This window comes from Geodermatophilus sp. URMC 63 (assembly GCF_053502565.1).
Genome location: NZ_CP199956.1, coordinates 2,662,333 through 3,113,078 on the forward strand (window position 1 = coordinate 2,662,333; position 450,746 = coordinate 3,113,078).

A 450,746-nucleotide genomic window follows, 5' to 3' on the forward strand; every position below is an offset into this window, starting at 1 on the left:
CCCTGACGGCAGCGGCGGACGGCGGCTCGGCCGCGGCCACCACGACGGCGGCCGCGGACGAGCACGCCCACGGCGGCGCGGTGAGCAACGAGCCGGCCGGCCTGGCCCTGTTCCTGGCCCTGCTGGCGCTGGCCGTGGGCATCGCGGGCGTCGTCCTCGGCTACCGGGCGGGCCGACGTACCGTGTCCTCGTGACCCCTCCCGCGCGCGGCCGGCTCGCCGCGCTGCTGCTGTCCGCCGGACTGGTCCTGTCCGCCTGCGGCTCCGGGAACGACACCGCGTCGGCCGGGGAGGGACACGACCACTCCGGCGGCGCGGCGGCCTCGCTGGAGGGGCCGGGCGACGTCTACGCCGGCATCGACCTGCGCGACCCGTACCAGCGGCCCTCCTTCACCCTCACCGACACCTCGGGTGCGAGCTACGACTTCGCGTCGGCGACGGCCGGGCGGCCGACGCTGCTGTTCTTCGGCTACACGAACTGCCCGGACGTCTGCCCGTCGACGATGGCCGACGTCGCCCTCGCCCTGCGCGACGTCGACCCGGCGCTGGCCGAGCAGGTGCAGGTCGTGTTCGTCACCACCGACCCGGCCGCCGACACCCCCGCGGTGCTGGGGGAGTACCTGGGCCGCTTCGACGCCGACCTGCCCACCCGGTTCGTGGGGCTCACCGGCGCCCAGGACGCGATCGACCAGGCGCAGCTGTCGGCCGGGGTGCCGCTGGCGGAGGAGGACGGCCGGCTGCACAGCTCGCTGCTGCTGCTCTACGGCGCCGACGACCAGGCGCACGTCGCCTTCGACGCCGGCAACACCTCGCGGGACATCGCCGGCGACCTCCGCGCGGTCGCCGCCGCCTCCTAGCGGTGGCGCGGGGGCGCCGGGCGGCCGGGCGGCTGGCCGTCGTCGTCCTCGGCCTGCTGGCCTGGCTGGCCCTGGCCGGGCCGGCCGCGGCGCACGTCGGCGGGGAGGTCGCCGGCAGCGACTTCGACGGCCGGGTGACCTCGGTGCAGCCGGCGGTGCCTGGGGTCGCCGTGCGGGTCCTGCAGTTCGGCGACGAGCTCGAGGTGGTCAACACCACCGGCACCGAGGTGACCGTGCCGGGCTACTCCGACGAGCCCTACCTGCGGATCGGCCCGGACGGCGTCTGGCGCAACGCCCACAGCCCGGCCACCTGGGTCAACCTCGACCGCTACGGCCGGGCGACGGTCCCGCCGGAGGCCGATCCCGCGGCCGAGCCCGAGTGGGTGCAGGTCTCCACCGAGGCGCAGTACGTGTGGCACGACCACCGCACGCACTGGATGAGCGAGGGACAGCTGCCCCCGGTGGTGGCGGCCGACCCGACCCGGGCGCACACCGTGTCGGAGTGGACCGTGCCGATGGCGCACGGCTCGACGCCGGTGACCGTCCGCGGGGTGCTGACCTGGAGCCCGCCGCCGTCCCCGGCGCTCACCTGGACGCTGCACCTGGCGCTGGCCGCCGTCGCCGCCGCCACCGGCCTGCTGGCCCGCACGGCCCGGCCGCTGGGCTGGGCGCTGGTCCTCGGCGGGGTCGCGGCGCTGTGGCACGCGGCCAGCACGCCCGAGCCGCCGGTGACGGTGTCCTCGCACGCCGCCGCGGTGCTCTCCGCGCTGCTGCCCGCGGTCACCGCCGCACTGGTCGCGGTGCTGGGGGTCGTCGCCGGCCGCCGTGGCCGCGGGGTGGTGGCCGGGCTGTGTGCCGTCGTCCTGGGGTGGCTGCTGCTCGTGCAGGGGCTGCCCGACGTCGACGTGCTGTGGAGCGCGCACGTGGTCAGCAACGGCCCGCCCCTGCTCGCCCGGGTGGCGGTCGCCGTCCTGGTGGCCGGCGGGGCCGGGCTGGTCGTGGCGGGACTGGCCGCGGCGCGCCGCTTCCGCGACCCGGAGCCGGCCGCCGCCCGCCGGCCGGCGCCGGAGCCCCAGCCCGCCGGCTGACGCCCCGGCGCGGGTGACGTGCTGGAACGGCCACCCTGCAGGGGCTGCGCCGAGCGTGCGAGGCGTGGGGGAAGGGTGGTCCTTCGTCACTCGCTCCGCTCGTGGCGGGCCCCTGCAGCGGGGCCGTTCCGATCAAGCGCCGTCGGGGACCGGGTGCAGGTGCGGGCGCGGGCCGGACAGCATCGCGTTGGCCCGATCCAGGTCGGCCTCGAAGTCGACCTCGACGGCGGCGAACTGCGAGATGTCCAGCGGCCGGAACCGCAGGCCGGCCTCGGCGATCGCCGTCTCCATGCCGCGCTCGAAGTAGTCCTGGTCGCCGACGGCGTCGAGGTGCTCGACGAGGGTGGCCTTGTCCGCCGAGGACACGTAGTTGATCCCCACGGCCTCGCCGAGGCCGCCGGTCACCGTCTTCGACAACCCGGCGATGAAGCCGTCCGCGTCGAGGGTGTACTTGACCTCCTCGTCGGCGACGGTGGAGGTGTCGACGCAGACGAAGCTCTCGTCGGCCTCCAGCGCGGGCACCACGGCCTCCAGGACGGCGGCGTCGAACACGACGTCGCCGTTGAGCCACAGCGCCCCGCCCTCGCGGGTCGTCCGCAGCCCGCGCAGCAGGCTCTTGGAGGTGTTGGTCCGCGCGAAGTGCGGGTTGTAGGCGAAGCGCAGGTCGGGTGCGGCCTGCATGAGCAGCTCGCACTGGAAGCCGACGACGGCGGTGACGTCGACGGCCGGGCCCAGCACCTGCTCGAGCGTGTCGAGCTGGCGGTGCAGGATGCTGCGCCCGTCGACCAGCGGGGTCAGCGGCTTGGGCAGCGGTCGGCCCAGGCGGGTGCCCATCCCGGCGGCCAGGATGACCACCTGGGGGGAGCCCGGCCGTGGGCGGGCGCCCGGCCGGGCGGCGAGCGTCCTGCCGTGCAGGTGGGCGGTCTTCGCGAGGTCAGCGATGCGCACTGGGGTCCCCTCCTCGGGTCGTCGCGGCCGCGTCGGCGGCGGATCCGCCGCGCGGGAAGAACAGGTCGAGGACGCGCTCGGTGGCGTGCCCGTCCTCGAGGGCGGTGAAGGTCTCCCGGAACCGCGCGTAGCGCTCGGCGTGCGCGGCGGTCACCCGGTCGAGGTCGGCGACGGCGTCGAGCAGCTCGTCGCCGGTCGACAGCAGCGGCCCGGGCGCGATCTCCTCGATGTCGACGTAGAAGCCGCGCAGCCGGTCGCGGTAGTCGGCCAGGTCGTAGGTGAACAGCAGGATCGGCTTCCCGGTGACCGCGAAGTCGAACATCGTCGACGAGTAGTCGGTGACCAGCAGGTCGGCGGCGAGGTAGAGGTCGCGGATGTCGGGGTGGTTGGACACGTCGCGCACCGGCAGGCCCTCGATGGACTCCAGCCGGTCGGAGACCATGTTGTGCAGCCGCAGCAGCAGCACGTGGTCCCCGCCGAGCCGTTCGGTGAAGGCGGCGAGGTCGACGGGGAACTCGAAGTCCCGCTCGCCGGTGCCCTCGAACACCAGGTCGTCGCGCCACGTGGGCGTGTAGAGGACGACCGTCCTCCCCTCGTCGATGCCGAGCTGCGCGCGCACCTCCGCGCGGACCTGGTCGCGCCGGGGGCTGCTGAGCAGGTCGTTGCGGGGGTAGCCGGTCTCGTGGATCGGGCGGGGGAAGCCGAAGGCCTGCCGGAAGCGGGCGGTGCTGTACGCGTTCGGCGAGAGCATCGCGTCCCAGCGGGCGATGTCGTGCTCGAGGTAGGCCAGCCGGCCCTCCGGCGCCCACAGCACGTCGTTGTGGATCCGCTTGAGCGGGGTGCCGTGCCAGGTCTGCAGGTAGAAGGCGTCCGGCCGCTTCTCCCAGTCCAGCGGCACGTGGTCGTTGGAGACGACGACGTCGGCCGCCTCCAGCGCGGCGATGCTCTCCCGGCTGCCGAAGTGGATCGTCTCGACGTCGGCCGGGAACACGCCCTCGGCGACGGCGGAGGTCAGCCAGGTGTGCTGCACGTCGTCGCCGCGGGCGACGAGTGCCTCGTAGATCGCGCGCGGGCTGTCGGAGAACAGGCCGCGGAAGCTGGTGTAGACGATCCTCATCGACCACCTCCGGTCAGGACGGGCAGCAGCAGGTCGGCGAGCTCCTGCCAGGACCCGACGACGGTGAGGACGCCGGCCTCCCGCAGGGCGGCCTCCCGCTCGGCGCGCTCGGCCGGCTGGACGAAGAGCAGGTTTCCCACGGTGGGGCAGCCGGCGCGCACCGCCGACAGGGCGCCGGGGACGGAGTCCTCCACCGCGAGGCCGGCTCCCGGCGCGATGCCCAGCTGCTCGCAGGCGTGCAGGTAGACGGCCGGGTCGGGCTTGCTCGTCGGCGTGGGCAGGGAGTCCTCGGCGCTGAAGCGGGCCTCCGGCGGGATCAGCCCGTCGAGCCCCGTGGCGGTGAAGCAGGCGCCCAGCCGGCGCAGCGCGCTGGAGCTGACCGCGGCCAGGCGCAGGTGCGGTGCGAGCGCCACGAGGGCCGCGGTGGTCTCCGGGTGCGGCCGCAGGTGCTCGCCCAGGTACGCGGTGACCGCGCGGCGCTCCTCGGCCACCCACGGCTCGACGTCGACCTCGGGGCGGCCGGACTCGGCGGCCAGCCGCCGCGCCGTCGTCCGGAAGTTCATGCCCGTGGTGGCCAGGCGCAGCTCCTCCGCGGTGAACCGGCGGGCGTCGCCGAGCTCGGCCAGGAAGCGGTTGGTCACCTCGGCCGAGGCGACGAAGGCCGGCTCCTCGGACGGGAACAGGTTGCCGTCGGCGTCGCAGAGCAGGGCGGTGAGGCCGGTGACGACGTCGCGCGGGAGGACCGGCCCCCCCGTGCGGGGGACGGCGGTCACCGGGCGTCCGCGGGTGGGATGCTGAGGACCGGCGCGGGCGGGGTGCTGGCGGCCGTCAGGGCGGCGACGGTCGCCCGGACGCCGTCGCGCTCCAGCCGGCGCAGCACGGCGGCCAGCTCGTCGGCGAAGCCGGGCACGCGGCCGAGGTCGCCGAACACCGGCTCGTCGGCCAGCAGCGGCCGCGGGTCGGTGCCACCGGCGCGCGCGAGGGCCTGCAGGTGCGGGCCGCGGTCGTCCTCCACCGGCAGCGGCCGGCCGGCGTCGTCGGTCTGCTGCAGCCAGCGCACCCAGCCGGCGACGGCGAGGGTGAGCAGCGCGTGCGGCCTGCCCTGGGCCAGCGCCTCGCGCAGCGAGGGCAGCAGGTGGTGGGGCAGCTTGGTCGAGCCGCGGCGGCACAGCCGGGAGAGCCGGTCGGCGATGGCCGGGTTGGCGAAGCGCTGCAGCAGCACGGCCTTGTACCCGGCGAGGTCGATCCCCTCGGGGCAGGGGATGAGCGGGGTGACCTCGTCGTCCATGAGGGCGGTGACGTAGGCGGCGAAGACGGGGTCGCCCATGAGCACGTCGATGCGCTCGTGGCCGGCGAGCGTGCCCAGGTAGCCCAGCGCCGAGTGGCTGGCGTTGAGCAGCCGGGTCTTCATCAGCTCGTGCTCGGTGACGTCACGGACGAAGCGGACGCCGACCTCGTCCAGCGGCGGGCGGCCGTTGCAGAACGCGTCCTCGATGACCCACTGGGAGAACGGCTCGGTGACCACCGGCCAGCGGTCGTCGACGCCGTAGCGGCGAGCGAGGGCCGCACGCTCCTCCGGGGTGGTCTGCGGCGTGATCCGGTCGACCATGCTGCTCGGGAAGGCCACCCGGTCGGTGATCCAGCGGGCGAGCACCTCGTCGCGCAGGGCGGCGAAGCCGGTGACGGCGGCGCGGGTGGCGTCGCCGTTGCGGTGCAGGTTGTCGCAGGACAGGACGGTGAACGGCCGGGCGCCCGCCCGCCGGCGGCGGTCGAGCGCCTCGACGAGGAAGCCGAACACGGTCCGCGGGGCGTCGGGGTGCTCGACGTCGTGCCGGATGTCGTCGTCGACGGTGAAGGCGCCGGAGGTGGGGTCGAGCAGGTAGCCCGCGCCGGTGATGGTCATCGTCACCAGCCGGGTGCGCGGGTCGGCGAGCCGGTCGAGGACGGCGCCGGGGGCGTCGGGGGCGAACAGGTAGTCGGTGAGGACGCCGACCACCCGGGCGCGCTCGCCGTCGGGGCTGCGCTCGACGACGGTGTAGAGGTTGTCCTGCGGGGCGAGGGCCTCCTGCATGTCCCGGCGCCGCAGGCCGACGCCGACGACGCCCCACCGGTCGGAGACGCGCCGCTCGGCGACCTCGTCGAAGTAGGTGAGCTGGTGGGCGCGCGAGAAGCCGCCGACGCTCAGGTGCACGACGGCCGGGACCAGCGCCGAGCGGTCGTAGGTGGGGACGGTGAGCCGGGCCCCGTGCTGCTCGAGCGTCGCGTCGGTCAGCGGCCGGATGCGGACGACGGGCGCCACCGTCGCCACCGCAGCGGTCGCGCCGGGCCGCGGGTCCTCCCGCGAGGGGCGCTCGGGCTGTGCCATCGAGGCATCGGTCCTTCCTGCTCGGGCCGTGGTGGGGCCGTGCTCGGGCGGGGCGGGCCTGGGTGCGCCGCACCCACGGGGGTGGGGGCGCGCCCGAGGGCCGCACCGGGTTGATCATGGGACCATCCGGTCCCGTGGTGTGCACCCGGGTGGTGCAACGGCCGGTGTACCGGCGACGTCCCCGGCGGATCGCCCGCGGCGGACCGACGGCGGCTGGCCCGCGGCTCTGGAGACCTGGCGGTGGCGCTCGTCGGACCGGCGCACCTTTTCGACGCCGGGGAGCGAGCATGCCCCACCTCCGGGGGTCACAAACCCGGATCCGGCGTGGCGTGACCGAGGACACAGTGGGGTGTCCGCCCGCGACACGCCGTACAGATGGTCACGAAGCAGTCACGTGGTGTTTGGATGCGTACGACCGAGTCGGGGGCTCCCCTGAGCCCGCTCCCCGCGAGACGGGTAGGTGCATGGGCGACCACCGGAGGACCGCGGACGTGCTCGTCCGCCCTGCCAGCGGATCGCACCGGGCGGTCCCCGGTCCCCGGACCGGCGGCCACCGCCGCGCCGACGTCCGTCGTCCGGCCGACCGCCGGGTCTCCGCGCTGCGCGGTTTCCCCCCGGTCCGCCCCGATGACGCGGCGTCGTCCCTCGTCGCCGTCGTTCCTCCGCCGCGGGCGACCCTGGACGACGTCGCCGTCCTCCGGGTGCCGGCCGTCCTGCCGACCACGGTGCTGCCCGTGGCAGAGCAGACGGCCGAGGTCCTGGCCACCGGGGTGCTCGACGCCGTGGTGGCCGACGTCCTGGTGGCCGACGTCGTGGCAGCCGCGGAGGACGGCGTCGCCGTCGACCCGGCTCCCGTCAGGACCCCCCGCACCGCCCGGCGGCCATGCGCCCGCGACCGCCGTCCGCACCTGCTGCTCGCCGCCCTGGTGGCCGGCGCCCTGGGCGCAGGCGCGTTCGGGCTGCACGGGGCCTCGGACGCCGCGGCCGGGTCGTCCGCGGTGCAGATCGCCCAGGACGAGCTGATGACCGGGGACGAGGCCGTCGAGGTCATGCCGATGGCCTCGATCACCGAGGCCGAGGCCCAGGCGCGGCTGCAGGAGGTGGCCGCGGCCCGCGCCGAGCGGGCCGCCGCCGAGGCCGCCGCCGCCGAGGCCGCCGCGGAGGCGGCGCGGCCCAAGACCGTCCTGCCCGTCGAGGGCGGGCGGTTCACCAGCGGGTTCGGCGGACGGTGGGGGACCTTCCACTACGGCATCGACCTGGCCGCGCCCATGCGGACGCCGGAGATGGCGGCAGCCGACGGCGTCGTGGTGCGGGCCGGTGCGGCCAGCGGGTTCGGCCTGGCCGTCTACATCCTGCACGAGAACGGCGACGTGACCGTCTACGGCCACATGGACGAGATCCTCGTCGAGCCGGGGCAGTACGTGGAGGCCGGGGAGACCATCGCCCTGCTGGGCAACCGGGGTCAGTCGACCGGCCCGCACCTGCACTTCGAGGTGCACCAGGGGGGCATGAACGGCCAGCGGATCGACCCGGTGCCGTGGCTCGCGGAGCGCGGCGTCGAGGTCTGAGCACCGGCCCCGCAGCCGCGCGACGCGCGGCCACCCCCGCCGCGGTCGTGCCCGCCCGGCGTTGTACAGTTCCACCTGGCCCGAGCGGGACGGGCGGGCCGAGGCACGGGGCTGTGGCGCAGCTGGTAGCGCACCACACTGGCAGTGTGGGGGTCAGGGGTTCGAGTCCCCTCAGCTCCACCCCGATGACCAGGCCGTTCCTCCTTCGGAGGAGCGGCCTGAGTCGTCTGTGGTGCCAGTGTGGTGGCCACTGGAGCCATCACGGTGCCGGCGGTCCCCAGAGCGCACTGCCCATCCGGTCGGCGGCGTCGCGGCCGAGAGCCGGCATGACATAGCTGTAGATGTCCGTCGTCGTGCGCATCTGTGCGTGGCCGAGCACCTCCATGACGACTCGGGGGTGCACGCCCTCGGACAGCAGCAGGGTCGCTGCGGTGTGCCGCCCGTCGTGCAATCGGACCTCGCGCACGCCCGCCTGGTGCAGGAGGGCCTTCCAGGCACGCCAGTCCGACGTGCGCTCGATCGGCCGGCCGTTGGGCTGGGCGAAGAGCAGGTCGTGGTCCTGCCACAGCGACCCGGCGGCGATGCGCTCCTCGCGCTGGATCGCTCTGTGTGCCCGCAACGCGTCGACGAGCTGTGCCGGCAGCGCCAGGTTGCGACGACTGCGGTCGGCCTTCGGCTCCTCGTAGACCAGGCCTTGCCCACTGACCCGGTGCAGCCTGCGCCGGACGCTCAGCGTGCCGTTGTCCAGGTCGACATCGCTCCACCGCAGGGCGAGGGCTTCGGATTGACGCAGCCCGACGGCCAGCGCCCACGGTCCACCGGGCGGCGTTGCGGTGCGTCTGCGCGGCGGCCATCACCTTCTTGGCCTCCTGCGCGCTCAGCGACACCGACGCCCGGGCGGGAGCGCACGCACCTGCGGGCCGTCGCAGCCCAGGCTCCTATCAGGCGTCAACCACCCAGGACATCGGCAGGCGTCATCGGCGGGCAATCACTGCGAAGGCGACACATGATCGCGACGGGCAGCAAGACGTCGAGCCTCGCCGGTGACGCCCGCGAGCACCCCGCCCTCGATGACGGGGCGCCTCTTCGTACCGCAGGTGCAAGACGTGTAACGGTTGCGATCTTGATCGCTGCCCTTGCGGATGAGAATGCTCCTGCCGTCCGGCGACGTCGCGACACAGTGGTGCGGGTGAGCCCGTAGATGTGTATGGCGCGGGGCCCTCGGGTGCCCCTTTGATTGCTGCCATGAGCGCGTGGGTCGGTGTCCTGGCAGAGGGCCCTCCGGACGGCGCTCCGTCGATGGCGCTGCGGAAGAGGGATCGGCGAGGAGGTCATGCACGAGCGGGTCGCCGGGCTGGACATCGGCAAGGCGACGCAGACGGTCTGCGTGCGCACGCCCGGGCCGCGGGGCCGGCGCAGTGAGACGCGGACGTTTCCACGACCACCCGCGCGCTGGAGGTCATGCGTGGGTGGCTGGTCGAGCGCGGCGGGGCGGCGGACGGTTCCGCGATCACCGCGCGCCGTCGGCGGCCAACACCCAAGGAAGCAGGCCGCGCGAACGCTGACGCCGGGCGGGACAGCGGGCGAAACGGCTCCCCGCGCCCGCCGGTGACGCGGTCGCCTGAACGTTCTCCGGGTCATCCGTGCCATGCGGAGCACAGATGCCGCGCTGTGCCTACGGCTCTTGTCCGGAAGGCAGCGCTCCGCCACATTGGTTAGGCGACCAACCAGGAGGATCTGCGTGGGAGCCAGGCGGGAGGCGATCGTGGCGGCAGCGCTCGACGTCATCCAGGAGGAGGGGCTCAGCGGCTTCACCCAGCCGCGGGTCGCCCGGCGTGCCGGGCTGCGACAGAGCCATCTCACGTACTACTTCCCCACGCGGGCCGACCTGCTGCTCGCCGTCGCCGAGGAGGCCGTGCGCCGGAGGATCGAGGCCCTGCGTGCGGCGGTGTCGGCCGAGGACCCGGCAGCGAAGGTGGCCGGGCTCGTCGACGTGCTCCTCGACCCCCGACAGACGCGGATCCTGACGGCGCTGACGCAGAGTGCCGACGCTGACCGGGAGGTGCGACGTGCCTTCTCCGCACTGGGCGCCGGGATCGCTCCACTCGGCGCCGCGCTGATCACCTCCTTCGGCGCCGAGCCGACCGAGGCCTCACTCGCCCTGTTGCAGGCGACCTCCACCGGCATCGCCGTCCTCGCCCTGGCCACCGGCGCAGAGGCGTTCCGCGGCCGCGCCGAGCAGGTGCTCATCCAGCTGCTCACCAGCCTGCGCACCGAACAGGACCGCACCTGAACTCGCCCCACCCACCGCAGCACCGACCCTGGAGAGGCACCGGCATGAGCACGCACATCCCCCTCAGAGGCTCGACCGCCGGCCAGCAGTACGCCGGATGGGAACCATGCGCCGTCGCGATGGAAGGACTCGGGAACCGCGTGCTGGCCGACCAGCGCGTCCCGGTCGCCGGCGGCGCCGAGCTACACGCCGACGTCTACGTCCCCCGAGCGCCGGGCCGTTATCCGGCTGTCGTCTCCTTTGGCGGCTACGCCACCGAGAAGGCCACGGCGGGCATCCCGGCCGGCTCGAACGAGATCGGCTCACCGCCGGTGTTCACCGACCGCGGCTACTGCCCCGTCGTCGTCGAGCGCCGGGGGATGGGCCGCTCGACCGGCGAGCAGGTGATGTTCTTCGATCCGCAGGACGTCGACGACCACGAGGCGGTCATCGCTTGGGCAGCGGAGCAGCCGTGGTGCAACGGGGAGGTGGTCCTCTTCGGCACCTCCTACTACGCCGTGTCCCAGCTCAGCGTCGCCGCGCGTAAGCCGCCTGCGCTCAGGGCGCTGTTCTGCAACGAGGTGTCGACCGACCTGTGGCGCCACCTGGTCCACTTCGCCGGCGTGCCCGCCTGGTTCTTCGTCGCCGTCTGGATGGGCGCGAACTACACGCAGGAGAACTACGACGAGCGTCTGTCACCGGACCGTCGTGCGCTCCTCAGCCAGGTCACCAACGGGCCGCTGCACCCGCTGCTCGAGCAGCTGGTGCACCGCCGGGTGTCGGGGATGTTCAAGTCCTTCGAGACCGCCACGCCCGTGGAGTTCATGCGCCGCATTTACGCGGCCTGGATGTTCGACGAGAAGACGCGCGCGCAGGCGACGATCCCCGAGGGCCCCACCGCCACGCTCGGCGACGTCGAGGTGCCCTTCACGGTCGTGCAGAACCTCGGTTACTTCAATCTGCACCAGTTCGGCTGCTACGACCTGGTCGCCAACGCGGGGACGCCCGCCGACTCCCGGTGGCTGATCCTCGCCCCGCCGGCCTACGATCTGCCGGTCTACTCCTGGCAGGGCGAGGCGCTGGCCTTCTTCGACCACGTCCTGCGCGGCACCGACAACGGCTACGCCGATCAGCCGCATGTGCGCTACTGGGTCGAGGGCGCCGAGCGCTTCGACAGCGCCACCGCCTTCCCGCCCGCCGGCGGGGAGGTCCGGCGTCTGCACCTCGGACCCCCGGACGGGGACGCCATCACTCACCGGCTGAGCCGGAACGCGACGGCTGTGGGCTCCGGGTCCTGGGTCGCCGTCCCCCTGGGACTGCCGCAGCTCGGCGGCCTGGACGAGGTGGCCGACCAGGTCCTCGCCTTCGACCTGCCGGTCGAGGAGGACACCTCGCTCGCCGGCCCGGTCACCGCCCGACTCACCTACAGCTGCAACGAGATCGACTCCTACGTCGTGGCCCGACTGTCCCGGCTCGACGCCGCAGGCGAGTGCCACCAGCTCTCCCTCGGCGCGATCCGTCCCGTGTCCCGCACCGAGGAGGAGGGCCGCAGCACACCACTGGAGATCGCCATCGACGCCGGCCGCCGCGAACCCCTCGTCCCGGACGAGCCGGTCGTCCTGCGCTTCAGCCTCACGCCCGGGCCGACGCTGCTGCGCCGCGGGGACACCCTGCGGCTCGAGCTCGCCAGCCGGATCGACCTGCTGCGCGCAGACCCGAGCAAGGGCTACGCGCAGTTCGACATGCCCGTGCCGCCCTACCCCTGCCGCAACACCGTGCACTTCGGTGGTGACAGCTGGATCGAGGTCACCGAGGTGCCGCTCCCGGCGCCCTGATCCGTCGGCCAGTGGAGGGCACGTGGCCACGCCCGGGCGGCGTCGTCGACGTGCCCAGCAGCACGAGCGAGGACGGCTGGTCTACGCGAGCATCCGGTCGGTCACCCCGCGCCGGTCGCGGTCCGGAGCCTCGGCAGCACCTCGCCGGCGAAGAACTCGTCCGAGGTGGCCAGGAGTTCCGGGTCGGCGTTCCTGGAGCCGGGGACCACGATGATCCGGTCGAGTCCCAGGTCGATCAGCTCCCGTAGCCGGGCGGTGCAGTGCTCGGGGGAGCCCACGACGGCGAAGCGGTCGAGGAAGGCGTCGGGGAGCAGTGCCGCCTGACGTGCCGTGGTGAGCCCGTGCGCCGCCTCGTCATAGGCCGTGCGCACCCGCTCCACCACGGCACGGTCGTCGTCCGGGACGACGTCGTGCGGACCCTCGCTGACGAAGTGCGCGAAGATCGCCGCGCTGCCACGGACCAGGTCCCGCGCGACCGCGGCGTCGGGATGGACGGCGACGTTGACGAAGGCCCCGAGCGAGGGCGGAGCCCCCTGGTCGGGAACGGCGTGCCGTGCCTCGGCGATCGCCCAGGCCACCCGCCGGGGATCGGCCCCTACGGTGAAGTCGACCCGTCCACAGCGGCGGGCTCCGAGCGCGATGGTCGTCGGACCCGTCGCGGCCACCGACACCGGAACGTCACCTGCGTGGAATGGGTCGATCCACGCCATGCGGGCGACGACCCCACCGCCGGAGGGAACGGCCCGGCCGCCGAGGAAGCCCTGCAGCTGGTCGAGCCCCTGCTCCAGCTCCTCCGTGGTGGCCGGGTGCAGGCCCAGCTGCCGGACCGCCGAGTCGCCTCGGCCGAGGACGACCACGGCCCGCCCGCCGGACTCGATCTGCAGCGTTGCGATGGCCGACGCGGTGACCGCCGGATGGCGGGTCACCGGGTTGGTGACTGCGGGACCGAGCTGCAGCCGCCGCGTCGCCCGGGCGGCGAGAGTCAGCTCCACGTACGGATCGCCCACGAGGTTCTCGCTGTCGGCGAGCAGCAGGCCGTCGAACCCCCAGGCCTCCGCCTGGACCGCCAGGGCGGTGGCCCGGCGCGGGACGGGGAACCCGTGCAGCCAGAACTCAGTGCTCATCGGACGCCGCCGACCGGGTGGTCGGCTCCAGTGGCGGACGGGCGCTCCGTTCCCGGGCGCGGCCCCCTCGGCGGATGGACACGACACCCCCATCTGGCACGGTCGATGCCGACGGGCGGCAACGTAGCGGTCGCCGGATCGCCTGTCGACGACCTTGGCTCGTGACGGGACCGGCGGACGGTCGTGCAGCCGCCGAGGGGGGGCTCCGGATCGACGGCCCCTGGCAGTCCGCACACCACCGGCCTGATGCGCCGCGACGGGACGACGGGCAGGGGACCGGGGATCCCGCTTGTCCGGACCCACGCCGCACCGGCAGGCTGCTGCCGTGCAGGTCCCGCTGACCGCCGAGGACCGAGCGATCCTCGCTCTGGAGGGTCCCCGGCTGGTCGGGCACACGGCCACGGTGGTCCACCTGCCGGAAGGTGCCCCGGATCTGCGGCAGCTGCGCGACGCGGTCACCCGGCGGCTGCCGGACGCGCCCCGGCTGACCTGGCGGCTGAGCGGGACGTCCGAGGAGCCGGTGTGGCGCACGGACGAGGTGGACGTGGCGGCGCACGTCCGGGCCGTCGACGCGGTCGGCCCGCTCGACGAGGCCGGCGTGCGCGCCGAACTGGCCCGACTCTTCGGGGAGCATCTCGACCGCGGCCGGCCGCTGTGGCGGATGGACGTCCTCGGCACTCTCGCGGGTGGCGGCGCGCTCCTGGTGTGGCGGGTGCACCACGCCCTGGCCGACGGCGGAACGGTCATGCGCCTGGCCGAGGACGTGCTGTGGGACCCGGCGCCGGCCGCGGAAGGCGCCGGAGAACACCGCTCCGAGACTGCCGGCCCCGGGACGTCCGGAGACGGTCGGGGACGTTCCTCGCTGCCCGGCGTGCTGACCGGCGAGCTCCTCCCCGGACTGCGGCGCTCGCCGTTCGACGCGCGGGTCGGCCGCGAGCGGGAGGTCGCCCTCGCCGTGACACCGGTGGCGGCGCTGGGCGAGGCCGCTCGCCGGCTGGCCGGGGCGACGCTCAACGACGCCGTCCTCGCGGTGGTGGCCGGTGGGCTGCGCCGGTGGCTGGAGCACCGGCACGGGCCGCTCCGCGGGGTGACGGTGAAGGTGCCGGTGACCCTGCACCACGACGGCGACGAGGTCGGGAACCGCGACTCGTACTTCCGTGTGGACCTGCCGGTGGACGAGGCGGACCCCGTGGCGCGGCTGCTCGCCGTCCGCCGGGAGACCGCTGAACGCAAGGCGCGCCACGACGCCCAGGAGCTGGACGAGCTCATGGACCGGATGGCTCGGCTCTCACCTCGCCTGGCCGGTTGGTCGCAGCGGCTGCAGCGCAGCGGGCGCTCGTTCGCGCTCAACGTGTCCAACGTCCGGGGCCCCGACCGGGCGGTCACCGTGCTCGGCGCGCCCGTCGGCGCCGTTCAGCCACTCGTCGAGGTCGCGCAGCACCACGCGCTGCGGGTAGGGGTCCTGTCGGTTGCGGACCGGCTCGGGTTCGGGCTGGTTGCCGATCCCTCGGTGGTCGGGGACCTCGACGTGCTCGCCGCCGCAATCGAGCAGGCGACGGCCGAGCTGCTGTACACCGACCGGAGCCGGCCCGCGGGCAGCTCCGCCGGGTGAGCCCGTTCGGGTCCGGTGACGGCTGGTCGCGGGCGCGAGGACCGCTGGTCGCTCACAGTCAGTAGTCGGGGAAGGCATCGAGCCCGGTCCAGTCGGGCCAGCTCCCACAGCCGCGAGACCCGGTCGCCACGGAACGCGGCCCCGAACACCACCTCGATCGGTCGCGGAGGAGCCCCGGGAAGGGTGACGGTGATCCACAGTCGGCCGGCGAGCCGATCCGTCTGCTTCACCCAGGCGTCGTTGTCGTAGGCGACGGCGCAGCCGATCCCCGTCGGGTAGACGCGTTCGTGTTCGGCCCGGAACGCGTCGAGGTCCTGGGTCACTCCGTCGGTAGTGAAACGGGCAAGAAGCAGTCCTGGACGAGTAAGTCCGAAGTCCGGTCAGTGAGGTTTCCTCACCTGTTTCCGCGGTCGAGTGAGGTCAGCACCAATGCGGTGGCGACAATCGCGCCGATGCGGTGCGGGCTGACGGTGACCCGGTCGAGGGCGCGCCAGCGGCCGAGCAGGGCATGGCTCCGTTCGGTGGGCGCGCGGAGCGCGGTGATCAGGGAGTTGTAGCAGCGGTGTCGGTGTGCAGCGGCCCGTCGGGCTGGTGCTTGATCGGGACGTGCACCCCGATGCCGGCACCGGTGTAGCCCTTGTCGGCCAGCACCGGCAGCCCGCGGGCGGCATGCGGGTACAGCGCCGGCAGCACCAGCTCGCGGGCGGCGGTCAGATCGTGGGTCGAGCCGGGCCGGACGTCGGAGACCCACAGGGGGAAGCCGCCGGGGTCGCAGATGACCTGCACGCTGCCGCCAAAGGCGTGATGTTTGCCGGAGTACCACAGGTGATGGCCGCGCTCGGCGCGGGTGGCCACCCGGTCGGTCGGGATCAGCGTGCCGTCCAGGCAGAGGAAGGGCAGGCCCACGGCGCGAGCATGGGCCAGCACGGCGCCCAGGGCGGGCGCGTGCGCGGCGATCACCTCGAGGGCTTCGTGCAGGTAGCGGTAGGCGGTGGCGATGCTGACCCCGGCGTCTGCGGCCAGGATGCGCACGTCCAGACGGTGGCGCAGCCAGCGCAGCGCCAGCACGACCTGGGCGTGGACCGTGCCGACCCGCTGCGCCGGACGGGTTCCCGGCCGACGGCGGTAGCGGGCGACCCAGCCGGTCACCGCCTTCGCGGTGCGGACACATCCAGGCTGGCACGGTGAGACGCAGCGGGCTCCCGGGGAAGAGGAGATCGGTCTTTGGCGAGTCGATCTTCACCCCGAGAGCCCGCACCCTCGTCTTGAACCCTGGCCTCGACCAGCGACGACACCAATCAAGCCCTCGAAGCTGGTGAGAAAACCTCAATCAGGCGACGGCGCGATAGCCGGACGCCGTGGCATGCAAGCGGATCTTGCCCGCCGTTCCGAGCGCCAGCCCCGGTCTGCCCATGATTTACCCCTGAAGAATGACGGATACCGGCGGGTGGTGACGGTACGGGCCGGGTGGCGGAGCGTCATGTATCTGCACGTCAGAGGCCAGTCCGGTGTGCAGCGGACAGTTACGGTGAGCGGCGCTCGCCAAATCGCCTGGTTATTGGTTCGGCTCTTGGCGGCAACTCAACGACGGGTGGTCAACGACCAGACCGATACGCATTTCGGCGGTGGGCGACATCGACGACGGTCACCGTCTGGATGTCGTCGTCGATGCGGTAGATGACCCGGTAAGTGCCGCGGCGCGCGCTGTGCCGGTCCTCCAACGGGGGTCGAAGCCGCTTGCCGACTCGGTGGGGGTTGTCGACTAGCGGGCCGGTGATGAACTCGTACGCGGCCGCGGCGACTGCCTCGGGCAGGTTCTCGGTGAACTGGCGGCGGGCGGTCGGCGTGATCGCCAGGTCGTAGGGGGATGGCTCCTCGGTCACAAACCGGAGCCGAGGCGGCGGCGCATGGCCGCGCCTAGCTCCTCGCCCGTCTCGACTTCGCCGTGGGCCAGTTCGGCGTCCGAGGCGTGCAGTCGCAGCATCGTGTCGGCGTCGGCCAGGATCTCGATCGTCTCCTCCAGGGACTCGAGGTCCTCTGTCGCCACCAGGACCGCCGACGGCTTGCCGTGGACCGTCACGTAGACCCGCTCGTGCTGGCCGCTGACCCGAGCCACAAGGGCAGACAGGTGCGCCTTGGCGTCCGCCAGCGACAGTGTCGTCATGGTCATAAGTATGACTAGACAAGCGTGCGTCGTCCAGACAGAGTCCATGAGGGGACGCCCCGGGACTGCGCGGCCCTCCGGTCCTCGACTATCGGGCGGACAGTCATTGGGTCGGGTCAGGCGGCCGCCGTGTGGTGCCACGATGGTGGCCTAACGATTTTGTTCAGGGTCGTACGCAGGTGTCCGCAGACGACGACGTGTTCCTCTGAGCTGCGCAGATGAACTTCGGCGTACCGCCGCGCACCCCCCTCAGCCGCCCTGGCAGTGTGGGGGTCAGGGGTTCGAGTCCCCTCAGCTCCACCCCTCTGACTAGGCCGTTCTCCTTCGGGAGGGCGGCCTGAGTCGTCTCTAGTTGCAGTTGTGGTTGCAGTTTGCCCACCCTTACCTGGCAGCAGGAGGGTGCCCATCCGGTCCGCCGCCTCCCGAGCCAGGGCCGGCATGACGTGGCTGTAGATGTCCATCGTCGTGCGCATCTGGCTGTGGCCGAGCAGCTCCATGACCACTCGCGGGTGGACGTTCTCGCTCAGCAGCAGGGTTGCGGCTGTGTGCCGGCCGTCGTGCAGCCGGACGTGGCGGACGCCGGCGGCCTGCAGCAGACGGGTCCAGTCGTCGTAGTCGGTCTTCTCGTCGATCGGCCGGCCGTTGGGCTGGGCGAAGACGAGGTCCTCGTCCTGCCACTCGGAGCCGGCCAGCACCCGCTCGCCGAGTTGGGCGGCCTTGTGCCGGTGCAGCTCGGCGACCAGGGGCAGCGGCAGGGCGAGCGTGCGCTGGCTGCGGCGGGTCTTGGGCTCCTCGTAGATCAGCCCGCCGCCGCGGACACGGTGCATGCTCCGCCGGACAGTCAGCGTGCCGGTGAGCAGGTCGATGTCCTTCCACTGGAGCGCCAGCGCCTCGGACTGGCGAAGGCCCAAGGCGAGGGCGACGGTCCAGTGGGCGGAGTTGCGGACGCCGGCCGCGGCGTGCAGGACGGCGCGGGCCTCGCCGAGGTCGAGGGCGGTGGCGATGTTGCTCGGGCGCTGGGCGGGCGGGTCGACCAGCGCGGCGACGTCGCGGGGGACGTGGCCGCGCTGGACCGCGACCGCGAGGGCGCGGAACAGGATGCGGTGGTGCCGGAGAACGGAGGCGGGGGGAGTAGCCGTCGTCGAGCAGGGCGGTGTAGAGCTGGTCGAGATGTTCCGGCCGCAGCCGGTCGAGGCGGTGCCGGCCGATGCTGGGAACCAGGTGCCGGCGGACGGCGGACTCGTAGCTCTCCAGGGTCCGCTGACGCACGCGGCGCGGGGCGATGGTCGTCAGCCAGTGCTCGAGCCACCAGCCGACGGTCGGGGTCGACGTCTCGCTGACCGTCCCCGTGTCACGCTGGCGTTCGAGCTCTCGGACCTTCGCGACCACGACGCCACGGCTCTTGCTGCTGACGTGCCGGCGGTCGAGCTTGCCGTCGAGCGTGAACCCGACGGAGACGTAGCCGTGCCAGCGCCCGTCGGCGCCCTTGTAGATCGTCGACTCGCCGTTCGACGCGCGTCCCGCCATCCGCTACCCCTCGGCGCTCTTTCGAAGGCCCAGTGTCGTGGAGTGCTCGGGTGTGGGACAGGCGCGCTGTGGATTCACGCGGCGTCCGGTGAAGGATGTGGACGGGACGGGGAAGCCTCAAGCCGGCGGACATAGCGGTCGAGCTCTGCCTGTGAGATTCGGCAGCTGCGGCCGATGTGTACCGGACGCAGATCCCCGCGCCTCATGAGTGCGTACACCGTCGTGCGACCGACGCCGAGAACCTTCGCCGCCTCCTCGGACGTGAGGAGGAGCCGGTGACCTGCCAGGACGTCCCGGAGGGGCTGCGGGTGACCCATGTCGACATCTCCCGAATCAGTCGCGCGTTGCTGCGTGAAGGCTGCCGCGACGATGGGGGAGCGGCCTGCCGAACGTCCCCAGTCCGTCTCCAACCGAGGATTGCGCCGTTGCCGCGGCGACTGCAGATTTGAGCGGCGGCCTCCTGCCAACTAGAGAACTCCTGGAGCCTCAAGTTCAGCGGACGTCAAGAGCGCCGGTGAGGTGGGCGCGTCTCCGGTAGGCCTCCAGTACGGGCTGCAGTGCCCTCGCCAGGGCGGGCAGGTCCCGGTCGTAGACCCGCCCGTCGCCCAGCTGGCCGGCAAGCTCGCCGAGCAGCCTGGGCCAGTCGCGGCGGGTGGGCACGAGAGGAACCTTGACCTCCACGCGCCGCTCGACGAGCTACACAGCGGACAGGCCCGAGGCAGCGGCTCTGCCCTGCTCTCACGCGCGGTGCCGGCAGGTGGCCGAGCACCACTTGGGGATCGGTCCACGGCTCTTCGGGGTGATTGGCCCTCCGCACCACCCACAGGCCTGCGCTGCGGCCCGTCGCTCGCGCCCAGTCACCCCACCGTCGGGCGCCCTCACGGCCTGTTGGCCGGCGGCTGCTCCACCCTCTGACGGCGCCGGCACTCCTGTTCCCGCCGTTGCCGCTCACGTTTACGCTGTCGGGCTCGGTACCCGAGGCTGCCGCTGCTTCCCATGCCGATGACCCTGCAGATGAGCCTCCGGCAACTCGTCACCACGAGTTTCGGGACCGCAGGTGGGCCCCTATGTCCAGCGCCGCCGAGGTTCTACCTTGAGGGCTGCGGTGGGCGTGGGAGTCAGGCTGAGGCGAAGAGCGGGAGAGGGACTGGAAGTCCTGCCACGCAGCCGGCTGAGGCCGTAGAGCCGTGTCCCATTAGCCGACCTCGCGCTCACCGCGCTTCAGGCAGCAACCGCGATCGGCACGGCCTCCTTGGCGGCCTGGTCGGCGCGCAGGGTGCGGAAGACGACATCGGAGAGCCGGCGCTTGAGGCAGCGCAGCGCCTCCCGACTCGTCTTTCCTTCGGCGCGTTTGCGTTCGTAGTAGGCGCGGCCTTCGGTGTCGGCGCGGATCTCGGTGATCGCGATCGTGTAGAGCGCCCGGTTGAGCTGCCGGTTGCCGCCACAGTTGAGCCGATGCCGCACGGTGCGCCCGGAGGAGGCCGGGATCGGGCCGAGCCGTTGGCGGCGGCGAAGGCGTGCCGGGTCGGATAGCGGCGCACGTCGACGACCTCGGCCAGGAGGCGAGCCGCGACGAAGACGCCGATGCGGTAGATCCCGGTCAGCGAGGTGCCGCTGTGCTGCACCAAGGCGGCGATCTGCTCGCGCAGCGAGGCGAGCTCGGCGTGGATGGCCAGCAGCCGAGCCAGCCGGGCGCGGGTGACCGCCGCCCGGACGCTGGAGTCCTTCTCCAGTAGCGCCAGCGCCGAGTGAAGGTGACTGGGGCTGGTCAAGCGGGGGAGTCGGTGCTGATAGCCGGGCCGCATCCAGCCCAGGTCGGTGTGCACCCGGTTGACGGTGGCGGTGCGCTCGGCGATCAGCTGCTCGCGGTAGTCCATCAGCACCCGCAGGTCGGCCGGCAGGCCGTCCATCGGCCGCACCGCCGGCAGGTTCTCCCGGGCGGTGATCCGAGCGATCGCCACGGCGTCGACCGGGTCGGTCTTGCCCTGCCCGGGCCGGGACAGTCGCTCCCGGGAGGTCAGCAGTGGCGGCACCTCCACCACGGTCACGCCGGCGGCGACCAGGTGCATCGCGGCGGCCCAGCCGAAGTTGGTCGACTGCGTACCGCTCAACCAGCTCGGCCATGCGCTCAAGATCAGGCGGAGTGAGGTCGACCAGAGAGAGATCCCCGGCTTCGAAGTCGCTCAAGAAGGCGGCTTCCGCCCCGGCCCCGCCTCGCTCGCCGAGGAGGTAGCAGACCTCGGCGATCACCGTCGCGGTGATGAGTGGATCAGCCGGCGGGTGGCCAGCAACGGGATCATCTCGGTGACCTCCCAGTCGTTCAACGTCGGCAAGCACCACGTCGGCGACCTGGTTGACGTGCACGTGGGCGAGAGGCTGCTTGAGGTGTGGTCGGGCAACGAGCTGATCCGAACGATCGTCCGGACCTCGGAAGGAGGTGCGCAAGAAGCGAGCCCAACGAGCCCGATCCGCGTTCTGAGGCGTCAAGCATCACCCGAGACGAATTGGTCACCATCAGCTGAGACCGGACAGGGGAGAAAAGTCCAGGTCAACGGCTCATCCGCTGTTCCGAGTGGTCTCACTCCGCCCTCCCACCTGAGGTAACCTGCGGCGGTGATCAATGGGATCAAGGCATGTCTCAACGGTGCTCGACGCCGGGATGAGCACCCGGCCCTACCCATCACACCGGAGGAGCTGGCAGAGGCTGCCGCCGCCGCTATCGCTGCCGGTGCGCAGGCCGTACACCTGCATGCTCGAACCAGCGACGGTGAAGAGTCCCTACTTGCGGCCGATATCGGCGCCGCTGTGAATGCTGTCCGCCGCGCGATCCCCGGGGTGCCGATCGGCGTCTCCACCGGACTGTGGATCACCGACGGCGACGTCGCACGACGGCAGGACAGGGTCGCCGAATGGGCCGCACTCGATGCAGCTGAGCGTCCGGACTTCGCGTCCGTGAACGTCAGCGAGCCGGGTTTCTACGACCTGGCCCGGGTTCTGGACGAGACCGGAATCGGCGTCGAGGCGGGTGTCTGGTCGGTAGCGGACGCCGAAGCTCTGGGAGCTGATGTGCCGACCGGGCTCCTTCGAATCCTCGTGGAGGTCGTCGGCCCCCAGGCGGCAGACGGCGTATCGGCCGCGGACGCGATTCTCGATCGGCTGGATCGTTCCGGACTGACAGCCCCTCGGCTGCTGCACGGCCATGCTTCGACATGCTGGCCGCTGATCGCTCACGCCGGGCGGTTGGGTCTGTCCACGCGTGTCGGCTTGGAGGACACGCTCACCGGGCCGGACAACGTACTCGCGGCTGACAACGCAGAGCTGGTGCAGCTTGCACGTCGATTGTGGACAGAAGCGAGCGCCGAGAGCAGGTGAGAGGCGGCTCCCTACGAGTCGACGCTCATCGCGGCTCGCAGCGCGATCCGCCCGCTGCGATCCCGCCTGTCGCAATGGGCGACTGGAGCAAGTGGAGATCGGAGCGCCTCGGCACCGCTGGTTGAGCGCCTTGTAGGCATCCTTCCTCAGACGCCTTGTCTGCCCGCGGCGCATGGCCGCGTGGCGCCGCGGTCAACAGCAGACCGACCAAACGAGCACGCCGGCGGCTAGAACATCACCGCCGTGCCGAAACTCAGAGAACCGATGACCTCCTTGACCTGAAGGTTGTCTCGCACCTGCCGGTAGCGGCCTTGGCGGGCCAGCACCTGCTCCATGTGCGGGGTGCCGGCGCGCATCCGTTCTCCGGCGATGAAGTGTTCCCGGCCCGGCGTAGGCAGTCCAGGTTCGCCGCGAAGGAGAACCCGCGGTCGACCACGGTGACCACCCGGCCCAGCCGCCAGGCCCGTAGATCGTCCTTGACCTGCGGCAGCACCGCTTGGTCGTTGCTGTTACCCGGCCAGCACCACACCCCCACCGGGATCTCCTCGCAGGTGACGGCCAGTCCGATGATGATCTGTGGCAGATCGCCGCGGGCGTCCTTGGAGTGCCCGTACCGGCGGAACCCCGGCCCGACCTCGCCGCCGGCCGTGCCGGCGTCCGGGGCGCCGGGATCTTCGGTGTCGCGCTCGAAGTAGGTGCTGGTGGTGTCGAAGAACAGCAGGTCGACCTCAAGGTTGAGCGGGTGCGCGACCGCGAAGAACACCACCTTTTGGACGCATGCGCCGGTGTCGGCCTCGACCAGCAGATCCGTCGCCCGGTAGGCCTGGTCCTCGGTCATCCCCGGCAGCCCCGGGATCGCCATGTCGTGGCTGGCCCACTCGGCGGCGGCCAGCTTGCTGGCCGGGGCCAGCGCCCGGTTGGCCACCAGCGCGAAGGCCACCCGCTCGACGTCGGTGCCGAACCGGCGCCCGCCGAGCACCTCACCCAGCGCGGTGCCGATCCGACTTGCTGCCAGAGCCCGTCGAGCAGCCACGCCCCGCCGGCCGGGCGGGAGTCCCGGGCTCGACGCCGACCACACCGCCACAATAATTCGTCATGAGGAACCTTGACGGCTACACGCGCCCCTGTGATGATCGCAATCCATCCTGGCCGTGCGTCTTCTGCCGAGAAGGAAATCTCAAGTATGACCATTGCGGGTGTTGATCACATAGCGCTGCCGACGTCGCAGCCGGAGGCAATGATCAGCTTCTATACCGAGCTCGGCTTCCGGCCAGTCGGCGTCGAGGAGTGGCGACGCGGTGACTGGTCGATCTTTGCCATGGCGTTGGGGGACTTCAAAATCAACTTCCGCCCCGAAGCGCTATGGCGTAACACAGCGGCCACGCTGTGCGGGCCGACGGCGCTACCGGGTTGTGGCGACATCTGCTTTCTGTGGACAGGCACGATCGATGAGGCAGTTTCGATGCTCGACGCTAGGGAGATTGCGGTGATCGAGGGCCCGGTTCTTCGCGAGGGAGGGCGGCAGGGCGGGGCTCACGGTACCAGCGTCTACTTTCGAGACCCGGAGGACAACCTCTTGGAACTCATCACCTACGAGCGTGCTGAGTCCGGCAACACCTGACGGTTAACAGGATGCGGAAAATCGACGACTGTCCTGCGTCGCCTAGCGATGACGATGAGAGTGTCACCTCAATTCTCGCGTCGCGGGAATCTGCTGCGTGGCCATCGATGGGGAGGAGTACGAGCAGGCATCGAATGACGAAGTCTGAGCCGAACTGCGTCTTTCAGGACGCGCCCCGGAAGGGAGCGGCTCACGCGCACGATTCTGGAAGCCGATACTAGGGGCATCGCTATGGGCACGTACAAGGTCAGCATTCCGGCGCGGGACCGGATCAGCGCGCTGATTCGGGAAGGAGTCCGGCCCACCGGGGTCTTCGCGACGCTCTTCGACCCGGCGGTGACGGACATCCTGGGATCTGTTGGGTTTCACTTCGTGATTGTAGATAGCGAACACACTCCCATGGAACCGAGAGATGCCCTTGGTCACGTGCGGGCGGCGACATCGCGTGGCATGCTTTCATTTGCGCGGCTCCCCGACAGCTTGCCAACCACGATTCGGAGGTTCATGGACGTCGGCATCGACGGAATCATTCTTCCCCATATGGAGACAGCTGAGCAGATGGCCGCAGCCGTCTCTGTATCGCGATTCTCCCCCGAGGGAAGTAGAGGCTCCGGCCCTGGATCCTACATGGCCGGCTACTCTTCCGTGCCGGAGTGGGAGGACATCAAAGCCTGGGCGACCAGGAATACGATGGTGATCCCTCAGATCGAGTCCAGGAGGGGGCTTGAGAATGTGGAAGAGATTTGCGCCGTCGATGGCGTCGGAGCCGTCATCTTCGGGCCGGGGGACCTTGCTCAGGACCTGGGTCTCTCGCTGATGGAGATGAACTCGCCCATCATCCGCGAGGCATGGGAGCGAACGAAGGCGGCTGCCGCCGCGAATGGTCTGTGGACGATGACTCCATGGGTACACGGTGGAAAGCAGACGCCCAACGCCGGTGCGGACATCGTTTTCCACCACTACGACGTCTACTTCATGAGGGAGGCCGCTCAGTCGGCGTTCGACGCGTGCATGGCCGAGACCCGCGAGAAAGACACGTAAGGAGTCGGTCTCACGCAGCGATTGCCGCTTCGAGGGACTCAGCGGTGAACGCTACCGATGTGTACTGGGCGGATGTCATGGGTCGTCGCAACACCCCGATTGTGGGGAGGTGTGCATGGGCAGGCCAGCGGGGCAGCAGGAGTGCACGGGTGGGGCGCCGATGGAGTCGCTGGGGGAGGCCGTCGCTACTACACGATGTCGAGCGGCTGACGCGAAGATCCACGTCTGGCGAGACTGCGCGGCGCTGAGCGCTACGAGGCTTCGTCGAGCGTGACGCGGTGGCCCATGGCTCCGAGCTGGTGGATGGCCCGCTGCCTGGCTCTGTCTGGTCGACGTTGGGTGTGGTAGTCGGCTCCGGAGACTTCGTAGAGGGTGCCGGCGACTCCCAGGTGCCAGATCGCGACGAGCAGCGCGTCCGGAGGCGACGTTGGCCTTCTGTCGTCCGCGGCGGGTTGCGATCCTTCTGCTTTTCGCGTTGAGGTAGGTGGCAGGCGTTCGGGCGATCGACCTGGCCGAGGCCTCGAGAGCCCTCTGGGGATAGGGGTTGCCCGGACGGGTCCGGTTGGATTTCACCTTGCTTGCGAGCTCGTTGAGCCCCGGGGTCGTGCCGGCCCAGGAGGCGAGGTGCTTTGCGGTCGGGAAACGGCTCATGTCGGTGCCCGTCTCGGCCACAACGGCGTCGGCTGTGAGAGTGCTGATCCGGGGGATCGTGCAGATGAGGTCGCGGAGGCCATGAAAGTCACCAGCATCGCCTCGATCCGTTCGGTCAGCTGGTTGATTACTACGGCGTGCTGATCGATGAGGTCGAGGTAAACCCTGACAAGGAACGGGTGGTGCTCGTTGACGCGGCCGACCAACGCTTCAGGGTGCTGCGGGATCTTGCCCCGCATCCGGCACTGGGCCGGATGAGCCATCGCACCCCAGCCCGGGCACGCCGCTCAGCTCCGCCCTCCCGTCCACGACAAGTCCATCGGTGGATTCAGTTTGCACCGAGACCGTCGCCCGCAACCGCCTCGGCCCCGAATCCTCGCAGACCACTGTGCGCCCCGAAGGCGGCGCCGATCTGCTCAACTGTAGAGAGCCTGATAGAGTCCGGAGCCCTCGCGATCGCATGCGCCGCAGGCGACGCCGATCGTCACTCCCCCGGAACGATGGAGTAGCCATGTCATTTCCTGACCCACAGGACTGGAACCTTGTTGTGGCAAGGCTGAATGAATTCGGCGAGCCGGACTTCTTCGTCGGGGCAAAGCCCGAGGCGGTTCTCGACCAGCCCGGCGTTGTCCAGGGCGCCTGGTACTGGCGAGCAGACAACGGGCACTCGAGAGAGATGCCCGGCGGCGTACCGAAGATCTTCGATATAGCAGGCCCGAACGGATCCACTTTCGGTGTGACGCGTTTCCTCGCGAACTCAGCCGGAAAGCTGGACATGGCATCCAGTGGAATCACAGTGGAAGCCGGCCAGGGCGGTGACGCCGCGATGCACGCAAGCGATACCATCGACTACAACATCGTGTTGTCCGGCAAGATCGATCTGGAACTGCCCGGCGGCAAGGTTCACACGCTTGTCCCCGGGGACCTCCTCGTCGACGCGGGCGTCCCGCACGCCTGGAAGAACCACTACGACGAGGACTGCGTCTTCCTCGTCGTGAACATCGGTTTCAACAGCTGAGGAGCCTCTCATCAGGGGGCGGCGTCGGCCACCGCGCTCCTCCCTCCCCGCGTGTCGCACCATCTTCGACTTCAGACGCTACAAGGCTCTTGGGCTCGTTCCACCGATCGACTTCAAGGGATTGAGCGTACAGAAATGGGAAGATGCCGGCTGGGCTGGAATTTCCGGACTTGCGACGGAACCGAACCACACTCAAAGCTGCCGTACTCCACGCACAGGTTGATGAGGGCAGGCCCGACCTCAGCCCGCTGCCCGGCGTATTCGTCATCTCCGCCTAGGCCGTCGTGCCTCTCGTGGCCGATGCGATCGTCCTGCGCCGCCGCAACGCCTGAGCAAGATATCGGATGCATCGCTGGCGAGTGGGCCTGACATGGTCGGATGCGTCGATGGTGCCCTCCACCACTGCTCACCACCGATGTCCACGGCTGAGCGGTGCATCTTCACGGGTGCAGGCGTGTGCGGAAGTACCGTGTCCCCCCTCGGACACTCCATCGCCTCGCTGTTCCTGCAGCTCAGGAATCCGGGGCGCTTCCATGTCATGGCCCCCGGAGACCCTCGTGATACCAATTTGATACTTCGCGGCGCTCTGGTCAGCCGTCGAGCAACGCGGCGAACCGCTCGGCCGCCTCGCGGCCCATGCTCGGAGCGGTCATCGCGTCCTACTCCTGAAGGACTGTGGGAGGTCATCCAGAAGATCACGCGGTGGCCGCCCTTATGTGGGAGGCCCGCTGGTCACCGGGCCGTCGCACACCACCCCGGTGGACGCGACTGGCGATCGACCAGGCGCTGTTCGCGGCGGCGCTGAAGGCCCGCGGGCTGGGCGGCACCCAGCTGGTCATCTCCGATGCCCACACCGGCCTCAGACAGGCCGTCGGCGCGGTGCTGCTCGGCGCCAGTTGGCAGCGGTCATCTGCTGACATCGGCTCTTGGCGGGAGGTTCCCGTCGGTCACCTCCGCCGCCGGGAGAGGACCTTGGCAGCGTGACCTTCGAGGTCCAGCGGCAAACCCGTCCCTCCCGGCGGCGGCGGGCTCGGTACTGGCCAGTGGGAGTCGTGCCTCGAGCACCGAGATGAGCGTCCAGCCGAGCCGGCCACGAGGTGACCGGACTCGAAGGGCCAGATGCATGCAGAACAGCAACACGATCGACCTCGGCGTCGACGAGGTCTTCATCGGCATCGACTGGGGCGCCAGCCACCACCAACTCTGCGCGGTCAACGCCACCGGGCAGCGGATCCGGCAGGTCCGCCTGGGCCACGATGTCGCAGGCCTCAACCAGCTCGACGCCGAACTCGCCGGGCTGGGAACCGGCCTGCCGATCTGCGTGGAACGCGCCGAGGGCCTGCTCATCGAGTGGCTGCAGGCCGGCGGGCACCGCGTCTTCCCGATCAACCCGCGGATCGCCGCCCGCGCCCGCGAGCGCTACCGGGTGGCCAGCAGCAAGGACGACGTCTTCGACGCCTTCACCCTGCGCCACGAGCACGCGCACTGGCGCCCGTTGCCGGTCGCCTCGCCGGCGCTGGCCGAGTTGCGCGCGCTCTCCCGCGACCGGGACCGATTGCTGGAGTCCCAGCAACGTGTCGAGGCGCAATTGCACGCCATCCTGGACGCCTATCACCCGGCGCCGGCGCAGTTGTTCTCCTCCATCGACCGGGACATCACGCTGGCCTTCATCGCCGAGTATCCGACGCCGCAGGCCGCCGCCCGCATCGGCGAGCAGCGGATGGCCGCCTTCTGCCGCCGGCAGTCCTACCGCGGCCGAGTCGATCCGGCCGTCCTGGTGCAACGATTGAAGGACCACCTGCTCTCCGGCGCCGAGGGCACGGTGGCCGGCAAGGCGCACTCGGCGCTGGTGTTCGTCGAGCTCCTCGGCGTGGTCAACGCGCAGAGCTCCCAAGCGCGATTCTGGTCATCGTCGTGCCGAAGCAGGGCTTATCGCGGACATGCACCAGTCGCACGGTCGCTGCTTCTCCCAGCGCCCGTGCCCAGCTGCGGCTGAACGTGGTGCGGTGGCTGGTGCACTTGAGGCGGCCCGTTGGGCAGAGGGGTGTAGGGCGGGCAGGCGCTGGACCTCGCCGTGCCTCCGACGCGGGGGCTTTGTCGGGGTCGGCATGGGCTGCGTCGAACCGGAGTTCCATGTGAACCGACCGCCCCGGGTTCAGTGGAGGCTCTGGGGTGTCCCGGGTTGTCCAGTCCGGCCTACCTCATCGCGGACGAGGGCTACAGCGGCCAGGCGCGTGCTGCGGCGCCGCCCCGATGGCGGCCACGCCGGTCTCGGCATCCCGGCCATACCCGCCCACGGGTCCGTGGTCCCGATCAGGTCGGGCCCCGGATGGGCGCCGGCCGCGACGACGAGGGGCCGACGGGGGCGCCGAGGACCGTGGCCGCGGAGGTCACCACCGCCACCGCGGCGCTGGCGAGCTCCGCGCGGCGGTAGCGCGGTGCGACCACCGCGGCCCCGAGCATGCTCAGCGCGTGCAGGCCGTCGACGACGGCGGCAGCGCGCGCGACCGACGGGGTCGGCAGCGCCAGCACCACGGCCTGCTGCAGCACCTGCCGGCCGCCGAGCAGCCGGATCACCCACGTCGGGGGCACGGGGTCCCCGGCGACGGCAGCGGTCACCGCGCGCGGGCGGGCGAGGAGAGCCGCTCCGCTGCCGAGCTGCAGCAGCGAGGAGACCGCGCGCGCCGCGGGCCGGTTCACCGGAGACTCCGGCGCAGGACGGCGAGGCCGGCCAGGGCGGCGCCGCCCGCGGCGGCGAGGGTGCCGTGGTGCCGGGACGCCCACAGCTGCGGGTCGCGGGTGTGGGCGCGGTCGTCGAACGCGCCGTGGGCGCCGAAGTCGGCGCCGTCCTCGCCGTCGGCCGGCCGGAAGAGGTTGGCGGGGGCGTCCGGGTCGTGCGGCCGGTCGGTCTGCTGCGAGGCGAAGCCGGTGCGGGCGAGGTAGCGGTCGAGCAGGCCGGGGACCAGGGCGTTGGCCGCCAGGGTGGCCGCGGTGCTGGAGCCGACCCAGTACTCCCGGCGCCGCGGGTGGTCGGCCGCGTGCAGCACCATCGCGGCGACGGTCTCGGGCTGGTAGATCGGCGGGACCGGCTGGGGGGAGCGGGGCAGCCGGGTGAGCACCCAGGAGAACTGCGGGGTGTTGACCGCCGGCATCTGCACCATGGTCACGTGCACGCCGCTGCGCTCGTGCAGCAGCTCGCAGCGCAGCGCCTCGTGGAAGCCCTGGATGGCGTGCTTGGCGCCGCAGTACGCCGTCTGCAGCGGGATGCCGCGGTAGGCCAGGGCCGAGCCGACCTGCACGACGGCGCCGCGGTCGCGGGCCTTCATCCGCGACAGCACCGCCCGGGTGGCGTACACGTACCCGAGGTAGCTCACCTCCGTGGTGCGGCGGAACTCCTCGGGGCTGATCTGGTCGAACGGCGCGAACACCGAGGAGAACGCGACGTTCACCCAGACGTCGATCGGGCCGGCCTCCGACTCGAACCGGTCGACGGCGGCGGCCACCTGCTCGGGGTCGGCGACGTCGGTGGGCAGGACGACGGCCCGCCCGCCGGCCCGCTCGACGTCCCGGGCGGCGGCCTGGAGTCCGGTCTCGCCGCGGGCGACCAGGCCCACGGTCGCTCCCCGTCGTCCGAAGGCGACGGCGACGGCGCGGCCGATGCCTCCGCTGGCTCCGGTGACGACGACGTGCTGGGCGGTCAGCTGCGACACGGGGTCTCCTCTCCGTGGTGACGGGTGGCGCCGAGGTGGTGTGCGGGCCGCGTGCCGCTGAGGTGGCGCGCGGTGTTGACCAGGCCCACGAGGCTGAAGGCCTGCGGCGTGTTGCCGACCTGGCGGCGGCTGGTCGGGTCGTACTCCTCGCTGAGCAGACCGAGGTCGTTGCGCAGGCCGAGCAGGCGGGTGAACAGCTGTTCGGCCTCGTGGGTGCGGTGGATGCCGGCCAGGGCGTCGGCGAGCCAGAAGCTGCAGGCGAGGAAGGCGCCCTCGTCCCCGGGCAGGCCGTCGACGCCGCCGTCGGCGTCGGGGCGGTAGCGCAGCACGAACCCGTCGTGGCCGAGGTCGCGCTGGACCGCCTCGACGGTGCCGACCACACGGGGGTCGCTCCAGTCCAGGAAGCCGACCCGGGGGATCAGGAGGAGGGCCGCGTCGAGCCCGCGGGAGCCGTAGAACTGGGTGAAGGTGCCGCGCTCGGCGTCGTAGCCGTGGGCGCAGACGTCGTCGTGGATCTCCTGGCGCAGCCGGCGCCAGCGGTCGACCGGGCCGTCCAGGCCGAACCGCTCCACCGCCTGCACCGCCCGGTCCACACCGGCCCACGCCATGACCTTGGAGTGCACGAAGTGCCGGCGGGGGCCGCGGACCTCCCACAGGCCGTTGTCAGGGCGGCACCAGGACCCCTCGAGGAAGTCCAGTAGCGCCCGCTGCAGGGCCCAGGCGTCGTCGCTGCTGGGGATGCCCGCGAGCCGGGCGAGGTGCAGCCCGTCGAGGGTCTCGCCCCACACGTCGAGCTGGAACTGGTCGGCGGCGGCGTTGCCCACCCGGACCGGCGCGGCGCCCTCGTAGCCGGGCAGCCAGGGGACCTCCCACTCAGGGATGCGCCTCGTGCCGTCGAGTCCGTACATGATCCGCAGGTCGGCCGGGTCACCGGCCACCGCGCGCAGCAGCCAGTCCCGCCACGCGCGGGCCTCCCGCAGGTAGCCGGTGCCCAGCAGGGCCTGCAGCGTGACCGTGGCGTCGCGCAGCCAGCAGAACCGGTAGTCCCAGTTGCGCGGGCCGCCGAGCTGTTCGGGCAGCGAGGTGGTGGCCGCCGCCACGATCCCCCCGGTCGGGGCGTAGGTCAGGGCCTTGAGGGTGAGCAGCGCACGGCGGACGGCGTCGTCCCAGCGGCCGTCGTAGTCGCAGTGGCCCATCCACTCGGCCCAGTACGCGAGGGTGCCCTCGAGCGCGTGCTGCGCGTCGACCGGCTCGGGCCGGGGCAGGTGCGAGGCGGCGTGGGTGAGCACGAAGGGCACCCGCTGCCCGGCCGCCACCGTGAACTCCGCGTCGACGGACTGCTCGCGACCCGGCTCCGGACGGGTGTGGTGCACGTCGACCGGGGTGTCGAGCCACACGGCGTCCGGCCCGGCGATCGCGGCCAGCCCGTGCTCCACGGTGCGCACCCACGGCACGACGTGCCCGTAGTCGAGGCGCAGGCGCAGCTGCGTCCGCATCGGCACCTGCCCGGAGACGCCCTCGACGATCCGCACGACGTCGGCGGCCCGCCCCCGTGGTGGCATGAGGTCGTGCACCCGCACGGTGCCCTGGGGGGTCTCCCACTCGGTCTCCAGGACGAGGGACTCGCCCCGGTACCGCCGGCGGGTGCACGCGCCGCCCGCGGCCGGCGCGAGCAGCCACCGGCCGTTGCTCTCGTCGCCCAGCAGGGCGGCGAAGACGGCGGGGGAGTCGAAGCGCGGCAGGCACAGCCAGTCGATCGACCCGTCCCGGCCGACCAGTGCGGCGGTGTGCAGGTCGCCGATCAGCCCGTAGTCCTCGATGGGCCCGGCCATCGGTCCTCCTCTGGACGGCGGTGTGCGGACGGGGGTGTCGGTCCTGCCGTGTGGAGCACGACCTCCACGTCGTACTCCTGCGCCGGCAGGACGACGAGCCGGGCCGTGCCGGGGCCCCGCCGCTGCCGCAGGTCCTGCCGGAGCTCCTCCAGGTCGGCCAGCGCGCCCGGTCGGCGGCGACGTCCCGGAGGTCGACGGTGATCAGCCGGTGCCCCGAGCGGCGCAGCACGTCGGCCGTGCCCCGGATGAGGTCCGCGCCGCGGTGGGTCAGGTGACCGTGGGCGGCGATGACCCCGTGTGCGCCGTCCACGGTCTCGGTGAACGGCCCTGCCGCTCGGGCCGCGGCCGGTCCCCCTCGGTCGGCGGTGGGGATGGGGTCCACCCCTGCCGGTGCGCGCGTCATGCGACGTCGATGGCGAAGGCGACCAGGAAGCCCACGGTGGCGATGGCGCCGGTCCAGGTCCGGGTCCGCTCGAAGGCCTCGGGGATCATCGTGTCGGCGATCATGGTCAGGATGGCGCCCGCCGCGACCGCGGTGATGACGGCGATGACCTCCGGGGGCGCTCCGCCGAGCAGGGCGTAGCCGGCCAGGGCGGCCAGGGCGCTGACCACGGCGATGCCGCCCCAGACACCGAAGACGTAGCTCGCCGGGCGGCCCTTCGCCTTCATCCCCGCGGCGCTGGACAGCCCCTCGGGGACGTTGGAGATGAACACGGCGGCGAGCACCGACAGGCTGACCGAGCCGCCGCCGAGCAGGCCGATGCCCAGGACCACCGACTCCGGGATGCCGTCGAGCAGGGCGCCGATCGCGATGGCCGCGCCGCTGCCGGACTGCTCCTGCTCCGACGGCTGCTGCTCGCCGCCCGCACCGCCGGAGCGCTTCCGGTGCCGGGCGCCGTGCCGAGCCAGCAGCGCGTTGGCGGCCAGGTACGCCAGGGACCCGCCGAGGAAGCCCACGGCCGTCGCCAGCAGCCCGCCGGTGCGGGCGGCCTCCGCCATGAGGTCGAAGGCGACGGCGGAGATGAGCACGCCGGACCCGAAGGCCATCACCGAGGCGATGACGGCGCGCGGCACACGCGCGAACCAGGCGACGAGCGCGCCGAGCACCAGGGCCCCGCCGCCGAGGAGCCCCCAGAGGCCGGCTTCGAGCCAGGTCGGCATCTCCCACCTCCGTTCGCCGATTCTTGTCTTAGGGCAAGGATCGCACCGGGGGCCGGATCGTGCGCGGCGACGGCGTCCTGTCGGCGGGCGCGGCCGACGTCCTCCACTGTGCGGGCTCCCCGGTGTCCACCCCCGGGATCGGGGACTTCGTGCCCACCCGCGTCCGAGCGGCCGCGGGTGTGCCGCAGCGCCTCCGTGGTGCTCGCCCCGGGGCCGCGGCCACCACCGACGGCGGCCCGCGCCCGGGCCACCGCACGCTGCGCCGCCTGCGGATCCCCGCGCTCGCCATGGGCGACCGTGGGTCCCGACGCCGAGGGGCGCGGACCGTCCCGCGACCGGTGGCGGGAGGATCGACGGGGCCCGAGACGGGGGGAGCACGCGTGGACGAGGTGCGCACCGGGGCGCGGACGCATCCGGACGAGGTGCTGCTCGCCCTCCTCCGGCTGGCGATGGGGGTGTCGGTCGAGGCGGCCGACCGGATCGGCACGGTCTCCGCCGTCCAGCTCCGCGCGGTGACGCTGCTGCACCAGCGACCCGGCGCCAACCTCGGGGAGCTCGCCCGCGGCATGGGCGTGTCGGTCTCGGTGACCAGCCGGCTGGTCGACCGGTTGGTGGCCGCCGGACTGGTCGACAAGACGTCATCGGCGACGAGTGGCCGCGAGATCAGCCTGTGGCTGAGCGAGGCGGGCGAGGCGACGCTCGACCGCTACGACGACCTGCGCCTGTCCCGCATCCGGGCCCGGCTCGAGGAGCTGTCCGCCGAGGACGCCGCGGCGGTGGTCTCCGCGCTGGAGGTCCTCGTCCCCACCCCGGGGAGAGGGCCCGACCGCGTCTCCCGGACACCCCGGGGACCGGCCCCGACGACCGCCTGACCCGTCACCGTCGGACCGGCCCGGCCGGGCTCACGGTCGGACGACGTCGTAGGTCAGGTGGGTCGCCGTCGACGTCGGGACCACGCTCCGCTGCACCAGGGCACGCGGCGCTCCCGGGATGAACAGCGGCGTCCCGCTGCCCAGCACGACCGGCGCGAGGTGCAGCGTCAGCACCTCGACCAGGCCGGCGGCCAGCGCCGAGCCGACGGTGGCGCCGCCGCCCATGAGGACGACGTCGAGGTCCCGCCCGCCGGCGGCCGACGCCGCCTCGGCGCGCTCGCGCGCGACGGCGACGGCGTCGGGCAGGCCGGTGGTCACGAACGTCCAGTCGAGGTCGGGAAGCCGCACCCGCTCCGGCGGCGAGCCGGTCACGACGACGAACGCCGGTCGGCCGACCTCGGTGGCGCCGTAGCCGACCTCGTCGTCCCACCCGCCCGGCCCGTCGACCACGTCGAAGAGCCGGCGGCCGAGGACCACGGCCCCCGACCGGCCGGTCCCCTCGCGCAGGACCCGGCGGTCGTCGGCGTCGTCGGAGAAGGCCCAGGTGTGCAGGACGTCGCCGCCGGTGCCCAGACCGTTCTCCGGCCCGGGGTCGGGACCGGTGACGAAGCCGTCCAGGGAGACGGAGATGTCGGCGTGGATCCGTGTCATGCGAGGACGGACTCGGCCGGCGCCCGGGAATCACCGCTCCGGTGCGGCGGTGCGGCGGCCCGCGGGCTCCTGCCTAGAGTCGCCCCATGCGGACCCAGCCGACTCCCGGGTTGGATGTCGGTGTGCTGCTCGACCGGGTCGAGGGAACGGCGCCCATCGAGGCCGTGGAGGCCGCGGCGGAGACGCTCGCCGACCGCCTCGGTGCGCGGGAGCTGACCTTCCTGATCGCCGACTTCAGCGGTCGGGCCGTCGTCCGCCTCACGACACGGGCCGCCGGTGTCGAGGGTGCGCGGAGGCAGGCCGGCGCCCAGGCGGAGACGGTGCCGATGGCCGGCACCGTGTACGAGCGCGTGCTGCGGACCCAGGCGGTCGAGGTGCAGGCGCTCGACGGCGACGCGGCCTGGCTGATCGCCCCGGTCACCGACCGCGGGGACGCCATCGGGGTGCTGGAGCTGGTCCTGCCGGGGACGCCGTCGGCGGCGGTGGTCGCCGACGTCGCCGCCGCCGCGCACGCGCTGGCCTACGTCGTCATCGCGGCGCGCCGGTACACCGACGTGTTCGAGTGGGGACAGCGCACGACGCCCTTCTCCCTCGCCGCTGAGATCCAGCGTCGGCTGCTCCCGGCCTCCTACACCTGCGAGGCGGGGCAGTTCACCCTCGCCGGGTGGCTGGAACCGGCCGCCTCGGTGGGTGGCGACACGTTCGACTACACGCTCAACGAGGACGCGCTGCACCTGTCCATCACCGACGCCGTCGGCCACGAGGTCGACGCCGCCCTGCTGGCCACCCTGCTCGTCGGGGCGCTGCGCAACGCCCGCCGCCGGGGCATGGACCTCGGCGCCCAGGCGCGGTACGCCAACGACGCGCTGACGGGCAACGCGGCCGCCGGCCAGTTCGTCACCGGACAACTCGTGCGCGTGGACCTGGCGGCCGGCACCGCGGCGGTCGTGAACGCCGGTCACCCCCTCCCGCTGCTGGTGCGCGGGGGCCGGGTGCGGGAGATCGCGCTGGACGTCGAGCCACCCTTCGGTGTCGTGCCGGGCCGGTCGTTCCAGGTGCAGCGCTTCCCGCTGCAGCCGGGGGACCGGGTCGTGTTCCTCACCGACGGCATGCAGGAGCGCAACGCCGCCGTCCTCGACGTCGCCCGGGCGCTGCGCGACAGCACGGACCTGCACCCCCGCGAGGTCGTGCAGGCGCTCGGCGCCGCGGTGCTGCGGGCGACCGGCGGTGACCTCCGCGACGACGCCACCCTGATGTGCCTGGACTGGTACGGGGGTCCGCCGCGCCGCAGGGACGGCGTGCACGGCGCGGACGCCGGCATCGCCTCCCCCGCGCGGTCCGTGCCGCACGAGCGCACCTGACGGCGGGCCCGGGGCCTCAGTCGGTGGGGAAGCGGGCCCAGACGTGCTTGCGGTCGCCGGCGACGGTCCAGCCGCGGTCGGTGGTCAGGTGCGCGACCATGCGCAGGCCCATGCCGCCGAGCGCGGGGTCGCGGTCGACGGCGGGTTCGGGCCCGTGGTGCGGGTCGCCGTCGCTGACGTCGAGGAGGAGCTCGTGCGCCGTCCGGACGGCGTGCACCCGCACCGGCGCCCGGCCGTGCCGGAGGCCGTTGGAGGCCAGTTCGTCGACGGCGACGACGAGGTCGTCGGCGACCGCTCCGTCCGAGCCGGACCCCTCGTGTCCGTCCGCCGCCCAGGCCCGCAGCTGCGCGCGCACGGTCCGCAGCTCGGCGGGGCGGGAGATCTCCGCCTCGTAGTGGAGGCCCGTGGTCTCGGGACGCGGCCGTCGGGGCCAGAGCTCTCGGTCCATGTCCCCGTTCCGTCCGGCTGTGTCTCGCCGCACAGTGCCCCGTCCCCGGCCCCGCGAACCGGACGCTTCCCGGTTCGCGGGTGGTTCGCACCCGGACGCGGTCACCGGTGACGGCCCGGCCGTGGTCTCGCGGCGGCCCGGCGTGCCCCGGCCGGTGCGGGGTGCCCCTGGTCGGAGGGGGCCCCGCACCGGCCGGGGTGGGCCGGCTCAGTCGCGCGAGCGGCGGCGGAACGCCGAGACGGCGAGCGGCGCGAACACCGCCGTCAGCAGCACCGACCAGGCGACGGAGAGCGCGACCGGGTGCTGCAGGGGCCAGGCGGCGTCCGCCGGTGCGGGCAGGCCGTTGCCCCACAGCTCGCGGCACGCCTGGGTCAGCGCCGAGACGGGGTTCCACTCGGCGATCGCACGCAGCCACGCCGGCATGCTCTCCGGCGGCGCGAACGTGTTGGCCACGAACGTCAGCGGGAACATGAGGGTGAACATGAACCCCTGCACGGCCTCGACGGTCCGCATCAGCGAGCCGACCCAGATGCCCAGCCAGATCATCGCGAACCCGAAGAGGAGCAGCAGCAGGAGCGCCAGCACGGCGTCGACCACGCCGTTGCGGATCCGCCAGCCGATGAGCAGCCCGGTCACCCCCATGACCGCGATGCCGATGCTGGAGTGGACCAGGCTGGAGATGCTGCGCCCGACCAGCACCGAGGACCGGGGGACCGGCAGGGACCGGAACCGGTCGACGATGCCCTTCTGCAGGTCGCTGGTGAGCCCCATGGCGACGATGGCCGAGGAGAACACCATGGTCTGGACCATGATCCCGGGGAGCAGGAACTCCTTGTAGTCGGCGCCGCGCACGGCGATCGCGCCGCCGAACACGTAGGCGAACAGCAGCACGAACACCACCGGTTGGACGGTGACGTCCATGAGCATCTCGGGCATCCGCCGGATGTGCAGCAGGTTGCGCCACAGGATGGTCGCCGACGCCCGCAGCAGCGACGGCGGCGTGATCGGCGGCCGGGCGACCCGGGTCGTGGGGATCTCGACGGCGGTCACGGGAGGGCTCCCTCGGTCGTGGGGTCGGCGGGCGCGCCGGCCTCGGCGCGGTGGCCGGTGAGGTGCAGGAACACGTCGTCCAGGCTGGGCCGGGCCAGGCCCAGGTCGTCGAGCTCGATGCCGCTGCGCTCGAAGACGGCGGCGATCCGGGTCATGTCGCCCAGCCCGCCGGCCTGCGCCGTCAGCCGCCGGCTGCCCCGCTCCACGTGCACCTCGGGGGACTGCGCGCGCATCAGGTCGGCGGCGGTGTCGAGGTCCGCGGTGTGGGTCAGGGTCACCACGACGCTGGCCTGCCCGGCCTGGTCCTTGAGCTGCGTCGGGGTGCCGGCGGCGATGACCCGGCCCTTGTCGACCACCACGATCTCGTCGGCGAGCTGGTCGGCCTCCTCCAGGTACTGCGTCGTCAGCACCAGCGTGGTGCCCTCCTCGACCAGCTCCCGGAGCACCTCCCACAGCCCCGAGCGGCTCTGCGGGTCCAGGCCGGTGGTGGGCTCGTCGAGGAACAGGATCGGCGGTGCCGCCAGCAGGCTCACCGCGAGGTCGAGGCGGCGGCGCATGCCCCCGGAGTAGGACTTCGCCGGCCGGTCGCCGGCGTCGGCGAGGTCGAAGCGGGCGAGCAGGTCCTCGGTCGCCGCGCGGACGTGGCTGCGGGAGAGCCCGTACAGGGCGCCGATCAGCCGGAGGTTCTCCCGGCCGGTGAGGATCTCGTCGACCGTCGCCGCCTGCCCGGTCAGGCCCATGCTGCGGCGCACCTCGTTCGGCTGCTCCCGGATGTCGAAGCCGGCCACGCGGCCGGTGCCGCTCGTCGGGACGCTCAGCGTGGTGAGCATCCGCACGAGGGTGGTCTTGCCCGCGCCGTTGGGCCCGAGCAGCCCGAGGACCGAGCCGGTGGGGACGACGAAGCTGACGCCGTCCACGGCGCGGTTGTCCCCGAAGTGCTTGACCAGGTCGACGGCCTCGACCGCCGGGGTGACGCTCATGCCATCAGGATGCAATCTCAAGCGCAGTTGAGGACAACGGGATTTCCGCGTTGCCGGCCGCACGGGACGGGAGCCGGCGATGAGTCGCCGGCCGTCGCGCGGTCCCCAGAGGTGACGCCCACCCGGACCGAGGAGCCTCTCATGACCGACACCACCACCGGCTACGCCGACGTCAACGGCCTGCACCTGTACTTCGAGGTGCACGGCGACGGCGGCGCACCCCTGGTGCTGCTGCACGGCGGCATGATGAGCATCGACCTGAGCTTCGCGGGGCTGCTCCCCACCCTCGCCCGGCGCCACCGTGTCGTCGCCGTCGAGCTGCAGGGGCACGGGCGCACCGCCGACGTCGACCGGCCGGTCACACCGGCGAACTCGGCCTCCGACGTCGTGGCGCTGCTCGACCACCTCGGCATCGACCGGGCGCACGTCCTCGGGCACAGCATGGGCGGCGCCGTGGCGCTGGAGCTCGCCGTCTCCTCTCCCGACCGGGTCCTGTCCGTGGTGCCCTGCTCGGCCAGCGTGCGCCCCGACGGCATGCACGAGGACTTCCTCGACCCCGAGCGGATGGCGACCTCCACCCGCATGCCCACCGAGCAGGACCTCGCCGAGATGGCGGAGACCTACCGGCGGCTCTCGCCCCACCCGGAGCACTTCGAGGAGTTCCTCGCGGCCCTGTCGGCGTCGGACGCCGACCTGGTGGGCTGGTCGGACGAGCAGCTGGCCGGCATCACCGCCCCGGTGCTCCTGGTGCAGGGCGACCGCGACTTCACCACCGTCGAGCACGCCGCCCTCATGCTGCGGCTCATCCCGGGGTCGCAGCTCGCCGTCCTCCCGGGGACGACGCACATGCAGGTCACGCGGCGCGCGGACCTGCTGCTGCCGGTCCTGGCGGCGTTCCTCGCCGACCGGTGACGGCGCCCCCGCGGATCAGGAGCGTGCGGGGGTGCGGCGGGCGAACGCGGGCGCGTGCTCGGGCCGCAGCCCCACGCCGATCAGGTAGGCGGGGACGACGGACAGCTGGGGGAGCCGGCGCACCAGGGCGAGCACCGGCGCGGGTGGGCCGGGGCGCCGTCCCTCGACGAGCGGTCCCACCAGGGCGCGGTGCAGCAGCCGCTGCAGGCCCTGCACGAGCACGGTGGGCAGGAAGCGGCGGGCGCGGACCCCGGCCAGGTCCGCCGCGCTCAGCGTGCCGTCCCGCAGCGGCGCGGCCAGCAGGGTCGCCGCGGCCACCGCGTCCTGGACGGCGAGGTTGATGCCGACGCCGCCGACCGGCGACATCGCGTGCGCGGCGTCGCCGATGCACAGCAGCCCGTCGACGTGCCACCGCTCGAGCCGGTCGACCCGCACGTCGAGGTGCTTGACGTCGTCCATCGAGCGCAGCGCGTCCACCCGGTCGCGGAACTCCGGGACCAGCTCGACGACGTCCTGCCTGAACGCCTCGATGCCGCGCGCCCGCAGCTGCGGGTCGGTGCCCTTGCGGCCGATGTAGGCCACCTGGATGAACGTCTCCCGGGGGATGAGTACGGCGAACCGGCCCGGCGCTGCCCGCGGGGCCAGCGCGGCCGGCCGGTCGTCCGGCAGCCGGGGGACGCGGAACCACCAGGCGTCGATGGGCACGGGGAACTCCACGGGCCGCAGCCCGGCCTCCCGGCGGGCGAGGGAGTGCCGGCCGTCGCAGGCGACGGTGAGGTCGGCCCGGAGCTCGCCGGTGGCGCCGTCGGCGGTGCGGTAGCGCACCCCGCGGACCCGGTCGCCCTCGCGGAGCAGGCCGGTCATCTCGGTCTGCATCCGCAGCGTGTACGTCGGCTCCCGCCGGCCGGCATCGGCCAGCAGGTCGAGCAGGTCCCACTGCGGGGTCATCGCGACGTAGGGGTGGGGGACCCGCAGCCGGCGGAAGTCCCCGATCGTCACCGTGCCGCCGTCGCCGGTCGGGAAGACCACCTCCTCGAGCCTGGTCTGCGGCAGCCGGGCGAAGTCCTCGCCGAGGCCGAGCTCGTCGAGCAGCTGCAGCGTCGAGGGGTGCACGGTGTCGCCGCGGAAGTCGCGGAGGAAGTCGCCGTGCTTCTCCAGCACGGTCACCTCGACGCCGGCCCGCGCCAGCAGCAGGCCCAGCACCATCCCGGCCGGCCCGCCGCCGACCACCAGGCACGTCGTGCGCTCACTCATCGCCGGCCTCCCTCTCAGGTGGCCCCCGTGCCCGCGCAGTCTCCCGCGCCGACGGGGTGCGGCACCACGGGTCGGCGCGCGCCGGCCCGCGGTGCCGAGGCCACGCGCGCCACCTCGCCACGGCCGTGCTGACCGGCGCGTCCCGGCCGGTCAGCGCCGCGTCGGGGCCGAGGTGGTCGTCGACGAGGGAGGTGCCGCGGACCCGGCGGTCGTGACGTCGTCGTACAGGAGGGCCATCCGGTCGAGGAACCAGAGCTTCCCGGTCATCTGGACGACGAGCCCGGACACCACCATCCACCCGTCCCGGACCACGAGCCCCCGCACGACGAGCGGCACCCCCAGGGCGCTGAGGGCGCCGAGCACGGTCGGCGCGACCCGGTGCCGCGGCGGGACCGGGACCTCCTCCCTCCTGGCCCAGCAGGTCTCGCCCAGCACGCTCCGTGACGCCCAGGAGTCCAGCGAGCGCGGTGGCGGGAACGCCCGGGGGTTGACGACGGTCCACGCACAGACCGCGCCCACCGGGACGAGCGACCGCCACCCCAGACGGCTGCGGCTCCAGATCGCGGCGACCAGCAGCGGCGGGATCGGGATGCGCGTGTAGACGCTCCACGGGTTGGCGTGGCGCTGCCAGGCGTCCCCCTCGAGCCCGAAGACCTCGGCGATGCGGGTGTCCAGCGCCATGTCGGTGCCCCCTCGCGTACCTGGGCCCCCGCGACGTGGTCCCAGGGTCGCCGACCACGGGGAGCGGCACAACACCCTCGCGCGGGGGCTCCGCGGGGACGAGGGGGAGGGGCCGCCACCCCTTCGGGTCGCTCGGACCGGCGTCCGTCCGCGGGTGCTTGCGCAGGTCGGCACACTCTCGGGGTGATCGAGAGCGCCGACGCCGCCGGGACGACCTCCCGTGTCCCGACCGTCCCGGCGCCCGTCCCGGCCCCCACCGACGACGCCCTGCTCGTGCCCGGCGAGACCTGCTGGCGGATCGAGCGCGCCGACCGGTACGCCGTCTTCGTCGACGCCGCCGACTACTTCGCCACCCTCAAGCGCGCCGTCCTGCGCGCCGAGCGGCGGGTGCTGTTCATCGGCTGGGACTTCGACCCGCGCATCCGGCTGGACCCGCGTGCCCCGGGCCCCGCACGCGAGGACCGGCTGGGCCGCGTCCTGCAGCGGGCGGTGGCGGCCACCCCCCGGCTGGAGATCGGCGTCCTGCAGTGGGACCTCGGGATGGTCGTCGCCCTCGGTCGGCGCATGGCCCCGATCGTGCTGCTCGACCGCCGCACGCCCGACCGGCTGCGGTTCGCCGTCGACACCCACCACCCCCTCGGCGGCGCGCACCACCAGAAGATCGTCGTCATCGACGACTGCCTGGCCTTCGCCGGCGGCATCGACGTCACCGCCGACCGCTGGGACACCCCCGAGCACCGCGACCGCCACCCGCTGCGCCACCGGCCGCACTCGACCCGGCTGCGTGGGCCGTGGCACGACGTCACCAGCCTGGTGTCGGGCCCGGCGGCCCGGGCGATCGGCGACCTCGCCCGCGAGCGCTGGGAGAGCGGCACCGGTGAGCGCCTGGAGCCGGTGACCGACGTCGAGGCGTGCTGGCCCGACGGGGTCGAGCCCGTCCTCACCGACCTTGACGTCGCCGTCTCGCGCACCCGCCCCGAGCACGGCGGCGCCGAGCTGGTGCACGAGATCGAGCTGCTCTGGCTGGCCGCGATCGCCGCCGCCCGCGACACCGTCTACATCGAGACGCAGTACTTCGCCAACCGCCGCATCGCGGAGGCCGTCGCCGAGCGGCTGGGGGAGGAGGACGGCCCGGAGGTCGTCGTCATCAACCCCGAGACGGCGGCCAGCTGGCTGGAGAGCAAGGCCATGGACACCGCCCGCGTGAAGCTGCTCGACCTGGTCCGCCGCGCCGACCGCCACGACCGGTTCCGGCTGTTCGTGCCGGTCACCGCGGAGCGCCGGCCGGTGTACGTGCACGCCAAGGTGACCTGCGTCGACGACCGGCTGCTGCGCATCGGCTCGTCCAACCTCAACAACCGGTCGATGGGCCTGGACACCGAGTGCGACGTGTCGGTCGAGGCCCGCACCGGCGACCCGCGCGCGCCGGAGCTGCGGGCGGCGGTGCTCGCGATGCGCCACCGGCTGCTCGGCGAGCACCTCGGCGTGGACCCGCAGGAGGTGGCCGACGCCGTCGAGCGCTGCGGCGGGTCGCTGGTGCGCGCGGTCGACTCCCTGCTGCGCCCGACCGGTCGCTCGCTGGTGCCCCTCGTGCCGTCCGGGCTCGACCCGGTGGAGCGGTTGCTCGCCGACACCGAGCTCCTCGACGCCGAGCACACCCCGGACCGCTGGCGCCGGGTCAAGCGGGCCTTCGCCGGCCGCCGGCGTCGCCACCGCGGCTGACCGGGTCCCGGTCCGCCGACCCCCCGGGCGCCCGGCGCGCCCCGCCGCCGGGCGGGGCCGGCGTTTGGCGCGGGCCGCCGGCCGGGGAGGAGGAGGGCATGGCCTCTGCGACCTTCGACTTCACCGGCTCCGTCGTCCTCGTCACCGGGGGCGGCTCGGGCATCGGCCTGGCCGTCACCCGGGCCTTCCTCGGCGCCGGAGCGACGGTGGCCGTCACCGGGCGCCGCCGCGACCGGCTGGAGTCCGCGCTCACCGGCGTCCCCGCGGAGCGCGGCCTGGCGCTGCCGGCCGACGTCTCCGACCCCGCGCAGGTGCGGCAGGTCGTCGGGGACGTCGTGGACCGGTTCGGCCGGCTCGACGTCGTGGTCAGCAACGCCGCGGACTACGCGACCGGCCCGCTGACCGAGCTGGCCGACGACGCCTGGGAGCGGCTGCGCGCCACCAACGTCGACGCCTTCTTCCACCTGGCCAAGGCCGCGCTGCCGCACCTGGCCGCCTCGGGCGGGAACGTCGTCGCCGTCTCCTCGGTGTCCGGCCTGCGCGGCGACTGGGGGCAGGCGGCCTACAACGCCACCAAGGCGGCGATCACCAACTTCGTGCGCTCCCTCGCGCTCGACTGGGGCGCGCAGGGCGTGCGGCTCAACGCCGTCGCGCCGGCGTTCACGCTCACCGAGCTCACCGAGGGCGTCGGCCGGGACGAGGCGTCCCTGGCGCCGTTCCGCAACCGCATCGCGCTGGGCCGCCCCGGGGAGCCCGAGGACGTCGCCCCGCCGGTGCTGTTCCTGGCCAGCGAGGGCGCCCGCTACGTCACCGGGACGGTGCTGCCGGTCGACGGCGGCACCAGCGCCTCCACCGGCCAGCCGCACGTGTGAGCGGAGGCGTCGGCGTCGGCTGCCCGGCCGCGGGGTAGGGCAGCCGCACCCACCGGCGGGAGGACCTGCGATGACCGACGCACTGCTCGGCGACCTCTACGACTACGAGTCCCTGCTCGACGAGCACGAGCGCAAGGAACTGCTGGGCATCCGGCGCTTCCTGCACGAGGACGTCCGGCCACGGGTCAACGCGGCCTGGGAGTCGGCGGCCTTCCCGATGGACCTCATCCCGCGCTTCGCCGAGGAGGGCATGGTCGGGCGCAGCTACGACCTGGAGCACCGGCCCCGCGCCTCGCGCCTGTTCACCGGCTTCATCTCGCTGGAGGCCTCCCGGGTCGACCCGTCGATGGCGACCTTCCTCGGCGTGCACAACGGCCTGTCGATGGGGTCGATCGTGCTGCTGGGCTCCGACGAGCAGCGGGCGCGCTGGGTGCCCGACATGGTCTCGCTGCAGAAGATCGGCGCCTTCGCGCTCACCGAGCCGCACGGCGGGTCCGACGTCGCCCAGGGCCTGGAGACGACCTGCCGGCGCGACGGCGACGAGTGGGTGATCGACGGGGCCAAGCGCTGGATCGGCAACGGCACCTTCGCCGACGTCGTCGTCGTGTTCGCCCGCGACGTCGCCGACGACCAGGTGAAGACCCTCGTCGTCGAGAAGGGCACCCCCGGCTTCACCGCGACGAAGATGGAGGGCAAGTACGCGCTGCGCACGGTGCAGAACGCCGACATCGTCTTCGAGGGCTGCCGGGTGCCGGCGGAGAACAAGCTCGCCGAGGGCAACTCGTTCCGTGACGTCAACCGGGTGCTCAAGCTGACCCGCGGCGGCGTCGCCTGGAACGCGGTGGGCTGCCAGATGGGCGCCTTCGAGGCGGCGATCGCCTACGCCAAGGAGCGGCGGCAGTTCGGCCGGCAGATCGCGGGCTTCCAGCTCATCCAGGACCTGTTGGCCCGCATGGCCGGCAACGTGACCGCCAGCCTCGGCATGGCGGTGCGGGTGTCGCAGCTGCAGGAGGAGGGCGTCTTCCGCGACGAGCAGGCGGCGCTGGCCAAGGCCTTCGTCACCGGCCGCGCCCGCGAGACGGTCGCCCTGGCCCGGGAGCTGTTCGGCGGCAACGGGATCCTGCTGGAGAACGACGTCGTGCGGTACTTCGCCGACGCCGAGGCGCTGTACTCCTACGAGGGCACCCGTGAGATCAACAGCCTGATCGTGGGACGGGCGCTCACCGGCGTCAGCGCCTTCGTCTGAGGCCCCCCGGCCGGCGGACGACGTCCCCGGACTCCCCGGACGCCACCGCGCCCCGCCGGGAGTTCCCGGCGGGGCGCGGTGGGAGTGTCCTCCCGGTCGGGAGGGCCGTGCTCAGTAGCTGCTGCTCGTGCCGGTCGTGCTGCTGCTGGAGCTGCCGCCGGTCTGGCTCTGCACGGTGTCGCGGGACTGCTGGGCCTGGCCCTGCACGTCCTGCGCGGCCGACTGGCCCTCCTCCTTGACGGTGGAGGCCGCGTCCTGGGCGGTCGACTTGACCTCCTGGACGGCCTGCTCGGCGGCCGGCCGCAGCTGCTCGCCGACCTCCTGCGCGACCTGCTTGGCCGGCTGGAGCAGCTCGTCCTTGTGCTCGCGGACGGCGGTCTCGGCCTGCTGGGCCAGCTGCCGCTCCTTCTCGGAGGCGGGCAGGAGGCTGGAGACCAGCCAGCCGACGCCGAAGGCGATCAGCCCGGCCGCGAGCGGGTTGCCCTGCGTCTGGCGGACCACGGCGTCGGGGGCCTGCTGGACGGCGTGCGCTGCCTGCGAGGCGGCGTCCTGCACGGTGCCGGCCGCGTTGCTCGCCGCGCCCTGCACCGAGCCGACCGTGTTCTGCGCGGTGCCCTGTACCGAGCTCATCGCGCTCTGCGTGGTGCCGTGGGCCGAGGAGCGCGTGTCGTGGGTCGAGCCCATGACGCGGTCCTTGACGTTGGCGAAGCGGCCCTTGGCCGACGCCATGCGCCGGTCGACGACGCGGGCGGGGTTGACCTTCTCGTTGAGGGCGTCGACGTCGTAGCTCAGCTCGCGCCGCGTGTCCTCGATCTGTCGCCGGATGACGTCCGGGTCACTACTGGTCATGTCTGCTGCTCCAGGGAGGGGAGGGGCCCGCGGGCCCGCGGGTCAGTGGGGCTTGAGGGCGCCGGGCACCTGGGAGAGGGTGTCCACGGTCCGTTCGGGCTTCGGGTTGACCTGCCGGAACTTCTTGCGCCCCACCACGAAGGCGACGGCGCCGATGACGCCCCAGATGATCGCCACGATCAGGGCGGCCAGGCCGGCGTCCATGACGTTCTCCAGCGCCCACCAGAGGGCGAAGGACAGGAACAGCAGCACCATGTAGCCGGCGAAGCCCGCGGCGCCGAACATGCCCGCGCCCTGGCCGGCCTTCTTGGCCTCGGTCGTGATCTCGGCCTTGGCGAGCGCGAGCTCCTGGCGCATCAGCACCGAGAGGTCGGTGGTGACCTCGCTGATGAGCTGGCCGACCGAGGTGCCCTCGACGTCGGGCCGGCCGGCGTCGGTCATCGGCGTGCCGCGCTCACCGGCGTGGGCGCCGTAGGCCGGGTCGGTGTAGCCCGGCTGGGCGTACCCCTGCTGGCCGAGGTCCTGCTGGCCGTAGGCCTGGCTGCCCGATCCCTGCTCCTGCCCGTAGGTGGGCGGGGCGGGGTAGTCGGACGGGGGCGGCTCCGGCGGATAGCCCTGGCCACCCACGGGGGTGGCTCCGGAGTAGGGGGTGCTCATCGGTCAGACCCCCTGGCCCGGACGGCTCGGGTCGTCCCAGCCCGCGGGCGCGGCCGGGGGCACGACGCTGCCGGCCGGCGGCGTCGTCCCGTAGGGCGGGGGAGGCAGCGGCGTGCCGGGGGTGGAGGGGGACTGCTCGTAGCCGGTCGACGTCGTCTCGTAGCCGGTCGTCGTGCCCTCGTAGCCGGTGTAGGCCGGCGTCTGGGCGGTGTAGCCGCCCTGCGCGTAGGTGCCCTCGGTGTAGGCACCCTCGGTGTAGGTGCCCTGGCCGTAGGTGCCCTGCGTCGAGGCGAACTGCGAGGTGCCCCGCGAGGAGCTCGAGTCGCTGCTGTGCGCGGCCTTGACGCCGCTGGTCAGCCGGCCGGCGAGCACGCCGGCGAGCGCGGCCCCCAGGAGGAAGGTGCCGGGCTTGCGGCGGGCGAAGGAGCGCACCTCGTCGAGCAGGTCGGCCGGCTCGCGGTTCTGCAGGAAGGTCGCGAACTCCTCCACCCTGCTGGCGCCCTCGTGGAGGAGGTCGCGGGCGGGGCCGGGTGCCGGGGCGTTGCCCTCGACCATGCCGCGCAGCTGCTCGGCCAGGCCGGAGAGGGTCTGCCCGGCCTTCTGCTGCTGCGAGACGGCCTGCTGGCGGACCTGGCTGCGGCCCTGCTCGACCAGGCTCCGCGCCTGGTACCGGGTCTCGGCGACGACGTTCTTCGCCTGGTCGGCGGCGGTCGAGGCGACCTGGCTGCCGGCCTGCTTGGCGGTCGCGCCGACGTTGCGGGCCTCGTCCTTGGCCACGTCGGTGGTCGAGGGGGAACCGGAGCTGGTCGAGGTCGTACTCGTGTCCCCGTAGCCGGTCGCGCCCGAGGAGGGCGGCGGCGGGAGGGGGGCGTCGATGGAGTGGGTCATCGTTCCTCCTGAGTGGATCTCGGTCGGAGCTGGCGCTACCCAGAACTGGATCACTCACACACATCCCGGCGACGGCCGTCACCTGGACGGATGTGGGTGGAGCGGGGCCGGTGACGGGGGTCACGCGGCCCGGGGAGCCGTGGGGAAGAGGCGGTCGGGGAGCCGGCCGGGCCGGCGGTCCGTGCCCGGCGACGTCGCCGTTCCCGCAGGCCAGGAGCTACCCGGACGCCCGGGTCCGAAACCGCGAGGGGCACACGGACGGGTGGAGTAAGGTGAGCCTTCCCTGACCCGAGGAGAGCCGTGGCCGACGACCGCCCACCCCGGAAACGGACGCCCCGCACCGCGACCGTCCTGCGCACCAGCCGGGTGACGCCGCACCTCGTCCGGATCGTCCTCGGCGGGGAGGGCCTGACCGGCTTCGCGCCGGAGCACGCCGACTCCTACGTCAAGCTGCTGTTCCCGCCGGCCGGCGCGCCCTACACCGCGCCCTTCGACGTCGACGACGTGCAGGCCCGACTGCCGCGCGCGCAGTGGCCGGTGACGCGCACCTACACCGTCCGCTCCTGGGACGCCGGCCCCGGCGAGCTGACCGTCGACGTCGTCCTGCACGGCGACGAGGGCGTGGCCGGCCCGTGGGCGGCGGCGGCCCGGCCGGGCCAGGCGCTGCAGCTGTTCGGCCCCGGCGGCGCCTGGTCGCCGCCGTCTGCGGGGCCGACCTGCCCGGCGGGGACGTGCACGCCTTCGTCCACGGCGAGGCCGGCGCGGTGCGCGAGCTGCGCCGCTTCCTGCGCACCGGGCTCGGCGTGCCACGGGAGCGCATGTCGGTGTCGGGCTACTGGCGGCTGGGCCGCACCGACGAGGCGTGGCGCGCCGAGAAGCGCGAGTGGAACGCCGCCGTGGAGGCCGAGGAGCAGGGTCTGGGCGTGGCCTGAGCCGGGAGGGCCGCCTCAGGCGCGCCAGGGGAAGGCGGGCGGGCGGCGCTCGGTGAAGGCCGCCACGCCCTCGGCGAGCTCGCCGGCGGTGACCGTCTCGCGGTACCAGCGCGCTGCCACCTCCTCGGCGCGGGCCTGGCCGTCCCCGCCGGCGGCCACCGCGGCCACGACCTCCTTGGCGGCGCGCTGCGTCAGCGCCGAGCGGGAGACCAGCACCTCGGCGAACCGGCGCACCTCGCCGGCCAGGTCGCCGGTCGGGAGCAGCCGGTCGACCAGGCCGGTGCGGAGCGCCGTCCCGGCGTCGATCAGCTCGCCGGAGTAGAGCAGGTAGCGGGCCGTCGCCGGGCCGACGAGCTGCACGAGCGCCTGCGTCGAGGTCGGCGTGTAGACGATCCCGACCTTGGCGGGGGTGACGCCGAAGACGCCGGTCGGGTCGGTGAACCGCAGGTCGCAGCAGGTGGCCAGCTCGACACCGCCGCCGATGCAGTGCCCGCGGACCATGGCGATCGTCGGCCGGGGGAAGTCCCGCAGCGCGGCCTGCGCGGCGAGGTTGTCCCGGCGCAGCTCCGCCATCGGGTCCTCGGGGTCGGGCCCGCCGAGCAGGTCGCCGATGTCCGCGCCGGCGCAGAAGCTCGGCCCGGCGCCGGTGACGACCAGCGCGCGGACCTCCGGGTCCCCGGCCAGCGCGGCCAGGACCCCGGGCAGCGCCGCCCACATGCCGGCGGTGAGCGCGTTGCGCTTCTCCGGCCGGTCGATGGTCAGGACGGCGACCGCGCCGTCGTGCGTGACGCGCAGCCCCTCGGCCCCGTGGTCCCCGGCCGTGTCCTCCGTGGTCACGGGATCAGCCGAGGTCGTCGGTGGCGAAGGTGTCGCACTGCGCCGGGTCGCCGGTCCGGTAGCCGGTGAGGAGCCAGCGCTGGCGCTGCTCGGAGGAGCCGTGCGTGAACGTGTCCTGGTCGACCGTGCCCCCGCCCAGGTTCTGCTGGATGTAGTCGTCGCCGATGCGCCCGGCGGTGTCCAGCGCCCGGTCGACGTCGTCCTGGGTGATCTCGGTGATCAGGGGCTCGCCGGACTCGTCGGGGACCGTCTCGGCGTGGTTGGCCCAGGTGCCGGCGTAGCAGTCGGCCTGCAGCTCCAGGCGCACGCTGCCGCTGGTGGCCCCGGTCGCGCCGGGGGTCACCTGCTGGTTGGTGCCCAGCAGGTCCTGCACGTGGTGGCCGTACTCGTGGGCGAGCACGTAGGCGTTGGGGAAGGCCCCGCCCTCGGCGCCGAACTGCGAGCGCAGGGTGTCGAAGAAGGACAGGTCGATGTACACCAGCTGGTCGGCCGGGCAGTAGAAGGGGCCCGAGCCGCTGGTCGCGCCCCCGCAGCCGGTCGGCGTCTGACCGGAGAAGAAGACGGTGTCGGTGGGGACGTACTGCGACCCGAGCGTCTGCGACCAGTAGTCCTGGATGGAGTCGACGTCGGCGACGACGGCGCACTCGACGGAGGTGTTGGCGTCCTCGGCCTCGTCGCAGGACTGCTCGAGCGCGGCGTTGTCGGCCGTCTCGCCCTCGCCGAGGCCGGCCAGCGCGCCGAGCCCGGCACCGCCCCCGCCGCCCCCGCCGCCGAGGACGTTCACCAGCACGAGGACGAGCAGCCCGACGACCCCGAGCCCGCCGCCCCCGACGGCCAGCCCCCGGCCGCCGCCGAGCCCGCCTCCGCCGCGCCGGTCCTGGATCGACGACGTGTCGAGGTCGCCGCCCTCCCTGTACCGCATCCGCCCGTGTCCTCCCGTCTCGCGTGCCGCTCGACCGTGCCACCGGCCCGCGGGGACCGCGACCCGGGCGGGGAGTCCGAGCCCTCGCGATCACGGCGCCGTGACCGCCGTCCGGGGCCCCGGGGTGGTCACGGCGCCGTGGTCGTCGGGAGGGGCGGCGGGTCAGGCGCGCTCAGCCGGCTCGGCGCCGGTGCGCGGGACCGCGTCGGGCTGGTCGCGCAGGAACAGGTACCAGTACGAGGTCCCGACGAACACGACCGCGCCGACGAGGTTGCCCGCGCCCGCGACCAGCCAGTTGAGCAGCGTGTCGCCCCAGCCGACGCCGTCGACCCCGGCGAACTGGGCGGCCGGCAGGTAGAACATGTTGGCCACCACGTGATCGAAGCCCATGGCGACGAAGGCCATGATCGGGAAGAAGATCGCCAGGATCTTGCCCGCGATGCTCGACGACGCCAGCGACATCCACACCGCCAGGCAGACCAGCCAGTTGCAGCCGACGCCGCGCAGGAAGACCTCCCACGGGGTGTGCGAGACCTTGCCCTGGGCGATCTCGGTCAGCCGCGCGAAGGTGAGCCCGGCGCTGCCCGAGCTGTCCGGGTCGCCGATGACGCCGGTGGAGACCGCCAGGAAGTACGCGACGAACAGCGCCCCGAGCAGGTTGCCGAGCAGGACGAGGGTGAGGTTCCGGACGACGTCCCCGACGTCGATCTTGCCGTTCATGGCGCCCAGCGGGACCAGCATCATGTTGCCGGTGGCCAGGTCGGAGCCGGCGATGAGCACGAGGACGAGGCCGAGGGTGAAGGCGGCGCCCATGAACAGCGTCGGCAGCGTGCCCCAGGTGTCGGTGTCCAGCCCGGAGGAGACCGTGATCGCCACCAGCGCCCCGAAGGAGATGTAGGCGCCGGCGAGGAAGGCGCTGACCAGCACCCGGTCCCACGTGCGGTGCACCTTCTTGGCGCCGGTCGCGGCGGCGACCTTGGCGACCTCGGCGGGTTCCTTGGCGGTCATCGCGCCTCCCGGGGGCAGTGGCGTCGGTGTCCGGACGGTAGCGGCACGGGACCGTCCGCGCTCCCCGGGGACCGTCGGCACGCGGGCCTGGCCCTAGGGTCAGGGGTCCACCGAGCCGGGAGGGGCCCATGGCGTTCTCGAACCGGGTGCGCGGCGCCCTGACCACGACGGTCCTCGCGACCGCCGCCACCGGCTTCCTCACCGGCTGCGGCACCGACGAGGACGACGAGCAGGTCGCCTACTGCACCAACGAGGACGGCGAGATCGTCGACGACGACTACTGCGACGACGACCGCGGCGGTGGCGGTGGCGGTGGCCTGTTCTTCCTCTACCTCGGGGCCTTCCGCCCCGGCCTCCCGGTCGGCACCGTGCTGCCGCGGGGAGGCACCCGCATCAGCCCCGCCGACACCGCCGCCCGGCAGCGCTACGGCCTGCCCGGCAGCGGCAAGGTGACCGGCGGCACCCGGGTGACCGGCGGCATCGGCTCGGGCTCCGGCGGCTCGGGCTCCGGCTCCTGAGCCCGTGCGGCGCGTCGAGGCCGGCGTCGTCCGGCCCGGGTGGGAGGCCGAGATCGAGGCGCAGGGGCTGGTCTACAACCGGACCCACCTGCCCGGCGGCGAGGTCCGCAGCTACTGGCGCGAGGGCCCCTACTACGACTTCGGCTCCGCCGAGGTCGCGCGGCTCGAGGGCTGGGTGGCCCAGCTGTTCGAGATGTGCGTGGCCGCCGGCGACCACGTCGTCGAGCACGACCTGTTCGACCGGATGGGCATCCCGCTCATCGCCCGCTCGGGCATCCGGGCCACCTGGGAGAGCGAGCCGCCCAGCGTCTACGGCCGCTTCGACCTGCGCTACGACGGCTCGGGCCCGCCCAGGCTGCTGGAGTTCAACGCCGACACCCCCACCGGGCTGGTCGAGTCGGCGGTCACCCAGTGGAACTGGCACCTGTTCACCGGGCAGGGCCGCGACCAGTGGAACGCGCTGCACGAGAAGCTCGTCGCCGCCTGGCAGCGCAACCTGACCCGGTGGGAGCGGCGGACCGGGATCCGCCCCCGGGTGCACCTCGCCTGGACCAGCGAGGAGACCTCCGGTGAGGACCGGATGACCGTCGCCTACCTCATGGACACCGTCGTGCAGGCCGGCTACGAGGCGGTCGAGCTCGTCGTCGAGGACATCGCGCTCGACTCCGGCGACGGCCGCTTCTACGACGCGCAGGGCCGCCACCTCGACGTCGTCTTCAAGCTCTACCCCTGGGAGTGGCTGATCGAGGACGAGTTCGGCGCCGCCGTCCTCGCCGACGCCGCCCGCCCCGGCGGCACCACCTGGATCGAGCCGGTCTACAAGATGCTGTGGAGCACCAAGGCGCTGCTGCCGGTGCTCTGGCGGCTCTTCGGCGGCGACCCCGTGCTCTCCGAGCTGCTGCTGCCGGCCTACTTCGCCGACGAGATGCCCTCGTCGTGGCGGGACTACGTGCGCAAGCCGCTGTGGGGCCGCGAGGGCGCCAACGTGGAGATCGTCCGCGACGGCCGGGTCGTCACCGCGGTGCCCGGCCGGTACGGCACCGAGGGGTTCGTCGTCCAGGAGTTCGCGCCGCTGCCGGACTTCGCCGGCGTCGACGGGCCGCACCACCCGGTGCTCGGCGCCTGGGTGGTCGACGGCGAGCCGGCCGGGCTCGGCATCCGGGAGAGCGAGGGGCTGGTCACCGACAACCTGAGCTTCTTCGTGCCGCACACGATCGACTCCGGCCGGTAGGGCGCGCCCGGCGCCGCGGCGTCCTACGGTCGGGCGCATGCCACTCGAAGGGGAGTACGAGCCCAGTTCGCAGCAGTGGGTCCGCGAGCAGGTGGAGCGCTACGAGGCGACCGGCGGCCGGGAGGCCAACACGCTGCGCGACACCGGCCTGCCCGTCGTCGTCTTCTCGACGCGCGGGGCGAAGACCGGCAAGGTCCGCAAGCAGCCGCTCATGCGGGTGGAGCACGACGGCGTCTACGCGATGGTCGGCTCCCAGGGCGGCGCGCCGAAGGACCCGGCGTGGGTGGCCAACCTGCGCAGGTACCCGGACCAGGTGACCGTGCAGGACGGCCCCGAGCCGTGGGACGGCGTCGCGCGGGAGGTCACCGGCGAGGAGAAGGCGCAGTGGTGGGAGCGGGCGGTGGCCGCCTACCCGCCGTACGCGGAGTACCAGCGCAAGACCGACCGCGTGATCCCGGTCTTCGTGGTCGAGCGCGTCCGCTGAGACCCGGCGGGTGGCGGTCCCGGCGCGCCGCCCGGGTCCGCCGCCCGCGGGTCAGCGGCGCAGCGACTGCTGCCGGTGGTCGACGACGTCCTCGATGCTGGCGTGCGGGCGCGGCATGAGCAGCAGCGCGATCATCGAGACCACCGCGCAGCCGACGATGTACCAGGAGATCCAGGTCGAGGAGCCCGTCCGGGCGAAGATCGCCGTGGCGATCAGCGGCGCGGGGCCGCCGGCGACCACCGACGCGAGCTGGTAGCCCAGGCCGGCGCCGCTGTACCGGACGCCGGTGCCGAACGTCTCCGAGATCAGCGCCGCCTGCGGGCCGTACATGACGTCGTGGAAGGCCAGCGACAGCACGATCGCGAGCAGCACCAGCCCCGCGCTGCGCGTGTTCAGCAGCCCGTAGTACGGGAAGGCGTACAGCCCCACCGCGACGATCCCGGCGCCGTAGACCAGCCGTCGTCCGAGCAGGTCGGACAGGAAGCCGAACAGCGGCACGGTCACGAAGCCGAGGGCCGCGGCGACGAGGGTGTAGTTCAGCAGGGAGTTGCGCTCCAGCCCGAGCCCCTCGGTGCCGTAGCTCAGGACGAAGGTGATGAACAGGTAGAACGGCGCCTGCTCGGCCATCCGGACCAGCGCCGACGTGACGATCGCCCGCGGCTGGGTCCGGATGACCTCCCACACCGGCTGCTTCACCACGGCCTTCTGCTCGCGGACGCGGGCGAAGTGCGGCGTCTCCAGGACCGAGAGCCGGACGTAGAGGCCGATCGCGATGAGGACGACGCTGGCCAGGAACGGGATCCGCCAGCCCCACGAGGTGAAGAAGTCCTCGCCGGCCCCCGAGACCAGCCGCACCGCGCCGGTGGAGAGCAGCAGGCCGATCGGGACGCCGAGCTGCGGCAGGCTCGCCATGAACCCGTGTCGCCGGCGCTCCCCCCACTCCATCGACATGAGGACCGAGCCGCCCCACTCACCGCCCACCCCGATGCCCTGGACGATCCGGAGCAGGGTGAGCAGGATCGGCGCCGCGACGCCGATGCTGGCGTAGCCCGGGAGCACGCCCATGAGCGCCGTCGCCACGCCCATGAGGGTCAGGGTCGTGATCAGGGCGCCCTTGCGGCCGAGCCGGTCGCCGTAGTGCCCGAAGACGGCCGCGCCGATCGGCCGGGCGGCGAAGCCGACGAACTGCGTGGAGAACGACAGCAGCGTGCCGGCCAGTGCGGACTCGCCGGGGAAGAACACCGCCGGGAAGACGAGCGCCGCCGCGGTCCCGTAGAGGAAGAAGTCGTACCACTCGATGGTCGTGCCGATGGTGCTGGCCACGGCGGCCCGGCGTCGTTGCGACCCCGTCCGCACGCCCGCGTCGCGCTCACGCAGACGGGCCTCGGCCGGATCCTGGGGGGTGTTCACGTCCGCCATGGCGAGCTCCTCTTCCGCGCCCCGGTTGGGGGCTGCAACGAGATGGCGGGGAACACGGTCGGCCCCGACCGGCACCGGCGTCAAAGGGGTGCGGCACGGCAGACCCGGGCGGCGCGCACGGGGTCCGGGCCGCCGCGCCCGGCGTCGTGGTCGACGTCCTGGTGCCGTGCGGGTACCGCCGGCTCAGAAGCCAACGACGGCGTGCGGGGTGTAGGGCTCCTCGAGACGCGCGACCTCCTCGTCGGTGAGCTGCAGGTCGACCGCAGCGACGGCGTCGTCGAGGTGGGCCTGCTTCGTGACGCCGACGATCGGCGCGGTCACCACCTGCTTGGCCAGCAGCCAGGCCAGCGCGACCCGCGCCCGGGGGACGCCGCGCTCGCGGGCCACCTCGGCCACCCGCTCGACGATCGCCCGGTCGCTGCGCTCGTCGTAGAGCCGGCGGCCGAAGTCGTCGGTCTCCGACCGCGCCGTCGCCTCGTCCCAGTCGCGGGTGAGCCGGCCGCGGGCCAGCGGGCTCCACGGGATGACGCCGATGCCCTGGTCGGCGCACAGCGGCAGCATCTCCCGCTCCTCCTCGCGGTTGAGCAGGTTGTAGTGGTCCTGCATGGACACGAACCGGTGCCAGCCGTGCTCGCCGGCGAGGTGCAGCGCCCTGCCGAACTGCCAGGCCCACATGCTGCTCGCGCCGAGGTAGCGGACCTTGCCGCTGCGCACGCAGGCGTCGAGCGCCTCGAGCGTCTCCTCGATCGGGGTGGCCGGGTCCCACCGGTGGATCTGGTAGAGGTCGACGTGGTCGACCTGCAGCCGCCGCAGGCTCGCCTCCAGCTCGCGCAGGATCGCCACCCGCGAGAGTCCGCCGCCGTTGGGCCCGGGCCGCATCCGGCCGTGCACCTTGGTGGCCAGGACGACGTCGTCGCGGCTGGTGAACTCGCGGATCGCCCGGCCGGTGATCTCCTCGCTGGAGCCGTCGGAGTAGACGTTGGCGGTGTCGAGGAAGGTGACGCCGGCCTCGAGCGCCCGCTCCACCAGCGGCATCGCCTGGTCCTCGGGCAGGCTCCACGGCGTCCGCCCGCGCTGCGGTTCGCCGAAGCTCATCATCCCGAGGCAGATCCGGGAGACCTGCAGGCCGGTGGCGCCCAGGCGTACGTACTCCATGCCCCCACCCTGGTCCCGCGCCCGGTCGCCGGCCACCGTGCCGCTGCCGCTCCGCGCGGCCCGGCCGGGGTCCGGGTCGCGGCTCCCGGGGTCTCCTCCGCGCTCCTGGGGTCCTGCGGCACCCCGGGAGCGCGGGGTCGACCCCGGGAGCGGCCCCGACCGGCTCCCGGGCCGCCGTCAGGGGAGCGCGGCGGCCAGCGCCGGGAGACGCTCGGCCACGCCGCCGGGGAAGGCGGTGAACGGCTCGGCGGTGACCGCGCGGCGGGCGCCCTTCCCGGTCCACCGCCAGGTGCCCACCACCCGGCCGCCGACGACGACGGTCGCGCGGAAGACGCCGTTGCCACCGGGCACGATGCGGTCGGCGAACTCCGGCGCGACCGCGCAGGTGCGGTCGGCGTAGCCGAGGACGAACTCGTCGAAGCCCGGCAGCAGGTGCAGCGCCTCCGCCTCGGCCCGGTGGGCGGCGAGCCGGTCGGCGGTGTCGGCGGCCATCAGCATCTCGGTGCCCTCGACGTCGATCGCGGTCAGCCGGTCGCGCACCGGCGCGAGGCCGGCGCGGGCGTCGCGGACCGTCGTGCCCGCCCAGCGGACCAGGTCGGCGACGGTGGCCGGCCCGTGCCCGGTGAAGAAGCGCAGCGCGAGCTCGGCCAGGGCCTCCTCGCCCTCCAGCCGCCGGGGCGCGCGGATCCACTCGTCGAGCAGGACGAACGCCTGGTCGCCGGCCTCGGGCGGGCCGAGGACCAGCGTCCCGGTCTGCGCCAGGTACCAGAGCGTGTGGTAGCCGCGCTGGCCGGTCACGTCGCACCCGGCCTCGGCCAGCGCGGCGAGCAGCGCCCTGCGGCCCAGCCGGCGGCCGCCGGTGAGCCCGCCGGTGGCGACCTCGCGCGCCCGCTCGAGATCGGCCTCGGTCAGGCCCACGACCGCCCGCCGCTTCGCCGCGCCGGCCAGCACCCGCGGGCCGAGCAGGGCGAGCATCCAGGGCAGGTCCTCCGCGGCGGTCAGGTGCAGCGTGCTGCGCATCGGCCACGACCGGACGACGTCCCCGGCGTCGAGCGCGGACTCCACCCCGGCCCGGGACCGGCCGGCGGTGCGCAGCGCGACCGAGGTGAGCGCGCCGGGCAGGTCCTGCCCCTGCACCGCGCCCAGCGCCCGCACCGCCGCGGCCGCGTCGGGGAACGGCGGGCCGGCGAGCCGCTGGGCGACCAGCCGCAGCAGCGCGACCTCCCGGGGGGACGTGCGCGGCGCGGTCATGGCGGCACTGTGCCAGCCGGCGCTGACAGACTCCCCGCCGTGCGAGCCGAGGACTGGGACGCCCGCTACGCCGAGCAGCAGCAGTGGACGGCCGGACCCAACCCGCTGGTCGCCGCGCTGCTCGAACCGCTGCCGCCCGGCGACGCGGTCGACCTGGCGGCGGGGGAGGGCCGGCACGCGCTCTGGTTGGCCGGCCGCGGCTGGCGGGCCGCCGCCGTCGACTTCTCCGCCACCGGGCTGGCCCGCGGGCAGGAGCAGCCGGGCGCCGACCGGGTCACCTGGGTCACCGCCGACGTCACCACCTGGGACGCCGCGCCGGACTCCCAGGACCTGGTGCTGGTGGCCTACCTGCACCTGCCGGAGGAGGACATGACGGCGGTGCTGCAGCGCGCCGTCGGGTGGCTGCGCCCGGGCGGGCGGCTGCTGGTGCTCGGCCACGACGTCGCCAACCTGACCGGCGGCGTCGGTGGACCGCAGGACCCGGCCGTCCTGCACAGCACCGAACGGCTCGCCCGGGTGGCCGGGCTGCTCGACGTCGACCGCCTCGAGCAGGTGCGGCGCGAGACCCCGTCGGGCACCGCGCTGGACACTCTGCTGTGGGGACGGCGGCCGGCCGGGCCGGCCGACCGCGGGCGGTAGCGTCGCGCCCGTGATGGGGATGGGCGGGGCCGGTGGCCGGCAGGCGCAGCGCCGACGGCGCCTGGTCGCCGCCGTCGTCGTCCTGGCGATGGTGCTGGCCGCGGCCGCGACGGTGCTCTCCCTCGCCCTCGGCTGAGGGGTCCCGAGGACTCCCTCCCGGGGCCCTCCCCGAGCCGACCGCGCGGGGCTTTGGTCCCTGGTGCCCGACGGCCGGATCGGCCAGGCTGGACGCCGTAACGAAACCGAATCGGACGAGAGGTTCCGCGCCCGCATGACGATGACCGACGACCTCGCCCTCGACCCCTCCGTCGACCTGGCGGTGGCCCGTCTGGTGGACGAGTTCCGCCCTCGGGTGCGACCGCAGGTGGTGGGCAGCGTCGTCCGGTCGTGCCGGCAGGACCTCAGCGGTGTCCCGGCGACGGCGCTGCCCGAGCTCGTCGAGCGGCTGGCGCGCACCCGGCTGGAGTCGGTGCGGTAGGAGCCCGGGCTCGCGGCCGGCCCCTGCGGGGCGGCCGAAACCGGTTGCCGCGCGCGGGACGATGACCGGCGTGGGCTACGTCGACGTGAGCGGGGTCCGGCACACGCTGCCGGGCGGCCGGGTGCTGCTGGACGACGTCTCCTTCCGCGTCGGCGAGGGCGCCCGGGCGGCGCTGGTCGGTGAGAACGGCGCGGGCAAGACGACGCTGCTGCGGATCGTCGCCGGCGACCTCGTGCCCGAGTCCGGGACCGTCTCCCGCAGCGGCGGCCTGGGCGTCATGCGGCAGTTCATCGGGTCGGTGCGCGACGACACGACCGTGCAGCGCTTCCTCGTCGACCTCTCCGGGCCGGCGGTCCGGGCGGCGTGGGACGCCGTCGAGGCCGCCGAGCTCACCCTCATGGAGACCGACGACGAGCCCGCGCAGCTGGCCTACGCCGACGCGCTGGCCCGGTGGGGCGACGCGGGCGGGTACGACGCCGAGGTCACCTGGGACACGGTGACCGTGGCCGCGCTCGGCCTCCCCTACGACCGGTGCAAGTACCGGGAGCTGTCGACGCTGTCGGGCGGCGAGCAGAAGCGGCTGGCGCTGGAGGCGCTGCTGCGCGGCCCCGAGCAGGTGCTGCTGCTCGACGAGCCGGACAACTACCTCGACGTCCCGGGCAAGCGGTGGCTGGAGCAGCGGCTGCTCGAGACCCGCAAGACGGTGCTGTTCGTCAGCCACGACCGGGAGCTGCTCTCCCGCGTCGCCGACCGGGTGGTCACCGTCGAGGGCGGCACCGCGTGGGTCCACGGCGGCGGCTTCGCCGGCTACCCGGCCGCGCGTGCCGCGCGGCACGAGCGGATGGCCGAGGTCCGCCGGCGCTGGGACGAGGAGCACCAGCGGCTGGTCGACCTGGTGCGCACCCTGCAGCAGCAGGCGGCCAACTCCCCGGACATGGCGAGCCGGTACCGGGCGGCGCAGTCCCGGCTGGCGAAGTTCGAGGCGGCCGGCCCGCCGCCGGACCGTCCGCCGGAGCAGCGGGTGACGATGCGGCTGCGTGGCGGGCGCACCGGCGTCCGGGCGGTCGTGGCCGAGCAGCTGGGGCTCACCGGGCTGGTGCAGCCCTTCGACCTCGAGGTCTGGTACGGCGACCGGGTGGCCGTGCTGGGCGCCAACGGGGCGGGCAAGTCGCACCTCCTGCGGCTGCTCGCCGGCCAGGACGTCGCGCACACCGGCTCCTGGCGGCTGGGTGCCCGCGTCGTCCCCGGCCTGTTCGCCCAGACCCACGCCCACCCCGAGTGGCTGGACCGGACGCCGGCCGACCTGCTCTGGCACGGCGAGCCCGGCCGGCCGGGCGTCGACCGCGGCCGGGCGATGGCGGTGCTGCGCCGCTACGGGCTCACCGGCGCGGCCGACCAGCCGTTCCAGACGATGTCGGGCGGCCAGCAGGCCCGCTTCCAGGTGCTCGTGCTCGAGCTGTCGGGCGCCACCCTGCTGCTGCTCGACGAGCCGACCGACAACCTCGACGTGCTCTCCGCCGAGGCGCTCGAGGAGGCGCTCGCCGCATTCGACGGCACCGTGCTCGCGGTGACGCACGACCGCTGGTTCGCCCGGTCCTTCGACCGGTTCCTCGTCCTCGGCGCGGACGGGCGGGTGTACGAGTCTGCCGAGCCGGTCTTCGACGAGGCCCGGGTCGCCCGGGTCCGGTGAGCCCTTGCGCGTCAGGGCAGCCTGACGGATGCTGGGTCGTGGACGTCGACGACCTCGAACGGCAGCACACCCTCGCCAGCGCCGTGCGCCGCTACGACGAGCTGCGCGCGCGGCACTCGCTGGCCGACCCCGACGAGCCGGCCGGCCCGCGCCCGCTGACCCGGGACGAGGCGCTGGAACTCCTGGCGCTCGGCGAGGTGATCGCCCGGCGTGCCGCCCAGGGCCGGCAGCTCACCGTGCGCACCGCCCGGACGACAGGGGCGTCGTGGGCGCAGATCGGCCGCGCGCTCGGCGCCACCCGGCAGTCGGCGTGGGAGGCGCACCGGCGGTGGATCGACGCCCAGGTCCACCACCCCGAGGGGTCCGGCGGGTTCACCGAGGACGAGGCCGCCGAGGCCCGCGCCCTGCTGGCCAACGACGCCGACTGAGAAAGGACCCCCGTGCCCCCCACCTCTCGCTCCGCTCGAGGCGGGACCCTGCACGGGGGCCGTTCCAGCACGTCGCCCGGGGCCCCTCAGAGGTCGACGTCGGGCTCGCCGCTGCCGCCGATGCGGTCCAGCTCCGCCATCTCCGCCGGTCCCAGCACCCGCGCCGCGGCCTGCAGGTTCTCCTCCAGGTGGGCGACCGAGGAGGTCCCCGGGATCAGCAGCAGGTTGGGGGAGCGGGCCAGGAGCCACGCCAGCGCCACCTGCATCGGCGTGGTCTCCAGCCGCCGGGCCACGGTCTCCAGCGCCGCCGACTGCAGGGGCGTGAAGCCGCCGAGCGGGAAGAACGGCACGTAGGCGATGCCCTCGCGGGCGAGGGCGTCGACCATCGGGTCGTCGTCGCGGTGCACGAGGTTGTAGTGGTTCTGCACGCACACCACCGGCGCGATCGACCGGGCCTCGGCGAACTGCTGGGTCGTCACGTTGGAGACGCCCAGGTGCCGGATGAGGCCCTGCTGCTGCAGCCCGGCGAGGGCCTCGAACGGCTCGGCCAGCGAGCGCTCCACGGGCGCGTCGGCGCCGGGCATCCGCAGGTTGACCACGTCGAGCACGTCGACGCCGAGGTTGCGGAGGTTGTCCTGCACCGCCGAGCGCAGCTCGTCGGCGGAGAGCGCCTCGGGCCACTCGCCCTCCGGCGTCCGGCGGGCGCCGACCTTGGTGACGATGGTCAGCTGCTCGGGATAGGGGTGCAGGGCCTCGCGGATGACCTCGTTGGTGACGTGCGGGCCGTAGTAGTCGCTGGTGTCGATGTGGTCCACGCCGAGCTCCACCGCCCGGCGGAGCACGGCGACGGCGGCCTCGCGGTCGGCCGGCGGCCCCATGATGTGCGGGCCGGACAGCCGCATCGCCCCGTAGCCGATCCGGTGGACCGTGCGGTCCCCGAGCACGAACTGTCCTGACCTCTCGGCGGTCGTCGTCATGACCGGCTCCTACCCGCCGACGCGCGCCTACGCGCAGCCCTCAGGCGGCCGAGCCGGCCGGATCGCGGACGAGGGCCTGCTGCCACCGCCGGACGTCGGCGTCCACCGTGGCCCGCTCGCGGCGGTCGGCCCGCTGCGCCAGGACGGCCAGACCCGCCCCGGCCACGGCGAGGCCGGCGGCCACCCACATCGGCGCGGTGTACCCGAGCCCCTGGGAGATGACCAGCGCGCCCAGTGCCGCGCCGAGCGCGTTGGCCACGTTGAAGGCCGCCTGGTTGGCCGCCGAGACGAGGCTGCCACCCGGGATGCGCGCGGCCACGATGACGCCGTTGAGCACGACCGGTCCCATGGCGAAGGCGATGAGGCCGAAGAGCACGAGCAGGGTCACCGCGGCGAGCGGGACCTCCGCGAGGAACGCGAGCGCGACGAGCACGCCGGCGACGGCGAGGAGGCCCACCACCACGGAGGCGAAGCCGAACCGGTCACCCAGGCGCCCGCCGAGCAGGGTGCCCACCGTCGTCCCGACGCCGTACAGCGCCAGGACGGGGGTGAGCCACCCGGCGGACAGCCCGGCGAGGTCGGTGAGGACCGGGCTGACGTAGCTGTAGACGGCGAAGTTGGCGGCGAAGCCCACGACGGTCAGCGCGAGCACCAGCCACACCTGGCCGCGGCGGAAGGCGGCCAGCTCGGTGCGCAGGTCGCTGGGCTCCCCGGCGTCGCGCGGCAGCCAGGTCAGCAGGCCGGCGACGGTGACGACCCCGAGGACGGCGACGGCCCCGAGCACCAGTCGCCAGCTGGTCTGCTGGGCGAGCAGCGTGCCGAGCGGCACGCCGACGACGTTGGCCAGCGTGAGGCCGACGAACACCAGCGAGATGGCGCGGGTGGCCTGCGCCGGCGGCACCGACCGGCGGGCGGCGACCGCGGCGACGCCGAAGAACGCCCCGTGGACGAGCGCGGTGAGGACGCGGGCGGCCACGAGCGTCTCGTAGGTCGGGGCGAGTGCGGACAGCGCGTTGCCGACGACGAACACCGCCATCAGCGCGACGAGCGTCTGGCGGGGCGCGAACCGCACGCCGACGGCGGTGAGCGTGGGGGCGCCGACGACGACGCCGACGGCGTAGGCGGAGATGAGCATGCCGACGGCGGACACCGAGACGCCGAGGCCGTCGGCGATCTCGGGCAGCATGCCCATCACCACGAACTCGGTCGTGCCGATGGCGAAGGCGCCGATGGCGAGCGCGAGCAGGGCACGGGGCACGGGGGACTCCTGGGACGACGGGGGTCGGGTGGTGCGGACGTCGTCGTCCGGTCCCCTGGTGCATCGTCCGGATCCGGCCGGTCATGCCCCGGGAGCGGGGTGGGTCTGCTCACAGCGCGGCCCCGGCACCCGCGGGGACGCCGGGGCCGCCGGGGCCGTGGGGGTCGGTCAGGGCTGGAGCAGCACCTTCACCGCGCCGTCCTTCTTCTCGCGGAAGTCGGCGTAGGCCTGCGGAGCCTGCTCCAGCGGCACGCGGTGCGTCGCGAAGTCGTCGACGCCGAGCGGGTCGCCCTCGAGCAGCAGCGGCAGGATGTCGGGCACCCAGCGCCACACGTTGGCCTGGCCCATGCGCAGCTGGATCTGCTTGTCGAACATCCTCGACAGCGGCATGGGGTCGGTGGCCCCGCCGTAGACGCCGGACAGGGAGATCGTCCCGCCGCGCCGGACGGCCTCGATGGCGGTGTTGAGCGCGGCCAGCCGGTCGACGCCGGCGACCTTCATCACCGGCGCCATGATCGCGTCGGGGATGACGGCCGTGGCCTTCTGCGCGATGGAGGCCAGCGGCGAGCCGTGCGCCTCCATGCCGACGGCGTCGATGACCGCGTCGGGACCGCGCCCGTCGGTGGCGTCCCGGATCGCGGCGACCACCTCGTCCTGCTGCGTCGAGCGGATGACCTCGGTGCCGCGGGCGGTGGCCCGGGCGATCCGCTCGGGCACCACCTCGGAGGCGTACACCTTGTCGATGCCCAGGTGGTGGGCGATCCGGGTGCACATGTCGCCGATCGGGCCGAGCCCCAGCACCAGCAGCGTGCCGCCGGGCGGGGTGGCGGCGTACTGCACCGCCTGCCAGGAGGTGGGGAGCACGTCGGAGAGGTAGACGAACCGGTCGTCGGGCAGGTCGCTCGGGACCGCGATGGGCAGCGTGTTGCCGAAGGGCACCCGCAGGTACTCCGCCTGGCCGCCCGGCACCTGCCCGTAGAGCTTGGTGTAGCCGAACAGCGAGGCGCCGAAGCCCTGGTCGCGGTTCTGCGTGGTCTCGCACTGCGACTGCAGGCCCTGCGAGCACATCCAGCAGGTGCCGCAGGAGATGTTGAACGGCACGACGACGCGGTCGCCCGGCCGGACGGCGGTCACCGCGGAGCCGACCTCGCGGACGACGCCCATCGGCTCGTGCCCCATGATGTCGCCCTTGGACATGAACGGCGCCATCACCTCGATCAGGTGGAGGTCGGAGCCGCAGATGCCGCTCGAGGTGACCTCGATGACGACGTCGGTGTCCTCCTGGATGGTCGGGTCGGGGACGGTGTCCACCTGTACGTCGGCTCGGCCGTGCCAGGTCACTGCGCGCATGGGTCTGCTCCTCGGGTGCTCGTCCAGGGGTTCCGCCGCGGCTCCTGCCCCACGTGAGCCTCATCGCGCCTGGTCCAACGCTCAACCGGCGTGTTCGTGACGCACCGTGAGGCCACTTCGACCGGCTGTCGAATGACATCCGTGCAGGTCAGTGGCGTGTGCCACACATTCGCTCGCCCTTACCCACCTGTGCAGGTCACGAAAACACCACGGCGTGTTCACATGGCTCCCGCCTGCTCCCCGGGCGCCGCACGAGTCCCTGTCCCCGACGGAAGTCAGGTGCATGACCGAGCTCCACCCCGACCGCCTCCGCGACGGAGCGGCGGCCCCGCGAGACCCCGCGGGCACCTCCACCCGGCAGGCCGCGGCGACCTCGCCCACCCGGCGGCACGCTCCGGCCGGTCCGGCGGTCCGGCGCACGACCTCGCAGCGGCGTCAGGAGGAGACGTCCACGTCCGGAGGTCTCCGCCCGCGGCCGACCCCGCGCCTGCGGTCCGCCGCGGCCGCTCCCGGGACCGGCGTCGAGGCCCCCGCCGACCGCGTCGGCGCCGCCGTCGCGCCGGCTCACGAGCCCGCCGAGGCCCCCGCCGTGCGGCCGGCCCACCGGACGGCGGGACGCCGCCGGCTGCCGCCGCCGCGTCGGCGCCCGGTGCTCCACCTCGCGGCCGTCCTCGTCGGCGCCGTGGGGCTGGGCACCGCCACCGCCGGCGACGGCGTCGCCCAGGCCGAGGGCTCCACGGGTCGGAGCGCCTCGGTGAGCGTGGCCGAGGAGCTCGGCATCGACGGCACGGACCTGTCGCCGGCCGCGGAGGCCGCGGTCATCGAGTCCGACGCCGAGGTGCTGCTGGGCGAGGTCACCGCCAGCCGCACCGCCCGCGAGGCCGAGGAGGCCGCCGCGGCGCAGGCCCAGGCCGAGGCCGACCGGGTCGCCGCGGAGGCCGCCGCCGCGGCGGCGGCCGAGGCGGCGCGTCCCCGGGCGGTCCTGCCGGTCGCGGGCGCCCGGCTCAGCAGCACCTACGGCGAGCGGTGGGGGACGCTGCACGCCGGCATCGACCTGGCCGCACCGATCGGCACGCCGGAGTACGCGGCCGCCGACGGCGTCGTCCTGGAGGCCGGGCCGGCCGGCGGCTTCGGCCTGGCCGTCTACGTCCAGCACGAGAACGGCGACGTGACCGTCTACGGGCACATGGAGCAGATCCTCGTGCAGCCGGGCCAGGTGGTCCGCGCCGGCGACACCATCGCGCTGCTGGGCGACCGTGGGCAGTCCACCGGCCCGCACCTGCACCTCGAGGTGCACGTGGGCGGGATCGACGGCGAGCGCACCGACCCCCTCCCGTGGCTGCGCGACCGCGGCGTCGCCGTCTGAGGGAGGACCCCGCTGCCCCCCACCCCTCGCAGGCTCGGGGCAGGCCCCGGCGAGGGGGCCGTCCGGCACGTCAGCCGCGCCGCCTCCCGGCCGGTCCGGACTGGTCGGCGCGCCGGCGGGGGACACTGGACCCGAGGGAGGGAGGCCCATGGGCGCCGGTCACGCGCACGACCACGGCACGGCGGCGGGGGGCTCCCGCAGCCGGCTGGCGGTCGTCCTCGGGCTCACCGTCGCGGTGCTGCTCGCCGAGGTCGTCGGGTCGCTGGTGTCCGGGTCGCTGGCCCTGCTCGCCGACGCCGGGCACATGGCCACCGACGCGCTCGGCGTCGGGCTGGCCCTCGGCGCGGTCACGCTCGCGCAGCGCCCGGCCCGCGGACGGCGCACGTTCGGCTGGCAGCGCGTGGAGATCCTCGCCGCCGTCGCCAACGGCCTGCTGCTGACCGCGGTCGCGGTCGTGGTGGTCGTCGAGGCGGTCCGCCGCGTCGGCGACCCGCCCGAGATCGACTCCGGGGTGGTGCTCGCCGTCGCCGCCGGGGGCCTGGCCGCGAACCTCGCCGCCCTGGCGCTGCTGCACCGGGGCCGGCGCAGCTCGCTCGCCGTCCGCGGTGCCCACCTGGAGGTGCTCGGCGACGCGCTCGGCTCGGTGGCCGTCCTGGTCGCCGCCGGCGTCGTCGCCGTCACCGGCTGGACCCCGGCGGACACGCTCGCCGCGCTGCTCGTCGGCTGCCTGGTGCTCCCGCGCGCGTGGACGCTGCTGCGCGAGGCGCTCGACGTCCTGCTCGAGGCCGCCCCCCGCGACGTCGACCTCGACGAGGTCCGGGCGCACGTGCTCAGCGTCGAGGGCGTCGTCGGGGTCCACGACCTGCACGCCTGGACGATCACCTCGGGGCTGCCGGTGTTGTCGGCGCACGTCGTCGTCACCGACGAGGCGCTGGAGGCCGGTCACGGCGGGCGCGTGCTCGACGCGCTCGGCAGCTGCCTGGGCGACCACTTCGACGTCGCGCACTGCACCTTCCAGATCGAGGCCGAGGCGCACGCCGGCCACGAGTCGCCCGTCCACGACTGAGGAAGGACCCCCTCGCCCCCCACGCCTCGCACGCTCAGGCGGAGGGCCCCTGCGAGGGGGCCGTTCCAGGACGTCACCAGGCCCCTGCGAGGGGGCCACCCCGTGCCGCGCCGAGTGGGACAGTGGGGAGCGTACGGCGATCGGACGGGAGGCGCAGGTGGAGCACGGGCACCACTCGGGCATGTGGGTGCCCGGCGAGCCGCCCACGTGGGGGCGGGTGTTCCTGCCCCACCTGGACGCCTGGTCGGTGCTGCCGGTGCTCGCCCTCGTCGGACTGGCCGCCTACCTGGTCGGCGTGGTGCGGCTGCGCCGCTCGGGCGTGGCCTGGCCGTGGTGGCGGACGGCGTCCTCCGTCAGCGGCTGCCTGGCGCTGTTCGCCGTCACCGGGACCTGGCTCAACGGCTACAGCATGGTGCTGTTCAGCGTGCACATGGCCCAGCACATGGTGCTGTCGATGGTGGTGCCGGTGCTGGTCCTGCTCGGCCGGCCGATGACGCTGGCGCTGCGAGCGCTCCCGCGGGGGAGGGGCGTGGCCGGCGTGCCGCGCGCGCTGCTGCTCGATGCTCTGCACAGCCGGGTGGCGCGCTTCGTCTCCCACCCGCTGTTCACGCTGCCGCTGTTCCTGGTCAGCCTCTACGGCGTCTACTTCACGCCCGTCTTCGACGCCCTCATGGGCGACCCGGTCGGGCACCAGTTCATGCTCGCCCACTTCACCGTGACCGGGCTGCTGTTCTTCGGGCCGATCCTGGCCCAGGACCCGTGGCCCCGGCAGGTGGGCCACGCCGGCCGCATGCTCGAGCTGCTCATCCCGATGCCGCTGCACGCCTTCTTCGGTGTCGCGATCATGATGGCCAGCTCGCTGGTGGTCCGGACCTTCGCCGAGCCGCCCGCCGGCTGGGGTGTCGACCCCCTGACCGACCAGAACACCGCCGGCAGCATCGCCTGGTCCTTCGGCGAGCTGCCGACGCTGCTCGTCCTCGCCATCGTGCTGTTCTCGTGGATGGGCTCGGAGGAGCGCCGCGGGCAGCGGATCAGCCGGGCCGCCGAGCGCGACGACGACGCCGAGCTCAAGGCCTACAACGCCCGCCTCAAGGCGATGGCCGCGCGCGGGCGGTGACCCCGGGGCGGTGTTCCCGGGGCGGTGACCTCCGGCCTCCGCCGCCGGGCCGGTGACCCCGGGGCGGTGACCCCGGGGCGGTGACCTCCGGCCTCCGCCGCCGGGCCGAGGGCCGGCTCCTGCGGCTCCGTCGGCCGGGACGGCCTCTGCGACCATGGGCGCGTGCCCGTCTCGTTGGTCGTCATGGCCGACACGCACCTGCCCAGGCGCGCGCGGGACCTGCCCCCCGGGCTCTGGGCCGCGGTCGACGCCGCCGACCTGGTGGTGCACGCCGGCGACTGGGTCGACGTCGCCCTGCTCGACGCGCTCGAGGCGCGCTCGCGCCGGCTGCTCGCCTGCCACGGCAACAACGACCACGGGCCGCTGCGCGAGCGGCTGCCGGAGGTGGCGCGGGCCGACGTCGAGGGACTGCGGATCGCCGTCGTCCACGAGACCGGCGACGCCCAGGGACGCGAGCGCCGCTGCGCCGCCCGCTTCCCCGACACCGACGTCCTCTTCTTCGGCCACAGCCACATCCCGTGGGACACCACGACCGGCACCGGCCTGCGGCTGCTCAACCCCGGCTCGCCCACCGACCGCCGTCGCCAGCCGCACGGCACCTTCGTGACCGCCGTCGCCGCCGACGGCGTCCTGTCCGAGGTGACCTTCCACCCGGTGCCGCGCGAGCCGCGGCCGTGACGGCCGCCCGGTGACCGCACCGGGAGCCCCACCCCCCGCTCGCTGGCGGTACCTCGGCGTCGGGCTCACCGGGCTGGTCGCCGCGTGCGCGGCGCAGAACGGACTGCCCTTCCTGACCGTCGCGCTGCGCGAGGAGGGGCTGAGCCTGCCGCAGGTGGGACTCCTGGTGAGCGCGCCCACGGCCGGCCTGGTGCTCACCCTGCTGCTGTGGGGGGCGCTGGCCGACCGCCACGGCGAGCGCCTCGTGCTCTCCTGCGGTCTGGCGATCGCCGCCGGCGGGCTCGGTGGCGCCGCGCTCGCCGACTCCGCCCTCCCCACCGGCCTGTGGCTGCTGCTGGCCGGCGGCGGCAGCGGCTCGGTGCACGCGGCCAGCGGCCGACTGGTGCTCGGCTGGTTCCCGCCGGCGCAGCGCGGCCTGGCGATGGGCATCCGCCAGGCCGGGCAGCCGCTGGGGGTCGGCCTGGCGGCCCTCCTCCTCCCGCGGCTGGCCGGCGACGGTCCCGGTGGCGCGTTCGCGGTCCTGGCGGCCGGCTGCGCGGTCACCGCGGTCCTGGTGGCGGTGTTCGTCCGCGACCCGGCCCGCCCGGCCCCCGCCGACGGCGTCCCGCGGCCGCCCTCGCCGTACCGCGGCCCGGTGCTCTGGCGGGTGCACGCGGCCAGCACGCTGCTGGTGGTGCCGCAGTTCGCCGTCGCCGGGCTGGCCTTCGACTGGCTGGTGCACGACGCGGGCTGGGGCGTCGCGGCCGCCGGGACGCTGCTCGCCGTCACCCAGGTCGGCGGCGTGGCGGCGCGCCTGGGCGCGGGGATCTGGTCCGACCGGGTGGGCAGCCGGCTGGGCCCGCTGCGCCGGGTGGCGGCCACCGTGGCCGTCGTCGTCGGGGTGCTGGCGCTCGTCGCCGCGCTGACGCCGGAGGTCTTCGGCCCGGCCGTGGCGGCCGCCGCGGCCGCGCTCGCCGCGGTGGCCACGGTCAGTCCGAACGGGGTGGCCTTCACCTCGGTGGCCGAGCAGGCCGGCAGCGCCTGGGCCGGGCGGGCGCTGGGCGCGCACAACACGGCGCAGAACCTGGCCGCGGCGCTCACCGTGCCGCTGGCCGCGCTGCTGGTCGACGCCGGCCCGGGCTACCCGGCCGCCTTCGCCATGGGCGCGGCCGCCGCGCTCGTCGCCGTGCCGGTCGTGCCCGGGCGTGCGGCCGAGGCCCCGCCCCCGCCGGCGCAGCCACCCGTGGCCGCGTCCGCGGGCACGCCGTGACGGCCCGGCGGCCCTGGCCGGCGCGGGCGGTGGCCCTGCTGGCCTGCCCGGTGTGCGGGCAGCCGCTCGCGGCCCTGCCCGGGGACGCCGGCCTGCGCTGCCCGGTCGGCCACGCCTTCGACCGCGCCCGCCAGGGCCACGTCACGCTGCTGCCGCCCGGGCACACGCCGCCGTCCGGTGACACCGCCGCGATGGTGGCCGACCGGGCCGAGGTGCTCTCCGCCGGCACCTACGCCGGGCTGACCCGGGTGCTCGCCGACGCGGTCGCCGCCGGCGAGGGGCCCGTGGACGGCGTCCTGGACCTCGGCGGCGGCACGGGCCACCACCTGGCCGGCGTGCTCGACCGGCTGCCCGGCGCGGTCGGCCTGGTGCTCGACGCGTCGCGCTACGCGGCGCGGCGGGCGGCCGGGGCCTCGCCGCGTGTGCTCGCCGTCGTCGCCGACACCTGGGCCCGGCTGCCGGTCCGCGACGCCGCCGTCGACCGGGTGACGGTGGTCTTCGCGCCGCGCAACGGGTCCGAGACCGCGCGGGTGCTGCGTCCCGGCGGCCGGCTGGTCGTGGCGACGCCGGCGCCGGACCACCTGGCCGAGCTGGTCGGCCCGCTGGGCCTGCTGCGGGTGGACCCGGACAAGGCCGCGCGGCTGTCGGCGGCGCTCGAGCCGCACCTGGCACCGGCCGGCGGGGTGCAGCACCGCGAGGAGCTGGTGCTCGACCGGCGCGCCGTCACCACGGTGGTGGGGATGGGGCCGCACGCCCGGCACCTCGCACCGGAGCAGCTGGCCGCGGCGGTGGCCCGGCTGCCGGCGCAGGTGCGGGTGACCCTCGCCGTCGACGTCAGCACCTGGACGGTCTGACGTCCCCGGGACACGTGTCCCGGACGCGCAGGAGGGGCCCGGCCGACCGGCCGGGCCCCTCCTGGAGCGGCACCCGGGTGCCCCACCGTCCCCCGAGGCGGGTGCCCGCTCAGCGGGCGATGCGCCCGCGGTTCTTCGTCGCCGAGACGTAGATCAGCAGCACGACGATCGCTCCGATGATCGACCCGATGATCCCGGAGGTGCCGATCTCGAACCGGTGCGGCTCGAAGATCAGGCTGCCGAGCAGGTTGCCGACGAAGGAGCCGATGATGCCCAGGACGATGGTCATGCCGACGCTCATCGACTGCTTGCCGGGGACCAGCGCACGTGCGATGAAGCCGGCGATCGCACCGACGACGATCAGCACGATGATGTTCCAGAGAAGCTCCACGGTGGACCTCCTGAGGGGGATGGCCGGGGTGGCCGTGGCCCCGGGATCTCCGGGGTCGGACGGGTTGGTTCCCCTCCTGACCAGCGTGGAAACGCGAAGTGATCACCCACCCGGTCGGGTGGCGCCCGTCCCGGCACGCCGGCGGGGGCGGGAGGCCCGGCGTGCCCGCCCGGTCGGGCCGGACGGGCTCGCCGGGCACGGTCTAAGCTGCGGCTCGTGACGATCGCGCCCGCACCGATCGTGAGCCGGCCGAGCCCGGCTCGCGAGGTCCGGAGGGGGTCGCAGCTGTCGAACCTGCTGCGGACCACGGACCACAAGACCATCGGCCTGATGTACATGGCCACCTCGTTCGCCTACTTCATCATCGGCGGCTTCATGGCCATGCTGATCCGTGGCGAACTGGGGCAGCCGGGGCTGCAGTTCCTCTCCCCGGAGCAGTACAACCAGCTGGTCACGATGCACGGCACCGTCATGCTGCTGATGTTCGCGACGCCGCTGTTCTTCGCGTTCTCGAACCTGATCATGCCGCTGCAGATCGGCGCGCCCGACGTCGCGTTCCCGCGGCTGAACGCGTTCTCCTTCTGGCTGTTCTTCTTCGGCAGCGCGATCGTCGTGTCGGGTTTCTTCACCCCCGGTGGGGCCGCCGACTTCGGCTGGTACGCCTACGCCCCGCTCTCCGACGTCGTGCACACCCCCGGTGTGGGCCCGAACATGTGGTTCGCGGGCCTGGCGGTCAGCGGTCTCGGCACGATCCTCGGCGCGGTCAACTTCATCACCACCATCGCGTGCCTCCGGGCGCCGGGCATGACCCTGTTCCGGATGCCGATCTTCACCTGGAACACGCTGGTCACCAGCCTGCTGGTGCTCTTCGCGTTCCCGATCCTCACCGCGGCGATCATGGCCATGCTGGCCGACCGCAACCTCGGGGCCCTCGTCTACTCCGACGAGAACGGCGGCCCGATGCTGTGGCAGCACCTCTTCTGGTTCTTCGGCCACCCCGAGGTCTACATCATCGCGCTGCCGTTCTTCGGCATCATCACCGAGGTCATCCCGGTGTTCAGCCGCAAGCCGCTGTTCGGCTACAAGGGCATGGTCGGCGCGACCCTGCTCATCGGTGGCCTCTCGGTGACGGTGTGGGCGCACCACATGTTCGCCACCGGCGCGATCCTGCTGCCGTTCTTCTCGTTCCTGACCTACCTCATCGCCGTGCCGACCGGGATCAAGTTCTTCAACTGGATCGGCAGCATGTGGCGCGGGCAGCTCACCTTCGAGACGCCGATGCTGTTCTCGATCGGCTTCCTGGTGACCTTCCTCCTCGGCGGGCTGACGGGCGTGCTGCTGGGCAGCCCGCCGCTGGACTGGCACGTCAACGACAGCTACTTCGTCGTCGCCCACTTCCACTACGTCGTCTTCGGCACCGTGGTGTTCGCCGCCTACGCCGGCATCTACTTCTGGTTCCCGAAGATGGCCGGCCGGATGATGGACGAGCGGCTGGGCAAGTTGCACTTCTGGCTGACGTTCATCGGCTTCCACGCCACGTTCCTGGTGCAGCACTGGCTGGGCACCCAGGGCATGCCGCGCCGCTACGTCGACTACCTGCCCGAGGACGGCTTCACCACGCTGCACGTGATCTCGACGATCGGCTCCTTCATCCTGGGCGCCTCGACGATCCCGTTCCTCTACAACGTGGCGAAGTCGTGGAAGTACGGCCGGCTCGCGCTGCGCGACGACCCCTGGGGACACGGCAACTCGCTGGAGTGGGCCACGTCGTCCCCGCCGCCGCGGCACAACTTCACCGAGATCCCGCGGATCCGGTCGGAGCGTCCGGCCTTCGAGGCGCACTACCCGCACCTCATCGAGCGGTTGCACCGCGAGGCGCACGTCGGCAAGCGGCACGAGCCCTACGCCGGCGCCAGCGAGTTGATCGGCGGCACCGGTCCCCGGCAGGGCCCGAACGACCCCGACCCCTTCTGAGAGGACCCCTCTGCCCCCCGGCCCTCGCAGGCTCGGGCCGGGACCCTGCAGAGGGGCCGGTCCACACCGTCACCAACGACGCCCCGTCGGCTCCGGCCGGCGGGGCGTCGGCGTGTCCAGGGCCGGCCGACCGCGCGGGGGAGCGGCCCGGGTGGTGCGGCACGATGGCGGCCGTGCCGCTCGACCCCGCCCCCCGCCTCCCTGCGGACACCGTCGCCGGCGGCCCGCGCGCGCTCCTGACGGTCTCCGGTGTCGACCGGCCCGGCGTGACGGCCCGCCTCTTCGGGGCGCTGGCCGAGGGCGCCGACGGCCTCCCGCCGGTCGAGGTGGTCGACGTCGAGCAGGTCGTCGTGCACGGCCACCTGGTGCTCGGCGTCGTCCTGGCTGCCCTGCCGGCCGACGGGCCGGTCGACGAGGCCGTCTTCCTCTCCGGGCTGGCCCGGCTCGGTGCCGGGGTCGCCGAGGCCACCGGGGTCCGGGTGGAGGTCGAGTCGGCCTCCGACCGCGGCCCGGACGGCGCCCGCCCCGGCCGGCCCCACCACGTCATCCTGCTCGGCCGCCCGGTGCCGCCCGGGGCGGTCGCCGGAGCCGCCACGGCCATCGCCGGGGTCGGCGGCAACATCGACGCCATCCGCCGGCTGTCGGACTACCCCGTCACCAGCCTGGAGCTGACCGTCTCCGGCGCCGAGGCCACCGCGCTGCGCACCGCACTGGCTGCCGTCGCCGCCGCGAGCGGCGCCGACATCGCCGTCGAGCAGGCGGGGCTCACCCGGCGCAGCAAGCGGCTGATCGTGCTCGACGTCGACTCGACCCTCGTCCGCGGCGAGGTCATCGACGAGCTCGCCGCCCGGGCCGGCCGCGCCGCCGAGGTCGCCCGCATCACCGCCGCCGCGATGAACGGCGAGCTCGACTTCGCCGAGTCGCTGCGCGCCCGCGTCGGGACCCTGGCCGGGCTGCCGGTGGAGGTGCTCGACGAGGTCCGGGAGCACCTGGAGCTCACCCCGGGGGCCCGCACGCTCATCCGGACGCTGCAGCGGCTCGGCTTCCGCTGCGGCATCGTGAGCGGCGGCTTCAGCCAGATCACCGACCCGCTCGCGGCCTCGCTCGGCCTGGACTTCGCGGCGGCCAACACCCTCGAGGTGGCCGACGGCCGGCTCACCGGCGGGCTCGTGGGTGAGATCGTCGACCGGGCCGGCAAGGCGCGGGCACTGGCCCGCTTCGCCGCCGAGCACGGCATCCCGCTCGACCAGACGGTGGCCGTCGGCGACGGCGCCAACGACCTGGACATGCTCAACGCCGCCGGCCTGGGCATCGCCTTCAACGCCAAGCCCGTCGTCCGCGAGCAGGCGCACGCCGCGCTCAACCAGCCCTACCTCGACGCCGTCCTGCAGGTCCTCGGCTTCACCCGCGACGAGGTCCTCGACGCCCTGTGATGCTGTGACACCGCCGTCCTCCGGACGGCACCGCGGTCAGGTACCCGGAAGGACCTCACCTCAGCCGCGGGTGACCTCGCCCTCGAGGTCGACACCGGCGGTGCGCAGCTGCTCCAGGGCCGCCTCGGTCGAGGCCTGGGCGACGCCGGCGGTCAGGTGCAGCAGCACCCGGGTCGCGAAGCCCTCGCCGACGGCGTCGAGCGCGGTGGCCCGCACGCAGTGGTCGGTGGCGATCCCGACGACGTCGACGGCGTCCACGCCGCGCTCCCGCAGCCACTCGGCCAGGGACACCCCGTCCGCGCGGCCCTCGAAGCCGGAGTAGGCCGCCGCGTACTCGCCCTTGTCGAAGACGGCCTGCAGCGGCTCCCGGTCCAGCGCGGGGTGCAGCTCCACCCCGCCGGTGCCGACGACGCAGTGCGCCGGCCAGGTCTCGAGGAAGTCCGGCTGCTCGGCGAAGTGGCCGCCGGGGTCGACGTGGTGGTCCCTGGTGGCGACGACGTGCGCGTACTCGCCGGCCGCCTCGCGGGCGTGCGCGCTGATGGCCGCGGCCACCGCCGCCCCGCCGGCCACCGCGAGGCTGCCGCCCTCGCAGAAGTCGTTCTGCACGTCGACCACCACCAGCGCGCGGGTCATCGCCGTCCTCCCTCCGGGCTCACGCCGTCACCGTCTCCAGGGCCGGTTCCCCGCGCGAGAGCGCCCACGCCTCCGGTGGCAGCGCCTCCCGCACCCGCCGGTGGTGCGCCGTGGCCGCGGCCAGCGCGTCGGCCGGGGAGGCGGGGTCGACCACCCGCCCGCCGCGCACCAGCTCGACCAGCAGCGGGCGGTCGCCGTCGCGGGGCTCGACCGGCCCGCTGGCGACCACCTCGGCGGTCGCGGTCCCGTCGGCGTCGTGCCGGCGGACGGCGCTCTTGCGGCCACCGACGGAGTTCTTGCCCTCCGACCGCTTGGCCACCGGCACCCCGTCGCGCTCGACGAGCTTGTAGACCATCCCGGCGGTCGGGGCGCCCGACCCGGTCACCAGCGAGGTGCCCACGCCGTAGCCGTCGACCGGGGCGGCCATGAGCCCGGAGATCGCGAACTCGTCGAGGTCGCTGGTGACGATGACGCGCGTGCCCGTGGCACCCAGCTCGTCGAGCTGCCGGCGGGCGGCGCTGGCCAGCGTGGGCAGGTCACCGGAGTCCAGCCGGATCGCCCCCAGCTCGGGCCCGGCCACCGCGACGGCGTTGCGGATGCCCTGGACGACGTCGTAGGTGTCGACCAGCAGCGTGGTGCCCGCGCCCAGGGCCTCGACCTGGGCGCGGAACGCGGCGGTCTCGTCGTCGTGCAGCAGCGTGAACGCGTGCGCGCTGGTGCCCGTCGTCGGCACGCCGTAGCGCCGGCCGGCCTCCAGGTTGGAGGTGGCCACGAAACCGACCAGGCTGGCGGCGCGGGCCGCGGCGACGGCGGCCTGCTCGTGCGTGCGGCGCGAGCCCATCTCGATGCAGGGCCGCTCGCAGGCCGCGGCCACCATCCGGGCGGCGGCCGAGGCGATCGCGCTGTCGTGGTTGAGCACCGACAGCACCAGCGTCTCGAGCAGCACGCCCTCGGCGAAGGGCGCGCGCACGGTCAGGACCGGGGAGCCGGGGAAGAACAGCTCGCCCTCGGCGTAGCCCTCGACGTCGCCGGAGAAGCGGAAGCCGGCCAGCCAGTCGAGCAGCCGGCCGTCGGTGAGCCCCTGCGCGCGCAGGGTCTCGAGCTCGTCGTCGTCGAAGCAGAAGGAGGGGAGCTGCTCGAGCAGGCGGCCGGTGCCGGCGACGACGCCGTAGCGGCGGCCGTGCGGCAGCCGCCGCGCGAAGACCTCGAACACGCAGTCGCGGTCGGCGGTGCCGTCGGCGAGGGCGGCGGCGACCATCGTCAGCTCGTACCGGTCGGTGAGGAGGGCGGGACCCGTCGGCATGGCCGGAGCCTAGGTGGGCCGTCCTAGAGTGGTGACGTGGCCGGACCCCTCGCGCCGACGCGGACACCCGAGACCACGGTCGACGAGACCGCCGACCTCGACCGGCCGTGGGTCACGGTCGTGTGGAACGACCCGGTGAACCTCATGACCTACGTGACCCACGTGCTGCGGGAGCTGTTCGGCTACGACGAGCCGACGGCCACCGAGCTGATGCTGCAGGTGCACCACGAGGGCAAGGCGATCGTCAGCTCCGGCCCGCGCGAGCGGATGGAGCACGACACCAGCCGGCTGCACGCCTACGGCCTGTGGGCCACCTACCAGCGGGACTCATGAGGCCGTTCCGGCGCAGGGGTGAGGACGTCGTCGCCCGCCTGGACCCCGCCGAGGCCGGTGTCCTCGGCCTCCTGCTCGACCAGCTCGAGCAGTTGCTGGCCGCCGACCCCGCCGACGTCGAGGGCGACCCGGTCATGGACCGGCTGCTGCCCGCCGGGCACCGCAGCGACCCGCGGCTGGCCGCCGACTACCGCGAGATGACCGAGTCGGCGCTGCGCAGCGGCAAGACCGACGACCTCGCCGCCGTCCGGGCGACGCTGGCGGCCGGGGGCGGGGAGGTGCGCCTGGACCGCGAGCAGGCCGGGGCCTGGCTGCGCACCACCAACGACCTGCGGCTGGCGCTGGGGGAGCGGATCGGCGTCACCGAGGAGACCGAGCCGCCCGACGACCCGGCCGGCGAGGAGGGCCAGCAGCTGGCCGTCTACTACTGGCTCACCGCGCTGCAGGGGTCGCTCGTCGACGCGGTCGCCGCCGGTCGCGCCGGCCGAAGGTGAGCACCACCAGCACCGCGAGCAGCAGGTCGAGGACGAAGAACACCGACACCAGGCTGGGCATCTCCAGGTCGCGCACCAGCGCCCCGACGGCGGAGACGAGCACCACCGCGGACAGGACCAGCACCAGCAGCAGGGTGAGCCCGCGGACGGCGACGAGCAGGACCAGCGACACGCGGTCGGCAGTGACGTCGCTGCTGTAGTGGCCGGCGCGCCGGGTCAGGCCCCGCAGACCGAGCCACAGCGACGGCAGGGCGAGCAGGGCCACGCCGACGACCATCAGCAGCTCGAGCACCACGGTCCCGCACCGTATCCGGTCGGTGACCTGCCGGTGACCGGGCCGTGTGCCGACCGTCGTCCCGGCCGCTGCGGGGCGCCGCCTAGACTGGTGCCGTGCTGCGCATCGACCGCGCGACCTACGACGCCATCGTGGCCCACGCCCGGGAGGACCACCCGGACGAGGCCTGTGGCGTCGTCGCCGGTCCCGAGGGCAGCGACCGTCCCGAACGGTTCCTCCCGATGCTCAACGCCGCCCGGTCGCCGACGTTCTACGAGTTCGACTCGGCCGACCTGCTCCGCCTGTACCGGGACATGGACGACCGGGACGAGGAGCCGGTGGTGATCTACCACTCGCACACGGCCACCGAGGCGTACCCCTCGCGGACCGACGTCAGCTACGCGTCGGAGCCGAACGCGCACTACGTCCTCGTCTCCACCCGCCACCAGGGCGAGCAGACCGGCCTGGCCGGCGACGAGGTCGAGTTCCGCAGCTTCCGCATCGTCGACGGCCAGGTGACCGAGGAGGACGTCGAGGTCGTCGAGTCCTACCTGTTCGGCCACTCGCCGACCACCGTCGTCTACGACTGACGAAGTCGAAGGACCCTCCTGCCCCCCACGACGCCTCCGCACGCCGCGGGGGGCAGGAGGGCCGCGCGGAATGCCCAGCGGCGAGCGGGCGTTGCCCGCACCGACCCGCGCTGCACCGACGGCGCCCCCGCACGTCCCGACCCCTGCTCGAGGAGAACCGCACACCATGGCCATCGAGGTCCGGATCCCGACCATCCTGCGCACCCACACCGGCGGCAACAAGACCGTCGAGGGCAGCGGGGCCACCCTCGGCGCGCTCGTCGACGACCTCGACGCCCAGCACCCGGGCCTGAAGGGCCGGCTGGTGACCGAGGAGGGCAAGCTGCACCGCTTCGTCAACGTCTACGTCAACGACGAGGACGTGCGCTTCACCGGGGCGCTCGACACCCAGGTCAAGGACGGCGACTCGGTGACGATCCTCCCGGCGGTCGCCGGCGGCTGCTGAGGCGCCGTCCCCGCCGTCCTCCCCGACGTCCTCGTCCTCCCCGCCCCCGTCTCCCGGAAGAGCACCCGATGGCCCGCTTCGCCTCCCTCGTCGACTCCCTGGGCGGCACCCCGCTCGTGGGGCTGCCGTCCCTGTCGCCGACCCCCGACGTGCGGCTGTGGGCCAAGCTGGAGGACCACAACCCCACCGGCTCGATCAAGGACCGGGCCGCCATCTCGATGATCGAGGCGGCGGAGAAGGAGGGGACGCTCCAGCCCGGCGACACCATCCTGGAGCCGACCAGCGGCAACACCGGCATCTCGCTGGCGATGGTGGCCCGGCAGCGCGGCTACCGGCTGATCTGCGTCATGCCGGAGAACACCTCGGTGGAGCGCCGCCAGCTGCTGGAGATGTACGGCGCGCGGATCATCAGCTCGCCGGCCGCCGGCGGCTCCAACCAGGCCGTCGCGACGGCCAAGGAGCTGGCCGCCGAGCACGACGACTGGGTGATGCTCTACCAGTACGGCAACCCGGCCAACGCCGAGGCGCACTACACCGGCACCGGCCCGGAGATCCTCGCCGATCTGCCCTCGATCACCCACTTCGTCGCCGGGCTGGGCACCACCGGCACGCTCATGGGCTGCTCGCGCTACTTCCGTGAGCACAAGCCCGACGTCCAGGTGATCGCCGCCGAGCCGCGCTACGGCGAGCTGGTCTACGGCCTGCGCAACATCGACGAGGGGTTCATCCCGGAGCTCTACGACCCCGAGCTGCTCGACTCACGGTTCTCCGTCGGCCCCGAGGACGCCATCCACCGCACCCGGCAGCTGGTCGAGCGCGAGGGCATCTTCGCCGGCATCTCGACCGGGGCGATCCTGCACGCGGCACTCGGCATCGCCGACAGGGAGGTCGCCGCGGGCCGCAGGGCCGACATCGTGTTCATCGTCTGCGACGGCGGCTGGAAGTACCTCTCCACCGGCGCCTACGCCGGCACCCTCGACGAGGCCACCGCAGCCCTCGAGGGCCAGCTCTGGGCCTGATGGAGGACCCTGCTGCCCCCCACCACCCGCAGGCCCGCGGCGGGGCCCTGCAGCAGGACCGTTCCGGGAACCTCGCGCTGCCCGCCCGTGGGCTGCTGTTCGACAACGACGGTGTCCGCGTCGACTCCGACGCCGCGGTCACGGCCTCCTGGGCGCGGTGGGCCACCGAGCAGGGGCTCGAGCCCGCCGGTGTGCCGGCGGTGGTGCACGGACGCCGGTCGGCCGACACCGTCGCCGACCTCGTGCCCGGGGCGCGGCGGGCCCGGGCGACCGCGCTCATCGACCGCTACGAGCTCGAGGACGCCGAGACGGTGCCCGCCGTCGCCGGCGCCGCCGAGCTGCTGGCCACCCTGCCCGCGCGGGTGTGGGCCGTCGTCACCTCCGGCACGCCGGACCTGGCGACCGCGCGGTCGACCGCCGCCGGTCTGCCGCTGCCCGAGGCGATGGTCACCGGGCCCGACGTGGCCGCCGGCAAGCCCGCCCCGGAGTGCTACCGCCTCGGCGCGCGGGCGCTGGGCCTGCGCCCGGAGGAGACCGTCGTGCTCGAGGACAGCCCGGCCGGCGTGGCGGCCGGGCGCGCGGCCGGCGCACGGGTCGTCGGGATCGGCGAGCGGGCGCTGTCGGCCGGCGCGGACGTCGTCGTGCGGGACCTCACCGGGCTGCGCTGGGCCGGCGAGGTCCTGCGGGTGGCGGCCGGGGCCGTGCTGCAGCTCACCTGAGCCCGGTGGTTAGCCTGGCGCCCGCCATGGGGAGCGAGAGCGGGCACGGCCGGCAGGGGTGCGCGGCGTGAGGCTGACCGTCGTCGGGTGCTCGGGCAGCGGCCCGGGCCCGACCTCGGCGGCGTCCTGCTACCTGGTGGAGGAGGACGGCTTCCGGCTGCTGCTCGACCTCGGCAGCGGGGCCTTCGGCACCCTGCAGGCGCTGGTCGACCCCGACGCCATCGACGCGGTCTACCTCTCCCACCTGCACGCCGACCACTGCCTCGACGTCGCCCCGCTGGTCGTCTGGCACCGCTACTCGGGGCGCTCCTCGCGGCGCCGGGTGCCACTGATCGCGCCCGCGGGCGCCGACCGGCGACTGGCCGCCGCCTACGACGCCGGCGGTGCTCCGCTGACCGACGTCTTCGACTTCGCGGTCACCCCGGTCTCGGCCCTGCTCGGTCCCTTCACCGTGCAGACCGCCCGCACCGCGCACCCGATCGAGTGCCACGCCATCCGGCTGACCGCGCACGGCAGGTCGCTGGTCTACACCGGCGACACCGGGCCGAGCCAGGCCGTCGTCGACCTGGCGTCCGGAGCCGACGTGCTGCTCGCCGAGGCCGCCCACCCCGAGCACGAGGGCCTGCCGGCCGACCTGCACCTCACCGGGCGGCAGGCCGGCCAGGCCGCTGCCGCCGCCGGGGTGCGACGCCTGCTGGTCACGCACGTGCCCGCTTGGGTGGACCCACTGGCGCAGCTGGCCGCCGCCCGGGCGGTGTTCCCCGCCGCCGAGCTGGTGCGCCCCGGCGCGACCTACGAGGTCTGAGCGCGGCGCGCCACGATCAGGCGCGCCACGATCAGGGAACCTGATCGTGGCGCGTCCTCCCTCACCGTGCACCGTGAGGGAGGACGCGCTGCGGTGCGGGAGGACGTCGTCCGGACGGGTCAGCTCCGCGGGGCCGCCGTCCCGGGGAGACGGCGCGCCAGGCGGACCATGGGGACCGGCTCGTCGCCGGCTCGCCGGGGGTGCGGGACGACGTCGACTCGGCGGTAGCCCGCCCGCTCCGCCGTCCGCAGCGAGGCCGTGTTGCCCGGCTCGACGAAGAGCTCCAGGCGGTCGAGGCCTGGGAGGGTGGCGGCGAACGCCGTGACGGCGCGCAGCGCGCGGGTGGCCACGCCCCGCCGGCGGGCGCACGGCGCGACGAGGTACCCGACCGTCCCCACACCCTCGGCCCAGCGGTCGAGCCACAGGCCGACCTGCCCGACGGCGCGGTCGGTGGCTCCCTCGGCGACCGCGAAGGAGAAGCCCGCGCCCTCGGCCCACCGCCGGTGCTGGCGCGCGATCCACGCGCGGGCGGCCCGCTGGTCCGCCCCCTCGGGCAGCGTGCTGACCGCCGCCACACGGGGGTCGCCGGCCAGGTCGAGCACCGTGTCGACGTCGTCGTCGCGGAAGGCGCGCAGCCGGACGCCGTCCTGCTCCGGCGGGACCGCGGGCCACGCGGGGAGCCGGGGCCGCGTCACCCGGCGGACCGTATCCCGGGCCGGACCGCTTGCCGTGGCCGGACGAGCCGGGCACGGTGGGCCGGTGGCCGACGACGAACGGGACGGCGTCCGGCTGACCAGCCTCGACGCCCCGCTGGGCGACGGGCTCGGGGTGACCAAGGGCGACCTGGTCGACCACCTCGACGCCTTCGCCTCCCGCCTGGTGCCACAGCTCGCCGGCCGGCCGCTGTCGGTGAAGCGGGTGCGCCCCGGCCAGGAGCCGTTCATGCAGCGCAACGTGCCCAAGGGCGCGCCGGACTGGGTGCGGACCGTCCCCGTCTGGTCGTTCGGTGCGCACCGTGAGGTGCACCAGGTGCTCTGCGACGACCGGCGCACCCTGCTGTGGCTGGCCAACCAGCGGGCGGTCGAGTTCCACGTCCCCTTCTCCATCGCCGGCGCGGAGACCGAGCCGACCGGCATCGTGCTCGACCTCGACCCGCCGGAGGGCGCCGACTTCGACGTCGTCGTCCGGGCCGCGGAGCTCGTGCGGCGGGCCCTCGCCGACGCCGGGCTCGCCGGCGCGGTGAAGACCAGCGGGTCCAAGGGCGTGCACGTCGTCGTCCCGGTGCGCGGTGTCGGGCCCGAGGACGCCGCCGCCGCGACCCGCGCCCTGGCCGCCCGCGCCGCCGCGCTCGACCCCGACCTGGCCACCACCGCCTACATCCGCGAGGACCGGCACGGCCGGGTGTTCCTCGACTCCACCCGCTCGGGCTCCTCGACGATCGTGGCCGCCTACAGCCCCCGCATCCGCCCGGGCCTGCCGGTGTCGGCGCCGGTCGCGTGGGAGGACCTGCCGTCCGTGCGGCCCGGGGACGTCACCGTGCGGACGGCGCCGCAGCGGCTGGGGGACGGCGACCCGTGGGCGGCGCTGCTGCCGGACCCGCAGGAGCTGCCCGCCGACCTGGTCGCCGAGGGCCACACCATCCCGGTCGCGCGGGTGGCCGCCATGCACGAGGGCAAGCGACGGGCGCGGGCGAAGAGGGTCGCCGAGGGCTGAGCGCCGACGATCCGTCCGCCGTCGTCCACAGCGGGGCCGTCCGTCCACCACCGGCTGTGCGCGGGCGCGTCCTGTCGGTGCCGAACCGCAGGCTCGCGGCCATGAGCACCGACCCGCAGACCACCGCCTGGCTCGACCAGGAGGACGCCCACCTCGCCGCGGTCATCCGCCGCGCCCGCTTCGCCGTCCAGTACGTCGGCCCCGGTGAGGGTCCGGGCGAACCCGCCTTCGGCTACACGATCGGCTTGTTCGGCCTCGGCCACCCCGAGCTGGTCGTCGTCGGCCGGCACGCGCACGCCACGCACGCGCTGCTCGACGCGGTGGCGGCGGAGGTCGTGGCCGACCGGTCGCTCGTGCCCGGGGAACTGCTCGACGCGGCCGGGGAGCAGCTGGTCGTGGAGGAGTGCCCCAACCCCGGTGCGGTGCTGCTCGGCGCCAACCGCTGGTACCAGCGGCCGGCCGACTACTCGGTGCCCGCCCAGCAGCTGGCCTGGGCCTCACCGGCCGGCTGCTTCCCCTGGGACGCCGGCTGGGACGGCGGCCCGCACGGGCAGCCCCGGCCGGGCACCTGGACGGCCTGACCGCGGCCCGCTGCGGTGCTCAGCCGACCGGCCGCTCGCTGCGGTCCTCCGACCAGAGGGTGTGGAACGCGCCCTCGCGGTCGACCCGCCGGTAGGTGTGTGCCCCGAACAGGTCGCGCAGGCCCTGGATGAGGGCGGCCGGCAGCCGCTCGGCGCGCAGGCCGTCGTAGTAGGCGAGCGCGCTGGCGAAGCCGGGCGCCGGGATGCCGGCGCGGGCCGCCTCGACCACCACCGTGCGCCAGCCCTCCTGGCACTCGGCGACGGCGTCGCGGAAGTAGGGGTGCACCAGCAGCGTGGCCAGGTCCGGCTCGTCGGTGTAGGCCTGCCGGATCCGGTCGAGGAAGCGGGCGCGGATGATGCAGCCGCCCCGCCAGATGGTGGCCAGCGCGGCGCGGTCGACGTCCCAGCCGTGGGTCTGCGCGCCCGCGGTGATCTGGTCGAAGCCCTGCGCGTAGGCCACCACCTTCGACGCGTACAGCGCCTGCCGCACCGCCTCGACGAAACCGTCCCGGTCGGCCACCGGCTCCGGAGCCGACGACGGGCCGGGCAGCACCTCCCGGGCGGGGCCCCGCTGCTCGGCGTGCCCTGACAGCGCGCGGGCGAACACCGCTTCGGCGATGCCGCTGACCGGTACCCCGAGGTCCAGCGCGGACTGCACGGTCCAGCGACCGGTGCCCTTCTGCTCGGCCTGGTCGAGCACGACGTCGACGAAGGGCCGGCCGGTGTCGGCGTCGACGTGCCGCAGCACCTCGGCGGTGATCTCGATGAGGTAGGAGTCGAGGTCGCCCTCGTTCCAGCCGGCGAACACCTCGCCGATCTCGGCGGGGGACAGGCCCACCCGGGTGCGCAGCAGGTCGTAGGCCTCGGCGATGAGCTGCATGTCGGCGTACTCGATGCCGTTGTGCACCATCTTCACGAAGTGACCGGCGCCGTCTCCGCCGACGTGCGTGCAGCACGGCGTCCCGTCCACGACGGCCGCGATGCTCTCCAGCAGCGGGCCGACCAGCCGGTAGGCCTCGGCGGAGCCGCCGGGCATGATGCTCGGCCCGAGCAGCGCCCCCTCCTCGCCGCCGCTGATCCCCGAGCCGACGAAGTGCACACCCTTCTCGGACAGCTCCGCGGTCCGCCGGATGGTGTCGGTGTAGCGCGCGTTGCCGCCGTCGACGAGGACGTCGCCGTCCTCGAGCAGGTCCATCAGGTCCTTGACGACGGCGTCGGTCGAGGCCCCGGCCTGGACCATGACGATGATCCGGCGCGGCCGCTGCAGGGTGGCGACGAACTCCTGGATCGAGCCGGTCGCGACGAACTCGCCCTCGTCGCCGTGCGCCGCGAGCAGCGCGTCGGTGCGCGCCCGCGTGCGGTTGTGGACGACGACCCGGCAGCCGTGGCGCGCCAGGTTGCGGGCGAGGTTGGCACCCATCGTGGCCAGCCCGGTGACGCCGATCTCTTCGCTCATGCCCCAGCATCGTGCCGCACCCGACGCGGGGCCCGCGACGCCACGGGTCCGTGGGCCACCGGCTCGCCGGGGGCGGGGCTCCTCGCGCGGGCGGGCGACGTAACCGCCCGGACGGTGTACCCGCAGGTCACCGCGGTCCTAGGCTCAGCGCTGTGATCGCGCCCCCGGAAGAGGTCGTCCGTCGGGCTGCGCTTACGCTGCTGCGCGAGGAGCGCCTGGACACCACCGTCCTGGCCGCGGAGCTCGGCATCTCCCGCGTGACGCTGTTCCGCCGCGTCGGCAACCGCGACGCCATCCTCGGCGAGGCGCTGTGGTGGCTCGCCGAGCGCACGCTCCACCAGGCGGCCGAGAACCACGACGTACGGTCGCGGGCCGACGGCGACCCCGACCGGCTGCGCAGCCTGGTGGTCATCGAGGACTTCCGCTCGGTGCTCGGGACGGCGCCGGCGCTGCGCCGCCTCATCGACGACGAGCCGGCCACCGCGCTGCGCATCCTCACCGACCCGCGCGGCCGGGTGCAGCCGCGGATGATCGAGGCCTACACCGCCCTGTTCGAGCGCGACGTCGAGGCGCGCGGCCTGACGTCGGAGGTGCCGCTGCCGCTGCTGTCCTACGCGGTCGTGCGGCTGGGGGAGTCGTTCCTCTACTCCGACGTGATGGTCTCGCGCGAGCCCGACCTCGGGGCCGCGGCGACGGTCTGCGACGCGCTGGTCACCGGCGTCCTCGGGCTGCGGGCCGCCTGAGCCTCCCGCCGGGCGCCGGCCGGCTCAGCCCAGGCCGAGGTCGCGGCGCAGCTTGGCGACGTGCCCCGTGGCCTTGACGTTGTAGGCGGCGCGCTCGATGCGGCCCTCGGCGTCGATCACGAAGGTCGACCGGATGACGCCCTGCACCTCCTTGCCGTACAGCTTCTTGGTGCCGTACGCGCCGTAGGCGGCCAGGACCCGCTTGTCGGGGTCGGAGACGAGGGTGATGCCCAGGCCCTCCTGCTCGCGGAAGCGCTGCAGCTTCTCCGGCGGGTCGGGGGAGATGCCGATGATGTCCAGGCCCGCCTCGGCCAGCTCGCCGGCCGCGGCGGTGAAGTCGACCGCCTGCGTCGTGCAGCCCGGGGTCAGCGCGGCGGGGTAGCAGTAGACGATCACCCGGCGGCCGCGGTGGTCGGCGAGCGAGACCGGGGTGCCGTCGGCGTCGGGCAGGGTGAAGTCCGGAGCCGGGTCACCGGGAGCGAGACGGACGGGGGTGGACGCGGTCTCGGTCATGCCCGGCATCCTGCCGTGCCCCGCGGAGGGGACGGCAGCGGGGCCGAGCGGCGCACTACCCCGCGAGGAAGGACAGCCGCACCTGCCGCTGCGGGTTGTCGCCGTTCGGGTCGACCAGGCAGATCGACTGCCAGGTGCCCAGCTGCAGCCGCCCGCCGACCACCGGCACGCTGGTGGACGGCGGCACGAACGCCGGCAGCACGTGGTCGCGGCCGTGACCGGGGCTGCCGTGCCGGTGCCGCCAGCGGTCGTCGCGGGGCAACAGCTCGTCGAGCTGGGCGAGCAGGTCCTCGTCGCTGCCCGCGCCGGTCTCGATGATCGCGACGCCGGCCGTCGCGTGCGGGACGAACACCTGCAGCAGCCCGTCGCCCTCGCCGCGCACGAACTCCGCGCACTCCGCGGTCAGGTCGACCACCGCAGGCGTCCCGCCGGTCCGCACCGTCCGCAGCTCCGATCGCACGCCGTCGATGGTCGCCTCTCGGTCGAGATCGCGCGATCTCGCACGCCGGCACCTATCGGGAGGTGCGAGATCCCGTGATCTCGACCGAGGCGGGGAGGGGAGGGCGTGCGGCGTCGATAGGCTCGGCGTCTGTGACCCGCCCCGACGGCCGCGCGGCCGACCAGCTCCGCCCGGTGACCATCACCCGCAACTGGCTCGACCACGCCGAGGGCTCGGTGCTCGTCGAGTTCGGCCGCACCCGGGTGCTCTGCGCAGCCAGCGTCACCGAGGGCGTGCCGCGCTGGCGCAAGGGATCGGGCCTGGGCTGGGTCACCGCCGAGTACGCGATGCTGCCCCGCGCCACGCACACCCGCAGCGACCGGGAGTCGGTCAAGGGCCGCATCGGCGGGCGCACCCACGAGATCAGCCGGCTCGTCGGCCGCTCGCTGCGCGCCTCGGTCGACCTCGCGGCGCTGGGGGAGAACAGCATCGCCATCGACTGCGACGTCCTGCAGGCCGACGGCGGCACCCGGACGGCGGCCATCACCGGCGCCTACGTCGCCCTGGCCGACGCCGTCGCCTGGCTCGGTGCCCGGAAGAAGCCGGCGAGGAAGAACGCGGTCGTGCAGTCGGTCGCGGCGGTGAGCGTCGGCGTCGTCGACGGTGAGCCGCGGCTCGACCTCGCCTACGAGGAGGACGTGCGCGCGGGCACCGACATGAACGTCGTCTGCACCGGCGAGGGCGGCTTCGTCGAGGTGCAGGGCACCGCGGAGGGCGCGGTGTTCGACCGGGCCACCCTCGACCGCCTGCTCGATCTCGCCGTCGCCGGCTGCGCGGAGCTCACCCGCGTGCAGACCGAGGCGCTGCAGCGATGACCCGCCTGCTCCTGGCCACCCGCAACGCCGGCAAGCTCGCCGAGCTGCAGCGGCTGCTGGCCAGCGCCGTCCCCGGGGTCGAGGTGGTGGGCCTGCGCGACGTCACCAAGTACCCCGAGGCGCCCGAGACAGGGGCGACGTTCGCCGAGAACGCGCTGCTCAAGGCGCGCGAGGCGGTCCGGTACACGGGCCTGTCCGCGGTGGCCGACGACTCGGGCATCACCGTCGACGCGCTCAACGGGATGCCCGGCGTGCTGTCGGCGCGGTGGTCGGGCCGGCACGGCGACGACCCGGCCAACACCGCGCTGCTGCTCGGCCAGCTCGCCGACGTGCCCGACGAGCGCCGCGGCGCCGCCTTCGTCTGCGCGGCCGCGCTGGTCACGCCGGACGGCGGCGAGCACGTCATCGAGCGGCAGTGGCGCGGCCAGGTGGTCCGCGAGCCCCGGGGGAGCAACGGCTTCGGCTACGACCCGGTGTTCCTGCCCGACGGCCTCGAGCTCACCGCCGCGGAGCTGCCGCCGGCGGAGAAGGACGCGCGCAGCCACCGCGGCCAGGCCTTCGCCGCGCTGGTCCCGGTGGTGGCCCAGGAGCTCGGCGCCCGCTGACCCGGCGGGTCAGGACGTCGGCTCGGCCTGCGCGGTCCCGGCGCCGGCCTGCGGACCCTGGGTCGACTGCCCGGTCTGCCCGGACGTGCCGCCGCCGGTGTCGCTGCCGGAACCCGAACCCGAGCCGGTGCCCGGGTCGGAGTCGCTGCCGGAGCCCGTCTCGCTGCCGGAGTCGGTGCCGCTGTCGGTTCCGGAGTCGGAGCTGTCGCTCCCGTCGTCCGTGGTCGGTGCCGACCCGGAGGTGGAGGTCGCCGGCGTCCCGGACTCCTCGGCGTCGGACTCGTCCGCGTGGCTCCCCGGAGCCGTGGAGGTGGGGGCCTCGGTCGTCTCGTCGGCCGGTGCCGTGGTGCTGGGGGAGGACGGCGTGGTGTCGCTCGAGGACGACGCGGTGACCAGCTCGCTGAGCGTGGTCGACGACGAGGACGTCTGCGACCCGACCAGTGCGGACACCGGCTCCTTCCCGATCAGCTCGATGCCGGTGACGATCCCCATCGCGAGGACGAAGACGGCCGCGGTGTAGGCGGCCACCCGCGGCCACCCGACGCGCGCCAGCAGGGAGCGCGGAGCCGGGGCGGGGCGGCGCGGGTCCAGGTGCGGGGGCAGGACGCGGGTGGCGGTGTCGTCGCCGGCCGGCTCTGCACCCGCCGCGCCGCCGCGGCCCCCGCCGAGCTGGGTGCGCACCTTGCGCAGCCGCTCGCTGGTACGGCTGAGCGAGGCGCTGTAGACGGCGGCCCCGGTCGTGCTCACCACGCTCACCAGGGCCGCGCCGATGACGGTGCCGGCCACGCCGAAGAAGGAGGCGAGGACCGCCGCGGACACCGCGGCCAAGGCGCCGGACAGCACCTGGGTGACGCTGAGCTGGGTCTTCGGCTTCGCGGTGGTCTCGTCGGGACGAGCACTGGTCTCGGTGCGCGGGGAGGTCATGGGCTCCGGCGGGTCGGGTCCTGAGGACCGGCGGGCGGGACGGCGCCCGGCGCAGGCACGGCGTCGTGCGGCCAGGCCGATGGACCGACCCTACGGCCGCCGGCGACCTCGTGCAGCCCCCTCGGGACCGCTCTCCCGCGGTGACCTGGGGAAAGACAGGAACGTGATTTCGCTGACGTCGCGGCGTGCTCGCGACGCGTGCGCCGCGCAGCGGGTGGGCAGTGCACGACGGTGCGGGTGGTCGTGGACGGGGTCCGGGCGCTGCGGTTCGACGACGGGACGCCGGTGCGCGCCGCCTCCGGCATCGCACCGTTCGGGGACGGGTGGCTCATGGCGCAGGACGACGCCACGTCCGCCGCCTAGCACCGCGCCGGCTCGGTGACCCCGGTGCGAGTCCTGCCGCCGGTGGAGGGGCACGACACCGTCGCCGAGGCGGCGGGGACCAAGCACCTCAAGCCCGACCTCGAGGTGGCCTGCCCGGTCGAGGTGGACGGCGAGCCGGCCGTCCTGCTGCTGGGTTCGGACTCCACGCCCCGGCGCATGCGCGGCGTGCTGGTGCGCCTCGAGGAGGGACGGCCGGTCGCACGAGCGGCGGACCTGCATCCGCTGTACGAACGGGTGGCCAGCGCGAGCGGCACCGCCACGGGATCGGCCCGATCGAGGACGGCACCCACCAGCCCCTCCAGGGGCACGTCGACACAGGCCGAGGCAACACCGGCGGCCAGGTTGCCGCGCTGATACCAGCGCACGGTGCCGCCGTGGCGACTGCCGCTCTCCAGGTTCGGCCGGTCCAGCGGCAGGCCGAGGGGAGCCACGGCGGCACGACCTGGGCGAGGTCGACGGCGACGACGTGCTGGCCGTCGCCCGGATCCCCGAGGTCGGCGACCGCGTGCACACGGTGGAGGGCCTGGCACTGCGGGAGGTCCGCGACGGAGGAGTGCACCTGCTGGCCGTCGTGGACGACGACGACCCGGAGGTCCCGTCGATGGAGCTCGAGCTGCGCGCCGTCCTGGACTGAGACCCGGCTCCTGCGCTCAGGCGCCGTCCGGTGCCGGCCAGAGCGGGACGGCGGCGCTGGTTGCGGCCCGCAGTGGCGCACTGTCGGTGGTGGTGCCGGCCTCGGCGACACCGCGGTCGGGCCAGGAGCAGACCACCCGCACCGGGCCGGGCGGCGGGAGCGGCCACGGCCACACGTCGCGGCTCCAGGTGCCGCCCCACGACACCGGGCGACCCACTCCCTCGAGGACCGGCCCGTCCGGTGTCCAGCTGCCCGGGTCGGCCCCGTCGGGGAGGGCCTCCGACGGGGGGTCGTCGAGCGTGGTCACCCGTCGCCCGTCCGCGTACTGCACGCCCCGGCGCAGCCCGCCGGGCGGCAGGCAGAGGTCCAGCCGGCCGCGGCCGTGCGTGACGTCGAGCTCGGTGAACACCCGGCGGCGGGCCTCCCGGCCGGTCTCGCGGACCGCGACGACGAGGCGCACGACGACGCCGTCGGGCCGGGCGCGGGCACCCTCCAGCAGCACGACCGTCGAGTCCGAGCGGCCGATCTCCAGGGACAGCGGCGCGATCCCCGGACGCACGTGCCACGGCGGTCCCGCCCAGACCGGGCCGAGGCCGACCGGGACGTCGTCGAACTCCTCGACCGGGACGCCCGTGCGGACCGGCGGGGAGAACGGGACGCCCGCCGGTGTGCTCATCCGCCCATGGTCCCCGGGTGCAGGAGCGGGCGCACCGGCCCGTCCGGTCCGGTCGACCGGTCGGGACCGGCCCGTGCGGGAGGCGGGAGTCGAACCCGCACGCCCGAGGGCACCAGATCCTAAGTCTGGCGTGGCTGCCGTTACACCACTCCCGCGTGGCCGGGAGTCTAGGTCGCTGCGCCCGTCCGGGTGCCCCGGTTTCCCGGGACGGGCCGGTGGGCGCGACGTCTGGCAGGCTGTCGCCGTGCCTCGCGACCCACGAGAGATCCAGCTGGAGATCGACGCCGCCCGCGAGTCGCTGGCGGCGACCCTGGACCACCTGGCCGACCGGGGCAGCCCCACACGGCTCAAGGCCCAGGGCCAGGCCGCGGTCCAGCGCTTCCTGCAGTCCCAGGCGGGCATGGCCACGATGGGCGCCCTCGGCCTGATCGTGACGCTGAGCGTGGTCCAGAAGGTCCGCAGCCGCCGGGCACCGAGGCGCCGGACCACCCGTCCCCGGGCGCAGACCCGCAGGCGCTGACCGCCGAGGTGCGCACCCCGCGTCGCGACCCGGTCGGTCCCGGTCAGGAGTCGGTCTGGGACTACCCCCGCCCGCCGTCGGCCGAGGTGACCGCCCGCCGCGTCGTCGTCGAGCTCGGCGGCCGCGTGGTGACGCAGACCTCGCGCGCGGTGCGGGTCTGCGAGACCAGTCACCCGCCGGTCTACTACGTGCCCCGGGAGGACGTCGTCCCCGGGGTGCTGGAGCGGGCGGCCGGCTCGTCGTGGTGCGAGTGGAAGGGGGCGGCGACCTACTGGGACGCCGTCGTCGACGGCCGCCGGCACCCCGCCGTCGGCTGGTCCTACGAGCAGCCCACCGCCGGCTACGAGCACCTGCGCGGCGCGGTGGCGTTCTACCCCGACCGGGTCGACCGCGCACTGGTCGACGGCGAGCAGGTGCGGGCGCAGGCCGGCGACTTCTACGGCGGCTGGATCACCGACGAGGTCGTCGGCCCGTTCAAGGGCGAGCCGGGCACCCTGGGCTGGTGATCCTCAGCCGGTCCGGCGCACCAGGGGCAGGACCACCGTCTCGAGCACCGCGTCGGCGTAGGCGGCGTCCACCGGCTCGCGGGTGACCAGCCAGCGCTGCACGAACAGCGCGGTGCTCGCCTCGGCCGGGATCGACCCCGGCAGCCCCGGCCCCACCTCGCCGCGGGCCTGCGCCCGCAGCCAGGTCTGGTCGTAGGCCCGCCGCCAGACCGCCAGCGGCCCCTCCCGGAACGCCTCGATCAGCGCCGGCTCGTACTGCATGGCCGCCAGCAGCGAGCGGGTGGCCGCGCCGACCGGGCTGGCCATCATCTCGACCATCCGGTGCACCAGCGAGCGCAGGTCGCCCTCCAGCGACCCGGTGTCGGCGGCGATCGTCCAGGCCCGGTTGACCTCGGAGACGGTGTCGACGACGAGTTCCTGCTTGGTGCGCCAGCGGCGGTAGATCGTCGCCTTGCCGACACCGGCCTCCGCGGCGACGGCGTCCATCGTCAGCGCGCTGTAGCCGACGTCGCCGAGCAGCCGCAGGATGGCCGCCCGGATGACGTCGTCGCGGCTGGGATCCCGCGGACGGCCCCCGCGGCCGGCGCGGGGCGGCGGGTCGGCGATGACTGCGGAGGACATGCGCGCACCCTAGGGCCTGGGAGGGCCGTGGACGGCGGTCCGCGTCGCGCGAGGAGTACCGGTCCGTCCCGGTCCCGGCGACCGCTCCGTGGGCCTGCCGCGCGCCTGCCCGGCCCGGCCGGCCGGGTCGGCCATCCTGCTGCGCGTGGTGAGCACGATCGGCGCAGCGCGGCGGCGCGAGGAGTGGGTCCTGCCCGACGTCGCGACCCGGGTCCTGCTGGCGACGGAGCAGGAGCACGTGCTGCCGGCCGTGGCCGCCGTGGCCCGCGCGGTCGGGTTGTCGGTGTTCGCCGCCCCCGGCCTGCTGGACCTGCTCGACGAGCGCGACGGCCTCGGCGTGGAGCGGTTGTTCGACCGGCTCTCCCGCGAGCTGACCGGCGCGGAGGCCGAGGCGGTGCGGGTGGCCACCGACCCCGCCGACGAGTACACGGCGCTGGCCACCGGACTGCTCACCGCCCCGACGCTGGCCGCCGAGCTGGCCCGGCGGGGGATCACCGCCGAGGTCGGGGTCCTGGCCGAGGCGGAGCTGTGGTCGGCCTACCAGCCGATCGTCGAGCTCACCGGCCGGGCCGTCGTCGGGCACGAGGCGCTGCTGCGCGGCGACTCCGACGGCCGCACGATCGACGGCGGCGACCTGTTCTTCGTCGCCGACTCCGCCGGGTGGCTGCCGCGGCTGGACCGGGTGGGCCGCGAGTGCGCCATCGCCGGGGCCGCCGGGTGGATCGGCGGGGCCGACCTGTTCGTCAACACCCACCCCACCTCCGTGCTGCGGCCCGACGCCGACCTCGCCAGCACCGCCGAGGCGCTGGAGCTGGCCGGGCTGCGGCCGCGGCAGCTCGTGCTCGAGGTGGGGGAGCGGGCCGCCGTCACCGACCGCGGGCACCTGCTGGCCGTGCTCGAGTCCTACCGGGCCCACGGCTGGCGGGTGGCCCTCGACGAGGTGGCCGCCGGGTGGTCGAGCCGCTCCCTGCTCGACGTCGTCCGGCCCGACGTCGTCAAGCTCGGGCGGGCGCTGGTGTCGGCGCTGCCCGACGACGGCGCCCGGGCGGTGGTGCGCACGGTGGCCGGGCACGCCCACCGCCTCGGCGCGGTGGTGGTGGCGGAGGGCGTGGAGACCGAGCAGGCCGCCGCGGAGGTGGCCGCGCTCGGCGCCGACCTCGCCCAGGGCTGGCTGTTCGGCCGCCCGGCCGCGCCGCCGGCCCACCGGCGCGAGGACGAGGAGCTCAGTCCAGTCCCCACCCCGTGAGCACCGGCCGCGCGTGCTCGTGCCCCAGGACGCCGTAGGCGCCGGCCGGCAGCGCGAACAGCGCCCCCGCCTCGGGGTCGAGCCCCAGCCAGCGCGCGGTGAGCACCCGCAGCACGTGCCCGTGGGCCACCAGCGCGACGTCGCCGTCGTCCAGCCTCGCCCGGGCCCGCTCCAGCACCCGGTCCACCCGCCGGCCGACGTCGTCCACCGACTCCCCGGGGGACTCCCCGGGGACGACGGGGTCGCGCCACACCGACCACGGCCGGCCGAGCTCCTCGCTGATCTCGGCGGTGGTGCGGCCCTCGTAGCCGCCGTAGTCGAACTCGACGAGGTCCTCGTCGACCGCGGTGGCCGTCAGCCCGGCGAGCTCCGCGGTGCGCCGGGCCCGCTGGCGCGGGCTGACCCACACCTCGGCGAACGAGCGCCGCGCCAGGGTGGGGGCGAGCTGCCGGGCCCGCTCCTCGCCCTCGGGCAGCAGTGGCACGTCGGTCACGCTGGTGTGCTGGCCGCTGCGGCTCCACTCGGTCTGTCCGTGCCGCAGCACGACGATCTCGCCCACCGCCGCCTCCTGTCGTCCGTGTCGCCGCTCACATCGGGGGACGCCGGGAAGCATCCCCCCTGGCGGTGTGCTGCCCCGGAGAGACCCCGGGGCGCCCGGCTCCGGGCGCGCACCCGGGAGGGTCGATGACCACGGCCGCACTGACCGACACCTTCGCCATCGGCGGGGACCTGCCCGTCCACCGGCTCGGCTACGGCGCCATGCAGCTGCCCGGCCCCGGCGTCTGGGGCGAGCCGGCCGACCGCGACGGCGCCCTCGCCGTCCTGCGGGCCGCCGTCGAGCAGGGCGTCGACCTCATCGACACCGCCGACTCCTACGGCCCCCTCGTCAGCGAGCAGCTCATCGCCGAGGCGCTGCACCCCTACCCGGAGGGCCTGGTCATCGCGACCAAGGCCGGCCTGACCCGCCAGGGCCCGGGCATCTGGACGCCGGTGGGCCGCCCCGCCTACCTCAAGCAGCAGGTCGAGCTGTCGTTGCGGCACCTGCGCGTGGAGCGCATCGACCTCATCCAGCTGCACCGCATCGACCCCGACGTCCCGCTGGCCGACCAGCTCGGCGCGTTCCGGGAGCTGCAGGACGAGGGCAAGGTCCGCCACATCGGCGTCTCGGAGGTGTCGGTGGCCGAGCTCGAGCAGGCCCGCCAGATCGTCGACGTCGTCAGCGTGCAGAACCTCTACAACCTGACCAACCGGCAGTCGCAGGACGTCCTCGACTCCGCCACGGAGCACGGCATCGCCTTCATCCCGTGGTTCCCGATCGCCACGGGGGACCTGGCCGCTCCGGACAGCCCGGTGGCCGACATCGCCCGTGAGCTCGACGCCACCCCGGCGCAGGTCGCTCTGGCGTGGCTGCTGCAGAAGTCGCCGGTGGTCCTGCCCATCCCCGGCACCAAGTCGGTCGACCACCTGACGGAGAACATGGGCGCGGCGACGCTGACCCTCTCCGACGAGGACGTCGCGCGCCTCGACGCCCTCGCCTGAGGGAGGACCCGGAGGCGGGGCTCCTCAGCGCCGGCGGTCCCGGGGGACGGTCACGTCCGGGTGGGCCGTGTCGTGCGCCGCGGGCAGGTCGTCGGGTGCCGGCCGCGGACGCGCGGCCGGCACCTCCTCCCACGGTGGGGTGAGCCACGCCGTCGCCGTCGCCGTCGCCACCGCCGGCGCCTCGGGGGCCGGGCGGGGCCGCGGCCTCGGCCGCACCGGGTCCTGCCCGGTCAGCGGCCCGTCCAGCTCCAGGTGCTCGGCCAGCCCGGTCTCGGTGACCAGCCGCCGGGTCACCGCGGGGGCGCCGACCACCCGGCAGCAGCGCCCGGACGCGGCCATGGCGTCGCTGAACCCGGCCAGGGCCTGCAGCGCGCTCCGGTCGCGGAAGCGCGCCCCGGCGACGTCGACGACCACGCTGGTGGTCCCGTGGCCGGCGGCCCGCGTCAGGGCGGGGACGAGGCGGGGCAGCGTGGGACGGCCGGCGTCGCCGGTGAGGCGGACGACGACCTGGTCGGGGGCGGGGACGACGGCGACGTGGAGGTGCACGGGGACTCCGGAGAGTTCGCGGCGTCGCGGGTTCGGGCGCCGTGTTCGACGCTAACCCCGAACCCCCGTCATCACAACGGGGAGTGGTCATCCAGTAGCGGACCGCTCCGGGAGCGCGGTGCCCGGCCCGGGTGGACCCGTGTCGGCACCCTGGTGCGCCAGGCGTCACCATGGGGGCGTGGACGCCGAGGACTTCACGCTGATCCGGGACGCGGTGCGCCGGCTGGTGCGGGAGGTGGTGGTCCCGCGCGAGGAGGAGATCGACCTCGACGACCGCATCCCCGAGGAGCTGCGCGGCGCGGCCGCCGAGATGGGGTTGTTCGGTTACGCCCTGCCCGAGGAGTACGGCGGCCTCGGCGTCGACATGCGCGAGGACGTCGAGCTGGCCTTCGAGTTCGGCTACACGACGCCGGCGTTCCGTTCGCTGTTCGGCACCAACAACGGCATCGCCGGCCAGGTGATCGCCCGGTTCGGCAGCGAGGAGCAGAAGAAGACGTACCTGCCGCGGCTGGCCGCCGGCGAGCTGATCGGCTCCTTCGCCCTCACCGAGGCCGAGGCCGGCTCCGACCCCGCCGGGTTGCGCACGGCCGCCCGCCGCGACGGCGACGGCTGGGTGATCAACGGCGCCAAGCGCTACATCACCAACGCGCCGCTGGCCGACCTGTTCGTCGTCTTCGCCCGCACCGACCCCGAGCAGCAGGGCGGGCGCGGCATCTCCAGCTTCGTCGTCGACGCGCACGCGCCCGGCGTCTCGCTGGGCGCGAAGGACAAGAAGATGGGGCAGTCGGGCGCCTGGACCTCGGAGGTGTTCTTCGACGACGTCCACGTGCCGGCCGACGCCCTGGTCGGGGAGGAGGGCCGCGGGTACGCCAAGGCGCTGACCGTCCTCTCCCGCGGCCGGCTGCACATCGCGGCGCTGTGCGTCGGCATGGCGCAGCGGGTGCTCGACGAGTCGGTGGCCTACGCCGCCTCCGCCAAGCAGGGTGGTGCGCCGATCGGCCGCTTCCAGCTGGTGCAGGCCCTCATCGCCGACGTGCACGCGGAGCTGCTGGCGGGGAGGGCGATGGTGCGCGAGGTGGCCGCCCGCTACGACTCCGGCGAGGACACCTCGATCGGCCCGTCGTCGGCCAAGCTGTTCTGCAGCGAGATGGTCGGCCGCGCGGTCGACCGGGCGGTGCAGGTGCACGGCGGGCTGGGCTACCTGCGGACGACGCCGGTCGAGCGCTTCTACCGCGACGCCCGGCTCTACCGGCTCTACGAGGGCACCAGCGAGGTGCAGCGCGTGATCATCGGCAGCGGTCTGCTCCGCGCCGCCGGCATGCCGCGTGGCTGACGGACCCTCCGGCTCCCCGCTCCTCCCCGGCGCTCGCGACGGAGCCCCGCAGGAGGGCCGTCCCGGCACGTCACCGGACGAGCGGGCCGGGCGCCGGATCGCGGTCGGGGAGCTGGGCGAGGCGCTGCGCGACCTGGTCGACGCCGCCGTCCGCACCGAGGTGGCCGAGGACGAGCTGGCCGACGTCGCCGCGGCCGCGCGGGAGCTCACCGCCCGGCTGCGGGCGCACGGCCGCGAGCTGCACGAGGTCGCCCGGGTCGACGACCCGGACACCGGTGAGCGCTGGTACAGCCCGGTGTACGGCCCGGGCAGCCCGGTGGCGCCGCCGCTGGTGGCCACCGACACCCCGGACGGGACGGCGACCGGCCGGGTCACCGTGGGCAAGGCGCACGAGGGCCCGCCAGGGCTCGTGCACGGCGGGGTGGTGGCCACCCTGCTCGACCACGTCCTGGCCCGCGCCGTCCGTGCCGCCGGCCGTGGCGGGCTCACCGCCACGCTGACCGTCCGGTACCGCCGTCCGGTGCGCCTGGGTGTCCCGCTGCTGCTGTCGGCCGAGATGGGGGAGAGCTCCGGCCGGCGCACCACCGCCACGGCCCGGCTGGTGACCGAGGACGACCCGGACACCGTGCTCGCCGAGGCCGACGGCCTGTTCGTCGCCCTGCGCCCGGAGCGGGCGGCCAGCGTGTTCGCGCACATGGACCGCCCGGTCGGCGCCTGGACGTCGTCCTCCGACGGCTGAGCAGCGCGCACGCCCGCGGGCCCGTCCGCTGGACCAGCGGGCGGGTACACGGGCGTGCTCGGGGTGGCCGGGACGTCAGGCGGCGGGTTGCAGCAGGCGTGGTCCGGTGCGGATCTCGGTGCCGTCGGGTCGCCAGGTGCGCCAGCGGCCGTCGGGTCGTCGTTCGACGCGGAAGCCGTGGTGGACCTTGGTGTGGTGCCGCTCGCACAGCAGGGCGGAGTTGTCCAGGTTGGTGGGGCCGCCGTCGAGCCAGTGCACCAGGTGGTGCACCTCCGCCCACCAGGTGGGGGCGTCGCAGCCGGTGAACACGCAGCCGCCGTCGCGCAGCTCGACCGCGCGGCGCAGGTGGCGGTCGGCGACCCGCTGTTCCCGGCCGAGGTCGATGGGTGCGCCGTCGGGGCCCATGACGACCCGGGAGACGGTGGCGTCGCAGGCGATCCAGCGGGCGCGGGCGGCGGAGATGACCGCGCCGAACCCCATCCGCGCGGTGGCCGGGCCGGTGGTGGGGTCGGCCAGGTCGTCGAGGTCGATCACGACCGCGACGTGCGGCTTGACGGTGCGCAGCACCGGCAGCGACCCGGACGCCAGCCGGTTGTCGCACAGCTGCACTTGGGCATCCCCCAGCCGCTGGGCGCGACAGCGGTCGTCCCCGGCGGGGCGGTCGGCCTGCACGTGGGACTCCAGCGCGGCCTGCACCTTCTCCCCGCCGACCGGGTCGAGCTCGCCGCGGATGGTGAGCGTTCCGTCGGCGTGCTTGACGATGGTCAGCCGCCGCCCCCCGGTGGCGTCGGGTTCGAGGCCGTCGGGGTCGAGGTCGGCCAGCTAGTGCCGCACCGCGGCGAGGAGGTCGGCGTATGGGTGCTCGACGGCCACGCCGGTGAGCACGGCGTCGATGACCGCCAGGTCCACCCCCTGCTCGGCGGCGGCCTGCAGGCGCTGCGGTGTCAGCGCGGTCGCAGCGATCGTCACCTGCTCGGCGGTGACCAGTCCGGCGTCGTGGGCCTCGGCCAGTGCCGGCAGGTGCTCGAGCACCCGGCCGTTGCCCACGAGCCGGGCGGCCGCGGCGGCCGAGAGCCGGCAGTGCCCCCGCAGCCACGAGGCCGTGCTCTTCAGCCCGTCGCGCTCGGGCGCCTGCGACAGCTCCGCCTCGCGTACCCGGCGGGCGAGCAGGGCGTCGATCCGGTTGCGCTCGGCGACCAGCGCGGCGACGTCGTCGAGGACGTCTCCACTGCTCCACTCATCCGAACACATGTACGAAGTCTAGCTCGATCCGCAGGTTCCCACAGCCCGAATCCCCTGGTCAAAGGCCTGTCCACAGATCCGTCCGGCCCCTCGAGGCCGCGCGACCTCCGTCAGGCCGACCGGCGGAACAGCTGGACGGAGGCCACCGGGACCGCGCCGGCGTGCAGCAGGGCGCGCAGGCTGGCGGCGTTGCCCGGAGCCACGGCCGCCACGACGGGCTCGCCCTCCGGCACCGCGTCGAGCACCGCCGACGCGAGGGCCGTGCCCTCACCGTGGCCCCGCCGTGCCGGCTCCAGCTCGACGCTGAACTCCCTCAGCCCCGCGATGCCGGCACCCAGCACCGCGACGGCCGACCGGTCGCGGTCCGGCCACCCCAGCACCCGGACGTCGTCGCGCAGTGCCGTCGCGAACGCCACCCGCGGGTGGCCGCACAGGTCCGGACGCTCGACCAGCGGACCGCCGCGGCCGGTGCCGCGGGCGACGAGCAGCGCGTCGAGGCTGTCGATCCACCCGTCGACGCCTGCCAGCGCGGTGAGCACGCGCGGGTGGTGCGTGCCGCCGACCCCGTCGACGCCGAGAGCGCGCAGCCGGGCGTCGTCACGGTCGGGGTCCAGCGCGAGGACGGCGTGCCCGGTGAACGCCACGACCGCCTCCAGCCCGGACCGCCACGGCGGCACCCGGCTCCACCCGCCGTCGGCGGGCGGGAACCTGCCGCCGGCCGCGCCGACGAGCAGCGCGGCCAGCGGGTGCGGTGCCGGCACGCCGGCGCGAATCAGTCCGGGCGGCGGTTCGGCACGTTGGAGGGGTCGCCGCCCGGGTCGTGCTCGCGGCCGCCGGTCGCCGACAGCAGCGGGCCGGGGCCGCCGTCGCCCTGGCCGAGGGCGGCCACGAACTGGCGCAGGACGTCGTCGCCGCGGTGCGCCGGGTGCCAGTCGAGCTGGGTGCGGGCGCGGGCGGTCTCGAGCACCGGCGACTGCAGGCCGAGGTCGAGCCAGCCCGGCTCGGTCGGCACGAGGTGGGCGTGGAAGGCCGCCGACAGTCCCGTCCGCAGCGCCACGGCCGGCACCGGGATCCGCACGGTGCCCAGGGCCCGGGCGATGCCGTCGGCGTCGAGGGCCGGGTCGGCGGAGAGGTTGAACGGGCCGGGGGCGCGGCGGTCGAGCATCCGGGTGATCGCGTCGGCGACGTCGTCGGCGTGGACGAAGCCCACGTGCACCGAGGGCAGCGGCAGGGGCAGCAGGGAGGCCACCTGGCCCGGCACGAGCCGGGCGGCGGCGAACAGCAGCGGCCCGAGGAAGTAGCGGCCGATCTCGCTGGCGGCCTCGGGCTGGAGCACCAGCGTCGGCCGGACGACGGTCAGCGTGACGTCCCGCTTGCGCCCCACCACCTCGCGGACCACCCGCTCGGCCTCGGACTTCTGCCGGCTGTACTGCGACGACGGGATGCCGGTGGTGGGCCAGTCCTCGGTGACCGGCCGGGCGCCGCCGCCCGCGGCGTAGGCGCCCAGGGAGGACATGTGCACCACGTGCTGCACGCCCGCGGCGACCGCCGCCCGCACCACCCGGCGGGTGCCGTCGACGTTGGCCCTGTGCAGCTGGTCGGGCTTGCGCCCCGGCTGCAGCGCCCAGGCGAGGTGGACGACGGCGTCGACGCCCTCGAGCAGGTTCGTGAGCGCCTGCTCGCTGGCGGTCTCGCCGAGGTCGGCGTGGTACCAGGTCACCGCGTCGTAGGGAGCCGTGTCGGGCGGCTGCCGGCGGGCCAGCCCGCGGACCTCGGCCACGCCGCTGCCCGGCGCGGTCAGCCGCCGCAGCAGGGCCGTCCCGACGTTGCCGCTGGCGCCGGTGACGGCGACCTTCAGGCCCTTGAGGTGGTCGCGGGGGAGATCAGCCATGTCGAGGCGCTACCCGCAGCATCGGACGGCAACCAGGGAGCCCCGTCACGGGGCCGGGACGACGCCCGGTGCCGGGTCGGCGTGCGCCGCCGCCCGGTCTCCGGGACGCAGACCGAGGGAGACCACCGCCACCAGCAGGAGTGCGCCGGACACGGCGAGGAAGCCCGCGCCGGTGCCCGCAGCCCCGGCCAGCCGCGCGAGCCCCAGGGTGCCGCCGAGCGCACCGACCTGCAGCGCCAACGAGGACGCCGACAGCGCGGTCGCCCGCTGCCCGGCGCCCACCCGCCCGTGCAGCACCGCCTTCCACAGCGGCCAGGAGGCCGCGTTGGCGGTGTAGAAGACGGCGAACAGGCACCCCAGGACCACCGGCCCACCGAGCGGGACGGCCGCGACCGCCGCGGCGCCGAGGACGGCGAGCGCCGCGCTCCCGGCCGCCGCGGACCCGCGGGCCGCTCGGCGCGCGGCCGGCGCCAGCAGGGCGCCCGCACCGGCTGCCGCGAACGACACCGCCATCACCACGCCGAAGACCGCCGACCCACGGGTCAGACTGTCGGTGAGGTCGGCGGCGTGCAGTGGGCCGAGCAGCTCGAGGGTGCTCAGCACCGTCCCGACCAGGGCCGAGATCGCCAGCACGCGCCGCAGCATCTGGTCGCGGGCCACCAGCCGGCCCGTGTCGCGGACGACGGCGGGCGCCGTCCGCAGCCCGGCGCGCAGTGCGGCGGCCCCCGACGTGCGGGCGGTGCCGAGCGGGACGACGAGCAGCGCGACCGCGGCGGCCGACACCAGCGACAGCGCCGCGGCGAGCAGGATCGGCAGGACCAGGACCGCGTCGCCGGAGCCGTCGGCCAGCAGGGGCAGCAGGCCGCCCAGCACGGCGCCCACGCACAGGCCCGCGCCGTCGGCCGCCCCGGCCCGGGACAGGCCCGGGGTCACGTCGGCGTCCGGGTCGGCGGCACGCACGGCGTCGACGTACCAGGCCTCCAGGGGTCCGGAGTTCAGCGCCCGGCCGACGGCCCGCAACGCCTCGGCGAGGGCGAAGCCGGCCAGGTCGTCGGCGGCCGCGACCGCCAGCAGGCCGGCCGTGGACAGCAGTCCGGAGGCGACGAGCACCGGTCGGGTGCCGACCGCGTCGGCGAGCCCGCCGGTGGGCAGCTCGAGCACCAGGACCACGGTCGAGTAGACGGCGAGCACCACTCCGACGTCAGCGGGGGACAGGCCGCGCGAGGAGGCCAACAGCACGGTCACCGGCGCGCTCAGGCCCACCGGCAGCCAGTGCAGCGCGGTCAGCCCGACGAAGCGGCGGGTGGCGGAGCGGACGCCGATCACGACGGGTACTCGGTCAGCCGGAACAGGTCGAGCAGCACGTGCACCAGCGGCTGCCCGGGCTCCTCGCGCTCGGCGCGCCACCGCGCCACGACGGCGTTGAGCTCGTCGACCAGCTCCCCGGCGGCGGCGGGGGAGAGGTGCAGTGCCCAGTCGTTGAGCGAGGTGGCGTCGCGCCAGGCCTCGTCGAGCCGCTCGCGCTGCTCGGCGTGCGCGGCCAGCAGCCGGCGCTGGACGGCCAGGCTCTGGTGGGTCAGCTCCTCGACCACCTCGCGGCCACCCGGCCGGGCCACCACCTCCTCGGTGGACCAGCGGGTGCTGCGGTGCCGCGCCCGCCACCACCGCTCCCGGCCGGTGCCCTCGCCCGGTACCTCCTCGACCAGGCCGAACCCGGCCAGCTGCCGCAGGTGGTAGCTGGTGCTGCCGCTGCTCTCACCCAGTCGCTGGCCGAGCCGGGAGGCGGTCGAGGGGCCCTCAGCGCGCAACAACCCCAGCAGGGACGCGCGCAGCGGGTGGGCGACCGCGCGCAGGACCCGCGGGTCGCTGACGTCGACCGCCTCGGCGGGGAGCTCCTCCGTCGACACACCGGGAGGCTAACTGTGCAAAAGACCCTTTGCAAAGACTTCTCTGCACACTGCCGAGCGTGATCATCGCCACGTGGTCGGGGAACGCGCCGACGGGACCCACCGGTCGCCGATCATCACGGGGAGGTGGTGGCAGCCGGTCGCTGGGTCCCGGCGATCACGGGGGGATGGAGGAGCGGAGGCGTCAGTGAGCGTCGAGTGCCTCCCCGCGGCGCTCGGGCAGTGCCCAGGAGCCGACGGCGGCCAGGACGAAGGCGGCCGCGAAGACGCCGAACACCAGACCGGTGCCGCCGGCGTCCAGCAGCGGCGGCACGCACAGCGGCGCGGCGATCGAGGCGATCCGGCCGAACCCCGCGGCGGCGCCCGCCCCGGTGCCCCGCAGCGCGGTCGGGTAGACCTCCGGCGTCACGGCGTAGACCGCGCCCCACGCGCCGAGGTTGAAGAAGGACAGGACCATCCCGGTGGCCAGGACGGCGGTGTCGCCGGCCGCCTGGGCGAACAGCGCGGCACCGAGCGCCGAGCCGAGCAGGAAGACCACGAGCGTCGGCCGCCGTCCCCACCGCTCGACCAGCACGGCCGCCGCCGCGTACCCGGGCAGCTGGGCCAGCGTGATGAGCAGTGTGAAGCCGAACGAGCGGACCAGCGAGAAGCCCGAGGCGACCAGCAGTGTGGGCAGCCAGATGAAGGCGCCGTAGTAGGCGAAGTTGATGCCGAACCAGACCGTCCACAGCGCCGCCGTCCGCCCGCGGGTGCCCGGCGCCCACAGGCCGGACGCGCGGGGGGTCGGGGCGGGGAGGCCGGGGTGCGCCGCCGCCGGCTCCGGGACGACGCCGGCGGCGGTCTCGAAGCGCCGCACCGCCGTCTCCGCCTCGTCGTGGCGGCCGCGCAGCTCCAGGAAGCGCACCGACTCGGGCAGGCCGCGGCGCACCACCACGGCATAGAGCGCCGGGACGGCGCCCAGCGCCAGCGCCCACCGCCAGCCGGCGTCACTGCGGGGGACGACGAGGTAGCCGATCAGCGCGGCGAGCAGCCAGCCGACCGCCCAGAACGCCTCGAGCGCCACCACCACCCGGCCGCGCAGCCGGGCCGGCGCGTACTCGCTGACCAGCGTGGAGGCGACCGGCAGCTCCGCGCCCAGGCCCAGCCCGATGAGGAAGCGGAACACCAGCAGCGCCGCCACCGACCACGCCAGCGCAGCCGCGCCGGTGGCCACGCCGAACACCAGCAGGGTGAGCGCGAAGACCGAGCGGCGGCCGACCCGGTCGGCGAGCAGGCCGCCGAGGGTGGCGCCCAGCGCCATGCCCACGAAGCCGATGGAGCCGATCCAGGACAGCTCGGTGGGGGTGAGCGACCACTGGACGGCGAGCGCGGCCATGACGAAGGAGATGAGGCCGACGTCCATGGCGTCCAGCGCCCAGCCGAGGCCGGAGCCGACCACGAGCCGGCCGTGCTCGCGGGTGAACGGCAGCCGGTCGAGCCGCTGGGCCCGGGTCAGCGTGGGGGGCGCGGCATCGGTGCTCACGGGCGCGGGCGGTACCCCCGGGGATCGTCCGGACACGCGGGACGACCGGTCGTGCGGGGCTACGGTCGCCGGCGTGGCCCCGACCGCCTCCGACGAGGTCACCGCCCGGGAGCGGTGAGGTCAGCCCCGGCGCAGCCGGGCGGCCACGACGTCGGCCGGCAGCACGGCCTGCCCGGTCGTGCCGCGGCCGAGCACCCGGCCGGCCGCGTCGAGGGCCTCCAGCGCGCAGGTCACCCGGCCCCCGTCCGCCCCGGTGCAGCGGGCGGTGACCCGGACGCGGTCGCCCACCCAGGCCGGCGCGAGGTGCTCGACCGACACCGCCGTCCCGATGCCCTCCTCGCCGGGCTCGAGGTGCGCCAGCAGCAGCTTGCGGCCGGCCTCCTCGAAGTGCCGGGCCATCGTGTAGGTCGCGTACACCGGGTGCACGGGGCCCAGCTCGTCGAACCGGACGGTCATCGCCTCGGTGACGACGACGTCGAGGACGGCGGTCTCCCCGGGCGGGATCGGGGTCACGCGTCGAAGTCGACGGTGACGGCGTCCGACAGCGGCAGGGTCTGGCAGGTGAGGACGTAGCCGGCCTCGACCTCCTCCCGCTCGAGCGCGTAGTTGCGCCGCATCTCGACCTCGCCGTCGGTGACCCGGGCCCGGCAGGTGCCGCAGACCCCGCCCTTGCAGGCGAAGGGCAGGTCGGAGCGCACCCGCTGGGCGGAGTCCAGCACGGGCTCGTCGCGGGGCAGGGCCAGCGTGGTGGCGCGGCCGTCGAGGACCACGGTGACCTGGCTGCTCGGGCCGGCGACGGTCTGGTCGTCGCCGCGGACCGGCTGCGGCGGGACGTCGTCGACGTAGAACAGCTCCTGGTGCACCCGCTGCGCCGGCACGCCGAGCTCGGTGAGCAGGTCGCGGGCGTCGGTGACCATCCCGTGCGGGCCGCACAGCCACCAGTGGTCGACGTGCCCGACGTCGACGAAGGCGCCGACCAGGGTGCGGAGCCGGTCGCCGTCGAGCCGGCCGCTGGTCAGCTCGGCGTCGCGCGGCTCGCGGGAGAGCACGTGCACCAGCTGCAGGCGGGGACCGTGGCGGTCCTTCAGGTCGGCAAGCTCGTCGGCGAACATCACCGTGTTGGTCCGCCGGTTGCCGTAGAAGACGGTGACGGTCGACTCGCCGTCGCGCAGGACGCTCGCGGCCAGCGACAGCGCCGGGGTGATGCCGGAGCCGGCGACGACGAAGACGTGGTCGGCGGGCACGGACAGGTCGGCGGTGAAGGTGCCCGACGGCGGCAGCACCTCGACCTCGTCGCCGGGCCGCACCTCGTGCACGAGGTAGGAGGAGAAGAAGCCGCCGGGCACCTCGCGGACGCCGACCCGCGGCGGTGCGCCGACCGGCGCGCAGATGGAGTAGGAGCGGCGCTCGTCGCGGTCGCCGTCGACCCGCCGCAGGGTGAGCGCCTGGCCCGGCCGGAACGCGTAGTCCTCGGCCAGCTCCGGGGGGACGTCGAAGGTGACCGCGACCGCGTCGTCGGTCAGCCGCTCGACGCTCGCGACCCGGAGCGGGTGGAACCGCGGACGGCGGCGGGCGGGCGCACTCATCGGTCAGATCTCCTTGACGTGCTCGAACGGCTCGCGGCAGCTGCGGCAGCGGCGCAGTGCCTTGCAGGCGGTGGCGCCGAACTCGCTGAGCTCCTCGGTGTCGGCGGAACCGCACAGCGGGCAGGACGCCGTCCGGCGGGTCGGGCCCAGCTGCAGCGGGACCGGCCCCGCAGGCCGCACCGGTGCGCGGCCGGGCGGGGCGATGCCGGCGGTGGCGAGCCGGCGGCGGCCCTCGGCGCTGATCCAGTCGGTCGACCAGGCGGGGGAGAGGACGGTGCGCACCTCGACGCGGTCGAAGCCGGCCGCGTGCAGGGCGTGCAGCAGGTCGGCGCGCATGACGCCCATCGCCGGGCAGCCGCTGTAGGTGGGCGTGATCTCGACGACCACGGTGCCGTCGTCCCCGGTGCGCACGTCGCGCAGGACGCCGAGGTCGGCGAGGGTGAGCATCGGCAGCTCCGGGTCGGTGACCGTCCCGGCCACCGCCCGGGGGTCGCCAGCGGTCCCCACGGCGCTCACCAGGTCGCCGCCGGGTGCTGCCGGGCCAGCCCCTGCAGGGTGGCGAGCAGCTCGGCCAGCTCCGGGCCGTGCTCGCCGAGGCGACCCCGGGGCGGTGCGCCGGCGGGCTCCTCCGGCACCCGGAGCGTCGCGCGCTCCAGCACGGTGGCCAGCACGTCGCGCACCTCGCCGCGGACGTCGGCGGGGTCGACGGCGACCCCGGCCGCGGCCAGCCGCGCCTCGACGTCGGTGGCGGTGAACAGGTCGGCCAGCAGCGGCCACACCGCGTCGACGCCGTCCTGCGCGCGGCGGTGCGACTCCGCGGTGCCGTCGCCGAGGCGCAGCACCCAGCGGGCGGCGTGGTCGCGGTGGTAGGCCAGCTCGTTGACGCCCTTGGCCGCGATGGCGGCGAGCACCGGGTCCCGCGACTCGCGCAGCCGGGCGAACACCGCCAGCCGCACGGTCGAGGCCACCAGCAGCCGGACCATCGTCCGGGCGAAGTCGCCGTTCTCCGCCTCGACCAGGCCGGTGTTGCGGAACTCGTCGGCGTCGCGGAAGTAGGCCAGGGCGTCCTCGTCGGGGATGCTCGCCGTCGCCAGGTCGCGGGACCGGCCCAGGACGCCGACCGAGCCGGCGCGGGCCAGCAGCAGCCGGGCCTGGCCGAGCAGGTCCAGGCCGGTGTTGCCGATCGCGACCTCCTCCTCCAGCTCGGGCGCGTTGGTCATCCACTGGGTCAGCCGCTGCGCGAGCACGAGGGCGTCGTCGCCCAGCATCAGGCAGTAGGCACCCAGGTCGGCGGGCTCGACGCCGTCGGGCACGGTCGTGTCGACGCCGGCCAGCGGGTCGTCGAAGCCGGTGCCGAACGCCCAGTGCCCCGCGTCGTCGTGCGCGTTCGCCAACGCGTCGTACACGGTCTCCTCGTGAGCCACGACGGAACGCTCCTTGCTTCGTGACGGTGGGCCGGAAGGCCCCCTCTCAGGGCCCCGCCGCCCGAGGTACGAGGGTGGTGGGGGGAGAGGGGGTCCTCTCACATGTGGGGGACGTTCTCGGGGATCTCGTAGAACGTGGGGTGGCGGTAGACCTTGTCGCCGCTGGGGGCGAACATCGGGTCCTTCTCGTCGGGGCTCGACGCGGTGATGTCGGCGGCTCTCACCACCCAGATGCTCACGCCCTCGTTGCGGCGGGTGTAGAGGTCGCGCGCGGCGTGCACGGCCATCTCGTCGTCGGGGGCGTGCAGCGACCCGACGTGCACGTGGTTGAGCCCGCGCTTGCCGCGGACGAACACCTCGTAGAGCGGCCAGTCGCGCCGCACGGCCGGGCGCCGGGGCTCCACCGGCACCTCGGGGCCGGTGGGGACGGCGCCGTGCCCGCCCTCGCTGGTCAGGTCACCGGTCACGGTGCTTCTCCGCGTACGCCGTGGCCGCCTCGGTCACCCAGGCGTTGTCGTCGCGCGCCGCCCGCCGCCGGGCGATCCGCTCGGCGTTGGCCGGGCCGTCGCCGCTGATGACGCGCTTGAACTCGGCCCAGTCGATCGCGCCGAACCGCCAGTGCCCGGTCTCCTCGTCGAAGGCCAGGTCCGGGTCGGGCAGCGTCACGCCGAGCACCTGCGCCTGCGGGACGGTCATGTCCACGTAGCGCTGGCGCAGCTCGTCGTTGCTGTGCCGCTTGATGCCCCAGGCCATCGACTGCGCCGAGTTGGGGCTGTCGTCGTCGGGCGGGCCGAACATCATCAGCGAGGGCGCCCACCAGCGGTCGACGGCGTCCTGCACCATCGCCCGCTGCTCCTCGGTGCCGCGCACCATCGTCATGAGCAGCTCGTAGCCCTGCCGCTGGTGGAACGACTCCTCCTTGCAGATGCGGATCATCGCCCGGGCGTAGGGCCCGTAGGAGGAGCGGCACAGCGGCACCTGGTTGCAGATCGCCGCGCCGTCGACGAACCAGCCGATGACGCCGACGTCGGCGTAGGTCAGCGTGGGGTAGTTGAAGATCGAGCTGTACTTCTGCCGGCCCTCGATGAGCTTGTCGGTGAGGTCGGCCCGGTCGGCGCCGAGGGTCTCGGCCGCGGAGTACAGGTACAGGCCGTGCCCCGCCTCGTCCTGCACCTTGGCCAGCAGCACGGCCTTGCGGCGCAGGCTCGGCGCCGCCAGCAGCCAGTCGCCCTCGGGCTGCATCCCGATGATCTCCGAGTGGGCGTGCTGGGCGATCTGCCGGATGAGCGTCTTCCGGTAGCCCTCGGGCATCCAGTCGCGCGGCTCGACGCGCCGGTCGGCGGCGATGGTGGCGTCGAACCCCGCCTGCAGCGCGGCCTCGTCGGCGGGCCGGTCCAACGTCGGCGCGGACATCGGGTCTCCCCTCAGCTATTTACTGACCGTGCGGTCGGTAATAGTGTGCCCGACGAGGCCGCGCGGCACAAGGACACGGCCCCACGAGCAGCCACGAGCGGCCCACGGACAGCCCAGCCACGAGGAGGCACCGATGACGACGGCGACCGGTGAGAGCACCCGGCGGCTGGGGACGGCGCCCGACCCCGGCAGCCTCGACGCGGCCGAGCGGATGGGGGTCGACGAGCTGCGGGCGCTGCAGCTCGAGCGGCTGCGGTGGTCGCTGCGGCACGCCTACGAGAACGTGCCGCACTACCGGCGCGCCTTCGACGACGCCGGCGTGCACCCCGACGACTGCCGCGAGCTCGCCGACCTGGCGCGGTTCCCCACCACCAGCAAGGCCGACCTGCGGGAGAACTACCCCTTCGGCATGTTCGCCGTCCCGCAGGAGCAGGTGCGGCGCATCCACGCGTCCTCCGGCACCACCGGCCGGCCCACCGTCGTCGGCTACACCGAGCGCGACCTCGCCACCTGGGCCACCGCGATGGCCCGCTCCATCCGGGCGGCGGGCGGGCGGCCGGGCGACGTGCTGCACAACGCCTACGGCTACGGCCTGTTCACCGGCGGCCTGGGCGCCCACTACGGCGCGGAGGCGCTCGGCTGCACGGTCGTCCCGGTCTCCGGCGGCATGACGCCGCGGCAGGTGCAGCTGATCACCGACTTCCGGCCGCGGATCATCATGGTGACGCCCTCCTACATGCTCACCGTCATCGACGAGTTCGAGAAGCAGGGGCTCGACCCGCGCGCGAGCTCGCTGGAGATCGGCGTCTTCGGCGCCGAGCCCTGGACCGAGCAGATGCGCCGCGAGATGGAGGAGCGCCTCGACATCCAGGCCGTCGACATCTACGGGCTGTCGGAGGTGATGGGCCCCGGTGTCGCGCAGGAGTGCGTGGAGACCAAGGACGGCCTGCACGTCTGGGAGGACCACTTCTACCCGGAGGTCATCGACCCGATCACCGGCGAGGTGCTGCCCGAGGGCGAGGTCGGCGAGCTGGTGTTCACCTCGCTGACCAAGGAGGCCATGCCGGTCGTCCGCTACCGCACCCGTGACCTCACCCGGCTGCTGCCCGGGACGGCGCGGCCGGGGATGCGGCGGATGGAGAAGGTCACCGGCCGCACCGACGACATGATCATCCTGCGCGGCGTGAACCTCTTCCCGACCCAGATCGAGGAGGTCGTGCTGCGCACGCCGGGCCTGGCGCCGCACTTCGCGCTGGAGCTGACCACGCACGGGCGGCTCGACCACCTCGTCGTCCGGATCGAGGCCCGTCCCGACTGCCCGCCCGACCGGCGCCCGGCCGCCGCCGCCGAGGTCGCCAAGGGCGTCAAAGACACCGTCGGGACCAGCGTCGAGGTGCTCGTCGTCGACCCGGAGACGCTGCCGCGGTCGATGGGCAAGCTGCAGCGCCTGGTCGACCACCGGGACCGCCCGTGACGGAGGTGCGGGTCCGCCGGGGCCGGCCCGGGCACTCCCTGGACTCGCTGCTCGACGTCGCGGTCGCGCTGTTCAACGAGCGCGGCTACGACGCCACGAGCATGGAGGAGCTCGCCGCGCGCCTGGGGATCACCAAGTCGGCGATCTACCACCACGTGCCGAGCAAGGTCGAGCTGCTGCGGCTGGCCCTCGACCGGGCGCTGGACGCGCTGTTCGCCGTCACCGAGGAGCCGCAGGCGGTGGGCGGGCGCGCGATCGACCGCCTCGAGCACGTCGTCCGCGGCTCGGTCCGGGTGCTCGCCGCCGAGCTGCCGTTCGTCACCCTGCTGCTGCGGGTGCGCGGCAACTCCCCGGTGGAGGAGGCCGCGCTCGGGCGGCGCCGCGAGTTCGACCGCGTCGTCACCGACCTCGTGCGCGCCGCGGAGGAGGAGGGCGACGTGCGTCCCGACGTCGACCCCGCCGTCACCAGCCGGCTGCTGTTCGGCACCGTCAACTCGCTGACCGAGTGGTACCGCCCCGGCGGCAGCCTGTCCGCCGACGACCTCGCCGACGCGCTGGTCGCCACCACGTTCGGGGGGCTGCGGGCCCGCTCCTGAGCCGGCCTCAGGCGGCGGTCCAGCGGATCGGCAGCCGCTTGACCCCGCGCTGGAAGTTCGACCGCAGGAGCGCCGGGGGCCCGTCGGGCTCGACGGAGCGGGTCCGGCGCAGCAGCTCGGCGAACAGCGCCCGCACCTGCACGCGGGCCAGCTGCGCGCCGAGGCAGAAGTGCGGCCCGTGGCCGAAGGCCAGGTGCGGGTTGGGGGAGCGGCGGACGTCGAACCGGTCGGGCTCGTCGAACACCGCCTCGTCCCGGTCGGCCGAGGTGAAGGAGACGACGACCTTGTCCCCGGCCCGGACGCGGACGCCGGCGAGGTCGGCGTCCGTCGTCGCGGTGCGCCGGAACACCATGACCGGCGTCCACCAGCGCAGCAGCTCCTCCACCGCGCCGGGCAGCAGCGCGGGGTCGGCGCGCAGCGCGGCCAGCTGGTCGGGGTGCTCGAGCAGCGCGATCAGCCCGCCCGGCAGGCCGTTGCGCAGCGTCTCGTTGCCGGCGACGGCGAACAGCCAGAAGAGGTTCTCGAACTCCTCGGCGCTCACCTGCCCGCCGTCCTCGTCGACCTGGGCCAGCAGGACCGACATGACGTCGGAGCCGGGGGAGCGGCGCTTCTCCTCGGCCAGCAGGCGGGCGTAGGCGTAGAGGTCGGGCATGCCGGCGCGGGTGCGGGGGTCGGGCATCCGCCCGTCGGGTCCCGGCGCCGGCCGCAGCGCCAGCGCCTCCCGGGCCATCGCCGTCCCGCCGGTGCCGTCGAAGGCGGCCGAGGTGGCGTAGTCGGGGTCCTGCCAGCCGATCACCCGGTTGGACCAGTCGAACAGCAGCCAGCGGTCCTCGGCCGGCACCCCCAGGACGTCGGCGAGGGTCAGCAACGGCAGGTCGGCGGCGAGGTCCTTGGCGAAGTCGCACCGGCCCTCGGCGGCGCCGCCGACCACCCGGTCGACCAGGCCCGCCGCCGTCGCCTCGATCGACGCGGTCAGGGCGGCCACCGCGCGCGGCGTGAACGACCGGGACAGCAGGCGCCGCAGCCGGGAGTGGTCGGGCGGGTCGGTGTTGAGCATCATCCGGCGCACCCACGCCAGGTCCGCCGCGTCGCGGACCTGGGTCGCGCCCAGCCACGAGGAGAAGGTCACCGGGTCGCGCAGCACCCGCTCCACGTCGGCGTGCCGGAGCACCAGCCAGAACCCCGGGCCCGCGGGCTGGCCGTGCAGTGCCGGCTCCTCGACCCAGGTCACCGGCGCCTCCGCGCGCAGCCGGCGCAGCAGCCCGAACGGCGGCCCCTGCTCGTAGGCCGCCGGGTCGACGAGGGCCAGGGTGTCCTCGGGCGGCAGCCGGACGGCGCTCATGGCCGGCAGTGTCGTGTCGGCCCGGTGGCGGGACAAGGCCTCCCCACGGCGGCCCCGCGGGGAGGCCCGGTCAGGCCCCGCCGCGGACGTGGCCGACGACGAGCTCGGCGGTGCGCTCGGCGGCCACCTCCGGGATCCAGTGCGGCACGCCCTCGAGCACCTCGAGCCGGTAGGGCGCGGCGACGTGGTCGCGGGTCCGCTCGGTGGCGGCGCGGCCGAGGGCGACGTCGCCGGTGCTCCACACGTGCAGGGTCGGCACGGTCACCCGGCCCACGGTGTCGCGCACGGCGAGGGGGATCGCGCGGTACCAGGCCAGCGCGCAGGACAGCGCCCCCGGCCGGCTCATGCGCGTGACGTAGCGGGCGGCCGCGTCCCCGGGCACCCCGCTGCTCTCCAGCAGCCGCCGCAGCAGGTCGCCGTCGCGGGCCAGCAGCAGCCGCTCGGGCAGCACCGGCACCTGGAAGGCGGCGACGTAGGTCGAGCGCAGCCCCTGGTCGCTGGTCAGCACCGCCCGCCCGAGGGCGGCCGGGTGCGGCACCGACAGCGAGGTCAGCGTGCGCACGCGCTCCGGGTGCCAGGCGCCGAGCGCCCAGCCGACCAGGCCGCCCCAGTCGTGGCCGACGACGTGCGCGCTGCCCAGCCCGGCGGCGTCCAGGAGCGCCAGGACGTCGCCTACCACCTCCCGCAGCCGGTACGCCGACCGCCCGCGCGGCCGGGCCCCGGGGCTGTACCCGCGCTGGTCGGGCGCGAGCGTGCGCAGCCCGGCGGCGTGCAGCAGCGGGGCCATCCGGTCGAAGGCCGAGGAGTCCTGCGGGAAGCCGTGCAGCAGCACGACCGGCTCCCCGTCGGGGGGACCGCCGTCGCGGACGTCGAAGACCAGGCCGTCGCGTTCGAACCGCTCCATGCCCTCCCCCTGCCCGGGCCATGGGTGCCGGAACCCCCGCCGTCGGGGAGGATGGGCCGGTGACGGTGACCGCGGCGGAGCTGATCGTGCTGGTCGACGACGACGGGACCCCGATCGGCACGATGCCCAAGCCGCTGGTGCACCACGGGGAGACGCCCCTGCACCGCGCGTTCTCGGCCTACCTCTTCGACGACGCCGGCCGGCTGCTGGTCACCCGCCGCGCCGAGGACAAGCAGACCTTCCCCGGCATGTGGACCAACACCGTCTGCGGGCACCCCGGCCCCGACGAGGACGACGACGCCGCGATCGCCCGCCGCGCGTCCTTCGAGCTGGGCCTGCAGGTGACCGGCCTGCGCCCGGCCCTGCCCGGCTACCGCTACCGCGCGGAGTTCCGCGGCGTCGTGGAGAACGAGATCTGCCCGGTCTACGTCGGCCGCTTCGCCGGCACGCCCGCCCCCGACCCCAGCGAGGTCGGGGAGTGGGAGCTGCTGGAGTGGGCCGCCTTCCGCCGGCGCCAGGAGGCGTCCGGGCGCGACGAGTGGTCGCCCTGGTGCCGCGAGCAGGCCCGGCTCATCGAGCAGGCCGGCCTCGTCCCGACACCCTGACCCGCCGCGCGCGGGAGGCGTAGCCGGGGAGACACGGACGGTGGCGGGCGCGCGAGCCGCGTGGTGTCGCTGACCGGGGCGCGCGGGGACGCCGACCTAGCGTCCGGCGCGTGGAACGACGCGGTTTCCTGCTGCTGCTCGCCGCCGGTCTGACCAGCGCGGCGGTGGGGCGGGGTGCCGCCGCGCTGGCCGCCCCGGAGCCCGTCGTCGCCGCGCCCCCGCCGGCTCCCGTCCCGGTCGCCGACGCGCAGCCGGCCGGACCGGCCGGCGTGGTCGCCGTCCCCGCGCCGGCCGGTGTCGTCGACACGCTGCCGGGACCGGGCGCCAACCTGGCGCTGACCATCGACGACGGCAGCAACGGCGAGGCCGTCGCCGCGCTGGTCACCCTGGCGAAGGAGACCGGCACCCGGCTGACCTTCTTCCCCAACGGCTCCTACCGGACGTGGGGCGACAACGCCCGGGACCTGTGGCCGCTGATCGAGTCCGGCCAGGTCGCGTTCGGCAACCACACCTGGTCGCACCCGGACGTGACCACGCTCCCCGACGCCGAGGTCGCCGAGGAGCTGCGCCGCAACCAGGACTTCCTGCGCCGCACGCTCGGCGTGACCGCCACCCCGTTCTGGCGCCCGCCGTTCGGGTCGCACGACGCGCGCACCGACGCGATCGCCGCCGACCTCGGCCACCCGACGACCGTGCTGTGGAACGGGACCTTCGACGACGGGCGGGTGGTCTCCCCGGCCGAGCTGGTGGCCGCGGGGGAGCAGTGGTTCACCGCGCAGGCGATCGTCGTCGGCCACGCCAACCAGCCCTCGCTCACCGCCGCCCTCGACCAGCTCCTGGGGCTGGTCGAGACCCGGCAGCTGCAGACGGTCACCCTCGCCGACGTCTGGTCCGCCCCGGCCTGACCCGCCGGAGTCGTTCGCGCGCGGACGGCGGTGCCCGACCTGCGGGCAGGGGCGGTGTCGGCGAGGCTGGGCGGGACGGACCTGATCACGGCCCCTACCGGGCCGGTGGACGGAGGTAGCAGGTGGCTGGGGAGCTGAAGGGGCGCGTGGCGCTGGTCACGGGCGGGGCCAGCGGGCTGGGCCGGGCGACGTGCGTGTCGCTGGCCGAGGCCGGCGCGCACGTCGTCGTGGCCGACATCGACGCCGACGGCAGCGCGCGGACCCGCGACCTGGTCACCGACTCCGGCGGCAGTGCCGACGTCGTCGCGCTCGACGTGACCGACGACGCGAGCCGCCGCGCGGTCGTCGCGCAGCTGTTCGAGCGGCACGGCGACGCCTTCGACGTCCTGGTCAACGTGGCCGGGATCGACCGGCCCGGCTACGTCACCGACATCGACCTCGACGACTACCGCCGCGTCATGGCGGTCAACTGCGAGGGCCCGGTCTTCCTGACCAGCGAGTTCGTGAAGCGGGTGCAGCACCTGCCCGAGGGCCGCACGGCCGACGTCGTGCACGTCGTGTCGCTCTCGGCGATCACCTCGGGCAGCGGCGCGATCGCCTACAACGGCTCCAAGGCCGGCTTCCTCAACGCCACCCGCTGCATCCAGCGCGAGCTGCGCGAGAAGGCCGTGCGGCTGGAGGACGGCTCCGAGCGGCCCTTCCCGTGCCGCGTGCAGGCGGTCATCCCCGCCGCGATGGACACCCCGATGATGGAGCAGTGGGGCATCCCGTCCCACCTCATGATGCCGCCGTCGGCCGTGGCCGACACCGTGCGGACGCTGCTGCTGCTGCACCCGGCGGCGTTCGTGCCGGAGATGCAGATCGTGCCGCGCCTGGAACCGAACTTCCCCCGATGACCGGAGACGACATGACCGAGCCCAGCGACGTCCCCGACAGCGGCATGGCCTCCGGCTCCGACGCCGGCGAGCCGGGCGAGCACCTCGGCAGCGGCGACCTGCGCCCGGACGAGGAGCGTCTGCTCGCCGAGCTGGAGCGGGGGGTCGACGACGCCCCACCCGAGGCCGGTGACGCCGAGCTCCGGGCGGCCGAGGACGAGGCGCCCCTGCCCGGCGACGGCGGCCCCCAGGACGACGGCCTCGAGGCGGAGTTCAGCGACCCCGACGGCACCTCCGGCGAGGCCTGAGCCCGGCCCCTCCACGGTGCCGGAGCACGATCGGCCCCCTCCCAGGGGCCCACGGCGAGCTCGCGAGTCGGGGGGAGGGAGGGGGTCCTTCCGCTACTGGGGGAGGAGGCGGACGGCGACCAGCGCCACGTCGTCCTCCGCGCCGTCGGGCACCAGCCGCTCGAGCACCTCGTCGCACACCACGTCGACCGGCAGGGCGTGCAGCTCGGCCAGCGCCCGGCCCAGCCGGTCGACGCCGGCGTCGAAACCGGTGTCGCGGCGCTCGACCAGCCCGTCGGTGTAGAGCAGCACGGTCGAGCCCCGCCGCAGCACCGCCACCTGGTCGGTGCGCACCGCCTGCGGGTTCACCCCGAGGAGCAGGCCCGGCCGGGCGGCGGTGAGCGCCTGCGCGGCGCCGTCGGGGCCGACGACCAGCGGCGGCAGGTGCCCGGCGCTGGACCACCGCAGCCGGGTCACGCCGGCGGCCCGCTCCTCGTCGGTCTGCTCCAGCCGGCCGACCAGCACGGTGGCCATGGCGCCCAGCCGCAGCCCGTGGATGGCCGCGTCGAGGCGGGCGAGCACCCGCGCGGGGCCCTCGGCGCTGTCGTAGGCGATGCCGCGCAGCAGCCCGCGCAGCTGGGCCATGGTCGCGGCGGCCTCGGTGTCGTGGCCGACGACGTCGCCGATGACCAGCATCGTGGAGCCGTCGGGCTGCAGGAAGACGTCGTACCAGTCACCGCCCACCTGCGCCTCGCGCGCGGCGGGCACGTAGCGCACGCCGACCTCGAGGTCGTCGGGCTCCGGCGGCTCGGACAGCAGGCTGCGCTGGAGGGTCTCCGCGGCGCGGACGATGCTGCGGGAGCGGGCGTAGAGCGCCTCGAGCAGGTGGTTGCGCAGCTCCAGGACCTCGGCGCGCTCCTGCGGCGTCCACGGCTGCGAGCGGTCGCGGACGGTCTCCCGCCAGCGGTCGAAGCTCTTGCGCGGGCTGAGCCGGACGCCGTCGCCCTCGCGCTCGGCGATGGCCTTGTTGTGCGGGTCGCCGCCCCAGTCGACGTGGTGCACGGCCTCGCGGCGGTGCCACAGGACGAACTGCCCCTCCGGCAGCGGCAGGGCGAGGACGCCGCAGACGAGGTCGGGCGGCAGGTCCAGCTCCGGTGCGTCGCGCCGGAGGGAGTCGGTGACCACGACCTCCCCGCCCCGCGCCGCCGCCCAGGCCACCAGCCGGTCCACGACCTCCGGGGGCAGCTGCTCGCCCGTGCTGCCGGTCTCGCCCTGCAGGGCGAGGGTCACGCCCTCGGCCGGCAGCACGTCGAGCAGGCTGGGGCTGCCCAGCAGCGCGCCGGGGAGTGAGCGGTCCTCGTCGAGCGTGGCGGTGGTCAGCCACGCCAGCGTCGAGCGCACCTGCAGCGCCCGGTGCACCTCGTCCTCGGCGGTGCGGTCGACCAGGCGCAGCGACAGCGCCGAGCCGAGGAACTCCGCCGCCGCCCGGGTGGCGTAGGGCGGCGCGTGCGGGCCGTCGTAGTGGTGGCAGGCGATGAGGCCCCACAGCTCCTCGTCCTGCAGCAGCGAGATCGACATCGAGGCGCGCACGCCCATGTTGTGCAGGTACTCGACGTGGACGGGCGAGACGCTGCGCAGCGTGGAGTAGGTGAGGTCGAGCGGACGGCCGGTGGCCGGGTGCGCGGTGGGGTGGATCGGGCTCGGGACGTAGTCGACGTCGGAGATGAGCCGGATCCAGTTCTTCTCGTACAGCGCCCGGGCCTGGGCCGGGATGTCGGAGGCGGGGTAGTGCAGGCCGAGGAAGGGGTTGAGGCGCTCGGCCTTCGCCTCGGCCACGACCTCGCCGTTGTAGTCGGCGTCGTAGCGGTAGACCATCACGCGGTCGAAGCCGGTCAGGGACCGCACGGCCTGCGCGGTCGTGTCGTAGAGCTCCTGCAGCGTCGAGCCGCGGTTGAGCTCGGCGACGGCGCTGCGCACCGCCTGGTAGGTGTTCGGGAAGGAGAACGGCCGCGGCCCGTGCGCCGGCTCCAGCTCCACCACCAGGTTGGTCAGCGGCGGGACCGTGCCGTCCTCGCCGCCCTCGAGCACGGCGCGGTGCAGGATCGCGTCCACCGGCACGGGCCCGCCGTCGACGTCGAGGGTGATCTCCACCGGGTTGCGCTCGCGCAGGTCGCCGAACGCGCTGGCCGACCGGACGACGGCCCCGGCCTGGTGGACCCCGATCACGTCGGCCAGGGGCCGGCCGAGCGCGTCAGACCACGCCACCCCGGTCAGCCCGGCGAGGTTCTCCGACGCCTGGACGACGAGCAGGTCGGGCTCGCTCACGCTCAGCAGCACGCCGCGGGGCTGGATGCTGCCCGGGACGTGGATCGGCTCGCGCGCGCAGTTGTCGAGGTCGACCGGCGTGCCCGGCGCCAGCCAGGCGACGTCGGGCCCGGCGTCGGCCGGGACGTCCGCCCGGACGTCGGTCACGCCGGGACCGCCCGCGACCGGGCGGCCGGTCGGCACCAGTCGGCGAGGACGGCGAAGGTGGTGCGCGCCGCGGCGACGACCCGGTCGGCGTCCCCGGGGCCGGCCACGTGCTCGCGGGTGACCCGCCGGAAGGCGTGCCACATCGCACCGGTGTCGGCGCCGTAGGGGCTGAAGCAGCGCAACCGCGGGCCGCCGGCCAACCCGGGCAGCGTGGCCAGGTGGCGGTCGATGAACGTGCCGCCGAGCGTCGAGCCCTCCATCACGTAGAGCCGGCCGAGCGCCGCGTCGGTGTCGCGCACCTCGGGCAGGGTGGGCCGCTCGTCCGGCTCCGGGTCGGCGCCCAGCGCGCGCAGGTCGGCGGCGTAGAGCGCCGCGCGGCGGCGGCGGTCCCAGTCGACGGCGGCGGCGTCCGCGGGGGAGTGGCGGGCCCAGGCGTCCAGGCCCGCCTCGGCCGCCAGCCAGAAGCCGTGCAGCCGCGCCAGGACGCCGGCCAGCCGGTCCCGGTCCAGGTGCGGGTCCATCAGGTCGAGCGTGGACTCGACCCGGTCGTGCTCCTCGGCGGTGGCCGTGCGCAGGTCCCGGAGGACGTCGCCGGCGCCGCCCGCGTCTCGAGGCAACGCCTCTCCTCCCGCAGCCATCAGCACCTCCGAGGGTAGGTCACCCTCCGGACGGCGTCGCGCCCGAACGGACTCCCCGGTTCCGTGTGGCCGGGCTCACGGCCGGGGCAGGCGGGCGCGGCGCAGCGAGGCGTGCACGAGCAGCCGGGTGTCGCCGTCGGCGAGGTCGAGGCCGGTGAGCGCGGTGACCCGGCCCAGGCGGTAGTACAGCGTCTGGCGGTGGATGCCGAGGGCGGCCGCGGTGCGGGCCACGCTGCCGGCCGCGTCGAGGTAGGCCTCGGCGGTGGCGGCGAGCAGGGGCTCGGCCAGCAGCGGGGCCACCGCGGGGTCCGGGGCGGGCAGCGCGGCGGCGGTCCGCCAGCCGCCGAGCTCGGCCCACTGCGCCACCGGTGCCAGTCGCGGCACCAGGCCCGCGACGGCCGCCGCGGCGCGCGCCTGCGCCCAGCAGCCGGCCAGCCCGCCCGCGCCGGACGTCGCCCCGGACACCCCCGCACCGGTGCCGGCGGGCAGCCGGGCGAGGGCGGCGGCCGCGGCGGCGCCGGCGGGGCGCAGGTCGCCCGTCCGGGCCAGCCGCACCAGGACGGCGACCTCGTCGCCGTCCCCGCCGTCCCCGGGCAGCACCGCGGACGACGGCGGGGGCCGCCAGCCCGGGGGCAGCGCGCCGCCGGGTGGGCGCAGGGCCACCAGCGCGAGCGGGACGCCGTCCCCGAGCCGGTCGGCCAGCGCGCGGGCGGCCCGCTCGCGGGCGGGCCCGGGTCCGGTCAGGACGGCGGCCAGCGCGGTGCCGAGGTCGCCGTCCTCGTCGCGCTCGGCGAGCAGCCGCCCGGCCCGCGCCGCCAGGGCGACCGCCGCGGCCAGGACGGGGTCGGTGTCGTCGTCGGGGTCGGTGCGCCCGCCGTCGAGCAGCCACAGGTAGCCGCGGGTGCGGCCGTCGGCGCGGACCGGCAGCAGCAGGCGGGTGAGGACGCCGGTCGCGGGGTCGGCGGGGGTGCGCAGCGGCCGCTCGGCCCGGGCGATGCCGAGGTCCTCGAACCAGCGGCGGGTGGCGGGGGTGGAGCCGCGGCCGAGGATGGACCGGGCCCGGACGGCGTCCATGGCGGCGGTGGCGTCATCGGCGTCGTCGGTGGGGTGGGCGCAGAAGGCCAGCAGCGTGAAGTCGACGTCCTCGAGCGTCGCCGGGGCCCCGAGCAGGCGGGACACCTCGTCGACGACGTCCTGCAGGTCGTTCCGCACTCGTACGACTGTATGAGACCGGGCGGGTGGAGTCCGTACGTCTGTCCCTGGTGGCGGGGGTGTGACGTGCCTAGCGTTCTCGTCGACCGTGCTCCTCCGCACAGGGGCACGACGACAGACGGAGGTGCCCGTGCTCTCGCAGAAGGCCCTGCTCCTCGGCGCGTCCCGGCGGCCGGCCCTGCGCCGCGCGCTGGTCGGGACGCCGGTCACCCGGCACGTCGTCGACCGGTTCGTGGCCGGCGAGACGCTGCCCGAGGCGCTCGACGTCGTCCGCCGGCTCACCGGGGAGGGCCTCGCGGTCACCCTCGACCACCTCGGTGAGGACGTCACCGACCGCGCCGAGGCGTGCCGCTCCCGCGACGCCTACCTGGCCGCGCTCGACGGGCTGGCCCCGCTCGGGCTCGGTCGGGCCGCGGAGGTGTCGGTCAAGCTGTCGGCCTTCGGGCAGGCGCTGCCCGGCGGTGAGGACCTGGCGCTGGAGCTGGTCCGGCCGGTGGTCGAGGCGGCCGCGGTGATCGGGACGACGGTCACCCTCGACATGGAGGACTCCTCGACCGTCGACGCCACCCTCGGCACCCTCGCCGAGCTGCGCCGCACCCACCCCGGGACCGGCGCGGTGCTGCAGGCCGCGCTGCACCGCACCGAGGACGACGCCCGGGCGCTGGCGGTGGCCGGGTCGCGGGTGCGCCTGGTCAAGGGCGCCTACGACGAGCCGGCGTCGGTCGCCCACCAGGACCGGCACGACGTCGACGCCGCTTACGCCCGCTGCCTCGGCGTGCTCATGCGCGGGCCGGGGTACCCCATGGTGGGCAGCCACGACCCGCGGCTGGTCTCGCTGGCCCAGCGGCTGGCGGCCGAGTACGGCCGCGCGGCGGACTCGTGGGAGGTGCAGATGCTCTACGGCATCCGCCCCGCCGAGCAGCACCGGCTGGCCGCCGAGGGCGTCACCGTGCGCGCCTACGTCCCCTACGGCGTCGACTGGTACGGCTACTTCGTCCGCCGGCTGGCCGAGCGCCCCGCGAACCTGCGCTTCTTCCTGCGCTCCCTCGTCACCACGTCCTAGACCACGTCTCACACCAGGAGGCCCCCGTGGACGCCGTCACCAACGTCCCCCCGCCGCGCAACGAGCCGGTGCTCGACTACGCCCCCGGCTCGCCGGAGCGCGCGGCGCTCCAGCAGCGGCTGACCGAGCTGGCCGCCGAGCCGCTCGAGCTGACCATGACCCTCGGCGACAAGCAGCGGATGGGCGGCGGCGAGCGCTTCGACGTCGTCCAGCCGCACCGGCACGCCGCCGTCCTCGGCACCGCGGCGCACGCCACGCACGCCGACGCCGAGGACGCCGTCCGCTGGGCCAAGGAGGCGGCGCCGGGCTGGCAGGAGCTGTCCTTCGACGACCGCGCCGCGGTCTTCCTCAAGGCCGCCGACCTGCTGGCCGGGCCGTGGCGGCAGACGCTGAACGCCGCGACCGTGCTCGGGCAGTCCAAGACCGCCCACCAGGCCGAGATCGACAGCGCCTGCGAGCTGGTCGACTTCTGGCGCTGGAACGTGCACTTCGCCCGCGAGATCGTCACCGCGCAGCCGGTGTCCTCCCCGGGCGTCTGGAACCGCAGCGACCACCGGCCGCTGGAGGGGTTCGTCTACGCCGTCACGCCGTTCAACTTCACCGCGATCGCCGGCAACCTGCCCACCGCGCCGGCGCTCATGGGCAACACGGTCGTGTGGAAGCCGGCGCCCACCCAGCAGTTCGCCGCGCACTTCCTCATGCGGCTGCTGGAGGAGGCCGGGCTGCCGCCGGGTGTCATCACGATGGTCACCGGCGACGGGATCCCGGTCTCCGACGTCGTCCTGGCCGACCGCGACCTCGCCGGCATCCACTTCACCGGGTCGACGCCGGTGTTCCAGCACCTGTGGCGGACGGTGGGGGAGAACATCGCCAACTACCGCGGCTACCCGCGGATCGTCGGCGAGACCGGCGGCAAGGACTTCGTCGTCGCCCACCCCTCGGCCGACGTCGACGTGCTGCGGACCGCGCTGGTGCGCGGCGCCTTCGAGTACCAGGGGCAGAAGTGCTCGGCGGCGTCGCGGGCGTACGTGCCGCGGTCGGTGTGGGCGCGGCTGCGCGACGACCTGGTCGGCGTCACCGAGTCGCTGACGATGGGCGACGTCACCGACTTCTCGAACTTCATGGGCGCGGTCATCGACCGGAAGTCGTTCTCCAAGCTCTCCGGCGTCATCGACCGGGTGGACGACGACCCGGCGCTGTCGATCGTGGCGGGCGGGCAGAAGGACGACTCCGAGGGCTTCTTCGTGCGCCCGACGGTCATCGAGGGCACCGACCCCGGGCACGAGGTGTTCACCACCGAGTACTTCGGCCCGATCCTCGCGGTGCACGTCTACGACGACGCCGACTACGACACCGTGCTGCAGCAGATGGAGTCGGCGGCGCCGTACGCGCTGACCGGGGCGGTCATCGCCCAGGACCGCGCGGCGATCACGCACGCGCAGCGGGTGCTGCGCTTCGCCGCGGGCAACTTCTACGTGAACGACAAGCCCACCGGCGCCGTCGTCGGCCAGCAGCCCTTCGGCGGCGGGCGCGCCTCGGGCACCAACGACAAGGCCGGCGCGGCGCAGAACCTGCAGCGCTGGACGTCGACCCGCTCGCTCAAGGAGACCTTCGTCCCGGCGACCGACCACCGCTATCCGCACATGGCGTAAGGACCACCCTTCCCCCCACGCCTCGCAAGCTCGGCGCGGGACCCTGAAGGGTGGCCGGTCCAGCACGTCACCGAACCGGCCAGTGGACGAGGCCGTCGCCGCCGAGGACGGCGCCCTCCGACGGGCGGTGCGGGGCGAGCCGGCCGTCGTGCATGACGTGCTGCACGGTGACACCCCGGCCGAGGACGGCGACGTCGGCGACCAGCCGCCGGTGGCAGCGCCACCACACGCTCTCGCTGCACAGCACCGCGACGGCCGCCGTCGTCGCCTCGGCGAGTACCTCGTCGAGCGCCGCGGCGAACTCCGCCGTCCGGGTGTGCGCGGCGTAGGCGGCGAACTGGGCCACGGTCCACCAGCCGTCGGCCACCGGCTCGTCCGGGGACAGCCGGCGCCGGCCGCCGAGGCGGGCCTCCCAGCGGTAGCCGATCCCCGCCGCGGGCAGCCACGCCTCGAGCGCCTCGCGCCGGACGTCGGGGTTGGTGCGGCTGCCCGGGAAGCGCCGGACGTCGACGACGCGCCCGACCCCGGCCGCGCCGAGCCGGGTACCCAGCCGGTCGCGGTCGTCGGGCCCGTGTCCCACGGTCAGCAGCGGCACCGCCCCTGCCTACCCGTCGCCCGCGCCGGACACCGGGACCGCTCGCGGGGTGCGAGCGGTCCCGGTGCCGGACCGGCCCCGTGGATGCTCCTATGGATCGTCAAGTGGTCCGTGGTGAGGTCAGCAAGTAGTAGAGCTCGCGGGCGATGTATCGCTTGAGGCAGCGGATGATGTCCTTCTTGCTCAGGCCTTGCTCGGTGCGGCGCTTCACGTAGGCCTGGGTGCGGGGGTCCCAGCGCATCCGGCTCAGGGCGACTCGATAGAGGGCGCAGTTGGCCTGCCGGTCACCGCCGCGGTTGAGCCGGTAGCGATGGGTGCGGCCGGAGGAGGCCGGGATGGGGCTGACGCCGCAAAGCGCGGCGAAGGCCGGTTCGGAGTGCAGCCGTTGGGGATTGTCCCCCGCGGTGACCAGCAGTTGGCCGGCCACGTCGGTGCCGACTCCGCTGGCGGCGGTCAGCGCCGGATTGATCCGGGTGACCAGTGGGGTGAGGTCGGCGTCGAGGTCGTCGATCTCGGCGGTCAGCTGCTGATGGCGGCGGGCCAGGGTGCGCAGCGCGGTCGTGGTGGCCTGGGCCGGATCGCTGATCCGGTCGCGGTCAGGGCGCAACGCCGCACAAGTGCTCACCAGTTGCCGGGTGGTCAGCCCACGCAGTCGGGCGCGCAGCGGCTCGGGCGCGGTGATCAGCAGCGCCTTGAGCTGGGTCGGGGCTTCGGCGCGAGCGGCGATGGCGCTGCGGCGGGCCACCCGCAGCGCCCGGAGGGCCTCGACCGGCCCGGTGCGGGTCTTGGGCAGGCCGGTGGACCGGCCGGCCAGCGCGGCGCGGGCGGCGGCCTCGGCGTCGATCGGGTCGGACTTGCCGGCGAACCGGCGGGTCTTGCGGTCGGGCCGGTCGACCTCGACCAACTCGAGGCCGACCGCGGTCAGGTGTCGCGCCAAACCGGCGCCGTAGACCCCGGTGCCCTCCACTCCCACTCGCTGGACCTCGCCGTGCGCGGCCAGCCAGGCGGCCAGCTGGGCATAGCCCGCCGCACTGGCTGCGAACTGGTCGTGACCCAGCAGCCGACCGGCCGCATCGATCACCGCCGCGGTGTGGGTGTCGGCATGGGTGTCCACCCCACCGAACACCGGGTGGTCGGCGGTGACTGGCTGGGCAGTCGTCAACGGGTCTGCGATCGTGGTCATCGCCGTCCTTCTCACTCGATCGGCAAGGGCGGCACGCACCGCCGAGCGAGCGGACAAGACAGTGACGGGTGCTTGCTGGCACAAGCTCCTGTGAGGTCACGACCCCTCGACTGGTGAGTGCACACGAGCTCCGCAGCGGACCGGACCGACAGATCCGGTTGAAGACCCCAAGTCAGTCAGCCGACGGGTCAGGAACGGCCGCTGCGGAGCTCGCCTACATCCTCACTGTCAGCCGAGGCGGACCTCCAGGTCGACGACGTCGCTGTCCGGCCGGAAGCTGCCGACGACCTCGCCCTCGGCTCCGGCGTAGCGGCCGGTCCCGCCGGTCACCGCCCAGGTAAACCCGGCCGGGCCGGCGCCCGGGTCCTCGTCGGCGGCGCCCTGGAAGGCGATCTGCCCCTCCGGCAGGGTGAGCGTGGCCGTGCAGGCGACGGACGACCGGCTCTCCGAGAGGCTAGTGATGGTGCAGCTGCCGGCGTTCGTGCCGATCGTCGTGCCGTCGCGCCGGACGTCGTCCAGGAAGACCTGGGCGTCACCGGGGCTCGGGCCCGGGTCGCCGAGGTCCAGATCGGTGTTGCGGTCGGGCACGGCGACGGTCGTCAGGCGCAGCGTGGAGGCGGCCGTCGCGGTCGTGACCACGGCCAGGGCGGTGCCGGCGCCCGCGAGCAGGACGGCAGCGGCGACCGCGGTGCGGCGCGCGCGGGGTCAGGGACACGGTGAGCTCCTCCGGGGACGGGAGTGATCAGCCGGCGAGCGCCAGCCAGACAGCGGAGGCGACGGTCAGGACGGCGACGGCCACGGCTGCCGCCGCGGCCGCGGTGGACCGCCCGAGACGGCGGCGGGCGTGCAGCGCGAGCCCGGTCGCGCCGCCGGGCTGCCGACTGGCCAGATCGCCCGCCGGCTGGCGCTGTCGGACAAGACGGTGCGCAACCACGTGTCCGCCGTGCTCACCGAGCTGCAGGTGCCCGACCAGGCCGCCGCCGTGGCGCGTGCCCACGAGGCCGGCCTGGGGACCTCCGGCCCCGGTCGGTAGCCCACCCGCTCCCACCGGCCGGGGCGCGCCCGGTCATGCTGGTCGACCGGGCACCGGGTGAGGGGAGCGGGATGACCGGCGGGACGACGCGGCCGCGCACGTCGCTGTGGCGGCTGCCGGCGATGCGCGCCCTGGTCGGCGCGACGTCGCTCGGCTTCGCCAGCTACTGCCTGACGCTGGCCTCGCTGCCGGCGTACGCGGTCGCCGGCGGTGCCTCCCCGGACACCGCCGGCGTCGTCACCGCGGTGTTCCTGCTGGTCACCGTGGCCGTCCAGTCCGCCGTCCCCGCGCTCACCGCGCGCCTCGGCCTCGGCCCGGTCCTGGCCGCGGGCATGCTCGCCCTCGGGGCGCCCGCGCCGCTGTACGTGGTCGACGACGGGGTGCTCTGGCTGTCGGCGGTCTCGGCGGTGCGCGGGGCCGGGTTCGCCGTCCTCACCGTGCTCGGCGCGACGCTGTCCGCGCAGGTCGCCCCGCCCGAGCGCCGCGGCGAGTCGATCGGCCTGTACGGGCTGGCGATCGCCGTGCCCAACCTGGTCGCCGTCCCCGCCGGCGTGGCCCTGGTGCTCGACGGGCACACCGCGGTGCTCTCCTGGCTGGCCGCCGCGCCGGTGCTCGCGCTGCCGCTGGTCGCCGTGCTGGCCCGGGCGGTGCCCTGGCAGGGAGGCGCGGGGACGTCGTCGCGCGCGGCGGCGCGTGCCGCCCTCGCGCCGTCGGCCGTGCTGTTCGTCGTCACCCTGGCCGGGGGCGGGCTGGTCACGTTCCTGCCCATCGAGCGCCCCGACGGCGTCCTGGCCACGGTGGCGCTGCTCGTCTTCGGGATCGCCGGCGCGCTGACCCGCTGGCGGGCCGGGCTGCTCGTCGACCGGGTGGGCACCGGCCGGCTGCTGCCGTCCACACTGCTGCTCGGGGCGGCCGGGATGGCCGTCGTCGCCGTGGGGCTCCCCACCGGGGACGCCGTCGTCCTGCTCGGCGCGGCGCTCTTCGGCGGCGGCTACGGCGCCGTGCAGAACCTGACGCTGGTCACCGCGTTCGCCCGCGCCGGCGAGGGCGGGACGACGGCGGCCAGCGCCCTGTGGAACGCCTCCTTCGACGCCGGCACCGCCCTGGGCGCGCTCGTCCTCGGCGTGGTGGCGGCCGGCGCCGGCCTGTCCTGGACCTACCTGCTGGTCACCGCCGTGCTGGTGGCGGCGCTGCCGGTGGCGCGGGCGGCGACCCGGCCGGTGGCCCGACCGGCCTGAGCGTCAGCGGAGGACGGAGGTCAGCAGCAGGCTGGTCTGGCTGTTGATGACCCCGGGCACGGCCCGGATCCGGTTGAGCAGGCGGTCGAACCCGGCGAGGTCGGCGGTGCGGGTCTCGGCGACGAGGTCCCAAGCGCCGTTGGTCGAGTGCATCGACTCGATCTCGGGGAAGCCGCGCAGCCGCCGGATGACGTCGTCGGTGGAGCGGCCCTCGACCTCGATGAGCGAGACCGCGCGCACCCCGCCGGCCGCACTCTCGTCCCGCATCCGGACGGTGAACCCCACGATGACGTCCTCGGCCACGAGACGGTCGAGGTGGCTGGTGACGGTCGCGCGCGTCACGCCCAGCCGGCGCGCCAGCTCCGCCACCGGCGCCCGGCCGTCCTCGCGCAGGGCCGCCAGCAGGCGCTGGTCGAGGTCGCTGAGCTCCGCCATGGGCAGATCGTACAGACTAGCGCGTCGATGTGTTCCGTGTCTGCGCAGGATGAGCCCGCTCTGCTCATTGCCCGTGCAGATCGACCATCCCTAGCGTTGTCCTCGCTGAGAGGAGGCCGCCGTCATGACGCTCTTCGTCGACGTGCGCAACATGGTCCGCTGGGTGGCCGAGACCGGGCCGGAACGGATCATCACGGGGATGTCCCGCTACGTGGAGGACGACTTCCGCCGGTGGGAGTCCTTCGACAAGATCGCCCGGGTCGGCAGCCACACGCCCTGGGGCGTCATCGAGCTGATGCCCACCAGTGACGGCGAGACCTACGCCTTCAAGTACGTCAACGGGCACCCGAGCAACCCGGTACGCGGCTTCCAGACGGTCAGCGCGTTCGGCGCGCTGGCCGACGTCTCCAACGGCTATCCCGTCTTCCTCGCCGAGATGACCCTGCTCACCGCCCTGCGGACGGCGGCGACCTCGGCCATGGCCGCCCGCCACCTCGCCCGGCCCGACTCCCGCCGCCTGGCGCTCATCGGCGCCGGCAGCCAGTCGGAGTTCCAGGCACTCGGCATGCGCGGCGCCCTGGGGATCACCGAGCTGGCGGTCTGGGACACCGACCCCGCCGCCATGGCGAAGCTGGCCCGCAACCTCGAGCCGCTCGGCTTCGACGTCACGATCGCGTCCTCCGGCCGCGAGGCGGTGCGCGGCGCCGACGTCGTCACCACCTGCACCGCGGACAAGGCCCGCGCGGTGGTGCTGCCCGCCGAGTGGGTCGAACCCGGGGTGCACGTCAACGCGATCGGCGGCGACTGCCCCGGCAAGACCGAGCTCGACCCCACGATCCTGCTCCGCGACGACGTCGAGGTCTTCGTCGAGTTCCCGCCGCAGACGCGCGTTGAGGGGGAGATCCAGGCGATGCCGGCCGACTTCCCGGTGACCGAGCTCTGGCAGGTCCTCACCGGGCGTGCCCCGGGGCGGACGTCGGCCGGCCAGGTGACCGTGTTCGACTCGGTCGGCTTCGCCGTCGAGGACCACTCGGCGCTGCGCTACGTCCGTGACGAGGTGCGCGGCACGCCGTGGGTGGACGACGTCGACCTGGTCGCCGAGCCCGAGGACCCCAAGGACCTCTTCGGGATGGTCGGCGCGCTGACGCCGATCGGCTCCTGAGCTCCCGGCCGGGACCGGCGCGATCACCCGGTCCCGGCCGGTCCGGGTGCGGCCCAGGTGCCGGCCCGGGGCTCAGCCGGCGATGGCGTCGGCGGCGGCGCGCAACGAGCGCAGCAGCAGCAGCTCCTCGCCTGCGCGGCGCAGCCACAGGCGCAGCCCGGCCGGGTCGGTGCGAGCGGCGTCGCGGGCGGCGCCGAGGACGAGCTGGCGGGTGTTGGCCTGCGCCCGCTGCGCCGGTGGCAGCCCGCGGGCCTCGGCGCGGGCCAGCGCGGTGAGGGCGGCGCCGACGTAGACGAGGTCGCGCACCTGGTCGACGTCGGCGAGCACGGTGTCGGCGCCGGCGGGGTCGCCGGCCTCGAGCCGGCGCACCAGCTCACCGGCGCGCTCGCGGCCGACGGTGGCGGGATCGGGGGAGGTCACCCCCCCACTGTGCCCGTCCGCCGCCGGGGCCCGCCGGGGGTGTCATTCCGCGACCTCGTGCTCTGCCCACGACTGTGGGCAGAGCTCGACGGGACGGTGGGTAGGTGCCCCCGCGCGACCTCGTGCTCTGCCCACGAGTGTGGGCAGAGCACGAGGACCGGTGGAGGAGGGGTGTCTGCGGGGGCCTCACCGGCGTGAGCGGTGCGGGCGGCGGCCCCGGTCAGGCGTCGCGGCGGGTGAAGGCGAGGGCCGCGACGGCGAGCAGGACCGCCACCTCGGCGGCGAAGACGGCGAACCCGGTCCACGGCTCGAGCAGCACCGGGTTGAACGCCTCCGGCATCGCGATCCGCGACCCGGCGTTGCCCGGCATGAGCTTGGTCAGCCACTCGCCCCACGCGCCGGGCAGCAGCACCAGCAGGTTGCCGACCAGGAACACCAGCGCCAGCACCACCGACACCACCGCCGCGGTCGAGCGCAGCAGCAGCCCGGCAGCCATCGCGAACAGCCCCAGACCGGCCATGTACAGGCCGCTGCCGAGCAGCGAGCGCAGCATCCCGTCGTCGCCGAGGGAGATGCCGATGCCCTCCGCGGACAGGAACGCGTTGCCACCCAGCCAGCCGAGCGTCGCCGTCACGACGCCGGCCACGAACAGCGTGCCGGCGAGGACGAGCGCCTTGGCGGCGAGCACGGTGCCGCGCCGCGGGGTGGCGGCCAGCGTCGCGCGGATCATCCCGGTGCCGTACTCGCCGGTGACGACGAGGGCGCCGAGCACGACCGCGGTCACCTGCGCGAACAGCAGCCCCCAGGTGATGAAGGCGCCGACCGGCTCGCCCGTCTGCCCGTCGGCGAGATCGGGTGCGACCAGCGCGCACACCAGCGTGGTCAGACCGGCGCCGAGGGCGACCATGGCGACCAGCGACCAGCCGGTGGAGCGCACCGACCACAGCTTGATCCACTCCGCGTGCACGGCGCGGCCGAGGCCGGCGCGGACCGGGCCGGCAGCGGCGGTGCGGGGCAGGGTCGGGGCGGGAGCGGTCACCGGGTCACCTCGGCGGGAGCGGCGGCGTACTCGACGCTGCCGGCGGTCAGGGTCATGAAGGCGTCCTCCAGGGAGGAGGAGACGAGGCCGAGCTCGTGCAGCACCAGGCCGGCGCCGGCGGCGAGCTCGCCGGTGGTGGCGGTGTCGACGCCCCGCACGCGCAGTGCGTCGCCGTCCCGGGTGACCTCCGCGCCGGCGCGGCGCAGCAGGTCGGCGAGCTCGGCGGGCCGCGGGGTGCGCACGCGGACGGAGGACGCCGCGTGGGCGGCGATGAACTCCGACGTCGGGCAGTCGGCGAGCACGCGGCCGCGGCCGACGACGACCAGGTGGTCGGCGGTCAGCGCCATCTCGGCCATGAGGTGGCTGGAGACCAGCACGGTGCGGCCCTCGGCGGCGAGGTCACGGGCCAGGGTGCGCACCCAGCGGATGCCCTCGGGGTCCAGGCCGTTGACCGGCTCGTCGAGGACGACGACGGGCGGGTCGCCGAGCAGCGCGGCGGCGATGCCCAGCCGCTGGCCCATGCCGAGGGAGAACCGCCCGACCCGCTGGCCGGCGACCGCCTCGAGGCCGACCAGGCCGAGCACCTCGTCGACCCGGGCGGCCGGGATGCCGTTGCTCGCGGCCATCCACCGCAGGTGCGCCCGGGCGGAGCGGCCCGGGTGCAGGGCGCGGGCCTCGAGCAGCGCCCCGACGGCGCGCAGCGGTGCGGGGGAGTCGGCGTAGCGGGCGCCGTCGACGGTGACCGTGCCGGCGGTCGGGCGGTCCAGGCCGATGACCATCCGCATCGTCGTCGACTTGCCGGCGCCGTTCGGGCCGAGGAAGCCGGTGACCCGGCCGGGCCGGACGGTGAAGGAGACGTCGTCGACGGCGAGGCGGTCGCCGAAGCGCTTGGTGAGTCCGGAGGCGACGATCACGCCGATCACCGCCGCGGGGGAGGGGAGGAGGTCATGGCCCGGAAGGCTCCCGGCCGGCGCGGTGCCGGCACATCCGGGCCGGACCCCCATCCGCCCCTGATGTGACCCCGTCGCCCCCTCCGGGAGGACCCTGGGTCAGGCGCTGCGGGAGAGCGCTGCGTCGGTGTCGGCGTCGGCGTCGAGCAGCCGGCGCAGCGTGCGCGCGGCGGTGCGGCCGGCCCGGTTCGCGCCGATCGTGCTGGCGCTCGGCCCGTAGCCGACCAGCTGGAGCCGGGGCTCGTCCACGGCGGAGGTGCCGTCGAGCCGGATCACGCCGTCCCGGGTGCGCAGCCGCAGTGGCGCGAGGTGGCCGACGGCGGCGCGGAAGCCGGTGGCCCACAGGATGACGTCGGCGTCCACCGTCCGGCCGTCGTCCCAGGCCACGCCGCCGGGGGTGATGCGGTCGAACACCGGCAGCCGGGTGAGGACGCCGTCGTCCAGTGCCCGGCGCACCCACGGCGTGACGACCAGCCCGGTGGCGCCGACGACGCTGCCCGGCATCCGGCCGGCGCGGACGGCGGCCTCCACCCGGGCCACCGCCGCGCGGCCCTGCTCCTCGCCGAAGGGCCCCTCCCGCCAGAGCGGCGGGCGGCGGGTCACCCAGGTGGTGCGGGCGACCGGGGCCAGCTCCCCGAGCAGCTGCACCGCCGAGGCGCCGCCGCCGACGACGACCACCGACCGCCCGGCGAACTCCGCCGCGCCGCGGTAGCCGACGGTGTGCAGCTGCCGGCCGCGGAAGGTCTCCTGGCCGGGGTAGGAAGGCACGAACGGCCGGGTCCAGGTACCGGTGGCGTTGACCAGGCCGCGGGCCCGCCACTCGCCCGCCGACGTCCGCACGAGGAAGCGGCCGTCGCCGGTGCGCTCCACCGCGGTCACCCGCACCGGCCGCTCGACCGGCAGGCCGAAGTGCCGCTCGTACTCGGCGAAGTAGGCCGGCACCGCCTCGGCGGCGGGCAGGTCCGCCGAGGCGGGCTCGAACGGCAGGCCGGGCAACTCGTGCACCCGGTGGGTCGTGGCCAGGGTCAGCGACGCCCAGCGGTGCTGCCAGGCGCCGCCCGGCGCGGCCTCGCCGTCGAGGACGACGAAGCCGCTGCCGGGAGCGAAGCCCTGGCGGGCCAGGTGGTGGGCGGTGCTCAGGCCGGCCTGGCCGGCACCGACGACCACGACGTCGACGTCCCGCGGGGTGCTCACGACCCCCGGAACGCCACCGGGCCCGCCGGGCTTCCGCTCCTCAGGCCAGGGTGAGTCGCCCGAGGTCGGCGCCGGTCAGCTCGGTCGCCGCCCGCTCGTACCCGAAGCGGACGACGACCGAGCCGGGCCGGGCCTCGACCAGCCACGTCGGACGGGCCTCGCCGCCGTCGGCCGGCCGGTACTCCCACCGCTCGGCCAGCAGCGCCAGCCCCCGGGAGCGGAGGAAGGCCTCGGCCTCGTCGCGACCGGCGAAGGTCCGCAGCGGCGCCCCGAAGACGGCGTGCGCCACCCACCGGTCGCCGCCGGCGACGGCACCCACGGCACCCACGGCGGCCAGGTGGCCGACGAGTTCGCCGTCCTCCGGACGGTGTACCGGCTCGAGCACGGGGGGAGGGGTCACGTGCCCGACGCTACGGACCCGGGCAACCCGTTTTCGCAGCTCAGCCGATCGCGACGACGAAGACGAGGTAGATGACCAGCAGGAGGGCGAGCAGGACGAAGCCGAAGCCGAGGGTGACCCAGCGGTGGATGGAGGTGAGCAGTTCGGTCTGCCGGTCGAGGTGGCTCAGCTGGGCCTGGCGGAAGGCCTCGGCGCGTTCCTGCTCGGACAGTGGACGCGGGTCCATCTCGGCGGCTCCCCCGGGGTCGGTGCGACGTCGGCCGACGGTAGGGCTCCAGGCTCCGGATCCCCGGGAGCGACCCGTCCCGGCGCTCGAGTGGCCCGCCGGCCCGCGGCCCTGCAAGGTCGGGGCGCCGGTGAGCACAGTCGGCGGACCAGGTGGGCGCTCCCGACCCTCCCTCCGGAGCCGCCTCGAGGAGGGGACGACCCCATGCGCGCGATGGTGTACCGCGGCCCGTACAAGATCCGGGTCGAGGACAAGGACGTCCCGGCGATCGAGCACCCCAACGACGCGATCGTGCGGGTGACGCTGGCCGCGATCTGCGGCTCCGACCTGCACCTCTACCACGGCCTCATGCCGGACACCCGGATCGGGCACACGTTCGGCCACGAGTTCATCGGCGTCGTGGAGCAGGTCGGCTCCTCGGTGCAGAACCTGCAGGTCGGCGACCGGGTGATGGTGCCGTTCAACATCTTCTGCGGCAGCTGCTGGTACTGCGCCCGCGGCCTGTACTCCAACTGCCACAACGTCAACCCGAACGCCACCGCCGTCGGCGGCATCTACGGCTACTCGCACACCACCGGCGGGTACGACGGCGGCCAGTCGCAGTACGTCCGCGTCCCGTTCGCCGACGTCGGCCCGGTGCCGATCCCCGACTGGATGCACGACGAGGACGCCGTCCTGCTGACCGACGCCGCCGCCACCGGCTACTTCGGCGCGCAGCTGGGCGACATCGCCGAGGGCGACACGGTCGTCGTCCTCGGTGCCGGGCCGGTCGGGCTGATCGCCGCCCAGTCCTCCTGGCTGATGGGCGCGGGCCGGGTGATCGTGGTCGACCACCTGCAGGAGCGGCTGGAGAAGGCGCGGACCATGGCCCACGCGGAGACGATCGACTACGACGAGCACGACGACGTCGTGGTCGAGATGAAGAAGCAGACGGACTTCCTGGGCGCCGACGTCGTCATCGAGGCGGCCGGCGCCGAGGCCGACGGCAACTTCCTGCAGCAAGTGACCGGGACCAAGCTCAAGCTGCAGGGCGGCTCCCCGGTCGCCCTCAACTGGGCGATCGACGGGGTGCGCAAGGGCGGCACCGTCTCCGTCGTCGGCGCCTACGGGCCGATCCCCAACGCGGTCAAGTTCGGCGACGCGCTGAACAAGGGGCTCACGCTGCGGATGAACCAGACGCCGGTGAAGCGCCAGTGGCCGCGGATGTTCGAGCACGTCCGCAACGGCCACCTGACGCCGCGGGAGATGGTGACCCACCGCTTCCCGCTGGAGCACATCGCCGAGGCGTACCACGTGTTCTCCAGCAAGCTCGACGGCTGCATCAAGCCGCTGGTCCTGCCCGACGCCGCCTGACGGGAGAGCGACGATGACCGACCCCGAGATCCCGAGCGCCTACGTCCGGGACAAGCGCACCCCGCCCCCGAGCCGCGAGGAGCTGCGCGCCCGCATCCCCGGGTGGGGGGCCGACCTCGACCCCGCCGACCGGCCGTCGTACCCGAAGCTGCAGTACCCGGCCGACACCGGAGCCCACTGGGACTTCCCCGAGCGCCAGCCGCAGAAGTGGCCGCGGGAGCACTCGATCGAGCACGCCTTCGTCACGCCGGTGTTCGGCACCGCCCAGCCGCCGAAGGGCCTGTCCGGGGCGATCCGCAAGCTCGCCTACGCCCGCTTCAGCGAGGGGCGGCTCGCGCACTGGCTGCTGCTGATCGTCGGCGACCGCGTCGACGCGTGGGAGCACCACCTGCGGTCGTTCGCGTCCGCGCGTCCCGACGTGCCCGCCACCGGCGTGCGGGCCGAGTTCACCCACGGGGGCCTGCGGTCGCGGCGCGGCCGCTCCGACGCCCGGCACCAGCTGCTCGACCCGGTCGTCGTCGCCGGGCCGTGGGTGGCCGGCGCCGGGGCCGCGGTGCTGGGCGTGCGGAGGGTGGTCCGGGCGCTGCGCCGCTGACGGCGGCCGTCAGATCCGGGAGCGGCGCTGCAGCCCGACGAAGGCCGCCCACCCCAGCGGGGCCGGCAGCCAGAACGTCGCCACCCGGAAGGCGAGCACCGCCGTCAGGGCCGACGCCACCGGGACACCGGTCGCGGTCAGGCCACCGACCAGCGCCGCCTCGACCGCGCCGAGGCCGCCGGGTGTGGGCGCCGCCGACCCCACGGTGGAGCCGACGAGGTACACCACCACGACCGACGACAGGGCCGGTGAGACGGAGAACGCACGCAGCGACGCGTCCAGCGCGAGCACGTAGCCGCCGTTGAGCAGCAGGACGCCGAGGACGGCCGTGGCCAGCCGGCGGGGCTCGGTGACCGCGGCGAGCAGCTGCGGCAGCGTGCGCCGGACCAGCGGCTCGAGCCGCCGGCGCAGCGCCCGCCGGGCCGCCGGGACGGCGACGGCCAGCCCGAGCAGCGCGGCCGCCGCGAGGAGGACGGCGAGGACGTCGCCGCTGGGCAGCAGCGAGGGACGTGACGGCGAGACCCCGCTGAGCCACCCGCACACCAGGAGCAGCACCAGCGTGACCGCGACGGTGACGACCTGGCTGACCCCGACCGTGGCCGCCGCGGTCGCGACCGGCAGCCCGGAGCGCTGCAGGTAGCGGATGTTCACGCCGACGTGCCCGACGGTCGGCGGGGTCACCAGCGTCACGAACGCCGAGGACAGCTGCACCAGCGTGGTGCGGCCCAGCGGCAGGCGGCCGGGCACGAACGCCGCCAGCGACAGTGCCGCCCCGACGTAGGTCAGTGCCGAGCCGAGCAGCGCGACGGCGAGCCAGCGCCAGTCGGCCCGCGCCAGCGCCGTCCCGATGCCGACGTCGGACAGCTGCGTGACCAGGACGTGCGCGCCGACCGTCGCGCCCGCCACGCTCAGGACGGTGCGCCCGCTGACCCGCTCGAGGCGGGGAGCGGTCGCCACCCGCCCGCCGTCGGGACCGGCGAGCGCGGTGCGCAGGTCGCCGAGGACGGGCGTCCCGGAGACCGCGCGGCGGACCGGCCGCGGCAGTGCCAGCGGCTGCAGCAGGGCCGCCCACCGGCGCTCCTCGCCCGGCCCGGAGGCGTAGCCGGCGCGCAGGGCCGCGACCGCCCGGCCGGCGCCGGCCCGGGCGGCGCCCGCGACCAGCAGCGCCACCACGTCCAGGTCGCGCTGCAGCTCGGCGGCGGCGGGCTGGGCGTCCCGGAGGTCGGTGAGGCCAGCCCCGCCGTCGGGCAGGAGGACGACGGCCTCGGCGGTGAGCGCGCCGTGGGCGAGCCCGGCCCGGTGCAGCCGGCGCAGCGTGCCGAAGGCGGCGGTGAGGGCGTCGGTGAGGGCCGCGGTGAGGGCCGCGGTGAGGGCCGCGGGCAGGTCGCCGGCGTCCGCTGCGTCGCCGTCGGGTCCCGCCGGCAGGCCGGTGCCGGGCAGCGGCCGCTCGACGAGCACCAGGGCCGGGCCCGCGGGCAGCAGCGCCAGCACCGGCGGCACCGCCACCCCGGCCGAGCGGGCCAGGCCGGCGACGAGCGCCCGGCGCTCGAGGACCCCGCGCAGGGACAGCGCCGGGCGGCCGACCGCCGAGGTGCGGAACCACAGCACCCGCCAGGCGCGGCGGGCGAGGGTCACGCCCCGCCGGTCCGGGTCGACGACGGTGAGCACCAGGTCGCCGCAGGCGTCGCTGGCGGCGTAGCGGGCCCGCCCGGCCGCGTCGTCGAGCGGCCGCAGCCCGTCCGCGACGACGATCCCCGCCTGCGCGAGCACCTCCACCACGAGGTCCACCGGCGGGCGCGCGGGCACCACGCCGGCGGCCACGCGCACCCCGAGACCGGCGCCGGTGCCGAGCAGGACGGCGGCGACCGCGCCCGGCACGGTGAGGCTCCCCAGGGCCAGGGCGCAGCCGGCCGCCGCGGTCAGCGCCGCGGCGGCCGCGCCCAGCAGCCGCCGTCCCCGGGGCAGGTCGGCGCCGACGAGGAGGGCGACGGCGGCGCCGAGCGGGACGACGGCCGAGTCCTGTCGCGGGCCGAGGGCCGCCACCCACCCCGCCTGCCCGGCCTCCTGCGCGGCGACCGCGAGGGCGGTGCCGACGGCGCAGGCCGCCGCCGCGGGGAGCAGCGCCCAGCGCCGCCGCCGCAGCGCGTCGACCACCACGGCGAGCAGCACGCCGAGGACGGCGAAGGAGGCGAGGGCGTTCGCGACCGACAGCAGGGCCCGCGGCAGCCCGCGCACGCCCTCGGGCACCGTCGCGCCGGCGGTGCCGGGCAGCAGCGCGGACAGCACCCCGAGCCCGGCCGCGAGGCCGGCGACCGCCGCCAGCCGGGCGGCGTCGGAGGGACGGCGGACCCGCGCCCGGGGCCACCAGGACCCCGGACCGTCCCCCCCGCCGCCGTCCACGGGCAGCAGTATCGACAGCGTGCGACGGCCCGGGCGGCACCGACCCCGCGGCGTGCGGTCAGGCGCCGCCGGACGCCGTCCCGGCCAGGATGCCGCCCGCCAGCGCGCCGGCGGCCACCAGCCCGGCGGCGGTGCCCCAGCGTCGTCTCGTCGTCTGCACGTCGTCTCCTCCACTCGCGGCCCCCGTCGGGCCGTGTGGGGACGACGGTGCAGCGCCTCCCTGCGCCGGAGGTCGCCGTCCACTGGGGAGTTCGTGTCGACGCCGCGCCGGCCGGCGGCGCTGTGGCAGACCTCCGCGGGCGGCGCCCGCGCGGGCCGGTCCGCCCTGGTGGTCACGGCCGCACGCTCGGCCGAGGCCACTGCTCTCCGACACTGGGTGGACCGGTCGCCCCAGTACGGTCGGTGGGTGCCGCCCTCGCCGATCGCGACCGTCGACTACCACACCGGTGGTGAGCCCTTCCGGATCGTCGCCGATCCACCGGTGCCCATCCCGGGCGCGACGGTCGCCGAGCGCCGCGTTCGGGCGATCGAGGACCCCGACGTGCAGGCGCTGCGGGCGGTGCTGTGCTCGGAGCCGCGCGGGCACGCCGACATGTACGGCGGCTTCCTCGTGCCGCCGGACGACTCCGGCGCCCATCTCGGCGTGCTGTTCTGGCACAAGGACGGCTTCTCCACCGCCTGTGGCCACGGCACCATCGCGTTGGGGGTGTGGGCGGTCGACACCGGCCTCGTCGAGGCCCCGAACTCCGGCAGCGTGGACGTGGTCATCGACGTCCCCTCGGGTCGGGTGACCGCCCGCGTGCACCGGGAGGGCGGGCGGACGATGGCGGTCGACTTCGTCAACGTGCCGAGCTGGGTGGTGGCCCGGGAGGTGCCGGTGAGCACCTCTCGCGGGGAGGTGACCGTGACGGTGGCCTACGGCGGGGCGATGTACGCGACCCTGCCCGCCCGGGCGCTCGGGCTGTCGGTCACCCCGGACGAGCTCGGTGAGCTCATCGCCCTCGGCCGGGAGATCAAGTGGGCGCTCGACGACTCCGAGCACGCTGTGCACCCCGACGATCCGCGGCTGACCGGGATCTACGGGACCATCTGGTACGACGACCTCGGCAGCCCGGACGGAGACGCCGACGGGCGGGTGCACCAGCGCAACGTGACCGTCTTCGCCGACGGCGAGGTCGACCGCTCCCCGTGCGGCTCGGGCACCTGCGCCCGCCTCGCCGTGCTCGCCGAGGAGGGCCGGCTGCCGGCCGGCACCGTGCTGCGGCACGACTCGATCGTCGGGAGCACCTTCACCGGCGCCGTGCTCGACACCCTCGACGTCGACGGCCGCCGCGCGGTGCTGCCGCAGGTGACCGGCATGGCCTACCGCACCGGCGCACACGTCTTCACCGTCGACGAGCACGATCCACTGGTGCCGGGGTTCGTGCTGCGGTGAGGTTCCTCGACGCGGACGCCGTCACCGCGCTCGGGCCGGCCGCCGCGGTCCGGGCGATCTCCGACGCGCTGCGCGCCGGGCTGGACCCCGCCGGCGACCCACCGCGGACGGCGGTCGGGCTGTCGCGCGGGCAGTTCCTGCTCATGCCCTCGGAGACGCCGGCCGCGGCCGGGGTCAAGGTCGCCACCGTCGCCCCGGGCAACCCGGCCCGCGGGCTGCCCCGCATCCAGGCCGCCTACCTGCTCTTCGACCGGGACACCCTCGCGCTGCGCGCGGTGCTCGACGGCACCGCGCTGACCACGCTGCGCACCCCGGCGGTGTCGGTCGCCGCCGTCCTCCCGGTCCTGGCCGACCGGCCGCTGCGGGTGGCGGTGGTCGGGGCCGGCCCGCAGGCGGTCGGGCACGTCGCCGCGCTGGGCGCCGTCCGCCCGCTGGCGGCAGCCACCCACCTGGTCCGCGACCCGTCCCGGACCCCGCTGGCGGCGGTGCGGCTCGGCTCCGCGGACGCCGACGAGGCGCTGCAGGCCGCGGACGTCGTCGTCTGCGCCACCTCGGCCCGCACGCCGCTGTTCGACTCGGCCCTGCTCGGCGACGACGCCGTGGTGATCGCGGTCGGCTCCCACGAACCCGACGCCCGGGAACTGGACGCCGCACTCCTCGGCCGGGCCACCGTGGTGGTGGAGGACGTCGCCACCGCGCTGCGCGAGGCCGGGGACGTCGTGCTCGCGATCGCCGACGGCGCGCTGGCCGCAGAGGACCTCCTGCCCGTGCGCGACGTCGTGTCCGGCGCGGCTGTGCCGGGCGCCGGCCGCCCGCTGGTGTTCAAGAGCGTCGGCATGTCCTGGCAGGACCTCGTCGTCGCCGAGGCCGTGCTGTCCGCGGACGGCACCGGGCACTGAGTCGCAGCGCCCCGTTGCGCCTCCACGCCCCGCGCGGTCGACGTCCCCGAGTACCTGGTGGGCGGCGCTCTCGCCGGCTGGACCGCACATCCTCGAGGCGTCGGGATCGTGGTCCTCGGGCAACCGGATGGTCCGCAGGCCCAGGCTGTCCCCGAGCTGCCCGGCCTGGGTCGCTGCAGCTCTGCCGCGAACCGGACGCTGCCCGCCCTGCCGGCCACCGACCCGGCGGACGTGGCCCGCTGTCGGGTCCGACGCAGCCTGTTGCGACCGGTTTGCGATGGTGCGGGGTAGCTGCCCGCTCACGGTCCGATCGCATCCCTGCTGCACGTGGCCGGCCGGACGTGGCACCGACGTCCGATGCCGACCGAGAGGACACCTGCGTGGCCATCCGCACCGCCGCCTGCCGGCGGTCGGGCGCCGTGCGTGTCGAGCTGGCCGGTCCGTGTCACGACGAGGCGGTGGTCCCCGAGTGTTCCGAGGGCGGCGGTACCGGAACAGGGGTGGCGGTGCCGGGCGGCATCCTGCTCGACAGGGTCCGCCTGCCCGACCGGCCCCAAGGAAGCGGCGCTCCGCGACCTGGCGCTGGTCGTCCGCGCATACCTACGCGGTGAGGGACGCGTCGAGCGCAGGCGCGGTTTGATCGGTTCGCACTCGGTGCTGAGGATCGTCGTCGACGGCCAGGAGTGGGTCCTGCGCCCTGGCTGCAGCGTGTGCATTCTGGGCCGTTGGCGGCGGCGCCTCCGCTTCTACGGGGACTGCCCCTCCTGCGGTCACGACTGGCGCGAGCATCCCGGTACGCCGGCCATTGACGGCTTGATGTGCGGCGAGTGTGTCTACGAGCTGGAGCACGGGGAGCGGCCCGAGGATGCCGGCCCGCTGTGCACCAGACGCGCCCCTGCGCCACCCCGAGGGCTGTGACGCCACTGTCCCCATGTGGGCCGCTATGGGACACCAATGAGGTTTTCTCACCTGGTTCCGCGGTCGAGTGAGATGAGCACCAATGCGGCGGCGACAATGGCGCCGATGCGGTGCGGGCTGACGGTGACCCGGTCGAGGGCGCGCCAGCGGCCGAGCAGGGCATGGCCTCGTTCGGCGGGTGCGCGTAGTGCGGTGATCAGCCGGTTGTAGCAGCGGTTGTCGGTGTGCAGCGGCCCGTCGGGGTGGTGCTTGATCGGGACGTGCACTCCGATGCCGGCACCGGTGTAGCCCTTGTCGGCCAGCACCGGCAGCCCGCGGGCGGCGTGCGGGTACAGCGCCGGCAGGACCAGCTCGCGGGCGGCGGTCAGATCATGGGTCGAGCCGGGCCGGACGTCAGAGACCCACAGCGGAAAGCCACCGGGGTCGCAGAGGACCTGCACGCTGCCGCCGAAGGCGTGGTGCTTGCCGGAGTACCACAGGTGATGGCCACGCTCGGCGCGGGCGGCCACCCGGTCGGTCGGGATCAGCGTGCCGTCCAGGCAGAGGAAGGGCAGCCCGACAGTTCGGGCCTCGGCGAGCACGGCCTGGAGGTCGGGCGAGTGTCCGGCGATCACGTCGAGGCCTTCGTGCAGGTAGCGGTAGGCGGTGGCGACGCTCAGGCCCGCGTCACCGGCGAGGGTGCGCACGTCTAGGCGGTGGCGCAGCCAGCGCAGCACGAGGGCGACGTGGGTGTGCACCGTGCCGGCCCGCTGCGCCGGTCGAGTTCCGGGGCGGCGACGGTGGCGGGCGATCCACCCGGTGACGGCCTGGAGGATCGGCGCGGACACGTCCAAGTGGGCATGGCGGCTGGCACGATGAGACACAGCGGGCTCCCGGGGAAGAGGAGAACCTTTGGCGAGACGATCTTCGCCCCGAGAGTCCGCGCCCTCTTCCTGAGACCCGGCCGCCACGAGCGACGACACAAGTCAAGCCGTCAAAGCTGGTGAGAAAACCTCAATAAGACCTTTAGGGGAGCGGCCTCTAGGACATATCTCGACTGGTGTTCGCAATTCCGCGAGCCGACCAGTCGCCGTGAGCGCCGCGCGTCTCGGACGGCTGCGGCGCTCGCAGTACGCATGCCAACTGAACGCCGTGACCAGCGTGGGCGGTGGCAACGTCAGTCGGCCGTACTCCCGTACCCACGACCAGCCCAAGAGCCAGGCGAGGCCGAGGACCACGCCATCGACCAGGAGGACCCCTAGGCAGAGCAGGAGTTGCTCTGCCAGGGTGAAGCGTTAGAGGGGTGTCGCAGGCTCTCGCCGCCGGAAGTCCTCCAGGGTCTGCGCCCGCTTCATCACGCCATCCTTCTCGGCAGACCGCCCGCCGCCCCTGAGTGGGCCGTCATGGAACTTGCAGCCGGGATGCCTGAGCCTCCGACTGTTCCGGGGACCATGGGCCGCCCAGGTCGTCCACGAAGTCGATCTGGACCTCCGTCCACCCAAGGACGTCGGCGATGGAGTTGCGGACCTCCCGCTCGATCTGGTCAGGGCTTGCGGCCTCGGTCGAGAAGGACCCGTGCGGCGCGTCGATGACGGCAACCCACCGGTTTGGCTCGATGGGGAAGACCTCGACAACGGCCCGCTGCACGAACTCATGGTGTCTGACCGACATCAGTCGAACGATGGGTCCCTTGGTGGGCCACTGCGGGTGACGGGCGCCCACTTCGGGGCTGGCTCTTCGGTCGACCGTCGCCTCCGCGCCTGACATCCGCGCCTGACAGCCTGGGGCGGTGTCCACTCGGGAAGACCTCCTCCGCAACTGGTGGGATCGACTGCGCCATGAGGTCCAGGAGTTGCTGAGCGCGGCGGATCCGGAGGGGCTGTTCGCACTGGGCGCACCGGGTGACGAGTACGGCTGGGAGGTCGACGCGTTGACGTTCCTCGTCGTGCGCGGCGACGTGAGCGAGGCGGCTGTCGTGGAGGTCTGGGAACGAGCCTTCGGTCCAGGCAGTGGCTTGTCGACGCGATCGGAGCTGTTGGCGTCCCTGACTGGCCGCTTGTGCGCCCTTCGAGAGGCGCAACCTTCACCGTAGGGCCCTGCTGTGTCCCTTGGTCGGGGCGGTTGGGGACACTGCCGCCGGTTCCGCAGGGGGCGGCTGCGGGACAGGCTCCTACGCGGCCAGCCCTTCGGGCTGGGGGTCGCCAGGGCACCGGAATCTAATCTGCCGGTCATGCGCGCCCCCTCATCGATGGACCGTGCGGTTCTGGAGGTCGTGCAGCAGGAGCTTGCCGCGTACGGCGACGTTGCTGAGACGCACCACGTCTGGGGAGAAGGTCCCGAGATGTGGTTCGTCGAGGTGCAGCCGGTCAACTCCCGAGCCGCGGCGCTGAGCCTGGCCTTCGACGGCCACGACCTGCTGAACGTGAACGTCGGTGAGACGTGGTTCGAGGTCTTCCCCTTCGATGATGACTCGCTCGACTACTTGCGCGGCATCGTCCGGGCCGTGCTCGCCGGCCGCGTCGAGGAAGTTGCTACACGGGGCAGTGCCTTCGCCCGCCTGTACACGGAGGCCGGGACCATGAGGGTCGGGCACGTCCATTGGCCGTGGCCATGGGCCTGGCGATCCGTTCGGCGCTACGAGCCGTACGGCGACCGCATCCCCCCGGACTGAGGCAGCCGGCCGCACGTGCGTTCCGCACGCTCTATCCCCAAGTGGGTCGCTCAGGGACAGCTGCCTGCCCACTCGCAGGGCGGTCCAAGGGACACCCGGAGGTCTCCCCGAGCAACTAAAGATCATTAACGGCGGAAGTTCCGGGCTCTGGTGATCGTCGGTTGGATGCTGCTGACAGGCGCCGCGGCCTGCGCTATCCCGGTGGCATGCGCTATGCCCAGGGCGGCGGGCTGACCGCTGATGAGCGGGCCCGGCGAGAGCAGGTGCGGCTGGCCGCGGCCAACTGGATCGAGGAGGGCGCCTCCGACCAGGAGGTCGCCACCCGGTTGCGGGTCACCCGGATGTCGGCCAACCGCTGGCGGCGCGCGCTGGCCGACGGCGGTCGGCCGGCGCTGGCGTCGAAGGGAGCCGGTGGGGCCCGCTGTCGGCTCAGCCCCACCCAACTGAACGAGCTGCAGGTCTTGCTCGACGCCGGCCCGGCGGCGTGGGGCTGGGCCGATCAGTGCTGGACGCTGCCGCGCATCGCCGCCGTCGTGCGCGAACGCTTCGGCGTGGACTACACCCTGCCCGGAATGGACCTGCTGCTGCACCGCATGGGCTGGAGCGTGCAGGTCCCGGCCCGCCAAGCGGTCGAGCGCGACGAGGAGCAGATCGCCGCCTGGCGGGAGGAGACCTGGCCGGCGATAAAACGACCGCGGCGGACCTGGGCGCCTGGCTGGTCTTCGAAGACGAGTCCGGCCAGGGGCTGAGGCCGCCGAAGGGACGCACCTGGGGCCGGCGCGGCCGCACCCCGGTGGTGCGGGTGACCGCCTCCAACGCCCCGCGGCTGTCGGTGGCCGCGTTGGTCGCGGTCAAGCCGGCCCACCGGCCGCGGCTGATCTACCGCACCCATCGACCGCGACGGCGCGGAAGCGGCGGGCGCAAGGGCTTCACCGAGGCCGACTACGCCAACCTGCTCGACGCCGCCCACTCCCAGCTCGGCGGGCCGATCGTGCTGGTCTGGGACAACCTCAACACCCACACCAGCGCCGCGATGACGGAGCTGATCGCGGCCCGGCCGTGGCTGACGGTGTTCCGGCTGCCGCCCTACGCCCACGAGTTCAACCCGGTGGAGCCGGTGTGGGCGCATCTGAAGCGGTCGCTGGCCAACCTGACCAAACACAGCCTCGCCGAGCTGACCGCGCTGGCGAAGACCCGCCTGAAGCGGATGCAGTACCGCCCCGTCCTGCTGGACGGCTTCCTCGCCAGTACCGGGCTCGAGTTCGGCCCGTTCCTGAACACCAGCCGTTAATGATCTTTAGCCATCCTCGGCTCGGCCATGTTGATCGGCCAGGGTCAACCTGCCGCTATCCCTCGCCGATCATGTCGGTGTGAAGATGCGAGCTTTGACGCGACGATGCCGTCGCACGGCTGCAGTCGCAGACATGGACGCACCGGGTGCCTACCGTCTCACGAGGTCCTGATGGTTGTTCGTCCCGTTCGACAAGGGAAGCGCCCCTCAAGATTCGCGACGGCCGCCTTCTTCATCGGCACAGTGACCGTCGGCTCGATCATCCAGGTCCTTCTCTTCGTGACCCCCGCCCCGCCGAAGGATCTGGCGGTGGTGACGGGGATCTTGATAATCGTCAATTCGATCTGTCTAGGGGCAGCACTTGCTTGGGACCGCTCCAGGCGGAGACGCCGCCGCTACCTCGGCGGCTAGCCGGACGGCCCGAGGAAGCCGCTGCGAGTTCCTGTCCCGTAGTGGGCCGCTCAGGAAGACCGGCCAAGTCGCGAGACAGGTGACTCAAGCCTGAGCGTCCATGTGGGCCTGATCAGCGTGGCCACTTGAGGACCCGGCCTCTTCCCACTGCCCGTTCTCGTTCTCCTGGAAGAAGACGACGTACTCGTAGTCGCCGTTGACGAGCAGATTCACTGCGACCCGCTTGGTCGAGACGATCACCGAGTCGACTCGGGCGTCGGCTGCCGATGACCAGTCGGACAGGGCGAGGCGTACCAGCCGCTGCCGCTCAGCAGGGTCGAGGTTGCCCTGAGTGCCCACCTTCAGAGGCTATGGCGACTGTCGTCTGTGAGCCGAGCAGCCCTGTCTCAAAGTGGGCCGCTCAAAGACACCCGCGCCGGCTCGCGATTGAGGACGGCTCTAGGGACGCTCACTCTCCAGGACCGAACACCTACGTCCGAGTGGCACGCTCTTGATCAAGGTCCGTATCGAAGACCTCACGGGCGATCGTGCGGGAGTCGTGGTCGCCCAGCCACCGGACCTCATACAGGAGGTCCCTACCGACGACGACCAGGCCCGCGTCCCAGAGGCTCAGCATCTCGTCAAGCAGTTCGTCCATGAACCATCCGAGGTGGTACGGGTGCTCAACAGCGGCGGCGGAAACCCATACGTCCGCCGTCGTCTCCGGCTTGCCCCACCGCCGCCACCAGAGGTGACCTCCGATCCGCTCCCAGAAGACCATCGGGAGGACAAGCACGTGCCCGGTGTCCGTTCCATCGGGGCTTCGCAGCTCGCCTGCTCGGAAGGCGTAGCGATCCAGCGGATGCGGAGGGTTCGGGTTGTTGGGCAAGCGTGGCACTGAACGACGCTACAGATGAAGAGCCGCCTGCCCTCAAGCGTGTGCTTCTTGCGCGTGTCCCAAAGTGGGCCGCTCAGAGACACCCTCGCCGGCTGCCATGGGGGCGGCTTCAGGACGACTCCGTGCGCGGCGGCAACCGGACATAGCCGCTGTAGCCCTCAAGGCGCACGTTGGTCAGCCCCCGCGGTAGATCATCCAGGTTACCGTCGACGAGGCGCTGGAGGAACACTGCAAGGTTCGCTTGTTCAGCGGGCGTGCTCAGGACCCACTCGGACACGTACTCGCCCTCAGCACCGGCACCGGCACCGGCACCGGCACCGGCACCGAGTAGCGCTAAGTCCCCGGGCAGATCGAGGCGGAATGGACAGGCCTCCGGTCGGCCACGGACCTCCATCCAGTCACCTCCCTCGTGGATTCGACAGTCGTAGGGAGCCAAGAGCTGGAGGACCGCTTGTCGCAGCTCCTGGCGCCGTAGCTCGTCCTGGGTCTCCTGCACTCGACGGCGCTTCGTTACCCATCGCACGCCGCTGATCTTCCCAAGCCCGTCGACACACCATTGCCAGCTCACACGGATGTCCCATAGTGGGCCGCTTAGGGACACCGGCCGAGCTGGCGTGAGGGCGGCTTCAGAGTTTCCGGGCATGGGCTAACGCAGGTTGCGGATGGCAGCGGGGACGCGGACGCCGACGCACAGCAGACACCACTCGATGACCAGCGGGACCACAAGACCCATGCTGTCCCGTGCCACCTCGCCACGCTGAACCCGCAGCCACCCGATGGCCGGGATGGCGAGCCCAGCGAGGAACATGCCGAAGAACAAGACGTCTGCGCTCAGCCCCGAAGCGGTGAAGGTCCCGTTCTCGGTGCGGAGGGAGAGTGTCACGACGGCCGCCCAACCCGCGAGCCAGAGTGTGAAGGCGACCAGGTAGACGGCCGCGAGGCTCCTGCTCATAGCGCCCTCCCATGACGATGGATGCGTCGCAGCTATCGGCGCGCGCTTGGCGCTGCTTGAGCCAAGGTCCTCAACACGGCCTGTACGAGCCTGTCCCTGAGCAGCCCGCTCAGAGACACGACTGTGCCGGCTCAGCAGGTGACCTCCGGGACACGTCAAACTGCGGCCGCGATCGTGGTGCTCTCCCAAGGGCAGCTCGGCATCACCGAAGGGCGGATAGGGCGACGTAGCCTGCTGTGATGGCGCTGGATCTCGACCCGCAGAACGTCGACGAGATCCGCCGCCGGGTCGTCGAGCCAGTTGTCCGGAGCTTGATTCGGCCCGATGAGCTGGAGGACATCCTCATCGAGATCCGCCCGGATGGGCCTCCACAGTCTGAAGTTCCGAGCATCCTGACCGTGGCAGTCAAGGCATCCGGCGAGTGGATCTCCCCGCCCACCGGATGGGGTGTCGGCGACTTCCTGCTGGACGCCGACTACTTCGCCGCGGATCTCTACGACCGACTGCGAGACGAGCTGACGGAGAGCCGACTCGCATGGGGCGAACTGCGCGACGGTAAGTTTCACGTGCTACCTCTCCTGTAGGCGTGACGGCGGCACACCCTCTGAGTCGCTGCCGGGCGCTCGGAGATGTCCCATAGCGGGGCGCTCGGGGCCACCAGCTGGCTCGCCGCGAAGGCGGCCTATGGGACACCCGACTCGCCGGGAAGGTAGCGATTGAGGTCCGGGGTGATTGAGTCTCGCCTACCGGCCGACGACGGTGACGCCAGGAGTGTGTACATGTCCCGACCCTGGACAGCTCAAGAAGTCCGCGCCCGTCTTGAGGAGTACCTACTGACCGAGGGACCTCGGCTCGACGTCGAGCTCCTAGGGACCTTGGTCTCGGACGAGAACCACCTGACAGTGCTGGTGCGGTCACTCGACAAGCCGATCACTGGTGACTTGCAGTCAATCAACTTCGACCTTGATTACCTCTACAGGGAGGTTCCCGCGACGACACTCGACTCCGCCTTCAACGAGGTTCTGCACGGGAGCCTGCACTACTTCGACATCCACGGCATCGGCGTCGATCAGTGCAAGGGCCTTCACGGCCTCGGCGACGCACGCCGCCACCCCCGGATGGGTGAACGGCGTGCCAGCCTCGCTCCATCGCTATGAGCGAATCGAGCTTCGGTACCTACCCTCCGCCTGTGTTGACGGTCAGGACCCTCAAGCGGCTCCAGTGGGCGATGCGCTTCATCGCCTTCGCCTGCTTGTTCGCACAGGCGAACTTCGTCTTCTTCGACGCATCGTGGAAGCGGACGTCCTGGCTGTACACCGCGGCAGGCGCCGCCTTGGCTTCGATGGTCCATGCGTGGGCAGGCTGGCGGCTCAAGGGGACACAGCGAACGGAGGACAGTTGGGTCCTCAACGATCGCGACTCAGACTGAGCCAGCCGGCCGGCAGCCAGATCCAGCGTCGGACCCACACGTCCCATCGTGGGCCGCTCAGAGACAGCGATGGATTCGGAGTCAAGGGCGGCTGCTGGGCAGCAAGTTGCGGACTTTAGCGAGGGCGACTCGGCAACCTGGTTCGGCCGTAGGCCGACAGCAGTGGGAGGCCGGCGGCCAGCACGACCCAGGCAAGGGCGGTTCCCGCATCGCGGAAGAGCCTGATGAGGCCGAGTGTGGTCAGGGCCACGCCAGGGCCGAGCAGCAGCGCCTGACGAATAGTGTCTCTCCGCGGCCCATGCCCCTCCGTCACGGGCGCAACGTACAGGCTCGCGGCCGGCATTCGGTGTCCCATAGTGGGCCGGCTTTAGGGACACCTTGCCCTCGCCGAAGTAGTAGGTGGTGAGGTACAGGTCGAGTCAGGGGACGGTCGACGTGGCAGGGGAGTACCTGAGGGCTCAGCGCCAGCGGCTGAAGTTCGATAACTGAAGAGCTCCGCAAGGCGGCTCTCGGGCGCGTACTCACCTCGACGCCCTCACCGGTCTACAGCGGTGAGGGCGTCGTCCGGCGGCGAGGAGCGGGCTCGCTTGACCGTCAGGGCCAATGCTGGACTGCGCATAGTGTGCTGGCTGATGGTGGCGGTCTCGGTCGGGATGACCGTGTTCTTGGCTCCGCAGGTCTACCCCGCCAGCGATCGCCTGCCGGCCGCGATCGCGATGACGTCGATCGCGGTGATCCCCCTCCTGCTGGCCAGCACCGCCGTACGTCTACGCGGCGCCCGACTCGAGGTCACCAACCCGCTGCTGATCAGCTCCGTCGCCCTCGACGACGTCGCCTACCTCGACCACCACCGCGGCTTCCAGATCGTGCTCAAGTCAGGCCACCGGGTGGACTTTGCCGGTAGCGCTCCGTCCCTGATCGGCGAAATGACCCGTTACTGGTCGGCCCGGCGCATGATCGAATGCCTGCAGGCCTCGGTCGACCGGCCGTTGACTGAGCCGACGCTGTGGCAGCCCGGCGACTATCGCGTCCGCCGCCAACCTCGTCTCACCGCCATCGCCTGGTGCACCGCATACATGCTCATCGGCACTGCCTCGGCTTTGTGGCTAGGCGCGCTCTAGCGCAGACACCCCCGGTGTCCCTTAATGGGCCGCTTACGACCTCGTGCATGGATAGCGGGACGGATTGCCCATGAGGAGCGGGGCAGGGTTGTGGTGTGTCAAGGAGCCTGGCCCAGCCGTCCTTCTCCGGCGGGGCGGGGCTGTTCGTCGTTCCGGCGCCTGTCGTGGCCAAGGACTGTCACCCGCGAGCGCTACGATCATTCTCCGCCGCTGGCTATGGGCCGGGTGCCAAGACCAACGCACCCTGGAGCCCTCGTGCCCCACGCACCCACCCCCGAGCCCGAGTCCGAGCAGAGCTCCACCGGCCGGGACTTCAAGAAGTTCCTCTGGTGGACGCTAGGGACGGTCGCGCAAGCGGTCCTCTCCCCGGCGTTACAAGCCCTCTGGGACCGCCTGACCTGATCAATAACGGGCCTTCGCCCGCCACAGCCAGTGGCAGGCGGGGGCCTCTTGTTGTTCAGCCGCCGAACATGGGAGGCATCACCTCCTGCAGAAGCTCGAAGAGCGCCAGGACGCCCTCGGGGTTGTCGACCTATCACCGGCGGGCGGCGGACAGCACACGGCGGATCAACGGGCGGGGCTGGGTGTCGGTCACACCATCGAGGTCTGCGAAGTGAGCCCGATCTGCTCATCAACCTGGCGCGCTGCGCGAGCGGTTAGCGGTCCTCGGTCACCGACGTGCTCACCCCGGTCACCCGGCCGTCGACGTCGAGGAGGGCGGTGCATGACCAGTAGCTGCGCACCAGTGCGCCGAACCCGTTCTCGGAGTCCACCGTGCCCTCCAACCGGTAGCCGCCGGAGGAGACCGATGCGGTGTTCGTCTTCTCGAGCGGGGACCACTGGGCGGTGGCCGAGGCGCGCAGCCGGTCCTCGGCGTCGGCGATGCAGGCGTCGTAGGCGGCCTGGCGCCGGTCGTCCTCCGACGGCGTCTGCCCGGCCGCCGGGCTGCCCTACCCAGCCACCGCGCCGCCGCCACAGCCAGTCAACGCCGCGACCGCCACCAGGACGGCCAATGTCCCTCGAATGCTGCCCCCGCTGCTCACCGGCGCATCATGCCGACCACGGACGGTCCATGGCCGATGCACCGCCGGTGACGCCTCGCTTCACCTGTCGACGATCCCGGTCAGTAGCCTTCACGCCGTGCCCGAAAGCACCGTGGCGTCACCGCCTGGGGCGAGTCCTACGTCGCCCGCTTCGGCGAACCGCGGTCGGCGCCTGATTCAGAACTTCGAGCTTTGCGCGGCTAGGAAGATGAACAGGACGCCGAGGAGACTCAGCCAAAACCACAGGGCCACGTAGGTCTTGATCGACTGCAGGGCGTTCGTCTGTCGATCCAGGTGCTCGGCGTGGAAGTCCTCCCACGACTTCGTCGGCCCGTCTCCGTTGATGCGCTGCTCGTCCATCGAAATCTCCTTGCCGTTCGCCTGACCCGAAGCCCAGGACGGGGCTCCCGCGCCTCCTATCGGCAGTTGGCCCGCTCGGCAGGACGCCGTCCGGGCACTCACCGATCCTGGATGCGCAGGGCGGCGTCTTCGCACCTCGTCCCCGAGGTGCGTCGACGTTCCCCGAGGTGCGTCAGCGCACCCTGACATCCCTCCGGTCAGGCCGCGGCGATGACCGCGGCGCGCAGCGCACCTACCGGGGCCTCGGGGTAGATGCGGGTCGTCTCAACCCGCGCATAGCCCGCACCTCCTGGATCGTCACCAGGTCACGCGAGTGCATGTACGCCCTAGGAGTCCGGGCCACTCGCTGTCACCCTCCTGCCTGCTCCCCATAACCGGCCCCATCCGGCTGCCGCGGGTCGGGGGAAGGGTGGGCCGCAGGCCCATCCCGCAGGGACGCGAAGCGCCCTTCCGGCGACCAAGGCAGCCGGCATCCTGATGCGGGCGGGGAGCGGCTGAGGATGGCCACCGTCCAGCGCACGAAGCAGTTGCAGGAGCGAGGAGCGAGGACCCTCAGGGTTCGCGCGTCCGCAGTGTCTCGAGGTGCTGCTGAGACGACAGAGTTTCCGATGCGTTTTCCATGGCCTGGCGCGACGGCCGTCGCCAGGTGGCATGCCGTCCGAACCCATAACCGCAGCTCAGGTGGGGTGTTCAGGTGAAGTGGGTGCGCCATCAGGGACTCGAACCCCGAACCCGCTGATTAAGAGTCAGCTGCTCTGCCAATTGAGCTAATGGCGCGTGTCTCCCGGCTGGCCGGGCAACGAGGGAGAACGATACCAGCGCCCGGCCGGGTCCGGTCGTGGGCCCCGCGACGAGGCGCGCCCACCGGACCGCCGCTCCCGCACACCGCGAGGACACTGGACAGGGCACGGTCGCGCCGTCTCCCGGTGCGGCTCACGGCGACGAGGAGACGGCACGGGTGCGACGGACAGCGGCACTGGTCACGGCGGGGGCGCTGGCCCTGCTGGCGGGGTGCAACGGCGGGGACGACGGGTCGTCGGCGGCGGCCCCGTCCACCGCGCAGAACGCCCCGGCGCAGGTGCAGGTGGCCCCGGCCGACGGCTCGGCCGACGTCTCCCCGGCCATCCCGGTGGAGATCTCCGTCACCGACGGCGAGCTGGCCGAGGTCACCGTCGTCGACGCGGCCGGCGCCCCGGTGCCCGGTGAGGTGGCCGACGGCGACACCGAGGGCACGGAGGTCTGGACGCCGGAGAGCCCGCTGGCCTACGGCACCACCTACACGCTCACCGCCACGGCCGAGGACGCCGAGGACGACCCCGTCGAGGCGACGAGCACCTTCACCACCGTCACGCCCGAGACGCTCGGCACCCCCTCGGTCGGCCCGCTCGACGGCACCACCGTCGGCGTCGGCATGCCGATCCGCGTCTACTTCGACCAGCCGGTCACCGACAGGGCCGCCGTCGAGAGCCACCTGCTGGTCACCAGCTCGACCCCCACCGACGGCGTGTGGAGCTGGCTGAGCGACAGCGAGGTGCACTTCCGGCCCTCGGAGTACTGGCCGGCCGACACCGAGGTGACGCTGCAGGCCGACCTCTACGGCGTCGAGCTCGGCGACGGCGTCTGGGGCGAGAAGGACCGCACGGTGTCCTTCTCCATCGGCGACCGGCACGTCTCGGTCGCCGACGCGGCCACGCACACGCTCACGGTGTACGACGGCGACCGGGTCGTGCAGACGTACCCGATGAGCGCCGGCAGCGACGCGAACCCGAGCCACAACGGCCCGCACGTCGTGCTCGAGTCCTTCCGCGACATCACCATGGACTCGAGCACGTTCGGTCTGGCCGTCGACGCCCCGGGCGGCTACCGCACCGACGTGGAGTACGCCGTCCGCATCTCCAACAACGGCGAGTTCGTGCACGCGGCCCCGTGGTCGGTGTCCTCGCAGGGCAACGCGAACGTCTCGCACGGCTGCATCAACCTCTCGACCGAGCGGGCCGCCTGGTTCTACGACTTCTCCCGGCCCGGCGACGTCGTCGAGGTGCAGAACTCCATCGGCCCGGCGCTGTCGGCGTCCGACGGCGACGTCTACGACTGGGCGGTCCCGTGGGACGAGTGGAGGGCCGGCAGCGCGCTGAAGTGAGCGGCCGCTGAGCGCCTGACCACGCGTTTCACGGGTTTCATGATCGGCCCGTGCGGGCATCTGCCCACCACTCTGGGGAGGGGATCGTCGTGGAGACCTGGTTGATCGTCCTGCTCGTCGTCGTCGTGCTGGTGGTGCTGGCCCTGGTGGGTCTGGCGCTGGCCAAGCGCAGCCGCGTCGCCGGCGCCCGCCGCCGCGAGCAGCAGCGCGCGCAGGCCCGCGAGCACCTCGAGGAGGCCCGGCTGCGCGGGGCGCAGGCGGAGAAGGAGCAGGCGCTGGCCGAGGAGCAGGCCGCCCGCGCCCGCCGGGAGCGCGCCGAGGTCGAGGAGCGCACCCGACTGGCCGAGCAGGAGGCCCGGCAGCGGGCCGCCACCGCGCAGGAGCACGCCTCGGCCGCCGAGCGCCTGCGCGCCGAGGCCGAGAAGCTCGCCCCTGGCCTGGGCGACGGCGACGGCCGCGCGCCGGTGACCGGTGACGGCCCCGGGGGTTCCACCCGCCGCTGACCGGGTGCCTCCCGGCTGACGACGCCCTCCGCTCAGTTCCGCCGTCCCGCACGGTCTGCCCCCGCAGGGGGCCGCACCGGGCCCCGGAGACGACCGGAGGGCACCGTGGCCGACCTGCTCGCCATCGGCACGCGCAAGGGGCTGTGGCTGGCCCGCAGCGACGACGACCGCCGCACCTGGACCCTCGACGGGCCGCACCTGCTGTCCCAGGAGGTGGCCGCGGTCGGCGTCGACGTCCGGGGCCCGGTACCCCGCGTGCTGGCCGGCGTCCAGTACGGCCACTGGGGCCCGACCGTGACGTGGTCCGACGACCTCGGCCGCACCTGGTCGGAGACCGACGAGGGCGCCATCCGGTTCCCCGCCGACACCGGTGCCGCGCTGGCGCGCGTCTGGCAGCTGCGGCCCGACACCGCCGGGCGGCCCGGCGTCGTGTGGGCCGGGTGCGAGCCGCACTCGCTGTGGCGCAGCGACGACGGCGGCCGCTCGTTCACCCTCGTCCGCGGGCTGTGGGACCACCCGCACCGGCCCACCTGGGCGCCCGGTGCGGGCGGCGGCGCGGTCCACACCGTGCTGCCGCACCCGTCCTCGGACCGGGTCACGGTCGCGATGAGCACCGGCGGCGTCTACGTCAGCGACGACGGCGGGGAGAAGTGGGAGCCGCGCAACTCGGGCATCAGCGCCGTCTTCCTGCCCGAGCCCGCCCCCGAGTACGGCCAGTGCGTGCACAAGGTGGCCGTCGACGCCGGCGACCCCGACCGGCTGTACGCCCAGAACCACTTCGGCGTCTTCCGCACCGACGACGCCGGCGTCTCGTGGACGTCGATCGCCGGCGGGCTGCCGGCCGACTTCGGCTTCCCCGTCGTCGCCTCGCCGCGGACCCCGGGCACGGCGTGGGTGGTGCCGCTGGTCGCCGACGCCGAGCGGGTGCCGCGGGGTGGGCGGCTGCGCGTGCACCGCACCCGTGACGCCGGCGCGACGTGGACCGAGCTCGGCGCCGGCCTGCCCGACGGCTGCTGGACGGCGGTCCTGCGCGACGCCGTGTGCGTGGACGAGGCCGAGCCGACCGGCGTCCACGTCGGCACGAGGGACGGGTGCGTCTACGCCAGCCGCGACGAGGGCGAGCGGTTCACGCTGGTGGCCGACCACCTGCCCGACGTCCTCTGCGTGCGCGCGGCGCGGCTGCCGTGAGCGCCCCGGTGGAGGTGCTGCTGCCCGGCGTCCTGGCCGACCTGGCCGGAGGTGCCCGGCGGCTGCAGGTGCACCCGGCCGCGGCGACGCTGGCCGGGCTGCTCGACGCGCTGGCCGCCGAGCACCCGGTGCTCGAGCGGCGGATCCGCGACGAGGCCGGCGCGCTGCGCCGGTTCGTCAACGTCTACGTCGACGGCGAGGACGTCCGCTTCGCCGGGGGCCTGACCACCGCCGTGCCCGGCGGCGCGCAGGTGCAGGTGCTGCCCTCGGTCGCCGGCGGCTGAGCCGGAGCGAGGGTCAGAGCAGCGCGAGGGTGGCGCACTCGGGGCAGAGCTGGTGCTCCTCGTAGTCCTGCGGTGGCCACTGCGTCTGCTCGTCGACGGCGACGTAGGCGCCGCACAGCGACTTGCGGCTGCGGCCGTTGACCCGGCCGATCGTGGCATGCGCCGGGCCGATCTGGCGGGGCTGGAGGCCGTCGGGGCTGCCGACCGAGCCGACCATCACGACCGCGTGCGCGGTCCCGTAGGAGTAGGCAGTCGTCATGCCGCCAGGGTCCGAGCCCGCGCGGGGGCCGCCGGGCACCCGGGCAGCGCGTGTCCGGCGCACCCGTCCCAGCCGTCCCACCCGGCACGCCGGGGACCGGGAGGCGGGCAGCGGGCCCGCGGTCATCCGCGCGGCGGCGCTGCGCACGGCCGCCGTCGCTGGTCACCCGAGCGGCACCAGTCCCGACTCGTAGGCGGTGATGACCGCCTGCGTGCGGTCCCGGGCGCCGAGCTTGCGCAGCAGGCTGCTCACGTGGGTCTTCACCGTCTGCAGGCCCAGGTACAGCTCGCCGGCGATCTCGCCGTTGGACAGTCCGCGCGCCATCAGCACGAGGATCTCCCGCTCGCGCGCGGTCAGGCCGGTGAGCGCCCGGCGCCCGCGGGCGTGGACCGGTGCGTGCCGGACGGCGAGGGCCCGGATGGCGGCGGGGAAGAGCAGGCTGTCGCCGCGGGCGACGACGCGGACGGCGTCGACGATCTCGGCCGGGCGGGCCCGCTTGGGCAGGAAGCCGTCGGCGCCGGCGTGCAGGGCGGCGTAGACGTTCTCGTCGTCGCCGAAGGTCGTCACCACGAGGACCCGCGGGGGCTGCTCCAGCCGGCGCCGCAGGTCGCGGGTGGCCTGGATCCCGTCGACCAGCGGCATGCGGATGTCCATGACGACGACGTCCGGGCGCACCGAGGCGACCAGCGGGACGACGACGGCGCCGTCGGCTGCCTCGCCGACGACCTCGATGTCCTCCCGGGCGTCGAGGATGGCGCGCAGCCCGCCGCGGACGAGCTCCTCGTCGTCGACGAGCAGCACCCGGATCGTCACGCCGCACCCGCCAGGGGCAGCCGGACGGCCACCTGCCACCCGCCGTCCACCGGCCCGGCCGAGGCCGTCCCGCCGAGGACGGCGGCGCGCTCCCGCAGGCCCGCCACCCCGCTGCCGCCGCCGGGGGGAGCGGGGGCCGGCACGGGCACGGGGTTGCGGACGTCGAGCTCGAGGGCGTCGGCGCGCACGCCGACGTGCAGTGCGATGGGCACCGGTCCGGCGTGCCGCAGCGCGTTGGTGAGCGCCTCCTGCGCCATGCGGTAGGCCTCCCGGGAGACCAGCGGCGGCAGGTCGCCCACCGGTCCCTCGACCCGCAGGTCGACGGGGGCGCCGGCGGCCCGGGCGGCGCGCACGAGCCGGGCGACGTCGGCCAGCGTGGGCGGGTCGCGGGGCGGTGCGCCGTCCCGCAGCAGCGCGAGGACCCGTTCCAGGTCGGCGGCGGCCTGCCGGGCGCTGTCCTCGACGGCGGTCAGGGCGGCGTCGAGGACGGCCCGGTCGCGCCCGGCGGCCTCGCGGGCGGCGCCGGCCTGCAGCAGCGTGACGGTGAGGGCGTGGCCGATCGAGTCGTGCAGCTCCGCGGCCAGGCGGGTCCGCTCCAGCAGTCGCTCGGTCCGGACCTGCTCGGCCCGCAGCCGTTCGGCCGGCGACGGGTGCAGCAGCCGACGGGCGGTCGCCGCCGCGAGCGCGCCCAGCCCGGCGAGGACGTACCCGGCTGCCAGCACCACCACGGCGGCGGCCGGCACCGCCGCCCAGCCCGGCAGGTCCGTGCCGGGGCGCAGGAGGGAGGCCACCGTGACCGTGGCCGCGCCGGTCGCCTGACCGGCGAGCACGCCCAGCTCCACGCGGACACAGAGCCACAGCAGCAGCCGGCCGCGCTCGGACCACGTGCGGGACGGCTCGACGGTGACCTCGTCGTCGCCCGGCAGCAGCAGCGCCCGGGCCTGCACGCCCTCGCTGCGGCGCACGACCGGCACGCAGGCCAGGACCACGAGCAACGGCAGGGGAGCGAGGAACAGACCGGTCAGCGTACGGGGGGACGCGTCGGGCAGACCCGGCCACACCAGCGCGCAGGCGACGGCGAACCACAGGCCCAGGGCCAGGTGGAGGACCCGCGCCCACGTCGTCCTGCTGGTCACGGGGCGGAGCAGCCTGCGCACCGCCTCATCCTCCCGTGCCCGGTGAGGGGGGCACCTCCCGCTCGGGAGGGAGACGGTCGGACCGGGCGGGGGAGGCGCGCAGGCGGCGCCGGGGGCGAGCGTGGTGCCATGAGAGACGCCGGGAGGAACCCGTGATCGAGGTGCGCGGACTGGGCAAGCGGTACGGCACCGCCGTGGCCGTGGACGACCTGACCTTCGACGTGCCGGCGGGCGTGGTCACCGCCTTCCTCGGCCGCAACGGTGCGGGGAAGTCGACCACGCTGCGGATGGTGCTCGGCCTGGACCGGCCGACCAGCGGTACCGCACGCGTCGGCGGGCGCCCCTACGCCGACCTCCCCGTGCCCCTGCGCACGGTGGGCGCACTGCTCGACAGCGGCGCGGCCCACCCCGGCCGGACCGCCCGCAACCACCTGCGCTGGCTGGCCGCGAGCAACCGCATCCCCGCCCGCCGGGTCGACGAGGTGCTCGACCTGGTCGCCCTCGGGGCGGCCGCCGACCGCCGGGTCCGGGGCTTCTCCCTGGGCATGCGCCAGCGGCTGGGCATCGCCGGGGCCCTGCTCGGCGACCCGCCGGTGCTGCTGCTCGACGAGCCGACCAACGGCCTGGACGCCGAGGGCATCCGCTGGCTGCGCGGCCACCTGCGCGACCTGGCCGGGCAGGGGCGCACCGTCCTCGTCTCCAGCCACCTGATGGGCGAGGTCGAGCTGACCGCCGACCACCTGCTCGTCATCGACCGCGGCCGGCTGCTCGCCGACACGCCGCTGCGCTACCTGCTCGCCGACCCCGCCGGGCACCTCCTGCGGGTCCGCAGTCCGCAGGCCGGACGGCTCCGCGACCTGCTGGTCGCCGACGGCGCGACCGTCACCGCCGGCGACGGCGGGTCCCTGTCCGTGGCCGGGCTGCCCCCGGAGCGGATCAGTGCGGTCGCCGCCGACTCCGGCGTGCCGCTGCTCGAGCTGACGGCGGTCGAGCGGTCCCTGGAGGACGCCTTCCTCGCCCTGACCGCCGGGGGTGCCGCGTGACCGCCGTCGTCCCGGTGCTGCGCGCCGAGTGGATCAAGGCGACCACCGTGCGCTCGACGTGGGTCTGCCTGCTGGCCTACGCGGTCACCGTCTTCGGCGTGAGCGTCGGTGCCGTGGCCGCGATCGGGGAGCCGCAGGCGGCCCAGGCCGACTACGACCCCGGGGTGCTCGCCTTCTACGGCCTGAACTTCGGGCACGTGGCGGTGATCGTGCTCGCCGTGCTGCTGACCGCCGGGGAGTACGGGCACCGCACCGTCCACACCTCGCTCACGGCCGTCCCGCGCCGCGGCGTCCTCCTCGCCGCCCGGTTCGCAGTCGGCGCCGGCTCGGTGCTCGTCACCGCGGCGGGGACCGCGCTGGCCACCTTCCTCACCACGCAGGCGCTGCTGGGACCGGCGGGGATCCCGCTGGACTCGCCCGGTGCGGTCCGCTCGCTGGTCGCCGCCGTCGTGCAGCCGACGGTCCTGGCGGTGTTCTGCATGGCCGTCGGGGTCCTGGTGCGCGACCAGTCCGGGGCGCTGAGCCTGCTGGTGCCCTTCTTCTTCCTCGTCTCACCGGTCCTCGAGCTCGTGCCGGTGCTGCAGGACGTCGTCCAGTTCCTGCCCGACCGTGCCGGCGCCGTCGCCGTCCGGACGTACGGCCGCCCGGTCGACGTCTTCGGACCGGTGACCGGACTGGTGATCTGCGCGCTCTGGGCGGTGGCCGCCGTCGGTGTGGTCCGCTGGGACCTGCAGCGCCGGGACGCCTGAGCGCCGGTCCGCGCCCGGCACGGGCGAACTCCTTGCCCGCTCCCGGCTCCGCGAGCAGGCTGGGGCCCACGACAGGGACCGGGGAGTGCGCCGGGAGGCCGCCGTGGAAGCTCACGTCGGGGACAGGATCGTCGTCCGTTCCACACACCAGGGGGAGCCGGAGCGCACCGGGGTGGTCCTCGAGTGCCACGAGCCCGACGGGGGACCGCCGTACCGGGTGCAGTGGGAACCCGACGGTCACACCGGGCTCTTCTACCCCGCCGGGACCGCCGTCGTCGTGCAGACGGACCCCTCGCGCAGCTGACCGGCTCCCGACCCCGGCTCCCGGGCTCGGCGGTGCCGGTGCGCCGGTCAGGCCCTCGCGCGCCGGGAGCGGGGTCCTCTGCTGCGGGTAGGTTCCGCACATGGCGGCCTCCGCGAGCGGTCCCGGGCGGGACACCGGCACCGCACACGACCTGGCCGAGGCGATGAGCCGGACGGCACGGCGGCTGCAGGAGGAGCACGGCGACGTCGAGGCCACGCTGCGCGCCATCACCGCGGCGGCGGTCGGGGTCGTGCCGCACGCGCAGGAGTGCGGCATCAGCTACGTGGTCGGCCGCTCGCGGATCGAGCCGCGGGCGTCGACCGGGGACCTGCCCCTGCAGGTCGACGCCCTGCAGGAGCGGCTCGGGCAGGGACCGTGCCTGGACGCGGTCTGGGAGCAGGAGGTCGTCCGGGTCGACGACGTCGCCGCCGACGACCGGTGGCCGGAGTTCGCCCGGCGGGCACCGGAGCTCGGCGCCGCCGCCATGATGTGCTTCCGGCTGTTCGTGGAGGGTGACCGGCTCGGGGCCCTGAACCTCTACGCCGGCCGGCCGGGGGCCTTCGACGACGAGAGCCAGGACGTCGGGCACCTGTTCGCCGCCCACGCCGCGGTGGCGGTGGCCGGCGCCGAGCACGAGCAGCACCTGCGCGCGGGGATGGGCAGCCGCGACGTCATCGGGCAGGCCAAGGGCATCCTGATGGAGCGGCACAAGCTCACCGCCGACCAGGCCTTCGGGGTGCTCACCCGGGTGTCGCAGGAGATGAACCGGAAGCTGGTCGACGTCGCCCGCGAGCTCACCGACACCGGAGCCGTCCCCGGCCGCGACCGCCGCGACTGACGCACCCGGCGTGCGCGGCGGCCGCCGCGGCGCGGGCGGCGGCTACTCCCGCACGACCCACACCTCGGCCGGCCCCTGGGCGGTGTCCTGCACCTGCACGGGCTCGAACCGCTGGTAGACGCCGAACCAGCGCGGACCGTCGTAGACGAGGACCGACGACACGAGCAGTTCCGGCGGCACGTCGTCGACCTCGCCGTGCCGTGGACCGCCCCAGTGGAAGACCAGCGGCATGCCGGGACGGTAGTGGACCCGGCGCGGCGTGGCGGCACCGGGGACGCGGCCCGGGGGACACCGCCGCTGCGGCGTCCCCCCACTGCTGGGGCGGCGCGCGGGCTCAGGCGCCCGGCCGCCCGACGACGCCGTCACCGACGAGGACGGCGAGGTCGTCCCCGGTGACGCCGAGTTCGGTGAGGACGGCCTCGGTGTGCTCACCCACCGCCGGTGCCGGCCCGCGCGGGCCGACGTCGCCGCCCTGCAGGCGCAGCGGTGCGCGCACGGTGCGGAACCGCCGTCCGGTCGCGTCGCCGACCTCGGGGAACAGTCCGTCGGCGGCGGCCTGCTCGTCGGCGGCGAACTCCGCGACGGTGGACGCCGGTCCCCAGATGAAGCCGCGCTCGTCGAACAGCGCGCACCACTCCGCCAGCGGGCGGGAGGCGAAGGCCTCGTCCATCAGCCGGGTGAGCTCGGCCATGTGGGCGGCGCGGGCGCCCCGGTCGGCGAAGCGCTCGTCCTCGGTCCACTCGGGGTGCCCCACGGCCTCGCAGAACGGCGCCCACCACCGGGGCTCGGGCATGAACAGCAGGATCCAGCGGCCGTCGGCGCACCGGAAGCCGCCGTGCAGGGCGTGCGGCCGGGCCACCCGGCCCTGCGGCGTGGGCGTGACGCCGTCGACGAGCGTGGCCGACAGGTCGCTGGACATCGTCCACGCGGCGGCGGCCAGCAGGCTCACGTCGACGACCTGGCCCTCGCCGGTGGCCTCGACGACCCGCAGCGCGGCGAGGACGCCGCCGAAGAGCGCCAGCGCCGCGGTGTGGTCGCCCTGCGCCGGGCGCAGCCGCGGCGGCGCGGGGTTGGCCGGCTCGCTCATCGCGTCGAGGACGGCGCCGCGACCGAAGAAGGCGGTGAGGTCGTAGCCCGGGCGCGCCGCGTCCGGCCCCGAGGGGCCGTAGCCGGTCAGGGTGGCGTGCACCAGGCGCCGGTTGAGGCCCAGCAGGGTGGCCGGGTCCAGGCCGTACCGGGCCTGCCGGGAGGGCAGCAGGTTGCAGAGGAAGACGTCGGCGCGGGCGGCCAGCCGGCGGACCAGGTCGGCACCGCGCTGGTCGTTGACGGCGACGGCGATGCTGCGCTTGCCGCGGTTGTCCATCTGGAAGGCCGCGTCGATCGGCGCCTCCCCCTCGGGGACCCGCGGCTGCCGGGTCGCGCCGCGCATGGCGTCGCCCCGGAGGGGCTCGACCTTGACGACGTCGGCGCCCATGTCGGCCATCAGCGCGGCGGCGCCCGGGGCGGCCATCCAGTTGGCCACCTCGACCACGCGCACGCCCGCCAGCGGTGCCACCATCGCCTGCTCCTCCCTCGATCCGCGTCACTCACGGTGGCCCCGCTGCAGGGTCCCGCCGCGAGCCTGCGAGCGGTGGGGGGCAGCAGGGTCCTCCTTCAGTCCTGCAGGTAGTCGAAGACGAGGCTCGCCCGGCCCAGCGTCAGGTCGGCGAGGATGTGGCTGGCCGAGACGACCTCGCGCACGGGCAGGTCGGCGAGCGGCGCGAGCGCGTGCTCGAACAGTTGCAGCCGGGCCGGCCCGGTCCAGGCGCCGCGGACGGTGATGTCGGTGATCTGGCTGCGGACGAGCTCCAGGATCCGCGGGCGCCGGTCGTAGCCGGGCAGCACCTTCAGCCCGAAGGTGGGCCGGCCGACCTCGGCGACCGCGTCCTCGGCGCTCATCGGCGCGTGCTTGTAGCCCATCGTCGCCGTCGCCACCCGCAGCGTCCCGTAGTCCAGGGTGCCGACGATGGTGTCGGAGTCGACGTAGAGGCTCGGGGTGCCGGACTTCTTCGGGAAGGCGCTGATCTCCCGGCCGCTGGCGATCGAGGCCAGGCTGTCGACGTACATGGCGTGCAGGTAGTCGGCGCTCTCGCCCTCGTACTCGACCTGCAGCACCTGCCCGGACTCGGTGAACGACCCCAGCCCGGTGACGTCGGGCATCCGCATGACCTCGAACTTGACCAGCGGGTCGGCGACCGTCAGCGGCTCGGGCACCACGCGCCGCATCGCCTCGGCGTCGGTCCGGTACAGGATGTTGAGGTACTCGCGGCCGGTGAAGCGGTACCGCCCCGAGGGGTAGGCCGGCGCCCCCAGCGGCGTCGTCGGCTGCCGGCGGACCTCCTCGACGTCCATCAGCTGCGCTCCCCGCGGGCGGCGTCCCGGGCCTCGATCACCGCGAGCTGGGCCCGGTCCCGGGCCTCGGTCAGCTGCTCGTAGCCGCGCCCGGCGAACCGCTCCTCCACCTGGCCGCTGATCAGCTCCACGGTCGCCTCGTCCAGCTCGGGCTGTTCGACGACCTTCCAGCGGCGGGCCATGCCGGGGCCGAGGTGCTCGAGGAAGTGTCGCATGCCGCCGGGCCCGCCGCCGAGGTGGAAGCTCTCGAACGGGCCGGCGGTCGCCCAGCGGAGTCCGATCGACTCGGTGACGATCTCGTCGAGCTCCGCGGCGCTGACCACCCCCTGCGAGACCAGCCACACGCACTCCCGGAACAGCGTCGACTGCAGCCGGTTGGCGACGAACCCGCCGATCTCCCGGTGCAGGACGACCGGCTTCTTCCCGACCGAGCGGTAGAAGTCGACCGCCGTCTCCACGGCCCACGGCGCGGTGCGCTCCCCGGGCACCACCTCGACCAGCGGCAGCACCTCGGGCGGGTTGAACGGGTGGCCGACCACCAGCCGCTCGGGGGTGCGCATCCCCCGTGCCAGGTCGCTGGGCATGAGCGCCGACGTCGACGACGCGATCAGCGCCCGCTCCGGGGCGGCGGCCTCGATCCGGGCGAACAGCTCCTGCTTGAGCGGCAGCCGCTCGGGGGCGTTCTCCTGGACGACGGCGGCGCCGGCGACGGCGGTCTCGACGTCGTCGACCACCTCGATGCGGGCCAGCACGTCCGCCGCGTCTCCGGTCCCCGGTTGCAGGCGGGTCAGGTGGCGCACCGCCGCCTCGACCTCGGGGCCGAGGCCCGGCCGCGGGTCCTGCACGCGGACGGGATGGCCGTGCGCGGCGAACAGCGCCGCCCACGACAGGCCGATGGTCCCGGCCCCGATGACCGCGACGGTGCCCTGACTCCGGTCCACGTGCGCCCCCAGCGCGCTCGTCCCGATCCCCACGAGCATCGGAACACACCCGGCCGCGCGGTGCGACTCAGGTCACACCCGAGCCGGTCGACGCTCCTATGACGCGTCAAGCCGCGGCCGGTGGTGATTCGAGGCGGCGGTAGAGCTCGCGGGCGATGTAGCGCTTGAGGCAGCGTTTGATCTCGCGGTCGGTCTTGCCCTCGGTGCGGCGACGGTCGGCGTAGGCACGGGTGCGTGCGTCGCGTTGCAATCGGCTGAGGACGACGGTGTGCAGGGCGCGGTTGAGCTGGCGGTCGCCGGAGCGGTTGAGCCGGTAGCGGACGGTTCTGCCCGAGGACGCCGGGATGGGGGCGGCGCCGGCGAGCATGGCGAAGGCGGCGTCGTTGCGGCAGCGGCCGGGATGGGACCAGGCAGTCAGCACGGTGGCGGCCACGATCGGACCGACTCCGGTCAGCTCGAGCAGGTCCGGCCGCCAGGTGCGCACGATGGCGCGGATGGCCTGCTCGTGGCCGAGGGCTTCGGCCTCCAGGAAGCGGATGCGGCCGGCCAGGTCGTGCAGCACGGTCAGCGCGGTGACGGTCTCGACGTCTCCGCTGCTGGCGCCCGGTCGGAGTCGGGCGGCGGTGGTGATCATGGCGCGGGTGGTCTGTCCGCGGAACCGGGCGCGCACCGGCTCCGGTGCGGTGATGACCATCGCCAGCAGCTGCCGCTGGGCGGTGCTGGCGGCCTCCACGGCGGCGCGGCGGGCGGTCAGCCGCATCTGCAGCGCGGCGCGCTCGGCGCCGGACTTGGGCTGGGCCAGCCGGGTGCGGGCCAGTGCGTCGCGGGCGGCGCGCTCGGCGTCGATCGGATCGGACTTGGCCCCGGCCCGCCGGGCGGGGCGCTTGGGCCGGTCGAGTTCGACGACCATCTCCTCGGCGGCGGCCAGGTGCCGGGCCAGGCCGGCGCCGTAGCCGCCGGTGCCCTCCATCGCCCAGGCGCGCAGGCCGGAGTGCTGTTCGGCCAGTTCGACCAGTGCGGCGTAGCCGTCGGGGTCGGCGGGCACCGTCGCGCGGGCCAGCACGCCGCCGGTGCGGGCGTCGAGGACCGCGGCGGTGTGGGTTTGGCTGTGGGTGTCGACGCCGATGACGACCTCGACGGTGTCTGCCAGCATGGACATGCGTTCTTCTCCTTGACCGGGGGGGTACGCGGCAGGTCCCGGTCCGGTGCGGAGATGGCAGGACTGTGATGAGACACGCCAGCGGCTACTGGCGGTCAAGCTCCTGATCAGGCCAACGTCTCCGGCCGGGCCGGTGCCGGCAGCAGCGGGCGGACAAGTCGCTCGAAGGGCACGAAGCCAGTCAGACGAAGGGTCACGTCCACTGCTGCCGACCGTCAGCCCATCACCGAAGGACCGACCCGGCCAGCCTCACAGTCAGCCGAGCTGGGCGGCGACCAGGGGCTCGAGCGTCACGTCCGGCTTGCCGTTGCGCACCACCCCCATGACCCACTTGTTCGTGAACAGCGCGAGCAGCTCGCCGTCGCTGCGCTGCACCACCTCGGTGCCGGTGGTCGCGGTGATGCGCGGCACCGAGGGCTCGTCGGTGCGCATCGCGAGGGTGTAGGGGAGCGGCTCGAGCCGCACCGGAGCGGAGAACTCGTGCTCCATGCGATGGGTGGCCACCTCGAACTGCATGGGCCCCACGACGGCGAACACCGGTGCCTGCTCCCCGCGCCGGTCCGAGCGCAGCACCTGGACGACGCCCTCGGACTCCAGCTGCTCGATCCCGCGGCGGAACTGCTTGTGCTTGGCCGTCTCGACGCTCCGGACGACGGCGAAGTGCTCGGGCGCGAAGGTGGTCAGCGGCGGGAAGGTCACCGGGCGCCCGGAGTACAGCGTGTCGCCGACGTGCAGCGCCGAGGCGTTGACCAGCCCGACGACGTCACCGGGGTAGGCGACGTCGATGCTCTCGCGCTCGCGGCCGAAGACGTGCTGGGCGTACTTCGTCGCGAACGGGCGGCCGGTCGACGCGTGGGTGACCACCATGCCGCGCTCGAACACCCCGGAGCAGATCCGGATGTAGGCCAGCCGGTCGCGGTGGGCGGCGTCCATGCCCGACTGCACCTTGAAGACGAACGCGCTGAACGGCGCGTCGACCGGGCGGGGCACCCCGTCCCCGTCGGGCCGGGCGGCGGGTGCGGGGGCCAGGTCGACGAGGACGTCCAGCAGCGCGCCCACGCCGAAGTTGGAGACCGCGGAGGCGAAGAGCACCGGGGTCGTCACGCCGGAGAGGAACAGGTCCTGGTCGTGCTCGCCCGCCGTCGCGGCCAGCAGGTCGGCCTCCTCGCACGCCCGGGCCCAGGCGTCGGGCTCGCGGGCCGCGGCCTCGGCGGCGGAGAGGACCTCCTCGGGGGCGACCGTGGCACCCCCGGCGGTCCGGGTGTACCGCCGGTAGCTGCCGTCGCGCCGGTCGAGGACGCCGCGGAAGTCGCCCGCGATCCCCACCGGCCAGGTCAGCGGCGTCGACGTGAGACCGGTCCGCTCGGCGACCTCGTCCATCAGCTCCAGGGCGTCCTTGCCGGGGCGGTCCCACTTGTTGACGACGGTGACCACGGGGATGCCGCGGTGCCGGCAGACGGCGAAGAGCTTCATGGTCTGCGCCTCGAGGCCCTTCGCGGCGTCGACCAGCATGACCGCGGCGTCGACGGCGGTGAGCACGCGGTAGGTGTCCTCGGAGAAGTCGGCGTGCCCGGGGGTGTCGAGGAGGTTCACCACGGCGCCGCGGTGGGAGAACTGCAGCGCGGCCGAGGTGATCGAGATCCCGCGGGCCTTCTCCATGTCCATCCAGTCCGACACCGTGCCGCGCCGCCCGGCCTTCCCGTGCACCGCGCCGGCCTGGCCGATCACGCGGGCGTGCAGGGCCAGTGCCTCGGTCAGCGTCGACTTGCCGGCATCGGGGTGGCTGATGACGGCGAACGTCCGCCGCCGTGCGGCCTCGGCGACCACGTCGGCCGACGAGGATCCTGCGTCGTCCGGGCGGATCGGGGCAGGCGCGGTCATCGTCGGTCTCCTGGTGTGGTGCGGTCGTCCCTCCCGCCGGCGCTCCGGCGGGACCGGTGCCGTGCACCGGTCGGTCACGTGGTGCAACAGCCCGCGGGCGCCGCACACTCCCGTCCTCCCGACGGGCCGCCGCGGGGAGCCGAGCCCCGGCCGACCGCCCGCGTCGACCCGCAGGTCCCGGGGACCCGCCAACGCCTCCGTCGGCCGTCCCGGGGCTCGGACGCGGGGAGGCCCTGGCCGGCGAACCGGTCAGGGCCTCCCTGCGTGGGGTGAGTGACGGGGCTCGAACCCGCGACACCCAGGATCACAACCTGGTGCTCTACCAGCTGAGCTACACCCACCACGTGCACTCCCGGGGCACACGGCACCGCGGAGCACGGACGAGGATACCGGAGCCGGTCAGCTCCCCGACGCGGCCGGGGGTGTGCCCTCCGCCGCGTCGGCGTCGCCCTGGTCCGGAGCGCTCGCGTCGGCGGCGGCGAGGACGTCGGCGAAGGAGGTCGAGACCTCGCCGGCCGCGCGCTGGGCCTGCGACGTCGAGGGGCCGGGCGCGTCGACGAACAGCGTCCGGCGGTAGTAGGCCAGCTCGCGGATCGACTCGATGATGTCGGCCAGCGCCCGGTGCGCCAGGCCCTTGGACGGCTGGGCGAAGTAGACCCGCGGGAACCAGCGGCGGGCCAGCTCCTTGACCGAGCTGACGTCGACCATCCGGTAGTGCAGGTGGTCGTCGAGCTCGGGCATGTCGCGGGCGAGGAACCCGCGGTCGGTGCTGATGGAGTTGCCGCACAGGGGGGCGGTGCGCCGCTCGGGCACCCAGCGCTTCACGTAGGCCAGCACCTGCTGCTCGGCCTCGGCCACGGTGAGCGTGGAGGCCCGCACCGACTCGGTGAGCCCCGACTTCGCGTGCATCTCGGTGACGACGTCGGCCATGCCCTCGAGATCGGCGTCGTCAGCGGAGATCACCAGGTCCAGGCCCGGGTCCAGGATCCGCAGCTCCGAGTCGGTCACGACCACCGCGATCTCGATCAACTTGTCCCGGGTGAGGTCCAGCCCGGTCATCTCGCAGTCGATCCAGACCAGGTGCCCGCCGTTCTCCGCCACGACGCCCGACCCTACGGGGCGCCCGGCGGGGCGTCCCGTCCGTCCCGGCCACCACGCGTGTCCGCCCCGTGACACATCTGTTCCACCGGCGCGGCGTGAGGGGTCGGAATCGGCCACTCCCGCCGCTAGGCTCGGCCACTCGCCCCGCACCCCAGGGAGACCCCGTGCCCCATCCCGCCCCCGCTGTCGCGCGCCCCGGAGCGGTGCCCTCGGCGCCGGGCTCGCTGGCCGCCGGGCTGCGGCACCCGCTCGCCCTGCTCCGCTGGCTGTGGCTGACGTACACGACGCCGGGCCGCCCGGGGCGGCCGACCAGCCCGACCGAGCTGCGCTGGATCTACACCGCCTGGCTCGGCGCCTTCCTGCTCAAGATGCTGGGCTCCTCGTGGGACGTCTCCTGGCACTTCCGGTGGCTGCGCGACGACCTGGCGCCCCCGCACCTGCTCAACTCGGCGGGTACGGCGGTCGTCATCGGCCTGGTCCTGTTCCACGGCTACACCGGCCACGGCGTCGACCGCCGGGCGCTGCGGCTCATGCAGTGGGGGATCGGCACGTTCCTCGTCGCCATCCCGATCGACATCGTCAACCACCGCGTCAACGGGCTGGACATCACCAGCTGGAGCCCCAGTCACGCGCTGCTCTACCTCGGGACGGCGGTGATGCTGGCCGGGGCCATCCGCGGCTGGTGGCTGTACGCCGCGCCGGGCCGCACCCGCGACCTGGTCGCGCTGGGCCTGTGGCTGTTCTTCGTGGAGAACGTCCTGTTCCCCAACCAGCACCAGGAGTACGGCGTCCTGTCGCTGCGGGCCTACGAGGCCGGCCGGACGACGGCCGAGCCGCAGCTGCTCGACTTCGCCGCCGCGCAGGGGCAGTCGCCGACGGCGTTCATGCTGCCGGTGCCCGCCTGGGTCCACCCCGCGTGGCTGGTCTGCGCCGGCCTGCTCGCCCTGGTCGTCGCCCGCCGGGTGGTCGGCCTGCGGTGGACCGCGACCGTCCTCGCCGGTGCCTACCTCGCCTACCGCGCCGTCGTCTGGGCGGGCCTGGTCGCCATCGGCTTCCCGCCGTCGGTGCTGCCGTTCGTGCTGCTCGTCGGCGCGGTCTGCGTCGACCTGGCCGTCACCTACCGGGTGCCCGGCTGGGCCGCCGCCCCGATCACCGCCGCCGCCGTCTACGCCGCCGGCTGGGTGCAGGACTTCGCCGGCCTGCTGCCGCCGTGGGACTGGACCTGGTGGTCGATCGGCCTGGTCGTCGTCGGCTCCACGCTGCTGTGGACGGCGGTCGACGTGGTCGCGCACACCTCCGCCTTCGCCACCTGGCGCCGCCCCGTCGAGCCGGGCCGCACGGCCGACGGCGTCCCCGCCGGTCCGCCGGCGGACGGCGCGTCGCCGCGTTGAGGAGCGGGAACGCCCCGTCACATGACGTAACGTCGGGCGCAGCCGCCCTGGCCGGCCCCGCGGGCCCGACGACCGCTCCCGCGCGCCCCCGGCGCCTGCCCACCGCACCCGACCCCCGGAGGACGACGTGCTGGCCCTGACCCCGACGCCGCTGCAGACGGCAGGGGAGAGCGCCCTCTTCGCCGAGCTGACCCGATGGGACCGCGGCGGGACCGTCCGCGGCGCGGTCGTCGCATCCATCCCCGTCGTCGACGGGCCGATGGAGCGGCGCGTCTCCGACGCCGTCCTCTTCGTGCCCGAGGGGCTGGCGGTCGTGCGCGTCGTCGAGGTGGTGCGCCAGACCGGCGTGGTCACCGCGACCCCCGACGGCTCCTGGACCATCGGCCCCGGCGCCGGACCCGGCGAGGTGCTGCAGCTGGCCGGCGGTGGGTCGACGCCGCTGGACGGGCTCATGCGGGCCGGCATGGACGCCGCCGTCCGGCTGCGCCGCGCCGGTCTCGAGCCCGGCCGGATCGCCCGGCTGACCGTCCTCGTCGGGGACCTCACCGGTCTGGTGCCCGCCGACGGCGACCTCGGCGAGGGCGACCAGGTGGCGCTGCTCGAGCCCCGCTCGCTGCTGCTGGGCATCGCCCGGTCGGCCCGCTACGCCGGCGTGGACAACCCGCGGCTGTGGACCACCGCCGACGTCCGCGCCGCGCTGATCGCGCTGGGGCTGCCCGGACGGGGGCCCGCGGTCGAGGAGCTCAACGGCGAGGGGTTCCCGTACTCGCCCTACGTCCTGCGCAAGCGCGAACTGCTGGCGCCGGCGGCGATGGCCGCCAGCCCGGCGCTGGGTGCCCCGGTCGCCGCGCCCGTCCCCTCGTACGCCGACGTCCCGTCCCACGGCGACGTCCCGTCCCACGGCGACGTCCCGTCCCACGGCGACGTCCCGTCCCACGGCGACGTCCCGCCGGTGCCCGCCGCCGCGCCGCCCGGCCCGCTGGTCGACCCGGTGGCGGCCGCCGCGGTGGCCGTGGCCGCCATCCGCGCCGACGAGGAGGCGGCCGCCCGTGCCGCGGCCGGCGCCGCCGTCGTCCCGGCCCCGGCCGGCGCCGCCGTCGTCCCGGCCCCGGCCGGCGCGCCGTCGGCCTGGCCGGTGCCGCCCGCCGCCCCTGCCGCGCCGCAGGGCCGGACGGCCACCGCCCGCTTCGCCGCGCCGGTGCCACGGCAGGAGGTCCTCTCGCCCGAGGGCCTGCCCGAGGTGGCCGGCGACGAGACCGGCGGCATCGGCGGGCTCTTCGCCGGCGCCGAACCGGTGTCCGAGCAGGTGTCCGAGCCGGCCTCCGCCGTTCCGGTGGCCCCGGGAGCGGCGCCCGCCCCGCTCCCGGTGCCGGCGGACGAGGGGGCGGACCCGCCGGTGCCCCTCGTGGGACCGCGCCGCCGGTCGCCGGCCGCCCGGCGCCGGCTCGCGCTGGCGGTCGCCGCGGCCCTCGCCGTGCTCGTCGTCGTGGTCGGCGTGGTCGTCGGCCTGACCGGGGACGACGACACCGCCTCGGCCACCTCGCAGCAGCCGGCGTCGCCCAGCGCCCCGGCCGCGCAGGTGCCGGCCGGACCGCAGCCGGGCGACCGCACGGTGCTCGACGGTGCGACGTTCGTCCTCCAGCAGGTCCGGACCGAGGACACCTGCACCGGCAACGCCTACGGCGCGGTGGCCGACTTCTTCGAGCAGAGCGACTGCGCGGGCCTGTCGCGGGCGCTGTACTCCACCGACGTCGGTGGCCGGGCCGTCGTCGTCTCGGTGGCGGCGGTGGACATGGGGGACGCCCCCGGCGCCCGGGCGCTGCGGGCCCTGGCCGACCGCAACGGCAGCGGCAACGTCAGCGACCTGCTGCGCGAGGGTGTCCGCTACGCCGGCGGTCCCACCGAGCTCTCCCACGCCGAGTACGCGAGCAACGTCGAGGGGTCGGTCGTCACGATCGTCGAGACGGCGTGGGCCGCGCCCGGTGGTGGCGGCGCGGACGACCTCGACCTCGTCGCCGGCACCGGTCTCGCGCTGCCGGTGCCCGCCTCCGCCGGCGACTGACCTCCCTCCGCCTCTCCGCGGGGAGCGGGGCCCGGTGGGTCAGGCGGTGGCGGCGGCCTCGGCCATCGCGGCGAGCAGGGCGGCCATCGCCGGCCGCGGTAGCCGTCCGGCGCTGTGCGGGGTGGAGTTGACCAGTCCGAAGACCGCGTGCGCGCGGGCCCGGCTGGCGTGCGTGCCCTCCTCGGGGCGCAGCCGGGTCAGGACGTCGACCCACACCTCGACGTAGCGGCGCTGCAGCCGGCGCACGGTCGCGGCGTCGGCGGGCGGCAGCGACGCCAGGTCGCGGTCCTGCACCGTGATCAGCGCGGGGTTGTCGAGGGCGAAGGCGACCTGGAAGGCGACCAGCGCCCGCAGCTGCGCCGCGGGGTCCGGGCCGGCCGCGGCCACCCGCTCGCTCGCGCCGGCCAGCAGCCGCTCGCTGATGCGCAGGAGCATCTCGGCGAGCATCGCGTCCTTGCTGGCGAAGTGGCGGTAGATGGCCGGCCCGGTCACGCCGACGGCGGCCCCGACGTCGTCCACGCCGACCGCCCGGGACCCGCGCTCGGCGAACAGCTGCGCGGCCGCCCGGAGGATCTGCTCCCGCCGCGAGGGCCGGGCGGCGTCGGCCGACAGCGCGGTGTCGGTCCCGGTGTCGGGCGCGCCGGCGGTCACGTCGCGGATGCTAGCCGCCGGCCGGAGCGCTCCCGGCCGCCACTGGACCCCGATGTGAACCGTCGTTAACCTGGCGGCCGAGCGGTGGGCCGTCCGGGCCGGCCGTACGCGCGGGCACCGGGGCGATCCCGCCGGCACCCGCAGGAAGCAGGGGGCACACGTGCTGGACTACCGGCTCGACGAGGAGACCGAGGCCCTGCGGCGGACCGTCCGCGAGTTCGCGCTCGAGGTCGTGGCGCCGCAGATCGGGGAGTTCTACGAGCGCGAGGAGTTCCCCACCGCGATCGTGCGGCAGATGGGCGAGCTGGGGCTGTTCGGCCTGCCCTTCCCCGAGGAGTACGGCGGCTCCGGCGGCACCTACTTCGACCTGTGCGTGGCCCTGGAGGAGCTCGCGCGGGTCGACAGCTCGGTGGCCATCACGCTCGAGGCCGGCGTCTCGCTCGGCGCCATGCCGGTCTACCGGTTCGGCTCCGAGGAGCAGAAGAAGGAGTGGCTGCCCCGGCTGTGCGCGGGGGAGGCGCTGGCCGCCTTCGGCCTGACCGAGCCCGGCGGCGGGTCGGACGCCGGAGCCACCCGCACCACCGCGCGGCTCGAGGACGGCCACTGGGTCGTCAACGGCTCGAAGGCCTTCATCACCAACTCCGGCACCGACCTGACCGAGCTGGTCACCGTCACCGCGGTCACCGGCACCCGCCCCGACGGCGGCAAGGAGGTCTCGGCGATCGCGATCCCGTCGGGGACGCCGGGGTTCACCGTGGGCCCGCGCTACTCCAAGGTGGGCTGGAACGCCTCGGACACCCGCGAGCTGTCCTTCGCCGACGTCCGCGTGCCCGAGGAGAACCTGGTCGGCCAGCGCGGCCGCGGGTTCGCGCAGTTCCTCTCCATCCTCGACGAGGGGCGGGTGGCCATCTCCGCGCTCGCGGTCGGCCTGGCGCAGGGCTGCGTGGACGAGTCGGTGCGCTACGCCGCCCAGCGCGAGGCGTTCGGCCAGCCGATCGGCCGCAACCAGGCCGTGCAGTTCATGATCGCCGACATGGAGGTCCGGGCCTCCACCGCGCGGCTGGCCTACTACCGGGCCGCGGAGAAGATGCTGCGCGGCGAGCCGTTCCGCCGCGAGGCCTCGATCGCCAAGCTCTACAGCTCCGAGGTCGCCATGGACAACGCCCGGTACGCCACCCAGGTGCACGGCGGCTACGGCTTCATGAACGAGACGCCGGTCGGCCGCTTCTACCGCGACGCCAAGATCCTCGAGATCGGCGAGGGCACCAGCGAGGTGCAGCGGATGCTCATCGCCCGCGACCTCGGCGTCGGCTGAGGGAGGCACCGGGCGGCGACGTGCGGTCCCGGCGCTCGGTCCCGGCGCTCGGTCCCGGCGCTCGGTCCCGGCGCTCGGTCCCGGCGCTATGGTGCGCGGACCCCGAGCCCAGGGGCCCGATGACACGGGGACGACGGAGAGCGCGCATGTGCACGGAGCACACGGGCAGGGTGGCGCAGCAGGAACGCGCCGGGACCGGGGCCGGCTTCTCCCGGCGGGCAGCGCTGGGGGGCGGGGCGGCCGCGGCCGTGACCGCCGCGCTGGCCGGTACCGCCCGGGCCGAGGACCGGACACCGCGGGCCCCGGGCCGGGGCGGACGGGGGTTGTGCGACCTCACGCACCCGTTGACCACCGGTCTGCCGACGTTCGACCCGAGCGAGGCGCCGTCCCGCAGCACCGCCGCGACGATCGAGCAGGACGGCTACTACCTGCAGGAGTGGCGCCTCTTCGAGCACACCGGCACCCACGTCGACGCGCCGGGACACTTCACGGCGGGCGGTCGCCTCGCGCCCGAGCTGCGGATCGAGGAGCTCGTCACGCCCGCCGTCGTCATCGACATCAGCGGCCGCGCGGCGGACGAGCCCGACACCGTCGTGACGATCGACGACGTCCGCGCGCACGAGCAGCGCCACGGCCGCATCCCGGAGGACGCCGCCGTCCTCATGAACTCCGGCTGGGGCAGCAGGTTCGACGACCCGCAGGCCTACCGCGGCGCGGACCCGGCGGGGACGCTGCACTTCCCCGGCTTCGGTGCCGACACCTGCGCGTGGCTGCTGGAGCACCGGCGCATCCGCAGCCTCGGCGTCGACACGCTGAGCATCGACCCGGGTGTGTCCACGACGTTCGACACCCACCTGCTGCTCACCGGCGCCGACCGTTACGGGCTGGAGAACCTCGCCTCCCTCGACGGCGTCCCGCCCACGGGCGCGATGATCGTGGTCGGCCTCATCCCGTTCGAGGAGGGCTCGGGCGGTCCCGCGCGCGTGCTCGCCTCCTGGTGAACCCCACGGAGCGCCGCGGCAGCGCGCCCGTCAGGCCGTCACGTCGACCAGCACCTTGCCGACCGCGCCCTCCTCGACGGCGCGGTGGGCCTGGGCGGTCTCGGCGAGCGGGAAGACGTGCAGGGGCAGCCCCGCCTCCTCGCCCACCCGCACGGCGCCGTCGAGCACGGCGGCGTTGACGTCCTCGACGCCGATCACCTTGGCGCGCTCCGGCTCGGTGTAGACCAGCACGAAGTGCCACTGGGCGTTGGGCGTCATCGACGGGCGCACCGGCAGCGTCACCTCGTCGCCACCGTTGTTGGCGTAGACGGCGACGGCGGCGTGCGGCCCGAGCAGCTGCGCGTCGACGGCGGCGTTGGCCGCCGGTGCCACCTCGACGACGACGTCGACCCCCTGGGGCGCCACCTTGCGCACCTCGGTGACGACGTCCTGCCGGCGGTAGTCGACGACGTGCGAGGCGCCGGCCGCGGCGGCCAGCTGGGCCTTGTGCGGACTGCTCACCGTGGCGACGACGGTGGCGTCGGCCCAGCGGGCGAGCTGGATCGCGGCGTTGCCGACCGCGCCCGCGCCGCCCTGCACGAGCACCGTGCGGCCGGCGAGCGCGCCGGGACCCAGCCGGTCGGGCAGCGCCTCCCCGAGGGTCAGGCAGCGGTGCGCGGTGAGGAACGGGATGCCGAGGGCCGCGCCGAGCTCGAACGAGGGTCCCTCGCCGAGCAGTACCGCCTGCCGGGCCGGGACGACGGTGTACTCGGCGGCCGTGCCCCAGCGCCGCTGCCAGGCCGCCTCCCAGACCCAGACGCGCTGGCCGACGACCGCCGGGGCCACGCCCTGCCCGACCGCCTCGACGGTGCCGGCGCCGTCCTGGTTGGGCACCTGGGCGTCGGTGCCGAGTGCGCCGGCGGTGGCGCCCGAGCGCGACTTCCAGTCGGTGGGGTTGACGCCGGAGAAGGCCAGCCGCACCCGCACCTCGCCGGGGCCGGGGTCGGGCACGGGCAGGTCGAGCAGTTCCAGGACCTCGGGGCCGCCGGTGCGGCGGTAGCTGATGGCACGCACACCGCCACCTTGCCCTCCCGCCGGGCAGGCCGCCGGGCGACGCCGGGCCGGGCGCGTCAGGCCGTCGGGACGACCTCGGGCGCGGCCGCGCGCTCGGACTGCACCCGCAGCCAGTGGGAGACGTACAGCGGCAGGGCGATTCCCAGCGTCGTGCCCGCGCCGACCACCTCGAGCACCTCGTAGCGGCGCTGGGAGTCCAGCGACTGCGCGGCCAGGCGCGCCTCCTCCTCGTCGTCCAGCGCCGGGTCGCCGTAGTAGCCGACGCCCGGGTCGGGGTAGGCGATGCCGACGACCCCCTGGACCAGCTGGACGGCCGCGAAGATCGACCCGGGCGCGGAGCTGGGCCGGCTCGAGCCCGGTCTCGACGCGCTGCTCGGGAGCTGGTGGACGCTGCCGGCCGGGCACGCCGCCCGGTCGCTGCCGGTCCTGGCGGGTGCCCTGCCGCGCCGTCGACCGGTTCACCCCCGGGGGTGAGGCCCGGCGCCCCCGCCTGGAGCGGCCCGGCGAGGGGGCCGATGGGGGAGGCATGGACCTCCGCGTGCTCATCCGGCTGCGCAGCCACCTGCCCGAGGGGCGGATGCTGCCCGAGGGGACCTGGCGGAGGCGCCACCTGCTGCTGGTGCGGGTGTCCGCGGCGCAGGCGGCCGGCATCGGCGTCCTGGCGCTGTGCCTGGGCCGCTCGGTCCTGGCCGCCGTGCTGATGGCGGCCGCCACGGCCTACCCGCTGGTCTTCTCCCTGCTGCCCGGTGCCGGCCGCACGCTGCGGACCGCCGGGACGACGACCAGCCTGCTGGCCGCCTCGGTGCTGCTCGTGCACCTGCTCGACGGGCTGACCGAGGCCCACTTCTCCTTCTTCTTCGTCGTCGGCCTGGTCTCGCTGTACCAGAGCTGGGCACCCTTCGGCCTGGCGCTGGGCGTGGTCGTGCTGCACCACGGACTGCTCGGCACGCTGTTCCCGCACTCGGTGTTCGGGCACGCCGCCGCCCACCACTCCCCGTGGCTGTGGGCGCTCGTGCACGGCGGCTTCGTGCTCGGCGCGAGCCTGGCCCACCTGGCGTCCTGGCGGCTCAACGAGCAGCAGGGCCTGCACGACCCGCTCACCGGGCTGGCCAACCGCACGCTGGTGCACGAGAACGCCGAGCGGCTGCTGGCCCGCCGCGGCGGCCCCGTCAGCGTCCTGTTCCTCGACCTCGACGACTTCAAGGACGTCAACGACACCCGCGGTCACGCCGCCGGTGACCAGCTGCTGACGGCGGTCTCCGAGCGGCTGCGGGCCTGCACCCGGTCCGGCGACGAGGTCGCGCGGCTGGGCGGTGACGAGTTCGTCATCGTGGTCGACGGTGGCGCCGAGGTGGCGACGGCGATCGGTGGGCGGGTGCTCGTCGCCCTCGCCGAGCCGGTCGTCGTCGGCGGCCGCCCGCTGACCGTGCACGTCAGCATCGGCGTGGCCGACACCGCCACCGCCGGCGACCGCCGCGCCGGCACCCTGCTGCGCAACGCCGACCTGGCCATGTACCAGGCCAAGGCGCAGGGCAAGAACCGCCTGGTCCGCTACACGCCGGGCATGGCCCAGGCCGCCGAGGACAAGGCCACCCTGCTCGCCGACCTCGCCGTCGCCACCGGAGCCGACCAGCTCGCCGTGCACTACCAGCCGACCATCGCGCTGGCCGACGGGCGCACCACCGGCTACGAGGCGCTGCTGCGCTGGGCGCACCCCGAGCGGGGCATGGTGCCGCCGGTCGAGTTCATCCCGATGGCCGAGGAGAGCGGGCACATCGTCGAGATCGGCCGGTGGGTGCTCGACCAGGCGGTGCGCCAGGCCGCCGTGTGGACGGCGGAGTCCGGCCGGCCCGTCGGCATGGCGGTCAACCTCTCGCCGCGGCAGCTGGTCGACGACGACGTCGTCGGGCTGGTCGACGAGGTGCTGACCCGGCACGGCCTGCCCGCCGGCCAGCTGACGCTGGAGGTCACCGAGGGCGTGCTGCTCAGCGACGTCGACCAGGTCGTCGACCAGCTGCGCGCGCTGCGGGGCCTGGGCGTCCGGATCGCCATCGACGACTTCGGCACCGGCTACTCCAGCCTGTCCTACCTGCGCCGGCTGCCCGCCGACATCGTCAAGATCGACCGCAGCTTCGTGCAGGACCTCGGCAGCGAGGGCCGCTCGACCACCCTGGTCGCCTCGATCATCGAGCTGGCCCGCAGCCTGCAGCTGGAGGTCGTCGCCGAGGGGGTCGAGACGCAGGAGCAGCACGCCCTCCTCGACGACCTCGCCTGCTCGCACGCCCAGGGCTACCTGTTCGGCCGCCCGCAGCCCGCGCCCGCGCACGACCACTCGCAGCCGGCTCCCGCCGGCCCCGCGCCCCGGCAGCCGGCCCCCGTCGCCTGACCGGGGCCTCCGGACCCGCGACGGGACCTGCGCGCTCGGGGGCGCAGGTCCCGTCGCGTCGTGTTCCCTCGGTCGAGATCGCGCGATCTCGACCGCCCAGGCCGGCCTGGGCGCCGAGATCGCGCGATCTCGACGGGGTTCAGGCGGGGGTGATCGACAGGGTGAGCCGGCGGCGGCCCTCGTCGGAGCGGGCGGTGGCCAGCCGCTCGGCCGACGGCGTCCCGTACTCGGTGGTGCGCTGCCGCGCCGGCCGGCCGATGGACGCCGCGACCGCCTCGAGCTCGGCGATGGTCTTCAGCGACCCGTTCTCGCTGCCGGCCATCCGGCTGATCGTCTCCTCCATCAGCGTGCCGCCGAGGTCGTTGGCCCCGCCCTGCAGCACCGCCCGCGTGCCGGCCTCGCCGAGCTTGACCCAGGAGGTCTGCACGTTCCGGATGCGCCCGTGCAGCAGCAGTCGCGCGACGGCGTGCAGTGCCCGGTTCTCCCGTACCGTCGGCCCCGGCCGCGCCACGCCGGCGAGGTAGATCGGCGCGTTGTGGTGCACGAAGGGCAGCAGCACGAACTCGGTGAACCCGCCGGTGTCGTCCTGCAGCCGGGCGAGCGTGCGCAGGTGCGCCACCCAGTGGGCCGGGGTGTCGACGTGGCCGTACATCATCGTCGACGTCGTCGGGATGCCCACCCGGTGCGCGGTCGAGATGATCTCCACCCAGGTCGCGGCGGGCAGCTTGCCCTTGGTCAGCACCCAGCGGACGTCGTCGTCGAGGATCTCCGCCGCCGTGCCCGGGACGCTGTCGAGCCCGGCCTCCTTCGCCGCCGTGAGGAAGTCCGCGAACGACAGCCCGGTGCGGGCGGCGGCGTTGACGATCTCCATCGGGGAGAAGGCGTGCAGGTGGATGCCGGGCTGCCGGCGCTTCACCTCACCGATCAGGTCCAGGTAGGCCGAGCCGGGCAGGTCGGGGTGGATGCCGCCCTGCATGCAGATCTCGGTGGCTCCCGCGGCCCACGCCTGGTCGACCCGGTCGCCGACCTCGGCCAGCGACAGCGTGTAGGCGTCGGCGTCGGTGCGCCGCTGGGCGAACGCGCAGAACCGGCAGCCGGTGTAGCAGACGTTGGTGAAGTTGATGTTCCGGTTGACGACGTAGGTGACGTCGTCGCCGGTGACGTCGCGGCGGACGGCGTCGGCCAGCGCGCACAGCGCCTCGAGGTCGGGGCCGTCGGCGCCCAGCAGCGCCAGGTACTGCCCGTCGGACAGCCCCGCCGGGTCGCGCTCGGCGGCCCGCAGCGCCGCGTGCACCTCCGGGTCACCCACGGCCAGCGCGGTGGAGTGCCCGTCGCGGGCGGCCGTCGTCCGGTCGCGCAGCTCGGCCCAGTCGCCGTAGACGGCGTCGAAGTCGCTGCGCCGGTCGCCGGTGCGCCCGACGGTGTCCACCTCGACGTGCAGGTCGACCCGGCCCGAGGACACCCAGGCCTCGTCGGGCTCCTGCCACGGCAGCCCGGCGGGGATGCGGCCCTCGACCGCCAGCCCGTCGGGCCCGGCCAGCGCGGCGACGTGCGGGCGCACCCGCGGGTCCAGCCACGGCTCGGGCTCGAGCACGTAGCGGGGCTGGGCGGCCAGCCGCTCGCGCAGCGTGAACCCGCCCTCGGCGCTGAGCGCGGCGAGCGTGTCGGTGTTCGGCCAGGGCCGCTCGGGGTTGACGTGGTCGGGGGTCAGCGGACTGACCCCGCCCCAGTCGTCGACGCCGGCGCGCAGCAGCAGGCCCAGCTCGGTGGAGTCCGACAGGTTCGGCGGCGCCTGCACCCGCATCCTCGGCCCGAGCAGCAGCCGGGTGACGGCGACGGCGGCCACGTACTCCTGCAGCGCGAGGTCGTCGTGCGCGGCCATCGCGGTGCGCGGCTTGGCCCGGAAGTTCTGGACGATGACCTCCTGCACGTGCCCGTGCCGGGAGTGCGCGGCCCGGATCGCCAGGACCGCCTCGACCCGCTCGGCCGGCGTCTCGCCGATGCCCAGCAGCACGCCGGTGGTGAAGGGGACGGCGGAGCGGCCGGCGTCCTCGAGCACCCGCAGCCGGACGGCGGGCTCCTTGTCGGGGCTGCCGAAGTGCGGGCCGCCGCGCTCCGACCACAGCCGGGTCGCCGTCGTCTCGAGCATCATCCCCATCGAGGCCGACACCGGCTTGAGCCGCTGCACCTCCTCCCAGGTCATGACGCCGGGGTTGAGGTGGGGCAGCAGCCCGGTCTCCTCGAGCACCCGGATGGCCATCGCGCGCAGGTAGGCCGGCGTGGAGTCGAAGCCGTGGGCCTCCAGCCACTCGCGGGCGACCGGCCAGCGCTCCTCGGGGCGGTCGCCGAGGGTGAACAGCGCCTCCTTGCAGCCCAGCGCGGCGCCGTCGCGGGCGACCTGCAGCACCTCGTCGGGGGAGAGGAACGGTGCCTTCCCCTCCTGGCGGAGCTGCCCGGGCGTGGTCACGAACGTGCAGTAGTGGCAGCGGTCGCGGCACAGGTGGGTGAGCGGGATGAACACCTTGCGGCTGTAGGTGACCACGCCCGGCCGCCCGGCCGAAGCCAGCCCGGCGTCGCGGACCCGGGAGGCGGCGGTCAGCAGCCGGTCCAGCGGCTCGCCGTCGGCCAGCCCGCGGGCCGAGAGCAGGGTCTCGGCCTCGCCGGCGTCGAGGGTCACCCCCCGCTCGGCGCGGGCGAGGGCGCGCCGGAGCGCGGACGGCACGGGGGTCTGCGGCTGGCTCATCGCCCCCGACCCTATTCCGGGACCCCGAGCTTCCGGGACCCCGAGCTTCCGGGACCCCGAGGAGGGTCCCGTCGCGCTAACGGCCTCCGGGGGCGTCGACGTAGCGGCCGCGCAGGCGCAGCAGGGGCGCGGCGTCCTCCCGCAGCACCGGGACGCCGACGACGGCCAGCAGCGCGAGCACGTGGTCGCCGGCGGGCACCAGCCGGTCGAGCCGGCAGTCGAGCGCGACGACGCCGCCGTCGAGCACGATCGCGTCGCTGCCCGCGGCCCGCGACCACGGCACCGACTCCAGCAGGTGCCGCGCCCCGGGCCGGCCGGCGGAGGAGAACCGGCTGGCCAGGATCGCCTGCCCGGCGGCGAGCACGGTCAGCGCGCAGCTGCCCACCGCCTCCAGGACCTCGGCCGGGTAGCCCTCGGCGGTCAGCCCGACGGCCACCAGCGGCGGGTCGGCCGAGACGCTCATCACCGAGGTGACCGTGGTCCCGACGTCGTCGGTGTCGTCGCGGACGGTCATCAGGGCGACCCCGGCGGCGTACTGGCGCAGCGCGGCGGCGTAGGCGGCGGCGTCGACGGGGGGCCGGTCCGGGGGCATGGCGGCCAGTCGACCACACGGTGAGGATGGGGCGGTGAGCAGCGCAGAGGAGACCAGCACAGAGACCAGCGCAGAGACCAACGCAGACGGGACCTACGACGTCGTCGTGCTCGGGGCCGGCCCGACCGGGGAGAACCTCGCTGACGTCGTCGTCCGCGGCGGCCTGTCCGCGGTGCTGGTGGAGGAGCACCTGGTCGGTGGTGAGTGCTCCTACTACGCGTGCATGCCGAGCAAGGCGCTGCTGCGCGGCACCGAGGCCATCGAGCAGGTCAGGGCGGTGCGGGGCGCGGCGGCCGCCGTCACGGGGGAGCAGGACGTCGCCGCCACCCTCGAGCGCCGCGACTCCTTCACCCATGACTGGGACGACACCTCGCAGGTGCAGTGGGTCGAGGGCGCCGGCATCGACCTGCTCCGCGGCACCGCCCGGCTCGACGGCGAGCGCACCGTCGTCGTCACCCGGCCCGACGGCGGGACGACGCGGCTGACCGCCCGGCACGCCGTCGCCGTCTGCACCGGGTCGGCCCCTGCGGTGCCGCCGGTCGAGGGCCTGCCCGACGTGCAGCCGTGGATGCCGCGCGAGGCCACCAGCGCCAAGGAGGCGCCCCGCCGGCTGCTGGTGGTCGGCGGCGGCTACGTCGGCTGCGAGATGTCCTTCGCCTGGAAAGCGCTCGGCTCGCAGGTGACCCTGCTGCAGCGCGGGGAGCGGCTGCTGCCCGGCGCCGAGCCGCAGGCCGGGGAGGCGGTGCTCGCCTCGCTGCGTGACCGCGGTGTCGACGTCCGCCTCGGCGCGCACGTGGCGGCCGCCCGGCGCGAGTCCGACGAGGTCGTGCTCACCGTCGACGGAGAGGAGGTCCGCGGCGACGAGGTGCTGGTCGCGGTCGGCCGGCGGGCGCGCACCACCGACATCGGCGTCGACACCGTCGGCCTCGAGCCCGGCCGCTCCCTCGACGTCGACGACACGCTGCAGGTGCGCGGCCTGCCCTGGCTCTACGGCGTCGGTGACGTCAACGGCCGCCGGCTGCTCACCCACATGGGCAAGTACCAGGCCCGCCAGGCCGGCGCGGCGATCGTGGCCCGCGCCCGCGGCGAGCAGGTCTCGACCGAGGACTGGTCGCCGCACGTGGCCACCGCCGACCGCGCCGCCACGCCCGCCGTCGTCTTCACCGACCCGCAGGTGGCCAGCGTCGGCCTGACCAGCGCGCAGGCCCGGGAGGCCGGGCTGCCGCACCGCGTCGTGGAGTACCCCATCGGCTCGGTGGCCGGCGCCGCGCTGTTCGCCGACGGCTACGAGGGGACGGCGATCGCGGTCGTCGATCCCGAGCGCGAGGTGCTGCTCGGCGTCACCTTCGTCGGCCCGGCGGTGGCCGAGCTGCTGCAGTCGGCCACGGTCGCGGTCGTCGGGGAGGTGCCGATCTCCCGGCTCTGGCACGCCGTCCCGGCCTACCCGACGATCAGCGAGATCTGGCTGCGGCTGCTCGAGACCTGGCGCGGCTGAGCGTTGGTCCGCGTCGGCCTGGTGCTGCACCCGACCCGCGACTGCTCCCCGGCCGTCCGGCAGGTCGCCGCGTGGACCGGCGGCGCGGGGGTGGAGCTGGTGGCCGGGAGCGCTACGGGCACTACCGCTGCGACGCGGTCATCCTGGCCACCGCCATGGGCTCGACGGCCTACACCTACGCCGCCGGCGGCCCGGTGGTGAGCCCCGGCCTGGAGGGGATCCTGATCACGCCCGCGGCGCCGATGCAGGGGATCTCCCGCACCGTCGTGCTCGGCGGGCAGGACACGCTGCTGCTCACCATCAGCGGCGGCCGTCCGGCCGTGGAGCTCGACGGCGTCCTGACCGGCCGGCTGCAGCCGGGCGACGACCTGGCCGTCTCCTACCGGCCCGACGCCGGGCAGCTGGTGCGCATCGAGGGCTCACGGTCCGCGGCGCGCACCCGGGTCAAGCTCTCCCTGCTGGACCTGCCCTACCTGCCCGACGAGCTGCTCGAGCACCTCCCGCCCGACCTGCGGGCCCGGCTGCGCGACGAGCCCGGCGCGCTGGGTCCCGGCGCGCCCTGACCCGGCCCTGACCCGGCGCCCGCGGCGTGCTGGAGTGGGGTCCGTGCCCGCACCGTCCCGCACCTCCTGGCGCCGCTACGTCGCCCTCGGCGACTCCTTCACCGAGGGACTCGCCGACCCCGACCCCGACCGCCCCGGCGAGTACCGCGGCTGGGCCGACCGGCTCGCCGGGCACCTCGCCGTCCACGCGGCGGCGGTGTCGCCGGGCACCGACCTGGAGTACGCCAACCTGGCCATCCGCGGGCGGCTGCTGCCGCAGGTGCTCGCCGAGCAGGTGCCGGTGGCCCGCGCCGCCCGGCCGGACCTGGTCAGCCTCGTGGCCGGCGGCAACGACCTGCTGCGCCCCGGCGCCGACCCCGACCGGCTGGCCGCCGCGCTGGAGGAGGCGGTGGCCGGCTTCCGGGCCGACGGCGCCGACGTGCTGCTGGCCACCGGCGTCGACCCGCGGCTGACGCCGATCATCCGGCGCACCCGCGGCCGGGTGGCGGTGTTCAACGCCTCGCTGTGGTCGATCGCCGCGCGGCACGGCGCCGTCGTCCTCGACCAGTGGGGCGCGGACTGGCTGCTGGACTGGCGGCTGTGGGACGGCGACCGCATCCACCTGACCGCTGAGGGCCACCGGCGGACGGCGCTGGCCGCGGCCGCCGCGCTCGGCGTCCCGGTCACCGGGGACGACTGGCGCACCCCGCTGCCGCCGGCCCCGCCGCGGGCGCTGCGGGCGGCGCTGGCCGAGGAGGCCGCGTGGGTGCGCGGCTTCGTCGCCCCGTGGATCGCCCGCCGGGTGCGCGGCCGCTCGTCCGGCGACGGCCGGGAGCCCAAGCGCCCGGTGCCGCTGGCGCTGCCCCGGGTGTAGGTCCTCCCGCGGGTCGTCGTGCTCTGCCCACACCTGTGGGCAGAGCACGACGCGGCTCACGCCTGGTCGTCATCCCTCTCGGCGGCGGGCGGCTCGTCGACGACCTTGAGGAACGGGCGCGGCGAGGGCGGCGGCACGGTGTCCTCGAGCGGGAACAGGTCGATGCCGTCGGCGCCGGCCGGGACGGCGTCCACCACGGCCTCCAGCTCGCCGGTGACCGCCTCGAGGACCGCGGCGGCCTCCTCGGCGGCCTGCCCGACCAGCGCCTCGGCGGCGGTCGTGTCGGTGCGGCTGGGCAGCGGCGCGGGGCGGCCGAACGCGTAGCCCTGCGCCATCGCGCATCCGTGCCTGCGCAGCCACTCGGCCTGGTCGAGGTCCTCGATGCCCTCGGCGATGACCTGCAGGCCCATCCCCAGGCCCAGCTGGAGCAGTCCCTGCACCAGCGCCGCGGTGGAGGGCCGGGTGACGACGTCGGCCACGAAGGAGCGGTCGATCTTGACGGTGTGGATCGGCAGCCGGTGCAGCGCGGTGATCGCCGAGTAGCCGGTGCCGAAGTCGTCGAGGGCCAGCGTCACGCCGCGCGCGGTCACCTCCGACACCGCCTCGAGCGTCGCCTCCTCCGCGAACAGCGCCGTCGACTCGGTGATCTCCAGCTCCAGCCGCCCGGGCGCCAGCCCCGACTCGTCCAGCGCGGCGCCGACCAGGTCGCTGAACCCGGCCTCGGCGAGGTGGCGGGCGGAGACGTTGACGTGCACCCGCAGCCCGGCCGGCCAGCCGGCGGCGTCCAGGCAGGCACGGCGCAGCACCCACGCGCCGAGCCGGGAGGTCAGCCGGTTGTTCTCGGCGGCCTCGAGGAAGGCGCCCGGCGGCAGCAGGCCGCGGGTCGGGTGCTGCCAGCGGATGAGCGCCTCGTAGCCCAGCAGCGTCTCGTCGGAGAGGTCGACGATCGGCTGGTAGAACAGCCGCAGCTCGTCGCCGTCCAGCGCGCGCCGCAGGTCGGCCTCCAGCTGCAGCAGGTCGACCTCGTCGTCGGTGAGCACCCCGTCGTGCACCTCGATGCGCGCGCGGCTGCCGTCGCTCTTGGCCCGGGTCAGCGCGCCGTGCGCCTGGCGCAGCAGGTCGTCGGGGGCGACGTCGGAGCCCAGCGTGAGGCCCACGCTCGCCGACAGCACGATCTCCCGGCCGCCCACCTGGAACGGGTCGTCGAGCACCGACAGCAGCCGGTCGGCCAGGGCGCGCAGGCCGTCGAGGTCCTCGACGTCCTCGGCGAGGATGAGGAACTCGTCGGCACCGAGCCGGACGGCGGTGTCCTCGACCCGGGTGCTCCAGCGCAGCCGGTCGGCGACCTGGCTGAGCAGCAGGTCACCGGCCTCGGTGCCGAGGGTGTCGTTGACCGCGTGGAACCGGTCGAGGTCCAGGTGCACCAGGCCGACCTGCAGTCCGCGGCGGCGGGAGAGGGCCAGCGCGTGGTGGAGCCGGTCGGTGAGGGCCCGGCGGTTGGGCAGCCCGGTGAGCGGGTCGGTGAACGCGCGGCGGACCAGGTCCTCCTCGGCCCGGCGCCGGTCGGTGACGTCGACCAGCGACAGGACGACGAACTGCGGCTCGCCGGTGCTGCGGTGGACGACGTCGTGCGACTGCTGCACCCACAGCTCGCTGCCGTCGGCGCGGCGCAGGCGCCGCTCGCCGTCCCGGCGCAGCCACGGGTCGAGGCGGGCCTCGCCGCCGGCGTCGGGGCGCTCGGCGAGCGGGGCCTCGTCGGGGTGAGCGAGCAGGTCGACGTGCCGGCCGACCATGTCGTCGATCCCGCGGTCGGCCAGCGCGCACAGCGCGTCGTTGACCACCAGCAGGTGACCGTCGAGGTCGACGAGGGCCTGGGGGACCGGCGAGGAGAGGAACAGGGCGCGGAACAGCTGGCCGCGGTCGGCCAGCAGCGTGTCGATGGCCCGCAGCCTCGTCCCCGTCGCGGGACCGCCGGGCCGGTCGTCCCGGGGCCGCGGCACGTGGGGGGCGCTGAGAGTCACCCGGACAGGGTGGCCGACCGGCCGCCCGGAGTGACGGAACCCGTCCTCGGAATGTCGTGGTCGACCGGTCACACGGGGTGACTAGATGTCCCAGCGGGAACACCCGCCCCGGCGGGCGCGCTGGTGGGTCCATGACGTCCGGCACGGGAAAGCGGATCGGGTTCCTGTCCTTCGGTCACTGGCAGCCGCTGCCCGGCTCGCAGGTGCGCACCGCGCGCGACGCGCTGGTGCAGAGCGTGGAGCTCGCCGTCGCCGCCGAGGAGCTGGGCCTCGACGGCGCGTTCGTCCGCGTGCACCACTTCGCCCGCCAGCTCGCCTCGCCGTTCCCGCTGCTGGCCGCGATGGCCGCGCGGACCGCGCGCATCGAGATCGGCACCGGCGTGGTCGACATGCGCTACGAGAACCCGCTCTACATGGCCGAGGAGGCCGCGGCCACCGACCTGCTCGCCGACGGCCGCCTTCAGCTGGGGGTGAGCCGCGGCTCACCGGAGACGGCGCTGCGCGGCTCGGAGGCCTTCGGCTACGTGCCGCCGGAGGGCACCACGGACGCCGACCTGGCCCGCGAGAAGACGGCGCTGTTCCTGGCCGCGGTCCGCGGCGCGACCGTCGTCGACGCCGACCCCGGGATGACCGGCGGGGCACGCGGACGCCTGGCGGTGCAGCCGCAGTCGCCGGGACTGGCCGACCGGATCTGGTGGGGCGCGGGCACCCGGGCCACGGGGGAGTGGGCCGCCCGCCAGGGGATGAACCTGATGAGCTCCACCCTGCTGGTGGAGGACACCGGTGTGCCCTTCGACGAGCTGCAGGCCGAGCAGATCGCCCGCTTCCGCGCCGCGTGGGCCGAGGCCGGGTGGGAGCGCGAGCCGCGGGTGTCGGTGAGCCGCAGCGTCCTGCCGGTGGTCTCCGACCTCGACCGGGCCTACTTCGGCGGCGAGCGGTCGGGGCAGGACCAGGTCGGGCTATTGGAGGGGGTGCGTGCCCGCTTCGGCAAGAGCTACGTCGGCGAGCCCGACCAGCTCGCCGAGGAGCTGGCCAAGGACGCCGCCGTCCGCGAGGCAGACACGCTGCTGCTCACCGTGCCGAACATGCTGGGCGTCGAGTACAACGCGCGCCTGCTGGAGAACGTGGCCCGGCACGTGGCGCCGGCGATCGGCTGGGTGCCCGCCGGCTCCCGCTGACCCACCGGCGCACGCGAGCGGCCCAGGACCGGACGGGTCCTGGGCCGCTCGCGTCCGGTCGGCGCCCGGGTCACGGGGCGCCGACCGGGTCCTGCCTCAGGCGGCGTCGAAGGTGACGGTGCCCTCGGCGTCGATCAGGGCGGTCACCGTGCCGGTGTCGCTGGGGTCGTCGACCAGGCTCGCCTCGCAGGTCAGCTCGAGGCCGTCGGCGGCGACGAGGACCGTGCGGTCGCCGGCGTCGCAGGAGGCGACCACCGACAGGCCGGCCTCGGTGGCGAACTGCTCGGTCAGGCTGGCCTCGACGTCGGCGACCTGGACGAAGACCTGGTCGCTGTCGATGCGGACGGTGCCCTCGTCGTCGGTCTGCTCGACGGTGTAGGTGACCTCCTGACCCTCGACCGCGGCCGTGCACGTGGTCACCGTGCCGGCGGCCAGCTCGACGTCGTCGGGGCAGCTGACGTCGGCCACCGTGACGCCGGTCTGCTCCTCGGTGATCGAGACGATCTGCCGCTCGGCCTCGGCGGTGTCCAGCTGCCGGCTGCCGAAGAGGAACAGGGCGCCGACGCCGAGGACCGCCAGGACGACGATCGCCCCGATGACGCCGAGGATCACGGGGAGGGCGCTCCTCCGCGGCGGCACCGGAGGCCGGCCGTGGCCGAGGCCGCCCGGAGCGCCGTAGCCGGGAGCCGGCGGCCCGTACGGGCCGGGGCCGAAGGCGTGCGGGGCCTGGTGCGGGGCCTGGTGCGGGCCGAAGGCGTTCGGGGCCGGGTGCGGCTGGCGGGGGTCGTGGACCTGCGTCATGGCGGGCTCCTCGGTCGGTCCCGGGACGTCCCCGGGTGCTCGGGAGCACCGTGGCGCGAGCGACTTGCAGCGCCCTGGCAGCCGACTTGCACCGCACCGCAGGACGGCCTCGCGCGCGCCCGGCAGGGATCGAACCTGCGACCGGCGGTTTAGAAGACCGCTGCTCTGTCCGCTGAGCTACGGGCGCTCGGCCGCCGATGATGGCACCTCCCGGTGCACCCGTGCGTCACCTCCCGGCGGGGGCGACACCTCCGCGTCCCGGCATCCACAGGGTGCGGCTCCTCCACAGCCTGCTCAGCGCGCCGTCCGCGCGTCCCCGCCAGGGCGAGAGTCGACCCGGGCCGGCGCGGTGCCGGCCCCACGAGAGATCCCCGAGGAGCACCGTGAACGACACCCACGTCACCGTCGTCGGCAACGTCGCCGACTCGCCGCGCCGCGTCAGCCTGCAGAACGGCACGGTCACCAACTTCCGCCTGGCCTCCACCGCGCGGCGCTTCGACACCCAGACCCAGCAGTTCGTCGACGCCAGCACCTTCTGGGTCGACGTCGAGTGCTGGAACGACCTGTCGGGCAACGTCTCCGGCAGCGTCAGCAAGGGCGACCCGGTCATCGTCCAGGGCATGCTCAGCACGCACAGCTGGGAGGGCGAGAACGGCAGGCGCAGCACCCCGCGCATCCGCGCCCTGGCCGTCGGCCACAACCTGGCCCGCGGCACCGGGGTGTTCCGGCGCACCCGATCGGTGCGACCGGCCGAGCCGGGGCCCGACGGGGACGGCGCCCTGACCGACGGGGGCGCGCTGCCCGGCGAGGTCGAGGACCTGGTCAGTGGGCGGGACTACGAGGTGGACCCCGAGACGTTGTACGGAGCGGACACCCCCGACCTCACCGCGGAGCCCGCGCACGTCTGAGTCGCCCGGGCTGGGAGGATCGGTAGGGAGGACGCACGCGGGCGGGCCGGCACCGCCGGCCCGCCCGCCACTCGCGAATCGACGGAAGGCTCGAACGCCCAGTGGCTCAGTACATCTACTCCATGGTCCGTGCCCGCAAGGCGCACGGCGACAAGGTGATCCTCGACGACGTCACCCTGTCCTTCCTGCCCGGCGCCAAGATCGGCGTCGTCGGGCCGAACGGCGCCGGCAAGTCGACCGTCCTGCAGATCATGGCCGGGCTGCAGCAGCCCTCCAACGGTGACGTGGTGCTGGCGCCCGACGCCACCGTCGGCATCCTGCTGCAGGAGCCGCCGCTCAACGAGGAGCTCGACGTGCGGGGCAACGTCGAGGAGGCGGTCAAGCCGCTGCGCGACGCGCTGACCCGCTTCGAGGAGGTCAGCGCGGCGATGGGTGAGCCCGACGCCGACTTCGACGCGCTGCTGGGCGAGCAGGGCGAGCTCATGGAGGTCATCGAGCAGCACGACGGCTGGGAGCTCGACGCCCGCATCGAGCAGGCGATGGACGCCCTGCGCTGCCCGCCCGGCGACGCCGACGTCACCGTCCTCTCCGGCGGTGAGCGCCGCCGCGTGGCGCTGTGCCGGCTGCTGCTCGAGGCGCCCGACCTGCTGCTGCTCGACGAGCCCACCAACCACCTCGACGCCGAGAGCGTGGCCTGGCTCGAGCAGCACCTGGAGAAGTACGCCGGCACCGTCGTCGCCGTCACCCACGACCGGTACTTCCTCGACAACGTCGCCCAGTGGATCCTCGAGCTCGACCGCGGCCGGGCCTACCCCTACGAGGGCAACTACTCCACCTACCTGGAGACCAAGGCCACCCGTCTCAAGGTCGAGGGCGCCAAGGACGCCAAGCGACAGAAGCGGCTGGCCGAGGAGCTGGAGTGGGTGCGCTCGGGCGCCAAGGCCCGCCAGGCCAAGAGCAAGGCGCGCCTGGCCCGCTACGAGGAGATGGCCGCCGAGGCCGACAAGTTCCGCAAGCTGGACTTCGAGGAGATCCAGATCCCGCCGGGCCCGCGCCTGGGCAACGTCGTCGTCGAGACCGCCGACCTGACCAAGGGCTTCGGCGACCGGCTGCTGATCGACGACCTGACCTTCACGTTGCCGCGCAACGGCATCGTCGGGGTCGTCGGCCCCAACGGCGCCGGCAAGACCACGCTGTTCAAGATGCTGGTCGGTGAGGAGAAGCCCGACGACGGCGAGATCAAGGTCGGCGAGACGGTCAAGATCTCCTACGTCGAGCAGTCCCGCGGCGGCATCGACCCCAAGAAGACGCTGTGGGAGGTCGTCTCCGACGGGCTCGACCACATCAAGGTCGGCAACGTCGAGATGCCGTCGCGGGCCTACGTCGCGGCGTTCGGGTTCAAGGGCCCCGACCAGCAGAAGCCGGCCGGGGTGCTCTCCGGTGGCGAGCGCAACCGGCTGAACCTGGCGCTGACCCTCAAGCAGGGCGGCAACCTGCTGCTGCTCGACGAGCCGACCAACGACCTCGACGTCGAGACGCTGACCAGCCTGGAGTCCGCGCTGCTGGAGTTCCCCGGCTGCGCCGTGGTGGTCAGCCACGACCGGTGGTTCCTCGACCGCGTGGCCACCCACATCCTCGCCTACGAGGGCGAGTCCCGGTGGTTCTGGTTCGAGGGCAACTTCGCCGACTACGAGAAGAACAAGGTCGACCGGCTCGGCCCCGAGGCCGCCCGCCCGCACCGCGCGACCTACCGCAAGCTGACCCGCGACTAGCGGCCCCGTCCCGAGGCTCGCGCCGAGCCTGCGAGGCGTGAGGAGGACGGGGTCCTCCGACCGTCCCCGCACGTCACCGGCGGCCGGACGGAGCAGCCGCTCCGGCCGGCCGCCGGCGTCTCAGGGGCCGAAGGCGGCGACGAAGCGGGCCTGCCGGCGCGTCTCGACCGCGCGGGGGCGATAGGCGCGGCGGACGAACGCCACCGCGTCGGCGGCCGGCACCCCGTCCAGCACGGCCAGGCACGCCAGGGCGGTCCCCGTGCGGCCGGTCCCGCCGCCGCACGCGAGTTCGACCCGCTCGGTCGCCGACCGGTCCAGCGCCTCGGTCAGCGCCTGCCGGAGGTCCTCCGGGGAGGCGGGCAGCCGGAAGTCCGGCCAGCGCACCCAGCGGCTCTGCCAGCCGAGGTTCCCCGGCGGCCGGCCCAGCAGGTACACGCCGAACCCGGGCAGCGGTCCCGGGGGCAGCGGCTCGCGCAGACCACGGCCCCGCACCCGGCGTCCCGAGGGCAGCACCAGCACGCCCGGCGCGCCGTCGTCCCAGGGGTCCACGAGCGGCACCGTAGGACCGCAGGCCTCCCGCCGGGTCCGTCGGCGTCCCCGGCGGCGGTGCGGCAGGGTGGGGCCGTGCGGTTCACGGTGCAGGTCCCGATGCGCTGGTCGGACATGGACGCCTACGGCCACGTCAACAACGTCGTCCACCTGCAGTACTTCGAGATGGCGCGCGTGGCGCTGTTCTTCGAGCAGGCGTCGCTGGAGGAGAAGACCGGCCTGCGCCGCGGCACGGTCGTCGCGGCCCACGACATCCGGTACAGACTCCCGGTCGTCTACTCCGCCCGTCCGCTCGACGTGCAGATCTGGGTGTCGGGCATCCGGGCCGCTGCCTTCACCTGCCACTACGAGGTGTTCGACCACGAGCGGCTGGCCGTCACCGGCAGCACGCTGCTGGTGCCCTTCGACTTCACCATCGACCGCCCCCGCCGGCTGACGCCCGACGAGCGGGAGTTCCTCGGCCGCTGGGTCGACGAGCCCACGGCCTCGTGACCACACCACCGGGGCCGTGCCCTCCAGTCGTCGACGTCTCGGCCGCGCCGGACCCGGTCGCGGCCTTCCTCGATGCCTCCGCCTGCGGCCATCTCGTGGCGCTGCGGACGTCGGGGACCACCGGCCGGGCCCGCGCCGTCGTCCGCACCACCGCGTCGTGGACCGACTCCTTCCCGCACGTGTCCCGGCTCGCCGGTGTGGGACCGGGCGCCCGGGTGTGGGTGCCCGGCCCGCTGGCGGCGACGATGAACCTCTTCGCCGTCGTGCACGCCCGCGCGGTCGGCGCCGAGGTGGTCGACTCGGTCGCCGACGCCACGCACGTCCACCTGACACCCGCAGTCCTCGTCGCGGCCCTGGACGAGGGCATCGACCTGCGCGAGCGCACCGTCGTCGTCGCGGGGGACCGGCTGCCCCGCCGGGTGGCCGACCGGGCCGCCGCAGCCGGTGCCCGCGTGCACCACTACTACGGCGCCGCGGAGCTGTCCTTCGTCGCCTGGGGCACCTCCGCGGAGGACCTGCGGCTGTTCCCCGGCGTCGAGGCGCAGGTCCGCGCCGGCCGCCTCTGGATCCGCTCGCCCTACCTGTCGTTGGGCTACCTCGGGGCGTCCGGCCCGTTCGAGCAGGACGCCGACGGGTTCGCCTCCGTGGGAGACCACGGGGCGCTCGTCGGCGACGGGCTCACCGTCCTCGGCCGCGGGACCGAGGCGATCACCACCGGCGGCGCCACGGTGCTCGTCGCCGACGTCGAGGCGGTCCTGCGCCGGGCCACGGGCGAGGAGGTCGTCGTGCTCGGCGTGCCGCACCCCCGGCTGGGCGCCGTGGTCACCGCCGTGCTGTCCGACCCGGCCACCCTGCCGGCCGCCCGCGTCGCCGCCCGCGCCGGGCTGCCGCCGGCGCTGCGGCCGCACCGGTGGCTGCACGCGCCCACGCTCCCGCTCACCCCCGGCGGCAAGGTCGACCGGGCCGCGCTCGCCGCGCTGGCGGCCGCCGGTGCGCTGCCGTCGGCGGCCGGCCGGTGACGCCGGCCGCGGACGACGCGCCGGTGCTCGTCGAGGCGCTGCGGACGCCGATCGGCACCGCCGGCCGGTCGCTGGCCTCCCTCACCGCCGCCGACCTCGCCGCGCCGCTGGTCGGCGAGCTGGCCGGTCGGCTGGCCGGGTGCGGGATCGCTCCGCACACCGTCCGCGACGTCGTCCTCGGCAACTGCACCGGCCCCGGCGGGGACGTCGCCCGCGTGGCGGCGCTGCAGGCGGGCCTGCCCGTCGGGGTCCCCGGCCTCACCGTCGACCGGCAGTGCGGCAGCGGCCTGGCGGCGATCGCGCTGGCGGCGGCGATGGTGCGCAGCGAGCCCGGAGCGGTCCTCGCCGGCGGGGTGGAGTCGGCCTCCACGGCACCGTGGCGGTCCTGGCCGCCGGACGACGGCGGCCGGCCCACCCGCTACCAGCGGGCGCCGTTCGCGCCGGCCGCGCTGGGTGACCCGGACATGGGCCCGGCAGCCGACCTGCTGGCCGCCGACCGCGGCATCCCCCGCGAGGCGCAGGACCGGTACGCGGCGCGCTCGCACGCGCGGGCGGTCGCCACCCGGCGCGCCGGCGGGTTCGACGAGGAGCTCCTGCCGGTCGACGGCGTGACCTGCGACGACCGCCCCCGCGACGGGCTGACGGTCGAGCGGCTGTCCCGGCTGCGCCCCGCCTTCCGGCCCGGCGGCACCGTCACGGCCGGCAACTCCTGCGGCGTCAACGACGGTGCCGCGCTGGTCACCGTCGTGGACGCGGTCACCCACCGCCGGCTCGGCGTCCCGGGGCTGCGGGTGCTCGCCACCGCGACGGCCGGCGTGGACCCGAACCGGCCGGGACGCGGCCTCGTGCCGGCCGCCCGCCTGGCGCTCGACCGGGCCGGGGTGGCCCTGGACGAGATCGACGTCGTCGAGCTCAACGAGGCCTTCGCCGGGCAGGTGCTCGCCTGCTGCGCCGAGCTGGGCCTGGACCCCGAGCGGGTCTGCCCCGAGGGGGGAGCGCTCGCGCTCGGCCACCCGTGGGGCGCCTCGGGTGCCGTCCTCGCCGTCCGGCTGTTCACGCAGCTGGTCCGCCGTCCCGGTGGCCGGCTCGGGCTGGCGGCCATCGCCGTCGGGGGCGGCCAGGGCGTCGCCATGGTCGTCCAGGCCTGCACCTGAGCGGCCGGGACGTCCCCGGGGGCCGCCGGCTCAGCGGGCCGGCGCGCCGTGGACGACGCCGCTCCCCGCGTGCAGCCAGTCCCGCGGCGGCGCGGTCCCGACCACCCGCTTGCCCAGCGGGAACAGCCCCACGGCGGCGAGCTCGAACGACGCGATCCCGAACGGGATGCCGACGATCGTCACGCAGAAGGCGATGCCGGCCAGCACGTGCAGCAGCGCCAGCCACCAGCCGGCCACCAGGAACCAGACCAGGTTGCCCAGCGCCGAGGCGATCCCGGCGCCGGGCGCGCGCACCGTCGTCCGCCCGAAGGGCCACACCACGAAGCCGGCCAGCCGGAACGCGGCGACGCCGAACGGGATCGTCACCACCAGCAGGCAGGCCACCAGCCCGGCGAGGGCGTAGGCCAGCGCCAGCAGCCAGCCGTGCAGGACCAGCCAGACCAGGTTCAGCAGCGCGCGCACAGCGTCCACACCCAGACCACGGACCGCGGCGCCGCCGGGTTCCGGGACCCGCGGTCGCCGCCCGGACGCGGTGCGGCGCGGACGGCGCCGGCGCGGAGGCACGGCGCGACGACGGCCACCGGAGGACGGCGGTACGGGCCAGGATCGGTCGCGCCGGCACGGTCGGCCGACCGGCCGGGGCCGTCCCGAGAGGAGCCCGTCTGCGATGACCACCACCGGCACGCGGCCGCCCGGCGGGGACACCGCCGCCACCGAGGCGCTCGCCGGGCGCCTGTTCGACACCGTGCTCGCCGCCCTGGACGCCCAGGCCGTCTACCTCGGCGACCGGCTCGGCTACTACCGCGCCCTGGCCGCCGCCGACACCCTCACCTCCGTCGAGCTGGCCGAGCGGACCGGCACCGCCGAGCGCTACGTCCGCGAGTGGCTCGAGCAGCAGGCCGTCACCGGCATCCTGACCGCCGCCGACGACCCGGACCGCCCCGACGACCCCACGGCCCGCCGCTTCGCCCTGCCGCCCGGTCACGCCGAGCCGCTCACCGACGTCCTCAGCACGGCGCACCTCGTGCCGCTGGTCCGCTTCGTCGTCGCGGCCGGCCGGTCGGTCGACGCGCTCGCCGAGGCGCACCGCACCGGCGGCGGCGTCTCCTGGGCCCAGCACGGGGCCGACGTGCGGGAGGCGCAGGCCGCCGCCAACCGGCCGCTGTTCCTCGGCCCGCTCGGGAAGCCGTACCTGCCCTCGATCCCCGAGGTGGACGCCGCGCTGCGCCGGGGCGGCCGGGTCGCCGACGTCGGCTGCGGGTTCGGCTGGTCGTCCATCGGCATCGCGCTGGCCTACCCGCAGGCCACCGTCGACGGCTTCGACGTCGACGAGCCGTCGGTGCAGGCCGCGCGGCGCAACGCCGACGAGGCCGGTGTGGCCGACCGCGTCCGCTTCACCGTGACCGACGCGGCGACGGTGACCGCGGCCGGCGGCTACGACGTCGTCACCGCCTTCGAGTGCGTCCACGACCTGCCCGACCCGGTGCCGGTGCTGGTGGCCATGCGCCGCCTGGCCCGCCCGGAGGGAACGGTGCTGGTCGTGGACGAGCGGGTCGCCGAGCGCTTCACCGCGCCAGGGGACGACGTCGAGCGGCTGATGTACGGCTACAGCCTCGCCTGCTGCCTGGCCGACGGGCTGTCCGGGCACCCCTCGGTGGCCACCGGCACGGTCATGCGGCCCTCGACGCTGCACCGGTACGCCCGCGCGGCGGGGTTCGCCGACGTCGAGGTCCTCGACGTCGACGACGAGGTCTTCCGCTTCTACCGCCTGGTCCCCGGCTGAGCGGCCCGGTCAGGCCCCGACGATCCGCGGCACCGGCCGGTCGGCGCCGGTGGGTGCCCCGCGGCGCGCGGCCTCCTCCTCGGACACGGGCCGGACGACGGCGCCCGGGGCGATCCCGGCGCCGGCGAACACCGCCGCGTTGACCCCGCCGCGGTGCACCATCGCCTTCACCAGCCGCGCGCCGGTCAGCCGCTCGAGGTGGGTGCACGGCGGGCAGCGCTTGGCGCCGAACAGCAGCGCGTCGCCGACGGCGAACCAGCGGCCCACGAGCGACGGCAGGTCGATCCCGGTGGTCACCAGGTTGCGGCGGGTGTCGCCGGGCGTGAGCGGCACGCCCACCTCGGCGGCGACGGCCGCGACGTCGCCGGCGTCGATGAGCGTCAGCTGCTTCTCCAGGTCGGGGTACTGCGCCCACGTCCCGCCGCCGAGGGCGTAGCGGTCGCCCTCCAGGCCGCGCCCGGGCAGCAGCCGCGCCGTCGGAACCCGTTGCATCGGGGCGGCGGCCGCCGGGGTCAGCCAGATCTCGAGCAGGGAGCCGGTGGTCGTCGAGCCCAGTGTCATTGCGCCTCCAGGGGGTGCCGGCGGCGCGGGGGAGGGACGTCGTCGGCGCCGCGGGCGTCGAGCGCCTCGCTGACGTCGTGGGCCAGCTGCAGGACCTGCACGAGCAGCGGCGCGACGGTCGTCCGCAGCACGCGCACCCCGCGGGGCGAGCCGCCGCGCGCGGCCTGCGCGGCCCGGATCCGGTCGGCCCGCTCGATGAGCACCGGGATGAACCGCAGCGCCATGGTGATCACCAGGCCCACCCGCTCCGGCCGGACGCCGAGCAGGCGCAGCGGAGCGCAGACCCGCTCGACCACCGCCACCATCGCGCTCATCCGCGTCGTCGCCGTCACCACGGCCGCGGCCAGCACCAGGGTCAGCAGCCGCAGCACCGTGGAGACGCCCGTGGCCAGGTCCGTGGTCAGCGCGTGGACGACGAGCAGGGCGACCACCCACCACAGCACCGCCCGCGCCTGCCGGGCGAGGACGGCCACCGGCAGCCGGGCGGCGACCAGCCCCACGGCCAGCGTCCCCAGCAGCGCCGCGCCGGCCGCCGCCGGCGTGGGGAGGACGAACAGCACGACGGCGAGCACCGCCAGGGACAGCAGCTTCGCCCCGGCCGGCAGCCGGTGGACGACGCTGGCCCGCGGGACGTAGAGGGCGAGGGTCACCGGCCGGCCACCAGCGCGCGGTAGGCGGCCACGGCCGGACCCGGGGAAGCGTCCTCCACGACGCGGCCGCCGTCGACCACGAGCACCCGGTCGAAGCCGTCGAGCAGGTCGAGCTGGTGGGTCACCACGACCACCTGCTGCTCCAGCGAGGCGATCAGCTCGGCGACCCGGCGGGCGTTGACCAGGTCCAGCAGCGTCGTCGGCTCGTCGAAGACGATCCGGGCCGGGCGCATCACCAGCACGCCGGCGATGGCCAGCAGCTGCTTCTGCCCGCCCGACAGCAGGTGCGCGGGGTGGTCGGCGTGCCCGGCCAGCCCGTACCGCTCGAGGACCTCGGCGACGCGGACGGCCTGCTCCTCGGGCGGCACGCCCTGGTTCTGCAGCCCGTAGGCGACGTCCTCGGCCACGGTGGGGTGCACGATCTGGGCGTCGGGGTCCTGGAAGACGAAGCCGACCCGGCGCCGCACGGCCCGCACCTGGGTCCGCGTGTCCAGCCCGTCGACGAGGACCTGCCCGGCGGACGGCACGACGAGGCCGTTGAGCAGCCGGGCGAACGTGCTCTTGCCCGACCCGTTGACGCCCACCACGCCGACGCGGGCCTCGGTGAGGGTCAGGTCGACGCCGTCGAGCACCACCCGGTCGCCGTACCGGTGCCCGACCCCGTGCAGTTCGATGCCGCGGCCGGGGTCGGCGACTGCGGTGGCGGCGGGGGCCGCGCCGGGACGGCGGAACCTCACCGGGTGCCGGCGGCCCGCCGGGGACGCTCGATGACGGGGTAGCTGCGCCGCACGACGTCGGCGATCGCCGCGGCCACGAAGGCCTTGAACAGGTCACCCGGGACGAAGGGCACGACACCGAAGCGGAACGCGTCGTACCAGGAGCCGCCCGAGATCAACGCGAACACCGGGGCGCCGACCAGGTAGATGACGACGAGGCCGCCGACGACGTTGATCAGCGCGCCGCGCAGGACGTTGTAGCGGTCCCACGTGCGCTCGGTCAGCCACCCGATGACGAACGCGGCGACCGGCCAGCTGAGCAGGTAGCCCGCCGTGGGGCCCACGAAGACGCTCAGCCCGCCCCGGCCGCCGGCCAGCAGCGGGAGACCGACGGCCACCAGGACGAGGAACAGCAGCACCGCGAGGGAGCCGCGGCGGGCGCCCAGGACGGCGCCGGCCAGCATGACGCCGAGGGTCTGCGCGGTGATCGGGACCGGGCCGACGTTGATGGCCGGCAGCGTCCCCAGCACCGCGACGATCGCGGCGAACAGGGCGACGTAGGCGAGGTCGCGGGTCTTCACGGCGTCTCCTCCGTAGGCGGCGGGCCACGGGGCCACGCGGTCCTGGCGGAAGGTACCCGAGCGCGGCTCCCCACCCCAGGGGCGGGCGCCCACGGACCCCGCGGAGGCGGTCGCCGACCGTGTCGGGACGCTCACCTGCGGGGACGTCCGCCGGTTTGCCGGGCCCATCCGGGCCGTGTTGTCTGGGGTCGCGGAGCCGCTCGGGGGAGGTGGGAGACGGCGTGGCAACCGGGTGGTGGGCGTCGTTCTGGTCCTGGGGGCGCACCGCACCGCAGGAGCTCCCGCCGGAGCTCCCGCCGCAGCCGCCGCGGGCACCGGACGGCGGGGCCCGTCCCGCGCCGGCGCCCGGTCCGCTCCCTCCCGACGCCGGGTCACCGGCGCCCCGCGACCGTCCCGTGCACGTCCAGACGTCCGGTCCGTCCGGTCGAGCCGGGTCGCACCCCGACCCGGTCCGCAGCAGCCCGCTGCGTCTTCCCCTCGAGACGACAGGAGCCCACTCCGTGGCATCACTCGACAACGTCATCGCCGACCTGCTCGCGATCGAGGGCGCCAGTGGCGCCGCGATCGTCGACATCGACAGCGGCATGGCCCTCGCGTCCGGCGGCACGCCCGGGTTCGACCTCAACGTGGCGGCCGCCGGCAACTCCAACGTGGTGCGGGCCAAGCTGCGCACCATCTCCGACCTCGAGCTCAAGGACGAGGTCGAGGACATCCTCATCACGCTGCAGGGCCAGTACCACCTGATCAACGTGCTCAAGGGCCAGGGCAACGCGGGCCTGTTCATCTACCTCGTGCTCAACCGGGTGACCGCCAACCTCGCGCTCGCCCGGCACAAGCTGCGCGCCGTCGCGGCCACCGTCAGCGTCTGAACAAGGACCCCTTGCCCCCCACCCCTCGCTGTCCCCCGCAAGCGGGAGGTACCCCCAGCTCGGCGCGGGCCCCGGCACGGGGGCCGCTCCAGGACGTCACCAGGTGGGGGGCAAGGGGGTCCTTCGTCAGGCCGCGGTGGTGGCGGCCTCGACGATCCGCGCCCGCACGGAGTCGACGGCCAGCTCCCGGGTGTCGATCCAGCGCGCGACGCGGCCCTCGGCCACGATGCCGACCCGGTCGCAGCACTCGGCCAGCTCGTCGGGGTCCACGGACACCACCACGACCGACGTCCCGTCCGCGGTCGCCTCGTCCAGCAGCCGGCGCACCTGGCGGCGGGCCCGCACGTCGAGCCCGCGGGTGGGCTCGTGCAGGACGACGACGTCGCGGGCCGAGGCCATCCACCGCGCCAGCGCGAGCTTGTGCCGGTCGCCGCCGGAGAGCGCGCCGACGACGGTGCGGATGCTCAGCGTCTTGACGTCGAGCTCGTGCACCGTGCGGATGACGCCGCGCAGGGTGGCGATCTCCTTGCGCACGTCGGTGAGCGCCCCCCACGCCTCCCGGGTGAGGGAGCGGGCGATCGTCTCGCCCGGGTCGACGCCGTAGGCGTCCTCGTCGGGGCGGTAGACCGGCAGTCGCAGCGGTCCGGTGTCGGCCGCGGGGTCCAGCGAGCGCGGCTCGCCGTGCAGCTCGATCTCGTCGGTGATCGCCGGGAACTCCCCGGACAGGGCGCCGGCGATCTCGCGGACGCCCGACGAGCGGTGCCCGGTCAGGCCGACCACCTCCCCGCGGCGCAGCACGAGGTCGACGCCCTCGACGCGGCCGGGCACCCGCAGGTTGCACACCCGCAGCGCCACCTCCTCCGACGGCGCCGGCCGGGCCGGCACCGGCGCGTCCTGCGGCGGGGCCGGTGCCTCCTCCCGCGGGGCCGCCGTGTCGTCCCGCGGGGCCGGCAGCGCGCTCACCGTCTCCCGGCGCACCGGGACCGACACCGGCTCGCCCACCGTCTCGGCGGCCAGCCGGACCGGGTCGAGCTGCGCGGCCGGGCTGTCCAGGGCGATCCGCCCGTCGCGCAGCACCAGCACCCGGTCGACCACCTCGAGCATCTCGGGCAGCCGGTGGCTGATGTAGAGCACGCCCCGGCCCTGCCGGCTCAGCCGCGCGGCCACGGCGTGCAGGCCGGTGACCTCCGAGGGCAGCAGCGCCGCCGACACCTCGTCGAGCACCACCAGCCGGGTGTCCTCGGCGAGCACGCGGGCGGTCTCGACCAGGCCGTGCACGAAGTGCGGCAGCTCGCCGACGAGGGTGTCCGGGTCGACGTCGAGGACCACCTCGGCGAGCAGCACCTGGGCCTGGCGGCGCAGCTCCTCCTGCGGGCGGCCGGCCTGCGGCGTGCCGCGGAAGACGGCCTGGGCGACGGTGAGGGCGGGGTCGATGCGGACCAGTTGCTCGACGACGCCGACGCCCTGGTGGCGGGCGTCCTGCGCCGAGAGCGGCGCGTAGGGGTGGCCCAGCAGCGTCATCCGCCCGCCGTCGGCCGCGGTGATCCCCGCGACGACGTCCCCGAGCGTCGACTTGCCCGCACCGTTGGTGCCGACGAGGCCGACAATCTCGCCCTCGGCGAGGGCGAAGGAGACGTCGCGCAGGACGCGCCGGGCCCCGAACGACTTGCTCAGACCCTCGACCTGGAGCAGCGTCATGGACCGGTGGACCTCCCCCGACGAGCCGCCGACCACGGGGTGGGCCGACCGTGCGTCCGCGTCGCCCCGCGACGCTGTGTCACGGGGTGGATGCTACCTGCGGGCGGCGGTGCCGGCTCCGCGACCAGGGGCGCGGCCGGCAGGGGGGTCCTGGCTCAGCGGCTCTCCATGCGGTTCTGCATGCTGCGGGCGGCCATCTCCATGTACCCCCACAGCGTGGCGTCCTGCTCCGCGGTCAGGTCGAGGGAGTCGACGGCGTCGCGCATGTGCCGCAGCCACGCGTCGCGCTCGGCCGGGCCGATGGCGAACGGCGCGTGCCGCATGCGCAGCCGCGGGTGCCCGCGCTGCTCCTGGTAGGTGGTGGGGCCGCCCCAGTACTGCTGCAGGAACATCCGCAGCCGCGTCTCGGCGCCCTCCCAGTCGTCCTGCGGGTACAGCGGCGCGAGGACCGGGTCGGACCGCACGCCGGTGTAGAAGCGGGCGACCAGCCGCCGGAAGGTCGGCTCGCCACCGACCTCCTCGTAGAAGGTCCGCGCCGAGGGCAGGGACCGGCTCGCCTCGCTCATGACACCGATGGTCCCGCAGCCGGGCCGTCCCCCGCCACGGCGGGCCGGGTGCGGACGAAGCCGAGCAGCGGCGGGACGACGGCGAGCAGGCCCAGCGCGCCGGCCACCGCGACGACGGCACCCGGCGGCACCTCCTCGGCCGCCAGCCCGGCGCCCAGCGCGCCGAGACCCTGGACCCCGTACAGGCCGCTGACGGCCACCCCGAAGGCCCGGCCGCGGTAGGCCGCCGGCACCGCCTGCACGAAGGAGACGTTGAGCGGGATCGTCCACGACGCCCCGAGCCCGGCCACGAACAGCAGGGCGACGACGAGCGCGTACGTCCCCCGCCCGGGCCCGGCGGCCACGGCGACCAGCCCGGCGAGCAGCACCGGCGCCAGCGACAGCGCCACCAGCACCGGCATCAGCCGCTCGCTGCGCGCCGTCCCCAGCAGCCGCGCGACCGCCAGCCCGCCGATGGTCACGCCCAGGGGGTTGGCCGCCAGCAGCAGGCCCAGCTGGGCGGGGCCCTCGCCGAGGGACGCGGTCAGCGGGACGGCGATGCCCTCGGCGGCGTTGGCGAACATCGTCCCGGTCCACAGCAGCCCGATGATCGACAGCAGGCGGGGCGTGCGGCCGATCAGCCGCAGCCCCTCGGCGGCGTCCCGCCACACCGACGACGGGCCCGCCGCGTCGTCCCCCGCCTCGGCCACCGGCGCCGGCCGGCGCTCGAGCGCGACGGCGAGCCAGGCCGCGGAGACGGCGAAGGTCGCCGCGTCGACCAGGAGCACCAGCGCGGGACTGAACACGGTGACCAGCGCGCCGGCGACGAGGAAGCCGATCACCTGTGCCACCTGCAGGCTCACGTTGGTCAGCGAGGTCGCGACCGTGTACCGCTCGCCCTCGAGGACGTCGGCCATGAGCGCCGAGCGGGCCGACTCGAACGGCGGGGCCAGCAGCGAGACCAGCAGCAGCAGGACCAGCAGCAGCACGAGCGGCATCCCGGGCACCGCCATGGCGGCGACCAGCACCGCGCGGGCGACGTCGCTGGCGACGAGCACCCGGTGCCGCGGGAACCGGTCGGCGACCGTCGCGAGCACCGGCCCGCCGACCGCCCACGGCAGGAAGCTCAGCGCGAAGGTCAGCGCCGACAGCAGCGGGGAGTCGGTGCGCAGGTAGACCAGCACCGTCAGCGCCACCCGGGCCAGCTCGTCGCCGATCGTGGAGAGCGTGTAGGTGCCGAACAGCGGGCGGAACTCCCGGACGGCGAAGACCTCGCCGAAGGTGGCCGGCCGGGTGCCCTCCTCGCTCACCGCGCACCCGCCGCGCTCGCCGGGGCCGCGCCGATCAGCGGCGGCGGGGTCCTGATGCCCTCGGCGACGAAGCGCTCCTTGAGCCGCATGCGCAGCTCCCGGCCGACCCGCCACTGGTCGGCGTTGGTCGAGCGCACCTGGACCCGCATGAACACGCCCTCCGCGGTGATCTGCTCGACGCCGAGGGACTCGGGCTCGGCCAGCAGCACCACGGTCCACTCGTCCTCGGCGTACATCTCGTCGGCGACCTCCTGCATCAGCCTGCGGCAGCGCTCGAGGTCGGTGTCGTGCGCGACCGGCATGTCGATGACCACCTGCGCGTAGCCCTGGCTCTTGTTGCCGACCCGCAGGATCTCGCCGTTGCGGGCGTACCAGACGACGCCGTTGACGTCGCGCAGCCGGGTGATCCGCAGGCCCACCGCCTCGACGGTGCCGCTGGCCTCGCCGAGGTCGACGACGTCGCCGACGCCGTACTGGTCCTCGAGGATGATCCCGATCCCGGCGATGAAGTCCTTGACCAGGTTCTGCGCGCCGAAGCCCAGGGCCACCCCGACGACGCCGGCGCTGGCCACGATCGGCGCCAGGTCGATGCCGAGCTCACCGAGCACCAGCACGACGGCGATGCCCAGGATCACGAAGGAGGCGAAGCTGCGCAGCACCGAGCCGATCGCCTCGGCCCGCTGGGTGCGGCGGGCGGCGGCCTGCTCCAGCGGGTCGCCCGGGCCGGTGGTGCGGCGCAGCGGCCGCAGGATCGTCGGCACCGCCCCGGTGGCGGTGCGGTCGGTCAGCCGCCGGACCGCCCGGTGCACCAGCAGCCGCACGACGGCGGCGAGGACGACGACCAGCAGGATCTTCGCCGGCTTCTCGATCAGCGCCTCGGCGTTGGTGGCCAGCCAGTCCAGGCCGGACAGCCCGTAGACCTTGGCGCACAGCGTGGTCGGGTCCTCGACGCACGCGGGGACGGAGTCGGCCAGGACGCCGTCGGCGGCGGCGAGCACGGAGGGTGAACCGTTCATCACTCCCCATCGTGTCAGGTCGGCGCGACCGGTCAGGGACCCGCCGCGCCCCAGCCCGACAGGCCGGTCGCGGCGGCGAGGAAGGCCAGCTGGTCGGCGGCCAGGCCCACGGTGCGGCTCACCGCCCGGGCTCCGTGGCCCACCGACGTCTCCCGGCGCAGCACGACCGGCGCCGTGGCGGCCGGTGTGGCCGTGGCGGCCTGCAGCGCGGCGGCCAGCTTGCGGGCGTGCAGCGGGTCGACCCGGGTGTCGGACTCGAACGTCGTGAACAGCGTCGCCGGGTAGGCGGTGCCCTCCCGGACCGCGTGGTACGGCGAGTAGCCCAGCAGCCAGCCGAGCTCGACCGGGTCCTCGGCGGTGCCGTACTCGTCGTTCCAGGTGCGACCGAGCCCGAAGCGCTCGTAGCGGACCATGTCCAGCAGCGGGGCACTGCAGACGACGCCCGCGGCGAGGTCGGGCCGCTGCGTCAGGGTGGCGCCCACCAGCAGGCCGCCGTTGGAGCCGCCCATCACGGCCAGCTGCGCGGACGTCGTCCAGCCCTGCGCCACCAGGTGCTCGGCGGCCGCGGCGAAGTCGTCGAACACGTTCTGCTTGCGCTCGCGCATCCCCGCGCGGTGCCACTGCTCGCCGTGCTCGGAGCCGCCGCGCAGGTTGGCCACCGCCCACACCCCGCCGGCGGCGACCCAGGCCAGCGCCTGCGCCGAGTACGACGGCGTCAGCGCGACGTCGAAGCCGCCGTAGCCGTAGAGGACCGCCGGGCGCGGGGTGTCCGGCGTGCCGGTGGCCGACAGGACGAACAGGTGCACCGGCGTCCCGTCGGCCGACGTCGCGTGCGTCTCGACGACGGTGACCGCCGGCGTCTCGCCGGCCACCGGCGCGCGCTCCTCCGGTGTCAGGGTCTCCGGCGTCGCGGCGTCCCAGCGCAGCACCGAGGGCGGGGTGGCGTGGTCGGTCCAGCCGACCCACGCGCTGGTGCCGCCCTCCGGGGGCGCGCTGACGCCCGAGACGCTGCCCACGCCGGGGCCGGCGACGTCGGTCAGCCGTCCCGAGCCGTCCCCGGCCCACACCGAGAGCCGGTCGGTGGCGTCCACGGAGTGGACGGCCAGCACCTGCAGCCACCCCTCCGGGTCGTCGACGAGGGCCACGTCGGAGAGGACGCCGTCGGCCTGCTCGGGGACGACGTCGCGCCACGCCTCCGGCGCCCAGGTCGCGGGGTCGGCCGGGTCGGCGACGGCCAGCCGCCAGCGCGGGGTGCCGCGGTCGCTCATCAGCCACAGCCGGCCGTCGCGGGCCACCCACGCCGCGGTCTGCGCGTCGACGCCGACCTGCAGCTCGCGCAGGGCGCCGTCCCCGCCGAGGTCGGCCAGCCAGACGTCGTCGCGCGGGGCGGTGCCGGCCGAGGCGGACACGACCAGCCAGCGGCCGTCGGCGCTGGTGCGCACGCCGTAGTAGTTGGTCGGGTCGAGCCCCTCCCCGTGCACGAGGACGTCGCCGTCGGGGTCGGCGCCGACCCGGTGGCGCCACACCCGCCGGTGGAACTGCTCCTCGCCGGCGGGCACCTGGTCCGGTGCGAGCCGGCGGACGTAGAACAGCTCCTCGCCGCCGGGCAGCCAGGCGACGGGGGAGTAGCGGCAGCGGTCGACCGGCCCGTCGAGCTGCTCGCCGGTGGCGACGTCGAGGACGTGCAGCCGCGACTCCTCGTCGCCGCCGGTGGAGAGCTGGTAGGCCAGCCGGCCGCCCTCCCAGGACGGCGACCAGGCGTCGAGCGTCGTCGTCCCCGAGGGGTCCACGGCCATGGGGTCGACCAGCACCCGCACGGTGCCGTCGGTCTCGCGGACCCGCAGGACGGCGTGCTCCTGGCCGGGGTCGCGGCGGGTGGAGAAGGCCCGCCCGCCGCGGTGCACCGGCACCCCGACCGCGCCGGCGTGGACCAGCTGCTCGAGGCGGGCGGCGAGGTCGGCCCGCAGGGGGAGCGCGCCGAGGACGTCGGCGGCGAGGGCGTCCTCGGCGGCGGTCCACGCCTGCGTGCGCGGGTCGTCGGGGTCCTCGAGCCAGCGGTAGGGGTCGGCCACGCGGTGGCCGTGCAGGTCCTCGACCAGGTCGAGCTTCTCGGCGTCGGGGTAGCGCACCCGGTCCACCGTAACGGCGGCCGCGGCGCCCCCGCCGACGTGCGCCCGGCCTCCCGCGCGCGCCGGAGCGCCCGTCCAGGGCAGGATGGAGGAGCTCACGGGCCGCCCCGGTACGGCGGTCCGGGGCGACCGGAGGTGATCCGTGCCGCGTTCCGCGCCCGGGTCGGTCGAGGGCCACCCAGGTCCGCGCCGCGACCCCGTCCCACACGTCCGGCTGCCGGTGCCCTCGTCTGGCACCACGGCAGCCACGCTGCTGCTCAACGCCACCTACGAGCCGCTGTGCGTGGTCTCCAGCCGCCGCGCCATCGTGCTGGTCCTCGCCGAGAAGGCCGAGCCCGTCGACACCGCCGCGGAGGTCGTGCACGCCGAGCGGGTCAGCCTCGCCGTCCCCGTGGTCGTCCGGCTGACGCGGTACGTGCGGGTGCCCTTCCCCGCCCAGGTGCCCCTGTCGCGCCGCGCGGTGTTCACCCGCGACGGGCAGACCTGCGTCTACTGCGGGAGCTCGGCCACGAGCATCGACCACGTCGTGCCCCGCAGCCGCGGCGGGACGCACACCTGGGACAACGTGGTGGCCGCCTGCCGCCGGTGCAACCACACCAAGGCCGACCGGTCGCTGGCCGAGCTGGGCTGGAAGCTGCCGCACCCGCCCCGGACGCCCAGCGGTGCGGCCTGGCGGCTGCTCGGCGCGCGCAGCGTCGACCCGCGCTGGCGGGAGTGGCTCGGCGTACCCGAGAGCGTGTCGGCGTGAGGAAGGACCCCGCTGCCCCCCATGAAGGACCTCCCTGCCCCCCGCCGCTCGCAGGCTCGCGTCGGGCCCCTGCAGGCAGGCCGGTAGAGGCTCGCGGCGGGCCCCTGCAGCGGGGCCGTCGAGAGGATGGCGCATGACATCTCCCGCCACGGCGCGGCGGCTGTGGGCGCTGGGTGAGCCGTTCCACGCCCTCACCTACTTCGCCGACGAGACGCGGACCGCGGGGGAGGCCGTCGGGCTCAGCGGCTTCTGGTCGGTCTACTTCGCCCTGCGCGCGGCGCCCCTCGGGCCGATCGGACCGGAGGTCGTGACGGCGACCTTCTACAACTTCGCGCCCGGCTTCGTCGCCCGCCGGGTGCCGGCGGTGTGGTCGTCGGTGACGCCGGCCGCCGCGCTGGAGGCCCGCCTGGCCGGGGTGGACGCCGCCGTGCACCGGGTGCTGGGGGAGTGGGCGGCCTCGGCCGAGGCGGCGGAGGCCGCCGAGCTGGCCGGGGTCGCGGCGCGGGCGGTGGACCAGCCCGGGCGGCCGCTGGCGGCCGCCAACGCCGGGCTCGACCTGCCCGCCGAGCCGCACCTGGCGCTGTGGCAGGCACTCACGACGCTGCGGGAGCACCGCGGGGACGGGCACACCGCGGCGCTGCTCGGGCGCGAGGTGTCCGGCGCCGCCGCGCACGTGCTGGCGGCGGCCGCGGGGCGCACCGACCGGGAGTGGCTGCAGCGCGCCCGCGGGTGGGACGACGAGGCGTGGGCGGCGGCGGCCGAGGAGCTGTCCGGCCGCGGCTGGCTGGACGGCGAGGAGCTCAGCGCGGAGGGCCTGGCGATGGTGACGGCCATCGAGGCCGACACCGACCGGCTGGCGCTCGGGCCGTGGCGGGCGCTGGGAGACACCGGCTGCGACCGGCTGGCCGAGCTGCTGGCCCCGCTGCGCCGGGCCGTCGTCACCGCCGGGCTCTTCCCCGACCGCAACCCGATCGGCGTCCCCGACCCGACGTGACCTGACCCGGGGTGAGTCGGGCACGGGACCGGACGCGCCGGCGAGCCGATCGGCAGGAGTCGCCGAGGCGTCCGCGACGGGGCCGCGGCACCGTCGTCGGGATCTGCGGGCCCGGGGCGTCGCAGGGCCGCGCGACCGGCAACTCCTGACCAACCGACGGTGCCCAGATCACACGGGGGTCACGCCAGGTCACACGCGTCCCGTCATGCGTGTCGGCTCCTCACGTGCACCGGTCGGTGTCGTTACGTTCCCGCGGCAGTCAGCGCCGTCGGGGCGCTGCGGTCGCCGGAAGGTGTCCCCATGTCCAGCTCCACCCCCTCCCGCCGGCCGCAGGTGCAGCGCTTCGGCCTCGCCGGCGTCGGCACCGCCGTGCTGCTCGTGGCGATCGCGTCCCCCGCCGGCGCCGCGACCGACGTCGTCATCCCCCTCGCGCCGACCCAGGTCGTGCTGTTCTCCAACCCGGTCGAGAACAGCGGCGCGGTCCCCCTGGACCCCTCGGCCGACCCGGCCGCTCCCACGCCGGTGCCGGTCGAGTACACCGGCTCGCTCACCGTGGACCTGCCCGCCGGGCTCGACAGCTCCGCCGTCGAGGCCGACCTGGTCTTCGACGACGACGGCGACGGCAACCCGGAGGCGGTCTACTCCTCCACGGCGGCGCCCCTCGACCCCATGTTGCTGAGCGTGACCGGTGAGGGCACCAGCAGCATCACCGTCACCCTGCCGGCCGACGACCCGACGGTCGGCGACGACGCCGTCCTGGTCCTCGAGCCCCTCACCACGACGTACGACCCCGACGTCTTCACCTTCGTCGACCCGGTGGCCTACGACCTGACCCTCTCCGCTCCCGCCGACCCCCTCGCGCCGGCCGCGGTGACCGTCGAGCCGGCGCTGGTCGCCCTCGCGTCGGTGCCCTGCCCGCTGAGCTCCACCACGCCGTGCCCGGTCGCGGTGACCGCCGGTGCGAACCTCGTCCTCGACCTGACCGCGGACTCCGCTCTCCGGGAGCTCGGCCTGACCGACCTGACCGGTGTCCAGGTGGCGGTGCAGAGCATCGACGACCCCGACGCCGACCCGGTGCTGCTCGACGTCCGGGTGAGCGGCTCCACGGCCACGGCGACCGTGCCGGCCGGACTGGCCGCCGGTTCCTACGGCCTCGTCCTCGGCCAGCCGTTCGCGTCGGGTCTGTCGATCGTAGTCGCGGAGCTCGCCGTGTCTGCCCCGGCCGGGACGCCGGCCGCGGCGCCGACCACCGCGGCACCGAGCACCCAGGCCGTCGTCGCCAACACCGGCCTGCGCTCCAACACCGGCGTCGTCGCCTCGGCCGAGACCGGCTCCACCGGTAGCGGCACCGTCGCCGCGGGGGCCGGCCTGCTGCTCCTCGCCGGTGCCGGCGGCGTCGCCGTCGCCCGCACGCGCCGCCGTCCGGCGGTCGGGACCGGGACGGGCGAGGCCTGATGCGACCGGGGCGGCGCACCGCCGCGACCGCGGCGGTCGCCGCCCTCGGGATCGGCGGGAGCGCGCTGCTCGCCGTCGGCCTGACCGACGGCTGGCAGCCGGCCGCGGCCACCGGGTCCTCCGCCCCGGTGGCCGCGGCCGGCGCCCCGGTGGCCGAGCCGGCGCAGCCGACGCTGCCACCCGAGGGGACGACGCTGCCCACGCCGTCGTCGGACGTGCACGTGCGCGTCCCGGCGGTGGGCCTGGACCTGCCCGTGCTGCCGCTCACCCCGCGGGCCGGCGTCATCAACCCGCCGACCCTGACCGCGGCCTACTGGATCGAGCCCTACGGCTCCCCGGTCGGCTCGGCGGGGGAGGCCGACAACACCCTCTACCTCGCCGCCCACTCGACCGGCACCGGCGACTACGGCTTCGACACCCTCGTGGACGACGGCGCCTCCGGGAGCAGCCTCATCCCCGGCGACGTGGTCGAGGTGAGCACCCCCGAGGGCACCGTCGACTACACCGTCGAGCGGACCGAGCGCGTGGCCAAGGGGGAGCTGCCCGACGCCGCCGACGTGTGGGAGGCCGTGCCGGGGCGGCTGGTGCTCGTCACCTGCTTCCAGCGCGACACCACGCACGCGGCCACCGAGAACCTCGTCGTCTTCGCCCGGTCCTGACACGGCCCCGCTGCAGGGGCCCGCTGCGAGCTCGCGAGTGGTGGGGGGCAGTGGGGTCCCTGATCAGGTGACGCGGGCGCGCTCCTCGGGGTAGGCGGTCCAGCCGCCGTCCTCGAGCAGGGCGCGGAACCGGTCGACGGAGTCCCAGACGTCGACGAAGCGGGTGTAGAGCGGCGCCGGACCGAGGCGGACGCGGTCGGGCGTGCGGAAGTCGGGGACGACGCCGCGGTCGACCAGCGCCTGGGTCAGCTGCCACGCCGCGGGGTGCGCCAGCGTGACGTGCGCACCGCGCCGGGCGGGGTCGCGCGGGCTGGCCAGCGTCACGCCGTGCGGCACCAGCCGGGCGTCGGCGAGCGCGACCAGCAGACCCGACAGCGCCCGTCCCTTGGCGGCCAGCCGGTCGACGCCGGCCTCCGCGACCAGCCGCACGCCCACCTCCACCGCGGCCGCGGCGAGCACCGGCGGCGTCCCGACGGCGAACCGCCCGATCCCCGGCACCGGGTCGTAGGCCGGGCCCATGGCGAACTGGTCGCGCTGGCCGAACCAGCCCCAGATCGGCTGGCGCAGCGACTCCTGCAGCTCCCGCCGCACGTACAGGAACGCCGGCGCCCCCGGCCCGCCGCCCAGGTACTTGTAGGTGCAGCCGACGGCGAGGTCGATCCCGTTCGCGGCCAGGTCCAGCGACACCGCGCCGGCGGCGTGCGAGAGGTCCCACAGCACCAGCGCGCCGGCCGCGCGGGCCGCCGCCGTCACCGCCGCGACGTCGGCCAGCGCGCCTGAGCGGTAGGCCACCGCCGACAGCACGATGACGGCGACGCGGTCGTCCAGGGCGCCGGCGAGCACGGCCGGGTCGAGCCCCTCGTCGACGTCGGCCGGCACCTCGCGCACGGTCAGGCCGCGGGCGGCGGCGACGCCGGCGACGACGTAGCGGTCGGTGGGGAAGTCGTCGGCGCAGCACACCAGCACGTCGCGGCCCGGCCGCGCGTCCGCGGCGGCGACCAGCAGCTTGTAGAGGTCGACCGAGGTGGAGTCGGCCAGCAGGACCTCACCGGACCGCGCGCCCAGGACGCCGGTGCCGATCAGGTCGCCGACGCGGGTGCCGACGTCGATCCACCCCGCCCACGACCCGACCAGCCCGCGGCCCCACTCATGCTCGGCCACCCGGGCCAGCGCGGCCGGCGTCTCCCGCGGCATCCGGCCCAGCGAGTTGCCGTCGAGGTACAGCAGCCGGTCGGGGCCGTCGTCGTCGGTGCCGGCGAAGCGGGTGCGGTACCCGGCCAGCGGGTCGGCGGCGTCCAGGGCCTCGGCGGCGGCGCGGGAGAGGTCCACGGCCCCTGTCTACCGGTCCTACACCCGGGCACCGATCTGCTGACGACGGTCACCGATGCGACGCGCCGTGTCACCTGCCTCCCCAAGGGGGCGCGGACCCCCTGCACAGCGTGTCGCCGCCCCTCACCCCGCTCCGGAGGAACCGTGCTGCGCCGACTGCTGCCCGCCGTCCTGCTCGCCCTGACCCTGCCGGTCCTGCCCGCCCCGGCACCGGCAGCACACACCGGCCCGCCGGTCACCGAGGCGCGGTTCACCAGCTACAGCGGTGGGCTGAGGTCCCCCTCCCCGACGGCCGGGTCGCGAGCGTCTCACTCGGCCGGTGGCTCCAGGAGGCGTCGGTCGTCGACGTCCCGGTGTCGCTGGGCAGTCGGTCCTGGAGCCCCGGCGGCTCCGCGTGGACCCAGGAGCACGTGACGGTCTCGCTGGCCGTCACCGGCACCGGTGAGCTGGTCCGCGGGGTCTCCCACGGCGACCGGTGCGGCGACGGCAGCACCCCGTGCCTGGACCCGCTGCGGCGCGACGCCACCCGCACCGCCGACGTGGTGCTGCGGCCGGGCGAGCTGACCGGCACGGCCACCGGCACGATGAGCCGCGGGGACTCCGTCGACGTCCACCGCACCCCCACCGGCGGCTGAGCGCCCGCGGTGGGTCCCGCGCAGGAGCCGGCGTCCGGACGGCGGCGGCCTGGGCGGACCCACCCAGCCGGTGCGTCGGGGGACCTGCGGACGATGCCAGGCCGATCGCGCTGTCGGCCCGGCCGGAGGAGGCCCGGCGAGGGGCGCGACACCGCCCGCCGGGTCGGGACGCGCACGCATGACGGAGGGCCCCGGACGGTAGGTTGTGGGACGTGACCGTCGTCGAGACCCTGCTCGTCTTCGTGGGCGCCCCGCTGGCAGTCTTCGTCCTGCTGTGGGCACTGACCTACCTGCCCGGCGGACGGCAGCGCAACGGCGTCCGGTACAAGCCCGGGCAGTCCTGGGACCACGAGCCGGTCTGGTACGAGCCGCAGCCCGAGGGCGCCCCCCAGCACACCGCGGGCGAGGGCGACACCCAGGCCGTCGGGTCCTCGCTGTACGGCGAGCCCGCGGCCCTCGGCTCCTCGTCGTCCCCGGACGGGGCGGCCGCCCGGGTCGGCGCGCGCATGCTGACCGCCGGGGCGCAGGGCGCCACCGCGATCTCGGCCGGCGCGTCCACCCCGGCCTCCGTCGGCCCGCTCGGCGGCGCCCGCGGGACCTGGTGACCGCAGCGCGATGACCCTCTCGACCACCCTGCACACCCCGAGCGCCCCCGGAGGCCGGCGATGACGCGCGTCCTGCACGCCGAACCCCACGACACGGGGACGAAGGAGACCCTGCCCAACCGGGCCGACGAGGGCTACGACTCGACGTTCAGCTACCGGGAGCTGGCCCGGCTCGACGAGGCGCTCACCATGTCCTCGCGCGAGACCGGCCTGCGGTTCACGCTCTACATCGGCGACCTCGGAGCGCAGACCCGCATCCGCGCCGAGGAGCTGCACGCCCGCGGCGGCGACCCGGCCGACTCCGTGCTGCTGGCCATCTCGCCGGGGCAGCGCGTCGTCGAGGTGGTCACCGGTCCCTCGGCGGCCCGCCGGCTGCCCGACCGCGCCTGCGCCCTGGCGGTCCTGTCGATGACCAACTCCTTCGCCGCGGGCGACCTCGTGGGTGGCATCGTCAACGGTCTGCGACAGCTGTCCGACCAGGCCGGCCACCCCCGGGGCCTGCACACCCACTGAGGGTCGGGCGCACCGACCCCTCGACCGCCGAGGACCCCGGCCGGACCCGTCGTCCGGCCGGGGTCCTCCGCGTCCGGGCGGCCCCTGCAGTCGGCCCGGGCCGGGGCGGGGGGACGACGGGGCCCGGGAGGACGGCGTCCTCCCGGGCCCGCGCGCCCGGCGTCAGCCCGCGGCGGCGTCCCGCTGCCGGTTGCGCAGCGCCCGGGCGATGCCGTCGCGGCCCTCGCTGATCAGCCGGCGCAGCGGAGCGGGGTGCTCCTCCCCGGCCAGCCACGCGTCGGCCGCCGCCAGCGTGCGCTGCTCGACCACCGGCGGGAACAGGTACTGGACGGCGTTCTTGGCGATCTCGCCCGGCCGCCGCTCCCACATCGGGCCGATCTCGGCGAAGTAGCGGTCGACGTAGCCGGCGGTGAGCTCCCGCTGCGCGGGGTGCCAGAAGCCGGCCACCAGCGCCTCGTGGACGGCGTTCGGGATCTCCATGTCGTGGAAGGCGTGCTGCCACGCCTCCTCCTTGGCCTCCGCCGTCGGCCGCAGCGCCCGCGCGGTCGCGGCGCGGCGCACGCCGGTGGCGGTGGCGTCGCGCTCGGCCTCGGCGTCGATCTCCGCGTCGCCGGCCGCGCCGATCGCCACCAGGCCGTTGAGGAAGGCCCACCGCGCGTCGGCGTCGACCGCCAGGCCCTCGACCACCCGCGAGCCGTCGAGCAGCCCGCGCAGCACCGCGGCGTGCTCCTCGGTGCGGGCGGCCGCGGCCAGCGTGCGCGACCACTGCAGCTGCGCGTCGCTGCCCGGTTCGGCCGACTCCAGCGCCTGCAGCGCCGCATCGGCCAGCGCCGTCCAGCCGGTCCCGTCGGCCCAGGCCGGGTCGGCGTAGGAGGTCAGCGCCGTCTGCACCCGGGCCAGCAGGGACTGCACCACGCTGGTCTCGGTCTCGGCGTCGACGCCGGCCAGCACCAGCTGCACCCACTCGCGGGCGGGCAGCTCGGCGTCGCGGGTCATGTCCCAAGCCGCCGCCCAGCACAGCGCCCGGGGCAGCGAGTCGGGGATCGTGCCGATCGAGGTGCGCAGCGTCGCCAGCGAGCGCTCGTCGAGACGCAGCTTGGCGTAGGTGAGGTCGTCGTCGTTGACCAGCACCAGGTCGGCCGCCGGGTGGCCGACCAGCTCGGCGACCTCCGTGCGGGCGCCGTCGACGTCGAGCTCCACCCGCGTGGTGCGGGTCAGCCCGTCGGGCCCGCGGTCGTAGAGGCCCACGGCGAGGCGGTGCCGGCGCAGCACCGGGTGCTCGGGGACGGCGGTCTGCTCGATCGCGAAGGAGGCGTACCGGCCGTCCTCGGTCAGCTCGTACACCGGCCGCAGGGTGTTGACCTGGCTGGTCTGCAGCCACTGCGCCGACCACTCGGTGAGGTCGCGGCCGGTGGCCTCCGACAGCGGGTCGAGCAGGTCGGCCAGCGTGGTGTTGCCGTACTCGTGGTCGCGGAAGTACTGCCGGATGCCGGCGAGGAACTCCTCACGGCCGACGTAGGCGACCAGCTGCTTGAGCACCGAGGCGCCCTTGGCGTAGGTGATCCCGTCGAAGTTCACCTCGACGGCGGCCACGTCGACCATGTCGGCGGCGATCGGGTGCGTCGAGGGCAGCTGGTCCTGCGCGTAGGCCCACGCCTTCTCCGTGTTGGCGAACGTCGTCCACGCGGTCGTGTACTCGGTGGCCTCGGCCTGGCACAGCGTGGAGATGTAGGTGGCGAAGGACTCGTTGAGCCACAGGTCGTCCCACCAGCGCATGGTCACCAGGTCGCCGAACCACATGTGCGCCAGCTCGTGCAGCACCGTCTCCGCGCGCCGCTCGTACCGGGCCCGGCTGGTCCGTGAGCGGAAGACGTAGTCCTCGAGGATGGTGACCGCGCCGGCGTTCTCCATCGCCCCGGCGTTGAACTCGGGCACGAAGAGCTGGTCGTACTTGTCGAACGGGTACGGGTAGTCGAAGACCCGGTGGTAGAAGTCGAAGCCCTGCTTGGTCACCCGGAACAGCTCCTCGGGGTCGAGGTGCTCGACCAGCGACGCCCGGCAGTACAGGGCCAGCGGGATGTCCTCGTGGACGTCGGTCACCCGCGCGTAGGGCCCGGCGACCAGCGCCGCCAGGTAGGTCGACAGGCGCTTGGTGGGCTCGAAGTGCACCAGCTGCGAGCCGCCCGGGCCGGCCTCGATGCTCCGTCCGCCGGTGTTGGAGACGACCTGCCAGTCGAAGGGCGCCACCACGTGCACCGTGTGCGTGCCCTTGAGGTCGGGCTGGTCGAAGCAGGCGAACACCCGCTTGGCGTCGGCCGGCTCGAACTGCGTGTAGAGGTAGACCTGACCGTCCTCGGGGTCCTCGAAGCGGTGCAGGCCCTCGCCGGAGTTGGAGTACCGGCAGTCGGCGACGACCTCGAGGGTGTTGTCGGCGGCGAGGTCGGGCAGCGGCAGGCCGCCCTCCTCGGTGTAGGTGGCGACGTCGAGCGGCACCCCGTTGAGCGTGGCCGAGTGCACCTGCTCGGCGACCAGGTCGATGAACGAGCTCGCGCCCGGCTCGCGGCAGGTGAAGCGCACCGTCGTCGTCGAGGCGAAGGTGCCCGTGCCGGGGCGGCCGGCGCCGTCGGTGAGGTCGAGGGAGAGGTCGTAGCTGTCGACGGCCAGGAGCCGTGCGCGGGCGGCGGCGTCGTCGCGGGTCAGGTTGGGTACGGCCACGCCCGGCAGCTTCCCACGGATCGCCGACACGCCTGGTGACCGCGGGAACAACCGCCCGGCCGTGGCACTTGCCAGCGGGCGGCGGCCCGGCGCAGCAGGCGGCCGGGCGACGACGAGAGCGAAGGTGAGCGATGACCGAGGCAGTGCAGAGCGCCCCGACGAAGGCCCGGGTGGACTTCTGGTTCGACCCGCTGTGCCCGTGGGCCTGGCTGACCAGCCGCTGGGTGCTCGAGGCGGCCAAGGTGCGCGACATCGACCTGCACTGGCACGTCATGTCCCTGGCGGTGCTCAACCGGGGCCGCGACCTGCCCGAGGAGTACCAGCAGATGATGAAGACGGCGATCGGCCCCGTGCGGGTCGCGATCGCCGCGGCCCAGCAGCACGGCGACGAGGTGCTCGGCGACCTCTACACCGCCATGGGCACGCTGCGGCACCACGAGGGCAAGGAGCTCGACGAGCTGATCGCCCCCGCGCTGGAGAAGGTGGGCCTGCCCGCCGAGCTGGCCGAGGCCGCCACCTCCACCGAGTACGACGAGGCGCTGGAGAAGAGCCACCACGCCGGCATGGACCCCGTCGGCGACGACGTCGGCACCCCGGTCGTGCACATCGACGGCGTGGCGTTCTTCGGACCGGTCATCAGCAAGGTGCCCACCGGTGAGGACGCCGGCAAGGCGTTCGACGGCGCCGTCCTGCTGGCCAACCTCCCCGACTTCTGGGAGCTCAAGCGGACCCGCACCTCCGGCCCGGACATGGACTCGGTGCCCGCCGACGCCCTGGAGCTCACCCGCCGCTGAGCGAGGACCCTGCTGCCCCCGGCACTCGCAGGCTCGTGGCGGGACCCTGCAGCGGGGCCGGACGGGCGCGGCATGCTGGTCGCGTGCCGCGTCCCGTCCGCCAGCGCATCCTGATCACCGGCGCGAGCTCCGGCCTCGGGCGGGGCATGGCGCACCGCTTCGCCGTGAGGGGCCGCGACCTGGCGCTCGTGGCCCGGCGCGGGCACCTGCTCGAGGAGCTGCGCGACGAGCTGCTCGCCGTCCGTCCCGGCATCCGTGTGGTCACCGCCGCCGTGGACGTCGACGACGCCGACGCCGTGGCCCGCGGCGTGCCGGAGCTGGCCGCCGAGCTCGGCGGCATCGACCGGTTCGTGGCCAACGCCGGCATCGGCAACGGCGCGCCCGTCGGCACCGGGGCCGCCGCGGCCAACCGGGCCGTCCTGGCGACCAACGTGCTGGGCACCCACGCCCAGTGCGAGGCCGCCGTCGAGCTGTTCCGCGCGCAGGGCGCGGGCCACCTCGTGATCGTCAGCTCCGTGGCGTCCGTCCGCGGCATGTCCGGCGCCCGCACCGCCTACGGCGCGAGCAAGGCCGCGCTCAACGCGCTGGCCGAGGGCATCCGCGCCGACCTGCTCGGCACCGGCATCCGCGTGACCACGGTGCTGCCCGGCTACGTCGAGACCGACCCGACCGCCGGCCGCCGCGGCCCGTTGACCGTCGACCTCGACACCGGCGTCGACGCGCTCACCGCGGCCATCGAGCGCGAGCCGGTGCGGGCCTACGTGCCCGAGTGGCCCTGGCGGCCGGTCTCGGCGCTGCTGCGCGTGCTGCCGCTGCCGGTGCTCCGCCGCCTCACCTGAGGTCCCTCACCAGCAGATGCGCAGGGGGCGGCCGCGGGCGTCGCGCGACCCGTCGCCCACGCACTCGGCGACGCCGTCGGCGATCCGCCGTGCCGACCACGCCGCCGCGCACGCGTCGAGCGCGTCGACCGCGGGCACCCCGGGTGGCGCGTCGGCCAGCGCGTCGAGGACGTCGCCCACCGGTTGCAGCGCCCGGATGCGCTGCGCCTGCCCGCGGGCGCTCGGCTTGGGGTCGTGGACCCGGTCGTCGAGGGCGCGGAACGCCAGCTCCGGGTGCACCTCGACCACGCGCTCGGCCGGCGGGTCGCCCAGGGCGTCGTCCAGTGCCGCGATCGAGCGGGTGAGCCGGAAGGACTGCGCCGACAGCGACCGGCCGCCGGTGGCCTCGACCGAGAGTCGGCGCGCCTCGGCGTAGTCACGCGCACGGAGGACGGCGCGGACGGGGGCGGGGAACACCGATCCCGCGGCGCCGCGACCCCGCAGCTCCCGCCGCGCGGCCTCGTCGCAGGCGCGCACGCCGTCGTCCGAGAGACCGATCGGCATGTCGATGCCGACCACCTCGACGTCCGGGACGGCGAGCACGGCGGCGACGTCGGCGAGGTCGAGGAGCCGCACCGAGCGACCGTCCAGCAGCGCGCCGACCCAGCGGCCGCGCCAGCCGTCGACACCCAGCACCGCCACCGCCGCAGCCTGACAGACTCGCCGCCATGCGCGTCTTCGTCGGGACCGACCACGCCGGCCTGGAGTTCAAGGAGCACCTCAAGCAGGCGCTCACCGGCGCCGGCCACGAGCCGGTCGACTGCGGGGCGCACGAGTACGACCCCGAGGACGACTACCCGCCGTTCTGCTTCGAGGTGGGGGAGCGGGTCGTGGTCGAGCCGGGCAGCCTCGGCGTCGTCATCGGCGGCTCGGGCAACGGCGAGCAGATCGCGGCCAACAAGGTGCCCGGCGTCCGCGCCGCGCTCGTGTGGAACCGGGAGATCGCCGAGCTGGCCCGCGCGCACAACGACGCCAACGTCTGCGCGATCGGCGCCCGGCAGCACTCGGTCGAGGAGGCCACCGAGCTGGTGCTGCACTTCCTCGCCTCGCCCTGGAGCGGCGAGGAGCGGCACGTCCGCCGGATCGGCCTGATCCACGACTACGAGCAGAACCGGCACCGCCCCGCCGGCGGCCTGCCCACCCGCGGCGACGTGGTCTGAGCGGGCTCAGAACGCGTCCGGGCACCACGGGGTCACCGGCCAGGAGAACGCCGTCGCGGCGAGGGTGACCGCTCCCGGGCTGACCTCGGTGACCCGGCCGGCGGCGTGCAACGTGCCCAGCGAGACCCCGCCCAGGTAGGCGGCGGCCAGCGCGCCGGCGTCGACGACGAGGTCGGGGTCGAGGTCGGTGCGGCCGCAGTAGCCGCCGGCCGGGTGGCCGGCCACCCGCCAGCGGCCCTCGTTCCAGGGACAGAACCCGTCGCGCACCTCGACCACCAGGTCGATCGGCGCGGGGTAGCGGCGCGCCGAGAGCGCCCGGTCGACGTCGACGAGCCGCAGCCACAGCCCGTCGACCGGGCGGGCGTGCAGCGCGCGGGGGTCGGCGAGCAGGTGGCGCAGCGGGTCGTCGGCGGAGGCCATCGGGTACTCGACGGTGCGGACCAGGTCGAGGTCGAGCAGGTACCGCCACAGCGCCGCGTACGCCGGGGTGCCGCGGCCGCGCACCTCGTCGACGAGCACGGTGCCGTCGGGTTCGCCGTCGGCGGTCTCCCGCGTGCGGACCCGGAAGGCGGCGTACCCGGTGACCGTGCCGTCGGCCTCGGTGTGCAGCAGGAACCGGCGGGCGGTGGCGCCGTCGCGCCGGTCCGGCGGGTCGCGGAGGCTCCGCTCCCACCAGCGCTCGTCGCGCTCGAACGCGCCGGGCACCCACCGGCGCAGGGCCTCGTGCACCCGCGCGGCGGCAGCCCGGTAGGCCCCGGCGTCGACCGGGGTCACCGTCCCGGTGCCCAGCTCGACACCGGGCCGGAACGCCATCCGCCGCGTGCGGCCGGTGAGGTTGCCGCGGGCGGTGGCCGGCGCGTAGCCGAAGCGGCCGTAGATCGTGCCCTCCGACGCCCACAGCCCGGCCAGCGGCTCGCGCTGCCGCTCGTGCAGCTCGGTGAGCTGCCGCCGCATCACCGCGGTGAGCACGCCGCGGCGGCGGTGGGTGGGGGAGACGGTCACCCAGGACACGCCCGCGCAGGGGACGACGGCGCCCGGCACGGTGAGCCCGCGGCTGTAGATGCCGGACGTCGCCACCACCCGGTCGCCGTCCCACAGGCCCAGCGTGCGGTCGAGCTCGGCGAGCGCCGGCGGCTGGTCGACGAACGAGCCGATCGGCTCCTCGCCGAAGACGTCGAGCATCGCCCGGGCGAACGCCGGCCACTCGCCGGCCGTCGCGGGGCGCAGCGCGTCGGGATCGGTCACCCCTGCTGTCTACCGGTCGGCACCGAGCGCCCGCGACCGCGTTCCGGCCGCCGGCCGGGCCGGATCTCCCGGCGCCGGTAGGGTGCCCGCAGTCGAGCGCGCCGACGGCGTCGTGCCCCCGCGCGACCGTGTGCCCGGCGGACGGAGGTCTCCCGCGTGCGTGCGAGGACCGTGCCCATCGCCGTGAGCGCGGTCCTGCTGGCCGCCGGCTGCACCTCGTCGGCCAGCGGGGCCGCGAGCGACACCGAGCAGGCCTCGGTCGCCACCTCGGCCCCCGACCAGCGGCTCACCGTGGTCGCCGACACCGAGCCGGCCGCCTCCGCGGTGAGCGCCAGCCGGGCGCTGTTCGACGCGGCCGGCGTCGTCGTCGTCGCCCCCGAGGGGGACCGCGCGGCCACGCTGCTGGGCTCGTCAGCGGCGGTGGGCCTGGGCGTCCCGCTGCTGCTCGACCCCGAGGGCACCGGCGCGGGGGACGACCCGGTCGCCGCCGAGCTCGACCGGCTGGGCGCCGCGACGGTGCTCGCCGTCGGCGGGGACGCCGCACCGGGCGGCGCCGACCTCGACGTCGTGACCGTCCCGGCCACCGCCGAGGCCGTGGCCGCCGCCACCGGCCTGGACCTCGCCGAGGGCGATGCGGTGCCGGCCGACGGCGACGCGGCCGCCGTCGCCGGCCTCGACCCCGACGCGCCCGCGGCCCTGGTCCCCGAGGACGCCGACGCCGCGGAGGGCGAGGCGTCCGGGGAGGTCCCGGAGGTCACCCGGGCCGAGCCGCTGGAGGACACCGTCGTCCTCGCGTCGGGCACCCCGGACTCGCTGCCGGGCATCGCCACCGCCCGGGCGGCCGGCGCGCGCGTGCAGCTCACCGGTGCGGACGTCGACCCGCGCGGCTCGGCCGGGACGGTCGACGCCGTGGCCGGGGCCGGCACGGTCGTCGCGCTGGGCGCCGGCTTCGCCGACGAGGAGGGCCTGGACTGGAAGGTCGAGACGGCGGCCACCGGCGCCCAGCTGCCCGGCGGCGGGCAGCTGCTGTTCCCGCAGCACTTCCTGGTCGCCCTCTACGGGCACCCGGGTTCCGGGGCGCTGGGCGTGCTCGGTGAGCAGGACGTCGCGGCCAGCGTGCAACGCGCCCGCGACACCGCCGCGCCCTACGAGGCGCTGGTGCCGGACGCGACCGTCACCCCCGCCTTCGAGATCATCGCCACGGTGGCCTCGGAGTTCCCGACGGAGGGGAACGACTACTCCTTCGAGGCGTCGGTGGAGGACCTGCGGCCGTGGGTGGAGGCGGCGGGGGAGGCCGGCGTCTACGTCGTCCTGGACCTGCAGCCCGGGCGCACCGACTTCGTGACCCAGGCCGAGCGCTACCGCGAGCTGCTGGAGCTGCCGCACGTCGGCCTGGCCCTGGACCCGGAGTGGCGCCTGGCGCCCGACGAGGTGCACCTCACCCAGATCGGATCGGTCGACGTCGAGGAGGTCAACCGGGTGGTCACCTGGCTGGCCGACCTCACCCGGGAGAACTCCCTGCCGCAGAAGCTGCTGGTGCTGCACCAGTTCCGGGTGGACATGATCCCCGGCCGCGAGCGGGTCGACCTCAGCCGGGACGAGCTCTCGGTCATGGTCCACGCCGACGGGCAGGGCCCCCAGGGCAGCAAGCAGGAGACCTGGCGGGTCCTGCACGAGATCGGCCCCGAGGGGCTGGCGTGGGGCTGGAAGAACTTCTACGACGAGGACTCCCCGATGCTGACGCCGGAGGAGACGATCGCCCAGGTCGTCCCGCGTCCGCAGCTGGTCACCTACCAGTAGGACGTGCGCGCGCGGGCTCCCGTCGTGTCGGTGCCCCGTGGTGGACTGGCCGCCTCGCCGAGGAAGAGAGGTGGTCGCAGGTGACCAGCGTGCTGACCGGGGTGTCCGACGAGCTCGACCCGCGGCTGCTCGAGCACCGGCGCGAGCTGACCGGGTACTGCTACCGGATGCTCGGGTCGTCGTTCGACGCCGACGACGCGGTGCAGGAGACGATGGTCCGGGCGTGGAGGGGCCTGGCCGACTTCGAGGGCCGCTCCTCGCTGCGCTCCTGGCTGTACCGGATCGCCACCAACGTCTGCCTCGACCAGCTCTCCGGCCGGCAGCGCCGGGCGCTGCCCATGGACCTCTCGGGTCAGGCGTGGTCGCCGGTGGAGGCGTCGCTGGCGGCCACCCGGCCGGCCGAGGCGTGGGTGGAGCCGGTGCTCGACCGGCAGGTCCTGCCCGAGGACGGCGACCCCGCCGAGCGCGCGGTGGCCCGGGAGTCGGTGCGGCTGGCCTTCGTGGCGGCGCTGCAGCACCTGCCCCCGCGGCAGCGGGCGGTGCTGCTGCTGCGCGACGTGCTGCGCTGGCGCGCCGACGAGGTCGCCGGCCTGCTGGAGACCACCGTCGCCTCGGTGAACAGCGCCCTGCAGCGCGCCCGGGCGACGCTCGCGGCGATGGGCGGCACCCCCGAGCCCCGTCCGCTCGACGCCGACACCCGCGACCTGCTCGCCCGCTACCTCGACGCCTTCGAGCGCTACGACATCGACGCCTTCGTCGCCCTGCTGCACGAGGACGCCACCCAGCACATGCCGCCCTACGAGATGTGGCTGGGCAGCGCCGCCGACATCGGCACCTGGATGCTCGGCCCGGGCAGCGGCTGCCGGGACTCCCGGCTGCTGCTCACCGAGGCCAACGGCTGCCCGGCGGTCGCCCAGTGGCGGCCGACGGGCGACGGCGGCCACACGCCGTGGGCCCTGCACGTCCTGGAGGTCGACGGCGGCCGGGTGCGGCACATCACCAGCTTCCTGGACCTCGACACCGGCCTGTTCGCGCGGCTGGGTCTGCCCACCGCCCTCGAGCCGGGGGCGCAGCCCGTCGCCGCGGCCGGGCCGGAGGTCGCGCCCGTCGCCCCCTGACCACCCGGCGGGGAGCGCCTGGACAGGAGCGGGACCCGAGAGTCCGGTCACTGCGCTCAACACCGGGGGGTCCGCGGCCGAACAGGCGGAGGTGACCCCGACACCCGCTGAGTCCACGACCTCCTCCGCTGCCACCCGGTGGTGGGCGACCGTGCCGCGGGGTGTGCGCCTGGACGAGCAGACCTTCGCCACCCGGCACGGGGTCATCTCCACCGTGCTCGCGCTGCACCTGCCCGTCCTCGCGGGCATCGGCCTGGCGCGGGGGGCGTCGGGGTGGCTGCTGTGGGGCCAGCTCGCCGTCATCGTCGTCCTGCTGCTGCTCGGCCGCGCGCTCCCCGCCCAGGGAGGGCGCGCCAGCGCCGTCGGCCTGGGGCTCATGGTGGCCGCCGACGTCCTCCTGCACGTCGGCGGCGGCCTGCAGGACCTGCACATCTGGTTCTACGCGATCCTCGCCCTGGTCGCGCTCTACCAGATGTGGACGCCGTTCCTGCTGTCCGTCGGCTTCGTCGCCGTGCACCACGCGGCCATGAGCCTGCTCTCGCCGGACTCGGTCTTCTCCGACCACCACGCGCAGCAGAGCCCGGTCCTGTTCGCCCTACTGCACGCCGTGTTCATCCTCGCCGAGGCGGTGTTCCTGGCCTACGGCTGGAAGTTCACCGAGGTGGCCGAGCGCGCCCGGGAGGCCGAGCGGCAGCGCGCGGAGGAGCAGCAGGCCGCGCAGGTGCGGGCCCAGGAGGAGCTCGCCGCCGAGCGGGTCCGCGCGGCGGAGGAGGCCGCTGCCACCCTCTCCCGGCGGGAGGAGCGCGCTGCCGCGCTCGGGCAGCAGCTCAGCGGGCTGGTCGCGGCCGGCCGCCGGGTGGACGACAACGTCGGCGTGGCCACCGCCGTGATGACCGGCCTGCGCGAGGCCATCAGCGAGATCGCCGCCGCCGCGAGCCAGGCCACGACGACGGCCAACGAGGCGAGCGACGGCTCCCGGGACAGCGCGCGGACCGTGGAGCGCCTGGCCGCCACCATGGCCGAGATCGACCAGATCGCCGGGAGCATCTCCAGCATCGCCGACCAGACCAACCTGCTGGCGCTCAACGCGACCATCGAGTCCGCCCGCGCCGGCGAGGCGGGCAAGGGCTTCGCCGTGGTCGCCGGGGAGGTCAAGGACCTCGCCGCGGAGACGGCGCAGGCCACCGAGCGGATCCGGCGGGTCGTGGAGGCCGTCCGCGGCGACATCGACGCCGCCGGTGCCGCCCTCGGCCGGGTGCAGGAGGTCATGGTCGGCGTGGTCGCGGCCCAGACGACCATCGCGACCGCCGTCGAGGAGCAGACCGCTTCCACCGCGCAGGCGCAGGAGGCCATGGTGGGCGCCTCGCGCGAGGCGACCAGCATGGCCACGGACCTGCAACGCATCGTCACGGGCATGTGAGGGCCGCCTCCCGCGTTGACGCAGGTACCCCCTGGGGGTACCTTTCGAGCGTCGACGGAGGAGGACGTCATGAACCCGCACCACACGCACGGCGGTCCCGTCCCGACCGGGCACGTGACACCCGACCACGCCACCGACCACGCCACCGACCACGCCACCGACCACGCCGGTGGGCCGGTCAGCTGGGCGATGGCCGCGCAGGCCACGCTGCACTGCCTCACCGGCTGTGCCATCGGTGAGGTGCTCGGGATGGTGATCGGGACGTCGCTGGGCCTGTCCACCGTCGCCACGGTGGTGCTGTCGGTCGCGCTGGCCTTCGTCTTCGGCTACGCGCTGACCATGCGCGGCGTCCTGCACGCGGGCCTGCCGCTGCGGCGGGCGCTGCAGGTGGCCCTGGCGGCCGACACCGTCTCGATCGCGGTGATGGAGGTCGTGGACAACGCCGTCGTCGTCTCCGTGCCGGGCGCGATGGAGGCCGGGCTGTCCTCGGCGCTGTTCTGGCTCGCGCTGGCCGGCGCGCTGGCGGTGGCCTTCGTGGTCACGCTGCCGATCAACCGCTGGATGATGGGCCGCGGCCGGGGCCACGCCGTCGTCCACGCCTACCACTGACACGCGTACCACTGACGCGACCGGGGCCGGGGAGCGACTGCTCCCCGGCCCCGGCTCGTGTGCAGGACTACCCCCGCAGCCAGACGGTGGTGTCCGGGGGCAGCTGCCCGCCGGTCAGCGGGCCGCTGGCGAGCAGGACCTCGCCCTCGGGCAGGTCGACCGGGGCGGCGGAGAAGTTGGTGACGCTCTCCCATCCGCCGGGCCGGCGCAGGTGCAGCACGTGCGTGCGGGCGACCGGGCCGGCGTCCACCCACCGCAGCGACTCCTCGGCCTGCAGCTCCCGCCGCAGCGCCAGCGCCGCCCGGTACAGCTCCAGGGTCGAGCCCTCGACGCCGTCCTGGGCCTGTGCCGACAGCTCGCCGAAGCCGGCCGGCTGGGGCAGCCACGCGCCGCCGTCCCCGAAGCCGAAGGAGCCGCCCTCGCGGGTCCACGGCAGCGGCACCCGGCAGCCGTCGCGGCCCTTCTGCCGGTGCTCGGTGCGCTCCCAGATCGGGTCCTGCAGCGCCTCGGCGGGCAGGTCGGCGACCTCGGGCAGGCCGAGCTCCTCGCCCTGGTACAGGTAGGCCGAGCCGGGCAGCGCCAGCATGAGCAGCGTGGCCGCGCGGGCGCGGCGCAGGCCCTGCCCGGCGTCCGGCGCCGGGCGCGTGCCGCCGGAGAGCAGCCACGCGTCGAGGTCGGTGCCCGCCGGGAGCGCGTAGCGCGAGGCGTGCCGGACGACGTCGTGGTTGGACAGCACCCAGGTCGCCGAGGCGCCGGCGACCGCGGCCGCCGAGAGCGCCGCGTCGATCTCCACCCGGAACTGCTCGGCCGACCACGGCTGCACCAGCAGCTCGAAGTTGAACGCCTGGCCGAGCTCGTCGGGCCGCGCGTAGAGGACCCGGCGGCTGGTGGTCACCCACGCCTCGGCGACGGCCGACCGCGGCGGGTCGTAGGTGTCGAGCACCTTCCGCCACTCGCGGAAGACCTCGTGCACCTCCTCGCGGTCGAACAGTGGGTGGCTGCCGTCCAGCGGCAGCTCGGTCATCGCGTCGGGGTGCACGCCGCCGTAGTCGCGCAGCGGCTCGGAGAGGTCCTTGGTCAGCGCGTGCGCGACATCGACCCGGAAGCCGTCGACCCCGCGGTCGGACCAGAACCGCAGCGTGGCAAGGAAGTCCTCGCGGACCTCCTGGTCGTCCCAGTTGAAGTCGGGCTGCTCGCGGGCGAACAGGTGCAGGTACCACTGGCCGTCGGGCACGCGGGTCCAGGCCGGGCCGCCGAAGTGGCTCATCCAGTCCGAGGGCGGCTCGCTGCCGTCGGGGCCCCTGCCGTCGCGGAAGACGTAGCGGTCGCGCGCGGGGGAGCCCGGCGGGGAGGCCAGCGCCTCGCGGAACCAGGCGTGCCGGTCGGAGCTGTGGTTGGGGACGATGTCGACGACGACCTTCATCCCGAGCTCGTGGGCCTTCGCGATCATCGCGTCGGCGTCGGCGAGGGTGCCCAGCCGCGGGTCGACGTCGCGGTAGTCGTCGACGTCGTAGCCGCCGTCGGCCAGCGCGGAGGGGTAGAAGGGGCTCAGCCAGACGGCGTCCACGCCGAGCTGCTGGAGGTAGGGCAGCCGCGAGGTGACGCCGGGCAGGTCGCCGAGGCCGTCGCCGTTCGCGTCGGCGAAGCTGCGCGGGTAGACCTGGTAGACGACGGCCTGACGCCACCAGTCCGCGGCCGCGGTCCGGTTCGGGGCAGGGGTGTTCACGGGCACGGGGCTCCTGGGGAGGGTGTCGAGCGGGGGCGGGTGCGGCGTCGCGCGCCGGGGCCGGGGTGCCTGTGCTGGTCGTCCCGGACCGACCGTCTCCGTCCAGCGGCGGTGCTGGGTGCCGGAGGGCCGCCTCCACTGTAGGGAGCCGACGCCGAGGCCGCCCGCGACATCCCGTGCTCCCTCAGGGGCGCGGGTGGGTCCGGGTCCAGCCGCGGTCGTCGCGGCGGGCGCCCGTGGCCGCCCGGCAGCGGCGGCACACCGCCGCCACCTCCTCCGCGTGCCGGCCCGACTCCGGCTGCACGTCGGCCCAGCTCACGTGCGGGAAGCGGGACAGCCCGGAGCGGTGCAGCGAGAGCCCGCACAGCGTCTCGTTGTGCCCGCGCTCCCAGGCGTGGACCTCACCTGCGGGGTAGCGGATGCCGTCGTCGGGGTCGACCCACTGACCGGCGGCCGCGACCGCCGCGTTGCGCACTGCCATGGGTCCCCCGTACCCAGCGCGCCCCCTGGCCCAGCCGCCCCGGAACCGCCTGCTGACCGACGCCGTCGCCGCGGTCCGCGCGGGCGCTGCGGCGGGGACCGTCAGGGGCGCGGGACGTTCCGCAGGTTCGCCCGCGCCAGGTCGATCATCTTCCCGACGCCGCCGCCGAGCACCGTCTTGGTCGCCGAGGTGGCGAACCCGCGGATCTGCTCGCCGGTGATCGCGGGCGGGATGGACAGGGCGTTGGGGTCGGTGACGAACTCCATGAGCACCGGCCCGGGCTCGGCCAGCCCCTTCTCCAGCGTGCTGCGGACGTCGCGCGGGTCCTCCACCCGCATCGACCGGATCCCCACGCCCTCGGCGATCGCGGCGAAGTCCGTCGGCTCGTGGTCGGTCTCGAAGTCGGGGATGCCGTCGACCATCATCTCCAGCTTGACCATGCCGAGCGAGGCGTTGTTGAACAGCACGATCTTCACCGGCAGCCGGTGCAGCCGGACGGTGATCAGCTCACCGAGCAGCATGGCCAGCCCGCCGTCCCCGCTCATGCTGACCACCTGCCGGCCCGGCGCGGCGAACTGCGCCCCGACGGCGTGGGGCAGCGCGTTGGCCATCGACCCGTGCCGGAAGGAGCCGATCACCCGGCGCCGGCCGTTGGGGGTGAGGTAGCGCGCGGCCCACACGTTGCACATGCCGGTGTCGACGGTGAAGACGGCGTCGTCGGCGGCCAGCTCGTCGAGCTGGGCCGCCACGAACTCCGGGTGGATCGGGCGCATCCGCTCCACCCGGTGCGTGTAGGCGTCGACCACCTTCTCCAGCGCCTCGGCGTGCTGGCGCAGCATCGAGTCGAGGAACCGCCGGTCGGTCTTCTGCTCGATCAGCGGCAGCAGTGCCCGGATCGTCTCGCCGACGTCCCCGTGGACGGCGACCTCCAGCGGACTGCGCCGTCCCAGGTGCCCGGCGTCGGCGTCGACCTGCGCGGTCCGCCGCTGCGGCAGGAAGTTCGTGTACGGGAAGTCGGTGCCCAGCAGCAGGAGCAGGTCGGCCTCGTGCGTGGCCTTGTGCGCGGCGCCGTAGCCCAGGAGTCCGTTCATGCCGACGTCGTAGGGGTTGTCGTACTGGATGACCTCCTTGCCGCCGAGCGCGTGCCCCACGGGTGCGAGGACCTTCCCGGCCAGCGCCATGACCTCGTCGTGCGCACCCGCGCAGCCGGCCCCGCAGAACAGCGTCACGGTGCGGGCGGCGTCGACCGCGTCGGCCAGCGCCCAGACCTGGTCGTCGGCGGGCCGCACGGGGGAGGGCACCGGGACCATGGCGCTGGGCACGGTCGGGCCGCCGGACTCCTCGGCGGCCAGGTCGCCGGGCAGGACGACGACCGAGACGCCCCTCCTGCCGACGGCGGTCTGGATCGCCACCCGCAGGGTGTGGGGCATCTGCTTGGGCGTCACCACCTCGCACCAGTACGAGCAGTCCTGGAAGGTGCGCTCGGGGTGGGTCTCCTGGAAGAAGCCCATCCCGATCTCCTGCGACTGGATGTGCGAGGCGATCGCGACGACGGGGGCGCCGCTGCGGTGGGCGTCGTACAGGCCCTGGATGAGGTGGGTGTTGCCGGGCCCGCAGGAGCCGGCGCAGACGGCGAGCCGGCCGGTGACCTGGGCCTCGGCGGCGGCCGCGAACGCGCCGCCCTCCTCGTTGGACACGTGCACCCACTCGATGCCGTCGGTGTGCCGGACGGCGTCGACGACCGGGTTGAGGCTGTCGCCGACCACGCCGTAGATGCGCTCGGCGCCGGCGTCGCGCAGCATCCGCACCATCTGCTGGGCGACGGTCGGGTTGGCCATGGGGTCTCCTCGTCGGTCGACCTTCCCGCCGCGGGCGCGTGCCGGACCCGTCGACGTACCGGGCGGCCCGGGAGTGCCCGGTGTGTGCCGGTGCCGGCCCGGTGCTGAGCCGCGACCCGGCGCCGCTGTCCGGGCGATCTCCGTGCCGGAGCCGGTCGCCCCCAGTCTGTGGGGGGGTGCGGGGGGCTGTCCAACCCGGACGCCCGGCTGCAGCGCCGGCCGGCGGCGGGGCCGGCGTGGTGCGGAGCCGTCATGATGGCGAGGGTGCGGACGACGGAGCTTCCCGGGCGCGACCGCGCCGGCGCGGGGGCCCGTCGGCAGTCCCGCCGCGGACGGCCGGCCGGCTCGGTGTCCCCGCTGCGGCGGGTGAGTCGCCGTCCATGACCCGTCCCGTGACGCCGGTGGCGGGCGCCGGGTCGTCCCGGCACCCGGCGCGGCGGGCCCTGGTGGGACTGTCCGTCACCCAGGTCACCAGCTGGGGCGTCCTCTACTACGCCTTCCCGGTGGCCCTGGCCTCGATCACCGCCGACACCGGGTGGTCGGCGACGGCGACCACCGCGGCCTTCTCCGCCGGTCTGGTGGTCTCCGCCCTCGCCGGCATCCCGGTCGGGCGGTGGCTGGACCGGCACGGCCCGCGCCGGGTGATGACCAGCGGCTCGCTGCTGGCCGTCCCGGCGACGGTGGGCATCGCGCTGGCGCCGGACTACGCGGCCTTCCTGGCCGCCTGGCTCGTCGCGGGCGCGGCCATGGCGGCCGTCTTCTACCAGGCGGCCTTCGCCGCGCTCACCCGCTGGTACGGGGACCGCCGGGTGGAGGCGCTCACCGCGCTCACGCTCGTCGCGGGGCTGGCCAGCACGCTCTTCGCGCCGCTGACCGACGCGCTCCTGCGGCACCTCGACTGGCGGGGGACCTACCTGGTCCTCGCCGCGGTGCTGGCGGTCGTCACCGTCCCGGTCCACGCCCTCGCCCTGACGCCGGCCTGGGAGGTCGAGGCGCACTCCGCCGACGCCCGGCGCCCTCCCGAGGGCCGCGTCCCGTCCGAGGTGCGCAGCCGCGAGTTCCTGGCGCTCTCGGCCGCCCTCACCCTGACGGCCTTCGGGCTCTACGCGACGAGCCTGACGGTGATCCCGCTGCTCACCGGGCGCGGCTTCTCGACGTCGCTGGCGGCCACGACGCTGGGACTGCTCGGCGCCGGCCAGCTGCTCGGCCGCCTCGTCTACGGCCCGATCAGCGCCCGCACCACCCCGACCGGGCGGGCCACTCTGCTGATCGGCGCATCGGCGCTCGCCATCGGGCTCCTCGGGGCACTCCGGGGCCCCGCCGTCGCCCTGGTCGGCGCCGCCGTGGCGCTGGGCGCGGTGCGGGGTGCCGGCACGCTGCTCCAGGCGACCGCGGTCGCCGACCGCTGGGGCACCGCCCGCTACGGGACGCTGTCCGGGTACTTCGCCGCGCCGATCACCGTGGCCACGGCACTCGCCCCGTGGGCCGGGACGGCGCTGGCCGAGGTGATCGGCAGCTACACCGCCGCCTTCACGGTCCTGGCCGGAGTGGTCGCCGCAGCGGGAGTGGTGGCGTGGTGCAGCGGACCCCGCAGGCCGAACGCGCGGGGGTCGTGACGGCCGGCGCCGTCCCGGCGGCAGCCGAGCCGTCCGGGCGGGCCCTCCGGCCCTGTCCCCGCCACGGACGGCGCTGCCAGGGTGCCCGTGCCGAGGGCAGGGAGCCCCGCGCCGCGGAGGAGGCACCATGGCGATCACCGAGGCCGGCGAGCCGGCAACCGTGCGCGACCAGGCCCTGACGGCCCTCGCTGCCGATCTGCGCGGGACCCTGCTCCGCCCGCACGACGACGGCTACGAGACGGCGCGGCGCGTCTGGAACGGCGACGTCGACCGCCGTCCGGCGGCCATCGCCCGCTGCCTGGACGCCGCCGACGTGCAGCGCGCCGTCGGCTTCGCCCGGGAGGAGGGGTTGCTGCTCTCCGTGCGCGGCGGCGGCCACAGCGCTCCTGGCTACGGCACCAACGACGGCGGCCTGGTGATCGACCTGTCCCTGCTCAGGACGATCACGGTCGACGCCGACGCGCGCACCGCGCAGGTCGGCGGCGGCGTCCGGTGGCGCGAGCTGGACGAGCAGACGCAGCGCGCGGGCCTGGCCACCACCGGGGGCACGGTCTCCAACACCGGGGTCGCCGGGCTCACCCTGGGCGGTGGCCTGGGCTGGCTCATGGGCAAGCACGGCCTGGCGGTGGACAACCTGCTGTCGGCCGAGGTGGTCACCGCCGACGGCGAGCTGCACGCCGTCGACGCCGACCGCGAGCCCGACCTGTTCTGGGCGCTGCGCGGCGGAGGTGGCAACTTCGGCGTCGTCCCGTCGCTGCGCTACCGGCTGCACCCGGTCGGCGAGGTGCTCGGCGGCCTGGTCGTGCACCCGCTCGAGCGGGCCGGGGACGTGCTGCGCTTCTACCGCGACTTCTGCGCCACGCTGCCCGACGCGGCCGAGGCCTACTGCGCGCTGCTGACCGACCCGCAGGCCGGGGTGCCCGTCATCGCCCTGCTGCTCGGCTACAACGGCCCGATGGACGAGGGGGAGCGGGTGCTGCGGCCGGCCCGGGAGTTCGGCCCGCCGCTGGCCGACCTCGTGGCGCCGATGCCCTACGTGGCGCGGCAGTCGATGCTCGACCAGCCCAACGCCGTCAACGGGTTGCACCGCTACTGGCGCTCGGCGTTCACCGAGCGGCTGGACGACGGTCTGGTCGACGCCGTCACCGCGGCCGCCGCCGGGTTCTCCTCGCCGTTGAGCGCGATCCTGTTCTTCCACGTGCACGGTGCGGCGGTCCGCGTCCCGCCGGAGGACACCGCGTTCGCCGCCCGCCGCGAGCAGTGGGACGTCGACGTGATCGCCCAGTGGACCGAGGCGGGGGAGTCGGAGCGGCACACCGACTGGCTCCGCTCGCACTGGGCGGCGGCCGAACCGCACATGGCGGGCAGCGGCTACGTCAACCACCTGGGCACCGACGACGCACCGGAGAAGGTGCGGGCCTCCTTCGGCACGAACCTCGACCGGCTGCGGCTGCTCAAGGCCCGCTACGACCCGGGCAACCTGTTCCGGCTGAACCCGAACATCACGCCGGCGGCGTCCTAGCCCCCGCCGGTCCTCCGCGGCGCGGAGACGCCGGCGACCTCGAGCACTGCCCCCGGCACCGACCGGGCTTGACCCGGTGCACGGATGGGAGTCCAATACCCGCATACGTATACAGCGGTCCGGGAGGCGAGGATGCCCAACAAGACGATCTACGTGTCCGACGACGACCTCGCGCTGTACGAGCGGGCCCAGACGCTGGCCGGGGGGAACCTGTCCGCGGCCGTGTCCCGCGCCCTCCGCCGCTTCGTCGACGCCGAGGAGGCCCGCCAGGGCGGGTACGAGCAGGTGATCGTGCGGACCGGCAGCGGCCGCGACCGCCGCGAGCAGCGGTTCTCCGGTGTCCTGCTCGGCGAGTGGCGGCACCCCACGGCCGAGCGGCGCATCGAGCGCTTCCGCGTCTACCGGACGCCCAAGGGGAAGTTCGCCCTGCACACCAGCCGGATGCCCGACTGGGCGGCGTGGTCGGACCCGGAGACCTGGCGCGGCGGCTGGCACTGGGACTGGGACCGCTGGGAGCGCGAACGCGGCGGGAACCCCGCCGAGAACTGGCGCGACTTTAAGCAGGGACTGAAGGAGAACCTCCGGCGCGACATCGCCCGCGGCTGGTGGTGGGGTCCGACCGAGGAGACCCTCGACGTCGCCGACAGCCTCGAGGAGCTGCGCGACAGGATGCCGGCCGACTTCTACGACACCCTCACCCGGGAGGGCAGCCGCCCCGACGTCGAGGACCTCGACATCTGATCCTGACCGGACGGGGCGACGTCGGGTGCACCGCTGCGCGGCGCCTCTGCACCCCCACTCGGTCGGGAGCCAGGGCTCGCGGTTGATCTCCATGAACGCGCGGAGCGGACGCCGGGGATCGAACGCGCACGGCCAGCTGGGGAAGGTGGCCCCGGAGGGCTGTCGGCGCTGGTCTGCGTCAGGGGGTACCGACCAGCTGAGGTGTCAGGAACCCGGTCCGTAGGGCCTTGATGAGTGCGTCGCGCGGCTTGCCGCCGGTGGCGCCGGGGGGCAGTCGTAGCTGCTGGACGGTCCAGACGATCGTGCCGCCGTAGCCGCGCTCCTGTGACCACTTGCCCTTCGCGTTGATCGACTCCTCGTCGTCATACGGGATGTACCGACTCGGCTGGCCACAATGACCGTCGCCCGTGGCGTCGGCGGGCAGGGAGAGGTAGGGCTGCTGCGCGACCTCGTCCCAGCGCCGAGCACCCGGGTGCTGGTCGAGGGCGCCGCCCTGGGCGAAGACGTCCCCGAGTGGGAAAACGTTGTCTCCACCGGTGATCTCGTCGTGCTCATGTCCGGGTTCGTCGTTCCCGAACGTCGTCTGGCGGGGCTCGGTGATGTAGCTCGGGTAGCAGATGGCGAAGGCACCGACCCCCAGCATGAGCTTCGACTTGGGCACTCCCACGTCGGCCCACCGCTGGAGGCTGTCGTCGATGGTCACCGGGTGAGGTCCCCCGGATCCGCTGAGCGGGCTGACGAACCAGGATTCCCAGCCGTATCCGAGGAAGTACGTGCCGGTGTAGGACATGACCGAGAACCTGTCGACGTAGGGTGCCAGCCCTGCGAGCTCGGCGTAGTCCGACGGCTGTTGGATGTTGCTGTTGATCGTCCCGCCGGGGTAGGTCAGGAGCATGTCCGGCCGAGCCTCGCGCAACCCCTGCGCGAGCGCGACGAGGTCGGCCGGCACGACGTGGTCCTCCCAGTCGAGGTCGATTCCGTCGTAGCCGAGTTCGTCCATCGTCGTCAGGAGTCGGCCGATGAACACGGCCCGGTTCTCGGTGGTTGCCGCCTGCGCGATGTTGGCGCCCGCGCCCGCACCTCCCAGCATGAGCAGGGACTTGACCCCGTGAGCCCGCGCGGCGGCCGAGAGCTCCTTCGCGTGTGCCTCGCCCTGGCCGGTCTCGTCGTCGAAGCCCAGGTCCAAGGTGCCGTCGGTGTTCACCTTGAGCGGAGCGAAGGCGATGTGGGTCAGGCAGGACCAGTCGATCTCCGCAATGGGGTAGCGCGAGATCTGGTAACCGACGTAGTAGCCGAGGACCCACTGGCCGGTCGGCGTCTGGGAGTCCCCCGGTGACTGCTCCGTGGTCCCGGGGGTGGGCGCGGCGGTCGATGTGTCCGTGGACGTGGTGTCCGCGGTGGTGCCGGCCACTGGCGAGGCCTTGTTCATGACGTTGCTCCGAGGGTGGGTGCTGGACTGCGGGAAGCTCAAAGACAAGAGTTGCGAGCAGACCATCACCGCTGCATCAAGACCCCGTCACACGGTCGACCGTCGCGGGCCGTGGTCGTAGGTGATCAGCGAGCCGCCAGGAACTGTTGGGCACGGGCGCTCAATCCCACGCGATCGGCGACGAGCGACCGGTGCTGACGTCGCCATCGGACAGGCGATCACCTTCGCGGACGGGATTCCTGTACGGCTGGAGCCGTCCCCCGCCCTCGCGGCGTGACTGGAGCGGACGAAGGGGTCGGCGAGTGCAGCGGCGAGTTGGCCGCGCTCCCGGAGCCGGGTCGGCGCGGGTCCCTGGGCGGCCCACCGGTCGGTGGCTTGCTCGCTGCCTTACGGGCCGATCGAGCTGCGGCAACGCGTGGAGCGGGTGACGGGGGATCAAACCCGCATGGCCAGCTTGGAAGGCGGGATCTCGTGACCTTGTCTGTGCTGGTCAGCGCCCTATTAGGACCTCCGCGCGAGCGCTCGTGACCCAGACATGACCCAGGGCTTCGGCGTGACCCACGCGTGACCCACCGCGCCTGGAGCCCTGCTACTCGTTCGGGTCCGGATCATCGCCCGATGACTCGACCGTCGCTCCCGACATGGCGTCGAGGGCACGGGCGATGTCGGCGTCGCGGTCGTCGGCGGCGTGCTGGTAGAGCAGCGCGGCGGCGGGGGAGGAGTGGCCGAGCCAGCGCATCAGCTCCTTGGTGGTCGCTCCGGTGGCAGCGGCCAGGGTGGCGCCGGTGTGGCGGAGTTCGTGCGGCCGGACCGCCGGCAAGCCAATGGCGTCGGCGGCGCGACGGAAGGTCGAGTTCCAGTTGCTGCGGGCGAGGTAGCCGCCGGAACTAGTGGCGAACAGGAGACTGTCTGGAAGAGCGGGGACGTGCTTCTCCAGGTGGTCCTCCAGTACCGCCGCGATCCCGGCCGGAAGGGTCACTGTCCGATGTCCGGCGTCGGTCTTGGGCTCGCCGACCACCCACCGGCCCTCGACGCGCCGCACGGAACGCTCGATGCGCAGTCGACCGCCGGGGAGGACGTCGGACCGGCGTAGGGCGGTGGCCTCGCCGAACCGGAGGCCACCGAAGGCGAGCACGAGCACGAGGGCCCGGTAGCGCTCGGTTCTCCGGTCCTTCTCCAGTTGCTCCGCCAGCAGCATGGCCTCGGTCGCGGTGAGCGCGCGGGAGGGACGGGAGGCCTTCGGCGTACCGGCGCCCCGTAGCCGGCACGGGTTGGAGGAGATGACCTCGTCGGCGACCGCCACATTGAGAATCGCCCGCAGGAGCCGGTACGACTGGGCCACCGCCGTGGGGCCTGTCGTCCGGCCGGCCTTGGCGTGCCACGAGCGGACGGCGGCCGGCGTGACCTCGTCGACGGGGACGCCCGCCCACGGCCCGGCGAGGTGGTGACGCCACAGGCCGGCGTACAGGACTCGGGTGCTCGCACGGAGGTCGTGGCGGGCGAGGTAGTCCTCGGCGTACTCACCGACGGTGCGGCTGCTGATGTTCGGCGCTCGCCAGCTCTTGCGGAGCAGGTCGGTCTGCTGGGTGGCCAGCCAGGCCCAGGCGTCGGCCTTGGTGGTGAAGACCTTGGCGTGACGTCGACCATCAGGGCCGCGATACCGAGCGCGAAGGCGACCGCTGGGAAGCTCGTCGACTGTCCCAAACGTCCGCTTGGCCACGCCGCGACCGTGCCGGGAGCGTCAGCGGTTGTCCGCCGTCGTTACCGCTGACTGTGGACGCGGCCGGCGTCCACAAAGGCGTCTAGCGTCGCGCGCTCCAGGCGCACATACTTGCCGACTTTGACGTAGGCGATGCGGCGCTCGGTGATCAGTCGGCGGATGAACCGCTCACCGGTGCCCAGGTACTCACCGGCCTGCGCGATCGTCAGCAGCGGGCCGCGGTCGAGATCCTGACCCTGTGCCGCGCGCGACGTCATGCAGTCGAGCATCGTCGGCGTCCTCCAGTACTCCTCCAGTCCTGCTTCCGGTCACCGTCTCGCCGTGTGATCATCGAAGGCGTGAGTGCGGACCCGGGCTTCGAGGTGGTGGTGGGTGCTGACGGCGGCATCGCACCCGAGGAGCTGGCGCGCCATGGTGTCCGGCCGGGCGCGCACCTGCGCATCGTGGCTCGGACCGCACGCCTGCCGATCTGGCGGGCCTACGGCGCGCTCCGCGGAGAGCTGCCTGAGGTGTCCTGGGAGGAGTTCGAGGCGGCCAGCCGCCTGGCCGTCGAGGACGTCGAGTCTGGTCCGACGTATCCCGACCGGTGAGGGTTGTTGCTGACACGCATGCCCTCATCTGGTTCCTCGAGGCCGACGAGCACCTGAGTGCGCGAGCCCGGGAGGTGCTTGAGCAGGCCCAGCAGGATCCCGACGGCGGCATCGTCGTCTCCATGGCGAGTCGCCTCGACCTGCACTACCTCCAGCGGGCCGGTCGCTTCAGCCCGGCCGACGTTCAACGCTGGTGGGCGGTCACGGAAGACCCGAGCTGGAACATCAGCTCGGCCGCGATCACGGGTCCCGTCGTGGCCTACTTGGACGCGGCGGCGTTGGCTGCGCTCCGGGACCCCTGGGACCGGCTGATCACCGCGACGGCGATCGATCTCGGGGCTCCGTTGGTCACCAAGGACCGCGCCATCACCGCCATCGGGCAAGCCGGCCCAGTCGAGATCCTCTGGTAGCCGGCTCGCCTCCACGTGCCCCCACGGCCTCCCTTCGGACCGTCTCCGAAGGTACAAGATCACGAGGTGACACAGACCCGTGAATAGGTGAGTTGCAGGCGCGCGTCAGCGCCCCGGGCGGAGCCCGGGGTGGTCTTGCCCTGCAGGTCAGGCGGCCGGATCGAGGACCACGGTGTGCCCGAGCCGCTCGAGTTGAGCGACCAGCCGGCGGGTGTGGGCCTCCGTGGTGCGCCGGGCGAGCCAGTTGGGGCCGAGGTCTTGGTAGGGCTCGTCCCGGCTGAGCATGTAGTAGGCCGAGACCAGGATCGAGTGGGCGACCGCGACCTGTGCCCGGCCCATGCCGCGGCGGGCGGTGAGCCGGGCGTGCTGCGCCGAGAGGTAGTTGCTGCCCTTCATCCGGCCGACCGAGCCGGCGGCCTCGACCAGCATGTGACTGAGCCACTTGTTGCCGTGCCGCAGCCCGGCCGGAGTGCGCTTGCCGGCCGACTCGTGGATCGCCGGAGCGACTCCGGCCCAGGCGGCCAGGTGCGCCGCGGACGGGAAGCGGGACATGTCCGCGCCGGTCTCGGCGACGATGACCTGGGCGACCTTCTCCCCGACTCCGGGAATGGTCTGCAGCAATTCCAGCTGGTGCGCCCACGGGGCGAAGGCGTCGGCGAGCACCGCGTCCAGTTCGGCCAGCGCGGCCTCCACCGCCTCCAGCCGGCTCAGGATGGAGCGCGCCAGCCGGGCGTGACCCGTGTCGAAGTGCCCGGTCAGCGCCTCGGTCAGCGCCGGGATCTTGACCCGCATCCGGCCCCGGGCCAACTCCGCCAGCGCCCGCGGATCCCGCTCACCGGCGATCAAGGCGGCCAGCATCGCCCGCGCGGAGACCGTCGTCAGGCTGGAGGCCACCACCGAGAGCTTGATGCTGGCGTCCTCCAGCATCAGTTCCAGCCGCATCGCCTCCCGAGTGCGGTCGCCCATCAGCTGTTCGCGATAGCGGGTCAGCATCCGCAGCCGCCGGATCTCCGGTGGCGGCACGAACGAGGGGCGCAGCAGCCCGTGCTCGAGCAGCTGGGCGATCCACTCGGCGTCCTTGACGTCGGTCTTGCGCCCCGGGACGGCCTTCATGTGCGCGGCGTTGAGCAGCTAGACCTCCATCACCTCCTCCAGGCAGTAGAACGGCGCCTTCCAGTAGGTGGAGGTGGACTCCATCGCCGCGATCGTCACGCCCTCGGCAATCAGCCAGTCGCGCATGACCACCAGCGAGCGGGTGGTCGTCTTGAACGTCCGCGTCTGGCTCACCCGCCTCCCGCGCGGCCCGGGTGTGCGCACGCAGACGCACAAGGACTCCTTGCCGATGTCGAGCCCGGCGACCCGCTCGAACAGGACCTCCACCCCGATCACCTCCCGAAGACGGCGGGTGGACGCCGTCCGGAGGGACCTCTGCCAGGACACAGACCCACGCGCTCTACGGCAGCAATCAAGGGCACCCGAGGCCCCCGCGCCATACACCTCAACGGGCTCGCCCGCGCCAGTGTGTAACGACGTCGCCGGACGACAGGAGCATTCTCATCCCCAAGCGCGGCGATTCAAGATCGCCATGGGTTACACCTCATGCACCCAGGACTGCGCAATCCGTTGTGACGAGTAGTCGACGATGGGGGTGGCAGGGGTGCGGTCAGCTGCCGAACGGCATGCCTCGCAGCCGTCACCGGGCGCGTTACCCCTCGCACGGGATCGGTGCGCTTCCTGGCGGCGCGTGTTGTTTGGGCAGAGGGTGCGCTGCCGTCCAGCACGGCCGCCACGTCGCTAGCGTCGGCCAGTGGCGCGCCGGTTGGGGTGACGTCGGGCCGGCCAGGGCGTCACCGTTCCCGTCAGCCCGTCACCCCCGTTAGCTCCCGCTCCACGACAACTGTCCCGACGTCACCGTCGACTCCTGTGCCCTACTGGAGCAGTACGGCAGCTCCGGCTCCGAGCAGTCAGGGGAGGTCGGGTGCGCCGCTCCAGCGGGCCCGCCTCCGGTAGGACCGCAGGACCGGGTCCAGTGCCCGGGCGAGGGCGGGCAGGTCTCGGTCGTAGACGCGGCCGTCGTCCAGTTGACCGGCGAGCTCACCGAGCAACCGCGGCCTATCCCGGCGGGTCGGCTCGGGGGGGACGCGGACTTCGACCCGCCGCTCAACCACCTGCACTGCCGTACAGCCGGCGGTCGTCGTGCGGCTCTGTTCCCAGGCTCTATGCCGACAGGTCGCCGAGCACCACTTCGGGATCGGGCCCCGGCTGCGCGGCATGATCGGTCCGCCGCACCAGCCGCGGATCGTCGCGGCGGTGTGTCGTTCCGGCCCGTCCCGCCGCTGGGGCGGCCCAGTCCGGACGGGGGTGTTCCACCCGGGCGTGCTGGCGTTGCTGGCGGTGTTGTTGCTCGCGCGCCCGCCGTCGGGCCCGGTACTCAGGGGTGCCGCTGGTTCCTATGTCCTCAGCCTGCTGGCGATCCTCCTGTAACCCGTCACCACGAGTTCCCCAGCCCGAAGTGAGCTCCTATGTGTCAAGGCGGCGCGAGTAGCGTGCGGTTCGGCGGTGGGTGCGGTCTCTGGCTGGAGCAAAGAGCAGGACGGGGACTGCAAGTCCTGTCGCGCAGCTGGCCTCGTGCCGTCGGTCGTGTCCCGTTGCCGGCCTCGCGCCCACCGCCCTCCGGCGGCCGCGGTCAGCAGGACCGCCGGGTGAGCAGCGCACGGCGCTGGCCGACGTCCTCGGCACAGGCAGGGAGTTGAAGGGGTCGCTACAAGAGTTGATCGTTACGTGCCGTGGTAAGTCCGCCCGTGCGTTCGTGTGTTATGGCCGCATCCCGCATCCCGCATCCCGCATCCCGCAGCTGTCCACGATAGATGTCGGGGCTTCATGGCCTAAAGGAGTCGTCAGTCCTGCTGAGAGTCGTCGGTGAGCCAATCGCCCCTGTTGATGATGATTGTCCTCAGGCCCAACTCCGCCTTCAGTTCGTCGTCCGACTCGGCCTCGCATAAGGGCGCGCCCTCGTAGCTCAGGAAGAAGTTCCGCTCGTCGAAGGTCAGAAGTCGCGCGGGTTGGACCAGTCCTTTGAATCGAGTGTCCGTTTCAAGGCGGTATGTCGTTACGTGCCCATGGCACCCCGCCGCACCACTGCGCTCGTTTGGCGTGCCGGTCAAACGGATTCGGTCCTCTCGCGCGTAATACGAACGCATCACGACAAGGGAAAATGACCTGTCCGTAGAAGCTCTCCATGGGACAGAGTAGGTCTGTGTGGTGTTGGCGTCCACGTGTGAGTTTCTCGGTAATACTTGGAGGTAGCTGCAGTACTCATTAGTCAGTAAAGCGTCGTCACTAAGATTCCCGACCTCCAGCCAGTCGTCCTCGGTCGTGAAGCAGTAGATGAGTTGCGACGTGAAGAGCGAGGCCCGTACATCACCAGGGTTTGCCAAGGTGATCTCCACTATGCCTTTACGCTCCTCCGCATTCACTGTTTGTACCACGACACGCACCTCGGGCGTCACGGATGTGATCAGTTGAGAAGAAGTGTAAGAGGTCGCCTGCCAAAACTGAATGACGGGCAATAGCGACAAGGGAGCCAATAGCGACAGGCGCCATCGATGGCCCTTGATGGACGAGGACAACAGGATCAGCAGAAGTGTCAATGCGCATATGATCGATGCAAGTGCTAGTGCGGTCGGCAGGGTCTTGCGCGGGGGATCGATCGCCGCGAGCGCGGTCGGAAGCCCGACGATGCCCGACACTGTCCCACCAACAATCGCCGCGGCGCGCGCGCCAGGATTAGGGAGGACCATCAATAAAATTACGGATACCGGCAGGATGACGGCCGTGCTAGCCACGACCACTCGGTCGATGAGAAGTGCCGGCACGGTTAGGGCGCTCCCCGCCGGGACTCGCAGAAGAAGAACCGACAACCATAAGGCGGGAATCAACAGCAGAACGCTGAGGAGACGCTGCCGCCATGTGCGACGGTACTCGCGCCCGTAGGTTGCCAACCGCCTGCTCCCCCGCATGGCACATGTCTAGTGCTTAAGCGGTGCAGCAACAAGCGGAGTTCGCCAGCCGTTCCAACACCTGCTGGGCGACAAGGTCGAGACCACCACTTCAGCTTTCTCGGTTCGGTAGAAGCGATCAGGCCGCGTGAGTGGCCTGGGTCAGTGTCTCGAACTCGATGGGCGTGAGTCGTCCCAGGCGTCGTTGCCGGCGGCGCTGGTGGTAGGTCTTCTCGATCCAGGTGATGATCGCCATCCGCAGGTCCTCCCGGGTGGCCCAGCGCCGGCGGTCAAGGTGTCGCATCCAGACACGTTGTTGACGGTCGGCGTGGCGGGTTGATCGTGAAGGAGACCTCCGGAAGGAGTGGCGGTGTCTGACGTCGCCGTTCCCGCCGGAGGTCCCTGTGGCCCACGCTAATGCCCGCACCACCGTCTACGCCCGCAAGCTGATCGTCGCCCGCGTCCTGGCCGGGCACCGGCCCGGCGAGGTCGCCAAGCAGCTGGGGATCAGCCGGCAGACGGTCTACTCGGCCGCATCCCCGCCGGCGGCGGCTGGCGGGTGCACGGCCGGGCGGCCACCGTCGACCACCGGCACAAGCCGACGCCGATCGGCTACGACTACATCCACGTGGCCATCGACGACCACACCCGCCTGGCCTACGTCGAGGTCCTGCCCGACGAGCGGGTCGAGGCCTGCGCCGGCTTCCTGACCCGGGCGGTGGCCTGGTTCGCCGCCCTCGGCGTCGTGGTGCGCCGGGTGCTCACCGACAACGCCATGAGCTACCGCCGAGGCCATGCCTGGATCGCCGCCTGCACCGAGCTCAGCATCGGCCGCCGCTTCATCCAGCCCGGACATCCGTGGACCAACGGCAAAGCCGAGCGGTTCAACCGCACGCTGCGCACCGAGTGGGCCTACGCCACCGGCTGGACCAGCAACGACCAGCGCACCGCCGCCCTAGACGCCTGGCTGACCCACTACAACACTGCCCGCAGCCACTCCGCCCTCGGAGGTCACCCACCGATCAGCCGCCTCGCCGCGTGAACAACCTGTCCGGTCAGGACATCTAGGACGTTGCGCTGCAGCAGCGCGAAGAAGGACTCCATCGCGGCGTTGTCGCCGCTGGCCCCGACGCGGCCCATCGAGCCGGTCAGGCCGTCGTTCTTCAGCGTGCTCACGAAGGCGATCGAGCGAAATTGCCCGGACTCAACCGGTCGTCGCAACACCGGCCTGTGCTGCCGAGCGTAGGTGGTCATCGAGTGCCTCGGCTGGGGTCTTCCAGTCCAGGGTCTTGCGCGGTCGGCGGTTGAGAGCTGCGGCGACGGCCTCGAGATCGTCGGCTGTCCATCGAGAGAGGTCGGTGCCTTTCGGGAAGTACTGGCGGAGCAGGCCGTTGGTGTTCTCGTTCGTGCCGCGCTGCCAGGGGCTGTGCGGATCGGCGAAGTAGATCGCCAGGCCGGTGTCGACTCTCAGCTGTGCGTGCTGAGAGAGCTCCTTGCCGCGGTCCCAGGTCAGCGATCGGCGAAGCTGGTCGGGCAGGGTGCCGACCTTTGCGGTGATCGCGGCGCGCATGGCTTCGGCGCCGTAGCCGGCCAGGGCCGGACCGTTCTTCACCCTGGGCTCGATGCCGTAACCGGCCATCCGTGGCAGGTGCAGCAGCATCGTGAACCTGCTCGTGCGCTCCACCAGCGTGCCGATCGCCGACCGGTTCAGGCCGATGATCAGGTCGCCCTCCCAGTGCCCGGGGATCGCGCGGTCGTCGGCCTCGGCGGGCCGTTCGCTGATCATCACCTCAGCGGTCACATGCCCCTGAGGGCGCTGCCGGGTGCGCGCCCGCGGCACTCGCAGCGCCCGGCCGGTCCGCAGACACGTGACCAGCTCGCGCTTGAGCGCATCCCGGCCCTGGACGTAAAGGGCCTGGTAGATCGCCTCGTGGGAGATCCGCATCGACGCATCATTGGGGAAGTCGACCGGCAGCCGGTGAGCGATCTGTTCCGGACTCCAGGCGGTCGCCCAGCGCCGATCGGAACGCCGGGGCTTGTTCCGCCCCTTCCATGCCGCCGTGGCCGGGCCGGGCACCGGCGTGCCATCCCGGCGGTGCACCTGGCCGGCGAGCCGGCCCTGGACGTAGTCGCGCAGCCGCTCGTTCTCGAGCAGCTTGGCGGACTTGGGTCGGCGGGCGGCCCGTTCGGCCTTCCACTGCGCGACCGACGCCCGGTACTCCAACTGGCCGCCCCGGGTGGCGGCGTTGCGGCGTAGCTCCCGCGACACCGTTGACGCCGCGCGACCGATCCGGCGGGCGATCTCTCGGACCCCGACCGCCTGAGCGCGCAGCAGCGCGATCTCCTCCCGCTCGGCGAACGACAGGTACCGGCCCGAGGACAGCTCACAGTGCAGCGAGGCCGGCATGCCGCCGCGCTGGCGGAACCACCGTGACCCGACCGGCCCGGACACCCCGACCGCGACCGCGGCGTCCTCGCTGCTCATGCCCTCGGCGATCTTGGTCCAGAACGCCCGCTCGACCTCACGCCGTGGCGGCGGCCGCCCCGGCGAACGCATCGGCGCCCGGCCGGTCCTCGTCGACATCCACGCTGCAGTTCGCCCCATCGTCACACCCCTGCGGATCGGGGTGTTGCGACGACCGCTTGAATCCGCCCTGCACGCCGTGATCGGAGTGAATGATCGCGCCGGCCGGCGGCCTGCGGGTGTCGATGGCCATGCCCAGGGCATTGGTGACCAGCGCCGCGGTCGGTGAGGAATCGATCGACCACCCGACCACCCGCCGCGAGCACACGTCTAGCACGACCGCGCAGTAGACCTCTCCCTCTCGGGTCGGGTGCTCGGTGATGTCGGTGACCCACAGCTGATTCACGCCCTCGCGGGTGAAGCGACGGTCGACCAGGTCGGTGGCCAGCAGGTCCGGGCGGGCTCGGCGCCACTTCGGTGCGCCGGTGACTCCCTTGATTCCGGCGCGGGCCATCAGCAGCTCCACCGTGCCGTGACCGACGACGAGGCCGCGCCCCATGGTCAGCTCGGTGTGGACACGTCGGTAGCCGTAGGTCCCCCGGGAGGCTTGATGGACCTGGCGGATGGTCTCGGTCACCAACGCGTGCCGCACGGCTCTGGCCAAGGGGCCACGGCTGCGCCAGGCGTAGTACCCGGAATCGGTGACGTTCAGGACGCGGGTGGCTGCCTCCACCGGCAGCCCTCGCCTGCCATCACCGCGATGGCCTCGAACCGCCTTTTGGGGGCACCACCTTGCCCAGCAGCTCACTGGCCCGCCGGTGGATGGCCAGCTCGGCCTCGAGCTCGGCGATCCTCCGCTTCGCGGCACGAAGCTCTGCCCGCTCGGGCGTCGTGAGGCCCGGCTCAAGGCCCCGGTCGATTCGGTCCTGCCGCAGCCAGGAGTAGATCGTCTGGTCGCTGATCTCCAGGTCGAAGGCCACCTCGGACACCTTGCGCCCGGACGCCACCAGATCCAGCACCCTGCGCCGGAACTCCGGCGGATACCCACGTCGTCCCACAGCCCCTCCTCAAGGGGTCAGGTGGCACGAAGATCCAACAATCGGACTCCACAAAACAAGGGGCGGACCAGAGCCTCCACTGAACCCGGGGCGGGACACTTTGTCGTCACCTACCGCACCAAGGGCATGGCGCCGGTCTATAGCAGCGGCTGGGTGGACTTCGATCGCTTCACGGCACGGCTGCAATTTTGGGACACTCGGCCGACGACGGTCTGGCTCATCGAGCACTTCCCGTCGGGGCTATTCACCACAGAGAACATCCGGCCCGTGCTTACCCATTTGCCGACGAAGCAACTGATCGAGTCGACAGCGCTGGCTACTTCTCGCACAAGTTCGAGCCGAGCTACTTCACTGATGAGGGCGTGGCCTAGAAGCTGCCGGATACGCCGTGGCGGAGCGGTTGATGACCCGACCAGGCGAACGAGGCTTGGCCGAGGCCCTCAGGTGCCTCGTCGGCCCTCACCCGTGAGAATCGTCCAGCTTGCATACATTGCCGGTCGAAGGATCGACGTACCGGCTACCGGCTCCCCAACTCCCACACCGTGATGTTGAAGGTGGCGGTGCTCTCCACGTAATCAACGACGCGAATGACGGCGAAGCGCCCCTCTGCCGTGCGTATGCAGAGGTCCCGCCCATCAAGTTCGTTGACACGTAACCCAGGATAGACCTTCGTGTAGGTCGTTTGGGTACTGCAGACTTCATATGATCCAATCTCGCCGGGGTCAAGCAATGTGCCACTCGCACCCCAGACGTATAGATTGCCTGCGTCCAGCGAGACAGCGCCTGTGTCGGAGAGGTCTAGTTGTCCCACTCGCCATGTGGGATCGCTACTTGGGGCGTTGATGTCGATTGAGTCACCATTACGAGCGAGTTGCACGTCTCCCTGATGCCTGATCGGCGGCGTAGCAGGGCGACTGGCCGTCGTCGTTGACGGAGCCGGAGCTGGGGCCGGGGTCGGGGTCGGGGTGCTTGACGAAGTTGCAGCCGGTGTAGTTAATCTTGGCGCCGCTTCAGGAGACGCACTTGCGGACGCTGCCGGGGTGGCGCCGTTGACGTTGATGGTAATTGCCCCTTGCGCGTCGGCGAAGAGGCCGACCGCTACAGTCGCGGCAGCGCCGAGCAGTCCACCCGCCAACCCGTTCATCCATGGATGCCGGGCGAGCCAATGTCCCTGGTTTGCCGGGCCATTCGGTCCAGCTCCTTGCGTGCCGCCAGCCGTCATGCTTCCCCCAAGGCTTCTTGTGCAAGGCACGGATAATAGCGCGCGCGGCGGACAGGGGATATCCGCCAGCATATTCAGTTGGGCGGAGATGGACGCGTCGCGTAGTCGGGTCGTGCTTCCGCATGATCGCGTCGTGCCGGCATACCTACCAGATGCCGGAGTCCCCGCGACACGGGCTGCTCAACCTGCAGTCGGCGCAGGTGGTTCATGGCGTCTCCTCGGTCGTGTCAATTGGTGCGGGTCGACGACGCGGCCTGCCCGTGCAAGGCCGGCTCGAGCTGGCGGAGTCGGGACTCAAGTCGACTGTGCACCGCAGAACGTCCCACGGCGAAGACGGCGTTCCCACTCCTGTGCCCGGCTGGGGTCTGGTCAGGCGGCCTCTGCGTGGTGCCACGGTGGTGGCAGATCGTGCCGTTCACGGTCGTCCATAGGGATTCCCTGACAGCCACACCCGGCGCTGACCTGCTGCAATGGACAACGGCGGACGTCCGCGGACCCCTACCAGCCGCCCTGGCAGTTTGGTGAGTGCAGGTCGAGCGAGCGTCATCCCCTGTTCGGCTCACCGCGATGGCTCCTTCGAGGCGTCGTCACGGTAGCGCTGGGCATGGGTCGGGGGAGTGACGGGGCTTGAGTGGAGCGGTGACTCCGAATATCAAGCGTCAGGCCAATAGGCCTGCAACTGGACAAGCAGGCGTTCCGCGGCGGGATCCTCTGGCGGAAAAATCCATTCTAGACTGGCCAAGAGAACCTCACGACCCGTCTGCTCGAAGCGCGCACAGGCCTTCACTAAGGTAACGATATCCAGTCGAGCGTTGGCGCCCAGTGCGATTCTCTCACGTATGTAAGGAGGCATAAACTCGACGAACTGCCGCCTGGTTGTGGGATCGCGAAGATCCTCAAACTCCAACAGCGTCGCTGCAATGTGTTTGATTGTGTCCTGGCTCAACGCAGACGATCGTGGCGCTTCGGGCAGCGCAGGCGGCTTAAGATTCGAGTCGCCCCTTGGAGGCGCAGTAGTTTGACCGGATAGCGCTTCCAATATGCGTGCTTTGGTTATTTTATAGAGGGGTGCCTCCACAGACGCCGGCTTGTTGATCGAGGCATGGTCCCCTGGCAGTACCCCAGAATTGGGAAAGAGAGACCGAGCCGACGCTGGAAGCACTACACGGTCTGTTTCGCCGGCATAAGCGTAGATTCGAATCGGCGAGGTGTTCGGTCCTGCCTCTTTCGCGAAGACAATGTCCCGCAGTATGCGCCGTTGCGTTTCTGCGATATCCTCAGTGAGGGGGCGCAAGTCGCGCACTTGAGGGTTCCGCCCCAGTAAGCCTCGGCGAAGCGTTAGAAGGAGCTCGGACCCGGAGTTCGGTGTAGCGAGCAAGATGACGCTGCTGATCCGCTGAAGGTCCTGACCCTTGCCGTCCGCCAGCTGCTGCGCAAGGTACCGCTGGACGATCAGTCCACCCTGACTATGCGCCACCACAACGATGGGCTCCGACTTCGGCACCGACGTCTCGATAAAAATCCCGAGTGCCTGGGCCACCGTTTCGAACTCGGGGATGCGTCTCGTGGGTCGCATCTCCACCAAGCTGGTGGAGTATTCAAAGCGTCTCAGGTTTACCACATCGGCCAGTTCTTGATCTTGGCCGATGAGACTCGCGATGGCGTCCCATGTCTTGCCCGAAGAAAGGAGACCGTGGACCATTAGTACGGTCACCTTAGCGGGCATGACTCTCCTCCGCTCTTTCAATCTATTCGGGGCACGCCCCTTGCCACCCGGGATCGTACTGGTGATCGCTCCCAGACGGCACTATCTGGCAGATCACCCTGTGAAGGACGCGCAAGCATGCTGCCCAGCCGCTACCGTACGGAGGGTCTCCTTGTCCGGCGCGAGCGTTGAAACCGCGGCCAACACCTCGACAACTCCGAAGCGACTGAGGCCTAGTTGCACCGCGCCAACTTATGCCCGGGCACGGGTGGGCACCGCCCAGCTGGGGCAAGGCCCGACGTTCATCGCCCCGGTTCAGTGCCTGGTTGCAGTTGTGGTTGCAGTTGGCGGCGTTCGCCGTGGTGCGTCCGCGTCCGCGTCCGCGGTTGTACGAACGGGCACATCAAGCGGCTGATGAAACGGCAGCGAATCACCACAAACGCGATCATGACGGCCTGGCAGTGTCATAGCCCTAACTGGTAGCCCTACCTGAGGCACGTACCCGTTGGTTGGCGACACTGTTGCGGTGGCAAAGCGGGAGCGCATCGACCCGAAACATCTGCATCGTCGCGCTCAGGTCGCGGTGTTGTCCGGCCTGGCGCGGGGCGACGATGTCTCCGGCCTCATGGCGGATGCGGCTCCCAGCCATGTGCCCGGCTGGTTCACCCCGGACGTCGTTCTGCTCGAAGTCGCCGTCACGGCACTCGACCTCTCCAGCCCGCCCGGCGCCGAGCCGCTCGCGTACGAAGGGCTGCGTGAGCGCTACCTGCCGGAGGTGACGTTCTGCGGCCGCGTCGAGCACCGCAACAGCCAGTACGCCCTTTACGCCGCCGCCTGCATGCGCGGCGGCCTGCAGCCTGACCTGGTGAACGATGCCGGCTGGTGGCAGACCCCGCTGTGGCAGTACGCCGTCTTCGCCCTCGTCATCTACAGCCGGGCAGCGGCCGAGCGGCTGGCAGTGCCAGTGGAGGACATCGCGCGACGGATCGCCGCTCGACACGGCCTCGAGCTCACCGCGTGACCCGACTGTGGTCACGCGGCCCCAGGGGAGAGGAACGAGGGCTGCAACCTCGCCGTGTGGGCCGCCCGGCGTGACCCATTCATGACCCACGCAGCGGAAAACAGGGGTCAAAACGGGTCATATCGGGCCTTCCGGAGGGTCCTCCAGACCTTCTCCAGTTGCGCTAACAGGCACTCTGACCTGCGGTTATACGTGGAGCGGGTGACCGGGATCGAACCGGCATGGCCAGCTTGGAAGGCTGGGGCTCTGCCATTGAGCTACACCCGCGAGGTGCCGGCCCAGCCTAGCGGGCCGGGTCGATAGCTTCCTGACGTGACCGACGCCACGTGGCTGGACGCCACCGCCTCCGCCGAGCTCGTCCGCCGGGGAGAGGCCAGCCCCGCCGAGCTCGTCGACGCTGCCATCGAGCGCATCGAGAAGACGAACCCGCAGCTGGACGCCGTCATCCGCGACCGCTTCGACGCCGCGAGGGAAGAGGCCAAGAGCGACCTGCCCGACGGTCCGTTCCGCGGCGTCCCGCTGCTGCTCAAGGACATGGGCGCGCACATGGCGGGGGAGGAGACGGCCTACGGCCTCGCCCCGCTCCAGGAGGCCCGCATCCGCTGGCCCCGCGACAGTCACCTCGCCACCGCCTTCAGGAGCGCCGGCTTCGTCGTCCTCGGCCGCACCAACGTCCCCGAGCTCGGCACCACGGTCACCACCGAGCCCGCGGCCAACGCCCCGGCCCGCAACCCGTGGGACCCCACCCGCTCCACCGGCGGCTCCAGCGGCGGCTCGGCCGCGGCCGTCGCGTCGGGCATGGTGCCGGTCGCGCACGCCAGCGACGGCGGCGGCTCCATCCGCATCCCCGCCGGCGAGTGCGGCCTGGTCGGCCTCAAGCCCACCCGCGCCCGCGTCAGCCAGGGCCCCGACGTCGGTGAGGGCTGGGCCGGCGCCACCATCGACGGCGTCGTCACGCGTACCGTCCGTGACGCCGCCGCCGTCCTCGACGTCATCGGCCGCCCCATGCCCGGCGACCCCTACGCCGCCCCGCCGCTGCCCCGCCCGCTGCGCGAGGAGGTCGGCGCCCCGGTCGGCCGGCTGTGGGTCGGCCTGCTCGCCTCACCGCCCGACGAGCGCTGGCTCGACGACCCCGAGTGCCGCACCGCCGTCACGACGACCGGCCGGCTGCTCGAGGACCTCGGCTGCGCCGTCGAGGAGGCCGGGCCCGCCGCCTTCTTCGAGGACGCGTTCCAGCGCCACTTCAACGCCACCATCGCCGCTGACACCGCCCGCACCCTCGCCGACCGCGAGGAGCTGATCGGCCGGGCTATCACCGACGACGAACTCGAGCCCCGCAACGCGTACTACCGGACGGTGGGCAACCGCATGACCGCCCCCGACTACCTCGCCGCCCGCGCCTGGCTCGGCACCTGGTCGCGCCGGATGGCCGCCTTCTGGACGCCGGCCGACGACGGCGGCCAGGGCTTCGACCTGCTGGTCACCCCGACCGTCGGCGCCCCGCCGCCGGAGCTGGGCTGGTTCACCGCCGCGGGCCCGCGCGAGGAGGGCCGCCGCATCGGCTCCTTCATCCCCTGGACAGCCCAGCTCAACGTCACCGGCCAGCCCGCCGTCAGCCTCCCGCTGCACACCACCGCCGAGGGTCTCCCGGTCGGCGTCCAGCTCGTCGCCGCCACCGGCCGCGAGGACCTGCTGGTCCGCGTGGCCGCGGCGCTGGAGGAGGCCGCTCCGTGGGCCGACCGGCGTCCGGCGGTCGCTGCCGGTGGGCGCGCCTAGACTCGCTGCCGCCACGGGGTGTGGCGCAGCTTGGTAGCGCACCCGCTTTGGGAGCGGGGGGCCGTGGGTTCGAATCCCGCCACCCCGACCCCGCCCGCGACGTCTCTAGACTCGGGGGCCGACCGGCGCCGGTCCCTGGCGCCTCCGGAGATCCGTCCTACCGAGGAGCACTGCGCGTGAAGAGCACCATCGAGGAACTGGGCCCCACGCGGGTCCGGATGGCGATCGAGGTGCCCTGGGGGGACCTGGACCACGCCTTCGGTGAGGTCTACAAGGAGCTGGGCAAGCAGGTGCGCGTCCCCGGCTTCCGCCCGGGCAAGGTGCCCAACCGGGTGCTCGACCAGCGCATCGGTCGCCCCGTCGTCCTCGAGCAGGTCGTGCAGCACGCGATCCCCGAGGTCTACTCCGAGGTCGTCCGCGAGAACTCCGTGCACGTCCTCGGCCAGCCTGACATCGAGGTCACCCGCCTCGACGACAACGACACCCTCGCCTTCACCGCCGAGGTCGACGTCGCCCCCAAGCTCGAGCTGCCCCCGCTCGACGAGCTGGCCGTGACCGTCGACGACGTCGAGGTCACCGACGAGGAGATCGACCAGCAGGTCTCGGTCATGCGCGAGCGGTTCTCGATGCTGACCGGCGTCGACCGCCCCGCCCAGGACGGCGACTTCGTCTCACTCGACCTCGAGGCCCGCGTCGACGACGAGGTGCTCGAGGACGGCACGACTAGCGGCATGTCCTACGAGGTCGGCTCCGGCTCGCTCATGGAGGGCCTCGACGACGCCGTCCGCGGGCTGTCCGCCGACGGGACCGCCACCTTCGACACCGAGCTGCAGCAGGGCCCGCACGCCGGCCGGACGGCCCAGGTCACCGTCACCGTCCGCTCGGTGAAGGCCAAGGAGCTGCCCGAGCTCGACGACGAGTTCGCCTCCACCGCCAGCGAGTTCGACACCCTGGCCGAGCTGCGCGACGACGTCCGCACCCGGCTGCAGCGGGTCAAGACCATGCAGCAGGGCGCCCAGGCCCGCGACAAGCTGGTCGAGCACCTGCTCGGCGCCGTCGAGGTCCCGATCCCCGACGGGCTGGTCGACCGCGAGATCGAGTGGCGCAACCGGGCGATGGAGTCCGAGCTGCAGCAGGCCGGCATGGACTGGGACGCCTTCGTGCAGATGTCCGGCGTCGAGAGCCGTGAGGCCTACGAGGCTGAGCAGCGGACGCAGATCGAGGAGGCCGTCCGCACCCAGTTCGTCCTCGACGCGATCGCCGACGCCCGCGAGATCACCGTCGACAACGACGACCTGTCCGCGCAGATCATGGCCCAGGCCTCGCGCAGCCGGATGAGCCCCGAGCAGTACGCCCAGCAGCTGCAGCAGGGCGGCAACATCGCCGAGTTCGTCGCCGACGTCCGCCGCACCAAGGCCCTGGCCCAGCTGCTCGAGCAGACGACGATCACCGACGCGTCGGGCAACGTCGTCGACCTCGACGCGCTCCGCCCGCAGACGGTGCAGGCCCCCGCGGCCGACGCCGGCACCGAGGACGCCGAGACCGCCGACGCCACCGACGACGCCACCGGGACGGACGCCGACGACGCGCCCGACGCCGAGGTGCAGACCGCGGTCGCCGTCGAGGCCACCGAGGGCGCCACCGAGGACAGCGGGGACGTCGCCAAGGGCTGACCCCGCCGCACCCACGTGCAGACGCCGTCCTCCCCTGCAGCAGCGGGGGAGGGCGGCGTCCGTCGTCCCGGGCACCGCTCGTCCAGGCGCGCTGCGCCGACGGCGAACAGGCCCCCGCGCCGGGACTCCCGGCCCAGGGGTGCGCGTTAGGGTCGACGTGACTCGGGGTGGGCGCCGGGGGTACGGCCCGCACGGGCCGTCCGGCCCCGCCCCCACGAGCCCGCCCATCGAGACCGACTGCTCTCCCAGTCCTACGGAGGTCACCACACCCGTGAGCACCGACCCGAACCTGGCGACCTCCCCGCTCATGCGGGGCGGCGCCGGGGGGATGAACCTCAACGACTCGGTCTACGAGCGTCTCCTGCGCGAGCGGATCATCTTCCTGGGCACCCAGGTCGACGACGTCATCGCCAACCAGCTGGCCGCGCAGATGCTGCTGCTGTCGGCCGAGGACCCCAAGCAGGACATCCACCTGTACATCAACTCGCCCGGCGGCTCGGTGAGTGCCGGCATGGCCATCTACGACACGATGCAGTTCATCGACTGCGACGTCGCGACCTACGGCATGGGCCTGGCCGCGTCGATGGGCCAGTTCCTGCTCACCGCCGGCACCAAGGGCAAGCGCTACGCCCTGCCGCACGCGCGGATCATGATGCACCAGCCCTCGGCCGGCGTCGGCGGCACCGCCGCGGACATCGCCATCCAGGCCGACCTGTTCCGCCGTACGAAGAAGGAGCTCAACGAGCTGCAGTCCTTCCACACCGGGCAGCCGATCGAGCAGATCGAGAAGGACTCCGACCGCGACCGCTGGTTCACCGCGCAGGAGGCCCTCGAGTACGGCTTCGTCGACCACGTCGTCAGCCGTGCCGCCATGACCGACAGCACCAACCCGGTCTCCGACAACTGACGGCCGCGAGGAGAACTGACATGAGCTTCGAGATGCCCTCCAGCCGTTACATCCTCCCCTCCTTCGTGGAGCGGACCAGCTACGGCATGAAGGAGTCCAACCCGTACAACAAGCTCTTCGAGGAGCGCATCATCTTCCTCGGGGTGCAGATCGACGACGCGTCGGCCAACGACGTGATGGCCCAGCTGATCACGCTGGAGTCGGCCGACCCCGACCGCGACATCACGATCTACATCAACTCGCCCGGTGGCTCGTTCACGTCGCTGATGGCCATCTACGACACGATGATGTTCGTCCGCCCCGACATCCAGACCGTGTGCATGGGCCAGGCGGCCTCCGCCGCCGCCGTCCTGCTCGCGGCCGGGACCCCGGGCAAGCGGCTGGCGCTCCCGTACTCGCGGGTGCTCATTCACCAGCCCTCGGGCGAGGCCGGCGGCCAGGTCTCCGACCTGGAGATCCACGCCGCCGAGATCGAGCGGGTGCGCACGCAGATGGAGGAGATCCTCGCGCGGCACACCGGCCGGTCGGCCGAGCAGGTCCGCTCCGACATCGACCGCGACAAGATCCTGACCGCGAACGAGGCCAAGGAGTACGGCATCGTCGACCAGGTCATCCAGAGCCGGAAGCTCAACGCGCTCCCGGCATGACCATCGCCGTTCCCCGGACGGTACGGCTCGGGTTCGCGCGTGTCGCGCGCTCGACCCGTACCGTTCGGGGTGCAGTGCCGAGAGTGGCGTGCGGGTCGGCGGCCCTCGGCGCACCGGGGCGTCGCAGCCCCACGGCGCCGTCGGCGGCAGGTAGCGTCGGGAACCGTCCGACACCCGGACGGCGACGCCGGGAGGTCACCCTCGCGGCACCCGCCGCCAGCGGGGCCGAGTACGAGCAGGTCAGCGACACACATCCGCAGGTCCGGTCTCCGCAGGACCTGCTTCCCCCGAGGTGGAGGTCAGCAGGTGGCACGAATCGGTGAGAGCGGTGACCTGCTCAAGTGCTCGTTCTGCGGCAAGAGCCAGAAGCAGGTCAAGAAACTCATCGCGGGCCCCGGGGTCTACATCTGCGACGAGTGCATCGACCTCTGCAACGAGATCATCGAGGAGGAGCTCTCGGAGTCGTCGGACCTGAAGTTCGACGAGCTGCCCAAGCCCCGCGAGATCCACGACTTCCTCGAGCAGTACGTCATCGGCCAGGAGAAGGCCAAGCGGACCCTCGCCGTCGCCGTCTACAACCACTACAAGCGGGTGCAGGCCGGCGGTGAGCGCGCCGGCCGCGACGAGTCGGTCGAGCTCGCCAAGTCCAACATCCTGCTGATGGGCCCCACCGGGTGCGGCAAGACCCACCTGGCGCAGACCCTCGCGCGGATGCTCAACGTCCCGTTCGCCATCGCCGACGCCACGGCGCTGACCGAGGCCGGTTACGTCGGCGAGGACGTCGAGAACATCCTGCTCAAGCTGATCCAGGCCGCCGACTACGACGTCAAGCGCGCCGAGACCGGGATCATCTACATCGACGAGGTCGACAAGATCGCCCGCAAGAGCGAGAACCCGTCGATCACCCGCGACGTCTCCGGTGAGGGCGTGCAGCAGGCGCTGCTGAAGATCCTCGAGGGGACGACGGCGTCGGTGCCGCCGCAGGGCGGCCGCAAGCACCCGCACCAGGAGTTCATCCAGATCGACACGACGAACGTGCTGTTCATCGTGGGCGGCGCCTTCGCCGGCCTGGAGAAGGTCATCGAGCAGCGGGTCGGCAAGCAGGGGATCGGCTTCGGCGCGGAGATCCGCGGCAAGAAGGAGATCGAGGCCTCCAGCGCCTTCGCCGAGGTCATGCCCGAGGACCTGCTGAAGTTCGGGATGATCCCCGAGTTCATCGGCCGGCTCCCGGTGATCACCAGCGTGCAGGCCCTCGACCGCGAGGCGCTGATCAGCATCCTCACCGAGCCGAAGAACGCCCTGGTGCGCCAGTACCGGCGGCTGTTCGAGCTCGACGGCGTGGACCTGGAGTTCAGCGACGACGCCCTCGAGGCGATCGCCGACCAGGCCATCCTCCGTGGCACCGGCGCCCGCGGGCTCCGCGCGATCATGGAGGAGGTGCTGCAGTCGGTCATGTACGAGGTGCCCAGCCGCGACGACGTCGCCACCGTGCGGATCACCAAGGAGGTCGTGCTGGAGCACGTCAACCCGACGATCGTGCCCCGCAAGCCCACCCGCGAGCGCCGCGAGAAGAGCGCCTGACGCGCTGACGTCCCGCCGAGCGAGCCCGTCCCCGACCCCGGGGGCGGGCTCGCTCGCGTTGGTGGCCCGCCCGAGCGTGTGCGTCGAGGCCTCGTTCCGGTGCGGCTGGACAGGGCGTCGGCGCACACGGTCACCGGGGCTCGACGGGCCGGCGGACGGCGGCGCTGGCACGCTGGCGGAGGTGCGCGCCCTCACCGCCCTGCCCGACGCCGCGCGCGCAGCGTTCCGCGCCCGGGTCTCGGGTGACCCCACCGGCGCACCGGAGTGGGTCCGCGACATCGCGCGCGTGGGCGAGGGCCCCGGCTGGTTCGAGCCCGACGGCGTGGTGTGGCGGGTGCACGGCGACCTGTCCACCCTCGTCGGCGGGGTCGTCGCGCTGCTCGGTCAGGCGGCGCACCCCCTGGCGCTCGCCGGCGTGCAGCGCCACTCCGCCTACCGCGAGGACCCGTGGAAGCGGCTGGCCGGCACCGCCCGCTGGCTGGTGGTGAGCACCTTCGGCTCCGCCGAGCTGGCCGGCCGCGAGGCCGCCCGGGTGCGCGGGATGCACACCCGCGTCCGCGGGCGCGTCGACGGCCGGCCGTACTCCGCGTCCGACCCGGTGCTGCTGCGCTGGGTGCACCTGGCCTTCACCGACGCCTTCCTCGCCGCCCAGCAGGCCGTGGGCCTGGACCTCACCGCTCGCTTCGGGCGGAGCTGGCCCGACGTCTACGTCGCCCAGTGGGCGCGCAGCGCCCGCGAACTGGGCGCCACCGACCTGCCGGCCAGCACCGCCGAGCTCGCCGAGGCGCTCGCCGCGTACCGGCCGGAGCTGGCCCCGGTCCCCGCCGAGCTGCGCGCCTTCCTCGCCGCCCCGCCGGGGCTGAGCCCACCCGAGCGGGTCTTCTACCGGGGCCTGTCCGGCGCCGCCGCGCACCTGGTCTCACCCACGGTGGCCGGCTGCGCCGGCGTGCCCGGCCGCGACCGTGGCGGCGCCGCCCAGCTCACGGTGACCCGGCTGCAGCTGCGGGCGCTCCGCCTCGCACTGGGCGGCCGCAGCCCGTCGGAGGAGTCGGCCCGCTGGCGGCTGGGCCTCGGCCCGCCGCCCGACTGGGCCGCCGAACCGGCCGCCTGATCCGCCGCGCCGGCCGCCTGAGCCGCCACTCGATGATCAGGTGACCTGAACATCGAGCGTCCTCCCTCACGTTCCACGGTCAGGTAGGACACTCCACGATCAGGTCCCCTGATCGTGGCGCACGGGTCAGCTCTCGGTGGGCGGGGCCAGGACGACGTCGACGGTCAGCGGGCCCTCACCGGCGACGACGTCCAGCGCCGCGATCCGCCCGGCGTCGGTCAGGTCACCGCGCGCGGCCTCCACCAGCGCCACCTGCCCGGCCGGCGCGGTCACCGTGGCCGAGGAGACGTCGGCGCGCATCGACACCTTCGCGTCGGACTTGGCCTTGCGGACGCCGGCCAGCGCGCTGGCCACCGCCGGCACCACCGCGGGATCCCCGCCCGTGGGCAGCTCGGACGCGGCCGGCCACGACGCCCGGTGCACCGAGCCGGCCTGCCACCACGACCAGACCTCCTCGGTGACGAAGGGCAGCACCGGCGCGAACAGCCGCAGCTGCACCGACAGCGCCAGCGCCAGCGCCGCCTGGGCGGAGGCCGCCCCCGGCCCGGTGCCGTACGCGCGGGACTTCACCAGCTCCACGTAGTCGTCGCAGAACGACCAGAAGAACGCCTCGGTCACCTCGAGCGCGCGGGTGTAGTTGTAGGCCTCCATCGCCGCTGTCGCCTCGTCCACCACCGACGCCAGCGACGCGAGCAGCCCCAGGTCCAGCGGCTCGGTGACCTGCTCGGCGGCGAGGTCGGCGGTGACCCCGAGGCCCAGCACGAACTTGCCGACGTTGAGGATCTTCATGGCCAGCCGCCGGCCGACCTTCATCTGCGCCTCGTCGAACGGCGAGTCCGCCCCGGGCCGGGCCCCGGCCGCCCGCCAGCGCACCGCGTCGGTGCCGTAGCGCTCGAGCACGTCGATCGGCGTGACGACGTTGCCCTTGGACTTCGACATCTTCTTGCGGTCGGGGTCGACGACGAACCCGGAGATCGTGGCGTGCGTCCACGGCACCGCGTCGAACTCGAAGTGCGAGCGGACGACGGTGGAGAACAGCCAGGTCCGGATGATGTCGTGCGCCTGCGGCCGCTGGTCCATCGGGAAGACGTGCGCGAACAGCTCGGGGTCGGTGTCCCAGCGCGAGGCCACCTGCGGCGACAGCGACGACGTCGCCCAGGTGTCCATGACGTCGGGGTCGGCGACGAACCCGCCCGGGACCCCCCGCTGGGACTCCTCGAAGCCCGGCGGCACGTCGGACGACGGGTCGACCGGCAGCGTGGCCTCGTCGGCGAGGATGGGCGCGGAGTGGTCGGGCTCACCGGAGGGGTCGAGCCGGTACCAGACCGGGAACGGGACGCCGAAGAACCGCTGGCGGCTGATCAGCCAGTCGCCGTTGAGGCCCTCGACCCAGTTCTCGTAGCGGTGGCGCATGTGCTCGGGCACCCACTGGATCTCCCGGCCGCGGGCGACCAGCGCGTCGCGCAGCTCGGGGGAGCGACCGCCGTTGCGGATGTACCACTGCCGCGTGGTGACGATCTCGAGCGGGCGCTCGCCCTTCTCGTAGAACTTCACCGGGTGGGTGATGGCCTTCGGCTCGCCGTGCAGGTCGCCGGACTCGCGCAGCATCTCCACGATCCGCTGCTGCGCGCTGAACGACGTCTTCCCGGCCAGCTCGGCGTAGAGCTCCGCCGGCACGCCGGACGGCGCGTCGGGGACCAGCCGGCCGTCCCAGCCGACGATCGCGCGGGTGGGCAGCTGCAGCTCCCGCCACCAGGTGACGTCGTTGAGGTCGCCGAAGGTGCAGATCATCGCGATGCCCGAGCCCTTGTCCGGCTCGGCCAGGCGGTGCGCCACCACCGGCACCTCGACGCCGAACACCGGCGTCCGCACGGTCTGGCCGAACAGCGGGCGGTAGCGCTCGTCGTCGGGGTGGGCGACCAGCGCGACGCAGGCCGGCAGCAGCTCGGGCCGGGTGGTCTCGATGAACACCGGACCGGAGGGGCCGTGGAAGGAGATCCGGTGGTAGGCGCCGGGGCGCTCGCGGTCCTCGAGCTCGGCCTGCGCCACGGCGGTGCGGAAGGTGACGTCCCAGAGGGTCGGCGCCTCCTGCGCGTAGGCCTCCCCGCGGGCCAGGTTGTGCAGGAACATCCGCTGCGCGGTGGCGCGCGAGGTCTCCGAGATCGTCCGGTAGACGTCCGACCAGTCGACCGACAGCCCGACGCGGCGCCACAGCTGCTCGTAGTCGCGCTCGTCCTCCTCGGTCAGCCGCATGCACAGCTCGACGAAGTTGCGCCGGGACACCGGCACCTGCTCCTTGCCCGGCGTGGCCGGGGGCTCGAAGCCCTCGTCGTAGGGGAGCGAGGGGTCGCAGCGGACGCCGTAGTAGTTCTGCACCCGCCGCTCGGTGGGCAGGCCGTTGTCGTCCCAGCCCAGCGGGTAGTAGACGTGCTTGCCGCGCATCCGCTGGTAGCGGGCGACGATGTCGGTGTGGGTGTAGCTGAACACGTGCCCCACGTGCAGCGACCCGCTGACGGTCGGCGGCGGGGTGTCGATCGAGTACACCTGCTCGCGCGGCGCGGCCAGCGCCGCCTCCCGGTCGAAGGCGTAGGTGTCCTGCTCGGCCCAGCGGGCGACCCAGGTGTCCTCGAGACCGTCCAGGGTGGGCTTGTCGGGTACCCCGGCCCCGGCTCCCGGGGGCGTGGTGACCGGGGTGCTGGTGTCGGCGGCCATGGCCTCCATCCTAGGAACCCGGCGGCTGGCATCCTGGGGAGGATGAGCAGCGACCTGACCCGCGTCGAGGCGGAGCTGCTGGCGCGCTGGCCGGAGACGCGGCTGGAGCCCTCGCTGGGCCGCATCGCCGCCCTGGTCGACCTGCTCGGCAGCCCGCACCGCGCCTACCCCGTCGTGCAGGTGGCCGGCACCAACGGCAAGACGACGACGGCGCGGATGGTCGACGAGCTGCTGCGCGGCTTCGGCCTGCGGGTGGGCCGCTTCACCAGCCCGCACCTGCAGTCGGTGCGCGAGCGGATCGTGCTCGACGGCGAGCCGGTCAGCGCCGAGCGGTTCGTCGAGACGTACGACGACATCGCGCCCTACGTGCAGATGGTCGACGCCGCCGGCGAGCACCCGATGAGCTTCTTCGAGGTCATGGTCGGCATGGCCTACGCGACCTTCGCCGAGGCGCCGGTCGACGTCGCCGTGATCGAGGTCGGCATGGGCGGCACCTGGGACGCCACCAACGTCGTCGACGCGCGGGTCGCCGTCGTCACCCCGGTGGCCCTCGACCACGCCGAGTACCTGGGCCCCGACGTCGCCACGATCGCCGGGGAGAAGGCCGGGGTCATCAAGGCCGACTCCATCGCCGTCCTCGCCCGCCAGGAGCCGACCGCGCTGGACGCGCTGGTCCGCCGCGCGGTCGAGGTCGAGGCCGTCGTCGCGCGCGAGGGCACCGAGTTCGGCGTGCTCGACCGCAAGGTCGCCGTCGGCGGGCAGCAGCTGCGGCTGCAGGGTCTGGGCGGCGAGTACGACGACGTCTTCCTGCCGCTGTTCGGCGCGCACCAGGCGCAGAACGCCGCGACCGCGCTGGCCGCCGTCGAGGCGTTCCTCGGCGCCGGGGCGAGCACCGGCACGATCGACGTCGAGACGGTGCGGGCCGCCTTCGCCGCGGTCCGCTCGCCCGGCCGACTCGAGCGGGTGCGCACCAGCCCCACCGTGCTGGTCGACGCCGCGCACAACCCGGCCGGCATGGCCGCCACGGTCGACGCGATCCGGGAGTCCTTCGACTTCACCCGGCTGGTCGGCGTGGTGGCCGCGGTGCACGGCAAGGACGTGGCCGGGATGCTCGTCGCGCTCGAGGAGGTCTGCGCCGAGCTGGTCGTCACCCAGAACGGCTCGCCGCGGGCGATCCCGGCCGACGAGCTCGGCGCGCTGGCCGTCGACGTCTTCGGCGCCGACCGGGTGAGCGTCTCCCCGCGGCTGCCCGAGGCCCTCACCGAGGCGATCGAGCTGGCCGAGGCCGGCCCCGACGACGCGCTCGGCGGCTCCGGGGTGCTGGTCACCGGCAGCGTGATCACCGCGGGGGAGGCCCGCACCCTCCTCGGCGGGCGGACGCCGTGACCGCGCCGGACCCGGTCCGCGCGGCGCGGGCGCTGCGCGGCGCGGCCGCGGCGGTGCTGGTGCTCGAGGGCATCGCCGTGCTGTTCGTGCCCCGCGCGATCGCGCAGACCCCCGCCGGGCTCGGCGGCGTGCGGCTGACGATCCTGCTCGTGCTCGCCGCCGTCCTGGTGCTCGCCAGCGGCATCCAGCGCCGGCCGCGGGGCCTGGAGATCGCCACCGCGCTGCAGGTGCCGCTGCTGCTCACCGGCCTCATCGACTCCGCGATGTGGTTCGTCGGCGGCGTCTTCGTCCTCATCTGGCTCTACCTGCTGCAGGTGCGCAAGGACCTGCTCGGCTCGCCGTTCGCCGAGCCGGCCGCCCCGCCCGGGGACGGCTGAGGCGCTGGGCCTCGACCGTGCGGTGCTGTTCCGGCTGGCGACCAGCACCCGCTGGGAGAGCACCGTCCGCGCGCTGCCGGGCGGTGAGCGGCTCACCTGGTCGGCGGCCTCCCGCTACGTGGCCGGCCGTGGTCGCGCCGAGGCCCTGACCGCCACGGGCAGGTTGCTGGCCGCCGGTCGGGGGGTGAGCGTCGACGTCTTCGGCGAGCAGGTCACCGACGTGGGTACCGCCGAGGCGGTCGTCGCGGAGTACCGGTCGCTCGCCGCGGCGCTGCCCCCACCGCCGGCCGACGCCTGGCTCTCGGTCGATCTGAGCCACCTGGCGCTCGACGTGGACCCGGCCGGCACCGCCGACCGCCTGGCCGCGGTGGCTGCCGTCCTGCCGCCGGGACGGCGTGTGCAGGTCGGTGCGGAGGACGCGCGTCGCACCGACACGGTGCTCGACTGCGTCCTCGACGTCGCCGGCCGCGGCCTGGCCGAACGGCTCGGCGCCACCGTCCAGGCGAACCTGCTGCGCTCTCCCGGTGATGCCGACGCCCTCGCCGACGCCGGCGTGCACGTCCGCCTGGTCAAGGGCGCCTACGTCGAGCGGGCGGGCGTCCACCGCTACGGGGAGCCCACCGACGTCGCCTACCTCCGGCTGGGCGCCCGGCTGGCCGTACGAGGGGCGCCCTGGTCGATGGCCACCCACGACGGGCGGCTGCGCGAGGCGCTCCTGCTGCTCGCGGGAGGGGCGGTGACCGTCGAGCAGCTCTTCGGCGTCCGGCCCGAGGTCCTCGACGAGCTGGCCGGCCGCGGCGTCCCGACGCGGGTCTACGTCCCCTACGGCCCCGACTGGTTCCGCTACTGGATGCGCCGGCTGGCCGAGTCCCGCGGAGCCTGAACCCCAGGCGGCGGGGCGGACCGCGAGCTCCTGCCGCAGCCGGGCGACGTCGGTGCCGAGCTGCCGCACCACGCGCCGACGGCCGGGCCGGCCACGGCGAGGACGCCGACGACCGGGTGCCCGGTGCCGACGACCCGACCGCGGCGCGGGCGGCGTCGTTCCAGGACCTGGCGCAGCCGGTGGTGACGGCGGTGGGAGAGGCCGTGCGTCGACGCTGGTCAGCGCCGTCTCCGTCGTCCCCCGAGGTCGACGGAAGGCGTCCCGTAGGCTGCCGCCCCGTGACTGATCGCACCCTGGTCCTCGTCAAGCCCGACGGCGTCGCCCGCGGCCTGGTCGGCGAGGTCGTCTCGCGACTGGAGGCCAAGGGCCTGCGCCTGGTCGCCGCCGAGCTGCGCACCCTGACCCGGGAGGTCGCCGAGGAGCACTACGGCGAGCACCGCGAGAAGCCGTTCTTCGGCTCGCTGGTCGAGTTCATCACCGGCGGCCCGCTGCTGGCCCTCGTCGTCGAGGGGCCGCGCGCCGTGGAGGCCTTCCGCGCGCTGGCCGGCGCCACCGACCCGGTGAAGGCCGCCCCCGGCACCATCCGCGGCGACTTCGCCCTCGAGGTGCAGTCCAACATCGTGCACGGCTCGGACTCCGCCGAGTCCGCCGCCCGCGAGGTCGGCCTGTTCTTCCCCGGCCTGTCCTGAGACCCCACCTCTCCTGAGCCCCGGCTCCCCCTGAAACCGGCTGGACCCCGCCCCCGGGGCCGCCGGTAGCGTCGCGGGAGTGGGGGAGGTCGTCCGGGCGCGCGGCCTGGTCAAGCGGTTCGGCTCCGCCGCCGCCGTCGACGGCATCGACGTCGACATCGCGCCCGGGGAGGCCTTCGGCTTCCTCGGGCCCAACGGCGCCGGCAAGAGCACGACGATGCGGATGATCGGCGCGGTCTCCCCGCCGACCTCCGGCGAGCTGCGGGTCCTCGGCATGGACCCCGCCGTCGACGGGCCGGCCATCCGCGCGCGCCTCGGGGTGGTGCCGCAGACCGACAACCTCGACCTCGAGCTCACCGTCGCGGAGAACCTGCACGTCTACGGCCGCTACTTCGGCCTGCCGCGGGCCACGGTGCGGCAGCGGGCCGCCGAGCTGCTCGACTTCGTCCAGCTCTCCGACCGGGCCGGCGACCGGGTCGAGCCGCTGTCGGGCGGGATGAAGCGGCGGGTCACCATCGCCCGGGCGCTGGTGAACGACCCCGACGTCGTCCTGCTCGACGAGCCCACCACCGGGCTGGACCCGCAGGCCCGGCACGTGCTGTGGGAGCGGCTGTACCGGCTCAAGCAGCGCGGCGTCACCCTCGTGCTCACCACGCACTACATGGACGAGGCCGAGCAGCTGTGCGACCGGCTCGTCGTCATGGACCGCGGCCGGGTCGCCGCCGAGGGCTCGCCGGCCGAGCTGATCGCCACCTGGTCCACCCGCGAGGTGTGCGAGCTGCGCTTCCCGCTCGCCGACGGCGTGCCCGGGCCCGACGCGCACGCCGGGGCGCTGGCGCCGCTGGTGGCCCGGGGGGCCGCCGAGCGGGTCGAGGTGCTCCCCGACCGGCTGCTGCTCTACACCGCCGACGGCGACGCCGCGCTGTCGGCGGCGCTCGCCGAGGGCGTCCGGCCGGTGTCGTCGCTGGTGCGGCGCAGCTCGCTGGAGGACGTCTTCCTGCGCCTGACCGGCCGGACCCTGGTCGACTGACGTGCCGGGTCCCGCCGCCTGGTCGCTGTTCCTGCAGCGGCTGACCGCCCACCGGCACCACTGGCGCAGCGCCGCGGTCGGCAGCGTGCTCGAGCCGGTGCTCTTCCTCGCCGCCATGGGCCTGACGCTGGGCACGCTGGTCGACCGGGGACCGGGGCTGCCCGGCGGCGTCGGCTACCTCGCCTTCCTCGCGCCGGGCCTGCTGGTGGCCGCGGCGATGCAGACGGCCACCGGCGAGTCGAGCTACCCGGTGCTCGGGGCCATCAAGTGGGACCGCACCTACGACGCGGTGCTGGCCACGCCCGCCCGCCCGGCGGACCTGGTGGCCGGCCACCTGCTCTACGTCGCCTTCCGGGTGACGACGTCGGCCGCGGCGTTCCTCGCCGTGCTGCTCGCCTTCGGCGCGGCGCGGAGCCCGCTGGTCGTGCTCACCGTGCCGGTCGCCCTGCTCACCGGGCTGGCCTTCGCCGCGCCGGTCACCGCGATGGCCGCCCGGCTGGAGGAGGACGCCGCCTTCGCCGCCCTGCAGCGGTTCCTGCTCGTGCCGATGTTCCTGTTCAGCGGCACGTTCTTCCCGGTGACGCAGCTCCCGGCCGTCCTCGAGAGGGTCGCCCACGCGACGCCGCTGTGGCACGGGGTCGCCCTGGCCCGCGACCTGGCGCTGGGCACGGCCGGGGCCGGGACGGCGCTGCTGCACGTCGGCTACCTGGCCCTGTGGACCGTCGCCGGCACGCTGCTGGCCACCCGCGCGCTGGCCCGGCGGCTGGTCCGGTGAGCGTCCTCCCGTCAGGGGCTGCCCGGTCGGGGGCGGTGCGGTCGCCGTCCCTGCTGCTGCGCGTCGCGCCGCTGTACCCGCTCTCGCCGCGGCGGGCCGGCACCCTGGTGCACCGCAACCTGCTGGTGGCCCGCCGCAACTGGGTGGTGTTCGCCTCGGGCTTCTTCGAGCCGTTCTTCTACCTGCTGTCCATCGGCGTCGGCATCGGCGGGCTGGTGGGCGACGTCGTCACCGACGGCGGCACCGCGCTGAGCTACCGGCAGTTCGTGGCGCCGGCGCTGATGGCCTCGGCGGCGATGAACGGCGCGGTCTACGACGCCGTCTTCAACCTGTACTTCAAGCTGCGCTACGCCAAGCTCTACGACGCCGTGCTGGCCACCCCGGTCTCGGCCGCCGACGCGGCGGTGGGGGAGACGGTGTGGGCGCTGCTGCGCGGGGCGGTCTACTCCGCGGCGTTCCTGCTGGTCATGCTCGTGCTCGGGCTGGTCGGCTCGTGGTGGGCGGTGCTCGCGCTGCCGGCCGCCGTCCTCATCGGGTTCGCCTTCGCCGCGGTGGGCCTGGCCGCGACCACGTTCCTGCGCGGCTGGCAGGACTTCGAGTTCGTGCAGCTCGCCGTCCTGCCGCTGTTCCTGTTCTCCACGACCTTCTACCCGCTGTCGACCTACCCGCGGCCGCTGCAGGTGGTGGTGGAGTGGACGCCGCTCTACCACGGCATCGAGCTGGTGCGGGGCCTGGTGACCGGCGCCGTCGGCTGGCCCCTGCTGGCGTCGGTGGCCTACCTGCTGGTCATGGGCCTGGCCGGCCTCGCCGTCGGCGCCCGGCGGCTCGAGCGCCTGCTGCTCCGGTGAGGTCTGCAACGGCCCCGCGTCAGGGGCCCGTCCCGAGCGCGCGAGGGATGGGGGACGCGGGGTCCTTCATCAGGCGACCGCGGCGGGCAGGGGCCGGCCGCCGCGCAGCAGCTCCTCGACGGTGGCGGCCGGCACCGGGGAGCCGAACAGGTGGCCCTGCGCGGCGTCGCAGCCGAGCGTGCGCAGCGCGGCCAGCTGCCCGGGTTCCTCGACGCCCTCGGCGACGACCTGCAGCCCGAGGCTGGCGCCCAGGGCGATGACCACGTCGGCCAGGGAGCCGGCCGCGGCGCCGGCGGCCAGCAGCGCCACCGACGACGCGTCGATCTTCAACCGGTCCAGCGGCAGGTCCTGCAGCCGGGACAGCGACGAGGACCCGGTGCCGAAGTCGTCGATGGCGACGTGCACGCCGAGCGCCCGGACGTCGCGGATGCCGGTGGCGGCGTCGGGCCCGGCGGCCACGGCCTCGGGCACCTCGATCTCCAGCCGGGCGGGGTCGACGCCGGCGTCCCGGGTGGCGGCGGCGAGGGTGACGGCGAGGTCGCCGGTGGTCAGCCGGCGGGCCGAGACGTTGACCGCCATGCGCAGCGCGGGCAGGCCGGCGTCGTCCCAGGCACGCAGCTGCCCGCAGGCCTGGGCGATCACCCAGTCGTCGATGGCGTCGATGACGCCGGTGGCCTCCGCGACCGGGATGAAGCCGGCCGGCTCGACCAGCCCGCGGCTGGCCGACTGCCACCGCGCCAGCGCCTCGACGCCGGTCACCGTCCCCGAGTGCAGGTCGACCTGCGGCTGGTAGAGCACCCGCAGCTCCCCGTTGCCGACGGCGGCCCGCAGGTCGCGCACCAGCTCGTCCTGCGCGGCGGCCTCCTCGCGCATGCCCCGCTCGTACACCCGGACCCGGTTCTTGCCGCCGGACTTGGCCACGTACATCGCCAGGTCGGCGTCGCGCAGCAGGGCGTCCATGGCGCGGGCGTCCGCGGGGTCGGTGAACGCGACCCCCACGCTGCCGCTGACGGTGAACCGCGCGTCACCGAAGGCGATCGGCTCCTGCAGCGTCCGGAGCAGCCGCTCGGCGACGGCGACCACGTCGCGGCGGCCCTCGACGTCCTCCATGAGCAGGACGAACTCGTCGCCGCCGAGCCGGGCCACGGTGTCGGCCGGGCGCACGCAGGACTCCAGCCGCCGCGCGACCGCGGTGAGCACGGCGTCGCCGGCCTCGTGCCCGCACACGTCGTTGACGGCCTTGAAGTCGTCGAGGTCGAGCAACAGGACGGCGTGCCGGCGGACGCGGCGGTCGGCGAGGGCGTGCTCGAGCCGGTCCTGCATGAGCGCCCGGTTGGCCAGCCCGGTGAGCGGGTCGTGCAGGGCCATCCGGGCCAGCTCACGGGCCTGCTCCTCGAGCTGGCGGGCCGTCGTGCGGGCCTCGGCCTCGGCGCGCTTGCGCCCGGTGATGTCGCGGGCGATCCCGGCCACCTCGGTGACGGTGCCGTCCTCGGCGCAGATGGCGGAGTAGGTGACCAGGGCGTCGAACTCCGTGCCGTCGCGCCGCCGCTGCCGCCGCTCCACCGAGGTGCCGCTGCCGGCCAGGGCGGTCAGGTCGGCGGCCGACTCGTCGCCGGCCCGCAGCACGGATACGTGCCGGCCGATGACGTCGTCGGCCGGCCAGCCGTAGAGCCGCGTGGCGCCGGGGTTCCAGCTGGTGATCCGCCCGTCGGGGGTGACGGTGGCGACGGCGTCGTCGGTGGACTGGACGACGGCGGCCAGCCGGGCCAGCTGGTCGCGCTGCGCGCGCAGCTCGCCGGTGCGCTCGGCGACCAGCTGCTCGACCCGCTCCCGCCGGTCGTCGAACCGGCGCCAGGCCACGAGGCAGGCCCAGCTCTCCAGCAGCACGAACGCCGCGTGCAGGGAGGCCATGGGCAGCGGCGCCACGTCGTGGGCGAACACCGTGTGCGGGAGCAGGGTGCCGAGCAGGAAGTGGTGCACGCCCACGAAGCCGACGGCGAGCAGGAACGGCGCCCGCGCGGCGTACAGGGCGGCCAGCGGGAGCAGGGCGAAGAAGAGGAAGTGCGCCTCGGTCGCCCCGCCGGACAGCTGCACGCCGAGCGCCGCGGCGGTCATGAGCGCGAGCGCGGCGGCCGCGGCCCGGGTGCTGCGGCGCAGGAGCGTCGTCCGCGCGAGCAGGGTCAGCCCCAGCAGGGGAGCGGTGCACAGGGCCGCCGCCAGCGGGCCGGAGCCGCGCAGCAGCGCGTAGACGGGGACGGCCACCACCAGCACGGTCAGCGCGCGCAGGACGACGCCGTGGTGGGCCGCCCACTGCTCGGGGGGCATCGCCCGGCCCCGGGGCAGGGGCAGTGCCGCCCGGCCCCGGGGCAGGGGCAGTGCCGCCCGGCGGCGGGGCGGTGCCGCCCGGCGGCGGGACAGGAGGAGCGGGAGTGGGCCTCGGGGTGGGGAGCCGGCGGCGCCCGCGTCCCCCCGGAGCGCGGCGTCGCCCGGAGGGGTGGCGTCCTCCGGCACGGTCCTGGTCGAGGCGCGCTCGGGCATGCTCCCCCTGAGACGATCCTGCTGGTGACCCTCAGTGTACGGGCGTGCACGTACAGGTGCTGGTTGGCGCGAGCGTCCGGAGCCCGGCGTGGCGTCTACCCTGGACCGGTCATGTCTGGACAGAGCCTCTACCCCCGTCTCGAGCCGCTGCTGGCCCAGGTGCAGAAGCCGATCCAGTACGTCGGCGGCGAGCTGAACGCGCAGGTCAAGGCGTGGGACGACGTCGCCGTGCACTGGGCGCTCATGTACCCCGACGCCTACGAGGTGGGGCTGCCCAACCAGGGGCTGATGATCCTGTACGAGGTGCTCAACGAGCGCCCCGACGCCCTCGCCGAGCGCACCTACGCCGTCTGGCCCGACCTGGCCGCCCTCATGCGCGAGCACGGCGTGGGCCAGTTCACCGTCGACGCCCACCGCGCCGTCGGCGAGTTCGACCTGCTCGGCGTCAGCTTCGCCACCGAGCTCGGCTACACCAACCTGCTCGAGGCGCTCGACCTCGCCGGCGTCCCGCTGCACGCGGCCGACCGCGACGAGTCACACCCGGTCGTGGTGGCCGGCGGGCACGCCGCGTTCAACCCCGAGCCGGTCGCCGACTTCGTCGACTGCGCCGTCCTCGGCGACGGCGAGCAGGTGGTCGGCGACGTCACCGACGTCGTCGCGGCGTGGAAGGAGCAGGGCCGCCCCGGGGGCCGGCTCGAGCTGCTGGCCCGACTGGCGCGGGTGGACGGCGTCTACGTGCCGCGCTTCTACGCCGTCTCCTACGGCCCCGACGGCGGCATCGCGTCGGTCACCCGCACCCGGGACGACGTCCCCGCGCGGGTCGGCAAGCGCACCGTCATGGATCTCGACGAGTGGCCCTACCCGAAGACGCCGCTGGTGCCGCTCGCCGAGAGCGTGCACGAGCGGATGAGCGTGGAGATCTTCCGCGGCTGCACCCGCGGCTGCCGGTTCTGCCAGGCCGGCATGATCACCCGGCCGGTGCGGGAGCGGACGATCACCGGCATCGGCTCGATGGTCGACCAGGGGCTGCGCGCCACCGGCTACGAGGAGGTCGGGCTGCTGTCGCTGTCCTCGGCCGACCACTCCGAGATCGGCCAGGTGGCCAAGGAGCTCGCCGACCGCTACGAGGGCACCAACACCGGCCTGTCGCTGCCGAGCACCCGGGTGGACGCCTTCAACGTCACCCTCGCCAACGAGCTCTCGCGCAACGGGCGCCGGTCGGGGCTGACCTTCGCCCCCGAGGGCGGCAGCGAGCGGATCCGTCGGGTGATCAACAAGACCGTGTCCAAGGAGGACCTGGTCCGCACGGTCACCACCGCCTACGCCAACGGCTGGCAGCAGGTGAAGCTCTACTTCATGTGCGGGCTCCCGACCGAGACCGACGAGGACGTGCTGGAGATCGCCGACCTCGCCGTCGAGGTCATCCGCGCGGGCCGGGAGGCCAGCGGCCGCAAGGACATCCGCTGCACCGTCTCGATCGGCGGGTTCGTGCCCAAGCCGCACACGCCGTTCCAGTGGGCCGGGCAGGCCAGTGCCGAGACCATCGACCACCGGTTGAGGGTGCTGCGGCAGGCCGTCAACGCCGACCGGCGGATCGGCCGTTCGATCGGGCTGCGGTACCACGACGGCAAGCCCGGCGTGATCGAGGGGCTGCTCTCCCGCGGCGACCGCCGGGTCGGCCGGGTGATCGAGCGGGTCTGGCGCGAGGGCGGCCGGTTCGACGGCTGGAGCGAGCACTTCTCCTACGAGCGCTGGACGCAGGCGGCCGCCGAGGAGCTCGCCCCGTTCGGGGTGGACCTCGACTGGTTCACCACCCGCGAGCGCGGCCAGGACGAGGTCCTGCCCTGGGACCACCTGGACTCCGGGCTGGACAAGGAGTGGCTCTGGGACGACTGGCAGGACGCGCTCTCCGAGGAGGAGGTCGCCGACTGCCGGTGGACCCCCTGCTACGACTGCGGCGTCTGCCCGACCAACGGCACCGAGATCCAGATCGGCCCCACCGGGCGCAGCCTGCTGCCCCTCACCGTCGTCGGTCGCTAGTGGCGCGCCAGCCCGAGGGGCCGCCCCCGCCGCCCACCGTGCAGAAACTGCGGCTGCGCTACGCCAAGCGCGGCCCGCTGCGCTTCGCCTCGCACCGCGACCTCGCGCGGACGCTGGAGCGGGCGCTGCGCCGCGCGCAGGTGCCGATGGCGTTCTCCGCCGGGTTCAGCCCGCACCCGAAGATCAGCTACGTCGGCGCCGCCCCGACCGGGGCGGCCAGCGAGGCCGAGTACGTCGAGATCGGCCTGGCGCAGCGGCGGGACCCGGAGCAAGTGCGGGCCGCGCTGGACGCCTCGCTGCCCGCCGGCGTCGACGTCCTCGAGTGCGTGGAGGCCGCCGAGGGCGGCGGCTCGCTGGCCGACCGGATCGACGCCGCGCAGTGGCGGATCGAGCTGCCCGGCGTCGAGCCCGGCGCCCTCACCGCGGCGCTCGAGCACCTCCTCGCCCGCGAGGAGGTGCTCGTGGCCAAGCGCACCAAGAACGGCCTGCGCGACGTCGATGCGCGCGGCCCGGTGGCCTCCGCGTCCGCGGGCGGGGAGGCAGGTTGTGCCATACTGCACGTGGTCGTCCGGCAGGTGACGCCCGCCGTTCGACCCGACGACGTGGTGGCCGCTCTCGCTGCCGTCGCCGACCTGCGCCCGCCGTCGCCCCCACGGGCCGTGCGTGAGGCGCAGGGCCGGCTCGACGGCAGCGGGACCGTGGCCGATCCGCTCGGTCCCGACCGAGCGGCGAGCGCCCGCTGCCAGGGGGCGCACGCCGCGGTCTGACCGGCGAGCCCGGGCGCCCCTGCGCCGTCGAGCGGCACGGCTGCCAGACGTGCCGCGCCCGACCGGCACGACCCGAGACCACTGCACCACCTGAGGACCACTGCACCACCTGAGGACCGCTGCACCACCGCACCACCTGCAGTCCGGCCCCGGCCGCGGCGACCGCCGCCCGGGACCGACCCGAAGACTTCGCAGGCCGGGCTCACCGCCGCACCCCGTGCGGTCGCCCGGCCCGCCCAACCCGTGCTCCTGCGCGGCCGCCCGTCCTCCCGGACCGGCGCCCGGGAGCACCACACAGGAGGCGAGCCCTCGTGGCCGACCAGGACAGCGACACCACCGCGGACGAGACCGCGACCGACGACACGACCGGGACGGGCACCGCCGCGAGCGGCAGCCCGGTCCCCGCCCCGGCGGAGGACACCCCGGACACCGACACCCCCGTGACCGACACCCCGCCGGTGGTCGACACCCCGCCGGCCGAGGCCGCGGAGGCGGCCACCGTGGACGAGGCGCCGGTCATCGATGCGCCCGTCGCCGAGGCGCCCGAGGCCGAGGCGCCCGAGGCCGCGGTGCCCGTGGCCGCGGTACCCGAGGCCGAGCCCGAGGACGAGCCGGTCATCTCGCCCTTCGGCGCCCAGTTCAGCTCCCCCGAGCCCACCGCCGTCATCGCCCGCCCCCGGCGGCGCGCCACCCGGCCGGCCGGCGCGGCCGATCCCGGTTTCTCCGCTCCGCCTCCGCCGCCGGTCGCCCCCGCGATCCCGGCGTTCGTCAGCTTCGTGGCCCCCGCCGAGCCCGAGGTGCCGTCGGCCCCCCGCCGCCGCAGCCGCCGGCCGCTGCCGGAGTCCCCGGACGTGGACGACGCCGCCGCCCCGGTCGAGGAGGCCGAGGACACCCCCGCGCCGCGCTCGCGCCGGAGCCGGTCGCGCCGCCGCGGTGCGGACGACGACGCCGCAACCCCGGCCGCCGACGAGCGGGACACCGCGGCGGTCACCGACGCCGACGCCGAGGACACCGGCGACGACACCGACCGTGACGACACCGACCGTGACGACGTCGACCGTGACGACACCGACCGTGACGACACCGACCGTGACGACACCGACCGTGAGGACGGCGCCGCGGGCAGCCGCCGCCGTCGCCGGGGCCGACGTGGCCGTGGCCGCGGGCGCAACGGCGAGGACGCCGCCGAGGACGGCGAGACCGAGGACGACGACGAGCGCGCCGACGCGCAGGCCGACGAGGACGCCCCGGACGAGGACACCGAGGACGAGGACACCGACGCCGACGAGACGGCCGAGGGCGAGGAGGCCGAGGGCGGCTCGAGCACCCGCCGGCGCCGTCGCCGCCGCCGCCGCGGCGGGGAGTCCGGTGCCGAGGCCGCGACCGACGACGACGACCGTCCCGAGCGGGCCGGCCGGACCGGCCGCACCACCAGCGACGACGACGTCCGCGGCGTCACCGGGTCCACCCGGCTGGAGGCCAAGCGCCAGCGCCGCCGCGAGGGCCGCGACACCGGCCGCCGCCGCGCGCCGATCCTCACCGAGGCGGAGTTCCTCGCCCGCCGGGAGGCCGTCGAGCGCCGCATGGTCATCCGGCAGCGCGGCGAGCGCACGCAGATCGCCGTCCTGGAGGACGGCGTCCTCGTCGAGCACTACGTCACCCAGGCGCAGGCGACGTCGTTCGCCGGCAACGTCTACCTCGGCCGCGTGCAGAACGTGCTGCCCAGCATGGAGGCGGCGTTCGTCGACATCGGCAAGGGCCGCAACGCCGTCCTCTACGCCGGCGAGGTCAACTGGGACGCCGCGGGCCTCTCGGGCAAGCAGCGCTCGATCGAGCAGGCGCTCAAGTCCGGCGACAAGGTGCTCGTGCAGGTCACCAAGGACCCGATCGGCCACAAGGGCGCCCGGCTGACCCAGCAGGTGAACCTGCCCGGCCGCTTCCTGGTCTACGTGCCCGGCGGCTCGATGACCGGCATCAGCCGCAAGCTGCCCGACACCGAGCGGCAGCGGCTCAAGGACGTCCTGAAGAAGATCGTCCCCGAGGACGCCGGCGTGATCATCCGGACCGCCGCGGAGGGCGCCTCGGAGGAGGAGCTCACCCGCGACGTCGCCCGGCTGCAGGCGCAGTGGGAGGTCATCTCGACCAAGGCGTCCTCGTCGAACAACGCACCGACGCTCCTCTACGGCGAGCCCGACCTGGCCATCCGCGTGATCCGCGACGTCTTCAACGAGGACTTCGGCGAGCTCGTCGTCCAGGGCGACGACGCCTGGGACACCGTCGAGGCCTACGTCGCGCACGTGTCGCCGGAGCTGTCCGGGCGGCTGACCCGGCACACCGGCGAGGGCGACGTCTTCCGCGACCTGCGCATCGACGAGCAGCTGGCCAAGGCGCTCGACCGCAAGGTGTGGCTGCCCTCGGGCGGCTCGCTGGTCATCGACCGCACCGAGGCGATGACCGTGGTCGACGTCAACACCGGCAAGTTCACCGGCTCCGGCGGCAACCTCGAGCAGACCGTCACGCGCAACAACATGGAGGCGGCCGAGGAGATCGTCCGCCAGCTCCGGCTGCGCGACATCGGCGGCATCATCGTCATCGACTTCATCGACATGGTGCTGGAGAGCAACCGCGACCTGGTGCTGCGGCGGCTCACCGAGTGCCTGGGCCGCGACCGCACCAAGCACCAGGTCGCCGAGGTCACCTCGCTGGGCCTGGTGCAGATGACCCGCAAGCGCGTCGGCCAGGGCCTGCTCGAGGTGTTCTCCGAACCGTGCGAGCACTGCCGCGGCCGGGGCGTGGTCGTGCACACCGAACCGGTCGACGAGCGCCGCCGCGGCGGCAACGGCTCCGGCGGCTCCGGCGGCTCCGGCGGCTCCGGCAGCTCGGGCAACGCGGGCGGGTCGGGCGGCAACGGCGGCCGGCGCGACCAGAACCGCAAGGAGTCCGAGCGTCGGGAGCCCGTGGCCGAGGTGGCCGCGCCCTCCGGTGGGGACGCCGCAGGTGACGGCAGTGGGACCGACGCGGCCGAGGGCGAGGGCCAGCGCTCGGGCGGCCGCCGCCGCGGGCGCCGCAACCGCGGCCAGTCCGGTGAGGAGCGCGCCGCCGAGGACGCCGCCGTGCTCGCCGCCGCGTCAGGGGCCGTCGAGGACACGGCCGTCGAGGACACGGACCCCGAGGACGCGGACGTCGAGGACGCGGACGTCGAGGACGCTGTTGCCGCGGACGTCGACGACGTGATCGCCGAGGTGACCGCCCAGCTGGGTGCCGAGGTGCCCGGTGCCGGGGTGCCCGGTGCCGAGGTGGCTGAGCCGCAGGCCGCGGAGCCGCAGGGCACGGAGCCGGGTGGCCCCGTGCCGGCCACCGCGGGGCCGGAGCCGGTCACGGCCGGGCCGGAGCCGGTGATCGAGGAGCCCACGGCGGCCCAGCTGGTGGCCGACCCGGTCGTGCCCGAGCCCGTGGCCGACCCGGTCGTGCCACAGCCCGTCGCCACCGTGGTGCCCGCGACCCAGCCGGTGACCCAGCCGCCCGCCGAGGCGTCCCGCACGGACCAGGACGACGCGGACGAGGACGTCCCCGCGGGTGCCGGTCCCGACGACCCGGCTCCCTCGACCGACCCGCAGGCACCCGGTGCCGTCTCCGGTGACGGTGCGGCGGCCACCGTCGGAGGGCGCCCGCGCCGCCGTCGCGCCGCCAGCCGCCCGGCGGGTCCGCCCGCCTCCTAGCCCCGTCCGGGCGCCGGGGCCGCGTTCGACCCGCTCCCGGCCGCTCGGGTACGCTGGTCGGGTTGCACCGCCCCGGTTCGGGCCCTGCCCGGGGCCGGGGAGGCGGTGCGGCCCGTCCAGCACCCGGTGCCCGCGCCGGGGTGCGTGCCGGACGCAGCGCGGGGCAGACAGCAGCGATCGAGGAGTCAGTGGTGTACGCAGTCGTCAAGGCCGGTGGCCGCCAGCACAAGGTGGCCGTGGGCGACCGGTTCACGGTCAACCGTCTCGCCGGTGAGGCGGGCGACACCGTCACCCTCCCGGCCCTGCTCCTGGTCGACGGCGAGACCGTGACCAGCGACGCGCAGGCGCTCGCGGGCGTGACCGTGACCGGCGAGATCGTCGGCCACGGCAAGGGCCCGAAGATCCGCATCCACAAGTTCAAGAACAAGACGGGTTACCACAAGCGGCAGGGGCACCGTCAGCCGCTGACCGACGTGGTCGTCCGCGACATCACGAAGGGCTGACGACGACATGGCACACAAGAAGGGCGCCTCGTCCTCCCGCAACGGCCGCGACTCGAACGCGCAGCGCCTCGGCGTGAAGCGCTTCGGCGGTCAGGTCGTCAAGGCCGGCGAGATCATCGTCCGCCAGCGCGGCACCCACTTCCACCCGGGTCTGGGTGTCGGCCGTGGCAACGACGACACGCTGTTCGCCCTGGCGCCCGGTGCGGTCACCTTCGGCACCCGCCGCGGCCGCAAGACGGTGTCGATCACCACGGTCGACGCCTGAGCCCGTCGGGCTCCCACACACGCACGCCACACGAGCGCACGGGCCGGCCGGCCCGTGCGCTCGTCGGCGTTGAGCAGGCAGTGAGCAGGTAGAGCAGAGATGGCCGCGTTCGTCGACCGCGTCGTCGTGCACGTCGCCGCGGGCAACGGCGGTCACGGCGTGTCGTCCGTGCACCGCGAGAAGTACAAGCCCCTCGGCGGCCCCGACGGCGGCAACGGCGGGGACGGCGGCGACGTCGTCCTCGAGGTGGACCCCAGCGTCCACACCCTCCTGGACTTCCACCACCACCCGCACCAGAAGGCCGGCAACGGCCGCCCCGGCGCCGGCAGCAACCGGCACGGCGCCCGCGGCGAGGAGCGCGTCCTGCGCGTGCCCGCGGGCACGGTGGTGAGCACCCCCGACGGCCGGGTCATCGCCGACCTCGTCGGCGCGGGCACCCGCGTGGTGCTGGCCTCCGGCGGCAAGGGCGGCCTGGGCAACGCCGCGCTGGCCAACCCCCGCCGCAAGGCGCCGGGCTTCGCGCTGCTCGGGGAGCCCGGCGAGGCCTTCGACGCGGTGCTGGAGCTCAAGAGCGTCGCCGACGTCGGCCTGGTCGGCTTCCCCTCGGCCGGCAAGTCCTCGCTCATCGCGGCCATGTCGGCGGCCCGGCCCAAGATCGCCGACTACCCGTTCACCACGCTGGTGCCCAACCTCGGCGTCGTCCAGGCCGGCGACGTCGTCTTCACCATGGCCGACGTCCCCGGGCTGATCCCCGGCGCCTCGGCCGGCAAGGGGCTGGGCCTGCAGTTCCTCCGCCACGTCGAGCGCTGCGCGGTGCTGGTGCACGTCGTCGACATGGCCACGCTCGAGCCCGGCCGCGACCCCGAGACCGACATCGACGCCCTCACGCACGAGCTGGCCCGGTACTCCGAGAGCGCGGCCGGCGGCGAGGAGCTGGACCTGGTCGGCCGGCTGCGCTTCGCCGTCCTCAACAAGATCGACGTACCGGACGGCCGGGAGCTGGTCGACCTCGTGCGGCCGGCGCTGGAGGACCGCGGGCTGCAGGTGTTCCCCGTCAGCGCCGCGACGGGGGAGGGCCTGACCGCGCTCGGGTACGCGCTGGCGGCCGCCGTCGCCGAGTACCGCGCGTCGCTGCCCTCGCCCGAGGCCGCCCGCGTCACCCTCACGCCCCGCGCGGTCGACGACTCCGGGTTCACGGTCACCCGGGACCCCGACGACGAGGAGACCTTCGTCGTCCGCGGGGTCAAGCCCGAGCGCTGGGTGCGCCAGACCGACTTCACCAACGACGAGGCCGTCGGCTACCTCGCCGACCGGCTCAACCGCCTCGGCGTCGAGGAGGAGCTGCTCCGGCAGGGCGCGCAGGAGGGCGACACCGTCGTCATCGGCGACGTCGCCTTCGACTTCCAGCCCACCCTGCCCGCCGGCACCCCGATCGCCGAGGAGACCGCCGGCCTCGGCGGCCGCGGCACCGACAGCCGCATCGACGCCCCGCACCGGGTGCGCGCCGCCGAGCGGCTGGCGGCCAAGAAGGCCCGCCGGGTGCCCTACGAACTCACCGAGACCTGGACCGACGACGACCTGACCGACGAGGAGCTGCCCGCGGGGGACGACGCGTGAGCGCCCGCGCGGAGATCGCCGGCGCCGGCCGGGTGGTGGTCAAGGTCGGCTCCTCGTCGCTGACCACGCTGCCCGGCGGCCTCGACGCCGCCCGGCTGACCGCGCTGGTCGACGTGCTGGCCGCGGTGCGCGCGCAGGGCCGCGAGGTGGTGCTGGTGTCCTCCGGTGCGATCGCCGCGGGCCTGGCCCCCCTCGGCGTCGAGGGCCGCCCGCGGGACCTCGCCACCGCGCAGGCGGCGGCCAGCGTCGGCCAGCTGCGGCTGGTGCAGACCTACGCCGACGCCTTCGACCGGCACGGCATCACCGTGGGCCAGGTGCTCCTGACCGCCGACGACCTCACCCGCCGCAGCCACTACCGCAACGCCCGCCAGACGCTGCAGCGGCTGCTCACCCTCGGCGCGCTGCCGATCGTCAACGAGAACGACACGGTCGCCACCGAGGAGATCCGCTTCGGCGACAACGACCGGCTCGCCGCGCTGGTCGCCCACGTCGCCCGGGCCGACGCGCTGCTGCTGCTCTCCGACGTCGACGGCGTCTACGACGGCGACCCGCGCCGGGGGCCCGCCCGGATGCTGGACACCGTGCGCGACCCCGCCGACCTCGGTGAGATCAGCCTGGGCACCGCCCGGCGCAACGGCGTGGGCACCGGCGGCATGGCCACCAAGGTCGAGGCCGCGCTGATCGCGGCGCACGCCGGCGTCCCCGTCGTCGTCACCTCCACCGCGCAGGCGGCCGCCGCGCTGGCCGGCGAGACCGTGGGCACCTGCTTCGCCGTCATGGGCCCCCGGCCGCGCACCCGGCAGTTCTGGCTGCGCTTCGCCACCCGCCCGCGCGGCCGGCTGGTGCTCGACGACGGCGCCGTCCGGGCGCTGCGCGAGCGCGGCGCCTCCCTGCTGGCCGCCGGGATCACCGGCGTGGCGGGGGAGTTCCTCGCCGACGACCCGGTGGAGCTCGTCGGGCCGGACGGGGTCGTGGTGGCCCGGGGTCTGGTCGCCTACGACGCCCGGGAGCTGCCGCCCCTGCTCGGCCGCCGGACCGGCGAGCTGGACCCGGAGTACCAGCGGGAGATCGTGCACCGCGACGAGATGGTGCTGGTGAGGCGCCCGTCCCTGGGCTGAGAGACTGCACGGCGTGACGATCCGCCCCATCCGCGAACTCGGAGACCCGGTCCTGCGCACCCCCGCCGACGCGGTGCGCGCGTTCGACCGGGAACTGGCCGCCCTCGTGCGCGACCTGGTGGAGACCGTCGACCACCCCGGCCGGGCCGGCCTGGCCGCGCCGCAGATCGGCGTCGGCGCGCGGGTGTTCTCCTACAACGTCGACGGCGTCATCGGGCACGTGGTCAACCCGACGCTCACCGAGCTGTCCGAGGAGACCCAGGACGGCGACGAGGGCTGCCTGTCGGTGCCCGGGCTGTGGGCGCCCACCGTGCGGGCGATGCACGCCGTCGTCGAGGGGTTCGACGTCCACGGGGAGCCGATCCGGGTCGAGGGCAGCGGGCTCATGGCGCGCTGCCTGCAGCACGAGGTCGACCACCTCGACGGCAAGGTCTTCCTCGACCGGCTCACCGGCGAGGCCCGCAAGACCGCTCTGCGCGCCCTGCGCGACCGCTGAGCCGTACGGTTCCGGCGTGACCGACCTCGCCACCCGCGCCCGCACCCTCCTCGACCTGCACACCGCCCCGGAGATCCTCGTCCTGACCAACGTGTGGGACGTCGTCTCCGCCCAGGTGGTCGCCGCCACCGACGGCGTCCGCGCCCTGGCCACCGCCAGCCACGGCATCGCCTCGACCTTCGGCTACGAGGACGGCGAGAACATCCCGCTCGACCTGCACCTGGACATGGTCGGCCGGATCGCCGCCGCGGTGGACCTGCCGGTGAGCATGGACATGGAGGCCGGCTACGGCGACGCCGGCGAGACCGCCCGGCGGGCCATCGAGAAGGGCGTCGTCGGCGGCAACCTCGAGGACCAGATGAAGCCGCTGGACGACGCCGTCGCCGCGGTGGAGGCCGTGCTGCGCGCCGGCCGCGACGCCGGCGTCGACTTCGTGCTCAACGCGCGCACCGACGCCTTCGTCCGCGCCGGTGACGCCGACCGCGGCGAGGTGCTCGCCGAGGCGGTCCGCCGCGGGCGGGCCTACCTCGAGGCCGGGGCGCCGGTCGTGTTCGTGCCCGGCGTGGTGGCCCGCGAGGAGGTCGAGGCGCTGGTCGAGGGCCTCGGCCGCGGCAAGCTGACGCTGATCAGCGTCCCCGGCGCCTCGCTGCCCGCGCGGGAGATGCAGGAGCTCGGCGTCGCCCGGGTCTCCACCGGCCCGTTCACCCAGCGGGTCGCGCTGACCGCGCTGCAGGACGCCGTCGTGGAGATGGTCGGCGGCGGCACCCTGCCGGCCGGCACCCGCGCGCTCAACTGACGAAGGACCCCCTCGCCCCCCGCTCCTCGCAGGCTCGGAGCGGGACCCCTGCGAGGGGGCCGTTCCAGCACGTCCCTACACGGCGACGCCGGCGCGCGGGAGCAGCAGGCCGCGGACCTCGAACTCGGTGACCTCCGACGCCGGCGCCTGCCCGCCCAGGACCTCGGCGACCACCGGCCCGACGACCTCCCGGGTCCCGCGCTCGAACTGCTCGCGCGACTCCCACACCTCGATCACCTGGACCCCCTCGGCGGTCTGCCGGGCCAGGTGCAGCAGCAGGCCGTCGACGTCCGTCCCGGTCCGCCGGAGCAGCGCCGCGTGCACGGCGTCGTAGGTCTCCACCGGTGCGGCCACGTCGAACACCACGCCCAGGGTCATGTCGTCCTCCTCGATCCCTCCCGGCGGCCCTCCGCCGCCGACAGCCGTCGTACGCCCGCACCGGAGAGCCGGTGCACCGTGGCGGTGCGGCCGGTGACCAGCAGCAGCAGGTCGCCGGTGGTGCCCTCGACCGGGGCGCCCTCCCCGAGCACCAGGGGGCCGTCGATGGCCCGGAGCTGCAGGCCGGCCAGCCGCGTGCGGGCCCGGAACGGGAAGCCCAGCTCCCAGGCCCGCCGCGCCGCTGCCGCCGCAGGCACCGGTGGCACCGGACGCTCCCGCCCCAGCGGGACGGCGATGTCCTGGCCGTGGACGAGGACGTCGATCAGCGGCTCCAGCGGGCTGATGAACGGCGCCCGCCGCCGCGAGCCGACCATCGCCCGGAGCCGGCGGCTGCACTCCTCCGGCGGCAGCGGGCCCATGCGCAGCGCCGAGTCCCGGATCATCCGGTCGAAGCTGCCCCGCGCCCGGACGGCGGCCACCGTCGCGTCCCACACCCCCATGTGCGCCTGCGTCAGGTGGGCGGCCACGTCGCGCACCCGCCAGCCGGCGCACAGCGACGGCGCCTCCCACTCGGCGGGGGAGAGGTCGTCGACGAGATCGGCCAGGGCCGCCCGCTCGGAGTCGGTGCAGCGCCAGACGTCCTCGAGGTCCACGGCGACCTCCCCCTGAGTTGGTACGATGATCTGACCATCTAGTCAGAAGACCTGACCATCGTCAAGGGGGTCGTGTGGCCGAGCCGGACGGCGAGCGCCAGAACCTCGGGCTGCTGTGCTTCTACCCGCACCGCGCCATGGAGGCCCGGCTCCTGGCGGCGCTGGCCGAGGCGGGGTTCGACGACATCACCCTCGCCCAGGGCCGGATCGCCGCCCGGATCGGCCCACCGGGCACCCGGTTGACCGACCTGGCCGCGCAGGCCCTGGTCACCAAGCAGACCGCCGGCCACCTCGTCGACCAGCTCGAGCGCGCCGGCTACGTGCGCCGCGTGCCCGACCCCAGCGACGCCCGGGCCCGGCTGGTGCAGATGGCCCCGCGCGGGCTGGAGGTGGTGGCGATCGCCCGCCGGGTCGAGACCGAGGTGGAGGCGGAGTGGACCGCACACCTGGGGGAGGAGGCGGCCGCGCAGCTGCGGGCGGCCCTCACCCGGCTGCGCGAGATCACCGACCCCTACCGCTGAACGGCGGCGCAGGCCGCGCAGGTGCCGAAGACCTCGAGCTGGTGCTGGACGTCGGCGAAGCCGTGCTCGGCGGCCACCCGGGCCGCCCAGCGCTCCACCGGCGGGTCGGCCACCTCCACCGTGCGGCCGCAGGAGCGGCAGACCAGGTGGTGGTGGTGCACCGGCGAGCAGCGCCGGTAGGCGGCCTCGCCGACCTCGCTGCGCAGGACGTCGACCAGGCCGTCGTCGACGAGGGCCTGCAGCGCCCGGTAGACGGTGGCCAGGCCGACGGCGTCGCCGCGCTCGCGCAGCAGCGCGTGCAGCTCCTGGGCGGTGCGGAAGCCGTCGAGCTCGTCGAGCAGCGCCAGCACCGCCGTCCGCTGGCGGGTCTGCCGGCGGGCCGGGACCTCGGCCGGGGTGCTCACGGGCGCTCCGTCGTCACGGGGTGTCCGGTGTGCTCGTCGTAGTGCACGCCGGTGCCGGTCCGGTGCGGTGCGTGCAGGTGGCCGTCGTGGTCGTAGTCCACGTGGTCGTCGTGCGGCACGGTCCGGTGCCCGCAGTTCTCGCCGTGCTCGTGCGGGTGGGCGGCGTGCACCTGCACCCGGCGGCCGTGCCGCCGCCGCGCGGTCGCCTCGCGCGCGGCCACGACCGTGGTGACGAGGAGGAACAGCGCGATGGCCAGCAGCACGATCGTGCCGCCCGAGGGCGTGCCGGTGTAGTAGGAGGCCGCGGTGCCCGAGACGCTGACCACCACGCCGATCGCGCAGGCCAGGTACAGGGTCCGGCGGAAGCTGCGGCCCACCAGCTGCGCGACGGCGCTGGGCAGGATCATCAGCGCGCTGATCAGCAGCAGGCCCACGACCCGCATCGACAGGACGACGGTCGCGGCGACCAGCGCGGCGAGCACCACGTTGAGCGGCAGCACCGGCAGGCCGACGGCGCGGGCGTACTCCTCGTCGTCGCTGACGGCGTAGAGCCGCGAGCCGAGCAGCCACACGACCGCCACCACGACCCCCGTGATGACGGCGAAGACCGCCACGTCGGCCGCCGTCGTCGTGGTGATCGCGCCGAAGAGGTAGGCGTCGAGGTTGGTGGCCTGCCCGCGGGGCGCGAGCGACAGCAGCACCACGCCGCTGGCGATGCCGCCGTAGAAGAGGACGGCGAGGGCGACGTCGCCGCTGGTGCGCCCGCGGGCGCGGACCAGCTCGATGAGCACCGCGCCGAGCACGGCGGCCACCAGCGCCGTCCCCACCGGGGCGGTGGAGGTGAGGATCCCGATCGCGATGCCGGTCAGCGCGACGTGGCCGAGCCCGTCGCCGAGCAGCGACAGCCGACGCTGCACGAGGAAGACCCCGACCGCGGGCGCGGCCAGGCCGACCATCAGCGAGGCCAGCAGCGCCCGCTGCATGAAGCCGTACTGCAGCAGTTCCACGTCAGCGGCTCCCGTCGCGCACGCGGACGGCGTCGGGCGCCGGGCGCGGCTGGTCGAGGCGGTACCCGGGGACGGCCGGTCCCTCGTCCTCGCCGGGGTGGTGGTGCCCGCCGGTGCCGGCGAGGGTCTCGGCGCCGGCGAGCGGGCCGTCGTAGACGAGGCGGCCGGAGTCGACGACCACCGCGCGGGGGAGGACGCCGGCGAGCGGACCGGTCTCGTGGGTCACGACGAGGAGTGTCGTCCCGGCCGCCGACACCCCGGCCAGCACCGAGGCCAGCGCCTCCTGGCTGGCCGCGTCGACACCGGCGGTCGGCTCGTCCATGACCAGCAGCTCCGGCTCGGCGGCGAGAGCACGGGCGACGAGCACCCGGCGCTGCTGGCCCCCCGACAGCGACGCCACCGGGTCCTCCAGCCGGTCGGCGAGGCCGACGGCGGCGGCCGCGTCGGCGACGGCGGCCCGGTCGCGCGCGCCGAGCCGGCGGAACAGCCCCAGCCGCGCCAGCCGGCCGACGCCGACCACCTCGCGCACGGTGGCCGGCATGGCGCCGCTGATCGTGTGCCGCTGCGGCACGTAACCGACCCGGCCGCGCTCGCGCAGCCGGCCCACCGGGGCGCCGAGCACCTCGACGGTGCCGTCGAGGACGGTGGCCAGGCCGAGCAGCCCGCGGGAGAGGGTGGTCTTGCCCGACCCGTTGGCGCCGAGCACGGCGACCGCCTCGCCGCGGCGGACGGTCAGGTCGGCGTCCCGGACGATCGCGACGTCGCCGTAGCCGATGGTCGCGCGCTGCAGCCGCAGCGCCGTGTCGTCGGTCCCGCGGCCGGTCACGAGCAGGCCTGGCCCGCCCGCAACGTCGCCAGGTCGGCGCGCATGACCTCGAGGTAGTCCGACCCGGCCGACTCGTCGGTCAGGCCCTCGACCGGGTCGAGGACGGCGGTCTGCACCCCGGCCTCCCGGGCCACGGTCTCGGCGACGGCGGGGTCGGCGAGGGTCTCGGTGTAGACGGTGGTCACGCCCCGCTCGCGGACCAGCGCGGAGATCTCGGCGAGCTGGGCGGCGCTGGGCTCCGCGGACGGGCTCAGGCCGGTGACGCCGACCACCTCCAGACCGTAGCGGTCGGCGAGGTACCCGAAGGCGTCGTGGCCGGTGACCACCGTGCGGACGGCGCAGTCGGCCAGGCCCTGCTCCATCTCGGCGTCGAGCGCCTCGAGGTCGCTGCGCAGCGCGGCGGCGTTCTGCTCGTAGGTGGCCGCGCCGTCGGGGTCGACCTCGCCCAGCCGGTCGGCCAGGGCGTCGCCGACGTCGGCCAGCCGGGTCGGGTCCAGCCAGAAGTGCGGGTCCGCGGCGTCCCCGTCCCCGTGGCCGTCCCCGTGGTCGTCGGCGTGCTCGTCCCCGTGCTCGTCCGCGGCCGGCGTCAGGTCGGCGGCCTGCCCGGCGTCCCAGGCAGCGTCCCCGGCCTCGGCGGCGGCGTCGTCGAGCGCGGGCTGGAACCCCTCGAGGTAGACGAGCAGGTCGGTCTCGCTCAGCGCGGCGACGTCCTGCGGGGTCAGCTCCAGGTCGTGCGGCTCGGCGCCGGGCGGGGTCAGGGAGGTGACGTCGACGCGGTCGCCGCCGACCCGCTCGGCGGCCCACTGCAGCGGGTAGAAGGCGGCGACGACGTCGACGCCGTCGGCCGCCCGCGCACCACCGCCGGAGGACCCGCAGCCGGCGAGCAGGAGCGCGGACGCGGTGGTGAGAGCGGCGGTCCGCCGGGCGCTGGTGCTCATGAGAACCATTCTCACACAGTCCGCGACGTGCTCGGCGCCAGAGGTCGGCGCGTACCCTGCGGTGCGTGTCCGACGTCGTCGAGCTCCCGCTGATCGGGGCCGCCGCCGCGCGTGCCCGCACCGCCTCCCGCGTGCTGCGCACGCTGCCCACCGACGTCAAGGACGCCGCGCTCACCGCGATGGCCGACGCGCTGGTCGAGCGCACCGACGAGGTGCTGGCCGCCAACGCGCTCGACGTGCGGGCCGCCGAGGCCGACGGGACACCGGCGTCGGTGGTCGACCGGCTGCGCCTGGACGCCGGGCGGGTGGCCGGGGTGGCCGCCGCGCTGCGCGAGCTGGTCGCGCTGCCGGACCCGGTCGGCGACGTCGTCCGCGGCTCCCGGCTGCCCAACGGGCTGGAGCTGCGCCAGGTCCGGGTGCCCTTCGGCGTGGTCGGCATCGTCTACGAGGCCCGGCCCAACGTGACCGTCGACGCCGCGGGCCTGTGCCTCAAGAGCGGCAACGCGGCGCTGCTGCGCGGCTCGGCGTCGGCCTACCGCACCAACGCCGCGCTGGTCGCCGTCCTGGCCGAGGCCGGGGCCAAGACCGGGTTGCCGGAGGGCTCGGTCGAGCTGCTGCCCGCCGAGCGCGCCTCGGTGGGCGAGCTGCTGTCGGCCCGCGGGCACGTCGACCTGGTGATCCCGCGCGGCGGCGCCTCGCTCATCCAGCGCGTCGTCCGCGAGGCCCAGGTGCCGGTGATCGAGACCGGCGTCGGCAACTGCCACGTCTACGTCGACGCCTCCGCCGACGCCGCGATGGCCGAGGCGGTCGCGCTCAACTCCAAGACCCACCGGGTCAGCGTCTGCAACTCCGCCGAGACGCTGCTCGTGCACCGCGACGTGCCGTTCCTGCCGCGGCTGCTCACCGCCCTGGCCGACGCCGGGGTGACGCTGCACGGCGACGACACCGCCCGCGCCGCGCACGACGCCGTCGTCCCGGCCACCGACGAGGACTGGGCCACCGAGTACCTGTCGATGGACATGGCCGTGCGCGTCGTCGACGACCTGCCGGCCGCGCTGGACCACATCGCGCGGTGGGGGAGCGGGCACAGCGAGGCCATCGTGGCCGACTCCGCGACCGCGATCGCCGCGTTCACCGCCGGCGTCGACGCCGCCGCCGTCCTGGTCAACGCCTCCACCCGGTTCACCGACGGCGGCGAGTTCGGCTTCGGCGCCGAGATCGGCATCTCCACCCAGAAGCTGCACGCGCGCGGGCCGCTGGGCCTGCCGGAGCTGACCAGCACCACCTACGTCGTCACGGGCAGCGGCCACACCCGCTGACCCGCCCCGCCGTCCTCGCAAGGAGCCGCATGCCCCGCCCGCCGTCGCAGCTGCCCCAGTTCTCCTCGGTCGCCGACGTCGGCAAGCGGCTGGCCACCGCCGGGTACCTGCCCGACGCCCAGATCGCGACGACGGTCTTCCTCGCCGACCGGCTGGGCAAGCCGCTGCTGGTCGAGGGGCCGGCCGGCACCGGCAAGACCGAGCTGGCCAAGGCGCTGGCGGCCGCGACCGGGTCGGAGCTGATCCGGCTGCAGTGCTACGAGGGCCTCGACGAGGCACGGGCGCTCTACGAGTGGAACTACAAGAAGCAGCTGCTGCGCATCCAGGCCGCCGACGGCGCCGACTGGTCCACCGTGCACGACGACGTCTTCGGCGAGGAGTTCCTGCTCTCCCGCCCGCTGCTGACCGCGATCCGGCGCACCGAGCCGACCGTGCTGCTCATCGACGAGACCGACAAGGCCGACGTCGAGGTCGAGGGGCTGCTGCTCGAGGTGCTCAGCGACTTCCAGGTGACCATCCCCGAGCTCGGCACGATCACCGCGACCCGCCGTCCCACGGTGGTGCTGACGTCCAACGCCACCCGTGAGCTGTCCGAGGCGCTCAAGCGGCGCTGCCTGTACCTGTCGCTGGACTACCCCTCCGCCGAGCGGGAGCGGGAGATCGTGCTCTCCCGGGTGCCCGACCTCGCGCCGGGGCTGGCCGAGCAGCTGGTGCGCACCATCCGGGCGCTGCGGGCGATGGAGCTGAAGAAGTCGCCGTCGATCTCCGAGACCCTCGACTGGGCGCAGACCCTGCTCGAGCTGGGCCTGGACACCCTCGACGAGAACGCGGTGCGCTCGACGCTGGGCGTGGTGCTCAAGCACGCCAGCGACCAGGACCGCGCCGCGGCCGAGCTGCGGCTCAACTGATGACCGCGCCGTCGATCGCCCACGGCGGGCTGGCCGGCCACCTCGACGGGTTCGTGCGGGCGGTGCGCGAGGCCGGCATCCCGGTGGGGATCAGCCAGGCCGTCGACGCCGCGGAGATCCTCACCGTCGTCGACCTGCTTGACCGCGAGCAGCTGCGACACGGGCTGGCCGCGGTGCTGCTGCAGCGGGCCTCGCAGCGCCCGGCCTACGACGTGCTGTTCGACCTGTGGTGGCCGCTGTCGGACCGGCCGGCGGCCGCGCCGTCCGACGCCGACGGGGAGCCCGGGGACGACGGCCTGACCCTGGACCTGCCCGACGGCTCGGGGGACGGCGACGAGCGGGACCTCGCCGAGCGGATGCGCGCGGAGCTGGCCCGGCTGCTGCTCGACGGCGACGACGAGGCGGTGCGCCGCCTCGCCCGGCAGGCGGTCGAGCAGCTGGGCCGCGCCCCGGCCTCGCCCTCGGGGCAGTCCTACTTCGGCTACCGGGTGATGCGGGCGCTGTCGCCGGACACGCTGGTCGCGCAGCTGCTGGCCGGCCTGCTCGGGGACTCCGGCCGCGGCGGCCTGGCCGAGCAGGTGGCCCGGCAGACGGTGCGCGAGCGGCTGGCCGCCTTCCGGGCCGCGGTGGACGCCGAGGTGCGCCGCCGGGCGGCGGCCGAGCGCGGTCGCGAGCGGGTGGCCAAGAGCGCGGTGCGGCCGCTGGCCGAGCAGGTCGACTTCCTGCGGGCACAGCAGGCCGACCTCGCCGAGCTGCGGCGGACGGTGGCACCGCTGGCCCGCCGGCTGGCCGCCCGGCTCTCGGCGCGGCGGCGGATGGGGCGGGTCGGGCGGCTGGACTTCCGCCGCACCGTCCGGGCCTCCCTCGGCACCGGCGGGGTGCCGGTGGTGACGCACCATCGGCCGCGCAAGGTGCACAAGCCGGAGCTGGTGGTGCTCTGCGACGTGAGCGGGTCGGTGGCCGGGTTCAGCCACTTCACGCTGATGCTGACCCAGGCGCTGCGCGAGCACTTCTCCGGCGTCCGGGCGTTCGCCTTCGTCGACTCGACCGACGAGGTGACCCGCTTCTTCCGGCCCGGCGCCGACGTCTCCGACGCCGTGGCGCGGATCGGCCGCGAGGCCGACGTCGTGGCCTTCGACGGGCACAGCGACTACGGCAACGCGTTCGAGGTCTTCGCCGACCGCTGGCCGACGGCGGTCGGGCCCAAGACGTCGCTGCTGGTCCTCGGCGACGGGCGGACCAACTACCGCCAGCCGGGGCTGCCGGTGCTCGCCGACCTGGTGCGCCGCGCCCGCTCGGCGCACTGGCTCAACCCCGAGCCGCGGCGGCTGTGGGGCAGCGGTGACTCCGCGGCCGACCGCTACGGCGAGGTCGTCGACATGGTCGAGTGCCGCAACGCCACGCAGCTGGCCGAGTTCGTCACCACGCTCTGAGCCGCCCGACCCGGTGCCGCCCTCCGGCCGCCTGACGCTGTCCGGGGCGCCGACGCCGGCGACACGCCCGTGGCCCACTTCCCGGCCGGCGGGCGTATCCGGTGCCGCCCCACCTCGTTGACCAGCACGGACCCGGTCGCGCCCGGGCCCGGCCCGGCGTCCTCCGGGCGGGGCAGCGCGCGCGTGAGCGACCGACGGCACGGGGGTGCCGGTCGCGACCGGCCGGGGTCCCGGTGGCCGGGTGCGGCGACGACCTGCACCCGGCCACCTGACCGGCCGGTCACCGGGGTGCCGGCCGCCCCGGCGTCGGCGGTCGCCGGCCGGGACCCCGGCGTCGCTGGTCGCCGGCCCGACGGGTCCTCGCGGGCCGGGCCGTGGCCGCCCGGCTAGGCTCGATCGGTGGCTGGCAGCCGGATCGGTGTGATGGGTGGGACCTTCGACCCCATCCACCACGGGCACCTGGTCGCGGCCAGCGAGGTGGCCGGGCTCTTCGAGCTCGACGAGGTCGTCTTCGTGCCCACCGGCCAGCCGTGGCAGAAGACCGAGCGCGCGGTCAGCCCCGCCGAGGACCGCTACCTCATGACCGTCATCGCCACCGCCTCCAACCCCAGGTTCTCCGTCAGCCGCGCCGACGTCGACCGCGACGGCCCGACCTACACCATCGACACCCTCACCGACCTGCACGCCCAGCGCCCCGACGCCGAGCTGTTCTTCATCACCGGCGCCGACGCCCTCGCCCAGATCCTCAGCTGGCGCGACAGCGACCGGTTCCTCCGCCTGGCGCACTTCGTGGGCGTCACCCGGCCCGGGTACACGCTGGCCGACGGGCACCTGCCCGAGGGGTCGGTGAGCCTGGTCGAGGTCCCGGCGCTGGCCATCAGCTCCAGCGACTGCCGCAACCGCGTGGCCCGCGGGATGCCGGTCTGGTACCTCGTCCCCGACGGGGTGGTGCAGTACATCGAGAAGCGGCGCCTCTACCGGGCGCAACCCGGCACGCGGCGCACCGGCGGCCCCCGTGGGGACCGGCCCGCCTACGACCGCCCGCCCGGGACCTCGGCGACCGACGCCGACCCCGCCGATCCACCGCCCACCCACCTGCAGGAGGTGCCCCGATGACCGCCTCGGCCGAGGCGCGGGAGACCGCGCTGCTCGCGGCCCAGGCCGCCGCCGACAAGCTCGCCACCGACGTCTCGATCGTCGACGTCAGCGAGCGGCTGGCGATCACCGACGCGTTCGTGCTCGCCGCCGCTCCCAACGAGCGCCAGGTGCAGGCGATCGTCGACGAGGTCGAGGAGCGGCTGCGCCGGCACGGGGTCAAGCCGGTGCGGCGCGAGGGCGTCGCCGAGGCCCGCTGGGTGCTGCTGGACTTCGTCGACGTCGTCGTCCACGTGCAGCACGCCGAGGAGCGCGCCTACTACGCCCTCGAGCGGCTCTGGAAGGACTGCCCGACCATCCCCTTCGTCGACCGCGCCGCTCCTCCGGCCGCCGCGGCCACCGCGGCCGCCGGTGACGGCCGCGGCACGCTGTCGGCCGACGACGTCGACCCCGGCAGCTCCGACCCCGTGCGGCTGCGCCCCGACCCCGACGAGGCGTCCGACGGTGCCGCCGGCGAGCCGCGCACCGAGGACGAGCTCGCCGACGACGACCTGCTCCAGGACGACCCGCTGCAGGACGGTTCCGGCGACCCGGAGGCGACCGGCCGGTGACGGCCGCGGCCCTGCCCGAGCTGCCGGTGAGCCGCCTCGTCGTCTGGCGGCACGGGCGGACCGAGTGGAACGCCACCGGCCGCTTCCAGGGCCAGCTGGACCCGCCGCTGGACCCCGAGGGCCGCGCCCAGGCCGTCCGCACCGCACCGCACCTGGTGGCCGGCGGGCTCACCCCCGAGAGCACGGTCGTCGTCTCCAGCGACCTGGTGCGCGCCGCCGAGACCGCGACGGCGCTCACGGCGCTGCTCGGGGTGCCCCTGCGCCTCGACGAACGGCTGCGCGAGCACCACCTGGGCTCCTGGGAGGGGCTCACCCGCGACGAGGTCGCCGCCCGCCACCCCGAGCAGTACGCCGACTGGCTCGCCGGCCGCCCGGTCGAGGGCCGCGGCGGGGAGGACGCGCCAGCCGTCGCCGGGCGCGCCCTCGCGGCCCTCTCGGACCTACCGCCGGCCGACGTCGCCGTGGTGGTCACCCACGGCGGGACCGGTGGGCGGCTCATGGAGGCGCTGCTGGAGCTGGGACCGGAGCACCGCCGGGTGTTCGGGCCGCTGGGCAACTGCGGCTGGAGCGAGCTCGCCCGGCAGGGCGCCCGCTGGCGGCTCATGCGGCACAACTGCGCCGTCACCGCGGTGCCCCCACCCGTCCCCGCCGTCGAGGGACGCCCCGGCCGCGCCGAGGCCGGCGCCACCGTGGAGGAGGGCGCACCGGCGGCGACGCAGGACGCCGACGCGGTCGCGTGAGAGGCGGTCCGCAGTGGCCGCCGGGCGCGGAGGCCGTCGGGCCCGGTGGCGCGGGCGGGCCTCCTCGGGTGTCCGTCGCCGTGGTCACCGACTCCACGGCCTACCTCCCTCCCGACGTGGTGGCGCGCTACGGCATCGAGGTGGTGCCCTGCTACGTCGTCCTCGCCGGGCACTCCGGCCGGGAGGGCGAGGACATCACCCCGGCAGACGTGGCCCGGGCACTGTCCACCCGCGGCCAGAAGGTCTCGACCTCGCGCCCGACCCCCGGTGACTTCGTCGCCGCCTACCGCCGCCTGCTGGCGGCCGGCGCCGACCGGGTGGTCTCGGTGCACCTCTCCGCCGAGCTGTCGGGCACCTGGGACGCGGCCCGCTTGGCGGCCGCCCAGGTGGGCGAGCACGTGGTCACCGTCGTCGACTCCCGCTCGACGGCCATGGGCACCGGCTTCGCCGTGCTGGCCGCCGCCCGCGCCGCCGCGGAGGGCGCCGGCGCCGCCGAGGCCGCCGCGGTCGCCGAGGCCACCGCGGCGCGGACCCGCACCTTCTTCGTCGTCGACACCCTCGAGCACCTCCGCCGGGGCGGGCGGATCGGCTCGGCCGCCTCCCTGCTGGGCACCGCGCTCGCCGTCAAGCCCGTGCTGCACGTGGCCGACGGCCGGGTCGTCCCCCTGGAGCGGGTCCGCACGTCGGGGCGGGCGCTGTCGCGGCTCGTGCAGCTGGCGGTGGAGGCCGCCGGCGGCCCGGGCGCCTCGGTCGCGGTGCACCACCTGGCGGCGGCCCAGCGCGCGGAGAAGCTGGGTACCGACCTCCAGCAGGCCGTCCCCGACATCCGCGAGCTCCACGTGAGCGAGCTCGGCGCCGTCATCGGCGCGCACGTGGGCCCCGGCGCCGTGGGCGTCGTCGTCGCGCCGGCCCCTGCCGCCGAGCCGGGCGAGGACGCGCAGCCGCAGGAGGACTGACCGGAGGAGACAGGACACGGGAGGCAGCCTGCCGCCCCTGCCGACGGGGCGGGTCCCGGCGTCCACAGGGGACCCAGCCGTCCACAGCTCCCCACGCGGCGGGCCGCGGTGAGGCGGGGTTCCCTAACGTCCGCCGGGTGCGCCTGACCTCCCGCCGCGACGACGACGCCGACGTCATCCGCGCCCGCCTGCGGGTGCTGCTCGACGAGGGCCGGCGGTCCTCCGGGTGGCTGCCCGCCGACGAGCCCGACGACGCACCCGCCACCGGCGTGGCCCTGCTCCGCCGCGGGGCGCCCGGCACCTCGGTCCCCGACGACGACCCGCCCGACGACCCGCCCGACGACCTCGACGACGACCTCGACGACGACCCGCGGGACCGGCTGCCGCACGGTCTGGGCCGCCACCGGGCGCCGGAGCAGGCGGTGCGGGTCGACCCGGGCCGTAGGGGGAGCTGGTCGCTGTGGGTCGCCGGACTCCTCGCCGCGCTGGCCGTCGCCGGGTGGACCTGGCTGGACCGGCCCACCGTCCAGCCGGCGCCGCCGGCCGCGCAGACCGGAGCCCCGGCCCAGGGAACGGCCGCGGCCGGCGACGTCCCGACCAGCGATGCGGCAGCCGCGCCGGCCACGCCGTCCCCGACGGTCGGCGAGGCGGCGGAGGCCCGGGCGACCGTCGTCGTCTCGGTGGTCGGGCTGGTGGTCGCCCCCGGCCTGGTCACGCTCCCCGAGGGTGCGCGCGTGGCCGACGCCGTGGCCGCCGCCGGTGGGCTGCTGCCCGAGGCCGACCCCGCGTCGGTCAACCTCGCCGCGCTCGTGACCGACGGCCAGCAGGTCGCCGTCGGGGTGCCGGGAGCCGCGGCCGCACCCGCGTCCGCGGCGGGCGGCGGAGGCGCCGCGGCCGGGCCCGTGGACCTCAACACGGCCACCGTCGCCGACCTCGACGCCCTGCCCGGCATCGGCCCCGTGCTCGCCCAGCGCATCGTCGACCACCGCAGCGCGCACGGCCGGTTCACCAGCGTCGAGCAGCTCGACGACGTCCCGGGCATCGGGCCGGCCATCTACGCCGAGCTCGCCGCCCTGGTGCGCGTGTGAGCGGACCGCCCGAGGACCGCTGGACCTGGCTGGACCTCCGCCTCGTCCCGGTCGCCGCCACCGTCTGGGCGGTCACCCTCGCCGGCGGGGTCCTGCCCCCACCGGTCCTCGCCGGGGGTGCGGGCGCGGCCGTACTCGTCGCGGCGGCCGCCGTGCGGCACCGCTCCCGGGCCGGAGCGCTCGTGCTGCTGGCGGTGCTCGCCGCGCTGGCCACCACCGCGACCGTGACGGCCGTGCGCGGCGCCGCCCGCGCGTCCTCCCCGCTGACGGAGGTCGCTGCCGGCCGCACCGTCGAGGTCGTCCTGGAGGTCGACGGCGATCCGCGGCGCGTCCGGGGAGCCGGACCACCCCGGGTGGTCCTCGACGCCACCGTCACCGGCCTGGACGACGGGGCGCGCTCGGTCGACCTCACCGCCGACGTGGTGCTGTTCGCGGCCGCCGAGGACTGGGCCGACGTGGTGCCCGGGCAGCCGGTCCGGACGAGGGCCGCCGTCGCGGCGGCTCCGGCGAGCGAGGGGGTCGTCGCGCGGCTCTCGGCGCGCGGTCCTCCCGAGCCGCTCGGCCGGCCGCCGTGGGTGCAGCAGGCCGCCGGCGGGCTGCGCGACGGGCTCGCCGCGTCGAGCGAGCGCGTCGTCGGCGGGCCGGCCGGTTCGCTCCTGCCCGGCCTGGTGGTGGGGGACACCCGGGGCATGGACCCGGTCCTGCAGGAGGACTTCCGCCGTGCCGGCCTGACGCACCTCACGGCCGTCTCCGGCGCCAACGTGGCGATCGTCCTGACCGGCGTGCTCGCGCCGCTGCGGCGTCGGGCGGTCGACCGCCGCGTGCAGGCGGTCGTCGCGGCGGTGGGCCTGGCCGGCTTCGTGGTGCTCGCCCGGCCGGAACCCAGCGTCCTGCGGGCAGCCGCGATGGGCGCGGTGACGCTGCTGGCCCTCGCCTCGGGCCGGGCGAGGGCGGCGGTCCCGGCGCTGTGCGCCGCCGTGGTCGTGCTGCTGCTGCTCGACCCCGGTCTCGCCCGGGACGCCGGCTTCGCCCTCTCGGTCGTCGCGACGGCGGCCATCGTGCTGCTGGCACCCGGCTGGTCCGCGCGCCTGCGGGCACGGCGCTGGCCCCGTGTGCTCGCCGACGCGGTCGCCGTGGCCGCCGCCGCCGGCCTGGCCACCGCGCCGCTGGTCGCCGGCCTGTCGGGTCTGGTCAGCCCGGTGTCCCTGCCGGCCAACCTGCTCGCCGCACCGGCCGTGGCCCCCGCGACGGTGCTCGGGCTGCTCGGGACGCTCGCCGGCCCGCTCCTGCCCCCGGCCGCGGACGCCCTCGTCTGGCTGGCCGGGTGGCCGGTGCGGTGGCTGGTCGTCGTGGCCCGGTCGGCCGCCGCCCTCCCGGACGGTGCCACCGGGTGGCCCGCCGGCACCCGGGGCGCGCTGCTGCTCACCCTCCTGCTCCTGGTCGCGGGGTGGTTGCTGTGGCGGCACCAGCGGCTGCGCGTCCTCGGGCTGGCCGCCCTCGTCGGGCTGCTGGTGCTCGGCTGGCCGCTGCGCCAGGTCGCCGACGGGTGGCCGCCGGCGCAGGCGGTGCTGGTGGCGTGCGACGTCGGGCAGGGCGACGCCCTGGTGGTGCCGACCGGCCCGGGGGAGGCGGTCCTGGTCGACGCCGGCCCCGAGGTCGGCCCGGTCGACCGCTGCCTCGACCGGCTGGGCGTCGACCGGCTGCCGCTGGTGCTGCTCTCGCACCTCGACGCCGACCACGCCGGCGGGCTGGGCGGCGCGCTCGACGGCAGGCAGGTGGGGGTGGTCGCCACCGGCACGCTGTCGCCGGCCGACGAGCGGGCGCCCGGCCTGGACCGGGCAGCCGCCCGCGCCGGGGCACGGCGGGAGGTGCTGCGACCCGGCGACCGGAAGGTCGTGGGGACCGCGCAGCTGGAGGTCCTCGCCCCACCGCCGGAGATCGCCACCGCGGCCGCGGCGGCCAACGACCTGTCGCTGGTCGTGCGGGTCACCCAGCGCGGCGTGCGCGTGCTCCTCACCGGTGACCTGGGCGCCACCGCCGAGGCGCGCATCCTCGCCCGCGGCGTCGACCTGCGCGCCGACGTCCTCAAGGTCCCGCACCACGGCAGCGCCGACGCCGACCCGGCCTTCCTCGCCGCCTCCGGGGCCCGCGTCGCGCTCGTCTCGGTCGGCGCCGACAACACCTACGGGCACCCGGCGCCGCGGCTGCTGGCGGAGCTGGCCCGGGACGGCGTGCAGGTGCACCGCACCGACCGCGAGGGCGACCTGGCCGTCGTCGGGTCGGCCGGGGACTGGGGCGTCGCGGTCCGCGGCGGTGCCTCCGGCTCCGCGGCCGGACCGGCACCGGAGGGGAGCCCGCAGCCCACCGCCGGGCGCGTCGACGGCGTCCGCGCAGCCCGCGTCGCGCGCCGCCCGGGACCGCGGCGGTGTCGTCACCCCGGCGTGACACCATCGGCCCGTGGCAGCGGCACCCCCGGCACCGACCTCCCGGCTGCGGGCCGTCGTCGGCGAGGAGGAGCTGCTGCGCTCCCGCGCCGTGGCCGCCGTTCGGGCCGCGGTCCTCCAGCGGCACCCCGACGCCGAGGTCCACGAGCTCGCCGCCCTCGGCCTGCCGGTCGGGCAGCTGGCCGACGTGCTGGCGCCCTCGCTGTTCGGCGAGCACCGCCTCGTCGTCGTCACCGGGGTGCACGAGGCCGCCGGGGCACTGGTCGACGCGCTGACCGGCTACGTGCAGGACCCCGACCCCGAGCTGACGCTGGTCGTCGTCCACCACGGCGGCAAGCGCAACGAGGCCCTGCTGAAGACCCTCACCGCCGCGGGCGCCGCCGTCGACGAGTGCGCCAGGATCTCCTCGCCGGGGGACCGGGCGGCCTTCGTCCGCAACGAGGTGCGCGGGGCCGGGGGGCGGATCACGCCGGAAGCGGTCACCGCGCTCGTCGACGCCGTCGGGGCCGACCTGCGGGCGCTGTCCTCGGCGGCCACCCAGCTGGTCGCCGACTTCGGCGGCGTCATCGACGACGAGGCCGTCGCCCGCTTCCACCGCGGGCAGGCGGAGGTCACCGGCTTCACCGTCGCCGAGCGCGTGCTCGTCGGCGACCGCACCGGGTCACTGGAGATGCTGCGCTGGGCCCTGGACCGCGGCGTCGCGCACGTGCTCATCGCCGACGCCATCGCCGACGGCATCCGCACCGCCGCCCGGGTCACCTCGCTGAACACGAGCAACACCGGGGAGCTCGCCCGCGCGCTGAAGCTGCCGCCGTGGAAGGTGAAGAAGGCCCAGTCGCAGGCCCGCGGCTGGAGCATCGAGGGCCTGCAGCAGGCGATCGGGGTCGCCGCCGAGCTCAACGCCGACGTCAAGGGCGCGGCGGCCAGCGCCGACTACGCCCTGGAGCGGGCGGTCCGGCGCATCGTCGCCATCCGCGCGGTCACCGGCCGCGCCGCCCGCACCCGCGCCGGCCGCTGACATCGGCCCGGCGCCACCCGCGCCGGCCGGCGGGGACCCCGGACAGCGACGACAGACGCGGCGAGCCCCGTCCCCACGGAGGGACGGGGCTCGCCGGGAGCACCGGGACGCAGCTCAGAGGCTGGTCAGCTGCTTGGCCATGCCCGACTTGCGGTTGGCCGCCTGGTTCTTGTGGATGATGCCCTTGCTGGCGGCCTTGTCCAGCGCCTTGGTGGCGTGGGCCAGGGCCGTCGTCGCGGCCGCGGTGTCGCCGGAGGCGGCGGCCTCGCGGAAGCGGCGGACGGCCGTCTTCAGGGCGGACTTGACGGCGACGTTGCGCTGGCGCGCCTTCTCGTTCGTCTTGTTCCGCTTGATCTGGGACTTGATGTTCGCCACGCGTGAGCCTCGGTGTCTCGCAGGAGGGAGTCTGTCAGTGCGTCCGGACGGCGTGCGCCAGCGGACCGGCCTGCCAGGTTACCAGCGCGCCGCGCGGCGTCCCACCCCGGTCGGCAGAGCCCTCCGGGCACGGTGCTCCGCGCAGGTGGCACCTCGTGGGACGATGGCGGCACTGTGACGACTCCCGCTGCCACCGATCCCGCCCGGATCCGGAACTTCTGCATCATCGCCCACATCGACCACGGCAAGTCGACGCTGGCCGACCGGATGCTCGAGGTCACCGGGATCATCGAGGCGCGGCAGATGCGCGCGCAGTACCTCGACCGGATGGACATCGAGCGCGAGCGCGGCATCACCATCAAGGCGCAGAACGTGCGGCTGCCGTGGACGGTGGGGGACGCCGAGTACGTCCTGGACATGATCGACACCCCGGGCCACGTCGACTTCACCTACGAGGTGTCCCGGTCGCTGGCCGCCTGCGAGGGCGCGGTCCTGCTCGTCGACGCCGCGCAGGGCATCGAGGCGCAGACCCTGGCCAACCTCTACCTGGCCCTGGAGAACGACCTCACGATCATCCCGGTCCTCAACAAGATCGACCTGCCGGCCGCCCAGCCCGAGAAGTACGCCGCGGAGATCGCGCACATCATCGGCTGCGACCCCACCGACGTCCTGCGCGTGAGTGGCAAGACCGGCGAGGGCGTGCCCGAGCTGCTCGACGCGATCGTGGCCCAGATCCCCGCCCCGGAGGGCGACGCCGAGGCCCCGGCCCGCGCGATGATCTTCGACAGCGTCTACGACATCTACCGCGGCGTCATCACCTACGTGCGCGTCGTCGACGGGCGCATCTCCAGCCGCGAGCGCATCAGGATGATGTCGACCGGCGCCACCCACGAGCTGCTCGAGATCGGCGTGATCTCCCCGGAGCCCAAGCCGGTCGACGGCCTCGGCGTCGGCGAGGTGGGCTACTTCATCACCGGCGTGAAGGACGTCCGCCAGTCCCGCGTCGGCGACACCGTCACGCTGCAGCACAAACCGGCCGCCGAGCCGATCGGCGGGTACAGCGACCCCAAGCCGATGGTCTACTCCGGCCTGTACCCGATCGACGGCAGCGAGTACCCGCTGCTGCGCGAGGCGCTGGACAAGCTGTTGCTCAACGACGCCGCGCTGACCTACGAGCCGGAGACGTCGGCCGCGCTGGGCTTCGGGTTCCGTGTCGGCTTCCTCGGCCTGCTGCACCTGGAGATCGTCCGCGAGCGCCTGGAGCGCGAGGCGGGCATCAGCCTCATCTCCACCGCGCCCAACGTCGTCTACCGGGTGGTCATGGAGGACGGCTCCGAGATCACGGTGACCAACCCCAGCGACTGGCCCGCAGGCAAGATCGGCGCGGTCTACGAGCCGGTCGTCAACGCCACGATCATCGCCCCGACCGACTACACCGGCGCGATCATGGAGCTGTGCCAGAGCCGGCGCGGCCAGCTCGGCGGCATGGACTACCTCAGCGAGTCCCGCGTCGAGCTGCGCTACACGCTGCCGCTCGGCGAGATCATCTTCGACTTCTTCGACGCGCTGAAGTCGCGCACCCGCGGCTACGCGTCGCTGGACTACGCCGAGGCCGGCGAGCAGGAGTCGCAGCTGGTCAAGGTCGACATCCTGCTGCAGGGCGAGGCCGTCGACGCGTTCAGCGCGATCGTGCACAAGGACAAGGCCTACAGCTACGGCGTGATGATGGCCGGCAAGCTGCGCGAGCTCATCCCGCGGCAGCAGTTCGAGGTGCCCATCCAGGCCGCCGTCGGCTCGCGGGTGATCGCCCGCGAGACCGTGCGCGCCATCCGCAAGGACGTGCTGGCCAAGTGCTACGGCGGTGACATCACCCGCAAGCGCAAGCTGCTGGAGAAGCAGAAGGAGGGCAAGAAGCGGATGAAGATGGTCGGCCGCGTCGAGGTCCCCCAGGAGGCCTTCGTGGCCGCGCTCTCCACCGCCGAGTCCACCGCCTCGAAGAAGTGACCGGCCGGCTGCTGGCCGTCTGCGTCTCCGGCTCGGACCTGCTGCCCCTGCCCGACCGCCGCCCGAACCGCAGCGGCATCGACAAGCGCCCGGTCACCGGCCGGGTCACCGTCAGGGAGCTGGGGCTCGACGGCGACGTCCAGGTCAACCGCAAGTACCACGGCGGCGAGGGCCAGGCGGTGTACGCCTACGCCCAGGAGGACGCCGACTGGTGGGCCGCGGAAGTGGACCGCGAGCTGCCGCCCGGCCGGTTCGGGGAGAACCTGCGGACCGCGGGGCTCGACCTCACCGGCGCCGTCCTCGGCGAGCGGTGGCGGGTGGGGACGGCGCTGCTCGAGGTCACCGCCTGCCGCATCCCGTGCGCGAACTTCGAGCGCTTCTGGGGCGTGCCGCAGCTGGTCCGGCGCTTCACCGCGCACGGCGCCACCGGCGCCTACCTGCGGGTGCTCGAGACCGGCGACGTCGGCCCCGGGGACCACGTCGAGGTGGTGCACCGCCCCGACCACGGCGTCACCACCGGCCGGCTGTTCCGCGCCACCACGACCCAGCGGTACCGGATCGCCGAGATCGCCCCGGCGCTCCACCACCTGCCGGTCAAGGACCAGCCGAAGATCGCCGAGCGCATCGCCCGGGTGGCGGCGCGGACCGGCGCCCCGGCCTGAGCCGCCGCGCGCGCTACCGTCCCGTCGCGCCGGGTGCACCGGTGCGACGGGGAGGTCTGTCGATGCTGCTGCGCCGTGCCGCCGGGTTCGTCACCGGGGTGGTGGTCGCCGTGCCGACGCTGGCCGGCTGCGGCGGGGGCGAGCCGGCGGAGACCGCCGACCAGCTCCTGGCCCGGGCCGAGACGACGCTCGACGAGGCCAGCAGCCTGCACTTCGTGCTCACCAGCGAGGGCGCACCCACCACCGGCACGGCGCTGGTCGGCGGGGAGGGCGACGTCGCCCGGCCGGCGTCGTTCCAGGGGACGCTGCAGGTGCTGGCCGCGGGCTCGCCGGTCGACCTCGCCGTCGTCTCGGTCGACGGCACCGTCTACGCGCAGCTGCCCTTCACGACCGGCTACAGCGTCGTCGACCCCGCGCAGTTCGGCTTCGGCGACCCCGGCGCGCTGCTCGACGCCGACACCGGGATCTCCCGACTGCTGGCCGAGGCCGACTCCGCCGAGCTGGGGGAGGAGCGCCGGGTGGACGGCGAGGTGGTGCGCGAGGTGAGCGCCGAGCTGCCCGGGGACCTGGTCGAGCAGGTGCTCACCAGCGGAGACCCGGCCCAGCCGGTGCAGGCGCGCTTCTCCGTGGCCACCGACAGCGGCGAGCTGCGCCGCGCCGAGCTGACCGGTCCCTTCTACACGGCCGGGCAGGACGCCACCTTCACGATCGAGCTCAGCGAGTTCGGCGCCGATGTCGAGATCACCGCGCCGCCTGCCGGCTGAGCCGGCCGCGCCGCCGGGGCACGCCGTCCCCGGGCTGCCGCTGGTCGTCCTCGCCACGCTGGCCGTCCTGGTCACCGCGGCCGACACCTACGTCGTCGTCCTGGCGCTGCCCGACATCCTCGCCGGGGTCGGTGTCGGCATCGACGAGCTGCAGCGGGCGACGCCGATCGTCGGCGGGTTCCTGCTCGGCTACACCGCCACGCTGCCGCTGCTGGGCCGGCTGGCCGACCTCCGCGGCCGGGTGCCGGTGCTCATCGGCTGCCTGCTGCTGTTCGCCCTCGGGTCGCTGCTGACGGCGACGGCGGCCGGCCTGGGCCCCGCCATCGCCGGCCGCGGGCTGCAGGGCGTGGGCGCCGGCGGGCTGGTGCCGGCCACGCTCGCGCTGGTCGCCGACCGCTGGCCGCCGGAGCGCCGGGCGCTGCCGCTCGGCGTCGTCGGCGCGGTGCAGGAGGCCGGCGCGGTGCTCGGCCCGCTGGCCGGCGCGGCGGTGCTGGCGGTCAGCGACTGGCGCGCGGTCTTCTGGCTCAACCTGCTGCTCGGGCTGGCCCTGGCGGCGGGCGTCGTCGTCACCGGCCGCGACCGGCGCCCCGACCCGGTGGGCCTGGTCCTGCTGCTGGTCACGGGTGCTGCCGCCGGGCTGCAGCTGGCCGAGCCTGCGGCGCTGGCCGAGGACGTCACGCTCGGGCTGGCCTGGGTGCCGCTGGCCGACGACGTCGCCGCGTCGACGCCGCTGGTCGTGGTCGCCGCCGTCGCGGGCCTCGCCCTGGTCGCGCGCAGCACCGGCCATCCCGACGGCGCGGTGCTGCCGCTGCGCGGGCTGCCGCGCCTGGCCCGCGAGGTCGACGTCCTCGGCTCGCTGCTCGCCGTCGCCGCGCTCGGCTCGCTGGTGTGGGCCTTCGCCGCGGCCGACCCGGCCACCCAGGTCGTGGCGCACGGGCCGGTGCTGCTGCCGCTGGCCGCCCTGGCCGCCGCCGGTTTCTGGTTGCACGAGCGGCGCACGCCCGACCCGGTGCTCCCGCTGCGCGAGCTGCGCCCGGCCGGCGCGTGGGGCGCGCTGGTGGTCAACCTGCTGGTCGGCGTGGCGCTGGTGGCCGCACTGGTCGACGTCCCGCTGTTCGCCCGCGCCACGACGACGCCCGGCGACCAGCTCGGCGCGGCGCTGGTGCTGCTGCGGCTGCTGGTGGCCGTCCCGGTCGGCGCGGTGGCCGGCGGGTGGCTGTGCCGCGGAGTGCCGCCCCGGCTGGTCGCCGCCGGCGGGATGGCGCTGGCCGGGCTCGCCCTGTGGGCGATGACCGGCTGGGGCGAGGCCTCGCTGGACTCCTGGACCTCGACCGCCGTCCTGCTCGCGGCCGGCCTGGGCTTCGGCCTGGCGATCGCGCCGGTCAACGCCGTGCTGCTGGCGGTCACCCGGCCCGCGGTGCACGGCAGCGCCGGCGCGCTGGCCGTCGTCGCCCGGACCGTCGGGATGCTGGTCGGGCTCTCGCTGCTGACCGCCGTCGCGCTGCGGCGCTTCACCGCCGAGGTCGCGGCGATCGGGTCGCCGCTGACCGTCTGCCCGGCCTCCCCGGCCGACTGCCCCGCCTACGAGGCGGCCACCGACGCGGCCGTGCTCACCCAGCTGCACACCGTCTTCGCCGGCGCCGCGGTCGCCGCCGGGCTGGCGGCGACCGCGGCGCTGGTCCTGCTGCGCGGTGCGGCGGTCGGGAGTCCGGTCAGGAGTCCAGCAGGAGCCTGAGCTCCGCGCGCAGAGCGGGCAGGTCGACCCCGCGGTCGTGCAGCACCTTCGCGGCCAGCCCCTGGCCCTCGCGGAGCAGGCCGAGCACGATGTGGCCGTCGGTGATGCGCTTGGACCGCATCGCCAGGGTCTCGCGCAGCGAGAGCTCCAGGACCTTGCGCGCACGGGACGTGAACGGGATGTGCCCGGAGCCGTCGCGCTGCCGCCCGCGCCCCGGGGCGTCCAGGGCGCCCGGCCCGAAGGTGGCCTCGGCGGCGTCCCGGACGGCGTCGAGGTCGATGCCCAGGGTGCGCAGCGCCTCGGCGTCGAGGTCCCCGCCGCCGAGGTGGGCGGCGACCGCCTCGGCGACCGCGTCGTGCTCGAGCCCGTGCCGGCGCAGGACGGTGGCGGTCGGGGTGTCCAGCCGGAGCAGGGCGAGCAGCAGGTGCTCGGTGCCGACGTGGGCGTGCCGGAGGGCGCGGGCCTCCTCCTGAGCGAGGACGACGACCTGCCGGGCGTCGGGTGTGAAGCGTTCGAACACGGTCAGTCCCTCCGCCGGAGCGGCCCGCGGCCGCCTGCGTGCTTCTTGTGCACCGCCTGCCTCGTGACACCGAGGAGCTGGGCGATCTGCTCCCACGTCCAGCCCTGGTCGCGGGCGTTCTCCACCTGTAGGGCCTCCAGTCGCTCGACCAGCGTCCGCAGTGCGCGGACCGCGCGCAGTCCGACCGCGGGATCGCGGCTGCTGGCGGCGGAGGCCACCTGTGCTGTGTCGGCCATGCCGTCAACTATGGTTGACGTGAGGGAGGGTGTCAACCCACGTTGACGTCTGCTGCCGAGTGCGCACCTGGGGCCGTCGACACGCACCGACGCGCCGTCAGGGGCGACCGCAACTGCTCACCCGGCCGGGGGCGCTGCCCAGGCGGGCGTGGAGCTCAGGCCACGGCCGCCTCGTCGCCTCCGGTCACCCGCAGCAGGTCGGCGTAGGTGAGCGAGACCATCGTGCGGTGGTCGCCGCCACCTGCCCACAGGAGCGGGTGCGCCGCGAGGTCGACGTCCACCACCGCGCGCAGCGGGGCGGGGTGGCCGGTCGGCGCCACCCCGCCGACCTCCTGGCCGGTGGCGGCGAGGACGAACTCCGGAGTGGCCCGCCGCACCCGCTGCGCGCCCACGAGCGCGGCCACCTTGCTCGTGTCCACCCGGTGCGCGCCGCTGGCGAGCACGAGCAGCGGCGCGCCGTCGGCGTCGAACACGAGGCTGTTGGCGATGGCGCCCACCGCGCAGCCGAGGGCCGCGGCCGCGGCGGCCGCCGTGGGCACCGGCCGGTCGAAGCGGCGCACCTCGGCGTCCACCCCGGCCTCGCGGAGCGCGGCGACCACCCGGTCGGCCGGGCTCACGGCAGCGTGAAGACGATCTTCCCGGCGGTGCGGCCCTCGTGCATGCGCGCGAAGCCCTCGCGGGCCTGCTCCAGCGGCAGCTCGACGTCGACCACCGGGCGGGCGCCGGTGGCCACGCACATCCGCATGAGCGCCTCGAGCTCGTCGCGGGTCCCCATCGTGGAGCCGATGACCGACAGCTGGGTGAAGAAGACGCGGTTGAGCTCGGCGCCGGGGTTGAAGCCGGTGGTGGCCCCGGAGGTGACGATGACGCCTCCGGGCTTGAGCGACTTGACGCTGTGGCTCCAGGTCGCCTCGCCGACGGTCTCCATGACGCCGTCCACCCGCTCGGGCAGCCGCGCGCCGGACTCGAAGGCCTGCTCGGCGCCGAGGTCGAGGGCCGCCTGCCGCTTCTCCTCGCTGCGGCCGGTTACCCACACGCGGAAGCCGGCGGCCTTGCCGAGCACGGTGAGCGCGGTCGCGACGCCGCCGCTGGCGCCCTGCACCAGCACGGTGTGCCCGGGCCGCAGCCCGGACTTGACGAAGAGCATCCGGTAGGCGGTCAGCCAGGCCGTCGGCAGGCACGCGGCCTCGGCGAGGGAGAGCTCGGCCGGCTTGGGGAGCACGTTGCGCCGGGGGACGGCGACCCGCTCGGCCATCGTGCCCTGGTGCAGCTCGGAGAACAGCGTCCGCTTGGGGTCGAGCGTCTCGTCGCCGGTCCACTCCGGGGTGGCGACGACGCCGTGGACGACCACCTCGTTGCCGTCCTCGTCCAGGCCGGCCGCGTCGGTGCCCAGGATCATCGGCATCCGCTCCTGCGGCAGGCCGATCCCGCGCAGGCTGAACAGGTCGTGGTGGTTGAGCGAGACGGCCTTCACCTGCACCGTCGTCCAGCCGTCGGGTGCCTCCGGTTCGGGGCGGTCGCCGACCTCCAGGACGGAGAGCGGGTCGTCGGGCGAGGGCGTGGAGACGAAGACGGCGCGCATGTGCCCGGACGTTAGGACACGGCGGACCGGTGGGCGACACCGCGCGCGGTCAGCGGACGACGACCACGTGCTCCTGCCGCGGCACGAACTCGCCTACCACCGGCGCGCCCGGGACCTCGCCGGCCAGCAGCAGCCCACCGGAGGTCTGCGCGTCGGCCAGCAGCAGCGCCTCGCCCTCGTCCACGGCGGAGAGGTCGGCGTGCGGCCGCACCCAGTCGAGGTTGCGCCGGGTGCCGCCGGAGACGAACCCGCCGGCCAGCGCCGCGCGCGCCCCGGCCAGGTAGGGGACGGCGGCGGCGTCGACCACCGCGGTCACGCCGCTGGCCCGCGCCATCTTGTAGAGGTGGCCGAGCAGGCCGAAGCCGGTGACGTCGGTGCCCGCGCGGATGCCGGCGGCCACCGCGGCCCACCCGGCGTCGCGGTTGAGCGCCGTCATCGAGGCCACGGCCTCCTCGCTGACCTCGCCGGTCGCCTTCATCCGGCTGTTGAGCACCCCCACGCCCAGCGGCTTGGTCAGCGACAGCGGCGTCCCGGCGACGGCGGCGTCGTTGCGGATGATCCGGTCGACGTCGACGACGCCGGTCACCGCCATGCCGTACTTGGGCTCGGGGTCGTCGATGGAGTGCCCGCCGCCGACGTGGCAGCCGGCCTCCTGCGCGACCTCCAGCCCGCCGCGCAGCACCTCGGCGGCGAGCTCGGCCGGCAGCACGTCGCGCGGCCAGCCGAGCAGGTTGACCGCGACGACGGGGGTGCCGCCCATGGCGTAGACGTCGGACAGCGCGTTCGCCGCGGCGATCCGGCCGAAGGTGTGCGCGTCGTCGACGACCGGGGTGAAGAAGTCGGTGGTCAGCACCAGCCCCTGCCCGCCGGCGATCCGGACGACGGCCGCGTCGTCCCCGTCGTCGAGGCCGACGACGAGCTCGGCGGCCGGGTCGGCCGGTCCGGTGCGGGTCAGCCCGGTGACGACGGCCTCCAGCTCGCCCGGCGGGATCTTGCAGGCGCAGCCGCCGCCGTGCGCGTACTGGGTGAGCCGGATCCGTGCGGGAGCGGTGGTCACGCAGCCACCGTAGGCTCCCCGGCGGAGGCGTCAGGGCGCCTGGTGGCCCCCGCGGCCTCTAAAGCCGACGTGGCCGAGCACCTCGGTCAGGCGGGTTCGATTCCCGTCCGCCTCCGCCAGCTCGCCGTCCGGCCGGGGACGTCGTCCCGGCCGGACGGCCGGGACGACGCTGCTCCGGGCCGGCACGTCCGAGGAGGCGCGACGGTGGCACGCATCCCCCTGGTCTCGGGTGACGACCCGGACGCCGACCCGAGGGCGCGCGAGCTGCTGGGGGTGGTCCGGCAGAGCCGCGGGCGCGAGGTGAACGTCTACCGCGGCATCGCCAACCACCCGGACATCCTCGCGGCGGTGCTCGAGCTCGGGCAGGTCGCCTCCTTCGGCAACAGCCTCGACCCGGTGCAGCGGGAGCTCGCGTACTACACCTCCGCCGTCACCAACGAGTGCTTCTACTGAAAGGACCCCGTCCTCCCCACCCTTCGCAGGCTCAGGGCGGGACCCGGGACGGGGCCGCGTCCTCGACGACCCGCTGCCCGAGGGGCTGTTCACGCCCGCCCAGGCGGCGATCGTGGTCTTCTGCCGGAAGTCCACGCTCATGCAGCCCATCGACGACGCGACGTGGGCGGCACTGCGCGAGCACGTCAGCGTGCAGCAGGTCCTGGAGATCACCTTCACCTGCGGCCTCAGCCAGATGATCAGCCGGTTCCACGCCGCCGTCCGCACCGACGTCGACGCCGAGACGATGGACCAGCTCGGCACCTCCTGTCCCGTCCGGCTGCCGGACCCGCCGGCCGGCGGCTGACCTCCCCGGTCGGACAGTCGCGCAACCGGGTGGGGGCCTACCGTCCTCGGTGCGGTGTGAGTCGGACCACATGCGCCTCAGCCGGGGGAGGCCCGCATGACCGCACCACCGGAACCGGTCGGCACCGTCCACGTCGTCGACCCCTCGCCGCTGAACTGGCTGTTCATCACCTGGAACACCCCGCCCGACGACGGCTTCGACGACCTGTTCGACGAGATGGAGGTGCAGCTCGACGGCGGGGCGCTGGTCGAGGTGGCCGAGCGGATCGACGCCTCCGTGCAGGACCGGGCCCTGGCGCTGTTCCTGTGCGCGCCCCAGGCGCTGTACGCGGTCAACGAGCACGTGGCGTTCTCGCCGTACAAGACGACCTTCGAGCTCGCCGAGGTCACCGTCGGCGGGCAGCACTGGTCGGTCACCGGGGGGTGGCGGCGAGCTGGGCCGGCGGGCGGTGGCGCGGCCGCCGGCGAGCAGGCCCGGCTTCGCCGGAGCGGCGGGGAACGCCTGCTGAGACGGTGGAGCGCGGGACCGGCCGGTCCCGCGCTCCACCTACCCTCGGCGGCGATGAGCACCGATCCCCGCCGGCAGGTGCCGCGCACCGACACGCTGCTGGCCGACCCCGCGCTGGCCGCCGCCGCCGCCCGGCTGGGGCGCGAGCTGGTCAAGGACGCCGTCCGCACCGTCCAGCAGCGGGTGCGCGAGGGCTCCCTGCCACCGGACGAGTCCGTCGCCGCCGTGCTCGCCGGCCTGCCGAGGGGCGCGGGCAGCCTGCGCCCGGTGCTCAACGCGACCGGGGTGCTCGTGCACACCAACCTCGGGCGCGCGCCGCTGTCGCCGGCCGCGGTGCAGGCCGTGGTGGCGGCCAGCGGGACCACCGACGTCGAGCTCGACCTGCGGAGCGGGCGGCGCGGGCCGCGCGGCGAGGCGGCCGTCGCCGCGCTGCTGGCCGCGGTGCCGGCGGCCGAGGCGGCCATCGTGGTGAACAACTGCGCGGCCGCGCTCGCGCTGGTGGCCACCGCGCTCGGCGGGGAGCTGGTCATCGCGCGCGGCGAGCTCGTGGAGATCGGCGACGGCTTCCGCATCCCCGAGCTGCTGGAGTCCACCGGTGCCCGGCTGCGCGAGGTGGGGACGACCAACCGGGTGGCGCTCGAGGACTACACCCGTGCGCTGGGCCCGGGCACCGGCGCGGTGCTCAAGGTGCACCCGTCGAACTTCGTCGTCCGCGGGTTCACCCGGTCGGTGCCGGTCGCGCCGCTCGCCGCCGCACTGGCCGGCAGCGGCGTCCCGCTGGTCGCCGACGTCGGCTCGGGGCTGCTGCGCCCGCACCCGGTGCTGACCGAGGAGCCCGACCTGCAGACGACGCTGGCCGACGGCGCCGACCTCGTCCTCTGCAGCGGTGACAAGCTGCTCGGCGGTCCGCAGGCCGGGCTGGTGCTCGGCCGGGCGGACCTGGTGCAGCGGCTGCGCCGGCACCCGCTGTACCGGGCGCTGCGGGTCGACAAGACCACCCTCGCGGCGCTGGAGGCCACGCTGCGCGGCCCGCTGCCGCCGGTGCAGGAGATGCTCGCCGCCGACGTCGCCGCGCTGCGCCGCCGGGCCGGGGAGCTGGCCGCCCGGCTCGTCGGCGCCGGGGTCGACGCGCGGGCGGTGGACTCGGCCGCGCGGGTCGGCGGGGGAGGGGCGCCCGAGCACCCGCTGCCCAGCGCGGCGGTCTCGCTGCCCGAGCCGTTCGCCGGGCCGCTGCGCCTCGGGACGCGGCCGGTCGTCGGGTACGTCGCCGACGGCCGCACACTGCTCGACCTGCGCAGCGTGCCGCCGTCGTCCGACGACGACCTGGCCGCCGCGGTGCTGGAGGTGGCCCGCGCATGGACGTGATTGCCACCGCCGGGCACGTCGACCACGGGAAGTCCACCCTCGTGCGGGCGCTCACCGGCATGGAGCCCGACCGCTGGGAGGAGGAGCGCCGCCGCGGCCTGACCATCGACCTCGGGTTCGCCTGGACGACGCTGCCCTCGGGCCGGGTGGTCGCCGTCGTCGACGTCCCCGGCCACGAGCGGTTCGTCGGCAACATGCTGGCCGGGGTCGGGTCGGTGCCGGCCGCGCTGGTGGTGGTCGCCGCCGACGACGGCTGGTCGGCGCAGACCGCCGAGCACGTCGCCGTCCTCGACGCCCTGGGCGTGCAGCACGCGCTGCTCGCCGTCACCAAGGCCGACCTCGCCGACCCCGCGCCGGTGCTGGCCGACGCGACCGAGCGACTCGCCGCGACCTCGATGGGCGCGGTCCCGGGCGTGGCGGTCAGCGCGCCGACCGGCCGCGGCGTCCCAGAGCTGGCCACCGCGCTGGAGACGCTGCTGGCCGGGCTGCCCGCACCCGACCCCGGCGCACCGGTGCGGCTGTGGATCGACCGGGCGTTCCCCATCCGCGGGGCCGGCACGGTCGTCACGGGCACGCTGGCCGCCGGCTCGGTCGCCGCCGGCGATCGGCTGGAGCTCGGCGGCCGGGAGGTGGGCGTGCGTGGCGTCCAGTCGCTCGGCCGGCCGGTGGAGCGGGCGAGCGCGACCGCCCGGGTGGCGCTCAACCTGCGCGGCGTCGCGGTGGAGGACCTCTCCCGCGGCGACGCGCTGCTCGCCCCCGGCGCCTTCCGGTCCACCGCCGAGGCCGACGTCGTGCTCGCGGCCGAGCCGGAGGACCGGCTGCCGGCCGAGGCGGTGCTGCACCTGGGGTCGGCGGCGGTCCCGGTGCGGGTGCGGCCGCTGGAGGGGGCGGCGCTGCGGCTGCGGCTGGCCACCCCGCTGCCGCTGCGGGTGGGCGACCGCGTGCTGCTGCGCGACCCCGGCGCCCGGCGGGTGGTCGGCGCCGACGTCCGCGACGTCGCCCCGCCCGAGCTGCGCCGCCGCGGCGCGGCCCGGCAGCGGGCGGCCGAGCTGGACGCCCAGGCGAGCGGACCGGCCGGCGCCGCGGCCGACCTCGCACGGCGCCGGGTGGTGCGCGCCGCGGACTTCACCGCCATGGGTTGGCCGGTGCCCGACGACGCCGTCCGCGCCGGGCCGTGGCTGCTGGCCCCGGGGCTGGTCGGCGAGCTCGCGCGGCGGGTGCCCGGGCTGGTGGCCGCCCACCGGCAGGCCCACCCGCTGGAACCCGGGCCGCCGGTCGCCGTGGTGCGGCGGGAGCTGGACCTGCCCGCCGACGACCTCGTGGCGCTCGCGGTGCGGCCGCCGCTGGCGCTGCGCGAGGGCCGGGTCGTGGTGGCCGCCGCGGGCCTGCCGCCGGCGGTGCAGCGGGCGGTGGACGCGATCCGCGCGCGGCTGGCCGCCGACCCCTTCGCCGCACCGGACGCCGACGAGCTGCGCGCCGCCCGCCTCGGCCCGCGGGAGCTGGCCGCCGCCGTGCGCGACGGGCAGCTGGTGCGGATCGCCGAGGGCGTCTACCTGGCGCCGGGCGTCGAGGAGGTGGCGCGGGGGCGGCTGGCCGCGGTGCCGCAGCCGTTCACGCTCAGCCAGGCCCGGTCGGCGTGGGGGACGATGCGGCGGGTGGCCGTGCCGCTGATGGAGTGGCTGGACGCCCGCGGCGTGACCGAGCGGCTGCCGGACAACTCCCGCCGGTTGCGCTGACCCGGAGACCGCCCTCTGGGGGTCCGGCGACCTCGTGCTCTGCCCACACCGGTGGGCAGAGCACGACTGCACCCGGAGGGTCGGGTTCTGCCGCGCTTCGTGCTCTGCCCACACCGGTGGGCAGAGCACGACTGGGTCCGCAGGGCGGCTCCACCCGTGGGTCAGGCGCCGCCGGCCTCGCGCAGCAGCCGGTCGCGCTCGTCACTCGCGGTGGAGATCGGCCGCACGGCACCCGCGTCGACCGTCTCGACGGCGTCGTCGGGATCGACGGGCTCGGGCAGGGCGCGGAAGCGGGCGCGGGGGTCGTCCGTCTCGGTCATGGCGACAGCGTCCCCGCGCGGGAGCCGGCCGGCACCACGGCGGTCACTCCGCCGCGGGCACCCAGCGGGCCGGGCGCTTCTCCCGGAAGGCGGCGATGCCCTCCTGCCCCTCCTCGCCGGCGAAGGCCTGCGCGGAGAGGTCGAGCAGGTCGTCGAACGAGCCGCGCAGACCGCCCGCGCGCAGCAGCCGCTTGGTCTGCGCCAGCGCCCACGGCGAGCCGGCCGCCAGCGCCCGCACCTGACCGGCGACGGCGGCGTCCACCTCGTCGTCGGGCACGCACAGGTCCACCAGCCCGCCGGCGGCGGCGGTGGCCGCGTCGAACACCTCGCCGGTGAGCATGAGCCGGTGCGCCACGTGCGGCAGCACCCGCGGCAGCACGACGGCGGAGATCACCGCCGGCACGATGCCCAGCCGGACCTCGGAGAACGCGAAGGTCGCCGACGCGCCGGCCACCACGGCGTCGCAGGCGGCCAGCAGCCCGACCCCACCCGCGCGGGCCGGGCCGCGGACGACGGCCACCACCGGCTTGGGCGCGGTCCACACGCGCTCGAGCAGCGCGGGCAGCTCGCGCACCCCCTGGTCGCCCGCGCCGGCGCCGGCGGCCTCGGACAGGTCCATCCCCGAGCAGAACACCCGGCCGGTGTGGTCGAGCACGACCACCCGCACCGCGTCGTCGGCCAGCGCGGCGTCCAGGGACTCCCGCAGCCGGGCCCGCATCGCACGGGAGAGCGCGTTGCGGTTGGCAGGGGAGTCGAGCGTGAGGGTCGCGACCCCGCGTCCGACCGAGACCTGCAGCACGTCGTCGTCAGCCACGACCGGACATCCTGCCGGGCGCGGCACACTGGGGTCAGATGAACGCCGTCCTGCCGCTGCTGGAGCTCCCACCGCGGACCCTGCAGCTCCCCGACAGCGCCCGTGAGGGGCTGGCCCGCACGCCCTTCGGGCTCTACGTGCACGTGCCGTTCTGCGCCACCCGCTGCGGCTACTGCGACTTCAACACCTACACCTCCGACGAGCTGGGCCCCGGCGCCAACCGCGCCGAGTACGCCGGGACGGCGATCGCCGAGCTGCGCCGCGCGGCGGAGACCCTCGGCCCCGACCTGCCCACCGTCTCCACCGTCTTCGTCGGTGGCGGCACCCCGACGCTGCTGCCCGCCGAGGACCTCGCCGCCGTGCTGGCCGCCGTCCGCGAGCTGTTCCCCGTCGCCGCCGACGTCGAGGTGACCACCGAGGCCAACCCCGAGTCGGTCACCCCGGCGTCCCTGGCCACCCTGCGCGCGGCCGGCTTCACCCGGCTCAGCCTGGGCATGCAGTCGGCCGCCGAGCACGTGCTGGCCGTCCTCGACCGGCGGCACACGCCCGGCCGCGCCGCCGAGGCCGCGCGCGAGGCCCACGCCGCCGGGTTCGAGCACGTCAACCTCGACCTCATCTACGGCACACCGGGGGAGACCGACGCCGACTGGGCCGCCTCGCTCGACGCCGTCCTCGCCGCGCCCGTCGACCACGTCAGCGCCTATGCGCTCATCGTCGAGGACGGCACCCGGCTGGCCCGCCGGATCGGCCGCGGCGAGCTGCCGATGCCCGACGACGACGTCCTCGCCGACCGCTACGTGCAGGCCGACACCGCGCTGCGCGCCGCCGGGTTCGACTGGTACGAGGTGAGCAACTGGTCGCGCGGGGACGCCGCCCGCTGCCGGCACAACGAGCTGTACTGGGCCAACGCGAACTGGTGGGGCGTGGGGCCGGGCGCGCACAGCCACGTCGGCGGGGTGCGGTGGTGGAACGTCAAGCACCCCGCGGCGTACGCGCAGCGGCTGGCCGCGGGGGAGCTCCCCGTCGCCGACTCCGAGGTGCTCGAGCCCGCCGACCGGGCGCTGGAGACCGTGATGCTCGGCCTGCGGCTGCGCGACGGACTGCCGCTCGCCGCGCTGTCGGACGCCGGCCGGCTGCGCGCCGCCGACGCCGTGGTCCGCGGCCTGCTCGACCCCGCCGCGCACACCGCGGGGCGGGCGGTCCTCACCGACCGCGGCCGGCTGCTGGCCGACGCCGTCGTCCGCGACCTCACGGACTGAGGAAGGACCTCCCTGCCCCCCACCGCTCGCAGGCTTGCGGCGGGCCCCTGCAGGGAGGCCGGAGCTGACGGATGTCAGGTCGGGGTCGCGACGTCCCGCACTACTGCGCGCACCCCCCGCGGCGCCAGGCTCGTCGCGTGCCTGCGAACGCCCTCGACATCGACGGCCTGACCGTCCGCCACGGCGACGTGCTCGCCGTCGACGCCCTCGACCTGCACATCGGCAGGGGCGAGACCGTCGCGCTGCTCGGCCCCAACGGGGCGGGCAAGTCCACCACCGTGAGTGCCGTGCTGGGGCTGCTGCGCCCCGCCGCGGGCACCGTCCGCGTGCTCGGCCGCGCACCGGCCGACGCCGTCCGCGCCGGCGGGGTCGGCGCGATGCTCCAGCACGGCGGCCTGCCCGGTGAGGCCCGCGTCGGCGAGGTGCTGCACCTCGTGCGGCGCAGCTACGCCGACCCCTGGCCGCTCGACGACCTGGTCGCCACCGCAGGGATCGCCGGCCTGCTGGGCCGCGACGTCGAGGCGCTCTCCGGTGGCCAGCGGCAGCGGGTCCTGCTGGCGCTGGCCCTGGCCGGTCAGCCGCCGCTGCTGCTGCTCGACGAGCCCACCTCGGCCATGGACGTCGAGGGCCGCCGCGCCTTCTGGGCCACGATGCGCGAGCTGGCCGCCCGGGGCACCACCGTCGTCTTCGCCACCCACCACCTCGAGGAGGCCGACGCCGTCGCCGACCGGGTCGTCGTGCTGGCCGGCGGCCGGGTGGTCGCCGACGGCCCGTCCGCGGGCATCCGCTCGGCCGTCGCCGGGCGCACCGTCCGCTTCACCGCCCCCGACGGCGCGGCCTTCGACCACGTCCCCGGCGTCGTCGGCGCCGACCGGCTGGGCGGCACGGTCGCGCTGGCCACCACCGACGTCGAGGCCACGCTGCGCGCCCTGCTCGCCGGCGGCGTCCCGCTGACCGATCTGGAGGTCCGCGGCGCCAGCCTCGAGGACGCCGTCCTGTCCCTCACCACTTCCGGAGCGACCCGATGAGCCCGCTGTTCGTCTTCCAGCTGCGCCGCGTGGCGCGCAACCGGCAGTTCCTCTTCTTCACCGTGCTGCTGCCGGCGCTGTTCACCGTCTTCTTCACCAAGGTCTTCGCCGGGACCCCCGACGGGATCAGCCCCGAGCAGGCGGCCGGGACGATGGTCGCGATGATGGCCTACGGCGCCATCGGTGCGGCCCTGGGCGCCACCATCCGGCTCTCCTTCGACCGGGCCTCGGGCTGGCTGCGCCAGCTGCGCGTCACCCCGGTGCCGCAGACGTCGGTCGTCGCCGTCGACGTCGCCGTGGGCATGCTGCTGACCCTGCCGCCGCTGGTCGTCGTCGCGCTGACCGGGCGCTTCGTCAACGGCGTGCACCTGCGCCCCGTCGAGTGGGCCGGGCTGGTCGGCGTGCTGTGGCTCGGGTCGGCGGTGTTCGTCGCCCTCGGGCTGCTGCTGGGCTGGGCGCTGGAGACCAAGGCCGCCGGCGGTGCGACCGGGATCGTCGCCACCGTGCTGGCCGCCCTCGGCGGGCTGTGGGTGCCGGTCGAGCTGTTCCCCTCCGGCCTGCGGGCGGTGGCGCACGGCCTGCCGTCGTACTGGTACGCCCAGGCCGGCTACGCCGCGGCGGGCGGGCAGCTGCCGTCGGCCACGGCCGTCGCCGCGCTGGCCGGGTTCGCCGCCGCGTTCGGCGGGCTGGCCGTCCTCGTCGCGCGCCGTCGTCCGCTGACCGCCGTCGCGGGCTGACCGGGCTACGGTCGGGCGCCGTGGACCCCCGCCCCCGCTGGTACCGCATCGGCTGGGCGCTGCCCTGGCTGCTGTTCCAGTTCTTCCCGCTCGTCGACCTGCTCACCACCGACCGCCCGCTCGCCGTCCGGGTGGTCGCCGGCGCCGGGCTGGTCGTCTTCACGGCCGTCTACCTCGATGTGTTCCGCCGGGCGTTCGGCGGCTGCTGGACCGGTCCGGTGCTGGGCCGGCTGGCCGTCGTCGCCGCCCTGGGGACCGGGCTGGCCGCGTGGATGGGCCCGTCCTGGGCCGGGCTGCTGATCTACCTGTCGGCGGCCTCGGCGGCGGCGCTGCCGCAGCGCTGGGTGTGGCCGGCGGTGCTCGCGGCCGCCGCGGTGTGCAGCGGGGTCGTCGCGGCCGACGGCATGTTCGGCGACCTGTTCATCCTCCCGGTGATGTGCCTGCTCACCGCGTTCGCGCTGCGCGGCACCCGGCACCTGGTCTCGGTGAACGCCGAGCTGGCCGAGGCCCGCGAGGAGCTGGCCCGCAACGCCGTCGCCGAGGAGCGGCTGCGCTTCGCCCGCGACCTGCACGACCTGCTCGGCCACAGCCTGTCGCTGATCGCGCTCAAGAGCGAGCTGGCCGGCCGGCTCGCCGAGGCCGACCCCGCCCGGGCGCGGGCGGAGATGGCCGACGTCGAGGCCGCCGCCCGCCGCGCGCTGGCCGAGGTGCGCGACGCGGTCAGCGGCTACCGCCAGGTCAGCTGCGCGCAGGCCCTGGCCGAGGCGCGCTCGGCGCTGTCGGGCGCCGGCATCGCCGTCCGGCTGCCCGCCCGCGTGCCGGCGCTGCCCGGCCCGGCCGACGCGGCGCTGGGCTGGGTGGTCCGCGAGGCGACGACGAACGTGCTGCGGCACAGCGGCGCCCGCTCGGTGACGGTCACCCTCACCGAGGACGGCGCCGAGGCGGTCCTGACCGTCACCGACGACGGCCGCGGCCCGGCCGACGACACCGAGCCCGGCTCGGGGCTCGCCGGCCTCGCCGAGCGGGTGGGCGCGATCGGCGGGGCCCTCACCGGCGGCGCCGGCCGGGACGGTGGCTACGAGCTGCGCGCCGTCCTGCCGCTGACGCCGGTCGCGGCCGGGGCGCCGCGGTGATCAGGGTGCTCGTGGCCGAGGACCAGTCGATGGTCCGCGGCGCGCTGCGGGCCCTGCTGGAGCTGGAGGAGGACATCACCGTCGTCGCCGAGGTCGGCCGCGGCGACGAGGTGCTCGGCGCCGCCCGCGAGCACCTGCCCGACGTCGCGCTGCTCGACATCGAGATGCCCGGTGCCGACGGGCTCGAGGCCGCCCAGCAGCTGGCCGCCGAGCTGCCGGGGGTGCGCGCCGTCGTGCTCACCACCTTCGGCCGGCCGGGGTTCCTCCGCCGGGCGATGGAGGTCGGGGCAGCCGGGTTCCTGGTCAAGGACGCGCCCGTCGCGGAGCTAGCCAAGGCCATCCGCGCCGTCGTCGCCGGGGAGCGGGTGATCGACCGGGAGCTGGCCGCCGCGGCGCTGGCGATCGGGGCGACGCCGCTGTCGGCACGCGAGGCCGACGTGCTGCGCGAGGCCGCCGACGGCGCGACCGTCGCCGACATCGCCCGGACGCTGTTCCTGTCCGAGGGGACGGTGCGCAACTACCTGTCCTCGGCGATCGGCAAGACCGGTGCCCGCACCCGCGTGGAGGCCGCCCGCGTCGCCGCCGACAAGGGCTGGCTATAGCTCGAGCTTGAAGCCCTCGTGGGAGGCGACGTAGCCGAGCCGCTCGTAGAAGCGGTGGGCGTCGGTGCGGCGCTCGTCGGTGGTGAGCTGCACCAGCGTCGCGCCGCGCCGGCGCGCCTCGTCGGCGCACCACTCAGCCCCCTTGCAGGGTCCCGCCGCGAGCTTGCGAGTGGCGGGGGGCAAGGGGGTCCTTCTACTGCGCCCGCAGCGTGCCGCCGCTGGCCAGGCCCGGGATGAAGGTGAGCTGCAGCGTGCCGACGACGGTGCCGCCGTCCTCGGCGACCACGAGCAGGTGCGCGGGGTCGGCGTCGACCGCGGCGAAGGCGGCCTTGTAGGGCGCCAGGTCGGCCGTCTCGCGGGCGGCGCCGAGCGGGTCGTCGGCCAGCAGCGCCACGACGGCCGGCAGGTCGGCGGCGGTGGCCCGCCGCACGAGGACACCCTCGGCGGCCCCGGTCAGCCGGGCCGGCGGGGTCGTCACAGCGCGCGGCCCGGGTCGGCGGGCATCAGCGCGTCGAGGTCGAGCACCCGGACGTGGATCACCGTGCGCTGCTGCAGGGCCGCCCGGAGCGCACGGTGCAGGCCGTCCTCGAGGTAGAGCTCCCCGTGCCACTGGACGGCGTGCGGGAACAGGTCGCCGTAGAAGGTCGAGTCCTGGGCCAGCAGGGTGTCCAGCGCCAGCTCCCGCTTGGTGGTGACCAGGGTGTCGAGCCGGATCTGCCGGGGCGGGATCATCGCCCAGTCCTTCGTGGACAGGCCGTGCTCGGGGTACGGGCGGCCGTCGCGCACCGCTTTGAAGACCAGGGACCCGACCTCCGTCCGACCGCCCCGCTCGAGCACCGTCCGCCGGTCACCCTATCCGCCGGGTCCCCGGCCGCGGCCGCCCCCCGCGGGTGAGGACGGTCCGCGCTCCGCGACGGGAGGGCTCGCCGGTCGTATGCTGGACTGGCACTCCGTCCGTGCGAGTGCCAGCCCGCCGGGGAGCCCGGCGCGCGCCGGCCGCGCCCGTCAGGGGCGTCCGCACGGGCACGTCGACCGGTACGGGGAGGTGTCACCGTGGCGCACGACGAGCGCCGTCTGCAGGTCCTGCGGGCGATCGTGCAGGACTACGTCTCCACCAACGACCCGGTGGGCAGCAAGGCCCTCGCCGAGCGGCACGACCTCGGGGTCTCCCCGGCCACCATCCGCAACGACATGGCCGTCCTCGAGGAGCAGGGCTACATCACCCAGCCGCACACCAGCGCCGGGCGGGTGCCCACCGACAAGGGCTACCGGCTGTTCGTCGACCGGCTCTCGGCGGTCAAGCCGCTGTCGGCCGCCGAGCGCAAGGCGGTCGAGCGGTTCCTCGACGGCGCCGTCGACCTGCACGACGTCCTGGGCCGCACGGTGCGCCTGCTGGCCCAGCTGACCCACCAGGTCGCCGTCGTCCAGTACCCGACGCTCTCCCGCAGCGCCGTCCGCCACCTCGAGGTGGTGCAGCTGACCGGCTCCCGGCTGCTGCTGGTGCTCATCACCGACACCGGCCGGGTGGAGCAGCGGGTGGTCGACTGCCCGGTCGAGGTCGCCCGGGACGACGTCGCCGACCTGCGGGCGCTGCTGAACTCCGCGTTCGGCGGCGCGCGGCTGGCCGACGCCGGCAGCAAGGTGCCCGACCTGGTCGACACCGCGCCGCCGCACCTGCGGGCGCTGGTGGCCGCGATGAGCGCCGCGCTGATCGAGACGCTCGTCGAGCCCGGCGAGGACCGGCTGGTCATCGGCGGGACGGCGAACCTGGCGCGCACCGCCGTCGACTTCCCGGGCAGCCTGCGCCCGCTGCTGGAGGCCCTCGAGGAGCAGGTCGTCGTCCTCCGGCTGATCAGCGAGGTGGACGCCGGCGGCACGGTCCTCGTGCGCATCGGCGAGGAGAACGCCCACGAGGCGCTGGCCGGTGCGTCGGTCGTCTCCGTGGGGTACGGCACCGAGGACCGGGCACTGGGGGGACTGGGCATCGTCGGCCCGACCCGCATGGACTACCCGGGGAACATGGCCGCGGTCCGCGCCGTGGCCCGCTACGTCGGCCAGCTGCTGGCCGAGAGCTGAGGACTGCGACTACATGGCAACCGACTACTACGGCGTCCTCGGGCTGTCCCGGGGCGCGTCCGACGCCGACATCAAGAAGGCCTACCGGCGGCTGGCGCGCGACCTGCACCCCGACGTCAACCCCGACCCCGAGGCCAAGGAGCGCTTCCAGGAGGTCAGCCGCGCCTACCAGGCGCTGACCGACCCGGACAAGCGCCGCGTCGTCGACCTCGGCGGCGACCCGTTCGACACCGGCCCCGGCGCCGGCGGCGGCTCGCCGTTCGGGCAGGCCGGCTTCGGCGGGCTCGGCGACATCATGGACGCCTTCTTCGGTGGCGCCGGGATGGGCGGCCGCGGCCCCCGCAGCCGGGTGCGGGAGGGCGACGACGCCCTCATCCGCATCGAGCTCGACCTCGAGCAGACGGTGTTCGGCACCACCGAGGAGATCACCGTCGACACCGCCGTCCTGTGCGGCACCTGCAGCGGTGCGGGCACCGCGCCGGGCACCCACCCGACCACCTGCGCCACCTGCTCGGGCCGCGGCGAGGTGCAGAGCGTGCAGCGGTCCTTCCTCGGCCAGGTCGTCTCCACCCGGCCGTGCCCGACCTGCGCCGGCACCGGCCAGGTCATCCCCGACCCGTGCCCCGAGTGCGGCAGCGAGGGCCGCGTGCGCGCCCGCCGGACCATCCCGGTCAAGGTGCCCGCCGGCGTCGAGGACGGCATGCGGATCCGGCTCACCGGCCGCGGCGAGGTCGGCCCCGGCGGGGGGCCGGCCGGCGACCTCTACGTCGAGATCCGCGAGCGGCCGCACGAGGTGTTCACCCGCGACGGCGAGGACCTGCACTGCCGGGTCACCCTGCCGATGACCGCCGCCGCGCTCGGCACCACGCTGCCGCTGACGCTGCTCGACGGCGAGGACACCGACATCGACGTCCGGCCGGGCACCCAGCCGGGCACGGTGCTCACGCTGCGCGGCAAGGGCGCGCCGCGGCTGCGCGCCACCGGCCGGGGCAACCTCCTGGTGCACGTCGACGTGCAGACGCCGACCCGCCTGGACGCCGAGCAGGAGAAGCTGCTGCGCGAGCTGGCCGTGCTGCGCGGCGAGGACCGCCCCTCGTCGACGGCCGGTGAGACCCCGGGCGGCCTGTTCGCCCGGGTGCGGAACCCGTTCAAGTGAGCGTCCCGGCCCCCGGCGACCAGCGCGTCGCCCTCGACGGCGCGCCGCTGTTCCTGCTCGAGGAGCTGCCCGACGCCCCCGAGGTCGTCGTCGGCGGCGCGGAGGGCCGGCACGCCGTCGGCGTGCTGCGGCTGACCGCCGGCGAGCCGGTCCGGGTCGGTGACGGCCGCGGCACGGTGGCCGAGGGCACGGTCCTCGACGCCGGCCCCGGCGGCCTGCGGGTGCAGGTGGCCGCCCGGTACGAGGTGCCGCCGGCCGAGCCGGAGCTGTGGCTGGTGCAGGCGCTGCCCAAGGGCGACCGGGGGCCGCTGGCGGTCGAGCTGGCGACCGAGCTCGGCGTCGACCGGGTCATCCCGTGGACGGCGTCGCGCTGCGTCACCCGCTGGCGCGAGGACCGCGTGGAGAAGGGCCTGGCGAGGTGGCGGGCCGCGGCCCGGGCGGCGAGCAAGCAGTCGCGGCGGCCGCGGGTGCCCGAGGTCAGCGAGCCGATGACCACCCGCCAGGTGTGCGGCGAGCTGGGCGACGTCGACCTGGCGCTCGTCCTGCACGAGCAGGCCCGCCGTCCGCTGACCGGGGTGGAGGTGCCCTCGAGCGGCACGGTCGCCGTCGTCGTGGGCCCCGAGGGCGGGCTCACCGACGGCGAGGTGGTGGCGCTGCGGGCCGCCGGCGCGGAGGTGGTGCGGCTGGGCCCGGAGGTGCTGCGGACCTCGACCGCCGGCGCCGCCGCCCTGGCCGCGCTGTCCGCGCGGACCCGCTGGAGGTAGCCGCGCGGGGCGGCGATGATCAGGTGACCTGATCGTGGCGCGTCCTCCCTCACGGTGGACGGTGGGGGAGGACGCGCTGCGGTGAGGGAGGACCCGCTCGGATCAGGGTCCCTGATCGTGGCGCGGACGGGGCTCCGTCAGCGCAGGGCGCGGCGGGCGCGGGCGCCGGTCAGGTCGACGGCGAGGGTGAGCACGACCGTCGCCGCCAGCACCGTGCTCACCGCCGGCCAGTCGAAGACCGCCAGCCGCGCGGCCAGCAGCGCCCCCAGCCCGCCGGCGCCGAGCAGGCCGACCAGCAGCGTGTCGCGCACGGCCACCTCCCACCGGTACAGCGCGAACGCCAGCACCGGCCCGGCCGCCTGCGGCGCCACCCCGTACAGCCAGCCGCCGGCCGGTCGCGCGCCCAGCGCGGTCAGCGCCGCCCGCGGCCGGGGATCGGCCTCCTCCACCGCCTCGGCGGCCAGGCGCCCCAGCACCCCGAGCGTGTAGACGCCGAGCGCCAGCCCCCCGGGCAGCACGCCGGGCCGCAGCACGAACAGCAGGACCAGCGCCCACACCGGCGGCGGCACCGCCCGCAGCAGGAGCAGCCCCACCCGCGCCAGGACCCCGTTGAGCCGGCGCAGGGGACCGGCCCGCACCGGGCGCGCGGCGACGCCGGCCACCAGCACCGCCCCGGCCGTGGCGACGGCGATCGCCAGCACCGACGTCTGCACCGTCGTCACCGCCTGCCGGGCCACCTCCGCGAGCAGGGCGCCGTCGCCGGCCGGCGGCCAGGCGGCGTCCAGCACGTAGGCCACCTGCTCGCGCGTGCGGGCCGCGACCAGGGACGCCGGCGACAGCGCCAGGTACCACCAGGACCACGCGACGGCGGCGAGCGTGCCGAGCACGGCCGCGGTGAGCAGCCGGTCCCGGGCGAACACGCCCGCCGGCCGCCGCGGCGCGGCCACCCGGCGGCGCACCGCCCGGCCGGCGACGTCGGCGGCCAGGCACAGCAGCGCCAGCGCGTAGACGGCGCTCCACACCTGCGGCCAGCGCAGCGACGCGAACGACAGCGCCAGCTGGTAGCCCAGCCCGCCCGCGCCGACCATCCCCAGCACCACGGCCGAGCGGACGGCGCACTCCAGCCGGTAGCAGGCGTAGGACAGCAGCCCGCCGGCCGCCGGGGGCAGCAGCCCGTACAGCGCCGCGGCCGCCCGCTCCGACCCCGCGGCCAGCAGCGCCTCGTACGGGCCGCGCGGCACCTCGTCGAGCAGGTCGGCGAACACCGTGGTGGTCACCGCGCCGTAGGGCAGGCCGATCGCCAGGACGCCGACCCACGGGTCCAGCCCCAGCACGTTGACCAGCAGCAGCCCCCACACCGCCTCGTGCAGCCCGCGGGGGACCGCGAGCACGCCCCGGACCGCCGTCCAGCCCAGCCGCCGCCGTCCCCGGGTGGTGCGCGCGACGAGGACCGCCCCCAGCGCCCCCAGCAGCACGGCCAGCGCCGCGCCGAGGACGGCGTAGGCGACGGTGACCAGCGCGGCGCCGGCGAGCACGCCGAGGAACGCGCCGTCGAGCGCGGGGGAGAGGGCGGCCGCCGCGAACCGGCCGAACTGGGGAGCCCCCGCCGGGTTCAGCACCTCCCCGCCGACCGCGCCGGCCAGCGACCAGCCGACGGCGGCGAGCACGGCCAGTCCCCACGCCCAGCGCCGCCGGTCGCGCCGCAGCCGGGGAACGGCCGGTGCACGGGCCCGGGCAAGCACCGCGGTCACGCCGCGGCCCCGTAGAAGGCGGCGAGGTCGGCGGCGGAGAGCGCCGCGGCCGGGGCGTCGAGCACCACCCGGCCGGCGGCCAGCCCCACCACCCGGTCGCAGTGCCGCAGCGCCAGCGCCGGGTCGTGCAGGGCGGCCACCAGCGCGCCACCCCGGGCCGCGGGACCGGCCAGCAGTTCCAGCACCCGGTCGGAGAGCACCGGGTCGAGGGCCGACGCCGGCTCGTCGGCCAGCACCAGGTCGGGTCGCTGCAGCAGCAGCCGGGCCACGGCCACCCGCTGGCGCTGCCCGCCGGAGAGCGCGTCGGTGCGGTCGAAGACCCGGTCGGCCAGGCCGACCTGCTCCAGCGCGGCCACCACCTCGGGCAGGCCCTGCGGCCGGACCAGTGACCACGCCGCCCGCGCCGCCGGCCAGGTGCCGAGCCGCCCGGCGTTGACGTTGTGCACCACACGCAGCGGCCCGGCCAGCTCCAGGTGCTGGTGGACCGTGCCCACCCGCGCCCGCAGCCGGCGCAGGTCCCGACCGCGCAGCACGGACGGGTCCTGACCGAGCACCTCCACCGACCCGGCCGACGGCGGCACCACCCCGTTGACCACGCCCAGCAGCGTCGACTTCCCGGCGCCCGAGGCCCCGACGACGGCCACCCGCTCGCCCGCGTCGACGGTCAGGTCCAGCGCGTCGAGTGCGGTCGCCGTCCCGAGGCGGACGGTCACGCCGGTCAGCCGCAGGACGGTGCTCAGGTGACCAGCCCCAGGCTGCGGCCGATCTCCTCGATCCGGTCGTAGTCCGACGCGCGGGCCGGGACGAAGGAGCCCGCGCCGAACAGGTCGAGCACCTCGGCGTCGTCCGGGTCGTCGGCGCGGAGCCCGGTGAGGTACGCGCGCACCGGGTCGGCGAGGTCGGCGGCCTGCGGGCCGAGCAGCCAGTGGTAGTCGTGGTATCCCGGCGTCCGGGAGTGGGCGACGACGGCAGGGTCGACGGCGCCCTCCTGGGACCGCGAGGTCCACACCTGCTCGTTGAGCACGCCGGCCTGGTAGCTGCCGGAGGCGACCAGCTGCAGCGTGGCGTCGTGCGAGCCGGAGAAGCCGGGGCCGCCGGGGAAGCCCTGCGGGTCGACGCCGGCCTGCTGGAGGAACCACGCGGGCATGAGCCGGCCCGACGTCGAGGTCTCGGCGCCGTAGGTGAACCGCAGCGGCGCCAGCGGGCGCAGGTCGTCCGACGGGGCGAGCCCGGTCGCGGCGTTGACGACGAACACCGAGTGGAAGTCGGTGTCGATGTCGCGCTGCGCGATCGGCTGGGCGGCCGGCGTCTGCAGCCGCGCCTGGACGCCGGTGAGCCCGCCGAACCAGACGAGGCCGAGGTCGCCGGTGCGGAAGAGGGAGACGGCGGCGGCGTAGTCGGTGACCGGGGTGTAGACGACCTCGAGGTCGAGCGCGGCCGACATCGACCGAGCGACGGTGCCGTACAGGCGCTGGAGGACCTCGGGGTCCTGGTCGGGGATGGCGCCGATGGTCAGCGTCCCCGCCGGGGGAGCGGAGGAGGCGACGGGGGAGGGGCGGCCGCAGGCTGCCGTGGCGAGCGCGAGGGCGGTGCCGGCGAGGAACGCACGGCGCGAGGACGACGGGATCCCGGGGCTCCCCGACCGGGGAGCGCGACGGGCGACCACTACGTCCTGCAGTGGGGGACGGGCACGGACACCTCCGGAGTCGGTGGGTTGTGTGCGGCCCATCCTGGCCCGGGGGCCCGGTGGTGCTGGAACGGCCCCCTCGCAGGGGCCCGCGCCGAGCAGGTGAGGTGCTGGAGCGGCTCCTCGCAGGGGCCCGCGCCGAGCAGGTGAGGTGCTGGAGCGCCCCCTCGCAGGGGCCCGCGCCGAGCAGGTGAGGTGCTGGAACGGCCCCCTCGCAGGGGCCCGCGCCGAGCGGAGCGAGGTGTGGGGGGCGAGGGGGTCCTTCTAGGGTCGGCTCCGTGAGCGACTGCCTCTTCTGCCGCATGGTGGCCGGCGAGATCCCCGCCGACGTCGTGCACGAGACCGACCGCACCCTGGCCTTCCGCGACATCAACCCGCAGGCCCCCACGCACGTGCTGGTGATCCCCAAGGACCACCACGCCACGGCGGGGCTGCTCGTGGGTGCCGACCCGCAGCTGCTGGCCGACGTGGTGGCCGCCGCGCACGCCGTCGCCGTCCAGGAGGGGCTGGCCTCCGAGGACGGGTCCGAGCCGGGCTACCGGATCGTGACCAACACCGGCCCGCAGGCCGGTCAGACGGTGCACCACCTGCACCTGCACGTCCTCGGCGGCCGTCCGATGGGCTGGCCGCCCGGCTGAGACGGCCGGCGGCCGTGACAGGCTGCCGGCATGACCGACGCCGGCAGCGCCGCCCCCGTCCGGATCGAGCGGGACGGCGACGTCGCCGTCGTCGTGCTCGACGCCCCGCCGCTGAACCTGTTCGACGAGTCGGTGTTCGCCGCGTTCGAGCAGGTGGCCGCCGAGCTGGTCGGACTGACCGAGCCCGGCCGGTCCGACCGCGCCCGCGCCGTGCTGCTCGAGGCCCGCGGCAAGGTGGTCTCCGCCGGGGTCGACGTGCACGCCTTCCGGGACATCGCCGAGGGTCCCGAGCCGGCGCAGCGCGGCGCGGCGCTGTGGGCCCGGCTGCTGCGCATCGCCCAGACGATCGAGGACCTGCCGGTGCCCACCGTCTTCGCCGCGCACGGCCTCACGCTGACCGCGGCCTTCGAGATCTCCCTGGCCTGCGACGTGCTGCTGGCCGCCGAGCGGGCCAGCTTCGGGCTGGTGGAGATCGTCGTCGGGCTCACGCCGTCGATGGGCGGGCCGCAGCGGCTGGCCGAGCGGGCCGGCCCGGCGCGGGCCAAGGAGCTGGTCTTCACCGGGGAGCGGTACCCGGCCGCCGTCCTGGAGCGGTGGGACGTGGTCAACCGCGTCCTGCCCGACGAGGGCTTCGCCGAGGCCGCCCGCGACTACGCCCGCCGGGTCGCCGCCGGGCCGACGCTGGCGCACGCGGCCACCAAGCGGCTGGTCACCACCGCCGTCCGCTCCGGCGTGCGGGCCGCCGACGAGATCACCCCGCAGGTCTCCGGGCCGCTGTTCTCCACTGCCGACCTGCGCGGCGCGGTGGCCTCCTTCCTCGAGGACGGGCCGGGCAGGGCCACCTACACCGGCGCCTGACTCCTTCCGGCCGGACCCGGTTCCGGCCCCCGCCGCACGGGTAACCTGGACGGGTCAGAACCCCCGTGCCAGGAAGGCAGGGTCGAGGGCACTTGCCCGATACCTCCCCGAACGTCCCCGTGCCGGCCGCTCCCTCCTCCCGTGAGGCCTCCGCGCAGGCCGCGGCTGCCGACGACGCGCTCGCGGGCGCCGCCTCCGCTGCGGTCCGGACCACGATCACCGTCCCCGACTCCGTGTCGATGGTCGCCCTGCTCGGCTCCGGCGACGAGCTGCTCCGGCTGGTCGAGGGCGAGCTCGCCGCCGACGTCCACGTCCGCGGCAACGAGATCGCCGTGACCGGGCAGCCGGCCGACAACGCCTTCGCCGTCCGTGTCTTCGACGAGCTCATCGCGCTGCTGGGCACCGGCCAGGCGCTGCGGCCGGACTCGGTGCGCCGGGTCATCGGCATGCTGCGCAGCGGCGGTTCGGAGCGGCCGGCCGACGTGCTCAGCCTCGACATCATCAGCCGCCGGGGCCGCACCATCCGGCCCAAGACGCTGAACCAGAAGCGCTACGTCGACGCGATCGACGCGCACACGATCGTGTTCGGCATCGGCCCGGCCGGCACCGGCAAGACCTACCTGGCCATGGCCAAGGCCGTGCAGGCGCTGCAGACCAAGCAGGTCAACCGGATCATCCTCACCCGCCCCGCGGTCGAGGCCGGCGAGCGGCTCGGCTACCTGCCCGGCACGCTGAGCGAGAAGATCGACCCCTACCTGCGGCCGCTCTACGACGCGCTGCACGACATGGTCGACCCGGAGTCCATCCCGCGGCTCATGGCGTCCGGCACGATCGAGGTGGCCCCGCTGGCGTACATGCGCGGCCGGACGCTCAACGACGCGTTCGTGATCCTCGACGAGGCGCAGAACACCACCGCCGAGCAGATGAAGATGTTCCTCACCCGGCTTGGCTTCGGCTCGAAGATCGTCGTCACCGGTGACGTCACCCAGGTCGACCTGCCCGGTGGCGCGCAGAGCGGCCTGAAGATCGTGCGGGAGATCCTCGACGGCATCGAGGACGTGCACTTCTCCAACCTGACCAGCTCCGACGTCGTCCGGCACCGCCTGGTCGGCGACATCGTCGACGCCTACGAGCGCTGGGACGCCGGCCAGCAGCAGGGCGCCGCGCGCCCGCCCGCGCCGCCCCGGACCGCCCGGCCGCGCCGGCCGGGGAGCTGAGCCGCGTGCCCGTCGAGGTCGCCAACGAGTCCGAGGTCGCCGTCGACGAGACGGAGCTGACCGGCATCTGCCGGTACGTGCTCGGGGAGCTGGGCGTCAACCCGATGGCCGAGCTGTCGGTGCTGTGCGTCGACGCCGACCACATGAGCGTGCTGCACGAGCGGTGGATGGGGGAGAAGGGCCCGACCGACGTCCTGGCCTTCCCCATGGACGAGCTCGACACCGCCCGGCCCGACGACCCCGAGCCCGGCCCGGCGCTGCTCGGCGACGTCGTGCTGTGCCCGTCGGTCGCCGTCCGGCAGGCCCGCGCGGCCGGCCACTCCACGGACGACGAGCTGCTGCTGCTGGCCACCCACGGCGTGCTGCACCTGCTCGGCTACGACCACATGGAGCCGGAGGAGGAGCGGGAGATGTTCGGCCTGCAGACCCGCCTGCTCGAGGGCTGGCGCTCGGCGCCGCGGCAGCCGGTCACCGGCGAGCCGGCCGGAGGGGGCACCGACCCGCGGTGAGTGGGCCGCGATGAGCGCCGGTGCGGTCACGCTGCTGGTGGTCGCGATCTGCCTGGTGCCGCTCGCCGGCCTGTTCGGCGCCATGGACGCCGCCCTGCAGCGGGTGTCGAAGGCGCGGGTCGAGGAGCTGCGCCGGGAGGGCGTCCGGCGGGCCGCCACGCTGGAGGAGGTCCTCACCGAGCGGGCGCGGCACGTGTCGCTGCTCCTGCTGCTGCGGATCGGCTGCGAGACGGTCGCGGCGGTGCTGGTGGCCGTCGTCCTCGCCGGGCTGTGGGGGCTGGGCTGGCAGACGGTGCTCACCGCCGCCGGCGTGATGACCGTCGTCAGCTACGTGCTGGTCGGCGTCGGCCCGCGGACGCTGGGCCGCCAGCACGCCCACCCCATCGCCCTGCGCACCGCGGGGCTGGTGCGGGTGCTCGGCCGGCTCCTGGGCCCGGTGGCCACGCTGCTCATCCTGGTCGGCAACGCGATCACGCCCGGCCGCGGCTTCCGCGACGGGCCCTTCGCCACCGAGGTGGAGTTGCGGGAGCTCGTCGACCTGGCCGAGGAGCGCGGCGTCGTCGAGTCCGGCGAGCGCAACATGATCCACTCGGTGTTCGAGCTCGGCGACACGATCGCCCGCGAGGTCATGGTGCCGCGCACCGACGTCGTCTGGATCGAGCGCACCAAGACCCTCCGGCAGGCGCTGGCCCTGGCGCTGCGCAGCGGGTTCAGCCGCATCCCGGTGATCGGCGAGAACGTCGACGACGTCGTCGGGGTGGTCTACCTCAAGGACCTCGTGCGCCGGTCGCAGAACCTCGGCGAGGGCCGCGGCCCGCGGGTCGAGGAGCTCATGCGCCCGCCGGCGTTCGTGCCGGAGTCCAAGCCGGTCGACGAGCTGCTGCGCGACATGCAGGCCCGCCGCACCCACATCGCGATCGTCGTCGACGAGTACGGCGGCTTCGCCGGGCTGGTCACCATCGAGGACATCCTCGAGGAGATCGTCGGCGAGATCGCCGACGAGCACGACGCCGTGCAGCGCCCCCCGGTCGAGCGCCTCGACGACGGCTCGGTGCGGATCACCGCGCGGCTGCCGGTCGAGGACCTCGCCGAGCTCTTCGACGTCGAGCTGCCGCGCGACGACGACGTCGAGACCGTCGGCGGCCTGCTGGCGCGCGAGCTGGGCCTGGTGCCGATCGAGGGCTCGCAGGCCGAGGTCGCGGGGCTGCGGCTGGTGGCCGAGAGCACCGGCGGACGGCGCAACCGCATCGACACGATCCTGGTGTGCCGGGTGCCCGAGGTCTCCGACGACCCCGAGCACCAGTCGGGGGCCACCCGCGCCGACGTGCACGCCGGCGCCGAGAGCTGAGGAAGGACCCTCCCGCCCCCCACCGCTCGCAGGCTCGCGCCGGGCCCCTGCGGACGGGCCGGATCCACCGGTAGGAGACTCGTCCCGTGCCCGACCTGCAGCCCGAGGACGCCAAGCTCGTCACCCTCGCCCGCTCCGCGCGCGGCCGCACCGGTGCCCGGGAGGGCGCCGCGGTCCGCGACACCGACGGGCGCACCTACGTCGCCGCCTCGGTGTCCCTGCCCTCGCTGACGCTCTCGGCGCTGCAGGCCGCGGTCGCCGCCGCCGTCTCCAGCGGGGTCGAGGGGCTGGAGGCCGCCGCGGTCGTGTCCGACGCCGATGCCGTGGAGGACGCCGGGCTGGCCGCCGTCCACGACCTCACGCCGTCCGCGCCCGTGCACCTCGCCGGCCCCGACGGCGCCGTCCGCGCCACCGCCTGAGGGCACCGCGATGATCAGGTGACCTGATCGTGGAGCGTCCTCCCTCACCGTGGGACGTGCGGGAGGACACTCGACGATCAGGTCCCCTGATCGTCGCCGCCTCCACCGGGGTGTCACCCGGCGGTGGGAGACTGGGGCGGTGAGCACGCCGGAGCAGCCGTACCGCAGCGGCTTCGCCTGTCTGGTGGGCCGCCCCAACGCCGGCAAGACGACCCTGACCAACGCCCTCGTCGGCGAGAAGGTCGGCATCGTCAGCAACCGGCCGCAGACGACGCGGCACGCCATCCGCGGCGTCGTCCACCGGCCCGGCGGGCAGCTCGTCCTCGTCGACACCCCCGGCCTGCACAAGCCCAGGAGCCTGCTCGGGCGCCGGCTCAACGACGTCGTCCGCGACACCCTCTCCGAGGTCGACGTCGTGGTGTTCTGCATCCCCGCCGACCAACCGGTCGGCACCGGCGACCGGTTCATCGCCCGGCAGCTCAAGGACGTCAAGGCGCCGGTGGTCGTCGTCGTGACCAAGACCGACGCCGCGTCGAGGAAGCAGGTCGCCGAGCAGCTGGTGGCCGCCAGCGCGCTGGTCGAGGCCGCCGAGGTCGTGCCCGTCAGCGCGGTCGGCGGCGACCAGGTCGAGCTGCTGGAGGACCTGCTGGTCGGCCTGCTGCCCGAGGGCCCGCCGCTGTACCCCGAGGAGCAGACCACCGACGAGGACACCGACCGGCAGATCGCCGAGCTCATCCGCGAGGCGGCGCTGGAGAAGGTGTTCCAGGAGGTGCCGCACTCCCTCGCCGTCACCGTCGAGGAGCTGAACCGCCGGCCCGACCCCAAGCGGGCGGGTGCGGAGCTGGTCGAGGTGCACGCGCTGCTGCACTGCGAGCGCCCGAGCCAGAAGCCGATGCTGCTCGGCAAGGGCGGGTCGATCATCAAGGCGATCGGCACCGAGGCGCGGGCCGGCCTGGAGGAGCTGCTCGGTTCCCGGGTGCACCTCGACCTGCACGTCACCGTCCTCGGCGAGTGGCAGGACGACCCGAAGAAGCTGAACAGGCTGGGGTATTGAGCACCACACCGAAGTCGCTGTACCGCGACGAGGGGATCGTCCTGCGCACCCAGAAGCTGGGGGAGGCCGACCGGATCGTCACGGTCCTCACCCGCCGGCACGGCAAGGTGCGGGCGGTGGCCAAGGGCGTGCGTCGCACCAAGAGCAAGTTCGGCGCCCGGCTCGAGCCGTTCAGTCACGTCGACCTGCAGCTCTACACCGGCCGCAACCTCGACATCGTCAGCCAGGCCGAGTCCATCCGCTCCTACGGCTCGGTGATCGCCGGCGACTACCCGGCCTACACTGCCGGCACCGCGGTCCTGGAGACCGCCGACCGGCTGACGGCGGAGGAGAGGGAGCCCTCGCTGCGGCTGTTCCTCCTCGTCATCGGGGCGCTGCGGGCGCTGTCGGAGGGCACCCACCCGGCCGGGCTGGTGCTCGACGCGTTCCTGCTGCGCGCGATGTCGGTGGCCGGCTGGGAACCGGCGCTCGGCGACTGCGCCCGCTGCGGCGTCGAGGGCCCGCACCGGCACTTCTCCGTCCCGGCCGGCGGCACCGTCTGCCGCGAGTGCCGCCCGACCGGGTCGGCGATGCCCAACCCGGTCACCATCGGGCACCTGGAGGCGCTGCTGTCCGGCGACTGGGAGACCGCCGAGGCCAGCGAGAACCCGCAGCGCCGCGAGGGCAGCGGGCTGGTCGCCGCGCTGCTGCAGTGGCACCTCGAGCGCGGGCTGCGGTCGCTGCCGCTGGTCGAGCGCTCCGACGTCGCCCCCCGGCGGGAAGCGGGCCTGCTGCGTGAGGCGTGAGGTGAAGGCGCCGGACCCGCACCCCTCGGGCGTCCGCCCGCCGGCGATCCCGGCCGGCAAGGTGCCCGGCCACGTCGCGATCGTCATGGACGGCAACGGCCGGTGGGCCGAGGAGCGCGGCCTGCCGCGGACGGCGGGGCACGAGGCGGGGGAGTCCTCGCTGTTCGACTGCGTCGAGGGCGCCATCGAGCTCGGCGTGCAGGCGATCAGCGCCTACGCCTTCTCCACCGAGAACTGGCGGCGCAGCCCCGAGGAGGTCCGCTTCCTCATGGGCTTCAACCGCGACGTCATCCGCCGCCGCCGCGACGAGATGCACGAGCTCGGCGTCCGGGTGCGCTGGGCCGGCCGCCGTCCGCGGCTGTGGCGCAGCGTCATCAAGGAGCTCGAGGTCGCCGAGGAGCTCACCCAGGACAACGACGTCCTGACGCTCACGATGTGCGTGAACTACGGAGGCCGCGCCGAGATCGCCGACGCCGCCGCCGCGATCGCCCGCGAGGCCGCCGCCGGGCGGCTGGACCCGGCGAAGGTCGACGAGCGCACCGTCGCCCGTTTCCTCGACGAGCCCGACATGGCCGACGTCGACCTGTTCGTGCGCAGCTCCGGGGAGAACCGGACCAGCAACTTCCTGCTCTGGCAGTCGGCCTACGCCGAGTTCGTCTTCCTCGACACGCTCTGGCCCGACTTCGACCGCCGGCACCTGTGGGCCGCGTGCGAGGAGTACGCCTCCCGGCAGCGCCGCTTCGGCAGCGCCTGAGGCCGGTCCTCCGCGGGCGCGCCGGGATCCGTTGACAGGGCCGCGGAGCCGACCCGACAGTGGCGCCTCCCCGACACACCGACGGCCCGCTGCGGGTGCCGTCCGTCCACGGTCGGGGCCACGGGCGGGAGGCTCCTCGGGTGTCGGTCCACACGCCGCCGGTCGCGCTGACCACCGCGGCCGGCGCACCGGCGACGGTGCCTCCGTTCGACCAGGTCGCCGTCCGGGTCGCGCCCGGGCGGGACCTCGTCGTCCGGCTGCCCGGGGTGCTCCTCGTCGTCGGTGTCACCACCCGACCGGCCGGCCCGGCGACCCCGCCGGCCGAGCCGGCGCTCGCCGGGTGGGGACCGGCGCCGGTGGCCACCGCGCCGGTCGCCGCCCCGGCCGGGGACGCCCACGTGGGCGAGCTGGTGGCCCTGTGCCGGCGGGTGTCGGCCGCCGGCAGCCGCGCGCCGGGACGGCAGCTGCCCGGGGAGCTGCGCGGCTGGCTCGGCTCGGTGACCGGCCCGCCGTCGTTCGCGGTGGTCGCCGCGACCGAGGACGGCCTGGCGCTGGTGCTCGCCGGCCGCGGCAGCGCCGAGGTCCCCGACCTGGGGCTGCGCCTGACGGCGGCCGAGGGGGAGGAGTTCGGCGACGGGACGCGCGTCCTGGACCGCCTCGTCGCCTGGCCGCCGGCGGCGCTCCACCTGTCGGCCGGCTCGCCCGCCGACATCGCCCCGCACCCGCTGGCCGACCTGGAGGCCGGCGCCGTCCCCGGGGCGGCCGCGGTGCTCTCTCCGTCCCCGTCACCGCCCGGACCGGCGCCGACGGGGACGGCGCAGCTGCGGCTGCCCGTCCCGCACGCGTCGACGCCGTCACTCCCCCCGCCGGCGCCGCGGCGCCCGCGTCCGGCCTCACCGCCGCCTCCGGTTCCGGACCCGGCGCCGGCCGGGCCGGCGCCCCGCGGGCACGGGGACCACGCCGGACACCGGCAGGCCGTCCCGGCCGAGCCGGCTCCGGCCGTCCCCGCCGAGCTGCCGCCGCCCGCACGGTCGGCCCTGCTGTTCGGCGCGGACGCCGAGGCCGAACCGGTCCGCGCGCCGCTGCCCACCCCGGGCGCCGACGCGTCGTCGGCGGCTGCTCCGGTCGCGGAGCCGGCGGACGACCGCGTCCGGGTCGAGGGCGTCCTCTGCGGCAACGGCCACCTCACCGACCCGCGCGCTGGCTCCTGCGCCCTGTGCGGCGCCCGCACGCCGCACCGGCCCGCGGTCCTCGCGGGACCCCGCCCGCCGCTGGGGCTGCTGGTCTTCGACGACGGCGCCACCGTCAGCCTGGACACCGACTACCTGCTCGGCCGGGAACCGGAGACCGACCCGCGGGTCGCGTCCGGCCGGCTGCGGCCGCTGCTCGTGGTCGACCGGACCGGCGGCGTCAGCCGGCACCACGCCGAGATCCGCCTCGAGGGCTGGGACGTGCTGCTGGTCGACACCGGCTCGGCCAACGGCACGCTCCTGGCCCCGCACGGCGCGCCGGGCTGGTCCTCGCTGGTGCCCGGCCAGCCGGTCCGGCTGGCCCCGGGCACGGCCGTCCGCATGGGCGGGCGGCAGTTCGTCCTCGCGTCGCCGCACGGCGGCTCCTGAGCGCACCGCCGGATCCGGCGTCCCGTCCCGGACCGTTCCCGCACGGCGCGGCAGCGGGTGCGATCGGGTTCCGGGACGGCTCCCGTCCCGGCACACTGGCCCGCTGCCGCGCCGCGGCGTCCCGGCCGGGGCCGGGGAGGAACCGTTCAGGAGGACGTGGATGGACGCCGTCGGCCTGGCGGGCGCGGCGCCCGACCACATCGCGGACTACCAGGTGGTCCGGGTGCTGGGTGAGGGCAACAACGGCCGCTTCTACCTCGCCCGCCCCCCGGCCCGCCTCGGCCTGCCCGACGAGTACGTCGCGGTCAAGGTCTTCACCGGCAGCCACAGCGTGCAGGCCTACGAGCGGGCCGTCCGGGAGCTGCGCGCCTTCGCCCAGGTCGCCTCGCCGCACCTGGTGCGGGTCTTCGACGCCGTGCTGCAGGACAGCTTCCTGTACGCGATGGAGTACTGCCCGCTCGGCTCGCTCGCCGCTCCCGCCCGGCCGCTGAGCCGCGGGGAGGTGCTGCGCGCGGTCGCCCACGCCGCCCACGCCACACACGCCCTGCACGAGGCCGGACTGACCCACGGCGACGTCAAGCCGGCCAACGTCCTGCTCGCCGAGGACGGCGGCAAGCTCTCCGACCTCGGCCTGGCCCGCTACCTGACCCCCGGCGTGACGCTGACCGGCATGGCCAGCGCCGCCTCCGTGGAGTTCCTCGACCCGGCGCTGCTGCGCGGTGAGCGGCCGTCGCGGGCCACCGAGGTCTTCGCGCTCGGCGCCACCCTCAACCGGGCGCTCACGGGCACCGGCCTCTACGGCGAGCTGCCCGACGGCGAGCCGCTGCTGGCCATCCGCCGGGTCCTGAGCGCCGAGCCGGCGATCAGCCCCGGGCTCACCGAGGACGAGGCGGCGCTGGTGTCGGAGTGCCTGGCCCCGGTGGGGCAGCGGCCGGCCACCGCCGAGCAGGTGGCCACGCGGCTGGACCGGCTGGCCGCCGCGGCCCTGGGCGCGGCCCGGGCCTGACCGGCCGCCGCGGACGACGGGCCCCGGACGACGGGCCCCGGACGACGGGCCCCGGACGACGGGCTCCGGACGACGGGCTCCGGACGACGGGCCTCAGCGGGGACGGAAGTCGCTCAGGCTCGCGTCGTTCCACCACGCCCACAGGTCGGCCAGGCCGGACTCCCCGCCGCCGGGGACGACCACCAGTGCCTCCGCGGCGACGTCGTTCTGCGTCCAGGCCAGGTTGGCGTTGCCGTCGCCGTCCACCCAGCAGGCCACCCGCCCGGCCGCCCGCTGGTCGGCGCCGGTGTACTGCCGGTGGCCGTGGGCGTCGGGGCAGTCGGTGTCGCCGAGCTCGTCGAGGTGCAGTCCCGCCACGTCGACGAGGAACACCCGGTCGACGGCGGCGCGGTCCTCGTAGAGGTAGAAGGCGGCGGCCGAGGGGCCGGGCTGGGTCAGTGCCGCGCCGCAGGCGACGGCGGCGAGGTCGCCGTCGCCACCGGGGTCGGTCGTCTCGCACGTCGCGGGGTCGAAGTCCGCCGGCAGGACGTCGAGCAGCCGCTGCTCGGGATCCGCCGCGTCCTGGCCGCCACCGGTCGTCGTGCCGGTCGTCGAGCCCGCGTCCGTCGTGCTGCCGGCGGTGGCGGTGGCGGTGGCACCCGTGTCGGTCGCGGTGGCACCCGTGTCGGTGGCGCCCGCGTCCGTCGTCCCCGTCTGCATGGCGGTGGTGGCGGTCGGGGCGTCGGACCGGCCGACCAGCGCGACCACCGCCACGACGGCGAGCACCAGCAGCGCCGCGATGCCGGCCAGGACCAGCGGCAGGCGGGTGGACCTCCGCCGGCCCGAGGGCGTCGCCCCGCCCGGCGGCGGGAGACCGACACCCGGGCCGTACCCGGGGGAGCCGGGGCCCGGGGGCGGTCCGTACCCGACGGGCGCGCCGGGGTGGGACGGCGGCCCGTACCCGACGGGCACGCCGGGATCGGACGGCGGCCCGTAACCGACAGGCACGCCGGGATCGGACGGCGGCCCGTACCCGACGGGCAGGCCGCCCGGGTTCGACGGTGGCCCGTACCCGGCGGGCGCGCCCGGGGTCGACGGCGGCCCCCATGCGGCCGGGGCGCCCGGGGAGGAGAAGCCGACCGTCTGCGGACGCAGCGGCAGCGGGGTGACCGACGTCGGCGGCGCGGCCTCCGCGCGGGGCGCCACGCCACCGGCGGCCAGCGCCGCCCGCGCGGCCGCGGCCAGCTCCCCGCAGGTGGACCAGCGCTCGTCGGGCTCCTTGGCCAGACCCCTGCGGACGACGTCGTCGAGTGCCCGTGGCAGTCCCGGGCGCAGCGTCGACGGCGGCGGCGGGCTGGTGTTGAGGTGGGCGTACATCAGCGCGGCCAGCCCGTCCCCGGTGAACGGCCGGCGGGCGGTGAGGCACTCGAAGAGGACGCAGGCCAGCGCGTAGACGTCCACCCGCCGGTCGATGGGCCTCTCGAGGAAGCGCTCGGGCGCCATGTAGTGGAAGGACCCCAGCGCGGCGCCGGTCTGGGTGAGCGAGGGGCCCTGCGAGTCCGTCGTCGACCGGGCGATGCCGAAGTCGACGAGGTAGACGAACTCGTCGTCGTCGTCGTCGCCGGAGCCGGTCAGCAGCACGTTGGACGGCTTGACGTCGCGGTGCACCAGGCCGTCGGCGTGCGCGGCGTCGAGGGCCCGCGCGGTCTGGCTGACGATCGACACCGCGCGCGCGGGGTCCATCGGTCCCTCCGCGGCCAGCACCGCGGCCACGTCGCGGCCGGGCACCAGGCGCATGTCGAGGAACAGCCGGCCGTCGATCTCGCCGTAGCGGTGGATCGGGACGATGTGCGGCTCGTTGAGCCGGGCGGCCAGGTGCGCCTCGCGCCGGAAGCGCTCGCGGTAGCCGGCGTCGGCCGCGAGGTGCTCGGAGAGGACCTTGAGCGCGACCGTGCGCTCGTGCTCGGTGTCGTAGGCCCGGTAGACCTCGCCCATCCCGCCGCGGCCGAGCAGCGCCTCGATGCGATAGGGGCCGAACTGTTGCAGGTCCACCGGTCGTTCCTCCGTGTGCCGCGGGCCCGGACGCGCGCCGGATCCGGCGCCGGGTGCGGGTCGTCGGCGGAGTCTAGGGACGGCGACCGACCCCGACCAGCGCCCCGGCCACGGCGCGGGACACCCCGGCTGGGCAGGGACGACGGCGGCCAGCAGAGTGGACGCCGTGCGCAGACCACCACCCCACGGCCCGGTGCGTCCCGGGGAGGCGCGGTGTTCGCGGTGACCCGGCTGCGGGTCCCCCCGGGGGACGTCGCGGAGCTGCAGGCCGCCGTCGACCGGCTGCTGGCCGCCCTCGCCGCCCGGCCCGGCTGGCGCGGCGGCGAGGTCGGGCAGGCCGCGGACGACCCGGCCCTGTGGGCCGTGGTGACCCGCTGGGACGGCGTCGGCGCCTACCGCCGGGCGCTGTCGGCCGCGGAGGTGAAGATCGCCGGGGCGCCGGTGTGGGTGCACGCGCTCGACGAACCCGGCGCCTACCTCCCGCCGGGGTGAGGCCGGCGCCGTGGTCGCGCGGCTGGGTGCGGCCGTGTCCGGTGCGTAGCCTGCGTCGGACAGGACACCCCCAGCCGGGAGGACGGGCCCGATGAGCCAGCCGCCGCAGGACGACGGGACGTCGGCCGACCGCACCCGCGAGCTGCACCTGCCCCCGGTGCCCGGCCGCCCCGGCTCGCCGGCGCCGCTGCCCGACCAGCCGACCGACCGGCTGCCCGGCCCACCCGACCGCATCCCGACCGTGCGGGTCGACGCGGTCGGCGGAACGCCCGGCGCTCCGGGCACCGGCGGGTTCCCGGGCGCACCCGGTCCCGGCTACGGCCCGCCCGGGTACGGCCCGCCCGGCTACGGGCAGCCCGGTCCGGGGTACGGCCCGTCCGGCCCCGGGTACGGGCCGCCCGGCTACGGCCCACCCGGGTACGGCCCGCCCGGCCCCGGGCAGCCCGGTGGTGGCCCGGGGTACGGCGCTCCGCCGCCGCGGAAGAGGCGGCGGGGCCTGGTCGCGGCTCTGGCCGCCCTCGTCGTCCTGTTGGTGGGTGCCGCTGTGCTGGCCGCCGTGCTGGTCGCCCGCCGCGACGCCGGCACCGACGTGGCCACGTCGCCGTCGGCCACCGCGACCACGTCCGCAGGCGCGTCGTCGACCTCGGCGAGCCCCTCGTCGTCCGCGCCGGGGTCCTCGTCCGGGTCGCCGTCGGGCGACGGCGGCTTCGGGGGCGGCGCGGCCACGCCGACCGGCGGCGGGGGCGGGTCGACGACGCTCAACGTCCCCGGCAGCCCGGAGATCGCCGCCGGCTGGGTGCAGTCGCTGGTCGACCAGGACGCGGACGCCGCCTACGCCGACCTGTGCGCCGCCGGGCAGGCCCAGCTCCCCGACCCCGCGACGCTGCAGGCGGACTTCGAGACCTTCCTCGGCGGGCGCATCACCGAGGGCTCGGCCACCGACGCGGCCGCGGCCGGCGACGTCGACGAGGTCGCTTTCGCGGTGACCCTCGAGGACGGCACGCCGCGCGACTTCGTCGTCACGGTGGTCGACGAGGGCGGCCGGCCCGCCGTCTGCGGCTACACGTCCCGCTGACCGGACCGGGCGGGGCCCGCCGGCGGGCCGACTACCGTGGGCAGGTCAACTCGCCGACCGCCAGCCGGATGGAGCCCCCAGCCCGTGAGCGCCAGCACCACCACCTCGACAGCGCCGCACGACCCCGCCCGCCTCGACAAGGTGGTCAACCTCTGCAAGCGCCGGGGGTTCGTGTTCCCCTCCGGTGAGATCTACGGCGGCACCCGCTCGGCCTGGGACTACGGGCCCCTGGGCGTCGAGCTGAAGGAGAACATCAAGCGGCAGTGGTGGCGCACCGTCGTCCAGCGCCGCGACGACGTCGTCGGCCTGGACTCCTCGGTGATCCTGCCGCGCCAGGTGTGGGTGGCCTCCGGTCACGTCGGCGTCTTCACCGACCCGCTCACCGAGTGCCAGAACTGCCACAAGCGGTTCCGGGCCGACCACCTCGAGGAGGAGTTCGGGGCCCGCAAGGGGCGCGCACCCGAGAACGGCCTGGCCGACGTCTCCTGCCCGAACTGCGGCGTCACCGGCCGGTGGACCGAGCCGCGCGACTTCAACATGATGCTCAAGACCCACCTCGGCCCGGTCGAGGACGAATCGGGGCTGCACTACCTGCGCCCGGAGACCGCGCAGGGCATCTTCGTCAACTTCGCCAACGTGATGGGCGCCGCCCGCCGCAAGCCGCCGTTCGGCATCGGCCAGATCGGCAAGTCGTTCCGCAACGAGATCACGCCGGGCAACTTCATCTTCCGCACCCGCGAGTTCGAGCAGATGGAGATGGAGTTCTTCGTCGAGCCGGGCAGCGACGAGGAGTGGCACCAGTACTGGATCGACGAGCGGACCCGCTGGTACACCGACCTCGGGATCGCACCGGAGAACCTGCGGCACTACGAGCACCCGGAGGAGAAGCTGAGCCACTACTCGAAGCGCACCGTCGACATCGAGTACCGCTTCGGCTTCACCGGCTCGGAGTGGGGCGAGCTCGAGGGCATCGCCAACCGCACCGACTTCGACCTGTCCACCCACACCCAGCACTCCGGCGCGGACCTGTCCTACTTCGACCAGGCCAGCAACACCCGCTGGACGCCGTACGTCATCGAGCCGGCGGCCGGGCTGACCCGCTCGCTCATGGCCTTCCTCGTCGAGGCCTACACCGAGGACCAGGCGCCCAACGCCAAGGGCGGCGTCGACACCCGCACCGTGCTGCGGCTGGACCCGCGGCTGGCGCCGGTCAAGGCCGCCGTCCTGCCGCTGTCGCGCAACGCCGACCTCTCGCCCAAGGCGCGCGACCTGGCCGCGCAGCTGCGGCGCAACTGGAACGTCGACTTCGACGACGCCGGCGCCATCGGCCGCCGCTACCGCCGCCAGGACGAGGTGGGCACGCCGTTCTGCCTCACCGTCGACTTCGACACCCTCGAGGACCAGGCGGTGACCGTGCGGGAGCGGGACTCGATGAGCCAGGAGCGCGTCGCCCTGGACCAGGTCGAGTCCTACCTCGCCGCCCGCCTGCCCGGCTGCTGAGCGGCGTACACGTCCGCGGATCCGCCCCGAGCGGATCCGCGGACGTGCACGAACCCGCGCCATGACCGGTGTCCGCCATGACCGATGTCCGCCATGACCGATGTCATGGTGCGGTCGTGATCTCCGGCCGAGGAGCGGAGGACGCCGCCGGGCCAGCCTGAGGTCATGACACAGACCTCCCCGGCTCCCGCCGCGACGGCCCGGACGGCGCCCCCGGCCGTCGCGCTGCGCGGGCTGACCAAGCGCTTCGGCGCCGTCACCGCCGTCGACGGCCTGGACCTCGTCGTCCAGCCCGGCGAGATCGTGGCCTTCCTCGGCCCCAACGGCGCGGGCAAGACCTCCACGATCGACGCGTTGCTCGGGCTCTCGCGTCCCGACGCCGGCTCCGTCGAGGTCTTCGGGCTGCCGCCGCGCACCGCCGTCGCGCAGGGGCTGGTCGCCGCCGTCATGCAGACCGGCGGGCTGCTCGGCGACCTCACCGTCGGCGAGACGCTGGAGCTCACCGCCGCGCTGTTCGCGCACAGCCGCCCGGTGCCCGAGGTGCTCGAGCGCGCCGGCCTCGCCGACATCGCCCGCCGCCGGGTCGCCAAGTGCTCCGGCGGGCAGAAGCAGCGGCTGCGCTTCGCGATGGCCCTGCTGCCCGAGCCGGCGCTCATCGTCCTCGACGAGCCCACCACCGGCATGGACGTCGAGGGACGGCGGGAGTTCTGGGCGGCCATCCGCGCCGACGCCGAGCGCGGCCGCACCGTCGTCTTCGCCACCCACCACCTCGACGAGGCCGACGCCTACGCCGATCGGATCGTGCTCGTCAGCGCCGGCCGGGTGGTCGCCGACGGCACCGCCGCCGAGGTCAAGGCGCTGTCGGCCGGCCGGCAGGTGACCGCCACCTGGACCGGGGCCACCCCCGCAGAGGCCGCGGGCCTGTTCCAGCTCGACGGCGTCGACGACGTCGAGCTGCGCGGCGACACCGTCCTGGTGCGCACCCGCGACTCCGACGTCGTCGCGCGACACCTGCTCACCGCCACCCCCGCGCACGACCTGCAGATCACCTCCCGCGGGCTCGAGGACGCCTTCCTCGCGCTCACCGGCCCCGCCGCCTCGACCACCGCCGCCTCGACCACCGCCGCCCTGAACGGAGCGACCCGATGACCGCCGCCCTGCCGACCCTCGAGCGTCGCGTCCCGCCGCTGGGCGGGTTCTCGACGACGTTCCTGCGCCTAGAGATCCGCCGCATCCTGCGCAACCGCCGCACCGCGGTCTTCACGCTGGTCATGCCGCCGGTGTTCTTCCTGCTCTTCGGCGGGCTCAGCGACGCCTACCGGGCGGAGTCGGCGGGCCGGGGCAACGTCTCGGCGTACCTGATGATCAGCTTCGCCGTCTACGGCGCGATGATCGCCAACACCAGCACCGGTGCCTCGGTCTCGGTCGAGCGGGCGCAGGGCTGGTCGCGGCAGCTGCGGCTGACGCCGCTGGACCCGACGGCCTACACCGCCACCAAGGTGCTCACCGCGATGGTCGTGGGCGCGGTCCCGGTGCTCATCGTGTTCGCCGTCGGCGGGCTGACCGGCGCCGCGCACATGCCGGGCTGGGCCTGGGTGGTCAGCGGCCTGGCGGCGTGGGTCTGCGCCGTCGTCTTCGCGGCCTTCGGGCTGTTCATCGGCTACCTGGTGCCGTCGGAGAACGTCATGCAGCTGCTCGGGCCGGCGCTGGCGCTGCTCGCGCTGATGGGCGGCATCTTCGTCCCGCTCAGCTCGCTGAGCGACACCCTGCAGACGCTGTCGTCCTGGACGCCGGCCTACGGCGTCGGCGTGCTCGCGCGGGCGGCGCTGGTCGGCGACGGCGTGGACACCGGCGCCGTGCTCAACGTCGTCGTGTGGACGGCGCTGTTCGCTGCCGGGGCGGTCTGGCGGTTCCGCCGCGACACCGCCCGCGTGTGACCGGCGCGGAGTCACACTGCTCGCCGTGACCACAGCACCGGCCGCCGAGGTGTCCTCGTCCCCGCCTACCCCCCGCTGGGCCGGCGGGGACGACGACCGCCCGATCGGCACGTCGCGCATCGGGTGGCTGTGGGCCGCCGTCTGGCTGGTCTACCTGGCCGTGCCGATCCGGACGGCCTGGGCGGTCCGCTCGACGACCGCCGGGGTGATCGCCCTCGCCGCCCTGCTGCTCTTCGCCGCCGCGTTCGCCGCCTACTTCGCCTGGATGCGCACGCGCCGCATCCGCGGAGTGGGGGTGCCGACCAGGGTGATCTGGCTCGTGCTCGCCGGGCTCGTGCTGCTGCTGGTCGTCGCCGCACCGGGCGCCGGCGAGGAGGTCGTGACCGGCGCGGTGTACGTCGGGGTGACCGCGGCCATGACCCTGCCGGGCCGTCAGGTGGCGGGCGTGGTCGTCGTCCTGGCCGCCGCCACTGCCCTGCTCCCGCGCGCCGTGGAGGGCTGGGAGCCGGTCGACGGCTTCGTCCCCGAGCTGCTGTTGGCCACGCTCGCCGCCTACGGGGTGGGGCAGGTCCTCCGGCGCAACATCGAGCTGGCCCACGCCCGCGCCCAGCTGGTGGAGCTGGCGGTGGCGCGGGAACGGGCCCGGTTGGCCCGCGACGTGCACGACATCCTCGGTCACTCGCTGACCGTCATCACGGTGAAGACCGAGCTGGCCGGGCGGCTGCTGGAGGGCGCCGCCGACGACCCGAGACTGGCCCGCGTGCGCAGCGAGGTCGCCGACGTCGAGGCGCTGGCCCGTGCGGCGCTCGCCGACGTCCGGGCGACGGCCGCCGGCACCCGTGAGGTGTCCCTGCCCGGAGAGCTCGCCGCGGCGCGGCAGGCGCTCGAGGCCGCCGGCATCACCGCCGACCTGCCGCTCGCCACCGAGGAGGTGCCCGCCGCCTGGCGCGAGCTGTTCGCCTGGGTGGTGCGCGAGGGGGTCACCAACGTGGTCCGGCACAGCGGCGCGCGCTGGTGCGGCGTCGTCCTGACGCCCACCGGTGTCGAGGTGCGCGACGACGGCTGCGGCCCGGGCGCCGGCCCGGGCACCGGCTCGGGACTGGCCGGCCTGCGCGCCCGGGTGAGCGCCGCCGGCGGGCAGCTGGAGACCGGGCGCGCGCCCGAGGGCGGCATGCTGCTGCGGGTGACGACGGCGTGATCCGGCTGCTGTTGGCCGACGACCAGGCCCTCGTCCGGGGCGCCCTGGCCGCGCTGCTCGACCTCGAGCCCGACCTCACCGTGGTGGCCGAGGTGGGCCGCGGGGACGAGGTCGTGCCCGCCGCGGTGGAGCACCGGGCCGACGTCGCCCTGCTCGACGTCGAGATGCCGGGGCTCGACGGCATCGCCGCGACCGCCGCCCTGCGCCGCGAGCTGCCCACCTGCCGGGTTCTGATCGTGACCACCTTCGGCCGCCCCGGCTACCTGCGCCGCGCGCTGGAGGTCGGCGCCAGCGGCTTCGTCGTCAAGGACACCCCGGCCCGGCAGCTGGCCGACGCGGTGCGCCGCGTGCACGCCGGGCTGCGCGCGGTCGACCCGGCGCTGGCCGAGGAGAGCCTGGTGTCCGGCGCCAGCCCGCTGTCGGCGCGGGAGACCGAGGTCCTGCGGGCCGCCCGCGACGGCGGCACGGTGGCCGACCTCGCCCGGGTGCTGCACCTGGCCGAGGGCACGGTGCGCAACCACCTCTCCGCGGCGATCGGCAAGACCGGCGCGCGGACCCGGGCCGAAGCCGTGCGGCTGGCCGAGCAGAGCGGCTGGCTGCTGGGCTGACCGCCCTATCGGACCGCGCGCCGCCCGGGTCGCTGTCCCGGGCGAGGCTGCTGCGGTGCGGCCGCGGGGTGCACCGCCGGGCCGCCGTCCTCCAGCAGGTCGAGGGCGGCGGCGAGCACCGTCCCGACCGGGACGCCGGCCACGAGGGACCGGTCGTGCCCACAGCGGGACCGGCTCTGGTCGGTGCCGCAGACGGGACAGTCGGTGCGCGCGGAGATCGCGACGCGGTGCCGCCGGCGGGTCAGCGGACCGGCGTTGAGCAGGTTGTGCTCCAGGAAGACCCCCACCGTCGCCGTCCCCACCGCCTCGGCGAGGTGCCGCGGTCCCGAGTCGTTGGCCACCGCCAGCCGGCACCGGGCCAGGACACCGGCCAGCGCCCCGAGGGACAGCCGGCCGACCAGGTCGAGCAGCGGTACCGACGACGCCGCCCGGATCGCGTCGGCCGCCGCCCGGTCGTCGGGGCCCGAGCCGACGAGCACCACCTGCGCGCCCTCGGCGCCCAGCGCGTCGGCGACCGCGGCGAAGGACCGCGCCGGCCACCGGCGCCGCGGGTCCTGGGCGCCGGGGTGCAGGGCGACCAGCGGCTCCGGGCCGGCCGGCAGGACGGCGTCGGCGGCCGCGGCGTCGGCCGGGGTGAGGACCAGCCGCGGCTGCAGGGACACCGAGGCCGCGCCGACCAGCCCGACGAGCTCCAGGCAGCGCAGCACCTCGTGCTGGTCGGAGGAGTAGGGGAGCCAGCGGTCCAGCGGCGGGGCGCCGGTGTCGCGAGCGCCGACGGTCACGCGGGCGCCGAGAGCCGCCACCAACGGGTTGGAGTTGCCCCCGCCGCCGTGCAGCTGCAGGGCCAGGTCGTAGCTCTCCTCCCGCGAGGCGGCGAGGAAGCGCCGGACCTCGGGGCTGTCCCGCGCCGCACCCGGGGCGTCGCGCACGCCCGGCCACGGCGGGACGACGACCACCCGGTCCCACGGCCCGGGACGGCCCTCGAGCAGCTCCGGGTGCCACGGCGCGCCCAGGACGGTGACCTCGGCGCCGGGGTAGGCGGCCCGCAGCGCCGCCAGCGCCGGGAGGGTGAGCACCAGGTCGCCGAGGAAGTTCGCCCGCAGGACGGCGATGCGGGCGACGTCGGGCACGAGACCCGCCGCGGTGCCCAGCAGCGCAGGCGACCTCGACACGCGTCCTCCTCGGCTCGGTGGCGGAGGACTGCCCTGCCCACACGGGGACCCGGTCATGCCCGACGGCACGTGCACACGCTTCACCACGAGGTGTGGCGTGGTGCCGTGGGCCGGACGAACATCGACATCGACGACGACCTGGTCGGCCGTGCCATGCGCCGGTACGGCCTGCGCACCGAGAAGGACGCCATCGACTTCGCCCTGCGTCAGGTGAGCGCCGCGCCGATGACACCCCGCGAGATGCACGCCATCCGCGGCAGCGGGTGGGACGGCGACCTCGACGCCATCCGCCGCGGTGAGGCCGAGGAGCTGGCCGAGCAGTGGCCGGCGCCGCCCGCGTGACGGTCCTCGTCGACTCCTCGGTGTGGATCACCTCCCTGCGCGGCGTCGAGGGGGAGGAGACCGACCTCCTGCACGGGCTCGTCGCCGACGGCGCGGCGGCGACGACGGACGTCGTCCTGCTGGAGGTCCTCGCCGGCACCACCGACGAGGAGCGTGCCGGCCGGCTGGCCCGCTTCCTCGCCGGGGCCGAGCTGCTGCGCCAGGAGTCCCCGGTCGACGCCGAGACCGCCGCGGCCCTGTACCGGGCCTGCCGGCGGGCCGGGGAGACGCCGCGCTCGCCGAACGACTGCGTGGTGGCCGCCGTGGCGGTGCGGCACGGGGTCGGCGTGCCGCACCGCGACCGCGGCTTCGCCGTCCTCGCCCGGGACACCGGGCTGCGGACCATCCCGGCTCCGCGCTGACCTGCGCGGGACGCGTCAGCGGCCCGCCTACCCTGGAGGGGTGACCGCCACCCTCGAGCCGACGACGACGGCACTGCCGCCGCTGCGGCTCGGGCCGCTGACGGTGGACCCCGCCGTGGTGCTCGCGCCGATGGCCGGCATCACCAACCCGGCCTTCCGCACGCTGTGCCGAGAGTTCGGCGCGGGCCTCTACGTCTGCGAGATGATCACCACGCGGGCGCTGGTCGAGCGCAACGAGAAGACGCTGCGGATGATCCGGGCCACGCCCGAGGAGGCGGCGGCCGGCTTCTCCGTGCAGCTCTACGGCGTGGACCCGGCCACCGTCCGGCGGGCGGTGGAGATGCTCGTCGACGAGGAGGTCGCCGGCACCCGTCCGGCGCACGTCGACCTGAACTTCGGTTGCCCGGTGCCCAAGGTGACCCGCAAGGGCGGCGGGTCGGCGCTGCCGTGGCGGCGGGTGCTGTTCCGCGACATCGTCCGCGCCGCGGTGGCGGCCGCCCGCGACGTGCCGGTCACCGTCAAGACCCGCATCGGCATCGACGCCGACCACGTCACCTACCTCGACGCCGGCCGGATCGCCCAGGACGAGGGCGCCGCGGCGATCACGCTGCACGGCCGCACCGCCGACCAGCTCTACAGCGGCACCGCCGACTGGGCGCCCGTCGCGCGGCTGGTCGAGGCCGTCGACATCCCGGTGCTCGGCAACGGCGACGTCTGGGAGGCCGACGACGCGCTGCGGCTGATCGCCGAGACCGGGTGCGCCGGCGTCGTCGTCGGCCGCGGCTGCCTGGGCCGGCCCTGGCTGTTCGGCGACCTCGCCGCCGCCTTCGCCGGGGAGTCGCGCCGCGCGCTGCCGACGCTGCGCGAGGTGGCCGCGGTCATGCAGCGGCACGCCGAGCTGCTGGCGGAGGGGCAGGGCGAGCTGCACGGCTGCACCGACTTCCGCAAGCACGTGGCCTGGTACCTCAAGGGCTTCTCCGTCGGCTCGGACGTCCGCCGCGCGCTGGCGATGGTCAGCTCCCTCGACGAGCTGGCCGGTCTGCTCGAGCGGGTCCCCGACCAGCCCTGGCCGACGGCGGTGCTCGGCGGCCCGCGCGGCCGGACCAGCAGCCCGCGGCCGGTGGCGCTGCCCGAGGGCTGGCTGGACGACCGTGACGACCCGCGGCCGCCGGCCGGCGCGGAGCTGGAGACGAGCGGCGGGTGAGCACGGGCCCCCACCTCTACGACGAGGACCCCGAGCCGCTGCACACCGGCACGCCCCGCACCCGCAACGGCCTCATCCTCGCCATCCTCGGCGGCACGGTCGCCGTCGCCGTGGCCGCCGTCGTCGCGCTGCCGCTGGTCCGGGGCAGCGGGGAGGACCAGGCCCGCGAGGTGGTCGGCGTCTTCCTCGCCGCCCTCCGCGCGGGGGACACCGAGACCGCCGGCCAGCTGCTGTGCGAGTCCGAGCGCGACCGCGGCGACGCCGAGGAGATCGCGGCCGCCTACGCCCAGCCGGGGACGGGGGAGGTCGAGGACGTGACCGCCGGCGAGGTCGACGGCACCGACGTCCAGCGGGTCCTCGTCCGGTGGGACGACGGTGCCGCCGGCACCGAGACGACCGTGACCGTGGTCCTCGAGGACGGTCCGAGGATCTGCGGCAGCACGCCCGCCGGCTGAGCACCGCACGACCGCTCCCTCCGGTCGCCGCGGGGCTGGCGTCCGCCGGGCCGGTGAGCCACCATCGCTGTCTGGCTCCCTGCGGACGTATGAGACGTCTACCCGAGACGGCCCGCGGAGCCGAGCCCGCCGGAGCGGCGCACGGGGGACCCCGGGCCACCGCCACCGGCAGGCGACGGTCAGCCGGCGGACGAGCGCGGAGGTGCGCGGTGGGCAGCGGGACGGGCGCGACGACCTGGGTCTACGACTTCAGCGAGGGCTCCAAGGAGCAGAAGGACCTCCTCGGCGGCAAGGGCGCGAACCTCGCCGAGATGACCAACCTCGGCCTGCCCGTGCCGCCCGGGTTCACGATCACCACCGACGCCTGCCGGTACTACCTCGCGCACGGCAGCACCCCGCCCGACCTCGCCGACCAGGTGACCGAGCACCTCACCGCGCTGGAGAAGGCGATGGGCAAGACGCTCGGCGACCCGTCGGACCCGCTCCTGGTGTCGGTGCGCTCCGGGGCGGCGGCGTCCATGCCCGGGATGATGGAGACCGTCCTCAACGTCGGCCTCAACGACGAGTCGGTGCAGGGCCTGGCCGCCCAGTCCGGCAGCGACCGGTTCGCGTGGGACTCCTACCGCCGGCTGATCCAGATGTTCGGCAGGACGGTGCTCGACATCGACGGCGAGCACTTCGAGCACGCCCTCGACGAGGCCAAGCGCGAGCAGGGCACCGACCTCGACCTCGACCTCGACGCCGAGCACCTGCGCGACGTCGTCGACCGGTTCAAGGCGATCGTGCGCGAGCACACCGACCGGGACTTCCCGCAGGACCCGCGCGAGCAGATGGACCTGGCGATCAACGCCGTCTTCGACTCGTGGAACGCCCCGCGCGCGATCCTCTACCGCCGCCGCGAGCGCATCCCGAGCGACGCCGGGACGGCGGTCAACGTGTGCTCGATGGTCTTCGGCAACCTGGGCGCCGACTCGGGCACCGGGGTGGCGTTCACCCGCGACCCGGGCAGCGGCGAGCAGGGCGTGTACGGCGACTACCTGCAGAACGCGCAGGGCGAGGACGTCGTCGCCGGCATCCGCAACACCGTGCCGCTGACCGAGCTCGAGCGCATCGACGCCGACGCCTACGCCGAGCTCACGCAGATCATGAGCACCCTCGAGTCGCACTACCGCGACCTGTGCGACATCGAGTTCACCGTCGAGCGCGGGAAGCTGTGGATGCTGCAGACCCGCGTCGGCAAGCGGACGGCGGGCGCGGCGTTCCGGATCGCCGCCCAGCTGGTCGACGAGGGCCTCATCGACACCGACGAGGCGGTCCGGCGGGTCACCGGCGACCAGCTCGTCCAGCTGATGTTCCCGCGGTTCGTCTCCGGCGGGGAGGCCACCCAGCTCACCCAGGGCATGAACGCCTCGCCCGGCGCCGCCGTCGGCAGGGCGGTGTTCTCCTCGGAGGAGGCCGTGACGTGGGCCGACCGGGGCGAGAAGGTGGTCCTGGTCCGGCGGGAGACCAACCCCGACGACCTGTCCGGGATGATCGCCGCCGAGGGCGTGCTCACCAGCCGCGGCGGGAAGACCTCGCACGCCGCCGTCGTCGCCCGCGGCATGGGCAAGACCTGCGTCTGCGGCGCCGAGGAGCTGCAGGTCGACACGAAGAACCGCCGCTTCACCGCGCCCGGCGGGGTCACCGTCGAGGAGGGCGACGTCATCTCTATCGACGGGTCCACCGGCCGGGTGTGGCTCGGTGAGGTGCCGGTCGAGCCCTCGGCCGTCGTCCGCTACTTCGAGGGCGAGATCGACCCGGACTCCGCCGAGGCCGACGACCTGGTGCGCAGCGTGCACCGGGTCCTCACCCACGCCGACGAGGCGCGGCGGCTGGACGTGCGCACCAACGCCGACACGCCCGAGGACTCCGCCCGCGCCCGGCGCTTCGGCGCCCGCGGCATCGGCCTGTGCCGCACCGAGCACATGTTCCTCGGCGACCGGCGGAAGCTGGTCGAGAAGCTGATCCTCGCCGAGGACGACGCGGGCAAGCAGGCCGCCCTCGACGCGCTCGCGCCGCTGCAGAAACAGGACTTCCTGGAGATCTTCGAGGCGATGGACGGGCTGCCGGTGACCGTGCGGCTGCTCGACCCACCGCTGCACGAGTTCCTGCCCGACCTGACCGACCTCTCGGTGCGGGTCGCCGTCGCCGAGGCCCAGGGACACCCGGACGAGGCCAACCTGCGGCTGCTGGCCGCCGTCCGCCGGCTGCACGAGCAGAACCCGATGCTCGGCCTGCGCGGCGTGCGGCTGGGCCTGGTGGTCAAGGGGCTGTTCGCCATGCAGGTGCGGGCGATCGCCGAGGCGGCCTGCGAGCGCAAGCAGGCCGGCGGTGACCCGCGGCCGGAGATCATGATCCCGCTGGTCGGGGCGGTGCAGGAGCTCGAGGCGATCCGCGAGGAGTCCGAGCAGGTGCTCAGCCGGGTGTTCGAGGAGTGCGGCGTCGAGCTCGACGTGCTCATCGGCACGATGATCGAGGTGCCGCGCGCCGCGCTGACCGCCGCCGAGCTCGCCTCGTCGGCCGAGTTCTTCTCCTTCGGCACCAACGACCTCACCCAGATGACCTGGGGCTTCTCCCGCGACGACGTCGAGGCCGCGTTCTTCCACGCCTACCTGGACAAGGGGATCTTCGGCGTCTCGCCGTTCGAGTCGCTGGACCGGCCCGGCGTCGGCCGGCTCGTGGAGGTCGCCGTCGAGGAGGGCCGGGCGGCGCGGGCGGACCTCAAGCTCGGGGTCTGCGGCGAGCACGGCGGCGACCCGGACTCGGTGCACTTCTTCCACGAGGTCGGGCTGGACTACGTGTCCTGCTCGCCGTTCCGGGTGCCGGTGGCCCGGCTGGAGGCCGGCCGGGCCGCGCTGGGAGCCGACCGCGCCGGCTGACGGCGGCTGATCACCGATGGGGGGCGGCGATCGCGGGCGTGTCCGGCAGCCACCCGCCGATGATCACCGCGGTGGGGCGCACAGCGCTGAGGCGCCGAGCGGTGGGGCGCCGAGCGGTGGGGCGCCGAGCGGTGGGGCGCCGAGCGGTGGGGCGCCGAGCGGTGGGGCGCCGAGCGGTGGGGCGCCGAGCGGTGGGGCGCCGAGCGGTGGGGCGCCGAGCGGTGGGGCGCCGAGCGGTGGGGCGCCGAGCGGTGGGGGCAGGGCGCACCCGCCACACCGGTCCCGGTGGCCACCGGGACGCAGGAGCCCGTGATACCCATGGGGGATGTGGATGGGGGCGCTGCTGTCGCGGATGGTGGGCGCCGTCGTGCTGTCCGCGCTGCTGTTGGTCACCTCGACCGCCGCGGCCATCTGGTGGACCGCCCGGGGGGACGCGCGGCCGTCGTCCGACGCGATCGTGGTGCTCGGGTCGGCGCAGTACAACGGCGTCCCCTCGTCGATCTTCGCCGCCCGGCTGGAGCACGCGCTGACGCTGTGGGAGGACGGCGTCGCCCCGGTGGTCGTCACGGTCGGGGGCAAGGCCGCCGGCGACGCGTTCACCGAGGCCGAGGCCGGCCGCGACTACCTCGAGTCGGCGGGCATCCCGCCCGACTCGCTGCTCGCGGTGCCCGAGGGGGTCGACACGCTGGAGAGCATGCGGGCGGTCGGGACGGCCTACGCCGAGCGCGGGTGGACGACGGCCGTCCTGGTCACCGACCCCTGGCACGCCATGCGGGCCGAGCGGATGGCCGAGGACGCCGGCATGGAGGCAGAGAGCTCGCCCACCCGGCAGGGCCCGGCCGTGCAGACCCGCACCACGCAGTTCCGCTACATCCTGCGGGAGACGGCGGCCTACCTCCTCTACCGGGCGACCGGCGAGAGCGTGGCGGGAGCGCCGGGCATCGGCTGAGAGGGGTCGCACGTGCTCGAGTTGGGGAAGGCCGGCTCGGCCGGCGCCGGGAAGGGCGTCCTGCCCGTGCTCCGCGACGGCCTCGTCGTCGCCACGCTGCGGGCGTCGAACTGGCGGGAAGCGGCCACGGCCGTCGTCGGCGACCGCGAGTGGGTGCTCGCGAAGAGCAGGGGCGCGCTCACCGGCCGCTGGGCGAGCGAGCCGGAGGACGCCGCCCGCCTGCGCGCCCGGCAGACGTCGTTCTGGAAGGGCACCTGGGAGGCCGACCTGGAGGGGACGACGCTCCGGTCGGAGGTCGTGTCCCGCTGGAAGGGCGGTCACCGGTACCTCGACGGCGACCGCGTGGTCGCCGAGACCGGGACGACGGGTGGCTGGTCGCCGCGCCCGACGCTGACCGCCGACGACTCCCTGCCGTTGGACCACCAGGTCTTCCTGCTGTGGCTCGGGCTCGTGATGAGCCGCCGCGACCAGGCCGCGACGACGGCCGCGATCGCGGGCGGCGCCGCCGCGGCAGGGGGCAGCTGAGCCCGTGACCGGGACGGCCGTCCCGACGCGAGCGGGAGCCGGCCCCGGTCCGGGCCGGCCCCCGTGCGCCGTCCTCAGCGCCTCACGCGAGCACCTCGGGCTTGGGCTCCTCCTCCAGGCGCAGCTCCGGCGGCGCCACCCGCAGACCGCGGGTGAGCACCAGCAGCCAGACGACGCCCAGTGCCAGCCACGAGACGCCGAGCCACAGCGCGTGGCCGTCCAGCTCGGTCAGCAGCCACACGTCCACCGCGCCACCGAGCAGCGGGAGGACGACGTGGGTGAGCCGGTCCAGCGACTCCCCGGCCCGCCGCTGCCGCAGGAAGTGGGACAGCACGCAGACGTTGACCATGGTGAACGCGGTGAACGCGCCGAAGTTGATGAACGACGTCGACGTCGACAGCGAGAACTCCAGGGCCAGCAGGCCGACCGCGCCGCTGAGCGCCAGGTTCGCCACCGGGGTGCGGAACCGCGGGTGCAGGTAGCCGAACACCCGCCGCGGCAGCACGCCGTCGCGCCCCATGGCGTACAGCAGCCGGCTGACGCTGGACTGCGCGGCCAGGCCGGAGGCGATGCCGCCGATGACCACGCCGGCGACCAGCAGCGAGGCGAACAGGTCACCGCCGATCCCGGTGGCGATGTCGAAGGCGGCCGAGGACTCGTCGGCGAACGCGCCGCCCGGGTGCACCAGCTGGGTCACGTAGCCGACCACGATGAAGAGGAGGCCGCCGGTCAGGGCGGTCAGCACGATCGCGCGGGGGATCGTCCGGGTCGGGTCGTGGGTCTCCTCGGTGAGCGTGGTGACCGCGTCGAAGCCGAGGAAGGAGTAGGCGGCGATCGCCGCCCCGGAGGCGATGCCCCCGATCGTCGTCGCGGAGTTCCACAGCGGGGCCGTGGCCGAGCCGGCGCCCCCGTGGTGGAGGGAGAGCACGACGAACACCACCAGGACGACCATGGTGAAGGCCATCAGCAGGTAGGTGGCGATGTCGGCCAGCCGCACGCCGAGCACGTTGATCCCGGTGGTCACCACGATGTGCCCGACCACCCAGATCCAGAACGGCACGGAGGGGAACTGGGCCTGCAGGAACGAGGCGCCGATGAGCCAGATGACCATCGGCAGGAAGAAGTAGTCGAGCAGGACAGCCCACCCGACCAGGAAGCCGACCCGGGAGTCGATCAGCTTGCGCACGTAGGTGTAGGCCGAGCCCGAGACCGGGAAGACGCGGGCCATCTTCCCGTAGCTGAGCGCGGTGAACAGCATCGCGACCGTCGCCAGGACGTACGCGGTCGGCGTCGTCCCGGCGCTGGCGGCCGCGACGATGCCGAAGGTCGTCAGCACGACCATCGGGGCCATGTAGGCCACGCCGAAGAGCACCACCGAGGGCAGGCGCAGCTGCGGCACGAGTGAGGGCTGGGCAGGGGGCATGTCGGGCTCCCGGGGCAGGGGTGGTCGAGGCCGGCCGCGCCGTCCGGCGCGGCGGTGGGGTGGAGGGTCAGGCGGAGGTGGCGCCGCGCCAGGTGGCGGGGTCGATCCGGCCGCCGTACACCGGCAGCGGCACGGGTCCCTCGTCGTGGCCGTGCTGGTACTGGTCCCAGACGCGGTTGAGGCCGGCGGTGCCGAAGCGGCGCACGGTGGTCACGGCGTCGAGGTCGATCACGTCGGTGAGGACGGAGGGCAGCTCGCTGACCGCCTCGACCCGGACGCGGCCCTCGGGGTCGACCAGCAGGCTGCGGCCCAGACCCGACGGCGTCCCGGCGTTGACGCTGGCCACGAAGGCCTGGTTGACGATGGCGTTCGCCCGGGCGATCACCGTCTCCTGGGCGCGGTCGGCGGTCGGGGTCTTCACCAGGTTCAGCACGAGCTCGGCTCCCATCCAGGCCAGCTGGCGGGTGTGCTCGGGGAACCAGGCGTCGTAGCAGACCGACAGCCCGACCCGGCCGTGGCCGGTCATCTCGAAGACGACGAACTCGCTGCCGGAGGCGCAGGTCTCGTACGGCCGCCAGGGGAAGATCTTGCGGTAGGCGGCGGCCCGCCGGCCCTCGGGGGAGTACACGAGCGCGGTGTTGTAGACGCGGCCGTCCTCGCCGAGCTCGCTGACGCTGCCCGGGACGAGCCAGATCCCCAGGTCGCCTGCGAGCTGGGCGAGGAACTCGTGCCGGGGGCCGTCCAGCGGCTCGGCGGAGTCGGCGACCTGCTGCTCGGTGCGGCGGGGGTCGAGGTCGTCGCCGGCCAGGTGCAGCTCGGGGTAGACGAGCAGCCGCGCCTGCGGGTACGTGCGGGCCACCTGCTCGACGTGCTCGGCGAAGCCCTTGAGGTCACCGGGATCGCGGCCGGCCGCCTGGACGAGCGCGAGCGGGAGGGGTCGGGACATGTTGCTCCTCGGGAGTGGTCGTCCGGTCGCGTCTCGCTGCCCCGGATTCCTTGAAAAAGAGTCAAGGAATGGTGTGACGGCTGTCAAGCCCCGCCGGGACGCTGGCAGGATCGCGCTGTGGCCCGCGTGAAGAACCAGACTCTCCGCCGCGCCGAGCTGGTCGAGGCCGCCTCCCGGGCGCTGCTCGACCGTGGCGTGGCCGGGCTGCGGCTGAAGGACGTCGCCGAGCAGGCGGGGCTGACCCCCGGATCGGTCCTCTACTACTACGCCGACGTCGAGGAACTGCTGGCCGAGGTCTTCGGGCAGGGCACCCGGCTCTACTGCGACGGCCGGGAGGAGCGCGTGGCCCGCGCCGGCGACGTCCGCGATCGGCTGCGCGCCTGCATCGCCTCGGGCGTCCCGTACCCGGGCGAGCCGGCCGCGGCGAGCCAGGTCCTGTACGAGCTGATGCCCGTCGTCGTCCGGCACCCCCACGGCGCCGCGCTCTACGGCGAGTTCTTCGACCGCCAGGCGGCGCTGTACGAGGGCGTGCTCGCCGACGGAGCCCGCTCCGGTGAGCTCCGCCTGATCAGCGACGCCGCGGACCTCGCCCGCGGCTTCGTCGCCCTCGAGGACGGCTTCGGCATCCTCGTGCTCACCGGCGCCGAGACACCGGAGAGCGTCGAGCGGCGGCTGCTGGAGCACGCCCGGGTGGTCGCCGGGCTCTGACCGGCCGGTCGGCCGGGCCCCGGGCTGGGGACGGTCGCCGCTGCGCTCGTCCCGACGGTGGATGATCGGTGCGGGGCGCGCACCGGCGTCCTGCGCAGGCAGCACGACGGAGGAGGCCCATGGCCGGCCGGGGACGCATCCGAGCGGCGGACATCGCGCTGGTGCGCGAGCGCAGCCGGATCGACGAGGTGGTCGGCGAGCACCTGCAGCTCAAGCGCGCCGGGGGCGGCAGCCTCAAGGGCCTGTGCCCGTTCCACGACGAGAAGTCGCCGTCGTTCCACGTCACGCCCGCGCGCAACCTCTTCCACTGTCTCGCGGGGGAGACCGGCGTCCTCACCGAGGACGGCGTCGTCCCGATCGCGGACCTCGCCGGCCGGACCGTCCGGGTGCTCGACGGGGACGGCCGCTGGGTCGAGGCACCGTTCCGCTCCTACGGCGTCCAGCGGCTCATGCGCCTGGTGCTCGCGCGCAACGGCCGGACGAAGGTGCTCCACGCCACCGACGAGCACCGCTGGTTCGTCGTCTCGGGGCGTCGGGACCGGCGGGAGACCGTCACGAGGGACCTCCTGCCGGGTGACCGGCTGGCCCGGTCGGTCGCGGGGGGCCGACCCGTTCCGCCTCCCGCGGCGCTCGCACCGCCGGCCAGCCCGGGGTCGACGCGGCGGGCGGTGGCCACGCTGCTCGGGCGCAAGGAGGCCGAGGTGGCGCGCTGGGTGCCGGAGCCCCGCGCCGACCTGCGCTCGCCCACCGCGCCGTCGCTCGAGCCGGCGCTGCTCCGGACGGCCTGGGAGCACTCCGAGGCCAGGCGCCGGAGGAGGAGCTGGGTGGTCCGGTCGGTCGAGTGGAGCGACCGGGTGGAGGAGGTCTACTGCGCCGAGGTCCCCGGCACCCACGCGTTCACGCTCGAGGACGACGTCCTCACCGGCAACTGCTTCGGCTGCGGCGCCGGCGGCGACGTCATCAGCTTCGTCCAGCAGATCGACCACCTGAGCTTCACCGAGGCCGTCGAGCGGCTCGCGGCGCGGGCGAACATCGACCTGAAGTACGAGGACGACGGCGGCCGGCCCACCGGGGCGCCCGACCGCGCGCAGGCCGGGCAGCGCGCGCGGCTGGTCGCGGCCAACACCGCGGCCGCCGAGTTCTACGCCGAGCAACTGCGCACTCCCGAGGCCGCCCCGGCCCGGCAGTTCCTCGCCGACCGCGGGTTCGACCGGCAGGTCGCCGTCGACTTCGGCTGCGGGTTCGCCCCCGCCGGCTGGGACGCCCTCACCCGCCACCTGCGCAGCAGGGGCTACGGCCAGCAGGAGCTGGTGACGGCGGGGCTGGCCAAGGAGTCCTCGCGCGGCACGCTCATCGACCGCTTCCACCGCCGGCTGGTGTGGCCCATCCGCGACATCACCGGCGACGTCATCGGCTTCGGCGCTCGCAAGCTCATGGACGACGACCCGGGCCCGAAGTACCTCAACACCCCCGAGACGCCGCTGTACAAGAAGAGCACCGTCCTCTACGGCATCGAGCGGGCCAAGCGCGACATCGCCAAGCGGCACCAGGCCGTCGTCGTCGAGGGCTACACCGACGTCATGGCCTGCCACCTGGCCGGGGTGACGACGGCGGTCGCGTCCTGCGGGACGGCCTTCGGCGCGGAGCACATCGGCGTGCTGCGCCGGCTGCTCATGGACCAGGACGAGTTCCGCGGCGAGGTCGTCTACACCTTCGACGGCGACGCCGCGGGCCAGAAGGCGGCACGGCGGGCGTTCGAGGAGGACCAGCGGTTCATCGCGCAGACGTTCGTCGCCGTCGAGCCCGACGGCCGCGACCCCTGCGAGCTGCGCCAGGAGCACGGCGACGCCGCCGTCCGCGACCTGGTGGCCCGGCGGACGCCGCTCATCGAGTTCGTCCTGCGCACCACGCTGGCCGACTACGACCTCGACACCGTCGAGGGCCGGGTCGCGGCGCTCGACCGGACGGCGCCGCTGCTGGCCCAGGTCAAGGACCACGCGCTGCGCCCGGCCTACGCCCGGCGGCTGGCCGGCCTGATCGGCGACACCGACGAGGCCGAGGTGCTCGAGCGGGTGCGGCGCGTCACCGGTGAGGGGAGCGCGCCGTCCCGCTCCCGGCCGCGGGTGCCCAAGCGGACGCCGGACGACGCCGCGATCGCCGTCGAGCGCGAGGCGGTGAAGGCGGCGCTGCAGGTGCCCGAGATCGCCGGTCCGTCGTTCGACGCGGTGCCGCCGGAGTCCTACACCGATCCCGACTACGCCGCCGTCGCCGCGGCGGTGGCCAGGACCGGGGGAGCGGCGGCCGCGAGGGTCACCGGCCCCGAGTGGCTCGACCTCGTGGCCGCGCACTGCGACCGCGAGACCGCGCGCGCCATGCTGACCGCGCTCGCCGTGGAGCCGCTGAGGTCGGTGGGGGAGGCCGACGCCGGCTACGTGTCGGCGGTGCTGGCCCGGCTGCAGGAGATGGCCACGGTCCGGCAGGTGACCGCGCTCAAGGTCCGGTTGCAGCGGATGAACCCGGTCGAGCAGGGGGACGAGTACATGCGTGCGTTCTCACGGCTGATGGCGCTGGAGCAGGAGGCCATCTCGCTGCGGCAGCGGGCGATCGGCGGGCTGGCGTGAACCTCCTGGACCCGCTGCGCCGCCGGTTCACCCGACCGCCGGAGCCGGTGCGCGCCGTCGTCCTGGCCGGCCACCGCTCCGGAGCCGACCCCGACGAGCGGGTGCTGGCCTGGGGGGAGCTGGTGCGCGGACAGGGCTGGCTGGTGGCCACCAGCCGCGGGCTGCGGGTGGTGCCGGCCGGCCTGGCGCTCGACGAGGCGGCCGATGTGGGCGTGCTGCGGTGGCACGAGATCGGGTCGGCCCGCTGGGCGGCGACCAACGACGGCGGCGGCAGCTTCACCGTGACCGCGCTGAGCGAGGTGGAGCCGGGGGTCCAGGCGCGCGAGCCCGCCGAGCGGTACGCGCTCGCCGACGCCGGCGACCTGCCCGCCGTGGTGCGACGGCGGGTCGACGAGACGGTGGTGGCCAGCCGCCGCACCCCGCTGCCCACCGGCGGCGGGGTGGTGCTGGTGGCGCGGCGGGTGCCCGGTCAGGCCGCGCGCGAGTGGACGGTCGTCTTCGACGACGACACCGACCGCGGGGACCCGGAGGCACGGGAGGCCGCCCGCCGCAGGCTCGCCGAGGCCGTCGCGGCGGACCGGCCGGACTGACGTCGCCCGGCCGGCCCGTGCCGGCCGGTCAGGCGATGGGCGGCGGGTCGACCGGGAGCGCGGTGACGTCGGGGGAGCTGGTGGCCGTGGCCGGCGGCGTCGTGGTGGTGCCCGTGCTGCGCGCGCCGGCACTGTCCGTGGGCTCGGCGTCGCGGCCCATCTTGGACTTCACCGAGCTGACGACGTCGTCGGCGCGCGCCTGGGCCATGCCGGCCAGGCCCTGCAGCTGCGGGTTGTCCTTGGCGTCGGACCACAGGCCACGGATCTGCTCGTAGCGCTCACGACCGGCCCTGGCGCCGAGCACGTAGCCGGCGCCGAAGCCGACGAGGAAGGACAACTTGGCCACGGGGACCTCCGGGATCGGGACGGGAACGGCCGGGTGATCACGCTACGGCGGCGCGCGGCACCCCGCGACGGGAGCCTGCGCGGGACACGGGGAGCGCCTGGGGTACTCTCGACGGGCGCGCGGGTCCGGCCCGCCCGTCCCCCGTAGCTCAATTGGCAGAGCATGCGACTGTTAATCGCAGGGTTATTGGTTCGAGTCCAATCGGGGGAGCAGAACTCCTGGTGAGCGCCACGGGGATTCGGCGAACCCCGGACCATCAGTTGCGCTGTTTGGTTTGAACCCCCAACTGTGAGGTCGCCCGACGTCGTCGCCGGCCCGGGGGCAGCGTGCTGGCCATCGCTACAGGGCCTGGTGGATGGCTGCGGCCGTGCGAGGGCTGGCGGTGCCGCGGCCGAGGTAGACGTCCTGGGTGAAGCTGGGCCGGCTGTGGCCGAGGTGGTCGGCGATCTGGCGGGCGGACAACCCGGCGTCGTCGAGTCGGGTCGCCACGGTCTTGCGGAACGCGTGCGAGGTGACCCAGGGCAGGCCGGCCGGTCCAGGGCCTGGCGGAGGTCGCCGCTGGTGCTGGGGTCTCGCAGGTGACCGTTCGGGCTGGGGAAGACCACCGGGTCGCCCTCGCGTGGCGGGATGGCGGCAATGCGGCGGTGGAGCAGCGCTGGCCGGCCAGCGCCGGGCCACCGCGGTCCCGGGCCAGCAGAGCCACCGCCGCGGCCAGGCCGCCACCGGCGCTGGCTCCGGCCACCACGATCCGAGCCGGGTCGATACCCAGTTCGTCGGCGTGCTCGGCGGTCCAGACCAGGCCCGCGTAGCAGTCCTCGACCGGACCCGGGTGCGGCGTCTCCGGCGCCAGCCGGTACTCCACGGACACGACGGCCAGCTCGAGGTCCTGGGCCCAGTCGAGGAGCTCCGGCACGGCGTTCCGGTCGTCGCCCATGATCATGCCCCCGCCGTGCACGTGGTAGACGGCGGCGACGGGAGCGGTCGCGGACGTCGGCCGGCAGATCAACAGCGAGATCTCCGGCGCGCCGTCCGGCCCCGGCACCGACCGGTCCTCCACGGTGAACGCCCCGTCGCGGCTCATCTCCTCGACGGTGGGCGCGGGCCACACCTCACTCAGGCCGGCCCGCATCGCCGGGACCTGGTCGAGGGTCAGGGACGGCGAGATGAGGTCCCCGGCCGCGCTCAGCACGGCAGCACACTCCGGGTCGAAGGGAGGCGGCGGACCGGCCGCCACGTCCTGGGAGGTGGTGGGCGGTGACATCAGTGTCATCGAGGACCCTTCAGGAGGTGGGCGGAGGCAGGTGACGGTGGTCACAGCTTGTTGCCGTCGCTCTCGCATACCACCCGCCAGATGGCGGGATCTTCCCGCCATCTGGCGGGTGGGGAGGGGAGCCCTGCTGCGGCTGTCCCCGGGGGCTCTCCGGTGCCGGTCGATGACGTCGAACGCGTCGAGGTCGCGACCGGGCGCACGCTGTGCTGGTGGACCCGATGGCCTTGCGGCGGCGTCCTTCGCCGGCGTCGCCCTGCAGCTGACACCGGCGTACCACCTCTCGGTGGCCCCTGCGCCGACGCCCTTGGTGAGCTCGCCTCTCCAGTAGTCGGCTGGATCAGAAGACTGGATCAGAAGAGCAGTGGCCGCTCGGCGACTTGGTCCCCGTCAAGGGTCGTCGTCCGGCAATCACCCCCCTTCATGCCGCCCCGACGTCTGAACCGGTTCCATCACCCTGGTCACAGGGCTCGCTCGACCTTTTCGGCGGCCTGGCGAGCGGGCACCTGCACGCTCCAGCCCAGCCGGTGCAGCAGCAGGTCCAGCCCGGCCAGGGTGTAGTCCACGCCGAACCTCGTCCGGACGACCTCGGCGATGCGCGGCAGCGTCCAGCACTGATCGACCCAGCCGGCCACGGCAGGGCCGGCGTCGAGCACCGCCTGCAGCTCGTCGAGCTGGGCGCTGCTGAGCTTGCAGTGCGCCCCGCCGGGGCCCTGGGAGGCCAGTGCCGGCCGGCCACCGGCGCTCAGCGCGCGGTGCGAGCGGTTGGCCCACATCCGGGTCACCCGGAAGCGCTCGGCCACCTCTCGGTCGGTGGCCCCGGCCTCGAAGTACTCGGCTGCGGCCAGTCGCACCCGCTCCCGGCGGGCACGCTCGTCGGCGTCCAGCCCGCCACCATCGGGATACCTCATGCCTCTGGCATAGCGCAGGCAGCACCAGCTGTCAGCAGGGCTCCTGACGCCCGCCGTTGAGGACCTCTAGTGCAGCACCTGTTGTTCGCGTGTTCACGCTGCCGTCCGGGCCACCGCCAGCCGGGCCGACCTGCGCCTGGACCTCACGTGGCTATACCACCGCCCGCCTGATCCGAACAGGGTCGAAGGTCCCTGTTCCCAGCCCGAGGGCGCGAGGACGGTGGCCCGTGCAGTGGTGCCGTGCGGGCGCCGCCAAGCGTGAGGAGAACCGGCATGTACGCACGCACGACGACCATCCACGCCGACCCGCGGCGCGTGGACGACGGGATCGCGCACATCCGCGAAGTGGTGCCCGCCATCCTCGGGATGCGCGGTTGTGTGAGCTTCTCGCTGCTGGTCGACCGTGCATCGGGCCTCTGCCTCACGACCACGGTCTGGGACGACCACGCGGCGATGCGCGCCACCGCCCAGAGCCTCGCCAGCACGCGCGTCCAGACGCGAGGGATCATGGGCAACGAGACGGAGGAGGTGCAGGAGTGGGAGGTCGCCGTCACGCCCCGCCTCTACGACGCTCCTGAGGGCGCCTGCACCCGTGTGGTCTGGAGCAAGATGGACGTCCACCACGTCGACCGGGTCCTCGACGCCTACCGGATGACGCTCGTGTCGCAGCTGGAGGACATGCCGGGGTTCTCCGACGTCAGCCTCCTGATCGACCGCGTCGAGGGGCGGGCGGTGTCCGCGGTCACGTTCGACAGCCGCGAGGCGATGGAGGCGAGCCGGGACGACGCCCAGCGCATGCGTGACACCTTCGGCTCGGCCATGGAGGTGTCGATCACCGACGTGGCGGAGTTCGAACAGGTCCTTGCCCTCCCGCGCGTCCCGGAGATCGAGATCGAGCTGGTGGTCTGACCCGCGCCGCCGACCGGGTACTCCCGGGCGTTCTGTGGGCGTTTGCGGACTCTGCCGGCGGGATCCCGCCACAGCGCGTCTGTCGGCGTCACTGAACTCACCCCTGACGAAGCCGCCGCGGCCTTCGACCGAATCGCCCGCACCGCCTTGGACCTGAGCGGCGAAGAGTTCCTCGCGGCACGCGACGGTGGAGACTTCGAAGACGTCGACCCCGATGCCCACCCCGGGCTGCTCGACGTGCTCGTGGCGCTACTTCCCGTCCGCTGACGCCTCGTGCCGGGAGCGTCGCCGTGTCAAGCGGTCGAAGCGTTCCTGGCCCCTCTCTCGAACGAGCGGTGGCCTGCCTCGGCACGGGCAAGATCGTCTCGCCCGCCGGTCGGGCGACCACGGGCGAAACGCACGTCTGGAGCCTGAACGGCGGAGACGGCCTCGTACTGCGCGGAGACGCGGCCGGCTGCCGGTTCCTGGCTTCCATGCACTACCGGAACATCCCGACCGACCCCGAGAAGTACGACATCCAGCAGGGGCGCTGGCGGGTCACCACGTCGGCGTACCTGTACCAGTTCAGGACTCCGGACAACGCGAAGGTTCGGGCGGTGCACTGGTATCCGGCCGGCAAGAGCCACGCCACCTTCCCGCACCTCCACCCCTACACCCTCCGCCCCCTCCAATCGGGGAGCACCTCCCTGTGCGAGCCCGGCTGATCCTCGACGGATCGGTATCGGCTGGTGCTCGACACCGTCTCGGCTGATCCTGGTCACCTCTCCCCGCCTGTTCTCGGCTGTCGCTCAGTCGGGGGGAGGAGAGCAACTCTGGCCTCGAACGTCGGGCCGGCGGCGGCGTCGCACTGGTCATCCGCCCGCGTCGAGCAGGGGCACAGTCACCGTGAGCGGCTCGAACTCCTCTCCGGGCGGATAGACGTCGTTGAACAACCCGGCACCGGTCCCGGTCAGCCGGACCTCCGTGCCGCGCCAGATCTCGATCCCCTCCGGCGAAGGCTGCTGCGCGAGACGAAGCGTGACCAGCGTCAACCGCTCCGCGCCCTCCGTGTCCTTGAGGGGTGCGACGGTGAGCTCGGCAAGCTCGCCGCGGAGGGTCAGCACGGGGAACGCCACGCGGACGAAGAGCATCCCGAAGTGACCAGTGAAGCGGACGTCGCCGCGGAAAGCCCAGAACCTGTCCGGGACACCATCGGGGGAGGACCGCCACCCTGATCGCTCCGGCGGGAAGAGGATCTCGTTCGTCCCGACCGCCACGGCGCCATCGCCCAACCAGCCTCTGCCATCCGGCATCCGCTGGAGGTACTCGAGGAACGATCCCTTGATGCCCCAGCGCAGACCGAATTCGGGTTGCGCCGACGCAGGAGGCGAGGGCTCGGTCACGGGGCACTCCAGGGTGAAGGCGGACGGCGGCGGCTGGTCGGGCATGAAGGACAGGCCTCGGAGCAGCGAGCGACCGAAGGTATCGCGCCCAGGCAGCCGCCGGTCCTGCGAGGCGGTCGACCGGACCAAGCTCAGCAACGACGCACGGCCATACGGTTCAGCCTTCTGCGTGAGCTTGTTCTGACACAACTGCCCCAAGTTCGGTGCTACGCGGGCACCGCTGCGACTTCGGTTGACACTCGTCCTGCGGGATCTTGTCCCGCGGAGAGGACGTCGCTGTGCCCAAGAAGTTCCTGCCGGAGTTTGAGCGTGACGTCGTGCGGACCGCCCGCCGCGGTGATCTGAGCCAGGCCGAGGTCGCTGCCGATTTCGACATCCCGGTCGAGTCGGTGCGTCGTTGGGTGCGCCTGGCCGACATCGATGACGGCGTCGTCGATGGGCAGACCAGTGCCGAGCAGAGCGGGCTCGTGCAGCTGCGCCGGGAGAAGCGACGGCTGGAGATGGAGAACGAGATCCTGCGCCGGGCGACGGCCTACTTCGCGGCCGGCAGTCTCCCCTGAACGAGTTACCCGCTGGTCGGTGACCTGGCCGCCGAGGGCATCCCGGTGCGGCTGACCTGCGGGGTGCTGGGCCACTCGACCCAGGCCTCCTGCGCCTGGCTGCCGGCTCCGGTGAGCCGGCGCGACCTCGAGGACGCCCACCTCACCCACGCGCTGATCGACGCCCACGGCGATGACCCGGAGTTCGGCTACCGGTTTCTCGCCGACGAGGTCGCTGGCGCCGGGCTGGTCGCCGGTGAGCGGCGCACCTGGCGGCTGTGCTCCCAGCAGAGGCTGTGGTCGACCACGGTGCGCAAGGGCCGGCGCGGCGCCGGCACGAGCCCTGGCCCGGCGGTGCACGACGACCACGTGCAGCGGAACTCCACCGCACAACGCCCCGACCAGGTCTGGGTCACCGACTCACCGAGCACCCCACCGGCGAGGGCAAGCTGTACTGCTGCGTGATCAGGGACCTGTTCAGCAACTGCATCGTCGGCTACGCGATCGATGAACGGATGACCGCGCAGCCGGCCGTCACGGCGCTGCGCACGGCCGTGGCTCGACGCCGGCCGAGGGGTCTCGTGGTCGTGCACAGCGACCGCGGATCTCGATGTGAGCACGATCCTCCCGGGCGGTTCTGACAGCCGCCGGGCTCCAGGGCTCCATGGGCCGCGTCGCCTCCGCGAGTGACAACGCCGCCATGGAGTCCTGGCACGCACTGCTGCAGAAGAACGTCCTCGACCGCCGGCGCTGGCGCACCCGCGACGAACTCCACGCCGCGGTCGTGTTCTGCATCGAGCACACCTACAACCGCCGCCGGCGCCAGCGCGCCCTCGGCGAGCTCACGCCGGTCGAGTACGAACTCGCCTTCACCACTCAGGCCGCCGTCGCGGCAAGATCAGTCCCAACCACCGTCAACCGGAGCTGCAGCAGTCGCCTCGTCCGCCCACGGCGCCTGGCCGCGCAGCGCCGCGGTGAACAGCAGACCGACCAAGCGAGGACCCCAGGGGCAAGAACACCACAGCCGTGCCGCAGCTCAGCGAGCCGATGACCAGTCCCGGGATCGCAGGACCGACGAACCGGTTGACCTCCGTGTTGACGAGCAGCAGCGCGTCCGGCGCCGGGACGGACGATAGCCTGACTCGACATCCGGCGGACCCTCGCCGGACCCGACATTGGGCAGCGTGAGCGATGAGCGAAGCACCAGCAGGCGTCGTGGTCGTCGGTGGCTCCATCGGTGCCGTCCGAACGGTCCAGGGGTTGCGAAGGGAAGGCTACGGAGGTCGGATCCGTCTGCTGACCGAGGAACTCGTCGAGCCCTACGACAGGCCACCCTTGTCCAAGCAGTATCTGGCGGGCACTAGGTCTCTGGACCAGTTCACCCTCCTCACACAGGAGGAAGCGGGCGACCTCGATGTGGAGATGGTGCTCGGGGCCCGAGCGGTTGGCATCGATCCCGACTGGGACGTGGTGGAACTCGCGGACGGTTCGCGGATCAGTTACGAGCACCTGGTCATAGCGACCGGCAGCAGCCCCCGAGCCACCCCGTGGGACACCGTCGAGGGGGTGCTCTCCCTCCGGGATCTCCAGGACGCCGATCAGCTCCGACGCGCACTCGACGGCGCAACCAGCATCGCGGTCGTCGGTGCAGGATTCATCGGCGCCGAGGTAGCCGCCACAGCCCGGGGCCTGGGCGTGGACGTCACGATGATCGACCCGCTCCCACACCCGATGGCGCGCGTGCTGGGAGGCACGCTCGCCGAGCGGTTCATCGAGCTGCACCAGGACCGAGGCGTGAAGCTCCTGCTGAGCACCCGCGTCGAGTCGATCCAGAAGAACACCTCGGGCATCCAGCTGTCCCTGTCTGACTCGACAGTCCTCACCTGCGACGTCGTCATCGTCGGGATCGGAACCGTGCCGAACACCGAGTGGCTGTCCGGGTCCGGTCTCGACCTGGTGAACGGTGTCGCCTGCGACGCCCGAGGAAGAGCGACCGACGTCGCTGGGATCTACGCCGTCGGCGATGCTGCGCGCTGGCTCGATCCCCACGACGGCGTCCAACGCCGACACGAGCATTGGACCAACGCTGTTGAGCAAGCAGCGGTCGTGGCAAAGGTCATCGTGCACGGCGATGCTCCCGAGCACCGGCCCCGCCCGTACGTGTGGAGCGATCAGTACGACTGGCAGATCCAGGTTCTCGGAGACCCCGCTCGCGGCGAGCTGACCGACATCATCGAGAACCAGCCCGTGATCAGCGACGGCGCCGCTCCCCGTCCGCGCTTCGCCGCCATCTACGGCGCATCAGACGAGACCATCGTCGGCGCGGTCATCGTCTCCTGGCCCAGAGCCACTCTCGCCCTGCGGCGGTCACTGGCCCCGGGGACGACCACGACCGACGCCGCAACCTCTGTCCAGGCCCTCACCGCACGCTGAGATCAGGATCCCGCTTCGAGAAGCAGCGGACCGGTGACGTCGCGCCCTTCGCCACGCTCGCTGATTCCCGTGGTGATCGACGAGTGTGATCAAGGAGGGACATCCACGGAACTGGACAGGGGCGGCATGCTGACGGCGCTCGCGTCGTCGGACAGATCGTCGCTCCAGCACTGAGGTCCCTCGTCGTGGACGACCAACGGACGGCCGACGAGGCCGCCGCGTGCATGGCACCAGGGGTGAGCCGTCGGCTCAGGCAGACGTGGCCCCCACGCTGCGGTCGGCCGGCTTCCCGTCCAGGTACCACGCCCAGGTCCGGACGTGGCCGCCCCGGCGTCGTCGAGGCGGACCGACGGTGCGGCATCGCGATCTCACGGGCGACACACCAACTCCCCACCGGGATGTGGTCCATCAAGCAGTCGCTCCGTGCTCCGACCGTCGCGGTGCGCTCCGACGTGCATGCGGGTGATGCGCGCGCCCGCTCGCACGAGGTCCTCCAGATCGAGCGTGACCAGCGCCGCGCGGAAGCCGGCCTCCCGCACGGCATGGTCCGGGAGCGATGTAGCCGGCGCACACGTAGACGGGGCGGCCCACGGCGCGGCGCACGACCCCCGACACGACCCTGCCCCGCATGCTCTGGTCGTTCAGGCGGCCCTCACCCGTCACGACGACGGCGGCGCGAGGGCTGGCGTCGTCGACACTCGCCGCGTCCATCACGGCGTCGATGCCCGACGTGAGCTCCGCGTCGGAGAAGGCCCACAGACCGCCGGCCAGGCCGCCGGCTGCGCCGGACCGGGGCAGTCCGCGAGGATCCCGAGGGAAGCCGGCGGTGAGCCGGTGCAGGTGGTCGGTGAGCCGCCCGACCGCATCGGGTGCGGCGCCCTTCTGCGGACCGACGACCGTGGCGGCCTCCTCGAACGGCGTCGTGACGTCGCTGAGCACCACCAGCCGTGCTCCCTTCAGGCCACCGCCGGCGCGGACGGCCTGGACGGCGCCGTGACCGCCGTCCGTTCGCGTTCCCGCCGCAGGCGACGTACACCGTGCGGGCTCCCTCGCGAGCCGCCCGCGCGAGGAGTTCCCCCGTGCCGTGACTGGTGGCGCGCTCGGCGTCCCGGTCCTCCGGAGCGACGAGTGGCAAGCCGCTCGCCGCAGCGACGTCCACCCCGCCGTACGGCCGTCGGCCAGGAGGGCCAGACGCGCCGGCACCGGCTCGCTGAGGGGACCGGTGGCCGTGATCTCGAGCCAGGCGCCCCCGACGGCGTCCAGCAGGGCCTGTGCGGTGCCCTCCCGCCGTCGGCAAGGGGGTAGCACGACAGGTCGGCCGCCGGCCTCGTGCACCCCGTGCGCGAGGGCCGCTGCGACCTCCCGCGCTGGGAAGGTGCCCGTGAACGAGTCGGGGCAGAGGCGGACCTCAGGGCCGCGCGTGTCTTCCGGCGCTGCATCTCCGGCTGTCCTGGGAGTCGTCCTTCGTGACGGTCCACCGCCCTGGTGCGGCTCTGGCGCTCAGTGCAGCAGCTGCACCGCCGTCTCCGGGCGCTTCGCCTCGTGGACGACGGCGCGCAGAGCCCCTACCACTTCGCCGGGGTCGATCGCACCCCAGACGTCGTGGCCGTTCGTCACGCCGTATCCGCCGGTGCCCACGACCGAGGGGCGGTCACAGCCAGCCGACCGGTCCCTCGAGCAGGGAGCCCAGCTCGCGCCGGTTGATGCCGATGATCTGTGAGAGGTGCTCGTGCATGAGTGTCGAGGCGAACTCCCCGTCGCCGTCGACGATGACCCGGGCCAGCTTGAGGTGGTCCTCGACCAATCGCTTGTGCAGCTTGCGGACGTCCCCGACGGTGGAGACGTGGTGGGCGACGATCTGGCCGTACGCGCGGAACGTGATCTGGAAGACCCGGTTGCCGGCCAGGCCGGACACCGCACCGTGGAAACCCTCGTGGCCGGTCACGTAGACGTCGAGGTCGACGTGCTCGTCCGCCTCGACGTCACCGGACAGGTACGGGGCCATCACCTGCTCACGCAGCGCAGCGTCGGGATTCATCGCGGCCATGCGGGCGAGCGTCGACTCCGCGAACACCCACGCCTCGAACAGCTCGTCGTACGTCGCCCCCGCGAGGTGGAAGAACAGCGCCTGCATCCTGCCCAGATTGGCCGTGTCGACGGTGCCGACCACCGGGCCACCGCCGGGGCCGCGACGGATGCTGATCATCCCCTGGACCTCCAGGAGGCGCAGCCCCTCGCGCAGGGACTCGCGGCTGACGCCGTACTGCTGCAGCATCTGGGCTTCCGAGGGCAGGCTGTCCCCGGGCTGGAGCCCGGCGGCGGTGATGCTGCGCACGACGTCCCGAGCCACGACCTCCGCGGCCTTGAGCGGTCGGAGCACCGAACCTCCGGCGGCGACCGGGATGCCCTTCACCGGACTTCCCGACTCCGCGATGCTGGGGCCGATCTGCTTCTTCCCCGTGCGCGCGCCGGTTTCCTCCTTGCTCGTCACCCTGCTCTCACTCCTCTGTCTGGCCCGCTGTCCTGAGGCCGCTGTTCCTCCAGTAGGCCAGGTACATGTCCATCCGGTGGGAAACGTCCGTCGCAACCCCTCGACACGAGATGCGGGATGACTGTGTCCGACTATCGGTAACGGCGCCAGCGCTTCCATCGCCTTGTCGGAGTGATCCGCGCTGCCGGAGGCGCTTCGGGTCGATCATGCGCCCGGGATGCTGCCGCTGTGATCGGCTGCGGTGTCCCCACCGGTCGGGGGTCCGCGGTGTGTGCCTGCGAGGTGGGCGTCGGCATGACTGCGCGCGCAGATCGCGTGGATCGTCGCGCAGCTGGACTCGGACCTCGCTCAGGTCCTGCAGTTGCGCGGAGATCACCGGTATGGAGCTCCCGCGGACAGCCCTTCCGTGCGCTCTGAACAGCATCGGTCGTGCATCCGCGAGGAGCAGATGAACAGTGCGGACACGGGTGACGTGCGTAGGATGCGCGGTGGCTGATCCTCGGACGGCTGATGCAGGAGCGGGCCAGTGCGATGGCCGCATCGCAACGCCGCATCCGGTCGAGGAGAAGGCGCCGGTGAGCGTGGACGTCGAGACCACCTGTGGCCGGCCATGAGGAAAGACGCGGTCCGGCCGGTCATCCACAGCACGCTGCCTCCGACCCGGGCTGCCGCCACCCACCGGATGCTGGAGGCGAGAGAGCACATCGGAACGATCGTGCTGACCACCTGACGGCCCACCTGTACGAGACCGGCGCGCGGACGACGAGGAGAGAGAAGTGGACCAGGCCAAGCCAGCCGACAAGGGTTCGGTGATCATCGTCGGAGCCGGACCGGGCGTCAGCGGGTCACTCGCCCGCCTGTGGGCTGACGCCGGGCACCCCGTCGGGCTCGCCGGAACCGAGCAGGACCAGCTCGCCGTCCTGGCTGATGACCTCGGAGCCCGGGGTGCGAGGGTGCGCACCGTCCAGGTCGATGTCACCGACGACGGTGCCGCGCGGACGGCGCTGGGCCAGCTGGCCACCGAGCTCGGTCCGGTCGCCGTCCTGCACTTCAACCCCAGCACCTACCGGGCGGCCGACCCGCTCACCCTGAGCGTCCCCGAACTGCTCGCCGACGTCGCCCTCGGCGTCGGCGCCCTCCTGACCGCACTCCAGGCCCTCCGGCCGTCCCTGCGCCCGGGCGCGCGGGTGACCGCCACCGGGTCGATGGCAGCGGACGAGCCCTCGAGCGGCGCCGCCTCGCTCGGGGTCCAGAAGGCAGGCCTGCGGAACCTGGTGAAGAGCATCGACGGCGCCCTGGCGGAGCAGGGCATCAGGGCGGTCTCGGTCACCGTCCGCGGTGTGCTGGGCCGAGAGGGCCCGTTCACCCCGGACCGGGTTGCCGCGGCGATCTTCAGGGCCGCTCATCAGGACCCGGCGCAGTGGCGGACCGAGGTCGACTACACCGGCTGACCGAGGTCTGATGCTCGTCGTACGACGCTGGTCCCCAGCACGCTGCGGCGGACGCGCTCGGCACTCGGCTCGGCCAGCGCATCGGCGAGGGGGACGGCGAGGGGACATCGAGCAGCACGAGGTCAGGCCGGTCACTGCCCCTCGGGCGGCGTGCCGGTCCGCCCGGCTCGTCCGCCGGACTCCGGTGATCGTGCCGGCCCGCCAGCCCGAGGACCTGCTCCTCGGCACCGCCGACCAGCCCCGCCCCAGGCGTCGTTCGGCGAGCCGCACCGGCGATGATCCGTCACGCATCGACCTCGCCGAACGGTGCGTCACTCGACGCCACGTCAGACTCCCGAGAACCACGAGGCTGGTACAGGCGTAGAGGTACGGAAGGGCGGCCGCCTCGACATCTCCCAGATCCCACTCGCCGCATGAGCACAGGAAGGCCGGCTGGGTCACCGCTCTGAGCCCCGCCGCGCCAGAGCGCACGGTGTTGGCCTCACGGAGCGGAGCCGTCTCTTCGGCCGGCCCGAACAGCAGGCGGTGAGGTGCCCGCCCGGCGCTTGCTGGGCACCGACACCAGTTCGCCGTCGCGCGGCCGTGGCGCCGGCGGCGAAGGCCTCCTCGGTGACACCTCGCGCCTCGTCCCTGGCACGTCGCGCAGGACTCCCCGGACCACTGCAGGCCCGGAGCCCGGCGAGGAGCGCCTGGGCTCGCCGACGGTCCCACGTGACGAGATCGCCCAGGCGATCGCGTCCGAGAGCAACGGCGACCGCGATCCCGGACCGCCGTGCCCGATCGCGGCACGGTGCGTGCGTCGCACGAGCCGTAGCCCCTCGCTCCTGGCGCAGCCGGGGTGCTGCGGCAGTCCGGACGGGGCAGAGCGCGCCACCGGCTCACCTTCGCCGCCCTCTGTCCGGCGTCGGTGCGGGGGTCGGGCGGGTGTCCGGGGCCGGTGCTGGACGTCGCCGCGGTGCTACGTTACCGTCCATTCCTCATGATGATCGCAGTCACACGTTGAGCGGCCTGGTGACCGGTCGCCCTGTCCTCTCGCCCGTCCTGCTGGCACGTCGATCACGCCAGGACCAGCACCGCTGGCAACGACGAGCTGACCACTGAACGTCGAAGGAGCGAAGGAATGAGACGGACCTCCTACTGGGTCGCGGCCGCGGCGTCGGCTGTCCTGGCGCTGACGGCCTGTTCGGGGGGTGGCTCCTCCGGTTCGCAGGCCGCCGGCGCGGAGGCCGCCGCTGATCCTGACGCGACCTTCACGTTCGTCTACACGGTGGACAACGCGACCTTCGATCCTGACAAGATCGCCCACGTAGCGTTCTCCACCCAGCTCTGGCCGATCTACGACACGCTCACGCATCGCACGAGTGAGCTCGGCGTGGAGCCCATGCTGGCCGCCTCGTGGGAGTTCCCGGACCCCAACACCCTGGAGCTGTCGCTGATCGAGGACTGGCAGTACCACGACGGCACGCCGTTCGACGCTGAGTCGGTCAAGGCGAACCTCGAGCGGAGCATGACCCTCCCCGGTTCGGTGAACGCCGGCCAGTTGGAGTTCATCGAGAGCGTCGAGGTCGTCGACGACCAGACGGTCCGGATCAGGACCGCTGGGCCGGCCACGCCGCTGCTGGCGCTGCTCTCCGGTCCGGCCGGGATGATGATGAGTCCAGCGGTGTTCGACGACCCGGGCCAGGACGTCAACCCGACCGGCGGATCAGGCGCGTACGAGATCGCTGAGTACGTTCCGGGCGACCGCGTGGAGTACGAAGCCGTCGATGACTACTGGGATCCCGACGCCATCAAGGTCAACCACCTGGTGATCACGTATGGTGGCGATGAGGTCAAGCTGAACACGGTGCTGACGGACCCGGCGAGCGCGACGTTCCTCTACCCCGATCAGCTGGCAGCCGTGGAGGACAACCCGGACGTTGTCGTGGATGCTCTGGAGAGCACCCAGGTCCGACAGGTCATCTTGAACACGTCGCGTTCGGAGTTCGCCGATGCACGTGTACGACAGGCCCTCAACCTCGCAATCGACCGCGACGGCGTCGATGAGCTGATGAGCGGGTACTGCGAGCCCACCGGGCAGCTGTTCCCGCCGGCGCACTGGGCGAGCAACAAGGATCTGGAGTCGCCGGAGTTCGATCTCGAGCGCGCCAAGAGCCTCTTGGCCGAGGCTGGCCTCCCGAACGGGTTCAGCTTCGAACTGCAAGTGTTCAACGGCCCCGACTATCAGGCTGCCGCACAACTCCTGCAGTCCAATTGGGCGGAGATCGGCGTCGATGTCCAAGTCGTTCCTTACGACACCCCCGCGCTCACCGAGAACTTCGCCGTCCAGAAGACAGCTGACGCGGTTCTCACCACTCTCTGGGCCGCCGCAGACCCGTCTGGCGATACCCAGTCGTTCTACACGCCGGAGGGCTTCTGGAACCCGGGCGGCTTGACCGACGAGCGGCTCATCGAGTTGCACCAGGCCGGATTGCAGGCCGTCGACCAGGACGCTCGTGCTGAGGTGTACGGCGAGCTGATGGAGGTCGCAGCCGAAGTTGCTGGTCCGAATCTGCCTCTGTGTGCTGAGACCGACATCCAGGTGGCTGGGAGTCGCGTGCAGGGCCTCGAGCACTACCGGGACAAGGCTCGTGTGCTTCGCGGAGTCTCGATCGCGGCCCAGTAGATCTCGGCGACCCGTGCCGGCGGGGGCGCCTGACCAGCGCCCCCGCCGGCGAACCCACTCCGGTAGCAGCGAGCGCGACTGAGAACAGGGGATGACGATGCGTACCGCGGTCGGCTTGACGCGTCAGTTGCTGGGCATGATCGTGACCCTCCTGCTCGTGTCCATGATCGTATTCTCTCTGCAGCTCCTCATTCCAGGCGATCCCGCTGTTCGTCTGGCGGGTGAGGCCCCCACCCCCGAGCAGATCGAGGCGGTCCGCGAGACCCTCGGCCTGAACGATCCGTTCCTGTACCGGTATGTCGAATGGCTCGGCGGACTGGTCCAGGGCGACATGGGGACGTCTCTGGGGACCACTGCATCCGTGGGCGACTTGATTGCCGGGCGTCTTCCGGTGTCGATATCACTCATCTTCGTGACGCTCCTCTTTGCACTTTTGATCGGTGTGCCCGCTGGGGTGGTCGCGGGTATGAGGCACGGCAGCGTCATGGACCGGTTGGTCACCGGTGTGTCCTCACTCGGCCTCGCTGTCCCGAACTTCTGGGTTGCAGGCGTCTTGATCACCATATTCGCGATCTCGACTCGTTGGCTCCCTGCTAACGGCTACGTCCCGATCAGCGACGGACTGGGGCAGTGGTTCAGCCACCTGATTCTGCCCGCGGCGGCGTTGTCCCTCGCGTTCGCTGCAGAGATCGCACGTCAGACCAGGGCCAGTCTCGCGTCAGTCTGGCGAGCCGACTACGTTCGTACGGCCCGCGCGAAAGGACTCAGCGGGGGATCGATCCTCTTCAAGCACGCGGGGAAGAACGCTGCCGTTCCGGTGGCGACGGTGATCGGTATCCAGCTCGCTCAGCTGATCGGCGGAACCGTGGTCATCGAGCAGGTCTTCGCCCTGCCAGGAATCGGTCAACTCGTGCTGCAGTCCGTGTTCAACAGTGACTTCCCGGTCGTCCAGGGAGTGGTCATGGTCTCCGCTGTAGCGGTCCTGCTCGTCAACTTCACGGTCGATGTGTCGTACCTCTACTTCAACCCGAAGCTGCGGAGCTGACCATGACGATGTCCACGGACGACGAGCTGGTGGACGGCGCTCCGGCGGAGTCCACCGAAGCGGCGGTGCGCTCGGAGACGAAGAACTCGTTCTGGCGTCGCCTGAGGTCCAACCGGACTGCCATGGTGGCTGTCGCGTTCCTGGTCCTGGTCATCGTGAGCGGCCTGCTGGCCCCGTGGCTGACCCCCTACGACCCCTCGGTGCCCGACGTCGCGAACAGGTACGGGCCCCCGAGCTGGGCACACCCCCTCGGTACCGACGGACTGGGCCGGGACTTCCTGACGCGCCTGCTGTACGCATCGCGGATCTCGCTGACGGCCGCGGCACTCGCGGTCGGTGTCGCTTTCGTGCTGGGCGTCCCCTTCGGACTCGTGGCGGGCTACTTCCGCGGGCGCATCGATGCGGTGACGAGTCGAGTCGCCGACGTCCTGATGAGCCTTCCGACGCTGGTGCTGGCCATCGCCATCATCGCCGCTCTGGGCCCCGGTTTGACGAATGCGATGTTCGCGCTGGGCGTGGTGTACTCGCCGCGCGTGTTCCGATTGGTACGTGGTGCCACCCTCGCCGTGCGTGAGGAGACGTACGTCGAGGCGGCTGTCAGCATCGGCCTGCCGGCCAACACGATCATCCGCCGCCACGTGCTGGTCAACATCCTGCCGCCGTTGACGATCCAGCTCTCCCTGATGACGGCGTCCGCCATCCTGGCGGAGGCGAGTCTGAGCTTTCTCGGGCTGGGCGTTCTTCCCCCGGATGCCAGTTGGGGGGTCCTCCTCGGTGATGCCTTCCGCAGCATCCGGGTGGCGCCGCTCCTCATCTACTGGCCGGGCCTGGTGATCGCCCTGACCACTCTGGCGTTCAACGTCCTCGGCGACGGCATCAGCGATGCCTTCGGCAGGGAATCGCGCGCGCGCAAGCGTCGGGCGAAGGACGTCGAGCCGGTCAAGGACGTCGAGGAGGCGACCTCGTGAAGCTGCTGTACGGATTGGAGCAGGACATCTCATCGCATCACCCGGCGTGCCCTCGGCTTCCCCGCCAGGGAGCTCCGTTGACGGCAGGTGCGCCCTTCCGAGCTCGACGTCGGCACGTGGCCCGATGAGCGCGCCGACTGCCTCGGCCACCCCGGCGTCCACCGTGCCCGCCGTCATCAGCATCCGCGGTCTGGTCGTGGAGTTCGCGACACAGCACGGATGGGTACCCGTTGTCGACGGCGTGTCCCTCGACGTGGCGCAGGGCGAGGTCGTGGGTCTCGTCGGCGAGTCGGGATCCGGTAAGACGGTCACGGGGCTGTCGATCATGGGGCTGATCCCCGAGCGGATCAGCCGGGTGGTGGGCGGCTCGATCACCTTCGACGGTCGCGACCTGCTGAAGGACTCGCCGAAGCAACTCCGCGAGATGCGCGGCCGGGACATCGCCATGGTCTTCCAGGAACCGATGACGAGTCTCAACCCGGCGTTCACGGTGGGCGATCAGATCGCCGAGGTCGGTCGGCGTCATCTGGGGCTCGGGCGGAAAGCCGGGCGGGATCTCGCGATCCAGATGCTGGGCACCGTGGGCATCCCCAATGCGCCCCAGCGCGTCCGCTCCTATCCACACGAGTTCTCCGGCGGTATGCGGCAGCGGGTCATGCTGGCCATCGCGTTGGCGTGCAAACCGAAGCTGTTGATCGCCGACGAGCCGACGACCGCGCTGGACGTCACCGTGCAGGCGCAGATCCTCGATCTCCTCCTGCACCTGCGTGCCGAGATGGGCATGTCGGTCCTGATGGTCACCCACGACCTCGGGGTGGTCTCGGAAATCTGTGACCGGGTCGCCGTGATGTACGCCGGGCAGGTCGTGGAGACGGGGCCGGTGAACGCTGTCTTCGAGGCTCCGCTGCACCCGTACACCGAAGGCCTGATCAGGTCGCTGCCGCAGGTCTCCACGGGTGAGGCGCGACTGTCCACGATCCCCGGGCGGGTCCCGGACGCCGGCAAGATGCCACTCGGCTGTCGTTTCCACACGCGATGCGGCTACGCGGTCGACGCCTGTGTGAGAGCGGTCCCGAGTCCGCAGTTGATCCAGGTCCCGGGTTCGGACAGGGACGTGCGCTGCATCCGCTTCCAGGAACTCGATCTGCGAGGTGTCAGATGACCGAGGGTCCCCTCCTGCAGGTGGACGATCTGCGGGTCTCCTTCCCCGTGCGCGGCCGGGGATGGGCACGCGATCGCCGGGTGGTCAGAGCGGTCGATGGCGTGTCGTTCACGCTGGACCGCGGCGAGACTCTGGCGCTGGTCGGCGAATCCGGGTCGGGGAAGTCGACCACGGCGCGGGCTGTTCTTCGCCTGGTGCCCAAGAGCGGTGGCTCGGTGACGTTCGAGGGCGTAGACCTCGAGTCACTCTCGCGGCGCGAGCTGAGGGCGAAGCGCCGAGACATGCAGATGGTCTTCCAGGATCCCTACTCGTCACTCGATCCGTCGATGACGGTGGGCGACAGCGTGGGAATACCGCTGCAGCTGCATCAGAAGTTGACGGGACGGGAAAAGGAACGCCGCATCGAGGAGCTCTTCGACCTGGTGCGTCTCTCGTCCCATCAGATCCATCGTTACCCTCATGAATTCTCCGGTGGGCAGCGGCAGCGGATCGCGATCGCTCGAGCCTTGGCGACGAATCCGAAGCTCATCGTGTGCGACGAGGCCGTCAGCGCCCTCGACATGTCGACCCAGAACCAGGTCCTCAACCTGCTCAAGGATCTTCGCGATGAACTCGGACTCTCCTACCTGTTCATCGCGCATGACCTTGCCGTGGTGCGGCACATCGCGCAGCGCACCGCCGTGATGTATCTCGGGCGGATCGTCGAGATCGGCCCGACCGAACGCGTCTACAACCAGCCGGAGCACCCGTACACGAAGGCTCTGCTCAGCGCCATCCCGCAGCCCGACCCCACATTGGCGCGCCGGAACGACCGCGTGCTCCTGCGGGGTGATCCGCCGGACCCCAGCGCGCCGCCGGCCGGCTGCCCCTTCCACACCCGTTGCGGGTTTGCGATGGACAAGTGCGCTTCCGACGTCCCGGCCATCACGCGCGTCGAAGGCGGGGGAACCGTTGCCTGCCATCTCCACACGCCATCCACGGGCGCCCTGCAGCTCACGCACGCGCATGGAGGACCCAGGTGAGGGGCGGTGACCGGCAAGACGGCCGCAAGCACGCGTGGCAGTGGCAGGGCTGCACGTCAGATGAGGTGTTTCGTATCCGCCTCCGGACAGCGGTGTGAGCGGGACGCTCTTCCAGTCCGTCGGCTAGCGCCTTCGGTGTCGCGTTCGGTGGTTGCCACGTGAGGAGAGAGGCTGGCAGTGAGTCTGACAGAGGACGCGTTCAAGAACCTGGTCGTCGAACGGGACGTCGAGGTCCCCATGCGAGACGGGACGACTCTGAGGGCAGACGTCTACAGGCCGGGGGAGGGGCGCTGGCCGGTCCTGCTCAAGCGAACGCCCTACGACAAGAACATGCCATTCGGGACGCTCGTCGATCTCGACCAGATCTCGGCGGTGATCAGAGGTTTCGCCGTCGTGATCCAAGACGTGCGGGGCCGGGCGAGCTCGGAAGGGCAGCACCAGCCGTTCGTCGAGCGCGACGACGGCTACGACACCGTCGAGTGGTGCGCGGCACAGCCGTGGTGCAACGGCGACGTCGGGATGTTCGGTAGCTCGTACCACGGGGCGACCCAGATGGCGGCTGCTTCGGCGCGGCCTCCTCACCTGCGCGCCATCAGTCCGATCCAGGCCAGTTCGGACTACCACGAGGGACGGTCGTACTTCGGTGGTGCGTTCGAGCTGGGCGGCCTGCTGACGGTCTCACTCGGAACGACAGCCTACGGTTCGTTCCGCTTCGCCGACCTCGACAGCAGAGAACTCCGTCGCCTCCGCGCCGAGATCGAGGAAGTCCTCGCCGATCTGCCGCAGGCGGCTTTGGACCTCCCATTGAAGGACCGGTTGGGTCGGTCCGACGGTGCCTTGGCCGTCCTGACGCCGTGGTTCATGGACTGGGTCGAGAAGACGAGGCCTGATGACCCCTACTGGGAGGCGATCTCACAGGAGAACCGGTACGGCGACATCGACGTGCCGGCCCTGCACGTCACCAGTTGGTTCGACCAGTTCCACGTCGGCACGCTCAGGAACTACCAGGGGCTACGCAGCGGGGCAGCCACGGACGCGGCCCGGGACGGCCAGTACCTCATCGTCGGTCCGTGGAACCACTACCCCCCCAGAACCGGTGGCCAGGGGAGCATCCGCGTCGGAGACGTGGACTTCGGCCGCCACTCGAAACTCTATCTGGACGGCGTGCAGCTCGGCTGGTTCCGGCAGCAACTCGTGGGGGACGACCACGCCTTTCGTCAGCGCAAGCGGGTGAAGCTGTTCGTGATGGGTCACAACGTCTGGCGCGACGAAGACGATTGGCCGCTCGCCCGAGCAGTCGAGACCCCGCTCTTCATGCACAGGACCGACGACTCGGGTCGCCTGCACTGGGCACAGGTGCACGATCAGCAGACCGCGTCCTACGAATACGATCCGATGAACCCGGTGCCCACCACCGGCGGTGCCCACCTGGTGCTGGACTCGGCGGTGCTCCAGGGACCAGTGGTTCAGAATGACATCGAGGCGCGCGATGACGTCCTGACGTTCACATCCGATCCCGTGGAACAGGATCTGGAAGTGACGGGCTGGGTGAACGCCGATCTTCGAGTGTCCTCCAGCGCGGTCTCGACCGACTTCACCGTTCGACTGTGCGACGTCCATCCCGACGGCAGGTCCTTGAGCGTCTGCGACGGAATCCGGCGGGTTCATTGTGAGCCGGATGCCGGCTTGGACGTCAGGGTGGGGCTCGGCGCGACGTCCTACGTCTTCTTGACGGGGCATCGGATTCGCGTCCAGGTGTCGAGTAGCAACAGCCCACGGTTCGACGTGAACCCGAACACCGGCGGGCGGGCCTGGGACAGCGATGACGTCGTCACGGCTCGCCAGCAGGTGCACTTCGGTGGCTCGGACGGCAGTCGCATCATGTTGCCGGTCGTGCCTGCTGCATCGGACGCCGCGATGTGACGCTCCTCGAGCTGGCAGGGCAGCTGGGTGGCAGGTCGGAGCGCCGCGGGCGCCGTCCCGCCCCGACCTCGGCATGCCCGTCCCGTGGCTCGAGGCAGGGTTTCGCAGGCCGGGCGGCCGGTGCGGTCTCGCACGCCGATCGAGCCGGACGTCGTCGTCTGGCGGGCTGGTCGACGGAGGGAACCCTCAGGATGGCTCGATCTTCGGTGGGCGTCTCGTGCCTCCCGCGCTGCTGGGCAGCGCGACGTCGTCATCTCCACATGATCCGCAGATCCGAAGAGGACGCCTGACATGGAACCGATCGACGCTGGTCTCCTCATCCTGTGCCTGGCCATGGGTCTCGTGATGCTGGCGTACGGCGGCAACCACATGCGGGGCGGAGGGGAGGTGCAGGGCACCGCTCGGTAGTTCGAGAGTCTGGGATGAGGCCAGGTTGGCTGCACGCATGGACGGCGTCGGTCCCCTAGGTGGGGGCAGGTGTGCTGCTGCTCGGTCTGCTGACGCCCTTGGTCGGTGCGGTGGTCGTGGAGGTCATGGCAGTTGCGCGGGCTACGAACCACCGCAACGACGGCTTCCTCATCTTCCGGCCCGGCAAGAGCTGCACGTGCGTCATGCCCCTCACCGCGGCCGATCTGTTCCTCTGCACGGCAGGCGCGGGCAGCTCGTCGCTCGGGCAGGCACTGAGCCTCGGCGTATTCGGCTGGCCCACAGCCCTCGGCTGTGTGGCCGTCGGCGTGGGGGGAGCCGGCGCGCTGCTCATCAGGTCGTGAAGGCCGGCCTCGAGGCAGCCATGAGACCTGTCGTGTGGTGGCGGCCATCGGACACGCTCAGCTGCCGCCCGAGCGTGCGGGCGCCGAAGCCCTCCCGCCCAGTGAGCGCTCGTCGTCCGTTGCAGCGGCGAGTGCGAGCAGTTGCAGGGCGTGGTCGTCGTGCCGACCGGTCAGCAACGCCCGCCGCGTCCTTCGACGGCCGCACCCCACCGCCGGCCTTCCTCCCGCCGGGTCCGACAGCCCGGAGGGTCCCTCGGAGATGGGGCCCGTCGATCGGCAGATCGGCGTCATCGCCAGGTCTTCAGCCCCTACGGAGCTCTGGCACCCGTCAGGTCGACCACGAGGTCCAGGTGCTGGGCCTCGACCCGGTCGCAGTCGGCGAGCGGGGTTGTCCCGTCCGTGACAGGAGAGTGAGGGCGAGGATGACGGGGAAGAAGCGGGCCGGCGCCAGCATCGCGAAGCCGGGAAGTCCGGTGAAGGGCATTCCGATTGGCGCTGGAGGTTCCCTGCTCCGATCACTCAAGGTCGCAGAGGTCGTGGCTCGGGACGTCGTGCACAGCATCACCGCCGCCGGGCTGCAGCCAGGGGACAGCCTGCCCTTGGAATCGCAGATGCTGCAGCAGTACGGCGTCAGCCGCGAGTCCCTGCGCGAGGGGTTGCGCCTCCTGGAGGTCCAGGGGATGATCAGCATCCGTCGCGGCCCGGGCGGTGGCCCGGTGGTCGGCACCGTCGACACATCCAATCTGGGCAGGATGCAGGCGCTGTTCTTCCACCTCGCGGGAGCGACGTACGACGAGCTGTTCGAGGCGTGGGTGTTCGCGGAGTCGACGCTCGCCCGCATGGCCGCAACCAACCCGGACGCTGCGCTGCGCGAGCAGGTGATGGCCCCGTACCTGTCCGGTGACGTCGAGGCGGACGAGCACGTCGACCTCGACGTCTACGTGACCGGCCATGAGGGTTTCCACGGTGCGGTGTCCGGACTGGCCGGCAACCGGGTCTTCCAGCTCACGTTCCGCGCGTACGGCCAGCTGGTCGCACAGCACCTCTCCACCGTCGGGGACGTCCGCAAGCTCCACGAGCTGCTGGTCGGGGACCACCTGAAGGTGGCCCGGGTCATCGTCGACGGCGACGGCGACGTTGCTTCGACACTCATGCACGAACACCTCTCGCAGATCGTCTCGATCAACCGGCGCGAGCTGGGCACCCTGCTCGAGGGACCGGTCGGCTGGCTGTGACCGCCCCGGCCACAACGCTGCTCAAGAAGGCAGGACCGCCGGATATCGGGAATCACCTGGAGGATGATCGTGCGGTACCAGGTCGTCCACGCGGCGGCCAGGGCGTTGCGGTCCCCTGTCCGTCGGCGCCGTCGCCGACTACGTTCGACAGACGCCGTGAGCTCCGCTCTGACGACGCACCGAGACTCGCGTCGACCGACGGGAGCCCTCCCGAGCCCGCCTCATGATCCAGAACGCACGTCCGTCGGGCCCGACGGCGTCAGGCCGAGGTCCCGGTCCACGGCCGGGAACAAGTGCGCGCCCACCACGTCGACCGCGAAGGAGTTGGCCACCTCCTCGCGTTGTCGGTCGGCACCGGTGAGCCGGCCGGTGTGCTGGCGTAGGTGCTCCTCCCACGTGTCGTACGAGTGGACGAGCATGAACAGCGAGGGATCGGATCCGTCTCGGTAGAGCTGGCAGCTCGTCGCCCCGGTCTGGAGCCGAGAACGCCGCACTGGCTCCATCGCCACGAGAAACGGCCCTTGCGCCTCGGGCGGGACCACGTATCGCACGACCACCAGTACCGGCCCCACCTGAGGGTCCGGCTCATAGGCCAGATCCGGGTCTGTCCAGTAGATCGCCGGATCGCGGTCGAGGTGCGCCACGTCGGGGAGGGGCCACAGCGCCACAGTCATCGCGCCGGCCACCATGAGGACGGCTGCCGCGAGAAAGGTGGGACGCAACCCGACGGCGTGTGCCACGAGCCCCCACAGGAGCGAGCCCGTTGCCTGCGAGGCCGCGAAGACCATGTTGAACGTGGACAGACCACGGGCGCGCACCCATTGGGGCAAGAAGACCTGCAACGCCCCACTGACGCTCATGAGCACGAGCAGCCACGCCATGCCGCCAGGTACCAGGAGCACCGCGACCACGGCTGGTACCGGCACCGTCACACAAGCTACGAGCGAGACGGCGAAGAGCACCGCCGACAGGACCAGCAGCCGATTGGCTGACAGCCTGGGAGCCAGGTGCGGCAGCACCGCGGCGCCGGCAACCGCGCCGATCCCGAGGCTACCGAGGAGCACGCCGAAGCCCGTGGAACCGCTGGACAGCCGCTCGGAGGCAACCAGCGGTAACAACGCCCACATCGCGGCGCCGGGCAGCACGAAGAGGAAGACCCGCAGCAGCCACCGGCGCACGGCTGGCGAGTTGCGCACGTATCGGCCACCCGTCCGCATGGCGCTCGTGAACCGCTCGGGTGGCATGCCCGTCGGGACCGGTGGACGGCGCACGACACCCAGCACGACGAGGAAGGCCACAGCCGACACGGCCGTGAACCCGAACACGACGTCCGGCCCGGACAGGGACAACAACACCCCTGCCAGCGCCGGACCCACGGCTCGGGCCCCGTTCGTGGCCACGCCACCCAGCGCGGCCACCATCCGCACCTGCTCGCGCGGCACGAACGACTGGACCAGGACCTGGTACGCGGGCAGGGTCGCGGTCAGGCACGTACCGAGCAGAAAGGTGAAGAAGAGCAGCAGCGCGGGCGGCATCAGATCCACGGCCGTCAGGATGCTGAGCGAGCTACCTACGGCCAGTTGGAGGAGTTGCACGCCGATCAGCAGCCTGCGCCGGTCCAGGATGTCGGCCAGCGCGCCTGCCGGAAGGGCGAACAGCAGCATCGGCAGGATCGACGCCACCTGGACGAGCGCGACCAGGGCCGACGAATCGGGTTCGTCGATCAGGAACCACTGCGCACCCGCAGTCTGCATCCAGGTGCCCAGCATGCTGACCAACTGCGCCAGCCACATCGCCCTGAACGCACGCACGCGCAGCGGCGCCCACAACGACGTCACGTGTGCGGTGGGCTTGTCACTCATCGCGGGAGATGACGAGACTCCTCGAGGAACCACAGGGGCGCCGGACCGTGCAGCTCAAGAGGCCGACGGCTACCGATTCTCGATGCGGAACCCCAGCTTCAGCTTCACCTGGAAGTACGCGACATCGCCGTCGACCACGTGCCCCCGGATCTCTCCCGTCTCGAACCACTCGATGTGGCGCACGGTCTGCGCCGCCTGTCGGATGGCCGTCCGGATGGCGTCCTCGACGCTGGTCGTGCTGCTACCGACGATCTCGCTGAGTCCGTAAACGTGGTCACTCATCCATGGCTCCTATCCGGGCAGACACTGTCCTGCATCACCCTGTGGCGGACGCATTCCTCGATGGAGATCTCCAGCAGCCCTGCTCGGGCATGGCTCTGGCGGGCATGGCTCTGACGGGCATGGCTCTGGCGGGCATGGCCCCGTTCACCCGACTCCCGGGACCGCATCGTCGGGTCGGCTCCACGTGGGCAGGGGCGCTCTGCCCACCCCGAGCGGCGGGGCACCGGTGACCACCTCCACGAGGTGGTGTCCCGTCCGGTCCCGTTTCGTGCCGAGAAGCCGGAGGTTCTCCCGAGGTGTCCCGACCGCGAGGGGCAGCCGTCCGGACACGTGGATGCCGTGACGACTCATGGCCGCCACCTCGGCGAGGTCGTTCGTGAGCAGTCGTATCCGCAGGGCGGCGAGGTCGGTCAGGATGTCGGCAGCCGCCTGGCGGTGTCTGGCGTCGACGGGCAGTCCGCATTCGGTGCCCGCCTCGACGGTGTCGAGTCCTTGGTCCTGCAGGGAGCAGGCCCTCAGTGTGGCGAGAAGACCAGTCCCGCTTCCCTCGTGGCCACGCAGATAGACGACCACGCCGCGCCCCGCGGTTGCGATCTTCTCGATGGACGCATCGAGCTGCCGGCCGCAGTCGCAGCGGCTCGAGCCCAGGGACTCGCCGGTCAGGCACGCGGAGTGGATCCTGACCAGGACGTCGTCGCCGTCGGGAAGGTGTCCGTCTGCGTCGAGTCCGGCGACCAGTGCGAGGTGTTCGGTCCCTGACTGCTGGTCGACGTAGCCCACGGCGGTGAGCACTCCGTGACGAGTCGGCATCCGGGTGGAGACCACCCGACGGACGACTCCTTCCTCCCGAAGGCGGTGGTCGCGGAGGTCCTGGATCGAGATCATCGCCAGGTGGTGCTCGTCGGCGAAGGCCCGGCAGCTGTCGGCACGCCGCATGCTGCCGTCGTCCTCGACCATCTCGGCGATGACGCCGGCCGGCTGCCGACCGGCCAGCCGGGCCAGGTCCACAGCCGCCTCGGTGTGCCCCGGGCGAACCAGCACGCCTTCTTCCCTCGCCCGCAGGGGGAGGAGATGACCCGGTCGGGTCAGGTCCCCGGGCTCGGTTCCCGGATCGGCCAGCAGCCGCGCCGTGCGGGCTCGGTCTCGCGCAGAGATGCCCGTCGTGACACCGGATCTCGCATCGACGCTGACCGCGAAGGCGGTCTGCATCCGGTCCTCGTTCTCGTGCACCATGGCTGGGATGCCCAGGCGGTCGAGAACCGCTCCGGTCATCGGCATGTACACCAGACCTGACGTGTGCCGGACGATGAATGCCATCCACTCCGGGGTCACGGCATCCGCGGCCATGATCAGGTCGCTCGCGTTCTCGCGGTCCTCGTCATCCACGACGATCACCGGGCGACCCGCAGCGATCTCCGCGAGCGCCGCCTCCACGGTGTCGAGCGACATCTGCGGTGCGGGGGCTGGGAGATCGAGGGGTCCACGTTCGACGAGCACGTCCGGCTCCGTCCGGGTCGGGCCCGGGCCACGGTTGGGCGGCACCGTCGCGGGATGCGCACGAGGCACGTTCACAAACGTGGGAGTTGCCTCCCATCCGGCCCGTGACCGGTGGTTGGTGAGTGTCACGGCTGCATCGTATTCCTCATGATGTTTTCTGTGCAACCCACAACTATCGGCCTCCGTAACCGCTTGCCGGCCTCATGGTCGACGCGTGCGTCGTGGAGGCCGAGCCCCGCCGCAAGCGGGGTGATCACCGGCCATCGGCATGCGCCGGACTTCCGTCGTCTCCGGTCAGTGACTCGCGCTCCGCGGTGGGAGCGCGGTGACCATCGGATGGTCATGGCCGATCCGGCCGGTCTTGGCTGCGCCTCCTGGGGTGCCCAGCGCCGAGAAGAACTCGGCGTTGGCATCCTGAAAGGCGCTCCACTTGTCCGGGAGGTCGGTGTCGTAGTAGATGGCCTCCACCGGGCAGACCGGCTCGCAGGCGCCGCAGTCGACGCACTCGTCCGGATGGATGTACAGCATCCGGTCACCCTCGTAGATGCAGTCCACAGGGCACTCGTCGATGCATCGTTTGTCGAGGACATCGACGCACGGCTCGGCGATGACGTATGGCATGACGGCTCCTCTTTCGACAGCGGCGCCGCACCCTGGTGCGTGCGGCGCCGGGGGACTGCAGGCGACCAGATCCGGACCGGTCAGCGGACCTCTTGTTCGCCGTCCCTGGGTCCGGCCACCTCTCTGAGGCGGGCATCGGTGGACGGCTGCTCAAGCTCGATCTCATCTCCCGGGAGGAGGATGACCGTCGAGCCGGTCGGAGGCAGTGCCCGGCCGTCGACGGGGAGGACGCGGGCGTTACGGCCGACCTCGAGGTCGCCGAAGACCGCCGGCCAGGGAGAGATGTAGCGATATCGGGGCACGACCGCTCCGAGGGAGGAGGGGCAGGACAACCGCGGTAGTTCTTCGCGCCTCGTCACCGGCGGGGCACTCTCATCGCCGCCCACGTCCTTCATCGCGGACGCCGGCCGGTTCCTGGTCGACGAGCGTGAGCCGACCGTCGAGCGGCTCGTACGTGAACTTCTGCAGCGGCCCCATGGGCGGATCTTTCAGCAGCACGACGCGCTCGCGGTTGATGCGGACACTCATGACCTCGTCCGCCGCGTGTCCCAGCTCCCGGCAGAGCCACTGGAACAGGTCCGCAGGGACGGAACCCTCCTCGGACACGTCCGGTCCTTCCGCTCTCTCGCTCCAGCGGTCGCTCAGCCATGCGGGATCTGCACGATGCCGCTCTGGACAGCCCACGTGTCGGTGCCGTGCAGGAGTGAGTGGAGGTCGGCGGTCCCGGCCTGTACCGCTTGCTGCACCTGGGCTCGTGCGAGGTCGTCGTACGTGGGCCGATCCACCTGCCGAAGGACGCCGAAGACTGCGTGCTGCAGGTCCTGGTCGGACAGCCGGGACAGGGCGAACGCGAGCTCGGTGTCAGTGGCGTCGTGGACCACGACGTCCGCCGGCGCGACCTCCGCGGTCGGCGCCACGGCCAGCCCGAATCCCTTCCGGACGACGGCATAGCGGCCCTCGTTGCCGAAGACGATTGGCTCGCCGTGCCGCACGGTGATCACCCGCGACTCCGACTGGTCTGGCTTGCGCAGCACGTCGAAGGAGCCGTCGTTGAAGATCGGGCAGTCCTGGTAGATCTCGACCAACGATGCCCCTCGGTGCCGCGTCGCGGCACCGAGCACCTCCGTCAGACCAGCTCGGTCGGAGTCCATCGCCCGCCCGACGAACGTCGCCTCGGCACCGAGCGCGAGGGACACCGGGTTGAACGGGTGGTCCAGCGAGCCCATCGGCGTGGACTTGGTGACCTTCCCGACCTCGGAGGTGGGCGAGTACTGGCCCTTCGTGAGCCCGTAGATCCGGTTGTTGAACAGCAGGATCGTCAGGTTCACGTTGCGGCGCAGCGCGTGGATCAGGTGGTTGCCGCCGATGGACAGCGCGTCGCCGTCCCCGGTCACCACGAACACCGACAGGTCGGGCCGGGAGACGGCCAGTCCGGTCGCGATCGCCGGCGCGCGGCCGTGGATCGAGTGCATGCCGTAGGTGTCCAGGTAGTACGGGAACCGGGAGGAGCACCCGATGCCCGACACGAAGACGATGTTCTCGCGCTTGATGTGCAGCGTCGGCAGGAACGAGCGGACGGCGGCCAGCACCGCGTAGTCGCCGCAACCGGGGCACCACCGCACCTCCTGGTCGCTGGTGAAGTCCTTCGCCCGCTGCACCTCGTCCTCGGTGGGCACGCGGTCCAGTCCGCCGAGCACCGGCAGCCCCAGGTCGATCGCGGTCATGCCAACACCCCTTCCTTCGTCATCAGCGGTGCCAGTTCCTTCGTCATCAGCGGTGCCAGGAGTTCGGCGAGCTCGGCTGCTCCGAACGGCATGCCGGCGACCTTGGTGATCGACTCGACGGGGACGCAGAACCGGCCCTGGAGCAGGAAGGCCAACTGGCCCAGGTTCATCTCGGGGACGACGACCTTGCGGTACCGGCTCAGGACGTCCGCGGTGTTGGCCGGGAACGGGTTGAGGTGCCGGAAGTGGGCCTGCGCCACCGAATGCCCGCGAGCTCGCAGCCGGCGGACCGCGGCGCCGATCGGGCCGTAGGTCGAGCCCCAGCCGAGGACGAGGACGTCGGCGTCGCCGTCCGGGTCCTCGACCTCCAGGTCCGGCACCGTGACGCCGTCGATCTTGGCCTGGCGCACCCGCACCATGAACTCGTGGTTGGCCGGGTCGTAGGAGATGTTGCCGGTGCCGTCGGCCTTCTCCAGCCCGCCGATCCGATGAGCGAGACCGGGTGTGCCGGGCACCGCCCACGGGACCGCGAGGGTGTCGGAGTCGCGCAGGTAGGGCAGGAAGCTGCCGTCCGGACCGTTGGGCTCGGTGGCGAACCGCACCGGTGTCTCGGGTAGGTCCCCGTCCTCGGGCAGCCTCCACGGCTCGGAGCCGTTCGCGATCGCCCCGTCGGAGAGGAGCAGCACCGGCGTCTGGTACGTGACCGCGATGCGGACGGCGTCCAGCGTGGCGTCGAAGGCGTCGGAGGGGGATCGCGGCGCCACGATCGGCAGTGGCGCCTCACCGTTTCGGCCGAACATCGCCTGCAACAGGTCCGCCTGCTCGGTCTTCGTCGGCAGGCCGGTGGAGGGGCCGCCACGCTGCACGTCGACCACCAGCAGCGGCAACTCCGTCATCACCGCCAACCCGATCGCCTCCGACTTCAGCGAGATGCCGGGGCCCGACGTCGTCGTCACCCCCAGGGCGCCGCCGAAGGCCGCACCGATCGCCGCACTCACGCCGGCGATCTCGTCCTCGGCCTGGAACGTCGTCACGCCGAACCGCTTGAGCTTCGACAGCTCGTGCAGGATGTCCGAGGCCGGCGTGATCGGGTAGCTGCCGAGGAACACGGGCAGCCCGAACCGCAGGCCGGACGCCACGATGCCGTAGGCGAGTGCGGAGTTTCCGGTGATCTGCCGATAGGTGCCGTCCGGCAGTGAGGCCGCGGCGACCTCGTAGGTGACTGCGAACGACTCGGTCGTCTCCCCGTAGGCGTGCCCGGTGCGGAAGGCCACGACGTTGGCCTCGGCGATCTCTGGGCGCTTCGCGAACTTGCTCCGTAGCCAGCGTTCGGTGCCCTCGGTCGGCCGGGAGTACATCCACGACAGCAGGCCCAGGGCGAACATGTTCTTGCTGCGCTCGGCCTCCTTCTTGCCGATTCCCAAGGGGGCCAGCGCGGCGGTGGTCAGTGACGTCATCGCCACCCGGTGCACCGTGTACGACGCCACCGAGCCGTCCTCGAGCGGGTCGCCGTCGAATCCGACCTTGGCCAGGTTCCGCTTCGTGAACTCGTCGGTGTCCACGATCAGCACCCCGCCGGGCGACAGATCCGCCAGGTTCGCCTTCAGCGCGGCCGGGTTCATCGCCACCAGCACGTCCGGCCGGTCGCCCGGGGTCAGGATGTCGTAGTCGGCGAAGTGCAGCTGGAAGCTCGAGACACCGGCCAACGTGCCGTGCGGCGCGCGGATCTCCGCAGGGAAGTTCGGCAGCGTCGACAGGTCGTTGCCGAACGCCGCCGCCTCCGCCGTGAACCGGTCACCGGTCAGCTGCATGCCGTCACCGGAGTCGCCGGCGAACCTGATGACGACGCGAGACTGCCTCCGCGGCGATCCGTCGACCGATTCGGATTCGAGTGGAGCCATCAGGTACCTCCTGCGGTGAACGGGCTGTGCCGCGCCCCGGCTCACGCGCCCAGGGGGGCATGATGCAGTCGAGACGGCTACTCGGTGTCGTGCGACTCATCGCGTCGTCAGGTGATCCGGGGCAGACCGGTGAGGCCACGAACTGGGCGGGTGGTGCCGGAGATCCTCATGAGGATCTGCCGTGACGCACGTTACCTTCGGCGCAACTCGGCCGTCAAGCGGTCGTGGGGAGGGTTGTGGCTCGCACTGAGAAACCATGAGGACGACGTCGTCACCGTCGAACACGGCGGGATCTCTCCACGGGAAGCGAAGGCGGTGAGCTGCCTGCAGGCATCCGCCGTCACCCGTATGACGGTGCGTCGCGGCCCAACGGGCCGGCAGGTCGAAGTTCGGCGAGGGTGACGCCGTCGATCGACCCCGGCACGGGAACCGTTCTCACAGGCCCCCACGCAGTCAGTACTGCCTCCGATGCGTAGTCGGCGAGAGGCGGCGGTGGCTCGTCGATCGAGTCAGCGGGCGCCGGGAAGGCCTTCAGGAGCGTTGCGGTCTGTCCCAAGGCGACGCGAGCTTCGAGCACTCTGCCGCGTTGCACGAGCCCCGTGAGGGCGCGGCACACCGACGCCGCCATGAAGTACCCCGTGGCGTAGTCGAGCGCGGCACAGGGCAGCTCCACGGGTTCCGATGTGCCGGCGCTCCGTTGTCCATCGGCAGCGATTCCGGTGCTCATCTGCACGAGGCTGTCGAAGCCGCGGCGGTTGAGCCACGGGCCGCCCCAGCCGTAGGCGTTGACGCGGGCGACGACGAGGGCCGGATTGAGCGAGACGAGTCGATCCTCGTCGAAGCCGAGCCGGGTCAAGGCATCGGGGCGCCAGCCGCACACGAGGACGTCCGACTCGGCGACGAGTGACGCAAGGCGCGCTGCGCCTTCCGGCGAATGCAGGTCAAGGGCCGCACACCTCTTCCCCGCGGTCGTCACCGTCACCAAGTCACCCATCTCCGAGAAGCCCGGCGGATCGATGCGCAACACGCTCGCGCCCTGAGCGGCGAGGAAGCGGGTGCACGTGGGTCCGGCGATCACCCGGGTGAGGTCGAGCACTCGGACACCCTCCAGGGGACGGGAGGGCGCTCGGGAGAGGTGGGCCTCGCCGCTCCGGTGCTCGGCCCACACCACCGCGGGCGAGCTCGCCAGCGCCGAACCTGCAGGATGGGCATCCCATTGTTCCCGGGTGCGCATCAGGGCTGCGGCCCCCCCGGCCGCGATCACGGCGGACTCGAGCTCTTCCCCGTCACGTCCAGCGATGACCGCCGCGATCTCGGACTTGTCGACCACGGCGTCGTCCACACCGAGCGCCCCGAGTGCGGCCGTGCGATGCCACCTGTAAGCGGCGTGGAGGCGTATCCATCCGTCCACGCACCGATAGTTGGCGTTGATGAGCGCTTCTGGCTCCGGGCGCTGCCAGCCGTCCGGGCGGAAGAGCGCCTCACTCCTGAACGATGCGCACGCCTGCAGCCGGTCGATCGTCACGCCGCGGGCCGCGCCACCGGTTCGTGCGGACAGCAACTCGGCCGCCGCCAGGTGTGCCGCAGCGGTCGAGCCGGTCGCCAGCGCCGTGATGTCGAGCGCCGACGCGAACCCCTGCTCCGGACCGACGACGGTGAGCTGAGCCGGATCGAATCGTGGTCCGAGAACCGCAGACACCACGGCAAGCTCGTTGCGAGTGGGCACGAGCGGACAGTAGGACGGTGCGACGCTCCTGAGAGCTGCTGATCACCTCGGCGGCAGGAATGAGGTCGGCGGGGACGTCGGTGACGCAACTCCGCAGTCCGACCGGTCACTGCACTCGGGCCAGCGCGTCTCGTCACGTGAGCGGGCGCTGTTGTGCGACGAACGCCGGCCGGTCGCCGTCGACGATCACTGGCGCCGGGGCCGCTGCGGCGAGGGTCTCGCGGTCCCGGGCTGCGTTCGCCTGGCCAGGCCTACTGCCAACCGGTCCACCGGCTCGCCCTCGCCCGTTCCGCGCCCGGCGGCCCGTCAGCGCTCGGCGGTCAGAAGTGCTGGACGCCCCCGTCGACCGACAGGTGCTCGGCGGTGATGAACCTGGCCTCGTCGGAGACCAGGAACGCGACCGCGTTCGCGATCTGGTCGGACTCCGTCCAGCCTTGGTCGAGGAAGGTGGTTCCCATGGCCGCGAGCTTCGGGTTGGAGGCAGTGGCCCGTTCCATGGCGGCCATCACGCCCTCGCCGGCCATGGCCGTGGCCACAGCGCCGGGGTGCACCGAGTTGACCCGGATGCCGTGCTTGCCGAGCTCGGCGGCGAAGGCCCGCGTCATGCCGGTGACCGCGTGCTTGCTGGTCGTGTACGGGATCGCGAACGGCTGCAGCTTCCTGCCCGCGCCGGAGCTGATCAGCACCATCGCCCCACCGTTGCCGCCGGCGATCACGTGCGGCGCACATGCCATCACCGTGTTCCACACACCGGTGACGTTGATGTCGATCGTGTCCTTGAAGATCGTCGGCGTGATCTCGTCCCAGGTGCCCGGGACGAAGACGGCGGCGTTGGCCACCACGATGTCCAGCCGGCCGAGCTCGGCGACGCCCCGCCCGACGAAGGCCTGCACGTCCTCGAAGTCCCGGACGTCACCCTGGTGGGTCAGGATCCGGCGGTCGAGAGCCTCGACCTGGCGGGCCGTCTCGGCCAGGTCGTCCGGGGTCGACGACTCGTACGGCACTCCCTGGGGGAGGGGGCCGGCCAGGTCCAGGGCGAGGATGTCGGCGCCCTCGCTGGCCAGCCGCAGTGCGTGCGCCCGGCCCTGGCCGCGCGCCGCGCCGGTGATGAAGGCGACTTTGCCGGTCAGCCGTGCGCTCACGTCCATCAACTCCAGTTCTCGGGTCCGAACGGGTGGCGGTCCGGCCGACATCTAGCGCCGGAACCTCATGAGCAATATAGTGACCCGCGCCGCTCCCGCTCCACAACCGAGAGCCGGCACGTACCGCGGAGCGTCCTGAGGATCCCCGGATCGACACCGTCTGAGGAGTGGTCGCTGTGACGTCGGAACACCACGTCTGGGCCGTCGAAGGTCCCGTCGTCCGCGGGGAACAGCGCGGACGGCTGATCGGCTGTCCGACGGCCAACGTGGAGACACCGGCGGGCGTGCGACTCCCCGCGGACGGCGTCTACGCCGGTCTGGCCAGTGGGCCGCCCGGCAGCGGTCTGTACCGTGCCGCTGCGATCTCGGTCGGTACGAATCCGACGTTCGACGGTCAGCGCCGCACCGTCGAGGCGCACCTGCTCGACTTCGAGGGTGACCTGTACGACTCGGTCCTGGCCGTGCGGTCCGTGCGACGCCTCCGGGGGATGCTCCGCTTCGCCGATGTCTCCGAGCTGGTGTCGGCGATGGCCCAGGACGTGCAGCGGACCCGGGAGCTCATCGCGGCTCTGGACCCACGAGCCCTCGCTGTTGCGCCGCCTCAGCGCAGTCGCGTGCGTTGAGGCGACCGGACGACGGGACCTCGTCCGGACGAGACGGCGCCAGCAGATGTACGCCATCGGTGCGTCCGGGTCGACCGTCTCCGCCTGTGCACCCTCGAGACGTCTCCGTCGCCGCGGTTCGCCGAGAGCTCGACCAGTAACCGCTCGCATCACCGTCGGGCGTGCCAGCCCGCCCGACGACGCCAGCATGATCGCCCGTCCCCTCTAGAAGGAGGGGGTTGTCCGTCCACGGGACGTCGATCGGGCGGCGCCAGCTCGGGCGGATCCGCGCACGACAGGATGGGAATCCCATGACGATCGGCATCCTCGGCACGGGGCACATCGGCAAGACCCTGGCACTGCGCCTGCCCGAGGCCGGGCACGAGGTCAAGGCCGCCAACTCGCGCGGTCCCCAGGCCATCGGGCAGGACGTCCTCGCCACGGGTACGCGCGCCGTCACCGCGGCGGACGCTGTCGCCGACGTCGACGTGGTCATCGTCTCGGTGCCCGTCGGCCGACTCCCCGAGGTCGCGCCGCTCGTGCGCGACCTGCCGGACGACGTCGTCGTCATCGACACCTCGAACTACTACCCGACGCGGGACGGCGCCATCGAGGCGCTCGACGCTGGACAGGTCGAGAGCGTGTGGGTCGCACAGCAGCTGGGGCGGACGGTCGTCAAGGCGTGGAACTCCATCGGGTCCGACTCCCTGGCGAGCAAGGGTCAGCCGGCGGGCACCCCTGGCCGTATCGCGCTGCCGGTCGCGGCCGATCACGACGAGGACCGTCGCATCGGGATGCAGCTGGTCGAGGACACCGGATTCGACGCCTTCGATGCCGGAACCCTCACCCAATCCCTGGCGGCAGCAGCCCGGCACGCCGTCCTACTGCACGGATCTGACCCGTGCGGAGCTGTCCGCTGCCTTGGCCGCGGCCGATGCCGAACGGGCGCCCCGACGGCGCGACCTGGCCACCGCCGTCGTCACGGAGCGGATGGGGGACCCTTCGAAGAACCCCGATGCGGAGTACTTCGTCCGCCTCAACCGCGTTCTCTACACGTGATGCGAAGGCCGGCTCGGGATCGGACCCGGCCGAGTCCGCCCGGGCGGACGGCGTGCCCTGCCCTGGGGTGTGAGCGGCGGACGGCGAGCGGTCTGACCGGATGAGCTCGCCGAACGGCTTCCGACTCGGGGGCCGTCCTGATATCCTCATGAGGAATCGCGCCTCGAATCGATCGGGGCACGCGTCCGGAGGAGGGCGAGGATGCAGCTTCGTGTCGGATCGCGCTGGCGCAGCGCCGTGGACGACACCCAGGTGGTCGTGGTCCGCGCACCGCAGGGCGAGGTCTCCCTCACCTGCGGCGGCCATCCCCTGGTCCCCAGCGACAGCGAGCCCACCCCAGGCCTGACGATCACCGAGGGGCATACGGGCGGCACCGCGCTGGGCAAGCGCTACGCCGACCCGCAGACCGGTCTGGAGCTGCTCTGCGTCAAGGGCGGGACCGGGGCGCTCGCGCTGAACGGGGCGCAGCTGCCGCTCAAGTCCGCCCAGCCCCTCCCCGCCTCGGACTGAGCGGAGGCCCCGGATGAACATCGCGATGCTCGCCGAGGAGCTGCGCCCGCGACGCATCCGAGTCGAGGCGGACCTGGCCTCGCTCATCGACATGCCCGCCCACCGGGTGGATGGCGGCCGACCTGGTCGCCCGCGCGGCATCCCCGACGGTGATCGCACGGGCACGTTCCTCGTCGACCCGGACGCCGCGCCGCTCAGCGGCGCCCGGGTGCCGGTCCTCGGCGGGGCCTGACGCGGGCTCCGGTCGTCGTGAGCAGCCATGAAGTCCACATGACAGACACTGGGAGGTCGGGCGTCGTGGCTGGTGACTTCGATGCCGCCCGGGCCGCCGCCGCCGTCCGCGAGCTGCTGTCGGCGGTGGGGGAGGACCCCGACCGGCCCGGGCTGCAGGACACCCCCGCCCGGGTCGCCCGGGCCTACGCCGAGACGTTCGCCGGCCTGCAGCAGGACCCGTACGACGTCCTCTCGACGACGTTCGACGAGGACCACGACGAGATGATCCTGGTGAAGGACATCCCGATGTACTCGACCTGCGAGCACCACCTGGTGCCCTTCCACGGGGTCGCGCACATCGGCTACATCCCGGCCGTCGACGGCCGGGTCACCGGGCTGTCGAAGCTGGCCAGGCTGGTCGAGATGTACGCCCGCCGGCCGCAGGTGCAGGAGCGGATGACCAGCCAGATCGCCGACGCGCTGGCCGAGGTGCTCGAGCCGCGCGGGGTGCTCGTCGTCATCGAGGCCGAGCACCTGTGCATGGCGATGCGCGGCATCCGCAAGCCCGGCTCCACCACGGTCACCTCCGCGGTGCGCGGGATCTTCCGCGACAACCCGGCGACCCGCAGCGAGGCGATGAGCCTCGTCATCCGCCGATGACCACGGACCCAGACGGGGGCCGATCCCCAGGCAAGGAGAGGTGATGTCCACATGAGCGCTGCTCTGCCCGACCAGGTCCCTGGGGTGGGTTCCGTGCCCGCCGCAGCGGCCGTGCATGTCGCGGGCCGCGCCGACCGCACCGCGGCTTCGGCGAGGACGGATCAGGGGTCCGAGGTCCTGACCGAGAAGGAGCACACACGCCAGGTGCGTCGGCGCGTCCTCGACGCACAGCTGGCCCGCTTGGCCGGTCGCGCCGACGGTGCCACCCTCACCGGGCGCGACGCTGCCGCTCGAGTTCTCCGACTGAGCGCCCGGCTGGAACGGGGCGACTTCGGGTGGTGAGCCACCCGCGCGACGGCGCCGCAGTGCGCCGTCCCATGCCTCGGTCAGGGGCGGACGACGTGCGGAGATCGCGTCGCCGCTCGCACTGGGACGCGCGCCTGGCAGTGTGGGCGGTACGCGTCTGCCCTGCACATCCACCGATGTGGCCCGAACCGGCCAGGGAGGTCTGACGGTGAACATCGTCCGAGGCGGTCAGGACGACGATCCGGCAGGGAAACCCACGGTGTCGATCCGATCGCGGTTGCGAGCAGACGCGATCCTGACGCGCGCGAACATCGATTTTCGACAGCCCCATCGCGCACCCCTGGCCTTCGGCGCGGTAGGGGTGTGGGGCCGGGGGATCGTCGGCGCAGTCGCTTCCTCTGCGGCGCGGTATCCATGGGCCCACGCTGTCGTCGACCCATACGGTGCTCTGACGTACGGCGAGCTGTGGCGGCGCGCCGGTCACCTGGCTCGGGGACTCGTGGACGAGGGCGTGGCCCCTGGGACACGGGTCGGAATCCTCGCCCGCAACTCTCGGGAGTACGTCCTGGCTCTGGTCGCCGTTGCCCGCACCGGCGCTGATCTCGTCTTCCTCAACACGGAGTTCGCAGCTCCCCAGCTCGCCGACGTCGTGGCCGCCGAAGGTGTCGAGTTCCTGCTGCACGAGGACGAGTTCGAGGGCCTGGTCGTCGACTGCGGCGCCCGGCGCACGTTCGGCGAAGCGGCGCAGGCGGCCCTGGCGCTGCGAGGGGGATTCCTCGCGCCGCGCCGGCAGGGACGCCTCATCGTGCTCACCTCGGGGACGACAGGACGTCCCAGAGGTGCCGCACGGAGCTCCGCAGCCGAATCCGTCGAAGGCCTGGCGGGGCTGCTGAGCCGCATTCCGTACCGGCCGCGCGACACCCAGGTCGTCGCCGCTCCGCTGTTCCACGGTTGGGGGCTCACCAACCTGCTGCTGGGCCTGGCCCGCGGGTCCACCACCGTGGTGAGTCGCCACTTCGACCCGAGGGAGACCCTCCGATCCGTCTCCGGCCACCGCGCGCACGTCCTCGTGGTCGTGCCGGTCATGCTCCAGCGGATTCTGGCGCTGGGCACGTCCGCTCTGCTGGCGGCCGACACGACCCGGCTCAGGGTGATCGCAGCGAGCGGCTCCGCACTCGGGCCCGCTCTGGCGACGGAGACGCTCAACCGGTTCGGTGCGGTGCTCTACAACGTGTACGGCTCCACCGAGGTCGCGATCGCGACCATCGCCACGCCCGCCGAGCTGCGCTCGCACCCCGGAACGGCCGGTCGCCGTGTGCTCGGCGCGCGCGTCGAGATCCTCGACGGCGAGGGTCTGCCTGTTCCAGCCGGCGACACCGGTCGCATCTTCGTCGGCAGCTCGATGCGGTTCGACGGGTACACGAGCGGCGGCGCCAAGGAGGAGCAGCGTGGACTGCTCGCCTCCGGGGACATCGGGCACTTCGAGGGCGAGCTGCTCTTCGTCGAAGGACGAGAGGACGACATGATCGTCTCGGGCGGCGAGAACGTGTATCCGCAGGAGGTCGAAGAGCTGCTCGCCGAGCACTCGGGGATCGCCGAGGTAGCCGTCGTCGGCGTGCCCGACTCGCGGTTCGGTGAGGCGCTGCGCGCTTTCGTGGTGACGAAGCCGGGGACGGCGCTGGATGAGGACGCGGTACAGGTCTACGTGCGTGAGCGACTGGCTCGCTTCAAGGTCCCGCGCACCGTCCGGTTCCTCGAGCAGCTACCACGCAACGCCACCGGGAAGCTGCTCAGACGGGAGCTGAGGTCGGCGTGAGCGCCCCCATCAGGCTCCCGATCCCGGGCGACGCCGCGGATGCCCTCGCTCGCCGATCCCGTCAGTGGTTGGAGCCTCTGTCGCGCCACGAGGCCGTCGCGGCGTGGGTGGAGTTGGCGACGAAGACACAGTCGGTGTTCGTGGCCACGGCCGACAAGCCCCAGCGGCTGGCCGCACGACTGGTAGGTCGCCGTACCACCGCAGAACGCCGCGAGCGGGAGGAGTGGGAGGCTCGGCAGCACCGGTCCAGCGAGTCGCGCGCCCGTCCCGCCGGGCAGAGCTCCCCGGCTGGTCGGCGGCCGAGCGTCCACTGGGAAGAGGGCGGCGAAGGCAGGCCGCTGCTCTTGCTCAACGGATGGACCGCCGGTGGGAGTGTGTGGCCCACCGCGTGGCTGAGAGACCTGGAGCGCAGGCTCCGTGTGATCCGCATGGACACCCGGGGGAGCGGGCTGTCGCGGACGGCGCCTGCTCCGTTCACGATGTCGGATCTCGCGGACGACGCCGCAGCAGTCCTGCGTGCCGCCGGTGTCGAGCGAGCCGGAGTGCTGGGGCTCTCGATGGGCGGGATGATCGCGCAGGAGTTGGCTCTCCGTCATCCGGCTCTCGTGGGTGAGCTCTTCCTGGTCGCGACCCGACCCCCCACGCCGGCACAGATCCCCGGCTCCTCAGAGCTGACCGAACGGTCGTTCGACCGGCCTCCGCCGGGCGAGTCCTTCCAGCAGTTCATCCGGTCGCGGTGGGCCGCTCTCGCCGCTCCGGGCTTCGCCGAACGCGAGCCGGCTCTGCTCGACGAGCTGGTCGAGCAGGTGGAGGAGCGGCGTACGCCGCGCGCTGGAGCGACCAGCCAGGCGCTGGCTGTCCTCGGCTGGCACGGTCCCCGACGGCTGGCCGGCCTCAGGGTTCCCACGACAGTGGTGCACGGAGCGGTGGACCCACTCACGCCCGTGGGCAACGGGATGCGCCTGGCCCGGCTGATCCCCGGCGCTCGCTACGTCGAGATCCCGGCGGTAGGGCACCTCGTGCCCCTCGAGGCCGGCGACGTGCTGGCCGACCTCGTCCGCGGCGCTGTCCCCGGGGCGCTGTGATGGGCCTGCCCGGTCCCCGAGACCTCTACAACCGCTTCGAGGAGGTGGCGACCCCGCTCGCCGACGAGCTGACCCGCTCGAAGGAGTTCGCTCAGGCGGTCGCCTTCCTCGCCGGCACCAACAGGACCGTCCGGGCCGGCCTCGGCAGGCTGGCCGCCCGGGGGTGGCACGCCGTCAACCTCCCCGCCGGTTCCGACGTCAAGCGGCTCCGCCAACAGGTCGGCGCGCTCGATCGCGATCTCCGGCTGCTCTCCCTGCAGCTCCAGCGAGCGCGGAAGGAGGGGACGCGCCGTGGTGACGATCCCGGACCTGAGCTCGATTGACCGCATCCGCCGCGAGGTCGAGCGCACCGCGCTGCGCGCGCGCAACGGCATCCGGATGGTGACCGGCATCCAGCGGACGGATGTCGGCCTCAGTCCCAAGGACGTCGTGTGGAGCCAGGGCCGCACCGAGCTCTGGCGCTATCGCAGCGAGCAGGTGTCTCTGCGGCCGCCGCTGCTGATCATCTACAGCCTGTTCAACCGCAGCTACATCCTCGACCTGCGGCCCGGCAACAGCGTGATCGAGCAGTTGGTGGCCGCCGGCTTCGACGTCTACATGCTCGACTGGGGCGTCCCCGACGAGGGGGACGCGCAGAACCAGCTCGAGGACTACGTCGACTCCTACATCCCCGCCGCGATCGACCGTGTCTGTGAGCTCTCCGGCAGCGACAGCGTCAATCTCTTCGGCTACTGCTTCGGCGGGGTGCTGTCGGTGCTGCATGCCGCGCACCATCTCGACGCACCGCTGCGCAGCCTCACGGTCCTCACCACGCCGGCCGATCTGCAGAAGCTCGGTCCGATGACGGACATGATGGCGCGCACCGACCTCGACGCCGTCCTCGGGGACGACGGCATGGTTCCGCCGTCGATCATCGTGCAGGGTTTCCGGACCCTGGCGCCGGTCAGTGAGCTCACCTCGCGCGTCGACCTGATCGACAAGTTGTGGAGCGACGAGTTCGTCGGGGCGTACCAGGCGATGAGTGGCTGGGCGACCGACCAGGTGCCGCTGCCGGGCGGTGTCGCGCGCCAGCTCAAGCGACTGGTCGAGGACAACGCGCTGCTCCACGATCGGATCTTCCTCGGTGGCGACCGAGTCCGGCTCTCCGACATCCGGGTGCCGTTCATGCACGTCCTCGGGCTCCGCGACCACATCATCCCCGAGCCCGCCGCCAGCCCCCTCGTCGGACTGATCGGCTCCGAGGACAAGCAGGAGCTGCGGCTCGACGCCGGCCACATCGGCCTGATGGTCGGGCGCACCGCCGCCCGCAACACGCTTCCTCTCATCATCGACTTCCTGAAGCAGCGGAGTGAGGTCCTCGCATGACCATCCAGGAATTCGCGCGCGACCATGTGGCCGCGCTCGGCGAGCTGTTCAGGCGGTTGCCCGACAGCGATCTGACCTTCGTCAAGGAGGACGTCACACCTGCCGCGCTCGCGGGCTGGCCGACCGCTCGGGGCTGGCGCTGGGTCGAGGTGGCCTCCGACGGCACCGTCAACGGGATGGCGGCCCTGCTGCCGCTGACCGGGTGGTCCGACCACGTCGCCGAACTGCGGCTGGTCGTCGACCCCCTGACCCGCGGTCGCGGCATCGGCCGCGGACTGGCCCAGCACGCCGTCGCCCACGGCGTCCGGTCCGGCCTGCTCAAGCTCGTGGTCGAGGTGCCGGCCAGGCAGCAGCCGGTCACCGCGATGTTCCTCGGGATGGGTTTCACCGGCGAAGCGTTGTTGCGCGACCACTTCCGGGACCGCAGCGGCGAACTGCAGGACCTGCTGGTGCTCGCCCTCCTCGCGGAGCAGATGTTCGAGGCGATGGATGCGGTCGGCATGGTCGACCTGCTGGAAGGACAGTGACATGGGATTCCTCGACTCGTTCCGCCTCGACGGCAAGGTCGCCGTCGTCACCGGCGCGTCCAGCGGCCTGGGCGTGACCTTCGCCAAGGCCCTCGCGGAGGCGGGCGCCGATCTGGCACTGGGCGCGCGCCGTGAGAACAGGCTGGCGGACGCGGTGGCCACGGCCGAGGCGCTGGGCCGCAAGGCGATCGCGGTGCGCACCGACGTCACCAACCCAGTGGACTGCCAGGCGCTCGTGGACGCGGCGATGGAGGCGTTCGGCCGGGTCGACGTGCTCGTCAACAACGCCGGTGTCGGCACGGCGGTCCCTGCGTCGCGGGAGACGCCCGAGCAGTTCCGCTCGGTCGTCGAGCTCAACCTCAATGCCTGCTACTGGATGGCCCAGGCCGCCGGTCGGGTCATGCGGCCGGGCAGCTCGATCGTCAACATCTCCAGCGTCGTGGGACTCACGACTCTGGGGCTCCCGCAGGCGGCGTACGCCTCGAGCAAGGCCGGCCTGATCGGGCTCACCCGCGACCTCGCCCAACAGTGGACGCCGCGCAAGGGCATCCGCGTCAACGCACTGGCACCCGGCTACTTCGAATCGGAGATGACCGACCAGTTCGAGGGCGAGTACGTCGACGACGTGGTCGTTCCCCGCACCCTGATGGGTCGGGTCGGCAAGCAGGAAGAGATCGGCGCCGCACTGCTCTTCCTGGCCAGCGACGCCAGCGGCTACGTCACCGGCATCACGTTGCCGGTGGAGGGCGGCGTCCTCGTCACCTGATCGTCCGCGCGTCACGCCTTCCGGTCACCTCGAGCAGGAGCGGGACCTGCTCGACCGCGTCCCGGCTCTCGTGGACGTCGACGTGGCGGGATGGCTGCCGGACCATCGTTCGTGCCAGCCCAGGGGGTGGGGGAGGCCGGCACCGCGGCTCGGCAGCTTCAGGAGTGTGGTCTGTCCCCAGGACGGGAGCGGGCCCGGTCGCGCACGGGTATTGCTGAACTGAGTCGGCCTGGCGTGCGGCAGCACCGTTCGTCATGAGCAATTGCGTGGTTCGATGCGAAGGGGCAGCTGTCGCTGACGGACGAGACGTAGGAGACGACATGGCCAAGACGTGGTTCATCACCGGCGCGTCGCGTGGCTTCGGGCGTGAGTGGACGATCGCCGCGTTGGAGCGCGGCGACAACGTCGCCGCCACTGCCCGCGACACGGCCACGCTCGACGATCTGGTCGCGCAGTTCGGCGACAAGATCCTCCCGATACGACTCGACGTCACCGATCGGGACGCCGTGTTCTCTGCCGTGGCGAATGCGCACGGCCACTTCGGTCGGCTGGACATCGTCGTCAACAACGCCGGCTACGGCCTCTTCGGCATGGTCGAGGAGATCTCCGAGGCCGAGGCGCGGGCACAGTTCGACGCCAACTTCTTCGGCGCGCTCTGGGTCACGCAGGCCGCCCTCCCGTACCTCCGCAAGCAGCGATCGGGCCACTTCCTCCAGGTGTCGAGCAACGGCGGGATCATCGCGGGCCCGGAAGTCGGCGTCTACTGTGCATCCAAATGGGCGCTGGAGGGGTTGAGCCAGTCCCTCGCAGCCGAGGTCGCGGGCTTCGGCATCAAGGTCACGCTCATCGAGCCCGGCTATTACGGCACCGACTTTGCCGGTTCCTCGCAGAGAAGGGCCGCCGTCAACCCCGCCTACGACGCATTCCGCGAGGAGGTCGACGTGGAGCGGAAGGCTCTCTACCCGGACCCCGGCGATCCGGCGGCCACCAGGAAGGCCGTCCTTCAAGTGGTTGACGCAGACGAGCCGCCGCTGCGGATCTTCTTCGGCGACGGCCCGCTCGCCCTGGCGGCGGAGGAGTACGAGTCGCGGCTGGCGACCTGGCGGGCGTGGGAGCCGGTGTCCATCGCCGCGCACGGCTGAACGGCTCGAGCGGCCGCAGGGCTCCTCGACGAAGTCGGCCTCCCAGTCACCCCAGCGCAGTACTTCCTGGAAGATGCAGCATGTCCACCCGAGCCGGGGGGACACCACCGTGAGTTGGCCCGCGCTCAGGCCGACGGCGATGAGGGCATCGAGGGTGCAGGCGAAGTCGTCGGCGTCGGCATCGTCGCGTGAGGCGTCGCCCAACGACCGTCCGATCCCGCCGGCGCGGAGGCCAGGGCCGCCGCCGAACCGGCTGACCCGCACAGCCCCGCGACGTTGTGCTTCGCGGTGAAGGTCTCGAGTGACCGGGAGTCCCTCCGCAGATGGGGCGCTGCGCGTCCCTCTGGGCGGTCAAGCACCCGCTGCGCCGCTCACGCGGCCGGACATGCAAGATCCGGTCTAACGTTCAGGACGTCGCGGAGGCCTTCAGCCTCGGCACCGAGGAGCAGAGGTTCTGACATGACCACGCAGAAGGATCCGTCGCCGGAGGCCCTGGCCAACGTCACGGGCCACAACGTCCGGACCAGGGCACATCTGCTGCCCGAGGAGCAGGCGGTAGAAGGCTCCCCCGGCCCGGCGAACGGGGATCGAGACCCGCGGCTCCAGGCCGAGACAATCTTGGCCGAGTCGGAGGAGCGCACGGTGCACCCCGACGCGGACGACGCGCAGGGGGATCACCGCAAGTCGGAGGAGACCGTCGACCATCTTTGATGGTGCCCCACGAGCACCCGTTACGAGTTCGCCGGTCCGCGCCGAGCCGCCGAGCGACATGGACGAGTGATCATGCCGCCTCCGGCGTATGGGTGGCGTCCAGGCGCCAGAGGAGAAGTCATGCCGAACTGCCCGGCACACTGCGGCGCTCGTCCAAGAAGGCGCCCCTGACCTTCGCGAAGGCGTCCGACTCCAAGATCTTCTTGATACGGTCCGCAGATGCCCGTCTCCGCTCTCGACCATGTGGCGCTGCCGACCGCCGACACCCCCGGCTCGTCGCGTTCTACCGGGCGCTGGGCTTCTCGATCGACGGTGAGGAGGACTGGATCGCCGGCGATGCAGTGGTCGTCGGCATCGTCTGAGGCAGCCAGAAGATCAATGTCCGCACCGAGATCCTCGCGTCCTTCCGGTCGCACCCGGCTGTCCTCCGCGCACCGACCGCGGAGCCGGGGTGCGGCGACCTGTGCTTCGTCTGGGAGGGAGGTATCGACGACCTCCTCGCCACGCTGAAGCGGCTGGGCATCACTCCCGAGCACGGACCGGTGCGGCGGATCGGCGGCCGGGGCGTCGAAGGGGCCAGCGTCTACTGTCGCGATCCCGACGAGGACCTCGTCGAGTTCATCTCCTATCTCCCCACCGATCTGGAGGCCACCCCGCCCATGGACACCGAGCGCTTCTGGAAGGAACCTGTCGTCTGACTGCGCCGCCTCGGCCGGGCATGCTGACGGTGAGCGGAGCTGTCGACGCGCCGTCCTTCAGCTGCCCTCGTCCCCTGGTGCTTCCCGACGGACCCTCCTCCTGCATGAATGGCCGGCACCCAGGGTGTGGCACCAGATGAAGCCCTACCCGGCCACGTCCGGCGGGATGGGTGACGTCAGACGGTGGGCGGCCCACTGGCGACCGAATCGACGAGCCCCCACGACAGGGCCGTCCGTGCGTCGATGACGGTGGCGCTGAGCGCCAGGTACAGGGTCCGCCACCGGCCGATCCGGCGCGGGATGCTCACCGTGCCGCCGGCCCCGGGGATCAGGCCCATGCCGATCTCCGGCAGGCGGATGCGGGTGTCCGGCGCGGCGACGATCCGATGCGCGTAGGCCGGCAACTCGATACCCGCTCCGACGCACGCGCCGTGCAGCCGCACCTCGACCCGGTCGGCGACGCGGTGCAGCGGCAGGGCGGCCCCGACGCGGGTGCGCACCAGGTGGGCGGTGACCGGGTCCGGCGCGGTGCCGAACTCGTCGAGGTCACCGCCGGAGCAGAAGGACGGCCCGGCGCCGTCGAGCACCACTCGGACGACGCCGTCGTCCCAGGCCACCAGTTCGAGTGCCGACACCAGCGCGTCGCGCAGCTGCCGTCCGTAGGCGTTGCGGCGCTCGGGCCGGTTCAGGGTCAGCCGGAGCTCGTCGCCGTCCCGCCGCAGGCGTACCGGTTCCTCGGGCGCCGGGGGCGGCAGCGGCCGCGGGCCCCGGCGGGCCAGCCACGCGGCGAACTCCGGGCCGCCGAGCAGGGTCGAGTAGGCGAGGGATTCGGCGTCGAGTGCCGCCGGCACGTCGAGCTCCCCGCTCCAGCGGAGCAGCCCCGCGAGGACGACGCTCGCGTGCGGATGGGCCCGCGCTGTGGCCGACAGGGCCAGCGCGGCCGCCGCCGCGTCGGGGACCGCGACCACCTCGCGGGTGCCGCGGTCGCTCCCGGGCGGGACCACCGTCAGGTCCAGCGCCCGCACGAGCGGCTCCCACCCGGGGGCAGGAGCGCGGCCACGGCTGATGCCGACGAGCACCCGGTCGCTCGCGGTGGCGGCCGTCGCGGCCGCGACGACGTCCTCCGGTTCGCCGTCGAGGTCCACCACCAGCAGGGGCTGCTCGATCCGTCCGTCCTCCCCCAGCAGCGGCGCGGTGGCCTGGGTAGCGAGGGCGGACGGGGCCACGAGGGGCAGTCCGGACTCGGGCTTAGACGATGATCGTGGTCGGCTGGTCATCTCCCGGTCACCGTATCGTCGCGACGTGCCCAGATCGTCGGATCCGACGGAAGCGTCGCCGGTCGCGGACTGGGCCGCGAGCGGGATCGTGACGCTGACCGGCAGGCCGGACGGGCCACCCCTCGTGCCGCCGGGACGCGCCGCGACGGTCGCCCGCGAGCTCGGCGCGCGGATCGCCGCGGTCACCGCCGGCACCCGCGCGCCGGTACACGTGGACGGAGCCCAGCTGCTGGCCGATCGGGCCGCGCTGACCGGGCACCGCCGGGCGGGGACCGTGTCGGCCGGTGGCAGCTGCCGGCTGCTGCCGACGGCCGACGGCTGGGCGGCGGTCTCCTGCGCGCGCCCCGACGACTCCCTGCTGCTCGGCGCTCTGGTCGAACACGCCCTGCCCGAGGATCCCTGGCCGGCAGTCGCCACCTGGCTCAGGGAGCACCGTGGCGAGGAACTGGCCGAGCGGGCCGAGCTGCTCGGCGTCGCCGCCGCCCCGGTGCTCCCGCGCCCGGCGACGGCGCCGGTCCCGTTGGCCGGCCGGCCGGTCGAGGGGTTGCTGGTCGTCGACTTCAGCGCGCTGTGGGCCGGCCCGCTGTGCGCCTCGCTGCTCGGCGCGGCCGGCGCCGGGGTGGTGAAGGTGGAGACCCCGCAGCGGCTGGACGGCGCGCGGCGGGGCGATCCGGCGTTCTACCGGCTCCTGCACGCCGGGCACCGGTCCGTGGTGCTCGACCCGGCCACGGCTGACGGGCGGACGGCGATGGCCGCGCTGGTCGACGCGGCCGACATCGTCATCGAGGCCTCCCGCCCCCGGGCGCTGGCGGGGTTCGGGCTCGATGCCGCTGCGGCCGTCGCGGCGGGGACGACCTGGATCTCGATCACGGCCGCGGGCCGCGGGTCCGGCCGCGTCGGTTTCGGGGACGACGTCGCCGCCGGGGCGGGTCTGGTGGCCTGGACGGCGGAGGGGACGCCGGTGTTCGTCGGGGACGCGCTCGCCGACCCGCTCACCGGGCTGACCGCCGCCGTCCTGGCGATGTCGGCTCCCGGGGACGGCTCCGGGGTGCTGTGGGACGTCGCGATGGCCGACGTGGTCGGCGCGACCCTGCGCGAGGGCCCGCCGAGCCCGTCCCTCGCGGCCCGGCGCCGCGCCGGCAGCTGGGTCGTCGACACCCGGGACGGCCCGCTGCCGGTGGCGGCTCCTCGCCGGCGCGAGCCCCCTGCGGGGGAAGTCGCGGCGCCGGGGGCCCACACCGGGGAGGTCCTGCGCGGGCTCGGGATCCCGGTGCCATGAGCGGCCTGCTGGTGCACGACGCGGAGGTCGACGATGTCCCAGGGACCGCCGTCCGCATCCGCGCCGGACGTGTCACGGAGGTCGGCGCGGGCCTGCCCGCCCTGCCCGGCGAGGAGGTCCTGGACGCCGCCGGGGGTGCGCTGCTCCCCGGGCTGCACGACGCCCACCTGCACCTGCACGCCCTCGCCGCGGCCGACCGGTCGGTCGCCTGCGGACCACCGGCGGTCACCGACCGGGAGCAGTTGGCCGCCGCGCTGGCCGCGGCTCCGGCCGTCGGGGGATGGGTCCGCGGCATCGGCTACGTCGAATCCGTCGCCGGCGATCTCGATGCCGCCGCGCTCGACCGTCTGCACGGCGCGCGGCCCGTACGCGTCCAGCACCGCAGCGGTGCGCTGTGGATGGTCAACAGCCGCGGCGCCGAGATCCTCGGCCTCGTCGGCGCCGTCCACCCGGGCGTCGAGCGCGACGGTCGCGGTGTCCCGACCGGGCGACTGTGGCGGGCCGACGACTGGCTGCGGAACAGGCTCCCGCGCCCGGCGCCGCCGGACCTGGCCGCCGTCGGCGCCCGGCTCGCCCGGCTGGGCATCACCTCGGTCACCGACGCCACCCCGGACCTGGACGACGCCGCCGTCACCGCGATCGCCGGTGCCGTCGCCCGCGGGGTGCTGCCTCAGCGCGTCGAGGTCCTCGGGGTTCCGCTCGGCCGGACGGAGCTGCTCCCGGGCCTGATCGCCGGACCGTACAAGATCGTCCTCGCCGACTCCGGACTGCCGTCCCTGGACGACCTCGTCGACCGGATCCGCGCCGCGCACGACGCCGGCCGGTCGGTGGCCGTGCACTGCGTGACCCGGGAGGCCCTCGTCCTGCTGCTCGTGACCCTCGGCATCACCGGCGTGCGGCCGGGTGACCGGGTCGAGCACGCCGCGCTCGTCCCGGTCGAGCTGCTGGACGAGCTGGCGGCCGCTGCCCTGCGGGTGGTCACGCAGCCCGGGTTCCTCTCCGCCCGCGGCGACGACTACCTCCGCGACGTGCCGCCCACCGACCACGCCGACCTGTACCGGTGCGCGAGCATGCTCGACGCCGGGGTGCCGCTGGCCCTCTCCAGCGACGCCCCGTACGGCCCGCTGGACCCCTGGGCCGTCATGACCGCCGCCGTCCACCGGCGAACGGCGTCCGGCGCCGTCGTGGGCGCCGCGGAGACCATGACGCCGGCCCAGGCCCTCGCCGGCTACCTCGGGTCCCCGGGAGACCCCGGCGGGACGCCGCGACAGGTCCGCGTCGGCAGCACCGCCGACCTCGTGCTGCTGGATCGCACGCTGACCGACGTCCTCCAGGCGCCGACCTCCGACGCCGTCCGGGGGACTCTCGTCGGAGGCCGGGTGATGTTCACTCGCTGAACGGCGGTGGCTCGCTCGCCGTCGGTATCCCCACGAACTCGATCGAGTCGTCCTTGATCACGAACTCGGTCAGGAGTCGGTCACCGGTGCCGTCGGCGGTCCACTTCCGCAGCCCCCCACGCGCAAGCAGGGTCCGGCGTTCTGCTACCCCAAGGTCCGCGGCTACCACCCGCCGGTGGTCACCTGCGCGCAGAGCGGGCAGGTGCTTTTCACTGGCTGCGCGGCGGCAACGCCGGCTCCGGCCGCGGGGCGAAGACGTTCCCCACCTGACGGTCAGCCGGGTTCAGCACGCCAGCGCCACTGCTTCGCCGGCACCGAGCAGGCGCTGACCGTTGGGCTCGTGGTGCGCCGCGGGCGGCCCACCTCGGGCTTCCAGTTGTCGCCTGGTCACCGCCTGGGACTACCACTCCGTCGTCACCGACCGGGATCCGCCGCTGGTCGAGGTCGAGGCAGGCCACCGCCGGCACGCCGTGGTCGATCAGAGCATCGGCGAGCTCAAGTCCGCCGGCCTGGCACACCTGCCTTCGGGAGGTTCATGGCCAACGCCGCCTGGCTCGCGCTCACCGTGCGGGCCCACAACCTCGGCAGAGCCGTCGGTGTCCTCGCCGGCGGCCGCCTGGCCCGGCCTGACTTCTATGAGTCAGCGGCCTGGCGGGTGGGGTGCTCGCGTCAGAGGTACCTGATGGGATCGGAGCCATCCCAGTCGCGATGGGCATCCGCGACCATCGAGATCATGCCCTCGGAGCTAGACAGGCGCTCGATCAGCTCGGTCATGCACCCGATGGTCGAGCGGGTGTCGAGGTAGGCGATCCTCAGGTCGCCGAAGGACGCCTCGCAGGCGGCCTCCACCCCGGCGTCACGGTAGCGCTTCATCTCGGCATCGAAGTCGTCGGTCAGCCCACCGATGTGATGCATGGCGCTCTGCCCGGCCGGCACGCTGTCGCGGTAGACAGACGGCCCGTCGTTGTGCTGCTGGATCAGCTCGATCTGCATGGGCCCGATCTGCCCCAGTGCGGCGCTCATGTCGAGTTCGGCGGGCTTACCTCGATAGCGCAAGTTCTCCAACTGCGAATGCGAGATGACATAGAACGGTCCGACCGATGTCGTGGTCAACCACTGCTGCATGGCTGACTCCAGGTCGTCGACGACCCAAGCCACTTGATGGAAGCTGTTCCGCGTCATCCCGGCCCTCCTGTGGGCGAAGTGCCGGCACATGGATGGTCTTGCTCGAGCGGCTGACGATCGGTCGTCGGCAACTAGGGTTGAAATGGCTTCCCTGCATACAGGTCGCGAGGGTCCTCCTGAAGATCGAGATCACTCCGAGCAGGAGCCCCTCGCATCGGTGGATCCGGGTTCAGAGAACGTCCGGTCGAAAGCGTCGAGGACGGCACCGCTGGGTTCTGACGACCGACCATCCCCACCAGCCTGAACCACACCGTGGACGACCGCCAGGCCAGGCCCTAGTCCGCCGACGGGTCGTCCTGGGGGACGAGCGCGCTGTACGCGTCGTCGGGGTGGGTGTACTCCGGCGACGGGTTCTCCTGGGGGACGAGCGCGCTGAACGCGCCGTCGGGGAGGGTGTACTCCGGGAAGTGGGGTTCACGCTGGTCCCGCAACGCGATGGTGCCCTCACGGATGTCGGGGCCCAGGAAGGTGAGCTGCTCGAAGGCGGCGGAGAGGTCGAAGGCCGCCGCGTGCTGCTTGTAGTGGTAGTTCAGCGACCGCTTCGTCCACTGCAGGGCTCGCTGGGAGCCGCGTGCCAGCCGCTGCGCGACCTCCTCGCCGCGCCGCTCGAGTTCCTCCTCGTCGTCGACGACCAGGCTGATCAACCCGATCCGCTCGGCCTCCTCGCCCGTGATCGGCTCTCCGGTCAGTGCGTGCCACTTCGCCTTCGCCATCGACATGTGCAGCGGCCACGCGGCGACGACGTGGTCACCGGCGGCTCCGCCGTAGCTGGTGTGGCGGTCGGCGAACGTGCAGTCACGGGTGGCGATCGAGATGTCGGCCAAGGGCACGGTGAGCTGGAAGGACCCGGGGTAGAGCGCCACGACCGGCTTGTTGAAGTTCACCATGTTGTGCACGATCTCGCGCGCCTCGTGGAGCAGCTGGGCGTTGAGGGCGTACTCGGTGGCCATGCGCCACATCTGGTCGACCGCGCCCTTGGCGTAGGTCGAGATGTCCTGACCGGGACCAGCCCCCTCCGCGTCCCGAGCGGGGCCGAGCACGACGACGCGGACCTCGGGATCACGGTCGAGCTCGAGCCAGACCTCTCCGATGTGCGCATGCTGCTCGTGGGCGAGGTGCGTGCCGGGGCGGAAGGAGACCCGCACCACGCCGCGGTCCTGCCCCTGGACGATCAGCCCCGTGTACTTCTCGTAGCGCTCGAGGTTCGTATCGGTTGCCACGGTGCCCCTCTCGTCAAGGATGAGCGGCCGTGCGCGATCCGACTCGAGGGCGGTCGGACGCTCGCACCGCTGCTCTTCTACCTCGTCAGCTCTGGAGTCCTATCACGCCCCATTTGCCGTGACCAGCTATTGTCATGAGGTTTGGCGTGGGGCAAGCTGGTGACGGTCAGCGGTGGCCCTCGGTCGAGTGGTCGTGGTCCTCGGCGCGGATGGATGAGAGGGCGAGCTCGACCTGGCGGCGTACGTAGCCGCGATCCCCGAGGTGGGCCAGGTGCACCATCGTCCTGACAGGCGTTTCCCCAGCGGCACGAACGGGAGTCGAGATTCATGAGCTCCACACAGGAACTGACGCGCAAGAGCGTCGTCGACGGCACCGAGGTCGCAGCCGAGGCCGCGGACTTCCTCGACGAGGGCACCATCCCGCACGTGATCGACGGAGAGCAGGTGGCCACCTCCGCCGGCGGCGTCCGCGACGTCATCAACCCCTCCACAGGCCACAAGCTCGGCGAGGTCGTGCGCGGCGACGCGGCCGACCTCGACCGCGCCGTCCGTGCGGCTCAGGCGGCATGGGACGACGGGCGGTGGCGAAACCTCACGCCCCGCGACCGCGAGGCGCGCCTGCACCGGCTGGGCGACCTGGTCCAGGAGCACGCCCAGATCATCGGGGACCTGGATTCCCTCAACGCGGGCGTGCTGCGCTCCCACTCGGACTTCATCGCGCAGTACTCCGCCAATGCCTTGCACTACTACGCCGGCTGGCCCACCAAGCTCGCCGGCCACGTGCCCCCGGTGGGGCCCGACTACGTCGTGCAGGAGCGCGTGGAGCCGGTCGGCGTGGTCGGTGTGATCAAGCCGTGGAACGGTCCCGCGGCGATCTTCGCCCAGGTCGCGCCTGCCCTGGCCGCCGGGAACTGCGTGGTCATGAAGCCGGCAGAGCACACCCCGGTCTCCGCCGCGTACATGGCCCGGCTCGCCCTGGAGGCCGGCATCCCGCCCGGCGTCTTCAACGTGGTGCAGGGCGATGGAGTGGTCGGGGGGGCCATGGTGGACCACCCGGGGATCACCCGGCTCTCGTTCACCGGTTCCGTCGACACCGGTCGGCGGATCGCCGCTGCGGCGGCGCAGACCTTCAAGAAGGTGAATCTGGAGCTCGGCGGGAAGTCGCCCGTGCTCGTGTTCGCCGACGCCGACGTGCCGGCGGCCGCGGCGGCTGCCGCCCATGCGGTCTGGAACAACTCCGGACAGGTCTGCACCGCAGGCTCCCGCACCCTGGTCCACCGCAGCGTGTACGACGACTTCGTCGCCGAGGCGGTCAAGTACTCGGAGGGGCTGCAGGTGGGTCACGCCTTCGACAGCCGGACCGACCTGGGGCCGCTGATCTCGCCGGAGCAGCTGTCGAAGGTGCAGGGCTTCGTCGAGGTCGGCAAGAGCGAGGGCGCCACGCTTCGCTACGAGGGCTCCGCGAGTGCGGACCTCGACGGGTTCTACCAGGCGCCGGTGATCTTCGCGGACGTGACCAGCACGATGACGATCGCGTCCGAGGAGATCTTCGGTCCGGTCATGTCGATCCTGCCGTTCGAGGACGAGGCGGAGGCCTTCCGGGTCGCCAATGGGTCGCGCTACGGCCTCGCGGCCGGCGTCTTCACCCGCGACATCGGGACCGCCGAGCGCGCGACCAGGGCGCTCGACGCCGGCACCGTGTGGATCAACTCCTACCAGGTGACCGACGCGGCCGTGTCCTTCGGCGGCAGCAAGGACTCCGGCTACGGGCGGAGCCTCGGGCAGCCCGCGCTCGAGGAGTACACCCGGCGCAAGAGCGTCTGGTCGCGCACCTACTGACCGCACGCGCAGCCGGCGGAGCCGTCGACGCCCGGCCCCTGTGCTTGGAACGTCACGGTCCGCCTCCGGGGCGCCGGAGTGATGAGCTCGGACTCCGCAGACCTCGCGGAGTCCGAGCTCTGCTCGTGCGCTGACCGGGCGCGGGAGCGACCTGCTGGGGCTGGCGGATCCGGCTGAGGGCCAGGGGGCGGGAGTGGCGCAGTCCGGCGCGATCGCATCCTGATCGCCGACGTCGGGCCTGTCACCCCCGCATCCTGACCGCGGGTCACCGAGGAGGAGTAGGCAGGGTCACCGACGGCAGACGTCGGTGGGCGGCTGGCGTTCCCGAACACGCCGGATCCCCCGCGGACGGTCAGTGGGAGAGCGCATCCTGCTCATCGGTGGCCGTCGTCGTGCGCGGCCGTGCTCGCCGCCGCCCGGGCGGGCGGTCCGCGAGGCGCGGTCTCGTGCCGAGTACCGCCCGCTCCGCCGAGGTGCCCGTCCGCGCAGGCACGACTCGCTGACCGGAGGCTGCCACGCCGCCTCGAGATCGGACCGCCCAGGCGGGGAGAACGGGCCACCGGCACACCGCGAGCTACGCGGGGAGCACCACGGGACTACGCACCAGCCCGCGACGGCGGCGCCGAGGTCATCACTGCATGGTGTGAACCGCAGCGGGCGCGGACCGCGCCACGCCTCCGCTGTCGCGCTCCGGTGCCTTGCGGCGCTGCGCCGACTCGCTGCATCGCTCCCGTCTGGGGGGCCGCCGCGGGTCCGACTGCTCCCCGTCCCCGGAGGAAAGCCTCATGGGTCACGGTCGCCGGGGGCCGGACGCGAGTTCCGGCCCCCGGCGAACCGCGTCGGTGCCTAGCTCGCCGATGGCGGGCCGTCCTGGGGCACGAGCCCGCCGAACGCGCTGTCAGGGAGGGTGTACTCCGGGAACTCGGGCGCGTGCCCGTTCCGCATCCCGTTGATGCCCTCGCGGATGTCGGGGCCCAGGAAGGTGAGCTGCTCGAAGGCGGCGGAGAGGTCGAAGGCCGCGGCGTGCTGCTTGTAGTGGTAGTTCAGTGAACGCTTCGTCCAGCTCAGCGCCCGCTGGGAGCCGCGCGCCAGCCGCTGTGCGATCTCCTGTCCGCGCCGCTCGAGTTCCTCCTCGTTGTCGACGACGAGGCTGATCAACCCGATCCGCTCGGCCTCCACCCCCGTGATCGGCTCCCCGGTCATGGCGTAGTACTTGACCTTCGCCATCGACATGTGCACCGGCCACGCGGCGACGACGTGGTCACCGGCCACCCCGCCGTAGTTGATGTGGGCGTCGAAGAGGGTGGAGTCGCGGGTGGCGATGGAGATGTCCGCGAGGATCACCGCAGGCGTGAACGAGCCCGGGAACATCGACACGACCGGCTTGCTGAAGTTGAGCATGTTCTGGACCAGTTCCCGCGTCTCGTGCATGAGCTGCGCGAGGAGCTCCCACTGCGTGGCCATCCGCTCCATCTGACCGACCGTCTCGCCGGTGTAGGTCGTGATGTCCTCGCGGGCCCCTTCCACGCCACGCGTGGGGCCGAGCAGGACGACGCGGACCTGCGGATCGCGGTCGAGCTCGATCCAGATCTCACTCAGGTGCGCGTGCTGCTCGTGCGCGAGGTGCGCGCCCTGGCGGAAGGAGATCCGCACGACGCCCCGCTCCAGGGGCTCGACGATCAGCCCGGTGTACTTCTCGTAGCGCTCGAGGTTGGTCTCGGTTGCCATGGTGCCCCTCTGGTCAGGAATGGACGGCAGATGCGGTCCGACCAGGCCCGGTCGGACGCTCGCCCCGCTGCTCTCCGACTGCCTCGTCTCACCGGAGTCCTACCACGCCCCTGGCCGTTGCGGGGAGTTCTATCATGAGGTTTATTGCGGTGTGCGGACAGTCGCGCGATGGTGTGCCGTAGGTTCGGAAGTACCCGACCTGACGTGGGTCGGGCTGGGTCGTCAACGGAGTCGAAGGGTCACGACGTGAGTGAAATCCGCATTCTCGGAGAGTCCGACTGGGAGGACGAGGACCTCCTGACGCACGACGAGGCAGGTGAGCGTCTGCGCGAGGAGGTGCAGGCCGAGCTGGCCTTCCTCGAGTCGCCTGCGGCCGAGCAGCAACCCCTCGCAGCGGCGCGGTCACGCGCCCGCGTGGAGGCGATGCGCGAACGACTGGCGTCCAGCGACCGGGCGCTGGCGGAGGGCTTCGGGGTCGTGCGGAGGATCGGCGGCGACGCGGCGTCTGGTTAGGCCGGTCGGTCACCGAGAGGCGTACACGGTCGTGCGTCCCCATCGCCAGGACGTCGTGGGAGGGGGCAGCGTGATGTGTGGCCTCGTCGTCGCGGACGTGGGGGATCGGGGCCTCGCTCGCGTGGTGGGGCGCCCTGCGCTGCAGGAACGAGACCCATCGCGGGCTGTCCATCTCGCAGGAGCCGGTCGGATGTAGACCGCCGCGCGGCGAACTCCCGGGCGCGGAGGTTCGGCGCGCCCCTGCACGAGCGGCTCCACTGCCGGGCAGGTGCCGCCGTCCACACCGGGTCCTGACCCTGGCCCACTCGTCGCAGGGCGTGGGCACCGAGCGGCGTCCCGTTGTTCGTCCGGACCCGGAGGTTTGTTCGGTTCGACCCCGACCCGAACACCGGTGAGCGGAGCCTGGACGCATCGTCCGTGCCGGCCCGGCAGCGTGTGCTGTCCGGCTGGGGACGCCGTCACGGCTCCTCCTGCCCTTCGTCGAGGGCTGACGGGTCGAGCCCGGAGACTGCTCGCGCCGCCTCCCTGCTCAGGAGGCGGCGTGAGCCAGGCGGTGGAGTCGGCACGGGCGCCGGCCGATCCAGCGGTGTCCCGGAACCTCCGGAGCGGCGTACACGCAACCGCTGCCGGCCGTGCGGCCTGTGCCGCGGCCGCGCCGCCCCGACGTGCGCCACCTCGAGATGTGAGTGGGGGACGGCGAGCGGCCTGACTGCATATCCTCTTCAGGAACGGCTTCCGACTCGGGGGTCGTCCTGATATCCTCATGAGGAATCGCGCCTCGAATCGATCGGGGCACGCGTCCGGAGGAGGGCGAGGATGCAGCTTCGTGTCGGATCGCGCTGGCGCAGCGCCGTGGACGACACCCAGGTGGTCGTGGTCCGCGCACCGCAGGGCGAGGTCTCCCTCACCTGCGGCGGCCACCCCCTGGTCCCCAGCGACAGCGAGCCCACCCCAGGCCTGACCATCACCGAGGGGCATACGGGCGGCACCGCGCTGGGCAAGCGCTACGCCGACCCGCAGACCGGTCTGGAGCTGCTCTGCGTCAAGGGCGGGACCGGGGCGCTCGCGCTGAACGGGGCGCAGCTGCCGCTCAAGTCCGCCAAGCCCCTCCCCGCCTCGGACTGAGCGGAGGCCCCGGATGAACATCGCGATGCTCGCCGAGATCGCCGCCGACGCGGGCGGTGACCGGGTCGTGCTCGGTGATCCCGAGCACGGGGTCACGTACGCACAGCTCTACGACCGTGCCCGCCGGGCGGCCCGTGTCCTGCGGGAGTCCTCCGCCGACACGGTGGCGATGATCGGCGTGAACTCGGAGCTGTTCCCGGTCGCGCTGTTCGGCGCTGCCCTGGCGGACCGACCCTTCAGCCCGTTGAACTACCGCTGGTCGGACGCGGACCTCGCGGCCGCCGTCCGCAGGCTCGCCCCGGTGGTGGTCCTCGTCGACGACGAGTTCCTGCCGCGGTTCGAGTCACTGGCGGGGGAGTCCGGCGTCCAGTTGGTCGCCCGCTCGCTGTTCCTGGCAGCCGTCGCGGACGCCCCACCGATCGAGTCCGGGGCCGAGGAGCCGGCGAACCCGGCGGTCCTGCTGTTCACGAGTGGCACCTCGGGCAGTCCCAAGGTGGCGGTCCTCGGGCACGACAACCTGAGCTCCTACATCCTCGGCAGCGTCGAGCTGATGGCGGCGGAGGAGGGGGACGCCCAGCTCAGCAGCCTGCCGCCGTACCACGTCGGCGGGATCGCCAATCTGCTCAGCACGCTGTTCAGCGGTCGGCGGATCGTGCAGCTGCCTGCCTTCGACGCGCGGACGTGGATCGACACCGTTCGAGCTCTCCGGGTCACCCACGCGACGGTGGTCCCGACGATGGTCGCCCGGATCGTGGACCTGCTCGCCGAGGACGGCGGCGGACTGCCGAGCCTGCGTCATCTCTCCTACGGCGGCGGGCGCATGCCTCTGCCGGTCCTCGAGCGAGCGATGGCGCTTCTCCCGGAGACCAGCTTCGTGAACGGGTACGGACTGACCGAGACCAGCTCCAGCATCACCGTCCTGGGGCCGGACGATCATCGGCTTGCGCTCACGTCGGACGATCCGGCGGTGCGCGCGCGGCTCGGCTCGGTCGGGCGCGCTCTGCCGACGGTCGAGCTGTCGGTGCGCGACGCGAACGGCGAGCCGGTCGCCCCCGGTGAGACGGGCGAGTTGTGGGTGCGCGGTGAGCAGGTCTCGGGCCGCTATGTCGGGACCGAGTCGGACTCGGATGGAGGCTGGTTCCACACCAACGACGCGGCGCGCATCGACGAGGAGGGCTACGTCTTCGTGGAGGGCCGGCTCGACGACGTGATCGTCCGAGGCGGGGAGAACATCTCGCCGGGTGAGGTGGAGGACGCCCTGCTCGAGCACCCGGACGTGGCCGACGCGGGAGTCGTCGGTCTGCCGGACGACGACTGGGGCGAGCGTGTGGTGGCCGCCGTCGTGCCGGTCGAGGGGCGGACACCGGACCCCGGCGAGCTCCAGGAGTGGGTGCGCGGGAAGCTGCGCTCCAGCAAGACCCCGTCGAGCATCGCCCTCGTCGAGGCGCTGCCCTACAACGACAACGGCAAGCTCGTGCGCAGGTTGCTGCGGGCGAGCCTGCAGGAGGCCGCCGTTTGATCGACCTCCGAGAGCGGAGCGGCCGGGTCGAGGGTCTGGGCAGCGCACCCGGGACCGGTTCCGATGAGCGTCGCCGCCGCGGAGCTGGAAACGGCGTGGCGGGGGAGCGGGGGGCCTGTCGCGGAGCGGTCACGAGGAGGCCGATCCGACCGACAGGGGCATCGACCGGCCCGACAGGGGCGCGCCTTCGTCGCGGTCGGTGAACAGGTGACGGTGCGCGAGGGCGGGGGCAGCACCACGCGGCCCCTGCTCACCACGTGTGCGTGCAGGTCGGCGTCGTTCCTGGTGCGGAACTCAACGGGAGCAGCGACGCCGCCCGGCCGACGCCGCGCTCGTGGACGAAGAGGTCGTATCGGGGTAGTGGATACAGCGCATTGACACCCGGCCCACGACTGCCTAGCGTTTCATCCTGATGAATTATTCGCGTTACGACGAGAAGGGGTTCGAGGAGTATCTCGAAACCCGGGTCATCGGCTACCCGCTGTCGTCCTGACACCCGGCCGCATCCCAGAGCGAAGGTAGGCGTTCATGAAGGTCCTCGACGGTGTGCGCGTGGTCGAGCTGGCGTCGTACCTGTTCGTACCCGCCGCTGGAGCCATCCTCGCGGACTGGGGCGCCGATGTCGTGAAGATCGAGCACCCGGAGCACCCGGATCCGCAGCGCGCCCTCGTGATCGCGGACATGAGCGTCGGGGGCGAGGCGTTCGAGCCCTTGATGCAGCAGGCCAACCGCGGCAAGCGCAGCGTCGGGCTGGACGGCAGCACCCCCGAGGGGTACGAGATCCTGCGCAACCTCGTCGCCGGGGCGGACGTGTTCCTCACCAACCTCCTGCCCGAGAGCCGCACACGGCTGCGGGTGGACGTCGACGACATCCGCTCGATGAACCCCTCCATCGTCTACGTCCGCGGCAGCGGCTACGGCCCGGCCGGCCCCGAGCGCTCGATGCCGGGCTTCGACGGGACCACCTACTGGGCCCGCGGCGGGGCTGCGGACAACCTCACGCCGGCCGGCTCCCCTCTGCCGACGCCGGTGCGACCGGGGCTGGGTGACCTGCCGGGTGCCACGGCGGTGGCCGGTGCGGTCGCAGCGGCCCTGTTCCACCGCGAGCGCACCGGGGAGGCGCCGCTGGTGGACGTGTCGCTGCTCAGCGTGGCCGTCTGGGGCAACTCGCCGGCGATCACCGCCTCCGCGATGCGCGGCGAACAGATCCAGAAGACGCTGCGCGAGGACAACCGCAATCCGCTGTCGCTGTCCTACCGCACGAGTGACGGTCGCTTCGTCAAGCTGTCGCTGTTCCAGTCGGACCGCTTCTTCGCGCGGCTGTGCGAATCCCTGGGGGAGCCCGGGCTCGCCGCGGACGAGCGGTTCGTCGACTCGGCGGCCCGCGCCGCCCACCGGCAGGCGTGCACGGCGGCCCTGGACGAGGTCTTCGGCCGGTTCACCCTCGCGGAGGTCGAGTCCCGGCTGGCGGACCTGGGCGGCCCGTGGTCGCGGGTGCAGAACAGCTTCGAGGTCAGCCAGGACCCGCAGGTCCTGGCCAACGGCTACTTGACCGAGGTGGACGCGGGAGGGCGGAAGGTGCCCGTCGCGGCGTCCCCCTGGCAGTTCGGAGAGGCCCGCTACCCGCTGCAGGCGGCGCCCGCGCACGGTGAGCACACCGACGAGGTGTTGCTCGAGCTCGGCCTCGACTACGAGGAGATCATCAAGCTCAAGATCTCCGGCACCGTCCTCTGAGCCGTCCTCTCCGGAAGAGCACCCGCGCCTCCGGCGCGACGCATCGAAGTTCTCTGCAGCACTGAACGAGAGGGCCGGCGAGATGGCGACCACGAATCACGATCACCGGGACAAGTGCGCCATCGTCGGGATCGGCGCGACGGAGTTCTCGAAGAAGTCCGGCCGGAGTGTCGCCGCGCTCGTCACCGAGGCGAGCCTGGCGGCCATCGCGGATGCCGGACTCATGCCGGCGGACATCGACGGCGTCGTCCGCTCCGACTACGACTCCGTGCACCACAACGACATCGGGCACTGGCTCGGCCTGTCCGACCTCACCTTCTGGGGGATCACCGGCACCGGCGGTTCTGCCCCGTGCGGGATGATCGGTCAGGCCGTGGCGGCCATCCTCTCCGGCCAGGCGACCAACGTGCTCGTCTACCGAGGGCTCAACGGCCGTTCCGGACTCCGGTACGGCAAGGGGACGGCGATCCAGCAGTCCGGAGGAGCGCGTCACGTCGGCGGCAACGGCACCCTGGACGAGTTCTTCCTGCCCTACGGGCTGATGGCGCCCGGCCAGCTGTTCGCGATGTACGCGCGTCGTCACATGATCGAGTACGGGTCGACCTCCGACGACCTCGCGAGCATCGCGATGACGGTGCGGAAGCGGGCCAACGCCAATCCCGCCGCCCAGATGGCCGATCGGACCATGTCGCTCTCGGACTACTACGAGTCGCGGATGATCGCCGACCCCCTTCGGATGTTCGACTACTGCCTGGAGACCGACGGCGCATGCGCCGTCGTCGTGACCGCCGCGGAGCGCGCCGAAGACTCCCCGCACCCCGGAGTGCTGATCCGCGCGGTCACGCAGGGAGCGATTCCCGAGATGCAGGGCGGGAAGGTCTTCCCGGCCCTGATGCGGCCGAACCTCCTCGACAACCCGGGGAGGCGAGTGGGGAAGGAGCTCTACCGTCGCGCGGGCCTGGGTCCCGCGGACATCGACGTCGCCCAGCTGTACGACTGCTACACGATCACCGTCCTCCTCCAGCTGGAGGACTACGGGCTCTGCGGCACGGGCGAGGGCGGCGCCTTCGCGTCCAGCGGGGCGATCGACATCGGGGGCACCGTTCCGATCAACACCGCCGGCGGCAACCTCTCGGAGGGCTACATCCACGGCATGAACCACATCCTCGAGGGGGTCCGGCAGATGAGAGGCCAGTCGACGTCGCAGGTCCGGGGGGCGCAGACCTGCCTGGTGACCTCGGGAACGCCGACGGTCACGAGCGCGCTGATCCTCAGGGCCGCGTGATGTCGGCCGTGGGCAGGCCGCTGCCGGTCGTCGACGACGAGGAGACCGGGGGATTCTTCGCGGCGGCGGCCGAGCACCGCCTCGTGGTGCGGATCTGCAACTCCTGCGCCGCGACGCTGCACCTGCCGAAGTCGTACTGCCACCACTGCGGGTCGTGGGACGTCGGGTGGCGGGATGTCCGGCCGACCGGGTCGGTCTACTCGTGGACGGTGCTGCAGCACTCGATCCACGAGGCGTTCCCGGCGCCGTGCACGGTCGTCCTGGTCCAGCTCGATGAGGACCCGGCGATCCGCTTCGTCGGGTACCTGCCCGGAGCCCCGGAGCTCTACGACGGCATGCCCGTCCGTGTCCGGTTCGAGGACGTCGAACCCGGCGTCACCATCCCGCAGTGGGAGCCCGTACCCGAGGCGTGAGCCCGGGACCGATTCGTAGAAGGAGAAGTGTCATGGGGAAGTTGGACGGCAAGGTCGCCTTCATCACCGGCGCCGCCCGTGGGCAGGGCCGCTCGCACGCGATCCGGCTGGCCGAGGAGGGTGCCGACATCATCGGCGTCGACATCTGTGGTCAGGTGGACACGGTCTCGTACCCCATGTCGTCGCGTGAGGACCTCGACGAGACGGTCGCGTTGGTCGAGAAGCTCGACCGGCGGATGGTGGCACACGTCGCCGACGTCCGGGACCCAGCAGCGCTCAAGGCGGCCGTCACTGACGGCGTCGCCACTCTCGGCCGGCTCGACATCGTCCTGGCGAACGCCGGCGTGATGTTCCAGGGCCTGGCGCCGGGACGGGACGACGAGGCGTTCCGCGATGCGGTCGACATCATGCTGGTCGGCGTGTGGAACACCCTCCAGGCAACCCTCCCCACGTTGCGGGAGCAGGGTCAGGGTGGGGCCATCGTCATCACCAGCTCCGTCAACGGGCTCAAGGGCATGGTCGCCGGCACCAACGGCGGCAACTTCGGGTACGCCGCCGCGAAGCACGGCGTCGTGGGCATCATGCGGATGTACGCCAACTACCTGGCGCCGGAGAGCATCCGGGTCAACACGGTCCACCCCACGGGGGTCGACACGCCCATGCTGGTCGGGTTCACCGGGCTGGATGCCTCGGCCAACCCCGTGATCGCGGCGAGCATGGTCAACCCTCTCCCGGTGAACGTCATCCAGCCCATCGACGTGAGCAACGCGATCGCGTGGCTGGTGTCCGACGAGGCCCGGTACGTCACCGGTATCACCCTGCCCGTCGACGCAGGGGCCACGGTCAAGTAGCACTGGCTCTCCACCCGCCGCCGGCGGGTGGGGCGGGTCATCGCCGAGGAACCAGCACTCCCCGATCGCCTGGCGGTGCTCGACCATGGAGCAGAGGAGAGGTCCTCGGGTGTTCGTGGTCGACGCACAACTGCACGAGCCACCCGTGCCTTCGAGTGGGCAGGCGCTGATCGACTGACCCGGTTCGAGCTCATGACCGAGGTGACCCTCGGGTACATGCGGGCGATCGGTGTGGACCGCGCGGTGCTGCACCCGACCGGCGGCCCCGAGTGGGGGAGTACCCGCCTGCCCGGATCCCGGACCGCTTTACGCTCGTGGTCGGTCCCCTCGTGGCCGCGGAGGACGGCACGACGATGCGGGGGGCGGCCGGCCCGGTGCCCATGCCGTCGGTCGACGACTGGGTCGTCGAGAAGAGCCGGACCCCGGGCGTGGCGGGAATCCGGCTGACCAGGCCGTCGGCGGAGCTGTGTGGGCCCGCGCACACGCGGTGCCGCATTCCTACGCGGAGGCGCTCTTCCACCTGCGGGACAGCGACCAGTTGTCGGCCGACGAGAAGGAATGGCTCCACGGTCGCACCGCACAGACGCTGCTCCGCCGGCCGGCGGATGCGCGGCCGGCGACTCACATGGCGCCGTGATCCCTGCGGTTCTGCCCCGTCCCAGTGGGGGATCGCCAGGAGGTCGTGCTCGTCCGCGCGGGCGTGCCGGGTGAGGGATGGCGAACCAGAGCACTCGCCGTGAGTACGTGCAGGCTCGGAGAGACGTGCGTCGATCCCCCTGCCGTCTCGGCGTTGCGCGTGTCGGCGGCCGTGCCTCATGACGACGACCCGCCAGATGAGGAGTCGCCTCCTGGCCCTGATGACGTCTCCGAAACGGGGGGCCGCGGTTCGCGATCGACGGCGGCCCACACCTGGGACCGCCGTCCGCCGTCACAGGCGGAGGTGCCAGCGGTTGCCGGTCGACCGTCAACCAGCAGGGGATGGGGACCGCGCGCTGCCTCGTGTCGACGACCAGCGGTCGAGGAGGTGCCGGGTACCCGAGCCACGTTCGATCCTGGGCTGCTCCCCTGGCGAGCCGGCCCGGATCCTCATGAGGGAAGGATTGCCCCGAACTTCATGAGGGAGGAAGCTCATACCCCCATGAGCTCCTCATCACACCCCATGCTCTGGTCCGCGGAGAGTTGAGCGACAAGCCCATGGTCTGTCCGGGCTGATGGTCCGTTCCTCGTGAGGCAACCGCCCATCCTCCGCGGGGCATGGCATTCCAGGCGTGAGCGGGAGAACACCCATCTTCGACAGGAGTGAAGATGTTCAGGGTCGGCATCGTCGGATGCGGCACGATGGGCAGAGCTCACGCCCAGACGCTGCACCATACAGTCCGTGGAGCCGAGGTCGTGGCTGTCTGCGACGTCAGTGACGAGAGCGCGAACGCGGTCTCAGATCTGGTCGGAGGCGCGAGGAGATACGCGGACGCCCACGAGCTGATCACCAGCGATGAGGTCGACGCGGTCGTCGTGACGGTACCTGCCGCTCTCCACACAGACATCGTTCTCGCGGCAGTCAAGGCGGGAAAGCCCGTCTTCTCGGAGAAGCCGCTGGCCGATACTGCGGCGGAGTGCAAGCAGATCGTCGACGCGGAGATCGCGGGTGGCAAGCGCCTCGTGCAGGTCGGTTTCATGAAGCGATACGACCGATCGCTCACTCAGATCAAGGAACTGCTCGAATCCGGAGAGTTCGGTGCTCCACTGATCGTGAGGGCCACGCAGCGCTCCGAGAACATCTCTGAGCTCTATCCCTATTACGAGAACGACATGCAGATCACGGACGCGATGATCCACGAGATCGACTACCTGCCGTGGCTTATCGGGGGAGACGATGAGTGGGACGAAGTCCAGAGTCTCACCTCCAAGGCGAGCCGGCACGTGCCGGGCGGCCTGCAGGATCCCATGGTCTGCGTCATGAAGACCAAGAAGGGTGTTCTCTGCATGGTGGAGCAATTCGTGAACACCAAGTTCCTGGGTTATGAGTCGACCGCAGAAGTTGTGTGCGAAGACGGGATCGTCAGTCTCCCGGGCCCGTCGTCGCCCGTCACCCTCCGGAATTCTCAGATCAGTGTCGCGATCGAGAAGGACTGGCTCCTCCGCTTCGACGAGTCCTATCGCCTGCAGCTCGAGGACTGGGTGGACAAGGCACTGCAAGGCACGGCCGGCGGTTCCTCCGCCTGGGACGGGTACACGGCGGCACTCACTGCGGACGCGCTCCTCGCCTCCATGCGATCCGGCCGGCCGGAGAAGGTGACGACCGGCGGGAAGCCGGATCTCTACATCGGGTGATCGCTGCCCCCCGCCCGGGCGAGGAGCCTCGCTCCTCGCCCGGGCGGGAACGGAGGCGACTCCCCGCCGCGCGCGCCAGTCCGGCTGCTGGTCGACGTGGCGCAGCTCCAGATCGGCCAACCGGCCCATGTCGGGCATCCGGAACACGCTGGCAGCTCTCATGCGCGACGGGTCCACCGCGAGCGTCGACGCCGGTCTCGGTACCAATGCCGCCTACGAGGCCTTGCTCGGGGAAGACGAATACCGCTCGAAGGCCCGCGAGCTGGGCTCGCTCGTTCCGATGACGGAGTCGTCGTCCTCCCGGAGGCGTCAGTGACGATGCCCTTCTCGATCGAAGGCAAGAAGATCCTGCTCACGCGGGTGCCCGCGGCATCGGCGGGGAGTCCGCTCGCTACTTCGCCCGACGAGGCGCGCACGTCGTCACGTGCGACATCCGGGACGCGGAGGGGACGCACTTCGCCGAGGAGGCGACCGGAACCGGTCCGGGCCGCGTCACCTACCGGCACATGGACGTATCGAAGGTCGACGCCCGCCGTCAACTCAGCCGGACTGCCGATCATGTCGCACGCCGAAGCGACTCCGGAGTCCGAGTGGGACACGCAGTTCGCGATCAACACGAAGGGGACCGCCTTCGTCTGCAAGACGGTCTTCCCCCACCTGGAGCGGGGCGGGTCCATCGTGAACGTCGCCGCCGGTGGCGCGCTGAAGGACGTCCCGATCCTCACCTCGTCGTACTCCGCCTCCAAGGGAGCGGTCATCAGCTTCACCAGGACGATGGCCGTGGAGTGGGCCCGGTATCGCATCCGCTGCAACTCGGTGAACCCGGTGGTGAAGACGACGCTGGGCGATGAGCTGCGCGCGAAGATGAGCGACGAGGACCGGGCGGTGTACCGGAGCCAGGTCGAGAAGGTGCCCCTCGGGGGTCACGGCGACATCGACAGCGACCTGCTCCGGTGTTCGTGTTCCCCATCTCCGACGCATCGAGGTTCATCGCGGCGCAGGACCTCGCGGTCGACGGAGGACTGGATCCCAGTCGCTGACCGAAAGTCGACGACGACTCGCGCACCCTCACCGGGAGACGTCCGTGCTCAGCCTCGATGAGTACAGGAACCGCTACAGCACGATCTCCCTGGAGAGGTCGCCGAACGGGGTGCTGCTCGTCCGCCTCCACGAAGACGGTGGCCCGTTCGTGATGGGTCGGCAGGCACACACGGAGCTGTCCGAGGTCTTCTTCGACATCGCGGCAGACCGCGAGAACCGGGTCGTCGTCATCACCGGCACGGGGGAGACCTTCAACGACCGAGTCGGCGAGAGCACGGCCGCAGGCAAGGCATCGCCGAGCGGATGGGACCACATCCGTTGGACGGCGGAGCGGATCCTGACGGGGTTGTTGGACGTCGAGGTCCCCGTCATCGCCGCCATCAACGGTCCGATCACGGTCCACCCGTGCTGGCCCTTCCTGGCGGACGTGGTGCTGTGCGCCGAGCACACCGTCATCCAGGACACGACCCACTTCACGGCCGGACGCGTGCCCGGTGACGGCAACAACATCGTCTGGGAGATGCTCATGGGACCGAACCGGTCCCGGTACTTCCTGCTGACGGGGCAGCGGATCCCCGCGGAGGAGGCCTTGTCGCGGGGGCTCGTCGGGGAGGTGCTCCCGCTCGATGCGCTGCTCGACCGTGCACTCGAGCTCGCCAACGGTTTCGCGGAGCTGAAGGACCTCACGCTCCGGGCGACGCGACGGGCGCTGACGTTCGAACTGCGCCGCCGGATCCGCAACGACCTCGACCACGGCCTGGCGATCGAGGCGCTCGCCTACCTCGACGACCCGCCGATGTGATCCGTCCGGTCCTCGTCCGCCGGTGGCCACCGCCCCGAGCTCCAGCGGATGAACCGGATGCCGCCCGGACAGTCCTCGCCGATGGCCTGTGGCCGTCGGCCCGTCGAGGTCGCCGGGCGAGGGGGGCCGCGGCCGGTCCGACCGGCCGTCAGTGGAGCGGCTGCTCGTGACAGGGGAGAGCACCGAGCCGCCCGAGCGGCCGACCGTCAGCGGCCGGCGCGCCGCGGCGTCGACCCCGACACGATGACGACCAGCGCTTCTCCCAGGATTCCCGCTCGCTCCTGAACTGGTCGTCTCCGACGTAGCGCGGGTCAGCTCGGTGCGTTCCTCGGTCGCCGGGGCGGTGACCCACTGCGATCGGCTCGCGCCGCCCGCCAGCTCGCCCGGTCGCCGTGTGGAGCGAAACGGCCCGATCCCGGGACTCCGGTGAGTACTCGTCCGGTGGGCTCGACTCCAGTACGTGACGTGTTCGAATTCGTTATGAGGAACTCTTGACTGCCTGCGAAGCCGGGTGCCAAGGTGACGCCCGCCACTCATTCGAGGCGAGGCACGAGCACCAAGACCGCTGCTCTGACCGACGGAGAGTGTCGAGTACCACCCGGTGAGACGGTCGCAACCGTTCCGTTTCGTCGTCCCTGTTGCGTCAACCCATCCTCATCTGGAGGCCAGGCAGTGTCCGGTTCAACTTCCCGCAGGGGTTCCAGCAGCAGCAGAGCTCGAGGCATCGCGGCCGTCTCATCCGCACTTCTGTTGATCGGTCTCGCGGCGTGCGGCAGTGGCAGCGACAGCTCCGGTGGCGGTGGGGGGTCCTCCGGAGAGACGGACGACGCGGCCGTCGCGGCGGCGGAGGAGCGTCTCCAGCCGTACGTGGATCCGTCCGACGAGATCCCCGTGGACGTTCCACTGACCCAGAAGCCCGAGGCCGGCCAGACCGTCGCCCTGGTCCGCTACAACAACCAGCCGTCGGCGGTGTACGACGAGTTCTTCGAGGAGGCTGCAGCGGCCCTGAGCTGGGACTTCAACATCTACGCCGTCGAAGCTACGGACCCGCAGGGAATCCCCAACGGGGTGCTGCGCGCCATCAGCGAGGGCGTGGACTACATCGTGGTCGGGGGATCCTCCATCGACGCCATGGGACCGAGCCTCGGTGCGGCCAAGGACGCAGGGATCCCGGTCTTCCTGGGGGCGGGCCCCGAAGGCGACGTGCCGCAGGGCGAGGCCAACGGCCTGTACGGCAACGCCATGTCCAAGAACACGGTCGGAGGAAACCTCCGCATGGCGGACCAGATGATCGTCGAGAGCGGCGGCACCGGGAACGCGCTGTTCGTGAACGTTCCCGACTTCCCCACCTTGGCGCCCATCAACGATGCGATCGACTCGCACATCGCCGAGAATTGCAGCGGGTGCAGCCTCGAGCAGCTGAACATCTCCGCCGGCGATCTCGGTGGGGACGTCGCCTCCACCGTCGTCGCGGCGGTCCGCCAGAACCCCGACACCGAGTACGTGCTCGGTTCCTACGCCAACGCGGTCCGCGGACTGCCCCAGGCCCTTACGGCCGCCGGCCTGGACAACATCAAGGTGTACGTCGCCATCCCCACGGAGCCGGCCATCGTGGAGCAGGTCGAGAACGGTGACTACGACGCCACGATCCTGCTGCCCAGCGGGAGCTACCCCTGGGCGATCTTCGACCAGATCGCCCGGGTGAGCGTCGGCATGGACCCCCTCCAGGAGCAGAACGCCGACCTGGGCATGGCGCTCTACACGACCGACACCATCCCGGCGGGCACCAGGAGCTGGGACCCGGCGGACTACCAGGACCAGTACAAGGAGCTGTGGCAGGTTTCCTGACCGCCTGCTCGCTGCTGACCGGTCTCGTGATCGGCCCGGCGTCGTCTCTCCCAGGCGACGCCGGGCCGGCCCCGGTCGGGGCAAGCAGGTGACACGGGCGCGATCGTGCACGCAGCACCGTGTCCTGCTGTCGTCGGTCGGGACACACCTCTCACCGGTCCGAGCGTCGCGCTGCATCACCCCGGCTCGGAGGCAGCATCGAATCCAGTATCGGTCGACACGGATGGGGCGAGATGGACGCAATTGCGAAGTTGGAAGCGATCGAAGGCATCAGGCTCGCGAAAGCAAGACATCAGAGGGGCGTCGACACGAAGGACGGCGACCTGCTCCGCCGCGTCTGGGCCGACGACGCCGTGGTCGATTGTCGCGGTGTCATGACCGATCCCGTCACCGGCGCGAACTCCGCTCCACAGACGGACGTCATCCTCCATGGCGTCGATGAGGCCGTCGCCTCCGCCATGGAGTCGCTCGCGGGTGTCGTATCGGTCCATCACGTGAGCAATCCCGAGATCGAGATCACCAGCCCCACCACTGGCAGAGCGACCTGGCCGCAGATCGATCGTGTCTGGTTCGCGGCCGACGCTCCGTTCAAGGCGTTCGTCGGGTATGGCTTCTACCACGAGACCTACGAACGCGTCGGGGAGGACTGGAAGATCAAGACGATGCGCATGGAACGCACCAGACTCGACTTCATCCCCTGGTGAGAGGCTGACGGGCCTCCTGGACACCGCGCCGCCGTATCGACCCGCCGCGTGGACGGCCTCTCTCGCATCGGGGCTCTGCCCGCGACCGTTGATGGCGGGTTCTCGGTTCCGTTCGACGGCGTGGGAGTCGTCGCTCGGCCTTCACGGAAGGAATGTGTTGAGCATGCGAATCGGCGCTATCTACCCCCAGATCGAGTTGCGCGGTGATCCTCAGACATTGCGTGACTTCGCGCGCGCGGTCGAGGACATGGGTTTTCATCACCTGGTCATGTACGACCACGTCGTCGGCGCGGTCCACGAGGACCGGGAGCCGCCCTTGACCGGGCCCTACCGGGAGACGGATCCGTTCCATGACCCGCTGGTCGCCTTTGCTCATCTGGCGGCGCTCACCGAGCGGTTGGAGTTCAGCTCCGGCGTGATGATCCTGTCTCAGCGGCAGACGGTTCTGGTGGCGCGACAGGCCGCGGACGTCGCCCTGATGTCCGGTGGGCGTCTGTCCCTGGGCGTGGGCACTGGCTGGAACCCTGTGGAGTACGAGGCGCTGGGGATGGACTTCAGGAGCCGGGGTGAACGGATCACCGAGCAGATCGATCTGCTTCGGCGCCTGTGGTCGGGCGACGTCGTCGACTTCCAGGGGAAGCATCACCGCGTGGACCGTGCCGCGCTGAATCCCGCACCGGTCAGCCCCATTCCGTTGGTCTGTGGCGGTCTGTCGTCGCCGGCCTATCGGCGGGGGGCGAAGCTGGGGGACGGTTTCATCTTCACGGGTCCTCTGGAGGAGATGGCCCTGCCCGGGTGGCGGGAGGTGCGTCAGGTGATGGAGGAGAACGGACGCGAGGTCGACGGGTTCCGCGTCGACCTCGAGACGGTGGGCCCCGGTTTCCAGTCGTTGGGTGTCGATGACGTGCTCAGGACACTCGACACATGGGAGGCGAATGGTGGAACGCACGCGTCCGTGAAGACCATGGGCCTGGGCTATACGACCCTCGATGACCACCTGCAGCACCTCGATAAGGTGGCCAAGGCCCGAGGTCTGGGCTGACTGCTCCCACAACCGCGTCCTGGTCCAGGTGGACGGGGTGGGTGACCGCTCGGACTGGGTGGTTGGGGAACAGGGACCTCCCACTGCATCCGTGGATGGCCCCGGTCTTCAACGAAAGTGCGAGCCGGACCTGCACGTGCGATCGGTCGTCCGAGCATCGATCACTGGCGTCGTCGGGTCGGCAGCGGAGCGACGGTCACCGGACGCTTTCGAGGCGACCAATGTCGACCCGGGTGGACCGTTCGCACGACGATTACCGGACGCTCTCTCGAGGCGACCAGCGTCGACCCGTAGCCGCTCCGCCCCGCGTGCTCCGTCAGCGGAGGAGGCTGCGGGCGATGACCATGCGCTGGATCTGGTTGGTGCCCTCGTAGATCTGGGTGATCTTGGCGTCGCGCATCATCCGCTCGACCGGGAAGTCCTGCGTGTAGCCGGCCCCGCCGAAGAGCTGGACGGCGTCGGTGGTCACCTTCATGGCCACGTCGGAGGCGAACGCCTTGGCCGCGGCGCACAGCCGGCCGAGATCGGGGTCCACCTTGCCGCCGTCGTGGGCAGCCTCGCCGCGGGCGGCGGCGACGTAGACCAGGTGCCGGGCGGCCTCGATCTGCATGGCCATGTCGGCGAGCATGAACTGCACGCCCTGGAAGTCGCTCACGGCCTTGCCGAACTGCTTCCGCTCGCGGGTGTACTCGACCGCGGCGTCCAGCGCGCCCTGGGCGACGCCCACGGCCTGCGCGCCGATGGTCGGGCGGGTGAAGTCCAGCGTGCGGAGCGCGGTCTTGAAGCCGGTGCCGGGCTCGCCGATGATCCGGTCGGCCGGGACGGTGCAGTCGGTGAAGTACAGCTCGCAGGTGGGCGAGCCCTTGATGCCCATCTTCCGCTCCTTGGGGCCCACGGCGAAGCCGGGGTCGTCGCGGTGCACGACGAAGGCGGAGATGCCGCCGGCCCGCTGCTCCGGGTCGGTGACGGCCATGACCGTGTACCACTCCGACACCCCGGAGTTGGTGATCCAGGCCTTGGTGCCGTTGAGCACCCAGGTGTCGCCCTCCAGCCGGGCGCGGGTCCGCATCGCGGCGGCGTCGGAGCCGGCCTCGCGCTCGGACAGGCCGTAGCTGATCATCGCGTCGCCCGCGGCGATCGAGGGCAGCACCTGCTGCTTGAGGTCCGCCGACGCCGACAGGATGATCGGCATCGACCCGAGCTTGTTGACCGCCGGGATGAGCGAGGCGGAGACGTCGACCCGGGCGACCTCCTCGATGACGATGCAGGTGGCGATCGCGTCGGCCCCCTCACCGCCGTAGCTCTCGGGGATGTGCGTGGCGTGGAACCCGGCCGCCGTCAGCGCCTTCTGCGCCTCGATCGGGAAGCGGGAGTCGGCGTCGACCTCGGCCGCGTACGGCGCGATCTCCCGCTCGGCGATGTCCCGGACCGCGGCCCGGACCGCGTCGTGCTCCTCGGTCAGCTGGTACAGCCCCGCCTGTGGCATCTCGTCCTCGGGTCAGTTCGCGTATGGGAAGAAGCCACGGCCGGTCTTGCGGCCGAGCAGGCCGGCCTCGACCATCCGCAGCAGCAACGGGGGAGAGGCGTAGAGCGGTTCCTTGAACTCGTGGTACATCGAGTCGGCGATGGCGGCGGTGGTGTCGAGACCGATCAGGTCGGCGAGGGCCAGGGGTCCCAGAGGATGGGCGCAGCCCTGGACCATCCCGGCGTCGATGTCCTCGGCGGTGGCGAACCCGGACTCCAGCATCCGGATCGCCGACAGCAGGTAGGGGACCAGCAGCGCGTTGACGATGAAACCGGCACGGTCCCTCGACCGGATGGTCGTCTTCCCCAGGCGCTTCTCGGTGAAGTCGGTGACCGCGTGCAGGGTCTCGTCCGACGTGAGCAGGCTGCCGACGATCTCGACCAGCGGCAGCACCGGCACGGGGTTGAAGAAGTGGACGCCGACCACGCGCTCCGGACGATCGGTGCTGCTGGCGATCTTCACGAGCGGGATCGAGGAGGTGTTGGACGCCAGGATCGCGTCCGGCTTCACCAGTGCGTCCAGCCGGCGGAAGAGATCCAGCTTGAGGCTCTCGACCTCCGGGATCGCCTCGATCACCAGGTCTGCGTCGCTCGTCCCCTCGAGATCGGCCAGGACGGTGATGCGTGCGAGGGCCGCTTCCGCCTGCTCGGACGGCAGGCGCCCCGCACGGACCGCACGTTGCATCGACGACTCGATGCGCGAGCGGCAGCGGTCGACGCCGGCCGGGTCCGCCTCGACCAGGACGACGTCGACGCCGGCTCGTGCGCAGACTTCCGCGATGCCCGCGCCCATGGTCCCGCCACCGACGACGCCCACCTGTTCCACAGCATCACCCTACGGCCCACTGCAGGGGCGCGATCGCGGGGCGCCGTGGCGGCCGTGCGACGCCGCGTCCGGCCGATTGACCTGGCGAATTCGTACGGATGTTTGTACCATGTTGTTACTCGCTGACGAGCGTGTCCGGGATGGGAGTCGCCCCGACGCCGGCCGCCGGTTGCGGGACGAGCCAGGACCCTGGCTCTCATGCGGCCACCTCAGCCGGAGTGCCGCGAGAGAACACGAGCGAGGAGTGATCACGCGATGCCCCTGACCGACGACATGCAGTTGATCTCGGTGGACGATCACCTGATCGAGCGTCCCGAGGTGTGGTCCAGCCGCCTCCCGAAGAAGCACCAGGAGAACGGGCCCCGCATCATCGAGGCCACGGGCGAGGAGATGGACCAGTACGGCTTCGGTCAGCGCGTCCCGAAGGGCAGCCAGGTCTGGCAGCTCGAGGGGCTGGTCTACGCGCAGCTCGGGCTCAACGCGGTCGCGGGTAAGTCCCGCGAGGAGCTCGGCACCGAGCCGCTGCGCTTCGACGACATGATCCCGGGCTGCTACGACCCCGCGGCGCGGGTGATCGACATGGACATCGACGGCGTCCAGGGCGAGCTGCTCTTCCCGTCCTTCCCGAAGTTCGCGGGCACGATGTTCCAGAACGTGAAGGACCCCGAGCTCGCGCTGCTGTGCACCAAGGCCTGGAACGACTACGTCCACGAGGAGTGGGTCACGCCCTATCCGGACCGCTTCATCCCGATCGGGATCCTCCCCTACTGGGACGTCGAGGCCTCCATCGTCGAGCTGCGCCGGCTCGCGGACCGCGGGGTCCGGGCCATCTCCTTCCCCGAGAACCCGGTGCCGCTCGGCCACCCCTCCTTCCACACCGACCACTGGGACCGGCTGTTCGACGTGTTCGAAGAGGTCGGCGCGGTCGCCACCATGCACTTCGGCACCTCCGGGCAGGTCAAGCTGACCGCGCCCGAAGCGCCCATGGCGGTCATGTCGTCGCTCATGGGGACCAACTCCATGTACACCGTGGCGGACCTGATTTTCTCGCCCGTCTTCCACCGGCACCCCAACTTCAAGGTCTCGGTCGCCGAGGGCGGTATCGGCTGGATGCCGTGGGTGCTCGAGCGGATGGAGTACACCTGGGAGCGGCACCGCTTCTACCAGAACATCCACCAGACCGTCCGTCCGACGGAGCTGTTCCAGAAGCACATCTGGGGTTGCTTCATCAGCGACTACTTCGGCGTCGAGAACCGGCACAAGATCGGCGTCAACAAGATCACCTGGGAGGCCGACTACCCGCACTCGGACTCCTACTGGCCGAACAGCCGCAAGATCGTCACGGAGATGATGCACGACGTCCCTGACGAGGAGGTCCGCCAGATCGTCGAGACCAACGCGCGCGAGCTGTACCGCTTCCCGCGCAGGTGACGTACTGAACGGAGTGCGCCCCGGAGCCTTGCTCCGGGGCGCACTCCGTTGCAGGGAGTGGTGAGTGCCGTCCGGCCGCGCCCCCGTGTGGCGGATCGGCTCGGCAGAAGCGGGATCAGACCGGCAGCGCGCGCAGCCCCTGACGCGGGTGGACCACGGTCCGGGAACTGCGGATCAGCGTCAGGACCGACGCCCTGCCAACCGCGTCATGGCAGTTCACAGAAGAGGTGCAGAGCGTGGCAACAACCGAAGTGTCGGCGGTGGTGGATGCACCCGTGGAGGACGTCTGGCGTGTCCTCGGGGACTTCGGCGCGATGCCGAACTGCCTCACTGCCGTCGTGGACTGTCAGCTGGAGGACGGAGCAGTCGGCCGGGGACCCGTCGGCGCAGTCCGCGCGGTCACGGTGCGCAGTGGCGCAGTCGTGCGGGAACGCCTGCTCGGACACGACGAGGTCCGGCGCAGTGTCAGCTACGAGATCGTGGGGGCGAGCCGGTTCCCGGTGCGGAGCTACCTCGTCCAGGCCGGGGCCTGGGCGGTCACGTCGACCGGTCAGACCTTCGTCCGCTGGGCTGTGGAGTTCGACGCCGAGGCAGCGGACGAACCGGTCGCCGCGGAGATGATCACGGCGACGTACGACGTCCTCCTCCGCGACCTGGCCGCACACGTGACGAGGACTCCGGCGAGCTCGTAGTCGCCCGGTCAGCATCCCCGGTCGCTGCGTAGCAGGGGTACCGGCGTCTCCGACGAAGATCCCATGTCGCCGCACATGCCGGCTCGAGGCGGACGAGGTCCGGCCTCGAGGGATCGGGGATGTCTCCTGCGTCGGTCAGCACGGCCGGACGGCTCCCTCATCCCGCTGTCGGCATCGCCGGTGACGGGGCGCCGGCGGTCCACCGGCGGCGGCTTGGTGGGGTGGAGGGCGTGGGTACCGCGGCATCGAGACAGGCCCGGAAGCGGTCAGGACAGCACACGCTTGGTCAGAGACCGAGAGAGGCGCACGTGAGCCGAAGGTTCGAGGGGAAGACCGCGATCATCGCCGGCGCCAGCCGCAGCAGCGGTCTCTCGATCGCCGAACGAGCGGTCGCCGACCGCGCCTGGGTCGTCATCACCGGCCGTGGCGAGGCGCTGGACGGGGCGGATCGCCTCGTGGCCCTCCTGCTCTCGGTGGACGCTGGCTGGCTGACCGGCCACACCGTGGTCATCGACGGCGGGGTCACGCTCACCGGCGGTGTCGAGTGAGCGCCCCCGGTCTGGACCTCGACAGACTCGGGCGCTGGTTCGCGGCCGAGGTGCCCGACGCCGGCAGCGCGCTGGAGGCGACCTTGATCGCCGGCGGCAAGTCGAATCTGACCTTCGTGGTCACCGACGGCACCAGCGAGTGGATCGTGCGCCGGCCGCCGATGGGACACGTCCTGGCGACCGCACACGACATGGCGCGCGAGTTCCGGGTCATGTCCGCGCTGCAGGACACCGCTGTCCCCGTGCCGCGGACCTACGCGATCTGCCGCGACGAGTCGGTGATCGGTGCCGACTTCTACGTCATGGAGCGCTGCGCCGGCACGCCCTTCCGGCGGGCCGCCCAGCTCGCGGAGCTCGGGCCCGACCGCACCCGCGCCATCTCCACCGGCCTCGTCGACACCCTCGCGGCGTTGCACGCGGTCGACCCGGACGCGGTCGGGCTGGGCGACTTCGGCCGTCCCGAGGGATTCCTCGTTCGCCAGGTGGCGCGCTGGAAGAAACAGCTCGATGCGTCGCACACCCGGGACCTGCCGGCCGCCCAGGAGCTGTTCGAGCGGCTCGCGACGGACGTTCCCATCGAGTCGGCCACCGGCATCGTGCACGGCGACTTCCGCCTCGACAACGTCCTCGTCGACGACCAGGACCGGGCGACCGCCGTGCTGGACTGGGAGATGGCGACCCTGGGCGACCCGCTCACCGACCTCGCGCTGATGCTGACCTATGACCGGTTCGGTGCTGTGCTGGGCGAGGCGGTCACGGATGCCTCCCTCGCGCCCGGCTACCTCGCGGAGGACGAGATCCTGAACCGCTACGCCGCCTCCAGCGACCGCGACCTGGCGCGCTTCGGCTGGTACCGCGCGCTGGCCGCATTCAAGCTGGCGGCCATCCTCGAGGGCATCCACTACCGCTTCCTCGCCGGCCACACCGTCGGCGAGGGCTTCGACAGGATCGCCGAAGCGATCGACCCCCTGCTCGACGCGGGCCTGTCCGCACTGGACGACTGAGACCGAGGAGCACGACGGACACGGACTTCGGACGCGCCGCTCGCACCGAGGAGTTGCGCGCCGAGGCCAGCCGGCGCGGCCTGTGGAACCTCTTCCTCCCCCCGGCGACCACCCCGACGTTCCCGACGAAGTCCGCAGGAACGCCCTCGCGAAAGCCGAGCTCGCCCGGTCCATCGCTCGCCGCGCCTTCCCGAGCATTCGCGGCGTGGCAGGCACGTGGGGGCGAGGTTCACGGTGCAGGCCTGCTCTGAGCTGTCGGCCAACCGACGCCGCGGCCGGCGGCTCCACTGCTGGCGGGGCGCATCCTCCGGGCGGTCCGGGCCGAACACGGGTCGACGCGGAAGAGCAATTGGACTGAATTGGCCGCCGGAACTGCAGGCACACCTGCGGCGGCGACGCCGGCTGTGTTGCGGTCGGTGACGGGCCGGGCCTCCTGTCGGCGCCGCTGGCGGGCATCGCTGAGTCGCCCGCCATCCGATGCTCATGCCAGCGCCGATCAGACCGCATGCCGCGCGGCCAGGCCAGCACGCCCGGCCTCGCGCGTGGAGTGCCCTGCGGTTGTCCGCGCCCGGGTGGCGAGCTGCTCGTCGATCTCGACGCGCCGTACTGCCACCTGCAGTCTCCATTGCCGTTCCGTATGCGCCGAGGGAACGCCGTGCGGGCTTCGGAACCCGCGCCGCAGGTTGAGAGCACCAGTGCGGTCAGCGGTGGTCGCGCAGGCGGCGAGGTGTCCGACCCACGTCGGCCCGGCGGTCGGCCGAGGGATCGACCTGGGTGTGCCTGCCCCGAGCCGGACATCGTGCTGCTCCCCGGTGCACCGCGCACCGTGCACCGGGGCCAGTGGCCGCGCCGTCCGCGACACCGTCGGGTGAAGGCCTACCATGAGGGGCGAGCGCGCTGGCACTCTGGGCGCCGAGGTGGTGGAGCAGGAGAGCGGACTCCTGCTCGGTTTGGTCGCGACCGGTGGAACAGCAGCTGGATGACCAACGCTCTACACGTCGCGGATGCCTAGACGATGCGGTGGAGGTTCCGGCGGCGCCAGCGGATCCCAGACGGCGGACGGGGTCATGTCACGCCTCGTCCTCACGCCGGCAGTTGAGCCATATATTGATCATCAAGGAATGGCGGCTCGAGGAATACGCGGCCGCAGTCGTGTAGCGGGCCTCTCCGGGCCCGTCACGGGAAAGTAAGGATGCACGTGGCGAGGAAGAAGCAGACCGAGACACGGACCCTGGAGTCGGCGACTCAGGCAAAGGGCATCCCCATTGCCGCCGGAGGTTCGGTGCTCCGACCGCTCAAGGCCGCGGAGGTCGTGGCTCGGGACGTCGTGCGCAGCATCACCGCCGCCGGGCTCCAGCCCGGGGACGGTCTGCCCTCGGAAGCCCAGATGCTGCAGCAGTACGGTGTCAGCCGCGAGTCCCTGCGCGAGGGGCTGCGCCTCCTGGAGGTCCAGGGGATGATCAGCATCCGTCGCGGTCCGGGCGGTGGCCCGGTGGTCGGCACCGTCGACACGGCCAATCTGGGCAGGATGCAGGCGCTGTTCTTCCACCTCGCGGGGGCGACGTACGACGAGCTGTTCGAGGCGTGGGTGTTCGCGGAGTCGACGCTCGCCCGCATGGCCGCGATGAATCCCGACGCTGCGCTGCGTGAGCAGGTGATGGCTCCGTACCTGTCCGGTGACGTCGAGGCGGACGAGCACGTCGACCTCGACGTCTACGTGACCGGCCACGAGGGTTTCCACGGTGCGGTGTCCGGCCTGGCCGGCAACCGGGTCTTCCAGCTCACGTTCCGCGCGTACGGCCAGATCGTCGCCCACCACCTCTCCACCTTCGGGGACGTCCGCAAGCTGCACAAGCGATTGGTCGGGGATCACCTCAAGCTGGCCCAGGTCATCGTCGACGGCGACGGCGAGGTTGCCTCGACACTCATGCACGAGCACCTCTCACAGGTCATCAACATCAACCGGAGCGAACTGGGCTCCCTGCTCGAGGGACCGGTGGGGTGGCTGTGACCGCCACTGCCACGATGCTGCACGAGAAGATCAGGACGGACGAACCCCCGGTCTGAGCCGATGCGGGGCGAGCGGTCCCACGAGGCGCTCGAGCGCCTCGACGAGAGAACCAGACGCCTCGTCGAGGCGGTGACGCGCCCTCGCGCGTGCGGCATGCCCACAACGCCGAGGGTTGGTCCGCAGCACAGCTAGGCAAGGCGCTCGGTGATGCGTGCAGTGGCCTCGAGCAGTCGCTGGATGCATCGCTGCACGTCCGGCTTGGGAGTGGTCACCGGGATGTTGTGGATGTTCACCATCAGCGCCAGCTCGCCGTCGGGGCCGAACACAGGTGCGCTGATGGACGCGATCGCTCCGGTCGGATGACCGTCCAACCGCGCGACGTCCTCCTGCGACCTGACCTCGGCGACGGAGGTGGTACTGCGCATGAGCTGGGCGATCTGACGCTCCATCGCGGGAGTGTGTCCGTGCTCCGCGATGATCTCGGAGACCTCGTCGACGTCTGCCATGGACCGCCACACGGTCATCGACCATCCGGTGCTCCGGATCGTCGCCATCTCGTCGAGGACGCGCTGGCGATCGTCAGCGGGCGTCCTGATCCTGTCCATCCACTGGGTCTGCTCATCGCGAGGGGCCCATGCCATGAACACCTCACCCCAGGGCGGCACCACAGGAAAGGTCATGCCGATGCGCCACGGTGGGACCACGTCCTGGGGCGGGAAGACTGACGCGACGACCACGCTCTGGTCGCCCTTCGGCACCTGCGCATGACACTCGAAACCCACGTCGGCAGCCAGGGCCTCGATCTCCGCGCGTGCCCGGTCGGCGATCGACAGGCTGTGCAGCATGTCGGTGCTCGCACCCATCGCGAGGGACGTCGTGGCGAACCCGCCGTATCCGCCCTGGAAGAAGAGCAGGGGGATGGTCGGCACGCCCGTCCCCAGGTGTGTGACGCGCCCGAGCACGATGTAGTGGTCCCCGGCCTCGTCGATGCGCTCGAACTCGCAGTCGATCCAGGCGACCACTCCGTCGATGACGGGAGCGCCCGAGGGCGCCGGAGACCAGTCGACACCGGCGAACTTGTCCCCGCCACTGACAGCGAACTGTCGGCAGATCGGCTCCTGCTTCGCCGACAGGATGTTGACGCAGAAGGTGCGTGCCTCCCGAAGGGTCTTGAAGGACGAGGACGAGCGGGCGGGCAGGAAGGCGACGAGAGGCGGGTCCAGGGAGACCGACGTGAACGACCCGACGACCATCCCCGATGGTCGGCCGTCCGGCCCCATCGCCGTGACGACCACCACGCCCGTGGGGAGGTGGCCCAGGACCTCGCGAAAGCGCTTGTCGTCGAAAGTCGTGTCGACGTCCATGTCAGCTCCTACCGTTGTGTGCTGAAGCGTTGACCGAGCGATGCGTGGATCTCTGCATGCGCGACACCGCGACCAACCCGCATCGACGCCGATCCAGCAGTTCAGCCGCGTCGATCTCCTCGACCGTGGGGCTCCGGCGGCCGGTCACCACCGGACCGGTTCCCGCACCGCCAGGAGCCCGATCGCATTGAAGCTCATCTTCGGCGCCTGGGACAGGTCGATGTGCCACGCGCCAGCCGGTCGCGCCGGGACGATACTCGGAGGACAGGCTCCCCGATCGGCGAGGCGTGCGCGATGCCGATTCGAAGGCCCGGCCACCGCTCGGTACTCGAGGTCTCGCGGGCGAGCGATGGCTGTGCGCACCGGACGCTGCGTCCGGTGCGCGGCCTGGCCGACGCCGGCGATCCTGGTCCGAGCCGATCCCTCAGGCCAGGGAGTGCGGCTTCTGATAGATCCGGTCGTCGGGGAACCAGTCGCCGCCGACGAAGGCGTCCACCCCGGGGAACCGCTCGTCCGAGCGCCACACGGTGCTCCAGTCGATGACGACGACCCGGTTGGCGATCTTCCACTCGCCACCGCGTCGTTCGAGATAGTCGACGTAGCGGCCCGCGAGCGCGGTGACGAAGTTCGGGAGAGGCGCACGCCCATGCTCGGCGTAGTGCACGAAGTAGGTCTCCGCGGACGCCCGATCGCCGTCGACGGCGATGTTGGACTGCCCGAGCACGTGCTGCTGACCGGAGTATTCCTTGGCGGCGGCCAGGCCCCAGGTCACGAACTCCTGGGCATTGCCCTTGAATCCGCCGTGGTCGTCGTGCCCGTCGTCCCAGTACGCCGCGCGCGCGTTCGACTCCTCGCACCGGTCCATGCCGCGGGCGTAGCCCTCGACCACTCGCCGGATCGCGTCGCGCTCGAGGAGCGCACGCAGCTGACCCAGCTCTGCCGCCGTCAGAGGAGCGGATTCATTCGTCATGTTCCTCATCATGAACTCTCGGGCGAGCGGGCCGCCAGTGCCGCCCGTCGTCGCTGAGATCGAGAGCGACCCCGCCGCGCAACGCGATCGCGCGGCGCGGATCGGCGGGACGGTCGCGCACTTCGACCGCGTGTGCGGACGAACATCCGCGCTCGCGGTGCAGGCGGTGGACGACGCCGCGGTGCACCTCCCGGCTTCCGCGTGGTCGGGCCACCATCCGATCGACCGAGGTGGTCCGGCGGGTGCCGGCCGTCGCCGTGACCGCGGCGGACCTCGCGGTGGGGTACGCCGGCTGGACGATCCGCACGATCACGAGGAGCGGCCGGCGGTGACCGCAGTGGCGCGAGAGTTGGCGGCTCGAGTCGCGAGGACCCGGCGCATCTGACGTCTCGCGAGGCGGAGCAACGAGGTGTTGATGGCATCGCAGGCATAGCTGGCCGACCGGGTGCTCGCCGCTCACGGGGCCACCTCCGGGTGCCAATTGGTCATGAGGAACCGTTGACCGGGCGTGTGGACGGGTGTCAGACTCACCGCGGTAGGAGTGACCCGCGCCACGTGCGCGAGGTGGGCAAGTACGCCGGGATCCTGACCGCGCCAACTTCGAAGGACGAGTCCCATGACTGCGACCGCGAGTCCCGAGCGTGACCAAACGCCGCCGCCGGTGGGTTCCCGGAGGGCGGGATCTCCCATGCATAGCGTGTCGGGTGTGCTGGGTGCGCTGAGCCCCAGGCGGGTCAGCGTGTTGTACCTGCTGGTCCTGATCATCGTGATCTTCGGCATCACGATTCCTGATCTGTTCCTCTCCGAGATCACCTTCCAGAGCGTCGCCCGCAGTCAGGCGGTCGTGGGCATCCTCGCGTTGGCGGCGCTGCTGCCGTTCGTGGCCGGTGAGTTCGACATCAGCCTGGGGACCAATCTGGCGCTGTCGGTGATCCTGATGGCCTGGATGAGCAACAACCATCCCGGTCTCGGGGTGTGGACGATGTGTCTGATCGCTGTCCTGGTGTCGGCGTTCGTCGGCCTGGTCAACGGGCTGCTGGTCGGCAAGTTGGGGATCAACTCGTTCATCGCGACGCTGGGCACCAGCCAGATCCTGGCCGCGATCGCGCTGAAGATCTCCAACAACGAGCAGGTGCTGGCCTCGCTCCCGCAGAACTTCATGGACCTGGGTCAGGGGCGCACCCTCGGGGTTCCCAACGGCCTGTTCGTGACCGTGGTCCTGGGTCTGCTGGTGTGGTACGTGCTGCAGTGGACCAAGATCGGTCGCCACCTGTACGCCTCGGGGTTCAACCGCGAGGCCGCGCGACTGTCGGGGGTGCGCACCGAGCGGGTCGTGATCGGCTCGTTCATCGCGGGCGGGGCGATCGCCGGGCTGGCCGGGGTGGTGTTCATCGCCCAGGTGGGGACGTTCACCAACTCCATCGGGATGCCGTTCCTCTTCCCGGCCTACGCCGCGGTGTTCCTCGGAGCCACCCAGTTCAACCTGCGGCCCAACGTGTGGGGCACGCTGCTGGCGATCTTCACCCTGGCTCTGGGCGTGCAGGGTCTGCAGTTGTCCTCGTCGGGGTCCGGGTTCTGGATCACGCCGCTGTTCAACGGCATCGCCCTGGTGGCCGCGGTGATGTTCAGCCGCCGGCAGAACGCCCGCACCACCACCCAGGTCGAACCCACCGACTCCGCCGGCCCGCACCCATCGGACCTGGCGGCCGACAACCCGACCACCGGCAAAGACCCACAGGCCGTCAGCCGGTAGGCGATTCCTCGCGGCCCAGGAGGCGCCCGGGGAGGACGTCGAGAACTCCGGCGCCGGGCACTGCCCATGAACGACCTGCACACCACCCACACATCACTGTCAGAAGGACGGCCTGCACGGCACTGCGGCACCGCGATCGTCGGTGTTCACCGTGCTGACCGGACTTCCGGCTCCCGACGCAGAGGAGCTCACATGCCGAAGTTGACCCAGCAGGAGTTCGAGGAGTTCATGACCGCTCCGGGTTTCTACGCCCGGATCGCGACCGTGGACGAGGACGGCTACCCGCGGGTGATCCCGATCATCTTCCTGTTCGACGAAGGAAAGATCGGGTTCACGCTGCGGCCCAACTCCGCACCGTGGAACAACGTCCGCCGCGACGGCCGCGTAGCGATGACCATCGACGAGACGACGGGCCCGATGCGGCGCGTGAACGTCCAGGGTCGCGCCGAGGTCGTCTTCCAGCCCGGCCAGGAGAAAGAGTGGGTCGACCAGCACCGTCGGGCGCTGTCGAAGACGCACCCAGCGGAATACATCGAGCAGTACATCAACGCGCAGTTCGAGGCGGGAGTCGAACGGCCCTGGCTCCAGATCGACCTCGCTGCTCCGACGACCCGCCTGCGGACGTGGCGCAACACCCTCCCCGAGGAGGGGGACGAGCGTCTCGGGCTGCCCTACGCCAAGCAGTACATCGTGAACGCGCCCGATTCGGCTCAGACGAGCAAAGCGCCCTGACCTGCACGGCCTCTGTCCAGGGTCGACGGCGGCAGCGTCAGGCACGATCTGACTGATCTCGTCCGGAGGTCCTCGGCCGAGCGCTGCGCCAGCCTCCCTGCGTTGCCGGGCCGGCCGGCCGGCACGGTCCGATCCCAGCCCGCGGCGCACGATCGCTCACGGCATGTAGGCCGGATGCAGGAGCGCAGGTCGGCCGCCGCGCGGTGGCAGCCGCCGGTTCGGCCCGGCTTGGTCCCGGAGCCGACCGCGGCGACCTCTGCCCGGCCGATGCCCCATGGGCACCTCGGTCGGTTCGATCGCGACGACCTCCATCGCATGGTCCCCCGACCGTAGGCACAGGGTCGTCCGGGTGCCGGATGGCGAGCGCGCACGCCGTCTCGGAGTCCGCTCCTCCAGGTCCTGGCCGGCGTCCTCCCGCTGCCTGCCGACATCACCGGTGGATGCTGCCTGGTCGTTCGCCGAGTCTGGCGACGCGCTGGTTCGCGGTTGCTCCTCCACGAAGATCTCCCTGGTCGTAGCCGCCGACCGCTGGATGCCGCCGCCCTCGTCGAGCTCGGAGCGGCCCGCTAATTGGTCATGAGGAACCGTTGACTGGGCGCTCGGACGGGTGCCAGACTCCCCGCGGTAGGAGTGACCCCCGCCACGTGCGTGGGGCGGGCGAGTGCGCCGAGACCCTGACCGCGCCACCTTCGAAGGACGAGGCTGATGACCGCCACCGAAAGTCCAATGGCCGCCACCGCGGGTTCCGACCGCGAGACGGTCCTGTGGCTCCGGGGTGTCACGAAGTCGTTCGGTGCCCAGCGGGCCTTGGATACGGTCGACCTGGAGATCCGCAAGGGTGAGATCCACGCGGTCGTGGGCCAGAACGGGTGTGGGAAGTCCACCCTGGTGAAGCTGCTCGGTGGCTACCACAGCCCGGACGCCGGCAGTGAGGCGACCGTTGCTGGTGAGCCGTTCGAGTTGGGGTCTGCGGCGGCTGCCAACGATGCCGGTCTGCGGTTCGTCCACCAGGACCTGGGTCTCATCGAGGACCTGAGCGTGGCGGAGAACTTCTTCATGGCGTCACACCGGGGTTGGGTGAACCGGATCTCCAAGGGTGACGAGCGGTCGAGCGCCGGTCGGGCTCTGAAGGACTTCGGTTACGACATCGACCCGCGGGCCCTGGTCGGTTCGTTGTCGGCGGCTCAGCGCACGGTGGTCGCCATCGTGCGAGCGCTGCACGGCGAGAAGCCACCGGCGCTGCTGATCCTCGACGAGCCGACGGCTTCCCTGCCCGGGCCTGATGCGCAGTTGCTCTTCGACGCGCTGCGGCGGTTGACACGGGCGGGCGGCTCGGTGCTGTTCATCAGCCACCACCTGGACGAGGTGATGGAACTGGCTGAGACGGTCACCATCCTCCGAGATGGTCGCAAGGTCGCGACGGTGTCATCCCACGATCTGTCCCACGACCGACTCGTCGAGTTGATGCTCGGCCGCGCCCTGACGCCTCGCGCCCAGTCGGATGCGCCAGCGGCGAAGAGCGACTCCGGCGTCGCCCCGCGGCTCACCGTCCGGGATGTCCACGGCGGAGGCCTGCGTGGCGTGGACTTCGACGTGCTGCCCGGCGAGGTGCTGGGCATCGCCGGCCTGACGGGTTCGGGTCGCGAGACCATCGCCGGCGCGATCGCCGGGCAGTTGCACCTGCCGGGCACGGTCGCGATCGACGGGCGGTCCATCCGGCCGGGAGATCCGGCCGCTTCTCTGGCGCGAGGCCTGGCGTATGCGCCGGCCGAACGGCGTCGCGATGCCCTGCTCAGCACTGCGACCCTCCGCGAGAACCTCACCATCGCCGACATCCGGTCGATCTCGCGGCGTGGACGTCTCAGCCGGCGTCTGGAGCGCAAGGACGCGCAGAAGTGGATGAAGGCTCTGGACGTCCGGCCGCCGATGTCCGAGCGCGTCATCGACCAGTTCTCCGGTGGTAACCAGCAGAAGGTGGTCCTGGGTCGGCTCCTTCGGACCGACCCCAAGGTGCTGGTGCTGGACGAACCCACCCAGGGGGTGGACGTCGGTGCGAAGGCCACCATCCACGACCTGGTCGTCGGCGCGGCGACCGGGGGAGCGGCCGTGGTCGTCTGCTCCTCCGACGTCGAGGAACTGGTCCAGGTGTCCACCCGCGTCCTGGTGTTCCGCCGCGGACGTCCGGGTGCGGAGCTGACCGGTCCGGACCTGACCGTCGAACGCATCGAAGAGGAGCAGTTGCGGCCGACGGAGGCAGGGCCAACACACGGGGCCGCCGCCGGTGGGTTCCCGGAGGGCGGGATCTCCCATGCATAGCGTGTCGGGTGTGCTGGGTGCGCTGAGCCCCAGGCGGGTCAGCGTGTTGTACCTGCTGGTCCTGATCATCGTGATCTTCGGCATCACGATTCCTGATCTGTTCCTCTCCGAGATCACCTTCCAGAGCGTCGCCCGCAGTCAGGCGGTCGTGGGCATCCTCGCGTTGGCGGCGCTGCTGCCGTTCGTGGCCGGTGAGTTCGACATCAGCCTGGGGACCAATCTGGCGCTGTCGGTGATCCTGATGGCCTGGATGAGCAACAACCATCCCGGTCTCGGGGTGTGGACGATGTGTCTGATCGCTGTCCTGGTGTCGGCGTTCGTCGGCCTGGTCAACGGGCTGCTGGTCGGCAAGTTGGGGATCAACTCGTTCATCGCGACGCTGGGCACCAGCCAGATCCTGGCCGCGATCGCGCTGAAGATCTCCAACAACGAGCAGGTGCTGGCCTCGCTCCCGCAGAACTTCATGGACCTGGGTCAGGGGCGCACCCTCGGGGTTCCCAACGGCCTGTTCGTGACCGTGGTCCTGGGTCTGCTGGTGTGGTACGTGCTGCAGTGGACCAAGATCGGTCGCCACCTGTACGCCTCGGGGTTCAACCGCGAGGCCGCGCGACTGTCGGGGGTGCGCACCGAGCGGGTCGTGATCGGCTCGTTCATCGCGGGCGGGGCGATCGCCGGGCTGGCCGGGGTGGTGTTCATCGCCCAGGTGGGGACGTTCACCAACTCCATCGGGATGCCGTTCCTCTTCCCGGCCTACGCCGCGGTGTTCCTCGGAGCCACCCAGTTCAACCTGCGGCCCAACGTGTGGGGCACGCTGCTGGCGATCTTCACCCTGGCTCTGGGCGTGCAGGGTCTGCAGTTGTCCTCGTCGGGGTCCGGGTTCTGGATCACGCCGCTGTTCAACGGCATCGCCCTGGTGGCCGCGGTGATGTTCAGCCGCCGGCAGAACGCCCGCACCACCACCCAGGTCGAACCCACCGACTCCGCCGGCCCGCACCCATCGGACCTGGCGGCCGACAACCCGACCACCGGCAAAGACCCACAGGCCGTCAGCCGGTGACCGGGCGGCTCGAACGAGACGTCCTCCCTCACCGGGCTGCGGTTCCTCGTCGACGGTGGAGTGTTGGCCTGACCGACGACGATCAACGACACCTCGCCTGACAGTGGTCCAACCTGTTTCGCGTTCTTCCTTTTCCATCTCAACCAGGAGGCAAGTCTTGTTCGGCTCGACCAACCGTGGAGCGCGAGGAATCGTCGCCGTCTCATCCGCGGTTCTGCTGTCCCTTCTCGCGGCGTGCGGGAGCGACAGCTCCGGTGGTGGCGGCGGTTCTTCCGGGGAGACCGACGACGCGGCCGTCGCGGCAGCGCAGGAGCGTCTCGCCCCCTACCTGACTCCGGCGGACGAGATCGAGGTCGACGTCCCCCTGACCCGGAGGCCGGATGAAGGCAAGCGCGTCGACATCATCCGTCTGAACAACCCGGCCGCGGAGGACTTTGCACGGAACTACGAGGACCCCGGCGCCGCTCTGGGGTGGGAGGTCCGTGTCAACGCGGTCGACGGCACGGACCCGCAGGCGATCAGCAACGGAGTACTCCGCGCAGTCAACGAGGGCGTGGACTACATCGTGGTCCAGTCCAGCACCATCCCGACGATGGGACCGAGCATGGAGGCGGCCCGGGCTGCAGGGATCCCGGTCTTCTTCGCGGCCGGAGTCGGCGAGCCGCAGGGTGAGGCCAACGGCCTCTACGGCAACACCATGGCCGAGAACCCGATGCTCGGCAACATGCGGATGACGGATCAGGCGATCGTCGACAGTGGGGGCACCGGAACCATCCTGCACGTCAACGCGCCCGATTTCCCGGCCCTGGCGCCCATCGACGATGCGGTGGCGCAACTGGTCGCCGACGAGTGCGGTCAGTGCACCCTCGAGTCCCTGAGCATCTCGGCCGCTGATCTCGGTGGGGACATCGCGTCCACCATCGTCGCGGCCATCCGCCAGAACCCCGACGTCAAGTACGTGGTCGCGGCCTTCCCCGACCTGGCTCGCGGGCTGCCCCAGGCACTTGCGGCCGGTGGTCTGGACGACGTCCAGATCTACCTCTCCCTCCCCGATGAGGCCTCGGTGGCACTGGTGGAGCGCGGGGACTACGACGCCGCGATCCTGACTCCGAAGGAGAGCTTCGCCTGGGTGCTGTTCGACCAGATCGCCCGGGTGAGCGTCGGGATGGACCCGCTCCAGGAGGAGCACGGCACTTTGAACATGCAGCTCTGGACGACCGAGGACATGCCGGAGGGGGAGACCACGTGGGACCCGCCGAACTTCCAGGACAAGTACAGGGAATTGTGGCAGGTCTCCTGACAGCACCACTTGACGGGCACAGCGCGAAGGGACGGCGTGGCGCGGAGGCGTCGTCCCCGGCAACCGTCAGCTTCCTACCAGCCGGCGCCGGACGGCCCGCCACAGCGGGTGCACGGGACCGCCATCAACAACTCCTATCACCGAAGAAGGTATGACGCTCATGTCGCAGGAAGTCACCCAGTCCACCCCGTTCGCTGATGGAACGGTCCAGCGTTCCGACTCCCCGATCTTCAGCGGTCCGAACAAGATGAAGCTGGGTGTCTTCTCGATCAACCTGGCGGGCGCGTCCTCCGGGGTCAGCACGATGGGCGGCTCGATGGCCGTCGCGAACTGGGACGACCAGAAGAACATCGCGATGACGGCGGATCGGGCGGGGATCGAGGCGCTGGTGTCGGCGTCGCGGTGGAAGGGGTTCAACACGCCGAGTGGCTACTGGGACCGCACCTATGAGACGTGGACGTGGGCCGGTGCCATGGCCGCGATCACCGAGCGGATCCAGGTCTTCACCACGTGTGCAGTGCCGCTGTACCACCCCGTGATGGCCGCCAAGATGGGCGCGACCGTAGACCACATCTCCGGTGGTCGGTGGGGTGTGAACATCGTGCCGGGGTGGTTCGGCCCGGAGTTCGAGCAGTTCGGGATGGAGATGGGGGACCGCAAGGCGCGCTACCGGCTCGCGCAGGAGTGGTTCACCCTGGTCAACCGGCTGTGGACGGAGACCGAGGAGTTCGACTTCGAGGGTGAGTTCTTCAAACTCAAGGGCGCCATCTCGAACCCCAAGCCGATGCAGACGCCGCGGCCGTTGGTGATGAACGCCGGCCAGAGCGAGGAGGGGCTGGGCTTCGCGGTCAACAACGCGGACATGATCTTCGTGAGCACGGTCAACGAGGAGGCGCTCACTTCCAACATCGCGAAGATCCGCGCGGACGCGGAGAAGCTGAGCAAGCAGGTCTCGATCTGGTCCAACCTCGACATCATCGTCAAGCGCACGGAGCAGGAGGCGCGTGACTTCGCCGATGCGTGGATGGAGGCTGTCGACACCCAGGCGGTCGACAAGTACATCGGCTTGATGTCGGGGGGCGACGCCGGCACGCACGCAGCACTGATGGCCAACCCCGACATCTGGAACTCGGTGGCGATGTCGGGCGCCAACAGGCAGGTGGTCGGCAGTCCGGAGATGCTCGTCGAGGAGTTCCAGAAGCTCTCGGATCTCGGCATGGATGGCCAGACCATGACCTTCCACGAGTACCCCCAGGGCCTCGAGCTGTTCATCTCCGACGTGCTCCCGTTGATGACCGAGGCCGGACTGCGCGAGAAGCACACCCCCGCCAGCTGATGTGCCACGCGGCTCGGCTCGCGGGTCGAGCCGAGCCGCGTCGGCGACAGCCCCATCCCGACTGAAGGAGTCAAGAGTCAATGGTGAGTAGCCTCAGGAACCTGATCAGTGAGAACTCACCACTGATCGCTGCACCTGCCTACGACGGCATCTCGGCCCGTCTGGTGCGGGCGTTCGACTTCAAGGCCGCCTACGTCGGCAGCTTCGCCGTCACTGCCGCGAAGTACGGGATGTTGGACATCGGCTTCGTCGGACTCGAGGACATGGCGGACGTGGTCCGCCGCGTCGCACCCATCGTCGAGGTCCCGGTGATCGTCGACGGCGAGGGCGGGTTCGGCAATCCGATCCACGTCGCGAACGCGGTCCGGGTCCTGGAGCGAGCCGGCGCGAGTGCCACCCACATCGAGGACCACGTGTTCGGGAAGCACGTGGGGATCCCCCAGGTGCTCCCGGTGAAGCAGGCAGTCGACAAGATCAAGGCAGCTCTCGACGCGCGGACCTCCGACGACTTCCTCATCATCGCCCGATCGGATGCGCTGGTCGGTGAGGGCGAGGAGGCCACGATCGACCGTCTGCTCGCCTATCAGGAGGCCGGGGCGGATGCTCTGTTCCTCGCCCGCGCCCAGAAGCCCGGTGAGGTCCAGAACAAGCGACTCGGCGAGGAGAGTCGGGTGCCCATCGTGATGACGAACGCACCAGGCTGGAGCGCCGCAGATCTGGGTCAGCAGGGCGCGGACGTCGTCCTGTACGCCACGTTGGCGACTCTCGCTGCTGAGTCGAGCATGCGCAAGGCGCTCGAGGTCCTCGCGCGCGAGGGCTCGTCGGTGTCCGTCGACGACGATTTCATCGACTTCGCCTCGCTCGATGCCTTCTTCGGAGTGGACGAGTACCTCGCCACGGCCCGGCGATTCGGTCTCGTCCCGTAGCAGTGAGACGCGGTCGGCCGGCTCGCCGACGGCCGTCGCGCCCGATGGACCAGCGCTCCGGGGACAGGCCCCGAGCGTGCGCAGATCACATATGGTAGACGGCGACACAGCCGTCACAAAGGGAGGCAGTGAAGAGATGGCAAACGAGCTCTTTTCGATCGAGGGGAAGCGAGTCCTGCTCACCGGCGGTGCCCGGGGAATCGGTGGAGGTACCGCCCGGTACCTGGCCCGACAGGGCGCTCAGATCATCACCTTCGACGTCAGGGACGAGGAGGGGTCGCAGACTGCGAAGGAGGCGACCGAGGCCGGCCCGGGTCGGGTCACGTTCCGGCGCGTGGACGTCCAGAGCCCCGAAGAGATCAGCGAGGGCGTCGAGTGGGCGGTCAAGGAGCTCGGCGGGCTGGACGCGATGATCACCAGCCACGGAGGACCACTCCTCTCGGCTGCTGAGGAGACCCCGCTGGCCGACTGGGACTGGCAGCTGCAGGTCAACTCCAGGGGCACCGGTCTGCTCTGCCAGGCCGTCTTCCCGCATCTCAAGGAGAAGGGTGGGTCCATCGTGAACGTCGCCGCCGGCGGCGCCCTGAAGGACGGTCCGATCCGCACCGCCTCGTACTCCGCCTCCAAGGGCGCGATCATCAGCTACACCAGGACGATCGCGTACGAGTGGGCGAAGTACAACATCCGCGCAAACTGCGTGAACCCGGTCGTGCAGACCCAGCGCGACGTCGAGCTCATGGAAGAGATGACCCCGGAGGATCGGAAGACGTTCGAGGGCACGGTTCGCAACAACATCCCGCTCGGGCACTTCGGCGATGTCGAGACCGAACTGGCACCCGTGTTCCAATTCCTGATCTCGCCCGCCGCCAAGTTCATCACGTCGCAGATCTACGGCGTCGATGGAGGCCTCTGCCCCAGCCGCTGATGTCGTCCAGGCAGCGTTGCGCCTGACTTCCAGAGCGCCGGGCGCGTGTCACGGCCCGCCGATGTCACGGTGAGCAAGCCGTATGGCACGCGCCCGGTGTTTCTTCTGTGACGTTTTCCTGCTGGTCCTCGGGGCTGGGCTGAACGTCCGTCGGAAGCGCCTGGAGGTGGGTGCAGAGGATCGCCGCCCCTACCGACGTCGCCACCGCACACCGTCGCGGAAGGTCGGGGGCGCCACCCGTCCGCCGTCCTGGCTGCCTCGATCCGAGATGTGCGCACGGCCCGGTACACGGCCGAGCGCCTTCCCGGTCACCAGGAAGTGACACCATGCCGTCCACATTGCTTCTGAGCGTTCCCGACGAGGCCTTCCGAGAGGCGCTCGGGCCGCTCCCTCCTGACGTCGATGCCGTCGTCTGGGAGATGCAGAGCGGTTGGCATCGCGAGGAAGTCCCGGACATCGTCGTGCTGCCGTACCAGCGCGAGCTCGCGAGCCTGCCGCATCTGCACGATCTCCGGCCACGGCTGGTCCAGACGCAGACGATCGGCTATGACGGCTTCGGTGCGGCACTGGCCCCCGGACACGTCGTGTCCAACGCGAGTTCCGTGCACGAGGCATCCACCGCCGAGTTCGCCCTGGCCTTGGTCCTCGCATCTCAGCGCGGGCTGCCCGAGATCGTCCGCGTGGGACCGAACCGAGCACGCCACTGGTACCCTTCCCTGGCCGACCGGTCGGTGCTGCTGATCGGCTACGGCGGGGTGGGACGCGCCATCGAGAGCAGGCTGGCGCCGTTCGAGGTGCGGCTCACCCGGGTCGCCGGCCGCCGGCGCCAGACGGACACGGGTGTGGTGCACGGCATTGCCGACCTCCCCGGACTGCTCCCGGACGCGGACATCGTCATCGTCTGTGTGCCGCTGAACGACAGCACCACCGGCCTCGTCGACGAGGCCTTCCTCGGGGCGATGCCCGACGGCGCCCTCCTGGTCAACGTCGCGCGCGGCAGGGTCGCCGACACCGCGGCCCTGACGCAGCACGCCGAGCGGGGACGCCTGCGGTTCGCCCTGGACGTCACCGACCCTGAACCGCTGCCGGACGACCATCCTCTCCTCCACCTGCCCAACGTGCTCGTGACACCGCACATCGGAGGAGCGTCCTCGGCCATGGGCCCGCGGATCGCGCGCCTCGTCCACACGCAGATGATCCATCTACGCGCAGGTCAGGAAGCAGTCAACGTCGTCCTCCGCACCTAGGGCGTGCCTCCTGAGTCCGTCGGCCACATGGCGATGCGGGCTCAGCACCATCACGACCACTGAGCGGATTCGAACCCGGACGTTGTCAGGACACACGGAGGAAGGCGATGGAGCGGAACGCTCAGGTCAGGCTTGATGGAAGGGTCGCGATCGTCACGGGTTCATCGGCCGGCTGGGGGAGGGGCGTCGCTGACGAGCTCGCCCGCCGAGGGGCGGCGGTGTGCGTGAACGGGCGCAACCGAGCGACGGTCGACCTCGCGGTGGCTGAGATCACACAGGCGGGCGGCAAGGCGATCGGAGTGGTCGCGGATGTGTCGATCAGGGAAGACGTCGATCGACTCGTGGCCACGACGACCGATCAGCTCGGCCGGCTGGACATCATGATCAACAATGCGGCGGGCCCCCTGGTCCCCGTGTCAGTGGTCGACCAGACCGATGAGGCGTGGCGCGCCACGTTCGCGGCGACCGTGGACGCCGTGTTGTTCGGCGCTCGCGCTGCTGCCCGAGTCTTCCTGCGTCAGGGAACCGGTGGTCGCATCATCAACATGGCGGCGAGCAGTGGCGTCTACGGGATCGCGGACGGGGCGGCTACCGCTGCAGCCAAGGGTGCGGTACTCGCCGCGACGTTCAGCTGGGCCCTGGAGTTGGCAGATCACGGCATCACCGTCAATGCGGTGCGGGCGGGCGTGGACACCCCAGGGGCAGCGGACCTGGTGAACAGGGCGCGAGAGGCCTTGGTCGCGGCAGGACGGGACGTTCCTGAGGATTCCCGTGAGCTGGGAGTCTTCCCGCCGAGCGAGGCTGCGGGACTGGTCGTCTGGTTGGCCTCGGACGAGGCCTCGGACGTCACCGGACGATTCATCGGAGTGGACGGCCCGAAGATCGCGCTCTGGGAGGTCGCATCCCCGGCTCACGCCTTGCGGCACGAGCCCTACTGGGACGTGGAAGCCATCTCGCGTGAACTTCCCGCACTCCTGCGGTCTCACCGGACTCAGCCTCAGGGTATCGGCCAGATGAACCCGGCCTACCACCACGTGTATGACACTCATGAGGGCCACTCGTGATGGGACGATCGAAGAGTTACGGTGTGATGCCGCCTCCGGGTGAGGCCAGGAGGAGGGTGCCCTGCCGAAGAGGTACCTGCACCGGTTCCGGCAGCGGGCGGTTCGGGTCGTTCTCGATCATGCCGAGGACTACGGCTCTCCGACTGCGGCCTGCAAGGCCGTCAGCGCGCACCTGGGCATCTCCCGGGAGGCCTTGCGTCGCTGGGTGAACCAGACCCAGGTCGATGCCGGCGCCCAGCCGGCGGTGAGCACCGCGGAGTCTGAAGAGGTTCGGGCGCTCATGGCGGAGAACACGCGGCTGCGCGAGGTGAACGAGATCCTGCGCTAGTCGTCGATCATCTTCGCGCGGGAACTCGCACCGCACCATCGCTGATCTGTGCGTCGACATCGCTGGCACGGCGGCGCGGCTTTGTGGAGCAGATCACTCCTGGAGCGTGGTCGCCCCGACGTCCGGAAGCTCAGCGATTCGGAAGGCCCCACGGCACCGCCTCGACAGGGAACGGGCAGCCGTCCCGGCCAAGGGCGGTGGACGTCCCTGCGGGATGGTCCGAAGCGAGTGTCACGCGTCCTGGATCACCCAGGTGTTCACGACCTCCATGGCCTCCACGATCGAGCTGTGGTTGGCCTTGAGGGTCTCCAGGAAGTCCCACGCCTTCTGGTCCTCGGCTTCGCCGCGCGAGGAGAACAGTGCCAAGTAGACGTGGGCGCCCGGGTGATTCTCCTCCGGGCGGTCGTTGTTGCGCTCGGGGGCCATCGGGCCGGGACCGACCCAGGGAGCCGCGAGGCGACCCTTCTGCACGCGCTGGCCGAAGCGCCCCGTCTCCACCGCTTTGCGCCACTCCTCGTCGAATGCGTCCATGTCGTCGACGTTCGCGATGTCGACCTCGACGACCAAGGCGAACGTCTGCAGGAAGCTGACGTTCGGGTCCACCGGGGCGAAGCTGTCCCAGATGTCGGTGAAGTAGAGCTGGGTGGCGGCGTAGTCCCGCACGTAGGGGTGGTACTGCAGCATGTTCGCGTGCCCGGAGGGCAGGAAGGTGTTCTTCAGCCAGTCCTCGACCGTCGCGAACATGTTGAAGCTGAGATGACGCCCGGGACGGTCCTCGTCGAAGACCCGCAGGCAGCGCACGCCGGTCCGGCGGCCTTGTGTCTCGCGCTCCCACTCGACATCGAGCCGGCGCACGTGCTCCGGGTCCGAGACATGGAAGTCGGAGAAGTTGGCCACGACCACTTTCGCCCCCATGAAGGCCGGGGGCTCGACCAGCTTGGGGTAGTCGAACCGGGGGTTGTGCCGGAACCGGCGGTTCTTCGGCGCCTCCTCGAGGGCTACGCTGATGGCGGCCGCTCGGGCAGCCATCGCTGCCACCATGGCAACCATGGGATCGGCCCCGCCTGTTGTCGAGTTCTCGGACTCGCTCATCGGTCGTCCTTTCGTGAGAGTGGCTCGCAGTCGGCATCGGACGTGCCACGGACCCATGTCCTGGATGACGTCGGCGTCGATGGAGGGCGAGACACAGCGCCGCCCTGATCGAGCAGGGAGCTCCCGCTCGCACCGGGTCGAGCAGGCGGCTCACACCCGTGACGGCCAGTTCCAACCGCCGTCGATCGAGGCCGCAGCAGTTGCGCGGACCAGGCGCGGAGTCGGTGCGGGCCGGCAACCCGGGTTCGGCAGATCCTCATCGCTGCGGGATGCGCGCCTGTTGCCAGCCGGTCCACGGGCGCGTGACGATCGAGCCCGCGGCCTTGGACTCTCGTGCAGGCGATCGGCGAGGGGCACGAAGATTCCGAGCGGGTGTGGGCCTCGAGGCAAGCCACACCCGCTCGGAAGCTAGACGTTGTAGCCGATGGTCACCATGAGGAAGAGGCAGTCCTCGTCGTAGGGGTTCTTCCAGGCGTGCGCGACGCCCGCCATGACGAGGAGGTCGCCGGGGACGAGGGTGTGGACCTTCCCGCCGGGGAGCTCCAGGTCGATCTTCCCGGACAGCACGACCTCGTAGTCGATGGTGTCGCTCGCGTGCATCGCTGCATCGCCGCCGTGGCCGGTGTCCGCGTCCATGCCGACCTCGGCCACGTCCAGCTTCCCGGCTGAGTTGGCGGCGAATCGCGTCACGCCGAACGTGGATCCGTTCGGGCCCGCGATGTCGAAGATCTTCGTCACCGAGCCGGGCGCCTCTCGCGAGTGCCCGTCGTCCACGCGCCAGTACCAGGCGCCCTTCACGACGCCGGGCATGTCGAGTGTCGCTTCGGGCTTCGCGCCGGTGAAGAAGTCCGGCTCGCCGGCGTCGTTCAGCTTCGCGACGACGAGGTTCCAGTCCTGCGGGTCGGGAAAAGTCATCGTCTCTCCATAGGCTCGGGGTGGTGAGGACATGCGCCGCGGCGCGGCCCGGCGCGAGGACGCCCTCGCCCGTGAACGGCAGGTCCCTGAGGCGGTGACGCAGGCAGTCGCCGGCGTCACCGCCTCAGGTCGGGGCCCAGTGACGCTCAGCGCTCCGCGGGGTGGAGGATGATCGGGAGCCGATCGATGTGCCTGACGGTGAAGTCAGGCACGTACTTCGGCAGTGGCTCTCCCTCCACCCGGGTGATCGCACTCGTGCGCTCCAGGACCTTCGTGAGGGTGATGCGTGCCTCCGCGCGCGCCAGTTCGAGGCCGGCGCAGAGGTGGGTGCCGAAACCGAACGCCATGTGCTTGCGGACATTGGGGCGGTGGATGTCGAACCGCGTCGGGTCGGGGAAGACGGACTCGTCCCGGTCGGCCGAGGGGAGCAGGGGGATGAGGAGGGTGCCGGCCGGGATGGCCTGGCCGGCCACCTCGGTGTCGCGACTCGTGGCCCGGTAGATGGTCTTGATGACCGACTCCAGTCGCAGAGCCTCTTCCATCGCGTTGGGGATCAGCGACCGGTCCGCGTAGAGCTCGGCGAGCTGGTCGGGGTGCTCGAGCAGGAGGTTGAAGATGCTGCCCAGCCAGGCGATGGTCGTGTCGGCCCCGGCGAGGATGAGCTGTGCGCAGATGTGGACGAGCTCGTGCTCGTCGACCCCGTCGGAGTTCGCAACCAGCTCCGACAGGAAGTCGTCCCGCGGGTTCTCGCGGCGCTCGGCCACCGCCTTGTACACGTACTGGTGGAACTCCACGACGTCCCTCGCGATGCGCTGAGCGTCCTCCTCCGTCTCCGGCGGTGCCGCGGCCCGCGCCATCAGAGAGGTGGCCCAGCGGTAGACGTCGCTCTCGCGCTCCTTCTCGACGCCCATGATCTCGCCGATGAGCAGGATCGGCAGGCGCTTGCAGAACTGCTTCATGAAGTCCACGGGCTCGCCGGTCACGAGCTCGTCGAGCAGGTCGTCGACGACCGTCGAGACGAAGTCCTCGAGCTGGCGCACCCGTCGCGTGGTGAAGCCGCTGCGCACCATGCGCCGGTGGCGCGCGTGGGCCTCGCCGTCGCCGAACGCGAGGACCTCGCGGTAGGGAGCGGCGTCGGCCATGATCGCCGCCACGGCGGGGGAGTCCTGGTGGGGCGAGCCCGCGGACGCGAAGTGCGCGCTGATGCCATTACGAAAGGTGTCCGGGTCCCGCATCACCTGTTGCACGTCGTCGTACCGCGAGACCAGCGTGAAGCCCTCGTCGACCCGGTGCACCGGCGCGGTCTCGCGGAGCACGGTCCAGAACGGGTTCGGTTCCGCCAGCGTCTCCGGGTCGTAGAGCTTGAAGTCGTTCGCGGACTTCTCCAGGTCGTGAGTGGTCATGTCGTGCAGTTCCCTGTCTCTCGATGGTTGCCCCCGGCGACGCGTCGCTGCTCCGGGGACCGGGGGACGCTCGTCGAAACGTGCTGGCGTCGTGTTGTGAACCACAAGCGGCGTGGGTCACTATATTGTTCATGAGGATCTTGCGCTAGATCCCCATCGACGTCCATCCGCCCGTCCGGCTCGGCTGCCGGCTCCTGGAGGGGGTTCCCATGGGTCTGACAGACGTTCGTGCGCCCACATGGGCTCTCGGCGCGGATGCGCTGGTGCCCTCCGGCACTCTCCCCGAACTCGCGCCGTCGCGCGAGTCCCCCCGTCGCGCGCAGGTGGAGCAGTGGGACGGCGGCGAGGCCTGCACGTGTGCCGGCGAGGGACTCATCGCTCCGGTCGTGGCCACCACTCGCGGTTCGGCCAACGGCCCTGACCCGGATCGTCTCGACGTGACACCAAGGCCCGAGTGCATCTCGCCCTCGGGCCCGGCGGCCGTCAGCGCCTCGAGCGAGACGGTCGCCGGAGTGGAGGTGCACATCGCCTTCGAGCGGCTCTCCGGCGGATTCCCGCCGTCGGCCGGTTCAGACCCAGCGTGATCAGATACGAGAACGGCGTCGTGACGGCGTAAGGAACTGCTGGTCGAGCGGAGCTGACCTCCCTCGCAGGCCGAAGAACGGAGACAGAGATGGCCAAGTACGAGATCCTTCCTGAGCGTTGCGTCCAGACAGCCAACTGCGTCGAGGTTGCGCCGAGCCTGTTCGGATTCGACGACGACGGGGTCGTGAGCACCCTCAAGGACGGCCCGGAGGGCACGGACGAGCAGGAAGCACTGAAGAACGCAGTACGTGGCTGCCCTGCACTCGCCATCGTGTCCGACGAGTGACCCACCAGGCCGGCGTCG

Annotated in this window: 441 protein-coding genes, 9 tRNA genes and 18 pseudogenes (1 of these 468 running past the window's edge); 271 read left to right on the forward strand and 197 right to left on the reverse strand. The window is 73.7% G+C overall.

Annotated features, from left to right (window positions below; all coding sequences use genetic code 11):
* The 3 genes in view from ACWIZO_RS13015 to ACWIZO_RS13025 are tightly spaced (at most 2 nt apart) and all read left to right on the forward strand, a layout consistent with a single transcriptional unit that may run on beyond the window.
* Positions 1-194: the 3' end of a YcnI family copper-binding membrane protein gene (locus tag ACWIZO_RS13015; RefSeq protein WP_448642846.1), read on the forward strand. Its footprint begins 541 nt before the window's first position; 194 of the gene's 735 nt are visible here — the last part of the coding sequence; its start codon lies off the left edge, out of view; its stop codon occupies positions 192-194.
* Positions 191-856, forward strand: coding sequence for an SCO family protein (locus ACWIZO_RS13020; protein ID WP_448642847.1), 666 nt, complete (start codon positions 191-193; stop codon positions 854-856). The genes ACWIZO_RS13015 and ACWIZO_RS13020 overlap by 4 nt, the downstream gene beginning before the upstream one ends.
* Positions 857-858: 2 nt before the next feature.
* Positions 859-1,944 (forward strand): hypothetical protein, encoded by a 1,086-nt coding sequence (locus ACWIZO_RS13025; RefSeq protein ID WP_448642848.1) that lies wholly within the window; start codon positions 859-861, stop codon positions 1,942-1,944.
* A gap of 132 nt (positions 1,945-2,076) precedes the next feature.
* On the opposite strand, the gene ACWIZO_RS13030 is transcribed toward ACWIZO_RS13025, so the two are convergent.
* From ACWIZO_RS13030 to ACWIZO_RS13045, 4 genes are read right to left on the reverse strand one after another with little or no spacing between them, the layout of a single operon-like run.
* The gene (locus ACWIZO_RS13030; RefSeq protein ID WP_448642849.1) at positions 2,077-2,892 is read right to left on the reverse strand and encodes a phosphocholine cytidylyltransferase family protein; all 816 of its coding nucleotides are present in this window, start codon (positions 2,890-2,892) and stop codon (positions 2,077-2,079) included.
* Positions 2,879-4,009: a CDP-glycerol glycerophosphotransferase family protein gene (locus ACWIZO_RS13035; protein ID WP_448642850.1), complete on the reverse strand. Its 1,131-nt coding sequence runs from the start codon at positions 4,007-4,009 to the stop codon at positions 2,879-2,881. Before ACWIZO_RS13035 ends, ACWIZO_RS13030 begins: the two co-directional genes overlap by 14 nt.
* The gene (locus ACWIZO_RS13040) at positions 4,006-4,782 is read right to left on the reverse strand and encodes an HAD family hydrolase (RefSeq protein ID WP_448642851.1); all 777 of its coding nucleotides are present in this window, start codon (positions 4,780-4,782) and stop codon (positions 4,006-4,008) included. The genes ACWIZO_RS13035 and ACWIZO_RS13040 overlap by 4 nt, the downstream gene beginning before the upstream one ends.
* Positions 4,779-6,374, reverse strand: a complete 1,596-nt coding sequence (locus ACWIZO_RS13045; RefSeq protein ID WP_448642852.1) for a mannitol dehydrogenase family protein — start codon at positions 6,372-6,374, stop codon at positions 4,779-4,781. The genes ACWIZO_RS13040 and ACWIZO_RS13045 overlap by 4 nt, the downstream gene beginning before the upstream one ends.
* A 491-nt stretch (positions 6,375-6,865) precedes the next feature.
* Between ACWIZO_RS13045 and ACWIZO_RS13050 the strand changes: the two genes are divergently transcribed.
* Both ACWIZO_RS13050 and ACWIZO_RS13055 read left to right on the forward strand, forming a co-directional pair.
* The gene (locus tag ACWIZO_RS13050; RefSeq protein ID WP_448642853.1) at positions 6,866-7,942 is read left to right on the forward strand and encodes a M23 family metallopeptidase; all 1,077 of its coding nucleotides are present in this window, start codon (positions 6,866-6,868) and stop codon (positions 7,940-7,942) included.
* Between the two features lie 107 nt (positions 7,943-8,049).
* Positions 8,050-8,122, forward strand: a tRNA-Ala gene (locus tag ACWIZO_RS13055).
* A gap of 79 nt (positions 8,123-8,201) precedes the next feature.
* Here the strand turns inward: ACWIZO_RS13055 and ACWIZO_RS13060 are convergent.
* Positions 8,202-8,747, reverse strand: coding sequence for a site-specific integrase (locus ACWIZO_RS13060; RefSeq protein WP_448642951.1), 546 nt, complete (start codon positions 8,745-8,747; stop codon positions 8,202-8,204).
* 936 nt (positions 8,748-9,683) lie between these two features.
* On the opposite strand from ACWIZO_RS13060, the gene ACWIZO_RS13065 reads away from it, so the two are divergent.
* Positions 9,684-10,235, forward strand: coding sequence for a TetR/AcrR family transcriptional regulator (locus ACWIZO_RS13065; RefSeq protein WP_448642854.1), 552 nt, complete (start codon positions 9,684-9,686; stop codon positions 10,233-10,235).
* Positions 10,236-10,279: 44 nt separating this feature from the next.
* Positions 10,280-12,049: a CocE/NonD family hydrolase gene (locus ACWIZO_RS13070; RefSeq protein ID WP_448642855.1), complete on the forward strand. Its 1,770-nt coding sequence runs from the start codon at positions 10,280-10,282 to the stop codon at positions 12,047-12,049.
* 101 nt (positions 12,050-12,150) lie between these two features.
* Here ACWIZO_RS13070 and ACWIZO_RS13075 read toward each other — a convergent pair whose 3' ends face one another.
* The gene (locus ACWIZO_RS13075; RefSeq protein WP_448642856.1) at positions 12,151-13,173 is read right to left on the reverse strand and encodes an LLM class flavin-dependent oxidoreductase; all 1,023 of its coding nucleotides are present in this window, start codon (positions 13,171-13,173) and stop codon (positions 12,151-12,153) included.
* Positions 13,174-13,498: 325 nt separating this feature from the next.
* On the opposite strand from ACWIZO_RS13075, the gene ACWIZO_RS13080 reads away from it, so the two are divergent.
* Entirely contained in the window at positions 13,499-14,785 is a 1,287-nt protein-coding gene (locus ACWIZO_RS13080; RefSeq protein ID WP_448642857.1) for a WS/DGAT domain-containing protein, read from the forward strand.
* A gap of 394 nt (positions 14,786-15,179) precedes the next feature.
* Here ACWIZO_RS13080 and ACWIZO_RS13085 read toward each other — a convergent pair.
* The 9 genes and pseudogenes from ACWIZO_RS13085 to ACWIZO_RS13125 form a co-directional block, all read right to left on the reverse strand.
* Positions 15,180-16,003, reverse strand: a pseudogene (locus ACWIZO_RS13085) (transposase family protein).
* Between the two features lie 377 nt (positions 16,004-16,380).
* The gene (locus ACWIZO_RS13090) at positions 16,381-16,668 is read right to left on the reverse strand and encodes a type II toxin-antitoxin system RelE family toxin (protein WP_448642858.1); all 288 of its coding nucleotides are present in this window, start codon (positions 16,666-16,668) and stop codon (positions 16,381-16,383) included.
* Positions 16,665-16,949, reverse strand: a complete 285-nt coding sequence (locus ACWIZO_RS13095) for a type II toxin-antitoxin system Phd/YefM family antitoxin (RefSeq protein WP_448642859.1) — start codon at positions 16,947-16,949, stop codon at positions 16,665-16,667. The genes ACWIZO_RS13090 and ACWIZO_RS13095 overlap by 4 nt, the downstream gene beginning before the upstream one ends.
* A gap of 116 nt (positions 16,950-17,065) precedes the next feature.
* Complete coding sequence (locus tag ACWIZO_RS13100) at positions 17,066-18,121, reverse strand: site-specific integrase (RefSeq protein WP_448642952.1); 1,056 nt, start codon at positions 18,119-18,121, stop codon at positions 17,066-17,068.
* Positions 18,108-18,476, reverse strand: a pseudogene (locus tag ACWIZO_RS13105) (tyrosine-type recombinase/integrase); the annotation flags it as partial. The gene ACWIZO_RS13100 and the pseudogene ACWIZO_RS13105, both read right to left, overlap by 14 nt.
* A gap of 74 nt (positions 18,477-18,550) precedes the next feature.
* The gene (locus ACWIZO_RS13110; RefSeq protein ID WP_448642860.1) at positions 18,551-18,793 is read right to left on the reverse strand and encodes a helix-turn-helix domain-containing protein; all 243 of its coding nucleotides are present in this window, start codon (positions 18,791-18,793) and stop codon (positions 18,551-18,553) included.
* A gap of 175 nt (positions 18,794-18,968) precedes the next feature.
* Entirely contained in the window at positions 18,969-19,136 is a 168-nt protein-coding gene (locus ACWIZO_RS13115; protein WP_448642861.1) for a hypothetical protein, read from the reverse strand.
* A 561-nt stretch (positions 19,137-19,697) separates the two neighbouring features.
* On the reverse strand, positions 19,698-19,940 hold the full coding sequence (locus ACWIZO_RS13120) for a transposase (protein ID WP_448642953.1): 243 nt from the start codon (positions 19,938-19,940) through the stop codon (positions 19,698-19,700).
* 413 nt (positions 19,941-20,353) lie between these two features.
* Positions 20,354-20,545 (reverse strand): annotated as a pseudogene (locus ACWIZO_RS13125) (IS110 family transposase); the annotation flags it as partial.
* A gap of 544 nt (positions 20,546-21,089) precedes the next feature.
* Here ACWIZO_RS13125 and ACWIZO_RS13130 point away from each other — a divergent pair.
* Complete coding sequence (locus ACWIZO_RS13130) at positions 21,090-21,848, forward strand: 3-keto-5-aminohexanoate cleavage protein (protein WP_448642862.1); 759 nt, start codon at positions 21,090-21,092, stop codon at positions 21,846-21,848.
* Between the two features lie 253 nt (positions 21,849-22,101).
* Here ACWIZO_RS13130 and ACWIZO_RS13135 read toward each other — a convergent pair whose 3' ends face one another.
* Entirely contained in the window at positions 22,102-22,932 is an 831-nt protein-coding gene (locus ACWIZO_RS13135) for an IS1634 family transposase (protein WP_448642863.1), read from the reverse strand.
* A 45-nt stretch (positions 22,933-22,977) separates the two neighbouring features.
* On the opposite strand from ACWIZO_RS13135, the gene ACWIZO_RS13140 reads away from it, so the two are divergent.
* Entirely contained in the window at positions 22,978-23,469 is a 492-nt protein-coding gene (locus ACWIZO_RS13140) for a VOC family protein (protein WP_448642954.1), read from the forward strand.
* A 231-nt stretch (positions 23,470-23,700) separates the two neighbouring features.
* The gene (locus ACWIZO_RS13145; protein WP_448642864.1) at positions 23,701-24,510 is read left to right on the forward strand and encodes an HpcH/HpaI aldolase family protein; all 810 of its coding nucleotides are present in this window, start codon (positions 23,701-23,703) and stop codon (positions 24,508-24,510) included.
* A 75-nt stretch (positions 24,511-24,585) separates the two neighbouring features.
* On the opposite strand, the gene ACWIZO_RS13150 is transcribed toward ACWIZO_RS13145, so the two are convergent.
* The gene (locus tag ACWIZO_RS13150; protein ID WP_448642955.1) at positions 24,586-25,227 is read right to left on the reverse strand and encodes a transposase; all 642 of its coding nucleotides are present in this window, start codon (positions 25,225-25,227) and stop codon (positions 24,586-24,588) included.
* Between the two features lie 445 nt (positions 25,228-25,672).
* Between ACWIZO_RS13150 and ACWIZO_RS13155 the strand changes: the two genes are divergently transcribed.
* The 3 genes and pseudogenes from ACWIZO_RS13155 to ACWIZO_RS13165 all read left to right on the forward strand — a co-directional run bounded on the left by ACWIZO_RS13155 (position 25,673) and on the right by ACWIZO_RS13165 (position 28,175).
* Complete coding sequence (locus ACWIZO_RS13155) at positions 25,673-26,179, forward strand: cupin domain-containing protein (protein ID WP_448642865.1); 507 nt, start codon at positions 25,673-25,675, stop codon at positions 26,177-26,179.
* Between the two features lie 789 nt (positions 26,180-26,968).
* Positions 26,969-27,085, forward strand: a pseudogene (locus tag ACWIZO_RS13160) (transposase); the annotation flags it as partial.
* Positions 27,086-27,302: 217 nt separating this feature from the next.
* Complete coding sequence (locus ACWIZO_RS13165) at positions 27,303-28,175, forward strand: IS110 family transposase (protein WP_448642866.1); 873 nt, start codon at positions 27,303-27,305, stop codon at positions 28,173-28,175.
* A 317-nt stretch (positions 28,176-28,492) separates the two neighbouring features.
* On the opposite strand, the gene ACWIZO_RS13170 is transcribed toward ACWIZO_RS13165, so the two are convergent.
* From ACWIZO_RS13170 to ACWIZO_RS13185, 4 genes are all read right to left on the reverse strand, one after another.
* Positions 28,493-28,879 carry a hypothetical protein gene (locus ACWIZO_RS13170; protein ID WP_448642867.1) on the reverse strand — a complete coding sequence of 129 codons (387 nt, stop codon included), beginning with the start codon at positions 28,877-28,879 and terminating at the stop codon, positions 28,493-28,495.
* Entirely contained in the window at positions 28,876-29,889 is a 1,014-nt protein-coding gene (locus ACWIZO_RS13175; RefSeq protein ID WP_448642868.1) for an SDR family oxidoreductase, read from the reverse strand. The genes ACWIZO_RS13170 and ACWIZO_RS13175 overlap by 4 nt, the downstream gene beginning before the upstream one ends.
* Positions 29,877-31,721 carry a glycoside hydrolase family 15 protein gene (locus ACWIZO_RS13180; RefSeq protein WP_448642869.1) on the reverse strand — a complete coding sequence of 615 codons (1,845 nt, stop codon included), beginning with the start codon at positions 31,719-31,721 and terminating at the stop codon, positions 29,877-29,879. The genes ACWIZO_RS13175 and ACWIZO_RS13180 overlap by 13 nt, the downstream gene beginning before the upstream one ends.
* Before the next feature lie 399 nt (positions 31,722-32,120).
* On the reverse strand, positions 32,121-32,882 hold the full coding sequence (locus ACWIZO_RS13185) for a ZIP family metal transporter (protein ID WP_448642870.1): 762 nt from the start codon (positions 32,880-32,882) through the stop codon (positions 32,121-32,123).
* A 380-nt stretch (positions 32,883-33,262) separates the two neighbouring features.
* Between ACWIZO_RS13185 and ACWIZO_RS13190 the strand changes: the two genes are divergently transcribed.
* A complete protein-coding gene (locus tag ACWIZO_RS13190) occupies positions 33,263-33,754 on the forward strand; it encodes a MarR family winged helix-turn-helix transcriptional regulator (protein WP_448642871.1) in 492 nt (163 codons plus the stop codon).
* A 30-nt stretch (positions 33,755-33,784) separates the two neighbouring features.
* Here ACWIZO_RS13190 and ACWIZO_RS13195 read toward each other — a convergent pair whose 3' ends face one another.
* Positions 33,785-34,405: a dihydrofolate reductase family protein gene (locus ACWIZO_RS13195; protein ID WP_448642872.1), complete on the reverse strand. Its 621-nt coding sequence runs from the start codon at positions 34,403-34,405 to the stop codon at positions 33,785-33,787.
* Between the two features lie 86 nt (positions 34,406-34,491).
* Here ACWIZO_RS13195 and ACWIZO_RS13200 point away from each other — a divergent pair, with 86 nt between their 5' ends.
* Positions 34,492-35,766 (forward strand): PP2C family protein-serine/threonine phosphatase, encoded by a 1,275-nt coding sequence (locus tag ACWIZO_RS13200; protein ID WP_448642873.1) that lies wholly within the window; start codon positions 34,492-34,494, stop codon positions 35,764-35,766.
* A gap of 16 nt (positions 35,767-35,782) precedes the next feature.
* Here the strand turns inward: ACWIZO_RS13200 and ACWIZO_RS13205 are convergent, their stop codons facing one another.
* The 3 genes from ACWIZO_RS13205 to ACWIZO_RS13215 all read right to left on the reverse strand — a co-directional run bounded on the left by ACWIZO_RS13205 (position 35,783) and on the right by ACWIZO_RS13215 (position 38,244).
* The gene (locus ACWIZO_RS13205) at positions 35,783-36,214 is read right to left on the reverse strand and encodes an ATP-binding protein (protein ID WP_448642874.1); all 432 of its coding nucleotides are present in this window, start codon (positions 36,212-36,214) and stop codon (positions 35,783-35,785) included.
* A 207-nt stretch (positions 36,215-36,421) separates the two neighbouring features.
* Complete coding sequence (locus ACWIZO_RS13210) at positions 36,422-37,264, reverse strand: ABC transporter permease (protein ID WP_448642875.1); 843 nt, start codon at positions 37,262-37,264, stop codon at positions 36,422-36,424.
* Positions 37,261-38,244 (reverse strand): ATP-binding cassette domain-containing protein, encoded by a 984-nt coding sequence (locus tag ACWIZO_RS13215; RefSeq protein ID WP_448642876.1) that lies wholly within the window; start codon positions 38,242-38,244, stop codon positions 37,261-37,263. The genes ACWIZO_RS13210 and ACWIZO_RS13215 overlap by 4 nt, the downstream gene beginning before the upstream one ends.
* Before the next feature lie 141 nt (positions 38,245-38,385).
* On the opposite strand from ACWIZO_RS13215, the gene ACWIZO_RS13220 reads away from it, so the two are divergent.
* Positions 38,386-39,156 carry an alpha/beta fold hydrolase gene (locus ACWIZO_RS13220; protein ID WP_448642877.1) on the forward strand — a complete coding sequence of 257 codons (771 nt, stop codon included), beginning with the start codon at positions 38,386-38,388 and terminating at the stop codon, positions 39,154-39,156.
* A gap of 15 nt (positions 39,157-39,171) precedes the next feature.
* On the opposite strand, the gene ACWIZO_RS13225 is transcribed toward ACWIZO_RS13220, so the two are convergent.
* Positions 39,172-40,410 (reverse strand): FAD-dependent oxidoreductase, encoded by a 1,239-nt coding sequence (locus ACWIZO_RS13225; RefSeq protein WP_448642878.1) that lies wholly within the window; start codon positions 40,408-40,410, stop codon positions 39,172-39,174.
* A gap of 150 nt (positions 40,411-40,560) precedes the next feature.
* Positions 40,561-41,091 carry a DUF6653 family protein gene (locus ACWIZO_RS13230; protein WP_448642879.1) on the reverse strand — a complete coding sequence of 177 codons (531 nt, stop codon included), beginning with the start codon at positions 41,089-41,091 and terminating at the stop codon, positions 40,561-40,563.
* Between the two features lie 183 nt (positions 41,092-41,274).
* On the opposite strand from ACWIZO_RS13230, the gene ACWIZO_RS13235 reads away from it, so the two are divergent.
* From ACWIZO_RS13235 to ACWIZO_RS13245, 3 genes are all read left to right on the forward strand, one after another.
* Complete coding sequence (locus ACWIZO_RS13235) at positions 41,275-42,813, forward strand: phospholipase D-like domain-containing protein (protein WP_448642880.1); 1,539 nt, start codon at positions 41,275-41,277, stop codon at positions 42,811-42,813.
* 98 nt (positions 42,814-42,911) lie between these two features.
* Positions 42,912-43,685 carry an SDR family NAD(P)-dependent oxidoreductase gene (locus ACWIZO_RS13240; RefSeq protein ID WP_448642881.1) on the forward strand — a complete coding sequence of 258 codons (774 nt, stop codon included), beginning with the start codon at positions 42,912-42,914 and terminating at the stop codon, positions 43,683-43,685.
* 70 nt (positions 43,686-43,755) lie between these two features.
* Positions 43,756-44,931 (forward strand): acyl-CoA dehydrogenase family protein, encoded by a 1,176-nt coding sequence (locus ACWIZO_RS13245; RefSeq protein ID WP_448642882.1) that lies wholly within the window; start codon positions 43,756-43,758, stop codon positions 44,929-44,931.
* Positions 44,932-45,042: 111 nt separating this feature from the next.
* Here ACWIZO_RS13245 and ACWIZO_RS13250 read toward each other — a convergent pair whose 3' ends face one another.
* From ACWIZO_RS13250 to ACWIZO_RS13260, 3 genes are read right to left on the reverse strand one after another with little or no spacing between them, the layout of a single operon-like run.
* The gene (locus ACWIZO_RS13250) at positions 45,043-45,780 is read right to left on the reverse strand and encodes a DUF3618 domain-containing protein (RefSeq protein ID WP_448642883.1); all 738 of its coding nucleotides are present in this window, start codon (positions 45,778-45,780) and stop codon (positions 45,043-45,045) included.
* A gap of 42 nt (positions 45,781-45,822) precedes the next feature.
* Complete coding sequence (locus ACWIZO_RS13255) at positions 45,823-46,437, reverse strand: phage holin family protein (protein WP_448642884.1); 615 nt, start codon at positions 46,435-46,437, stop codon at positions 45,823-45,825.
* A gap of 3 nt (positions 46,438-46,440) precedes the next feature.
* Entirely contained in the window at positions 46,441-47,325 is an 885-nt protein-coding gene (locus ACWIZO_RS13260) for a hypothetical protein (protein ID WP_448642885.1), read from the reverse strand.
* A 366-nt stretch (positions 47,326-47,691) separates the two neighbouring features.
* Between ACWIZO_RS13260 and ACWIZO_RS13265 the strand changes: the two are divergent.
* Together ACWIZO_RS13265 and ACWIZO_RS13270 are read left to right on the forward strand one after the other, a co-directional pair.
* Positions 47,692-47,955 (forward strand): annotated as a pseudogene (locus ACWIZO_RS13265) (siderophore-interacting protein); the annotation flags it as partial.
* Between the two features lie 2 nt (positions 47,956-47,957).
* A complete protein-coding gene (locus ACWIZO_RS13270; RefSeq protein ID WP_448642886.1) occupies positions 47,958-48,257 on the forward strand; it encodes a siderophore-interacting protein in 300 nt (99 codons plus the stop codon).
* Between the two features lie 15 nt (positions 48,258-48,272).
* On the opposite strand, the gene ACWIZO_RS13275 is transcribed toward ACWIZO_RS13270, so the two are convergent.
* The 3 genes from ACWIZO_RS13275 to ACWIZO_RS13285 all read right to left on the reverse strand — a co-directional run bounded on the left by ACWIZO_RS13275 (position 48,273) and on the right by ACWIZO_RS13285 (position 51,024).
* The gene (locus ACWIZO_RS13275) at positions 48,273-49,094 is read right to left on the reverse strand and encodes an enoyl-CoA hydratase/isomerase family protein (protein WP_448642887.1); all 822 of its coding nucleotides are present in this window, start codon (positions 49,092-49,094) and stop codon (positions 48,273-48,275) included.
* Positions 49,095-49,098: 4 nt separating this feature from the next.
* Complete coding sequence (gene ypfJ, locus ACWIZO_RS13280; RefSeq protein ID WP_448642888.1) at positions 49,099-50,016, reverse strand: KPN_02809 family neutral zinc metallopeptidase; 918 nt, start codon at positions 50,014-50,016, stop codon at positions 49,099-49,101.
* 162 nt (positions 50,017-50,178) lie between these two features.
* On the reverse strand, positions 50,179-51,024 hold the full coding sequence (locus tag ACWIZO_RS13285) for a formate/nitrite transporter family protein (RefSeq protein ID WP_448642889.1): 846 nt from the start codon (positions 51,022-51,024) through the stop codon (positions 50,179-50,181).
* A 128-nt stretch (positions 51,025-51,152) separates the two neighbouring features.
* On the opposite strand from ACWIZO_RS13285, the gene ACWIZO_RS13290 reads away from it, so the two are divergent.
* Genes ACWIZO_RS13290 through ACWIZO_RS13300 form a run of 3 tightly spaced genes read left to right on the forward strand, consistent with a single transcriptional unit; the run spans position 51,153 to position 53,257 of the window.
* Positions 51,153-51,542 carry a hypothetical protein gene (locus tag ACWIZO_RS13290; protein WP_448642890.1) on the forward strand — a complete coding sequence of 130 codons (390 nt, stop codon included), beginning with the start codon at positions 51,153-51,155 and terminating at the stop codon, positions 51,540-51,542.
* A 4-nt stretch (positions 51,543-51,546) separates the two neighbouring features.
* Complete coding sequence (locus tag ACWIZO_RS13295) at positions 51,547-52,773, forward strand: glutathionylspermidine synthase family protein (protein WP_448642891.1); 1,227 nt, start codon at positions 51,547-51,549, stop codon at positions 52,771-52,773.
* Positions 52,774-52,810: 37 nt separating this feature from the next.
* Entirely contained in the window at positions 52,811-53,257 is a 447-nt protein-coding gene (locus ACWIZO_RS13300; RefSeq protein WP_448642892.1) for a nitroreductase family deazaflavin-dependent oxidoreductase, read from the forward strand.
* Between the two features lie 51 nt (positions 53,258-53,308).
* On the opposite strand, the gene ACWIZO_RS13305 is transcribed toward ACWIZO_RS13300, so the two are convergent.
* The 3 genes from ACWIZO_RS13305 to ACWIZO_RS13315 all read right to left on the reverse strand — a co-directional run bounded on the left by ACWIZO_RS13305 (position 53,309) and on the right by ACWIZO_RS13315 (position 57,082).
* The gene (locus tag ACWIZO_RS13305) at positions 53,309-54,667 is read right to left on the reverse strand and encodes an MFS transporter (protein WP_448642893.1); all 1,359 of its coding nucleotides are present in this window, start codon (positions 54,665-54,667) and stop codon (positions 53,309-53,311) included.
* Between the two features lie 192 nt (positions 54,668-54,859).
* Positions 54,860-55,831 (reverse strand): aldo/keto reductase, encoded by a 972-nt coding sequence (locus ACWIZO_RS13310; RefSeq protein ID WP_448642894.1) that lies wholly within the window; start codon positions 55,829-55,831, stop codon positions 54,860-54,862.
* Between the two features lie 177 nt (positions 55,832-56,008).
* Entirely contained in the window at positions 56,009-57,082 is a 1,074-nt protein-coding gene (locus ACWIZO_RS13315; RefSeq protein ID WP_448642895.1) for a winged helix DNA-binding domain-containing protein, read from the reverse strand.
* Positions 57,083-57,121: 39 nt separating this feature from the next.
* Between ACWIZO_RS13315 and ACWIZO_RS13320 the strand changes: the two genes are divergently transcribed.
* From ACWIZO_RS13320 to ACWIZO_RS13340, 5 genes are all read left to right on the forward strand, one after another.
* Positions 57,122-57,721: a class I SAM-dependent methyltransferase gene (locus tag ACWIZO_RS13320; protein WP_448642896.1), complete on the forward strand. Its 600-nt coding sequence runs from the start codon at positions 57,122-57,124 to the stop codon at positions 57,719-57,721.
* Positions 57,722-57,731: 10 nt separating this feature from the next.
* Positions 57,732-57,857 (forward strand): hypothetical protein, encoded by a 126-nt coding sequence (locus ACWIZO_RS13325; protein WP_448642897.1) that lies wholly within the window; start codon positions 57,732-57,734, stop codon positions 57,855-57,857.
* A 135-nt stretch (positions 57,858-57,992) separates the two neighbouring features.
* The gene (locus ACWIZO_RS13330) at positions 57,993-58,199 is read left to right on the forward strand and encodes a hypothetical protein (RefSeq protein ID WP_446759203.1); all 207 of its coding nucleotides are present in this window, start codon (positions 57,993-57,995) and stop codon (positions 58,197-58,199) included.
* A gap of 61 nt (positions 58,200-58,260) precedes the next feature.
* Positions 58,261-59,889, forward strand: a complete 1,629-nt coding sequence (locus ACWIZO_RS13335) for an ABC-F family ATP-binding cassette domain-containing protein (RefSeq protein WP_448642898.1) — start codon at positions 58,261-58,263, stop codon at positions 59,887-59,889.
* A gap of 38 nt (positions 59,890-59,927) precedes the next feature.
* Positions 59,928-60,317 (forward strand): hypothetical protein, encoded by a 390-nt coding sequence (locus ACWIZO_RS13340; protein WP_448642899.1) that lies wholly within the window; start codon positions 59,928-59,930, stop codon positions 60,315-60,317.
* A gap of 86 nt (positions 60,318-60,403) precedes the next feature.
* Here ACWIZO_RS13340 and ACWIZO_RS13345 read toward each other — a convergent pair whose 3' ends face one another.
* The 3 genes from ACWIZO_RS13345 to ACWIZO_RS13355 form a co-directional block, all read right to left on the reverse strand.
* Positions 60,404-61,294, reverse strand: coding sequence for an aldo/keto reductase family oxidoreductase (locus tag ACWIZO_RS13345; RefSeq protein ID WP_448642900.1), 891 nt, complete (start codon positions 61,292-61,294; stop codon positions 60,404-60,406).
* A gap of 40 nt (positions 61,295-61,334) precedes the next feature.
* Complete coding sequence (locus ACWIZO_RS13350) at positions 61,335-62,552, reverse strand: MFS transporter (protein ID WP_448642901.1); 1,218 nt, start codon at positions 62,550-62,552, stop codon at positions 61,335-61,337.
* A gap of 168 nt (positions 62,553-62,720) precedes the next feature.
* Positions 62,721-63,902, reverse strand: coding sequence for an alcohol dehydrogenase catalytic domain-containing protein (locus ACWIZO_RS13355; RefSeq protein WP_448642902.1), 1,182 nt, complete (start codon positions 63,900-63,902; stop codon positions 62,721-62,723).
* 649 nt (positions 63,903-64,551) lie between these two features.
* Between ACWIZO_RS13355 and ACWIZO_RS13360 the strand changes: the two genes are divergently transcribed.
* From ACWIZO_RS13360 to ACWIZO_RS13385, 6 genes are all read left to right on the forward strand, one after another.
* On the forward strand, positions 64,552-65,268 hold the full coding sequence (locus ACWIZO_RS13360) for a M23 family metallopeptidase (RefSeq protein ID WP_448642903.1): 717 nt from the start codon (positions 64,552-64,554) through the stop codon (positions 65,266-65,268).
* 148 nt (positions 65,269-65,416) lie between these two features.
* The gene (locus tag ACWIZO_RS13365) at positions 65,417-66,334 is read left to right on the forward strand and encodes a cation diffusion facilitator family transporter (protein WP_448642904.1); all 918 of its coding nucleotides are present in this window, start codon (positions 65,417-65,419) and stop codon (positions 66,332-66,334) included.
* A gap of 157 nt (positions 66,335-66,491) precedes the next feature.
* The gene (locus ACWIZO_RS13370; protein WP_448638168.1) at positions 66,492-67,451 is read left to right on the forward strand and encodes a cytochrome c oxidase assembly protein; all 960 of its coding nucleotides are present in this window, start codon (positions 66,492-66,494) and stop codon (positions 67,449-67,451) included.
* Positions 67,452-67,613: 162 nt separating this feature from the next.
* Complete coding sequence (locus ACWIZO_RS13375) at positions 67,614-68,129, forward strand: metallophosphoesterase family protein (RefSeq protein ID WP_446759212.1); 516 nt, start codon at positions 67,614-67,616, stop codon at positions 68,127-68,129.
* A 10-nt stretch (positions 68,130-68,139) separates the two neighbouring features.
* Positions 68,140-69,378 carry an MFS transporter gene (locus ACWIZO_RS13380; RefSeq protein ID WP_448638169.1) on the forward strand — a complete coding sequence of 413 codons (1,239 nt, stop codon included), beginning with the start codon at positions 68,140-68,142 and terminating at the stop codon, positions 69,376-69,378.
* A 29-nt stretch (positions 69,379-69,407) separates the two neighbouring features.
* A complete protein-coding gene (locus ACWIZO_RS13385) occupies positions 69,408-70,232 on the forward strand; it encodes a putative RNA methyltransferase (RefSeq protein WP_448642956.1) in 825 nt (274 codons plus the stop codon).
* 109 nt (positions 70,233-70,341) lie between these two features.
* Here the strand turns inward: ACWIZO_RS13385 and ACWIZO_RS13390 are convergent, their stop codons facing one another.
* Positions 70,342-70,623 (reverse strand): GlsB/YeaQ/YmgE family stress response membrane protein, encoded by a 282-nt coding sequence (locus ACWIZO_RS13390; RefSeq protein ID WP_448638170.1) that lies wholly within the window; start codon positions 70,621-70,623, stop codon positions 70,342-70,344.
* Between the two features lie 216 nt (positions 70,624-70,839).
* Between ACWIZO_RS13390 and ctaD the strand changes: the two genes are divergently transcribed.
* Both ctaD and serB read left to right on the forward strand, forming a co-directional pair.
* Positions 70,840-72,597 carry an aa3-type cytochrome oxidase subunit I gene (gene ctaD / locus ACWIZO_RS13395; protein ID WP_448638171.1) on the forward strand — a complete coding sequence of 586 codons (1,758 nt, stop codon included), beginning with the start codon at positions 70,840-70,842 and terminating at the stop codon, positions 72,595-72,597.
* A gap of 164 nt (positions 72,598-72,761) precedes the next feature.
* On the forward strand, positions 72,762-74,030 hold the full coding sequence (serB, locus tag ACWIZO_RS13400) for a phosphoserine phosphatase SerB (protein ID WP_448638172.1): 1,269 nt from the start codon (positions 72,762-72,764) through the stop codon (positions 74,028-74,030).
* Between the two features lie 60 nt (positions 74,031-74,090).
* Here the strand turns inward: serB and ACWIZO_RS13405 are convergent, their stop codons facing one another.
* Positions 74,091-74,663 carry an isochorismatase family protein gene (locus tag ACWIZO_RS13405; RefSeq protein ID WP_448638173.1) on the reverse strand — a complete coding sequence of 191 codons (573 nt, stop codon included), beginning with the start codon at positions 74,661-74,663 and terminating at the stop codon, positions 74,091-74,093.
* A 19-nt stretch (positions 74,664-74,682) separates the two neighbouring features.
* Positions 74,683-75,966, reverse strand: coding sequence for a nicotinate phosphoribosyltransferase (locus tag ACWIZO_RS13410; protein ID WP_448638174.1), 1,284 nt, complete (start codon positions 75,964-75,966; stop codon positions 74,683-74,685).
* 36 nt (positions 75,967-76,002) lie between these two features.
* Between ACWIZO_RS13410 and clpS the strand changes: the two genes are divergently transcribed.
* Both clpS and ACWIZO_RS13420 read left to right on the forward strand, forming a co-directional pair.
* A complete protein-coding gene (clpS, locus tag ACWIZO_RS13415; protein WP_446759220.1) occupies positions 76,003-76,299 on the forward strand; it encodes an ATP-dependent Clp protease adapter ClpS in 297 nt (98 codons plus the stop codon).
* On the forward strand, positions 76,296-76,793 hold the full coding sequence (locus ACWIZO_RS13420; protein ID WP_448638175.1) for a DUF2017 family protein: 498 nt from the start codon (positions 76,296-76,298) through the stop codon (positions 76,791-76,793). The genes clpS and ACWIZO_RS13420 overlap by 4 nt, the downstream gene beginning before the upstream one ends.
* Here the strand turns inward: ACWIZO_RS13420 and ACWIZO_RS13425 are convergent.
* Entirely contained in the window at positions 76,732-77,088 is a 357-nt protein-coding gene (locus ACWIZO_RS13425; protein ID WP_448638176.1) for a hypothetical protein, read from the reverse strand. The genes ACWIZO_RS13420 and ACWIZO_RS13425 overlap by 62 nt on opposite strands.
* Positions 77,089-77,183: 95 nt before the next feature.
* On the opposite strand from ACWIZO_RS13425, the gene ACWIZO_RS13430 reads away from it, so the two are divergent.
* The 5 genes from ACWIZO_RS13430 to ACWIZO_RS13450 all read left to right on the forward strand — a co-directional run bounded on the left by ACWIZO_RS13430 (position 77,184) and on the right by ACWIZO_RS13450 (position 80,645).
* Complete coding sequence (locus ACWIZO_RS13430; RefSeq protein WP_448638177.1) at positions 77,184-77,657, forward strand: Mov34/MPN/PAD-1 family protein; 474 nt, start codon at positions 77,184-77,186, stop codon at positions 77,655-77,657.
* Positions 77,658-77,823: 166 nt separating this feature from the next.
* The gene (locus tag ACWIZO_RS13435; RefSeq protein ID WP_448638178.1) at positions 77,824-78,102 is read left to right on the forward strand and encodes a ubiquitin-like small modifier protein 1; all 279 of its coding nucleotides are present in this window, start codon (positions 77,824-77,826) and stop codon (positions 78,100-78,102) included.
* A 68-nt stretch (positions 78,103-78,170) separates the two neighbouring features.
* Positions 78,171-79,121, forward strand: a complete 951-nt coding sequence (locus ACWIZO_RS13440; RefSeq protein ID WP_448638179.1) for a PLP-dependent cysteine synthase family protein — start codon at positions 78,171-78,173, stop codon at positions 79,119-79,121.
* A complete protein-coding gene (locus tag ACWIZO_RS13445; protein ID WP_448638180.1) occupies positions 79,121-79,840 on the forward strand; it encodes an HAD-IA family hydrolase in 720 nt (239 codons plus the stop codon). Before ACWIZO_RS13440 ends, ACWIZO_RS13445 begins: the two co-directional genes overlap by 1 nt.
* A gap of 67 nt (positions 79,841-79,907) precedes the next feature.
* Positions 79,908-80,645 carry an MBL fold metallo-hydrolase gene (locus ACWIZO_RS13450; protein WP_448638181.1) on the forward strand — a complete coding sequence of 246 codons (738 nt, stop codon included), beginning with the start codon at positions 79,908-79,910 and terminating at the stop codon, positions 80,643-80,645.
* 119 nt (positions 80,646-80,764) lie between these two features.
* On the opposite strand, the gene ACWIZO_RS13455 is transcribed toward ACWIZO_RS13450, so the two are convergent.
* Positions 80,765-81,340 (reverse strand): GNAT family N-acetyltransferase, encoded by a 576-nt coding sequence (locus ACWIZO_RS13455; RefSeq protein WP_448638182.1) that lies wholly within the window; start codon positions 81,338-81,340, stop codon positions 80,765-80,767.
* 64 nt (positions 81,341-81,404) lie between these two features.
* On the opposite strand from ACWIZO_RS13455, the gene ACWIZO_RS13460 reads away from it, so the two are divergent.
* Together ACWIZO_RS13460 and ACWIZO_RS13465 are read left to right on the forward strand one after the other, a co-directional pair.
* Positions 81,405-82,358, forward strand: coding sequence for a DNA polymerase domain-containing protein (locus tag ACWIZO_RS13460; RefSeq protein WP_448638183.1), 954 nt, complete (start codon positions 81,405-81,407; stop codon positions 82,356-82,358).
* Positions 82,359-82,459: 101 nt separating this feature from the next.
* Positions 82,460-82,939 (forward strand): DUF4262 domain-containing protein, encoded by a 480-nt coding sequence (locus ACWIZO_RS13465; protein WP_448638184.1) that lies wholly within the window; start codon positions 82,460-82,462, stop codon positions 82,937-82,939.
* A 19-nt stretch (positions 82,940-82,958) separates the two neighbouring features.
* Here ACWIZO_RS13465 and gndA read toward each other — a convergent pair whose 3' ends face one another.
* A complete protein-coding gene (gene gndA, locus ACWIZO_RS13470) occupies positions 82,959-84,395 on the reverse strand; it encodes an NADP-dependent phosphogluconate dehydrogenase (protein ID WP_448638185.1) in 1,437 nt (478 codons plus the stop codon).
* 152 nt (positions 84,396-84,547) lie between these two features.
* Between gndA and ACWIZO_RS13475 the strand changes: the two genes are divergently transcribed.
* Positions 84,548-85,138 carry a QsdR family transcriptional regulator gene (locus ACWIZO_RS13475; RefSeq protein WP_448638186.1) on the forward strand — a complete coding sequence of 197 codons (591 nt, stop codon included), beginning with the start codon at positions 84,548-84,550 and terminating at the stop codon, positions 85,136-85,138.
* 24 nt (positions 85,139-85,162) lie between these two features.
* Here the strand turns inward: ACWIZO_RS13475 and bcp are convergent, their stop codons facing one another.
* Both bcp and ACWIZO_RS13485 read right to left on the reverse strand, forming a co-directional pair.
* Entirely contained in the window at positions 85,163-85,651 is a 489-nt protein-coding gene (gene bcp / locus ACWIZO_RS13480; protein WP_448638187.1) for a thioredoxin-dependent thiol peroxidase, read from the reverse strand.
* Between the two features lie 55 nt (positions 85,652-85,706).
* Positions 85,707-86,111, reverse strand: a complete 405-nt coding sequence (locus tag ACWIZO_RS13485; protein WP_446759235.1) for a YjbQ family protein — start codon at positions 86,109-86,111, stop codon at positions 85,707-85,709.
* 131 nt (positions 86,112-86,242) lie between these two features.
* Here ACWIZO_RS13485 and rph point away from each other — a divergent pair, with 131 nt between their 5' ends.
* Together rph and rdgB are read left to right on the forward strand one after the other, a co-directional pair.
* Complete coding sequence (rph, locus tag ACWIZO_RS13490; protein ID WP_448638188.1) at positions 86,243-86,965, forward strand: ribonuclease PH; 723 nt, start codon at positions 86,243-86,245, stop codon at positions 86,963-86,965.
* Positions 86,962-87,570: an RdgB/HAM1 family non-canonical purine NTP pyrophosphatase gene (gene rdgB, locus ACWIZO_RS13495; protein ID WP_448638189.1), complete on the forward strand. Its 609-nt coding sequence runs from the start codon at positions 86,962-86,964 to the stop codon at positions 87,568-87,570. Before rph ends, rdgB begins: the two co-directional genes overlap by 4 nt.
* A 9-nt stretch (positions 87,571-87,579) precedes the next feature.
* On the opposite strand, the gene ACWIZO_RS13500 is transcribed toward rdgB, so the two are convergent.
* Positions 87,580-88,494 (reverse strand): hypothetical protein, encoded by a 915-nt coding sequence (locus ACWIZO_RS13500; protein ID WP_448638190.1) that lies wholly within the window; start codon positions 88,492-88,494, stop codon positions 87,580-87,582.
* Positions 88,495-88,692: 198 nt separating this feature from the next.
* Here ACWIZO_RS13500 and ACWIZO_RS13505 point away from each other — a divergent pair, with 198 nt between their 5' ends.
* Both ACWIZO_RS13505 and ACWIZO_RS13510 read left to right on the forward strand, forming a co-directional pair.
* Entirely contained in the window at positions 88,693-88,857 is a 165-nt protein-coding gene (locus tag ACWIZO_RS13505; protein WP_448638191.1) for a hypothetical protein, read from the forward strand.
* 42 nt (positions 88,858-88,899) lie between these two features.
* Positions 88,900-89,232 carry a DUF6910 family protein gene (locus tag ACWIZO_RS13510; protein WP_448642957.1) on the forward strand — a complete coding sequence of 111 codons (333 nt, stop codon included), beginning with the start codon at positions 88,900-88,902 and terminating at the stop codon, positions 89,230-89,232.
* Here ACWIZO_RS13510 and ACWIZO_RS13515 read toward each other — a convergent pair.
* Positions 89,184-89,408: pseudogene (locus ACWIZO_RS13515) on the reverse strand (hypothetical protein); the annotation flags it as partial. The gene ACWIZO_RS13510 and the pseudogene ACWIZO_RS13515 sit on opposite strands and share 49 nt — an antisense overlap.
* Here ACWIZO_RS13515 and ACWIZO_RS13520 point away from each other — a divergent pair.
* Positions 89,345-89,512, forward strand: coding sequence for a DUF6910 family protein (locus ACWIZO_RS13520; RefSeq protein WP_448638192.1), 168 nt, complete (start codon positions 89,345-89,347; stop codon positions 89,510-89,512). The pseudogene ACWIZO_RS13515 and the gene ACWIZO_RS13520 overlap by 64 nt on opposite strands.
* A gap of 16 nt (positions 89,513-89,528) precedes the next feature.
* Here the strand turns inward: ACWIZO_RS13520 and ACWIZO_RS13525 are convergent, their stop codons facing one another.
* Both ACWIZO_RS13525 and ACWIZO_RS13530 read right to left on the reverse strand, forming a co-directional pair.
* Positions 89,529-90,188, reverse strand: a complete 660-nt coding sequence (locus tag ACWIZO_RS13525; RefSeq protein ID WP_448638193.1) for a hypothetical protein — start codon at positions 90,186-90,188, stop codon at positions 89,529-89,531.
* 74 nt (positions 90,189-90,262) lie between these two features.
* Positions 90,263-90,343 (reverse strand) — tRNA-Leu (locus tag ACWIZO_RS13530).
* 89 nt (positions 90,344-90,432) lie between these two features.
* On the opposite strand from ACWIZO_RS13530, the gene ACWIZO_RS13535 reads away from it, so the two are divergent.
* A complete protein-coding gene (locus ACWIZO_RS13535; RefSeq protein ID WP_448638194.1) occupies positions 90,433-90,708 on the forward strand; it encodes a DUF3618 domain-containing protein in 276 nt (91 codons plus the stop codon).
* An 8-nt stretch (positions 90,709-90,716) separates the two neighbouring features.
* Positions 90,717-91,214, forward strand: a complete 498-nt coding sequence (locus tag ACWIZO_RS13540; RefSeq protein ID WP_448638195.1) for a DUF427 domain-containing protein — start codon at positions 90,717-90,719, stop codon at positions 91,212-91,214.
* 3 nt (positions 91,215-91,217) lie between these two features.
* On the opposite strand, the gene ACWIZO_RS13545 is transcribed toward ACWIZO_RS13540, so the two are convergent.
* Positions 91,218-91,835, reverse strand: coding sequence for a TetR/AcrR family transcriptional regulator (locus ACWIZO_RS13545; protein WP_448638196.1), 618 nt, complete (start codon positions 91,833-91,835; stop codon positions 91,218-91,220).
* An 88-nt stretch (positions 91,836-91,923) separates the two neighbouring features.
* Here ACWIZO_RS13545 and ACWIZO_RS13550 point away from each other — a divergent pair, with 88 nt between their 5' ends.
* Entirely contained in the window at positions 91,924-93,081 is a 1,158-nt protein-coding gene (locus tag ACWIZO_RS13550) for an EAL domain-containing protein (RefSeq protein ID WP_448638197.1), read from the forward strand.
* Here ACWIZO_RS13550 and ACWIZO_RS13555 read toward each other — a convergent pair.
* Complete coding sequence (locus tag ACWIZO_RS13555; protein WP_446759244.1) at positions 93,059-93,640, reverse strand: histidine phosphatase family protein; 582 nt, start codon at positions 93,638-93,640, stop codon at positions 93,059-93,061. The genes ACWIZO_RS13550 and ACWIZO_RS13555 overlap by 23 nt on opposite strands.
* 125 nt (positions 93,641-93,765) lie before the next feature.
* Here ACWIZO_RS13555 and ACWIZO_RS13560 point away from each other — a divergent pair, with 125 nt between their 5' ends.
* Entirely contained in the window at positions 93,766-94,620 is an 855-nt protein-coding gene (locus ACWIZO_RS13560) for an aldo/keto reductase (RefSeq protein WP_448638198.1), read from the forward strand.
* A gap of 24 nt (positions 94,621-94,644) precedes the next feature.
* On the opposite strand, the gene ACWIZO_RS13565 is transcribed toward ACWIZO_RS13560, so the two are convergent.
* Positions 94,645-95,166, reverse strand: coding sequence for an STAS domain-containing protein (locus ACWIZO_RS13565; RefSeq protein ID WP_448638199.1), 522 nt, complete (start codon positions 95,164-95,166; stop codon positions 94,645-94,647).
* A 178-nt stretch (positions 95,167-95,344) separates the two neighbouring features.
* Between ACWIZO_RS13565 and ACWIZO_RS13570 the strand changes: the two genes are divergently transcribed.
* Together ACWIZO_RS13570 and ACWIZO_RS13575 are read left to right on the forward strand one after the other, a co-directional pair.
* Positions 95,345-96,499 (forward strand): acyl-CoA dehydrogenase family protein, encoded by a 1,155-nt coding sequence (locus tag ACWIZO_RS13570; protein WP_448638200.1) that lies wholly within the window; start codon positions 95,345-95,347, stop codon positions 96,497-96,499.
* A complete protein-coding gene (locus ACWIZO_RS13575; RefSeq protein ID WP_448638201.1) occupies positions 96,492-97,238 on the forward strand; it encodes a PaaI family thioesterase in 747 nt (248 codons plus the stop codon). The genes ACWIZO_RS13570 and ACWIZO_RS13575 overlap by 8 nt, the downstream gene beginning before the upstream one ends.
* Before the next feature lie 75 nt (positions 97,239-97,313).
* On the opposite strand, the gene ACWIZO_RS13580 is transcribed toward ACWIZO_RS13575, so the two are convergent.
* The 13 genes and pseudogenes from ACWIZO_RS13580 to paaA form a co-directional block, all read right to left on the reverse strand.
* Entirely contained in the window at positions 97,314-97,547 is a 234-nt protein-coding gene (locus ACWIZO_RS13580) for an HNH endonuclease (RefSeq protein WP_448642958.1), read from the reverse strand.
* Between the two features lie 21 nt (positions 97,548-97,568).
* Positions 97,569-98,489 (reverse strand): annotated as a pseudogene (locus tag ACWIZO_RS13585) (DUF222 domain-containing protein); the annotation flags it as partial.
* 101 nt (positions 98,490-98,590) lie between these two features.
* Complete coding sequence (locus ACWIZO_RS13590) at positions 98,591-99,241, reverse strand: hypothetical protein (protein ID WP_448638202.1); 651 nt, start codon at positions 99,239-99,241, stop codon at positions 98,591-98,593.
* An 11-nt stretch (positions 99,242-99,252) separates the two neighbouring features.
* On the reverse strand, positions 99,253-100,371 hold the full coding sequence (locus ACWIZO_RS13595) for an NAD-dependent epimerase/dehydratase family protein (RefSeq protein WP_448638203.1): 1,119 nt from the start codon (positions 100,369-100,371) through the stop codon (positions 99,253-99,255).
* A gap of 45 nt (positions 100,372-100,416) precedes the next feature.
* Entirely contained in the window at positions 100,417-101,697 is a 1,281-nt protein-coding gene (locus ACWIZO_RS13600) for an MFS transporter (RefSeq protein ID WP_448638204.1), read from the reverse strand.
* Complete coding sequence (locus ACWIZO_RS13605; protein ID WP_448638205.1) at positions 101,694-102,278, reverse strand: helix-turn-helix domain-containing protein; 585 nt, start codon at positions 102,276-102,278, stop codon at positions 101,694-101,696. The genes ACWIZO_RS13600 and ACWIZO_RS13605 overlap by 4 nt, the downstream gene beginning before the upstream one ends.
* A 184-nt stretch (positions 102,279-102,462) precedes the next feature.
* A complete protein-coding gene (locus tag ACWIZO_RS13610; protein WP_448638206.1) occupies positions 102,463-103,800 on the reverse strand; it encodes an MFS transporter in 1,338 nt (445 codons plus the stop codon).
* Positions 103,801-103,920: 120 nt separating this feature from the next.
* Complete coding sequence (locus tag ACWIZO_RS13615; RefSeq protein WP_448638207.1) at positions 103,921-104,313, reverse strand: thioesterase family protein; 393 nt, start codon at positions 104,311-104,313, stop codon at positions 103,921-103,923.
* A complete protein-coding gene (paaE, locus tag ACWIZO_RS13620) occupies positions 104,310-105,386 on the reverse strand; it encodes a 1,2-phenylacetyl-CoA epoxidase subunit PaaE (protein WP_448638208.1) in 1,077 nt (358 codons plus the stop codon). Before paaE ends, ACWIZO_RS13615 begins: the two co-directional genes overlap by 4 nt.
* A 3-nt stretch (positions 105,387-105,389) precedes the next feature.
* Entirely contained in the window at positions 105,390-105,893 is a 504-nt protein-coding gene (paaD, locus tag ACWIZO_RS13625; protein ID WP_448638209.1) for a 1,2-phenylacetyl-CoA epoxidase subunit PaaD, read from the reverse strand.
* A gap of 5 nt (positions 105,894-105,898) precedes the next feature.
* Positions 105,899-106,810, reverse strand: a complete 912-nt coding sequence (gene paaC, locus ACWIZO_RS13630; protein WP_448638210.1) for a 1,2-phenylacetyl-CoA epoxidase subunit PaaC — start codon at positions 106,808-106,810, stop codon at positions 105,899-105,901.
* Positions 106,811-106,908: 98 nt separating this feature from the next.
* Positions 106,909-107,277: a 1,2-phenylacetyl-CoA epoxidase subunit PaaB gene (paaB, locus tag ACWIZO_RS13635; RefSeq protein WP_446759262.1), complete on the reverse strand. Its 369-nt coding sequence runs from the start codon at positions 107,275-107,277 to the stop codon at positions 106,909-106,911.
* Positions 107,267-108,223 (reverse strand): 1,2-phenylacetyl-CoA epoxidase subunit PaaA, encoded by a 957-nt coding sequence (gene paaA, locus ACWIZO_RS13640; RefSeq protein WP_448638211.1) that lies wholly within the window; start codon positions 108,221-108,223, stop codon positions 107,267-107,269. The genes paaB and paaA overlap by 11 nt, the downstream gene beginning before the upstream one ends.
* A gap of 133 nt (positions 108,224-108,356) precedes the next feature.
* On the opposite strand from paaA, the gene paaK reads away from it, so the two are divergent.
* Positions 108,357-109,697, forward strand: a complete 1,341-nt coding sequence (gene paaK, locus ACWIZO_RS13645; protein ID WP_448638212.1) for a phenylacetate--CoA ligase PaaK — start codon at positions 108,357-108,359, stop codon at positions 109,695-109,697.
* Positions 109,694-110,293 (forward strand): TetR/AcrR family transcriptional regulator, encoded by a 600-nt coding sequence (locus tag ACWIZO_RS13650; RefSeq protein WP_448638213.1) that lies wholly within the window; start codon positions 109,694-109,696, stop codon positions 110,291-110,293. Before paaK ends, ACWIZO_RS13650 begins: the two co-directional genes overlap by 4 nt.
* Before the next feature lie 7 nt (positions 110,294-110,300).
* On the opposite strand, the gene ACWIZO_RS13655 is transcribed toward ACWIZO_RS13650, so the two are convergent.
* Both ACWIZO_RS13655 and ACWIZO_RS13660 read right to left on the reverse strand, forming a co-directional pair.
* A complete protein-coding gene (locus ACWIZO_RS13655) occupies positions 110,301-111,635 on the reverse strand; it encodes a cytochrome P450 (RefSeq protein WP_448638214.1) in 1,335 nt (444 codons plus the stop codon).
* Between the two features lie 70 nt (positions 111,636-111,705).
* Positions 111,706-112,539, reverse strand: a complete 834-nt coding sequence (locus tag ACWIZO_RS13660; protein ID WP_448638215.1) for an alpha/beta fold hydrolase — start codon at positions 112,537-112,539, stop codon at positions 111,706-111,708.
* Between the two features lie 59 nt (positions 112,540-112,598).
* Here ACWIZO_RS13660 and idi point away from each other — a divergent pair, with 59 nt between their 5' ends.
* From idi to ACWIZO_RS13680, 4 genes are all read left to right on the forward strand, one after another.
* Entirely contained in the window at positions 112,599-113,144 is a 546-nt protein-coding gene (idi, locus tag ACWIZO_RS13665; protein WP_448638216.1) for an isopentenyl-diphosphate Delta-isomerase, read from the forward strand.
* Between the two features lie 110 nt (positions 113,145-113,254).
* Positions 113,255-114,049 carry a polysaccharide deacetylase family protein gene (locus tag ACWIZO_RS13670; protein WP_448638217.1) on the forward strand — a complete coding sequence of 265 codons (795 nt, stop codon included), beginning with the start codon at positions 113,255-113,257 and terminating at the stop codon, positions 114,047-114,049.
* A gap of 122 nt (positions 114,050-114,171) precedes the next feature.
* Entirely contained in the window at positions 114,172-114,945 is a 774-nt protein-coding gene (locus ACWIZO_RS13675) for an SDR family NAD(P)-dependent oxidoreductase (RefSeq protein WP_448638218.1), read from the forward strand.
* An 11-nt stretch (positions 114,946-114,956) separates the two neighbouring features.
* Positions 114,957-115,232 carry a hypothetical protein gene (locus ACWIZO_RS13680; RefSeq protein ID WP_448638219.1) on the forward strand — a complete coding sequence of 92 codons (276 nt, stop codon included), beginning with the start codon at positions 114,957-114,959 and terminating at the stop codon, positions 115,230-115,232.
* A gap of 93 nt (positions 115,233-115,325) precedes the next feature.
* Here the strand turns inward: ACWIZO_RS13680 and ACWIZO_RS13685 are convergent, their stop codons facing one another.
* The 3 genes from ACWIZO_RS13685 to ACWIZO_RS13695 all read right to left on the reverse strand — a co-directional run bounded on the left by ACWIZO_RS13685 (position 115,326) and on the right by ACWIZO_RS13695 (position 119,533).
* On the reverse strand, positions 115,326-117,683 hold the full coding sequence (locus tag ACWIZO_RS13685) for a SpoIIE family protein phosphatase (protein ID WP_448638220.1): 2,358 nt from the start codon (positions 117,681-117,683) through the stop codon (positions 115,326-115,328).
* On the reverse strand, positions 117,680-118,300 hold the full coding sequence (locus tag ACWIZO_RS13690; protein WP_448638221.1) for a biliverdin-producing heme oxygenase: 621 nt from the start codon (positions 118,298-118,300) through the stop codon (positions 117,680-117,682). The genes ACWIZO_RS13685 and ACWIZO_RS13690 overlap by 4 nt, the downstream gene beginning before the upstream one ends.
* A gap of 96 nt (positions 118,301-118,396) precedes the next feature.
* The gene (locus ACWIZO_RS13695; RefSeq protein ID WP_448638222.1) at positions 118,397-119,533 is read right to left on the reverse strand and encodes a helix-turn-helix domain-containing protein; all 1,137 of its coding nucleotides are present in this window, start codon (positions 119,531-119,533) and stop codon (positions 118,397-118,399) included.
* 130 nt (positions 119,534-119,663) lie between these two features.
* Here ACWIZO_RS13695 and ACWIZO_RS13700 point away from each other — a divergent pair, with 130 nt between their 5' ends.
* Positions 119,664-120,596 (forward strand): proline dehydrogenase family protein, encoded by a 933-nt coding sequence (locus ACWIZO_RS13700; RefSeq protein WP_448638223.1) that lies wholly within the window; start codon positions 119,664-119,666, stop codon positions 120,594-120,596.
* Positions 120,597-120,622: 26 nt separating this feature from the next.
* On the forward strand, positions 120,623-122,248 hold the full coding sequence (gene pruA, locus ACWIZO_RS13705; protein WP_448638224.1) for an L-glutamate gamma-semialdehyde dehydrogenase: 1,626 nt from the start codon (positions 120,623-120,625) through the stop codon (positions 122,246-122,248).
* Between the two features lie 67 nt (positions 122,249-122,315).
* Here pruA and ACWIZO_RS13710 read toward each other — a convergent pair whose 3' ends face one another.
* The 3 genes from ACWIZO_RS13710 to ACWIZO_RS13720 all read right to left on the reverse strand — a co-directional run bounded on the left by ACWIZO_RS13710 (position 122,316) and on the right by ACWIZO_RS13720 (position 124,665).
* On the reverse strand, positions 122,316-122,843 hold the full coding sequence (locus tag ACWIZO_RS13710; protein WP_448638225.1) for a DUF488 domain-containing protein: 528 nt from the start codon (positions 122,841-122,843) through the stop codon (positions 122,316-122,318).
* A gap of 100 nt (positions 122,844-122,943) precedes the next feature.
* Entirely contained in the window at positions 122,944-124,026 is a 1,083-nt protein-coding gene (locus ACWIZO_RS13715) for an IS110 family transposase (RefSeq protein ID WP_448638226.1), read from the reverse strand.
* Between the two features lie 228 nt (positions 124,027-124,254).
* On the reverse strand, positions 124,255-124,665 hold the full coding sequence (locus ACWIZO_RS13720; RefSeq protein ID WP_448638227.1) for an allene oxide cyclase barrel-like domain-containing protein: 411 nt from the start codon (positions 124,663-124,665) through the stop codon (positions 124,255-124,257).
* 205 nt (positions 124,666-124,870) lie between these two features.
* Between ACWIZO_RS13720 and ACWIZO_RS13725 the strand changes: the two genes are divergently transcribed.
* Positions 124,871-125,059, forward strand: a complete 189-nt coding sequence (locus ACWIZO_RS13725) for a LuxR C-terminal-related transcriptional regulator (protein WP_448638228.1) — start codon at positions 124,871-124,873, stop codon at positions 125,057-125,059.
* 71 nt (positions 125,060-125,130) lie between these two features.
* Positions 125,131-126,297 (forward strand): MFS transporter, encoded by a 1,167-nt coding sequence (locus ACWIZO_RS13730; RefSeq protein WP_448638229.1) that lies wholly within the window; start codon positions 125,131-125,133, stop codon positions 126,295-126,297.
* A gap of 3 nt (positions 126,298-126,300) precedes the next feature.
* On the opposite strand, the gene ACWIZO_RS13735 is transcribed toward ACWIZO_RS13730, so the two are convergent.
* A complete protein-coding gene (locus ACWIZO_RS13735) occupies positions 126,301-126,732 on the reverse strand; it encodes an Lrp/AsnC family transcriptional regulator (RefSeq protein WP_446759287.1) in 432 nt (143 codons plus the stop codon).
* A 124-nt stretch (positions 126,733-126,856) separates the two neighbouring features.
* On the opposite strand from ACWIZO_RS13735, the gene ACWIZO_RS13740 reads away from it, so the two are divergent.
* The gene (locus ACWIZO_RS13740) at positions 126,857-127,894 is read left to right on the forward strand and encodes an ornithine cyclodeaminase (protein WP_448638230.1); all 1,038 of its coding nucleotides are present in this window, start codon (positions 126,857-126,859) and stop codon (positions 127,892-127,894) included.
* A gap of 72 nt (positions 127,895-127,966) precedes the next feature.
* Here the strand turns inward: ACWIZO_RS13740 and ACWIZO_RS13745 are convergent, their stop codons facing one another.
* The 6 genes from ACWIZO_RS13745 to ACWIZO_RS13770 all read right to left on the reverse strand — a co-directional run bounded on the left by ACWIZO_RS13745 (position 127,967) and on the right by ACWIZO_RS13770 (position 132,123).
* Positions 127,967-128,314 (reverse strand): hypothetical protein, encoded by a 348-nt coding sequence (locus ACWIZO_RS13745; RefSeq protein WP_448638231.1) that lies wholly within the window; start codon positions 128,312-128,314, stop codon positions 127,967-127,969.
* Between the two features lie 220 nt (positions 128,315-128,534).
* Positions 128,535-129,353 carry an ABC transporter permease gene (locus tag ACWIZO_RS13750; RefSeq protein ID WP_448638232.1) on the reverse strand — a complete coding sequence of 273 codons (819 nt, stop codon included), beginning with the start codon at positions 129,351-129,353 and terminating at the stop codon, positions 128,535-128,537.
* On the reverse strand, positions 129,350-130,267 hold the full coding sequence (locus ACWIZO_RS13755; RefSeq protein ID WP_448638233.1) for an ABC transporter ATP-binding protein: 918 nt from the start codon (positions 130,265-130,267) through the stop codon (positions 129,350-129,352). The genes ACWIZO_RS13750 and ACWIZO_RS13755 overlap by 4 nt, the downstream gene beginning before the upstream one ends.
* A 135-nt stretch (positions 130,268-130,402) precedes the next feature.
* Positions 130,403-131,497, reverse strand: a complete 1,095-nt coding sequence (locus tag ACWIZO_RS13760; protein ID WP_448638234.1) for an NAD(P)-binding domain-containing protein — start codon at positions 131,495-131,497, stop codon at positions 130,403-130,405.
* A gap of 40 nt (positions 131,498-131,537) precedes the next feature.
* Positions 131,538-131,897, reverse strand: a complete 360-nt coding sequence (locus ACWIZO_RS13765; protein ID WP_448638235.1) for a hypothetical protein — start codon at positions 131,895-131,897, stop codon at positions 131,538-131,540.
* A 40-nt stretch (positions 131,898-131,937) separates the two neighbouring features.
* Positions 131,938-132,123 (reverse strand): hypothetical protein, encoded by a 186-nt coding sequence (locus ACWIZO_RS13770; RefSeq protein ID WP_448638236.1) that lies wholly within the window; start codon positions 132,121-132,123, stop codon positions 131,938-131,940.
* A gap of 204 nt (positions 132,124-132,327) precedes the next feature.
* Here ACWIZO_RS13770 and ACWIZO_RS13775 point away from each other — a divergent pair, with 204 nt between their 5' ends.
* Both ACWIZO_RS13775 and ACWIZO_RS13780 read left to right on the forward strand, forming a co-directional pair.
* Positions 132,328-133,476, forward strand: coding sequence for a zinc-dependent alcohol dehydrogenase (locus ACWIZO_RS13775; protein ID WP_448638237.1), 1,149 nt, complete (start codon positions 132,328-132,330; stop codon positions 133,474-133,476).
* Positions 133,477-133,489: 13 nt separating this feature from the next.
* Positions 133,490-134,071 carry a hypothetical protein gene (locus ACWIZO_RS13780; RefSeq protein WP_448638238.1) on the forward strand — a complete coding sequence of 194 codons (582 nt, stop codon included), beginning with the start codon at positions 133,490-133,492 and terminating at the stop codon, positions 134,069-134,071.
* A gap of 9 nt (positions 134,072-134,080) precedes the next feature.
* On the opposite strand, the gene ACWIZO_RS13785 is transcribed toward ACWIZO_RS13780, so the two are convergent.
* Complete coding sequence (locus ACWIZO_RS13785; RefSeq protein WP_448638239.1) at positions 134,081-136,471, reverse strand: lysylphosphatidylglycerol synthase domain-containing protein; 2,391 nt, start codon at positions 136,469-136,471, stop codon at positions 134,081-134,083.
* 406 nt (positions 136,472-136,877) lie between these two features.
* Here ACWIZO_RS13785 and ACWIZO_RS13790 point away from each other — a divergent pair, with 406 nt between their 5' ends.
* Positions 136,878-137,906, forward strand: coding sequence for a proline racemase family protein (locus ACWIZO_RS13790; RefSeq protein ID WP_448638240.1), 1,029 nt, complete (start codon positions 136,878-136,880; stop codon positions 137,904-137,906).
* On the forward strand, positions 137,903-138,805 hold the full coding sequence (locus ACWIZO_RS13795) for an ornithine cyclodeaminase family protein (protein ID WP_448638241.1): 903 nt from the start codon (positions 137,903-137,905) through the stop codon (positions 138,803-138,805). Before ACWIZO_RS13790 ends, ACWIZO_RS13795 begins: the two co-directional genes overlap by 4 nt.
* Positions 138,806-139,770: 965 nt before the next feature.
* On the opposite strand, the gene ACWIZO_RS13800 is transcribed toward ACWIZO_RS13795, so the two are convergent.
* Positions 139,771-140,586: a transposase family protein gene (locus ACWIZO_RS13800; RefSeq protein ID WP_448638242.1), complete on the reverse strand. Its 816-nt coding sequence runs from the start codon at positions 140,584-140,586 to the stop codon at positions 139,771-139,773.
* 517 nt (positions 140,587-141,103) lie between these two features.
* Positions 141,104-141,373, reverse strand: a complete 270-nt coding sequence (locus ACWIZO_RS13805) for a hypothetical protein (protein ID WP_448638243.1) — start codon at positions 141,371-141,373, stop codon at positions 141,104-141,106.
* Positions 141,374-141,491: 118 nt separating this feature from the next.
* On the opposite strand from ACWIZO_RS13805, the gene ACWIZO_RS13810 reads away from it, so the two are divergent.
* The 4 genes from ACWIZO_RS13810 (at position 141,492) to ACWIZO_RS13825 (ending at position 143,664) form a co-directional block, all read left to right on the forward strand.
* On the forward strand, positions 141,492-141,794 hold the full coding sequence (locus ACWIZO_RS13810; protein ID WP_448638244.1) for a hypothetical protein: 303 nt from the start codon (positions 141,492-141,494) through the stop codon (positions 141,792-141,794).
* Between the two features lie 138 nt (positions 141,795-141,932).
* Complete coding sequence (locus ACWIZO_RS13815; RefSeq protein WP_448638245.1) at positions 141,933-142,373, forward strand: hypothetical protein; 441 nt, start codon at positions 141,933-141,935, stop codon at positions 142,371-142,373.
* Positions 142,374-142,579: 206 nt separating this feature from the next.
* Complete coding sequence (locus ACWIZO_RS13820; protein ID WP_448638246.1) at positions 142,580-143,122, forward strand: winged helix-turn-helix domain-containing protein; 543 nt, start codon at positions 142,580-142,582, stop codon at positions 143,120-143,122.
* Positions 143,119-143,664, forward strand: a complete 546-nt coding sequence (locus tag ACWIZO_RS13825; protein WP_448642959.1) for a transposase — start codon at positions 143,119-143,121, stop codon at positions 143,662-143,664. The genes ACWIZO_RS13820 and ACWIZO_RS13825 overlap by 4 nt, the downstream gene beginning before the upstream one ends.
* 495 nt (positions 143,665-144,159) lie before the next feature.
* Here the strand turns inward: ACWIZO_RS13825 and ACWIZO_RS13830 are convergent, their stop codons facing one another.
* The 4 genes from ACWIZO_RS13830 to ACWIZO_RS13845 all read right to left on the reverse strand — a co-directional run bounded on the left by ACWIZO_RS13830 (position 144,160) and on the right by ACWIZO_RS13845 (position 145,904).
* Complete coding sequence (locus tag ACWIZO_RS13830) at positions 144,160-144,414, reverse strand: hypothetical protein (protein WP_448638247.1); 255 nt, start codon at positions 144,412-144,414, stop codon at positions 144,160-144,162.
* A 130-nt stretch (positions 144,415-144,544) separates the two neighbouring features.
* Positions 144,545-144,943, reverse strand: a complete 399-nt coding sequence (locus ACWIZO_RS13835) for a hypothetical protein (RefSeq protein ID WP_448638248.1) — start codon at positions 144,941-144,943, stop codon at positions 144,545-144,547.
* A 118-nt stretch (positions 144,944-145,061) separates the two neighbouring features.
* Positions 145,062-145,346: a hypothetical protein gene (locus ACWIZO_RS13840; RefSeq protein WP_448638249.1), complete on the reverse strand. Its 285-nt coding sequence runs from the start codon at positions 145,344-145,346 to the stop codon at positions 145,062-145,064.
* Between the two features lie 252 nt (positions 145,347-145,598).
* On the reverse strand, positions 145,599-145,904 hold the full coding sequence (locus ACWIZO_RS13845) for a hypothetical protein (protein ID WP_448638250.1): 306 nt from the start codon (positions 145,902-145,904) through the stop codon (positions 145,599-145,601).
* Between the two features lie 239 nt (positions 145,905-146,143).
* On the opposite strand from ACWIZO_RS13845, the gene ACWIZO_RS13850 reads away from it, so the two are divergent.
* The 4 genes from ACWIZO_RS13850 to ACWIZO_RS13865 all read left to right on the forward strand — a co-directional run bounded on the left by ACWIZO_RS13850 (position 146,144) and on the right by ACWIZO_RS13865 (position 148,454).
* Complete coding sequence (locus ACWIZO_RS13850) at positions 146,144-146,488, forward strand: hypothetical protein (protein ID WP_448638251.1); 345 nt, start codon at positions 146,144-146,146, stop codon at positions 146,486-146,488.
* A gap of 195 nt (positions 146,489-146,683) precedes the next feature.
* On the forward strand, positions 146,684-147,061 hold the full coding sequence (locus ACWIZO_RS13855; protein ID WP_448638252.1) for a hypothetical protein: 378 nt from the start codon (positions 146,684-146,686) through the stop codon (positions 147,059-147,061).
* Between the two features lie 32 nt (positions 147,062-147,093).
* Positions 147,094-147,333 carry a hypothetical protein gene (locus ACWIZO_RS13860; protein WP_448638253.1) on the forward strand — a complete coding sequence of 80 codons (240 nt, stop codon included), beginning with the start codon at positions 147,094-147,096 and terminating at the stop codon, positions 147,331-147,333.
* A gap of 587 nt (positions 147,334-147,920) precedes the next feature.
* Positions 147,921-148,454: a hypothetical protein gene (locus tag ACWIZO_RS13865; RefSeq protein ID WP_448638254.1), complete on the forward strand. Its 534-nt coding sequence runs from the start codon at positions 147,921-147,923 to the stop codon at positions 148,452-148,454.
* Positions 148,455-149,674: 1,220 nt separating this feature from the next.
* Here ACWIZO_RS13865 and ACWIZO_RS13870 read toward each other — a convergent pair.
* Entirely contained in the window at positions 149,675-149,857 is a 183-nt protein-coding gene (locus tag ACWIZO_RS13870) for a hypothetical protein (protein ID WP_448638255.1), read from the reverse strand.
* Between the two features lie 704 nt (positions 149,858-150,561).
* Positions 150,562-150,634: transfer RNA gene (locus ACWIZO_RS13875), tRNA-Lys, on the reverse strand.
* A 181-nt stretch (positions 150,635-150,815) separates the two neighbouring features.
* Here ACWIZO_RS13875 and ACWIZO_RS13880 point away from each other — a divergent pair.
* The 4 genes from ACWIZO_RS13880 (at position 150,816) to ACWIZO_RS13895 (ending at position 153,972) form a co-directional block, all read left to right on the forward strand.
* A complete protein-coding gene (locus ACWIZO_RS13880) occupies positions 150,816-151,997 on the forward strand; it encodes an Ig-like domain-containing protein (RefSeq protein WP_448638256.1) in 1,182 nt (393 codons plus the stop codon).
* Positions 151,998-152,086: 89 nt separating this feature from the next.
* A complete protein-coding gene (locus tag ACWIZO_RS13885) occupies positions 152,087-152,500 on the forward strand; it encodes a hypothetical protein (protein WP_448638257.1) in 414 nt (137 codons plus the stop codon).
* A 105-nt stretch (positions 152,501-152,605) separates the two neighbouring features.
* A complete protein-coding gene (locus tag ACWIZO_RS13890) occupies positions 152,606-153,688 on the forward strand; it encodes an exo-alpha-sialidase (RefSeq protein WP_448638258.1) in 1,083 nt (360 codons plus the stop codon).
* Positions 153,685-153,972 carry a ubiquitin-like small modifier protein 1 gene (locus ACWIZO_RS13895; protein WP_448638259.1) on the forward strand — a complete coding sequence of 96 codons (288 nt, stop codon included), beginning with the start codon at positions 153,685-153,687 and terminating at the stop codon, positions 153,970-153,972. Before ACWIZO_RS13890 ends, ACWIZO_RS13895 begins: the two co-directional genes overlap by 4 nt.
* A gap of 13 nt (positions 153,973-153,985) precedes the next feature.
* Here ACWIZO_RS13895 and ACWIZO_RS13900 read toward each other — a convergent pair whose 3' ends face one another.
* From ACWIZO_RS13900 to ACWIZO_RS13910, 3 genes are all read right to left on the reverse strand, one after another.
* On the reverse strand, positions 153,986-154,231 hold the full coding sequence (locus ACWIZO_RS13900; RefSeq protein WP_448638260.1) for a hypothetical protein: 246 nt from the start codon (positions 154,229-154,231) through the stop codon (positions 153,986-153,988).
* 162 nt (positions 154,232-154,393) lie between these two features.
* Positions 154,394-155,044, reverse strand: coding sequence for a response regulator (locus tag ACWIZO_RS13905; RefSeq protein ID WP_448638261.1), 651 nt, complete (start codon positions 155,042-155,044; stop codon positions 154,394-154,396).
* On the reverse strand, positions 155,041-156,201 hold the full coding sequence (locus tag ACWIZO_RS13910; protein ID WP_448638262.1) for a sensor histidine kinase: 1,161 nt from the start codon (positions 156,199-156,201) through the stop codon (positions 155,041-155,043). The genes ACWIZO_RS13905 and ACWIZO_RS13910 overlap by 4 nt, the downstream gene beginning before the upstream one ends.
* A 131-nt stretch (positions 156,202-156,332) precedes the next feature.
* On the opposite strand from ACWIZO_RS13910, the gene ACWIZO_RS13915 reads away from it, so the two are divergent.
* From ACWIZO_RS13915 to ACWIZO_RS13930, 4 genes are all read left to right on the forward strand, one after another.
* Positions 156,333-157,223 (forward strand): ATP-binding cassette domain-containing protein, encoded by an 891-nt coding sequence (locus ACWIZO_RS13915; protein WP_448638263.1) that lies wholly within the window; start codon positions 156,333-156,335, stop codon positions 157,221-157,223.
* The gene (locus ACWIZO_RS13920; RefSeq protein WP_448638264.1) at positions 157,220-157,972 is read left to right on the forward strand and encodes a hypothetical protein; all 753 of its coding nucleotides are present in this window, start codon (positions 157,220-157,222) and stop codon (positions 157,970-157,972) included. Before ACWIZO_RS13915 ends, ACWIZO_RS13920 begins: the two co-directional genes overlap by 4 nt.
* A gap of 103 nt (positions 157,973-158,075) precedes the next feature.
* Positions 158,076-158,276: a DUF1918 domain-containing protein gene (locus ACWIZO_RS13925; protein ID WP_446759315.1), complete on the forward strand. Its 201-nt coding sequence runs from the start codon at positions 158,076-158,078 to the stop codon at positions 158,274-158,276.
* A gap of 100 nt (positions 158,277-158,376) precedes the next feature.
* A complete protein-coding gene (locus tag ACWIZO_RS13930) occupies positions 158,377-159,114 on the forward strand; it encodes a GAF and ANTAR domain-containing protein (RefSeq protein ID WP_448638265.1) in 738 nt (245 codons plus the stop codon).
* Positions 159,115-159,156: 42 nt separating this feature from the next.
* Here ACWIZO_RS13930 and ACWIZO_RS13935 read toward each other — a convergent pair whose 3' ends face one another.
* The 8 genes from ACWIZO_RS13935 to orn all read right to left on the reverse strand — a co-directional run bounded on the left by ACWIZO_RS13935 (position 159,157) and on the right by orn (position 166,587).
* Positions 159,157-159,345, reverse strand: a complete 189-nt coding sequence (locus ACWIZO_RS13935; protein ID WP_446759317.1) for a hypothetical protein — start codon at positions 159,343-159,345, stop codon at positions 159,157-159,159.
* 103 nt (positions 159,346-159,448) lie between these two features.
* Positions 159,449-160,672 (reverse strand): CaiB/BaiF CoA transferase family protein, encoded by a 1,224-nt coding sequence (locus tag ACWIZO_RS13940; RefSeq protein WP_448638266.1) that lies wholly within the window; start codon positions 160,670-160,672, stop codon positions 159,449-159,451.
* A gap of 95 nt (positions 160,673-160,767) precedes the next feature.
* On the reverse strand, positions 160,768-161,505 hold the full coding sequence (locus tag ACWIZO_RS13945) for an acetoacetate decarboxylase (protein WP_448638267.1): 738 nt from the start codon (positions 161,503-161,505) through the stop codon (positions 160,768-160,770).
* Positions 161,505-162,446 carry a 3-hydroxyacyl-CoA dehydrogenase NAD-binding domain-containing protein gene (locus tag ACWIZO_RS13950; protein ID WP_448638268.1) on the reverse strand — a complete coding sequence of 314 codons (942 nt, stop codon included), beginning with the start codon at positions 162,444-162,446 and terminating at the stop codon, positions 161,505-161,507. Before ACWIZO_RS13950 ends, ACWIZO_RS13945 begins: the two co-directional genes overlap by 1 nt.
* Positions 162,447-162,552: 106 nt before the next feature.
* Positions 162,553-163,605, reverse strand: a complete 1,053-nt coding sequence (locus ACWIZO_RS13955; RefSeq protein WP_448638269.1) for an IS110 family transposase — start codon at positions 163,603-163,605, stop codon at positions 162,553-162,555.
* A 255-nt stretch (positions 163,606-163,860) separates the two neighbouring features.
* Entirely contained in the window at positions 163,861-165,486 is a 1,626-nt protein-coding gene (locus tag ACWIZO_RS13960; protein ID WP_448638270.1) for a peptide chain release factor 3, read from the reverse strand.
* A gap of 265 nt (positions 165,487-165,751) precedes the next feature.
* Positions 165,752-165,827, reverse strand: a tRNA-His gene (locus tag ACWIZO_RS13965).
* Positions 165,828-165,885: 58 nt separating this feature from the next.
* Positions 165,886-166,587 carry an oligoribonuclease gene (gene orn / locus ACWIZO_RS13970; RefSeq protein ID WP_448638271.1) on the reverse strand — a complete coding sequence of 234 codons (702 nt, stop codon included), beginning with the start codon at positions 166,585-166,587 and terminating at the stop codon, positions 165,886-165,888.
* A 164-nt stretch (positions 166,588-166,751) separates the two neighbouring features.
* Between orn and ACWIZO_RS13975 the strand changes: the two genes are divergently transcribed.
* Positions 166,752-167,978, forward strand: coding sequence for a hypothetical protein (locus ACWIZO_RS13975; RefSeq protein ID WP_448638272.1), 1,227 nt, complete (start codon positions 166,752-166,754; stop codon positions 167,976-167,978).
* Positions 167,979-168,105: 127 nt separating this feature from the next.
* The gene (locus tag ACWIZO_RS13980; RefSeq protein ID WP_448638273.1) at positions 168,106-170,040 is read left to right on the forward strand and encodes a hypothetical protein; all 1,935 of its coding nucleotides are present in this window, start codon (positions 168,106-168,108) and stop codon (positions 170,038-170,040) included.
* Between the two features lie 39 nt (positions 170,041-170,079).
* Here ACWIZO_RS13980 and ACWIZO_RS13985 read toward each other — a convergent pair whose 3' ends face one another.
* A complete protein-coding gene (locus tag ACWIZO_RS13985) occupies positions 170,080-170,691 on the reverse strand; it encodes an SACE_7040 family transcriptional regulator (protein ID WP_448638274.1) in 612 nt (203 codons plus the stop codon).
* Positions 170,692-170,851: 160 nt separating this feature from the next.
* On the opposite strand from ACWIZO_RS13985, the gene ACWIZO_RS13990 reads away from it, so the two are divergent.
* Together ACWIZO_RS13990 and ACWIZO_RS13995 are read left to right on the forward strand one after the other, a co-directional pair.
* Entirely contained in the window at positions 170,852-172,006 is a 1,155-nt protein-coding gene (locus tag ACWIZO_RS13990) for an acyl-CoA dehydrogenase family protein (protein WP_448638275.1), read from the forward strand.
* A 146-nt stretch (positions 172,007-172,152) separates the two neighbouring features.
* Positions 172,153-173,007, forward strand: coding sequence for a cyclase family protein (locus ACWIZO_RS13995; protein WP_448638276.1), 855 nt, complete (start codon positions 172,153-172,155; stop codon positions 173,005-173,007).
* A 30-nt stretch (positions 173,008-173,037) separates the two neighbouring features.
* Here ACWIZO_RS13995 and ACWIZO_RS14000 read toward each other — a convergent pair whose 3' ends face one another.
* Positions 173,038-174,060: an NADPH:quinone reductase gene (locus ACWIZO_RS14000; protein ID WP_448638277.1), complete on the reverse strand. Its 1,023-nt coding sequence runs from the start codon at positions 174,058-174,060 to the stop codon at positions 173,038-173,040.
* 282 nt (positions 174,061-174,342) lie between these two features.
* Here ACWIZO_RS14000 and ACWIZO_RS14005 point away from each other — a divergent pair, with 282 nt between their 5' ends.
* Complete coding sequence (locus tag ACWIZO_RS14005) at positions 174,343-174,534, forward strand: hypothetical protein (RefSeq protein WP_448638278.1); 192 nt, start codon at positions 174,343-174,345, stop codon at positions 174,532-174,534.
* A 52-nt stretch (positions 174,535-174,586) separates the two neighbouring features.
* Positions 174,587-176,446 carry a putative bifunctional diguanylate cyclase/phosphodiesterase gene (locus ACWIZO_RS14010; protein WP_448638279.1) on the forward strand — a complete coding sequence of 620 codons (1,860 nt, stop codon included), beginning with the start codon at positions 174,587-174,589 and terminating at the stop codon, positions 176,444-176,446.
* Between the two features lie 139 nt (positions 176,447-176,585).
* On the opposite strand, the gene ACWIZO_RS14015 is transcribed toward ACWIZO_RS14010, so the two are convergent.
* The gene (locus tag ACWIZO_RS14015) at positions 176,586-179,189 is read right to left on the reverse strand and encodes a bifunctional FO biosynthesis protein CofGH (RefSeq protein ID WP_448638280.1); all 2,604 of its coding nucleotides are present in this window, start codon (positions 179,187-179,189) and stop codon (positions 176,586-176,588) included.
* Positions 179,190-179,265: 76 nt separating this feature from the next.
* Positions 179,266-179,781, reverse strand: a complete 516-nt coding sequence (locus tag ACWIZO_RS14020) for a flavin reductase family protein (protein WP_448638281.1) — start codon at positions 179,779-179,781, stop codon at positions 179,266-179,268.
* Positions 179,782-179,815: 34 nt separating this feature from the next.
* Between ACWIZO_RS14020 and ACWIZO_RS14025 the strand changes: the two genes are divergently transcribed.
* The 3 genes from ACWIZO_RS14025 to ACWIZO_RS14035 all read left to right on the forward strand — a co-directional run bounded on the left by ACWIZO_RS14025 (position 179,816) and on the right by ACWIZO_RS14035 (position 182,692).
* A complete protein-coding gene (locus ACWIZO_RS14025; RefSeq protein ID WP_448638282.1) occupies positions 179,816-181,276 on the forward strand; it encodes a dihydrolipoyl dehydrogenase family protein in 1,461 nt (486 codons plus the stop codon).
* Positions 181,277-181,347: 71 nt separating this feature from the next.
* Positions 181,348-181,839: a hypothetical protein gene (locus ACWIZO_RS14030; protein WP_448638283.1), complete on the forward strand. Its 492-nt coding sequence runs from the start codon at positions 181,348-181,350 to the stop codon at positions 181,837-181,839.
* Between the two features lie 43 nt (positions 181,840-181,882).
* Positions 181,883-182,692 (forward strand): SGNH/GDSL hydrolase family protein, encoded by an 810-nt coding sequence (locus tag ACWIZO_RS14035; RefSeq protein ID WP_448638284.1) that lies wholly within the window; start codon positions 181,883-181,885, stop codon positions 182,690-182,692.
* A gap of 56 nt (positions 182,693-182,748) precedes the next feature.
* On the opposite strand, the gene ACWIZO_RS14040 is transcribed toward ACWIZO_RS14035, so the two are convergent.
* Positions 182,749-184,713: a putative bifunctional diguanylate cyclase/phosphodiesterase gene (locus ACWIZO_RS14040; protein ID WP_448638285.1), complete on the reverse strand. Its 1,965-nt coding sequence runs from the start codon at positions 184,711-184,713 to the stop codon at positions 182,749-182,751.
* Positions 184,714-184,844: 131 nt separating this feature from the next.
* Here ACWIZO_RS14040 and ACWIZO_RS14045 point away from each other — a divergent pair, with 131 nt between their 5' ends.
* Positions 184,845-185,891, forward strand: coding sequence for an LLM class flavin-dependent oxidoreductase (locus ACWIZO_RS14045; protein WP_448638286.1), 1,047 nt, complete (start codon positions 184,845-184,847; stop codon positions 185,889-185,891).
* A 96-nt stretch (positions 185,892-185,987) separates the two neighbouring features.
* Here ACWIZO_RS14045 and ACWIZO_RS14050 read toward each other — a convergent pair whose 3' ends face one another.
* Both ACWIZO_RS14050 and ACWIZO_RS14055 read right to left on the reverse strand, forming a co-directional pair.
* Positions 185,988-186,692, reverse strand: a complete 705-nt coding sequence (locus ACWIZO_RS14050; protein WP_448638287.1) for a DUF4333 domain-containing protein — start codon at positions 186,690-186,692, stop codon at positions 185,988-185,990.
* A gap of 114 nt (positions 186,693-186,806) precedes the next feature.
* A tRNA-Arg gene (locus tag ACWIZO_RS14055) sits at positions 186,807-186,879 on the reverse strand.
* A 196-nt stretch (positions 186,880-187,075) separates the two neighbouring features.
* Between ACWIZO_RS14055 and ACWIZO_RS14060 the strand changes: the two genes are divergently transcribed.
* Positions 187,076-187,600, forward strand: a complete 525-nt coding sequence (locus tag ACWIZO_RS14060; protein ID WP_448638288.1) for a single-stranded DNA-binding protein — start codon at positions 187,076-187,078, stop codon at positions 187,598-187,600.
* 101 nt (positions 187,601-187,701) lie between these two features.
* On the forward strand, positions 187,702-189,372 hold the full coding sequence (gene ettA, locus ACWIZO_RS14065; RefSeq protein WP_448638289.1) for an energy-dependent translational throttle protein EttA: 1,671 nt from the start codon (positions 187,702-187,704) through the stop codon (positions 189,370-189,372).
* Between the two features lie 120 nt (positions 189,373-189,492).
* On the opposite strand, the gene ACWIZO_RS14070 is transcribed toward ettA, so the two are convergent.
* Positions 189,493-189,921 (reverse strand): protein-tyrosine phosphatase family protein, encoded by a 429-nt coding sequence (locus tag ACWIZO_RS14070; protein ID WP_448638290.1) that lies wholly within the window; start codon positions 189,919-189,921, stop codon positions 189,493-189,495.
* 75 nt (positions 189,922-189,996) lie between these two features.
* On the opposite strand from ACWIZO_RS14070, the gene ACWIZO_RS14075 reads away from it, so the two are divergent.
* Genes ACWIZO_RS14075 through ACWIZO_RS14085 form a run of 3 tightly spaced genes read left to right on the forward strand, consistent with a single transcriptional unit; the run spans position 189,997 to position 192,586 of the window.
* On the forward strand, positions 189,997-190,413 hold the full coding sequence (locus tag ACWIZO_RS14075; protein WP_446759346.1) for an acyl-CoA thioesterase: 417 nt from the start codon (positions 189,997-189,999) through the stop codon (positions 190,411-190,413).
* Positions 190,410-191,432, forward strand: a complete 1,023-nt coding sequence (locus ACWIZO_RS14080; protein WP_448638291.1) for an AMP-binding protein — start codon at positions 190,410-190,412, stop codon at positions 191,430-191,432. Before ACWIZO_RS14075 ends, ACWIZO_RS14080 begins: the two co-directional genes overlap by 4 nt.
* Positions 191,429-192,586, forward strand: coding sequence for a thiolase family protein (locus ACWIZO_RS14085; protein ID WP_448638292.1), 1,158 nt, complete (start codon positions 191,429-191,431; stop codon positions 192,584-192,586). Before ACWIZO_RS14080 ends, ACWIZO_RS14085 begins: the two co-directional genes overlap by 4 nt.
* Positions 192,587-192,616: 30 nt before the next feature.
* Here the strand turns inward: ACWIZO_RS14085 and ACWIZO_RS14090 are convergent, their stop codons facing one another.
* On the reverse strand, positions 192,617-193,057 hold the full coding sequence (locus tag ACWIZO_RS14090) for a YccF domain-containing protein (RefSeq protein WP_448638293.1): 441 nt from the start codon (positions 193,055-193,057) through the stop codon (positions 192,617-192,619).
* A 196-nt stretch (positions 193,058-193,253) separates the two neighbouring features.
* Between ACWIZO_RS14090 and ACWIZO_RS14095 the strand changes: the two genes are divergently transcribed.
* A complete protein-coding gene (locus tag ACWIZO_RS14095) occupies positions 193,254-194,369 on the forward strand; it encodes a class I SAM-dependent methyltransferase (protein WP_448638294.1) in 1,116 nt (371 codons plus the stop codon).
* Between the two features lie 9 nt (positions 194,370-194,378).
* Here the strand turns inward: ACWIZO_RS14095 and ACWIZO_RS14100 are convergent, their stop codons facing one another.
* Genes ACWIZO_RS14100 through ACWIZO_RS14115 form a run of 4 tightly spaced genes read right to left on the reverse strand, consistent with a single transcriptional unit; the run spans position 194,379 to position 196,877 of the window.
* Positions 194,379-194,930 (reverse strand): MOSC domain-containing protein, encoded by a 552-nt coding sequence (locus ACWIZO_RS14100; RefSeq protein ID WP_448638295.1) that lies wholly within the window; start codon positions 194,928-194,930, stop codon positions 194,379-194,381.
* Complete coding sequence (locus ACWIZO_RS14105; RefSeq protein WP_448638296.1) at positions 194,927-195,580, reverse strand: energy-coupling factor transporter transmembrane component T family protein; 654 nt, start codon at positions 195,578-195,580, stop codon at positions 194,927-194,929. The genes ACWIZO_RS14100 and ACWIZO_RS14105 overlap by 4 nt, the downstream gene beginning before the upstream one ends.
* On the reverse strand, positions 195,577-196,317 hold the full coding sequence (locus tag ACWIZO_RS14110) for an energy-coupling factor ABC transporter ATP-binding protein (RefSeq protein WP_448638297.1): 741 nt from the start codon (positions 196,315-196,317) through the stop codon (positions 195,577-195,579). The genes ACWIZO_RS14105 and ACWIZO_RS14110 overlap by 4 nt, the downstream gene beginning before the upstream one ends.
* A complete protein-coding gene (locus ACWIZO_RS14115; protein WP_448638298.1) occupies positions 196,314-196,877 on the reverse strand; it encodes a biotin transporter BioY in 564 nt (187 codons plus the stop codon). Before ACWIZO_RS14115 ends, ACWIZO_RS14110 begins: the two co-directional genes overlap by 4 nt.
* 500 nt (positions 196,878-197,377) lie before the next feature.
* On the opposite strand from ACWIZO_RS14115, the gene ACWIZO_RS14120 reads away from it, so the two are divergent.
* Entirely contained in the window at positions 197,378-197,746 is a 369-nt protein-coding gene (locus ACWIZO_RS14120; protein WP_448638299.1) for a hypothetical protein, read from the forward strand.
* Between the two features lie 126 nt (positions 197,747-197,872).
* Here ACWIZO_RS14120 and ACWIZO_RS14125 read toward each other — a convergent pair whose 3' ends face one another.
* The 5 genes from ACWIZO_RS14125 to ACWIZO_RS14145 all read right to left on the reverse strand — a co-directional run bounded on the left by ACWIZO_RS14125 (position 197,873) and on the right by ACWIZO_RS14145 (position 204,543).
* The gene (locus tag ACWIZO_RS14125; protein ID WP_448638300.1) at positions 197,873-199,444 is read right to left on the reverse strand and encodes an ATP-binding cassette domain-containing protein; all 1,572 of its coding nucleotides are present in this window, start codon (positions 199,442-199,444) and stop codon (positions 197,873-197,875) included.
* 155 nt (positions 199,445-199,599) lie between these two features.
* Entirely contained in the window at positions 199,600-200,010 is a 411-nt protein-coding gene (locus ACWIZO_RS14130) for a globin (RefSeq protein WP_448638301.1), read from the reverse strand.
* Positions 200,007-201,299: an MFS transporter gene (locus tag ACWIZO_RS14135; RefSeq protein ID WP_448638302.1), complete on the reverse strand. Its 1,293-nt coding sequence runs from the start codon at positions 201,297-201,299 to the stop codon at positions 200,007-200,009. The genes ACWIZO_RS14130 and ACWIZO_RS14135 overlap by 4 nt, the downstream gene beginning before the upstream one ends.
* Positions 201,296-202,315 (reverse strand): mechanosensitive ion channel family protein, encoded by a 1,020-nt coding sequence (locus ACWIZO_RS14140; protein WP_448638303.1) that lies wholly within the window; start codon positions 202,313-202,315, stop codon positions 201,296-201,298. Before ACWIZO_RS14140 ends, ACWIZO_RS14135 begins: the two co-directional genes overlap by 4 nt.
* Positions 202,316-202,347: 32 nt before the next feature.
* A complete protein-coding gene (locus ACWIZO_RS14145) occupies positions 202,348-204,543 on the reverse strand; it encodes a prolyl oligopeptidase family serine peptidase (RefSeq protein ID WP_448638304.1) in 2,196 nt (731 codons plus the stop codon).
* 43 nt (positions 204,544-204,586) lie between these two features.
* On the opposite strand from ACWIZO_RS14145, the gene ACWIZO_RS14150 reads away from it, so the two are divergent.
* The 4 genes from ACWIZO_RS14150 (at position 204,587) to ACWIZO_RS14165 (ending at position 208,300) form a co-directional block, all read left to right on the forward strand.
* Positions 204,587-205,192, forward strand: a complete 606-nt coding sequence (locus ACWIZO_RS14150) for an HNH endonuclease (RefSeq protein WP_448638305.1) — start codon at positions 204,587-204,589, stop codon at positions 205,190-205,192.
* Between the two features lie 133 nt (positions 205,193-205,325).
* The gene (locus ACWIZO_RS14155) at positions 205,326-206,186 is read left to right on the forward strand and encodes an SCO6745 family protein (protein WP_448638306.1); all 861 of its coding nucleotides are present in this window, start codon (positions 205,326-205,328) and stop codon (positions 206,184-206,186) included.
* Between the two features lie 300 nt (positions 206,187-206,486).
* Positions 206,487-207,641 (forward strand): hypothetical protein, encoded by a 1,155-nt coding sequence (locus ACWIZO_RS14160; protein ID WP_448638307.1) that lies wholly within the window; start codon positions 206,487-206,489, stop codon positions 207,639-207,641.
* Positions 207,641-208,300: a class F sortase gene (locus ACWIZO_RS14165; protein ID WP_448638308.1), complete on the forward strand. Its 660-nt coding sequence runs from the start codon at positions 207,641-207,643 to the stop codon at positions 208,298-208,300. Before ACWIZO_RS14160 ends, ACWIZO_RS14165 begins: the two co-directional genes overlap by 1 nt.
* A gap of 63 nt (positions 208,301-208,363) precedes the next feature.
* On the opposite strand, the gene kynU is transcribed toward ACWIZO_RS14165, so the two are convergent.
* Positions 208,364-209,629: a kynureninase gene (gene kynU / locus ACWIZO_RS14170; protein WP_448638309.1), complete on the reverse strand. Its 1,266-nt coding sequence runs from the start codon at positions 209,627-209,629 to the stop codon at positions 208,364-208,366.
* 410 nt (positions 209,630-210,039) lie between these two features.
* On the opposite strand from kynU, the gene ACWIZO_RS14175 reads away from it, so the two are divergent.
* From ACWIZO_RS14175 to ACWIZO_RS14185, 3 genes are all read left to right on the forward strand, one after another.
* Positions 210,040-210,264, forward strand: a complete 225-nt coding sequence (locus tag ACWIZO_RS14175) for a hypothetical protein (RefSeq protein WP_448638310.1) — start codon at positions 210,040-210,042, stop codon at positions 210,262-210,264.
* 212 nt (positions 210,265-210,476) lie between these two features.
* Positions 210,477-210,869 (forward strand): aa3-type cytochrome oxidase subunit CtaJ, encoded by a 393-nt coding sequence (gene ctaJ / locus ACWIZO_RS14180; protein WP_448638311.1) that lies wholly within the window; start codon positions 210,477-210,479, stop codon positions 210,867-210,869.
* A 60-nt stretch (positions 210,870-210,929) separates the two neighbouring features.
* On the forward strand, positions 210,930-211,382 hold the full coding sequence (locus tag ACWIZO_RS14185; protein ID WP_448638312.1) for a DUF5130 family protein: 453 nt from the start codon (positions 210,930-210,932) through the stop codon (positions 211,380-211,382).
* A 162-nt stretch (positions 211,383-211,544) separates the two neighbouring features.
* Here ACWIZO_RS14185 and pepN read toward each other — a convergent pair whose 3' ends face one another.
* Positions 211,545-214,097 (reverse strand): aminopeptidase N, encoded by a 2,553-nt coding sequence (gene pepN, locus ACWIZO_RS14190; protein WP_448638313.1) that lies wholly within the window; start codon positions 214,095-214,097, stop codon positions 211,545-211,547.
* A 131-nt stretch (positions 214,098-214,228) separates the two neighbouring features.
* Between pepN and ACWIZO_RS14195 the strand changes: the two genes are divergently transcribed.
* On the forward strand, positions 214,229-214,891 hold the full coding sequence (locus ACWIZO_RS14195) for a mycothiol-dependent nitroreductase Rv2466c family protein (RefSeq protein ID WP_448638314.1): 663 nt from the start codon (positions 214,229-214,231) through the stop codon (positions 214,889-214,891).
* Positions 214,892-214,974: 83 nt separating this feature from the next.
* The gene (locus ACWIZO_RS14200; RefSeq protein WP_448638315.1) at positions 214,975-215,730 is read left to right on the forward strand and encodes an SDR family oxidoreductase; all 756 of its coding nucleotides are present in this window, start codon (positions 214,975-214,977) and stop codon (positions 215,728-215,730) included.
* A gap of 6 nt (positions 215,731-215,736) precedes the next feature.
* On the opposite strand, the gene ACWIZO_RS14205 is transcribed toward ACWIZO_RS14200, so the two are convergent.
* On the reverse strand, positions 215,737-216,411 hold the full coding sequence (locus tag ACWIZO_RS14205) for a DUF429 domain-containing protein (protein ID WP_448638316.1): 675 nt from the start codon (positions 216,409-216,411) through the stop codon (positions 215,737-215,739).
* Positions 216,412-216,437: 26 nt separating this feature from the next.
* Between ACWIZO_RS14205 and ACWIZO_RS14210 the strand changes: the two genes are divergently transcribed.
* Complete coding sequence (locus ACWIZO_RS14210) at positions 216,438-216,929, forward strand: ribose-5-phosphate isomerase (protein ID WP_448638317.1); 492 nt, start codon at positions 216,438-216,440, stop codon at positions 216,927-216,929.
* 6 nt (positions 216,930-216,935) lie between these two features.
* On the opposite strand, the gene ACWIZO_RS14215 is transcribed toward ACWIZO_RS14210, so the two are convergent.
* Positions 216,936-218,174, reverse strand: a complete 1,239-nt coding sequence (locus tag ACWIZO_RS14215; protein ID WP_448638318.1) for a GNAT family N-acetyltransferase — start codon at positions 218,172-218,174, stop codon at positions 216,936-216,938.
* A 183-nt stretch (positions 218,175-218,357) separates the two neighbouring features.
* On the opposite strand from ACWIZO_RS14215, the gene ACWIZO_RS14220 reads away from it, so the two are divergent.
* From ACWIZO_RS14220 to ACWIZO_RS14235, 4 genes are all read left to right on the forward strand, one after another.
* On the forward strand, positions 218,358-219,974 hold the full coding sequence (locus tag ACWIZO_RS14220) for a hypothetical protein (protein WP_448638319.1): 1,617 nt from the start codon (positions 218,358-218,360) through the stop codon (positions 219,972-219,974).
* Between the two features lie 80 nt (positions 219,975-220,054).
* The gene (locus ACWIZO_RS14225; protein WP_448638320.1) at positions 220,055-221,092 is read left to right on the forward strand and encodes a sigma-70 family RNA polymerase sigma factor; all 1,038 of its coding nucleotides are present in this window, start codon (positions 220,055-220,057) and stop codon (positions 221,090-221,092) included.
* 151 nt (positions 221,093-221,243) lie between these two features.
* A complete protein-coding gene (locus ACWIZO_RS14230; RefSeq protein ID WP_448638321.1) occupies positions 221,244-222,512 on the forward strand; it encodes a methyl-accepting chemotaxis protein in 1,269 nt (422 codons plus the stop codon).
* A 69-nt stretch (positions 222,513-222,581) separates the two neighbouring features.
* A complete protein-coding gene (locus tag ACWIZO_RS14235; protein WP_448638322.1) occupies positions 222,582-223,121 on the forward strand; it encodes a DUF4396 domain-containing protein in 540 nt (179 codons plus the stop codon).
* Between the two features lie 67 nt (positions 223,122-223,188).
* Here ACWIZO_RS14235 and ACWIZO_RS14240 read toward each other — a convergent pair whose 3' ends face one another.
* From ACWIZO_RS14240 to ACWIZO_RS14250, 3 genes are all read right to left on the reverse strand, one after another.
* The gene (locus ACWIZO_RS14240) at positions 223,189-224,847 is read right to left on the reverse strand and encodes a glycoside hydrolase family 13 protein (RefSeq protein ID WP_448638323.1); all 1,659 of its coding nucleotides are present in this window, start codon (positions 224,845-224,847) and stop codon (positions 223,189-223,191) included.
* Between the two features lie 184 nt (positions 224,848-225,031).
* A complete protein-coding gene (locus ACWIZO_RS14245; RefSeq protein WP_448638324.1) occupies positions 225,032-225,328 on the reverse strand; it encodes a hypothetical protein in 297 nt (98 codons plus the stop codon).
* A 101-nt stretch (positions 225,329-225,429) separates the two neighbouring features.
* Positions 225,430-227,166 carry a pyruvate dehydrogenase gene (locus ACWIZO_RS14250; protein ID WP_448638325.1) on the reverse strand — a complete coding sequence of 579 codons (1,737 nt, stop codon included), beginning with the start codon at positions 227,164-227,166 and terminating at the stop codon, positions 225,430-225,432.
* A gap of 380 nt (positions 227,167-227,546) precedes the next feature.
* On the opposite strand from ACWIZO_RS14250, the gene ACWIZO_RS14255 reads away from it, so the two are divergent.
* The 3 genes from ACWIZO_RS14255 (at position 227,547) to ACWIZO_RS14265 (ending at position 231,045) form a co-directional block, all read left to right on the forward strand.
* Positions 227,547-228,782 carry an MFS transporter gene (locus tag ACWIZO_RS14255; RefSeq protein WP_448638326.1) on the forward strand — a complete coding sequence of 412 codons (1,236 nt, stop codon included), beginning with the start codon at positions 227,547-227,549 and terminating at the stop codon, positions 228,780-228,782.
* A 127-nt stretch (positions 228,783-228,909) separates the two neighbouring features.
* Positions 228,910-230,304 carry an FAD-binding oxidoreductase gene (locus ACWIZO_RS14260; protein ID WP_448638327.1) on the forward strand — a complete coding sequence of 465 codons (1,395 nt, stop codon included), beginning with the start codon at positions 228,910-228,912 and terminating at the stop codon, positions 230,302-230,304.
* 132 nt (positions 230,305-230,436) lie between these two features.
* Positions 230,437-231,045, forward strand: coding sequence for an EXLDI protein (locus ACWIZO_RS14265; RefSeq protein WP_448638328.1), 609 nt, complete (start codon positions 230,437-230,439; stop codon positions 231,043-231,045).
* A 178-nt stretch (positions 231,046-231,223) separates the two neighbouring features.
* On the opposite strand, the gene ACWIZO_RS14270 is transcribed toward ACWIZO_RS14265, so the two are convergent.
* From ACWIZO_RS14270 to ACWIZO_RS14280, 3 genes are all read right to left on the reverse strand, one after another.
* Positions 231,224-232,456, reverse strand: a complete 1,233-nt coding sequence (locus ACWIZO_RS14270; RefSeq protein WP_448638329.1) for a glycosyl hydrolase family 18 protein — start codon at positions 232,454-232,456, stop codon at positions 231,224-231,226.
* A 607-nt stretch (positions 232,457-233,063) separates the two neighbouring features.
* Entirely contained in the window at positions 233,064-234,194 is a 1,131-nt protein-coding gene (locus ACWIZO_RS14275; protein ID WP_448638330.1) for a site-specific integrase, read from the reverse strand.
* Positions 234,195-234,235: 41 nt separating this feature from the next.
* On the reverse strand, positions 234,236-234,463 hold the full coding sequence (locus ACWIZO_RS14280; RefSeq protein ID WP_448638331.1) for an excisionase family DNA-binding protein: 228 nt from the start codon (positions 234,461-234,463) through the stop codon (positions 234,236-234,238).
* A 54-nt stretch (positions 234,464-234,517) separates the two neighbouring features.
* Here ACWIZO_RS14280 and ACWIZO_RS14285 point away from each other — a divergent pair, with 54 nt between their 5' ends.
* Entirely contained in the window at positions 234,518-234,784 is a 267-nt protein-coding gene (locus ACWIZO_RS14285; RefSeq protein ID WP_448638332.1) for a hypothetical protein, read from the forward strand.
* Positions 234,781-235,194, forward strand: coding sequence for a type II toxin-antitoxin system VapC family toxin (locus tag ACWIZO_RS14290; protein ID WP_448638333.1), 414 nt, complete (start codon positions 234,781-234,783; stop codon positions 235,192-235,194). Before ACWIZO_RS14285 ends, ACWIZO_RS14290 begins: the two co-directional genes overlap by 4 nt.
* Positions 235,195-235,341: 147 nt before the next feature.
* On the opposite strand, the gene ACWIZO_RS14295 is transcribed toward ACWIZO_RS14290, so the two are convergent.
* From ACWIZO_RS14295 to ACWIZO_RS14310, 4 genes and pseudogenes are all read right to left on the reverse strand, one after another.
* A complete protein-coding gene (locus ACWIZO_RS14295) occupies positions 235,342-236,325 on the reverse strand; it encodes an IS110 family transposase (protein ID WP_448642960.1) in 984 nt (327 codons plus the stop codon).
* Positions 236,326-236,574 carry a hypothetical protein gene (locus ACWIZO_RS14300; protein WP_448638334.1) on the reverse strand — a complete coding sequence of 83 codons (249 nt, stop codon included), beginning with the start codon at positions 236,572-236,574 and terminating at the stop codon, positions 236,326-236,328. It abuts the gene before it with no gap.
* 1,517 nt (positions 236,575-238,091) lie between these two features.
* Positions 238,092-239,039, reverse strand: a complete 948-nt coding sequence (locus ACWIZO_RS14305) for a hypothetical protein (RefSeq protein WP_448638335.1) — start codon at positions 239,037-239,039, stop codon at positions 238,092-238,094.
* A 292-nt stretch (positions 239,040-239,331) separates the two neighbouring features.
* A pseudogene (locus ACWIZO_RS14310) lies at positions 239,332-239,487 on the reverse strand (IS3 family transposase); the annotation flags it as partial.
* A gap of 109 nt (positions 239,488-239,596) precedes the next feature.
* Here ACWIZO_RS14310 and ACWIZO_RS14315 point away from each other — a divergent pair.
* Both ACWIZO_RS14315 and ACWIZO_RS14320 read left to right on the forward strand, forming a co-directional pair.
* A pseudogene (locus ACWIZO_RS14315) lies at positions 239,597-239,674 on the forward strand (hypothetical protein); the annotation flags it as partial.
* A 44-nt stretch (positions 239,675-239,718) separates the two neighbouring features.
* Positions 239,719-240,234, forward strand: a pseudogene (locus tag ACWIZO_RS14320) (integrase core domain-containing protein); the annotation flags it as partial.
* Between the two features lie 20 nt (positions 240,235-240,254).
* Here ACWIZO_RS14320 and ACWIZO_RS14325 read toward each other — a convergent pair.
* The 5 genes and pseudogenes from ACWIZO_RS14325 to ACWIZO_RS14345 all read right to left on the reverse strand — a co-directional run.
* A pseudogene (locus ACWIZO_RS14325) lies at positions 240,255-240,455 on the reverse strand (IS3 family transposase); the annotation flags it as partial.
* Positions 240,397-241,776: an IS30 family transposase gene (locus ACWIZO_RS14330; protein WP_448638336.1), complete on the reverse strand. Its 1,380-nt coding sequence runs from the start codon at positions 241,774-241,776 to the stop codon at positions 240,397-240,399. The pseudogene ACWIZO_RS14325 and the gene ACWIZO_RS14330, both read right to left, overlap by 59 nt.
* Positions 241,715-242,524 (reverse strand): IS3 family transposase, encoded by an 810-nt coding sequence (locus ACWIZO_RS14335; RefSeq protein ID WP_448638337.1) that lies wholly within the window; start codon positions 242,522-242,524, stop codon positions 241,715-241,717. The genes ACWIZO_RS14330 and ACWIZO_RS14335 overlap by 62 nt, the downstream gene beginning before the upstream one ends.
* On the reverse strand, positions 242,409-242,714 hold the full coding sequence (locus ACWIZO_RS14340; RefSeq protein ID WP_448638338.1) for a transposase: 306 nt from the start codon (positions 242,712-242,714) through the stop codon (positions 242,409-242,411). Before ACWIZO_RS14340 ends, ACWIZO_RS14335 begins: the two co-directional genes overlap by 116 nt.
* Positions 242,715-244,588: 1,874 nt before the next feature.
* On the reverse strand, positions 244,589-245,662 hold the full coding sequence (locus ACWIZO_RS14345; protein WP_448638339.1) for an alpha/beta fold hydrolase: 1,074 nt from the start codon (positions 245,660-245,662) through the stop codon (positions 244,589-244,591).
* A 505-nt stretch (positions 245,663-246,167) separates the two neighbouring features.
* On the opposite strand from ACWIZO_RS14345, the gene ACWIZO_RS14350 reads away from it, so the two are divergent.
* Positions 246,168-246,662, forward strand: coding sequence for a hypothetical protein (locus ACWIZO_RS14350; RefSeq protein ID WP_448638340.1), 495 nt, complete (start codon positions 246,168-246,170; stop codon positions 246,660-246,662).
* A 193-nt stretch (positions 246,663-246,855) separates the two neighbouring features.
* Here the strand turns inward: ACWIZO_RS14350 and ACWIZO_RS14355 are convergent.
* Positions 246,856-246,929 (reverse strand) — tRNA-Gly (locus ACWIZO_RS14355).
* A 45-nt stretch (positions 246,930-246,974) separates the two neighbouring features.
* Between ACWIZO_RS14355 and ACWIZO_RS14360 the strand changes: the two genes are divergently transcribed.
* The 7 genes from ACWIZO_RS14360 (at position 246,975) to ACWIZO_RS14390 (ending at position 254,357) form a co-directional block, all read left to right on the forward strand.
* A complete protein-coding gene (locus ACWIZO_RS14360) occupies positions 246,975-248,438 on the forward strand; it encodes an amidase (RefSeq protein WP_448638341.1) in 1,464 nt (487 codons plus the stop codon).
* A 14-nt stretch (positions 248,439-248,452) separates the two neighbouring features.
* A tRNA-Pro gene (locus ACWIZO_RS14365) sits at positions 248,453-248,526 on the forward strand.
* 88 nt (positions 248,527-248,614) lie between these two features.
* Positions 248,615-250,111 (forward strand): trigger factor, encoded by a 1,497-nt coding sequence (tig, locus tag ACWIZO_RS14370; protein ID WP_448638342.1) that lies wholly within the window; start codon positions 248,615-248,617, stop codon positions 250,109-250,111.
* Between the two features lie 271 nt (positions 250,112-250,382).
* Positions 250,383-251,018, forward strand: coding sequence for an ATP-dependent Clp protease proteolytic subunit (locus tag ACWIZO_RS14375; protein WP_448638343.1), 636 nt, complete (start codon positions 250,383-250,385; stop codon positions 251,016-251,018).
* A 20-nt stretch (positions 251,019-251,038) separates the two neighbouring features.
* Positions 251,039-251,665: an ATP-dependent Clp protease proteolytic subunit gene (locus ACWIZO_RS14380; protein WP_448638344.1), complete on the forward strand. Its 627-nt coding sequence runs from the start codon at positions 251,039-251,041 to the stop codon at positions 251,663-251,665.
* 306 nt (positions 251,666-251,971) lie between these two features.
* Positions 251,972-253,246 carry an ATP-dependent Clp protease ATP-binding subunit ClpX gene (clpX, locus tag ACWIZO_RS14385; protein ID WP_448638345.1) on the forward strand — a complete coding sequence of 425 codons (1,275 nt, stop codon included), beginning with the start codon at positions 251,972-251,974 and terminating at the stop codon, positions 253,244-253,246.
* Positions 253,247-253,427: 181 nt separating this feature from the next.
* Positions 253,428-254,357: an oxygenase MpaB family protein gene (locus ACWIZO_RS14390; protein ID WP_448638346.1), complete on the forward strand. Its 930-nt coding sequence runs from the start codon at positions 253,428-253,430 to the stop codon at positions 254,355-254,357.
* 126 nt (positions 254,358-254,483) lie between these two features.
* Here ACWIZO_RS14390 and valS read toward each other — a convergent pair whose 3' ends face one another.
* A complete protein-coding gene (gene valS, locus ACWIZO_RS14395; protein ID WP_448638347.1) occupies positions 254,484-257,069 on the reverse strand; it encodes a valine--tRNA ligase in 2,586 nt (861 codons plus the stop codon).
* 42 nt (positions 257,070-257,111) lie between these two features.
* Here valS and folC point away from each other — a divergent pair, with 42 nt between their 5' ends.
* The 7 genes from folC to ACWIZO_RS14430 all read left to right on the forward strand — a co-directional run bounded on the left by folC (position 257,112) and on the right by ACWIZO_RS14430 (position 263,057).
* Complete coding sequence (gene folC / locus ACWIZO_RS14400; RefSeq protein ID WP_448638348.1) at positions 257,112-258,455, forward strand: bifunctional tetrahydrofolate synthase/dihydrofolate synthase; 1,344 nt, start codon at positions 257,112-257,114, stop codon at positions 258,453-258,455.
* Positions 258,452-258,832: a DUF4233 domain-containing protein gene (locus ACWIZO_RS14405; protein WP_448638349.1), complete on the forward strand. Its 381-nt coding sequence runs from the start codon at positions 258,452-258,454 to the stop codon at positions 258,830-258,832. The genes folC and ACWIZO_RS14405 overlap by 4 nt, the downstream gene beginning before the upstream one ends.
* A gap of 22 nt (positions 258,833-258,854) precedes the next feature.
* On the forward strand, positions 258,855-259,715 hold the full coding sequence (locus tag ACWIZO_RS14410; RefSeq protein ID WP_448638350.1) for a proline dehydrogenase family protein: 861 nt from the start codon (positions 258,855-258,857) through the stop codon (positions 259,713-259,715).
* Between the two features lie 278 nt (positions 259,716-259,993).
* Entirely contained in the window at positions 259,994-260,404 is a 411-nt protein-coding gene (gene ndk, locus ACWIZO_RS14415; RefSeq protein ID WP_448638351.1) for a nucleoside-diphosphate kinase, read from the forward strand.
* A gap of 79 nt (positions 260,405-260,483) precedes the next feature.
* Entirely contained in the window at positions 260,484-261,434 is a 951-nt protein-coding gene (locus tag ACWIZO_RS14420) for an ABC transporter ATP-binding protein (protein ID WP_448638352.1), read from the forward strand.
* 1 nt (position 261,435) lies between these two features.
* Positions 261,436-262,209, forward strand: coding sequence for an ABC transporter permease (locus tag ACWIZO_RS14425; protein WP_448638353.1), 774 nt, complete (start codon positions 261,436-261,438; stop codon positions 262,207-262,209).
* 35 nt (positions 262,210-262,244) lie between these two features.
* On the forward strand, positions 262,245-263,057 hold the full coding sequence (locus ACWIZO_RS14430; protein WP_448638354.1) for an ABC transporter permease: 813 nt from the start codon (positions 262,245-262,247) through the stop codon (positions 263,055-263,057).
* Positions 263,058-263,126: 69 nt separating this feature from the next.
* Here ACWIZO_RS14430 and ACWIZO_RS14435 read toward each other — a convergent pair whose 3' ends face one another.
* Positions 263,127-265,382: a putative bifunctional diguanylate cyclase/phosphodiesterase gene (locus tag ACWIZO_RS14435; RefSeq protein ID WP_448638355.1), complete on the reverse strand. Its 2,256-nt coding sequence runs from the start codon at positions 265,380-265,382 to the stop codon at positions 263,127-263,129.
* Between the two features lie 324 nt (positions 265,383-265,706).
* On the opposite strand from ACWIZO_RS14435, the gene ACWIZO_RS14440 reads away from it, so the two are divergent.
* The 9 genes from ACWIZO_RS14440 (at position 265,707) to ACWIZO_RS14480 (ending at position 276,916) form a co-directional block, all read left to right on the forward strand.
* The gene (locus ACWIZO_RS14440) at positions 265,707-267,635 is read left to right on the forward strand and encodes a TIGR03960 family B12-binding radical SAM protein (RefSeq protein ID WP_448638356.1); all 1,929 of its coding nucleotides are present in this window, start codon (positions 265,707-265,709) and stop codon (positions 267,633-267,635) included.
* 38 nt (positions 267,636-267,673) lie between these two features.
* A complete protein-coding gene (locus ACWIZO_RS14445; RefSeq protein WP_448638357.1) occupies positions 267,674-268,402 on the forward strand; it encodes a TIGR03936 family radical SAM-associated protein in 729 nt (242 codons plus the stop codon).
* 311 nt (positions 268,403-268,713) lie between these two features.
* Positions 268,714-272,121 (forward strand): Rne/Rng family ribonuclease, encoded by a 3,408-nt coding sequence (locus ACWIZO_RS14450; RefSeq protein WP_448638358.1) that lies wholly within the window; start codon positions 268,714-268,716, stop codon positions 272,119-272,121.
* A 191-nt stretch (positions 272,122-272,312) separates the two neighbouring features.
* Positions 272,313-272,624, forward strand: coding sequence for a 50S ribosomal protein L21 (rplU, locus tag ACWIZO_RS14455; protein WP_110007164.1), 312 nt, complete (start codon positions 272,313-272,315; stop codon positions 272,622-272,624).
* Between the two features lie 7 nt (positions 272,625-272,631).
* Positions 272,632-272,889: a 50S ribosomal protein L27 gene (rpmA, locus tag ACWIZO_RS14460; protein WP_448638359.1), complete on the forward strand. Its 258-nt coding sequence runs from the start codon at positions 272,632-272,634 to the stop codon at positions 272,887-272,889.
* 99 nt (positions 272,890-272,988) lie between these two features.
* The gene (obgE, locus tag ACWIZO_RS14465; protein ID WP_448638360.1) at positions 272,989-274,506 is read left to right on the forward strand and encodes a GTPase ObgE; all 1,518 of its coding nucleotides are present in this window, start codon (positions 272,989-272,991) and stop codon (positions 274,504-274,506) included.
* A complete protein-coding gene (proB, locus tag ACWIZO_RS14470) occupies positions 274,503-275,624 on the forward strand; it encodes a glutamate 5-kinase (protein WP_448638361.1) in 1,122 nt (373 codons plus the stop codon). The genes obgE and proB overlap by 4 nt, the downstream gene beginning before the upstream one ends.
* Before the next feature lie 13 nt (positions 275,625-275,637).
* On the forward strand, positions 275,638-276,120 hold the full coding sequence (gene def / locus ACWIZO_RS14475; RefSeq protein ID WP_448638362.1) for a peptide deformylase: 483 nt from the start codon (positions 275,638-275,640) through the stop codon (positions 276,118-276,120).
* Positions 276,121-276,136: 16 nt separating this feature from the next.
* Positions 276,137-276,916 (forward strand): isocitrate lyase/PEP mutase family protein, encoded by a 780-nt coding sequence (locus tag ACWIZO_RS14480; RefSeq protein WP_448638363.1) that lies wholly within the window; start codon positions 276,137-276,139, stop codon positions 276,914-276,916.
* Positions 276,917-276,991: 75 nt separating this feature from the next.
* On the opposite strand, the gene ACWIZO_RS14485 is transcribed toward ACWIZO_RS14480, so the two are convergent.
* Both ACWIZO_RS14485 and ACWIZO_RS14490 read right to left on the reverse strand, forming a co-directional pair.
* Positions 276,992-277,294, reverse strand: a complete 303-nt coding sequence (locus tag ACWIZO_RS14485; protein ID WP_448638364.1) for a hypothetical protein — start codon at positions 277,292-277,294, stop codon at positions 276,992-276,994.
* Positions 277,291-277,947: a maleylpyruvate isomerase family mycothiol-dependent enzyme gene (locus ACWIZO_RS14490; RefSeq protein ID WP_448638365.1), complete on the reverse strand. Its 657-nt coding sequence runs from the start codon at positions 277,945-277,947 to the stop codon at positions 277,291-277,293. The genes ACWIZO_RS14485 and ACWIZO_RS14490 overlap by 4 nt, the downstream gene beginning before the upstream one ends.
* Positions 277,948-278,021: 74 nt before the next feature.
* On the opposite strand from ACWIZO_RS14490, the gene ACWIZO_RS14495 reads away from it, so the two are divergent.
* Complete coding sequence (locus ACWIZO_RS14495) at positions 278,022-278,468, forward strand: MarR family winged helix-turn-helix transcriptional regulator (RefSeq protein ID WP_448638366.1); 447 nt, start codon at positions 278,022-278,024, stop codon at positions 278,466-278,468.
* Here ACWIZO_RS14495 and ACWIZO_RS14500 read toward each other — a convergent pair.
* From ACWIZO_RS14500 to ACWIZO_RS14515, 4 genes are read right to left on the reverse strand one after another with little or no spacing between them, the layout of a single operon-like run.
* Complete coding sequence (locus tag ACWIZO_RS14500; RefSeq protein ID WP_448638367.1) at positions 278,459-278,872, reverse strand: Fur family transcriptional regulator; 414 nt, start codon at positions 278,870-278,872, stop codon at positions 278,459-278,461. The genes ACWIZO_RS14495 and ACWIZO_RS14500 overlap by 10 nt on opposite strands.
* Entirely contained in the window at positions 278,869-279,879 is a 1,011-nt protein-coding gene (locus ACWIZO_RS14505) for a metal ABC transporter permease (protein WP_448638368.1), read from the reverse strand. The genes ACWIZO_RS14500 and ACWIZO_RS14505 overlap by 4 nt, the downstream gene beginning before the upstream one ends.
* Position 279,880: 1 nt before the next feature.
* On the reverse strand, positions 279,881-280,705 hold the full coding sequence (locus ACWIZO_RS14510; protein ID WP_448638369.1) for a metal ABC transporter ATP-binding protein: 825 nt from the start codon (positions 280,703-280,705) through the stop codon (positions 279,881-279,883).
* A complete protein-coding gene (locus ACWIZO_RS14515; RefSeq protein WP_448638370.1) occupies positions 280,702-281,643 on the reverse strand; it encodes a metal ABC transporter substrate-binding protein in 942 nt (313 codons plus the stop codon). The genes ACWIZO_RS14510 and ACWIZO_RS14515 overlap by 4 nt, the downstream gene beginning before the upstream one ends.
* A gap of 65 nt (positions 281,644-281,708) precedes the next feature.
* Between ACWIZO_RS14515 and ACWIZO_RS14520 the strand changes: the two genes are divergently transcribed.
* The 10 genes and pseudogenes from ACWIZO_RS14520 (at position 281,709) to holA (ending at position 293,255) form a co-directional block, all read left to right on the forward strand.
* On the forward strand, positions 281,709-282,962 hold the full coding sequence (locus ACWIZO_RS14520) for a glutamate-5-semialdehyde dehydrogenase (protein WP_448638371.1): 1,254 nt from the start codon (positions 281,709-281,711) through the stop codon (positions 282,960-282,962).
* Between the two features lie 29 nt (positions 282,963-282,991).
* Complete coding sequence (locus ACWIZO_RS14525; protein ID WP_448638372.1) at positions 282,992-283,870, forward strand: AAA family ATPase; 879 nt, start codon at positions 282,992-282,994, stop codon at positions 283,868-283,870.
* Positions 283,870-285,303, forward strand: a complete 1,434-nt coding sequence (locus tag ACWIZO_RS14530; RefSeq protein ID WP_448638373.1) for a vWA domain-containing protein — start codon at positions 283,870-283,872, stop codon at positions 285,301-285,303. The genes ACWIZO_RS14525 and ACWIZO_RS14530 overlap by 1 nt, the downstream gene beginning before the upstream one ends.
* A 399-nt stretch (positions 285,304-285,702) precedes the next feature.
* Complete coding sequence (nadD, locus tag ACWIZO_RS14535) at positions 285,703-286,419, forward strand: nicotinate-nucleotide adenylyltransferase (protein WP_448638374.1); 717 nt, start codon at positions 285,703-285,705, stop codon at positions 286,417-286,419.
* The gene (gene rsfS / locus ACWIZO_RS14540) at positions 286,416-287,009 is read left to right on the forward strand and encodes a ribosome silencing factor (protein WP_448638375.1); all 594 of its coding nucleotides are present in this window, start codon (positions 286,416-286,418) and stop codon (positions 287,007-287,009) included. Before nadD ends, rsfS begins: the two co-directional genes overlap by 4 nt.
* The gene (locus ACWIZO_RS14545; protein ID WP_448638376.1) at positions 287,006-287,749 is read left to right on the forward strand and encodes a histidine phosphatase family protein; all 744 of its coding nucleotides are present in this window, start codon (positions 287,006-287,008) and stop codon (positions 287,747-287,749) included. The genes rsfS and ACWIZO_RS14545 overlap by 4 nt, the downstream gene beginning before the upstream one ends.
* Positions 287,750-287,817: 68 nt before the next feature.
* Positions 287,818-288,705 (forward strand): DegV family protein, encoded by an 888-nt coding sequence (locus ACWIZO_RS14550; RefSeq protein ID WP_448638377.1) that lies wholly within the window; start codon positions 287,818-287,820, stop codon positions 288,703-288,705.
* A 137-nt stretch (positions 288,706-288,842) separates the two neighbouring features.
* Positions 288,843-289,793 carry a ComEA family DNA-binding protein gene (locus ACWIZO_RS14555; protein ID WP_448638378.1) on the forward strand — a complete coding sequence of 317 codons (951 nt, stop codon included), beginning with the start codon at positions 288,843-288,845 and terminating at the stop codon, positions 289,791-289,793.
* A gap of 689 nt (positions 289,794-290,482) precedes the next feature.
* Positions 290,483-291,847: pseudogene (locus ACWIZO_RS14560) on the forward strand (ComEC/Rec2 family competence protein); the annotation flags it as partial.
* A 403-nt stretch (positions 291,848-292,250) separates the two neighbouring features.
* Positions 292,251-293,255: a DNA polymerase III subunit delta gene (gene holA / locus ACWIZO_RS14565; protein ID WP_448638379.1), complete on the forward strand. Its 1,005-nt coding sequence runs from the start codon at positions 292,251-292,253 to the stop codon at positions 293,253-293,255.
* 114 nt (positions 293,256-293,369) lie between these two features.
* Here holA and rpsT read toward each other — a convergent pair whose 3' ends face one another.
* Positions 293,370-293,630 carry a 30S ribosomal protein S20 gene (gene rpsT / locus ACWIZO_RS14570; protein WP_204693604.1) on the reverse strand — a complete coding sequence of 87 codons (261 nt, stop codon included), beginning with the start codon at positions 293,628-293,630 and terminating at the stop codon, positions 293,370-293,372.
* Between the two features lie 174 nt (positions 293,631-293,804).
* Between rpsT and lepA the strand changes: the two genes are divergently transcribed.
* From lepA to ACWIZO_RS14590, 4 genes are all read left to right on the forward strand, one after another.
* Positions 293,805-295,634 (forward strand): translation elongation factor 4, encoded by a 1,830-nt coding sequence (gene lepA, locus ACWIZO_RS14575; RefSeq protein ID WP_446759435.1) that lies wholly within the window; start codon positions 293,805-293,807, stop codon positions 295,632-295,634.
* The gene (locus tag ACWIZO_RS14580) at positions 295,631-296,296 is read left to right on the forward strand and encodes an MOSC domain-containing protein (RefSeq protein WP_448638380.1); all 666 of its coding nucleotides are present in this window, start codon (positions 295,631-295,633) and stop codon (positions 296,294-296,296) included. Before lepA ends, ACWIZO_RS14580 begins: the two co-directional genes overlap by 4 nt.
* A 62-nt stretch (positions 296,297-296,358) precedes the next feature.
* Positions 296,359-297,060 carry an LppX_LprAFG lipoprotein gene (locus ACWIZO_RS14585; RefSeq protein WP_448638381.1) on the forward strand — a complete coding sequence of 234 codons (702 nt, stop codon included), beginning with the start codon at positions 296,359-296,361 and terminating at the stop codon, positions 297,058-297,060.
* A complete protein-coding gene (locus tag ACWIZO_RS14590; protein ID WP_448638382.1) occupies positions 297,029-298,795 on the forward strand; it encodes an MFS transporter in 1,767 nt (588 codons plus the stop codon). Before ACWIZO_RS14585 ends, ACWIZO_RS14590 begins: the two co-directional genes overlap by 32 nt.
* Here the strand turns inward: ACWIZO_RS14590 and ACWIZO_RS14595 are convergent.
* The 5 genes and pseudogenes from ACWIZO_RS14595 to selD all read right to left on the reverse strand — a co-directional run bounded on the left by ACWIZO_RS14595 (position 298,773) and on the right by selD (position 302,169).
* Positions 298,773-299,315 carry a Clp protease N-terminal domain-containing protein gene (locus ACWIZO_RS14595; RefSeq protein ID WP_448638383.1) on the reverse strand — a complete coding sequence of 181 codons (543 nt, stop codon included), beginning with the start codon at positions 299,313-299,315 and terminating at the stop codon, positions 298,773-298,775. The two genes, ACWIZO_RS14590 and ACWIZO_RS14595, sit on opposite strands and share 23 nt — an antisense overlap.
* Positions 299,316-299,317: 2 nt before the next feature.
* Positions 299,318-299,551 carry a helix-turn-helix domain-containing protein gene (locus ACWIZO_RS14600; protein WP_446759440.1) on the reverse strand — a complete coding sequence of 78 codons (234 nt, stop codon included), beginning with the start codon at positions 299,549-299,551 and terminating at the stop codon, positions 299,318-299,320.
* 155 nt (positions 299,552-299,706) lie between these two features.
* Positions 299,707-300,168, reverse strand: a complete 462-nt coding sequence (locus tag ACWIZO_RS14605) for a YbaK/EbsC family protein (RefSeq protein WP_448638384.1) — start codon at positions 300,166-300,168, stop codon at positions 299,707-299,709.
* Entirely contained in the window at positions 300,165-301,133 is a 969-nt protein-coding gene (locus ACWIZO_RS14610) for a zinc-binding dehydrogenase (RefSeq protein ID WP_448638385.1), read from the reverse strand. The genes ACWIZO_RS14605 and ACWIZO_RS14610 overlap by 4 nt, the downstream gene beginning before the upstream one ends.
* Before the next feature lie 11 nt (positions 301,134-301,144).
* A pseudogene (gene selD, locus ACWIZO_RS14615) lies at positions 301,145-302,169 on the reverse strand (selenide, water dikinase SelD).
* A 44-nt stretch (positions 302,170-302,213) separates the two neighbouring features.
* Between selD and ACWIZO_RS14620 the strand changes: the two are divergent.
* The 5 genes from ACWIZO_RS14620 to selB all read left to right on the forward strand — a co-directional run bounded on the left by ACWIZO_RS14620 (position 302,214) and on the right by selB (position 306,597).
* Positions 302,214-302,309, forward strand: a tRNA-OTHER gene (locus ACWIZO_RS14620).
* An 85-nt stretch (positions 302,310-302,394) separates the two neighbouring features.
* The gene (locus ACWIZO_RS14625; protein WP_448638386.1) at positions 302,395-302,643 is read left to right on the forward strand and encodes a hypothetical protein; all 249 of its coding nucleotides are present in this window, start codon (positions 302,395-302,397) and stop codon (positions 302,641-302,643) included.
* A gap of 112 nt (positions 302,644-302,755) precedes the next feature.
* The gene (locus ACWIZO_RS14630; RefSeq protein WP_448638387.1) at positions 302,756-302,989 is read left to right on the forward strand and encodes a hypothetical protein; all 234 of its coding nucleotides are present in this window, start codon (positions 302,756-302,758) and stop codon (positions 302,987-302,989) included.
* A 96-nt stretch (positions 302,990-303,085) separates the two neighbouring features.
* Positions 303,086-304,861 carry an L-seryl-tRNA(Sec) selenium transferase gene (selA, locus tag ACWIZO_RS14635; RefSeq protein ID WP_448638388.1) on the forward strand — a complete coding sequence of 592 codons (1,776 nt, stop codon included), beginning with the start codon at positions 303,086-303,088 and terminating at the stop codon, positions 304,859-304,861.
* Complete coding sequence (gene selB / locus ACWIZO_RS14640) at positions 304,852-306,597, forward strand: selenocysteine-specific translation elongation factor (protein WP_448638389.1); 1,746 nt, start codon at positions 304,852-304,854, stop codon at positions 306,595-306,597. The genes selA and selB overlap by 10 nt, the downstream gene beginning before the upstream one ends.
* A 161-nt stretch (positions 306,598-306,758) precedes the next feature.
* Here selB and ACWIZO_RS14645 read toward each other — a convergent pair whose 3' ends face one another.
* Entirely contained in the window at positions 306,759-306,917 is a 159-nt protein-coding gene (locus ACWIZO_RS14645; protein WP_448638390.1) for a hypothetical protein, read from the reverse strand.
* 43 nt (positions 306,918-306,960) lie between these two features.
* The gene (locus tag ACWIZO_RS14650) at positions 306,961-307,731 is read right to left on the reverse strand and encodes an enoyl-CoA hydratase-related protein (RefSeq protein ID WP_448638391.1); all 771 of its coding nucleotides are present in this window, start codon (positions 307,729-307,731) and stop codon (positions 306,961-306,963) included.
* A 38-nt stretch (positions 307,732-307,769) separates the two neighbouring features.
* Between ACWIZO_RS14650 and hemW the strand changes: the two genes are divergently transcribed.
* From hemW to ACWIZO_RS14675, 5 genes are all read left to right on the forward strand, one after another.
* Positions 307,770-308,990 (forward strand): radical SAM family heme chaperone HemW, encoded by a 1,221-nt coding sequence (hemW, locus tag ACWIZO_RS14655; RefSeq protein WP_448638392.1) that lies wholly within the window; start codon positions 307,770-307,772, stop codon positions 308,988-308,990.
* Between the two features lie 137 nt (positions 308,991-309,127).
* Positions 309,128-310,018, forward strand: coding sequence for an ABC transporter ATP-binding protein (locus ACWIZO_RS14660; RefSeq protein ID WP_448638393.1), 891 nt, complete (start codon positions 309,128-309,130; stop codon positions 310,016-310,018).
* A complete protein-coding gene (locus ACWIZO_RS14665) occupies positions 310,015-310,755 on the forward strand; it encodes an ABC transporter permease (protein WP_448638394.1) in 741 nt (246 codons plus the stop codon). The genes ACWIZO_RS14660 and ACWIZO_RS14665 overlap by 4 nt, the downstream gene beginning before the upstream one ends.
* Positions 310,756-310,775: 20 nt before the next feature.
* A complete protein-coding gene (locus ACWIZO_RS14670) occupies positions 310,776-311,888 on the forward strand; it encodes a sensor histidine kinase (protein ID WP_448638395.1) in 1,113 nt (370 codons plus the stop codon).
* Positions 311,885-312,490, forward strand: a complete 606-nt coding sequence (locus ACWIZO_RS14675; RefSeq protein WP_448638396.1) for a response regulator transcription factor — start codon at positions 311,885-311,887, stop codon at positions 312,488-312,490. The genes ACWIZO_RS14670 and ACWIZO_RS14675 overlap by 4 nt, the downstream gene beginning before the upstream one ends.
* On the opposite strand, the gene ACWIZO_RS14680 is transcribed toward ACWIZO_RS14675, so the two are convergent.
* From ACWIZO_RS14680 to ACWIZO_RS14690, 3 genes are read right to left on the reverse strand one after another with little or no spacing between them, the layout of a single operon-like run.
* Positions 312,485-312,673 (reverse strand): GNAT family N-acetyltransferase, encoded by a 189-nt coding sequence (locus tag ACWIZO_RS14680; protein WP_448638397.1) that lies wholly within the window; start codon positions 312,671-312,673, stop codon positions 312,485-312,487. The two genes, ACWIZO_RS14675 and ACWIZO_RS14680, sit on opposite strands and share 6 nt — an antisense overlap.
* 10 nt (positions 312,674-312,683) lie before the next feature.
* Positions 312,684-312,968, reverse strand: a complete 285-nt coding sequence (locus ACWIZO_RS14685; RefSeq protein WP_448638398.1) for a hypothetical protein — start codon at positions 312,966-312,968, stop codon at positions 312,684-312,686.
* Positions 312,965-313,327, reverse strand: coding sequence for a type II toxin-antitoxin system VapB family antitoxin (locus ACWIZO_RS14690; RefSeq protein ID WP_446759454.1), 363 nt, complete (start codon positions 313,325-313,327; stop codon positions 312,965-312,967). Before ACWIZO_RS14690 ends, ACWIZO_RS14685 begins: the two co-directional genes overlap by 4 nt.
* 216 nt (positions 313,328-313,543) lie before the next feature.
* On the opposite strand from ACWIZO_RS14690, the gene hrcA reads away from it, so the two are divergent.
* From hrcA to ACWIZO_RS14705, 3 genes are read left to right on the forward strand one after another with little or no spacing between them, the layout of a single operon-like run.
* On the forward strand, positions 313,544-314,566 hold the full coding sequence (gene hrcA, locus ACWIZO_RS14695; protein ID WP_446759455.1) for a heat-inducible transcriptional repressor HrcA: 1,023 nt from the start codon (positions 313,544-313,546) through the stop codon (positions 314,564-314,566).
* A 13-nt stretch (positions 314,567-314,579) separates the two neighbouring features.
* The gene (gene dnaJ / locus ACWIZO_RS14700; protein ID WP_448638399.1) at positions 314,580-315,722 is read left to right on the forward strand and encodes a molecular chaperone DnaJ; all 1,143 of its coding nucleotides are present in this window, start codon (positions 314,580-314,582) and stop codon (positions 315,720-315,722) included.
* Positions 315,719-316,486: a 16S rRNA (uracil(1498)-N(3))-methyltransferase gene (locus tag ACWIZO_RS14705; RefSeq protein WP_446759457.1), complete on the forward strand. Its 768-nt coding sequence runs from the start codon at positions 315,719-315,721 to the stop codon at positions 316,484-316,486. The genes dnaJ and ACWIZO_RS14705 overlap by 4 nt, the downstream gene beginning before the upstream one ends.
* Positions 316,487-316,623: 137 nt before the next feature.
* Here ACWIZO_RS14705 and ACWIZO_RS14710 read toward each other — a convergent pair whose 3' ends face one another.
* From ACWIZO_RS14710 to ACWIZO_RS14720, 3 genes are read right to left on the reverse strand one after another with little or no spacing between them, the layout of a single operon-like run.
* Positions 316,624-318,237, reverse strand: coding sequence for a PhnE/PtxC family ABC transporter permease (locus tag ACWIZO_RS14710; protein ID WP_448638400.1), 1,614 nt, complete (start codon positions 318,235-318,237; stop codon positions 316,624-316,626).
* Positions 318,234-318,950, reverse strand: coding sequence for a phosphonate ABC transporter ATP-binding protein (locus ACWIZO_RS14715; protein WP_448638401.1), 717 nt, complete (start codon positions 318,948-318,950; stop codon positions 318,234-318,236). Before ACWIZO_RS14715 ends, ACWIZO_RS14710 begins: the two co-directional genes overlap by 4 nt.
* 23 nt (positions 318,951-318,973) lie before the next feature.
* The gene (locus tag ACWIZO_RS14720) at positions 318,974-319,903 is read right to left on the reverse strand and encodes a putative selenate ABC transporter substrate-binding protein (protein WP_448638402.1); all 930 of its coding nucleotides are present in this window, start codon (positions 319,901-319,903) and stop codon (positions 318,974-318,976) included.
* A gap of 299 nt (positions 319,904-320,202) precedes the next feature.
* On the opposite strand from ACWIZO_RS14720, the gene ACWIZO_RS14725 reads away from it, so the two are divergent.
* The 11 genes from ACWIZO_RS14725 to ACWIZO_RS14775 all read left to right on the forward strand — a co-directional run bounded on the left by ACWIZO_RS14725 (position 320,203) and on the right by ACWIZO_RS14775 (position 330,131).
* Positions 320,203-320,562 carry a histidine triad nucleotide-binding protein gene (locus ACWIZO_RS14725; RefSeq protein ID WP_448638403.1) on the forward strand — a complete coding sequence of 120 codons (360 nt, stop codon included), beginning with the start codon at positions 320,203-320,205 and terminating at the stop codon, positions 320,560-320,562.
* A 30-nt stretch (positions 320,563-320,592) separates the two neighbouring features.
* A complete protein-coding gene (locus tag ACWIZO_RS14730; RefSeq protein WP_448638404.1) occupies positions 320,593-321,420 on the forward strand; it encodes an enoyl-CoA hydratase/isomerase family protein in 828 nt (275 codons plus the stop codon).
* Positions 321,421-321,539: 119 nt separating this feature from the next.
* Entirely contained in the window at positions 321,540-322,637 is a 1,098-nt protein-coding gene (locus tag ACWIZO_RS14735; RefSeq protein ID WP_448638405.1) for a PhoH family protein, read from the forward strand.
* Between the two features lie 5 nt (positions 322,638-322,642).
* On the forward strand, positions 322,643-323,146 hold the full coding sequence (gene ybeY, locus ACWIZO_RS14740) for an rRNA maturation RNase YbeY (protein ID WP_448638406.1): 504 nt from the start codon (positions 322,643-322,645) through the stop codon (positions 323,144-323,146).
* 10 nt (positions 323,147-323,156) lie between these two features.
* Complete coding sequence (locus tag ACWIZO_RS14745; protein WP_448638407.1) at positions 323,157-324,494, forward strand: hemolysin family protein; 1,338 nt, start codon at positions 323,157-323,159, stop codon at positions 324,492-324,494.
* 86 nt (positions 324,495-324,580) lie between these two features.
* The gene (locus ACWIZO_RS14750) at positions 324,581-324,913 is read left to right on the forward strand and encodes a cytidine deaminase (RefSeq protein WP_448638408.1); all 333 of its coding nucleotides are present in this window, start codon (positions 324,581-324,583) and stop codon (positions 324,911-324,913) included.
* Between the two features lie 139 nt (positions 324,914-325,052).
* A complete protein-coding gene (era, locus tag ACWIZO_RS14755) occupies positions 325,053-325,967 on the forward strand; it encodes a GTPase Era (protein ID WP_448638409.1) in 915 nt (304 codons plus the stop codon).
* On the forward strand, positions 325,964-326,752 hold the full coding sequence (recO, locus tag ACWIZO_RS14760) for a DNA repair protein RecO (RefSeq protein ID WP_448638410.1): 789 nt from the start codon (positions 325,964-325,966) through the stop codon (positions 326,750-326,752). Before era ends, recO begins: the two co-directional genes overlap by 4 nt.
* A gap of 1 nt (position 326,753) precedes the next feature.
* Positions 326,754-327,506 carry an isoprenyl transferase gene (locus ACWIZO_RS14765; protein WP_448638411.1) on the forward strand — a complete coding sequence of 251 codons (753 nt, stop codon included), beginning with the start codon at positions 326,754-326,756 and terminating at the stop codon, positions 327,504-327,506.
* A 140-nt stretch (positions 327,507-327,646) separates the two neighbouring features.
* Entirely contained in the window at positions 327,647-329,125 is a 1,479-nt protein-coding gene (locus ACWIZO_RS14770) for an FHA domain-containing protein (RefSeq protein ID WP_448638412.1), read from the forward strand.
* 160 nt (positions 329,126-329,285) lie between these two features.
* Positions 329,286-330,131: a protein kinase domain-containing protein gene (locus tag ACWIZO_RS14775; RefSeq protein ID WP_448638413.1), complete on the forward strand. Its 846-nt coding sequence runs from the start codon at positions 329,286-329,288 to the stop codon at positions 330,129-330,131.
* A 93-nt stretch (positions 330,132-330,224) separates the two neighbouring features.
* On the opposite strand, the gene ACWIZO_RS14780 is transcribed toward ACWIZO_RS14775, so the two are convergent.
* The gene (locus tag ACWIZO_RS14780) at positions 330,225-332,162 is read right to left on the reverse strand and encodes a protein kinase domain-containing protein (protein ID WP_448638414.1); all 1,938 of its coding nucleotides are present in this window, start codon (positions 332,160-332,162) and stop codon (positions 330,225-330,227) included.
* Positions 332,163-332,375: 213 nt separating this feature from the next.
* Here ACWIZO_RS14780 and ACWIZO_RS14785 point away from each other — a divergent pair, with 213 nt between their 5' ends.
* The 7 genes from ACWIZO_RS14785 (at position 332,376) to ACWIZO_RS14815 (ending at position 338,972) form a co-directional block, all read left to right on the forward strand.
* Positions 332,376-332,654 carry an antibiotic biosynthesis monooxygenase family protein gene (locus ACWIZO_RS14785; protein ID WP_448638415.1) on the forward strand — a complete coding sequence of 93 codons (279 nt, stop codon included), beginning with the start codon at positions 332,376-332,378 and terminating at the stop codon, positions 332,652-332,654.
* A 91-nt stretch (positions 332,655-332,745) separates the two neighbouring features.
* A complete protein-coding gene (locus ACWIZO_RS14790) occupies positions 332,746-333,729 on the forward strand; it encodes a hypothetical protein (protein WP_448638416.1) in 984 nt (327 codons plus the stop codon).
* An 84-nt stretch (positions 333,730-333,813) separates the two neighbouring features.
* On the forward strand, positions 333,814-335,229 hold the full coding sequence (locus ACWIZO_RS14795) for a glycine--tRNA ligase (RefSeq protein WP_448638417.1): 1,416 nt from the start codon (positions 333,814-333,816) through the stop codon (positions 335,227-335,229).
* 165 nt (positions 335,230-335,394) lie between these two features.
* The gene (locus tag ACWIZO_RS14800; RefSeq protein WP_448638418.1) at positions 335,395-336,378 is read left to right on the forward strand and encodes an ABC transporter ATP-binding protein; all 984 of its coding nucleotides are present in this window, start codon (positions 335,395-335,397) and stop codon (positions 336,376-336,378) included.
* Positions 336,375-337,166 carry an ABC transporter permease gene (locus ACWIZO_RS14805; protein ID WP_448638419.1) on the forward strand — a complete coding sequence of 264 codons (792 nt, stop codon included), beginning with the start codon at positions 336,375-336,377 and terminating at the stop codon, positions 337,164-337,166. The genes ACWIZO_RS14800 and ACWIZO_RS14805 overlap by 4 nt, the downstream gene beginning before the upstream one ends.
* Before the next feature lie 25 nt (positions 337,167-337,191).
* The gene (locus ACWIZO_RS14810) at positions 337,192-338,364 is read left to right on the forward strand and encodes a sensor histidine kinase (RefSeq protein WP_448638420.1); all 1,173 of its coding nucleotides are present in this window, start codon (positions 337,192-337,194) and stop codon (positions 338,362-338,364) included.
* Positions 338,361-338,972 (forward strand): response regulator, encoded by a 612-nt coding sequence (locus ACWIZO_RS14815; RefSeq protein WP_448638421.1) that lies wholly within the window; start codon positions 338,361-338,363, stop codon positions 338,970-338,972. Before ACWIZO_RS14810 ends, ACWIZO_RS14815 begins: the two co-directional genes overlap by 4 nt.
* A 5-nt stretch (positions 338,973-338,977) precedes the next feature.
* Here the strand turns inward: ACWIZO_RS14815 and ACWIZO_RS14820 are convergent, their stop codons facing one another.
* The gene (locus ACWIZO_RS14820) at positions 338,978-340,144 is read right to left on the reverse strand and encodes a glycosyltransferase family 9 protein (protein WP_448638422.1); all 1,167 of its coding nucleotides are present in this window, start codon (positions 340,142-340,144) and stop codon (positions 338,978-338,980) included.
* Positions 340,145-340,249: 105 nt separating this feature from the next.
* Here ACWIZO_RS14820 and ACWIZO_RS14825 point away from each other — a divergent pair, with 105 nt between their 5' ends.
* From ACWIZO_RS14825 to ACWIZO_RS14855, 7 genes are all read left to right on the forward strand, one after another.
* A complete protein-coding gene (locus tag ACWIZO_RS14825) occupies positions 340,250-340,486 on the forward strand; it encodes a type II toxin-antitoxin system VapB family antitoxin (protein WP_448638423.1) in 237 nt (78 codons plus the stop codon).
* A complete protein-coding gene (gene vapC, locus ACWIZO_RS14830) occupies positions 340,465-340,887 on the forward strand; it encodes a type II toxin-antitoxin system VapC family toxin (protein WP_448638424.1) in 423 nt (140 codons plus the stop codon). Before ACWIZO_RS14825 ends, vapC begins: the two co-directional genes overlap by 22 nt.
* Before the next feature lie 40 nt (positions 340,888-340,927).
* On the forward strand, positions 340,928-342,091 hold the full coding sequence (dusB, locus tag ACWIZO_RS14835; RefSeq protein ID WP_448638425.1) for a tRNA dihydrouridine synthase DusB: 1,164 nt from the start codon (positions 340,928-340,930) through the stop codon (positions 342,089-342,091).
* Entirely contained in the window at positions 342,088-342,546 is a 459-nt protein-coding gene (locus tag ACWIZO_RS14840; protein ID WP_448638426.1) for an Rv0361 family membrane protein, read from the forward strand. Before dusB ends, ACWIZO_RS14840 begins: the two co-directional genes overlap by 4 nt.
* A gap of 209 nt (positions 342,547-342,755) precedes the next feature.
* Positions 342,756-345,464 (forward strand): pyruvate, phosphate dikinase, encoded by a 2,709-nt coding sequence (gene ppdK, locus ACWIZO_RS14845; RefSeq protein ID WP_448638427.1) that lies wholly within the window; start codon positions 342,756-342,758, stop codon positions 345,462-345,464.
* A 325-nt stretch (positions 345,465-345,789) separates the two neighbouring features.
* Positions 345,790-346,413 (forward strand): YdcF family protein, encoded by a 624-nt coding sequence (locus ACWIZO_RS14850; RefSeq protein WP_448638428.1) that lies wholly within the window; start codon positions 345,790-345,792, stop codon positions 346,411-346,413.
* A 12-nt stretch (positions 346,414-346,425) separates the two neighbouring features.
* Complete coding sequence (locus ACWIZO_RS14855) at positions 346,426-346,938, forward strand: hypothetical protein (protein ID WP_448638429.1); 513 nt, start codon at positions 346,426-346,428, stop codon at positions 346,936-346,938.
* Positions 346,939-347,020: 82 nt separating this feature from the next.
* Here the strand turns inward: ACWIZO_RS14855 and ACWIZO_RS14860 are convergent, their stop codons facing one another.
* Together ACWIZO_RS14860 and ACWIZO_RS14865 are read right to left on the reverse strand one after the other, a co-directional pair.
* Entirely contained in the window at positions 347,021-348,361 is a 1,341-nt protein-coding gene (locus ACWIZO_RS14860) for an APC family permease (protein ID WP_448638430.1), read from the reverse strand.
* 67 nt (positions 348,362-348,428) lie between these two features.
* Entirely contained in the window at positions 348,429-349,307 is an 879-nt protein-coding gene (locus ACWIZO_RS14865; protein ID WP_448638431.1) for a carbon-nitrogen hydrolase family protein, read from the reverse strand.
* Positions 349,308-349,424: 117 nt separating this feature from the next.
* Between ACWIZO_RS14865 and ACWIZO_RS14870 the strand changes: the two genes are divergently transcribed.
* From ACWIZO_RS14870 to ACWIZO_RS14880, 3 genes are all read left to right on the forward strand, one after another.
* A complete protein-coding gene (locus ACWIZO_RS14870; protein WP_448638432.1) occupies positions 349,425-350,015 on the forward strand; it encodes a TetR/AcrR family transcriptional regulator in 591 nt (196 codons plus the stop codon).
* A 119-nt stretch (positions 350,016-350,134) separates the two neighbouring features.
* The gene (dnaG, locus tag ACWIZO_RS14875) at positions 350,135-352,636 is read left to right on the forward strand and encodes a DNA primase (RefSeq protein ID WP_448638433.1); all 2,502 of its coding nucleotides are present in this window, start codon (positions 350,135-350,137) and stop codon (positions 352,634-352,636) included.
* Positions 352,633-353,226 (forward strand): hypothetical protein, encoded by a 594-nt coding sequence (locus tag ACWIZO_RS14880; protein ID WP_448638434.1) that lies wholly within the window; start codon positions 352,633-352,635, stop codon positions 353,224-353,226. Before dnaG ends, ACWIZO_RS14880 begins: the two co-directional genes overlap by 4 nt.
* Before the next feature lie 28 nt (positions 353,227-353,254).
* Here ACWIZO_RS14880 and ACWIZO_RS14885 read toward each other — a convergent pair whose 3' ends face one another.
* Positions 353,255-353,572, reverse strand: coding sequence for a hypothetical protein (locus ACWIZO_RS14885; protein ID WP_448638435.1), 318 nt, complete (start codon positions 353,570-353,572; stop codon positions 353,255-353,257).
* Positions 353,573-353,709: 137 nt separating this feature from the next.
* Between ACWIZO_RS14885 and ACWIZO_RS14890 the strand changes: the two genes are divergently transcribed.
* Positions 353,710-353,782, forward strand: a tRNA-Asn gene (locus ACWIZO_RS14890).
* A gap of 129 nt (positions 353,783-353,911) precedes the next feature.
* On the opposite strand, the gene ACWIZO_RS14895 is transcribed toward ACWIZO_RS14890, so the two are convergent.
* From ACWIZO_RS14895 to ACWIZO_RS14905, 3 genes and pseudogenes are all read right to left on the reverse strand, one after another.
* Entirely contained in the window at positions 353,912-354,061 is a 150-nt protein-coding gene (locus ACWIZO_RS14895; protein WP_448638436.1) for a hypothetical protein, read from the reverse strand.
* A gap of 157 nt (positions 354,062-354,218) precedes the next feature.
* Positions 354,219-354,944: pseudogene (locus ACWIZO_RS14900) on the reverse strand (alpha/beta hydrolase); the annotation flags it as partial.
* 356 nt (positions 354,945-355,300) lie between these two features.
* The gene (locus ACWIZO_RS14905; protein WP_448638437.1) at positions 355,301-355,750 is read right to left on the reverse strand and encodes a winged helix-turn-helix domain-containing protein; all 450 of its coding nucleotides are present in this window, start codon (positions 355,748-355,750) and stop codon (positions 355,301-355,303) included.
* Between the two features lie 273 nt (positions 355,751-356,023).
* On the opposite strand from ACWIZO_RS14905, the gene ACWIZO_RS14910 reads away from it, so the two are divergent.
* Positions 356,024-356,659: an antibiotic biosynthesis monooxygenase gene (locus ACWIZO_RS14910; RefSeq protein ID WP_448638438.1), complete on the forward strand. Its 636-nt coding sequence runs from the start codon at positions 356,024-356,026 to the stop codon at positions 356,657-356,659.
* A gap of 473 nt (positions 356,660-357,132) precedes the next feature.
* Positions 357,133-357,363, forward strand: a complete 231-nt coding sequence (locus tag ACWIZO_RS14915; RefSeq protein ID WP_448638439.1) for a hypothetical protein — start codon at positions 357,133-357,135, stop codon at positions 357,361-357,363.
* Between the two features lie 147 nt (positions 357,364-357,510).
* On the opposite strand, the gene ACWIZO_RS14920 is transcribed toward ACWIZO_RS14915, so the two are convergent.
* A complete protein-coding gene (locus tag ACWIZO_RS14920; RefSeq protein ID WP_448638440.1) occupies positions 357,511-358,041 on the reverse strand; it encodes an HtaA domain-containing protein in 531 nt (176 codons plus the stop codon).
* A 278-nt stretch (positions 358,042-358,319) separates the two neighbouring features.
* On the opposite strand from ACWIZO_RS14920, the pseudogene ACWIZO_RS14925 reads away from it, so the two are divergent.
* Both ACWIZO_RS14925 and ACWIZO_RS14930 read left to right on the forward strand, forming a co-directional pair.
* A pseudogene (locus tag ACWIZO_RS14925) lies at positions 358,320-359,472 on the forward strand (IS3 family transposase); the annotation flags it as partial.
* 323 nt (positions 359,473-359,795) lie between these two features.
* Positions 359,796-361,013 carry an NAD(P)/FAD-dependent oxidoreductase gene (locus ACWIZO_RS14930; protein WP_448638441.1) on the forward strand — a complete coding sequence of 406 codons (1,218 nt, stop codon included), beginning with the start codon at positions 359,796-359,798 and terminating at the stop codon, positions 361,011-361,013.
* Between the two features lie 408 nt (positions 361,014-361,421).
* On the opposite strand, the gene ACWIZO_RS14935 is transcribed toward ACWIZO_RS14930, so the two are convergent.
* The 4 genes and pseudogenes from ACWIZO_RS14935 to ACWIZO_RS14950 form a co-directional block, all read right to left on the reverse strand.
* Complete coding sequence (locus ACWIZO_RS14935) at positions 361,422-361,973, reverse strand: glycerate kinase (protein WP_448642961.1); 552 nt, start codon at positions 361,971-361,973, stop codon at positions 361,422-361,424.
* A gap of 61 nt (positions 361,974-362,034) precedes the next feature.
* Positions 362,035-362,172 (reverse strand): annotated as a pseudogene (locus ACWIZO_RS14940) (glycerate kinase); the annotation flags it as partial.
* A 14-nt stretch (positions 362,173-362,186) separates the two neighbouring features.
* Positions 362,187-362,402, reverse strand: a pseudogene (locus ACWIZO_RS14945) (glycerate kinase); the annotation flags it as partial.
* A gap of 262 nt (positions 362,403-362,664) precedes the next feature.
* On the reverse strand, positions 362,665-363,504 hold the full coding sequence (locus ACWIZO_RS14950) for a FadR/GntR family transcriptional regulator (RefSeq protein WP_448638442.1): 840 nt from the start codon (positions 363,502-363,504) through the stop codon (positions 362,665-362,667).
* Between the two features lie 776 nt (positions 363,505-364,280).
* Here ACWIZO_RS14950 and ACWIZO_RS14955 point away from each other — a divergent pair.
* The 9 genes from ACWIZO_RS14955 to ACWIZO_RS14995 all read left to right on the forward strand — a co-directional run bounded on the left by ACWIZO_RS14955 (position 364,281) and on the right by ACWIZO_RS14995 (position 375,745).
* Positions 364,281-364,955, forward strand: coding sequence for an SDR family oxidoreductase (locus tag ACWIZO_RS14955; RefSeq protein WP_448638443.1), 675 nt, complete (start codon positions 364,281-364,283; stop codon positions 364,953-364,955).
* Between the two features lie 1,120 nt (positions 364,956-366,075).
* Entirely contained in the window at positions 366,076-367,620 is a 1,545-nt protein-coding gene (locus ACWIZO_RS14960; RefSeq protein WP_448638444.1) for an ABC transporter substrate-binding protein, read from the forward strand.
* A 97-nt stretch (positions 367,621-367,717) separates the two neighbouring features.
* Entirely contained in the window at positions 367,718-368,665 is a 948-nt protein-coding gene (locus tag ACWIZO_RS14965; RefSeq protein WP_448638445.1) for an ABC transporter permease, read from the forward strand.
* A gap of 2 nt (positions 368,666-368,667) precedes the next feature.
* The gene (locus ACWIZO_RS14970; RefSeq protein ID WP_448638446.1) at positions 368,668-369,633 is read left to right on the forward strand and encodes an ABC transporter permease; all 966 of its coding nucleotides are present in this window, start codon (positions 368,668-368,670) and stop codon (positions 369,631-369,633) included.
* A gap of 124 nt (positions 369,634-369,757) precedes the next feature.
* Complete coding sequence (locus ACWIZO_RS14975) at positions 369,758-370,795, forward strand: ABC transporter ATP-binding protein (protein WP_448638447.1); 1,038 nt, start codon at positions 369,758-369,760, stop codon at positions 370,793-370,795.
* A gap of 20 nt (positions 370,796-370,815) precedes the next feature.
* Complete coding sequence (locus ACWIZO_RS14980; protein ID WP_448638448.1) at positions 370,816-371,817, forward strand: ABC transporter ATP-binding protein; 1,002 nt, start codon at positions 370,816-370,818, stop codon at positions 371,815-371,817.
* Positions 371,818-371,994: 177 nt separating this feature from the next.
* On the forward strand, positions 371,995-373,740 hold the full coding sequence (locus tag ACWIZO_RS14985; RefSeq protein WP_448638449.1) for a CocE/NonD family hydrolase: 1,746 nt from the start codon (positions 371,995-371,997) through the stop codon (positions 373,738-373,740).
* A gap of 479 nt (positions 373,741-374,219) precedes the next feature.
* On the forward strand, positions 374,220-374,510 hold the full coding sequence (locus ACWIZO_RS14990) for a hypothetical protein (protein WP_448638450.1): 291 nt from the start codon (positions 374,220-374,222) through the stop codon (positions 374,508-374,510).
* Between the two features lie 350 nt (positions 374,511-374,860).
* Entirely contained in the window at positions 374,861-375,745 is an 885-nt protein-coding gene (locus ACWIZO_RS14995; RefSeq protein ID WP_448638451.1) for a FadR/GntR family transcriptional regulator, read from the forward strand.
* 221 nt (positions 375,746-375,966) lie between these two features.
* Here ACWIZO_RS14995 and ACWIZO_RS15000 read toward each other — a convergent pair whose 3' ends face one another.
* The 10 genes from ACWIZO_RS15000 to ACWIZO_RS15045 form a co-directional block, all read right to left on the reverse strand.
* On the reverse strand, positions 375,967-377,607 hold the full coding sequence (locus ACWIZO_RS15000; RefSeq protein WP_448638452.1) for an MFS transporter: 1,641 nt from the start codon (positions 377,605-377,607) through the stop codon (positions 375,967-375,969).
* 69 nt (positions 377,608-377,676) lie between these two features.
* A complete protein-coding gene (locus ACWIZO_RS15005; protein ID WP_448638453.1) occupies positions 377,677-377,889 on the reverse strand; it encodes a dodecin in 213 nt (70 codons plus the stop codon).
* Between the two features lie 144 nt (positions 377,890-378,033).
* Complete coding sequence (gene ribB, locus ACWIZO_RS15010) at positions 378,034-379,386, reverse strand: 3,4-dihydroxy-2-butanone-4-phosphate synthase (protein WP_448638454.1); 1,353 nt, start codon at positions 379,384-379,386, stop codon at positions 378,034-378,036.
* 294 nt (positions 379,387-379,680) lie between these two features.
* The gene (fdxA, locus tag ACWIZO_RS15015) at positions 379,681-380,007 is read right to left on the reverse strand and encodes a ferredoxin (protein ID WP_448638455.1); all 327 of its coding nucleotides are present in this window, start codon (positions 380,005-380,007) and stop codon (positions 379,681-379,683) included.
* Positions 380,008-380,087: 80 nt separating this feature from the next.
* Complete coding sequence (locus ACWIZO_RS15020) at positions 380,088-380,402, reverse strand: hypothetical protein (protein ID WP_448638456.1); 315 nt, start codon at positions 380,400-380,402, stop codon at positions 380,088-380,090.
* Entirely contained in the window at positions 380,380-380,613 is a 234-nt protein-coding gene (locus ACWIZO_RS15025; protein WP_448638457.1) for a hypothetical protein, read from the reverse strand. Before ACWIZO_RS15025 ends, ACWIZO_RS15020 begins: the two co-directional genes overlap by 23 nt.
* Before the next feature lie 35 nt (positions 380,614-380,648).
* Positions 380,649-381,731, reverse strand: coding sequence for a 2-oxoacid:ferredoxin oxidoreductase subunit beta (locus tag ACWIZO_RS15030; protein WP_448638458.1), 1,083 nt, complete (start codon positions 381,729-381,731; stop codon positions 380,649-380,651).
* Positions 381,728-383,632: a 2-oxoacid:acceptor oxidoreductase subunit alpha gene (locus ACWIZO_RS15035; protein WP_448638459.1), complete on the reverse strand. Its 1,905-nt coding sequence runs from the start codon at positions 383,630-383,632 to the stop codon at positions 381,728-381,730. The genes ACWIZO_RS15030 and ACWIZO_RS15035 overlap by 4 nt, the downstream gene beginning before the upstream one ends.
* 340 nt (positions 383,633-383,972) lie before the next feature.
* Positions 383,973-385,358, reverse strand: a complete 1,386-nt coding sequence (locus tag ACWIZO_RS15040) for a CoA transferase (RefSeq protein WP_448638460.1) — start codon at positions 385,356-385,358, stop codon at positions 383,973-383,975.
* Positions 385,359-385,678: 320 nt separating this feature from the next.
* Positions 385,679-386,500 carry a mycofactocin-coupled SDR family oxidoreductase gene (locus ACWIZO_RS15045; protein WP_448638461.1) on the reverse strand — a complete coding sequence of 274 codons (822 nt, stop codon included), beginning with the start codon at positions 386,498-386,500 and terminating at the stop codon, positions 385,679-385,681.
* Positions 386,501-386,676: 176 nt separating this feature from the next.
* Between ACWIZO_RS15045 and ACWIZO_RS15050 the strand changes: the two genes are divergently transcribed.
* The 14 genes from ACWIZO_RS15050 (at position 386,677) to ACWIZO_RS15115 (ending at position 397,960) form a co-directional block, all read left to right on the forward strand.
* Positions 386,677-387,123, forward strand: a complete 447-nt coding sequence (locus ACWIZO_RS15050; RefSeq protein WP_448638462.1) for a riboflavin kinase — start codon at positions 386,677-386,679, stop codon at positions 387,121-387,123.
* A 290-nt stretch (positions 387,124-387,413) separates the two neighbouring features.
* Complete coding sequence (locus tag ACWIZO_RS15055; RefSeq protein ID WP_448638463.1) at positions 387,414-388,265, forward strand: NADPH-dependent F420 reductase; 852 nt, start codon at positions 387,414-387,416, stop codon at positions 388,263-388,265.
* A 97-nt stretch (positions 388,266-388,362) separates the two neighbouring features.
* On the forward strand, positions 388,363-388,671 hold the full coding sequence (locus ACWIZO_RS15060) for a hypothetical protein (protein WP_448638464.1): 309 nt from the start codon (positions 388,363-388,365) through the stop codon (positions 388,669-388,671).
* Positions 388,672-388,684: 13 nt separating this feature from the next.
* Positions 388,685-388,903: a hypothetical protein gene (locus ACWIZO_RS15065; protein WP_448638465.1), complete on the forward strand. Its 219-nt coding sequence runs from the start codon at positions 388,685-388,687 to the stop codon at positions 388,901-388,903.
* A gap of 65 nt (positions 388,904-388,968) precedes the next feature.
* Positions 388,969-389,544: a GTP cyclohydrolase I FolE gene (gene folE, locus ACWIZO_RS15070; RefSeq protein WP_448638466.1), complete on the forward strand. Its 576-nt coding sequence runs from the start codon at positions 388,969-388,971 to the stop codon at positions 389,542-389,544.
* A gap of 514 nt (positions 389,545-390,058) precedes the next feature.
* Complete coding sequence (locus ACWIZO_RS15075; RefSeq protein ID WP_448638467.1) at positions 390,059-391,666, forward strand: AMP-binding protein; 1,608 nt, start codon at positions 390,059-390,061, stop codon at positions 391,664-391,666.
* Entirely contained in the window at positions 391,663-392,751 is a 1,089-nt protein-coding gene (locus ACWIZO_RS15080; RefSeq protein ID WP_448638468.1) for an alpha/beta fold hydrolase, read from the forward strand. Before ACWIZO_RS15075 ends, ACWIZO_RS15080 begins: the two co-directional genes overlap by 4 nt.
* Positions 392,751-393,074, forward strand: coding sequence for a hypothetical protein (locus ACWIZO_RS15085; protein WP_448638469.1), 324 nt, complete (start codon positions 392,751-392,753; stop codon positions 393,072-393,074). The genes ACWIZO_RS15080 and ACWIZO_RS15085 overlap by 1 nt, the downstream gene beginning before the upstream one ends.
* Positions 393,043-394,116, forward strand: a complete 1,074-nt coding sequence (locus ACWIZO_RS15090) for an alpha/beta fold hydrolase (protein WP_448638470.1) — start codon at positions 393,043-393,045, stop codon at positions 394,114-394,116. The genes ACWIZO_RS15085 and ACWIZO_RS15090 overlap by 32 nt, the downstream gene beginning before the upstream one ends.
* Positions 394,113-394,643, forward strand: coding sequence for an N-acetyltransferase family protein (locus ACWIZO_RS15095; protein ID WP_448638471.1), 531 nt, complete (start codon positions 394,113-394,115; stop codon positions 394,641-394,643). The genes ACWIZO_RS15090 and ACWIZO_RS15095 overlap by 4 nt, the downstream gene beginning before the upstream one ends.
* Positions 394,606-395,409, forward strand: a complete 804-nt coding sequence (locus tag ACWIZO_RS15100) for an SDR family NAD(P)-dependent oxidoreductase (RefSeq protein WP_448638472.1) — start codon at positions 394,606-394,608, stop codon at positions 395,407-395,409. Before ACWIZO_RS15095 ends, ACWIZO_RS15100 begins: the two co-directional genes overlap by 38 nt.
* Before the next feature lie 320 nt (positions 395,410-395,729).
* Entirely contained in the window at positions 395,730-396,551 is an 822-nt protein-coding gene (locus ACWIZO_RS15105; RefSeq protein WP_448638473.1) for an SDR family oxidoreductase, read from the forward strand.
* Positions 396,552-397,010: 459 nt separating this feature from the next.
* Positions 397,011-397,262: a hypothetical protein gene (locus ACWIZO_RS15110; RefSeq protein ID WP_448638474.1), complete on the forward strand. Its 252-nt coding sequence runs from the start codon at positions 397,011-397,013 to the stop codon at positions 397,260-397,262.
* A 542-nt stretch (positions 397,263-397,804) separates the two neighbouring features.
* Complete coding sequence (locus ACWIZO_RS15115) at positions 397,805-397,960, forward strand: hypothetical protein (protein WP_448638475.1); 156 nt, start codon at positions 397,805-397,807, stop codon at positions 397,958-397,960.
* Positions 397,961-398,136: 176 nt separating this feature from the next.
* Here ACWIZO_RS15115 and ACWIZO_RS15120 read toward each other — a convergent pair whose 3' ends face one another.
* Positions 398,137-399,186: an enoyl-CoA hydratase/isomerase family protein gene (locus ACWIZO_RS15120; protein WP_448638476.1), complete on the reverse strand. Its 1,050-nt coding sequence runs from the start codon at positions 399,184-399,186 to the stop codon at positions 398,137-398,139.
* A 175-nt stretch (positions 399,187-399,361) separates the two neighbouring features.
* Here ACWIZO_RS15120 and ACWIZO_RS15125 point away from each other — a divergent pair, with 175 nt between their 5' ends.
* Positions 399,362-400,516 carry a CoA transferase gene (locus ACWIZO_RS15125; protein WP_448638477.1) on the forward strand — a complete coding sequence of 385 codons (1,155 nt, stop codon included), beginning with the start codon at positions 399,362-399,364 and terminating at the stop codon, positions 400,514-400,516.
* On the forward strand, positions 400,513-401,913 hold the full coding sequence (locus ACWIZO_RS15130) for an amidohydrolase family protein (protein ID WP_448638478.1): 1,401 nt from the start codon (positions 400,513-400,515) through the stop codon (positions 401,911-401,913). The genes ACWIZO_RS15125 and ACWIZO_RS15130 overlap by 4 nt, the downstream gene beginning before the upstream one ends.
* Here the strand turns inward: ACWIZO_RS15130 and ACWIZO_RS15135 are convergent.
* From ACWIZO_RS15135 to ACWIZO_RS15145, 3 genes are all read right to left on the reverse strand, one after another.
* On the reverse strand, positions 401,903-402,082 hold the full coding sequence (locus ACWIZO_RS15135; protein ID WP_448638479.1) for a hypothetical protein: 180 nt from the start codon (positions 402,080-402,082) through the stop codon (positions 401,903-401,905). The genes ACWIZO_RS15130 and ACWIZO_RS15135 overlap by 11 nt on opposite strands.
* Positions 402,083-402,582: 500 nt before the next feature.
* Positions 402,583-403,095: a VOC family protein gene (locus ACWIZO_RS15140; RefSeq protein WP_448638480.1), complete on the reverse strand. Its 513-nt coding sequence runs from the start codon at positions 403,093-403,095 to the stop codon at positions 402,583-402,585.
* Positions 403,096-403,373: 278 nt separating this feature from the next.
* Positions 403,374-404,318: an enoyl-CoA hydratase-related protein gene (locus ACWIZO_RS15145; protein WP_448638481.1), complete on the reverse strand. Its 945-nt coding sequence runs from the start codon at positions 404,316-404,318 to the stop codon at positions 403,374-403,376.
* A gap of 327 nt (positions 404,319-404,645) precedes the next feature.
* Here ACWIZO_RS15145 and ACWIZO_RS15150 point away from each other — a divergent pair, with 327 nt between their 5' ends.
* Positions 404,646-406,157, forward strand: coding sequence for an aldehyde dehydrogenase family protein (locus tag ACWIZO_RS15150; protein ID WP_448638482.1), 1,512 nt, complete (start codon positions 404,646-404,648; stop codon positions 406,155-406,157).
* 846 nt (positions 406,158-407,003) lie between these two features.
* Here ACWIZO_RS15150 and ACWIZO_RS15155 read toward each other — a convergent pair.
* The gene (locus ACWIZO_RS15155; RefSeq protein ID WP_448638483.1) at positions 407,004-407,885 is read right to left on the reverse strand and encodes an enoyl-CoA hydratase-related protein; all 882 of its coding nucleotides are present in this window, start codon (positions 407,883-407,885) and stop codon (positions 407,004-407,006) included.
* A 246-nt stretch (positions 407,886-408,131) separates the two neighbouring features.
* On the opposite strand from ACWIZO_RS15155, the gene ACWIZO_RS15160 reads away from it, so the two are divergent.
* From ACWIZO_RS15160 to ACWIZO_RS15220, 13 genes and pseudogenes are all read left to right on the forward strand, one after another.
* Complete coding sequence (locus ACWIZO_RS15160) at positions 408,132-408,398, forward strand: hypothetical protein (RefSeq protein ID WP_448638484.1); 267 nt, start codon at positions 408,132-408,134, stop codon at positions 408,396-408,398.
* Positions 408,399-409,214: 816 nt separating this feature from the next.
* Complete coding sequence (locus ACWIZO_RS15165; RefSeq protein WP_448638485.1) at positions 409,215-409,523, forward strand: hypothetical protein; 309 nt, start codon at positions 409,215-409,217, stop codon at positions 409,521-409,523.
* Between the two features lie 13 nt (positions 409,524-409,536).
* Positions 409,537-411,042, forward strand: coding sequence for a class I adenylate-forming enzyme family protein (locus ACWIZO_RS15170; protein ID WP_448638486.1), 1,506 nt, complete (start codon positions 409,537-409,539; stop codon positions 411,040-411,042).
* 528 nt (positions 411,043-411,570) lie between these two features.
* Entirely contained in the window at positions 411,571-412,776 is a 1,206-nt protein-coding gene (locus tag ACWIZO_RS15175; RefSeq protein ID WP_448638487.1) for a CaiB/BaiF CoA transferase family protein, read from the forward strand.
* An 82-nt stretch (positions 412,777-412,858) separates the two neighbouring features.
* On the forward strand, positions 412,859-414,061 hold the full coding sequence (locus tag ACWIZO_RS15180; RefSeq protein ID WP_448638488.1) for a thiolase C-terminal domain-containing protein: 1,203 nt from the start codon (positions 412,859-412,861) through the stop codon (positions 414,059-414,061).
* Between the two features lie 8 nt (positions 414,062-414,069).
* Positions 414,070-414,474, forward strand: coding sequence for a Zn-ribbon domain-containing OB-fold protein (locus ACWIZO_RS15185; protein WP_448638489.1), 405 nt, complete (start codon positions 414,070-414,072; stop codon positions 414,472-414,474).
* Positions 414,475-414,506: 32 nt separating this feature from the next.
* A complete protein-coding gene (locus ACWIZO_RS15190) occupies positions 414,507-415,325 on the forward strand; it encodes a mycofactocin-coupled SDR family oxidoreductase (RefSeq protein ID WP_448642962.1) in 819 nt (272 codons plus the stop codon).
* 1,305 nt (positions 415,326-416,630) lie between these two features.
* Positions 416,631-417,656 carry a Gfo/Idh/MocA family protein gene (locus ACWIZO_RS15195; protein ID WP_448638490.1) on the forward strand — a complete coding sequence of 342 codons (1,026 nt, stop codon included), beginning with the start codon at positions 416,631-416,633 and terminating at the stop codon, positions 417,654-417,656.
* 371 nt (positions 417,657-418,027) lie between these two features.
* Positions 418,028-418,757 (forward strand): annotated as a pseudogene (locus ACWIZO_RS15200) (SDR family NAD(P)-dependent oxidoreductase).
* Entirely contained in the window at positions 418,741-419,499 is a 759-nt protein-coding gene (locus tag ACWIZO_RS15205) for an enoyl-CoA hydratase/isomerase family protein (RefSeq protein WP_448638491.1), read from the forward strand. Before ACWIZO_RS15200 ends, ACWIZO_RS15205 begins: the two are co-directional and overlap by 17 nt.
* Positions 419,500-420,390: 891 nt before the next feature.
* Positions 420,391-421,347 carry a sugar ABC transporter substrate-binding protein gene (locus ACWIZO_RS15210; protein WP_448638492.1) on the forward strand — a complete coding sequence of 319 codons (957 nt, stop codon included), beginning with the start codon at positions 420,391-420,393 and terminating at the stop codon, positions 421,345-421,347.
* A 233-nt stretch (positions 421,348-421,580) separates the two neighbouring features.
* The gene (locus ACWIZO_RS15215; protein WP_448638493.1) at positions 421,581-422,051 is read left to right on the forward strand and encodes a nuclear transport factor 2 family protein; all 471 of its coding nucleotides are present in this window, start codon (positions 421,581-421,583) and stop codon (positions 422,049-422,051) included.
* A gap of 163 nt (positions 422,052-422,214) precedes the next feature.
* Positions 422,215-423,093: an LLM class F420-dependent oxidoreductase gene (locus ACWIZO_RS15220; RefSeq protein ID WP_448642963.1), complete on the forward strand. Its 879-nt coding sequence runs from the start codon at positions 422,215-422,217 to the stop codon at positions 423,091-423,093.
* 316 nt (positions 423,094-423,409) lie between these two features.
* Here the strand turns inward: ACWIZO_RS15220 and ACWIZO_RS15225 are convergent, their stop codons facing one another.
* Complete coding sequence (locus ACWIZO_RS15225; protein WP_448638494.1) at positions 423,410-424,579, reverse strand: acyl-CoA dehydrogenase family protein; 1,170 nt, start codon at positions 424,577-424,579, stop codon at positions 423,410-423,412.
* Positions 424,580-424,591: 12 nt separating this feature from the next.
* On the reverse strand, positions 424,592-425,443 hold the full coding sequence (locus ACWIZO_RS15230; RefSeq protein WP_448638495.1) for a 3-hydroxybutyryl-CoA dehydrogenase: 852 nt from the start codon (positions 425,441-425,443) through the stop codon (positions 424,592-424,594).
* A 255-nt stretch (positions 425,444-425,698) separates the two neighbouring features.
* On the opposite strand from ACWIZO_RS15230, the gene ACWIZO_RS15235 reads away from it, so the two are divergent.
* The 5 genes from ACWIZO_RS15235 (at position 425,699) to ACWIZO_RS15255 (ending at position 431,129) form a co-directional block, all read left to right on the forward strand.
* Positions 425,699-426,874, forward strand: a complete 1,176-nt coding sequence (locus ACWIZO_RS15235; protein WP_448638496.1) for an amidohydrolase family protein — start codon at positions 425,699-425,701, stop codon at positions 426,872-426,874.
* Positions 426,875-427,125: 251 nt separating this feature from the next.
* The gene (locus ACWIZO_RS15240) at positions 427,126-427,566 is read left to right on the forward strand and encodes an SRPBCC family protein (protein WP_448642964.1); all 441 of its coding nucleotides are present in this window, start codon (positions 427,126-427,128) and stop codon (positions 427,564-427,566) included.
* A 308-nt stretch (positions 427,567-427,874) separates the two neighbouring features.
* A complete protein-coding gene (locus tag ACWIZO_RS15245) occupies positions 427,875-428,114 on the forward strand; it encodes a hypothetical protein (RefSeq protein WP_448638497.1) in 240 nt (79 codons plus the stop codon).
* Positions 428,111-429,118 (forward strand): phosphotransferase family protein, encoded by a 1,008-nt coding sequence (locus ACWIZO_RS15250; protein ID WP_448638498.1) that lies wholly within the window; start codon positions 428,111-428,113, stop codon positions 429,116-429,118. Before ACWIZO_RS15245 ends, ACWIZO_RS15250 begins: the two co-directional genes overlap by 4 nt.
* Before the next feature lie 1,282 nt (positions 429,119-430,400).
* The gene (locus ACWIZO_RS15255) at positions 430,401-431,129 is read left to right on the forward strand and encodes a FadR/GntR family transcriptional regulator (RefSeq protein WP_448638499.1); all 729 of its coding nucleotides are present in this window, start codon (positions 430,401-430,403) and stop codon (positions 431,127-431,129) included.
* 188 nt (positions 431,130-431,317) lie between these two features.
* Here ACWIZO_RS15255 and ACWIZO_RS15260 read toward each other — a convergent pair whose 3' ends face one another.
* Together ACWIZO_RS15260 and ACWIZO_RS15265 are read right to left on the reverse strand one after the other, a co-directional pair.
* Positions 431,318-432,493 carry a flavin reductase gene (locus tag ACWIZO_RS15260; protein ID WP_448638500.1) on the reverse strand — a complete coding sequence of 392 codons (1,176 nt, stop codon included), beginning with the start codon at positions 432,491-432,493 and terminating at the stop codon, positions 431,318-431,320.
* 424 nt (positions 432,494-432,917) lie between these two features.
* Positions 432,918-433,463 (reverse strand): nuclear transport factor 2 family protein, encoded by a 546-nt coding sequence (locus ACWIZO_RS15265; protein WP_448638501.1) that lies wholly within the window; start codon positions 433,461-433,463, stop codon positions 432,918-432,920.
* Between ACWIZO_RS15265 and ACWIZO_RS15270 the strand changes: the two genes are divergently transcribed.
* The 12 genes from ACWIZO_RS15270 (at position 433,462) to ACWIZO_RS15325 (ending at position 446,447) form a co-directional block, all read left to right on the forward strand.
* Positions 433,462-433,848: a hypothetical protein gene (locus ACWIZO_RS15270; protein ID WP_448638502.1), complete on the forward strand. Its 387-nt coding sequence runs from the start codon at positions 433,462-433,464 to the stop codon at positions 433,846-433,848. The genes ACWIZO_RS15265 and ACWIZO_RS15270 overlap by 2 nt on opposite strands.
* 354 nt (positions 433,849-434,202) lie before the next feature.
* Positions 434,203-435,216, forward strand: coding sequence for an ABC transporter permease (locus ACWIZO_RS15275; protein WP_448638503.1), 1,014 nt, complete (start codon positions 434,203-434,205; stop codon positions 435,214-435,216).
* 192 nt (positions 435,217-435,408) lie between these two features.
* Complete coding sequence (locus ACWIZO_RS15280) at positions 435,409-435,948, forward strand: pyridoxamine 5'-phosphate oxidase family protein (RefSeq protein ID WP_448638504.1); 540 nt, start codon at positions 435,409-435,411, stop codon at positions 435,946-435,948.
* A 705-nt stretch (positions 435,949-436,653) separates the two neighbouring features.
* On the forward strand, positions 436,654-438,264 hold the full coding sequence (locus tag ACWIZO_RS15285; protein ID WP_448638505.1) for a sugar ABC transporter ATP-binding protein: 1,611 nt from the start codon (positions 436,654-436,656) through the stop codon (positions 438,262-438,264).
* 43 nt (positions 438,265-438,307) lie between these two features.
* Positions 438,308-439,321 carry an ABC transporter permease gene (locus tag ACWIZO_RS15290; protein ID WP_448638503.1) on the forward strand — a complete coding sequence of 338 codons (1,014 nt, stop codon included), beginning with the start codon at positions 438,308-438,310 and terminating at the stop codon, positions 439,319-439,321.
* Between the two features lie 157 nt (positions 439,322-439,478).
* Entirely contained in the window at positions 439,479-440,621 is a 1,143-nt protein-coding gene (locus tag ACWIZO_RS15295) for a sugar ABC transporter substrate-binding protein (RefSeq protein WP_448638506.1), read from the forward strand.
* A 151-nt stretch (positions 440,622-440,772) separates the two neighbouring features.
* Positions 440,773-441,957, forward strand: a complete 1,185-nt coding sequence (locus ACWIZO_RS15300; RefSeq protein WP_448638507.1) for an LLM class flavin-dependent oxidoreductase — start codon at positions 440,773-440,775, stop codon at positions 441,955-441,957.
* 80 nt (positions 441,958-442,037) lie between these two features.
* Positions 442,038-442,883, forward strand: a complete 846-nt coding sequence (locus ACWIZO_RS15305; RefSeq protein ID WP_448638508.1) for an isocitrate lyase/PEP mutase family protein — start codon at positions 442,038-442,040, stop codon at positions 442,881-442,883.
* Between the two features lie 136 nt (positions 442,884-443,019).
* Entirely contained in the window at positions 443,020-443,808 is a 789-nt protein-coding gene (locus ACWIZO_RS15310) for an SDR family NAD(P)-dependent oxidoreductase (RefSeq protein WP_448638509.1), read from the forward strand.
* A 326-nt stretch (positions 443,809-444,134) separates the two neighbouring features.
* Positions 444,135-445,055, forward strand: coding sequence for a 2-hydroxyacid dehydrogenase (locus ACWIZO_RS15315; RefSeq protein WP_448638510.1), 921 nt, complete (start codon positions 444,135-444,137; stop codon positions 445,053-445,055).
* Positions 445,056-445,162: 107 nt separating this feature from the next.
* Positions 445,163-446,119, forward strand: coding sequence for an SDR family NAD(P)-dependent oxidoreductase (locus ACWIZO_RS15320; protein ID WP_448638511.1), 957 nt, complete (start codon positions 445,163-445,165; stop codon positions 446,117-446,119).
* Between the two features lie 76 nt (positions 446,120-446,195).
* Complete coding sequence (locus tag ACWIZO_RS15325) at positions 446,196-446,447, forward strand: transposase (RefSeq protein WP_448642965.1); 252 nt, start codon at positions 446,196-446,198, stop codon at positions 446,445-446,447.
* Between the two features lie 231 nt (positions 446,448-446,678).
* On the opposite strand, the gene ACWIZO_RS15330 is transcribed toward ACWIZO_RS15325, so the two are convergent.
* The 3 genes from ACWIZO_RS15330 to ACWIZO_RS15340 all read right to left on the reverse strand — a co-directional run bounded on the left by ACWIZO_RS15330 (position 446,679) and on the right by ACWIZO_RS15340 (position 449,857).
* Positions 446,679-447,539 (reverse strand): hypothetical protein, encoded by an 861-nt coding sequence (locus tag ACWIZO_RS15330; protein WP_448638512.1) that lies wholly within the window; start codon positions 447,537-447,539, stop codon positions 446,679-446,681.
* A gap of 408 nt (positions 447,540-447,947) precedes the next feature.
* The gene (locus ACWIZO_RS15335) at positions 447,948-448,454 is read right to left on the reverse strand and encodes a cupin domain-containing protein (RefSeq protein ID WP_448638513.1); all 507 of its coding nucleotides are present in this window, start codon (positions 448,452-448,454) and stop codon (positions 447,948-447,950) included.
* Positions 448,455-448,600: 146 nt separating this feature from the next.
* Positions 448,601-449,857, reverse strand: a complete 1,257-nt coding sequence (locus tag ACWIZO_RS15340; RefSeq protein WP_448638514.1) for a cytochrome P450 — start codon at positions 449,855-449,857, stop codon at positions 448,601-448,603.
* Positions 449,858-450,066: 209 nt separating this feature from the next.
* Here ACWIZO_RS15340 and ACWIZO_RS15345 point away from each other — a divergent pair, with 209 nt between their 5' ends.
* A complete protein-coding gene (locus ACWIZO_RS15345; protein ID WP_448638515.1) occupies positions 450,067-450,441 on the forward strand; it encodes a hypothetical protein in 375 nt (124 codons plus the stop codon).
* 89 nt (positions 450,442-450,530) lie between these two features.
* The gene (locus tag ACWIZO_RS15350; RefSeq protein WP_448638516.1) at positions 450,531-450,728 is read left to right on the forward strand and encodes a ferredoxin; all 198 of its coding nucleotides are present in this window, start codon (positions 450,531-450,533) and stop codon (positions 450,726-450,728) included.
* The last annotated feature ends 18 nt before the right edge of the window (positions 450,729-450,746 follow it).

Excerpts from the sequence above, each read along its gene's own strand:
- ACWIZO_RS15175 (WP_448638487.1), top strand. The coding sequence starts at position 411,571 with ATGAAGGTCCTCGACGGTGTGCGCGTGGTCGAGCTGGCGTCGTACCTG.
- ACWIZO_RS14160 (WP_448638307.1), top strand. The coding sequence starts at position 206,487 with ATGTCCAGCTCCACCCCCTCCCGCCGGCCGCAGGTGCAGCGCTTCGGC.
- selB (WP_448638389.1), top strand. The coding sequence starts at position 304,852 with ATGGACGTGATTGCCACCGCCGGGCACGTCGACCACGGGAAGTCCACC.
- ACWIZO_RS13900 (WP_448638260.1), bottom strand. The coding sequence starts at position 154,231 with ATGACGACTGCCTACTCCTACGGGACCGCGCACGCGGTCGTGATGGTC.
- ACWIZO_RS14195 (WP_448638314.1), top strand. The coding sequence starts at position 214,229 with ATGACCGAGGCAGTGCAGAGCGCCCCGACGAAGGCCCGGGTGGACTTC.
- ACWIZO_RS13500 (WP_448638190.1), bottom strand. The coding sequence starts at position 88,494 with ATGACCTCCCCGCGCACCGAGACCAGTGCTCGTCCCGACGAGACCACC.
- ACWIZO_RS13345 (WP_448642900.1), bottom strand. The coding sequence starts at position 61,294 with ATGACGACGACCGCCGAGAGGTCAGGACAGTTCGTGCTCGGGGACCGC.
- ACWIZO_RS15285 (WP_448638505.1), top strand. The coding sequence starts at position 436,654 with ATGACCGCCACCGAAAGTCCAATGGCCGCCACCGCGGGTTCCGACCGC.
- ACWIZO_RS14020 (WP_448638281.1), bottom strand. The coding sequence starts at position 179,781 with ATGCCCCCGGACCGGCCCCCCGTCGACGCCGCCGCCTACGCCGCCGCG.
- ACWIZO_RS14525 (WP_448638372.1), top strand. The coding sequence starts at position 282,992 with ATGCCCCGCCCGCCGTCGCAGCTGCCCCAGTTCTCCTCGGTCGCCGAC.
- ACWIZO_RS13730 (WP_448638229.1), top strand. The coding sequence starts at position 125,131 with ATGACCGGCGGGACGACGCGGCCGCGCACGTCGCTGTGGCGGCTGCCG.
- ACWIZO_RS14975 (WP_448638447.1), top strand. The coding sequence starts at position 369,758 with ATGAGCGCGCCGACTGCCTCGGCCACCCCGGCGTCCACCGTGCCCGCC.
- ACWIZO_RS15260 (WP_448638500.1), bottom strand. The coding sequence starts at position 432,493 with ATGGACGTCGACACGACTTTCGACGACAAGCGCTTTCGCGAGGTCCTG.
- ACWIZO_RS15190 (WP_448642962.1), top strand. The coding sequence starts at position 414,507 with ATGGGGAAGTTGGACGGCAAGGTCGCCTTCATCACCGGCGCCGCCCGT.
- ACWIZO_RS13250 (WP_448642883.1), bottom strand. The coding sequence starts at position 45,780 with ATGACCAGTAGTGACCCGGACGTCATCCGGCGACAGATCGAGGACACG.
- ACWIZO_RS15030 (WP_448638458.1), bottom strand. The coding sequence starts at position 381,731 with ATGACCGCGATCGACCTGGGGCTGCCGGTGCTCGGCGGACTGGACCGC.
- bcp (WP_448638187.1), bottom strand. The coding sequence starts at position 85,651 with ATGACCGAGACCGCGTCCACCCCCGTCCGTCTCGCTCCCGGTGACCCG.
- ACWIZO_RS14140 (WP_448638303.1), bottom strand. The coding sequence starts at position 202,315 with ATGAACGGTTCACCCTCCGTGCTCGCCGCCGCCGACGGCGTCCTGGCC.
- ACWIZO_RS13995 (WP_448638276.1), top strand. The coding sequence starts at position 172,153 with ATGTGCACGGAGCACACGGGCAGGGTGGCGCAGCAGGAACGCGCCGGG.
- ACWIZO_RS14440 (WP_448638356.1), top strand. The coding sequence starts at position 265,707 with ATGTCTGGACAGAGCCTCTACCCCCGTCTCGAGCCGCTGCTGGCCCAG.
- ACWIZO_RS13715 (WP_448638226.1), bottom strand. The coding sequence starts at position 124,026 with ATGACCACGATCGCAGACCCGTTGACGACTGCCCAGCCAGTCACCGCC.
- ACWIZO_RS15195 (WP_448638490.1), top strand. The coding sequence starts at position 416,631 with ATGTTCAGGGTCGGCATCGTCGGATGCGGCACGATGGGCAGAGCTCAC.
- ACWIZO_RS13310 (WP_448642894.1), bottom strand. The coding sequence starts at position 55,831 with ATGGAGTACGTACGCCTGGGCGCCACCGGCCTGCAGGTCTCCCGGATC.
- ACWIZO_RS13225 (WP_448642878.1), bottom strand. The coding sequence starts at position 40,410 with ATGAGTGAGCGCACGACGTGCCTGGTGGTCGGCGGCGGGCCGGCCGGG.
- ACWIZO_RS15300 (WP_448638507.1), top strand. The coding sequence starts at position 440,773 with ATGACGCTCATGTCGCAGGAAGTCACCCAGTCCACCCCGTTCGCTGAT.
- ACWIZO_RS14970 (WP_448638446.1), top strand. The coding sequence starts at position 368,668 with ATGACGATGTCCACGGACGACGAGCTGGTGGACGGCGCTCCGGCGGAG.
- ACWIZO_RS15270 (WP_448638502.1), top strand. The coding sequence starts at position 433,462 with ATGTTCCTCATCATGAACTCTCGGGCGAGCGGGCCGCCAGTGCCGCCC.
- ACWIZO_RS13560 (WP_448638198.1), top strand. The coding sequence starts at position 93,766 with ATGACCACGGCCGCACTGACCGACACCTTCGCCATCGGCGGGGACCTG.
- ACWIZO_RS13095 (WP_448642859.1), bottom strand. The coding sequence starts at position 16,949 with ATGACGACACTGTCGCTGGCGGACGCCAAGGCGCACCTGTCTGCCCTT.
- ACWIZO_RS13595 (WP_448638203.1), bottom strand. The coding sequence starts at position 100,371 with ATGGCTGATCTCCCCCGCGACCACCTCAAGGGCCTGAAGGTCGCCGTC.
- ACWIZO_RS13655 (WP_448638214.1), bottom strand. The coding sequence starts at position 111,635 with ATGAGCGCCGTCCGGCTGCCGCCCGAGGACACCCTGGCCCTCGTCGAC.
- ACWIZO_RS13820 (WP_448638246.1), top strand. The coding sequence starts at position 142,580 with ATGCGCTATGCCCAGGGCGGCGGGCTGACCGCTGATGAGCGGGCCCGG.
- ACWIZO_RS13410 (WP_448638174.1), bottom strand. The coding sequence starts at position 75,966 with ATGCCGACGGGTCCCGCCCTCCTCACCGACCGGTACGAGCTGACGATG.
- ACWIZO_RS13230 (WP_448642879.1), bottom strand. The coding sequence starts at position 41,091 with ATGGCGCTGGACACCCGCATCGCCGAGGTCTTCGGGCTCGAGGGGGAC.
- ACWIZO_RS15155 (WP_448638483.1), bottom strand. The coding sequence starts at position 407,885 with ATGGCAACCGAGACCAACCTCGAGCGCTACGAGAAGTACACCGGGCTG.
- ACWIZO_RS13330 (WP_446759203.1), top strand. The coding sequence starts at position 57,993 with ATGACGATGACCGACGACCTCGCCCTCGACCCCTCCGTCGACCTGGCG.
- ACWIZO_RS13935 (WP_446759317.1), bottom strand. The coding sequence starts at position 159,345 with ATGCCGCTGGTCTTCCACTGGGGCGGTCCACGGCACGGCGAGGTCGAC.
- ACWIZO_RS15225 (WP_448638494.1), bottom strand. The coding sequence starts at position 424,579 with ATGCCACAGGCGGGGCTGTACCAGCTGACCGAGGAGCACGACGCGGTC.
- ACWIZO_RS14330 (WP_448638336.1), bottom strand. The coding sequence starts at position 241,776 with ATGTCGACGAGGACCGGCCGGGCGCCGATGCGTTCGCCGGGGCGGCCG.
- ACWIZO_RS14210 (WP_448638317.1), top strand. The coding sequence starts at position 216,438 with ATGCGCGTCTTCGTCGGGACCGACCACGCCGGCCTGGAGTTCAAGGAG.
- ACWIZO_RS14485 (WP_448638364.1), bottom strand. The coding sequence starts at position 277,294 with ATGACCCTGGGCGTGGTGTTCGACGTGGCCGCACCGGTGGAGACCTAC.
- ACWIZO_RS14235 (WP_448638322.1), top strand. The coding sequence starts at position 222,582 with ATGAACCCGCACCACACGCACGGCGGTCCCGTCCCGACCGGGCACGTG.
- ACWIZO_RS13840 (WP_448638249.1), bottom strand. The coding sequence starts at position 145,346 with ATGGAGGTCCGTGGCCGACCGGAGGCCTGTCCATTCCGCCTCGATCTG.
- ACWIZO_RS15170 (WP_448638486.1), top strand. The coding sequence starts at position 409,537 with ATGAACATCGCGATGCTCGCCGAGATCGCCGCCGACGCGGGCGGTGAC.
- ACWIZO_RS15330 (WP_448638512.1), bottom strand. The coding sequence starts at position 447,539 with ATGAGCGAGTCCGAGAACTCGACAACAGGCGGGGCCGATCCCATGGTT.
- ACWIZO_RS13850 (WP_448638251.1), top strand. The coding sequence starts at position 146,144 with ATGGCGCTGGATCTCGACCCGCAGAACGTCGACGAGATCCGCCGCCGG.
- ACWIZO_RS14045 (WP_448638286.1), top strand. The coding sequence starts at position 184,845 with ATGACGTCCGGCACGGGAAAGCGGATCGGGTTCCTGTCCTTCGGTCAC.
- ACWIZO_RS15065 (WP_448638465.1), top strand. The coding sequence starts at position 388,685 with ATGAACATCGCGATGCTCGCCGAGGAGCTGCGCCCGCGACGCATCCGA.
- ACWIZO_RS14805 (WP_448638419.1), top strand. The coding sequence starts at position 336,375 with ATGACCGCCGCCCTGCCGACCCTCGAGCGTCGCGTCCCGCCGCTGGGC.
- ACWIZO_RS14585 (WP_448638381.1), top strand. The coding sequence starts at position 296,359 with ATGCTGCTGCGCCGTGCCGCCGGGTTCGTCACCGGGGTGGTGGTCGCC.
- ACWIZO_RS15280 (WP_448638504.1), top strand. The coding sequence starts at position 435,409 with ATGCCGAAGTTGACCCAGCAGGAGTTCGAGGAGTTCATGACCGCTCCG.
- ACWIZO_RS13545 (WP_448638196.1), bottom strand. The coding sequence starts at position 91,835 with ATGTCCTCCGCAGTCATCGCCGACCCGCCGCCCCGCGCCGGCCGCGGG.
- ACWIZO_RS13215 (WP_448642876.1), bottom strand. The coding sequence starts at position 38,244 with ATGAGCGTCACCCCGGCGGTCGAGGCCGTCGACCTGGTCAAGCACTTC.
- hemW (WP_448638392.1), top strand. The coding sequence starts at position 307,770 with ATGAACGCCGTCCTGCCGCTGCTGGAGCTCCCACCGCGGACCCTGCAG.
- ACWIZO_RS13465 (WP_448638184.1), top strand. The coding sequence starts at position 82,460 with ATGAGCACCGACCCGCAGACCACCGCCTGGCTCGACCAGGAGGACGCC.
- ACWIZO_RS13805 (WP_448638243.1), bottom strand. The coding sequence starts at position 141,373 with ATGTCGGTCAGACACCATGAGTTCGTGCAGCGGGCCGTTGTCGAGGTC.
- ACWIZO_RS15180 (WP_448638488.1), top strand. The coding sequence starts at position 412,859 with ATGGCGACCACGAATCACGATCACCGGGACAAGTGCGCCATCGTCGGG.
- ACWIZO_RS14850 (WP_448638428.1), top strand. The coding sequence starts at position 345,790 with ATGTGGATGGGGGCGCTGCTGTCGCGGATGGTGGGCGCCGTCGTGCTG.
- ACWIZO_RS15345 (WP_448638515.1), top strand. The coding sequence starts at position 450,067 with ATGGGTCTGACAGACGTTCGTGCGCCCACATGGGCTCTCGGCGCGGAT.
- ACWIZO_RS15005 (WP_448638453.1), bottom strand. The coding sequence starts at position 377,889 with ATGAGTGACCACGTTTACGGACTCAGCGAGATCGTCGGTAGCAGCACG.
- ACWIZO_RS13955 (WP_448638269.1), bottom strand. The coding sequence starts at position 163,605 with ATGTCCATGCTGGCAGACACCGTCGAGGTCGTCATCGGCGTCGACACC.
- ACWIZO_RS15020 (WP_448638456.1), bottom strand. The coding sequence starts at position 380,402 with ATGAAGGACGTGGGCGGCGATGAGAGTGCCCCGCCGGTGACGAGGCGC.
- dnaJ (WP_448638399.1), top strand. The coding sequence starts at position 314,580 with ATGGCAACCGACTACTACGGCGTCCTCGGGCTGTCCCGGGGCGCGTCC.
- ACWIZO_RS13775 (WP_448638237.1), top strand. The coding sequence starts at position 132,328 with ATGCGCGCGATGGTGTACCGCGGCCCGTACAAGATCCGGGTCGAGGAC.
- ACWIZO_RS14960 (WP_448638444.1), top strand. The coding sequence starts at position 366,076 with ATGAGACGGACCTCCTACTGGGTCGCGGCCGCGGCGTCGGCTGTCCTG.
- ACWIZO_RS14600 (WP_446759440.1), bottom strand. The coding sequence starts at position 299,551 with ATGGCCGACACAGCACAGGTGGCCTCCGCCGCCAGCAGCCGCGATCCC.
- ACWIZO_RS14050 (WP_448638287.1), bottom strand. The coding sequence starts at position 186,692 with ATGACGCAGGTCCACGACCCCCGCCAGCCGCACCCGGCCCCGAACGCC.
- ACWIZO_RS14245 (WP_448638324.1), bottom strand. The coding sequence starts at position 225,328 with ATGGCAGTGCGCAACGCGGCGGTCGCGGCCGCCGGTCAGTGGGTCGAC.
- ACWIZO_RS13770 (WP_448638236.1), bottom strand. The coding sequence starts at position 132,123 with ATGGACCCGCGTCCACTGTCCGAGCAGGAACGCGCCGAGGCCTTCCGC.
- paaK (WP_448638212.1), top strand. The coding sequence starts at position 108,357 with ATGACGACGGCGACCGGTGAGAGCACCCGGCGGCTGGGGACGGCGCCC.
- ACWIZO_RS13035 (WP_448642850.1), bottom strand. The coding sequence starts at position 4,009 with ATGAGGATCGTCTACACCAGCTTCCGCGGCCTGTTCTCCGACAGCCCG.
- ACWIZO_RS13110 (WP_448642860.1), bottom strand. The coding sequence starts at position 18,793 with ATGGGTCACCCGCAGCCCCTCCGGGACGTCCTGGCAGGTCACCGGCTC.
- ACWIZO_RS15265 (WP_448638501.1), bottom strand. The coding sequence starts at position 433,463 with ATGACGAATGAATCCGCTCCTCTGACGGCGGCAGAGCTGGGTCAGCTG.
- obgE (WP_448638360.1), top strand. The coding sequence starts at position 272,989 with ATGGCCGCGTTCGTCGACCGCGTCGTCGTGCACGTCGCCGCGGGCAAC.
- ACWIZO_RS15340 (WP_448638514.1), bottom strand. The coding sequence starts at position 449,857 with ATGACCACTCACGACCTGGAGAAGTCCGCGAACGACTTCAAGCTCTAC.
- ACWIZO_RS13315 (WP_448642895.1), bottom strand. The coding sequence starts at position 57,082 with ATGACCGCGCCGCGCACGTCCCCCCGGGAGGTCGCGCTGCTGCGGCTG.
- ACWIZO_RS14745 (WP_448638407.1), top strand. The coding sequence starts at position 323,157 with ATGAGCGCCGGTGCGGTCACGCTGCTGGTGGTCGCGATCTGCCTGGTG.
- ACWIZO_RS15110 (WP_448638474.1), top strand. The coding sequence starts at position 397,011 with ATGACCACGCAGAAGGATCCGTCGCCGGAGGCCCTGGCCAACGTCACG.
- ACWIZO_RS14015 (WP_448638280.1), bottom strand. The coding sequence starts at position 179,189 with ATGAGCCAGCCGCAGACCCCCGTGCCGTCCGCGCTCCGGCGCGCCCTC.
- ACWIZO_RS14435 (WP_448638355.1), bottom strand. The coding sequence starts at position 265,382 with ATGCCCCCCGAGCAGTGGGCGGCCCACCACGGCGTCGTCCTGCGCGCG.
- ACWIZO_RS15215 (WP_448638493.1), top strand. The coding sequence starts at position 421,581 with ATGGACGCAATTGCGAAGTTGGAAGCGATCGAAGGCATCAGGCTCGCG.
- ACWIZO_RS15310 (WP_448638509.1), top strand. The coding sequence starts at position 443,020 with ATGGCAAACGAGCTCTTTTCGATCGAGGGGAAGCGAGTCCTGCTCACC.
- ACWIZO_RS13260 (WP_448642885.1), bottom strand. The coding sequence starts at position 47,325 with ATGACCCACTCCATCGACGCCCCCCTCCCGCCGCCGCCCTCCTCGGGC.
- ACWIZO_RS14515 (WP_448638370.1), bottom strand. The coding sequence starts at position 281,643 with ATGAGCACCAGCGCCCGGCGGACCGCCGCTCTCACCACCGCGTCCGCG.
- ACWIZO_RS15315 (WP_448638510.1), top strand. The coding sequence starts at position 444,135 with ATGCCGTCCACATTGCTTCTGAGCGTTCCCGACGAGGCCTTCCGAGAG.
- ACWIZO_RS14590 (WP_448638382.1), top strand. The coding sequence starts at position 297,029 with ATGTCGAGATCACCGCGCCGCCTGCCGGCTGAGCCGGCCGCGCCGCCG.
- ACWIZO_RS13870 (WP_448638255.1), bottom strand. The coding sequence starts at position 149,857 with ATGGACGAGCAGCGCATCAACGGAGACGGGCCGACGAAGTCGTGGGAG.
- rpmA (WP_448638359.1), top strand. The coding sequence starts at position 272,632 with ATGGCACACAAGAAGGGCGCCTCGTCCTCCCGCAACGGCCGCGACTCG.
- selA (WP_448638388.1), top strand. The coding sequence starts at position 303,086 with ATGACCGCACCACCGGAACCGGTCGGCACCGTCCACGTCGTCGACCCC.
- ACWIZO_RS13815 (WP_448638245.1), top strand. The coding sequence starts at position 141,933 with ATGCGCGCCCCCTCATCGATGGACCGTGCGGTTCTGGAGGTCGTGCAG.
- ACWIZO_RS13195 (WP_448642872.1), bottom strand. The coding sequence starts at position 34,405 with ATGACACGGATCCACGCCGACATCTCCGTCTCCCTGGACGGCTTCGTC.
- ACWIZO_RS15100 (WP_448638472.1), top strand. The coding sequence starts at position 394,606 with ATGCGGTCGGCATGGTCGACCTGCTGGAAGGACAGTGACATGGGATTC.
- ACWIZO_RS15085 (WP_448638469.1), top strand. The coding sequence starts at position 392,751 with ATGGGCCTGCCCGGTCCCCGAGACCTCTACAACCGCTTCGAGGAGGTG.
- ACWIZO_RS13365 (WP_448642904.1), top strand. The coding sequence starts at position 65,417 with ATGGGCGCCGGTCACGCGCACGACCACGGCACGGCGGCGGGGGGCTCC.
- ACWIZO_RS13245 (WP_448642882.1), top strand. The coding sequence starts at position 43,756 with ATGACCGACGCACTGCTCGGCGACCTCTACGACTACGAGTCCCTGCTC.
- ACWIZO_RS13930 (WP_448638265.1), top strand. The coding sequence starts at position 158,377 with ATGGCGGCCTCCGCGAGCGGTCCCGGGCGGGACACCGGCACCGCACAC.
- ACWIZO_RS13075 (WP_448642856.1), bottom strand. The coding sequence starts at position 13,173 with ATGAGCACTGAGTTCTGGCTGCACGGGTTCCCCGTCCCGCGCCGGGCC.
- ACWIZO_RS13660 (WP_448638215.1), bottom strand. The coding sequence starts at position 112,539 with ATGGAGCGGTTCGAACGCGACGGCCTGGTCTTCGACGTCCGCGACGGC.
- dnaG (WP_448638433.1), top strand. The coding sequence starts at position 350,135 with ATGGCCGGCCGGGGACGCATCCGAGCGGCGGACATCGCGCTGGTGCGC.
- ACWIZO_RS13945 (WP_448638267.1), bottom strand. The coding sequence starts at position 161,505 with ATGGACGTCGAGGAGGTCCGCCGGCAGCCGACGACGCCGCTGGGGGCG.
- ACWIZO_RS14130 (WP_448638301.1), bottom strand. The coding sequence starts at position 200,010 with ATGAGCGAGGCGAGCCGGTCCCTGCCCTCGGCGCGGACCTTCTACGAG.
- ypfJ (WP_448642888.1), bottom strand. The coding sequence starts at position 50,016 with ATGCGGTACAGGGAGGGCGGCGACCTCGACACGTCGTCGATCCAGGAC.
- ACWIZO_RS13420 (WP_448638175.1), top strand. The coding sequence starts at position 76,296 with ATGAGGCCGTTCCGGCGCAGGGGTGAGGACGTCGTCGCCCGCCTGGAC.
- ACWIZO_RS13735 (WP_446759287.1), bottom strand. The coding sequence starts at position 126,732 with ATGGCGGAGCTCAGCGACCTCGACCAGCGCCTGCTGGCGGCCCTGCGC.
- ACWIZO_RS13140 (WP_448642954.1), top strand. The coding sequence starts at position 22,978 with ATGATCGCAATCCATCCTGGCCGTGCGTCTTCTGCCGAGAAGGAAATC.
- rdgB (WP_448638189.1), top strand. The coding sequence starts at position 86,962 with ATGACCCGCCTGCTCCTGGCCACCCGCAACGCCGGCAAGCTCGCCGAG.
- ACWIZO_RS15060 (WP_448638464.1), top strand. The coding sequence starts at position 388,363 with ATGCAGCTTCGTGTCGGATCGCGCTGGCGCAGCGCCGTGGACGACACC.
- ACWIZO_RS15130 (WP_448638478.1), top strand. The coding sequence starts at position 400,513 with ATGAGCGGCCTGCTGGTGCACGACGCGGAGGTCGACGATGTCCCAGGG.
- ACWIZO_RS13680 (WP_448638219.1), top strand. The coding sequence starts at position 114,957 with ATGACCGAGCCCAGCGACGTCCCCGACAGCGGCATGGCCTCCGGCTCC.
- ACWIZO_RS14095 (WP_448638294.1), top strand. The coding sequence starts at position 193,254 with ATGACCACCACCGGCACGCGGCCGCCCGGCGGGGACACCGCCGCCACC.
- ACWIZO_RS15150 (WP_448638482.1), top strand. The coding sequence starts at position 404,646 with ATGAGCTCCACACAGGAACTGACGCGCAAGAGCGTCGTCGACGGCACC.
- ACWIZO_RS14910 (WP_448638438.1), top strand. The coding sequence starts at position 356,024 with ATGTACGCACGCACGACGACCATCCACGCCGACCCGCGGCGCGTGGAC.
- ACWIZO_RS14260 (WP_448638327.1), top strand. The coding sequence starts at position 228,910 with ATGGCGATCACCGAGGCCGGCGAGCCGGCAACCGTGCGCGACCAGGCC.
- ACWIZO_RS13300 (WP_448642892.1), top strand. The coding sequence starts at position 52,811 with ATGCCACTCGAAGGGGAGTACGAGCCCAGTTCGCAGCAGTGGGTCCGC.
- ACWIZO_RS14800 (WP_448638418.1), top strand. The coding sequence starts at position 335,395 with ATGACACAGACCTCCCCGGCTCCCGCCGCGACGGCCCGGACGGCGCCC.
- ACWIZO_RS14265 (WP_448638328.1), top strand. The coding sequence starts at position 230,437 with ATGCCCAACAAGACGATCTACGTGTCCGACGACGACCTCGCGCTGTAC.
- ACWIZO_RS13335 (WP_448642898.1), top strand. The coding sequence starts at position 58,261 with ATGACCGGCGTGGGCTACGTCGACGTGAGCGGGGTCCGGCACACGCTG.
- ACWIZO_RS13525 (WP_448638193.1), bottom strand. The coding sequence starts at position 90,188 with ATGAGCACACCGGCGGGCGTCCCGTTCTCCCCGCCGGTCCGCACGGGC.
- ACWIZO_RS15335 (WP_448638513.1), bottom strand. The coding sequence starts at position 448,454 with ATGACTTTTCCCGACCCGCAGGACTGGAACCTCGTCGTCGCGAAGCTG.
- ACWIZO_RS14965 (WP_448638445.1), top strand. The coding sequence starts at position 367,718 with ATGCGTACCGCGGTCGGCTTGACGCGTCAGTTGCTGGGCATGATCGTG.
- ACWIZO_RS14530 (WP_448638373.1), top strand. The coding sequence starts at position 283,870 with ATGACCGCGCCGTCGATCGCCCACGGCGGGCTGGCCGGCCACCTCGAC.
- ACWIZO_RS13155 (WP_448642865.1), top strand. The coding sequence starts at position 25,673 with ATGTCATTTCCTGACCCACAGGACTGGAACCTTGTTGTGGCAAGGCTG.
- ACWIZO_RS14155 (WP_448638306.1), top strand. The coding sequence starts at position 205,326 with ATGACATCTCCCGCCACGGCGCGGCGGCTGTGGGCGCTGGGTGAGCCG.
- ACWIZO_RS15220 (WP_448642963.1), top strand. The coding sequence starts at position 422,215 with ATGCGAATCGGCGCTATCTACCCCCAGATCGAGTTGCGCGGTGATCCT.
- ACWIZO_RS14185 (WP_448638312.1), top strand. The coding sequence starts at position 210,930 with ATGACGCGCGTCCTGCACGCCGAACCCCACGACACGGGGACGAAGGAG.
- ACWIZO_RS13220 (WP_448642877.1), top strand. The coding sequence starts at position 38,386 with ATGACCGACACCACCACCGGCTACGCCGACGTCAACGGCCTGCACCTG.
- ACWIZO_RS13205 (WP_448642874.1), bottom strand. The coding sequence starts at position 36,214 with ATGGACCGAGAGCTCTGGCCCCGACGGCCGCGTCCCGAGACCACGGGC.
- ACWIZO_RS14010 (WP_448638279.1), top strand. The coding sequence starts at position 174,587 with ATGGACCTCCGCGTGCTCATCCGGCTGCGCAGCCACCTGCCCGAGGGG.
- folC (WP_448638348.1), top strand. The coding sequence starts at position 257,112 with ATGAGCAGCGACCTGACCCGCGTCGAGGCGGAGCTGCTGGCGCGCTGG.
- gndA (WP_448638185.1), bottom strand. The coding sequence starts at position 84,395 with ATGAGCGAAGAGATCGGCGTCACCGGGCTGGCCACGATGGGTGCCAAC.
- ACWIZO_RS14255 (WP_448638326.1), top strand. The coding sequence starts at position 227,547 with ATGACCCGTCCCGTGACGCCGGTGGCGGGCGCCGGGTCGTCCCGGCAC.
- ACWIZO_RS13185 (WP_448642870.1), bottom strand. The coding sequence starts at position 32,882 with ATGCCGACCTGGCTCGAAGCCGGCCTCTGGGGGCTCCTCGGCGGCGGG.
- ACWIZO_RS14125 (WP_448638300.1), bottom strand. The coding sequence starts at position 199,444 with ATGACGCTGCTCCAGGTCGAGGGTCTGAGCAAGTCGTTCGGGGCCCGG.
- ACWIZO_RS15140 (WP_448638480.1), bottom strand. The coding sequence starts at position 403,095 with ATGACGCGGAACAGCTTCCATCAAGTGGCTTGGGTCGTCGACGACCTG.
- ACWIZO_RS13855 (WP_448638252.1), top strand. The coding sequence starts at position 146,684 with ATGTCCCGACCCTGGACAGCTCAAGAAGTCCGCGCCCGTCTTGAGGAG.
- ACWIZO_RS14380 (WP_448638344.1), top strand. The coding sequence starts at position 251,039 with ATGAGCTTCGAGATGCCCTCCAGCCGTTACATCCTCCCCTCCTTCGTG.
- ACWIZO_RS14865 (WP_448638431.1), bottom strand. The coding sequence starts at position 349,307 with ATGTCCCGACCCCTCCCGCTCGCGCTCGTCCAGGCGGCCGGCCGCGAT.
- ACWIZO_RS14860 (WP_448638430.1), bottom strand. The coding sequence starts at position 348,361 with ATGCCCCCTGCCCAGCCCTCACTCGTGCCGCAGCTGCGCCTGCCCTCG.
- ACWIZO_RS13740 (WP_448638230.1), top strand. The coding sequence starts at position 126,857 with ATGACGCTCTTCGTCGACGTGCGCAACATGGTCCGCTGGGTGGCCGAG.
- paaE (WP_448638208.1), bottom strand. The coding sequence starts at position 105,386 with ATGAGTGCGCCCGCCCGCCGCCGTCCGCGGTTCCACCCGCTCCGGGTC.
- ACWIZO_RS15035 (WP_448638459.1), bottom strand. The coding sequence starts at position 383,632 with ATGGCTCCACTCGAATCCGAATCGGTCGACGGATCGCCGCGGAGGCAG.
- ACWIZO_RS13290 (WP_448642890.1), top strand. The coding sequence starts at position 51,153 with ATGGCGTTCTCGAACCGGGTGCGCGGCGCCCTGACCACGACGGTCCTC.
- ACWIZO_RS13180 (WP_448642869.1), bottom strand. The coding sequence starts at position 31,721 with ATGGCCGGGCCCATCGAGGACTACGGGCTGATCGGCGACCTGCACACC.
- ACWIZO_RS14345 (WP_448638339.1), bottom strand. The coding sequence starts at position 245,662 with ATGCCCGCTAAGGTGACCGTACTAATGGTCCACGGTCTCCTTTCTTCG.
- ACWIZO_RS14100 (WP_448638295.1), bottom strand. The coding sequence starts at position 194,930 with ATGACACTGGGCTCGACGACCACCGGCTCCCTGCTCGAGATCTGGCTG.
- ACWIZO_RS14280 (WP_448638331.1), bottom strand. The coding sequence starts at position 234,463 with ATGCTCGACTGCATGACGTCGCGCGCGGCACAGGGTCAGGATCTCGAC.
- ACWIZO_RS13165 (WP_448642866.1), top strand. The coding sequence starts at position 27,303 with ATGCAGAACAGCAACACGATCGACCTCGGCGTCGACGAGGTCTTCATC.
- ACWIZO_RS13445 (WP_448638180.1), top strand. The coding sequence starts at position 79,121 with ATGGAGGACCCTGCTGCCCCCCACCACCCGCAGGCCCGCGGCGGGGCC.
- ACWIZO_RS14645 (WP_448638390.1), bottom strand. The coding sequence starts at position 306,917 with ATGACCGAGACGGACGACCCCCGCGCCCGCTTCCGCGCCCTGCCCGAG.
- ACWIZO_RS14790 (WP_448638416.1), top strand. The coding sequence starts at position 332,746 with ATGAGCCAGCCGCCGCAGGACGACGGGACGTCGGCCGACCGCACCCGC.
- ACWIZO_RS15055 (WP_448638463.1), top strand. The coding sequence starts at position 387,414 with ATGACGATCGGCATCCTCGGCACGGGGCACATCGGCAAGACCCTGGCA.
- ACWIZO_RS13780 (WP_448638238.1), top strand. The coding sequence starts at position 133,490 with ATGACCGACCCCGAGATCCCGAGCGCCTACGTCCGGGACAAGCGCACC.
- ACWIZO_RS15000 (WP_448638452.1), bottom strand. The coding sequence starts at position 377,607 with ATGAGTGACAAGCCCACCGCACACGTGACGTCGTTGTGGGCGCCGCTG.
- ACWIZO_RS13355 (WP_448642902.1), bottom strand. The coding sequence starts at position 63,902 with ATGCGCGCAGTGACCTGGCACGGCCGAGCCGACGTACAGGTGGACACC.
- ACWIZO_RS14005 (WP_448638278.1), top strand. The coding sequence starts at position 174,343 with ATGCCGACGACCCCCTGGACCAGCTGGACGGCCGCGAAGATCGACCCG.
- ACWIZO_RS14915 (WP_448638439.1), top strand. The coding sequence starts at position 357,133 with ATGCACTACCGGAACATCCCGACCGACCCCGAGAAGTACGACATCCAG.
- ACWIZO_RS15320 (WP_448638511.1), top strand. The coding sequence starts at position 445,163 with ATGGAGCGGAACGCTCAGGTCAGGCTTGATGGAAGGGTCGCGATCGTC.
- ACWIZO_RS13435 (WP_448638178.1), top strand. The coding sequence starts at position 77,824 with ATGGCCATCGAGGTCCGGATCCCGACCATCCTGCGCACCCACACCGGC.
- ACWIZO_RS15350 (WP_448638516.1), top strand. The coding sequence starts at position 450,531 with ATGGCCAAGTACGAGATCCTTCCTGAGCGTTGCGTCCAGACAGCCAAC.
- ACWIZO_RS15095 (WP_448638471.1), top strand. The coding sequence starts at position 394,113 with ATGACCATCCAGGAATTCGCGCGCGACCATGTGGCCGCGCTCGGCGAG.
- ACWIZO_RS15165 (WP_448638485.1), top strand. The coding sequence starts at position 409,215 with ATGCAGCTTCGTGTCGGATCGCGCTGGCGCAGCGCCGTGGACGACACC.
- ACWIZO_RS13240 (WP_448642881.1), top strand. The coding sequence starts at position 42,912 with ATGGCCTCTGCGACCTTCGACTTCACCGGCTCCGTCGTCCTCGTCACC.
- ACWIZO_RS14905 (WP_448638437.1), bottom strand. The coding sequence starts at position 355,750 with ATGAGGTATCCCGATGGTGGCGGGCTGGACGCCGACGAGCGTGCCCGC.
- valS (WP_448638347.1), bottom strand. The coding sequence starts at position 257,069 with ATGGCCGCCGACACCAGCACCCCGGTCACCACGCCCCCGGGAGCCGGG.
- ACWIZO_RS15305 (WP_448638508.1), top strand. The coding sequence starts at position 442,038 with ATGGTGAGTAGCCTCAGGAACCTGATCAGTGAGAACTCACCACTGATC.
- ACWIZO_RS13960 (WP_448638270.1), bottom strand. The coding sequence starts at position 165,486 with ATGACCGCGCCTGCCCCGATCCGCCCGGACGACGCAGGATCCTCGTCG.
- ACWIZO_RS14165 (WP_448638308.1), top strand. The coding sequence starts at position 207,641 with ATGCGACCGGGGCGGCGCACCGCCGCGACCGCGGCGGTCGCCGCCCTC.
- ACWIZO_RS15105 (WP_448638473.1), top strand. The coding sequence starts at position 395,730 with ATGGCCAAGACGTGGTTCATCACCGGCGCGTCGCGTGGCTTCGGGCGT.
- ACWIZO_RS13145 (WP_448642864.1), top strand. The coding sequence starts at position 23,701 with ATGGGCACGTACAAGGTCAGCATTCCGGCGCGGGACCGGATCAGCGCG.
- ACWIZO_RS13285 (WP_448642889.1), bottom strand. The coding sequence starts at position 51,024 with ATGACCGCCAAGGAACCCGCCGAGGTCGCCAAGGTCGCCGCCGCGACC.
- ACWIZO_RS13440 (WP_448638179.1), top strand. The coding sequence starts at position 78,171 with ATGGCCCGCTTCGCCTCCCTCGTCGACTCCCTGGGCGGCACCCCGCTC.
- ACWIZO_RS13405 (WP_448638173.1), bottom strand. The coding sequence starts at position 74,663 with ATGACCCGCGCGCTGGTGGTGGTCGACGTGCAGAACGACTTCTGCGAG.
- ACWIZO_RS14775 (WP_448638413.1), top strand. The coding sequence starts at position 329,286 with ATGGACGCCGTCGGCCTGGCGGGCGCGGCGCCCGACCACATCGCGGAC.
- ACWIZO_RS15235 (WP_448638496.1), top strand. The coding sequence starts at position 425,699 with ATGCCCCTGACCGACGACATGCAGTTGATCTCGGTGGACGATCACCTG.
- ACWIZO_RS13255 (WP_448642884.1), bottom strand. The coding sequence starts at position 46,437 with ATGAGCACCCCCTACTCCGGAGCCACCCCCGTGGGTGGCCAGGGCTAT.
- ACWIZO_RS14250 (WP_448638325.1), bottom strand. The coding sequence starts at position 227,166 with ATGGCCAACCCGACCGTCGCCCAGCAGATGGTGCGGATGCTGCGCGAC.
- ACWIZO_RS14610 (WP_448638385.1), bottom strand. The coding sequence starts at position 301,133 with ATGCGCGCCGTCTTCGTCTCCACGCCCTCGCCCGACGACCCGCTCTCC.
- fdxA (WP_448638455.1), bottom strand. The coding sequence starts at position 380,007 with ATGCCATACGTCATCGCCGAGCCGTGCGTCGATGTCCTCGACAAACGA.
- ACWIZO_RS14730 (WP_448638404.1), top strand. The coding sequence starts at position 320,593 with ATGACCGACGCCGGCAGCGCCGCCCCCGTCCGGATCGAGCGGGACGGC.
- ACWIZO_RS14665 (WP_448638394.1), top strand. The coding sequence starts at position 310,015 with ATGAGCCCGCTGTTCGTCTTCCAGCTGCGCCGCGTGGCGCGCAACCGG.
- rsfS (WP_448638375.1), top strand. The coding sequence starts at position 286,416 with ATGACCGCCTCGGCCGAGGCGCGGGAGACCGCGCTGCTCGCGGCCCAG.
- ACWIZO_RS13940 (WP_448638266.1), bottom strand. The coding sequence starts at position 160,672 with ATGGTGGCACCGCTGGCGGGCGTGCGCGTGGTCGAGGTGGCCAACTGG.
- ACWIZO_RS13045 (WP_448642852.1), bottom strand. The coding sequence starts at position 6,374 with ATGGCACAGCCCGAGCGCCCCTCGCGGGAGGACCCGCGGCCCGGCGCG.
- ACWIZO_RS13070 (WP_448642855.1), top strand. The coding sequence starts at position 10,280 with ATGAGCACGCACATCCCCCTCAGAGGCTCGACCGCCGGCCAGCAGTAC.
- ACWIZO_RS13200 (WP_448642873.1), top strand. The coding sequence starts at position 34,492 with ATGCGGACCCAGCCGACTCCCGGGTTGGATGTCGGTGTGCTGCTCGAC.
- serB (WP_448638172.1), top strand. The coding sequence starts at position 72,762 with ATGGCGGCCGTGCCGCTCGACCCCGCCCCCCGCCTCCCTGCGGACACC.
- paaA (WP_448638211.1), bottom strand. The coding sequence starts at position 108,223 with ATGTCCGCGCCGACGTTGGACCGGCCCGCCGACGAGGCCGCGCTGCAG.
- ACWIZO_RS13845 (WP_448638250.1), bottom strand. The coding sequence starts at position 145,904 with ATGAGCAGGAGCCTCGCGGCCGTCTACCTGGTCGCCTTCACACTCTGG.